This window comes from Natronococcus roseus (assembly GCF_043677095.1).
In the GTDB taxonomy this organism is placed as follows: Archaea; Halobacteriota; Halobacteria; order Halobacteriales; family Natrialbaceae; genus Natronococcus; species Natronococcus roseus.
In genome coordinates, this window is the sequence record NZ_JBHLJR010000001.1 from 327,475 (window position 1) to 774,435 (window position 446,961).

Annotated in this window: 427 protein-coding genes, 3 tRNA genes and 6 pseudogenes (2 of these 436 cut by a window edge); 226 read left to right on the forward strand and 210 right to left on the reverse strand. The window is 66.1% G+C overall.

Annotation, left to right across the window (positions count from 1 at the left end):
• The 4 genes from ACFEMD_RS01810 to ACFEMD_RS01825 form a co-directional block, all read left to right on the forward strand.
• Positions 1-465 carry the 3' portion of a rhomboid family intramembrane serine protease gene (locus ACFEMD_RS01810; RefSeq protein ID WP_394739164.1) on the forward strand. Its footprint begins 195 nt before the window's first position, so only the last 465 of its 660 coding nucleotides appear in the window; its start codon lies off the left edge, out of view; it ends in the stop codon at positions 463-465.
• Positions 466-592: 127 nt separating this feature from the next.
• Positions 593-664 (forward strand) — tRNA-Ala (locus ACFEMD_RS01815).
• A 553-nt stretch (positions 665-1,217) separates the two neighbouring features.
• Complete coding sequence (locus ACFEMD_RS01820; protein WP_394739165.1) at positions 1,218-1,682, forward strand: 2Fe-2S iron-sulfur cluster-binding protein; 465 nt, start codon at positions 1,218-1,220, stop codon at positions 1,680-1,682.
• A gap of 50 nt (positions 1,683-1,732) precedes the next feature.
• On the forward strand, positions 1,733-2,371 hold the full coding sequence (locus ACFEMD_RS01825) for a hypothetical protein (protein WP_394739166.1): 639 nt from the start codon (positions 1,733-1,735) through the stop codon (positions 2,369-2,371).
• 126 nt (positions 2,372-2,497) lie between these two features.
• Here the strand turns inward: ACFEMD_RS01825 and ACFEMD_RS01830 are convergent, their stop codons facing one another.
• The 3 genes from ACFEMD_RS01830 to ACFEMD_RS01840 all read right to left on the reverse strand — a co-directional run bounded on the left by ACFEMD_RS01830 (position 2,498) and on the right by ACFEMD_RS01840 (position 6,210).
• On the reverse strand, positions 2,498-2,728 hold the full coding sequence (locus ACFEMD_RS01830; protein ID WP_394739167.1) for a hypothetical protein: 231 nt from the start codon (positions 2,726-2,728) through the stop codon (positions 2,498-2,500).
• A gap of 260 nt (positions 2,729-2,988) precedes the next feature.
• A complete protein-coding gene (locus ACFEMD_RS01835; protein WP_394739168.1) occupies positions 2,989-5,379 on the reverse strand; it encodes an MEDS domain-containing protein in 2,391 nt (796 codons plus the stop codon).
• Between the two features lie 423 nt (positions 5,380-5,802).
• Complete coding sequence (locus ACFEMD_RS01840) at positions 5,803-6,210, reverse strand: CBS domain-containing protein (protein ID WP_394739169.1); 408 nt, start codon at positions 6,208-6,210, stop codon at positions 5,803-5,805.
• Positions 6,211-6,316: 106 nt separating this feature from the next.
• Between ACFEMD_RS01840 and ACFEMD_RS01845 the strand changes: the two genes are divergently transcribed.
• The 6 genes from ACFEMD_RS01845 (at position 6,317) to ACFEMD_RS01870 (ending at position 14,491) form a co-directional block, all read left to right on the forward strand.
• On the forward strand, positions 6,317-8,482 hold the full coding sequence (locus tag ACFEMD_RS01845) for a PD-(D/E)XK nuclease family protein (protein ID WP_394739170.1): 2,166 nt from the start codon (positions 6,317-6,319) through the stop codon (positions 8,480-8,482).
• The gene (locus ACFEMD_RS01850) at positions 8,475-9,485 is read left to right on the forward strand and encodes a PD-(D/E)XK nuclease family protein (RefSeq protein WP_394739171.1); all 1,011 of its coding nucleotides are present in this window, start codon (positions 8,475-8,477) and stop codon (positions 9,483-9,485) included. Before ACFEMD_RS01845 ends, ACFEMD_RS01850 begins: the two co-directional genes overlap by 8 nt.
• On the forward strand, positions 9,478-13,086 hold the full coding sequence (locus tag ACFEMD_RS01855) for a UvrD-helicase domain-containing protein (protein WP_394739172.1): 3,609 nt from the start codon (positions 9,478-9,480) through the stop codon (positions 13,084-13,086). Before ACFEMD_RS01850 ends, ACFEMD_RS01855 begins: the two co-directional genes overlap by 8 nt.
• 55 nt (positions 13,087-13,141) lie before the next feature.
• Positions 13,142-13,654 carry an 8-oxo-dGTP diphosphatase gene (locus tag ACFEMD_RS01860; protein ID WP_394739173.1) on the forward strand — a complete coding sequence of 171 codons (513 nt, stop codon included), beginning with the start codon at positions 13,142-13,144 and terminating at the stop codon, positions 13,652-13,654.
• Between the two features lie 80 nt (positions 13,655-13,734).
• Entirely contained in the window at positions 13,735-13,962 is a 228-nt protein-coding gene (locus ACFEMD_RS01865; protein ID WP_394739174.1) for a hypothetical protein, read from the forward strand.
• Positions 13,963-14,065: 103 nt separating this feature from the next.
• The gene (locus tag ACFEMD_RS01870) at positions 14,066-14,491 is read left to right on the forward strand and encodes a hypothetical protein (RefSeq protein WP_394739175.1); all 426 of its coding nucleotides are present in this window, start codon (positions 14,066-14,068) and stop codon (positions 14,489-14,491) included.
• Positions 14,492-15,065: 574 nt separating this feature from the next.
• On the opposite strand, the gene ACFEMD_RS01875 is transcribed toward ACFEMD_RS01870, so the two are convergent.
• Positions 15,066-16,037 (reverse strand): quinone oxidoreductase family protein, encoded by a 972-nt coding sequence (locus tag ACFEMD_RS01875; RefSeq protein ID WP_394739176.1) that lies wholly within the window; start codon positions 16,035-16,037, stop codon positions 15,066-15,068.
• Positions 16,038-16,119: 82 nt separating this feature from the next.
• Positions 16,120-17,631, reverse strand: coding sequence for an alpha-amylase family glycosyl hydrolase (locus tag ACFEMD_RS01880; RefSeq protein ID WP_394739177.1), 1,512 nt, complete (start codon positions 17,629-17,631; stop codon positions 16,120-16,122).
• A 183-nt stretch (positions 17,632-17,814) separates the two neighbouring features.
• On the opposite strand from ACFEMD_RS01880, the gene proS reads away from it, so the two are divergent.
• Together proS and gltB are read left to right on the forward strand one after the other, a co-directional pair.
• Complete coding sequence (gene proS / locus ACFEMD_RS01885) at positions 17,815-19,296, forward strand: proline--tRNA ligase (RefSeq protein WP_394739178.1); 1,482 nt, start codon at positions 17,815-17,817, stop codon at positions 19,294-19,296.
• Positions 19,297-19,623: 327 nt separating this feature from the next.
• A complete protein-coding gene (gene gltB / locus ACFEMD_RS01890; RefSeq protein WP_394739179.1) occupies positions 19,624-24,171 on the forward strand; it encodes a glutamate synthase large subunit in 4,548 nt (1,515 codons plus the stop codon).
• 39 nt (positions 24,172-24,210) lie between these two features.
• Here gltB and ACFEMD_RS01895 read toward each other — a convergent pair whose 3' ends face one another.
• Entirely contained in the window at positions 24,211-24,657 is a 447-nt protein-coding gene (locus ACFEMD_RS01895) for a hypothetical protein (RefSeq protein WP_394739180.1), read from the reverse strand.
• Between the two features lie 131 nt (positions 24,658-24,788).
• On the opposite strand from ACFEMD_RS01895, the gene ACFEMD_RS01900 reads away from it, so the two are divergent.
• Positions 24,789-25,763, forward strand: a complete 975-nt coding sequence (locus ACFEMD_RS01900) for a mechanosensitive ion channel family protein (protein ID WP_394739181.1) — start codon at positions 24,789-24,791, stop codon at positions 25,761-25,763.
• Positions 25,764-25,776: 13 nt separating this feature from the next.
• Here the strand turns inward: ACFEMD_RS01900 and ACFEMD_RS01905 are convergent, their stop codons facing one another.
• Positions 25,777-26,370, reverse strand: coding sequence for a peroxidase-related enzyme (locus tag ACFEMD_RS01905; protein WP_394739183.1), 594 nt, complete (start codon positions 26,368-26,370; stop codon positions 25,777-25,779).
• Between the two features lie 124 nt (positions 26,371-26,494).
• On the opposite strand from ACFEMD_RS01905, the gene ACFEMD_RS01910 reads away from it, so the two are divergent.
• Together ACFEMD_RS01910 and ACFEMD_RS01915 are read left to right on the forward strand one after the other, a co-directional pair.
• On the forward strand, positions 26,495-27,532 hold the full coding sequence (locus tag ACFEMD_RS01910; RefSeq protein WP_394739184.1) for an ATP-binding cassette domain-containing protein: 1,038 nt from the start codon (positions 26,495-26,497) through the stop codon (positions 27,530-27,532).
• Positions 27,529-28,299: an ABC transporter permease gene (locus ACFEMD_RS01915; RefSeq protein WP_394739186.1), complete on the forward strand. Its 771-nt coding sequence runs from the start codon at positions 27,529-27,531 to the stop codon at positions 28,297-28,299. Before ACFEMD_RS01910 ends, ACFEMD_RS01915 begins: the two co-directional genes overlap by 4 nt.
• A 5-nt stretch (positions 28,300-28,304) precedes the next feature.
• Here the strand turns inward: ACFEMD_RS01915 and ACFEMD_RS01920 are convergent, their stop codons facing one another.
• A complete protein-coding gene (locus tag ACFEMD_RS01920; protein WP_394739187.1) occupies positions 28,305-28,730 on the reverse strand; it encodes a GIY-YIG nuclease family protein in 426 nt (141 codons plus the stop codon).
• Positions 28,731-28,855: 125 nt separating this feature from the next.
• On the opposite strand from ACFEMD_RS01920, the gene ACFEMD_RS01925 reads away from it, so the two are divergent.
• Positions 28,856-29,845 carry an NAD-dependent epimerase/dehydratase family protein gene (locus ACFEMD_RS01925; protein ID WP_394739188.1) on the forward strand — a complete coding sequence of 330 codons (990 nt, stop codon included), beginning with the start codon at positions 28,856-28,858 and terminating at the stop codon, positions 29,843-29,845.
• A gap of 82 nt (positions 29,846-29,927) precedes the next feature.
• Entirely contained in the window at positions 29,928-30,989 is a 1,062-nt protein-coding gene (locus ACFEMD_RS01930) for an NAD(P)-dependent glycerol-1-phosphate dehydrogenase (RefSeq protein WP_394739189.1), read from the forward strand.
• Here the strand turns inward: ACFEMD_RS01930 and ACFEMD_RS01935 are convergent.
• The 4 genes from ACFEMD_RS01935 to ACFEMD_RS01950 form a co-directional block, all read right to left on the reverse strand.
• On the reverse strand, positions 30,986-32,020 hold the full coding sequence (locus ACFEMD_RS01935; RefSeq protein WP_394739190.1) for a lysylphosphatidylglycerol synthase transmembrane domain-containing protein: 1,035 nt from the start codon (positions 32,018-32,020) through the stop codon (positions 30,986-30,988). The two genes, ACFEMD_RS01930 and ACFEMD_RS01935, sit on opposite strands and share 4 nt — an antisense overlap.
• Positions 32,021-32,109: 89 nt before the next feature.
• The gene (locus ACFEMD_RS01940) at positions 32,110-32,949 is read right to left on the reverse strand and encodes an ABC transporter permease subunit (protein WP_394739192.1); all 840 of its coding nucleotides are present in this window, start codon (positions 32,947-32,949) and stop codon (positions 32,110-32,112) included.
• Positions 32,946-33,917 (reverse strand): ABC transporter ATP-binding protein, encoded by a 972-nt coding sequence (locus ACFEMD_RS01945; protein WP_394739193.1) that lies wholly within the window; start codon positions 33,915-33,917, stop codon positions 32,946-32,948. The genes ACFEMD_RS01940 and ACFEMD_RS01945 overlap by 4 nt, the downstream gene beginning before the upstream one ends.
• Before the next feature lie 72 nt (positions 33,918-33,989).
• Positions 33,990-35,873, reverse strand: coding sequence for a S9 family peptidase (locus ACFEMD_RS01950; RefSeq protein WP_394739194.1), 1,884 nt, complete (start codon positions 35,871-35,873; stop codon positions 33,990-33,992).
• A gap of 181 nt (positions 35,874-36,054) precedes the next feature.
• Between ACFEMD_RS01950 and ACFEMD_RS01955 the strand changes: the two genes are divergently transcribed.
• From ACFEMD_RS01955 to ACFEMD_RS01965, 3 genes are all read left to right on the forward strand, one after another.
• Positions 36,055-36,639, forward strand: coding sequence for a hypothetical protein (locus tag ACFEMD_RS01955; protein ID WP_394739195.1), 585 nt, complete (start codon positions 36,055-36,057; stop codon positions 36,637-36,639).
• A 156-nt stretch (positions 36,640-36,795) separates the two neighbouring features.
• Positions 36,796-37,521, forward strand: a complete 726-nt coding sequence (gene yqeC, locus ACFEMD_RS01960) for a selenium cofactor biosynthesis protein YqeC (RefSeq protein WP_394739196.1) — start codon at positions 36,796-36,798, stop codon at positions 37,519-37,521.
• A gap of 150 nt (positions 37,522-37,671) precedes the next feature.
• Positions 37,672-39,411 (forward strand): aldehyde ferredoxin oxidoreductase family protein, encoded by a 1,740-nt coding sequence (locus tag ACFEMD_RS01965; RefSeq protein WP_394739197.1) that lies wholly within the window; start codon positions 37,672-37,674, stop codon positions 39,409-39,411.
• Between the two features lie 59 nt (positions 39,412-39,470).
• On the opposite strand, the gene ACFEMD_RS01970 is transcribed toward ACFEMD_RS01965, so the two are convergent.
• Genes ACFEMD_RS01970 through ACFEMD_RS01985 form a run of 4 tightly spaced genes read right to left on the reverse strand, consistent with a single transcriptional unit; the run spans position 39,471 to position 44,854 of the window.
• Positions 39,471-40,106: a TorD/DmsD family molecular chaperone gene (locus ACFEMD_RS01970; RefSeq protein WP_394739198.1), complete on the reverse strand. Its 636-nt coding sequence runs from the start codon at positions 40,104-40,106 to the stop codon at positions 39,471-39,473.
• A gap of 49 nt (positions 40,107-40,155) precedes the next feature.
• On the reverse strand, positions 40,156-41,262 hold the full coding sequence (locus ACFEMD_RS01975) for a dehydrogenase (RefSeq protein WP_394739199.1): 1,107 nt from the start codon (positions 41,260-41,262) through the stop codon (positions 40,156-40,158).
• A 6-nt stretch (positions 41,263-41,268) separates the two neighbouring features.
• A complete protein-coding gene (locus ACFEMD_RS01980; RefSeq protein WP_394739200.1) occupies positions 41,269-41,871 on the reverse strand; it encodes a 4Fe-4S dicluster domain-containing protein in 603 nt (200 codons plus the stop codon).
• A 10-nt stretch (positions 41,872-41,881) separates the two neighbouring features.
• Entirely contained in the window at positions 41,882-44,854 is a 2,973-nt protein-coding gene (locus tag ACFEMD_RS01985; protein WP_394739201.1) for a molybdopterin-dependent oxidoreductase, read from the reverse strand.
• A gap of 312 nt (positions 44,855-45,166) precedes the next feature.
• Between ACFEMD_RS01985 and ACFEMD_RS01990 the strand changes: the two genes are divergently transcribed.
• The gene (locus ACFEMD_RS01990; RefSeq protein WP_394739202.1) at positions 45,167-45,907 is read left to right on the forward strand and encodes a DUF7124 domain-containing protein; all 741 of its coding nucleotides are present in this window, start codon (positions 45,167-45,169) and stop codon (positions 45,905-45,907) included.
• A 137-nt stretch (positions 45,908-46,044) separates the two neighbouring features.
• On the opposite strand, the gene ACFEMD_RS01995 is transcribed toward ACFEMD_RS01990, so the two are convergent.
• From ACFEMD_RS01995 to ACFEMD_RS02010, 4 genes are all read right to left on the reverse strand, one after another.
• Complete coding sequence (locus ACFEMD_RS01995; RefSeq protein ID WP_394739203.1) at positions 46,045-48,177, reverse strand: hydrogenase iron-sulfur subunit; 2,133 nt, start codon at positions 48,175-48,177, stop codon at positions 46,045-46,047.
• A 160-nt stretch (positions 48,178-48,337) separates the two neighbouring features.
• Complete coding sequence (locus ACFEMD_RS02000; protein ID WP_005552824.1) at positions 48,338-48,736, reverse strand: hypothetical protein; 399 nt, start codon at positions 48,734-48,736, stop codon at positions 48,338-48,340.
• A gap of 100 nt (positions 48,737-48,836) precedes the next feature.
• Positions 48,837-49,988 (reverse strand): tryptophan synthase subunit beta, encoded by a 1,152-nt coding sequence (trpB, locus tag ACFEMD_RS02005; RefSeq protein WP_394739204.1) that lies wholly within the window; start codon positions 49,986-49,988, stop codon positions 48,837-48,839.
• 48 nt (positions 49,989-50,036) lie between these two features.
• Entirely contained in the window at positions 50,037-51,464 is a 1,428-nt protein-coding gene (locus ACFEMD_RS02010; protein ID WP_394739205.1) for an MATE family efflux transporter, read from the reverse strand.
• Positions 51,465-51,718: 254 nt separating this feature from the next.
• On the opposite strand from ACFEMD_RS02010, the gene ACFEMD_RS02015 reads away from it, so the two are divergent.
• The gene (locus tag ACFEMD_RS02015) at positions 51,719-53,137 is read left to right on the forward strand and encodes a hypothetical protein (RefSeq protein ID WP_394739206.1); all 1,419 of its coding nucleotides are present in this window, start codon (positions 51,719-51,721) and stop codon (positions 53,135-53,137) included.
• 1 nt (position 53,138) lies between these two features.
• Here ACFEMD_RS02015 and ACFEMD_RS02020 read toward each other — a convergent pair whose 3' ends face one another.
• From ACFEMD_RS02020 to ACFEMD_RS02080, 13 genes are all read right to left on the reverse strand, one after another.
• Complete coding sequence (locus ACFEMD_RS02020) at positions 53,139-54,122, reverse strand: YeiH family protein (RefSeq protein ID WP_394739207.1); 984 nt, start codon at positions 54,120-54,122, stop codon at positions 53,139-53,141.
• A 298-nt stretch (positions 54,123-54,420) separates the two neighbouring features.
• A complete protein-coding gene (locus ACFEMD_RS02025; protein WP_394739209.1) occupies positions 54,421-55,254 on the reverse strand; it encodes a phosphate ABC transporter ATP-binding protein in 834 nt (277 codons plus the stop codon).
• On the reverse strand, positions 55,251-56,111 hold the full coding sequence (locus ACFEMD_RS02030) for a PstA family ABC transporter permease (protein ID WP_394739210.1): 861 nt from the start codon (positions 56,109-56,111) through the stop codon (positions 55,251-55,253). The genes ACFEMD_RS02025 and ACFEMD_RS02030 overlap by 4 nt, the downstream gene beginning before the upstream one ends.
• Entirely contained in the window at positions 56,111-57,043 is a 933-nt protein-coding gene (pstC, locus tag ACFEMD_RS02035; protein ID WP_278304993.1) for a phosphate ABC transporter permease subunit PstC, read from the reverse strand. Before pstC ends, ACFEMD_RS02030 begins: the two co-directional genes overlap by 1 nt.
• Positions 57,044-58,030 (reverse strand): PstS family phosphate ABC transporter substrate-binding protein, encoded by a 987-nt coding sequence (locus ACFEMD_RS02040; RefSeq protein ID WP_394739211.1) that lies wholly within the window; start codon positions 58,028-58,030, stop codon positions 57,044-57,046. It abuts the gene before it with no gap.
• Positions 58,031-58,378: 348 nt separating this feature from the next.
• Positions 58,379-59,368: a YeiH family protein gene (locus tag ACFEMD_RS02045; protein ID WP_394739212.1), complete on the reverse strand. Its 990-nt coding sequence runs from the start codon at positions 59,366-59,368 to the stop codon at positions 58,379-58,381.
• A gap of 4 nt (positions 59,369-59,372) precedes the next feature.
• The gene (locus ACFEMD_RS02050; RefSeq protein WP_394739213.1) at positions 59,373-59,513 is read right to left on the reverse strand and encodes a hypothetical protein; all 141 of its coding nucleotides are present in this window, start codon (positions 59,511-59,513) and stop codon (positions 59,373-59,375) included.
• A gap of 224 nt (positions 59,514-59,737) precedes the next feature.
• On the reverse strand, positions 59,738-60,814 hold the full coding sequence (locus ACFEMD_RS02055; protein ID WP_394739214.1) for a glucosidase family protein: 1,077 nt from the start codon (positions 60,812-60,814) through the stop codon (positions 59,738-59,740).
• A 34-nt stretch (positions 60,815-60,848) separates the two neighbouring features.
• Positions 60,849-61,562, reverse strand: a complete 714-nt coding sequence (locus ACFEMD_RS02060) for a hypothetical protein (RefSeq protein WP_394739215.1) — start codon at positions 61,560-61,562, stop codon at positions 60,849-60,851.
• An 81-nt stretch (positions 61,563-61,643) separates the two neighbouring features.
• Positions 61,644-64,106 (reverse strand): dihydropteroate synthase, encoded by a 2,463-nt coding sequence (gene folP / locus ACFEMD_RS02065; protein ID WP_394739216.1) that lies wholly within the window; start codon positions 64,104-64,106, stop codon positions 61,644-61,646.
• A gap of 66 nt (positions 64,107-64,172) precedes the next feature.
• Positions 64,173-65,051: a hypothetical protein gene (locus ACFEMD_RS02070; RefSeq protein ID WP_394739217.1), complete on the reverse strand. Its 879-nt coding sequence runs from the start codon at positions 65,049-65,051 to the stop codon at positions 64,173-64,175.
• Between the two features lie 225 nt (positions 65,052-65,276).
• Positions 65,277-66,164: a hypothetical protein gene (locus tag ACFEMD_RS02075; RefSeq protein WP_394739218.1), complete on the reverse strand. Its 888-nt coding sequence runs from the start codon at positions 66,162-66,164 to the stop codon at positions 65,277-65,279.
• A gap of 55 nt (positions 66,165-66,219) precedes the next feature.
• Positions 66,220-66,996, reverse strand: a complete 777-nt coding sequence (locus ACFEMD_RS02080; RefSeq protein WP_394739219.1) for an ABC transporter ATP-binding protein — start codon at positions 66,994-66,996, stop codon at positions 66,220-66,222.
• 207 nt (positions 66,997-67,203) lie between these two features.
• Between ACFEMD_RS02080 and ACFEMD_RS02085 the strand changes: the two genes are divergently transcribed.
• A complete protein-coding gene (locus tag ACFEMD_RS02085) occupies positions 67,204-68,859 on the forward strand; it encodes a hypothetical protein (RefSeq protein WP_394739220.1) in 1,656 nt (551 codons plus the stop codon).
• A gap of 644 nt (positions 68,860-69,503) precedes the next feature.
• On the opposite strand, the gene carB is transcribed toward ACFEMD_RS02085, so the two are convergent.
• The 9 genes from carB to ACFEMD_RS02130 form a co-directional block, all read right to left on the reverse strand.
• Positions 69,504-72,734: a carbamoyl-phosphate synthase large subunit gene (gene carB / locus ACFEMD_RS02090; protein ID WP_394739221.1), complete on the reverse strand. Its 3,231-nt coding sequence runs from the start codon at positions 72,732-72,734 to the stop codon at positions 69,504-69,506.
• Positions 72,735-72,858: 124 nt separating this feature from the next.
• On the reverse strand, positions 72,859-73,422 hold the full coding sequence (locus tag ACFEMD_RS02095; RefSeq protein ID WP_394739222.1) for a GrpB family protein: 564 nt from the start codon (positions 73,420-73,422) through the stop codon (positions 72,859-72,861).
• A 468-nt stretch (positions 73,423-73,890) separates the two neighbouring features.
• Complete coding sequence (locus ACFEMD_RS02100) at positions 73,891-74,427, reverse strand: DUF5815 family protein (protein WP_394739223.1); 537 nt, start codon at positions 74,425-74,427, stop codon at positions 73,891-73,893.
• Positions 74,428-74,556: 129 nt separating this feature from the next.
• On the reverse strand, positions 74,557-75,429 hold the full coding sequence (locus ACFEMD_RS02105) for an ABC transporter permease (protein WP_394739224.1): 873 nt from the start codon (positions 75,427-75,429) through the stop codon (positions 74,557-74,559).
• On the reverse strand, positions 75,426-76,343 hold the full coding sequence (locus ACFEMD_RS02110) for an ABC transporter ATP-binding protein (RefSeq protein WP_394739225.1): 918 nt from the start codon (positions 76,341-76,343) through the stop codon (positions 75,426-75,428). The genes ACFEMD_RS02105 and ACFEMD_RS02110 overlap by 4 nt, the downstream gene beginning before the upstream one ends.
• 173 nt (positions 76,344-76,516) lie before the next feature.
• Positions 76,517-77,428 (reverse strand): ArsR/SmtB family transcription factor, encoded by a 912-nt coding sequence (locus ACFEMD_RS02115; RefSeq protein ID WP_394739226.1) that lies wholly within the window; start codon positions 77,426-77,428, stop codon positions 76,517-76,519.
• Between the two features lie 108 nt (positions 77,429-77,536).
• A complete protein-coding gene (locus tag ACFEMD_RS02120; protein WP_394739228.1) occupies positions 77,537-77,947 on the reverse strand; it encodes a DUF7124 domain-containing protein in 411 nt (136 codons plus the stop codon).
• Positions 77,948-78,008: 61 nt separating this feature from the next.
• A complete protein-coding gene (locus ACFEMD_RS02125; protein ID WP_394739229.1) occupies positions 78,009-78,230 on the reverse strand; it encodes a hypothetical protein in 222 nt (73 codons plus the stop codon).
• A 134-nt stretch (positions 78,231-78,364) separates the two neighbouring features.
• The gene (locus ACFEMD_RS02130) at positions 78,365-79,603 is read right to left on the reverse strand and encodes an NAD(P)/FAD-dependent oxidoreductase (protein WP_394739230.1); all 1,239 of its coding nucleotides are present in this window, start codon (positions 79,601-79,603) and stop codon (positions 78,365-78,367) included.
• Positions 79,604-79,847: 244 nt separating this feature from the next.
• Between ACFEMD_RS02130 and ACFEMD_RS02135 the strand changes: the two genes are divergently transcribed.
• From ACFEMD_RS02135 to ACFEMD_RS02155, 5 genes are all read left to right on the forward strand, one after another.
• Positions 79,848-80,441, forward strand: coding sequence for a DUF6149 family protein (locus ACFEMD_RS02135; RefSeq protein WP_394739231.1), 594 nt, complete (start codon positions 79,848-79,850; stop codon positions 80,439-80,441).
• Positions 80,442-80,644: 203 nt separating this feature from the next.
• On the forward strand, positions 80,645-80,950 hold the full coding sequence (locus ACFEMD_RS02140) for a HalOD1 output domain-containing protein (RefSeq protein ID WP_394739232.1): 306 nt from the start codon (positions 80,645-80,647) through the stop codon (positions 80,948-80,950).
• Between the two features lie 76 nt (positions 80,951-81,026).
• Entirely contained in the window at positions 81,027-82,295 is a 1,269-nt protein-coding gene (locus ACFEMD_RS02145; protein ID WP_394739233.1) for an MFS transporter, read from the forward strand.
• Between the two features lie 66 nt (positions 82,296-82,361).
• Positions 82,362-83,246 carry a homoserine kinase gene (locus ACFEMD_RS02150; RefSeq protein ID WP_394739234.1) on the forward strand — a complete coding sequence of 295 codons (885 nt, stop codon included), beginning with the start codon at positions 82,362-82,364 and terminating at the stop codon, positions 83,244-83,246.
• A gap of 10 nt (positions 83,247-83,256) precedes the next feature.
• On the forward strand, positions 83,257-83,607 hold the full coding sequence (locus ACFEMD_RS02155; RefSeq protein WP_394739235.1) for a hypothetical protein: 351 nt from the start codon (positions 83,257-83,259) through the stop codon (positions 83,605-83,607).
• 28 nt (positions 83,608-83,635) lie between these two features.
• Here ACFEMD_RS02155 and ACFEMD_RS02160 read toward each other — a convergent pair whose 3' ends face one another.
• The 3 genes from ACFEMD_RS02160 to ACFEMD_RS02170 all read right to left on the reverse strand — a co-directional run bounded on the left by ACFEMD_RS02160 (position 83,636) and on the right by ACFEMD_RS02170 (position 86,249).
• Positions 83,636-84,403, reverse strand: a complete 768-nt coding sequence (locus ACFEMD_RS02160; RefSeq protein WP_394739237.1) for a hypothetical protein — start codon at positions 84,401-84,403, stop codon at positions 83,636-83,638.
• Between the two features lie 97 nt (positions 84,404-84,500).
• Positions 84,501-85,409 (reverse strand): pyridoxal 5'-phosphate synthase lyase subunit PdxS, encoded by a 909-nt coding sequence (pdxS, locus tag ACFEMD_RS02165; RefSeq protein WP_394739238.1) that lies wholly within the window; start codon positions 85,407-85,409, stop codon positions 84,501-84,503.
• A gap of 78 nt (positions 85,410-85,487) precedes the next feature.
• Positions 85,488-86,249, reverse strand: coding sequence for an acetoacetate decarboxylase family protein (locus tag ACFEMD_RS02170; RefSeq protein ID WP_394739240.1), 762 nt, complete (start codon positions 86,247-86,249; stop codon positions 85,488-85,490).
• 91 nt (positions 86,250-86,340) lie between these two features.
• On the opposite strand from ACFEMD_RS02170, the gene ACFEMD_RS02175 reads away from it, so the two are divergent.
• The 5 genes from ACFEMD_RS02175 (at position 86,341) to ACFEMD_RS02195 (ending at position 90,982) form a co-directional block, all read left to right on the forward strand.
• Entirely contained in the window at positions 86,341-87,042 is a 702-nt protein-coding gene (locus tag ACFEMD_RS02175) for a DUF1405 domain-containing protein (RefSeq protein WP_394739241.1), read from the forward strand.
• 247 nt (positions 87,043-87,289) lie between these two features.
• Complete coding sequence (locus ACFEMD_RS02180; protein ID WP_394739242.1) at positions 87,290-88,222, forward strand: ABC transporter ATP-binding protein; 933 nt, start codon at positions 87,290-87,292, stop codon at positions 88,220-88,222.
• Positions 88,222-89,004 (forward strand): ABC transporter permease subunit, encoded by a 783-nt coding sequence (locus tag ACFEMD_RS02185; protein ID WP_394739243.1) that lies wholly within the window; start codon positions 88,222-88,224, stop codon positions 89,002-89,004. The genes ACFEMD_RS02180 and ACFEMD_RS02185 overlap by 1 nt, the downstream gene beginning before the upstream one ends.
• 123 nt (positions 89,005-89,127) lie before the next feature.
• Positions 89,128-89,910, forward strand: coding sequence for an ABC transporter permease (locus tag ACFEMD_RS02190; RefSeq protein WP_394739244.1), 783 nt, complete (start codon positions 89,128-89,130; stop codon positions 89,908-89,910).
• 85 nt (positions 89,911-89,995) lie between these two features.
• Positions 89,996-90,982, forward strand: coding sequence for a hypothetical protein (locus ACFEMD_RS02195; protein ID WP_394739245.1), 987 nt, complete (start codon positions 89,996-89,998; stop codon positions 90,980-90,982).
• Positions 90,983-91,500: 518 nt separating this feature from the next.
• Here ACFEMD_RS02195 and ACFEMD_RS02200 read toward each other — a convergent pair.
• Positions 91,501-94,218 (reverse strand): valine--tRNA ligase, encoded by a 2,718-nt coding sequence (locus ACFEMD_RS02200; RefSeq protein ID WP_394739246.1) that lies wholly within the window; start codon positions 94,216-94,218, stop codon positions 91,501-91,503.
• 241 nt (positions 94,219-94,459) lie between these two features.
• On the reverse strand, positions 94,460-95,098 hold the full coding sequence (locus tag ACFEMD_RS02205) for a hypothetical protein (protein ID WP_394739247.1): 639 nt from the start codon (positions 95,096-95,098) through the stop codon (positions 94,460-94,462).
• 203 nt (positions 95,099-95,301) lie between these two features.
• Here ACFEMD_RS02205 and ACFEMD_RS02210 point away from each other — a divergent pair, with 203 nt between their 5' ends.
• The 3 genes and pseudogenes from ACFEMD_RS02210 (at position 95,302) to ACFEMD_RS02220 (ending at position 100,312) form a co-directional block, all read left to right on the forward strand.
• Positions 95,302-97,917 (forward strand): efflux RND transporter permease subunit, encoded by a 2,616-nt coding sequence (locus ACFEMD_RS02210; protein ID WP_394739248.1) that lies wholly within the window; start codon positions 95,302-95,304, stop codon positions 97,915-97,917.
• A 231-nt stretch (positions 97,918-98,148) separates the two neighbouring features.
• Positions 98,149-98,831, forward strand: a pseudogene (locus ACFEMD_RS02215) (vitamin K epoxide reductase family protein).
• A gap of 116 nt (positions 98,832-98,947) precedes the next feature.
• Entirely contained in the window at positions 98,948-100,312 is a 1,365-nt protein-coding gene (locus tag ACFEMD_RS02220; RefSeq protein ID WP_394739249.1) for an acyl-CoA synthetase, read from the forward strand.
• Between the two features lie 93 nt (positions 100,313-100,405).
• On the opposite strand, the gene ACFEMD_RS02225 is transcribed toward ACFEMD_RS02220, so the two are convergent.
• From ACFEMD_RS02225 to ACFEMD_RS02245, 5 genes are all read right to left on the reverse strand, one after another.
• A complete protein-coding gene (locus tag ACFEMD_RS02225) occupies positions 100,406-101,308 on the reverse strand; it encodes an HFX_2341 family transcriptional regulator (RefSeq protein WP_394739250.1) in 903 nt (300 codons plus the stop codon).
• Positions 101,309-101,361: 53 nt separating this feature from the next.
• Entirely contained in the window at positions 101,362-102,993 is a 1,632-nt protein-coding gene (locus ACFEMD_RS02230; protein ID WP_394739251.1) for a bacterio-opsin activator domain-containing protein, read from the reverse strand.
• Positions 102,994-103,086: 93 nt separating this feature from the next.
• Entirely contained in the window at positions 103,087-103,689 is a 603-nt protein-coding gene (locus ACFEMD_RS02235) for a hypothetical protein (protein ID WP_394739252.1), read from the reverse strand.
• A 142-nt stretch (positions 103,690-103,831) separates the two neighbouring features.
• Entirely contained in the window at positions 103,832-105,301 is a 1,470-nt protein-coding gene (locus ACFEMD_RS02240; protein ID WP_394739253.1) for a sodium:solute symporter family protein, read from the reverse strand.
• Complete coding sequence (locus ACFEMD_RS02245) at positions 105,298-105,567, reverse strand: DUF3311 domain-containing protein (RefSeq protein WP_394739255.1); 270 nt, start codon at positions 105,565-105,567, stop codon at positions 105,298-105,300. Before ACFEMD_RS02245 ends, ACFEMD_RS02240 begins: the two co-directional genes overlap by 4 nt.
• 172 nt (positions 105,568-105,739) lie before the next feature.
• Here ACFEMD_RS02245 and ACFEMD_RS02250 point away from each other — a divergent pair, with 172 nt between their 5' ends.
• From ACFEMD_RS02250 to ACFEMD_RS02260, 3 genes are all read left to right on the forward strand, one after another.
• Complete coding sequence (locus tag ACFEMD_RS02250) at positions 105,740-106,531, forward strand: ArsR/SmtB family transcription factor (protein WP_394739256.1); 792 nt, start codon at positions 105,740-105,742, stop codon at positions 106,529-106,531.
• Positions 106,532-106,659: 128 nt separating this feature from the next.
• On the forward strand, positions 106,660-108,021 hold the full coding sequence (dnaG, locus tag ACFEMD_RS02255; protein ID WP_394739257.1) for a DNA primase DnaG: 1,362 nt from the start codon (positions 106,660-106,662) through the stop codon (positions 108,019-108,021).
• An 87-nt stretch (positions 108,022-108,108) separates the two neighbouring features.
• Positions 108,109-108,267 (forward strand): hypothetical protein, encoded by a 159-nt coding sequence (locus ACFEMD_RS02260; RefSeq protein ID WP_394739259.1) that lies wholly within the window; start codon positions 108,109-108,111, stop codon positions 108,265-108,267.
• Here ACFEMD_RS02260 and ACFEMD_RS02265 read toward each other — a convergent pair.
• Positions 108,264-109,589 (reverse strand): DUF92 domain-containing protein, encoded by a 1,326-nt coding sequence (locus ACFEMD_RS02265; RefSeq protein WP_394739260.1) that lies wholly within the window; start codon positions 109,587-109,589, stop codon positions 108,264-108,266. The two genes, ACFEMD_RS02260 and ACFEMD_RS02265, sit on opposite strands and share 4 nt — an antisense overlap.
• A gap of 148 nt (positions 109,590-109,737) precedes the next feature.
• Here ACFEMD_RS02265 and ACFEMD_RS02270 point away from each other — a divergent pair, with 148 nt between their 5' ends.
• Positions 109,738-110,343: an undecaprenyl diphosphate synthase family protein gene (locus ACFEMD_RS02270; RefSeq protein ID WP_278293596.1), complete on the forward strand. Its 606-nt coding sequence runs from the start codon at positions 109,738-109,740 to the stop codon at positions 110,341-110,343.
• A 22-nt stretch (positions 110,344-110,365) separates the two neighbouring features.
• On the opposite strand, the gene ACFEMD_RS02275 is transcribed toward ACFEMD_RS02270, so the two are convergent.
• The 4 genes from ACFEMD_RS02275 to uppS all read right to left on the reverse strand — a co-directional run bounded on the left by ACFEMD_RS02275 (position 110,366) and on the right by uppS (position 113,137).
• A complete protein-coding gene (locus tag ACFEMD_RS02275) occupies positions 110,366-111,190 on the reverse strand; it encodes an ABC transporter permease (protein WP_005556326.1) in 825 nt (274 codons plus the stop codon).
• The gene (locus ACFEMD_RS02280) at positions 111,187-111,858 is read right to left on the reverse strand and encodes an ABC transporter ATP-binding protein (protein ID WP_394739261.1); all 672 of its coding nucleotides are present in this window, start codon (positions 111,856-111,858) and stop codon (positions 111,187-111,189) included. The genes ACFEMD_RS02275 and ACFEMD_RS02280 overlap by 4 nt, the downstream gene beginning before the upstream one ends.
• Before the next feature lie 72 nt (positions 111,859-111,930).
• Entirely contained in the window at positions 111,931-112,155 is a 225-nt protein-coding gene (locus ACFEMD_RS02285) for a hypothetical protein (RefSeq protein WP_394739262.1), read from the reverse strand.
• A gap of 49 nt (positions 112,156-112,204) precedes the next feature.
• On the reverse strand, positions 112,205-113,137 hold the full coding sequence (uppS, locus tag ACFEMD_RS02290; protein WP_394739264.1) for a polyprenyl diphosphate synthase: 933 nt from the start codon (positions 113,135-113,137) through the stop codon (positions 112,205-112,207).
• Between the two features lie 120 nt (positions 113,138-113,257).
• On the opposite strand from uppS, the gene ACFEMD_RS02295 reads away from it, so the two are divergent.
• From ACFEMD_RS02295 to ACFEMD_RS02325, 7 genes are all read left to right on the forward strand, one after another.
• A complete protein-coding gene (locus ACFEMD_RS02295; RefSeq protein ID WP_394739265.1) occupies positions 113,258-113,662 on the forward strand; it encodes a DUF5778 family protein in 405 nt (134 codons plus the stop codon).
• Positions 113,663-113,778: 116 nt separating this feature from the next.
• Complete coding sequence (locus tag ACFEMD_RS02300) at positions 113,779-115,263, forward strand: aldehyde dehydrogenase family protein (protein WP_394739266.1); 1,485 nt, start codon at positions 113,779-113,781, stop codon at positions 115,261-115,263.
• A 129-nt stretch (positions 115,264-115,392) separates the two neighbouring features.
• Positions 115,393-116,049, forward strand: a complete 657-nt coding sequence (locus ACFEMD_RS02305; RefSeq protein WP_394739764.1) for a precorrin-2 dehydrogenase/sirohydrochlorin ferrochelatase family protein — start codon at positions 115,393-115,395, stop codon at positions 116,047-116,049.
• Complete coding sequence (hemA, locus tag ACFEMD_RS02310) at positions 116,046-117,359, forward strand: glutamyl-tRNA reductase (protein WP_394739267.1); 1,314 nt, start codon at positions 116,046-116,048, stop codon at positions 117,357-117,359. The genes ACFEMD_RS02305 and hemA overlap by 4 nt, the downstream gene beginning before the upstream one ends.
• A gap of 51 nt (positions 117,360-117,410) precedes the next feature.
• Positions 117,411-117,692 carry a 4a-hydroxytetrahydrobiopterin dehydratase gene (locus ACFEMD_RS02315; protein WP_394739268.1) on the forward strand — a complete coding sequence of 94 codons (282 nt, stop codon included), beginning with the start codon at positions 117,411-117,413 and terminating at the stop codon, positions 117,690-117,692.
• Positions 117,692-118,081, forward strand: coding sequence for an LWR-salt protein (lwrS, locus tag ACFEMD_RS02320; protein WP_394739269.1), 390 nt, complete (start codon positions 117,692-117,694; stop codon positions 118,079-118,081). Before ACFEMD_RS02315 ends, lwrS begins: the two co-directional genes overlap by 1 nt.
• A gap of 56 nt (positions 118,082-118,137) precedes the next feature.
• On the forward strand, positions 118,138-118,809 hold the full coding sequence (locus ACFEMD_RS02325; protein ID WP_005556344.1) for an HAD family hydrolase: 672 nt from the start codon (positions 118,138-118,140) through the stop codon (positions 118,807-118,809).
• Here the strand turns inward: ACFEMD_RS02325 and ACFEMD_RS02330 are convergent.
• Positions 118,769-119,416: a helix-turn-helix domain-containing protein gene (locus tag ACFEMD_RS02330; protein ID WP_394739270.1), complete on the reverse strand. Its 648-nt coding sequence runs from the start codon at positions 119,414-119,416 to the stop codon at positions 118,769-118,771. The genes ACFEMD_RS02325 and ACFEMD_RS02330 overlap by 41 nt on opposite strands.
• Positions 119,417-119,479: 63 nt before the next feature.
• Complete coding sequence (locus tag ACFEMD_RS02335; protein WP_394739271.1) at positions 119,480-121,384, reverse strand: molybdopterin biosynthesis protein; 1,905 nt, start codon at positions 121,382-121,384, stop codon at positions 119,480-119,482.
• A gap of 85 nt (positions 121,385-121,469) precedes the next feature.
• Between ACFEMD_RS02335 and ACFEMD_RS02340 the strand changes: the two genes are divergently transcribed.
• From ACFEMD_RS02340 to ACFEMD_RS02350, 3 genes are read left to right on the forward strand one after another with little or no spacing between them, the layout of a single operon-like run.
• The gene (locus ACFEMD_RS02340) at positions 121,470-122,612 is read left to right on the forward strand and encodes a serine hydrolase domain-containing protein (protein ID WP_394739272.1); all 1,143 of its coding nucleotides are present in this window, start codon (positions 121,470-121,472) and stop codon (positions 122,610-122,612) included.
• Positions 122,613-122,646: 34 nt separating this feature from the next.
• Positions 122,647-122,868 carry a hypothetical protein gene (locus tag ACFEMD_RS02345; RefSeq protein ID WP_394739273.1) on the forward strand — a complete coding sequence of 74 codons (222 nt, stop codon included), beginning with the start codon at positions 122,647-122,649 and terminating at the stop codon, positions 122,866-122,868.
• 55 nt (positions 122,869-122,923) lie between these two features.
• Positions 122,924-123,352, forward strand: coding sequence for an SHOCT domain-containing protein (locus tag ACFEMD_RS02350; protein ID WP_394739274.1), 429 nt, complete (start codon positions 122,924-122,926; stop codon positions 123,350-123,352).
• Between the two features lie 81 nt (positions 123,353-123,433).
• Here the strand turns inward: ACFEMD_RS02350 and ACFEMD_RS02355 are convergent, their stop codons facing one another.
• Positions 123,434-123,562, reverse strand: a complete 129-nt coding sequence (locus ACFEMD_RS02355) for a dodecin domain-containing protein (protein ID WP_394739275.1) — start codon at positions 123,560-123,562, stop codon at positions 123,434-123,436.
• Positions 123,563-124,063: 501 nt separating this feature from the next.
• Positions 124,064-125,332, reverse strand: coding sequence for a molybdopterin molybdotransferase MoeA (locus tag ACFEMD_RS02360; protein ID WP_394739276.1), 1,269 nt, complete (start codon positions 125,330-125,332; stop codon positions 124,064-124,066).
• Positions 125,333-125,451: 119 nt separating this feature from the next.
• On the opposite strand from ACFEMD_RS02360, the gene ACFEMD_RS02365 reads away from it, so the two are divergent.
• The 5 genes from ACFEMD_RS02365 to ACFEMD_RS02385 all read left to right on the forward strand — a co-directional run bounded on the left by ACFEMD_RS02365 (position 125,452) and on the right by ACFEMD_RS02385 (position 129,384).
• Positions 125,452-125,820, forward strand: coding sequence for an Hsp20/alpha crystallin family protein (locus ACFEMD_RS02365; protein ID WP_394739277.1), 369 nt, complete (start codon positions 125,452-125,454; stop codon positions 125,818-125,820).
• 66 nt (positions 125,821-125,886) lie between these two features.
• Entirely contained in the window at positions 125,887-127,494 is a 1,608-nt protein-coding gene (locus tag ACFEMD_RS02370) for an ABC1 kinase family protein (RefSeq protein ID WP_394739278.1), read from the forward strand.
• A 57-nt stretch (positions 127,495-127,551) separates the two neighbouring features.
• Positions 127,552-128,619 (forward strand): hypothetical protein, encoded by a 1,068-nt coding sequence (locus ACFEMD_RS02375; protein WP_394739279.1) that lies wholly within the window; start codon positions 127,552-127,554, stop codon positions 128,617-128,619.
• 135 nt (positions 128,620-128,754) lie between these two features.
• Positions 128,755-129,174, forward strand: coding sequence for a DUF2178 domain-containing protein (locus tag ACFEMD_RS02380; RefSeq protein ID WP_394739280.1), 420 nt, complete (start codon positions 128,755-128,757; stop codon positions 129,172-129,174).
• A gap of 6 nt (positions 129,175-129,180) precedes the next feature.
• On the forward strand, positions 129,181-129,384 hold the full coding sequence (locus ACFEMD_RS02385) for a helix-turn-helix transcriptional regulator (RefSeq protein WP_394739281.1): 204 nt from the start codon (positions 129,181-129,183) through the stop codon (positions 129,382-129,384).
• A 471-nt stretch (positions 129,385-129,855) separates the two neighbouring features.
• Here ACFEMD_RS02385 and ACFEMD_RS02390 read toward each other — a convergent pair whose 3' ends face one another.
• Positions 129,856-131,721: a multicopper oxidase family protein gene (locus ACFEMD_RS02390; RefSeq protein ID WP_394739282.1), complete on the reverse strand. Its 1,866-nt coding sequence runs from the start codon at positions 131,719-131,721 to the stop codon at positions 129,856-129,858.
• Positions 131,722-132,103: 382 nt separating this feature from the next.
• Here ACFEMD_RS02390 and ACFEMD_RS02395 point away from each other — a divergent pair, with 382 nt between their 5' ends.
• Positions 132,104-133,207, forward strand: coding sequence for an aminotransferase class I/II-fold pyridoxal phosphate-dependent enzyme (locus ACFEMD_RS02395; protein WP_394739284.1), 1,104 nt, complete (start codon positions 132,104-132,106; stop codon positions 133,205-133,207).
• A gap of 28 nt (positions 133,208-133,235) precedes the next feature.
• On the opposite strand, the gene ACFEMD_RS02400 is transcribed toward ACFEMD_RS02395, so the two are convergent.
• Positions 133,236-133,781, reverse strand: coding sequence for a hypothetical protein (locus ACFEMD_RS02400; protein ID WP_394739285.1), 546 nt, complete (start codon positions 133,779-133,781; stop codon positions 133,236-133,238).
• A gap of 152 nt (positions 133,782-133,933) precedes the next feature.
• Here ACFEMD_RS02400 and ACFEMD_RS02405 point away from each other — a divergent pair, with 152 nt between their 5' ends.
• The 3 genes and pseudogenes from ACFEMD_RS02405 to ACFEMD_RS22035 all read left to right on the forward strand — a co-directional run.
• Entirely contained in the window at positions 133,934-134,308 is a 375-nt protein-coding gene (locus tag ACFEMD_RS02405) for a translation initiation factor IF-5A (protein WP_278301700.1), read from the forward strand.
• The gene (gene speB / locus ACFEMD_RS02410; RefSeq protein ID WP_394739286.1) at positions 134,308-135,159 is read left to right on the forward strand and encodes an agmatinase; all 852 of its coding nucleotides are present in this window, start codon (positions 134,308-134,310) and stop codon (positions 135,157-135,159) included. The genes ACFEMD_RS02405 and speB overlap by 1 nt, the downstream gene beginning before the upstream one ends.
• A 326-nt stretch (positions 135,160-135,485) precedes the next feature.
• Positions 135,486-135,554, forward strand: a pseudogene (locus ACFEMD_RS22035) (hypothetical protein); the annotation flags it as partial.
• A gap of 142 nt (positions 135,555-135,696) precedes the next feature.
• Here ACFEMD_RS22035 and ACFEMD_RS02415 read toward each other — a convergent pair.
• Complete coding sequence (locus ACFEMD_RS02415) at positions 135,697-136,602, reverse strand: acetamidase/formamidase family protein (protein ID WP_394739287.1); 906 nt, start codon at positions 136,600-136,602, stop codon at positions 135,697-135,699.
• A gap of 102 nt (positions 136,603-136,704) precedes the next feature.
• On the opposite strand from ACFEMD_RS02415, the gene ACFEMD_RS02420 reads away from it, so the two are divergent.
• From ACFEMD_RS02420 to ACFEMD_RS02445, 6 genes are all read left to right on the forward strand, one after another.
• Entirely contained in the window at positions 136,705-136,899 is a 195-nt protein-coding gene (locus tag ACFEMD_RS02420) for a cold-shock protein (RefSeq protein ID WP_005556387.1), read from the forward strand.
• A 94-nt stretch (positions 136,900-136,993) separates the two neighbouring features.
• Complete coding sequence (locus tag ACFEMD_RS02425; RefSeq protein ID WP_394739289.1) at positions 136,994-137,656, forward strand: class I SAM-dependent methyltransferase; 663 nt, start codon at positions 136,994-136,996, stop codon at positions 137,654-137,656.
• A gap of 268 nt (positions 137,657-137,924) precedes the next feature.
• A complete protein-coding gene (locus ACFEMD_RS02430; protein WP_394739291.1) occupies positions 137,925-140,402 on the forward strand; it encodes a cbb3-type cytochrome c oxidase subunit I in 2,478 nt (825 codons plus the stop codon).
• A gap of 89 nt (positions 140,403-140,491) precedes the next feature.
• A complete protein-coding gene (locus ACFEMD_RS02435) occupies positions 140,492-141,259 on the forward strand; it encodes a Nif3-like dinuclear metal center hexameric protein (protein ID WP_394739292.1) in 768 nt (255 codons plus the stop codon).
• Positions 141,260-141,558: 299 nt separating this feature from the next.
• Positions 141,559-142,422 carry a hypothetical protein gene (locus ACFEMD_RS02440; protein WP_394739293.1) on the forward strand — a complete coding sequence of 288 codons (864 nt, stop codon included), beginning with the start codon at positions 141,559-141,561 and terminating at the stop codon, positions 142,420-142,422.
• Between the two features lie 133 nt (positions 142,423-142,555).
• Positions 142,556-143,599 carry a deoxyhypusine synthase gene (locus ACFEMD_RS02445; protein ID WP_394739294.1) on the forward strand — a complete coding sequence of 348 codons (1,044 nt, stop codon included), beginning with the start codon at positions 142,556-142,558 and terminating at the stop codon, positions 143,597-143,599.
• A gap of 36 nt (positions 143,600-143,635) precedes the next feature.
• Here the strand turns inward: ACFEMD_RS02445 and ACFEMD_RS02450 are convergent, their stop codons facing one another.
• Entirely contained in the window at positions 143,636-144,022 is a 387-nt protein-coding gene (locus ACFEMD_RS02450) for a pyridoxamine 5'-phosphate oxidase family protein (RefSeq protein WP_394739295.1), read from the reverse strand.
• Positions 144,023-144,075: 53 nt separating this feature from the next.
• Positions 144,076-144,741 (reverse strand): glycosyltransferase family 2 protein, encoded by a 666-nt coding sequence (locus ACFEMD_RS02455; RefSeq protein ID WP_394739296.1) that lies wholly within the window; start codon positions 144,739-144,741, stop codon positions 144,076-144,078.
• A gap of 215 nt (positions 144,742-144,956) precedes the next feature.
• On the opposite strand from ACFEMD_RS02455, the gene ACFEMD_RS02460 reads away from it, so the two are divergent.
• The gene (locus tag ACFEMD_RS02460) at positions 144,957-145,181 is read left to right on the forward strand and encodes a hypothetical protein (RefSeq protein ID WP_394739297.1); all 225 of its coding nucleotides are present in this window, start codon (positions 144,957-144,959) and stop codon (positions 145,179-145,181) included.
• Positions 145,182-145,461: 280 nt separating this feature from the next.
• Here ACFEMD_RS02460 and ACFEMD_RS02465 read toward each other — a convergent pair whose 3' ends face one another.
• Positions 145,462-145,728: a hypothetical protein gene (locus ACFEMD_RS02465; RefSeq protein WP_394739298.1), complete on the reverse strand. Its 267-nt coding sequence runs from the start codon at positions 145,726-145,728 to the stop codon at positions 145,462-145,464.
• Positions 145,729-145,794: 66 nt separating this feature from the next.
• On the reverse strand, positions 145,795-148,035 hold the full coding sequence (locus ACFEMD_RS02470) for a heavy metal translocating P-type ATPase (RefSeq protein ID WP_394739766.1): 2,241 nt from the start codon (positions 148,033-148,035) through the stop codon (positions 145,795-145,797).
• A gap of 401 nt (positions 148,036-148,436) precedes the next feature.
• Here ACFEMD_RS02470 and ACFEMD_RS02475 point away from each other — a divergent pair, with 401 nt between their 5' ends.
• Positions 148,437-148,745 carry a hypothetical protein gene (locus ACFEMD_RS02475; protein ID WP_394739299.1) on the forward strand — a complete coding sequence of 103 codons (309 nt, stop codon included), beginning with the start codon at positions 148,437-148,439 and terminating at the stop codon, positions 148,743-148,745.
• On the forward strand, positions 148,742-149,296 hold the full coding sequence (locus ACFEMD_RS02480) for a winged helix-turn-helix domain-containing protein (RefSeq protein WP_394739300.1): 555 nt from the start codon (positions 148,742-148,744) through the stop codon (positions 149,294-149,296). The genes ACFEMD_RS02475 and ACFEMD_RS02480 overlap by 4 nt, the downstream gene beginning before the upstream one ends.
• Positions 149,297-149,420: 124 nt before the next feature.
• Here the strand turns inward: ACFEMD_RS02480 and ACFEMD_RS02485 are convergent, their stop codons facing one another.
• Positions 149,421-150,074 (reverse strand): DUF305 domain-containing protein, encoded by a 654-nt coding sequence (locus ACFEMD_RS02485; protein WP_394739301.1) that lies wholly within the window; start codon positions 150,072-150,074, stop codon positions 149,421-149,423.
• A 404-nt stretch (positions 150,075-150,478) separates the two neighbouring features.
• Here ACFEMD_RS02485 and ACFEMD_RS02490 point away from each other — a divergent pair, with 404 nt between their 5' ends.
• Positions 150,479-152,779, forward strand: coding sequence for a heavy metal translocating P-type ATPase (locus ACFEMD_RS02490; protein WP_394739302.1), 2,301 nt, complete (start codon positions 150,479-150,481; stop codon positions 152,777-152,779).
• Between the two features lie 403 nt (positions 152,780-153,182).
• On the opposite strand, the gene ACFEMD_RS02495 is transcribed toward ACFEMD_RS02490, so the two are convergent.
• The gene (locus ACFEMD_RS02495; protein WP_394739303.1) at positions 153,183-153,539 is read right to left on the reverse strand and encodes an SHOCT domain-containing protein; all 357 of its coding nucleotides are present in this window, start codon (positions 153,537-153,539) and stop codon (positions 153,183-153,185) included.
• Between the two features lie 850 nt (positions 153,540-154,389).
• Here ACFEMD_RS02495 and ACFEMD_RS02500 point away from each other — a divergent pair.
• Positions 154,390-155,199, forward strand: a complete 810-nt coding sequence (locus ACFEMD_RS02500; RefSeq protein WP_394739304.1) for a M14 family metallopeptidase — start codon at positions 154,390-154,392, stop codon at positions 155,197-155,199.
• A complete protein-coding gene (locus ACFEMD_RS02505) occupies positions 155,196-155,507 on the forward strand; it encodes a hypothetical protein (RefSeq protein ID WP_394739305.1) in 312 nt (103 codons plus the stop codon). Before ACFEMD_RS02500 ends, ACFEMD_RS02505 begins: the two co-directional genes overlap by 4 nt.
• Positions 155,508-155,573: 66 nt before the next feature.
• Here ACFEMD_RS02505 and ACFEMD_RS02510 read toward each other — a convergent pair whose 3' ends face one another.
• Both ACFEMD_RS02510 and ACFEMD_RS02515 read right to left on the reverse strand, forming a co-directional pair.
• Positions 155,574-156,497: a CBS domain-containing protein gene (locus ACFEMD_RS02510; RefSeq protein ID WP_394739306.1), complete on the reverse strand. Its 924-nt coding sequence runs from the start codon at positions 156,495-156,497 to the stop codon at positions 155,574-155,576.
• A gap of 201 nt (positions 156,498-156,698) precedes the next feature.
• A complete protein-coding gene (locus ACFEMD_RS02515; RefSeq protein WP_394739307.1) occupies positions 156,699-157,292 on the reverse strand; it encodes a universal stress protein in 594 nt (197 codons plus the stop codon).
• Between the two features lie 108 nt (positions 157,293-157,400).
• Between ACFEMD_RS02515 and ACFEMD_RS02520 the strand changes: the two genes are divergently transcribed.
• A complete protein-coding gene (locus ACFEMD_RS02520) occupies positions 157,401-158,507 on the forward strand; it encodes an asparaginase (RefSeq protein WP_394739308.1) in 1,107 nt (368 codons plus the stop codon).
• A gap of 75 nt (positions 158,508-158,582) precedes the next feature.
• Here ACFEMD_RS02520 and ACFEMD_RS02525 read toward each other — a convergent pair whose 3' ends face one another.
• The 4 genes from ACFEMD_RS02525 to ACFEMD_RS02540 all read right to left on the reverse strand — a co-directional run bounded on the left by ACFEMD_RS02525 (position 158,583) and on the right by ACFEMD_RS02540 (position 160,965).
• On the reverse strand, positions 158,583-158,831 hold the full coding sequence (locus ACFEMD_RS02525) for a hypothetical protein (RefSeq protein WP_394739309.1): 249 nt from the start codon (positions 158,829-158,831) through the stop codon (positions 158,583-158,585).
• Between the two features lie 170 nt (positions 158,832-159,001).
• Positions 159,002-159,652, reverse strand: coding sequence for a helix-turn-helix domain-containing protein (locus ACFEMD_RS02530; protein WP_394739310.1), 651 nt, complete (start codon positions 159,650-159,652; stop codon positions 159,002-159,004).
• 106 nt (positions 159,653-159,758) lie between these two features.
• Positions 159,759-160,769: a phosphatase PAP2 family protein gene (locus tag ACFEMD_RS02535; protein ID WP_394739311.1), complete on the reverse strand. Its 1,011-nt coding sequence runs from the start codon at positions 160,767-160,769 to the stop codon at positions 159,759-159,761.
• Positions 160,770-160,830: 61 nt separating this feature from the next.
• Positions 160,831-160,965 carry a transporter gene (locus tag ACFEMD_RS02540; RefSeq protein ID WP_394739313.1) on the reverse strand — a complete coding sequence of 45 codons (135 nt, stop codon included), beginning with the start codon at positions 160,963-160,965 and terminating at the stop codon, positions 160,831-160,833.
• Positions 160,966-161,149: 184 nt separating this feature from the next.
• On the opposite strand from ACFEMD_RS02540, the gene ACFEMD_RS02545 reads away from it, so the two are divergent.
• The 5 genes from ACFEMD_RS02545 (at position 161,150) to ACFEMD_RS02565 (ending at position 165,274) form a co-directional block, all read left to right on the forward strand.
• The gene (locus ACFEMD_RS02545; RefSeq protein ID WP_394739315.1) at positions 161,150-163,009 is read left to right on the forward strand and encodes an aldehyde ferredoxin oxidoreductase family protein; all 1,860 of its coding nucleotides are present in this window, start codon (positions 161,150-161,152) and stop codon (positions 163,007-163,009) included.
• The gene (locus ACFEMD_RS02550; protein WP_394739316.1) at positions 163,009-163,290 is read left to right on the forward strand and encodes a ubiquitin-like small modifier protein 1; all 282 of its coding nucleotides are present in this window, start codon (positions 163,009-163,011) and stop codon (positions 163,288-163,290) included. The genes ACFEMD_RS02545 and ACFEMD_RS02550 overlap by 1 nt, the downstream gene beginning before the upstream one ends.
• An 83-nt stretch (positions 163,291-163,373) precedes the next feature.
• Positions 163,374-164,600, forward strand: a complete 1,227-nt coding sequence (locus ACFEMD_RS02555; RefSeq protein ID WP_394739317.1) for an iron-containing alcohol dehydrogenase — start codon at positions 163,374-163,376, stop codon at positions 164,598-164,600.
• A gap of 174 nt (positions 164,601-164,774) precedes the next feature.
• Positions 164,775-164,921, forward strand: coding sequence for a C2H2-type zinc finger protein (locus ACFEMD_RS02560; protein ID WP_278293140.1), 147 nt, complete (start codon positions 164,775-164,777; stop codon positions 164,919-164,921).
• Positions 164,922-165,007: 86 nt separating this feature from the next.
• Positions 165,008-165,274, forward strand: a complete 267-nt coding sequence (locus ACFEMD_RS02565) for a hypothetical protein (RefSeq protein ID WP_394739318.1) — start codon at positions 165,008-165,010, stop codon at positions 165,272-165,274.
• 72 nt (positions 165,275-165,346) lie between these two features.
• Here ACFEMD_RS02565 and ACFEMD_RS02570 read toward each other — a convergent pair whose 3' ends face one another.
• From ACFEMD_RS02570 to ACFEMD_RS02580, 3 genes are read right to left on the reverse strand one after another with little or no spacing between them, the layout of a single operon-like run.
• A complete protein-coding gene (locus tag ACFEMD_RS02570) occupies positions 165,347-165,523 on the reverse strand; it encodes an SHOCT domain-containing protein (RefSeq protein WP_394739319.1) in 177 nt (58 codons plus the stop codon).
• 57 nt (positions 165,524-165,580) lie between these two features.
• Positions 165,581-165,730: a hypothetical protein gene (locus ACFEMD_RS02575; protein ID WP_394739320.1), complete on the reverse strand. Its 150-nt coding sequence runs from the start codon at positions 165,728-165,730 to the stop codon at positions 165,581-165,583.
• Positions 165,731-165,761: 31 nt separating this feature from the next.
• Positions 165,762-167,417: a hydroxysqualene dehydroxylase gene (locus ACFEMD_RS02580; protein ID WP_394739321.1), complete on the reverse strand. Its 1,656-nt coding sequence runs from the start codon at positions 167,415-167,417 to the stop codon at positions 165,762-165,764.
• Between the two features lie 126 nt (positions 167,418-167,543).
• Here ACFEMD_RS02580 and ACFEMD_RS02585 point away from each other — a divergent pair, with 126 nt between their 5' ends.
• Entirely contained in the window at positions 167,544-168,635 is a 1,092-nt protein-coding gene (locus tag ACFEMD_RS02585; protein WP_394739323.1) for a glycerol dehydrogenase, read from the forward strand.
• A gap of 27 nt (positions 168,636-168,662) precedes the next feature.
• Here the strand turns inward: ACFEMD_RS02585 and ACFEMD_RS02590 are convergent, their stop codons facing one another.
• Entirely contained in the window at positions 168,663-169,340 is a 678-nt protein-coding gene (locus ACFEMD_RS02590) for a nucleoside/nucleotide kinase family protein (protein ID WP_394739324.1), read from the reverse strand.
• Between the two features lie 113 nt (positions 169,341-169,453).
• Between ACFEMD_RS02590 and ACFEMD_RS02595 the strand changes: the two genes are divergently transcribed.
• From ACFEMD_RS02595 to ACFEMD_RS02620, 6 genes are all read left to right on the forward strand, one after another.
• The gene (locus ACFEMD_RS02595; RefSeq protein ID WP_394739325.1) at positions 169,454-170,386 is read left to right on the forward strand and encodes a hypothetical protein; all 933 of its coding nucleotides are present in this window, start codon (positions 169,454-169,456) and stop codon (positions 170,384-170,386) included.
• On the forward strand, positions 170,379-171,236 hold the full coding sequence (locus ACFEMD_RS02600) for a hypothetical protein (RefSeq protein ID WP_394739326.1): 858 nt from the start codon (positions 170,379-170,381) through the stop codon (positions 171,234-171,236). The genes ACFEMD_RS02595 and ACFEMD_RS02600 overlap by 8 nt, the downstream gene beginning before the upstream one ends.
• A gap of 69 nt (positions 171,237-171,305) precedes the next feature.
• Positions 171,306-172,475 (forward strand): glycosyltransferase family 2 protein, encoded by a 1,170-nt coding sequence (locus ACFEMD_RS02605; protein ID WP_394739327.1) that lies wholly within the window; start codon positions 171,306-171,308, stop codon positions 172,473-172,475.
• 131 nt (positions 172,476-172,606) lie between these two features.
• Positions 172,607-173,209, forward strand: coding sequence for a hypoxanthine/guanine phosphoribosyltransferase (gene hpt / locus ACFEMD_RS02610; RefSeq protein ID WP_394739328.1), 603 nt, complete (start codon positions 172,607-172,609; stop codon positions 173,207-173,209).
• Positions 173,210-173,286: 77 nt separating this feature from the next.
• A complete protein-coding gene (locus ACFEMD_RS02615) occupies positions 173,287-174,684 on the forward strand; it encodes a uracil-xanthine permease family protein (protein WP_394739329.1) in 1,398 nt (465 codons plus the stop codon).
• Positions 174,685-174,786: 102 nt separating this feature from the next.
• Positions 174,787-175,491: a DUF2270 domain-containing protein gene (locus ACFEMD_RS02620; RefSeq protein ID WP_394739330.1), complete on the forward strand. Its 705-nt coding sequence runs from the start codon at positions 174,787-174,789 to the stop codon at positions 175,489-175,491.
• Positions 175,492-175,532: 41 nt separating this feature from the next.
• Here the strand turns inward: ACFEMD_RS02620 and ACFEMD_RS02625 are convergent, their stop codons facing one another.
• Positions 175,533-176,327, reverse strand: coding sequence for a helix-turn-helix transcriptional regulator (locus ACFEMD_RS02625; protein ID WP_394739331.1), 795 nt, complete (start codon positions 176,325-176,327; stop codon positions 175,533-175,535).
• A gap of 204 nt (positions 176,328-176,531) precedes the next feature.
• On the opposite strand from ACFEMD_RS02625, the gene ACFEMD_RS02630 reads away from it, so the two are divergent.
• From ACFEMD_RS02630 to ACFEMD_RS02650, 5 genes are all read left to right on the forward strand, one after another.
• Entirely contained in the window at positions 176,532-177,533 is a 1,002-nt protein-coding gene (locus tag ACFEMD_RS02630) for a DMT family transporter (protein WP_394739332.1), read from the forward strand.
• Positions 177,534-177,645: 112 nt separating this feature from the next.
• Complete coding sequence (locus ACFEMD_RS02635) at positions 177,646-178,719, forward strand: Vms1/Ankzf1 family peptidyl-tRNA hydrolase (protein WP_394739333.1); 1,074 nt, start codon at positions 177,646-177,648, stop codon at positions 178,717-178,719.
• 111 nt (positions 178,720-178,830) lie between these two features.
• Positions 178,831-179,487, forward strand: coding sequence for a hypothetical protein (locus ACFEMD_RS02640; protein ID WP_394739334.1), 657 nt, complete (start codon positions 178,831-178,833; stop codon positions 179,485-179,487).
• A 113-nt stretch (positions 179,488-179,600) separates the two neighbouring features.
• Entirely contained in the window at positions 179,601-180,095 is a 495-nt protein-coding gene (locus ACFEMD_RS02645) for a hypothetical protein (RefSeq protein WP_394739335.1), read from the forward strand.
• 169 nt (positions 180,096-180,264) lie between these two features.
• Positions 180,265-181,059, forward strand: coding sequence for an alpha/beta fold hydrolase (locus ACFEMD_RS02650; RefSeq protein ID WP_394739336.1), 795 nt, complete (start codon positions 180,265-180,267; stop codon positions 181,057-181,059).
• Positions 181,060-181,063: 4 nt separating this feature from the next.
• Here ACFEMD_RS02650 and ACFEMD_RS02655 read toward each other — a convergent pair whose 3' ends face one another.
• Positions 181,064-181,699, reverse strand: coding sequence for a metallophosphoesterase family protein (locus ACFEMD_RS02655; RefSeq protein WP_394739337.1), 636 nt, complete (start codon positions 181,697-181,699; stop codon positions 181,064-181,066).
• Positions 181,700-181,793: 94 nt separating this feature from the next.
• Between ACFEMD_RS02655 and ACFEMD_RS02660 the strand changes: the two genes are divergently transcribed.
• The 3 genes from ACFEMD_RS02660 (at position 181,794) to ACFEMD_RS02670 (ending at position 183,548) form a co-directional block, all read left to right on the forward strand.
• Positions 181,794-181,967, forward strand: a complete 174-nt coding sequence (locus ACFEMD_RS02660; protein WP_394739338.1) for a hypothetical protein — start codon at positions 181,794-181,796, stop codon at positions 181,965-181,967.
• A gap of 3 nt (positions 181,968-181,970) precedes the next feature.
• A complete protein-coding gene (locus ACFEMD_RS02665) occupies positions 181,971-182,936 on the forward strand; it encodes a TIGR03885 family FMN-dependent LLM class oxidoreductase (protein WP_394739339.1) in 966 nt (321 codons plus the stop codon).
• Between the two features lie 93 nt (positions 182,937-183,029).
• On the forward strand, positions 183,030-183,548 hold the full coding sequence (locus ACFEMD_RS02670; protein ID WP_394739340.1) for a gamma carbonic anhydrase family protein: 519 nt from the start codon (positions 183,030-183,032) through the stop codon (positions 183,546-183,548).
• Positions 183,549-183,566: 18 nt separating this feature from the next.
• Here the strand turns inward: ACFEMD_RS02670 and ACFEMD_RS02675 are convergent, their stop codons facing one another.
• The 3 genes from ACFEMD_RS02675 to ACFEMD_RS02685 all read right to left on the reverse strand — a co-directional run bounded on the left by ACFEMD_RS02675 (position 183,567) and on the right by ACFEMD_RS02685 (position 186,283).
• Positions 183,567-184,742 carry a CaiB/BaiF CoA transferase family protein gene (locus ACFEMD_RS02675; RefSeq protein WP_394739341.1) on the reverse strand — a complete coding sequence of 392 codons (1,176 nt, stop codon included), beginning with the start codon at positions 184,740-184,742 and terminating at the stop codon, positions 183,567-183,569.
• A gap of 105 nt (positions 184,743-184,847) precedes the next feature.
• Positions 184,848-185,051, reverse strand: a complete 204-nt coding sequence (locus tag ACFEMD_RS02680; protein WP_394739342.1) for a hypothetical protein — start codon at positions 185,049-185,051, stop codon at positions 184,848-184,850.
• A 5-nt stretch (positions 185,052-185,056) separates the two neighbouring features.
• Entirely contained in the window at positions 185,057-186,283 is a 1,227-nt protein-coding gene (locus ACFEMD_RS02685) for a thiolase family protein (protein ID WP_394739344.1), read from the reverse strand.
• Positions 186,284-186,448: 165 nt separating this feature from the next.
• Between ACFEMD_RS02685 and ACFEMD_RS02690 the strand changes: the two genes are divergently transcribed.
• A complete protein-coding gene (locus tag ACFEMD_RS02690) occupies positions 186,449-187,060 on the forward strand; it encodes a VOC family protein (RefSeq protein ID WP_394739345.1) in 612 nt (203 codons plus the stop codon).
• A 10-nt stretch (positions 187,061-187,070) separates the two neighbouring features.
• On the opposite strand, the gene ACFEMD_RS02695 is transcribed toward ACFEMD_RS02690, so the two are convergent.
• Positions 187,071-187,715 carry a DUF6517 family protein gene (locus tag ACFEMD_RS02695; RefSeq protein ID WP_394739346.1) on the reverse strand — a complete coding sequence of 215 codons (645 nt, stop codon included), beginning with the start codon at positions 187,713-187,715 and terminating at the stop codon, positions 187,071-187,073.
• A 203-nt stretch (positions 187,716-187,918) separates the two neighbouring features.
• On the opposite strand from ACFEMD_RS02695, the gene ACFEMD_RS02700 reads away from it, so the two are divergent.
• Complete coding sequence (locus tag ACFEMD_RS02700) at positions 187,919-188,452, forward strand: FKBP-type peptidyl-prolyl cis-trans isomerase (protein WP_394739347.1); 534 nt, start codon at positions 187,919-187,921, stop codon at positions 188,450-188,452.
• Here ACFEMD_RS02700 and ACFEMD_RS02705 read toward each other — a convergent pair whose 3' ends face one another.
• Together ACFEMD_RS02705 and ACFEMD_RS02710 are read right to left on the reverse strand one after the other, a co-directional pair.
• On the reverse strand, positions 188,453-189,931 hold the full coding sequence (locus ACFEMD_RS02705) for a sulfite oxidase (protein WP_394739348.1): 1,479 nt from the start codon (positions 189,929-189,931) through the stop codon (positions 188,453-188,455).
• 1 nt (position 189,932) lies between these two features.
• Positions 189,933-190,415, reverse strand: coding sequence for a cupredoxin domain-containing protein (locus tag ACFEMD_RS02710; protein ID WP_394739350.1), 483 nt, complete (start codon positions 190,413-190,415; stop codon positions 189,933-189,935).
• A gap of 371 nt (positions 190,416-190,786) precedes the next feature.
• On the opposite strand from ACFEMD_RS02710, the gene ACFEMD_RS02715 reads away from it, so the two are divergent.
• Positions 190,787-192,100 (forward strand): aspartate aminotransferase family protein, encoded by a 1,314-nt coding sequence (locus tag ACFEMD_RS02715; protein ID WP_394739351.1) that lies wholly within the window; start codon positions 190,787-190,789, stop codon positions 192,098-192,100.
• Positions 192,101-192,193: 93 nt separating this feature from the next.
• Here ACFEMD_RS02715 and ACFEMD_RS02720 read toward each other — a convergent pair whose 3' ends face one another.
• Together ACFEMD_RS02720 and ACFEMD_RS02725 are read right to left on the reverse strand one after the other, a co-directional pair.
• On the reverse strand, positions 192,194-193,783 hold the full coding sequence (locus ACFEMD_RS02720; protein ID WP_394739352.1) for a spermidine synthase: 1,590 nt from the start codon (positions 193,781-193,783) through the stop codon (positions 192,194-192,196).
• Positions 193,784-193,845: 62 nt separating this feature from the next.
• Complete coding sequence (locus ACFEMD_RS02725; RefSeq protein ID WP_394739353.1) at positions 193,846-194,325, reverse strand: hypothetical protein; 480 nt, start codon at positions 194,323-194,325, stop codon at positions 193,846-193,848.
• A 98-nt stretch (positions 194,326-194,423) separates the two neighbouring features.
• On the opposite strand from ACFEMD_RS02725, the gene ACFEMD_RS02730 reads away from it, so the two are divergent.
• Positions 194,424-195,041 (forward strand): TMEM175 family protein, encoded by a 618-nt coding sequence (locus tag ACFEMD_RS02730; protein WP_394739354.1) that lies wholly within the window; start codon positions 194,424-194,426, stop codon positions 195,039-195,041.
• A gap of 18 nt (positions 195,042-195,059) precedes the next feature.
• Here ACFEMD_RS02730 and ACFEMD_RS02735 read toward each other — a convergent pair whose 3' ends face one another.
• A complete protein-coding gene (locus tag ACFEMD_RS02735; RefSeq protein ID WP_005556527.1) occupies positions 195,060-195,284 on the reverse strand; it encodes a hypothetical protein in 225 nt (74 codons plus the stop codon).
• Positions 195,285-195,370: 86 nt separating this feature from the next.
• Here ACFEMD_RS02735 and ACFEMD_RS02740 point away from each other — a divergent pair, with 86 nt between their 5' ends.
• Positions 195,371-195,775: an SRPBCC family protein gene (locus tag ACFEMD_RS02740; RefSeq protein ID WP_394739356.1), complete on the forward strand. Its 405-nt coding sequence runs from the start codon at positions 195,371-195,373 to the stop codon at positions 195,773-195,775.
• Between the two features lie 58 nt (positions 195,776-195,833).
• Here ACFEMD_RS02740 and ACFEMD_RS02745 read toward each other — a convergent pair whose 3' ends face one another.
• Positions 195,834-197,078, reverse strand: a complete 1,245-nt coding sequence (locus ACFEMD_RS02745) for a CobW family GTP-binding protein (RefSeq protein ID WP_394739357.1) — start codon at positions 197,076-197,078, stop codon at positions 195,834-195,836.
• Here ACFEMD_RS02745 and ACFEMD_RS02750 point away from each other — a divergent pair.
• The gene (locus ACFEMD_RS02750) at positions 197,059-197,505 is read left to right on the forward strand and encodes a PIN domain-containing protein (protein WP_394739358.1); all 447 of its coding nucleotides are present in this window, start codon (positions 197,059-197,061) and stop codon (positions 197,503-197,505) included. The genes ACFEMD_RS02745 and ACFEMD_RS02750 overlap by 20 nt on opposite strands.
• Before the next feature lie 152 nt (positions 197,506-197,657).
• Here the strand turns inward: ACFEMD_RS02750 and phnE are convergent, their stop codons facing one another.
• From phnE to glpK, 7 genes and pseudogenes are all read right to left on the reverse strand, one after another.
• On the reverse strand, positions 197,658-198,485 hold the full coding sequence (gene phnE / locus ACFEMD_RS02755; RefSeq protein WP_394739359.1) for a phosphonate ABC transporter, permease protein PhnE: 828 nt from the start codon (positions 198,483-198,485) through the stop codon (positions 197,658-197,660).
• On the reverse strand, positions 198,478-199,206 hold the full coding sequence (locus ACFEMD_RS02760; protein WP_394739360.1) for a phosphonate ABC transporter ATP-binding protein: 729 nt from the start codon (positions 199,204-199,206) through the stop codon (positions 198,478-198,480). Before ACFEMD_RS02760 ends, phnE begins: the two co-directional genes overlap by 8 nt.
• A 59-nt stretch (positions 199,207-199,265) precedes the next feature.
• Complete coding sequence (locus ACFEMD_RS02765) at positions 199,266-200,291, reverse strand: PhnD/SsuA/transferrin family substrate-binding protein (RefSeq protein ID WP_394739361.1); 1,026 nt, start codon at positions 200,289-200,291, stop codon at positions 199,266-199,268.
• 86 nt (positions 200,292-200,377) lie between these two features.
• Positions 200,378-200,941, reverse strand: a pseudogene (locus ACFEMD_RS02770) (metal-dependent transcriptional regulator).
• A 501-nt stretch (positions 200,942-201,442) separates the two neighbouring features.
• Positions 201,443-202,126, reverse strand: coding sequence for a phosphoglycolate phosphatase (locus ACFEMD_RS02775; protein ID WP_394739362.1), 684 nt, complete (start codon positions 202,124-202,126; stop codon positions 201,443-201,445).
• Positions 202,127-202,239: 113 nt separating this feature from the next.
• Positions 202,240-203,358: a hypothetical protein gene (locus ACFEMD_RS02780; protein WP_394739363.1), complete on the reverse strand. Its 1,119-nt coding sequence runs from the start codon at positions 203,356-203,358 to the stop codon at positions 202,240-202,242.
• Positions 203,359-203,360: 2 nt separating this feature from the next.
• Positions 203,361-204,899, reverse strand: coding sequence for a glycerol kinase GlpK (gene glpK / locus ACFEMD_RS02785; protein WP_394739364.1), 1,539 nt, complete (start codon positions 204,897-204,899; stop codon positions 203,361-203,363).
• Between the two features lie 309 nt (positions 204,900-205,208).
• Between glpK and glpA the strand changes: the two genes are divergently transcribed.
• The 4 genes from glpA (at position 205,209) to ACFEMD_RS02805 (ending at position 210,804) form a co-directional block, all read left to right on the forward strand.
• On the forward strand, positions 205,209-206,921 hold the full coding sequence (gene glpA, locus ACFEMD_RS02790; RefSeq protein ID WP_394739365.1) for an anaerobic glycerol-3-phosphate dehydrogenase subunit GlpA: 1,713 nt from the start codon (positions 205,209-205,211) through the stop codon (positions 206,919-206,921).
• A 1-nt stretch (position 206,922) separates the two neighbouring features.
• Complete coding sequence (gene glpB, locus ACFEMD_RS02795; protein ID WP_394739366.1) at positions 206,923-208,209, forward strand: glycerol-3-phosphate dehydrogenase subunit GlpB; 1,287 nt, start codon at positions 206,923-206,925, stop codon at positions 208,207-208,209.
• Between the two features lie 82 nt (positions 208,210-208,291).
• Positions 208,292-209,644, forward strand: a complete 1,353-nt coding sequence (locus tag ACFEMD_RS02800; RefSeq protein ID WP_394739367.1) for an anaerobic glycerol-3-phosphate dehydrogenase subunit C — start codon at positions 208,292-208,294, stop codon at positions 209,642-209,644.
• Positions 209,644-210,804 (forward strand): Cdc6/Cdc18 family protein, encoded by a 1,161-nt coding sequence (locus tag ACFEMD_RS02805; protein ID WP_394739368.1) that lies wholly within the window; start codon positions 209,644-209,646, stop codon positions 210,802-210,804. The genes ACFEMD_RS02800 and ACFEMD_RS02805 overlap by 1 nt, the downstream gene beginning before the upstream one ends.
• Before the next feature lie 110 nt (positions 210,805-210,914).
• On the opposite strand, the gene ACFEMD_RS02810 is transcribed toward ACFEMD_RS02805, so the two are convergent.
• Entirely contained in the window at positions 210,915-213,905 is a 2,991-nt protein-coding gene (locus tag ACFEMD_RS02810) for an oligosaccharyl transferase, archaeosortase A system-associated (RefSeq protein ID WP_394739369.1), read from the reverse strand.
• A gap of 145 nt (positions 213,906-214,050) precedes the next feature.
• Between ACFEMD_RS02810 and aglG the strand changes: the two genes are divergently transcribed.
• Complete coding sequence (gene aglG / locus ACFEMD_RS02815) at positions 214,051-215,010, forward strand: glucosyl-dolichyl phosphate glucuronosyltransferase (RefSeq protein ID WP_394739370.1); 960 nt, start codon at positions 214,051-214,053, stop codon at positions 215,008-215,010.
• A gap of 485 nt (positions 215,011-215,495) precedes the next feature.
• Here the strand turns inward: aglG and ACFEMD_RS02820 are convergent, their stop codons facing one another.
• Together ACFEMD_RS02820 and ACFEMD_RS02825 are read right to left on the reverse strand one after the other, a co-directional pair.
• Positions 215,496-215,702 carry a cold-shock protein gene (locus tag ACFEMD_RS02820; protein WP_114587455.1) on the reverse strand — a complete coding sequence of 69 codons (207 nt, stop codon included), beginning with the start codon at positions 215,700-215,702 and terminating at the stop codon, positions 215,496-215,498.
• Positions 215,703-216,062: 360 nt separating this feature from the next.
• On the reverse strand, positions 216,063-216,365 hold the full coding sequence (locus ACFEMD_RS02825) for a hypothetical protein (protein ID WP_394739371.1): 303 nt from the start codon (positions 216,363-216,365) through the stop codon (positions 216,063-216,065).
• 125 nt (positions 216,366-216,490) lie between these two features.
• Between ACFEMD_RS02825 and ACFEMD_RS02830 the strand changes: the two genes are divergently transcribed.
• From ACFEMD_RS02830 to ACFEMD_RS02850, 5 genes are all read left to right on the forward strand, one after another.
• Complete coding sequence (locus tag ACFEMD_RS02830; RefSeq protein ID WP_005556806.1) at positions 216,491-216,718, forward strand: LSM domain-containing protein; 228 nt, start codon at positions 216,491-216,493, stop codon at positions 216,716-216,718.
• Entirely contained in the window at positions 216,715-216,891 is a 177-nt protein-coding gene (locus tag ACFEMD_RS02835; protein ID WP_005556804.1) for a 50S ribosomal protein L37e, read from the forward strand. Before ACFEMD_RS02830 ends, ACFEMD_RS02835 begins: the two co-directional genes overlap by 4 nt.
• A gap of 719 nt (positions 216,892-217,610) precedes the next feature.
• Positions 217,611-218,309 carry a DUF4013 domain-containing protein gene (locus ACFEMD_RS02840; protein ID WP_394739372.1) on the forward strand — a complete coding sequence of 233 codons (699 nt, stop codon included), beginning with the start codon at positions 217,611-217,613 and terminating at the stop codon, positions 218,307-218,309.
• A 70-nt stretch (positions 218,310-218,379) separates the two neighbouring features.
• The gene (locus tag ACFEMD_RS02845) at positions 218,380-219,573 is read left to right on the forward strand and encodes a threonine synthase (protein WP_394739373.1); all 1,194 of its coding nucleotides are present in this window, start codon (positions 218,380-218,382) and stop codon (positions 219,571-219,573) included.
• 874 nt (positions 219,574-220,447) lie between these two features.
• A complete protein-coding gene (locus ACFEMD_RS02850; protein WP_394739374.1) occupies positions 220,448-221,083 on the forward strand; it encodes an IS6 family transposase in 636 nt (211 codons plus the stop codon).
• A gap of 346 nt (positions 221,084-221,429) precedes the next feature.
• Here ACFEMD_RS02850 and ACFEMD_RS02855 read toward each other — a convergent pair whose 3' ends face one another.
• Positions 221,430-224,117 carry a PAS domain S-box protein gene (locus ACFEMD_RS02855; RefSeq protein ID WP_394739375.1) on the reverse strand — a complete coding sequence of 896 codons (2,688 nt, stop codon included), beginning with the start codon at positions 224,115-224,117 and terminating at the stop codon, positions 221,430-221,432.
• A gap of 155 nt (positions 224,118-224,272) precedes the next feature.
• Here ACFEMD_RS02855 and ACFEMD_RS02860 point away from each other — a divergent pair, with 155 nt between their 5' ends.
• On the forward strand, positions 224,273-224,971 hold the full coding sequence (locus ACFEMD_RS02860) for a phosphoglycerol geranylgeranyltransferase (RefSeq protein ID WP_394739376.1): 699 nt from the start codon (positions 224,273-224,275) through the stop codon (positions 224,969-224,971).
• A 15-nt stretch (positions 224,972-224,986) separates the two neighbouring features.
• On the opposite strand, the gene ACFEMD_RS02865 is transcribed toward ACFEMD_RS02860, so the two are convergent.
• Together ACFEMD_RS02865 and ACFEMD_RS02870 are read right to left on the reverse strand one after the other, a co-directional pair.
• The gene (locus ACFEMD_RS02865; protein WP_394739377.1) at positions 224,987-225,679 is read right to left on the reverse strand and encodes a DUF4336 domain-containing protein; all 693 of its coding nucleotides are present in this window, start codon (positions 225,677-225,679) and stop codon (positions 224,987-224,989) included.
• A 102-nt stretch (positions 225,680-225,781) separates the two neighbouring features.
• A complete protein-coding gene (locus ACFEMD_RS02870; protein WP_394739378.1) occupies positions 225,782-226,849 on the reverse strand; it encodes an mRNA surveillance protein pelota in 1,068 nt (355 codons plus the stop codon).
• A gap of 330 nt (positions 226,850-227,179) precedes the next feature.
• On the opposite strand from ACFEMD_RS02870, the gene ACFEMD_RS02875 reads away from it, so the two are divergent.
• The 3 genes from ACFEMD_RS02875 (at position 227,180) to ACFEMD_RS02885 (ending at position 229,883) form a co-directional block, all read left to right on the forward strand.
• Entirely contained in the window at positions 227,180-227,503 is a 324-nt protein-coding gene (locus ACFEMD_RS02875; RefSeq protein WP_394739379.1) for a hypothetical protein, read from the forward strand.
• Between the two features lie 96 nt (positions 227,504-227,599).
• A complete protein-coding gene (locus ACFEMD_RS02880) occupies positions 227,600-229,378 on the forward strand; it encodes a nitrite/sulfite reductase (protein WP_394739380.1) in 1,779 nt (592 codons plus the stop codon).
• Between the two features lie 220 nt (positions 229,379-229,598).
• Positions 229,599-229,883 (forward strand): DUF6360 family protein, encoded by a 285-nt coding sequence (locus ACFEMD_RS02885; protein WP_394739381.1) that lies wholly within the window; start codon positions 229,599-229,601, stop codon positions 229,881-229,883.
• Here ACFEMD_RS02885 and ACFEMD_RS02890 read toward each other — a convergent pair whose 3' ends face one another.
• The gene (locus tag ACFEMD_RS02890; RefSeq protein ID WP_394739382.1) at positions 229,884-230,144 is read right to left on the reverse strand and encodes a hypothetical protein; all 261 of its coding nucleotides are present in this window, start codon (positions 230,142-230,144) and stop codon (positions 229,884-229,886) included.
• A 117-nt stretch (positions 230,145-230,261) separates the two neighbouring features.
• Here ACFEMD_RS02890 and ACFEMD_RS02895 point away from each other — a divergent pair, with 117 nt between their 5' ends.
• From ACFEMD_RS02895 to ACFEMD_RS02905, 3 genes are read left to right on the forward strand one after another with little or no spacing between them, the layout of a single operon-like run.
• A complete protein-coding gene (locus ACFEMD_RS02895; RefSeq protein ID WP_394739383.1) occupies positions 230,262-230,792 on the forward strand; it encodes a hypothetical protein in 531 nt (176 codons plus the stop codon).
• Between the two features lie 48 nt (positions 230,793-230,840).
• A complete protein-coding gene (locus ACFEMD_RS02900; protein ID WP_394739384.1) occupies positions 230,841-232,589 on the forward strand; it encodes an asparagine synthase-related protein in 1,749 nt (582 codons plus the stop codon).
• Positions 232,590-232,640: 51 nt separating this feature from the next.
• On the forward strand, positions 232,641-233,726 hold the full coding sequence (locus ACFEMD_RS02905) for a thiamine ABC transporter substrate-binding protein (RefSeq protein WP_394739385.1): 1,086 nt from the start codon (positions 232,641-232,643) through the stop codon (positions 233,724-233,726).
• A 75-nt stretch (positions 233,727-233,801) separates the two neighbouring features.
• Here the strand turns inward: ACFEMD_RS02905 and ACFEMD_RS02910 are convergent, their stop codons facing one another.
• On the reverse strand, positions 233,802-234,116 hold the full coding sequence (locus tag ACFEMD_RS02910) for an MTH1187 family thiamine-binding protein (RefSeq protein WP_394739386.1): 315 nt from the start codon (positions 234,114-234,116) through the stop codon (positions 233,802-233,804).
• A gap of 111 nt (positions 234,117-234,227) precedes the next feature.
• Here ACFEMD_RS02910 and ACFEMD_RS02915 point away from each other — a divergent pair, with 111 nt between their 5' ends.
• From ACFEMD_RS02915 to katG, 3 genes are all read left to right on the forward strand, one after another.
• Positions 234,228-236,120 carry an ABC transporter permease gene (locus ACFEMD_RS02915; RefSeq protein WP_394739387.1) on the forward strand — a complete coding sequence of 631 codons (1,893 nt, stop codon included), beginning with the start codon at positions 234,228-234,230 and terminating at the stop codon, positions 236,118-236,120.
• Positions 236,110-237,273, forward strand: a complete 1,164-nt coding sequence (locus ACFEMD_RS02920) for an ABC transporter ATP-binding protein (RefSeq protein ID WP_394739388.1) — start codon at positions 236,110-236,112, stop codon at positions 237,271-237,273. Before ACFEMD_RS02915 ends, ACFEMD_RS02920 begins: the two co-directional genes overlap by 11 nt.
• A gap of 140 nt (positions 237,274-237,413) precedes the next feature.
• On the forward strand, positions 237,414-239,579 hold the full coding sequence (katG, locus tag ACFEMD_RS02925) for a catalase/peroxidase HPI (RefSeq protein ID WP_394739389.1): 2,166 nt from the start codon (positions 237,414-237,416) through the stop codon (positions 239,577-239,579).
• Between the two features lie 27 nt (positions 239,580-239,606).
• On the opposite strand, the gene rqcH is transcribed toward katG, so the two are convergent.
• Positions 239,607-241,760, reverse strand: a complete 2,154-nt coding sequence (gene rqcH, locus ACFEMD_RS02930) for a ribosome rescue protein RqcH (RefSeq protein ID WP_394739390.1) — start codon at positions 241,758-241,760, stop codon at positions 239,607-239,609.
• A gap of 204 nt (positions 241,761-241,964) precedes the next feature.
• Here rqcH and ACFEMD_RS02935 point away from each other — a divergent pair, with 204 nt between their 5' ends.
• Positions 241,965-242,609: a hypothetical protein gene (locus ACFEMD_RS02935; protein ID WP_394739391.1), complete on the forward strand. Its 645-nt coding sequence runs from the start codon at positions 241,965-241,967 to the stop codon at positions 242,607-242,609.
• A 352-nt stretch (positions 242,610-242,961) separates the two neighbouring features.
• Here ACFEMD_RS02935 and ACFEMD_RS02940 read toward each other — a convergent pair whose 3' ends face one another.
• From ACFEMD_RS02940 to ACFEMD_RS02955, 4 genes are all read right to left on the reverse strand, one after another.
• Positions 242,962-243,687, reverse strand: a complete 726-nt coding sequence (locus tag ACFEMD_RS02940) for a ferredoxin--NADP reductase (protein ID WP_394739392.1) — start codon at positions 243,685-243,687, stop codon at positions 242,962-242,964.
• A 102-nt stretch (positions 243,688-243,789) separates the two neighbouring features.
• Positions 243,790-244,602 (reverse strand): thioredoxin domain-containing protein, encoded by an 813-nt coding sequence (locus ACFEMD_RS02945; RefSeq protein ID WP_394739393.1) that lies wholly within the window; start codon positions 244,600-244,602, stop codon positions 243,790-243,792.
• 241 nt (positions 244,603-244,843) lie between these two features.
• Positions 244,844-245,866 (reverse strand): amidohydrolase family protein, encoded by a 1,023-nt coding sequence (locus ACFEMD_RS02950; RefSeq protein WP_394739394.1) that lies wholly within the window; start codon positions 245,864-245,866, stop codon positions 244,844-244,846.
• Positions 245,867-245,918: 52 nt separating this feature from the next.
• Positions 245,919-247,151, reverse strand: a complete 1,233-nt coding sequence (locus ACFEMD_RS02955) for an HD domain-containing protein (protein WP_394739395.1) — start codon at positions 247,149-247,151, stop codon at positions 245,919-245,921.
• Between the two features lie 119 nt (positions 247,152-247,270).
• Between ACFEMD_RS02955 and ACFEMD_RS02960 the strand changes: the two genes are divergently transcribed.
• Complete coding sequence (locus tag ACFEMD_RS02960; protein ID WP_394739396.1) at positions 247,271-247,522, forward strand: hypothetical protein; 252 nt, start codon at positions 247,271-247,273, stop codon at positions 247,520-247,522.
• A 46-nt stretch (positions 247,523-247,568) separates the two neighbouring features.
• Here ACFEMD_RS02960 and ACFEMD_RS02965 read toward each other — a convergent pair whose 3' ends face one another.
• Positions 247,569-248,534: a C-terminal binding protein gene (locus ACFEMD_RS02965; RefSeq protein ID WP_394739398.1), complete on the reverse strand. Its 966-nt coding sequence runs from the start codon at positions 248,532-248,534 to the stop codon at positions 247,569-247,571.
• Between the two features lie 156 nt (positions 248,535-248,690).
• On the opposite strand from ACFEMD_RS02965, the gene ACFEMD_RS02970 reads away from it, so the two are divergent.
• Positions 248,691-249,041, forward strand: coding sequence for a hypothetical protein (locus ACFEMD_RS02970; RefSeq protein WP_394739399.1), 351 nt, complete (start codon positions 248,691-248,693; stop codon positions 249,039-249,041).
• A 111-nt stretch (positions 249,042-249,152) separates the two neighbouring features.
• Here the strand turns inward: ACFEMD_RS02970 and ACFEMD_RS02975 are convergent, their stop codons facing one another.
• Complete coding sequence (locus tag ACFEMD_RS02975) at positions 249,153-250,277, reverse strand: Gfo/Idh/MocA family protein (RefSeq protein WP_394739400.1); 1,125 nt, start codon at positions 250,275-250,277, stop codon at positions 249,153-249,155.
• Between the two features lie 133 nt (positions 250,278-250,410).
• Between ACFEMD_RS02975 and ACFEMD_RS02980 the strand changes: the two genes are divergently transcribed.
• Positions 250,411-251,556, forward strand: a complete 1,146-nt coding sequence (locus tag ACFEMD_RS02980; RefSeq protein WP_394739401.1) for a zinc-dependent alcohol dehydrogenase — start codon at positions 250,411-250,413, stop codon at positions 251,554-251,556.
• A gap of 28 nt (positions 251,557-251,584) precedes the next feature.
• On the opposite strand, the gene ACFEMD_RS02985 is transcribed toward ACFEMD_RS02980, so the two are convergent.
• From ACFEMD_RS02985 to ACFEMD_RS02995, 3 genes are all read right to left on the reverse strand, one after another.
• The gene (locus ACFEMD_RS02985; RefSeq protein ID WP_394739402.1) at positions 251,585-252,106 is read right to left on the reverse strand and encodes a hypothetical protein; all 522 of its coding nucleotides are present in this window, start codon (positions 252,104-252,106) and stop codon (positions 251,585-251,587) included.
• Between the two features lie 76 nt (positions 252,107-252,182).
• A complete protein-coding gene (ilvA, locus tag ACFEMD_RS02990) occupies positions 252,183-253,415 on the reverse strand; it encodes a threonine ammonia-lyase (protein WP_394739403.1) in 1,233 nt (410 codons plus the stop codon).
• Complete coding sequence (locus tag ACFEMD_RS02995; protein ID WP_394739404.1) at positions 253,412-254,734, reverse strand: amidohydrolase; 1,323 nt, start codon at positions 254,732-254,734, stop codon at positions 253,412-253,414. The genes ilvA and ACFEMD_RS02995 overlap by 4 nt, the downstream gene beginning before the upstream one ends.
• A 99-nt stretch (positions 254,735-254,833) precedes the next feature.
• On the opposite strand from ACFEMD_RS02995, the gene ACFEMD_RS03000 reads away from it, so the two are divergent.
• From ACFEMD_RS03000 to ACFEMD_RS03015, 4 genes are all read left to right on the forward strand, one after another.
• Positions 254,834-255,802 (forward strand): NAD(P)-dependent oxidoreductase, encoded by a 969-nt coding sequence (locus ACFEMD_RS03000; RefSeq protein WP_394739405.1) that lies wholly within the window; start codon positions 254,834-254,836, stop codon positions 255,800-255,802.
• Between the two features lie 4 nt (positions 255,803-255,806).
• Positions 255,807-259,016, forward strand: coding sequence for an FAD-binding and (Fe-S)-binding domain-containing protein (locus ACFEMD_RS03005; protein ID WP_394739406.1), 3,210 nt, complete (start codon positions 255,807-255,809; stop codon positions 259,014-259,016).
• Positions 259,017-259,151: 135 nt separating this feature from the next.
• Positions 259,152-259,547 carry a VOC family protein gene (locus tag ACFEMD_RS03010; protein ID WP_394739407.1) on the forward strand — a complete coding sequence of 132 codons (396 nt, stop codon included), beginning with the start codon at positions 259,152-259,154 and terminating at the stop codon, positions 259,545-259,547.
• Positions 259,548-259,651: 104 nt separating this feature from the next.
• Positions 259,652-260,254 (forward strand): hypothetical protein, encoded by a 603-nt coding sequence (locus tag ACFEMD_RS03015; protein ID WP_394739408.1) that lies wholly within the window; start codon positions 259,652-259,654, stop codon positions 260,252-260,254.
• Here ACFEMD_RS03015 and gdhB read toward each other — a convergent pair whose 3' ends face one another.
• Both gdhB and ACFEMD_RS03025 read right to left on the reverse strand, forming a co-directional pair.
• Complete coding sequence (gene gdhB / locus ACFEMD_RS03020; protein WP_394739409.1) at positions 260,255-261,544, reverse strand: glutamate dehydrogenase GdhB; 1,290 nt, start codon at positions 261,542-261,544, stop codon at positions 260,255-260,257.
• Between the two features lie 5 nt (positions 261,545-261,549).
• Positions 261,550-262,728, reverse strand: coding sequence for a M24 family metallopeptidase (locus ACFEMD_RS03025; RefSeq protein WP_394739410.1), 1,179 nt, complete (start codon positions 262,726-262,728; stop codon positions 261,550-261,552).
• 136 nt (positions 262,729-262,864) lie between these two features.
• On the opposite strand from ACFEMD_RS03025, the gene ACFEMD_RS03030 reads away from it, so the two are divergent.
• Both ACFEMD_RS03030 and ACFEMD_RS03035 read left to right on the forward strand, forming a co-directional pair.
• Entirely contained in the window at positions 262,865-263,215 is a 351-nt protein-coding gene (locus ACFEMD_RS03030; RefSeq protein WP_394739411.1) for a 4a-hydroxytetrahydrobiopterin dehydratase, read from the forward strand.
• 194 nt (positions 263,216-263,409) lie between these two features.
• Complete coding sequence (locus tag ACFEMD_RS03035) at positions 263,410-263,916, forward strand: hypothetical protein (protein ID WP_394739412.1); 507 nt, start codon at positions 263,410-263,412, stop codon at positions 263,914-263,916.
• Positions 263,917-263,961: 45 nt separating this feature from the next.
• Here ACFEMD_RS03035 and ACFEMD_RS03040 read toward each other — a convergent pair whose 3' ends face one another.
• Both ACFEMD_RS03040 and ACFEMD_RS03045 read right to left on the reverse strand, forming a co-directional pair.
• Complete coding sequence (locus ACFEMD_RS03040) at positions 263,962-264,171, reverse strand: hypothetical protein (protein WP_394739413.1); 210 nt, start codon at positions 264,169-264,171, stop codon at positions 263,962-263,964.
• Positions 264,172-264,287: 116 nt separating this feature from the next.
• Complete coding sequence (locus ACFEMD_RS03045; protein ID WP_394739414.1) at positions 264,288-265,712, reverse strand: amidohydrolase family protein; 1,425 nt, start codon at positions 265,710-265,712, stop codon at positions 264,288-264,290.
• Between the two features lie 122 nt (positions 265,713-265,834).
• On the opposite strand from ACFEMD_RS03045, the gene pyrE reads away from it, so the two are divergent.
• Together pyrE and ACFEMD_RS03055 are read left to right on the forward strand one after the other, a co-directional pair.
• The gene (pyrE, locus tag ACFEMD_RS03050; protein ID WP_394739415.1) at positions 265,835-266,362 is read left to right on the forward strand and encodes an orotate phosphoribosyltransferase; all 528 of its coding nucleotides are present in this window, start codon (positions 265,835-265,837) and stop codon (positions 266,360-266,362) included.
• Positions 266,363-266,390: 28 nt separating this feature from the next.
• Positions 266,391-266,894, forward strand: coding sequence for an NUDIX hydrolase (locus tag ACFEMD_RS03055; protein WP_394739416.1), 504 nt, complete (start codon positions 266,391-266,393; stop codon positions 266,892-266,894).
• 30 nt (positions 266,895-266,924) lie between these two features.
• Here ACFEMD_RS03055 and ACFEMD_RS03060 read toward each other — a convergent pair whose 3' ends face one another.
• Genes ACFEMD_RS03060 through tenA form a run of 4 tightly spaced genes read right to left on the reverse strand, consistent with a single transcriptional unit; the run spans position 266,925 to position 269,740 of the window.
• A complete protein-coding gene (locus ACFEMD_RS03060) occupies positions 266,925-267,566 on the reverse strand; it encodes a class II aldolase/adducin family protein (protein ID WP_394739417.1) in 642 nt (213 codons plus the stop codon).
• On the reverse strand, positions 267,563-268,264 hold the full coding sequence (locus ACFEMD_RS03065) for an HAD family hydrolase (protein WP_394739418.1): 702 nt from the start codon (positions 268,262-268,264) through the stop codon (positions 267,563-267,565). The genes ACFEMD_RS03060 and ACFEMD_RS03065 overlap by 4 nt, the downstream gene beginning before the upstream one ends.
• 58 nt (positions 268,265-268,322) lie before the next feature.
• On the reverse strand, positions 268,323-269,093 hold the full coding sequence (locus ACFEMD_RS03070; RefSeq protein WP_394739419.1) for a TenA family protein: 771 nt from the start codon (positions 269,091-269,093) through the stop codon (positions 268,323-268,325).
• Positions 269,081-269,740, reverse strand: coding sequence for a thiaminase II (tenA, locus tag ACFEMD_RS03075; RefSeq protein WP_394739420.1), 660 nt, complete (start codon positions 269,738-269,740; stop codon positions 269,081-269,083). The genes ACFEMD_RS03070 and tenA overlap by 13 nt, the downstream gene beginning before the upstream one ends.
• A 322-nt stretch (positions 269,741-270,062) precedes the next feature.
• On the opposite strand from tenA, the gene thrS reads away from it, so the two are divergent.
• The gene (gene thrS, locus ACFEMD_RS03080; RefSeq protein WP_394739421.1) at positions 270,063-272,012 is read left to right on the forward strand and encodes a threonine--tRNA ligase; all 1,950 of its coding nucleotides are present in this window, start codon (positions 270,063-270,065) and stop codon (positions 272,010-272,012) included.
• Between the two features lie 172 nt (positions 272,013-272,184).
• Positions 272,185-272,895, forward strand: coding sequence for a phosphoribosyltransferase family protein (locus ACFEMD_RS03085; RefSeq protein ID WP_394739422.1), 711 nt, complete (start codon positions 272,185-272,187; stop codon positions 272,893-272,895).
• 21 nt (positions 272,896-272,916) lie between these two features.
• Here ACFEMD_RS03085 and ACFEMD_RS03090 read toward each other — a convergent pair whose 3' ends face one another.
• The 4 genes from ACFEMD_RS03090 to ACFEMD_RS03105 all read right to left on the reverse strand — a co-directional run bounded on the left by ACFEMD_RS03090 (position 272,917) and on the right by ACFEMD_RS03105 (position 275,064).
• Complete coding sequence (locus ACFEMD_RS03090; RefSeq protein ID WP_394739423.1) at positions 272,917-273,345, reverse strand: arsenate-mycothiol transferase ArsC; 429 nt, start codon at positions 273,343-273,345, stop codon at positions 272,917-272,919.
• A 117-nt stretch (positions 273,346-273,462) separates the two neighbouring features.
• Positions 273,463-273,897, reverse strand: a complete 435-nt coding sequence (locus ACFEMD_RS03095) for a universal stress protein (protein ID WP_394739424.1) — start codon at positions 273,895-273,897, stop codon at positions 273,463-273,465.
• A 161-nt stretch (positions 273,898-274,058) separates the two neighbouring features.
• Positions 274,059-274,649: a 50S ribosomal protein L15e gene (locus tag ACFEMD_RS03100; protein ID WP_005556697.1), complete on the reverse strand. Its 591-nt coding sequence runs from the start codon at positions 274,647-274,649 to the stop codon at positions 274,059-274,061.
• Positions 274,650-274,869: 220 nt separating this feature from the next.
• Positions 274,870-275,064 carry a hypothetical protein gene (locus tag ACFEMD_RS03105; protein WP_394739425.1) on the reverse strand — a complete coding sequence of 65 codons (195 nt, stop codon included), beginning with the start codon at positions 275,062-275,064 and terminating at the stop codon, positions 274,870-274,872.
• Positions 275,065-275,686: 622 nt separating this feature from the next.
• On the opposite strand from ACFEMD_RS03105, the gene ACFEMD_RS03110 reads away from it, so the two are divergent.
• Positions 275,687-277,237, forward strand: coding sequence for a S8 family peptidase (locus tag ACFEMD_RS03110; protein ID WP_394739426.1), 1,551 nt, complete (start codon positions 275,687-275,689; stop codon positions 277,235-277,237).
• Between the two features lie 36 nt (positions 277,238-277,273).
• On the opposite strand, the gene ACFEMD_RS03115 is transcribed toward ACFEMD_RS03110, so the two are convergent.
• From ACFEMD_RS03115 to ACFEMD_RS03130, 4 genes are all read right to left on the reverse strand, one after another.
• Positions 277,274-278,014, reverse strand: a complete 741-nt coding sequence (locus tag ACFEMD_RS03115; RefSeq protein WP_394739427.1) for a sugar phosphate isomerase/epimerase family protein — start codon at positions 278,012-278,014, stop codon at positions 277,274-277,276.
• An 82-nt stretch (positions 278,015-278,096) separates the two neighbouring features.
• Positions 278,097-279,245 (reverse strand): galactonate dehydratase, encoded by a 1,149-nt coding sequence (gene dgoD / locus ACFEMD_RS03120; RefSeq protein ID WP_394739428.1) that lies wholly within the window; start codon positions 279,243-279,245, stop codon positions 278,097-278,099.
• A gap of 214 nt (positions 279,246-279,459) precedes the next feature.
• Positions 279,460-279,996, reverse strand: a complete 537-nt coding sequence (locus ACFEMD_RS03125; RefSeq protein ID WP_394739429.1) for a hypothetical protein — start codon at positions 279,994-279,996, stop codon at positions 279,460-279,462.
• Positions 279,997-280,184: 188 nt separating this feature from the next.
• Positions 280,185-281,087 (reverse strand): serine/threonine-protein kinase RIO2, encoded by a 903-nt coding sequence (locus ACFEMD_RS03130; protein ID WP_394739430.1) that lies wholly within the window; start codon positions 281,085-281,087, stop codon positions 280,185-280,187.
• A 199-nt stretch (positions 281,088-281,286) separates the two neighbouring features.
• Between ACFEMD_RS03130 and ACFEMD_RS03135 the strand changes: the two genes are divergently transcribed.
• From ACFEMD_RS03135 to ACFEMD_RS03155, 5 genes are all read left to right on the forward strand, one after another.
• Complete coding sequence (locus tag ACFEMD_RS03135) at positions 281,287-282,426, forward strand: ABC transporter substrate-binding protein (protein ID WP_394739431.1); 1,140 nt, start codon at positions 281,287-281,289, stop codon at positions 282,424-282,426.
• Positions 282,427-282,500: 74 nt separating this feature from the next.
• Complete coding sequence (locus ACFEMD_RS03140; RefSeq protein WP_394739432.1) at positions 282,501-283,337, forward strand: lipoate--protein ligase family protein; 837 nt, start codon at positions 282,501-282,503, stop codon at positions 283,335-283,337.
• 115 nt (positions 283,338-283,452) lie between these two features.
• Positions 283,453-284,325, forward strand: a complete 873-nt coding sequence (locus ACFEMD_RS03145; protein WP_394739433.1) for a deoxyribonuclease IV — start codon at positions 283,453-283,455, stop codon at positions 284,323-284,325.
• 63 nt (positions 284,326-284,388) lie between these two features.
• Positions 284,389-285,192, forward strand: coding sequence for a class I SAM-dependent methyltransferase (locus ACFEMD_RS03150; RefSeq protein ID WP_394739434.1), 804 nt, complete (start codon positions 284,389-284,391; stop codon positions 285,190-285,192).
• Between the two features lie 173 nt (positions 285,193-285,365).
• Positions 285,366-286,028 carry a helix-turn-helix domain-containing protein gene (locus tag ACFEMD_RS03155; RefSeq protein WP_394739436.1) on the forward strand — a complete coding sequence of 221 codons (663 nt, stop codon included), beginning with the start codon at positions 285,366-285,368 and terminating at the stop codon, positions 286,026-286,028.
• Between the two features lie 491 nt (positions 286,029-286,519).
• Here ACFEMD_RS03155 and ACFEMD_RS03160 read toward each other — a convergent pair whose 3' ends face one another.
• The 3 genes from ACFEMD_RS03160 to ACFEMD_RS03170 form a co-directional block, all read right to left on the reverse strand.
• Complete coding sequence (locus ACFEMD_RS03160) at positions 286,520-286,714, reverse strand: hypothetical protein (protein WP_394739437.1); 195 nt, start codon at positions 286,712-286,714, stop codon at positions 286,520-286,522.
• Positions 286,715-286,754: 40 nt separating this feature from the next.
• Positions 286,755-287,405, reverse strand: coding sequence for a DUF7095 family protein (locus ACFEMD_RS03165; protein WP_394739438.1), 651 nt, complete (start codon positions 287,403-287,405; stop codon positions 286,755-286,757).
• An 80-nt stretch (positions 287,406-287,485) separates the two neighbouring features.
• Positions 287,486-287,959 (reverse strand): DUF4442 domain-containing protein, encoded by a 474-nt coding sequence (locus tag ACFEMD_RS03170; protein ID WP_394739439.1) that lies wholly within the window; start codon positions 287,957-287,959, stop codon positions 287,486-287,488.
• A gap of 179 nt (positions 287,960-288,138) precedes the next feature.
• Here ACFEMD_RS03170 and ACFEMD_RS03175 point away from each other — a divergent pair, with 179 nt between their 5' ends.
• Together ACFEMD_RS03175 and ncsA are read left to right on the forward strand one after the other, a co-directional pair.
• A complete protein-coding gene (locus ACFEMD_RS03175; RefSeq protein ID WP_394739440.1) occupies positions 288,139-288,858 on the forward strand; it encodes an alpha/beta hydrolase in 720 nt (239 codons plus the stop codon).
• Positions 288,859-288,902: 44 nt separating this feature from the next.
• Positions 288,903-289,868, forward strand: coding sequence for a tRNA 2-thiolation protein NcsA (ncsA, locus tag ACFEMD_RS03180; protein ID WP_394739441.1), 966 nt, complete (start codon positions 288,903-288,905; stop codon positions 289,866-289,868).
• Between the two features lie 328 nt (positions 289,869-290,196).
• Here the strand turns inward: ncsA and ftsZ are convergent, their stop codons facing one another.
• The 3 genes from ftsZ to ACFEMD_RS03195 form a co-directional block, all read right to left on the reverse strand.
• Positions 290,197-291,369, reverse strand: a complete 1,173-nt coding sequence (gene ftsZ, locus ACFEMD_RS03185; RefSeq protein WP_394739442.1) for a cell division protein FtsZ — start codon at positions 291,367-291,369, stop codon at positions 290,197-290,199.
• A 2-nt stretch (positions 291,370-291,371) separates the two neighbouring features.
• A complete protein-coding gene (locus ACFEMD_RS03190; protein ID WP_005556653.1) occupies positions 291,372-291,551 on the reverse strand; it encodes a ribbon-helix-helix domain-containing protein in 180 nt (59 codons plus the stop codon).
• A gap of 199 nt (positions 291,552-291,750) precedes the next feature.
• Positions 291,751-292,275 (reverse strand): double zinc ribbon domain-containing protein, encoded by a 525-nt coding sequence (locus ACFEMD_RS03195; RefSeq protein ID WP_394739444.1) that lies wholly within the window; start codon positions 292,273-292,275, stop codon positions 291,751-291,753.
• A gap of 115 nt (positions 292,276-292,390) precedes the next feature.
• Here ACFEMD_RS03195 and ACFEMD_RS03200 point away from each other — a divergent pair.
• Positions 292,391-292,464 (forward strand) — tRNA-Tyr (locus ACFEMD_RS03200).
• Positions 292,465-293,355: 891 nt separating this feature from the next.
• Here ACFEMD_RS03200 and ACFEMD_RS03205 read toward each other — a convergent pair.
• Positions 293,356-294,015 (reverse strand): hypothetical protein, encoded by a 660-nt coding sequence (locus tag ACFEMD_RS03205; RefSeq protein ID WP_394739445.1) that lies wholly within the window; start codon positions 294,013-294,015, stop codon positions 293,356-293,358.
• A gap of 394 nt (positions 294,016-294,409) precedes the next feature.
• On the opposite strand from ACFEMD_RS03205, the gene ACFEMD_RS03210 reads away from it, so the two are divergent.
• Both ACFEMD_RS03210 and ACFEMD_RS03215 read left to right on the forward strand, forming a co-directional pair.
• The gene (locus tag ACFEMD_RS03210) at positions 294,410-295,030 is read left to right on the forward strand and encodes a hypothetical protein (RefSeq protein WP_394739446.1); all 621 of its coding nucleotides are present in this window, start codon (positions 294,410-294,412) and stop codon (positions 295,028-295,030) included.
• Positions 295,005-295,430: pseudogene (locus ACFEMD_RS03215) on the forward strand (integrase core domain-containing protein); the annotation flags it as partial. The gene ACFEMD_RS03210 and the pseudogene ACFEMD_RS03215, both read left to right, overlap by 26 nt.
• Here ACFEMD_RS03215 and ACFEMD_RS03220 read toward each other — a convergent pair.
• The 3 genes from ACFEMD_RS03220 to ACFEMD_RS03230 form a co-directional block, all read right to left on the reverse strand.
• The gene (locus ACFEMD_RS03220; RefSeq protein WP_394739447.1) at positions 295,422-295,820 is read right to left on the reverse strand and encodes a hypothetical protein; all 399 of its coding nucleotides are present in this window, start codon (positions 295,818-295,820) and stop codon (positions 295,422-295,424) included. The pseudogene ACFEMD_RS03215 and the gene ACFEMD_RS03220 overlap by 9 nt on opposite strands.
• A gap of 80 nt (positions 295,821-295,900) precedes the next feature.
• Positions 295,901-296,038 (reverse strand): hypothetical protein, encoded by a 138-nt coding sequence (locus ACFEMD_RS03225; protein WP_394739448.1) that lies wholly within the window; start codon positions 296,036-296,038, stop codon positions 295,901-295,903.
• 275 nt (positions 296,039-296,313) lie between these two features.
• Positions 296,314-296,892 carry a hypothetical protein gene (locus ACFEMD_RS03230; protein WP_394739449.1) on the reverse strand — a complete coding sequence of 193 codons (579 nt, stop codon included), beginning with the start codon at positions 296,890-296,892 and terminating at the stop codon, positions 296,314-296,316.
• 543 nt (positions 296,893-297,435) lie between these two features.
• Between ACFEMD_RS03230 and ACFEMD_RS03235 the strand changes: the two genes are divergently transcribed.
• The gene (locus ACFEMD_RS03235) at positions 297,436-298,083 is read left to right on the forward strand and encodes a hypothetical protein (protein WP_394739451.1); all 648 of its coding nucleotides are present in this window, start codon (positions 297,436-297,438) and stop codon (positions 298,081-298,083) included.
• 229 nt (positions 298,084-298,312) lie between these two features.
• The gene (locus ACFEMD_RS03240) at positions 298,313-298,885 is read left to right on the forward strand and encodes a hypothetical protein (protein WP_394739452.1); all 573 of its coding nucleotides are present in this window, start codon (positions 298,313-298,315) and stop codon (positions 298,883-298,885) included.
• Between the two features lie 64 nt (positions 298,886-298,949).
• On the opposite strand, the gene ACFEMD_RS03245 is transcribed toward ACFEMD_RS03240, so the two are convergent.
• Positions 298,950-299,741, reverse strand: coding sequence for a hypothetical protein (locus ACFEMD_RS03245; RefSeq protein WP_394739453.1), 792 nt, complete (start codon positions 299,739-299,741; stop codon positions 298,950-298,952).
• 245 nt (positions 299,742-299,986) lie between these two features.
• Between ACFEMD_RS03245 and ACFEMD_RS03250 the strand changes: the two genes are divergently transcribed.
• Positions 299,987-300,493: a hypothetical protein gene (locus ACFEMD_RS03250; protein WP_394739454.1), complete on the forward strand. Its 507-nt coding sequence runs from the start codon at positions 299,987-299,989 to the stop codon at positions 300,491-300,493.
• Here ACFEMD_RS03250 and ACFEMD_RS03255 read toward each other — a convergent pair.
• Complete coding sequence (locus tag ACFEMD_RS03255; RefSeq protein ID WP_394739455.1) at positions 300,490-301,506, reverse strand: tyrosine-type recombinase/integrase; 1,017 nt, start codon at positions 301,504-301,506, stop codon at positions 300,490-300,492. The two genes, ACFEMD_RS03250 and ACFEMD_RS03255, sit on opposite strands and share 4 nt — an antisense overlap.
• A 305-nt stretch (positions 301,507-301,811) precedes the next feature.
• Positions 301,812-302,812, reverse strand: a protein-coding gene (locus tag ACFEMD_RS03260; protein ID WP_394739456.1) for an IS630 family transposase whose coding sequence is annotated in 2 segments (ribosomal slippage) — positions 301,812-302,320 and positions 302,320-302,812 — 1,002 coding nt in all. Because the reading frame shifts where the segments join, the coding sequence is not laid out codon by codon here.
• A 315-nt stretch (positions 302,813-303,127) separates the two neighbouring features.
• Here ACFEMD_RS03260 and ACFEMD_RS03265 point away from each other — a divergent pair.
• From ACFEMD_RS03265 to ACFEMD_RS03275, 3 genes are all read left to right on the forward strand, one after another.
• Positions 303,128-303,514: a DUF5789 family protein gene (locus tag ACFEMD_RS03265; protein WP_394739457.1), complete on the forward strand. Its 387-nt coding sequence runs from the start codon at positions 303,128-303,130 to the stop codon at positions 303,512-303,514.
• Between the two features lie 66 nt (positions 303,515-303,580).
• Positions 303,581-304,192: a translation initiation factor IF-2 subunit beta gene (locus ACFEMD_RS03270; RefSeq protein ID WP_005556647.1), complete on the forward strand. Its 612-nt coding sequence runs from the start codon at positions 303,581-303,583 to the stop codon at positions 304,190-304,192.
• Positions 304,193-304,320: 128 nt separating this feature from the next.
• On the forward strand, positions 304,321-305,520 hold the full coding sequence (locus ACFEMD_RS03275) for a M24 family metallopeptidase (RefSeq protein WP_394739458.1): 1,200 nt from the start codon (positions 304,321-304,323) through the stop codon (positions 305,518-305,520).
• Between the two features lie 59 nt (positions 305,521-305,579).
• Here the strand turns inward: ACFEMD_RS03275 and ACFEMD_RS03280 are convergent, their stop codons facing one another.
• Complete coding sequence (locus tag ACFEMD_RS03280) at positions 305,580-306,980, reverse strand: RNA-guided endonuclease TnpB family protein (RefSeq protein WP_394739459.1); 1,401 nt, start codon at positions 306,978-306,980, stop codon at positions 305,580-305,582.
• A gap of 199 nt (positions 306,981-307,179) precedes the next feature.
• On the opposite strand from ACFEMD_RS03280, the gene ACFEMD_RS03285 reads away from it, so the two are divergent.
• The 7 genes from ACFEMD_RS03285 to ACFEMD_RS03315 are packed head-to-tail and all read left to right on the forward strand — an operon-like array spanning position 307,180 to position 312,955.
• A complete protein-coding gene (locus ACFEMD_RS03285; RefSeq protein ID WP_394739460.1) occupies positions 307,180-307,818 on the forward strand; it encodes an HAD family hydrolase in 639 nt (212 codons plus the stop codon).
• A gap of 55 nt (positions 307,819-307,873) precedes the next feature.
• On the forward strand, positions 307,874-308,824 hold the full coding sequence (gene cbiB / locus ACFEMD_RS03290) for an adenosylcobinamide-phosphate synthase CbiB (protein WP_394739461.1): 951 nt from the start codon (positions 307,874-307,876) through the stop codon (positions 308,822-308,824).
• A complete protein-coding gene (cobS, locus tag ACFEMD_RS03295; RefSeq protein WP_394739462.1) occupies positions 308,821-309,576 on the forward strand; it encodes an adenosylcobinamide-GDP ribazoletransferase in 756 nt (251 codons plus the stop codon). Before cbiB ends, cobS begins: the two co-directional genes overlap by 4 nt.
• Positions 309,576-310,136: an NTP transferase domain-containing protein gene (locus ACFEMD_RS03300; protein ID WP_394739767.1), complete on the forward strand. Its 561-nt coding sequence runs from the start codon at positions 309,576-309,578 to the stop codon at positions 310,134-310,136. Before cobS ends, ACFEMD_RS03300 begins: the two co-directional genes overlap by 1 nt.
• On the forward strand, positions 310,127-311,170 hold the full coding sequence (gene cobT / locus ACFEMD_RS03305) for a nicotinate mononucleotide-dependent phosphoribosyltransferase CobT (RefSeq protein ID WP_394739463.1): 1,044 nt from the start codon (positions 310,127-310,129) through the stop codon (positions 311,168-311,170). The genes ACFEMD_RS03300 and cobT overlap by 10 nt, the downstream gene beginning before the upstream one ends.
• On the forward strand, positions 311,160-312,188 hold the full coding sequence (gene cobD / locus ACFEMD_RS03310) for a threonine-phosphate decarboxylase CobD (RefSeq protein WP_394739465.1): 1,029 nt from the start codon (positions 311,160-311,162) through the stop codon (positions 312,186-312,188). The genes cobT and cobD overlap by 11 nt, the downstream gene beginning before the upstream one ends.
• On the forward strand, positions 312,176-312,955 hold the full coding sequence (locus ACFEMD_RS03315) for an adenosylcobinamide amidohydrolase (protein WP_394739466.1): 780 nt from the start codon (positions 312,176-312,178) through the stop codon (positions 312,953-312,955). Before cobD ends, ACFEMD_RS03315 begins: the two co-directional genes overlap by 13 nt.
• A gap of 11 nt (positions 312,956-312,966) precedes the next feature.
• On the opposite strand, the gene ACFEMD_RS03320 is transcribed toward ACFEMD_RS03315, so the two are convergent.
• Positions 312,967-314,790 (reverse strand): asparagine synthase-related protein, encoded by a 1,824-nt coding sequence (locus ACFEMD_RS03320; RefSeq protein WP_394739467.1) that lies wholly within the window; start codon positions 314,788-314,790, stop codon positions 312,967-312,969.
• A gap of 174 nt (positions 314,791-314,964) precedes the next feature.
• Positions 314,965-317,064: a cation:proton antiporter domain-containing protein gene (locus ACFEMD_RS03325; protein WP_394739468.1), complete on the reverse strand. Its 2,100-nt coding sequence runs from the start codon at positions 317,062-317,064 to the stop codon at positions 314,965-314,967.
• A 136-nt stretch (positions 317,065-317,200) separates the two neighbouring features.
• Here ACFEMD_RS03325 and ACFEMD_RS03330 point away from each other — a divergent pair, with 136 nt between their 5' ends.
• Together ACFEMD_RS03330 and ACFEMD_RS03335 are read left to right on the forward strand one after the other, a co-directional pair.
• The gene (locus ACFEMD_RS03330) at positions 317,201-317,617 is read left to right on the forward strand and encodes a hypothetical protein (protein WP_394739469.1); all 417 of its coding nucleotides are present in this window, start codon (positions 317,201-317,203) and stop codon (positions 317,615-317,617) included.
• Positions 317,618-317,718: 101 nt separating this feature from the next.
• Positions 317,719-317,928, forward strand: coding sequence for a hypothetical protein (locus tag ACFEMD_RS03335; RefSeq protein WP_394739470.1), 210 nt, complete (start codon positions 317,719-317,721; stop codon positions 317,926-317,928).
• Between the two features lie 23 nt (positions 317,929-317,951).
• Here the strand turns inward: ACFEMD_RS03335 and dhaM are convergent, their stop codons facing one another.
• The 3 genes from dhaM to dhaK are packed head-to-tail and all read right to left on the reverse strand — an operon-like array spanning position 317,952 to position 320,096.
• On the reverse strand, positions 317,952-318,338 hold the full coding sequence (gene dhaM, locus ACFEMD_RS03340; RefSeq protein WP_394739471.1) for a dihydroxyacetone kinase phosphoryl donor subunit DhaM: 387 nt from the start codon (positions 318,336-318,338) through the stop codon (positions 317,952-317,954).
• Positions 318,338-319,084, reverse strand: coding sequence for a dihydroxyacetone kinase subunit DhaL (gene dhaL / locus ACFEMD_RS03345; RefSeq protein WP_394739472.1), 747 nt, complete (start codon positions 319,082-319,084; stop codon positions 318,338-318,340). Before dhaL ends, dhaM begins: the two co-directional genes overlap by 1 nt.
• A 7-nt stretch (positions 319,085-319,091) precedes the next feature.
• Positions 319,092-320,096, reverse strand: a complete 1,005-nt coding sequence (gene dhaK / locus ACFEMD_RS03350) for a dihydroxyacetone kinase subunit DhaK (RefSeq protein WP_394739473.1) — start codon at positions 320,094-320,096, stop codon at positions 319,092-319,094.
• A gap of 199 nt (positions 320,097-320,295) precedes the next feature.
• Between dhaK and ACFEMD_RS03355 the strand changes: the two genes are divergently transcribed.
• Together ACFEMD_RS03355 and ACFEMD_RS03360 are read left to right on the forward strand one after the other, a co-directional pair.
• A complete protein-coding gene (locus ACFEMD_RS03355) occupies positions 320,296-321,303 on the forward strand; it encodes an amidohydrolase family protein (RefSeq protein WP_394739474.1) in 1,008 nt (335 codons plus the stop codon).
• A 66-nt stretch (positions 321,304-321,369) separates the two neighbouring features.
• Positions 321,370-321,630, forward strand: coding sequence for an amphi-Trp domain-containing protein (locus ACFEMD_RS03360; protein WP_394739476.1), 261 nt, complete (start codon positions 321,370-321,372; stop codon positions 321,628-321,630).
• 99 nt (positions 321,631-321,729) lie between these two features.
• On the opposite strand, the gene ACFEMD_RS03365 is transcribed toward ACFEMD_RS03360, so the two are convergent.
• The 3 genes from ACFEMD_RS03365 to ACFEMD_RS03375 all read right to left on the reverse strand — a co-directional run bounded on the left by ACFEMD_RS03365 (position 321,730) and on the right by ACFEMD_RS03375 (position 323,731).
• A complete protein-coding gene (locus ACFEMD_RS03365) occupies positions 321,730-322,236 on the reverse strand; it encodes a twitching motility protein PilT (RefSeq protein WP_394739477.1) in 507 nt (168 codons plus the stop codon).
• On the reverse strand, positions 322,233-322,601 hold the full coding sequence (locus ACFEMD_RS03370; protein WP_394739478.1) for a UPF0175 family protein: 369 nt from the start codon (positions 322,599-322,601) through the stop codon (positions 322,233-322,235). Before ACFEMD_RS03370 ends, ACFEMD_RS03365 begins: the two co-directional genes overlap by 4 nt.
• A 242-nt stretch (positions 322,602-322,843) precedes the next feature.
• Positions 322,844-323,731, reverse strand: a complete 888-nt coding sequence (locus ACFEMD_RS03375) for a sulfurtransferase (protein WP_394739479.1) — start codon at positions 323,729-323,731, stop codon at positions 322,844-322,846.
• Between the two features lie 106 nt (positions 323,732-323,837).
• Here ACFEMD_RS03375 and ACFEMD_RS03380 point away from each other — a divergent pair, with 106 nt between their 5' ends.
• Positions 323,838-324,560, forward strand: a complete 723-nt coding sequence (locus ACFEMD_RS03380; RefSeq protein ID WP_394739480.1) for a fumarylacetoacetate hydrolase family protein — start codon at positions 323,838-323,840, stop codon at positions 324,558-324,560.
• A gap of 38 nt (positions 324,561-324,598) precedes the next feature.
• On the opposite strand, the gene ACFEMD_RS03385 is transcribed toward ACFEMD_RS03380, so the two are convergent.
• Complete coding sequence (locus ACFEMD_RS03385) at positions 324,599-325,258, reverse strand: helix-turn-helix domain-containing protein (RefSeq protein WP_394739481.1); 660 nt, start codon at positions 325,256-325,258, stop codon at positions 324,599-324,601.
• Positions 325,259-325,441: 183 nt separating this feature from the next.
• A complete protein-coding gene (gene folP, locus ACFEMD_RS03390; protein ID WP_394739482.1) occupies positions 325,442-327,862 on the reverse strand; it encodes a dihydropteroate synthase in 2,421 nt (806 codons plus the stop codon).
• Positions 327,863-327,944: 82 nt separating this feature from the next.
• On the opposite strand from folP (ACFEMD_RS03390), the gene ACFEMD_RS03395 reads away from it, so the two are divergent.
• Positions 327,945-329,153, forward strand: coding sequence for an alanyl-tRNA editing protein (locus ACFEMD_RS03395; protein ID WP_394739483.1), 1,209 nt, complete (start codon positions 327,945-327,947; stop codon positions 329,151-329,153).
• Between the two features lie 246 nt (positions 329,154-329,399).
• Here ACFEMD_RS03395 and ACFEMD_RS03400 read toward each other — a convergent pair whose 3' ends face one another.
• The gene (locus ACFEMD_RS03400) at positions 329,400-329,780 is read right to left on the reverse strand and encodes a RidA family protein (protein WP_394739485.1); all 381 of its coding nucleotides are present in this window, start codon (positions 329,778-329,780) and stop codon (positions 329,400-329,402) included.
• A gap of 120 nt (positions 329,781-329,900) precedes the next feature.
• Between ACFEMD_RS03400 and ACFEMD_RS03405 the strand changes: the two genes are divergently transcribed.
• The 4 genes from ACFEMD_RS03405 (at position 329,901) to ACFEMD_RS03420 (ending at position 332,260) form a co-directional block, all read left to right on the forward strand.
• Positions 329,901-330,875: a succinylglutamate desuccinylase/aspartoacylase family protein gene (locus ACFEMD_RS03405; RefSeq protein ID WP_394739486.1), complete on the forward strand. Its 975-nt coding sequence runs from the start codon at positions 329,901-329,903 to the stop codon at positions 330,873-330,875.
• Between the two features lie 87 nt (positions 330,876-330,962).
• Positions 330,963-331,475 (forward strand): hypothetical protein, encoded by a 513-nt coding sequence (locus ACFEMD_RS03410; RefSeq protein ID WP_394739487.1) that lies wholly within the window; start codon positions 330,963-330,965, stop codon positions 331,473-331,475.
• Positions 331,476-331,538: 63 nt separating this feature from the next.
• On the forward strand, positions 331,539-331,823 hold the full coding sequence (locus tag ACFEMD_RS03415; protein WP_083909307.1) for a translation initiation factor eIF-1A: 285 nt from the start codon (positions 331,539-331,541) through the stop codon (positions 331,821-331,823).
• A 137-nt stretch (positions 331,824-331,960) separates the two neighbouring features.
• Positions 331,961-332,260 (forward strand): hypothetical protein, encoded by a 300-nt coding sequence (locus tag ACFEMD_RS03420; RefSeq protein WP_394739488.1) that lies wholly within the window; start codon positions 331,961-331,963, stop codon positions 332,258-332,260.
• Here ACFEMD_RS03420 and ACFEMD_RS03425 read toward each other — a convergent pair whose 3' ends face one another.
• Positions 332,261-332,959 carry an SDR family NAD(P)-dependent oxidoreductase gene (locus ACFEMD_RS03425; protein ID WP_394739489.1) on the reverse strand — a complete coding sequence of 233 codons (699 nt, stop codon included), beginning with the start codon at positions 332,957-332,959 and terminating at the stop codon, positions 332,261-332,263.
• Between the two features lie 109 nt (positions 332,960-333,068).
• On the opposite strand from ACFEMD_RS03425, the gene ACFEMD_RS03430 reads away from it, so the two are divergent.
• The 3 genes from ACFEMD_RS03430 to cruF are packed head-to-tail and all read left to right on the forward strand — an operon-like array spanning position 333,069 to position 336,328.
• Entirely contained in the window at positions 333,069-334,550 is a 1,482-nt protein-coding gene (locus tag ACFEMD_RS03430; protein ID WP_394739490.1) for a phytoene desaturase family protein, read from the forward strand.
• A 37-nt stretch (positions 334,551-334,587) separates the two neighbouring features.
• The gene (locus ACFEMD_RS03435; protein ID WP_394739491.1) at positions 334,588-335,472 is read left to right on the forward strand and encodes a prenyltransferase; all 885 of its coding nucleotides are present in this window, start codon (positions 334,588-334,590) and stop codon (positions 335,470-335,472) included.
• Positions 335,465-336,328, forward strand: a complete 864-nt coding sequence (gene cruF, locus ACFEMD_RS03440) for a bisanhydrobacterioruberin hydratase (RefSeq protein ID WP_394739492.1) — start codon at positions 335,465-335,467, stop codon at positions 336,326-336,328. The genes ACFEMD_RS03435 and cruF overlap by 8 nt, the downstream gene beginning before the upstream one ends.
• Positions 336,329-336,367: 39 nt before the next feature.
• Here the strand turns inward: cruF and ACFEMD_RS03445 are convergent, their stop codons facing one another.
• The 3 genes from ACFEMD_RS03445 to ACFEMD_RS03455 form a co-directional block, all read right to left on the reverse strand.
• On the reverse strand, positions 336,368-336,514 hold the full coding sequence (locus tag ACFEMD_RS03445) for a hypothetical protein (protein WP_394739493.1): 147 nt from the start codon (positions 336,512-336,514) through the stop codon (positions 336,368-336,370).
• 556 nt (positions 336,515-337,070) lie between these two features.
• Positions 337,071-338,021: a phytoene/squalene synthase family protein gene (locus tag ACFEMD_RS03450; protein ID WP_394739494.1), complete on the reverse strand. Its 951-nt coding sequence runs from the start codon at positions 338,019-338,021 to the stop codon at positions 337,071-337,073.
• A 175-nt stretch (positions 338,022-338,196) separates the two neighbouring features.
• Complete coding sequence (locus ACFEMD_RS03455) at positions 338,197-339,438, reverse strand: ornithine cyclodeaminase (protein ID WP_394739495.1); 1,242 nt, start codon at positions 339,436-339,438, stop codon at positions 338,197-338,199.
• A gap of 100 nt (positions 339,439-339,538) precedes the next feature.
• On the opposite strand from ACFEMD_RS03455, the gene ACFEMD_RS03460 reads away from it, so the two are divergent.
• The 4 genes from ACFEMD_RS03460 to ACFEMD_RS03475 all read left to right on the forward strand — a co-directional run bounded on the left by ACFEMD_RS03460 (position 339,539) and on the right by ACFEMD_RS03475 (position 341,331).
• A complete protein-coding gene (locus tag ACFEMD_RS03460; protein ID WP_005556575.1) occupies positions 339,539-339,691 on the forward strand; it encodes a hypothetical protein in 153 nt (50 codons plus the stop codon).
• A gap of 40 nt (positions 339,692-339,731) precedes the next feature.
• On the forward strand, positions 339,732-340,130 hold the full coding sequence (gene msrB, locus ACFEMD_RS03465; RefSeq protein WP_394739496.1) for a peptide-methionine (R)-S-oxide reductase MsrB: 399 nt from the start codon (positions 339,732-339,734) through the stop codon (positions 340,128-340,130).
• 89 nt (positions 340,131-340,219) lie between these two features.
• Entirely contained in the window at positions 340,220-340,426 is a 207-nt protein-coding gene (locus tag ACFEMD_RS03470) for a YwbE family protein (RefSeq protein WP_278293093.1), read from the forward strand.
• Between the two features lie 50 nt (positions 340,427-340,476).
• Positions 340,477-341,331, forward strand: a complete 855-nt coding sequence (locus tag ACFEMD_RS03475) for a YihY/virulence factor BrkB family protein (RefSeq protein WP_394739497.1) — start codon at positions 340,477-340,479, stop codon at positions 341,329-341,331.
• A 7-nt stretch (positions 341,332-341,338) separates the two neighbouring features.
• Here ACFEMD_RS03475 and ACFEMD_RS03480 read toward each other — a convergent pair whose 3' ends face one another.
• A complete protein-coding gene (locus tag ACFEMD_RS03480) occupies positions 341,339-341,881 on the reverse strand; it encodes a hypothetical protein (RefSeq protein ID WP_394739498.1) in 543 nt (180 codons plus the stop codon).
• 29 nt (positions 341,882-341,910) lie between these two features.
• Positions 341,911-342,360, reverse strand: coding sequence for a hypothetical protein (locus ACFEMD_RS03485; protein ID WP_394739499.1), 450 nt, complete (start codon positions 342,358-342,360; stop codon positions 341,911-341,913).
• A gap of 129 nt (positions 342,361-342,489) precedes the next feature.
• Between ACFEMD_RS03485 and ACFEMD_RS03490 the strand changes: the two genes are divergently transcribed.
• Together ACFEMD_RS03490 and ACFEMD_RS03495 are read left to right on the forward strand one after the other, a co-directional pair.
• Positions 342,490-345,345, forward strand: coding sequence for a bacterio-opsin activator domain-containing protein (locus ACFEMD_RS03490; protein ID WP_394739500.1), 2,856 nt, complete (start codon positions 342,490-342,492; stop codon positions 345,343-345,345).
• Between the two features lie 107 nt (positions 345,346-345,452).
• Positions 345,453-345,596, forward strand: a complete 144-nt coding sequence (locus ACFEMD_RS03495) for a rubrerythrin-like domain-containing protein (RefSeq protein WP_394739501.1) — start codon at positions 345,453-345,455, stop codon at positions 345,594-345,596.
• A 12-nt stretch (positions 345,597-345,608) separates the two neighbouring features.
• Here ACFEMD_RS03495 and ACFEMD_RS03500 read toward each other — a convergent pair whose 3' ends face one another.
• Positions 345,609-346,235: a phosphoribosyltransferase gene (locus ACFEMD_RS03500; protein WP_394739502.1), complete on the reverse strand. Its 627-nt coding sequence runs from the start codon at positions 346,233-346,235 to the stop codon at positions 345,609-345,611.
• Positions 346,236-346,349: 114 nt separating this feature from the next.
• Here ACFEMD_RS03500 and ACFEMD_RS03505 point away from each other — a divergent pair, with 114 nt between their 5' ends.
• A complete protein-coding gene (locus ACFEMD_RS03505; RefSeq protein ID WP_394739503.1) occupies positions 346,350-347,126 on the forward strand; it encodes an NAD(P)H-hydrate dehydratase in 777 nt (258 codons plus the stop codon).
• Positions 347,127-347,254: 128 nt separating this feature from the next.
• On the opposite strand, the gene ACFEMD_RS03510 is transcribed toward ACFEMD_RS03505, so the two are convergent.
• Positions 347,255-348,505, reverse strand: a complete 1,251-nt coding sequence (locus tag ACFEMD_RS03510; RefSeq protein ID WP_394739504.1) for an RNA-guided endonuclease InsQ/TnpB family protein — start codon at positions 348,503-348,505, stop codon at positions 347,255-347,257.
• Positions 348,506-348,819: 314 nt separating this feature from the next.
• Between ACFEMD_RS03510 and ACFEMD_RS03515 the strand changes: the two genes are divergently transcribed.
• The 4 genes from ACFEMD_RS03515 to ACFEMD_RS03530 all read left to right on the forward strand — a co-directional run bounded on the left by ACFEMD_RS03515 (position 348,820) and on the right by ACFEMD_RS03530 (position 352,279).
• Positions 348,820-349,476, forward strand: coding sequence for a class I SAM-dependent methyltransferase (locus ACFEMD_RS03515; RefSeq protein ID WP_394739505.1), 657 nt, complete (start codon positions 348,820-348,822; stop codon positions 349,474-349,476).
• Positions 349,477-349,518: 42 nt separating this feature from the next.
• Positions 349,519-350,616 (forward strand): pyridoxal-phosphate-dependent aminotransferase family protein, encoded by a 1,098-nt coding sequence (locus tag ACFEMD_RS03520; protein WP_394739506.1) that lies wholly within the window; start codon positions 349,519-349,521, stop codon positions 350,614-350,616.
• Between the two features lie 92 nt (positions 350,617-350,708).
• Positions 350,709-350,987, forward strand: coding sequence for a hypothetical protein (locus ACFEMD_RS03525; protein ID WP_394739507.1), 279 nt, complete (start codon positions 350,709-350,711; stop codon positions 350,985-350,987).
• Between the two features lie 98 nt (positions 350,988-351,085).
• The gene (locus tag ACFEMD_RS03530) at positions 351,086-352,279 is read left to right on the forward strand and encodes a redox-regulated ATPase YchF (RefSeq protein WP_394739508.1); all 1,194 of its coding nucleotides are present in this window, start codon (positions 351,086-351,088) and stop codon (positions 352,277-352,279) included.
• Here ACFEMD_RS03530 and ACFEMD_RS03535 read toward each other — a convergent pair whose 3' ends face one another.
• Positions 352,280-352,504 carry a hypothetical protein gene (locus tag ACFEMD_RS03535; protein ID WP_394739509.1) on the reverse strand — a complete coding sequence of 75 codons (225 nt, stop codon included), beginning with the start codon at positions 352,502-352,504 and terminating at the stop codon, positions 352,280-352,282. It abuts the gene before it with no gap.
• 84 nt (positions 352,505-352,588) lie between these two features.
• Between ACFEMD_RS03535 and ACFEMD_RS03540 the strand changes: the two genes are divergently transcribed.
• A complete protein-coding gene (locus ACFEMD_RS03540) occupies positions 352,589-353,209 on the forward strand; it encodes a hypothetical protein (RefSeq protein WP_394739510.1) in 621 nt (206 codons plus the stop codon).
• Positions 353,210-353,311: 102 nt separating this feature from the next.
• On the opposite strand, the gene ACFEMD_RS03545 is transcribed toward ACFEMD_RS03540, so the two are convergent.
• The 4 genes from ACFEMD_RS03545 to ACFEMD_RS03560 form a co-directional block, all read right to left on the reverse strand.
• Positions 353,312-355,198 carry a carbon starvation CstA family protein gene (locus tag ACFEMD_RS03545; RefSeq protein WP_394739511.1) on the reverse strand — a complete coding sequence of 629 codons (1,887 nt, stop codon included), beginning with the start codon at positions 355,196-355,198 and terminating at the stop codon, positions 353,312-353,314.
• A 176-nt stretch (positions 355,199-355,374) separates the two neighbouring features.
• Positions 355,375-356,358, reverse strand: coding sequence for an ArsA family ATPase (locus ACFEMD_RS03550; protein ID WP_394739513.1), 984 nt, complete (start codon positions 356,356-356,358; stop codon positions 355,375-355,377).
• Positions 356,358-356,654: a hypothetical protein gene (locus ACFEMD_RS03555; RefSeq protein ID WP_394739514.1), complete on the reverse strand. Its 297-nt coding sequence runs from the start codon at positions 356,652-356,654 to the stop codon at positions 356,358-356,360. The genes ACFEMD_RS03550 and ACFEMD_RS03555 overlap by 1 nt, the downstream gene beginning before the upstream one ends.
• A 1,069-nt stretch (positions 356,655-357,723) precedes the next feature.
• A complete protein-coding gene (locus ACFEMD_RS03560; RefSeq protein WP_394739515.1) occupies positions 357,724-358,326 on the reverse strand; it encodes an aminopeptidase in 603 nt (200 codons plus the stop codon).
• A gap of 128 nt (positions 358,327-358,454) precedes the next feature.
• Here ACFEMD_RS03560 and ACFEMD_RS03565 point away from each other — a divergent pair, with 128 nt between their 5' ends.
• The gene (locus ACFEMD_RS03565) at positions 358,455-358,892 is read left to right on the forward strand and encodes a helix-turn-helix domain-containing protein (protein WP_394739516.1); all 438 of its coding nucleotides are present in this window, start codon (positions 358,455-358,457) and stop codon (positions 358,890-358,892) included.
• An 81-nt stretch (positions 358,893-358,973) separates the two neighbouring features.
• Here the strand turns inward: ACFEMD_RS03565 and ACFEMD_RS03570 are convergent, their stop codons facing one another.
• A complete protein-coding gene (locus ACFEMD_RS03570) occupies positions 358,974-359,279 on the reverse strand; it encodes a hypothetical protein (protein ID WP_394739517.1) in 306 nt (101 codons plus the stop codon).
• A 152-nt stretch (positions 359,280-359,431) separates the two neighbouring features.
• Here ACFEMD_RS03570 and ACFEMD_RS03575 point away from each other — a divergent pair, with 152 nt between their 5' ends.
• Positions 359,432-360,589, forward strand: coding sequence for an MFS transporter (locus ACFEMD_RS03575; protein ID WP_394739518.1), 1,158 nt, complete (start codon positions 359,432-359,434; stop codon positions 360,587-360,589).
• Positions 360,590-360,594: 5 nt separating this feature from the next.
• Here ACFEMD_RS03575 and ACFEMD_RS03580 read toward each other — a convergent pair whose 3' ends face one another.
• Positions 360,595-361,491 (reverse strand): glycosyltransferase, encoded by an 897-nt coding sequence (locus tag ACFEMD_RS03580; protein ID WP_394739519.1) that lies wholly within the window; start codon positions 361,489-361,491, stop codon positions 360,595-360,597.
• 72 nt (positions 361,492-361,563) lie between these two features.
• Here ACFEMD_RS03580 and ACFEMD_RS03585 point away from each other — a divergent pair, with 72 nt between their 5' ends.
• Complete coding sequence (locus ACFEMD_RS03585) at positions 361,564-362,499, forward strand: glycosyltransferase (RefSeq protein ID WP_394739520.1); 936 nt, start codon at positions 361,564-361,566, stop codon at positions 362,497-362,499.
• Here ACFEMD_RS03585 and ACFEMD_RS03590 read toward each other — a convergent pair.
• Together ACFEMD_RS03590 and ACFEMD_RS03595 are read right to left on the reverse strand one after the other, a co-directional pair.
• Positions 362,496-363,212, reverse strand: coding sequence for a hypothetical protein (locus ACFEMD_RS03590; protein WP_394739521.1), 717 nt, complete (start codon positions 363,210-363,212; stop codon positions 362,496-362,498). The genes ACFEMD_RS03585 and ACFEMD_RS03590 overlap by 4 nt on opposite strands.
• A gap of 52 nt (positions 363,213-363,264) precedes the next feature.
• The gene (locus ACFEMD_RS03595; RefSeq protein ID WP_394739522.1) at positions 363,265-364,011 is read right to left on the reverse strand and encodes a hypothetical protein; all 747 of its coding nucleotides are present in this window, start codon (positions 364,009-364,011) and stop codon (positions 363,265-363,267) included.
• Between the two features lie 236 nt (positions 364,012-364,247).
• On the opposite strand from ACFEMD_RS03595, the gene ACFEMD_RS03600 reads away from it, so the two are divergent.
• The 4 genes from ACFEMD_RS03600 (at position 364,248) to aglJ (ending at position 369,550) form a co-directional block, all read left to right on the forward strand.
• Positions 364,248-365,246 (forward strand): ParB N-terminal domain-containing protein, encoded by a 999-nt coding sequence (locus ACFEMD_RS03600; protein WP_394739523.1) that lies wholly within the window; start codon positions 364,248-364,250, stop codon positions 365,244-365,246.
• Positions 365,247-365,358: 112 nt separating this feature from the next.
• Entirely contained in the window at positions 365,359-366,090 is a 732-nt protein-coding gene (gene aglF / locus ACFEMD_RS03605) for a UTP--glucose-1-phosphate uridylyltransferase AglF (RefSeq protein WP_394739524.1), read from the forward strand.
• Between the two features lie 1,001 nt (positions 366,091-367,091).
• Positions 367,092-368,471: a Cdc6/Cdc18 family protein gene (locus ACFEMD_RS03610; RefSeq protein WP_394739525.1), complete on the forward strand. Its 1,380-nt coding sequence runs from the start codon at positions 367,092-367,094 to the stop codon at positions 368,469-368,471.
• Positions 368,472-368,536: 65 nt separating this feature from the next.
• Positions 368,537-369,550 carry an S-layer glycoprotein N-glycosyltransferase AglJ gene (gene aglJ, locus ACFEMD_RS03615; RefSeq protein ID WP_394739526.1) on the forward strand — a complete coding sequence of 338 codons (1,014 nt, stop codon included), beginning with the start codon at positions 368,537-368,539 and terminating at the stop codon, positions 369,548-369,550.
• 12 nt (positions 369,551-369,562) lie between these two features.
• On the opposite strand, the gene ACFEMD_RS03620 is transcribed toward aglJ, so the two are convergent.
• A complete protein-coding gene (locus tag ACFEMD_RS03620) occupies positions 369,563-369,892 on the reverse strand; it encodes a DUF5789 family protein (protein ID WP_394739527.1) in 330 nt (109 codons plus the stop codon).
• 182 nt (positions 369,893-370,074) lie between these two features.
• Here ACFEMD_RS03620 and ACFEMD_RS03625 point away from each other — a divergent pair, with 182 nt between their 5' ends.
• Complete coding sequence (locus ACFEMD_RS03625) at positions 370,075-370,284, forward strand: ribbon-helix-helix domain-containing protein (RefSeq protein WP_005559900.1); 210 nt, start codon at positions 370,075-370,077, stop codon at positions 370,282-370,284.
• Between the two features lie 68 nt (positions 370,285-370,352).
• On the opposite strand, the gene ACFEMD_RS03630 is transcribed toward ACFEMD_RS03625, so the two are convergent.
• Together ACFEMD_RS03630 and ACFEMD_RS03635 are read right to left on the reverse strand one after the other, a co-directional pair.
• Entirely contained in the window at positions 370,353-370,775 is a 423-nt protein-coding gene (locus tag ACFEMD_RS03630; protein ID WP_394739528.1) for an MPN domain-containing protein, read from the reverse strand.
• A 40-nt stretch (positions 370,776-370,815) separates the two neighbouring features.
• Positions 370,816-371,499: a hypothetical protein gene (locus ACFEMD_RS03635; protein ID WP_394739529.1), complete on the reverse strand. Its 684-nt coding sequence runs from the start codon at positions 371,497-371,499 to the stop codon at positions 370,816-370,818.
• A gap of 162 nt (positions 371,500-371,661) precedes the next feature.
• Between ACFEMD_RS03635 and ACFEMD_RS03640 the strand changes: the two genes are divergently transcribed.
• The 3 genes from ACFEMD_RS03640 (at position 371,662) to ACFEMD_RS03650 (ending at position 373,310) form a co-directional block, all read left to right on the forward strand.
• Positions 371,662-372,366 carry a VOC family protein gene (locus ACFEMD_RS03640; RefSeq protein ID WP_394739768.1) on the forward strand — a complete coding sequence of 235 codons (705 nt, stop codon included), beginning with the start codon at positions 371,662-371,664 and terminating at the stop codon, positions 372,364-372,366.
• A gap of 34 nt (positions 372,367-372,400) precedes the next feature.
• On the forward strand, positions 372,401-372,691 hold the full coding sequence (locus tag ACFEMD_RS03645) for a HalOD1 output domain-containing protein (RefSeq protein ID WP_394739530.1): 291 nt from the start codon (positions 372,401-372,403) through the stop codon (positions 372,689-372,691).
• 127 nt (positions 372,692-372,818) lie between these two features.
• Entirely contained in the window at positions 372,819-373,310 is a 492-nt protein-coding gene (locus ACFEMD_RS03650; RefSeq protein WP_394739531.1) for a YciE/YciF ferroxidase family protein, read from the forward strand.
• Positions 373,311-373,410: 100 nt separating this feature from the next.
• On the opposite strand, the gene ACFEMD_RS03655 is transcribed toward ACFEMD_RS03650, so the two are convergent.
• Positions 373,411-373,701 carry a DUF5779 family protein gene (locus ACFEMD_RS03655; RefSeq protein WP_394739532.1) on the reverse strand — a complete coding sequence of 97 codons (291 nt, stop codon included), beginning with the start codon at positions 373,699-373,701 and terminating at the stop codon, positions 373,411-373,413.
• A gap of 45 nt (positions 373,702-373,746) precedes the next feature.
• A complete protein-coding gene (locus tag ACFEMD_RS03660) occupies positions 373,747-374,202 on the reverse strand; it encodes a ferritin-like domain-containing protein (protein WP_394739534.1) in 456 nt (151 codons plus the stop codon).
• Between the two features lie 109 nt (positions 374,203-374,311).
• Between ACFEMD_RS03660 and ACFEMD_RS03665 the strand changes: the two genes are divergently transcribed.
• The 10 genes from ACFEMD_RS03665 to ACFEMD_RS03710 all read left to right on the forward strand — a co-directional run bounded on the left by ACFEMD_RS03665 (position 374,312) and on the right by ACFEMD_RS03710 (position 386,190).
• Positions 374,312-374,905 (forward strand): winged helix-turn-helix transcriptional regulator, encoded by a 594-nt coding sequence (locus tag ACFEMD_RS03665; protein ID WP_394739535.1) that lies wholly within the window; start codon positions 374,312-374,314, stop codon positions 374,903-374,905.
• A 413-nt stretch (positions 374,906-375,318) separates the two neighbouring features.
• Positions 375,319-376,551, forward strand: coding sequence for a LeuA family protein (locus tag ACFEMD_RS03670; RefSeq protein WP_449560116.1), 1,233 nt, complete (start codon positions 375,319-375,321; stop codon positions 376,549-376,551).
• A gap of 332 nt (positions 376,552-376,883) precedes the next feature.
• The gene (gene ilvB, locus ACFEMD_RS03675; protein ID WP_394739536.1) at positions 376,884-378,692 is read left to right on the forward strand and encodes a biosynthetic-type acetolactate synthase large subunit; all 1,809 of its coding nucleotides are present in this window, start codon (positions 376,884-376,886) and stop codon (positions 378,690-378,692) included.
• Positions 378,689-379,357: an acetolactate synthase small subunit gene (gene ilvN / locus ACFEMD_RS03680; RefSeq protein WP_394739537.1), complete on the forward strand. Its 669-nt coding sequence runs from the start codon at positions 378,689-378,691 to the stop codon at positions 379,355-379,357. Before ilvB ends, ilvN begins: the two co-directional genes overlap by 4 nt.
• The gene (gene ilvC / locus ACFEMD_RS03685) at positions 379,350-380,402 is read left to right on the forward strand and encodes a ketol-acid reductoisomerase (RefSeq protein WP_394739538.1); all 1,053 of its coding nucleotides are present in this window, start codon (positions 379,350-379,352) and stop codon (positions 380,400-380,402) included. The genes ilvN and ilvC overlap by 8 nt, the downstream gene beginning before the upstream one ends.
• Before the next feature lies 1 nt (position 380,403).
• Positions 380,404-380,703, forward strand: coding sequence for a hypothetical protein (locus tag ACFEMD_RS03690; RefSeq protein WP_005559884.1), 300 nt, complete (start codon positions 380,404-380,406; stop codon positions 380,701-380,703).
• Entirely contained in the window at positions 380,700-382,127 is a 1,428-nt protein-coding gene (gene leuC / locus ACFEMD_RS03695; RefSeq protein WP_394739539.1) for a 3-isopropylmalate dehydratase large subunit, read from the forward strand. The genes ACFEMD_RS03690 and leuC overlap by 4 nt, the downstream gene beginning before the upstream one ends.
• Entirely contained in the window at positions 382,124-382,765 is a 642-nt protein-coding gene (gene leuD, locus ACFEMD_RS03700; protein WP_394739540.1) for a 3-isopropylmalate dehydratase small subunit, read from the forward strand. Before leuC ends, leuD begins: the two co-directional genes overlap by 4 nt.
• Before the next feature lie 85 nt (positions 382,766-382,850).
• Entirely contained in the window at positions 382,851-385,133 is a 2,283-nt protein-coding gene (locus tag ACFEMD_RS03705; protein ID WP_394739541.1) for a S8 family serine peptidase, read from the forward strand.
• Between the two features lie 76 nt (positions 385,134-385,209).
• A complete protein-coding gene (locus ACFEMD_RS03710; protein ID WP_394739542.1) occupies positions 385,210-386,190 on the forward strand; it encodes an isocitrate/isopropylmalate dehydrogenase family protein in 981 nt (326 codons plus the stop codon).
• 119 nt (positions 386,191-386,309) lie between these two features.
• Here ACFEMD_RS03710 and ACFEMD_RS03715 read toward each other — a convergent pair whose 3' ends face one another.
• On the reverse strand, positions 386,310-388,211 hold the full coding sequence (locus tag ACFEMD_RS03715; RefSeq protein ID WP_394739543.1) for a polysaccharide deacetylase family protein: 1,902 nt from the start codon (positions 388,209-388,211) through the stop codon (positions 386,310-386,312).
• Positions 388,212-388,344: 133 nt separating this feature from the next.
• A complete protein-coding gene (gene dph5, locus ACFEMD_RS03720; protein ID WP_394739544.1) occupies positions 388,345-389,118 on the reverse strand; it encodes a diphthine synthase in 774 nt (257 codons plus the stop codon).
• Between the two features lie 88 nt (positions 389,119-389,206).
• On the opposite strand from dph5, the gene ACFEMD_RS03725 reads away from it, so the two are divergent.
• Positions 389,207-390,187, forward strand: coding sequence for a class I SAM-dependent methyltransferase (locus ACFEMD_RS03725; protein ID WP_394739545.1), 981 nt, complete (start codon positions 389,207-389,209; stop codon positions 390,185-390,187).
• A 90-nt stretch (positions 390,188-390,277) separates the two neighbouring features.
• Positions 390,278-390,351, forward strand: a tRNA-Thr gene (locus tag ACFEMD_RS03730).
• 415 nt (positions 390,352-390,766) lie between these two features.
• Here ACFEMD_RS03730 and ACFEMD_RS03735 read toward each other — a convergent pair.
• Together ACFEMD_RS03735 and ACFEMD_RS03740 are read right to left on the reverse strand one after the other, a co-directional pair.
• Positions 390,767-390,928 carry a hypothetical protein gene (locus ACFEMD_RS03735; RefSeq protein WP_394739546.1) on the reverse strand — a complete coding sequence of 54 codons (162 nt, stop codon included), beginning with the start codon at positions 390,926-390,928 and terminating at the stop codon, positions 390,767-390,769.
• A gap of 471 nt (positions 390,929-391,399) precedes the next feature.
• Positions 391,400-391,600, reverse strand: coding sequence for a hypothetical protein (locus ACFEMD_RS03740; protein WP_394739547.1), 201 nt, complete (start codon positions 391,598-391,600; stop codon positions 391,400-391,402).
• Positions 391,601-391,946: 346 nt separating this feature from the next.
• Here ACFEMD_RS03740 and ACFEMD_RS03745 point away from each other — a divergent pair, with 346 nt between their 5' ends.
• Positions 391,947-392,990, forward strand: a complete 1,044-nt coding sequence (locus ACFEMD_RS03745; protein ID WP_394739548.1) for an AI-2E family transporter — start codon at positions 391,947-391,949, stop codon at positions 392,988-392,990.
• A 75-nt stretch (positions 392,991-393,065) separates the two neighbouring features.
• Here the strand turns inward: ACFEMD_RS03745 and ACFEMD_RS03750 are convergent, their stop codons facing one another.
• The 5 genes from ACFEMD_RS03750 to ACFEMD_RS03770 form a co-directional block, all read right to left on the reverse strand.
• Positions 393,066-393,338 carry a hypothetical protein gene (locus tag ACFEMD_RS03750; protein WP_278291094.1) on the reverse strand — a complete coding sequence of 91 codons (273 nt, stop codon included), beginning with the start codon at positions 393,336-393,338 and terminating at the stop codon, positions 393,066-393,068.
• Positions 393,339-393,456: 118 nt separating this feature from the next.
• Positions 393,457-394,161: an energy-coupling factor transporter transmembrane component T family protein gene (locus ACFEMD_RS03755; RefSeq protein WP_394739549.1), complete on the reverse strand. Its 705-nt coding sequence runs from the start codon at positions 394,159-394,161 to the stop codon at positions 393,457-393,459.
• Positions 394,155-394,883 carry an energy-coupling factor ABC transporter ATP-binding protein gene (locus tag ACFEMD_RS03760; RefSeq protein ID WP_394739550.1) on the reverse strand — a complete coding sequence of 243 codons (729 nt, stop codon included), beginning with the start codon at positions 394,881-394,883 and terminating at the stop codon, positions 394,155-394,157. Before ACFEMD_RS03760 ends, ACFEMD_RS03755 begins: the two co-directional genes overlap by 7 nt.
• A complete protein-coding gene (locus ACFEMD_RS03765; RefSeq protein ID WP_278291097.1) occupies positions 394,883-395,464 on the reverse strand; it encodes a biotin transporter BioY in 582 nt (193 codons plus the stop codon). Before ACFEMD_RS03765 ends, ACFEMD_RS03760 begins: the two co-directional genes overlap by 1 nt.
• 97 nt (positions 395,465-395,561) lie before the next feature.
• Positions 395,562-395,852, reverse strand: coding sequence for a DUF7545 family protein (locus ACFEMD_RS03770; protein WP_005556965.1), 291 nt, complete (start codon positions 395,850-395,852; stop codon positions 395,562-395,564).
• 112 nt (positions 395,853-395,964) lie between these two features.
• On the opposite strand from ACFEMD_RS03770, the pseudogene ACFEMD_RS03775 reads away from it, so the two are divergent.
• Positions 395,965-396,099 (forward strand): annotated as a pseudogene (locus ACFEMD_RS03775) (DUF7557 family protein); the annotation flags it as partial.
• Between the two features lie 113 nt (positions 396,100-396,212).
• Here ACFEMD_RS03775 and ACFEMD_RS03780 read toward each other — a convergent pair.
• The 4 genes from ACFEMD_RS03780 to ACFEMD_RS03795 form a co-directional block, all read right to left on the reverse strand.
• Positions 396,213-396,674 (reverse strand): DUF5799 family protein, encoded by a 462-nt coding sequence (locus ACFEMD_RS03780; protein WP_394739551.1) that lies wholly within the window; start codon positions 396,672-396,674, stop codon positions 396,213-396,215.
• A gap of 71 nt (positions 396,675-396,745) precedes the next feature.
• Positions 396,746-397,246 (reverse strand): gamma carbonic anhydrase family protein, encoded by a 501-nt coding sequence (locus ACFEMD_RS03785; protein WP_394739552.1) that lies wholly within the window; start codon positions 397,244-397,246, stop codon positions 396,746-396,748.
• A gap of 638 nt (positions 397,247-397,884) precedes the next feature.
• Positions 397,885-398,280 (reverse strand): OsmC family protein, encoded by a 396-nt coding sequence (locus ACFEMD_RS03790; protein ID WP_394739553.1) that lies wholly within the window; start codon positions 398,278-398,280, stop codon positions 397,885-397,887.
• A 104-nt stretch (positions 398,281-398,384) separates the two neighbouring features.
• Complete coding sequence (locus ACFEMD_RS03795; RefSeq protein WP_394739554.1) at positions 398,385-399,113, reverse strand: metal-dependent hydrolase; 729 nt, start codon at positions 399,111-399,113, stop codon at positions 398,385-398,387.
• A gap of 152 nt (positions 399,114-399,265) precedes the next feature.
• Between ACFEMD_RS03795 and ACFEMD_RS03800 the strand changes: the two genes are divergently transcribed.
• The 4 genes from ACFEMD_RS03800 (at position 399,266) to ACFEMD_RS03815 (ending at position 402,858) form a co-directional block, all read left to right on the forward strand.
• A complete protein-coding gene (locus tag ACFEMD_RS03800) occupies positions 399,266-399,529 on the forward strand; it encodes a hypothetical protein (RefSeq protein WP_394739555.1) in 264 nt (87 codons plus the stop codon).
• Between the two features lie 102 nt (positions 399,530-399,631).
• The gene (locus tag ACFEMD_RS03805; protein WP_394739556.1) at positions 399,632-401,785 is read left to right on the forward strand and encodes a DHH family phosphoesterase; all 2,154 of its coding nucleotides are present in this window, start codon (positions 399,632-399,634) and stop codon (positions 401,783-401,785) included.
• An 84-nt stretch (positions 401,786-401,869) separates the two neighbouring features.
• On the forward strand, positions 401,870-402,301 hold the full coding sequence (locus ACFEMD_RS03810) for an SHOCT domain-containing protein (RefSeq protein WP_394739557.1): 432 nt from the start codon (positions 401,870-401,872) through the stop codon (positions 402,299-402,301).
• 38 nt (positions 402,302-402,339) lie between these two features.
• Positions 402,340-402,858 (forward strand): DUF411 domain-containing protein, encoded by a 519-nt coding sequence (locus ACFEMD_RS03815; RefSeq protein WP_394739558.1) that lies wholly within the window; start codon positions 402,340-402,342, stop codon positions 402,856-402,858.
• A gap of 4 nt (positions 402,859-402,862) precedes the next feature.
• On the opposite strand, the gene ACFEMD_RS03820 is transcribed toward ACFEMD_RS03815, so the two are convergent.
• Positions 402,863-403,300: an SRPBCC family protein gene (locus tag ACFEMD_RS03820; RefSeq protein WP_394739559.1), complete on the reverse strand. Its 438-nt coding sequence runs from the start codon at positions 403,298-403,300 to the stop codon at positions 402,863-402,865.
• A gap of 102 nt (positions 403,301-403,402) precedes the next feature.
• Between ACFEMD_RS03820 and ACFEMD_RS03825 the strand changes: the two genes are divergently transcribed.
• Positions 403,403-405,106 (forward strand): tRNA uridine(34) 5-carboxymethylaminomethyl modification radical SAM/GNAT enzyme Elp3, encoded by a 1,704-nt coding sequence (locus ACFEMD_RS03825; protein ID WP_394739560.1) that lies wholly within the window; start codon positions 403,403-403,405, stop codon positions 405,104-405,106.
• Between the two features lie 179 nt (positions 405,107-405,285).
• Complete coding sequence (locus ACFEMD_RS03830; protein WP_394739561.1) at positions 405,286-405,789, forward strand: universal stress protein; 504 nt, start codon at positions 405,286-405,288, stop codon at positions 405,787-405,789.
• On the opposite strand, the gene ACFEMD_RS03835 is transcribed toward ACFEMD_RS03830, so the two are convergent.
• From ACFEMD_RS03835 to ACFEMD_RS03845, 3 genes are all read right to left on the reverse strand, one after another.
• Positions 405,786-406,724, reverse strand: a complete 939-nt coding sequence (locus tag ACFEMD_RS03835; protein WP_394739562.1) for a biotin--[acetyl-CoA-carboxylase] ligase — start codon at positions 406,722-406,724, stop codon at positions 405,786-405,788. The two genes, ACFEMD_RS03830 and ACFEMD_RS03835, sit on opposite strands and share 4 nt — an antisense overlap.
• A gap of 406 nt (positions 406,725-407,130) precedes the next feature.
• Complete coding sequence (locus ACFEMD_RS03840; protein ID WP_394739563.1) at positions 407,131-408,111, reverse strand: tyrosine--tRNA ligase; 981 nt, start codon at positions 408,109-408,111, stop codon at positions 407,131-407,133.
• A 65-nt stretch (positions 408,112-408,176) separates the two neighbouring features.
• Positions 408,177-408,455, reverse strand: coding sequence for a HalOD1 output domain-containing protein (locus ACFEMD_RS03845; RefSeq protein WP_394739564.1), 279 nt, complete (start codon positions 408,453-408,455; stop codon positions 408,177-408,179).
• A 150-nt stretch (positions 408,456-408,605) separates the two neighbouring features.
• Between ACFEMD_RS03845 and ACFEMD_RS03850 the strand changes: the two genes are divergently transcribed.
• Positions 408,606-409,265 (forward strand): hypothetical protein, encoded by a 660-nt coding sequence (locus tag ACFEMD_RS03850; RefSeq protein WP_394739565.1) that lies wholly within the window; start codon positions 408,606-408,608, stop codon positions 409,263-409,265.
• On the opposite strand, the gene ACFEMD_RS03855 is transcribed toward ACFEMD_RS03850, so the two are convergent.
• Positions 409,262-410,041 carry a 4-phosphopantoate--beta-alanine ligase gene (locus tag ACFEMD_RS03855; protein ID WP_394739566.1) on the reverse strand — a complete coding sequence of 260 codons (780 nt, stop codon included), beginning with the start codon at positions 410,039-410,041 and terminating at the stop codon, positions 409,262-409,264. The two genes, ACFEMD_RS03850 and ACFEMD_RS03855, sit on opposite strands and share 4 nt — an antisense overlap.
• A gap of 41 nt (positions 410,042-410,082) precedes the next feature.
• The gene (locus ACFEMD_RS03860) at positions 410,083-410,910 is read right to left on the reverse strand and encodes a pantoate kinase (protein ID WP_394739567.1); all 828 of its coding nucleotides are present in this window, start codon (positions 410,908-410,910) and stop codon (positions 410,083-410,085) included.
• A 197-nt stretch (positions 410,911-411,107) separates the two neighbouring features.
• Here ACFEMD_RS03860 and ACFEMD_RS03865 point away from each other — a divergent pair, with 197 nt between their 5' ends.
• From ACFEMD_RS03865 to ACFEMD_RS03880, 4 genes and pseudogenes are all read left to right on the forward strand, one after another.
• Positions 411,108-412,598 (forward strand): WD40/YVTN/BNR-like repeat-containing protein, encoded by a 1,491-nt coding sequence (locus ACFEMD_RS03865; RefSeq protein ID WP_394739568.1) that lies wholly within the window; start codon positions 411,108-411,110, stop codon positions 412,596-412,598.
• Positions 412,599-412,685: 87 nt separating this feature from the next.
• Positions 412,686-414,404, forward strand: coding sequence for a cation:proton antiporter domain-containing protein (locus ACFEMD_RS03870; RefSeq protein ID WP_394739569.1), 1,719 nt, complete (start codon positions 412,686-412,688; stop codon positions 414,402-414,404).
• Positions 414,397-416,058, forward strand: coding sequence for a cation:proton antiporter domain-containing protein (locus ACFEMD_RS03875; protein ID WP_394739570.1), 1,662 nt, complete (start codon positions 414,397-414,399; stop codon positions 416,056-416,058). Before ACFEMD_RS03870 ends, ACFEMD_RS03875 begins: the two co-directional genes overlap by 8 nt.
• A 26-nt stretch (positions 416,059-416,084) precedes the next feature.
• Positions 416,085-416,314, forward strand: a pseudogene (locus tag ACFEMD_RS03880) (IS6 family transposase); the annotation flags it as partial.
• Between the two features lie 255 nt (positions 416,315-416,569).
• Here ACFEMD_RS03880 and ACFEMD_RS03885 read toward each other — a convergent pair.
• Together ACFEMD_RS03885 and ACFEMD_RS03890 are read right to left on the reverse strand one after the other, a co-directional pair.
• On the reverse strand, positions 416,570-418,372 hold the full coding sequence (locus tag ACFEMD_RS03885) for a cation:proton antiporter domain-containing protein (RefSeq protein WP_394739571.1): 1,803 nt from the start codon (positions 418,370-418,372) through the stop codon (positions 416,570-416,572).
• Positions 418,365-420,119 carry a cation:proton antiporter domain-containing protein gene (locus tag ACFEMD_RS03890; RefSeq protein ID WP_394739572.1) on the reverse strand — a complete coding sequence of 585 codons (1,755 nt, stop codon included), beginning with the start codon at positions 420,117-420,119 and terminating at the stop codon, positions 418,365-418,367. Before ACFEMD_RS03890 ends, ACFEMD_RS03885 begins: the two co-directional genes overlap by 8 nt.
• Before the next feature lie 526 nt (positions 420,120-420,645).
• Here ACFEMD_RS03890 and ACFEMD_RS03895 point away from each other — a divergent pair.
• Entirely contained in the window at positions 420,646-422,913 is a 2,268-nt protein-coding gene (locus ACFEMD_RS03895) for an amino acid permease (protein ID WP_394739573.1), read from the forward strand.
• A 464-nt stretch (positions 422,914-423,377) separates the two neighbouring features.
• On the opposite strand, the gene ACFEMD_RS03900 is transcribed toward ACFEMD_RS03895, so the two are convergent.
• Positions 423,378-424,121 carry an Lrp/AsnC family transcriptional regulator gene (locus ACFEMD_RS03900; RefSeq protein ID WP_394739574.1) on the reverse strand — a complete coding sequence of 248 codons (744 nt, stop codon included), beginning with the start codon at positions 424,119-424,121 and terminating at the stop codon, positions 423,378-423,380.
• Positions 424,122-424,337: 216 nt separating this feature from the next.
• Here ACFEMD_RS03900 and ACFEMD_RS03905 point away from each other — a divergent pair, with 216 nt between their 5' ends.
• Positions 424,338-425,978 (forward strand): potassium channel family protein, encoded by a 1,641-nt coding sequence (locus ACFEMD_RS03905; RefSeq protein WP_394739575.1) that lies wholly within the window; start codon positions 424,338-424,340, stop codon positions 425,976-425,978.
• A gap of 29 nt (positions 425,979-426,007) precedes the next feature.
• Here the strand turns inward: ACFEMD_RS03905 and ACFEMD_RS03910 are convergent, their stop codons facing one another.
• A complete protein-coding gene (locus ACFEMD_RS03910; RefSeq protein ID WP_394739576.1) occupies positions 426,008-427,273 on the reverse strand; it encodes a cation:proton antiporter domain-containing protein in 1,266 nt (421 codons plus the stop codon).
• A 90-nt stretch (positions 427,274-427,363) separates the two neighbouring features.
• Between ACFEMD_RS03910 and ACFEMD_RS03915 the strand changes: the two genes are divergently transcribed.
• Positions 427,364-427,927 carry a hypothetical protein gene (locus tag ACFEMD_RS03915; RefSeq protein ID WP_394739577.1) on the forward strand — a complete coding sequence of 188 codons (564 nt, stop codon included), beginning with the start codon at positions 427,364-427,366 and terminating at the stop codon, positions 427,925-427,927.
• A gap of 61 nt (positions 427,928-427,988) precedes the next feature.
• Here ACFEMD_RS03915 and ACFEMD_RS03920 read toward each other — a convergent pair whose 3' ends face one another.
• Positions 427,989-428,582, reverse strand: a complete 594-nt coding sequence (locus ACFEMD_RS03920) for a flavodoxin domain-containing protein (RefSeq protein ID WP_394739770.1) — start codon at positions 428,580-428,582, stop codon at positions 427,989-427,991.
• Between the two features lie 712 nt (positions 428,583-429,294).
• Positions 429,295-430,599 (reverse strand): aspartate--tRNA(Asn) ligase, encoded by a 1,305-nt coding sequence (gene aspS, locus ACFEMD_RS03925; RefSeq protein ID WP_394739578.1) that lies wholly within the window; start codon positions 430,597-430,599, stop codon positions 429,295-429,297.
• Positions 430,600-430,747: 148 nt separating this feature from the next.
• Here aspS and ACFEMD_RS03930 point away from each other — a divergent pair, with 148 nt between their 5' ends.
• Positions 430,748-431,227 (forward strand): cupin domain-containing protein, encoded by a 480-nt coding sequence (locus ACFEMD_RS03930; protein ID WP_394739579.1) that lies wholly within the window; start codon positions 430,748-430,750, stop codon positions 431,225-431,227.
• Positions 431,228-431,240: 13 nt separating this feature from the next.
• On the opposite strand, the gene ACFEMD_RS03935 is transcribed toward ACFEMD_RS03930, so the two are convergent.
• On the reverse strand, positions 431,241-432,590 hold the full coding sequence (locus ACFEMD_RS03935; protein WP_394739580.1) for a cytochrome P450: 1,350 nt from the start codon (positions 432,588-432,590) through the stop codon (positions 431,241-431,243).
• Positions 432,591-432,691: 101 nt separating this feature from the next.
• On the opposite strand from ACFEMD_RS03935, the gene ACFEMD_RS03940 reads away from it, so the two are divergent.
• Positions 432,692-433,483 (forward strand): SIR2 family NAD-dependent protein deacylase, encoded by a 792-nt coding sequence (locus tag ACFEMD_RS03940; RefSeq protein WP_394739581.1) that lies wholly within the window; start codon positions 432,692-432,694, stop codon positions 433,481-433,483.
• 51 nt (positions 433,484-433,534) lie between these two features.
• Here the strand turns inward: ACFEMD_RS03940 and ACFEMD_RS03945 are convergent, their stop codons facing one another.
• Both ACFEMD_RS03945 and ACFEMD_RS03950 read right to left on the reverse strand, forming a co-directional pair.
• Positions 433,535-434,056 carry an Lrp/AsnC family transcriptional regulator gene (locus ACFEMD_RS03945; RefSeq protein WP_394739582.1) on the reverse strand — a complete coding sequence of 174 codons (522 nt, stop codon included), beginning with the start codon at positions 434,054-434,056 and terminating at the stop codon, positions 433,535-433,537.
• A gap of 159 nt (positions 434,057-434,215) precedes the next feature.
• Positions 434,216-436,981: an ATP-dependent helicase gene (locus tag ACFEMD_RS03950; RefSeq protein ID WP_394739583.1), complete on the reverse strand. Its 2,766-nt coding sequence runs from the start codon at positions 436,979-436,981 to the stop codon at positions 434,216-434,218.
• 282 nt (positions 436,982-437,263) lie between these two features.
• On the opposite strand from ACFEMD_RS03950, the gene ACFEMD_RS03955 reads away from it, so the two are divergent.
• Positions 437,264-438,169, forward strand: a complete 906-nt coding sequence (locus tag ACFEMD_RS03955; RefSeq protein ID WP_394739584.1) for a hypothetical protein — start codon at positions 437,264-437,266, stop codon at positions 438,167-438,169.
• A gap of 15 nt (positions 438,170-438,184) precedes the next feature.
• Here ACFEMD_RS03955 and ACFEMD_RS03960 read toward each other — a convergent pair whose 3' ends face one another.
• The gene (locus ACFEMD_RS03960; protein ID WP_394739585.1) at positions 438,185-439,246 is read right to left on the reverse strand and encodes a zinc-dependent alcohol dehydrogenase family protein; all 1,062 of its coding nucleotides are present in this window, start codon (positions 439,244-439,246) and stop codon (positions 438,185-438,187) included.
• Between the two features lie 89 nt (positions 439,247-439,335).
• On the opposite strand from ACFEMD_RS03960, the gene ACFEMD_RS03965 reads away from it, so the two are divergent.
• The 3 genes from ACFEMD_RS03965 (at position 439,336) to ACFEMD_RS03975 (ending at position 445,991) form a co-directional block, all read left to right on the forward strand.
• A complete protein-coding gene (locus ACFEMD_RS03965; RefSeq protein ID WP_394739586.1) occupies positions 439,336-440,070 on the forward strand; it encodes an MBL fold metallo-hydrolase in 735 nt (244 codons plus the stop codon).
• Between the two features lie 162 nt (positions 440,071-440,232).
• Positions 440,233-445,230 carry an MMPL family transporter gene (locus tag ACFEMD_RS03970; protein ID WP_394739588.1) on the forward strand — a complete coding sequence of 1,666 codons (4,998 nt, stop codon included), beginning with the start codon at positions 440,233-440,235 and terminating at the stop codon, positions 445,228-445,230.
• Positions 445,227-445,991 (forward strand): TrmB family transcriptional regulator, encoded by a 765-nt coding sequence (locus ACFEMD_RS03975; RefSeq protein WP_394739589.1) that lies wholly within the window; start codon positions 445,227-445,229, stop codon positions 445,989-445,991. The genes ACFEMD_RS03970 and ACFEMD_RS03975 overlap by 4 nt, the downstream gene beginning before the upstream one ends.
• Before the next feature lie 21 nt (positions 445,992-446,012).
• On the opposite strand, the gene ACFEMD_RS03980 is transcribed toward ACFEMD_RS03975, so the two are convergent.
• A protein-coding gene (locus ACFEMD_RS03980) for a polysaccharide deacetylase family protein (protein ID WP_394739590.1) crosses the window boundary here: on the reverse strand, positions 446,013-446,961 show its 3' portion. It continues 425 nt past the right edge of the window; only the last 949 of its 1,374 coding nucleotides appear in the window; its start codon lies off the right edge, out of view; the stop codon is at positions 446,013-446,015.

Consider the following 446,961-nt stretch of genomic DNA (forward strand, 5'->3'; position numbering starts at 1 on the left):
TACGCCCACAGCGGGCTCGGTCACCTGCTCTCGAACAGCGTCGGGCTCGTGCTGTTCGGGTGGCCGATCGCCCGCGCGACGACGCGGCTGCGCTTTCACACGTTCTTCCTCGTGACGGGCGCGCTCGCCGGAATCACGCAGGTGGTGGCGAGCAGCTTCTTCGCCTCGATCGGCGTCGGCGACCCGACCGCCGTCCTCGGCGCCAGCGGCGCGGTGTTCGCGCTGGCGGGCTACCTGATCGCCGGCAACCGCCTCTCGGATGCGTTCGCGTCGGTCGTCGAGATCCCCCGGTGGGCCGCCGTGGCCGTCTTCGTCGTCCTCGCGGGCGTGATCACGATCGCGACGGGCGCCCCCGGCGTCGCCCTGATCGCCCACTTCACCGGGTTCCTGCTCGGCCTGCTCGCCGGTCGGGCCGGGGTTCTGGACGTGGGCTCGAGGAGGGCTCGAGCCGGCTCGACGGCGTGATCGTCTTGGAGGTGACTCGAGGGTGGGAGTGTGGGAGGCCTGGCTCGAGGCCCGTCGCGTGTCCTCGCGGCCCACGTCGTTTCCGAAACGCAAGCTACAAGTAGAAACCGCGGGTAGAAACGGTCGCGGGCTCGTAGATCAGTGGTAGATCGCTTCCTTCGCAAGGAAGAGGCCCTGGGTTCAAATCCCAGCGAGTCCACTATTTTGCACCGCGAGCAAACTCGCGAGCGGTGCACATAGTTGTCGACGCTGGGATTTGAACTAGACCAGTCGCAGCCCGGGAAGCGAGCGCAGCGAGCGACCCGGAACGCCTGGGCGTAGTTCAATATCCCAGCGAGTCCATTTCCTTCCGCTCACTTCGTTCGCTCCAGTCAATGAACTCGCTGTACCTCGCAAACTGGTTCGAAAGACGCTACGCGTCTTTCGTCATCACGAAAGGCGGTGCTGTGCACCGCCTTTCGAACGACTTCGGGTTTGCTCAGTCCCAGCGAGTCCATTTCTTTCCGCCACTCAGCCGCTCCCTCGGAGACACCCTCGACTCGAGGATTGCCACCCGTCAAAAACTTCGAATCAGCGTCTTCCCGCCAATTACGATGCTCGAGCTGCAATCTTCGGATATAGAACCTTCTCTTGCAGTTAGGACACGTTCTCGTGCAGCTCCCGAGCCGTGCCCTCTTCAAAACGAGGGTTGTTCCCTGCCCGGTAGAATTCGAGGGGGATATTTTGGCGCTCCTGCTGGTGCGTCTCCCTGTATGACCAACTCACCACCCAGCTCCGCGCGAGCGGACGCCTCGTCCTGCCCGGCGAAAACGCGGTTCGACCTCGAGCGCCGACGCATCCTGCTCGCGGCGGGAACTGCAGGGAGTATCGCGGTCAGTGGCTGTCTGGACGACGATTCGGACGACGAATCGGAGGACGCTGCGGCACACGACGTCGTCTTCCTCGAGGACGGAACGGAGACCGAGGTGACGATCGAGGAGACCGAGGAACTGCTGTATCCGGCCCTCGAGGCGGACGTGGACATCCCGTACTCGTGTGAAGTCGGCAGCTGCGGCGAGTGTACCGCGAGGTACGACGGGGACGCTACCGACGTCGTCAGTCACGATGACAACGAGTACCTCGACGAGGACCAGATCGCCGACGGGTGGCTGTTGACCTGTGTCGCGTATCCACGAGACGGTGCCGAACTCGAGGTTACGCATCCGGACGATGCCTAACACCGTGCCCAGTTCTCACCGACAGATGAACCCCGACCGATACTCGAACGATGACAGTTGATCCGTTCAATCGAAGCAAACACCACGCTGCCGTCGTCGGCATCAGTGTCGCGATGGCGGTCCTCCTGTGGGCAGCAGGCTACGCCTTACCGCGGATAATCGCCGCCGTCCCGTGGTTCCTCCTGTTTTTGGTCATGATCATCGGGCCGTTGATGAAGCTCTGGCCGTCGATCAACCAGCAGTTCTCCGGCAACTTCCCGTTGAACTGGCGGTCCGAACTGGGGATCTGGTTCGTGATCTGGTCGCTGGTGCACGTCGTTGCCGTGTTCGATTCCATGGACTGGGCCGTGATCGACTTTGTCGTCGGTATGAGCGCCTGGGCGTTTGCCGCTATCGTCGGGGTGATCATCGCCGTGATTTTGGCACTCACCTCGAACAACGCAGCCTACCAGTTCATGGGGCCGAAAGCCTGGAAGTGGCACCAGAGCCACGGCACGTACGTTATGTTCTGGCTGCTGACGATTCACATCTACGATCAGGTCTTCGCTCCGGACGGAACGCTGCCGGCGGATCCGCTCCATCTCCTGTACACGGCTACCATCGTCGTCGTCGTGGCTCTACACGTCGGCGCCTTCGTCAAGGTCGTCTCCCACTACCGAACGCACGGTGACTATCCCGGGAGTATCTGATATCGCCTTTCGGCGACGGAGCGAGGACGACCATTGGGCGAGTCCGGGACGACACGGCTCGAGAATATACTCACGAACGTGTGGCCTCCATCGGGACCAAAACGAGCGTGTCAGACGGGCCCTCCTTCAGCCAGTTCCTGCAAGCTCATCCGAGCGAATATTCAACACCCGCGTTGGCGGGTAGTACCGCACGCCACACCCGTCGGAGGGCTCGCTCCCCCGGAGCCACCCCGACTCGAGAATCGTCACGCGTTCGAAGGTTCGGACCAGCGTCTCCCCCCGCCGATCGCCCCACTCGAGTTCGAATTCGACCTCGATACCCCCCGATTTATCGGTTCGGTGATCACCGTCGGCCATCGTCGTCCCCCTGCACCGCCGACACGTATCAATCCCAGGGCACGGGCAAAACGGGCGGCGATCGCTCGAGAATGGCGTAGTCTGGTGTGGCCGCTACACGGAAACGACCCGCACTCGAGAGGAACGAGGAGCGGATCCCCGCGCTGGTAGGTGGAGGTTTGCACTACGTGTCTCTGACTGCGGGACCGTGTTGTCCTCTCTTGTGGAAGACGATAAGAGACAGCGGACTATCAAATATTGCCCGAACCTCGGACGCCCCGTTACTTCTCGGGCACGGCGGGTAGGGTAAAGGAGAACGCCGCCCCCTCCCCGGGTTCGGAGTCGACCCAGAGCTCGCCGTCGTGGCGCTCGACGATTCGCTGACAGAGCGCGAGCCCGAGTCCCGATCCGGCGTACTCCCCGCGGCTGTGGAGCCGGTCGAAAATCGCGAAGATCCGAGCCTGATCCGCGGGCGCGATACCGATCCCGTCGTCGGCGACGGTGACGACGCGCTCGGAGCCGCGCTTTCTGGCGCTGACGCGTATCCGCGGGGAGCCCTCGCTGTAGGTGAGCGCGTTCGACAGGAGGTTCTGGAGCACCTGCCGGATCTGACTCCGGTCGGCCATCACGCGGGGGAGCTCTTCGACGATCACCTCGGCGTCGGCTTCCTCGATCTGGAGGCCCAGATCCGCGCGGACGTCCTCGACGACCGCCTCGAGATCGGTCGGCTCGAAGGGATCGCCCTGGCGTTCGACCCGGGAGTACGCCAGCAGGCCGTCGATCATCTCCCGCATTCGGTCGGCGCCGTCGACCGCGAACTCGAGGTACTCCTCGCCGTCCTCGTCGAGGGCGCCCTCGTAGCGCCGTTCGAGCAGCTGGAGGTAGCTGGTGACCATCCGCAGCGGCTCCTGGAGGTCGTGACTGGCCGCGTGGGCGAACTGCTCTAAGTGTTCGTTCGAGGTTTCGAGCTCCTGCGTTCGGTGTTTGCGCTCGAGTTCGTAGTGCACCCACTGGGCCATCAGGTGGTGGAAGGTGCGCTCGGCGTCGCTGAACCCGTGCTCGCGGGCGTCGCCGGCCGCGAAGAAGAACGTTCGGTCGGGACCGTGCTCGAGCTCGATGCGGGTGCCGAGGTAGGTCTCGATCCCCAGTTGCTCGTAGGTCGTTCGCTCGAGCCCCGCGGGATCGGTGATCGCGGTCGTCGACTCCGCGCCGTCGGTGAGCCGGCAGTACGTCTCCGACAGCGGCAGTTCCTGTCCCGACGCGAGCGGATCCGTACCGCCGCTCGTGGCCTCGACCTCGACGGTGTCGGTGGTCGAATCGATCCGCGTCAGCGCCCCGAACTCGAGGTCGAGCCGATCGAGGCCGAGCTCGAACAGCGCATCGAGCTTCTCCTCGAACGTGCGGTTCGGATCGGCCGCAATCTCGTACAGTCGTCGCTGGTGGCGATCCCGGTGCTCGTGCTCGAGTTCGTACTTCACCCACCGGCCCATCATCCGGACGAAGGTTCGTTTCGACTCCGAGAACGACCCGCGCCGATCCGAGCCGACGAAAAAGAAGGTTCGGTCGTCCCCGCCCTCGATCTCGACGTAGGTTCCCAGGTACGCGCGAATTCCGAACTCGGTGTAGACGGCGACGTCGTCGAACCCCTCCGCCTCGGGGTCGGTGACGCTGGTGGCGTCCCCGATATCAGCCGCGGCGGTACAGTACGTTTCCGACAGCGGGAGTTCGACGCTGGGTTCGAGGTACTCGTGATCGTCGCTGACGTACTCGACCTCGAATCGGTCGCGCTCGCAGTCGACCCGCGCCATCGCGCCGAGCTCGAGGTCGAATCGATCGAGACCGAGCTCGAACAGCTCCTGGAGCTTCTCCTCGAAGGAACGGTCGGGAGCGCCGGCGATCTCGTTTTGCCGCCGCAGATGCTCGTGGTGGTCCTGCAGATCGATGCGGGCCTCGGTGCGTTCGCGCAGCGTTCCGAGCTTTCGTTCGACCTCGCGCTCGGGCTCGTCGGAACCGAAGAGTTCCGACGGCGGGGTGTAGTAGACGTTCCGACAGACCGTACGGTCGCAGATCAGGTACGGATGTGTCTCGATGATATCCCGGAGCAACGCCGCGTCGAACTTCTCACGGTTGTACTGACAGAGCGCGGTCCCGTCGGAGTCGGGCAGAACGCGGTTGAGCTTCCGCTCGTACTCGACGATCTCGTCGAGAGCGGAGTCGTCGCCGACCGCCCACGTCATCTCGCCCGTGATCCGGACGCCGGCGTACTCGCGGGCGGCGTCATCGATCGTCTCCTCGAGGAACGCGATCATCCCGTCGGCGTCGAACGCGCCGTTCCGAAGGTACGACTCCGCCGCGGTCCGTACCTCGAGCGCCCCGGAGTCGAGGGCGTCGGCGACGGCGACACGGGCGTCCCGCAGGGCGTCAATGACGTCTTCGGTGTCGTTCTCCTCGACGATGTAGACGCACCGCTCCCCGCGCTCGAGACCGTTCGCGACGAACGGGATCGTCGCCGCGAACTGCTCGGCTCGGCTCTCGTAGAGTAGCGCGAGGTGGCCGTGTGACTCCTGCTCGCCGGCCTCGACGGGGCCGCGAAGCTCCGCGTTCGAGCGTAACCCCTCGAGGCCGGGCACGGTTCCGAGCGCGTCGTTCGGATCGTTCGTGTGCTGAGCCATGGGACGTATTCCGACGACCGGTTCCGATCGACGGTCCGAGACCACGAGTTGCGATCGGTGCCCCGTTCTTTCCGACCGTGGGGCCAGTTATCGGCAGTATACGAACACAATCGGATAAGCCCGGTGATACTCGTTCAGGACCGCCGTGAGCCGCTCGAGGGGCCGCCGTTCGAGGCCGACGGTGAGAGGCCCGACCGGGTCGGTCGTCTCGGTTCGCCGCCCGCTTACGACCGACCCGAACCCGCCGCATCAGGCGGAAAATCCACCGAAAGCAGGATTCAGTTTAGCATCGCTCTCCACGGTTCGTAACGTGAACGCCTCGAGCGGCCGCGCCGTTCGAGATAAGAGAACCATCGGGAGTGGCGGCGCTACCTGGATCCGTCCGCTGTCGGCGCCCTCCGACCGAGAACGAAAGGGGGGCGACTACGCCTCGGGGCTCGGCGACTGCACTCGCGAGAGGTAGGCGGTCAGATCCGTCGTCGTTACGATGCCGATGACGCCCTCCTCGTCGTCGACGACGGGGAGGTGGTGGAAGCCGCGTTCGACCATGAGATCCGCGGCGTCTCGGATCCCCGCCTGGGCGTCGGTCGTGACGACGTCCGTGGTCATGTACCGGGAGACCGAGGTCTCGGCCTTCGGCTGGCTCTCGGCGACGATGCCGACGAAGTCGGTCGTCGTCAGGATCCCCTCGAGTCGGTTCCGTTCGTCGACGACGATGACCGATCCTACGCCGTTGTCACGCATCACCTGGCCCGCGTCCTCGACGAGGGTCTCCGGCGTTACCGTCTGCAGCTCGGTCGACATCACTCGCGCGACGAAAATATCGTCCATACGGGGCGATTGGTACTGTAACTCATAAGGGTTGGCCAACCGGACAACGCGTGTCGATCGGACGGCGCAGATTTAAGTACGGAATCGGACATAGTCGGTACCGTTGATGCCTTCGCCGCCCCGACTCTCCGGTTCCTGCAAGCTGCTCCCCGGTCCCGAGAGTGACCCGCTCGCGGCCGCGGCCGAGCTGTACGCGGAGCTGGCCGCACGCCACGGAGACCGGAACGTCCTCGTCCTCAAGCGCCACCCGGCGGGCCTCGAGCGCCTCGCCGAGACGCTCGGTACCGACGACGCGCCCCGCTCGCCCCGCGTCGAGTCCCTGCCCGAACACGCCTCGAAGACGATCGAGGCGTACGATCCGACCCTCGACCGCCTCGAGTACGAGGAACGGATCGAGCTCATCTCGCTGGTGATCGACGGCGCCAGCCGCGATATTCCCGACTACCTCGAGCGCGCGGCCGACCGCGACGGGTTCGCCCGCGACGTCGGCCAGCTGCTGCTGGGCGCGACCCGCCAGCGGCTGCGGCTCGACGACCTCGAGGACCCCCACGACTGTCTGGCCTTCCTGTACGCGATGAACGACCGGTTCCACGAGGTACTCGAGCAGCGGGGGTACGTCGAGCGGGCCGACGTGGTCCCGCGGGCGGTCTCCCTGCTCGAGGACGACGCCGATGGCGTTCGCGGGCGGGTCACCGACTCCTTCGACGCCGTGCTGGCCGTCGAGCTCGAGGAGTTCCGCCGGCTCGATCGGCGGTATCTCGCCGCCCTCACCGATGACGCCGAGTTGGTATGTCTCGGCCAGCGCCACGCCAGCGTCGAGCGCACCGGGGTCGAGCCCGGGACCGTCGAGTCGATCGCGAGCGAGGCGGATCTCGAGATCGAGTCCTTCGAACCCAGCGACGAGGACGCCTCGCCCCACCGCGCGATCACGCGGTTTCTCGCGACGGGCGAGGCGCCGACGACCGACGGAGCCGGCGAGCCCGCGTCCGAGGCCGAGACCGGACGCGCCGAACGGATCCGCACCCGCACCGCCCGCGAGCAGGTCCGGGCGGTCGCCAGAGAGATCCAGGCCCTTCGGGACCGCCACGAGTGGTCCTACGACGAGTTCGCGGTCGCGGTCCCCCGGGTCGAGCGCGTCCCCGAGACCAGACGCCGGCTCCGCGAGGCCGGGATCCCGACGGCGACGATCGGCACGCCCTCGCTCGCGGAGGATCCCGTCGTCAACGAGCTCTACGCGTTCGTCACGCTCCAGGCCCGCCGGGAGCGCGGCGCGCTCGAGCTCGAGGAGGACGACGACTCGACGACCCGACTCCGCGCCCGCGTTCCGGAGTTCGATCGGTCGCTGCTCGAGGCCTGCACGGACTCGAGCGTCGCGACCTCGCTCGAACGCTGGATCGAGCGCACGGACCTCAAGGGACGGATCGCCCGCGAGGAGTCCTGGGTCGACGCCCGCGAACAGTTCGCGAGCGTCGAGCGCGTGCTCGAGATCGCCGGCTTCGTCGAGGAGACGGATCTGGTCGGCCCCGACTGGCGGGGGCTCCGGCGGATGCTCCGCCGAACGATCCGGTACGACGCGCCCTACGTTCACGCGGTCGAGACCCGTCCGCCGACCGGGGGCGTCGCCGTCTGTGCGGCCGACGACCTGAAGTACGACTCTCGAGAGGCCGTCTTCCTGCTCGATCTGCTCGACGACCACTACCCCGGCGACGGACACCTCACGCGGCTGTTCCCGCGGGCGTGGCTCGAGTCGATGCCGAACTACCCCGCCGTGACGGATCCCGCTCCCGGGACCGTCGCCGACACGTTCGTGCCCGTCGCGGACCCGAGCGAGGTGACCGACCCCTTCGGGACCTACCACGCCCAGCGCTCGCGGCGTCGGCTCGCGCTGGCCACCCGCGCGGCCCGGTCGCGGCTGTACTGCTGTTCGTACGAGCGGGGCTCGGGCGGGCTCCGACGAACCCACGAGGAGTCGCGGTACCTGCAGCTCGTCGCCGACGCACCGGGGCTCTCTCTCGTAGACGCCGACGCCGACACGGCGCGGATCCGCGGCGAAGCGGCCGCGACCGAGGCGCTGCTCGCACAGCCTCGCGGGGAGCTCGAGCGCGTCCTCCGGGAGGCGAGCACCGGGGGGCAGGCCGACCTCGGCGAGACCGAGGAGCTGTTCGAGGAGATCGCCCTGCTGCTCGCCGACAACGATCTCGACCCCGTACTCGCGGACGCGATCCGTTCACAGTTCGAGTTTGCGGCGGGCGAGGTGATTCGTAATGAGTGAGCCGACGCTGACGGCCGACGGCCTCGAGACGTACCTGCACTGTCCCCGACGCTACGAGTTCGCACACGTCCACGGGCTCGAGGGAGAGGACGACGACGCCTCGCACGATCGGGTCGACCTCCTTCGGGGGGCGATCTGTACGGCACTGCGTTCCGGCGCGACCGATCGGGAGCGACTCGAGGAGATTGCCGGGGAACGGCTCTCGGAGCTGTGGGCCAGCCACGACGAGCCGTTCCACTCGCGGACCCAGCGGAACCACGAGCGGGCGGTTCTGGACGCGGTCCTCGAGGCCTACCTCGAGGCGGTCGGCGCCGACCACGCGGCCGGAATCGAGGGGCTCGAGGCGCCAGCGAGCGAACTTGTCGGGCCCGCGCTCCCCCTCGCGAGTACACGCTCGCTGCCGGAGGGAAGCGACCCCGAGCGGGTCCGGATCGACGCGACCGTCGACTACGTCACCCTCACGGAATCGAGCCTCGTCGGGGTCAGCTTCGTCCCGACGCTCGCGCCGCTCGGACTGCTGCGGTATCGCTCGGACTGGGAGGGCGACGTCGCCGCGCTGTTCGCCGACCACTTCGATTCCGGGAGCGAGGTCTTCGAACCGCGGGCGGTCGGCGCCCTGCTCGAGACGAGCGTCGTCGTCGACGGGCTCCGCCGGCTCCGGGAGCGGCTCGGGCTCGAGGCGAAGACCTGCGGGTACGTGCAGGTCCCCCTCGCAGATCGGAACCGAACCGCGGTCAACTGGGTGCAAGATACCGTCGACGCGACCGTCGAGCCGACCGACCTCACCGACGTCTATCTCGACCACCACACCTACGCGATGACTCACGAACACCGCAACGAGACGGTCGACTCGCGGCTCGTCGACGTGGCCAGCGACGTCCTCGCGGGGTCGTTCGATCCGACGCCGCGGTGGGACGAGATCGCATCCGAGTCGTGTCCGGACTGCGGCTACGCCGTCGGCTGCCAGGACCGCCTCGCCGCGGAGGTGCGCTTCGATGGATAGCTCGGGTCCGCCCGACGACCCCGACCCACTCGAGCCCCGCGGCAGCCAGCGGACGGTCATCGAGAGCGACCGGGCCTGCACGTCTGTCGACGCGGGCGCCGGAACGGGGAAGACGACGACGATGCTCATGCGCATCGAGCGGGCGATCGAACGGGGCGACGTCGACCCCGAGGACGTGCTCGTCGTTACCTTCGCCAACGAGGCCGCCGCGAGCATCCGCGAGGCGGTCGCCGACCGGCTCGAGCCCGACGTCGCGGCCGCGATCACCGTCTCGACGTACCACTCGCTGTGTCACCGGCTGGTCCGGGAGTACGCCTACTATCTGGGCTATTCACCCGAGTTCGAGGTGGTGACCGAGCGCAAACGTCGCCGCATCGTCGGCCGGCTCCTCGCCGACCGGGAGTACGCGTTCGCGGCGACCAGCGTCGGCGACGGCTCGCCGGCCGACCTGGCCGACGCGGTCGACCGCTTCGTGGCGACGATGAGCCGGGAGGACGTCACCCCCGACGACCTCCGGGCGCGGCTTCCCGAAACCCGAACCCTCGAGCTCTGCCAGGAGTTCGTCCACTGGCTCGAGCGCCGAGCCGAGACGGAGCTCTCCTTCGACAACGAGGCGCTGCGGTACTTCAACCGGGAGGAACACCTCGAGGCGGCCCGCGAGGGGCTCGTCGAGTACGGGACGCTCATCAGCTACTGCCGGGAGAAGATCGCCGAGGGGCCCGCGGCGTTTCGCGAGGACGACGTCGTCCGGGACATCGACGCCTACCTGCGGATCCTCCAGCGGTGCGTGACCAACGCCTACGAGGCCCTCGACCTCGACGACCCGACGACGAAACAGCTGCCGCGAGCGCTGTTCGGCAACCGGATCGGCGGCACGGGAACCGAACGGATCGAGCAGACCCCGTTCGGCCGGCTGAAACACTACGTCGAGTTCCTCCGCCTGGCCCGTCACTACACCGAGGTGTACGCGGACTACCACGCGACCCTCGAGCGCGAGCGCGCGTTCGACTTCGACGAGCTGGTTCGCACCGCGACCGACCTGCTGACCGACGATGCGGTCGCCGACGAGATCACCGGCCAGTGGGAGCAGGTCTACTGCGACGAGTTCCAGGACACCGACGCGACGCAGTTCGAGCTCATCGCCGAACTCACCGGCGGACCCGATCGACCCGACTTGCTCGCGATCGGGGACAAGGACCAGGCAATCTACGGCTGGCGGGGCACCGACCGCCGGGGGCTCGACCGACTCGCCGAGCGCTACGACGACCACGCGGGGATCGAACTCGAGCTGAACTTCCGGTCGCGCCAGGAGATCCTCGAGTTGACGAACCGCTGTGCGTACGCCGACGGCTCGAAGACGTTGCGCGAGGACGGCCGCGAGCCCGGAACCTACGAGCGCGAAGAGCCCCCGGATCGGGTCGTCAAAGTCGAGAGCGACGAGATCGACGACCCGACGGCCGAGCAGGTCGCGACTACCGTCTCGCGGCTGCTCAACGGCGCCTGCGAGAACGTCCCCGAACGTTCGCTCGGGGATCTCGCCGTGATCGTCCGAACCAACCGCCACGCCCGCCTCGTCGCCGACGAGCTTCGCGACCGACAGATCCCCCACGAGATCTCGGGCTCGCCCCGGGGCGAGATCTCCCCCGGCGTCCGGACGCTGCTGTCGTACCTTCGGGTGCTGGTCGAGCCCGACGCCGACGTCCACCTCCGGCGGGTGTTGCTCTACCGCTACCGACTCCCCGAGACCGACCTCGAGACCCTCCAAAAGCGGTCGGGATCGCTGTACGACGCCGTCTTCGACGTCGACACCGACGACCTCGAGGCGACGACCGAACTCGAGCGGGCCCGCACTCACCTCGAGCGCCTCGCGTCGCTCCGGGACGTCTACCCGCTGTCGGGACTGCTCGCCAGGCTCCGGGAGCTCACCCGTCTCGAGTGGTTCCTCACGAGCGAGGAGCGACGCCAGCTCGAGCGGATCGACCGCTTCGTCGAGCGTTACGACGCCGAGAGCGTGGTCCGCACCCTCTCGACGGAGTTCGTCGACGCGCTCGAGTCGACGCTGCGGGGCGGAAGCGCCGAACGCGACAGGGGAACCAGCTCGGACGATCGCGTCGACGTGATGACGGTCCACCAGGCGAAGGGCCTGGAGTTCGACACCGTTCTCGTCCCCTACCTCTCCGACGAGGAGTGGTGCGTCGAGCACGACTACGCCCGTCGCGCCCGCACCCGGCTGCTCGCGGCGACCCTCGAGGACGACGTCGCCTCGCCGCTGTGTGCCGATATCGCGGCCGAGACGGTCGGCGAGGAGTGGCGGGTGCTCCACGTCGCGCTCACCCGGGCGGCGAACCACCTGTTCGTCTTCGGGAGCGAGTACGACTACAACGGCGACGAGGGCGAGCTGGCGGTCTCCACCGCGGACGCCTGCCTCGATCCCGCCATCGAGTGGTCGGTCGCCGGCGAGCGCATGGAGCTGTGGTCGACCCTATCAGAGAGTTTCGAGTCGGTCCGGGAGACGTATCCCCGTACCGTGGTCGACCGAACCGACGAACTCGCCGTCGCGGCCGACGAGCGCCCGGGGACGATCACCTACTACGCCGGCTACGAGGACCGGTCCGTCGAACCCCTCGAGACCCGGGAGGCGATCGAGACCGTCCACGAGCTCGGCCGGCTGCTGCGGAACGGAACGCTGCTTACGGCGGCCGACGCCTCGAGCGGGGAGCAGTCGATTCGGGCGCCGAGGGAACGACGGGCCGGGGCGCTCTCGGCCGAGACGAGCCGGTTCCCCGTCGAGGCGCTCTCGGCCGACGGCCGGCTTCCGGTCGCGATGCGCCACAGCTACACGGCCATGGAGAGCTACGAGGCCTGCGCTCGGAAACACTACCTCGAGCACGTCGTGCGGGCGATCGACGATCCGCCGGCCGACGAGGACGGAACCGACGAGTCGAGCGTGGCCCCGCGGGTCGTCGGCTCGGTGTTCCACGACGTCGCCGAGGAGGCCTTCCACCGCGGGTACGAGACTCGAGCCGACTGGCGCGAGGCCGCCGTTCGCCAGCTGACCGCCCGGGACCTGCTCGAACACCGCGAGGCTGTGCTGGCCTGCGTCGATCGGTACTTCGAGGCGACCGCACCGCGGGTCGACTCGCCGATCGCCGACTGGGAGACGCTCGCGGCGGAGCTGCCGTTCGCCCTCGCTGACGTCGCCGGGATCGACGGCGACGTCGTCGGCTACGTCGATACGGTTCGGCGACTGCCCGACTCCGCGGGCGGCGGGCTCGCGGTCCTCGACTACAAGGCGACCGCGACCCGGATCGATCCCGGAAAGGCGACTCAGCTCGCACTGTACGCCCGTGCCTGCGCCAGCCGATTCGACGAGCCGATCGCGGCCGTCGGCTACGTCTACGTCGGCGGCGTCGACGGCCCGCGGGTCGACCTGTTCGAGCCCGAGGCGCTGCCGTCCTGGGCGTCGGTCCGCGAGACCCTCGAGGGCGTCGACGACCCGTCCTACCGGGAGACGACGCCCGGGGAGCACTGCCGGCACTGCGCCCACCGGTCGCTGGGCTGTGCGCCCGCGGAGTATGCCGACCCCGCGGACGACGACTGAATCCGATCGACCCGCGATCGAACACGTTTATCCGGCGTCGAGCGAATCCGCCAGCATGATCGAGGCGACGCTGTGTTTCGTCCTTCGGGACGTCGGCGGGACCGAGGAGGTGCTCCTGATCGAGAAGCGACGCGGGCTCGGCGAGGGCTGGTACAACGGTCCGGGCGGCAAACTCGAGGGCGAGGAGACGCCTCGAGAGTGTGCGGTCAGAGAGACCCGCGAGGAGGTCGGCATCGAGATCGATCCCGGCGACCTCGAGAAGGCGGGCGAACTCGACTTCCGCCTCGACGGCGACCGTCACACCCTCTGTCACGTGTTTCGCACCCGCCAGTTTGCAGGCGAGCCACGTCCCTCCGAGGAGGCCCGTCCGGAGTGGTTCGGGGTCGACGACGTCCCCTACGACCGGATGTGGGAGGACGACCGACTCTGGCTACCTGCAGTCCTCGAGGGCGGGACGGTCGTCGGCGAGTTCCGGTTCGTCGGCGGCGAACCGCTCGATGAGGCCGAGTTCGCAGGTTACGACCTCGAGCGGGGCGTCGACTTCGACGTACCTGACCGCTCCCGGTAGGGACCGGTTCGCTCGAGTCCCGGCATTGTATCGCAACGGCAACCCACTTTCGACGCCGACGGGTAGCACGTCCGATCACGATGATTGATGGAACCCGCCGACGGCTGCTCTCGGTTGCGGCTGCCGGAGCGGTCGGCGCGATCGCCGGCTGCGCCGAGGGCGACGAGGAGGAGGGAGAGGGTGACGAGGACCTCGACGACGCACCGCCCGACGAGACCGAACAGGAAGACGACGACCCGATGGACGACGTCGACGAGGAGACCGAGACCGACGAGACCGACGACGATCCGGACGAAGACGGCGAGTAGCGCTCCTGCCGGGGCGAACGCACCAAACGTGCTCGGCGATCTCAACCCTTCTATTGCAACGTCAATACACTTGTCTTACTGGTCAATATCATCTACCGTCGCTATGACTGACACAAGCCGCCGACGGATGCTGGCGATCGCCGCTACCGGCGTAGTTGGTGCGGTAGCGGGATGTGCCGACGATGATGAAGAGAACGGTGACGACGCCGACGACGGCGTCGACGACGAGAACGGCGTCGACGACACCGAAGACGACGAGATGGACGACGACGGGATGGACGATACCGAGGACGACGGTCTCGACGACGAGGACGATCCGGACGGTAACGAGACCGACGACGGGAACGAGACCGACGACGACCTCGGTGACGAGGACGACGATCTCGACGACGACAACGAGACCGACGGCGAGATGGACGACGCCGGCGAGGCCGGTGGCGAAGCCGTCGACGACGAGGACGGCAACGAGACGGTCGAGGAGGACGGCAACGAGACGGCCGACGAAGACGATGGTCTCGGCGACGACTGAGGCGGATCGGTAGAGCGGCCGGCGATCGATAGCCGGCGCTCGTCGGTGCGGATTCTTGCGGTCGGTTACGACTTCGCTCGAGCGTCGCTACGGCGGGGGCCGACCGCAGACGGGAACACACGAGCGTCGACGTTTCAATAGCAACGTGTATCGCTGTTACTGACGAGTCACAAGAATCGACACGACGGTCGATACGGCTCGTCGCCGACTACTCGGCGGTATCGCTATCGGAACAGTCGTCGCGATCGCTGGCTGTGCGGACGACGATAGCGAGAACAGTGCGGACGGCGCGGGCGATGGAGACGGGAACGGCGCCGAGGGAGTCGATTCCGACGAGGACGACGACCTGCGGGCGATGAAGACGACGCTGCGGACGTCGAGGATGTCACCGTCGACGAGGACAGCGACGACGACGTCTCTGCCGACGGAAGCATCGAGGTGCTCGAGGCGGACGTCGAAGTCGACGGCGACGTGAGCGGCGAGACCGTCGAAACCGGGGACGGCGTGGAGGTCGACGGCGAGATCGAAGAGCCGGCGAGTAGGAAGCGGTCGACGGGTCGTATCCGTTCGGCGACTACGGTTTCAGCAGGACCTTCCCGGAACTCTTGCGATCTTCGATGTACTGGTGGGCGTCCGCGGCCTCCTCGAGCGGGAACGACTCGCCGACGATCACCTCGAGATCGCCGCTCGCGAGCCCTTCGGTGAGCTCGGGGACGGCCTGCATGATCCGGCTCGGGTCGTGCATGGCGGCCTGACCGAGGTGGAAGCCCCGGACGCTCTTGTTCTCGAAGAGGAGCCGTCGGTTCTCCGCGCTCGCGGGCTCGCCGCTCGCCACGCCGAAGGTGACCATGCGACCGAAGTGTGCCATCGCGTCGAGGCTGCGCTCGAAGACGTCGCCGCCGACCGACTCGAGGACGAGGTCGACGCCCTCGCCGTCGGTCTCGGCCTCGACGGTCTCGCGGAAGTCGGTCTCGGTGTACTGGATCGGGTGGTCACAACCCAGCTCGGCGGCGAGCTCGAGTTTCTCCTCGCTGCTCGCCGTGCCGAACACCTCCGCGCCGGCGTTCGACGCCAGCTGGACGGCCGCCGTACCGACCCCGCCCGCGGCGGCCTGGATCAGCACCGATTCGCCCTCCTCGAGTTCGCCCCACTCGAACAGACAGGAGTGGGCGGTGAGAAACTGGACGGGGAAGCCGGCGGCTTCCTCGAAGCTCATCCCCTCGGGGATCGGGAACAGCATCTGGGCGTTCGCGGTGGCGTACTCCGCGTACCCGCCCCGATCGAGCATCGCGACGACGCGATCGCCCTCGTCCAGATCGACATCCTCGGCAGTTGCATCAACCGTCCCCGCGGCCTCCATGCCGGGAATGTAGGGTGCCTCTGGGCCACCCGGGTAGACGCCGCGTCGCTGCATGACGTCGGCGAAGTTGATCCCCGCGGCCTCGACCTCGATGCGGACCTCGCCGGCGTCGGGCTCGGGCACGTCCCGGTCGATGACCTCGAGTTCGTCGCTGTCGCCGTACTCCGTTACCTCGATGGCCTTCATAGGTTACCACTCGTAACGAGCGCGTATAAACGTCCGAGAACAGGAAACCGAATGTCGAGCGTTTCTTCGTGACTTCGCGTCCCTAGCAGTCGTCGGCCAGCGGCTCCGGCTCAGCCGGCGGATTCGGCTCGCCCGGCGGGTCGGGATCCGCGGAACCGCTCTTCCTGGGCGCGTACATGACCCACCCTTCGGCGGGGACGGTGAGTTCGACCGCACAGTCCGGATCGGTCGTGACGTTCGCGCCGTCGCCGGCGTGATCGACCAGCGGCTCGGTCCGCCAGTCGGTCTCGACGGTCACCGTGCGATCCTCGTCGGCGGTGTTGATCCCGGCCAGCAGGTTCCCCTCGCGCTCGAAGACGTAGACGTCCTCGTCGACGTGGCGATCGATCACGTCGCCTCGAGCGAGGGTCCGGGAGACCTCGACGAGCGCCCGGAGGTCCTCGTCCTCGAGTTCCGGTCGGTCCTCGGCACCGCCGCGGTAGAGCATCGGCATGCCGGCGTACGCGAGGACGAACGCCTCGGCGAGCTCGACGGCTCGTCCCTCGGGCTCGTTCGGTTCGACCTCGGGACCAACCGTATCGTGGTTCTGGACGAACGTGACGGCGACCTCGGGGTTCTCGTGGACGACGCCACGCGCGGTGGCCTGTGAGAGTTCCTCCATGCTCCCGTCCTCGAAGGCCTCCATGATCGCGTTGTACAGCGGGAAGTCGAAGACGGTCATCCCGGTGTCGGCGAACTCGAGCAGGTGGTCGACGTCGTCGTCCCAGACCTCGCCGACCCGCCAGAGGTCGAGTTCGTCGGCCAGCGGGTTGATGTCCTCCTGGAAGTACCACGGCCAGACGTGGGCCGCGGCGTCGATCCGCAGCCCGTCCGCACCGAGGTCGGCGATCTTCTCGAGGTAGGCCCGGTGGGCTTCCTGTACGTCCGGATGCTCGACGTCCATCGACGGAAGGTCGAGCAGGTCACACTCGTACATCTCCGCCTCCTCGCCCTCGAGTTCGCAGTCCCCGAGCGTCCCGTAGTCGTGGAAGTGCTCGTCGGGGTCGAACTGCGGGTACTCGACCTCGCCGTCGGGGCCGTCCGGGTTGGCCATGTGGTTCAGGACGACGTCGACGATCACGTCGATGTCGTGGTCGTGGGCGGTCTCGATCAGCGAGGCTAACTCGTCCTCGGTGCCGTGGGCGGAGTCGAAGTCCCGAAGATCGACGGGCTGGTAGCCCAGCGGCGGGTGGGGATCCCGTTCGCGGCCGTAGACGGATTCCTCGCCTTCGCCGTCGTAGAATCCCTCCTGATCGCCGTAGGTCAGGTCCTCCCAGCTGAGCTTCGAGACGGCGGGCTGGGGGATCCAGATCGCGCTGACGCCCAGGTCGGCGACCCGCTCGAGGTCGGCCTCGATCTCGGTCCACTCCCGGTGGAAGTACTGGTAGCCGACGCCGTCCTCGGGGGCTGTCGCTCCCTCGGAGCGGGCGGCCGCGGTGGTCGAGCCGATCGTTACGCCGCCGAGTGCGACCGCGCCGAGCGCGGCGCTCGAGCGCAGGACGCTCCGTCGGTCGATACCCGCCGAATCGCTGGTGTGGCTGTGATTCCGTCGCATTCATTCTCTGTTATAATCTATGGTGTAATAATACATAATGATTTTAATCCAGTTTCGGAGGACAGTTATCAACGGTCGAAATACTTCATCGAACGAATACGCTCGGTCGAACGAACCGACGCGATCGGCGGCGGGCGGTCCCAAACGGGGCCCATTTATTGCTCCGGTCACGAAGGTGGCGGTATGAGCGACGAGAGTCAGGAGCTCGGGATCACCGAGACGAAATCGCACAAGCCCGGCGAGTGGTACGCCGAGGTCGTTCAGAAGGCGAACCTCGCCGACTACGCCCCGATGGGCGGCTTCATCGTCACGAAACCCCGCGGATACGCGATCTGGGAGGGGATTCAGGACGCACTCGACAGTCGATTCAAGGCCACCGGCGTCGACAACGTCTACTTCCCGATGTTCATCCCGGAAAGCTTCCTCGAGCGCGAGAAGGACGTCGTCGAGGGCTTCGACCCCGAGGTCGCTTGGGTCACCCAGGGCGGCCACGAGGAACTCGAGGAGCGACTCGCCGTCCGTCCCACGAGCGAGTCGATCATCGCTCCGTTCATGGCCGACTGGACCCGTAGCCACCGCGACCTGCCGCTACGAATCAACCAGTGGTGTTCGGTCGTTCGATGGGAGGCCACCGAGACCAAGCCGTTCTTCCGAACGAAGGAGTTCATGTGGCAGGAGGGCCACACCGCCCACGCCGACGACGAGGGCGCCTGGGAGGAGGTCTGGACCCGTCTCGACCAGTACGAGGAGGTCTACGAGGACGTGCTGGCGATCCCGGTGCTGCGCGGAAAAAAGCCCGAGCACGACAAGTTCCCCGGCGCGGACACGACGACGACCGTCGAGGCGCTGATGCCCGACGGGAAGTCGGTCCAGGGCGCGACGAGTCACAACCTCGGCCAGTCGTTCGCGGAGGCGTTCGACATCACCTTCGCCGACGAGGACGAGGAAGAACAGACCGCCTACACGACCTCCTGGGGGCTGTCCTGGCGCGCGATCGGCGCCCTGATCATGACCCACTCCGACGACCAGGGGCTCGTGCTCCCGCCGACGATCGCACCGACCCAGGTCGCGATCGTCCCGATCTGGCAGGCCGACACCAAGGCGGACGTCCTCGAGTACTCCCAGGAGATCGCCGACGAGCTCGAGGAGGCGGGGATCCGCGTCGAACTCGACGACCGCGACGAGCGCAACCCCGGGTTCAAGTTCAACGAACACGAGCTCAACGGCGTGCCGCTGCGACTCGAGATCGGCCCCAACGAGGCCGACGACGGCGAGGTAACGCTGGTCCACCGTCCCGACAGCGAGAAGGCGGTCGCCGACCGAGAGGGGATCGTCGACACCGTCGAGGACCACCTCGACGAAATCTTCGACAAGCTGTACGAGGCGGCCGAGGAGAACCTCGCGGAGAACGTCCGCGAGGCCCACAGCCCCGAGAACATCCTCGGCACGATCGGCAAACACGGCGGCTACGTGAAGACGCCGTGGTGTGGCGATCAGGCCTGCGAGGAGGCGATCAAGGAGAAGATCGCCGCCGAGATCGTTATGCAACCGCTCGAGGACGAGGGCGGTCAGTCCGCGGGTGAGGTCGTCGAACCCGACGACGACGAGTGCGGCGTCTGCGGGGAGCCCGCCGACGAGGTCGCGTACTTCGCGAAGAGCTACTGAGCCGATCCGTCTGCCCCGGCCGATCGGCCGCTCGGGAACGCCGATCTTCCCTTTCGGCCGGTAGGCATCTCAGCCACCACCTAACTCTTTAACCAAATAGTGCTTACCCTCCGGGAACGATGTACGAGTGTGGTGTTCACTCTGGTGGGTGAACACTACGTGCCTCTGACACCTTTCCATCCGTTCGTCGAGCAGCCAGTCACCGCTATCGCTTCGCATCCTACAATATAGATTATGCAGTTAGAACTCAAATGCCCTTATATGTGTATATAATACACTTAGTGATTATGGGTCAGCCTCTTATGGGAGATCTCCAAAGGAGGGGGTATGTCACAGCCACACACTTCGAACACCGATCGGTCTCCGGGGCTCGCCGATCCGGCGGACGAACGATCGAACTGCGGTGTCGGCGTCGTTATGGATCTCGACGGCGAAGGTGGACACGACGTCGTCGCGGACGGACTCGATCTGTTGGTCAACCTCGAGCACCGCGGCACGACCGGCGCCGAGAAGGACACCGGCGACGGCGCCGGCATCATGCTCCAGCGACCTGACGCCTTCTTCGCCGACGTTCTCGACGCCGATCTCCCCGACACCTACGCCGTCGGCTCGTTCTTCTTCCCGACCGACGAGGCGGCTCGCGAGGAACTCGCCTCGATCGCCGAGGACGCCCTCGCCGATTACGACCTCGAGGTCCTCGAGTGGCGCGACGTCCCCACCGACAACGCCGACCTCGGCGCGACGGCTCTCGACTCCGAACCCGATGTCTGGCAGATGGCCGTCGCGCCCACAGACGACGTTTCCGGCGAGGCGTTCGACCGCCGACTGTACGTTGCCCGGCGGGCACTCGAGAACGCGATCGAAGCCGCCGACGTCGAGAACAAGGAACGGTTCTACGTCTGCTCGCTCGACTCGAAGACGATCGTCTACAAGGGCCTGCTCAAGGGCGAGCAGGTCGCCTCCTACTACGAGGATCTGAGCGACGAGCGCCTCGAGTCGACGTTCGCGATGGTCCACGAGCGCTTCTCGACGAACACGCTCGGCGCCTGGCACCTCGCCCACCCCTACCGCAACATCATCCACAACGGCGAGTTCAACACCATCAGGGGAAACATCAACTGGATGCGCGCCCGGGAGACGGACCTCGAGAGCGAGGTTCTGGAGGATCTCGAGGCCGTCAAGCCGATCATCGACGACCCCGACCAGTCCGACACCGCGAGCGTCGACAACGCGCTCGAACTGCTGATGCAGGACGGTCGCGACCTCGAGCACGCGCTTCGGATGCTCGTCCCCGAGGCCTGGCGCGGCAACGACGCGATGGACCAGGGCCGCAAGGACTGGTACGACTTTCACGCCTCGCTCGTCGAGCCGTGGGACGGTCCCGCGCTGGTCGCCGCCACCGACGGGGAACGCGTCGGTGCGGTCCTCGACCGTAACGGCCTGCGTCCGTGCCGCTACGACGTCACGACGGACAACCGACTGATCATGGCCAGCGAGGCCGGCGCGCTCGAGACCGATCCCTCGGAGATCGCCGAGCGCGGTCGCCTCCAGCCCGGCCAGCTGTTCCTCGCCGATCCCGAGGAGGGTCGCGTCATCCCCGACGACGAGGTCTTCGAGGACCTGACCGACGACCGCTACGGCGAGTGGGTCGAGCAGGAACAGGTCGACCTCGACGACATCGTCGCGACCGGCGACAGCTCGCCTCGCCAGTCGGTCGCCGCGCTTCGGAACCAGCAGGCGGCCTTCGGCTACACGCACGACGAACTCGAGAACATGATCGAGCCGATGACCAAGAAGGGGAAAGACCCCGTCGGCTCGATGGGCGACGACACGCCGCTGTCCGTCCTAACGGAGTTCAACCGGCCCCTCTTTACGTACTTCAAGCAGCTGTTCGCGCAGGTCACCAACCCGCCGCTTGACTACATCCGCGAGGAGCTGGTCACCTCGATGGAGAGCCGGCTGGGCTACCAGCGAAACCTGCTCGCCGAATCGCCCGAACACGCCCGCCAGCTCGTGCTCGACTCGCCGATCCTCACGGACGCCGAACTCGAGTCGATCCGCGAGTGCTCGGCCAACGGTATTACGGCGGCGACGATCGACATCACCTACGAACTCGAGAGCGACGAACCGGGCACGGATCTCGGGGCCGCCGTCGAGCGCGTCCGCGAAGACGCCGTCGACGCGATCGAGGCGGGCCACGACGTCCTGATCCTCTCGGATCGCGGTGTCGACGCCGATCGCGCGGCGATCCCGAGCCTGCTGGCAACCGGCGGGGTCCATCACCACCTCGTCCGCAACGGGCTTCGAAACCACGTCGGCCTCGTCGTCGAGTCCGCCGACCCTCGAACCGTCCACCACTTCGCGACGCTGGTCGGCTACGGCGCGGGCGCGGTCAACCCGTACCTGGCCTACCAGACGATCGCGGACATCACGGCCGGTCCGGACGGCGCCGAGACCGAACTCGCGATCGACGCCTACGTCGACGCCGTCGAGGACGGCCTCCTGAAGGTCATGGCCAAGATGGGGATCTCGACGGTCGAGAGCTACCAGGGCGCCCAGATCTTCGAGGCCGTCGGCCTCGACAGCGACCTGGTCGCCGACTACTTCGAGGGCACCGAGAATCGGACCGAGGGCGTCGGGCTCGCCGAACTCGAGGCCGACGTCCGCGAGCGCCACGAGGCAGCCTTCGGCGGCGAGGAGTCGAAACTCGACCGCCACGGCGAGTTCGAACACCGCTCGAGCGGGATCCACCACCAGTGGAACCCCGACACCGTCGGCGCGCTCCAGCAGTCGGTCCGAGCGAACGACTACGAGCGCTACCAGGAGTTCGCGGCCCAGATCAACGACCAGAACGAGAACCTCCAGACGCTGCGGGGCCTGCTCGAGTTCGACGCCGATCGGAAGTCGATCCCGGTCGAAGAGGTCGAGCCGATCAAGGACATCGTCACGCGGTTCTCGACGGCCGCGATGAGTCTCGGCTCGCTCTCGCCGGAGGCCCACGAGAACAACTCGATCGCGATGAACCGTATCGGCGGCAAGTCGAACTCCGGCGAAGGTGGCGAACCGCCCGAACGGTTCGACACCGAACGGGAGTGTAACGTCAAGCAGGTCGCCTCCGGCCGGTTCGGCGTCACCTCGACGTACCTCTCGAGCGCCGACGAGCTCCAGATCAAGATGGCTCAAGGGAGCAAGCCCGGCGAGGGCGGTCACCTCCCCGGCGAGAAGGTAAACGAGATGATCGCCCACGTCCGCAAGTCCACGCCCGGCGTCGGCCTCATCTCGCCGCCCCCGCTGCACGACATCTACTCGATCGAGGACCTCAAGCAGCTAATCTTCGACCTCAAAGCGGCCAACGAGGACGCCGACATCAACGTCAAGCTCGTCTCGGAAGCGGGGATCGGCACCGTCGCAGCCGGCGTCGCGAAAGCGAACGCCGACGTGGTCCACATCTCGGGCCACTCCGGCGGCACCGGTGCCTCGCCCCGAACGTCGATCAAGAGCGCCGGACTCCCCTGGGAGCTCGGCCTCGCCGAGGCAAACCAGATGCTCCGCCAGACGGGACTGCGCGACCGGATTCGAGTCTCGGCTGACGGCGGGATGAAGACCGGTCGGGACGTCGCCGTCGCCGCCCTGCTGGGTGCCGAGGAGTACGTCTTCGGTACCGCCCCGCTGGTCACCTCCGGCTGCGTGATGGCCCGTCAGTGTCACAAGAACACCTGCCCCGTCGGCGTCGCGACCCAACGCGAGGACCTCCGAAAGCGGTTCCCCGGCGAGCCCGAGCACGTCATCAACTACATGACGTTCATCGCCCAGGAGCTCCGGGAGATCATGGCCGAACTCGGCTTCGAGACCGTCGACGAGATGATCGGCCGCGTCGAGGTCTTAGAGCAGCGCACGGACGTCGACCACCCGAAGGCCCGCAACGTCGACCTCTCGGCCGTGCTGGCCGAGCCCGCGGGCGACGTCCGATACAAGATCCGCGAGCAGGACCACGAACTCGAGGACCAGCTCGATCGCGAACTCATCGACGCCGCGAGCGACGCGATCGAAGACCAGTCGCCAGTCACGCTCGCGGCCGACGTGACCAACGTCGACCGCGCGGTCGGCGCGATGCTCTCGAACCGCATCACCGACCGCTACGGCGAGCCCGGACTGCCGGAGGACACGATCACGGTCGACCTCGAGGGGACCGCCGGTCAGAGCTTCGGCGCGTTCCTCGCGAGCGGCGCCTCGATGCACCTCGAGGGGAGCTCCAACGACTACGTCGGCAAGGGGCTCTCGGGCGGGAAGATCACGGTCCGCACTCCGGAGACGGCGAGCTACGATCCGACCGAGAACGTCGCGATCGGTAACGTCGCCCTCTACGGCGCGACTGACGGCCAGCTGTACGTCAACGGCGTCGCCGGCGAGCGCTTCGCGGTCCGCAACTCCGGGGCGAAGGCCGTCGTCGAGGGCGTCGGCGATCACGGCTGCGAGTACATGACCGGCGGCGTCGTCGCCGTACTCGGCGAGACCGGCAAGAACTTCGCGGCCGGCATGTCCGGCGGCGTCGCCTACGTCTACGACCCTGACGCCGACTTCGCCGACCGCGCCAACACCGGGATGGTCTCGTTACACGACGACCTCGAGGAGCGCGACGTCGAGATGCTGCGCCGGCTCGTCGAGAACCACGTCGCCTACACCGGCTCCGAGCGTGGCCGCGAGCTGCTCTCGAACTGGGAGCGCGCCCTCGAGTCGTTCGTGAAGGTGATGCCCGAGGCCTACCACGAGGCGATCACCGAGCAGGGAAGCGACGACGTCCGCAGCGAACTGCCGGGCACGCCCGAGACGCCCGCCGACGCCGAGTCGACGGAGTTCGCCGCGAGCGACGACTGATCCGCGATCCGTTCCTCGTTTTCCCTCAGTCGTCGGCGTTCATGTGTGACGTCGCGTAGGCGACCAGCGCGCAGTTGAGCGCGACCAGGGCGCCGCCCAGGAGATACGCGGTCGCCCGTCCGCCGTCTCCGACGCCGGCCGCGACGGCTGCGAGCGCGCCGACGCCCGCCACGACGAGCGCGACCGCCAGCAGCCGGTCGAGCCGCGGATCGTACTCGTACGTAGCGATCGCTCGGCTTCCCGCTCCCGTCGTTCCCGGTACCGTTCGGCCTCGGGCTCGTCGTCGGGAACCGAACGCGTGCCGAACGCCGTGAGTCCGCCGGCGCCGGTCCGGGCTTTCGCGACCGTCCCGCCGGTGATCGCGACGAACAGCAGAACGACGGCGGCGATTCCGGAACCGAACGCGGCCGCCGGCACCAGCAGTAACACGGCGAGGATCGCGACCAGCGCCGCGATCCGCTCGGCTCGAGTCGGGACGGGATCCACGGTACGTTCGTCTTTTCTAGTACTCTACAAGAATTTTCCGTCCGCGAGGCAAATTACCCGTCGACCGAGGGTCGGACGAGGCCCGCGCCGCCGGCCGAACGCATTTTCCGCTCGCGGTCGATCGACACTCCATGTACGCGCCCGCGTTCGATCTCGCCGCAACCGCTCTCGGCGTGGTCCCGGAGTCGATCCCCGACTGGCTGGCGGCGATTCTCGTCCTTCTGGCCACCTGGTACGGATCGAGACTGGTCACCGAGGCGAGTCGACCGCGAGTTATCGAACGGATGCAGCGCCGATCCGTCGCTGAGGTACTGTTACGAGCGGTTCGAGCGACGGCGATGCTACTCGCCGTCTTCGTAGTGTTCGGAATCTACGGTGTCGAACTCTCCGACCTCGTGCTGTCGGCGACCATCATCTCGGCGGTCATCGGGGTCACCCTGGCGCCCGTCGCCAGCGACGTCGTCGGCGGCTTTTTCATCCTCACGAACCGCCCCTACGAGGTCGGCGACATGATCGAACTCGCCGACCGGGAGGAGAGCGGCCACGTCATCGACGTCACGCTCCGGTACACGAAGATCCGGACCCTCGAGAACACCTTTCTGGTCGTTCCCAACTCGACGATCCGGGAGCGCGACGTAATCAACCTCTCGGCCGACGACGAACGAACGCGGGTCTCGCTCGAGTTCCTGGTCACCTACGAGGGCGACCTCGAGGAGGCCCGGGAGCTGCTCGCCGACGCCGCCGCGGAAACCGACGGCGTCATCGAGGGCGGACCGGGGATCTCGATGGGCGACACGAAGTACCCCGTACAGCCGCAGGCGTTCATCGAGTCGTTCGCCGACCACGGAATCCGGCTCCAGCTCGACTTCTGGGTCGAACGACCCTACCTGCCGCGGATCATGCGTTCGAACATCTACGAGGCGGTCTGGGACCGGCTCGAGGACGCCGACGTCGAGATCGCTTACCCCCACACCCACCTGGTGTTCGACGAGACCAGCGGCACCGCCCGCGTCGCAGTCGAGCGCGGCCGCGACGACGCTCGGCCCGAGACGGTGCTGCAGGACGGTGAGGGCGGAAGCGACGGTGGGACGAACGTCGCCGACTGACGGTCGATCGCGGTTACCGCCCCAGCGTATGAAACTCCTCGTTCGGTCGCATCCCCGCGAACATCGCCAGCCGATTGCTCAGGTTGTAAAACGCCGTTACGGAGGCGATGTCCCACAGCGCCTCCTCGCTGAAGCCGGCCTCGCGCAGCGCCTCGAGGTCCTCCTCTTCGACTTCGACCGGCGATTCGGTGAGCTTCACCGCGACGTCCAGCATCGTCCGGTGGGTGTCGTTAATGTCCGCGGTTCGGTAGTTCGCGACCAGTTGGTCGGCGAGCAACGGATCGTCGGCGTAGATCCGCACGAGCGCGCCGTGGGCGACGTTGCAGTAGTAGCAGTGATTGACGCCAGAGACGGCGACCACGATCATCTCGATCTCCTCGCGCTCGAGGGCGGTGTCCTCGACTAAGGCGTCGTGGTAGTCGAAGAAGGCCCGGAAGTGCGACGGCTTGTACGACAGCGCCGAGAACACGTTGGGCGTGAAGCCGGCTCGGTCGGTCTCCTCGGCGATCCGCTCTTGGAGGTCCTCGGGGAGGTCCTCGTAGTCGGGGATCGGGAAGCGTTCCATCGCGTCGTCAGCGAGGTCGGGAGCCGCGTCGGAATCGGTCATACACTCCTCTTCGCACGGAACCGGTATAGTTCGGGTGGCGCCCGATCGCGTTCGTTCGGCCGTCGCATCCCTCATCAGTGGTTACTTACCGACTGACCGTTTAGTCAGGGCCGGTACTGAGACTATGGATGCGATACGGACCGACGGACTGACCAAAACGTTCGACGAGGTCACCGCCGTCGACGACCTCTCGTTTGCCGTCGAGGACGGGGAGCTGTTCGGCCTGCTCGGGCCGAACGGCGCCGGCAAGTCGACGCTCATCAACATGCTCGTCACCCTCCTCCGGCCGAGTTCCGGAACCGCGACGGTCGACGGACATGATATCATCGAGGAGACCGACGCCGTCCGCGACAGTATCGGGGTCGTCTTCCAGGAGCCGGCGCTGGACGAGGACCTGACCGGCGAGGAGAACCTGGCGTTTCACGCTCGACTGTACGGCATGCACGAGCCGCGCCGAAGCGAGCGGATCAACGAGGTGCTCGAACTCGTCGGTCTCGGCGGCGAGCGCGACCAGGCGGTCGGCACCTACTCCGGCGGAATGCAACGGCGCCTCGAGATCGGTCGCGGACTGTTACACGAGCCCGCGGTTCTCTTCCTCGACGAGCCGACCGTCGGTCTGGACGCCCAGACCCGCCGGGACTCCTGGGAGTACATCCAGCGCCTGAACCGAGAGGGGGTCTCGATCGTCCTGACTACCCACTACATCGAGGAGGCAGAACAGCTCTGTGACCGTGTTGCAATCGTCGACGACGGCAACGTCTCGGCGATCGACACGCCCGCCGCGCTCAAGGAATCGCTCGGTGGCGACGTCGTCGCCCTCGGGGTCGACGCTCGGCTCGACTCGCTGTGCGGGCGCCTCGAACGCAGTCCGTGGGTCCTCGAGTACGCCACCACTGACGACGGCGTTAACGTCACCGTCGAGCGCGGACGAGCCCGAGTTGCCGACCTCGTGCGGTTGGCCGACGACGTCGACGCCCCGATCACGTCGGTCGACCTCCACCGACCGGACCTCGAGACGGTGTTTCTCGCGCTCACCGGGACGACTCTCGAGGTGGGCGGACGCGACGTCGACGTTCCGGCGCCGTCGCTCGAAGCGTCGGACGGCCGCGCCGAGGACTCGACCCGTCGCTCTCGAGCGGCCGTGACGGAGGACGAACGATGAGCCTGGTCGATCCGCTGGCCGTCTACGCGCTCTGGCTCCGAGACGTCAAGCGGTTCCTCCGGACGCCCTCGCGGATCGCCGGCTCCATTGCGATGCCGTTGCTGTTTCTCGTCTTTCTGGGGTTCGGATTCGACGGCGCGATGATTCCGGGCCTTCCCGAGGGCGTCGACTACCTCCAGTTTCTCGTCCCCGGAATGGTCGGGTTCGCGATGCTGTTCGGCGCCTCCTTCGCCGGCATGGCGATCCTTTCGGATCAGGACGTCGGCTTCCTGAAGGAGATCCTCGTCGCCCCGATCAGTCGCACGTCGATCGTGCTGGGGCGGATCGCTGGCGGCTCGACCACGGCGCTCGTCCAGGCGCTGTTGATCCTGTTGCTGTCGATTCCGCTGGGGTTTCGGATCGCGAGCCCGCTCTCCCTGCCGCTGGCCGTCGTCTTCCTCGTCCTGATCGCGGTCACGTTCGTCGGCTTCGGGATCGCGCTCGCTTCGCAGTTCAGCGACAGCGAGGGGTTTGGCCTCGTCGTCCAGTTCGTCATCTTCCCGCTGTTTTTCCTCTCGGGGGCGATCTACCCCGTCTCGAGCCTGCCGGGACCGGTACAGCTGCTGGCCTACGCTAACCCACTGACCTACGGTGTTGACGGGCTGCGGGCGGCGTTGATCGGTACCTCCGAGTTCCCGATCGCGCTCGATCTCGGAGCTCTGCTCGTCTCGGCGACGATCACGGTCGCCATCGGAACGTACCTCTTCGAACGTGTCGAGGCAGTCTGAGTGTCCTACGACTCGTCGGCGGCGTCCTCGAAGACGCCCCCCGCGTCCGTGGCCGCCTCGAGCAACGTCTCGAGACTCGGGGTCTCGAGCAGGTGTGACCGACAGTCACAGTCCGAGGCGCCGAACTCGGGGACCGTTTCGCCCGGAAGCACACCGGCGAGTTCGCACTCCCTGTCCGCGTCGGGAAATCGTGCGGTCGCGGCGAGGGTCGTCGCCTCGTGACCGAGCAGGTAGTCGACGTGCCAGTGGCGAACGTCGCGTTCCCCTCGAGCCAGTTCACCATGGCGATCGAGGCGAGCGAACCCGCCGGGGCCGAACGCGCTGCCGACGTAGGCGTAGGTTCCGGCCGCGAACTCCCGCTCGCCGAGCGCGCCGACCTCGAGGCTCAGCGGTCGATCGACGCCGATCGCGAGGACGTAAGTGCCGCCCATACCCGATCTCGACTCGCCCCGACCAAAACGTCGCCGACTCGACTCGAGCGCCGCGCCCGGCCACGACGTTTCGCCCGAACCGTCGGCTTCGCTACCGTTTTCCGTTCCAGCGACGACGACCGCACATGGACGACGCACTCGTTATCGGCGGCACGCGCTTCATCGGTCGCCACCTCGTCGAGGAGCTGCTCGAGCACGGCTACGACGTGACGATCCTCAACCGGGGGAGCCACGAGAACCCCTTCGCCGACGACGACCGCGTCCGTCGGATCGAGGGCGACCGAACGAACGACTCGGCGCTTGAGGCGGCCGCCCTCGAGGTCGATCCCGACGCCGTCTTCGACTGCGTCGCCTACTACCCGAAGGACGTCCAGGCGGCAACCCGGATCTTCGACGACTGCGAGGCGTACGTCTTCGTCTCGAGCGGAGCGGCCTACGGCCGCGAGGAGATTCCCAAGCGAGAGGACGAGACCCCGCTCGCGGACTGCAGTCCGGAGCAGGCGGTCGACGACTCCGGCGCGACCTACGGTCCCCGCAAGGCCGAGGGCGATCGGGCGGTGTTCGCCGCGGCGGAGCGCGGGGTCCGGGCCATGGCTGTCAGGCCTTGCATCGTCTACGGCCCCCACGATTACACCGAACGACTGGACTTCTGGATCGACCGCGTCAACCGCTTCGACCGGGTCGTCGTCCCCGGCGACGGGACGAACGTCTGGCACCGCGCGTACGTCGAGGACGTCGCCAGCGCTCTGCGGATCGTCGCCGAACATGGCGACGCCGGCGAGGCCTACAACGTCGGCGACCGACGGCTCGCCACGCTCGAGGAGACCCTCGAACTGATCGCCGACGTACTGGACACCTCGGTCGAGGTCGTCACTGCGGGCCCCCGCGAACTCGAGGCGGGCGCCATCGAGCCCGACGACTACGTCCTCTACCGGGAGTATCCCCACGTCCTCTCGACCGCCAAACTCGCGGCCCTGGGCTGGGAGTCGACGCCGGTCGACGAGGCGATGGCCCGCTCGGTCGCGGACCACCTCGAGAGCGACCGCGACGGGAGCGAACACGAGCCCGACCGCGAGAGCGAGGAGCGCGTGCTGGGCATTCTCGACACCTTCTGACTTCGATCGACCCTCGAGTCCTCGCCGTCGGTCGTGTCGGCGAGCAACAACACGTATATCCCGGTGGTGACTCAGCTACCGTATGTTCGAGAAGTCGACGTGGATTCGCCTTCCGCGGAACGTCATCGTCGGCCACGACGTGCTGTCGGACGTCGTCGACGCCGTGGACGAACTCCACCTGCAGGGACGGCCGCTGTTCGTGACCAGCCCGACGCCGCGTCGGGTCGCGGCGGAACCGATCGTGGCCGACTTCGAGGCCATCGGGGTCGAGCCGGCGGTCGTCACCGTCGAGTCCGCGTCGTTCGACGCCGTCGAGGAAGTGATCGAGACGGCCGAGGCTGAAGAGGTCTCGTACCTCGTCGGCATCGGCGGCGGGAAGGCGATCGACATCGCGAAGATGGCCAGCGAGCACCTCGAGATGGGGTTTCTCTCCGTGCCGACCGCGGCCAGCCACGACGGGATCGTCAGCAACCGCGGCTCGGTGCCCGACGGCGACACCCGCCACAGCGTCGCCGCCGAACCGCCGCTCGCCGTGATCGCCGACACCGGCGTCCTCGCGGAGGCCCCCTGGGAGCTGACGACCGCGGGCTGTGCCGACATCATCTCGAACTACACCGCCGTCATGGACTGGCGCCTCGCCCGCCGGCTTCAGAACGTCGAGTACTCGGAGTACGCCGCCGCGCTCTCGGAGATGACCGCCGAGATCCTCGTCGACAACGCCAACCACGTCCGCCCCGGCCTCGAGGAGTCGGCCTGGATCGTCACCAAGGCGCTGATGTCCTCGGGCGTCGCGATGAGCATCGCCGGTTCCTCGAGACCCGCAAGCGGCGCCGAACACCTCTTCTCCCACCAGCTCGATCGGCTCGCGCCCGGAACGGCACTGCACGGCCACCAGGTCGGGGTCGGCTCGATCGTAACCGCCTACCTTCACGGCGGCGAGCGAGGCATCTGGAAGGACATTCGGGACGCACTCGACAGCATCGACGCGCCGACGACGGCAGCCGAACTCGGCATCGACGACGAGACGGTGATCGAGGCGCTGACGACCTGCCACGAGATCCGCGACCGCTACACGATCCTGGGGAACGGAATGAACGAGCGGGCCGCTCGAGAGGTCGCGACGAAGACGGGCGTTATCGACTAAAGGCCGCGATCGATCGGGAGCGCGGGCTTCGTGCCGAACACCGAGACCAGCACGGCCACGCAGCCGCTGATCGCGAAGTGGGCCCAGTAGGTGGTCAGTCGGTAGAGGATCGCCCCCGCGGTCGCGACGTCGGCCGGAACCCCGGCGGTCGCAACCAGCAGGCTCGCCAGCACGACCTCGATCCCACCGCTACCGCCGGGGAGGGGAACGATCCCGCCGAAGGAGGCCAGCGGCGCACAGACGAGCACCAGCGCCAGCGGAACGTCGACCCCGAGCGCGAGCAGCCCGAAGTACAGGGGTAAGGCGTTGAGCACCCAGCTCGCGACCGCGATTCCGAACGCGGCGACGAGCGTGCGCCGCGAGGCCTGGATCGCCTCGAGCGTTCCGAAGAAGCCGTCGATCCGGTTCGTGAGCCGTCCCTCGATCGACGGCAGCCGGGGGAGGGAGCCGACGGCGGTCTCACAGCGGGCGGCGAGCCCGAACGAGACGCGCCTCGCGACGCCGCGGTTGAAGACGACGAGAACGGCTCCGGCGGTGAGCAGTCCGCCACCGCCGGCGACCGCGAGGCTGCCGATAACGGTGTCGACCGAGCCGTTACCGACGACGGCGAAGATCGCGACGCCGATTCCGGCGAGCACCAGACTGCCGACGAGGTTGAACCCCTCCGCGGCGGCGACGACCGCGAGATTGTCCTCGAACTCCGAGTCGGAGTCCCGTGCGAGCAGGAACGCCATCACGGGCGTTCCGGTCGAGCGACCCCACGGGAGGGCACTCCGGGCGAAGTAGCCCGAGAGGTACGCCGTCGCGAACGTCGTTCCGCTCGCCGCGCCGTCGATCGGCGCCAGCAGCCGTTTGACCAGCGCGCCCCGAAGCGCGAGCATTCCGAGACCCGCGACGAGAGCGGCTGCGAGCGCGGCTGGATGCGCCGCTCGAACGTGTTCGAGCACCTCGTTCCAGCCGACTCCGGAGACGAACAGTCCCACGACGCCGACTGCAACGACGAGTCCGGCGACCGCTCGCCGCCACTGCATGGGCGCTCCTACAGATCGGACGCTAAAAACGTCGGTGGAATCGCAGTCCTGAATGTCTCTCTCGAGTGTGTGTTCGGCGTCTCGAGAGGTCAGCCGAGATCGGCGCGACGGAACCGCCAGATCCCTGCTGCGAGCGGGACGACGACCCAGCCCGCGAGGAGCACGAGCATGAACCAGTCCTGGACGTAGAAGGCGTCGAACCCGTTCGCGGCCTGTCCCCCGCCCATCGCCGCGTCGGGAAAGACAAGTCCGAGCCCGTTGAGGTAAGCGCCGGTCGGACTGAGGCTGAAGATGAACTCGATGTGTTCGTCGGCGTAGCTCAGACCGAGTTCCTCGAGGACGAACTCGGCCATGTAAGCGGGGCCGACCGGGAGGAAGTTCCAGCCGACGTTGAACGCGAAGAAAAAGCCGATAGCGCCGCCCATCGCCCGTGATCGGCTCGCGGTCGCCGCCGAAATCGCGACGGCGATCGAGACGTAGGCGAGCGCGTACAGCAGCGTGAGCCCGACGAAGGCGGCGTAGTCGCCGTACTCGACGGTCATCTCCGGGACGAGCGTCCAGGCGACGACGACGCCGAGCGCGAACGCTCCGAGCAGCGAACCGAGCACGACGCTCGCTCGAGAGAGCAGCTTGCCGAGGACGACGTCGGTCCGCGAGACGGGAAGGCTGAGCTGGTACCGAATGCTGCCCGAGCCGCGCTCGCCGGCGATCGAGAGGTAGGCCGCGACCAGCGCGACCAGCGGAACGAGCAGGACGCCCCCGACCGTCGCGAGGCTGAACATGATCACGTAGAAGTCCGGGTTCGCGGCGTTGCTCTGCCCCCAGTAGAAAAGCAACATGAACAGGACGTAGAGCACGACGGGAACCCAGACCAGCCTGGCGCGTCGAACGGTCAGGAAGTCCCGCCTGGCGACCGAGAGGACGTTCATGCGGTCACCTCTCGTTCGCCCGGTTCGGGCTCGTCTGCGGTCTCGACCGCACCGGAGCTTCCGGTTCCGTCGGTGTAGCGGTTGAACAGCTCCTCGAGGGAGGTGTCGGTTGAGATGATATCAGTCACCGTCGCCCGCCCGTCGAGATGACGAACTACGTCGACTTTCACCGTCGGATCCTCGCAGACGGCAGTCACCGTCTGTCCCTCGACGGCCGATCGGGAGACGCCGGCGACGCTTCCGAGACCGAGGTCGTCGGGGTCGGCCGGCGTCGCAAGCTCGAGTTCGATCGTCGCTCCGCCGGTCGCCTCCTCCCGGAGGGCCTCGATGCTGTCCAGCGCGACGAGACGACCTCCGTTCATGATGCCGACGCGGTCACACACCGCCTCGACCTCCGAGAGGATATGACTCGAGAAGAAGACGGTCGTACCGTCGTCGGCCTCCGCGCGCAACAGCTCGCGCATCTCCTGAATTCCGGTCGGGTCCAGTCCCGAGGAGGGTTCGTCGAGGACGAGCAGGTCCGGATCGCCGATCAGGGCCATTCCGAGGCCGAGACGCTGGCGCATTCCCTTCGAGAAGCCGCCGGCGGGTCGGTCGGCGTCCGCGAGGATGCCGACGCGCTCGAGGGTCGCGTCGACGTCGGTCTCGACTCCTTTCGTGTCAGCGACCCACTCGACGTGCTCGCGGGCTGTCAGCCGCTCGTAGAGGGTCGCCCCCTCCGGAAGCACGCCGATTCGATCGCGGATCGAACCGGGGTCGTCCTGCGCGTCGTAGCCGAGCACCGTCGCAGACCCCGACGTCGGTCGGACGAAATCGAGTAGCATGTTGATCGTCGTCGACTTCCCGGCGCCGTTCGGGCCCAGAAAGCCGAAGATCTCTCCCTCCTCGACGGTCAGGTCGAGGTCGTCGACGGCGAGGACGTCCTCGCCGTAGCGTTTGGTCAGGGCGGTCGTTTCGATAGCGGGCACGATCGAACGTTCGGTCAGTGAACTGTAAATCTTCCTGAAAGACGCGCTCGAACCGAGAGGAGAGAGCCGTCCTCAGACGTGCTCGTCGAGGAACTCCGCGATCGCCGAGTACGCCTCGATGCGGTTCTCGAGCTTCGAGAAGCCGTGGCCCTCGTCCTCGAAGATCAGCTTTCGGACCGGGACGCCCTGCTCTTTTGCCTGCTCGGCGATCTGTTCGGCCTCGCCGACCGGCACGCGGGGATCGTTCTCGCCGTGGAGGACGAACAGCGGCGCCGCGATGTGCTCGATGTTGTTCGTCGGCGAGATCGCCTCGAGGAACTCCCGGTCCTCCTCGAGGCTGCCGTACTCGGCCTCGCGTAGCTCGCGGCGCCAGTCACCGGTGTTCTCGAGGAACGTGACGAAGTTGGCGATGCCGACGATGTCGATCCCGGCGGCCCACAGCTCGGGGTACTCCGTCATCGACGCGAGCACCATGAACCCGCCGTAGGAGCCGCCCTTGGCGACGATCCGATCGGGGTCGACCGCCTCGTGGCCCTGTAGCCACTCGACGCAGGCCCGAATGTCGGCCACGGAGTCCATCCGCTTCTCGACGTCGTCCAGGGCGGCGTAGTCGGCGCCGTAGCCCGCCGACCCGCGGACGTTGGGCTCGAAGTAGGCGTACCCCCGGTCGAGGAAGTACTGCTTGACGCTCGAGAAGGAGGGCCGGCGCTGGCTCTCGGGGCCGCCGTGGATGTCGACGATGACGGGGACGCCCTCGTCGCTCTCGGTTTCGCTCGCCTCGTCCTCGCTGGGGAGCGTGAAAAAGCCGGGCACTTCCAGCCCAGCGTGGGACTCCGACGGAGTCCCACGAGCGGACGGGCTTTGCCCGTCAACGCCGAAACTCTCGACGCGGACCAGTTCGGACTCGTCGAACGTCTCGGGCGGGATCCCGCCCGTCGGCGCCGCGGTCCAGCGCTCGGCCTCGCCGGTCTCGACGTCGACCACGAAGGCGTTCGTGTTGACCGTGTCCCCGGTCGTCGAGATGGCGAAGCGCTCCGCGTCGGGATCGAAACTCACGCCGCCGGCGACCCCGCCCGGCAGATCAGGTTCCGGGAAGGTCTCGAACTCGGTCGGCTCGTCGGCGTCGAACTCGCCGACGGTGAGCTCCGTGTAGCCCTCGACGTTCTTCGAGTAGACGAACCGGCCCGTCTCGTCGTCCAGCGCGATCCCGTCGACGTTCCACTCCCCGTCGTCGACGACCGTTTCGAGCTCGCCGCTTGCGAGGTCGAGGTACGCGAGATAGAGCGTGTCGGCGTCGCCCTCGTCGGTCACGAGGTAGATCCCCTCGCCGTCGGGCGCCCAGCTCGCGCTCTGATAGCGGACGTCGCCCTCGTGGGGCGTGAGGTGCTCGAGTTCCTCGGTCTCGAGGTCGAGCACGTACAGGTCCTGATCGAAGTTGGAGTACGCCTGCGAGACCAGCAGCCGGGAGTCGTCGGGACTCCAGCCCGACAGCGAGAGCCAGCCGTCGCCCTCGTAGACGAGCCGAGCCTCGTCTCCGATCGTGTCCCGATCCTGGACGTAGATGTCGAAGACGGACTCGTCGCGACGGTTGGAGGCGAACGCGAAGCGGTCGCCGCCGTGGCTCCAGCCGCCCCACCGGTGTTTCGCGTCGGGCATCGCGGTCAGGTTCTCGATCTCGCCGGTGTCGGCGTCGAGCCGGTAGAGCTGGGCGCGCTCGTTGCCGCCTTCGTCCATCCCGAAGATCAGCTCGGGCCGCTCGGGCGACCAGGAGGCGAAGGTGACCCGCTCGTCGTAGAACGTGCGCTGCTCGGGCCACTCGCGGGGCCCTTCGAGCGTCCAGACCTGGGCGGTGCCGGTCGTATCCATCAGGAAGGAGAGTCGCTCGCCCTCGGGACCGAAGGAGGCCCCGTAGGCGCTGCGAACGTTGAGGTAGCGTTCGATGTCGTAGCGTCCCATGGGTCGGTGGTACGAACGCGGCCCGGTAGTCGTTTCGGTCCGGAACTCGGCGCTCGGCTCGGGTAGTCGCCGCCTACGTTCGGCGACGCGAGGCCGACCGGTCGGCACCATCGTCACGTGTCGGACGACAGAGGGTTTGCGGTGCTTAACAATACCGATCAGGGTGCGTACGTCGAGTACGATGTCGGGAACGCGCGGGTACGACCGGGAGCCGGACGGGGGATCCGTCGGAGCGGTGTTCGTCACGGCGGTCGCCGTCCTCGTCGTCTTCGGGATGACGATCGCCGGGGTCACCCTCGGGCTCGGGGTCAGCGGCGACGCCTCGAGCGCCGAGACGGACGCGGAGACCGAGGACCTGCCGGGACTGGAGGACGATCCCGCCGAGATGATCGACGCCACCGATTCGGACGACGAGACCGAGGATGAAGGGGGCGACGACGAGACGGCGGACGAGGGAGGCGGTGACGACGACGAGACGGCGGAACTCGACTGGGAGGATCTCGAGGACGACGGGAACGAAACCGACGACGGGACCGGCGGGAACGAGACGGCCGACAACGAAACCGACGGGAACGAATCGGCGACCGACGACGACGATGACGACGATGACCACGAAGCGGATGACGATGACGAGGCAGATGATGGTGACGACGATGAAGACGAGGACGACGAAGCGGACGACGACGATGACGATGATGAGGACGATGACGACGAAGACGACGAAGACGACGAAGACGACGAAGACGACGAAGACGACGACGACTGACGGCAGGGACTCGAGCGGGCGATCCTCGCCAATCGTGTCCTCGCCGATCGCGTGGGCGAGACGACGGACGCGAACCAGCGGGTGCAACTCCCGCCGCCGTCGCGTCGGTCGGACACGCAGCTACAAGTGCGACCGCTCCAATGTTCGGGTATCGATATGGATCTTCCCGAGGCGCTGACCGCCCGCGGCAACGTCACCTGCGTCGTCGGCGCGGGCGGCAAGAAGTCGACGCTGTACGCGCTCGCGGACCGACTCGAGCGCGCGGTCGTCACCGCCACCGTTCGCATCCCGCCGTTCGAGGAACAGGTCGAGGACGTGATCGTCACGGATCGCCCGCTCGAGGCGATCGACTCGGCGGAGGCGTGGCCGATCGGTCTCGTCGCCGGCCGCGAGGGATCGGACCGCTACCTCGGCTACGATCCCGAAACGGTCGACGACTTCGTGGCAGATCTCGGACCGGAGATGTCGGTGGTCGTCAAGGCCGACGGCGCCCGCACCCGCTGGTTCAAGGCGCCCAACGACGACGAGCCCCAGCTTCCGACCGCGACCGACGTCGTCGTCCCGATCGCGAGCGCGAAGATCGTCGGCGAGCGACTTGCCGAGGAGCACGTCCACCGCCCCGAGCGGGTCGCGGCGATCACCGACCTCGATCCCGGCGATCGGATCTCGGCGAGCGACGTCGCGACCGTGGTGACGAGCGACCGGGGCGGCTGCAAGGACGTTCCCGACGGCGCGACGGTGATCCCGCTCGTGAACATGGTCGACACCCCCGAACTCGAGGAGACGGCCCGCGAGATCGCCGACGAGATCCGCGACCGACGGGACGTGCCCCGGGTCGTTCTCGCGCAGTTGCTCGAGGATCGGGTCGTCGATGTCGTCTGATACGGTTTGCTGTAACGATTTACCGGTGGGACCGCAGGACGGATCGCGGTCCCACCGGAAATGACTTACAGCAGACAGTATGAGTCCGACCGACGGCGCTCGCAGCCGAGAGCTTTAACTATCGCTCGGCGGTTACGATTACGGGACTGCATGGAAACGGGGGAGACTCTCGTCCGCGTCGATCTCGCGGCCGAGTCCGTCGCGTCCGAATCGGTACCGGAGTCGTGGCGCCGAAAGTACGTCGGGGGGAAGGGACTCGGCGCCCGCTACCTCTACGAGGAGCTGGAGCCGGGGACGGACCCGCTGGGCGACGACAACGTCCTGTTGTTTCTGACGGGGCCGCTGACCGGTCTCCTGCCCGGCGAGCAACGCTCGGTCGTCGTCACCAAATCGCCGCTAACCGGGGCCTTTCTCGACTCATACGCTGGCGGCTCGATGGCCGGACGGCTCGCGGGCTCGCTGGGCGACCACGTCGGGATCCTCGTCACCGGTCGGGCGGACCGTCCCGTCAGACTCGAGATCGAAGACGGCGAGGTCTCGATCACGTCGGCCGAAGACTGGTGGGGGCTCGACGCCCGCGAGACCGACGAGCGAGCGGGCGAGGCCGCGGTCGCCTGCATCGGCCCCGCGGGCGAGAGCGGGGTCTCCTACGCGACGATCGCCTCCGACGGCGGCGACCACCACGCCGGTCGGGGCGGCGCGGGCGCGGTGATGGGCGCGAAGCGGCTGAAGGCGCTGGTCGCTCGCAACGACCCGCCGGAACTCGGCGCGGACCTCCGCGAGCTCCACCGACGGTACGAGGAGGCGTTCGCGACCGACGACACCGGCCGCTGGCAGGCCGCCAGCGAGACCGTCGAAACGCTCGACTTCGCGAACGAGGTCGGCGTCCTGCCGACCCGCGGCTGGCAGGAGGGCCGGTTCGACGGCGCCGACGGGATCGGGATCGAGGCCGTCCGCGACGCCGCCCACGACCGCGAGCGAGCCGACGAGCCGGTTCCGGGCGGGTTCCAGGTCGAGAGCGACGACGGCGAGAGCGTCCCGCGGGGATCGACCCCGATCTCGCTGGGCGCCGGGTTGGGAATCGACGACTTCGACGCCGTCGCGACGCTGGGATCGGTCTGCGACCGACTGGCGCTCGACGTCATCTCGGGGGGCAACGCCGTCGCCTGGGCGATCCGCGCGAGCGAGACCGGGCTGATCGACCGCGACCTCGAGTTCGGCGACGAGGCGGGCGCCCGCGAGCTGATCGAGGAGATTACCCACCGCTCGAGCCCGCTGGGCGAGACGCTCGCCGACGGCGTCGACGCGGCCGCGGCCGAGTACGGCGGCGACGACCTGATCCCCTCGGTGAAGGGGATGGCGCTGCCGGCCTACGATCCCCGTGGGGCGTCCGCGATGGCGCTGGCGTACGCGACCAGCGACCGGGGCGCCTGTCACCGCCGCGCGCGACCGGTGGAGGTCGAGGCGCTGGGCGGCACCGACTGGAGCGACGTCGACCGCGTGAACAGGGTGATCGCCGAGCAGGACCGCCGCGCCGTGCTCTGGAGCCTGATCGCCGACGACTTCTTCGGCGAGGCCCTCTCGGCGACGCTGGGTGCGGACTGGCTCGCGGCCGTCGATCGCGAGTACAGCCCCGAGGAGCTCCGCCGAGTCGGCGAACGCGTCTGGACGCTGATCCGCCTCTTCAACTGCCGCGAGGGGTTTACCCGCGAGGACGACACCCTTCCCCAGCGGCTCACTGAACCGCTCGAGGGCGGCCCCAACGACGGCGCGGCGATCGACGCGGCCGGCTTCGAGGAGACCCTCGAGCGGTACTACGAGCGCCGGGGGTGGGACGACGGCGTCCCGACCGACCGAACCCTCGAGCGACTCGACCTCGAGGGACTGTAGCGTCGGCTACTACTTCTGTGCGCTGTGGCAGGTGCCGCGTCGATTGGAGAAAAGCCGCGCTACTCGCCGTTCGCGGAGAGCTGCCCGTAGCCCGGCGAGAGGTCGTCGGGTTCGAGGCCGAGCAGGTAGGTGTCGGCCTGGAAAACCCCCTCGAGCAGCCAGCCGACGCCCTCGTAGAAGGGGTTGTCGGTCATCTCCTGGATGTCGCGGGCCAGCTCCCGCAGCCACCAGCCGTGGGCCTGCAGGAAGGCCCGTCGGTACTCGTCGTTGCCTCCACGGGCCAGGATCTCGAGGGCGGCGAGTTCGACGGCGGCGTGGTCGGCTTCCTCGCGGAGTTCCGTCGACGGCCGAATGCCGAGGTCGCGGTAGGAACTCTTGACGGCCGCGAGCGGTTCGCCGAGGTAGTCGTCGGCGTACCAGGACTCGTGAATCTGCATCCGCGGACGCGGTCCGACGAACAGGCGGGTGTGGATCCGATTCAGCTCGGCCGCCTCCGCCTCGGGGTCGTCGACCCTGGCTCGCCACTTGTCGAGCAGCTGGTAGCCCGTGTCGAGCGCCTGGGGCGACGCCTGCCGCGGCAGCTGTTCGGCGCTGAGCCGTTCGACGGCCGTCTCGTCGGGCGGATCCGCGAGAACGCCCGAGAGGAACGCGTACAGATCTGCGAGTTCGCTCGTGGGGTCGCTGGTCCGTGTCATACTGGGTACGAGGGTGTAGATCGGGTTAAAACAGTTGGCTCGAGCCCGCCTACAGCGGCAGGATGAGCGGTTCGAACTCGGCGGCGAGCAGGTAGCTCAGCGCCAGCGCGATCTTGCCGACGACCGCGAGGAGCGCAATGGTAGCGTACGTCGCCGTCGCCGCTGTCGGCGAGAGGGCGTCGCGTCGCTGGCCGACGACCGCGCCGACCGACAGCAGGATCGGGACGACCAGCCCGCCGATCACGGCGAGACCGACGAACGGCACGGCGTAGGTGGTGAGCAGGTTATTGATCCCCGCCTCCGCTGCGGGACTCTGCTCGGGCAACAGGACGATCGTCGCGACGACCATCGCCAGCGTCGCTGCCAGCAGTCCGGCGGTCACAAGCGAGTACTGCCGGATCGCGCGGCCGGGGTTTCGGCCAGCCACCGCCGCCAGCCCGACCGCTCCGGCCAGTCCCACGCCGAGGCCGCTGAAGATCTGGACCGGGAGCAGGAACGTCTTGTCCCACAGCGCGACCCGCTCGGTCATTCCGGAGCCGTAGGCCATCGCCGAGTAGATCAGGACGCCGGCCGCGGCGATCGAGAACACGCCGCCGAGCGCGAGCCGAACCGTCTCCGAGGGACGGGTCGTGTCGGCGAGCGAGTCGACGAGATCGAGCAGCCCGACGCGGTCGGCGACGCCGCGCAGCCCGTCGGTCCTGTCGGTGGTTGCGGCTCTGGCGGCGTCGCGCTCGGTTCCGCCGTCGGCCGCGACGGCGCCGGAGTCGGCTCGATCGGGTGCGTGCGGTCGGCTCCGTCCGAACGCGACCCAGGCGAACATCAGGAACGCTCCCAGCCCGAGTCCGCCGAGCAGGTACGCGCCGATGGTCATCCACGAGTCGAAGTTCGTCATCGTCAGCGGGATCAGCATCGCCCGGAACGGCGTCGCGAGGTGTGACAGCAGGATCGGCGGCCCGATCACCAGTCCGAGCAGTCCGACCAGGTAGCCGTACTTCGCGACCTGGCCGTGCCCGCGGGCGTCTCGCCGCGAGGCCAGGAGGTCGGCGACGTACCCCATCAGGTACGCTCCGCTGGCGATCCCGATCATCGCGATGTAGACGCCGATCTGCCAGTTCCACTGGGAGTACGGCAGGTCGAACGTGACTTCGGTTGCCATCGGCGGTTAGTCCCCCATGATCTCGTCCGCGTCCTCGCCGAAGACGATCTCGGCGGCCTCGTCGTTGAACGGCGTCGAGACGCCGTCCTCGTCGAGCTTCTCGGAGAGCTGCTCGGGCGTGCCAAACAGCAAGGCGTCGGTCGGACACTCCGAGGAGCAGGCGGGCTCGAGCCCCTCCTCCTGGCGCGGCTCGCAGGTCGTACATTTGTCCATCAGGCCGCCGCTTCGGGATCCCATCGGCTCGGCCTCCTCGGCCTCGGGAACCTCGGCGTCCGGGTACTGCGGTGCGCCGAACGGGCAGCCGACGCCGCAGTAGTGACAGCCGATACACATGTCGGCTTTGACGCGGACGCTGCCGCTGTCCCGGATGCGCAACGCGTCGGTCGGACAAACCTCGACGCAGGGTGCCTCGACGCAGTTGTAACACTGCATCGGCTTGTTTGCCTCCTCTTCGGTCCCGTGGCCGAGCGCGACGACCTGGATTCGGTCGCTCTCCGGGGGGAGGTCCCAGGTCCGCTGACAGGCGACCTCGCAGGCCCCGCAGTCGATACATGACTCCCAGTTCGGGATGACTCGTGCCGGTCCGCTGTTAGATTCTTGTGTACTCATTTGATCTCACCTATCGCTTGTTCCGATCCATGCGCTGTTCCTGCCACTTGATCTGTCGATCCGACAGCTCGGGGATCTCGTCGTCGTTGGCGACCCTGATGTTACACAGCGTCGTCTTGGTCTCTTGCATCTGGGTCTCGCGGTCGTAGGCCGGCGCCGTGCCGCAGTTGATCGACTCGCCGATCACCAGCGGCTCCATCCCGTCGGGGACGCTATCCATGACCCGCTCGCCCTCGAGGATACCGCTCCAGTGATAGGGGGCGAACGCGTGGTCGGACGCGACCCGTCCGGTCGGCCTGGCCTGGACGAGCATCTCGGCGTGTGGCGTCGTGACGACGATCCAGTCGCCCTCCTCGACGTCGATCTCGGCCGCGACGTCCGGATGGATCTCGAGGTACATCATCGGGGCCCGCGAGGCGGTCCCTTTCGTACTGCGGGTTACCGCGCCGGCTCCCTTGTGCTCGACCTGTCGACCCGAGGTGAGCACCAGCGGGTCGACGTCGCCGACCTCGACGAGTTCGTCGATGGCGTCGATGTTGTCCTGCTGGACGCCGGCGTTGTCGAGCTCGACGCGCCAGTGGTCCTCGACGCGTTCGTTACACGGGAAGTCCTCGACGAGGTCGGGCCGGGGCGTCACCGCGGGTTCGCGGTGGACCGGGATCTCGTCGGTGAGGTTCCAGGCCTTCATCCGGGCCCGACCGCGGCCCCACGGGGCGTCGGGTTGTGGGTTGTCGAACTCCTCGTAGTCGTCGAGTTCGATGTCGTACCCCTCGTCGTCGAGCTGCTGGGCGACGTCGGCGACCGAGGTGTCCTCGTCGAACGCGCCCTCGACCGGGATCGTCGCCGCGGCGGGGTTCTCGGGGTCGGGCAGCACGGTCGAGAACAGCGGGTACTGCGGGACCCCCTCGATCTCGCCGTCCCACCAGTCGGGCTCGAACGGATCCCGGAGCTGATCCTCGGGGTCGACGTCGGGATCGTCCTCGTCCCACCAGTTCGCCCGGAAGTCCATCCCGCCATCGGAGGGATGCAGTGAGTCGTCGTAGAGGATGGGCGTCCCGGGGTGGTCCTCGTGCCAGCACGGCCACGGCAGCCCGTAGTACTCCCCGTGAAGCTCGTGGTCCTCGTCGACCTCGGCCTGGATGTCCTCGGCGCTGAACACCTCGGAGTTCTGCTGGTGGGCCTTGAGTCGCTCGGGTGTCTGGCCGGTGTACCCGACCGATCGCGTCCCGAGGTTCCACTCCCGGGTGACGTCCTCGACCTCGTCGTAGTCGAAGTGCTCGCCGAAGCCGAGTCGCTCGGCGAAGTCACACATCAGCCCCCAGTCCGTTCGGGAGTCGTGGCGGGGTTCGATCGCCTGCGAACGCCACTGGATCTGTCGGCCGGTGTTGGTGACGCTGCCGGCTTCCTCGACGTTCGTACAGACCGGCAGCATGTAGACGTCGGTGTCGTCGTCGGCGAGCTCGGCGACCTGGTTCGGGAAGACGTCGACGTTGACGATGAAATCGAGCTCGTTGACCGCTCGCTGAACCTTCTTGTACTCGGTGAGCGAGGCGAGCCCGTGCCCCCAGAAGATCGCCGCGCGAAGCGGGTCGGGCTGGTAGATCTCCCACTCGTCGTCGAGGACGCCCTCGTACCAGCGGGCGACGGTGAACCCGTTCTTCTCCATCAGCTCGGTGTCGTGGAACCGGTCGTGGAGGTCGTCGTAGCTGACCTCGCCGGAGGTGCTCTCGGTCTGGGTCCAGACGTTGGCCCAGTGTTCCCAGGCGTCCTCGTCGAGCCCGTAGTAACCCGGTAGCGTGCTCGAGTCGACGCCGAGGTCGGTCGCGCCCTGGACGTTGTCGTGGCCCCGGAAGATCGGGGTGCCGCCGCCCGACTGGGCGGCGTGGCCGAGCGCCAGGTTGAGCATCGCGTAGGCGCGGACGTTCCCCGTCGCGTTGTTGTGCTGGGTGCCGCCCATCGCCCACTCGACGCAGCTGACCTCCGCGTCCGCGAGCTCCTCGGCGAGCTCCATCAGCTCCTCCTCGGAGATGCCACAGATGTCGGCGACGGTCTCGAGGTCGTACTCGGGGAGGACGTCGTCGCGGAACTCCTCCCAGGTGTCGACCATCACGCGGCTCTCGATGAACTCCTCGTCGTGAGCCTCGAGGTTCTCGACGATGTGGTAGATCAGGCCGTAAATAAAGGCGACGTCGGTACCCGAGCGGAACTGGTAGAAGTCGTCGGACGCGGCCGCGGTCTTGGTGTAGCGCGGCTCGGCGACGATGTGTTTGCCGCCCCGCTCCTGGGCCTCCTGGAAGTACTGCCAGGCGACGGGGTGGCTCTCGATCGGGTTGTGCCCGATGATGAGGTTGACGTCGACGTTGCGCATGTCGTTCGAGTTGTTCGTCATGGCGCCGACGCCCCAGACGTTCGCGATCCCCTCGACGGTCGTCGAGTGGCAGATCCGCGCCTGGTGGTCGATGTTGTTCGTCCCGTAGAACGCGGCCAGCTTTCGGATCAGGTAGGCGGCCTCGTTGCTGTGTTTGGCCGATCCGACCCACATCGTGGAGTGGGGACCGGTCTCCTGGCGGATGTCGTCGAGTCGACCCGTGATCTCCTCGAGGATCTCGTCCCACTCCATCTGGTTCCACTCGCCGTCCTCGAGCTTCAACGGCCGCTTCAGGCGCTGTTCGGAGTTGACAGACTGGGTTAACGAGGCTCCTTTCGAGCAGAGTCCCCCGCGGTTGACCGGGCTGTCCTCCCAGGTTTCCTGGCCGACGACCGCGTCCTCCTCGACGGACATCTGTATCCCGCAGCCGACCGAGCAGTGCGTACAGACGGTCTTTACCAGTTCGTCCCCCGCCTCGGGGTCGACGACGTCGTCCTCGTCGGCGGCGGCGCGCTGTTGAAGCAGTGTTCGTCCCCCGACCGCAGCCGCGAGGGTTCCGCCGGCGCCGGCTTTCAGGAACCCTCGCCGATCAAGGTCGAGTGATGACCGAGACATGAATCGTTCGTCAGTGACTCACGTTATTAATCCTTTGGGTCCGAACCGATTCGGCGCTTTTGTTAGACAGATTTCATCAGAACGTTTGGTAGGTGGCCGTCCGTTCAGTCTCTTGACAGCAGCGACGACACCGTGGCATTTAATCCGACTACAGCGCGAAGTACGGACGATGACCACGACGAGGACGGCACCGATCGGCCGGTCGCGACGCGTTCCGACCGCGGTACGCCCCGAACGGCGATCCGTGCGTCCGCGAGTGAGGGCAGCAGCCGCAACCGGAAGGAGCCGGCTCGAGGGGGTCGTCGGTCGCCGATGACCGACAGCATCGACCTCGACGACATGGACGTCGGCGAGGACGAGGACGACGGCGAGACCACCAACCACGGCGACTGGCTCTGGCGGGGCGAGGGCGATCCGGACGAGGAGTCGGACCCCGTCCGGAGCAACGCGTCCGTCGACGGGCCGACTGATGGCGAGTCCGAGAGCGACGGCGGGGACGACACAGAGCCGACCCGGCGCGTCCCCCAGGTACCGGGAGCGACGGAAGGACCGGTCGGCGTACCGGAGGATCGCGGCGGTGGTGGCGCCGGCGGGAGTTCGGACGCGGAGTCGGAGGCCGAATCGGGAACGGACGAATCGACGTCGGCCGATTCTACGCCCCGAACGACCGATCACGGCGAGGCGACGGCGGCCGACGACATGACTCTCGCGTTTACCTACCAGGCGATCAACCGGCTCGAGGATCCACAGTTCGTCGTCGGCGACGCCAGAGGGTGGGCCGACTGGATCGGGATCGTCGGCACGGTGTCGACGCCGGCGATCCGGAAGTTCCAGCGCGACGAGCGGATCGAACTCGACTTCTTCGGCGGCTCCGAGACCGGCCCGGCCGAGCGCCTCGCGGACGTCACGCCCGACTCGATGTTCTACGCCGATCGGACCGTCGTCGTCGGCTGCAGCGACGAGGAGTGGATCGCCGACGACGCCGGCTGGGAGTTCGTCCCCCTCGCGTCGGCCGCCGAGAAGGCCGACTGGACGATCGAACATCCGGAATGAGACGGACTCCTGTAAACCGTTTCTGACGCGACACGAACCGTCCTGTGGCCGTTCCGGAATTTTGGTACAGCAGACCCTACGAAAGTCGAGGCGACGCCCCCTCGAAAACTGGAGCCGCTCGCTTCTCGTGGGGCCGCTTAGACGTCGTGAAGTAGCCGCGCTCGGCACTCCGGACAGTACTGGAAGATGCTCTCCTCGGAGTCGGGGGCGAGGTCGGCGACGACGTCGCCGATACGGTCCTCGATCGCGTCGGCGGTCGCCTCGCTCGTGAACTGCTTTCCGCAGCCGGCACACGACAGCATCGACCCCTCGTACACCCGCTCCCAGGCGGGATCCGGCTCCTCCAGCTTGTTTTCCGGCAGCAGCGACAGGTCGAGCCCGTCCTCGACGCTCATGACGTTCTCGACGCAGACCTCCTCGCAGAGCCCGCAGTTGACGCAGCGCTCGTGGTTGAAGTCGAGGCCGTTCTCGGTGCGCCGGAGCGCGTCGGTCGGACAGTAGCTCGTACAGGTCGGCGTCAGCGTACAGCCCTCCGCGACCTCGACGATCCCGAAGTCCTTCAGCCCGCGGATCACCTCCCGCTCGGGCTCGACGTGCTCGAGGATGGCGCGAACGCTCTCGAGGGTCCAGCCGTGACTGTCGAACGGCGGGTTCTCCCGCTCGGGGTCGTCGATCTCGCCGTCGGCCTCGTGCTCGCCGGCGGGGATCGGCGACGCCTCGAGCTCCGTGACGGCGAACTGAGAGACCTCCTCGACGAACGCCTCGGGTTCGTCGGGGTCGGGCGCGAAGAAGGAGACCCGCTCGCCCAGTCCCAGATCCGCCGTCGCCCGGTTGACCCGCTCGACGAGTTCGGCTTTCGGATCCGGGCCGGAGTGGAGGCAGCTCCCGCCGCAGCCGACGATCGCGACGCCGTCGGCGCCGGCCGCCAGCGCGTGGAGGACGTGGGCCTCGCCGACGGTGTCGGCGCAGTTGACCGAGACGGGCAGGATCGGGGGATACTCGAGATCGGCCCGTCCCGCGGCCGCCAGGCGGCCGTACTCCCGAAGCGCGTTCTGGGCGCGCTCCGAGCAGACGAACGCGATCATCGGCGTCTCGATGCTCGCGCTCGAGCCCCCGAGCAGTCCGCTGACGAACCCGCCGTCGTCGCCCGTCGGGGCCAGCAGCGCCTCGACCTCGCGGGCGAGGCGCTCGTTGTTCGGCTCCTGGAGCCGGGTCGCCCCGGTCGGACAGGCGCTGGTACAGGCGCCGCAGTTCTGGCAGCTGTCGAGGTGGAACTCGACCTCGTCGATCGCGGCCCGCTCGACGGCGTCGTGGGGACAGGCCTCGACGCACTCGTTACAGCCCATCTCGCCGGCCGTCCCGGCGGCACAGACCTCCATCTCGAGATCCAGGAAGTCGATCCCCTCGAACCCGCCGAGCAGACGTTCGACCTCGTTGACCGTCGCCGGGTCGAACTTGGTGTGATAGCCCCGCTGGCCGCCGATCGGTCCCTCCCCGCCGGGGTGGATCACCTGATCGCACTCGATCGTCCGCTCGACGCCCTCCATCTCGATGGCGTCGGTCGGACAGACCGTCACCCACTCGCCGACCGGGGCTTCGGGATCGATGTCGACCGGGTAGCGGGTGACCATCCCGTCGGGTCCCTCGTGGACGCACTTCATACAGGAGACGCAGTCGTCGGTGACGAGCGCCTCGACCGTCAGCTCGAACTCGCCGTACTTGCCGTCGACGTCGACGACGCGACCCCGCTCGACGTCGACGTTCTCGAGGTCGGCGTCAGCGGTCGCCAGCTCCTCGCCGTTCGCGAGCAGCGTCACGTCCGCGGAGTCGGCGATCGCCGCGGCCGCGTCCGGATCGCCGACGACGACGACGTCGTAGTCGGCCCGGTGGATGCTCGATCGAGGCCGCCGCTCGGTCTCCCGGCCGGCGTTCGCCGCGTTGACCAGTCGCGCGGTCTTGGCGGTCGCGGCCTCGCGGTCGTGGACCCACCCCGCCCCCTCCCGCTGGTCGACGAACTCGACGTTGTCCGCCCGAAGCCCCTGTCGCTCGGCCGCAGCCTCGATCTTTTCCTGGGCCTTGGCCTCGGGACAGGTGACGACCATCTCGTCGAGTTCGTACTCCTCGATCACCTGTTCGAACGCCTCGAGCTTGTCCTGGCAGAGCAGCTGCGAGCTCGCGGCGACCTCGACGTCCTCGATCCCCTCTCTGGCCTCCTCGAGATCGATGTCGCAGGTCCCAGCGCAGGAACAGACAAACGCGCCCTCATTCATCGCGAACAGGTAGCAATGGCACGGTTGTAAAGCTGTCGTGACGAAAAGATCCGGAAGCGGCGGCTTCGGACCCACCGGGAACGGTCGGAACCGGGTCCGTGGCCGTGCTCGGGAAGCGAACGGGACGGCGCGACGCTTCGTCCCGGGGACGACGTCGGCCTCAGGTAATCAGTTCCGCGCTATCGGCCGAGATGTCGACGACGACGTCCTGGCGGGTTCGTTCGTTGATCTGGTCGAGGTTTCGGGTCAACACCTCGAGGATGTCCGCCGGCTCGGGGTAGACCAGGACGCTCCCGTCTTCGTCCTCGATCACGAGCTGGGTGTCCCGCAGCGTGATCGTGTCGTCTTCGATCCCTGCGACGTTGATCGGCAGCTCCTCGGAGCCGCCGACGTCGCCGGCTTCGACCTTGGTGATGTAGACCGCGTCGAGCGAGAGGAGGTCCTTGTACTCCCGGACGGCCTCGGCGCAGGCGACCATGTCCGTCGTGATCGCGGTCTTCTGTTCGTTCCCGTGCTCCCCGGTGTAGCAGTGCTTGCACACCCGCAGTTCCATCCGCATACGCGTCGGTTGGCGACGAGTCGGTATGACGATTACGAACTGCGACCCCGCGGGCTCGTCGGTCCCGCGATCCGGGGCTCCATCGTTACAGCAATCCGCCTCAGAGGTCGAACTTCCGCGCTGCGGTCTCTACGTCCTTGTCGCCCCGACCGGAGAGGTTCACCAGGATCGTCTCGTGGGCGCCGTCCTCCGCGAGTTCGATCGCTCGAGCCACCGCGTGGCTCGACTCCAGCGCCGGAATGATCCCCTCGGTCTCGCTGAGTTCCCGGAACGCCGCCAGCGCCGCCTCGTCGGTGACGCCGGTGTACTCACAGCGGCCGACGGCACGGAACATGGCGTGTTCGGGACCGACGCCGGGGTAGTCCAGTCCGGCGGAGACGGAGTGGACCTCGACGTCGTCGTCGATTACCCTGGTACGCATCCCGTGGAGGGTGTCGTCTCTTCCCCTCGCCAGCGGTGCCGCGTGCCGGCCCGAGTCGCTTCCCTCGCCGCCGCCCTCGGCGCCGTAGAACTCGACGGGATCGTCGCGGAAGGCGTGAAAGAGCCCGATCGCGTTCGAGCCGCCGCCGACGCAGGCAACCGCGGCGTCGGGCAGGTCGCCCGTCCGCTCGCGGAACTGCTCGCGGGCCTCCCGGCCGATCACCGACTGGAAGTCACGGACCATCCGCGGGAACGGGTCGGGACCGACGACGCTGCCCACGAGATAGTGGGTGTCGTCGACGTTTTCGGCGAAGTCCTCGAGGGCGGCGTCGACGGCGTCGGCCAACCCGGCATCGCCCCGCGAAACCTCGTTGACTTCGGCCCCCATAAGCCGCATTCGGAAGACGTTCATCTCCTGGCGGGCGACGTCCTTTTCGCCCATGTAAATCTCCGTCTCGAGATCGAGCAGCGCGCCGGCCATCGCCGTCGCGACGCCGTGTTGGCCCGCGCCGGTCTCGGCGATCAGCCGCTCGCGCCCGGCCCGCTTCGCGAGCAGCGCCTGCCCGAGCACGTTGTTGATCTTGTGGGCGCCGCCGTGGAGCAGGTCCTCGCGCTTGAGGTAGATCTCGGCGCCGTAGCGCTCGCTCAGATTACGGGCGTGGTACAGCGCCGTGGGGCGGCCGGCGAACTCCTCGAGGTGGTCCCGGAGGTCGGCCTGGAACGCCTCGGTCCCGGCGACCTCGTCGTAGGCGGTCGCGAGCTGCTCGAGCGGCTCGCGAAGCGGTTCCGGAACGTGTCTCCCCCCGTAGCCCTCGAACTCTCCGTCGGACATGATCGACCGTTTCTCGGAGACGGTAAAGTAAGTTCCGCGGCCCGGCAGTCAGTCGTCCGCGTCCGTGGACCCGTCGCCGAAGCTGCCCCGCTCGCGCATCATCGAGGTGCCCCGTTCGACCCACCGGCGCCGGTAGAAGACGACGCCGAGGTAGACGACCCGAAACGCGAAGTCGAGAATGATGGCGACGTAGGCCGCGAGGACACCGTAGCCGAGTTCGACGCCGACGACGTAGGTGAAGCCGAGCAGGAACACGAACGTCCCGATGACCCGCGAGACGAACGGGACGACCGTCTCGCTGCCGCCCCGAAGCGAGCCGGCGAGCGTGATGTAGGCCGCGATCAACAGCGCGGTGATGGCGTAGGCCTGCGCGAAGCCGACCGCGTACCCGACCGTTGCGGGATCGCGCGTGAACACGAGGACGAACTCCTCGGCGAAGGTAAACAGCAGAGCGCAGAGCCCGCCGACGGTGAGCGTGCTCAGGGCCGTCGCGGCCAGCCCGTTGTAGTAGGCGGTCGCCCCCTCGCCCTGGCCGAGCGACTGGCCGACCATGATGTTCGCCGCGACGCCGTACCCCCGCGCGAGCGGTGAGGCGATCTGCTGGTACATCCGGCGGCCGATGTGGTAGGCGGCGTTGACCTCGGTGCCGAACGCCAGCAGGATCGCGTTGAACGGGAACTCGGCGAACATCTCCGTGACCCCCTCGGCGATCCGGGGCCAGCTGATCAGGATCAGCTGCTTCGTGATGACGAGCTGTCGGGGGACGACGTACTGGATCCCGCTGCGCGGCGTGGCGAGGATCGCGAGGAAGGCGGTCGCGCCGAGCGTGTCGGCGGCCGCGGTCGCGACGGCGATCCCGATGACGCCGAGCTCCGGCAGCGGGCCGAGCCCGAACGCCAGCCCGATCGTCGCGAGAATGTTGAGCGCGTTGACAATGCCGTTGACGTACATCGGCGTCTTCGTGTCGCCGGTGCCCTGGATCGAGCGAGCCGCGATGAAGTTGACGTGGATCGCGGGCGCCGAGATCATGATCACCATCAGGTAGACGCTGCCGTACTCGACGACCGCGTCCATCGCCCCCTCGTCGGTCAGCGCGCCCAGCACCGAGATCGCGTACTCGTTGAGCAACAGCCCGAAGACGATGAACGGGATCCCCCCGAGCAGGCCGAGCAACAGCGCCTGCGAGACCGCTTCGTCCCGATTCGCGGTGGCGTCGGCGCTCGTGTCCTGACTCGAGAGCGCGATCGCGCCGTCGCCGATGCCGATGCCGAACCGCAGCGGAAAGCGGGCGTAGATGTCCGCGAGACCGACCGCCGCGACCGCCGCCGGCGAGAACAGGCCCGCGACGATCATGTCGGTCGTCCGCATCAGCGTCCGCAACACCTGCTCGGCCATCACGGGCCAGGAGAGGCCGAACACGCGCTTCCAGACCCGCCAGAGCCGACGATCGGCGAGCGAGAACAGAACGACGAACACGGTCGCGGTTCTCGCGGTCGCCGATTAAGGGTTGAGTTGGCGGAAACGTGGCCCGGTTGGGGTCCGGTACCACCGCCCGCTCGAGGGGTGTCGTCTCACGCTCGGAGCCCCCGGGACCCGCGGCGGTCGATCCTGCCGGCCACAGTACTATCCGCCGATCCGTGGTATTCCGACCAACCGATGATCGACGACGGTCGACGACCGGTTCCGCCGCAGACGGCAGAACCGGTGCGACGGTTCGAGGTGAGCGATCGATGAGGCTCTCACGGCTGTTCGCCGACGAGGAGTCGACCCCCCACGGGCTGCCGAACTTCGACTCGACGACCGTCTTCGTCCGGGCGGCCGCCAGCTCCCTGCGGGGCGAGCAGTTCCCGCGGCTGGGGATGATCCACCCCAAACTGACGCCGCTCGCAAAGCGGGTCAACGGCCTCTCCAGGGAGACCCGCGCGAAGATCTACACGACAGGCGGGGCCAACGAGGGGATCGACCCCGACGACCTCGGCGAGATCGACGTCGAGCGCTTCCGGGAGTGGGTCGTCGACCAGTACCCCGAACGGGGGTATCCCGCCGTGATAATCGGCTCGAGCAACGGCGCGGCGGTCCACCTCGCGGCCCTGCTGGGAGTGCCATTCTTGCCTCAGACGTTCCTCCTGCCGATCCGGCGCTCGATGGGCGCCGACGAGATCCGCGATGACATCGAGTGGGGCGCCGAACACGCGCCCGACTTCCTCGAGGCCAACCCCGACGTCTCGCTGGCCCAGATGCACGACCCGAACCAGGATCGGCTGATGGTCCGGAAGCTGGCGTACTTCCGGGTCAAGTCCCAGATTCTGGGCGAGGCCTACGAGGAGTTCCTCGACACCGTTCTCGAGCCCGGCGGCACCGTCATCTCGCTGGAGTGTGAGTACGACTGGCCGGTAATCGACGTCGGCGACCGCCACACCTTCCAGCTCGGGGGCTGTGGCGGGCTGGCGCCCGAGGAGTACTACGAGGGCAGCGAGCAGGTCGCCGACTTCCTGCGCCTGCAGGGCGCCGACCGACGCGAGTGGGACGTCCCCGACCCCGACCGACGGGTACCGGAGGCCGAGTGGGGGTTCGATCCCGCCCTGCGCGAGGACCTCGAGCGGATCGCCGACAAGCGAGAGTACCAGCTCCGCCGGCTCGCGTTCGACGATCCGCGGGAGCTGAGTCCGTTCGTCGCCGACCGCTACCGCGAGCGCTACGAGGCCCGCGACCGATCGGTCGACCGCCTGCTCGTCCAGTCGTTCGCGCTGGTCGAGCCTTGGTGGACGCTTCGGACGGGGTCGGTCCCCTACTGGACCGCGTTCAACACCCGTTCGGATGTGGAGTACCTCGAGGAGTACCTCGACGACAGCGATCCCTACGACGAGATCCGCTCGACGCTGTTCTCTCACGGAATGGAGTCGGCGGGGCTGGCCTCCATTGCGGAGTGGAAAGAGGTCCTCTCGCGCGCCCGCGACGAGCACGGGTTCGTCGGCGTCGACGAGACCGAGTTTCCTTACGACGTCGAGAGCCAGGTCCGGTACCACGACGACCTTCCCGAGGAGATCGACGCTCGTCACCCCCACCCGCCGTCGATGGCGCTCGATCGGTTCGAGTCGATCGCCGAGGACGTCGCTCCCGAGTACGGGCTCGAGTGGGAGACGGAGTAACTCAGAAGACGGCGAGCAACACCACGAGCGAGAGCGTGCTGACGAGCACCAGCGACGTCAGTACGACGATGGCGGGCAACAGCCCCGTGCTCCGGAGTTCGGCGAGTCGAATCTCCGTTCCGAGTCCGACGAACGCGAACAGGAACAGCCAGCCGTACCCCTCCTCGATCGCCGCCCGCTGGGACGCCGAGAGCAGCCCCGCGCTCGCGACGACCATGAGCGCGAAGAAGCCGAGGACGAACGTCGGTACCTCCTCGAGGAGCGTCCTCGCCGAGGGCCGCGATCCGCCGCCGGACCGGGCGTAGTAGCTCGCGTACGCCAGCACGACGACGCCGATCAGGGCGTTCCGGGCGAGCTTCGTCATCGTCGCCCACTGGCCGGCGAGCTCCGAGTGAGTGAAGCCGACGGCGACGACCGGCCCCGTCGAGAACATGCTGACGCCGGCCCAGACGCCGAAGACGGTTCCCGAGAGGCCGAGCAGATCGCCGATTATCGGGTAGACGACGATCGTCACGGCATCGAACAGCAGGACCGTCGCCGCGGCGTAGGCGATCTGGTTCTCCCGGGCCCGGATCGCGCCGGCGACCGCGACGACCGCCGAGACCCCGCAGATCCCCGAGCCGGCCGCCAGCAGCGAGCCGAGCCGGCCGGTGATCCCGAACACGTTTCGTGCGAGCAACTCGACGGTGAGGATCGTTCCCGCGGAGACACAGACGACGATCGCGAGGACGAGCGCGCCCGTCTCGAGGACGGTGCCGAGCGTCACCGACGCGCCCATGAGGACGATCCCGGCGGCCAGCCAGAGGCCGTGGGTCGCGATCCCCGCCTCGAGTCGCTTCGGGACGCCGACCGTGTTTGCGACGACGAACCCGACCGCGATAGCGACGAGCAGGGCGTTGAAGCCGACGACTCCCTCGACGCCGCGAGCGAACGCGGCGCCGAGACAGAGCGCGAGCAGCCCGGGAAGAAGTTCTCGTACGCTCATCGTGAGTAGCGCGGTCGGAGGCAGTGATCGCGGCGACGGGTGGGAGCACCGATACCGGCGCCTTTCGGTCGGCGCTCGAGGGAGGCCCGGTCGGATCGGACGATTACGCCGAGCGGGAGCCACTGGCCGGACGACATCTGTCCGGCGCTTCGAAGCGCCGGCGGTAACGTCTGTCGATACCGTCCGCAGCTCGCTCCGGGCCCGCGTCCCGCTCTCGTCTTCCGCCGTCGGGAGGAGGCCCTCGAGCGGGAGACGCGACGACGATCGAAAACGAGCGCAGCGAACCCGGACCGACCGACTAGCGGGTGGTGACCGGCTGCTCGTCGGTCACGTTCTCCTCGTCGGGCTCGTCGTCGTAGTCGATCGCGGTGTGACCCTTCACGAACTCCTGGGTCCGCTCGTGCTGGGGGTCCTCGAAGAACGAGCGCGTGTCGTTGGCCTCGATGAGTTCGCCGAGGTAGAGGAAGATCACGTCGTCGGCCAGCCGCTTGGCCTGGTCCATGCTGTGAGTAACCATGATGATGGTGTACTCCTCCTTTAACTCCTCGAGGGTCTCCTCGACCTGCTCGGCCGAGATCGGGTCCAGCGCGGAGGTGACCTCGTCACAGAGCAACACCTCGGGCTCGACGGCCAGCGAGCGGGCGAGACAGAGCCGCTGGATCTGCCCGGTCGAGAGTTCGGCTCCGGGGTCGTCCAGTCGGTCCTTCACCTCGTCCCAGAGGTTGACCTTCCGCAGGTAGCTCTCGACGAGCTCGTCGAGCTCGTCGCTCGAGTAGTCGCCGTGGATCTTCGCCCCGTAGGCGACGTTGTTGTAGATCGACAGCGGTAGCGCGGTCGGCGTCTGGGGGACGTAGCCCACTCGCCGCCTGATCTCGGGCAGGGGTTCGTCGGTGTCGTAGATCCCCTCGTCGCCCAGATACACCTCGCCGGTGATCTCGGCGTTGGGCTGGATCTCGTGGAGGCGGTTCAGCGCCTTCAGCATCGTCGACTTCCCACAGCCCGAGGGGCCGATAATCGCCGTCAGCTTGTTCTCGGCGAACTCGGTGCTCACGCCGTCGAGCGCGGTCACTTCCCTGTTTCCGGTGTACGTTACCTCGAGGTCGTCGGTTCGGAGTGCGATATCGTCGTTCATGAGTGTCTCCCTCCTGGTGCGAAGCGGGCGAATCTCCCCGCGAGGAGTTTCGATGCGAGTACGAGCGCGAGCACGGCGACGATCAGGACGAACGACGCCGCGTAGGCGTGCGAACGGACTTCGGCGTTGAACGACGCCGCCTGCTCGAAGATGAGGATCGGCAGCGTCGTCGCGGGATCGAACGGGCCGCCGGGCATCTGGGTGCTCCGGCCGGCCGTAAACAGCACCGTGGCGGCGTCGCCGATCCCGCGGGCGAAGCCCATGATGATCCCGGCGATGACGCCCGGTAGGGCCGCGCGAACGGTTATCCGGGCGGTCTCGAACCGCGTCGCGCCGAGACCGTAGGAAGCTTCTTTGACCGTGTCCGGAGCCGCCCGCAGCGCCTCGTCGGCGTAGCGGGTCATGATCGGGTACTGGAAGATCGCGATCGCGACCGTCCCGAAGATCAGGCTCGTCTGGGCGCCGGCGGCGATGATGATCGTCAGCACGAACACCCCGTAGACGATCGGCGGCGTCCCCCAGAGCACGTTCAGGAACATGTTGATCACGTCCGACGTGCGCTCGCTCGAGTAGTCGCTCTGGAGGTAGATTGCCGTCGAAATCGCCAGGATCGAGGCGACCACCGTCGCGGGGACGACGATGAAGATACTGCCCAGGACGGCGTGGAGGAAGCCGCCGCCGCCGTCGAGCATGTACCGCGACCCCGGCGCCGTCACCATGACGGCGGGATCGGTGATGAACACGCGTCCGCCCCGCCAGAGGGTGACGCCAACGACCATCGCCAGCACCGCGAGGATGAGCGCGGCGCTCGCGCGGGCCAGCAGGCCGAACAGGCGCTGCTCAGCGTATCGATCCATCAGTACTGCCACCTCCGTTGCAGGCGGCGGCGAATAAGCATCGCCCCGAAGTTGAAGATCCAGACGACGACGAGCAGCGTCAGCCCGACGAGGATCAGCGCCGACTGGGTCAGCGGGATCGACATCAGTTCGCCGAAGTCGTTGACGATCAGCGTCGGCAGCGTCTCGCCCGCGTCGAAGGGGCCGTCGGGAATCGCTGTCTGCCCGCCGATCAGCATCGCGGGAACGATCGTCGCGCCGAAGACCCGACCGAAGCCGAGCAGGATGGCGGAGAAGATCCCCGGCCCCGCGGCTCGGAGCAGCACCGTTCGAATGGTCTCCCACTTCGTCGCGCCGACGCCCAGCGAGGACTCGCGGAGTTCGTCGGGCAGCGCCTCGAGGGACTCGACGGACAGCGAGATCATGAACGGGGTGACGATGATCGCCATCACCAGACTGACCGTCACGATGCCGAGGCCGATGCTGTGGGCGCCAAGCGCCGGCGCGAGGTAGTCGCCGACGAACGGAACGACGACGATCAGCCCGACGAGCCCGAAGATCACGCTCGGGATCGCCGCGAGCACGTCGATGAACGACGAGACCAGCACCTTGGTCCGGCCCTCGGCGTACTCGGCGATGTAGATCGCCGCGAGGATCGCCAGCGGGGTCCCCATCGCCATCGAGAGGATCGTGACGTAGATCGTCCCGACGATCGCCGGCAGGAAGCCGAACTCGTCGGCCGCGGGATCCCAGTTCGAGGAGGTCATCATCTGGAACAGCGAGTACTCGGAGACGATCGGGATCGACTGCTGGACGAGCGTCAGGACGATCAGCCCGAACAGCGCGACGGCGAAGAAGCCGGCGCCGACGAGCCAGTAGCTGCTCAGCCGCTCGAGCAGCAGCCGTCGGTCGAGTCGGTTCGCCCCCTCCGAGGGGGTTTCAGTCGTTCCCATCTACGAGGCCCCCTCGAGGATCTCGCGTTGTTCTGCGAGCTTTTCCTCGTCGATCGGTGCGTAGCCGTTGTCGCGGACGTACTCCTGACCCTCGGTGAGCACCCACTCGACGAAGTCGGCGGCGTCCTCGTCGAACTCGCCGTTCGCGGCCAGGTACATGTCTCGGGCCGGCGGAGAGGGGTAGCGGTCCTCCTCGACGGCCGTGAGGAACTCGTCGCGGGTGTCGTAGAAGTCCTCCCCATCCGAGAGGGTCCCGCTCTCGTCGCGGTCCAGCGGGACCGGTCGGATGTTCATCTCGAGGTCGCCCGTGTTGAAGTCGTAGACGTAGTTGATGTTGTTCAGCGAGATGCCGTGGGAGTCGTTGTTGATCGCCTGGGCGACCTGCTGGTCGCCGTCGAAGTTGCCGTCGGCCATGTCCTCGAGCTCGTTCTCGGTGTAGCCGCCGAGGAACTCGCCCCACTGCTGGTAGGCGGCCGAGGAGTCCGAGCGCCCGTAGACGTAGATCGGCTCGTCGACGTCGCTCTCGACGAGTTCGCCCCAGTTCGTGATCTCCTTGCTGAAGACCGCCGCGAGTTCGTCCTGGGTGAGTCCGTGTTCACGGATCTCGTCGTACACGGGGTTGTTGACGTTGATCGTCCCGACGACGGTGTCGATGAGCATCGCGGTGGCGACCAGCCCTCGCTCGAGCTCCGCCTCGTCGGGGTCTCGCCCCATCATCGCGATGTCGACCTGCTCGTTCATCACGTCCGAGACGCCGACGCCGGTTCCGCCGCCCGAGACGTCGATGTTGACGTCACGCTCTGACGTGTAGATGTCTGCCCAGACCTGTACCATCGGCAGCGGACCGACGCCCCCGGAGATGCGGATCGTCGACTCCGATCCGGAGTCCGAATCCGAGTCCGACCCTGACAGACACCCCGCAAGCGCGACCGCAGAGCCAGCTCCGAGCGCAGTCAGTGCGGAACGACGCGAGTAACCCCGATCCATACTGCTCCGTCCTAGAAGCCAGACGCTTGTATCCCCTCGTTAGCCTGCAATTCTTTGGTTCTCCACCCAAAACCAGCAAAGCTATCGATCGAACGGGAACTCGTCCCACAGTTTAGCGGGGAGTAGCCGATCCCGCCAGCAGTCGGCGTTTTCGGTCGAACGGGCGGAGAACGATCGGTTCACGACGACGGCCGCCGATCGTTCGAACTCGCTGTCCGTGTTCGTTTCCGGCCGCCAGCGGCTGAAGCCCGCCGCTTCGACGGATACGGACGTCGTGCCGGTCCTCCCGCAAGTATTGCCTCGAGCTTCGACGGTGACTCGCCGGACGAGCACTCGAGCGCCCGCTGACTACGTTCCGAACAGCATCGAGAGGACGACGAGCGAGACCGCGCTGGCGACCAGCAACGCCAGCAGGACGACGAGCGCGGGCGTCAGTCCCGTGCTCCGGAGTTCGGCGAGCTGGATCTCCGTGCCCAGCCCGACGAACGCGAGCACGAACAGCCAGTTGTAGGCGTTCTCGATCGAGGCCTGCTGGGTCGACGAGAAGACGCCGGCGCTCGCCAGCGCCACGAGCGCGAGAAAGCCGAGCACGAACTTCGGAAACTCGTCCCAGAGGGTTCGCAGGGAGGGACGACCCGCGGATCCCGACCGGGCGTAGTAGCTCGCGTAGGCGATGACGACGGCGCCGATCAGGGCGTTGCGCGAGAGCTTCGCCATCGTCGCCCACTGGCCGGCGACCTCCGAGTGAGCGAAGCCGACGGCGACGACCGGCCCCGTCGAGAACATGCTGACGCCGGCCCAGACGCCGAAGACGACGTCGGAGAGCCCGAGCAGATCGCCGACGATCGGGTAGACGACGATCGTGATCGCGTCGAACAGCAACACCGTCGCCGCGGCGTAGGCGATCTGTTCCTCCCGAGCTCGGATCGCGCCGGCGACCGCGACGACCGCGGAGACGCCACAGATTCCCGACCCCGCCGCGAGCAGCGAGCCCAGCTGGTCCGCGAGCCCGAAGACGTTGCGCGCGAGCAGTTCGACGAGGACGATCGTCAGCGTCGTCACGGCGACGACGACCAGCAACACGAGCCCGCCGACCTCGAGGATCGTCTCGAGGGTCAGCGACGCGCCCATGAGGACGATCCCGGCGCCCAGCCAGAGCTTGTGGGTGTTGATTCCCGGCTCGAGCCGGTCGGGAACGCCGACGGCGTTCGCCAGCACGAACCCGAGCGCGATGGCGACGAGCAGGTGGTTGAATCCGAGTGTGAGCTCGACCCCTCGCGCGAGAACGGCGCCGAGAAGGAGTGCTGTCAGCCCCGGAAGAAACCGCGCGGCCGACATCTCGCTACCAGGGGATCTGCAGCTCGAAAATAGCGATCGCCGCCACCGTCGTCGCGCCGACGGCGACGCTCTGCCAGTCGCGCTCGAGATCCGCCCAGCGGGATCGAACGGCCGCAACGCCCCGGTGCAGTCGAGTACTCTCCATTCGTATTGGGTCTTCGAACCCGCGCACTTAACCCTTGTCGATGGCGTCGGAGATAGAAGAGATTTTATCCTCTACCTAAGACGTCACTGTAGTAGGTGGGGGTAGATATTGCGACAGCCTGTGGCACTGGGCATCCTTTTGCTGCTAACTACGTCGATTTTCGAGCAAAACTGCCGCGTTCGCGGATCCGATCTCCGACCGACGCTGTCAAGTGACCCCGCGAGTCAGCGCGACCGGTCGGCGAACTCACGCCACAGCGCCGCGGCGACGGTGAACTCCTCGGCGCTTGCGTACCCCCGCTTGACGTACGGCTCGCCCTCGAGCGTGAGCACCTCGAGGAAGGTCCCGTACGGCGCCATCACGCGCTCGATCCGTTCGACCTCCCGACGAGCGCAGGCTTCGAACCCGTACCGTTCGAGGCCGTTGGCGTACATGAAGCTGTTCCAGGGCCAGACGTGGTAGTGATAGTCGTGGTGGAGCGCGAAGAAGGGGTGGACCTCGCCGACTCCGAACGGCTGCTCGCGCATCCGGAGTCCGTTCGGCGTCTCGAGGTCCGCGAGCGCATCGGCGATCGAGCGCGCTCGATCGGCGTCGACGACGCCGAAGTACAGCGGGACGACGTTCGCGTCGCAGGCGAGGACCGCCGAACCGCGGCGCTCGTCGAAGTAGCGTCCGTTCCACAGCCGATCCAGCCCGTCTCGGATCGCCGACGAGTCTGTCCCGGCGGTCTCGAGCCCGCGGCGCTCGAGGGCCTCGACGGCTGCCAGCCAGATCGCAGTGTTGTACGTCTCCCGCGGGGCCGCGGCCGAGTCCCACCAGGAGCTTCCGGACCCGGTGAGGATCCCGTTCTCGACGAACCGTTCGCGGTGGCGCGCGACGAGGTCGGCGACTGCGTCGGCGTGTTCGCTGAGCCGTCCGACTTCGTCCAGCGCGAGCACGAGCGCGGGAACCGTGTCGACGCCCTCGGCCGGCGTCGCGGCGCTGTAGCCGGGGTGGAAGTCGGTGTAGAAGACGTCCGCCTCCGAGAGCTCCGAGAGCAGCGCCGCCGCGGTGTCGGCGACGACGTCTTCGTGCCCCGCCGCCGCGAGCCCCGGTGTGGCAAAACAGAGATCCCGGGGCCAGACGCCGTGGAAGTGTCCCCCGGACTCGAGGCCCCGCTCGGCCCGCGTCGCGAGGATTCGATCGGCGGCGCGCTCGAGCGATCCCGCTCGCCGGTAGCCGTGGCGACGCTTCTCGGCGTAGTGGGTGAGGCGTCGCCGGAGCTCCCGGGCGTAGTAGCGGAGGGTGATCGTGGTTGACATCGAATCGAAGAAGGAAACGGATCGCGATCGCGTATCAGTTGTTCTCGTCGTCCTCGTCGTCCTCGTCCGGCTCGACCTTCATGTCCGAGGCGTCCTCCTCGGGCGTTTCCTCGGGTTCCGTCGAGTCGGTCTGGGTCGGCTGGGCCTGCTCGGGATCCGGGCCCGTCGCCTCGGCGGTCTCCTCGGCCATCGCGGTCTCGGAGACGTCGACCTCCGTCGTCTCGTCGTCGGTGGTCCGGCGGGGGTCCTCGTCGTCCTTGTCGGCGCTGGGTTTCGATCGTGGCTCATCCTCCTCGGGGTCGTCGGTGAACTCGATCTCGCCGCCATCGTCGTCGTCGGCCTCGCCGAGCTGTGGCTCCTCGTCGACGTCGCCACTGGCGTCGATCTGTGACTCCTGGCCGGCGTCGGGCCGTTCGGCCGCCGCGGCGGCCTCGTCGGACGTTTCCTTGTCCTCGGTCTCGCCGTCGACCTCGTCGAGGTCGGGTTCGAACGTCGTCGGTTCCGACGTCCGACGCTGTCGGAGCCCGATGGCGACCAGCCCGGCGCCGACGGCCGCCTTCGGGAGCGCGCGAAGCTGGCCGCGAGCGACCGATCGCAGTGTCGACAGCAGCATGAGTCCGCCGCTGACGACGGCGAGGCGGCCGTCGCGGGCGCTCTCGCCCGCGATCTCGCGCGCCGCGTCCATCGGGTCGTCCGCCAGTTCCTCGAGCTCCTCGCCCTGTAGATCGTGATCGTATTCGTCTGTCATAGATTGGCCTCGAGCACGCTGCGCTCACGACCAGTACCGCGCCCCGACAGTTGAAGCTTGGACCGGCAGATGCGCCGCCGACTACGGCTCGAAGCGGTCGGGATCGCGTGCCGCGAGTGCCGTTCGAACCGCGGCGACGTTCTCGGGGACGTCGTGGACCCTGACGAGGTCCGCGCCGCGGTCGGCCGCGAGCGCGCTCGCCGCGACGGTCGGCTCGAGGCGCTCGCCGGACTCGCAGCCGATGTGTGCGAACATCGACTTGTGGGAGTGGCCAAAGAGGACCGGACAGCCAAGCGCCCGGAACTCCCCGAGCCGGTCGAGCAGCTCGAAGCTCTCGGGGGCCGACTTGGCGAACCCGATTCCGGGGTCGACGATGACGTCCTCGCGCTCGAGGCCCGCCTTCTCGGCCAGCAGGATCCGTTCGCGGAGCTGGTCGATCACGTCCTCGACGACGTCGTCGTACTCGACCTCTCGGTCGGGGACGACGGGCGCGTCGACGCTGTGCATCACGATCAGGCTCGCGTCGTGGTCGGCGACGACGAAGCGCATCTCGGGATCCTCGAGCCCGGAGACGTCGTTGACGATGTCGGCGCCCGCCTCGAGGGCCGCGTCGGCGACGGCCGCCTTTCGCGTGTCGATCGAGAGCAGGGCGTCGAGGTCGCCGATCGCCTCGAGGACGGGGACGACCCGCTCGATCTCGGTTTCGACCGGAACGGGGTCGGCGCCCGGTCGCGTCGACTCGCCGCCGACGTCGATCACGTCGGCGCCGGCCTCGACCATCGACTCCGCGCGAGCGACGGCGTCCTCGAGCGCGTCGAACTCCCCGCCGTCGTGGAAGCTGTCGGGCGTGACGTTGAGAATACCCATCACGGCGGTCCCGTCCGTCCATGGGGGCGCCGACTCGTCGCCGTCCCGTACCGCTGCTCCGTCCTCGAGCTCGAGCGTCGACTCGAGCTCCCGCCCGACCGCGGCCAGCCCGTCCGATCGCTCCGCGAGCCGGTCGACGAGCCGCGCGAACTGCTCGAGCGTGCCCGAGAGGACGGCGTCGATCCGCTCGTCGTTTCGGTCGAGTCCCGAGAGCGTACACTCCCCGCCGATCCGGAGCAGCTCCTCCCGCAGGGCCGTCGCCTGTCGGTACCGGAGCGAGGTCTTGACGACCCGGTGGACGGCCGACCCCGCCGCGTCGTCGACGTCGCGCTCGGTCGCGTCCGCGCTCGAGAGCGCCTCGCGGGCGTCCGCGAGGTCGCGAACCCGCTTGGGTACCTGCAGCGAGGTCCACCGGGAGCGGGCCTCGGCGACCGCGAACAGCGACCCGGTCACGAGCACGCAGTCGTCGTCGCCGCTCTCGGCGATCGCGGCCTCGAGGGCGTCCCGGACGTCCGGGATCGTTCGAACGTCGGAGACGCCGGTCCGTTCGAACACCGTCGAAAGGGCGTCGGGGTCCTCGGCGCGCTCGAGGCCCGGTTCGGTCGCGACGACGGCGTCGGGGGTCGGCAACGCGTCGGCGATTCCCGTAACGTCCTTGTCGTGCATCACGCCGGCGACGAGGGTGAGGTCGTCGTACTCGTAGGTCGACAGCGTCTCGGCCAGCCCCTCGCAGGCGCCCGGGTTGTGCGCGCCGTCGAGGACGACCAGCGGCTCGGTCTCGAGCACCTCGAACCGACCCGGCCAGTGGGCGTTTCGCAGCCCCCGCCGGAGCTCCTCGTCCGAAACGCTCGCGACCTGTCGGGCCAGCGTCGCCGCGATCCCCGCGTTTTCCGCCTGGTGGCGTCCGAGCAGCGGAACCCGCGCCTCGAGTGGGCTGCCGTCGTCGATCGAGACGGCCGCCTCGGTGTGGTTCACCCGGCCCTCGTAGGCGACGCGGACGTCCGGCTGGCGGTCGTCCTCGCCGTCGAACCCCACGGTGACGACTTCACTGGCGACCTCGCGGACCCCCTCGAGGGCCTCGCCGGAGGCACCGGTAACGAGTGGCGCGTCCGTAGGCGCGACGTGGGCCTTATCGCGGGCGATTTCGGCCTCGGTGTCGCCGAGAATCCCCGTGTGCTCCAGGGTGACGCTCGTCACCGCGCTCGCGACCGGGTCGACGACGCTCGTGGCGTCGTAGCGCCCGCCGATCCCCACCTCGAGGACGGCGACGTCGACGTCGGCGCGGTCGAACTCCCGAATCGCCATCGCGGTCAGCACCTCGAAGAACGTCGGCGACTCCCCGTCGGCGGCCCGCTCGGTGACGTGCTCGCGAATCTCCGCGACGAAGGCGGACACCGACGACTTCGGGATCTTCCGCCCGTCGACACGGATCCGTTCCCGCAGGTCCTCGAGGTGCGGTGAGGTGTAGAGCCCGACCGACAGCCCCGCTTCCCGCAGCGTTCGCTCGACCATCCGCGCCGTGCTCCCCTTCCCGTTCGATCCTGCGATCTGTACGAACTCGACGCCCTCCTGTGGGTCCTCGAGGTGGGTGAGCAGCCGGGCCGTCGACTCCGTCCCCGGTTTCGGACGGAACCGACGGAGCCCGAACAGGAACTCCGCCGCCTCGTGATACTCCATACTGGAATCACTGAGTCCGCGCGCTTAGGGATGTCGGACCCGAGGAGCGGACGACGGGGAGTCCGGTCAGCACGGCCGTTCGTCGGCGATCCGCTCGAGGTTGCGATACCTGTTCGCGAGGTAGACGGCGGCCGTCAGCCACAGCGCCGCGAGAAAGCCAAACGCTGCGGGTGCGGACGGGCGCGGCGATCCGTAGAGGGCGGCGCCAACGTACGCAGCCGCAAACCCGAAAACCGGGAGTCCGACGTACGCCCGCACGTTCGGGAGCCACGCCGACTCGCGCCGGGGTACGGTCGCGTCGACGAACACGCCGAGGGCGGCGGGCACCGAGAGGAGGACGGTGCCGACCAGCAGCAACGCGACCGCGAAGCCCGCACCGCCGTCGGGTTCGACGACTCCCTCCGCGAGCACGACCGCCGGCACCAGCAGGACGTACGCGACGACGGGGAGCCACCACCGCGACTCGAGCGCGTTCCGGCCTTCCTTTTCGGTCGCGTCCCGACTCCGGGACGCTCGAGCGCTCCGCCGTCGCATCCAGCCGACGACGACGGCGGTCGCCGCCGTCACCAGCACGGTGAGTCCCGTACCGATCACAACGGCGATCGGCGTCAGGACGACGGCGAGCACCGTTATCGTCGTCGACGCAGTTCCGATCGTCGACGCCGCGGTGGCGGCGTACAGCAACACCGTCGCGACCGAGGCGGCGAGTCCGGCCCAGATCCCGGCCCGACGGGTCCGACTCGCGCAGTCGCCGTAGCGGTAGCCGACGAGCGCGCCGGCCGCCAACAGGGGAGCCCCCGAGACGGTTCCGCCGGCGACGGTCGTCTCGTCGGGCGGCTGCCAGGAGAGCGCGACCGTGAACGGGACCGTCGCGAGGCCGACGAGAACGGCGAACCGTAAGGGGTCGCCGGTAACCCCCTTACGGCACTCTCGAAGCGCGTCCATACCGTTCCATTTTCCTTACAGCACGAATATATTGTGTTGTTAACTAATTATGGAAGCTGAACGTCCGGGGACGGTGGAAACGAACGAGCGCAGTCGCTCGATCACTCGGAGGACGGAACCGGCGAGTGATCGACTTCCTCGGGCGTCTCCCAGGTGATCTCGAGGAAGGCGAGCAGTTGAACTGTCGACTCCGCCCCCGGTTTCGGACGGAAGCATCGGAGTCGCTCAGTCCGTTGCTCGATGGCGAGTCGACGGCGGCTCGAAGTAGCGGTACCGGTTCGCGAGGTAGTAGAGAACGGTCACCCAGAGCGCGACGAGAAAGGTGACCATGGCGGGTCCTGACGGGCCCGGATACGACCGGACGGCGGCTCCGGCGTAGACGACCCCGTACGCCGCGAGCGGAACACCGACGTAGAGCCACACGTTCGGGAGCCAGGTCGACGCGTCCCGTGGCGCGGTGGCGTCGACGAACAGGGCGAGAAACGCGGGAAGCGAGAGGAGCGTGAGTCCAATCATCGAGAGCACAAAGACCAGCAGCAACGCTCCGTCCGGCTCGAGCGTGAACCCGGCGAATACCGGCGGTGCCAGTACGACGTACACCACGACGGGGAGCCACCACCACGCCTCGAGCCCGCTTCGCTCGACGTCGCTCGATTCGCGGATCCGATACTCCCGACTCGCCCGTTTCGTCGCCCAGCCGGCGACGGTCGCGGCGACTGCCGCCACGAGCACGGTGAGCCCGACGCCGAGCGCGAGGACGAACGGTGTCGCGACGACGGCGAGGGTAGCGATCGTCGTCGAGGAAGTGCCGAGCGTCGCGACCGTGTTCGCGACGGCCAGGACGACCGTCGCGAGCGAGCCGGCGAGACCAGTCCAGATCCCGGCCCGACGGGTGGACGTCTCGGTTTCGCGGCGGCTGTAGACGTATCCGACGACCAGCGCCGCCACCAGCAGGGGCGCCCCGGAGAGGGAGACGCCGGCGATCGTAGAGCCGTCAGCGACGGGTTCCCAGGAAAGCGCGACCGTCAGCGACACCGTTGCGAGACCGGCGAGTACCGCGAACCGCAGCGACTCGTCGGTCGCTCCGTCTCGAAGCGCTCGAAGCCGATCCATGTCCAAAACGTGTATCCATGAAACAGTAAGCGTACTGGTTGGTGTGGCTGGCCCGCTACTCCGAGGGCACGTTCGTCGCCTCCGGCGGGGTCTCCCGGGTGATCTCGAGGAAGGCGTCCTCGAGGCTGCGGGTCTCGCCCGTCTCGGCGCGGGACTTGAGCGTCTCGGGGTCGCCCTGGGCGACGAGTTCGCCCTCGTGGATCACCCCGATCTCGTCGGCCAGTTCGTCGACGACGGGGAGGATGTGCGTCGAGAGGACGATCGTCATCTCCCGGTCGGCGAGGTCGGCGATCGTCTCCCGCATCGTCCGGGCGGCGCGGGGATCGAGCCCGCTGGTGGGCTCGTCGAGGAAGGCGACGACGGGCTCGTGGAGTACCGCCTGGATGACCCCGACCTTCTGGCGCATTCCTTTCGAGTAGCCCTCGATGCGCCTGTCGGCGTCATCGAGCAGGGCGAAACGCTCGAGCAACGATTCGATCCGTTCGGCGGACTCGTCCTCGGGCAGATCCCGGAGCCCGGCGGCGTACTCGAGCTGTTCGCGGCCGGTCAGCTCGTCGTAGATCGGCGGCTCCTCGGGGAGGTAGCCGATGTGGGGCGTGATGGCCTCGCGGTCGGCGATCGAGTGTCCCGCGACCCGGGCGGTCCCCGAGGTCGGCTTCGTCAGCGTCGTCAGCATCCGCATCGTCGTCGTCTTGCCCGCGCCGTTGGGACCGAGAAAGCCGTACACCGTTCCCCGGTCGACGGACATCGTCAGCCCGGCGACGGCCGTCGTCTCCCCGTAGCGTTTCGTCAGCGAGTCGGTCTCGATCGCGGGGCCGTCACTCGGATGCATACCCTCCGTTTCGGTTTGCCGCACGTAAAACCGTACGTTCACGTTCGCCAACCGCTCGAGTCAGCCCCGAGCGAGCGTCGACCTCGAGTTCCCGCTACTGACAGTCTCGAACGCTGATCGGATCCGAACCGTTTACTCGGTGGGGCTCCCGGTATCGGCTATGATCCTGACGACGCGCGGCCTCCCGGTTTCCGGCGGTGATTCCCGGTGAGACGCGCAGCGCTCCTCGTCGCCCGCACGGAGTTCCGGCGGACGGTCCGCGCGGTGACGACCGAGCGGACGAAGCTCCTCCTGCTGATCCTGCTCGGCGCCCTGATGCTCGGCTCGGTGACGGTCGCCGGCGGCTACCTGCTGCCCTCCCTCGGCGAGCACTACGCCGGGGCGCCGGGCTCGGAGCACGTCGCGCTCGCGACCGAAGCCGCCGCGGGCGGCGTCGCGGTCGCCTGGCTGTTCCTGGTCGGGATGAGCGCGATCCGGGCGTTTACCGCCGCGGCGAACCCCGACGAGCCCGCGTTCCTGCTCGTCTCGACGTCGACCCGAAACGCCGCGGTCGGGATCGTCGCAGCCGAGATACTGCTGTTTGCCGTCTGGGTCCTTCCACCGACGATCCTGCTTGCGAGTGCGTTCTCCGTCGGCGCCGGCACGGCCGTTCCCCTCGGAGTCACAGCCGCGACCGCCGCGCTCGCGTTGCTCACCGCGGTTCCGGTCGGATTCGTGGTTGGCATCTGGTTCAGACACCTGGTGACCGTCTACGAGCCGATCGCCCGCTACCGGTGGGTGCTGTTCGTCGGCTTCTGGGCGCTGTACTTCGGGGCGATCGCGACCGGTCGGCTCGACCTGGTCGTGAGCGAACTATTCGTCGCCCTGCAGGACGGGCCGCTGGGCTGGCTCGGCCACGTCCTGCTGGTCGGCGTGCCCAACGTCCCCGCATCGACGACGTCGATCCTCGGAGCGGTCGTCGGCACGGCCCTGCTGGGGTCGGTCGCGCTCGCGATCGGCGTCGCCTCCGCGCGGATCCACTGGTTCGCCGACCCCGCGAGATTCGACGATCGACCGTCGTCGAGCGACTCCTCGAGCCGGCTCGCGAACGCGCTCTCGCGCAGCTTCGAACGTCCGACCCGAACCGTGACGCTCACCGCGATCCGACGAACCCGACGGGCGCCGATCCGACTGGCGTACGTCGGCTACCCCCTCTTCGGCGCGGTCGGGTTCGTTCAGGTGATCCTCGAGACCGGGACGGTCCCCGCCTACGTCGCCGCGATCCTCTCGCTGTACCTCGTCTGGGCCGCCGGGGCTCTCTTCACGCTGAATCCGCTGGGCGACCTCGGATCGGCGCTACCGGCCGTCGTGACCTCGACGCTGTCGGGCCGCCGAGCGGTCGCCGGACTCGTCGTCGCCGGCGTCCTCGTTGCGGCGCCGATCGGCCTGGTCGGCTCGCTCGCGCTCGGCTTCGTCAGTCCCCTCTCGCTCGAGCAGGCGGCTGCGCTCGCCGCGGCGACGGTCGTCGGCACCGTCGCGACGCCCGCGCTGGCGACCGGGATCGGCACGGCGCTGCCCCGATTCGGCAGCGTCAACGTCACGAACAGCCGCGAGGCGGTGATGCCGAGCAAGGCGGCGTTCGTCGCCTACTCGGTCGCGGTCGTCCTGCCGGCGGCCGCCGCGGCCGTACTCTACACCGACGCCGCGGGACCGATCGCCGACTTCCTCACGATGACGTCGGTCTGGGCGCCGACGCCCGAACTCGCCGTAACCGGTACCCAGCTTACCGTCGTCGCCTGGACGGTCCTGGCGATCGGCCTCCTCGCGCCCCCGGTGTCGTTCCTCTACGCCTGTGAGACGTTCGATCTGTACCGGCTCGAGTGATTCCGGACGATTTACTGCTCGGAGGTGTCTGTAAAACCCGCGACAGGTGAACGACGTCTCAGCTCGGTCCGACCATCCCACCTGCGGTGGCGCGCGCTGTCGCCCGGCGGAACGGCAGTGAGGACGGTCGACGACACTGTGCGAGGTCTTCGCGAGTAACACGAGCGAATGGCTTGGCAGAGCTTGCTCTGCCAGTGGATGAGCGAGGGAGCAACGCGACCGAGTGAATCGGCTGGGGAGGGCGTGGCAATCCCCTGTGTTCGTGCCAGCAGAGTCTGCTCCTGTCGATATTACCACGAAAGCCCCTGGCCGGCTCGAGGGCTGCGGCTCGCTGTCGTTCGAAAGGCGCGGAGCGCCTTTCGTGAGTGAGCGAATCTTCGATTCGCGATCTCCGCGAAACCGACGGTTTCGCTTGATGACGAGAGAGCTTTGCTCTCTCGAACCACGCTCCTCGGTCGCATCGCTCCCTGCGGTGCTTGCGTCCCCTCGCACCTCGAGCGGGCCAGCCCCTTTCAGTCCCACCCAGCGGTGGCTAATCAGGGGTGTAGACTCGACGCGGATGTTCCATTCGCCGCTCTACGTAACGACTCGAGCGACTCAGTTCACCCTGTAAAACTACGTACAGAAAACCGTACTCGACTTTGTTACCGTCCCCACTCGGCGGTCCGCTTCGGGCGCTCGGTGATCGGCTGGACGTCGATCGGCTCGTCTTTGGCCTCGAGCGCCTCGAGTGCCGCCTTCGCGCTCGCGGGCGTCGAGAAGTACGTCACTTCCTCCTCGACGGCAATCTCGAGCAGGTCGCGGTCCCGCGAGATGATCAGGTCGACCTCACCCTTCTTGACGGCGTCGACGAGGTCGACGGCCTCGCAGAGGTCGAAGTGGTCGGTGTACCCCTCGACGAGTTCCTCGCCGGCGTCGGTCTCCGGATCGGGGAACTTGTCGTCCGAGAGGTCGACGATCGCCGTTCCCGACTCGGGGATCGGCTTGCCCGTCGCGTCTTGAGCCTTGTCGTAGGCGCGACCGACGGAGTCGGCGCTGCCCATGACCTCGCCCGTCGACTTCATCTCCGGACCGAGACGCGGGTCCGAGCCCGGCAGACGGTCGAACGGCAGGACGACCTCCTTGATCGAGGTCTGCTCGGGGATCTGCTCGTCGATCTCGAGCTCCGCGAGGGACTCGCCGGACATCACTCTGGCCGCGAGCTTGGCGATCGGGACGCCCGTCGCCTTCGAGATGAAGGGGACGGTACGGGAGGAGCGCGGGTTGGCCTCGAGCACGTACACTTCACCATCCCTGACGGCGAGCTGGACGTTCAGCAGCCCGACCGTCTCGAGGGCCTCGGCGATGTCCTCGGTGACCTCGCGAACGCGAGCCAGCGTCTCGTCGTCGAGCGAGCGCGGCGGGATCATACACGCGGAGTCGCCGGAGTGGACCCCGGCGGTCTCGATGTGTTCCATGATGCCGCCGATCAGCACGTTTTCACCGTCTGCGACGGCGTCGACGTCGAGTTCGATCGCGTCGGCGAGGAAGTCGTCGACGAGGATCGGCTTATCCGGCGAAACGCGAACGGCCTCCTCGATGTAGCGCTCGAGCTCCTCGTCGTCGTAGACGACCTCCATCGCGCGGCCGCCGAGCACGTAGGAGGGGCGAACGAGGACGGGGTAGCCGATGTCGTGGGCGAGCTCCATCGCCTCCGGTTTGCTGTGGGCAGCGCCGCCCTCGGGCTGGGCGATACCCAGCTCGTCCATCAGTTCGTTGAACCGGTCGCGGTCCTCCGCGAGGTCCATCGCCTCGACGCTCGTGCCCATAACCTCGCAGTCGAGCCCGCGGCGATCGATCTCGTCCTGGAGCGGGTCGCCGATGTTGACTGAGGTCTGACCGCCGAACTGGACCATCACGCCGTCGGCGTCCGCGGCTTCGGCGACGTCCGCGACCTCCTCCGCAGTTACGGGCTCGAAGAACAGCCCGTCGGAGGTATCGTAGTCCGTCGACACCGTCTCGGGGTTGTTGTTCACGACGTGGGCGTCGATCCCCTGCTCGCGCAGCGCCTGGACGGCGTGGACCGAACAGTAGTCGAACTCGACGCCCTGCCCGATCCGGATCGGGCCACCGCCGACGACGATCACGCTCTCGACGTCACGGTCGACCTCGAGCTCGCCCGCCGCGGCCGCGCCCTCGAGCGGGCCGGAGTCGAACTCCGACTTGCGCGCGGAGTAGTAGTACGGCGTCTGAGCTTCGAACTCGCCGGCGCAGGTGTCGACCTGTTTGTAGGTGCGACCGGGGACCGCCTGCTCGACGGTGTCGACGTCGACGTCGCCGCCCGCCGCCGCGGCGATCGTCGCGTTGGTGTGGCCGGCGATGGCGGCCTCGGCGAAGTCGCCCTCCTGGGCGGCCCGCGTCGACTCGGCGATGCGGGCGAAGCGCTCGGCGTACCACTCGAAGATGCCCGTCAGCTCGACGACCTCGTCGAGGTCGTAGCCCCGCTCGAACGCCTCGAACATCGCGTACGGACGATCCGGTGAAGGCCGCTCGAGGTAGTGTTCCTCGAGCTCTTCGTCCGAGACGTCGACCCAGTCGACGTCGGGTTCGTACTCGCTCGAGCGCAGGGCCTTCAGCAGCGACTCCTCGAAGGTCCGGCCGATGGCCATCGCCTCGCCGGTCGACTTCATCGCCGTCGTCAGCTCGAAGTCGACGTCGTCGAACTTGTCCTTGGGCCACCGCGGTACCTTCGTGACGACGTAGTCGATCGCGGGCTCGAAGGCTGCGGTCGTCTCGCCGGTGATCTCGTTGGTGATCTCGTGGAGGCGCTTGCCGAGCGCGACCTTCGCGGTGACGCGGGCGATCGGGTACCCCGTCGCCTTCGAGGCCAGCGCCGAGGAGCGAGAGACACGCGGGTTCACCTCGACGACCCTGTACTCGCCGCCGGGCGTGCCGTCGTCGCGCCAGGCGAACTGGATGTTACAGCCGCCCTGGATCCCGAGTTCGCGGATGACGTCCAGCGCCGCGGTGCGCATCTCCTGGTGGCCCTCGTCGGGGACGATCTGGGAGGGCGTGACGACCGTCGACTCCCCGGTGTGGATGCCCATCGGGTCGATGTTCTCCATGTTACAGATGATGATACAGGAGTCGTCGGCGTCCCGCATCACCTCGTACTCGTACTCGACCCAGCCCGCGATCGACTCCGTGATGAGCACCTCGCTGTTGCGCGAGAGGCGCAGTCCCTTGCGGACGCGGCGAAGCAGTTCGTCGAACTCGTGGACGACGCCCGATCCCGAGCCGCCCAGCGTGTAGGTGGTGCGGGCGATGACCGGCAGCCCGCCGACCTCGTCGACGGCCGCCTGGACGCGCTCCTCGAGGTCGTCCTCGGTCAGCTCCGAGACCTCCTCGCCCTCGTCGAGTGAGATCGTGGTCGAGGCGGGAACCGGCTGGCCGATCTTCTCCATGCGCTGGCGGAACAGGTCGCGGTCCTCGGTCGCGTAGATCGTATCGAGGGGGGTGCCCATGATCTCGACGTCGTGCTCCTCGAGGACGCCCTCCTCGGCGAGTTCGGCGGTGACGTTCAGCCCGGTCTGTCCGCCGAGGCCCGCGATAACGCCGTCGGGCTGTTCCTTCCGGATGATCTCCGCGATGGCCTCCGTCGTGATGGGCTCGATGTAGACCCGGTCGGCCATCTCCGGATCCGTCATGATCGTCGCGGGGTTGGAGTTGACGAGGACGACTCGAGCGCCCTCCTCCTGGAGCGCTCGGCAGGCCTGCGCGCCAGAATAGTCGAACTCGGCGGCCTGTCCGATCTGGATCGGTCCGCTACCGATCAGCAGGATCGTGCGTCCGTCCCCTGTGGCGGCGTCCCCACCGCTCTGGTGATCCGTACTCATTGGTCCTATCCGTCCGAAGTTCGCACATCGTAATAAGCCCCACGAAACGATACGATTCTCGTAACTCGATTTCGAATTTCGAATATTGCCGGGGAACCGCGCCGCGGCCGGAGCCGTCGGGAGGTCAGTCCCTCGGCGGAACGGAACAGTCGGCGATACCGTCGTCCGCGCGGGCGACTTCGAGCAGTCGCTCGACGAACGCCGACTTCCCCTCGGAGTACGCGACGAGGTCGTCGTGCTCGGCGGCCAACTCCCGTTTCAGCCGCTCGTACTCCTCGCGGCGGTCGGGTCGCGCCGCGAGAACGTCGCGCGTAACCACGCTAACCCTCCAGCCGTCGCTCGAGGCCGCGAAGACGTGGTCGTTGAACCGCTGGCCCTCGTGTTCGCGGAAGACTGGGTGCCACTCTCCGGAGTTCTCGAGGCGGGTCCCGCCGAGTTCGGCGGCGAGCAGTTTCGACACCTCGCTTACGACGTCGTCCGCGACGACGATATCGAGATCGACGATGTCCTTCGCGGCGAGGTTCGGGACGGCCGTCGAGCCGACGTGTTCGATTCGCTCGCAGTCGTCCTCGAGTCCGGCCCTCGAGAGCGCGTCGCGAACGCGCTCGCGCTCGGCGACGAATTGCTCGCGCCACGTCTCGTGATCGGCGGGAACGAGTTTGATTGGATCCCGGTCGGCGTCGACCATTGTTTCGTCAACTCGGAACGTCCACTTAGAACTTCTTCAGGTATGTCTGGAGTAACCAAGGTCACGAGACAGGTCGGTACACCCGTTGACGGTACGACGCGTTCAGGTATGATACTTCCATGTATGATTATTGGAAGTATTTTTTGCCAGCGGTCGCTCTTCGCTGAAGCTCGACGTTCGACAGCCTCCGTTCGATGCCGCGACGAGTTTCCCCCCGGATATCAGAACTCGTCTGCGAACTACGGCACTCTTTCCTCGCTCGAGGATCACGTCCGAGAGCTTCGGTGGGCCCCACCGGATGAGGACGAACGAGACGTCGAATACGCGCTCTTCTCGCGGAGCGGATTTACCGAATCCATCAACGAGGCCGCCGAAGATCGCGAGGACCTTCGCCTCTATACGGTCAACGTCGTGGTGGCTGCGCTCGCGGACTACTATCTCCGTTCGTCACTCGGAGGACACTCCGCGTCAGAGCGCCCGGTCGTGTTCGCTCTCGAACTCCCGCTGGCGGCGGTACTGCTCGACGAACTCGCCCACGTCGAACTCGAGCATCTGTTCTTCGAACTCCGTGATCGCGGCGTCGTCCTCGGCGTGGCTGATCGCGTGTTCCATCAGCTCGACGACGAGTTCGACGACGATCTCGTGTAGCCGTCGGGCGTCGAAGTCGGTGACCCACAGCATCGAGTAACCGACCGCCCCGTCGTCGCTGGCGTCGTGGGTGACGACGGCCTCGGGGAACTCCTCCATGGTGACGCCGAGCAGGTGGGGGGTGCCGAACTCGTCGAACTCGTCGTCGGTCTCGACCAGCTCTTGGAGGACGACCACGAACGACTCGGGGAAGAATCGGGACGGCGGGTGGACGTCCGTGACGACTGCGTGGGTCTCGCCACAGGAACAGGCGTACTCGCGCATGCCGAGGTCGATCTCGTGGGGGTCGAGGGTCTTCCCGCAGGGAAGCTCGAGGTGATCGTCGGGCTCGGAACCTGGGACGCGGGGCTCTGCCATTGCGTGCGGTTGGAGCGTCGACAGTAAAAGGTCGACGACTCCACAGTCGTACGGACTACCGTACGTCATTGACTGCGAAACCGTGAGTCGCCCTGCGGTTGCGCCCGTACATCGGTACGGGGGACCGTATCAGAGGTCCGACGAGTCGAACCGGTAGTAGCCGACGGCGAGGGGGACGACCAGCCACAGCCCGAGGACGACGAGTCCGATCTCGGGACTGGCGTAAAACGGCTCCGCGTTTGTGGCGCTCACCTCGACGCCGGCGCCCGTCCGGGCGGGTTCGGCGCCGACGGTCTCCGCGAGGTCGGGTAACAGCGCGACGATCGCCGAGAAGTACGCCGACGAGGGCGAGAGCTGCGTTACCGTGAACACCCAGTCGGGGATCGTCGCCGGAAACGAGAAGCCCTCGACGACGTACAGCACGCCCATCGGAACGACGTCCCACAGCAGTTCGAAGACGACGAAGAAGCCGAGCGCCAGTGTCGTCGCGCGCGAGGTCGATCCCGTCGTCGCCGAGATGCTGACGACGATGCTCGCGTAGACGGCCGCGAACGAAAGCGTCGCGAGGACGAACACCAACACGGCGACGAGTTCGATCTCGCCGAGCAACGCGGCGCCGAAGCCGAGCCCGACGACCAGCCCGACGCCGAGGCCGAACGCGAGCACGGCGGCCCGTCCGAGGACCTTCCCGGCGAAGACCCGTCCGCGGGTGGTCGGCAGCGAGAGCAGGAGCTTGATGCTCCCGAGTTCGCGCTCGCCCGCGAGGGACTTGTAGCAGACGACGATCGCGGCGATCGGGACGAACAGCCCGACGAGCCCGATCGTGAAGAAGAGTAGCCCGCCGAACGTCGCTCCTGCCGGGGAGCCGAACATCTCGGGCACCTCGACGTAGGCGTACGTCGAGACGAGCGAGAGGACGACGAAGACGGCGACGAGCGCCCACAGCGCCCGCGACTGGACGGCGTCGCGAAAGTCCTTCTTCGCGACGGTGAGCCAGGTCACGCTTCGACCTCCTGTGCGTCGTTCGTGTAGCGGACGAACAGGTCCTCGAGCGAGGACTCGACGACCGAGAAGTCCTGGACTGACGCAATCTGATCGATCGCGTGCAAAGCGGCGAACTTCGAGACGCCGTCGATCGACACCCGAAGCCGACCGTCGTCGATCGACGCACTACCGATGCCGTCGAGATTCCGAACCTGCTCGAGAACGTCCTCGTCGAGGTCGGTAACGTAGACGTACAGCGTCTCGCCAAGCTCCGTCGAGTCCCGGAGGCCGTCGATCGTGTCGACGGCGACCAGCTGCCCGCGGTTGATGATCGCCACGCGATCGCAGACGGCCTCGACCTGTTCCATGACGTGACTCGAGAAGAAGACGGTCGTCCCGCGATCGTTCTCCTCGCGGATGATCTCGCGCATCTCGCGGGCCCCGTTCGGGTCCAGTCCCGTGGAGGGCTCGTCCAGCACGAGCAGGTCGGGGTCGCCGACCAGCGCCATCGCCAGCACCAGCCGCTGGCGCATTCCTTTCGAGTAACCGCCCGCCTTTCGGTCGGCCGCGTCGGCGATGCGCACGCGCTCGAGCAGCGCGTCCGGATCCTCGCTCACCCCTTTCATCTCGATCGCGAACTCGACGTGCTGGCGCCCCGTCAGCCGGTCGTAGACGTGGTAGCCGTCCGGGAGGACGCCGGTTCGACTGCGGACGAGCTGGCCCGCCTCCTGGGCGTCGTGGCCCAGGACGGTCGCGGTCCCAGCCGTCGGACGGATGAAATCCAGTAGGACGTCGATCGTCGTCGACTTGCCCGCACCGTTGGGACCCAGGAAGCCGAAGATCTCCCCCTCCCTGATCGTGAGGTCGAGGCCGTCGACGGCGACGACGTCGCCGAACCGTTTGGTCAACCCCTCGAGTTCAATCGCCGCCATATGCACCTCTCCGGGGAACGGACCGCGAACGTGGGAGGTTCGGGGCGCGTTCCGACTCCGCCACAACAGTGTTCATACCACCCGATTGGCGTCGACCGAGATAAATACTGTAGTTTTGATTACATATTGACAACACAACAACTCAAAATCAGTTGAGCAGGCGGATTCACACGTTAGGGGTCGTCTGCGTCCGACTGCGCGACAGGTGTTACGATCAGGTCGTCGTCGACCTCGACTCGGCGCGTCTCGCCGTCGAGCGTGATCTCGACGGTCGCTGCGAGCGGATCGACGCTCTCGACGTCGGTCCGCACCGTCTTCGAGGCAATGTGCTCGAAAAACTCCCAGAGTGGGCGCTCCAGGACAGTGATCCCGTGTTCCCAGAAGAACCCTGCTGCGGCGGGGTGGAGCACGGCGACCGCCTCGAGCGGGACGTGGGTCGTGAGCCAGCACTCGCGACAGGTGCTCTCGAGCGTGTACAGCGTTCGCCCGTCGTGGCGGTGTGTGTCGACGTCGGTGTCGATCGGGCCGTAACACTCCGGACAGACTCCGTCCCGGATCAGCGTGAACGATCCCCAGATCCGGGCCCCGACGCTGTCGACGATCTCCGACGCCGATCGGTGTCGCGTCTGGCTTTCGGGGAGGAGGTCGGTGAGCACCCTCGCGTCGCAGGACGAACAACGAACGACGAACTGCGATTTGTCGACCGCCGCGACGAGCGAGTCGGTCCCGCAGAAGACGCAGATGCCCCCGACGGTGGTCTCGTCGAAGCTGCGGGTGTTCTCGTACAGCCCGGCGAGGATCGTTCGGACGATCCTGTCGCCGGCGTCCGTGAGCCGGTAGCCCTCGGGTACCTCGGCGACGAACGGTCCGACGAGCCGATCGAGGTGGTAGGAAAACTGCGACGTGCTCGAGACGTCGACGGCGTCGTAGAGTTCCGTAAACGACATCCGAAGCCACCGTTCCTGTCGTTCCCGCTGCGCCTCCGCCAGGGCGAGAAGGATCTCGAGCCGGGTACGGTTCCCGAGCGCGCCGATCGCGTCGACGACGTCCTCGTCGATTCGCGCCTCGTCCTCTCTCGAAGTCATCGATCGGTCTTTTGGGTGGGATTTTCACCGAAGCGAGACCGCCGTCTCGAGCCGGGAGGAAGCCGTCCGTATCGCGTCGGTCGTGGGGTTTTCGCTCCCGCGATCGATTCAGGGCCAGTCGTCGCGAACCGGTTCGGCGTCTTCCTCGTCGTCCTCGACGTCGGTCGCGACGACCCAGTCGGCGGCCTCGGCCGCGTCTTCGACGGGGAGGTACTCCCAGCCGACCTCCTCGGCCAGCTCCTCGTCGGCCTCGTCGTCGGCGATGAAGACGTACCGGTCGGTGTCGAACTGGTCCTTGACGGCTTCGAGGCTCTCCGCCTTGCCGCGGGGGCCCGAGAAGAAGTCCTGTCGGATGCGGTTCTTGCGCGTGTAGTTCGTCACGACGTAGGTCGGTTTCTCCGAGACGACGCCGATGTACTCGCTCCAGCCTCTGGCGTCCTCGAAGACGCTCTCGGGCGATGCGAGCGCTTTCAGCGCCTCGAGCTCGAACGCCAGGGTCATGTCGCTACCGCCGTTCATACGCTATCGAAGCGGCGCACCGGGGAAAACGGCTTCGATACTTCCAACGAGCTCGGAACGACTACGCGGCCTCGACCCGGTAGTAGTCCGTCGCGACAATAATGGTGCCGGGCTCGAGGTCGGTACCAGTAGCGGTCAGCTGACGGCCACCCTCGAGCGCCGCGTAGAACAGCTTGAGGGTTCGGTCGTCGAGCTGGTCGATGTGTCGAACCGTCGCGTCCGGCGCGACGGAGTCGACGCGCCTGAGCGTGAGTGACCGTACCGTACTGGCAGTAGTTGCCATGAGTGTGATTACCAAACCCGTGCTATAACTTAACTGTTGTCACTGTACGAATTGGATCAATCGAGTACGCGGCAGCCGAGAGGACATGTACGTCCGAGACAGCGGCGGTTTGGGCTGGGGGGTGGGGGAGCGGACTACTGCTCCTGTGGCGGCGCGAGATCGTCGAGGTCGACGGTCTCCTCGAGCAGGACCTCCTTCTGGTCGGCGACGTCGCGCTGTTCGCGCATCAGCTGTTTGAGCTTGCTCTGCGGGGCGAGGTCGCCGATGAGCACGCCGCCGACGACTTTGCCGTCCTTGAACGCGATCCGGCGCCACTCGGTGTCGCTGTACTTGCGCTCGGCGTGGTCGTCGCCCAGCGTCGGGTGGCCAAAGGAGAGGAAGGGGAAGTCGAAGTGCGTGATCGAGTACGAGGAGACCCACTCGAACTCCTCGGCCTCGTCGTCGGCGGCCATGTTGACGCCGGCGATCCGACCCTGCTCCTTCGCGGAGCCCCAGGAGCCGTTCTGGGCCTGCTCGCCGAGCAGAACGTCGTAAAACCGGGTGATGTCGCCGGCCGCGTACACGTCCTCGAGGTTCGTCTGCATGTACTGGTCAACGAGGATCCCGTTGTCCATCTCGAGGTCGATGTCGCCGAGGTACTCGGTGTTGAACGTCAGACCGATGGCGACGCCGGCGAAGTCACACTCGTAGCGGTCGCCGTTGGGGTCGACCGCCGCGACCACCTGCCCGTCGTCGTCGGTCTCGAAACGGTCGACGCCGCTGTCGAACACCGGCTCGACGCCGACGTCGCGCATTCCCTCGTGCATGATCTCCGCACCCTCGCCCGAGAGCGCGTAGCGCCACCAGCGATCGCCCCGCATCAGGTACTTGCCTTCGACGCCCTGGGCGCCACAGACGGCGGCGAAGTCGATACCCAGCAGCCCGGCGCCGACGATGACGCCCTTCTCGGCTGCCTCGGCGCTCTCCCGGATCTTGCGGGCGTCCTGGAACGTCCAGAAGTGGTGGATCCCCTCGGCGTCGCTGTCGTCGACGGGAAGCTGTGTCGGGGTGCCGCCGGTCGCGATCAGCAGCTTGTCGTAGCCGATCTCGTCGCCCTCGTGGGTGTGGACGACCTTCTCGTCGGTGTCGACGCCGGTGACGTGGGTGTTCAGCGAGAGCTCGATGTCGCGCTCCTCGTACCAGTCCTCCTCGTGGATCGAGATCGGCGCCTCGGGGAGTTTGCCCTTCGCGTGTTCCTTGATCAGGATCCGGTTGTACAGTGCCTCCCCCTCATCGGTGATGACGGTGATCGAAGACTCCGGGTCCTCTTCCCGAAGCGTCTCGGCAGCCGAGCTGCCCGAGATCCCGTCACCGATGATGACGTACTCGGTCATACCGTGACCGTTCGTAATGCGGGTTAAAGGATATTGCTATCTCGTCTATTTTCTTCGCTCGGCCGGACAGTCACAACAGTTGTCGACGAACGGGCCGTTGGACTCACGGAACGACAACTCTCTCACCCGAACCCGAGGTCGACTTGGTGATCGTACAGAACCGACGCCGACCGGTCGGCGGTCGACCCGAGAGCCTACGTACGTATCCGAACCGCTCTTGAGGGCGGCGTCCGTATCCGCTGCCATGAAAATCAGCCAAAACGTGCGCCACTTCGCCTCCCGGAAGGCCCTCGAGACCCCAGTTATTCGGTCGGTCGCCAACTCCGGACTCGTCCGGATGCACACGAAAATCTTCACGAAGAAGGCCGATCCAGCTTACGCCGAGGAGCGAACGGATCACCTCGACGACTTCTTCGACGCGACGATGGACACCTACCTCCGTGCGCTCCAGGAGGGATACTCGGAGGCCGAAGCCCGCGAGATCACCCACATCCAGGCCAACTTCGACTTCTACAACCACGGCTGGACGGAGATGATGGAGTTTCCAGTCGACGAACTCGGCGACCACTACGATCGGTACCGCGAGTTCTTCGAGCGCTGGGACGTGACGATCGACGACCCGCTCGGCCAGTTCGCGCCCGTCGACGGCGTCGCCGAGGCGCCCTCGACGCCCGAGAAGCTCGAGGAGCCCGAACACCCCTACGCCGAGGGCGGGTTCGCCGACGACGTCTACGTCGAGACCGACGACGGCGAGCTGATCGTCGGCGGGCGGGAGGAACCGGACGAGGTCGACGTCTCGCAGGCGGTCGGCGTCGACGATGAGACGACCGACGAGTAGGAACCATCCCCGCTCGAGCAGGTCGTCGACGCGATTCGATCCCGCGATCGCGCCGGAATCGTCGATTCCGTAAGACGGGCAATTCCCGTGCAGGGGCCGACCCGTCGTTTATTTTGTAGGACAGGTTTACGAAAACTGTCTGACAGGTATTTATTAGCTCTCCTCACATACAGGTTCTCCGTCACGCGCGACGGACGAGAGCTATGACGTCACGAAACTTCACCCCTGGGGACGCGGGTTCCGCACCGACGAACACGGTCGTCTTCCGCCACGACTGGACGACCCAGAAGGACCTCGTCAGAAGGGTCGTCGCGGCGGTAGCTGACCTTACCAACAGCGACGAGACGGAGGTCGAGCGAGTCCACGATCGCCTCGATCCCGGGTCGCTGAACCGCCTGTTCGACCGGCGTCGAACCGACCGCGACCCGGGGAGCGCGCGGCTGATCTTCCCGCTCGAGACCTGTACGATCACGGTGTACGGCTCCGGACTCGTCGTCGTCCAGGCGTAGCGCCGACGGACCGACGCCGCCGAGTCCATTCCAAGCCGCTAAGTACACGGCGCGTCGCCGTTCGAGTACTGACTCGATGGCTCTGAACGCAAACGATCGATCGATCGCCGGCTTCACGATGGCCGGTCACGCGCTGGTTCACTGGTTCGAGACGGCGATTCCGATCTTCCTGGTCGTCTGGCTCGCGGAGTTCGACGTGAGCATCGCCCTGCTCGGGTTGGTCGTTGCGCTCGGCTACGCTCCCTTCGGCATCGGCGCGCTGCCGGGCGGGATCCTGGCCGACCGCTACGGAACCAAACGGCTCATCGTGCTCTGTCTCGCGGGGATGAGCCTCGCCTTCCTTGTGCTCGCGACGAGTTCGTCGATCTACGCGATCGCCGTCGGCCTCCTGCTCTGGGGAATCGCCGCCAGCATCTACCACCCCGCCGGGCTCTCGCTGATCAGCACCGGCGTCGAGGAGCGCGGCACGGTGTTCGCCTGGCACGGGATCGCCGGCAACGCCGGGATCGCGCTCGGTCCGTTCGTCGCCGCGACGCTGCTGATCTTTCTCGACTGGCAGTACGTCGCCGCCATCCTCGCCGCTCCCGGGTTCCTGGCTGTGCTGTACGGCCTGACCGCGGAGTTCGACCCGACCGCCGCCGTCGAGGACAGCGTCGATGCGGGCGCCGACGAGGCGCTGTCGCTATCGGATCTCCTCGACAACTCGAAGGCGCTGTTCGCGAGCGCGTTCGCCATCGTCTTCGTCATCGTCACCTTCGAAGGGCTGTACTACCGCGGGATGCTCACCTACCTCCCCGAGATCCTCCACGGGCTGCCCGCGATGGACGCCCTCGCCCTCCCCGACGGGCTCGAAGGGATCGAACCTGCCGACTACATCTACGTCGGCCTGCTGGTCGTCGGGATGGCTGGCCAGTACGTCGGCGGAAAGCTGACCGACCGGGTGCCGCCCGCTCGCGGGATGGTCGTTCTCTTTGCGATTTTCGCCGTCCTCGCGCTGGCGTTTATCCCCGTCACGACGATGGGACTGTGGGCGATCGTCGCCCTCTGTGGCGTCTTCGGGTTCTTCCTGTTCGCGATCCAGCCGTTCTACCAGAACGCCGTCGCGGTCTACACGCCCGCCGACACTCGCGGGCTTTCCTACGGCTACACCTACCTCGGCGAGTTCGGGCTCGGGGCCGCAAGCATCGCGCTGGGCGGGTTCGTCCTCGACGTCTCGCTGGGCTGGTTCTTCGTGATGATCGCCGCGTTCGCGTTCGCGGGAATGCTGCTCTCGGCCGCGCTGGTCGCGGGACTGGACTGGTTCGCCGACGCGAAGGCGACGCCGGAGACCGCGCCCGACGACTGAGGCTGCGTCGCGTCGATTCTCTCGTCGTTCGCTACCTTTTTGGCCGCTCTCTGGAAAGCACTCGGCATGCTCACCGTGCGGGCTCCGGCGACCAGTGCGAACCTCGGAAGCGGCTTCGACGTCTTCGGGGTCGCCCTCGGAGCGCCCGCCGACATGATCCGGGTCGAGCGCGCCCCGGAAACGTCGATTTCGATCACCGGGGCCGGAAGCGAGTACATTCCGACCGATCCGGAGAAGAACACCGTCGGCGCGGTCGCCGAGGCCCTCGACGCTCCGGCGACGATTCGGATCGACAAGGGGGTTCGTCCCTCCTCGGGACTCGGTTCCTCGGCGGCCAGCGCGGCGGGGGCCGCGGTCGCGCTCAACGCCCTCTACGACCGCGGGCTCTCGAGGGAGGAACTCGTCCCCGTCGCCGCCGAGGGCGAAGCCCTGGTTTCGGGCGAGGCCCACCCCGATAACGTCGCGCCCTCGCTGCTGGGCGGTTTCACGATCGCCACCGACGACGGCGTCACCCAGGTCGACGCGTCGCTCCCGGTCGTCGCCTGCCTCCCCGAGACGAGCGTCTCCACACGCGACGCCCGCGACGTCGTCCCGAAGACGGCCGCCCTCAAGGACGTCGTCGACACCGTCGGCCACGCCGCCACTCTCGCAGTCGGGATGACCCGGGACGACCCCGAACTCGTCGGCAAGGGGCTGAACGACGCCATCGTCACGCCCGAGCGCAGTGCCCTCATCGACGGCTACGACGCGGTTCGCGAGGCCGCCCTCGAGGCGGGCGCGACCGGCGTCACGGTAAGCGGCGCCGGCCCGGGCGTGCTCGCGGTCTGTTACGCCGCCGATCGACGGGCGATCGCCGGCGCGATGATGGACGCCTTCGACGCCGAGGGGATCGAGAGCCGGGCCTACCAGACGACGATCGGCGAGGGGGCGCGGCTCTACCCGGACGGCTGATTCGCGTTCGATGGGCGCGCGAACCGACGCGGCACTGGCTCTCGTCGCGCTCGCCGTGTTCCTCGCGTTCGCAGCTCTCGTCGGCGCGTCGCTCTCCCCGTTCTTTCTGGCAGTCGGCGGTCTCGGAGCGATCCTATTCGAACTGGTCGCGGCCCGCGAGTACGACCTCGTCCGCCGATACTGGGAGCGACGGGACGTTCAGGCTGTCTCGCTCGCCGCCGCGATCGGAATCGCCGCCGTCGGCGCTCGAGTCGCGCCGGAACCGGTACTGTCGCTGTGTTGCGGTGCGCTGGTAACCTACCTCGCGTTTCTGGGACTCGTCCGGATCGGGATCGTTCCGTCGCCGGAGACGTGGTGGTAGCGCCGACTCGAGCGCTCCACCGGCACCTTCAGTCGCGTCGGGCGCTCCGCCAGCGACGGCCGTACACCCGCGGGAACGCCTCGACCTTCGCGTGGCGAACGTCGGTCGGGACGGTCGAAACTCGCGTGGAGACGCTCGCAGGCAGCGGGCCGACGGGCATCGAGGACACCGCCGTCGGATTGTTCGACGACGGTCGCCGTCCCTCGTAGCCGGAGCCGCGCTGGTGGGACTCGTACAGCTCCTCGACCGTCGAATGGGCGTCGATCACCGCCTCCCTGGCCGGTTCGAGCCGTTCCATGACCTCCTGCTGGAACGCCGCGTTTGTGGCCTCCCCCTTCACGTCCTCGGTAAATTCCTCGAGCTCCTCGGCCGCCTCCGAGTCGTCGGTCGAGTCGAACGCGTCGGGGCCGAGGACATCCTCGAGTTCGGCCCGGAGCTCGCCGGACTCCCGTCCGAAGTCGGCGAGATCGACGGCGTTCCAGAGCTCCCGCAGTTCGATCGCGCGTCGGAGGGCGTCGAGATCGAGCGCCAGCGTCGGATCCCGCTCCCGGATCGCCTCGGACAGCCGCTCGAGGTCGAGGACGTCGGGAAGCGCCTCGCCGTCGACCGCGTCGGGCAGTCGCTCGAGGTCGACCGTCTCGAGGACGTCCTCGAACTCCGCGACGACGTCCCACAGCTCGGCCGCCGTCGACGCCAGCGCCTCGTCCGACGCCTCCTCGGCGACGGCCCGAAGCAGCCCCTCGAGGGTGTTCGCGAGGCGATCGAACAGCTGCTCCAGAGATGTCGACTGGCTCATAGGATCGGTACGGCCGGCACCGAGAAAACTGGGCTGCTTACCGATTCGTTCGAACGAAAACCGACAGTATACGAGAACAGTCTCGATCGCTACCCGATCAGACGCCGCGACCCTGCAGCATCTCCTCCTCCTCGAGGTCGGCGTTGGCGTCGCCTTTCATTCCCTTCCCGAGGTTCGAGGCGATCTCGGCGAGGCGCTCGGGCTCGTCCCAGTTGTTGACCGCTTCGACGATCGCTTCGCCCATCTCGGTCGGGTTCTCGGCGCCGAAGATGCCGCTGCCGACGAAGATGCCGTCGCACTCGTGGTGCATCATCAGGGCGGCGTCGGCCGGCGTCGCGATCCCGCCCGCGGCGAAGTTGACGACCGGGAGCCGGCCCATCTCGGCGGTCTCGTGGACCAGCTCGGCGGGTGCCTCGATCTCGCGAGCGTAGGCCTCGCGCTCCTCGTGTTTCATCCCCTCGAGTTCGCGGATAGCGCTTTTGATCGTCCGCTGGTGGTGGACGGCCTGGTTGACGTCGCCGGTGCCGGCCTCGCCCTTCGTTCGGATCATCGCCGCGCCCTCTTCGATCCGGCGAAGGGCCTCGCCGAGGTTGCGGGCGCCACAGACGAACGGCGCCGTGAAGTCGCGCTTGTCGATGTGGTAGGCGTCGTCGGCCGGAGTCAGCACTTCGGACTCGTCGATCATGTCGACGCCGACGGCCTCGAGGATCTGAGCCTCTTTCGTGTGGCCGATCCGGGACTTGCCCATCACCGGGATCGAGACCTCGTCGACGATCTCGGCGACGTCAGCGGGGTCGGCCATCCGCGCGACGCCGCCGCGCTTGCGGATGTCCGCCGGGACGGCCTCGAGGGCCATGACGGCGACCGCGCCCGCGTCTTCGGCGATCCGGGCCTGTTCCTTGTCGACGACGTCCATGATAACGCCGCCCTTCTGCATCTGTGCGAAGCCGCGTTTCACGAGGTCCGTGCCGCGTCGCAGCTCCTCGAGATCGGTGGTTTCGGCCATGTCGCGGCGTTAGGACGCACCGCACTTACGCGTGTCCTTTATCGAGTTATGGTCGAGCGCGGTCCTCGAACCGTCGGTTCACGGAGCGGATACCGGTTCGCCCTGGCCGAGTCGCGCCCGGACTCGAGAACCGTACAGTCGAGCCAGCGGCCGCCGCCGGAGTCCGAGCTCCGACGCCAGCCCCGGAGCGACCTCGAGGCGGGTTCCGATCGGCGGGCCGACCGACACTTCGCCCCGGAGCTGCATCCGCGCCCGGATTAGCTCGCCGTCGCGGCGGGTAAAACTCGAGAGCTCCGTCGCGCGAAGCGAGACGGCGGTCCGAGGACGCGACACTTCGAGTCGGATCGCGTCCCCGCTTTCGTCGGGGTCGTCGACGACGGCCCGGAGCCCTCGCGGCCCGTCCGTGACGGTGATACGGGCGCGTTCCTTCGGGTATCCCCAGAGTTCCTGCCCGAGCGCGACCGACGCGTCGGTCGTCACGGGCAGCCAGTGGACGTATCCGCCGAGTTCGCCGTCGAGCAGTTGCGCGAGCGGGCGGCTCGTCGAGCTCCCGTGGACCGCGGGGACGATCACCGCGAACTCGTCGTAGGGCTCGAGGCCGGGGTCGCGGCCGACCCGGTGGTACTGAATCCCGACGAGCGCGACGCAGCCGACGCCGGGAGCGATCGACAGCGGCGAGAGCCCGTTCGGAAGGGCCCCCTCGAGGGTCGCCCGACGAGCCGGCACGACGACCCCGCCGAGCGTACACGAGAGCTCGAGGGGGAGCGAGACGACGTGTCCGGTCGAGAGCTGCCGTTGCTCTCGGCTGTCCCGGTCCGGAGTTCCGGCGTGCGAGTCCATAGCCGAACCGACGGCGGCGAGCGAATTAGTGCTGTGGCCGGCCCGGGCGCAACCGCTACCGTTTTGCGGGTTCCGTTCGTCGCGCCGAACGATGACCGCGCCGACCGGGCTTCCCGACCGCGATCCGCTGCCGAGCTACCTCGCTCCCGTCCCGAAGACGCTCGAGGACCTCGGGCTACGGTTCGCGTGGCTCATCGTCGCGATCAACCTCGTGGGCACCGCCTTCGGGTTCTGGTACTACTCGGCCCAGTTCGCGGCGACGCCGACGGTGATGTGGCCGTGGGTGCCCGACAGCCCGCTGGCGACGCTGTTTATCGCGCTCGCCATCGCCGCCTGGAAGCTGGGCCACGAACTGCCCTGGCTGACCGCGCTGGCCTTCTTCGGGAACATCGTCCTCGGGCTGTGGACGCCGTACACCCTGCTGGTGTTCTACGAGACCTACGCCGCCCAGACCCATCCGTTGATGTACCAGTTCCTGTTCTGGAGCCACCTCGCGATGGTCGTCCAGGCGTTCGTCCTCCACCGGATTACCGACTTTCCGGTCTGGGGGGTCGCCGTCGCCCTCGTCTGGTACACGTTCAACCTGATCGTCGACTACTTCGTTCCGATCGTCGGCGACCCCCACCACACGTCGATCCCCGTTCCCCGGGACGAACCGATGTTTCTCGAGGCCGACGCCCTGGGACTCATCGCGGCCGGCGAGACGACGTTCGTGCTGCTGGCGCTGTTTCTCGCGCTCGCGACGCGCGTCAAGAAGTGCGAGCTCGCGTCCTCGGAGCGTACGGGAGGCTGACGGTCACTTCTCGAGGTCTCGCGTTTCGAGCCGGTACTCGATGCCGTCGTACTCGAGGATGACCCCATCGTCGACGGTCCCGCTGCGCGACGACGACCCTCGCCGATGACGCCGGCGAGGCCGACACCGTCACCGAGAGAAGAGAGTAACCGCTACCGTGAATGCGATTTTATAGCCGGGGTCGGTGTCGAACGATCTATAGCGGTCACCGCGGCCGACCGCGGGTTCTCGATACGAGTGGTAACGTATGTGTGCCCAGACCGAAACGCTCGACACCGAACCGGACCGCGGCGCGGCGCCGATCAGACTGGACGGCCTCACCAAACGCTACGGCGACGTCACCGCCAACGACGCCGTCAGCTTCGACGTCGGGGCCGGCGAGATTTTCGGCTACCTCGGCCCGAACGGCGCGGGCAAGACCACGACGATCCGGCTGCTGCTCGGGCTCATCAAACCGACCTCGGGTTCCGCGGAAGTGCTGGGTGCAGATATCCGGGATCGACGGGCGCTCACCGACGTGAAAGCTGATATCGGCTACCTTCCCGACTCCCTCGGCTTCGAGGAGCGCCTGACGGGACGCCAGGTGCTCGACTACTTCGCCCGGATGCGCGGCGACGAGCGCCGCGAGGAGTTGCTCGAGCTGTTTCGCCCGCCGCTCGACAAGCGCGTCGAAACCTACTCCCACGGGAACAAACGGATGCTCGGCATCGTCCAGACGTTCATGCACGATCCGGACCTCGTGATTCTGGACGAGCCGACGTCGGGGCTGGACCCGCTCAAACAGGATCGGATGCACCTGTTCCTCGAAGCGGAGCGCGACGCCGGCAAGACGGTCTTCTTCTCCTCGCACGTCCTCAGTGAGGTCCAGCGCGTCTGCGACCGGGTTGGGATTATCCGCGACGGTGCGTTAGTCGCCCTCGAGGGCGTCGACGACCTGCTCGAGCGGGGCGGAAAGGACGTCCGCGTTCAGCTGGCCGCACCGGTCGACGGGGAGCGGTTCGCGACGGCGGAGATGATCGACGTCGAAGCCGTCGACCGAACCGTTCGGTTCACCTACACCGGCGAGCCGGCCGCGCTGCTCGACCATCTCGTTCAGTTCGAGATCGAAGACGTCGATATCGGCGATCCTCAGCTCGACGAGATCTTCAAACACTACTACGGGAACGATGCGGGGGAATAATGACGGCCATCCTGCGTCTCGAGTCCAGAAAGCTCCTGCGCGGCACGCTCGTCCTGACCGGCCTGCTCGTCCTGCTCTCGGCGTTCTTTCTCGTCGTCTTCCCGAGCATCCAGGAGGAGGCGGCGCTGTTCGAGGAAGTGTACCCGGAGTACCTGCTCGAGCTGCTGGGGATCGAGGAGCTCCACACGATCGAAGGGTTTCTCGGCGGCTACATCTTCCCGTTCGTCTGGATCCTCCTCGCTGGAATCTACTTCGCGTACGTCAGCGCGGGCCTGATCTCGAGGGACGTCCGTACGAGACGAATGGATCTCACTCTTTCCAATCCGGTCTCTCGCGAGTCGGTCGTGGTCCAGAAGATCGCCGCCCTGTGGGTTCCCCTGGTCGCGTTGAACGTCGGCATGTTCGCCGCGTTACTCGCCGGCGTGGCGCTTCTCGGCGAGTCGATCGACCCCGTCTCGCTCGTGATGGTCCATGCACTCGGCGTCCCGTACCTGCTCGTCTGTGCCGGGATCGGCATCGTCTTCTCCGTCGTTTTCGACCGCGTCGAAACCGCTCAGGCTGCCGCGCTGGGGCTGGTGTTTGTTTGCTGGTTAGTCGACGGGCTCTCCCACATGAACCCCGATTTCGAGTGGGTCGGCGACCTCACGCCGAGCCGGTACTACGATCCGACGGCGATCCTCGTCCACGAGGAGTACGCACTCGGCGACGCCGGAATCCTCGTTGCGGGGTTTCTCGTCCTGCTTGGCGTCGCGATTCTCGTCTTCACGCGGAGGGATATCTGAGATGCAGTCCGAACGTATCGGCGCCGACGAATACGCCGGACGAGTCGACGTTGACGGCGAGAACGCTCGCCTCGAGCATCGCCGTGATTACGGCCGCGGAGCCGGCCCTTCGGGGGTGGCACCGTGACGGCGATTCTCCGCGTCGAATCCAGAAAACGGGTGCGGGGTTCGGTCATCCTGGTCGCCGTCTTCGCCCTGTTGTCGGCGCTGTACTTCTCGATGTTTCCCGGCATCCAGGCGGAGATGGACGTGATCGAGGAGGCGTTTCCGGCGTACATGTTCGACCTGTTCCAGATCGAAGAGCTCCACACGATCGAGGGGTTCATCGCCGCTGAGATCTACTCGTTCTTCTGGGTCCTGCTCGTCGCCATCTACTTCGCGTACGTCGGTGCAGGCCTGATCTCGAGTGACGTCCGGAGCCGGAAGATGGATCTCACGCTCTCGAATCCGGTCTCTCGCGAGTCGGTCGTGCTCCAGAAGGTCGCCGCCCTGTGGGTTCCGCTGGTCGCGTTGAACGTCGGGGTGCCGATCATCGTTTACGTCGGCGCGCTCGCCATCGGCGAGTCGTTCGACCCCGTCGCGCTCGCGATGGTCCACCTGCTCTCGATCCCCTACCTGCTGGTCTGTGCCGGAATCGGCGTCGTCCTGTCGGTCGTCGTCGATCACCCACGAACCGCCAGAGCGGTGGCCCTGACCCTGGTCGCCGTCCTGTGGCTCGTCGACGGCGTGTCGAGGGTCGATCCGGACTACGAGCGGATCGGCGCCCTCACGCCGAGTCGATACTACGACCAGACGGCGATCCTCGTCCACGAGGAGTACGCACTCGGCGACGCCGGAATCCTCCTCGCAGCGTTTCTCGCGTTGCTTGCCGTCGCCGTTTGCGTCTTCGCTCGCCGGGACATCTGAGGCGGGTCGTCACCTCGAGCGAACAGTCGGCCCGCGAGGGACGAAGGCCCGGGCTATATCGAAATCGACGGTGTGTACCCTTCGTATGACACCTGATCGGCGGGACGTGCTGAAACTCGCGGGTGTGACGGCGACGGCCACCGTCGGAACGGCGAGCACCGTCACGGTCACCGCACAGGAAGAGGACGACGAGCTTCCCGACTACAGTCGGTGGCTCCCGGCCGAAGACGCACTCCTCGAGTTCGCCTTCCTCGACTGGGCCGCCCTCGAGGAGTTCGTGACGGACGAACTCGAGGAAGCCGATCCCGACGAGGAGGTGCCGCCGGAGTACGAGGCCGACCCGATGATCGCGCCCGTCTCGGAGGGGGCGCTCGGAACCTACTTCTACGTCGGACTGGACCTCGCGCAGTACCGCCTCGGCGGGCTTCTCGACGAGGCGGCGTTCGACTCGAGCGTCGAGGGACTGCTCCGAACGCCCGAGGCGTTCGTCGCGCTCGGGGCGATCGACCCCGGAGAGATCGACGCCCGAGTCACCGCCGAACCCGAGGCCGAGTTCATCAGACAGCTCGAGCGAACCGGCGAAACCGGCGCGTACGACGTCTACACTCCGGTCGACGCCGACGACGCCGCGATCGCCGTCGGCGAGGATGCCCTCGCGGTGGCTTCCGAAACCGACGACCCGATCGGGACGCTCGAGGCGTTCGTCGGCGCCGCCGAGGGCGACGGCGCGCGGGCGACCGACGAATCCGAGGCGTTCGAATGGGTCCTCTCGAGCGCCGGCGACGGCGACGCCGTCGTCGGCCAGTCCGGGCCGGAGGCGGGGGACGAGGGAGTCGTCGATTTCGACTACGAGGAACTCGAGGACGCCGAGAGCGTCGTCTCCTCGCTCACCGTCGAGGACGCCGAAACGTCGACCGGCGAGTTCGCGGCGGTGATCGACGACCCCGACGAGGCCGCGCTCGAGGCCCTCCTGGGCGCGTCCGGAGAGGATCGGTCGGTCGACGTCGACGACGATCGGGTGACCGCGACGGCGACGTGGCGGGAAGAGGCCGTGACGGGCACTCGAGAGTAGTGGGGGCGGCGGTGAGGACTGATTTGGGTCGCGGTGGCGCGCGCTGTTGGCGAGGCACGACCACTGGGAGTGCCTCGAAAGCGAACGGGGAACGGAGTGACCCGTGAGCAGACCGTCCGAGCGTTAGCGAGGGCGGTCGACGACGTTGTGCGAGGGATGAGCGAATGAAGTGAGTGAATCGGTTGGGGAGGGTGTGGTGATTCACTGTTGCCAGTTTGAGGAGTCTGCCTAAGAAAGACACCGAGTTACGTGCAGCGAACTTTTTTATCGGGGTCCTCCCTCGTTCGCTGCGCTCACTCGGTCGAACCCCACCAAAAACTTCGATGAAAAAAGGCCGCCGTCGCGGGGTTTCACCCCGCTCCGGCGGTGAATCGCTCGCGGTGCTCGCGAACACCTCCGTAGCACTGGTCGTTCCATTCGCACTCTATACGTAACGCATCGTTCGATCCGCGTTCGTCGTTCCGCGTCGAAAACGGATGCCGACCCAACGGATCGGGACCGAAATCCGAGTCCCGGCGCTACTCGAGGATCACGATCGCCGAGTCGGTCTCGAGCATCTCGCCGTCACCCGAATACGTCCGCTCGAGATCGACCTCGAACAGCTCGTCCTCGAGCTCCTCGTCGGCGACTCGCAACACGCCTTCCTCGTCGTCGATTTCGTACTCGCCGCTCTCGATGCCGGCGTCGATATCGCCGACTTTCGAGCCGTACCTGGGACCGAGCGTCGAGTAGTCGAGGTCGATCGAGGCGACCTCGGTCGTGATCTCCGGAGGCTCCTCGAGCACGTCGAGATCCTGAACGTGCATCACGTTCTGGATGGCGTCCTCGAAGCCCTCGACCGGGCCGTACACCGAGACGGCCTCGAGGTCGGCGTTCAACGAGAGCTGGTTCTGGCTCTTGTAGCGGCGCAGCGCCGAGATGACCTCCATTGCGGTCTCGCCGGCCTCGAGGTCGGCCTCGTACCCCTGCGGGGTCGGCCAGTCCCGGACGTGGATGCTGGTTTCCGCGAGGTCGGCGTCGCTGTCTCGCGGTTCGCTTCGCTCTCCGCTCGACGTATCCGAGGCGCGTTGCGCCTCGCTGTAGCGCGCCTGCCAGATCTCCTCGGTGACGTGGGGCAGGAACGGCGCCCACAGCTCGAGGAACGTGCGATGGGCGGTTCGCAGCGCGTACTGCGTCGAGGGGTTGTCCTCGCGCTCCTTCGCGATCTCGAGGTAGTCGTCGCAGAACGTGTTCCAGAAGAAGGTTCTGAGACGGTCGCGGGCCTTTGCGAACTCGTAGTCCTCGAGGTGGGCCGTGAGCTCCTCGATCGCGTCGTCCAGCTCCGCAAGGAGCCAGCGATCGATCGCCTCGAGTTCGGCCGGCTCCTCGGGAGCTGCGGGTGCCAGGCTGTCGACGAGCTTCGAGGCGTTCCAGAGCTTCCGCAGCAGCTTCTCGCCAGCCGTCAGGTCCTTCTCCTGGTAGGGGAAATCGTCGCCAACGGCGGCGCTAGCGGCCCAGAACCGGACCGCGTCAACGGGGTACTCCGCGAGCACCTCCTCGGGGGCGACGACGTTACCCTTCGATTTGGACATCTTTTCGCGGTTCTCGTCTAAGACGTGGCCGTTGATCAGCGTCGCGTCGAAGGGGACCTCGCCGGTGTGCTCGTAGCACTTGACGATGGTGTGGAACAGCCAAAAGGAGATGATGTCGTGGCCCTGCGGGCGCAGGTCGAACGGGTAGAGCTCCGGGTTGTCCATCGTGAACTCCTGGGCCTCCTCGTCCCAGTCCCAGCCCGCGTTGATCAGCGGCGTCAGCGAGGAGGTCGCCCAGGTGTCGAAGACGTCCTCCTCGGGTTCGAACGTGTCGTTCCCGCACTCGGGACAGGTGTCGATCGGCGGCTCGTCGCTCAGCGGGTCGACGGGCAGGTCCTTCCGACGAGCCATGACCTCGTGGTCGCACTCGCTGCAGTACCAGACCGGGAACGGGATCCCCGAATCGCGCTGGCGGGAGATCAGCCAGTCCCACTCGAGGCCCTCGATCCAGTGTCGGTAGCGCGAGAACATCTTCTCGGGGTACCAGTCCATCTCGCGGCCGGCCTCGAGGTACTCCTCCTTGTGGTCGAGAATCTCGACGTACCACTGCTTGGAGACGCGGTACTCGACGGGCGTCTCGCAGCGTTCGTGGACCTGCACGGCGTGGGAGATCTCCCAGCGATCGCGTAGGGCGCCCTCGTCCTCGAGATCCTCGACGATGGCCTCGCGGGCCTCCTCGGTCGACATGCCCTCGTAGTCGCCGGCCAGGTCGGTCATCGTCGCCGACTCGTCGATCGCCACTCGCAGCGGCAGGTCGTGAGCCTGGTACCACTCGATGTCGTTCTGGTCGCCGAACGTACAGCACATGACGACGCCGCTGCCCTTCTCCATGTCGACGCGGTCGTCGGCGATGATCGGCACCTCGTGGCCGAAGATCGGCACTCGAGCGGTTTCGCCGACGAGGTCCTGGTTCGCCTCGTCGTCGGGGTGGACGAAGACGGAGACGCAGGCCGGGATCAGTTCTGGACGGGTCGTCGAGATGACGAACTCCTCGCGGTCCGTACCGTCGCTAGCAACGCCGAACGCGATGTCGTTGAAGTGCGAGCCGCGCTCGTCGTCCTCCATCTCGACCTGCGAGATCGCGGTCTCGCAGTCGGGACACCAGATCGCGGGCGCTTTCTTCCGATACTCGCGTCCCTTCTCGTAGAGATCGAGGAAGGAGAGCTGCGAGACGCGTCGAACGCGGGGTTCGATCGTCTTGTAGGTGTGACCCCAGTCGATCGAACAGCCCAGTCCCTGCATCTTGTCGGTGAACTCGGCCTCGTACTCCTCGCAGACCTCGCGACAGAGCTTCTGGAACTCGCGGCGTTCGTAGTCCTGGTGGCGGATGTCCAGCTCCGCTTCGGTCAGCCGCTCGGAGGCGATCCCGTTGTCGTCGTAGCCGAACGGAAAGAGGACGTCGCCGTCGTGCATCCGCTGGAACCGGGCCGCGAAGTCCTGGATCGTGTGGCCGTAGAGGTGACCCATGTGCAAACTTCCCGAGACCGTCGGCGGCGGCGTGTCGATCGCGTAGGTGGTGTTTGGATCCTGGCCGGGGTCGCCCTCGTAGGCGTACACCTCCGCGTCGACCCAGCGATTCTGCCAGCGGTTTTCGACGGCCGCGGGGTCGTAGTCGCCCTCGAGGCTCGGCTCCTCTCGCTCGCGGGTTTCGGGATCTGTGCTCATGCTCTCACCGCCCGAGGGGGGCGTCGTCGGTGCGTCGTCGTGGGGAGGATTCGATCGTACATACCGGTCGTTGTCGGTGAATGCTGGTCGGCTACAATACATCCGTCGATACGGGGTTGGCGTGTGGGGCTACGGAGCCCCTACGAAAACGATGTCGCGGAACGCGCCGGCTCCGACAGCGCGGATCATGGTACCACTTCCGTGCGAGCGCTGTTAGGTGTTTCGCGTCGCTCGAGCGGAGTTAGCCGGAAAGCCGAATCACGGCTCGAGACGGCGTCGGTCGGCGGAGCTCGCCCTCGAGGTAGGTCGCCAGTCGCTCGAGGAACTGATCGTCGACGTCTTCCTCGCCGCCGACGGCGAGGGCGATCCGGTCGTGCGCTCCGGGATCGTGTTCACCCTGCATCACGAGCGAGAACAACTCCTGCGGAGTGACGGGGTCGCCGGCGTCGAGGCGTTCGGCGACGCCCTCGAGGGTCGACTCGACGCTGGTCTCGACCTCGAAGGTGACGTCGACGGAGACGTTCGCGCCGCGTCTCGAGGCGGCACAGGCCTCCTCGGAGTGGCGGACGGCCGGCACCAGGACGTCCTCGAAGCCCACTCCCTGCTCGTCGGTGCCGATGTAGGCGAACGCGAGCATGGCCTTGAGTCCGTCCAGCGAGTCGGGGTCGCCCGTTAGCTCCGCGAACACCTGTCGGCGATCCTTCGCGGAGAGCGTGTGGAGGAGTATATCGAAGTCCAGAACGGAGTCGATTACGCGCCGTCGAACGCGTGCCTCTACGTTTCGCCGGGACTGTTCGTGACTCAGCTCGCGTTCGCCCAACAGGAACTCGCGGTCGGCCGGCGTGAGGATTCCGCGGTCGCGGTCGATATCTGTATTCATAATCGGATTTCGATTATACGACATCGGCTACCATCCGAACCGATATTAGCGCTTGGGTTCGAGAGGAGGGCATGCGCGTCAGTGAACCTCGGACTGTCGACGTTTCGGGCTCGTCTTCCCGAGATTCGACCCCCTCCGACCGCCGACGGACCGCTCGAGAACCGCTCCGCAGTGCGTCGATAAACCGCTGGAGACGATAACGAATGGGCGGGTCGCTCGCCGACCGCTACGCCGACGCGATCGTCTCCCACAGCAAACTGATCGTCCTGCTCGTGCTCGTGCTCACTGCCGTCGTCGCCGCCGGCGCCGCGATCGGCGAGAGCGAGGACGGCGAGATCGGCCAGTTCGAGACCGACTCCGAGGAGACCGAGGCCCTCGAGGAGATCGACGAGACCTACGGAACGGACGACCGAGTCGTGGCTCAACTCGTCGTCCGGGACGAAGGCGGCGACGTGCTCACGCACGAGTCGTTGCTCGAGGGACTCTATCTGCAACAGGAGGTCCGCGAGAACGAGTCTCTGAACGAGACGCTCGCCGACGAGGGCTTCGTCGCCCTCGAGAACGTCGTCGCGACGGGGGCGGTGTTCGAGGATCGCGCGGCCGAAGCCGAGGGGCCTCCCGATACCAGCGAGCCCACGCTCGAGGAGCAGATCGAGGCGCTCGAGGACCGCTCGGACGAAGAGGTCGAGGAGCTGCTGGCCGACGTTCTCGACCCTGACGCGGACAACCAGGGCGAGGACCCATACGAGTTCCTGCCGAGCGACTACGAGCCGGGGTCGACGACCGCCGAGTCACGGATCGCCTTCCTCTTCCAGGTCGACGACAGCGGTGAGGACGACGATCCGGAGGCCGCCTACGCGGCCCAGGTCGAGATCGACGGCCTCGTCGAGGACCGCTTCGACGACGCCTTCCTCTTCGGTCAGGGCGTCACCGACGAGGCCTCGAGCAACGCGGTCGGCGACAGCTTCGCGATCATCACCCCCGTCGCGCTCGCGCTCGTGTTGTTCGCGCTCGGGGTCGCCTACCGCGACGTCGTCGACGTGCTGGTCAGCCTGTTCGGGATCGGCGTCGTGATGGCCTGGCTCGCGGGCATCTTGGGCTGGCTCGAGATTCCCACGAGCCAGCTGCTGATCGCCGTCCCCTTCCTGTTGATCGGGCTCAGCATCGACTACTCGTTGCACGTCATCATGCGCTCTCGAGAGGCGAGAGCAGGGGTTCTCGAACGCGACACGCGCGGCCGCGCCGATTCGGTGCCAGCCGATGAGCCGGCCGCCGACGGCGGGAGTGATGGCCGGACGGTCCGAAACGGGATGCGCCTCGGACTGGCGGGGGTCGTCCTCGCGCTTGCGGCCGCGACGTTCTCAACCGGGGTCGGCTTCCTCTCGAACGTCGTCAGCCCCCTGCCCGCGATTCAGGACTTCGCGATCCTCTCGGCTGGCGGGATCCTCGCGACGTTCGTCGCCTTCGCCGTCCTCGTCCCCGCGCTGAAGGTCGAGGTGGACGACCTGCTCGAGGGACGGTTCGGAATCGATCGGCAGAAGGACCCCTTCGGACGGAGCGCAGGTCCGGTTAACCGCGCGCTCTCGGGGGTCGTCTCGCTGGTCCAGCGCGCGCCGCTGGCCGTCGTCGCCGTCGCGCTGTTGCTCGCGATCGGCGGTGCCTACGGCGCGACGGGGATCGACACCGAGTTCAACGAGGCCGACTTCCTGCCCGAGGACGCCCCCGACTGGGCGAAGTCGCTTCCGGGCCCGCTGGCGCCCGACACGTACACGATCAGCGACGACGCCGCCTACCTCGGCGACAACTTCCAGGAGCAAGGGGAGGGGAGTCAGGCCCAGATACTGATACGCGGCGACGTCACCGATCCCGCGACGCTGACCGCGATCGAGAACGGAACCGCGAGCGTCGACGACGGCGGTTCGAGCGGCACGATCGCGACCGGCCCGGGTGGCGAGCTGTCGATCGAAAGTCCGGTTTCGGTCATCCAGGAGGTCGCCGACGAGAACGAGTCCGTCGCCGCGGCCCTCGAGGAGCGCGACACGGACGGCGACGGGCTGCCCGACGAGGACCTCGAGGGGCTGTACGACGAACTGTACGAGGCCGACGAGGACGCGGCCGCTACCGTGTTGTACCGCACCGACAACGGCGAGTACGAGACTGCGCGGATGCTCGTCGACGTCCGCGGCGACGCCTCCGCGCAGGCCGTCGCCGACGACACGCGCGCTCTCGCGAGCGTCGTCGAGGCCGACGCACCCGTCTCGGCGATCGCCACCGGCGGTCCCGTGACGAACGCCGTCGTTCAGGACGCGCTGCTCGAGACGCTCGTCCAGGCCTTTGCCGTCACGCTGGTCGTGATCCTGGTCTTCCTGACGGTGCTGTACTGGGTGCGCCACCGCGCGCTCACGCTGGGAGCGATCACGCTCGCCCCGGTGGTCGCCGCGCTGGCGTGGCTGCTGGGGACGATGGCCCTGCTCGACGTGCCGTTCAACAGCGAGACGGCCGTCATCACGAGCCTCGCGATCGGGCTCGGGGTCGACTACAGCATCCACGTCGCGGAGCGATTTATCGACGAATCGAACCGACGGGAGTCGCTCGCGGACGCTCTCGGCGCGACGATCACCGGAACCGGCGGGGCGCTGCTGGGCAGCGCGCTGACCACGGCGGCCGGTTTCGGCGTGCTCGCGCTCGCGCTGGCGCCGCCGCTCCAGCGATTCGGGCTCGTGACGGGACTGAGCATTATCTTCGCCTTTATCGCCTGTCTCACCGTGTTGCCGTGTCTGCTCGTGGTTCGGGAACGCGTTCTCGAGCGAGTCGCCTGAGACACGGCCGCGGACACCGCTTTCGATAGCTGCTCTCGGTCATCGCCAGCTGCGCCAGCAGTTCGGGAAGTCTTGCTCATAGTTCACAAACTATTCCACCGGCCGAAGTAGGAACAGGACGCAGATAATGCGGGAAATGGTACTATAGTCCAGCCACATCCAGATTCGGATTTCGTAGAATTGGGTATTTTGAGCAATACTTATTACGTTGGGCGACGGTGTTAGTATTGTATATCAACTGAAAATCCTCGGCGACTATCGTTCGACTACGAGTGGGAGTACTCCCCGCAGGTGACGACCCTGTTTGGCGCCTTCACGCTCGTTGCCGTACTCGGGTGGCTGGCGACGGTCATGCTGACGGCGATCCACCTGTTTGCACTCCCAGCAATACCGCCCGACGCACCGGTCCAGGGAAGCATCGAAGTGATCACGAGCCCGTGGGCGTACGTCTTCGGCGTTCCGCTCGCGACGCTCGGCGGGTTCTACAGATAAGCAAGGCGAGTGCCTCGGGGCTTGACCCCGAGGCGGTTCACTACCTGACGACGATCGGACTCGCGCTCTGGTGGTTCGACACCCGCCATCCGCTGGTGATCAAGATCCTGACGCCGATCACCGCGAGCGGGGTGGTCTTCTCGTCGTACTTCGTCTACCTGCAGCTGGGCGTGATCGGCGAGATCTGCCCGTTCTGTATGGTGTCCGCCGGCGCGACCGTCGCCCTGTTCGGCCTCGAGCTGGCGATCCTGCGAACGAGTTCGACGCCCTCGCTCTCGAGTATGACCGGCGATCTCGGAAGCCTGCTCGGACGAACGAACGTTCCGCTGATCGTGGTGACGGTCCTCGTCGGACTCGCCACGCTCGCCGGGCTGTTCGCAGTTCCGCTCCTGCCGCTCCCGGACGCGGTTCCGTTCGTCTAACTCCCCGACCGATTCGTTTGTCGTCGCTTTCGAAGGATGCACTCGATCGAGTCGAGGTCGAACCACCCGCCTGTGCCGTCCGATGAGTTATGATCGTTCACGTGGGTGTTTCGTGCATGGAGACGGCACCGAACCTGGCCGACTACGAGGGGCTCTCGAAGGTTTTCGAGTGGGACAGCATCTACGCCGACGCCGACTGGGACGCGCCCGACAAGATCAACGTCGCCCACGAGGTCTGTGACCGCTACCGGACCGACCGGGGCACCGTCGCGCTGTACTTCGTCGGGGACGACGGCGAGCGCGAGCGGATCACGTTCTGGGAGCTCGCGCAGTGGTCGAACGGGTTCGCGAACGTCCTCGAGACCCTCGGGGTCGAGCGCGGCGACCGCGTCTTCGGCTACACGCCCCGAATCCCCGAGCAGTACGTCGCGATGCTTGGCTCCCTGAAGGCCGGCTGCGTCTACGGCGGGATCGAGCCGCAGCTCGGCCCCGAGGAGGTCGCCTATCGGCTCGCGGACGCCGAAGCGAGCGTCGTCGTCACGACGCCCGAGAACCGCGACACCCTCGGGACGGCCCTCGAGGACGTCCCCTCGGTCGAGCACGTGATCGTCGTCAGCGACGACGGCGTCGGCGTTCGCCGGGGCGACGTGAGCTACTACGAGGCGATGGACCGGGCCGAAAACGAGTACGAGACCGTCCGGACCGAGGGCTCGGACCCCGCTCTGCTGTACTACACCAGCGGTGCCACGGGGTCGGCGAAGGGGATCGTCCACGGCCACCGCTGGATCGTCGGCGTCGCCGCGGCCCAGCTGTACGCCGCCGACCTCCAGCAACACGAGACCGATCTCTACTGGGGGGCCGGCGATCGGGGGTGGCTTACCGCGCCCGTCAACGCGCTGGGTGTCTGGTTCTGGGGCCACAGCATCCTCGCCTACGGCGGCGGGTTCGATCCCGACACCTGGACCGCCCTGCTCGAGGAGTTCCCCGTCACCGTACTCTCGGGGGTTCCCGCCCACTACCGTCGGCTGCGCGAGGAGGCCGACGACCTCGAGCCCGCCGACCTAGATCTCCACCGCGCGATGAGCACCGGCGACCCCCTCGAGGCCGAGCTGATCGAGTGGGGCGAGCAGGCGCTGGGGACGCCGATCGCCGACAGCTACGGCCAGGCCGAGACGGGGAACATGCTGATCAACACCTACCCCTCGATCGAAACCAGACCGGGCAGCATGGGGAAACCGCTGCCCGGCGTCGAGGCCAGCGTGGTCGACCCCGATACCGGCGACGTGCTCGAGGCCGGCGAAACCGGCGAGATCGCCGTCGACGGCGAGTTCCCCTCCTTCTTCCTGGGGTACTGGGAGGATCCCGAGCGCACAGACGAGGCGTTCGTCGGCGACTGGTACCTGACCGGCGACCTCGGACGGGTCGACGAGGACGGCTACTTCTGGTTCGAGGGCCGGGCCGACGACGCCAGCGAACGGTAGCGCGTTTCGGTCGGCTTGCTCCGGTGATTCCGCATTCGAACTCGAGAGACCGATCGACGACCGCAAGAACGGCTGGATGGCGAGACCGCGCCTTCACTCGTCGGCGGTCGAGTTCGAGTGCGCTCGCACCCACAGCTCGCCGATCCTCGAGAGACGCGTCCGGTAGGACTTCCCGTGTTCCTCACGCTCGATGTACCCCTTCCCGCCGGGACCGAGCCGATCGACGTTGTAGATCACCTTCGAGCGGAAGCTGTCGGTGTACTCCTCGTTGAGTTCGCGGGCGAGCGCCTCCGCCAGCTCGGAGACCGAGGCGAACTCGCCGTCCTCGCCGAGCTTGTACAGGATGAGCTCCTCGAACGGCTTGACGTTCGAGAAGGAGGCGACCGGCAGCTCGACGACGTGGTGGCCGTCGATCTCCTTGGCGCCGATCGTCGTCCCGCGCTCGTCGAACTCCGCGAGCAGCGAGCGGGCGCTCTCGAGCCGCCTCTTGATCCGTTCGTCCTCGAGGTCGCCCTCGCGCTCGAGGTCCCGGAGCAGGTCGATCCCCTCGCGCAGCTCCTCGGCGAGCTCGGTCTCCAAGTACTTCTCCGGGGCGGTGTAGTAGGTGTGGATCGACTCGCGATCCTCCTGGCGTTCGACCATCAGCGAGTTGGCCGCGGTCGCGAACGCGAAGCTGACGGTACGGGGCATCGCGGCGACGTTGACCCAGACCTCGTGGCCTCGGTCGAGTTCGGCGCTGATGAGGTTGTACGCCTGCTCGAACGCCTCGTCGTAGTCGTAGACGTCCTCGAGGACGAACCGTTCGGTCTCGGCGCCCAGCAGGTTTCGGAAGTCGGTCTCGAGCTTCCCCGAGAGGTGTCTGGAGTACTCGACGTTTGCCTCGCTGCCGACGGCGCCCTCGAGCAACACGACGCGGTCGACGTCGATCTGATCGCGAACCAGCGGCGCGATCAGCCGGTCGTAGTCGAAGCCGACCGGGACGATGTGCGTTTGCATGGCCGATACTTCGTCGGCGTCGTAATGAAACCAGTGAGAACCGTCGCGATCGATCAGCTCGAGTCGTCCGTCGACGGGCGGGTCGATTCGACGTCGGTTCGCGTCGTGTCGGGTTCGTCGACGACCGCCGCGACGATCTTCTGCTGGGCCGATCGGAGGTGTTCGTGGAAGGTTGCGGGCGTGATACCGAGCGTCTCGGAAATATCCTCGCCGGAGCTGTGTCGGGGCCACTCGAAGAAGCCGGCGTAGTAGGCCGTCTCGAGCACGGTGCGCTGGCGGTCGGTCAGGACGCCGTAGAGGTGGTCCTGAATCTGGGCGATCGACTCGTTCGTGGGCGTGACCTGCCGCCGAGCGACGTTCGTCGCGTCCGGGTACACGTCCTGGATCGCCTCGGTCGCGGCCCGGACGTCCGCGCTCTCGGGCAGATGGATCGTCATGCGGTAGTCGCCGCCGTCGATGGCCGCCGATTCGACGTAGCCGCCGTGGGAGGCGACGACCGAGAACAGCGGCGGCGACGTGATCGTGAGCTCGAAGGTAATCTCGCCGGCCGACTCGTCGAGGATCGCCACGTCGTCCCAGTGGGGAACCCGCTCGACCAGCGCCTCGACCTCCGGGAACGCCTCGACGCTCGTCACGCCGTACTCGAGGAACTGCTCGTCGTCGACCCGGACGACCCGCTCGAACGAGACCTGCCGGTCGGCCATCTTCGGGCCGTCGAACATGTCGACCGCGTTCTTGATCTCGTACTCGAGTTCGATTAGCTCGTCGGCCATCAGGGCGCGCTTGCGCTCGATGGCGGCGATCGCGTGACCGAGGATCTCGCCGAGCTGGCCGATCCCCTCTGCGACCTCCTCGGTGAAGGCGCGTCGGCGCGCGCTCGTCACGCCGAGCACGCCGTAGAGGCCGCCGCCGTGGACGATCGGGATCGCGGCGGCCGATCGGTAGTCGAGCTCGTGGGCGTCCTCGCGCCAGGGCTCGAAATCTGGGTCGGCGAGGACGTCGTTGGACACCTGCAGTTCCTGGGTGCGGATCGCCCGACCGGCCGGACCTCGACCCGCCGGCTCGTTGGGATCGATCGAGAGCGGAATGCGTTCGACGTAGCCCTCGACGCCGGCCTCGATCCGCTGGATCACCTCCCCCGACGCCGAGTCGACGCCGGCCACGAACGCGAACTCGTAGCCCGGCGCGTCGGCCAGCGTCTCGCAGGTCACCCGCTCGAGTTCCGCCCGGCTGGAGTCGGTGACGATCACGTCGTTGATCGCTCGCATGACCTCGTAGACGCCGTTCAGCGCCTCCGTTCGCTCGCGCTGGCGCTCGAAGCGCTGCTCGCGCTCCTTCCGACTGCTCACGTCTCGGAGACAGCCCGTCAGACCCGGACCGGCGGGCTCGAGGTGCACCTCGAACCAGGTTTCGGCGGGCGCGTGGTAGGTGTCGGCCGTGACCGACTCTCCGTCCTCGAGGACCCGTTCGTGTGCGCCGTCGAACAGCGATCGAAGCCGTTCCGGAATCGACGTCCCCGCTCGGTCGGTGTCGAGGAGCTCGCCGACCCGATCGTTGACGAAGACGCACTCGAGGTCGGCGTCGAGTACGTACACGCCGTCCGGGAGTCGGTCGAGAAGCGCCCCCGCGCTCTCGACGTCGCCGCTCTCGAGAAGCGCTGTGACCTCACGGGAGTCCTCGTCCATAGCTACACAGCATCGCTCATCGGTATAAACGTACTACATCATAAATGGGGTTAAACTGATGAATACTAATCCGATCGACCGCCCCTCGTCCCCCTACTCGGATGCTCCGTCGGGATCGATCGAACGGATCAGCGACGCGATCGTCTCGCGGTCGCGCTCGGGGTCGACCTCGAGGGCGCCGAGGCCGTCGGGCGCCTCGAGCGGGAGCGTCCCCCCGGCCATGCCGTAGGCGTCGTCGGTCGGCCAGATGGCGACGTTCGCCTCGGTCGCGAGCGTTTCCCGGTCGGTCTCGAGATCGGACGACAGCGGGTAGCTAGCGTCGAGAACGTACCACCGCCCCTCCGTTCCGTCGGGTCGCTCGAACGAGAGCGTCTCGCGGGTGTCCTCGACGACCAGGCCGTCGTCCTCGACGAGGTCGACGAACTGCGACCTGGCTTTCGGGGCGGCCTTCGAGAGCACCGACGACGGCGAGATGCCGACGGACGACAGCGACGGTGAGAACCGCATATCGACGGTAAACAGCGACCGAACGGGGATGTCGCTCGAGCCGAGTGCCGCGAGGGCCGAGGCCGTGTCGGCGGGCTCGTACACCGTCGTCTCGGCGGTGATCGACGTGAGCAGGACCTTCGACTCTCCGGTACGGGTGCCGGCACGTTGCCACGTTCCGGCGACTGACTCCGGCAGCGCAGACGTCATCGCGGACGAGTACGCGGTCGGTCCCTTTCGGTGTGTTGCTCTCGTGTGCCGTCGAGCCGTCGGACGGAACGCCGTACCCATCTCCCGGTGCGAGGGCAGAACGAGTCGTGGTCGCGCCGGAACCAACGTCCGGCGGGCCGTCTCAGTCCGCTTCGAGCCCGTCGAAGTAGATCGCCCGGCGCTCGTCGGCCGCGGGCGTCGTCAGCAGCGAGACGCCGACGGTGACGACGAGACCGAGCCCCATCCCGACGAGGCCGGCCGTCCAGCCCGCGTATGCGCTCGGGACGACGGCGGTAAAGAGACTCGAGAGGTAGAACGCCTGGCTGGCGAGGATCCCCGCCGTGATCCCGGCCCGGGTCGTCTTTCGCCAGTAGAGGGCCACCATCACGGGGAGGGCGAGCTGGGCGAAGCCGCTGAACGCCGCGTCGCCGAGTTCGAACAGCGTCGCGGGGTTCCAGAGGCTCGCGAGGAAGGAGGCGGTCGCGAAGCCGACGACGCCGACGCGGGCCAGCAGATCCTCGCGGCGCGCCGAGAGGTCCGCGTCGACGAACGGACGGTACAGATCCCGCGTGAAGTACGACGACCCCGACAGCAGCATCGAGTCCGAGGAGGACATCATCGCGGCCATCGCGCCGGCGATGACTAGCGCGGCGAACCAGACGGGCGTGTACTCGGCGAGGATCACGGGGAGGACGTTCTCGCCCTCCGGAATCGCGACGTCGAGCCCGCGGGCCCACGCGCCGAGCATGAACGACGGAACGAACAGCAACACGCAGAGGACGGGCCAGAGCGCGAACGATCGTTTGAGGACCGTCTTCGAGCCCGCGGCGAAAAAGCGCTGGTTCACCTGCGGGAACATCGCGACGCCGAACCCGATCGTGATCGCCGTCGAGAGCATCCACTGCACCGTATAGAAGTCGCTGCCCAGCGCGAGGTGGTGGGCCGCCTCCGCCTCGAGGGCGCTCGAGGCCGCGCCGGGACCGCCGACGACCGCCAGCACCCACACCAGCGCGATCCAGGTGGTGACGAGCATGAACGCCCCCTGGAGCGTGTCGGTCCAGGCGATCCCGCGGAAGCCGGCGACGACGACGTAGAGGATCATGAACGCGGTGATCAGCCCGGCGCCGACGGCGTACGGAACCGCTCCCTCCGTCAGCGCCTGCAACGCGGTGCCGGCGCCGACCTGCTGGAGCATCACGTACGGAAACAGCCAGAGCAGGCTGACGCCCGCGACGAGCCCCCTGAGTCGGCGGGAGGCGAACCGATCGCCGAGCATCTCGCCGAGGGTGACGTACTCGTACTGTCGGCCGAGGAGCCACTGTTTGTAGCCGATCACGTACCAGAGGATCGCGAAGATGATTCCGTCCATCAGCCCCATGACGAGCACCCACTCGGGGCCCTGCTCGTAGGCGACGTTCGGTCCCGCGAAGAACGTAAACGCCGACAGCAGCGTCGCGAAGGTCGTAAACAGCAGCACGATCGTTCCCACCGTGCGGCTCGCGAGGTAGAAGTCCTCGGCGGTCCGATCGGTCAGGCGGTAGGCGACCAGCCCGATCGCGAGCGCCAGCAGGAGGTAGCCGACGATGATCCCGAGCTGGATCGCGACCGTCACCGCCGCTCACCCCCGGCGTCGACCCTCGAGGCCGATCTCGACGGATCGTCGCTCGAGCCGTCGGCCGATTCGATCCCGAGCCCCCAGAATCGGCGGGCGAACAGCCAGAAGACGAGCGAGGCCAGTCCCATCCAGCCGACGTGCCACCAGAGCCAGAGCGGAACCCCCGCGACGAGCGTCGCGTCGCCCCAGAGAAACCACGGGATCGTGAGCGCGCTCAGTCCGATCGCAACGGCGATCCATCCCCACAGCGCCGGGCGTGACATACGTCGCCGTTCGTCTCTACGTGTGTAACTGTTTCTGTTCGATACCGATTATTGAATAACTTTTTCCATCGGTCGATCAGTTCCCGTCACATCCGGCGACTGTCGTAGGGTGAAACCGGTGTTTCAGCGAGGAAAAGGGGTATATGTGTCGGGAATCGAATGGGTACAACACATGGCTCGGCTGTTTCCCTTCCGGTCGGAACCGGAGTCCGAGGAGGGACAGCCCCGAATCGTCGACCTCGAGGGGGAGGACGCCGACGCGGTGTTCGGCGCCCTCTCGTCGACGACCGCCCGCCGGATCTACGCGCGGGTCGACGACGAGCCGAGCACGCCAAGCGACATCGCGGAGGCGATCGACTCGTCGATTCAGAACGTCCGCTACCACCTCGAGAACCTGGAGGAAGCCGGGCTGGTCGAGGTTGTCGACACCTGGTACTCCTCGCGGGGCAACGAGATGAGCGTGTACGCGACGACCGACGGTCCGCTGATCGTCACCAGCGACGAGTCGAAAGCCTCGCAGCTTCGGGCAGCGCTCTCCCGGTTCGTCGGCGGCCTTGCCGGGCTGACGGGTGCGAGTCTGCTCGTCCAGTACGGGGTCACCCGCTGGTTCGGCGGGGGCGCTGAAACGGCCCCGGGAGCGGCCGACGGCGGGGACGCAGCCGACACCGCGGGTGACGAGGACGCCGCGAGCGACGACGCGGAGACCGAGGACGAGGAAGTGGGAGTTGCCAGCGAGGACGCCGACGAGCCGGATCGAACGGACGACGCCGCGACGGACGACCCCGGAGCGAGCGAACCGAACGGTGATGGCGCCGAGGGGATCGACGCGATCCTCGAGGGCGGCGGCGAGACTGCGGAGGCGGTGTTCGCGACCGTCCCGCCGGGACTGCTGTTCTTTCTGGGCGGCCTGGCGGTGTTGCTCGCGGTCACGTGCTACTGGTACTGGAGCCGACCCGCCTACTGACATCGACTGCCGCACCGCTCGGGCGCCTCTAGGTCAACAGCTATTTGCGTCTCACCGCCCTCACTCTAGGTAACTTCCCGGACGCGCGGTCTCGTCTCGGCGTCCCCGGCCCGCGGGGGCAGATCTCCATGGAAGACACCTCGAAATACCACATCCACGCGAACGTGACGGCTGACGGGGTGGTCGAGCGAAGCGACGTCGTCGGTGCGATCTTCGGCCAGACGGAGGGCCTGCTGGGCGACGAACTCGACCTCCGCGACCTCCGTCAGTCACAGAAAGTCGGCCGTATCGACGTCGAAATAACCAGCACCAAGGGTCAGTCACACGGCACGCTCACTATCGCGACCAGCCTCGACAAGGTCGAGACGGCCACGCTCGCGGCCTCGCTCGAGACGATCACCCGCGTCGGGCCCTGCCGGGCCTCCCTCGAGGTGCGCGAGATCGAGGACGTCCGCACGGCCAAACGAAAGGAGGTCGTCGATCGGGCGAAGGAGCTGCTCCGAACCGGGTTCGACGACTCGATGATGACCTCCGAGGAGATCCTCGCGGAGGTCCGCCAGCACGTCCGCGTCGAGGACATCACCGAGTACGAGGGGTTGCCCGCCGGACCGCGAGTTACGGACAGCGACGCGATCATCGTCGTCGAGGGACGCTCGGACGTGCTGACGCTGCTGAAGTACGGCGTCAAGAACGCCATCGCCGTCGAGGGGACGAACGTCCCCGACGCGGTCGCCGAGCTGACCCGCCACCGCACGGTCACGGTCTTCCTCGACGGCGACCGGGGCGGCGACCTGATCTTCGAGGAGCTCTCCCAGGTCGGCGACATCGACTACGTCGCCTTCGCCCCCGCGGGCGAGTCCGTCGAGGAACTCGACCACCACCAGCTGTTCGCCGCGCTGCGGAACAAGGTCCGCTACGACAGCGTCTCCGGACTCAACGAGCCTCGCGAGGCCGTCGCCGCAACGGACGGGAGCGCAACGCCGGCACCGCCGGCGTCGTCGCCCCGAACGATCGACGAGGAGTCCTCGAGCGACCCCCAGACCGGGTCGAACCGACAGGCTGACGCAACCCGGTCGTCCGGCGCGGACTCGAGTGCAGCCGGCGAAACCGAGTCGGCGACGGAGACGGATTCCTCGGGAGCCGACCCAGCGACGGCCGAGTCGTCCGTCGACGAGGGACCGCAGACCGTCTACGGCCACGGGACCGTCGTGATCGCCGGCGACACCGATCAGGTTCGGTTCCTCGACGCCGACGGCGACGTCCTCGAGGAGGCGCCCGCGAGCGACGTCTACGACGCGCTCGAGGCGACCGAGACGGTGCCGACGACGATCGTTCTCGACGAGATTCTCGACCAGCGGCTGCTGGATCTCGCCGCCGACCGCGGCGTCGACAGGATCGTCGCCCGCTCGCTGGGCCAGTTCACCAAGCGGCCGACCGCGGTGCAGGTCCACGCGGTCGACGATATCGCCGACACACCGCCGACAGAGTGAGCCCGTTCTCACAGCGTTTGTGAGCCGGTCGCAGCGCCCTCGTCGTCCGAGGAATTGATAACCGAGCGGAACCGAGCCCGGACGACCATGTCCCCGTCTGCGTTCGCTGCGATCGCCTTGCTCGGCGTCTGGGTGCTGATGATGTTCGCCGTCACCGCCGCCACCGGCGAGGATCAGCTCCGCGCCACGGTGTGGTTCGACGACTCGACTGACGACCGTCGCGAGGGCTCGAAACGGAAAAATTAGCCGAGAATCGCGAACGAGAGCCCGAGCAGCGCACAGACGATCGCGCCCGACAGCGTCGCCAGAAAGTTGACGCCCTGATTGCCCAGCAGCGGCCCCTCGAGGGTCGCCCCGAGGAGGCTGTCGACGGTCATCCCGACGAAGCCGGCCGTGACGATGATCGCCGCGCCCACGACGCCGACCTCGGCGAACAGCGCGTAGGAGATGACCGCGACGATCGCCGCGCCGACGACGCCGGCGACCTCCCCCTGCCAGGTGACGCCGCCGTCGGTGCCGGGCTCGACGGGCTCGAGCGTGGTGATCAGCCGCGGCTGCTCGAAGACGCTGCCGATCTCGCTCGAGAGGGTGTCGCTCATCGCGGTCGCGACCGAGCCGGCGAACGCGAACAGGAACAGCTCGGCGTCGATCGGGAGGAAGGCGGCCTCGCTGGCGGCGTACCCCAGCACGGCGACGAGCCCGACGGCCGCGTTGCCGAGGACGTTGCCGGTGCCGCGGGCGCCGTTGTTGTCCTCGGCGACGCCCAGGTCCTCCTTGCGGTCGTAGCGAAACTTCGTCGAGAGCCCCCCGATGGCGAAGAAGGAGATGAGGACGACGAACCAGCCGTACCCGCCCAGGACGATCGTCAACAGCCCGAGCAGGACGCCGGTGAGCATCCCGGCGATCGACGCCGTCTCGAGGGCGTAGGAGGCGTAGCCGAGTGCGGCGGTGATCGCCAGCGCAATCGCGATCTCGGCCGCGCCGAGGGCCGGATCGAGCTCCGCGAGCAGCCAGAGCAACAGCCCGACAGACAGCATGACGACGGGATCGTCGTAGAGCAACAGGACGTCCCGAAGGAGCGCGGCGAGCAGCGCGCCGCTGGCGGCGAGAAACAGGATCGTCGGCAGGGCCGACGGGATCGAGCCGCCGGTAACGGTGACCGTTGCCGCCTGGCCGACGACGGCCGCGACGGTCGCGATGAGACAGAACCCCGCGGCGTGGGCGACGTCGCTGTCGGTTCGCGTTCGGACGAGGCGCTCGCCGAAGTTTCCGTAACCGATCAGAAACACCGTCCCGACGAATATCGCGCTCGTCATCGAGGACTGAACGGCGAGCAAGCCGAGCGCGACGCCGGCGAGGACGAACGCGATGAGCCCGTAGAGGCGCCCGTCCTCGTAGTCGTCGGGATAGGCGAGCAGGTCGAAGATCGGTCCGTCCGTAACGGCGACCGCTCCGAGCAGGACGACCGCGGCCAGCGCCGCCGCGATCTCGGGGCCGAGAAGCGGTACGGCAAGCGAGAGCGTACACAGCAGCGCGAAGACGCCGGCTCGCCGGACGGGTTCTGTCACGGTAATCGGTCCTTTCTGTGGGGATTACTTGAACCTTCGTGAACCGGCCCGAGCCCGATTTGTGGCGGGTAGCGGGGCTGAAGCGGGCGTCTGACGGAACCGTATCGAACCCGTAACCGGTATGCCACCGGCCCGAAAACGGGAGGGCGTGGGTCTGTACGAGCGCTACCTCTCCGTTCGCATCGGTCGGCACGACGCCGACAGCCCCGACCACGTCGCGCTCGTGATCACCGAACGCGACCTGCTCGAGCGCGGGGCCTACGAGACGCTCTCGGCGTTTTTCGACTGGGCGTTCGAGTACGCCACCCGCGTGACGGTTTACGTCAGCGTCCTCGACGCCGCCGCCATCCCCGCCCTGCGGCGGGAGCTCGAGGCCGTCGACGCCCCTCGAGAGGTCGCCGTTCGCACGCCCGACGATCCCAGCCGGGCCGACGCCCCGATCCAGATCGGGATCGGTCTCGGCGGGAAACACGAGTTCACGAGCGCCGTTCGAACGCTGGCCGAGAGCGTCGACGCCGGCGAGCTCGAGCCCGACGAGATCGACGACGAGCGCGTCGAGGACCACCTCGTCTTCCCGGCCGAGCCCGACCTGGTGATCAAGACGGGTGCCGAACGGCTCTCGGATTTCATGATCTGGCAGTCCGTCTACTCCGAGCTCTACTTCACCGACGTCAACTGGCGGGACTTCCGCAAGCGGGACTTCCTGCGGGCGGTCCGGGAGTACTGTAACCGTTCGAGGCGGTTCGGTCGATAGTTCGGGCGGACTTCCGTCCGTCTCACTCGTCGATCGCGTCGACGACCGCCTCGTCGAGCTGCTTCGCGTCGGTGAACACCCGACGGCTGAGCAGGACGGTGTTGGCGACGACGGTGAGGCCGCCGGCGGCGAACAGCATCAGCATGATGGCGAACTGGTACTGCGCGGCGTAGATCGGGTTCTCGCCGGCGATGATCATCCCCGCCATCAGCCCCGGGATCTTGACGACGCCGAGGCTCTTGATCCCGTCGATCGTCGGGATCAGCGCCGCGTAGACGCTGGTCGAGACGTACTCGGTGACGGCCTCGTCCGGGGAGGCGCCGACGCTCAACAGCGCCTCGATCTCCGCCCGGTTCGAGGCGATCTCTCCGGTGAATCGGTCGAGAGCCAGCGAGTTCGTCTGCATCGCGTTGGCGATGACCATGCTCCCGATGACCAGCAGATCCCGCATCGTCATCTCGATGGCGCCGGCGGCGGCCATCGCCACGATCGTCAGCCCCGCGCCGAACCCGATCGAGGCCAGCGACGTCCCGAACACGCCCGGCAACGCCGTCCCACGCTTGTAGGAGATGTAGGCGGCGACGACGATCATAAAGGCGAGGACGACAGCTGCCCAGGCGAGGTGCGCCGCCAGCAGCAGGCTGATCACTGCGCCGGCGGCCACCACCTGGACCAGCCCGCGGACGGCCATCGCGACGATCTCCCGCTCGAACCCGAGCTGACGGGCGTAGATGATCCCCAGGACGACCGCCGTCAGCGCCGCCGCGATCGCGATCTGGACGAACCCCGTGACGATGACCGGATCGGCCGCGTGCTCGAGGACCCGCTCGAGACCCGGATCGGTCACGCGAGAACCTCCTCGGGACGTCCCTCGGCGATCACCCGCCCGTCCTCGAACTCGGCGACGCGGTCGCCGAGGCGCTCGGCCTGGGCGGTGTCGTGGGTGACGAGCACGCAGGTCAGCCCCTCCGTTCGAATCAGGTCGCCGAGGAGCTCCTCGACTCGCGCTTCGGTCTCCGAATCGAGGTGGGAGGTCGGCTCGTCGAGCAGGAGGACCTCGGGATCCACGTAGAGGGTCCGGGCGACCGCGACGCGCTGTTGCTGGCCGCCGGAGAGGTCCTCGACGTCCCGCTCCGCGGCGTTCGGCAGCTGCACCCGGTCGAGCAGCGCCGCGACGCGCTCCTCGTCGACCGGTTGGCCTCGAATCAGATCGCTCGCGGCGACGTTCTCCCGAACGGTCCCCGGCCGGAGCGCGGACTCCTGCGGAACGAGGCCGACCCGACGCCGCAGCTCCTGGGGATCGATCTCGTGGTAGTCGACGCCGTCGAGGTACACCGTTCCGTCGGTCGGTTCGTCCAGGCGGTTGAGCAGCCGCAAAAATGAGGACTTTCCGGCCCCCGAGGAGCCGACGACCGCGAGGACCGTCGACGCCGCGACGCGAAGCGAGACGTCCTCGACGATCGGTTCACCGTCGACGACCCTCGTGAGCGACTCGGTCTCGAGCTTCGAATCCATCGTACGAGGGTCGCTCCGGGCGGGCAAAAGTCGCTGCGGTCGGTCCAGGCGATCAGCCCGTTCGGGACGGGGCTACGGCTCGAGGTCGGGGTCCGGAAACTCGACGTAGGCGAACAGCGTCACGAGGATTCCGACGGTCAACAGGACGAAGCCGCCGCCGATCGCGAGAAACTCCGCGGGCTGGGTGTGGCCGGCGGCCGTCTGGGGGTGGCGAAGCACGCCGGCGCTCCCGAGGAGCAGGAACGACGCGAGCCCCGCCCCTGTCGCGGCGAGTCCGACCGCGAGCTGGCGGTCCATACCCGACGTTGGGAGCCCGTCCGATTGTAGGTTTCGAGACACGGCGGGGTCAGTCGGCGGCGGGTCCGCTCGAGTCGACTCCCTCGAGTTCGTCCTCGTCGGGCTGTTCGGCGGTCGGCAGCGAGTCGCGGAACCGGTCGACGATCGAGCGGGCCTCCGCGAGTTCGGGATCGCTCATCGCCCCGAGCAGGGCCAGCGCCCGGCGGGCGCGGGTCCGGCGCCAGGACTCCTGGCGGTGTTCGTACGTCCGGATCCCGCGCAGGAAGTCGGGCTTCGAAAACTCGGGCCAGTAGGGGGTACAGAAGAAGACGGCGGCCTCGTTGCCGTTGGCGTGCCAGGGCAGGAAGTTCGAGGTCCGCTCGTCGCCCCCGGTTCGAATGATGAGGTCGACGTCCCGAACCGGCTCGTCGTACAGCCGGCGTTCGATCGCCTCGACGTCGATCTCCTCGGGGTCGACCTCGCCGGCCTCGACGTCGGTCGCGACGCCGCGGGCGGCCTCGAGGAGTTCCGAGCGACCTCCGTAGGCCAGCGCGATGTTGAGCACGAAGCGGTCGTAGTCGGCGGTTCGCTCCTCGGCGTAGTCGACCGCCTCCCGGACCCGCTCGGGCAGTCGGTCGATGGCGCCGAGCGCGCGGATCTTGACGCCGTTGTCGTGGACGCGCTCGGCGTCGGCGAACTCCCGGAGTTTCTCACAGAGCAGATCGTACAACGCCTCGCGCTCCTCGGCCGGGCGATCGAAGTTCTCCGTCGAGAACGCGTAGAGGGTGAGTTCCTCGACGCCGACCTCCTGGCACCACTCGAGGACGCGCTCGGTCGTCTCGGCGCCCGCGCGGTGGCCGTCGGTCGCGTCCGCTCCCTGCCGGCGTGCGTACCGGCGGTTGCCATCCTGAATCACGGCGACGTGGGTCGGCACACCGTCGATCTCCCTCGAGAGGAGCTGCTCGTACGCCGCGTCCACGCGCTCACGGAGCCACCGATTCATCACTCGACGTGACGAGGACCAGAAGTATGTGTCTTGTGTGTTACTCAGCGCTATCGATACGCACTGACACACCGGGAGCAATCGTGACCGCTATCAGGTCGGAGGTTCTCGTCTCGGCCGATGAGCGACACACTCGACGAGGATCTCTACCAGCGAACGAAGGCGTTGCTCGAGCCCGGCGAGGTCGACCTCAACGGCGCGATCGTCCACACCGACTACGACGGCAGCGAGGACGTCCGGATGATGCAGACGACGATCGACGTCGGCGATATCATCGCCGAGCACTCGGGGTACGATCCGAAAGACTGCTACGTCTACTCGGGTAACGACGACCCCGACTTCTCCTCGAACCAGCACCAGGGACTCACGCTCGAGGACGAGGACTTCGTCTGGGAGTGCCAGCAGCTGCTCCGGGAGGGCAGTTTCGACATCGTCATCTACTACGAGGCCAGCGCCGACCACGAGGCGATCCTCGAGGACATTCGGGAGCTGGGCCACGACGCCACCGGCGTCGAGGGCGAGTAGCGGACGGCCGACGTGGGGACGGGCGAGAAGTCGGCCCCGTCGCGGTCGCCGCAACCGACAGCCGGGTTCGCCGTCCGTGACCGTTTTCCTCCTGACGCGCGTAGCGTTGACGCTCGATGTCTCTACTAATCACCGACGACTGGAGCGAGCTGTACGTCGACGGGGAGTGGACGCCGTCCGAAAGCGGCGAGGAGCTGACCGTCGAGGACCCCTCGACGCGGGAGTCGATCGCGTCGGTCCCCGCGGCCGTCGAGGACGACGTCGACGCGGCCTACGAGGCCGCCGCGGCCGCCCAGTCGGCGTGGGGCGACCGCCCGCCCGCCGAGCGCGAGGAGCTGTTGCGGGGCGTCGTCGAGGAGCTCGAGGAGCGCCACGACGAGATCGTCGAGCTGCTCGCGAGCGAGGCCGGCGGCTCGCGGATCATGGGCGAGACGTCGCTCGAGCTGGCGACCGATCAGGCCGCTGAGGCGGCGACGCTGCCCCGCCGAATGAAGGGTCAGCACGCCGCCTCCAACGTCCCCGGGAAGGAAAACGTCGTCGAGCGCGTCCCCGAGGGAGTGGTCACGGTGATCTCGCCGTGGAACTTCCCGCTGAACCTCTCGATGCGGGCGGTCGCGCCGGCGATCGCCGCCGGGAACGCGGTCGTGCTCAAGCCCGCCTCGAACACGCCAATCGCGGGCGGCTTGCTCATCGCGAAGCTGTTCGAGGCAGCGGGCGTTCCCGACGGTGTCCTCAACGTCGTCACCGGAACGGGGTCGGAGATCGGCGATCGGGTCGCCGGCCACCCCGAGAGCGACGTCGTCGCCTTCACCGGGTCGACGCCGATCGGCCGTCGGGTCGCCGCCACCGCCGGCGAGAACCTCGCGGAGGCCGCGATGGAGCTCGGCGGGAACAACGCCCACATCGTCACCGACGACGCCGACCTCGAGGCCGCCGTCGACGCCGGCGTCTTCGGCACGTTCGTCCATCAGGGACAGGTCTGTCTCTCGATCAACCGCCACCTGGTCCACGAGGACGTCTACGACGAGTACGTCGAGCGCCTGACCGAGCGCATCGAGTCGTTGCCGGCCGGCAGCGCCCACGACGACGACACCGTCGTCGGCCCGATCATCGACGAGAGCCAGCGCGAGGAGATGCTCGGCTACGTCGAGGAGACCGTCGAGGCGGGGGCGACCCTCGAGACGGGCGGCGAAACGGTGGAGATCGACGGGGTCGACGACTCGCTGGTCGTCGCACCGACGGTTCTCTCCGGGGTGACGAACGACATGGCCGCCGCGTGCAACGAGCACTTCGGCCCCATCGCGCCCGTGATCCCGTTCTCGGATATCGACGAGGCTGTCGAACTCCACAACGCCGTCGAGTACGGCCTCTCGGGGTCGGTCCACGCGGGCGACGTCGGCGCGGGACGGCGGATCGCCGACCGCCTCGAGACGGGGATGGTCCACGTCAACGATCAGCCGATCAACGACGAGGCCCACGTCCCGTTCGGCGGCACTGGCGCCTCCGGGATCGGCAGTTACAACGCCGAGGCGTTTCTGGAGGAAGTTACCGAGCGAAAGTGGCTCTCCCTGCAACACGACCCCCGGGAGTACCCGTTCTAGAGCCGCCGATTCGCTTATCCGGGACGCGACCCGACGGTCCCGTATGCGTCGGCCGTCGTTCCCGCGGTGACCGCGGCGGACGACGGCCGGATCGCCGTCGATTCGGCGATGCGATCGTTCGATACCACCATGATTCCGCTACTCCACGACTTTACGGGGGCGACGGTGCTCGTCTTCGGCGGCGGCCCGGTCGGTGCGCGAAAAGCCCGGCGGTTCGCCCGCGAGGCCGAGGTGATCGTCGTCAGTCCGGCGTTCGCCGACGAGCGCTTCGGCGACGCCGAGCTGATTCGAGCCGCGCCCGAGCCCGGCGACGTCGGCGACTGGCTCGAGCGCTGTGAGCCCGCGCTGGTCGTTGCCGCAACCGACGACGAGGCGATCAACGAGGCGGCCGCGCGGGCCGCACGGGAGCGCGGCGTGCTCGTCAACCGCGCCGATCGCTCGGGCGGGCGAGATCCCGGTAGCGTCGTCGTTCCAGCGACCGTCCGCGAGGATCCCGTCGTCGTCTCGATCGCGACGGGCGGAACCGCTCCCGCGCTGAGCAAACACCTTCGCCGGGAGCTCGAGTCTGAGCTGGCAGGCGCCGGCGAGATGGCCCGGGTCTGTGCGGCGCTGCGGACGGAGCTCAGATCGCGGGACGTCGATCCGGTCCGTCGGCGCGAACTCGTCGGCGATGTCGTCAAATCACCGGACGTTTGGACAGATTTACGTACCGGAGCCTCCAAGCCATCCCAAGTGATCGAGGACGTGCTGAGTGAGGAACGGGCGACGGAGGGCGATCTGCCGTGAGTGGGGTTATCACGGCCGCACGCGTCACACACGACAGCGGGAGCGTCGACGATCTCGCGGCCGCGAGCCCCGACAGCCAGCGAGCAGCCGTCAAAGCGCTCTGTAGCGTTCCCGAAATCGAGGAGGCGTACGTCCTCTCGACGTGCAACCGGGTCGAGGCCTACGTCGTCTCGAGCGACGCGACGCTCGGTCGGGCCACGCTCGAGGAGTTCTTCGCGACGACCGACGACGACGCGCTGGTCGTCACGGGCCACGACGAGAGCCTGCGCCACCTGCTCCGGGTCGCCACGGGACTCGAGTCCGTCGTGCTCGGCGAGGACCAGATCATCGGCCAGGTCCGGACCGCCTACGAGGACGCCCGCGATGCCGGCGGGATCGGAGCGATGCTCGAGGCCGCCGTCACGAAGTCGATTCACGTCGGCGAGCGCGCCCGAACGGAGACCGCGATCAACGAGGGCGTCGTCTCGCTTGGATCGGCCGCGACCCGGCTCGTCGCCGACGACGTCACCCTCGAGGGGGCGACGGGCCTGATCGTCGGGGCCGGCGAGATGGGCCGGCTGGCGGCCCGGAGCCTCGTCAACGCCGACGTCTCGGAGCTGCTCGTCGCGAACCGTACCGTCGACCGCGCCGCCCACCTCGCGGACGAGCTCGCGGTCGACGCCGACGCCGTCCCGCTCGGGGCGCTCGCCACCGTCGCCGACGACGCCGACGTCGTGATCGCCGCGACGGGCAGCGACGAGCCCGTAGTCGAGCCACACCACCTCGCGGATGAGGGCAACCAGGTCGTCGTCGATCTGGGCCAGCCCCGCGACGTCTCGCCCGCAGTCAGCGGCCTCGAGTCGGTGACGGTGTACGATCTCGACGACCTCGAGTCGATCACCGCCGAGACCCGGGAACAGCGCGCCGACGCCGCGAACGAGGTCGAGGCGATGATCGATCGGGAGTTCGAGCTGCTGTGCGATCAGTACAAGCGAGCCCGCGCCGACGAGGTCATCGCCGCGATGTACGAGTCGGCCGATCGAATCAAGGAACGCGAACTCGAGCGGGCGATCGCCGAACTCGAGAAGGGCAACGCCTCCCAGCGCGAGGTGCTCGAGGCGATGGCCGACTCGATGGTCAACCAGCTGCTGGCCCCGCCGACGAAGAGTCTGCGGGAGGCCGCCGCGGAGGACGACTGGAGCACGATCAACACCGCCCTGCAGCTGTTCGATCCCGAGTTCGGCGGCGAACCGCCGCGGTCGCCCTCGATCGCCGCGATGGCCGAACTCGACTCCGCCGACGTTCAGGTCGGCGTCACCGACGACGACTGACCACGATCCAGACGGCACAACCGTTATTTTCGTCCCTTCCGTTCGTCCGTTATGGCAGACCTGCTTTCGGACGACGAGATCGACGCACAGTTGCCCGGCGGCTGGGAGCGCGAGGACGACGAGATCGTCCGCACCTACGAGTTCGACGACTACCTGGAGGGCGTGAGCTTCGCCGGGGACGTCGGCGAGGTCGCCGAGGAGCAGTTCCACCACCCCGAGATCCGCATCCGCTACGAGGAGGTCGAGGTTCGGCTAACCTCCCACGAGGAGGGCGGAATCACCGACGCCGACATCGAGATGGCGGAGCTCGCCGACGAGGAATACGGCGGCTGATGGACGCCGCCTACGTCTTCCGCGTTCGCCTCCGGCTCGAGCCGGCTACGGGAGGCGTTCGGGTCGACGGCGACGGCGAGACGACGGTGACGGTCTCGCGGGACGCCCCCGAGCCCGGCACTGAAGGGTGGCTGTTCTTCCGGAACACGCTCTGGCGGGGCGAGGTCGGCGACGATGAACACGCCAGGCGCCTGGCCGCCGACTGGCTCGGCGAGCCACTCAACGCGATCGAGGCCGTCTCCTTCCGGGAGTTGCGGACCGACGAGGCCTATCTCGAGGCGCTGAAGGCCGAGATCGCCGACGACCTCGAGGCGTTCAACGCCGACGACGTCTCCGAGGTGCTCTCGAAGTATCTCGGCTCGAGCATCCACGTCGTCGACCGGGCGTAGCGCGGTCCGCTCGAGCGACACACATTTACTCGCGAATCGCGTAGGTAGTCGTCCGAATGGTCTCCGAATACGACTACTGGCTGCTCGATCTCGACGGCACCCTCATCGACGTCGAGTGGTCCTACACCCGGGAGGTGTTCGACCGGGTCGGCGACCGCCTCGGTCGCGAGTTCACCGACCAAGAGGCGGACATCATCTGGAGCGGGCTCACCGGCTCCCGAGACCGCCAGCTCGAGGCGTGGGGGATCGACCCCCACGAGTTCTGGGAGGCGTTCCACGCCGAGGAGGACCCGATGGTGCGGGCCGAACAGACCTACCTCCACGACGACGCCGCCTTCGTCGCCGACCTCGACGTTCCCGTCGGGCTCGTCACCCACTGCCAGGAGTTCCTCTGTGAACCCGTACTGGACAACGTCGGGATCCGCGACTGGTTCGACGCCCGCCTCTGCTGTACCGAGGAGACGGGCTGGAAGCCCGATCCCGAACCCGTCGAGTCCGTCCTGCGGGAGCTCGGCGTCGCACACAACGGCCACCGAGGCGTGCTGGCCGGCGACGGCGCGAACGACGTCGGCGCAGCCTGGAACGCCGGGCTCGACGCCATCCACGTCGAACGCGTCGGCCACGAGCGCCGCGGCCAGTGCGTTCTCGGGGATTACCGCGTCGAGTCGTTCGACGAACTCCCCGGCATCAGGTCTCCGACTCGCCGACCGGCTGGATCTCCTCGTTGACGAGCGTCTCGTAGGCCCGTCGCAGCCGTTCGGACAGCGCCTGGTGGGAGATTCCCAGCTCGTCGGCCAGCTCCTCCATCGAGATCTCCCGCGGGATCTCGAAGTAGCCCCGCTCGAGGGCGGCCTCGAGCGCCTCCTCCTGTTCGCCGGTGAGCCTCGTCGTCGAGGGCGCTCCCGGCGTGACGTCCGTTACGCGCCGGAGGTCGACGCCGATGCCGCGGTCGGCGAGTCGGTCGTGGGCCCGGCAGAGCGCCTCGCGGTCACGATACCGTACGCGAGCCTGCCACCAGCCGTCGGTTCCCCAGCCCTCGAGCAGCGAGCCGCCGTCGGCGAGCAGCCGGTCCCACAGCGTGTCGGCGTCGGGAACGAACGTCACGTCGTACAGCAGCCGATCGCTCGTCTCGACGAGCAGGTCGTAGGTTCCGACCGACGGATCGTCGGCGAGGGCGGCGTCGACCGCCGACCGTTCGGCGTCGGCGATCCAGAGACAGGGCTGTGAGCGCGAGACGACCGCCTCGAGTTCGACTCGTAGTTCTGGAAGTCGATCGAACGTGGCCTCGAGCGTCGTGTCCGCAGCCGGGATCCGAAACTCGGCGATGGTCGACATCGGGCTCCGTACACCGCGGGGGCGTAAAAATCGCTGTTCAGCCGACGCTGACTCTCATCCTCGCTAACGCCCGTTCGCTACGTCGGCGAGGGCGGCCTCGAGTTCCTCGACGCCAGGCTTCTCGAGGCGGTCGGGGTTCGCGAGCACCCGGACCGGCTGGGAGCCAAGCGAGACGAACCCCAGGTCGAGACGGTCGGCGGTCTCCCGGAGCCCGAGCCCGGCGTCGGCCTCGTCGGCGATCACCTTCCGCGCGGGGCTCTCGTGGGCGCGCAGCCCGAGGTCGAACCCGACGATCGAGTCGACGATATCGTGGCGCTCGACGTCCCGTTCCTCGGCGAGTGTCGCGACCGCGGCACCCAGGCTCGAGCGCAGCCCGGAGTCGGTCGTCCGGTTGACGAACCGGTGGTCTTCGTCGACCAGGTCGGCCAGCCCCTCGATCCGGTCGGGATTGCCGGGTTTGACGAGCAGCCCCCACTCTCGGTCCCAGCCGCCGAGCTCGGTGGCGTCGACGTCCCGATCCGTCGGTCCCGCGACGACGGCGACGTCCGGTACACCCTCCCGGAGCCGCCGCAGGCCGGGCCGGGAGCCCACCGAGAGGTACCGCGGGTTGTCGAGCCCGTCGAGCAGCCGGGAGAGGGTCGGATCGTCCTCGCCGACGCCGAGCAGCGTCGGGGGCCTGACGTCGGGCGAGAACAGCGAGACGGTGACCGACTCCCCCGTCTCGAGGTAGTCCGTTCCGGGAGCGACCTCGACGACGCCGTCGGCCTCCGCGAGGCTCGTCGTCGCGCCGCTGCCCTTGTCGACGGGGTAGACCAGCGTCTCGCCGTCGCCGTCACGAACCATGCCAACCGGCATCAGCCGCAGCCGACCCTCGTCGTAGCGCTCCTGTCTGGCCATCCGACCCTCGAGCGTCGCCGTCTCGGTCTCGGGAAGGCCGGCCGCCTCCCGGATCGCGGGCGCGACGAACGTTCTGAAGACCATCATCGCGGAGACGGGGTAGCCCGGTAGCCCGACGTACGCCGAGTCTTCTAATCGACCCACGAGCATCGGCTTCCCGGGTTTGACGCCGACGCCGTGGAGCAGCAGTTCTCCCTGCTCCTCGATGACCCGATAGATGACGTCGACCGCGCTCGCGCTGGTCGAACCCGACGAGAGCACGAGGTCACACTCCGCTGCGGCCTCGCGGAGCACGCGTTCCATCTCGTCTTGCTCGTCGCCCGCGTGGGGGTAGAGCGCCGCCTCGCCGCCCGCGTCCTCGACGCCCGCGGCGATCGTGTAGCTGTTGACGTCGTAGATCTCGCCGCGGTCGCTGTCGACCGCCTCGCCCGGGCGGACGAGTTCGTCGCCCGTCGAGACGATTCCGACCTTCGGCTTCGATCGCACCGGAACGTCGTCGGCCCCCAGCGCCGACAACAATCCGATGTCCCGCGGCGTGATCCGGGTCCCGGGGCCGAGCGCGCGCTCGCCCGCGGCGACGTCGGCGCCCGCGAACATGACGTTGTCGCCCGGGGCGACCGAGGTCCGGATCTGGACGGTCTCTCCTGCGGTGCTCGCGGTTTCACCGCTCGCTTGTTCCGTCGAGCGTTGCTCGACGCGGGTGGTTCGTTCAACGGGCACCATCGCGTCCGCGCCCGTGGGCATCACCGCGCCGGTCGAGATCTCGACGGCCTCGCCCTCGCCGACGGCGACGTCGGGCTCCTCGCCGGCGTGAACCTCGCCCGCGAGCTCGAGCTCGGCGGGGTCGGCCTCGTCGGCCCCGAACGTGTCCCGCGCGCGAAGCGCGTAGCCGTCGAGGCTCGCCCGGTCGAAGCCGGGGACGTCGAGTTCGGCGTCCAGTCGCGCCACGAGCACCCGTCCGCGAGCGTCGGCCAGCGAGACGTGATCGATACCGCCCTCGAGCGAGAGCGAGCGGATCGCCTCGCGGGCCTCCTCCGGGGAGGCGAGATCTCGAAATTCCTTGCGGTCCATACCCGGAGTTATCGGGCCGGGGCTAAAAACGTCGGTCGATCGCCGCGGGGGAACGGTTACAAGTCCGAAGGGAGTTTGACGTCGTATGTCACGGCTCGAGCTCGCCGACGGCGAGCGCGATCGGATCGCGGCGCTTTTCGACCGCCACCTCGAGGTCGGCCTCCACCACGGCGCCCAGCTGGCCGTCTTCGTCGACGGCGACCCCGTCCTCGATCTCGCGGGCGGGACGACCGGTCCCGACGGCGAGCAGACGACGCCGGAGACGCGTCACGTCCTGTTCTCCTGTACGAAACCGTACGCCGCGGCGACGCTGCACGCGCTCGTCGACGACGGCGCGCTCGCCTACGACGACCGGGTCGTCGACCACTGGCCCGAGTTCGCCGCGGACGGAACGGAGAAGGCCGAGATCACCGTCCGACAGGTGCTCAGCCACACGGCCGGGCTCCAGCGGAGCGACCTCGACGACCGCCCCGACCTGTGGCCCGACTGGGAGCGCGTCGTGGAGGGGCTCGAGGACGCCGCCCTCGTCTCGACGCCCGGCGAGGAACCGGCCTACCACGCGCTCACGTTCGGCTGGCTCGTCGGCGAGCTCGTCCGCCGCGTCTCGGGCGCGCGGATCGAGACGGTCGTCGCCGAGCGCGTGTTCGACCCGCTCGGGATGGACGACACGGGGATCGGCCTGCGCGAGCACGAGCCCGACGACGTCGCCACGCTCGCCGCCTTCGACGCCTTCGATCGCTGTCGCGACCCCGAGGAGGGGCTGGGGGACAACGCACGGGTCGCCGCGCCGTTCAACACCGAGGCGATCCACCGGGCCGTGATCCCCGCCGCGAACGGGATCGGCACCGCCCGCGACATGGCCCGCTTCTACGCCTGCCTCGCGAACGGGGGCCAACTCGAGGGGACCAGCATTCTCTCGGCGTCGACGGTCGACGCGATGACCCGGCTCGAGGCCGCGACCGAAAACGACGGCACGCTCTCGAGACCCAGGCGGTACGGGCTCGGCGTCTACAAGGGCGGCACTGCCGCGAGCCCGTTCGGCTCGCTGGCGCCCGAGCGCGCTTTCGGCCACGCGGGCCTGGGCAGCAGCGTCGGCTGGGCCGACCCCGAGACGGGGATTGCGTTCTCCTACGTCACCAACGGCGTCCGGGACGGTTCCTACGAGCACGTGGCCCGGGTGAACGCCCTCGCGGACGCGGTTCGGCTCGCACTCTCCGGGACGACGTAGAACCTGTCTTGTTCCTCGAGATCGAACGGCCGACATGGTACGATTCGGACGCCTGACCGTCGTCGCGGCGCTGGCCTGGACCGCGACGGCGCTGGCTCAGTTCGTCGCCTGGACGGCGACCGAGGAGAACGAACGGATCGAGTGGACCGAACGCCGGAACCTGTTCCTGCTGTGCTCGAGCCTCTCGACGAACGCGCTCGCCGCGACGACGCTCTCTCGGTACGTCGGACGGTGGCGGCGCGGTCGCGACGAGTGACGAACGCCCGCGCATCGACGGAGCTACTTTGTCACTCGCCGCCGAAATCGCGGATATGGCGACCGACCTCCGGGAGTTCGTGGCCGAGGACCTCTGGCTGCTGCTCGGTATCGTCACGTTCGCTCTGATCAGTATCGTCGGCGTGATCGGCCTCGAGGCCGTCGCCGGGCTGATCGCGATCGTCGGCTGGTTCCTGCTGGTGCCGGTGTTCCTGTTCTGGGGCGAGGAGATCGCCGCCCTGCTCTTCGAGGAGCCGACCGCAGAGTCGTTGACGTCGGCCGGCCCGGACCGCGACGCCGTCGAGGAACTCAAACGCCGCTATACCGCCGGCGAGATCGACAACGAAGAGTTCGAACGCCGGCTCGAGCGCCTCGTCGGCGTCGAGGACGCCCTCGAGGAGGTGTTCTCCGATCGGGCGTCGAACGAAGCGTCTCCATCGACACGCTCGAGCGAGTCGACGCTGCGCGAGCCGGAGCAGGAGTAGGACCGATCAGTGCTGGACCGGGAACGCGATTTCGGTCGTCACCTTGTACTCGGTTATCTCGCCGTTCTCGACGTCAGTGGTTCAGCGCTCGGCGTTGATGCCGGAGATGTTGTCGACCGACTGGCTGGCTTCCTGAAACGCCTCGTGGGCGGCGTCCTCCCAGGACTCTTCCGATGTGCCCATCACGCGGATTACTTTGACTGCCGTCATGGCAGTCGTCGTACCAGCAACACCGGTATAATCCTTTGTCGAGGCTGACGTGACGGTCGGTCGGAATGATCGATAGCAGTAGATAGTAGCGCGACTCATTCATCCAATCCAAAATATGAAATAAAGCAGACTATTCGGTTACTATGTCTGTATACGCACCTTTTTTCGTCGGGTTCGCTCGCAGGGCTCGCTCACCGCTCTCTGCTCACGGGCGCGAAGCGCCCGCTGTTTACGGACGCGCAGCGTCCGTTCACACGGTATGCGAGATCGTTGGTCTCGCACTATTCGCATGGTCAGTGGGGCCGCCGGTCCCACTCGACTCCAACAATCTACGCTAAAAAGCCGCTCGCTCCCGTTGGTCGCTCGCGGGTGCCGTGCTTGAGCCGCACCGCAGCGGTATCGCCTTCGCCTGTACTGAATGCGAGTTCACGGCTACCGCTGAATAACGAAACCGTACTACCAACTACTGATAGCGATTCGACGGCGTGAGGGGCCGGACGGTCAGGGGTGTGACTCCCAGTCCTGGACCGCGACCGTCTCACCCTCGGCGATCCCCTCGAGCCCGTCGTCGACGACGACCCAGCCGTCGGCCAGGGCGACGCTCGAGAGCACGCCCGACCCGCTGGCTCGCGTCGGCGTCGCCGCGAACGCGGGGCCGTCCTCGCCCTCGCGCTCCTCGAGCTGGACCCGCGCGAACGTTCGGGTGCCGGGTTCGCTGGGGATCTTGCGCTCGAGGACGGCCGGCGTGGTCGGGTGGGGGTCGGGCGTCGTCCCCTCGAGCCGGCGCAGCGTTGGCCGGAGGAACTGGACGGCGTTGACGATGCAGGCGACGGGGTATCCCGGGAGCGCGAGGACGGGTGTCTCCTCGACGATTCCGAGACAGACGGGGTGGCCGGGTTTGAGTCCGACGCCGTGGACGAGCACCTCGCCGATCTCGTCGATCACTTCGGGTAGCAGGTCCCGCTCGCCCACGGAGGAGCCGCCGGTGGTGACGACGACGTCCTTCGTCAGGTCGCGCTGGATCGCCACCCGCAGCGACTCGGCGTCGTCGGTGACGACGTCCCGATAGGTCGCGTCGGCCCCCCAGCGCTCGACCATTCGCGAGACGGTGAGCCCGTTGGTCTCGATGACCTCGCCGGGCCCGGGGTCGGTCTCGACGAGCTCCTCGCCGGTCGGGATCACGCCGACGGTCGGCCGCTGGGCGACCTCGAGGCGGCCGTAGCCGACCGACCGCAACAGCCCGAGATCGGAGGGGCGCAGCCGGTGGCCGGCCTCGTACAGCCCCTCGCCTTCCGCGACGTCCTCGCCGATCGGGGCGACGTTCTCCCCTTCGGCGACGGCGTCGCCGACCTCGAGCTCGCCGACGTCCGCGAGCTCCTCGACGTGTTCGATCATCACGACGGCGTCGGCGCCGTCGGGCAGCGCGCTGCCGGTGTGGACCCGGACGGCCGTCTCGGGACCGACCGACCCGTCGCGGTCGCCGATCCGCAGCACCTCGGGGGATCGATCGGACGCGCCGAAGGTGTCCCCCGCTCGGACGGCGTAGCCGTCCATCGCCGCCCGTTGGTAGTGCGGGACGTTTCTCGCGGCCGTGATCGGTGCCGCCAGCACCCGCCCGTCGGCTCGCTCGAGCGATACCGTCTCTGTGCCGGTCGGCGGGTCGTCGACGTCGCTCTCGACGGCCGCCTCGGTGAGAATTCGGCGCGCCTCGTCGACGGGCGTTCGCTCCTTGAACCCCGCCTCCTTGCGCTCGCTGTCGGCTCCTTCCATACGCTGACTCGGGTCGGCGGGACCCAAAAGGGTACGGGACGCCGCCTCGGGGTCCCGGCGCTCGCCCGGAATCGACCGCTACCGCGGGGTTTTTCGTACCCGCGTTCGAACCCACGACCATGTCAACGCTGCGCGACGCGTTGCGGGACCTCTCGGACGACGTTTTCTTCGATCTGCTCGAGAGCGACGACGCGTACCTCCTCGTATTGGACGTTCCCGGCGCCACGCCGGAGTCGGTCTCCGTCTCGGTCACCGAGGAGACGATCGCCATCGAGGCGCGCCGCGAGAAGCTCGACGACAGGGAGTACCGGTACCTCGAGGAGAACCGGCCGCTCCTGCTCGACGTCGAGCTGCCGCTCCCCGACGACGCCGCGAGCGAGACGGCGACGGCCGTCGAACGCGGCGTCCTCGAGCTGACCGTTCCGAAGCGCCCGGCGGACGGCGGCGAGACGCCACTGGATTCTGTCGAGCGCGAGAACGCGGGGTGACCGAGGCTGGCAACACTCCGCGCGTACCGCCGGTTCGTCGTCGTCGCCTGGCAGTTCCTGCCGCTTTTGATCGCGTACGCCCGCGATCGCCGCCGGTTCCTGCTGTTCGGCCGACGTCGACGGGTCGACCCGGAGACGCGACGACGCCGCGCACAGACCCTGCTCGAGTCGCTACTGACTCTCGGACCGACGTTCATCAAGCTCGGCCAGCTCCTGTCGACCCGGCCCGACGTCCTGCCCCCGGAGTACATCGAGGAACTGGCCGCCCTGCAAGACGAGGTGCCGCCGGCCGACTGGCCCGAAGCCAAACAGGTTCTCGAGGACGAACTCGGCCCGCTCGAGGAGCGCTTCGCGGAGTTCGACACCGAGGCGATCAGCGGGGCGAGCCTCGGTCAGGTCTACCGCGCGCGGGTCGACGGCGATCCCGTCGCGGTGAAGATCCGTCGTCCGGAGATCGAGTCGCTGGTCGAGGCCGACCTGCGGGTCATCCGCTGGTCGCTGCCGCTTCTGTTGTACTTCGTCGACGAGTCCCGATCGTTCTCGCTCGAGAATCTCGCCGACGAGTTCGCGAAGACGATCCGCGAGGAGATGGACTACGAGCGAGAGGCGGCGATGCTGACCGAGATCCGCTCGAACTTCGCGAGCGACGACCGGATCCGTATTCCCGAGGTCCTCGAGAGCCACTCCGGGTCGCGCGTGCTCACGATGGAGTACGTTCCGGGGACGAAGATCAACGACGTCGAGGCGCTCGATCGGAAGGGGATCGACCGGAGCCAGGTCGCGGAGACCCTCCAGCGGGCGTACCTACAGATGATCATCGACGACGGCGTCTTCCACGCCGACCCCCACCCCGGCAACCTCGCGGTGACCGACGACGGGGCGATCATCTTCTACGACTTCGGGATGTCCGGCCGGGTCGACGAGTTCGTCCAGGGGAAGATCGTCGAGTTCTACGTCGCCGTCGCCAACCAGGATATCGACGCCATCCTGGACGCGCTGATCGAGGTCGGCACCCTGAGTCCCGACGCCGACCGGGCGGTGATGGCCGAGGTGATGGAGCTCGCGATCCAGGACGCCCGCGGACAGGAAATCGAGCAGTATCGCGTCCAGCAGATCGTCGGCCAGATCGAGGACTCGATCTACGAGTTCCCGTTCCGGCTGCCGAAGAACCTCGCGCTCGTTCTGCGGGTTGCGACCGTCGTCGAGGGGGTCTGTGTCACACTCGACGAGAACTTCGACTTCATCGACACCGCGACGGACTACCTGACCGAACAGGGCTACCGCGAAGAGTCCATCCGTCAGTACGCCGAACAGACGGGTCGCCAGCTCCGCGAGTCCGGCGAGTCGCTGACTCGACTCGCGCCCAAAACCGAGCGCACGCTGGACCGACTCGACCGGGACAACCTCTACGTTCGGATCGGCGTCGAGGACTCGGAGGGCGTCTTCGACAAGCTCGCGAAGCGACTCGTCTACGGCATGTTGCTGACGATGTCGCTGTTCTCGATGGGCGTGCTGTACGCGCTGGGGGCGCCGGAGGCGTCGATCGTCGCCGCCGTCCTCTCGGCGGTGCTGTTCGTCCAGCTCTACCGGTCGTTCCGCGAGGGTGGCGGGACGCTGCAGGCGAAGCCGCAGTTCACCCGCCAGAACCTCCGCCAGCGTCGACGCGAGGAGTGAGGCGGACGCGGTCGCCGCCACTACAACCTTCTTTCCGCTGGCCGCCGAGACCTACCTATGAGCTATGATCGGATCGCCGACCTGTCGCTGACGATCGACGACGTCTCGATGGCCCGCCTCGAGCGCGAGACCTCGAGCGGGTTCACCCGCGTCACCACCGAGTTCTCGTTCGAGGGGCCCGGGCCCGAGGGCGAGCCCGTCGAGGGACGAGGCGAGGACGTCACCTACGAGACCGAGGACCACGACGCACTCGCCGAGAGCGGGTTGCCCGATCTCACGGGCGAGTACACGATCGACTCCCTCTCGAGCCGACTCGCCGACCTCGATCTCTTTCCCGCGGGCGCGCCCGATCGCGAGGTGTTCCGGAACTACCGCCAGTGGGGGCTCGAGGCCGCCGCGCTCGACCTCGCGCTCCGCCAGGCCGGGACGGATCTGGCGTCGCGACTCGAGACCGAGTACGAGCCCGTCCGCTTCGTCGCCAGCACGCGACTCGGCGACGACCCTTCCACTGATCGGGTCGAGGCACTGCGCGAGGCGGTTCCGGGTCTCGAGTTGAAGCTCGATCCGACTCCCGAGTGGGACGCCGCGCTGGTCGAGGAGCTGGCGGCGATCGACGCCGTCCGCATCCTCGACCTGAAGGGCCAGTACAGCGGCACCGAGGTCGACGTCGAGGTCAGCCCGGAACTGTACGAACGCCTGATCGAGGGCTTTCCGGACGCCGTGCTCGAGGACCCCGCGCTCGAGGCAGGTACAGAAGAGCTGTTCGAGGACGAGGCCGTTCGCTCGCGAACCTCCTGGGACGCACCGATTCACGGCCTCGAGGACGTCCAAGAGCTGCCCTGGGAGCCCGAGTGGCTCAACATCAAACCCTCCCGCTTTGGCTCGCTCGAGTCGCTGCTCGAGACGATCGACTACTGCCAGGAACGCGGGATGACGCTGTACGGCGGCGGGCAGTTCGAACTCGGCGTCGGGCGGGGACAGCTCCAGGCGCTGGCCTCGGTGTTCTACCCCGACACGCCCAACGACGTCGCGCCGGGCGCGTACAACGATCCCGAGGTGACCGGCGAGTTGCCCGCGAGTCCGCTCGAGCCGCCCGCCGATCTCGAGGGCTTTCGCTGGTCCTGAGGCGACGAGGAAGGGCTCGGTTCGCCTGTTCTCCACCGGATTCCGTCCGGATCTGCTGAAATAGCCGATCTCCGAACAGCCGGTAGTTTTACTACCGTCTGTAAAGTACGCTTTACTGTAAAAGATGCTTTACACATGAACATCACCCGCAACTCGGTCAGTATCGGCAAGCGGGCGTACGAACGGACTGTCTGGATACTGGTGGGTCTCGGCTGTCTCGGCCTCTGGTCGGGAATCTACCTCGATGCGCAACTCGCCGGAACGATCACCTACCTCGTGGCAGCCTGGGCCGCGATGGGGCTCGCGTTCGGCTTACCGCGCGTTACCGAGACTAAATTGTCCGACGAACGCGACGAAGCACATCACAACCGCGCCAGCGGTCTCATGTTTTCGATCGCGGCGATCGCAACGGTCAGCGTCGTTCCGGCGCTCTACGTTCTCGACGCCGGCGGATACTTTACCATCACGTCGACGATGTGGGGCGGGATCTACGTTCTGTCGGCTCTCGCGCTCCTCTACGGGCTCTGCTACGGAATCGTACTCTGGCGCAACTAACGATCTATGGAAAATCAAGTTACGAAGCGTCGGGAAGAACGCGAGTTGAGCCAAGGTGAACTTGCCAAAGCTGTCGGCGTGACCCGGCAGACTATCAACTCGATCGAGCGCGAACGGTACGATCCATCGCTGGAACTGGCCTTCAAGCTGGCGGCGTACTTCGACTGTCGCGTCGACGATCTGTTCGATCCGGACCTCGGCGGCGAGTAACCCGATACGCCCCTCGCGAACGCCGGAGTCGCAGAGAGCGCTCCGGGGCCTCCGGCCTCGGGCCGACACTGGATCGATTCGCTTCGTCCCGATCGTCGGTACGAGCGAGGCTTTCCTCGGAATCCCTCGTTCTGGTGATCGAGGTGATCGAGTCGGGCCCGAGCAGTTCGCACACGAGCACGACGAGGGGATTGTTCTCTCCAGGTCCCGCGAGTGCCGTCTCTTCGGGAGAGGTACCCGCTGCCGGTGGTCTATCGAGAACGGAAGGCACGACTTCGCGTTCGAGTGTGTACTCTTCGGGCGGAACCCGCCTGTAGCCGCCCGATTCGTCGACGAAGACCGTCCAGTCGGACACGCCACCGGTTGCTTCGACCGTCACGTCGACGGTCCGTGGGCTGTCCGCACCGTCCGAACGCCCACCGGTTACAGAGATTCGAGGAGAAAGCTCACGACCTCAGTCGTGGGAGGAAGTCAGCCGCCGTGGCTCTCGTGGGTGTGGTCGTCGCCGTCCTCGGTCGTCGATTCTGTCTCGCCGTCTGCCGACGTGTCGTCGCCGTCCCCCTCCTCACCGGCTGATCGGGGACCGACCTCGAGCGGACGCATCATGTCGTGATCTTCGTGCTCGAGCATGTGGCAGTGCCACATGTACTCTCCCGTCTGATCGGTGAACAGCCCCTCGTACTCCCCGAAGTGGGCGATGATGTGAACGACTTCCGCAGGGTCGACGGTCACGACGTCGTTCCAGCCCAGTTCGTACGGCTCAGGGCTTTCGAGTGCGTCGAGATCGATCGTGTCCTCGTCCGGATCGTAGTCGCCAACCGGCTGTCGCCCGAGCACTTGGAAGTGGACGAGGTGGAGATGGACCGGGTGGGACATGCTGGTGTGGTTCGCCAGACTCCAGATTTCGGTGTCGCCGAGCGTCGGCGTCTCAGTAGTCGGGCCCATCATCGGGATGCCGGATGGTTCGTCCGCCGTGCCAAGCAAATGAAGCGCCCGGTCGTCCTCGTCGGTGTCGTGTGCGAGCGTCAGATACCGCTCGGTATCGACCGACTCGACGGGAAGTTCGGGAACCTGGGTCAGTTCACTCGGGAGGAAGCCGACGTCCGCGTCGTGCTCCTCGGTGTTCGTACTGCTCTCGCCGTCCGTGTCGTTCGATTCGGAATCGGCAACCTCTACGAGCATCACCTCGTGGAGCGGGACGACGTCGTCGCTTTCGTCACCGTCGTCATCGTCACCGCCGTCACCGCGATACATCGCAGGCGCGTCGTTGTGCAACAGCACCGTCTCGCCGGCGTAGTCGGAGAAATCGACGACGACGTCGGCCCGTTGGCTCGAACCGAGCTCGAGCCGGTCCTCGAGTTCGACCGGTTCCGGGAGGAGTCCCCCGTCGTTTCCGATCAGGACGAACGGAGGGCCGTCGGCTCCCGTTTCGTCCGCCGATTCGTCGTACTCTACGAGCTCGAGACGGTAGAACCGACTGTTCGACGCATTGAGAATCCGAAGTCGGTAGGGACGGGGTTCTACCGACAGCCGGGGCCAGGCTTTCCCGTTGACGACCGGCGTATCGCCGTAGAACTCCGGTACGACAGTTGGGTCGGGGTGGGAGTCGTCGCTGCCGCCTTGCTCGTCCGCCACGGCCGCCGGGTAAAACAGCGAGCCGTCCTCTTCGAAGCTCCGATCCTGGATGGCGAGTGGAATCTCGTACTCGCCGTCCGGGAGGTCGAGCCCCCGTTCGTGGTCGTTTCGAAGGAGGTAAAACCCCGCCAAACCGGCGTAGGCGTTGAGACGCGTGATCCCCTTCGCGTGGTCGTGGTACCACATCGTCGATGGGGGCTGCTCGTTGGCGTAGTAGTAATCCTTCTGCTCGAAGGCGGGCCCCGTCTCCTCGAAATCACGGGTAAACCAGGCCTGTGCGTTCCCGTCGCTCTCGGCCTCGACGTTGCCTCCGTGGAGGTGCGTTACGGTGTGGACGCCCGACGTATCGTACGGAACCACGTCGGCGTGCAGGGTCGTATCGACGGGCAGGAGGTGTTCGTCCGGCAGGTCGTTTTTCCACCGAACGTAGATCGGCTCACCCTGTTCGGCCTCGATCGTCGGTCCGGGATACTGGCCGTCGTACCCCCAGACGGTCGTCGGCGGCAGGTCGCTGTGAAGTCGCTGCTCGACCTCTCGCATCTCTACCTCGTAGTAGGGCTGTCCCTCCTTCGTCCCCGACGGCTCGAGAACTTCCGGGCGGGGAACCTCGTCGGCCCACTTCTCGAGTTCGGGTGAGGAGTGGTCGATGATCGTTGCTCCCGTCTCCGCTACGTCCTCCGACGACGGCTCTGGATCGTCCATCGTACACCCCGCAAACGCTGAAACCCCCGCGACACCAGTTGCAAGGATCAGTTTGCGCCGCGATAGCTCCCGTTCGGGACGCCCGGTGGAAAGGGGCATAACATACGGTGGTAAGAAAGCCCCCAATATACAGGGATTGACCGTTCCTACGGCGCTGGAATCGAAGCCGAACACGTTACCGGGCGATAATTCGACGTTCGTCCGAACCGAGGCTTCGACGATCGATCACGTGCCGAGCAACTGTACGGGTGGGAGAGAGACGAATCGGTGCTTCAGCCCCGTCGATCGACACTTGCTTGGGCCTCGTCCCCGCCCGATTCTCGAGGCCGACGGTCCGGCCGAACCACCAACCCGTATTACCCGCTCCCGCCAACCCCCGTACATGCAGATCGACACCTTCGGCCTCGAGCGCTGGTTCGCGGAGTACGAACACGACGCCGAGATCATGCTCGCCGAGAGCGGCGTCCGCAGCCTCTCGACGGATCGCTTCGACACCGATCCCGGCGAACTTGGGTACGTGATCCCGACGAACGGCGATCCCGACCTCCGGGTGCGGATCGCCGATCGCTACGATCGGGAGGCTAGCGAGGTCCTCTGCACGTGCGGCACCCAGGAGGCGAACTTCCTGGCGTTTCTCTCGGTGCTGCAGGAGCCGACGCTCGGCGCCGACGGCGCCTCGTCGTCCGGCTCTGCGTCGCGGAGCCCGCATGCCATCGTCGTCACGCCGACCTACCAGGCGCTGCACGCCGTCCCCGACGCCGTCGGCGAGGTGACTCGAGTCCCCCTCGAGCCGCCGTCCTGGGAACTCGACGTCGACGCCGTCGCCGACGCGATCCGACCCGAAACAAAACTACTCGTTCTGAACAACCCGAACAACCCCACCGGCAGGTACCACCCGCTCGAGACGGTCGAGGCGCTGTACGACCTCGCGGCCGACAACGACGCGTACCTGCTCTGTGATGAAGTCTACAGGCTGCTCGCCGAGGACCCGTTGCCACCCGTCGCGAGCCTCGGCCCGCGTGGCCTCTCGACCGCCAGCCTGTCGAAATCGTACGGGCTCGCCGGCCTGCGCTTCGGCTGGCTGGTCGGGAACGAGGATCTGCTCGAGACGGCCTGGAACTGGAAGGACTACACGACGATTTCCCCCTCGATCTTCGGTCAGCACGTCGCGAAGCAAGCTCTCGAGCAGGAAGACGAGATCCTCGCCGAAAATCGCGACCTCGTCGCCGATCACCGCAATCGAGTGCAGCAGTTTCTCGAGAAACACGACCTCGAATGGTACGACCCCGTCGGCGTCAACGGCTTCGTCACCGTTCCCGAGGGCTTCGAGCACGGCAAGGCGTTCTGTCGGGCGGTCCTCGAGGAGGGCGTCGTTCTCGCGCCGGGGGAGTTCTTCGGTCACCCGGACCGGTTCCGGATCGGGTTCGGGTTGCCGACCGAGAAACTGGAGGCGGGGTTGAGTCGGATCGAACGAGTGCTCGAGTAGCGACGGGTGGTACGTTGATAGCCGCCGACTACGACCGACACGGCTGCCACAGCGCCGCGACGGACTCGCCGTCGCCGTCGGCACGCTCGACGTCTCGCCGGAGGTCGAACGCCCGGTAGCGATCGTCCTCGAGCAGTTCGTCGGCCAGTCCTGCCGGCACCGTCACCCGCCGACACTCGCCCTCGACCAGCAGGCCGTCGGGACCGAACGTGAACTCGACGTCGTAGTACGCGACGCGCTCGTCGCGCTCACAGAGGACGGGATGGGCCGCTTCGAGCACGCTCGCAACGTACTCGAAGACGAGTTTCGTCCCCGGTGCGTCGGTCGTCCCGAGCTCGATCCGAACGTGCGGCGCGTAGACCGGGTCGTCGGCGTCTTCCTCGAGGACCTCGAGCCGACGAACCCTCGGCGCCCGCTCGAGGTGCGACCCCGTTCCCGGTCCCATCGACGCCGCGAGTCGGTCGTCGATCGCCGTCTCGAGCGGAGAGCGACGCCGCGACCGTCCGTATCGGACGAGCAGGACGCTCCCGACGAGCGCGACGACGAGCAGTGACGCCGCGAGCGCGGATCGCATCGGTGGTCAGTTCGACGGCCTCCTCCGAGGCGTTTTCGCTCCGAGCCGGATCGCCTCGGACGAGTCCGGGCGAACGGGGCGTGGTAGCGGGCTCCACCCGCTCGAGCGGCCATTCCAAACGGTTTATGGCCGTCGGTTGATTACCCGGCGATATGGCGAAACAGCAGCAAGAAGTTCGCGACCTCCAGGAAGGAAGCTACGTCGTCATCGACGACGCGGCCTGCAAGATCAACTCGTACTCGACGGCCAAGCCCGGTAAACACGGCAGCGCCAAGGCCCGCATCGAGGCCGAGGGCGTCTTCGACGGGAAGAAGCGCTCGCTGTCCCAGCCCGTCGACGCGAAGATCTGGGTCCCGATCGTCGAGCGAAAGCAGGGTCAGGTCGTCTCCGTCGACGGCTCGGACATGCAGGTGATGGACCTCGAGACCTACGAGACAATGACGATGCGCGTTCCCGACGACCAGGACGTCTCCCCCGACGAGAACATCGAGTTCCTCGAGATGGAAGAACAGCGAAAGATTATATAATGTTCCCCGGGGCGACCGACGAGCGCGAGCGAGCCGACGCGACGGGAAGGCCCGATCGCTCGGACGCGAACTTCGTGGTCGTCGGTGCGCCCCTGGACGCCTCGACGACCTTTCAGCCGGGGACCCGCTTCGGTCCCCGACGCATCCGCCACTTTTCCGAGACCTTTGACGACTACGACCACCGGACGGACCGGTACTTCTCGGAGCTGGGCGTCGTCGACCACGGCGACGTCCGCCCGTGGGACGACGTCGGCGAGTACCTCGAGTGGCTCGAGGGAACGGTCCGGGACGTCGTCTGGGACGACGCCGTTCCGCTCGTGTTGGGCGGCGAACACACCGTCACGCTCGCGGGCGTCCGCGCCGTCGAACCCGAGGCGCTGGTCGTCCTCGACGCCCACCTCGACCTCCGCGAGGAGTACGACGGCAACCCCCTCTCGCACGCCTGCGTCACCCGACGAATTCTCGAGGACGTCGACCGCGTCGAGGAGGCCGTCGTCCTCGGGGCCAGAACCGGCAGCGAGGCGGAGTGGGACCGGGCGAGCGAGGCCGACGTCACCGTAGTCCCGCCCGAGGACGTCGCCGACTGGGAGCCCGATCCGGCGCTGCTCGAGCGAGAGCTGTACTGCAGCGTCGATATCGACGCCGCCGATCCGGGCTACGCGCCGGGGACGGGGACCAAAGAGCCGTTCGGCCTCGAGCCCCGCGAGATGCGCGACGTCGTCCGCACCCTCGCACCCGCGGCGACTGGGTTCGACGTCGTGGAGGTCAACGACCGCGACGACGGACAGGCCGCGGCGCTGGCCGGGAAGCTCGTTCGGGAGTTCGTCTACGCCAGCTCGGCGTCGTCGTAACCGGTCGTGCGGATTCGTTCGGTCGTCGAGCCCACGACTCGATTCCGCCGAGCCATACTGGTGAGGGAGTGCGATTGAGACGTGTGTCACCTATAGTAGCCACTGAAAGTCAGTGCGCACCCGATCGCACGACGGCTGTGCGATCGGTGTGCAAACCGTTTCAGTTGTTACTATAGTATCGAGTATGCCAGAACCGGAAACGAACGATCCGAATCCGGACGTGATTTGGCATCTTCTCTCGGATCCGCGACGTCGAGTACGTATCGACGGCTGCACTCGATCGAGCGACGACGCTCGAAGCGCTCGCTCGCGGGATCGAGACGAGGATCGAAGGCGCTCCGCCAGGGGACGGGAAGCGGACGTCGTCGGAGCGACGCCGAATCGAGATCTCGCTCGCGCACGATCACCTCCCGCGGCTCGTCGACCGCGGCGTGATCGCGTACGATCCGTCGACTCTCGAGATCGTTCTGACGGCCGACTCCGAGACTCGCCGACTGCTCGAGGGGGTTCTCGAATCCGACGCGGCGGTTCGGTGAGCTAGAACGGCGAGTCGAGGTACGCCTTCGGCACCGCGTTGCGCGCGGTTACCAGCGGATCGACGACCTGGCTGATCTCGAGGCCGCCGACCAGACTCGAGAGCATGTAGGCGTCGGTCGCGTCCCAGCCGTGTTCGGCCGCGAGCAGTTCGACTGCATCGCGGTTTGCTAGCTTACAGGCTTCCTGCAGCGTCTCGGCGCTGGCGATCGTCTTCCAGGCGTCGGCCGTCTCGACCAGCGGCCGCTCGAGCCCCGGATCGGGATCCGAGACCACCTCGAGGGTGACGTCGATCTCGGTGGCGATCTCCGCGCCGGTGCCACACATCTCGCCGTCGGCCATCGCCGCCTTGCAGTCGCCCATCGCGAGCATCGCGCCCTCCTGGAACACCGGGAAGTAGGCGACGGAGCCTGCGGTCATGTCGGTCGTATCGAGGTTCCCGCCGTGGTCGTGGGGAACGAGCGTCGTGTACGACTCCGAGTCGGTCGCGACCCCGATCGTTCCGATCACGGGCGCGACGTCGACCTCGAGGTCGCCGAACGCGAGGGTGTCGCCCTCGACCGACAGCAACCGAGTTCTCGGCGACTCGATCCCCTCTTCGCCGTCGAGCAGGCCGAAGCCGCCGATGGTGATCACGCGGCCCTGCTCCTCGGTGAGACGGATTTCCTCGATCTCGACCCGGAGGACGTCGCCGGGCTCGGCTCCCTCGACCGCGATCGGTCCCGTCGCGGCGTTGACCTGCGAAGGGATCGACTCGATGACGTCCGCCTCCGTCCGGATCGTCCCGTCCAGGCTGTCCCTCGTCTCGATCGTCAACTCGGCGCCGGGCTCGACGGTCGTTACCGCCTCGAGGTCGGGGCTGAACTCGTACACTACGCCGTCGTCGTACGTGATTTGTTCACGTTGCATACACTACCTGTTCGAACGGGGAGGTCGTAAAACGGTCCCTCGGGTCGACCGGCGGGGGAACACCCCTCGGATATATATGGTCGGGGGCCGGAGTCAGAGGTGATGCCAACCGGAACGGTCGACTTCTTCAACGACACTGGCGGCTACGGCTTCATCGAGACCGACGAGATCGACGACGACGTCTTCTTCCACATGGAGGACGTCGGCGGCCCCGACCTCGAGGAGGGACAGGAGGTCGAGTTCGAGATCGAACAGGCGGACAAGGGTCCGCGCGCGAAGAACCTCACGCGCCTCTGATCGGATTCGATCGGGAGTTTCGATCCGCGGCGACGAGACGAACGAACAGCGGACGGCGAGCGATGCTGCTTCGGCGGCTCACGGGTTTTCTTCGATGAACTCCGACGACATTCACGACCGATGGGCGGAGCGAACGGGCGCGTACTCGCCGGCGTACTACGCACACTACGGTCCCAACGAGACGAGCGAACTGCTCGAGGCGATCATCGACCGTACCGTCGGTCCCGACGCCACCGTCCTCGAACTGGGCTGTAGCTCGGGGCGCCACCTCGCTCACCTCCACGACCACGGGTACGACGACCTCCACGGCGTCGACATCAACGAGTCGGCGTTCGAGGTGATGGAACGGGTCTACCCCGACCTCGCCGCCGCGGGGACGTTCACCCACGGCTCGCTCGAGGAGTTCGTCCGCGCCCACGAGACCGGACGGTTCGATGTCATCTATTCGGTCCAGACGCTCCAGCACCTTCCGCCCGAGGCGGAGTGGGTGTTCGACGAGCTGGTTCGGCTGACCAACTCGCTGCTCGTCACGGCCGAGACCGACGCCGACGAATCGACGGCCGACGCCGCGTCGTCCACCGCCACCGTCGCCGGTCCCGACTCGAGCGTGACCGACGTCCGCGACGTCGACGGCGTCCCCCTGTACGTCCGCGACTGGTCGCGGATGTTCGCCGACCGCGGCTGGGTCGAACTCGAGGACGAGGCGACCGTCCTCGACTATCATACGTTCAGAGCGTTTCGCCCGCCGACGGAGTAGCCCGCCGGGCGGGAGCGAGGGGTTTGAGCCACCCGTATAAAAGCGGCCTTGCGAGCGCACTGGATAGCTTCATACCCGCGACGGTCGAGAGCGTTCCCTTGCCTATGGTTCTCGTGTCTCGACTCCGGATGGGGGGAGATCGCCGCAGTCCGACCACGACGCCGCGCTCGAGCGGAGGCGGCCGACCGATCGGCTCGAGCCGTCCGAGCGGGCGACGGCGCGGCCGGGGGCGAGGACCGACGAGCGGCCGTTTCGGAGGTGGGCTCGAGTGAGCGACCTTCCGCCACAGACGAGCGTCAGGCGCTGGCTCGTCACGACCAACCACAAGGACGTCGGGATCCTCTATCTGGTAACGGCGCTGTTCTTTCTGGTAGTGGGCGGCGTCCTGGCGCTGCTGTTCCGAGCGCACCTCTGGGAGAGCGGCGGCACGGGGCTGCTCACGGAGAACCAGTTCAACCAGGCGGTCTCGACCCACGGGCTGTTGATGGTGTTCTGGTTCCTCTCGCCGATCGCGTCCGGCTTCGCGAACTACCTCGTCCCGCTACAGATCGGGGCGAAGGACCTCGCCTTTCCGCGCCTGAACGCGCTGAGCTACTGGTTTTACCTGTTCTCGGGGATCCTATTCGGCATCTCGTTCTTCCAGGGAAGTTCCTTCGCGGGCGGCTGGACGATGTACGCGCCGCTGAACGTCCCGATGTACACGCCCGCGCTCGAGGCGACGACCGGCGGTAACGGCGCCGTGCTCGCGCTGATCCTGTTCGTGCTCTCGATCACGCTCGGGTCGGTGAACTTCATCACGACGATCCACCGTTCGCGGGCGGAAGGGCTCGGCCTGTGGAACATGCCGATGTTCACCTGGACGTGGCTGTTGACCGTCTGGATGATGCTCTTTGCGTTCGCGGCGCTGCTGGCCGCGTTGCTGTTACAGGCGTCCGACCGAATCCTGTTAACCCAGTACTTCGCGACCGATCAGGGGTCGGGGCTGCTGTGGGCACACCTGTTCTGGTTCTTCGGGCACCCGGAGGTGTACATCGTCTTCTTCCCCGCGCTGGGAATCATGCTCGAGGTGTTCCAGACCTTTACCGGTCGCAGGCTGGTCGGTCGCAAGTGGGTCATCATCGCGATGGTCCTCGTTGCCGTCCAGTCGTTTCTGGTCTGGATGCACCACATGTTCCTGACGACGATCAACTTAGAGATCAAGACGCTGTTTATGGCGACGACGATCGGGATCTCGCTGCCCTTCGACCTGATCGTCTTCGCACTGATCTACACGATGGTCAAGGGTCGCGTGCGGATGACGACGCCGTTTCTGTTCGCGCTGGGGGCGCTCGTCCTCTTTATCCTGGGCGGCATTACGGGCGTGTTCCTGGGTGCCGTCGTGCTCGACTACGAGTTCCGAGGCACCTACTGGGTCGTCGCGCACTTTCACTACGTGATGGCCTCCGGCGTCACCGCGCTGGTCGGCGGCCTCTACTACTGGTGGCCGAAGCTCACCGGGCGGATGTACTCGGAGACGCTCGGCAAGCTCAACTTCGCGGTCTACTTCGTCGGCTTCAACCTGCTGTACTTCCCGCAGTTTCTCGCCTGGGAGACACCCCGGCGCGTCTTTCACTACGCCGAGGGTGTCCAGTTCTACCACCAGCTCTCGACGGTCGGCGCGTTCGTCTTCGGCGCGTCGTTCCTGATCCTGTTCGCGACGTTCGCCCACAGCCTCGTCGCGGGTCCGCGAGCGCCCGAGAACCCCTGGGAGTTCTCCCGGACAGCCGAGTGGGCGATCCCCTCGCCACCGCCGCTCGAGAACTGGGACGGCCGCCCCAGCTACGCCTCGGGATCGCTCGAGTTCGTCGAGGACTCGGCGGCCCAGGCCGACGGCGGCGTCGCACACGAGAACCGAACCACCTCGGAGGCCACCGGGGGTGGGGAACACGCCGATCACGCCAGCATCTGGCCGCTCGGGGTCGGGTTCGGCACGTTCGTCTTCTTCCTCGGACTGACGGGGATCACGCCGTACACGATCGGCTTCGCGGAGGGAACCGGCATTCCGCCCGAGGCGCTCGTCGGGACGGCAGCCGAGCAGAGCGTCCTGTACCCGATACTGACCGTGCTGGGCGTCGCGATCATGGGATACACGCTGTTCGAGTTCGGTCGCGAGCGGTTCGTCGTCCCCGAGATGGCCATCGCCGAGCGCTGGCCGGTCGAGGGGGTCGGCAACACGAAGTTCGGGGTCTGGGTGTTCCTGGCCTCCGACGTCGTCGTCTTCGGCGCGATCATCGGCGCGTACGTCTTCATGCGCCTCCACGCGGGCTGGGGGGAGTGGACGACCGTTCCGTTCGCCTCCTGGCCCGGCCTGCTGAACACGTACATCCTGCTGACCTCGAGTTTCACCGTCGTGCTCGCGCTCGTGATGGCCGAGCGAAAGAACAAGCGGGGCCTGCTCGCGACGCTGGGTGCGACCCTCGGGCTCGGGCTGGCGTTCATGGGCGTCAAAGGCTACGAGTACAGCGTGAAGTTCGCCGACGGCGAGTACTGGTGGTACGGGCTCGAATACTCGATCTACTACGTGACGACCGGGATGCACGCCCTGCACGTCATCTTCGGGCTGTTGATCGCCGGCTTCATGATCTACCGCGTCTGGTCGATCGACGCCTACCTCGAGGATCACCGGCCGGTGGAGTTCTTTGGGCTCTACTGGCACTTCGTCGACATCGTCTGGGTCATCCTCTTCCCGCTGTTCTACCTGATGTAGCGTGGTTCGGCGCAGCGCCGGAGCGCGCGGTCGTTCGCACGCGTACGGAACCAGGCGGATACAAGACGATCGGGGGAGCACCTCGAAATATGGATCTCTCGACGTTCGCCGACCGACTCGACGAGCGGCTTCGAACCGACGACTACGCCGACATCGACGCCAGCGCGAACGGCCTCCAGGTCGGTCCCGACGAGGGGACCGTCGAGCGCGTCGCGTTCGCCGTCGACGGCGCCGTCGAGACGTTCGAGCGCGCCGCCGAGGCCGACGCGGACGCGCTCGTCGTCCACCACGGGCTCTCCTGGGGCGGGTTCGACCGGGTAACGGGGCGAACCTACGATCGCCTCGAGCCCCTGTTCGAACACGACCTCGCGCTGTACGTCTCCCACCTCCCGCTGGACGGCCACCGGGAACTCGGCAACGCCGCGGGCGTCGCCGACGTCCTCGGACTCGAGGACCGGGAGCCGTTCGGCGAGCTCGGACCCGAACACATCGGCCAGCGCGGCACCCTCCCGAATACCTACGCGCCCGACGGCCTCGCGGAGCGACTCGAGTCGGAACTCGAGACCGACGATCGATCCGTTCGGCTGCTCGAGTTCGGCCCCGACGAGATCGAGGACGTCGCGGTCGTCACCGGCAGCGGGGTCGACTGGCTCGACGAGGTGGTCGAGGCTGGCGCGGACGCGCTCGTCACGGGCGAGGGAAAGCAGCAGGTCTACCACGAGGCCAGGGAGGCGGGGATCCACGTCGTACTCGCGGGCCACTACGCGACCGAGACGTTCGGCGTTCGGGCGCTACAGGAACTCGCCGAGGAGTGGGGGCTCGAGACGACGTTCCTCGAGGCGCCGACCGGGCTGTAGGCTGTCGTTGACGACGGATACGGGTGCGTACACCGCCGACGCGGGACGTAGCGACACCGTACTGTCGCCCGTGGATCGGCGCGAGTCGGCGACGATCGGTTTGACGCGGCTCGAGCGGGCCGTCGCTTGCCTCGACGCCGCTTCGGAGGGAGCGACGGGACGATCATCGCGGCGGCGTCCGACGGACCGCTCGAGCCGCGTTGTTGGCTCCCGTGAACCGCCCTGCAGCCCGTCGATAACAATGGTCGTCGCGCGGGAAGGGACTCTCACTCTCGGGCCCGTTCCCGGGGAACTAACCAATGACACAAGAGCTCCCTTCCAGACGAGAGTGGTTGCGAAGGGTCACCGTTACCGCTGCGGTGATCGGTGGCGCATCGGGCAGTACGGTTGCCGACGACGGCACGGAGAGGGCGACCGACGGGGGCGTCGACCCCGCGTGTGCGGAGTCGGACCCCGCCGACGTTCGGCTCGTCCCCGCCTGTACGGACGACGACGCGGCCGTCTTCTGCGTGACCAACGACGGGGCGCGTCCGGTCTCCCTCGAGTGGCGGCCCGTCGATCCGCCCGAGGAACGCATCGAGTTCGTCGACTGCCAGACCGTACGCGTCGTCGGCGAGTTCGTCGACGTGATCGTCGGCGCGACGTTCCTCGCCGCGGACGGCCAGATCGGCAACCTCTTCGAGCCGTTCGGCGGCGTCGACGGCGTCCGAACGTTCGACGTCCGCGAACTCGAGGGCGTCCCCGACGACGCGATCATCGATGGCGTCGAGGCGTTCCGCGACGACCCCGTGCTTCCGGGGGCGGGAGACCTCGCGGCCACGAACCCTGAGTTCGACGCCTGCCAGGAGGAGTTCTTCGGCGAGGTGCTCGTCGAGAGCGGGTCGGACGACGAGGACGAAGATCCCGAGGACGGGGCGGACGCCGAATCGGTCGAAGACGTTCCGGCGGACGAGCTCGAGACGCTGACGGTAGGTCCCGGGGAGACGACGTGTTTCGCCGTCGAGGCGCCGGACGGTCCCGTCGCCGTACAGCTCCTCCGTGACGGGGAGGTGCTCGCCGAGCGCACCAGCGCCGCCGACGTCGAGTGTCCGCGTTCGATCTCGGCCGACGAGGTGGGATCGGTCGTCGGGTCACCCGACGAGTTCGTCGACGACGGTTCGTAAGCGGTCGCACGTCGCTGACGGTGACGATCCCGGCGAAGTCGGGTCGTCGGAGTCGGTCGGTTTCGGTTCGGCCGGCCGAGTCGGTCCCGCCGAGACCGCGGCGTTGAAAGCGCTGGCCCGCCGACTCGGTAATATGACCGACGAGCACGACAGCGACGAGGACACACATCATGAGCCCGAGCGGGAGACGTTCCAACACGACCCCGTCGGCCACGCCGAGGCCCGCGCGGGGATGACCGTCGGCGAACTGGCCGACGAGTACGGCAACGCGGGCGTCGGCGCGGCGAGCCTCCACGAGGCCGTCGACGTCACCGAGGCGATGTTCGACGACGACGTAACCGTCTTCTTCGGGCTGGCCGGTGCGATGGTGCCGACCGGGATGCGCCGGATCGTCGCCGACCTGATTCGGGACGGCTACGTCGACGCGCTGATCACGACCGGGGCGAACCTCACCCACGACTCGATCGAAGCCATCGGCGGGAAACACCACCACGGCTGCGTGCAGGCCGAGGGCAAAACGGAGCGCGAGCACGACGAAACGCTGCGCGACGAGGGGGTCGATCGGATCTACAACGTCTACCTCCCCCAGGAGTTCTTCGCGACGTTCGAATCGCACCTCCGCGAGGAGGTCTTCCCCGTCCTCGAGGCCGAAGCCGAGGAGTCGGGTCCCGTCTCGATCGAACGTCTGACTCGCGAACTGGGTCGAGCCAACGCCGAGATCAACGAGCGCGAGGACGTCGAGGAGGGGCCGGGAATCGCCGCCGCGGCCTCCGAGAACGACGTCCCGATCTACTGTCCCGCGGTCCAGGACTCCGTTCTCGGGCTGCAGGCGTGGATGTACTCCCAGACGTCGCCGTTCTCGCTCGACGCCCTCGCGGACATGACCGCGCTGACCGACCTCGCGTTCGAGGCCGAGGAGGCCGGCGCCTTCGTCGTCGGCGGCGGGGTGCCGAAGAACTTCACGCTCCAGACGATGCTCGTTGCGCCCGGCGCCTACGACTACGCCGTCCAGCTGACGATGGATCCCAAACAGACGGGCGGGCTCTCGGGGGCGACCCTCGAGGAGGCTCGCTCGTGGGGTAAACTCGAGAAAGACGCCGAGAACGTCTCGGTGTACGCCGACGCGACGATCACGCTGCCGCTGGTGATCGCGGCCGCGCGGGAGCGCCTCGAGTAGCGGGCGCGTCGGCGGCCCGGAGGCGCTCGAGCAGGTTCAGTAGGTTTGGTAGCTCGCCGTGCCGACGTCGATCCGAACGAGTCGATTCTCCTCGTAGGCGTCGCTGGGTGCGCCGTACTTCTCGTTGATCCGGCGTCTGGCTTCGTCGGTCTCGGCCTCGTCCTCGATCACGTTCGCGGTGCCGAGCAGCGTCACCATCCACTGCGTGTCGCCGTCGGCGTCGGCCTGGATCGACAACGCGACCTTCGGATTCTCGCGGACGTTCTCGAGCTTGCGCCCCGTCGTGACGATCTCGACGAGATCGTCCTCGTAGCGAAACCAGACGGGCGCGGCGTGGGGGCGACCGTCGACGCAGGTGGCGAAGTGAGCCATCACCGGTTCGTTCTCGAGCAGTCGTTCGGCTTCGGGTGGAACCGTCGTCACGGCCGAGGATGGGGGCCGAGCCCGCAAAAGCGGCCGCCCCGCGACTGCCGGACTCAGGCCGACGCCCGGAGCCGACCCGCGTCGAGGGAGACGTAATGAAACAGCGTCCCCGTCAGTCCGCTGTCGGCGATCCGCCGGCCGGAGCTCTCGACGAGCACCGAATCGTGGTAACCGGTCGGCAGTTGTCGGCCGAGCGCGCGGCTGAAGGCGGTGTCCTCGTTTGGCACCTCGGGGAAGCCGCCCGTCTCGAAGAAAGCCTCGCGGTGGACGAAGAAGTTGAACCCGGGCAGAATGGGTCGCTCGAGCCGCGGGAAGACGTGGTTGATCGTCCCCTCCATCAGCTTCGCCCGCAGGGGACCGGTCATCCGACAGACCGAGCTGCCGGCCGCCAGGTCCTCGCGTTCGACGAAGCCCAGTAGCTCGGTCAGGTAGTTCGGCCGAACGCGGGTGTCGGCGTCGATAAAGGCCAGCCACTCCCCCTCGGCCGCCTCGCCGCCCAGGTTTCGGCCCGCGGCGATGCTCGAGCCGGTTCCCTCGAGCACCGTCGCACCGTGTGCGCGAGCGATATCGGCGGTGGCGTCGCTCGAGGCGCCGTCGACGACGATCACCTCGTAGACGTAGTCGGTCTCGAGGGCCGCGATGCTCTCGAGACAGTCGGCGAGGTAGTCGGCTTCGTTTCTCGCGGGAACGACGAAACTCACGTCCGGTGGGGCTGCCATCCTTGTTCTCGAGTCCGCTACCCTCGAGTATAACCTGTGGGCGGGCAGGTGCCGACAGCCGCGTCGCCGATCGCGGCGATACTCGGTAGATCATGAACGTTTATTATGGTCCGGCCTGAAGGGTGGCGTACAGATGTCGGTCGTACCCGTACACCCCCTCGCCTGATTCTCCGACGACAGCATCGCCTTTCGACGACGCGACCCTTCGACCGACAATGAGCACGCACCCCCACTACGCCCGACCCGAACCGACTCCCGACCAGCCGACGACCGAGACGCCGTCGACACAGTCGACACAGTCGACGGCCGAGACCTCCTCGCCCGCGACGGCGAGCGACCGCGCCCCGGCGACGTTCTCGAGGACACAAAGCGACCGACTGCAGAACCTCATCGACGAGTGGAACACCGCCTTCGCGGCTGACGGCTCGAGCGCCGAGTGAACACCGCTCGGTAGGATCCAAACCGTCTTCTGGCTCTCGAGCGTAGGCCCGCACGGCCGATGACGACCCACTCGCTCCGAGCCGGACTCGGCACCCGGTCGTGACGAGCCCTATGAGTGCCGAGGCCAGCGATTTACAATAGGTACCACTCTTGGCGACACTCGAGCTCGTGGCGCAACGGTCGAGACGGTCCGTCTAGATGAGGAAACCCGCGAGACGTGGAAACGATGACGCGTGACGATCCCGCGTCGTCACCGGACAGTCCCCGCTCCGACGTTCTTCACTCGTGGGTTCCGTCTTCGTCCCCCATCTCGAGCACGTTCAGGTGCATAATGTGGAGGTGTGTGCCGACGCTGTACAGAAGCAGTCCGAGTCCGACGAACAGCGCGGGCATGACGATCACCTCGTAGGTCGGACGCAAGTCCGGAACCGCGAGCGCCAGAAGCCCAGCCAAGAACGTGAGAACGATAATGCTGAACCCGGCCTGGAGGTATCGGTAGCACGTCTCCGTATCCGGTAGCAGTTCGATCTTGTACTTCGATGTCATCTGTCTGTACTCTCACCCCTACAGTACGTTTAGGTTACGTACTCGTGCGATCCTCTCAGAACCCGTTCAGACGGTAAGATCAGCCCGGCGGAGCAGTTGGGCATTGATCGCGACGATAACCGTACTCGCGGACATGAGAACGGCGCCGACGGCGGGCGACAGCAGGATCCCGATCGGTGCGAGGAGGCCGGCCGCAAGGGGCAGCGCAAACACGTTGTAGCCGGCCGCCCACACGAGGTTCTCCTGCATTTTCCGGTAGCTCTTCCGACTCAACCGGACGAGGTGTGCGACGTCGCGCGGATCGTTCTCCACGAGGACGACGTCGGCGGACTCGACGGCGACGTCGGTTCCCGACCCGATCGCGATACCGACGTCGGAGCGCGTCAGCGCGGGCGCATCGTTTACTCCGTCGCCGACCATCGCGACCAGCCTGTCCCGGTCCTGGAGTTCGATGATTTTCTCGTCCTTGTCCTCCGGAAGAACCTCGGCGAAGTAGGTGTCGATGTCGAGTTCCTCGGAGACGGCACGGGCAACGTCCTCGGAGTCCCCAGTTAGCATCGCAACCTCGACGCCCATCTCGTGAAGCGCCTCGATCGCCTCGTAGCTCTCATCCCGGATCACGTCCGCGAGTGCGACTGCGCCCACCGCGTTCTCGTTTCGGAGCAGATAAACGACGCCCTGACCGCGCTCACCGGCCCTTTCCGCGAACGCCTCGAGCTCGGCATCCGGCTCGACCTCGAGGTGCCGAAGGAGGTTCGGTCCGCCGACGTAGACCGTCTCGCCGTCCCGCCCGCGTCCCCCATCGGCGCCGGGCGTTGCCGCCGCTTCGACTTCGACGGTTGCGCGAACTCCGCGGCCCTCGAGCGCCTCGAATTCTCGAACGCTCGGCACGGAGAGCCCTCGCTCGTCGGCCTCCTCGCGAATCGCCGCCGCGATCATGTGCTCGGAGTCGCCTTCGGCAGCGGCCATCACGGCGAGCAGCTCGTCTTCGTCCCACCCCTTGGCCGTCGCAACCTCGACGACTCCCTGTTCACCCTTCGTGAGGGTGCCCGTCTTGTCGAAGACGATCGTGTCGAGGTTTCGGGCTTCCTCCATGGCGATCCGATCGCGAACGAGCATCCCGTTGCGCGCTGCCATCGTCGTGTTGATAGCGACGACCAGCGGCACGGCGAGCCCCAGTGCGTGCGGACAGGCGATCACTAAGACCGTGACGACCCGCTCGACGACGGTGAATCCGAAGCCGACTGCGATCGTCCATACAACCGCGGTGATCGCTGCCACGGCGATCGCCGCGTAGAACAACCACCCGGCTGCGCGGTCGGCGAGCACCTGGGTTCGGGACCGGCTCTGCTGTGCCTCTTCGACGAGCCGCATGATACCCGAGAGCGTCGTCTCCTCGCCCGTCGCGGTAACGCGGACGCGCAGACTTCCGTCCTGATTGGTCGTCCCGCCGATCACCTCGTCACCGGGTTCCTTCTTGGCCGGGCGAGATTCGCCGGTGATCATCGCTTCGACGACGTTCGATTCGCCCTCTTTGACGACACCGTCAGCAGGAACGTTCGCGCCGGGGCGAACAAGCACGAGATCGTCTGCTGCGAGATCATCGACGTGAACTTCTTCGACTTCGCCATCCTCGGTAATCCGCTCGGCCGTATTCGGCAGTAATTCGGCCAACTCGTCGAGGGCCCCCGAAGCCCGCCGAACGCTTCGCATCTCGATCCAGTGGCCGAGCAGAAAGATGACGATCAGCGTGACGAGTTCCCAAAAGAACGGCTCACCGATGCCGAGGCCGACCGCGGCAACGCTGTAGACGAAGGCGACGGTGATGGCCAGGGAGATCAAGAGCATCATCCCCGGCTCGCGGTTCCGCACCTCGACCGCACCCATTTGTAAGAACGGTATTCCACCGTAGAGAAAGACGACTGTCCCGAGAAGTGGCCCAATAAACTCACTCCCGGGGAACGGTAGAGCGGTGTAGCCGAACCACTCCTGCAGCATCGGGCTGTAGTAGAGAACCGGGAGTGAGAGGACGAGAGAGACGAGGAAACGTCGCTTGAACATCTCCTCGTGGCCGGCGTGATCGACGTGGGATTCGTGTCCGTGGTCGTCGTGCTCGTGATCCTTATGTGTCCGAGAAGCGGGTTCCTCGAGAGTCTCGTCTCGATGGCCCTCGGACCTGGTCTTCTCGGCAGTTAGTCCGCACACCCGACAGCACGGGCACTCACGGTCAGTTGGCTTTTCGGTCCGCGCTCGTTCATCGTGAACGTGGTGTGAACCGGGTGTATCGTCTGAATCGTACTGTGACATGGGGACGGACTCTCGGTGTAGCGGGTTCGCGACCCCGCTGATCTCCTCACCGAGAAGCGCCATGTGGAGCCAGTTAATGGTTCGGTAGTGGATCCCACAGTTACATCTGCTGAACGGGGGCTCTCGTGAATCACGAGACAACGTCGACGCACCGTGGAGAATCACGCCGCTCGAGGCCTCACACTGGAACGGTCGTGACTGCATACGGGAGGAATCCGGCGGTGACGAACGGGTTGACCGATCGCAGGAAGACAGCCAAACGCTACACTCCTGCGCAGTATGGCGTTCCATCGAAGTCTAGCTACGTAGAGGTGAGCGAAGCTTTCCGAGAGGAGGCCAGCAATTCCTCTTCCTCTCAGAACGTGTGCTAAATTTATTGGCCCTGCCTCGATAGGGGGGATATGGACCACGCGTTGTTCTATTTGAGCATTCCTTTCGCCATCATTGCCGGCACTGGAGCCGGATTGCTCGCACTGTTATCGTGGCGGATCTTCCGAGAGTCACCGTTCGGGATGACCATCGGGCTGCTGGTGATCGTGATGTCTGCAGCGACGATCTATCACACGGTTCTACTTACGGTAGGTACGGAATCGACGGGGTTGCGGGCCTTTCGAGCGGCGATCTATACGATTTTGGCGCTCACGATCTGGATCGTAATCCTCCAAAACAACACCATCCAGAGTAGAGTGATCCGGAACGAAGAGCTATGATCGAGATAGATTTTTTCACCGGATACATCCTCCTGATGGGGATCGTCGCCGGTTCCGGGTTACTCTACCTACTGTATGCGGAGCAGTATGCCATCGAATACGATCCTTTCTTCATCGTCACTATGAGCGGTCTTTTCCTGTTCATAATCGGTGGCCCGCTATCCGAGGTCATGTACCCGAACCTCGTCCACTGGATCCACGGGCTTGCCGCGTGTCTCGTCCTGTTTGGACTCTACAGCCCCGTCCAGAACGACCTTCGGAGGGAGCAGTGGACGGAACTTCTCTTAGCGGAACCCTCTCAAATTCGAGCCAGTACGGAGTGGATGGTCCCGATGGACGATGCAATTCTCAGTTTGTTTCACTCTTCGGAGTTAGTCCTCACCCCTGCAATTATCGCGTACAACATCGATTACAGCCGAGAAGAGGTAAATCGACGCCTCCGAAAGCTCGAAGAGGCCGATCTGGTCGAGAAGGTCGACCGAGGCAAATACCGGATGACGCCCAACGGTGAAGCGTATCTCTCCGGGGAGTTCAATCCGACCCTCCCGTGACCTGCCCCCTACTCCGTTCGTCAACAACCCGGCCTCGAGGGTCGGGACAGCCGCCTTGACCTCGTGTAAAAATACCGGTCCGAAGTCGGTAGCCGCTCGAAGAGACGAGATGTAACCGACCGCTTTAGCAGTTCCACCGGTCTTTCCAGCACTCCATCATCTCGATCTCCTCTTGCTGAACGTCGATGATTTCGTCCGCGAGATCGGCGACGCGCTCGGACGCTCCCTCCTCGAGGACGTGTTCGGACATCATGATCGCGCCGTCGTGGTGAACGATCATATGTTCTGCGAACAGGCAGTCGAACTCCCGTCCCTCGGATTCGCGGAGCTCCTGGAAGTCCTCCTCGGTCAGCATGCCGTCCATCTCCTCGTGATCCATCTCGTGCTCTTCGGGATCGTCGACTCCGGCTTCGCTCAGCCACTCGTGTAGCTGTTCGATCTCCGCTTGCTGTACGTCGATGATCTCCGGACCGAGCTCACACAGCTCTCGGCTGTCCGACCGGCCGGGAATGAGCTCGGCCATTTCGATCGCTTGTTCGTGGTGGGGAATCATCCCCTGCATGAACATCACGTCCGCTTCGTTGAACTCCGAGTCTTCGTCGAAGTCGATGTGTTCTCCGTGTCCTTCGTGATGGTCGTGGTCGTCGTCGTGGTGCTCTCCGTGATCCGTTTCATCGTGTTCATCCTCGTCTTCGCTGGCGGTCGCGAAGCCTGTCAGACCGATTGCGCCCGTCGCTCCCGTGGCGTACAGGATACGGCGTCGTGTTACTCGTCGCATTGTAAGCGGGTCCACGGATACGTCCCGCTTCAATGGTGAATATCGTTCCAGTTCCGAAATCGTAAGTAGCTGTTTTCGGCCGGTAGAGGCGCTCGTGAGTAACTAGTGAGGTGGTGGTTTCGAGTTCGAATTACGCCCGAACAACTAGTGAGTTCCGGCGAGGGTCCCCCGCAGACGATCGATCCCACCGCATTCGGATATTCTTGTTCGAGGCGCTTTTGAGGAGGTCCCCTCCTCTCGCGCCCGCCTGCAAGGAACGGTGACGCGAATCAGTACGGTAAGAAGTGAACCGCTCTCGAGCGCTTTCTTTGGAGTCGAAGATCGGCCCCCGTCGAGAGTCGAATACTGTTAACGACAAGTCGCTTAAAAATGGATCTCGTAGTTTAGGATGAGGTGGACAGACCATGCAAACCGACCAATCGAATCTCGAACGTACCGATCTCTCCCTTTCGGGGATGTCGTGTACGACGTGCGCCTCGACCATCGAAGAGAGCCTGCAAGACGTCGAGGGGGTTGCTGACGCGTCCGTAAACTTCGCAACCGAGCGAGCGAACGTCCACCACGATCCGGACGTCGACGTCGACACGCTCGTTGCCGCCGTCGACGCTGCCGGCTACGGAGTCCGCGACGAGCTGCTCGAGGACGAACAGGAGATGGAAGACGAGGCGGAGCTGCGGGACATGCGCCGGAGAGCGATCCGAGCGTGGATCGTCACGTCGCCGATCGTTCTCCTGATGGTCTTCATGTGGACGCCGCTGGAGGTCCTAACTGGCTTCCAGATCGACGTCGCGATGTTCATCTTCGCGACAATCGTTGTCTTCTACTACGGACGGACAACCCACGCATCCGCGTACAGAGGAATTAAAAACGGGACGTTCAACATGGATTCGCTGATTTCGATCGGGACCCTGGTCGCGTGGGCGACCGGCATCATGGTCTTCGTGCTGCCGATGGAGAACTACGCCGGCGTCGGTGCGATGATCATGGCCTCGCACAAGGTGGGGACCTACCTCGAGCACCGAGCGAAGGGCCGAGCGAGCGCAGCGATCGAGGGACTGGTCTCGATGCAGGCTGAAACGGCGGCGGTCGAACGGGATGGCGAAGAGGTGGAAGTCCCCATCGACGAGGTCGAAGTCGGTGATGTGATGATCGTTCGCCCCGGCGAAAAAGTGCCCGTCGACGGAACGGTCATCGACGGACGGAGCAACGTCGACGAGTCGATGGTAACGGGCGAGTCCGATCCCGTCACGAAGGAAGCGGGTGACGAGGTGATCGGAGCGACCGTGAATCAGGCGGGGCTACTCAAGGTTCGTGCGGAGAAGGTCGGCGACGACACCTTCCTCTCGCAGGTCGTCGACCTAGTCGAGGAAGCGCAGGGGACGAAGGTTCCGATTCAGGCGCTTACGGATCGAGTGACCAACTACTTCGTGCCGACCGTCCTGGTCCTCGCCGCACTCTCGTTCGTGCTGTGGGTTCTGTTTCCCGACGGAATGGCGGTCGTCGCAGGTCTCGGCGAGGCGTCTCTCCCCTGGGTCGACCTCGCACTGGACCCCCTGACGTTGGGAATCTTCGCGGCCGTCGCAGTCCTGGTGATCTCCTGTCCGTGTGCGCTCGGACTGGCGACGCCGACGGCCCTCATGGCCGGAACCGGGAAAGCCGCGGAGAACGGTATCCTCTTCCGCGACGGAGAGGCCATCCAGACGATGAAAGACCTCGACGTCGTGGTGCTCGACAAAACGGGAACGATCACGGAGGGGAACCACTCCGTTACGGATGTCGTCACGAAATCTAGCCGGCAGCCACGCAGCGACGGTGGGAGTGCCGTGGCCGATGAGTCGGCAACCGAATTCGACGAGCGAGACGTCGTGAGGCTCGCAGCCTCCGCCGAGCGGGGAAGCGAACACCCCATCGGACAGGCGATCATCGACTACGCTGACGAACGGGATATCGAACTGGCCGAACCGGACGAGTTCGATAGCGTCCCCGGAAAAGGGATTACGGCGACGATCGACGGGCAAACCGTCTCCGTCGGAAATACGACGTTCTTCGAGGAGGTCGGCATCCCGCTCGCCTTCGAGGCGGAGCTGAACGCCCTCGAGGAGGAGGGCAAGACGACCGTGCTCGTCGGGGTCGAGGACGAGGTCGTCGGCGTCGTCAGTACGGCCGATACGATCAAGGAAGAATCCTCCGACGCGATCCGGGAACTCCACGACCGCGGGCTCGAGACGTGGATGATCACCGGCGACAACGAGCGGACGGCCCGCGCGATCGCCGACGAGGTCGACATCGATCCCGACCGCGTCATGGCCGGCGTCCTCCCGGAGGACAAGATCGACAAAGTCCGCGAGCTACAGGACGCAGGGTACGAGGTTGCGATGGTCGGCGACGGCATCAACGACGCCCCGGCGCTGAAGCAGGCGAACGTCGGCGTCGCCATCGGGACCGGGACCGATATCGCGATCCAGTCCAGCGACGTCAGCCTCGTTCGAGGGTCGCTCGATGCACTCGTGAACTCGTTTACCCTCTCGGAACGGATCTTCTCGAAGATCAAGCAGAACCTCTTCTGGGCGTTCGTCTACAATACGGTGGCGATCCCGATCGCCTTCTTCGGGCTTCTCCACCCGGTCATCGCCGTCGTTGCGATGTTCACCTCCAGTCTGTCGGTTATCACGAACTCGGCCCGTCTGCGGAATCTCGAGCTGTAGCCGGCTTCTCTCTCGCTTTGCGGTCTCGTAAGTCGTCGAGCGCGGAGATCGGATCGGATCGTCGGGGCCGTGTTCCTCGGCCATTTGCGTCGCTTCGGCGGCGTACCGTTCCCGAAGCTCTGGCTCATCGACGGTTCCGAGATTGGCGGGGGAGACGTCCTTGGCAGCAGTTACCGTTCCCAGCGCCTGTGGTGTGACTTCCTTCGGGTAGGCTTCGTCTTCTTCGAGGGTGGCATACTGGAGAGCAATGAGGTCTCGATCACTGTAACCGCGATCGACGAGCCACACACGGACCTCGTCTGTCGACGGTAACATGAGCACACAAACGGGAAGCAGAATAATACCAGCTGAGCTCGAGGGCGGGACTCAGCACAGGTACACGCTGATGCTGTACTCGTGAGAGCTACTCCGTGCGCTCGAGGCGTTTCCGACGCTCTTCGAACTCTTCGTCCGAAATTTCACCTCGAGCGTAGGCAATCCGCAACTCCTCGAGCGCCGGATCGGACCGTCGAGCGGCAGGTCGCCGAAGGAGACGGTACAGCAAGTACCCGACTACGAGAACGGTAGCCACCGGAACGATCGCCATGAGAAGCCACATCCACGCCGCCCCGGTTCCGTTCCACGCGCCGCCGTTCCACATGTGACCCCAACCCCACAACCCCATTACCGGCATCGCCAGAATCATCATAACAAGCGGTAGCAACAGGATCACGGCGACGAGTATCAGAGCCGTCCGAACTAGAGAATCGTCGGTTGACATACCCGGAGTTACGCTGGTCGAAGTACTCTATCTAACCCCTGAGTCCCACGCAATGAGAAATGCAGATCGGGAGAACGTTCCACTCTCGAAAGACGATCGTTTGTACGGAGCCGTTTAGTTAGCGGGGTTTGAGAAGCGATCAAGTCCTCGAGCTAGTTTGGAACGATGCTCGCAGACCTGTCCGGCGAGTGCCACGCGCCGGAATTTGATGAAGCGTGGGAGCGTGAGCGGACGGCGAACACCCTGATCGGCGTCGCCGTCCAACTCCGCTCGACCGGTTGTTCGATTCGAGATACAAACTGTTCTGAGCCCTGTGCGACCATAAGACACTGATCTGACGGTAATCCCCCAGTTGACTGACCCTCATCGATCGACTACCCTAGAGGGGCGCCGGTCCGCGATCGCAGGTCGGCCCGGTCGCACCCCCGTTCAGCGAGCGCATCGAGTACCCCGACCCGATGGGTCGAACTGGCGATAAATTCGATCTCCTCGATCGGCGACCCCATTGCAGTCGATGGGACGGATCCCGTATTACGTCTTTGGGGGGTGGCGAGCAGTCCGGTGAGGGACCGAGGTTACCACGCTCGCGAGAAAGAACCGATCGGCACCCATCGCTCGCTCGAGACACTCGTCGCCGTCTCCACCGTTCTGATCGTGGTAGCCTGAACCGACGCGACCGCCGACGAGAGGCGGCTGACGGCCGCGCCGGTACGACACCCGGTAGTATTCGAGTGTGCGCTCCCCCCGTTTGCGCGTCGAGATCACCGAAATACGGGGGTAGCCGTACCCGCCGTTTCGTATCGGCCAGCCGACGCACGATTTATCTTCACACGCTCGAGAAGGAATACACATGAAGCGACGCACGGTGCTCGGCGCCGGGGCCGCGACCGCCGGCCTAGTCGCGGGCGCGAGCGTCCTCCGCTCGAGGGGCGAGTCGCCGGGACCGGGCGAGCCGCCCTCCTCCCACTCGTCAATGGACCTCGAGACGCGCCCGATCATGGAGGGAACCGACCGCGAGACGCCGCTGTTCGAACTCGAGGCCCCGGAGTCGGGTCCGACGGCGATCGTCTTCGGCGGGATCCACGGTGGCGAGACGAACGGCTACCGGGCTGCCGAGGAGGTTATCGGCTGGGGCGTCGAGCAGGGAACAGTAGTCGTGATCCCCTGGGCCGAGATCGTCGCCGTCGAACGAAACACCCGCGACGGCCCGGAGGGGGATCTGAACCGGAAGTTCCCCGCCGGCGAGGAGCCGACGACCGAACTCGCGCGGGCGCTGTGGGCGGAGGTCGAACGCTACGATCCCGACGTCGTGCTCGACCTGCATCGCTCTCGAGGGATCTACAACACTCACGATCGGTGGGTCGGCCAGGCGATCTTTCCGACGGGAGCGGGCGACGCCCCCGCCGACGCCAGGGCGGTGATCGAGCACATGAACGACGAGCACGTCCCGCGGCTCATGCTCCCCCACCGGTTCACGATGGGGAACACACAGACCGGCTCGAACCCGCTGTTGATCCACAAAGTTGGCGGCGACCTCGAGCGACCCGGCTTCCTCGTCGAGCTCACGGATTTCATGCTCGACCCGGCGACCCAGGTGCGCTGGACGACCGAGATTACGGAACGGCTGCTCGAGCGCTACGGCCTCGAGCGGATCGCATGAACGAGTATCGCGAGTTCGCGGTTCAGGTCCTGTTCGGACCGGCGACGGTCGTCGCGTTCTGCCTGCTGTTCGTCCCCGTGACCCTCGGCGTCCTCGACACCCGGCTGATGACGCCGTTCGCGGCGCCGGGATACGCGGTCTTGCTCGCGATGACCGTCGTCGGGAGCTACGTGCTCCCGCAGTACGGCCTCTGGATCTACTGGATCCCCTTCACCGTCGTCTGCTACGGGATCGCGACGGTCGTCGGTGGACTCTACTACGGGATCGGTAGGGTTCGGGACTCGAGGGGATCCGCGTCCGCGCCCTGAACGCCGAAACGAATCGATCGTTTTCGACGTATCGTCGGTTTCGGGGGATCATCGAATCCGTGACCACTAAGCGATCGCTTCGACCTCGACGGTCGCCGTTTCGGGCTCGTCGTCGACCAGCACCGTCGCCTCTCCCTCGAGAACACGCTCGCCGTCCGAATCGAGGACGTCGGTCGTCAGTTCGAACTTCCGATCGCCGATCTCGCCGACGATCTCACAGACCGCCGTAACGCGCTCGCCGAGGTCGACCGGCGCCAGAAACGCCAGATCCTGGGAGACGTAGATGGTGACCCCGGGAAGCCTGGCGAGGGCGGCGCTGATGAGCCCGCTCACGAGCGTCCCGTGAACGATTCGCCGGCCGAACCGCGTCTCGCCCGCGTAGCGCTCGTCGAGGTGAAGCCGGTTGGTGTCGCCCGACGCCGTCGCGAACGACCGCACGTCCGCCTCGGAGACGGTCTTCGAGAACTCCGCCCGGTCGCCCACGCTCAGGCCGTCGGCGGAGACCGTCGAGCACTCGAACATCCAGTCGGCGAGTTCGTACTCGGTCTCCTGTCTGGCGCGGTACTGGGGCCTCGACTCGGGATCGGTGGCGAGCGTCCGACGGTGGAAGACCTGCGGGGCGTACCGGATCACGTCGTCGGTGCTCACCAGGCCGACGAGACGGGCGTCCTCGACGACGACCAGTCGAGCAACTCCGTGATCGTGCATGGTCTCGAGAGCGTCCTCGAGCTCGGCGGCCGGCTCGGTCGTCGCGACCGGCACGGACATGACGTCCGCCAGCAGCTTTTTGCGCGGGGACTCGCTCCAGTCGAGCGCACGGATAAGATCGGTACCAGTTGCGATGCCGACGACCTCGTCGTCTTCGAGGACTACTATCGAATTGATCTCCTCCTCGAGAAGGGTTCCCGCGGTGTCGGCGACAGTCTCGCTCGGCGTCGCCGTGACTACCGGCGTGCTCATGACGTCTGCGACGCGGATCGGATACGACATGGGTCGGCACGTACGCTGCCGTCGATCATAGTATGACAGTCCGATCTTCCCACGTCGCGGACTCGCGGTACGGCCCAGTGTAAACTATTCGCTCCCGGTAAACGGGCTTTTGTTCGTTTTCCGGACGATCGAAACGAAGAACGTACGATACGAGTGGTACGCGGACACGTCTCCGACGGGAGTTTGTCCCCGATTCGACGGCTACGACCGGCTGGATTCCCGAACCGAGATCACGGGTCGATCCACCGATCGCAGGATTTCCTGGGAGACGCTGCCGAACAGCGTCTGCCGGGCGGGAGAGCGATCGCGGCCGCCGACCACGACGAAGTCGGGATCGATGTCCTCGATCGCGGCGAGAACCTGCTCGGTCGGTTCGCCGACGTCGCCGCGGATCTCGTAGTCGATGCCGTCCTCCTCGAGGGCCGCTGTGAACTCCCGAATCAGCTCCTTTCGCTCGAGAACCCCCTCGATCCCCTCCGCGGACGGCGACTCGGTCCCTTCCGTGGCGTCCTTGCTCTCGGACCGCTCAAGTATCCAGTCGGGAACGTCGCCCTCGATCCCCGGTTGGGTCGCCGGTTCCGTCCGCGACCACCGTTGTACCCACTCGCGGGGCTCCTCGTCGTTCGCCGCTTCGGTCTGTGAAACCGCCTGTCGGTACGTCTCCTCGGTGAGGACGTGAACGAGCACGACCGTCGCGTCCACCGGGGCGGCGACGTCGATCACGGCGCTGGCGATCTCGTCGGCGCGTCCCCGATCCTCCTCGCCGACGGTTACCAGGATCGTGTCTACGCTCATGCGGGTTTCTTCGACCTCAAGGGAAATAGTGCTATCACCCGGCTCGAGCCATCTCCTATTTTGCAGCGAGGCACACCCTTATTTTGGCACCTGCTCGCACAGTACACGATGTCCCAGTACGACGCCGACAGACGTTCGTTCATGCAACTGGCGGGAATCGCCGGCGGAGCCACCCTTACGAGCAACGCCACCGCAGCTACCGACGAGATGGAGGGATCGAACGAATCCGACGAACGCGGGGAGTATGACGGCACGGTGGTCCAGGTACTGAGCATGGGCGGCACGATCGCGAGCACGCCGGGCGACGGCGGCGCCTCGCCGTCCGAGAGCGGCGAGGCGCTGATCGAGTCGGTGCCGGAGCTCGAAGAGTACGCCGACGAGATCCTGGTCGACCAGGTCACCCAGCTCGGGAGCTTCAACCTCGAGCAGGAACACGTCGCCGAACTCGGCGAGAAGGCACGGCAGGTCGAGGACGTCGCCGACGGGATCGTCGTCACCCACGGCACCGACACGATGGAGGAGTCGGCCTACCACCTCGATCTGGCCCTCGATCTGGACCTCCCGATCGTCTTCACCGGCGCCCAGCGCCGCCCCGACGAGGTCAGTACCGACGGCCCCGCGAACCTCGTCACGTCGTTTCGCGCCGCGACTCACGACGAGATCCGAAGCGGCGTCTACATCGCGTTCAACGAGGAGCTCCACGCGGCCCGCGACGTGACGAAAGGCCACACCCGAAAGCTCGAGACGTTCGAGTCGCCGGACAAGGGCCCGGTCGCGCAGTTCACCCGTGACGACGTGCGGCTGTACCGGGAGCCGGGGAGCGACACCGAGTCGATCGACGCGCTGCGGGCGGAGAAGACCGTCCCGATCGTCGCCTCCGGTCAGGGGATGAGCGACCGACAGCTTCGGTTCGCGATCGAGGAGGACGCCGACGGGATCGTCCTCGACGGGTTCGGCCTCGGGAACACGAGCGAGACGCTGAGCGACGCCGTTCGCGACGCGATCGAGAGCGGAATTCCCGTCGTCGTGACGTCGCGGTCCCACGCCGGGTCGCTCGCCGCGATCTACGGCAACGGCGGCGGCGAGACGCTTCGGGATCACGGCGCCATCAGCGGCGACGATCTGCCGGCACACAAGGCGCGGATCAAGCTGCTGCTGGCGCTCGAGGCCCGCGACGGTGTGGATAGCGTTCGGGAGTGCTTCGGCTCCTGGTAACGGCCGGATCCGAACGACGCAAGAACGAGCGGACGCGGGTCAGTCGACGTCTCCTCGATCGAACGCGTAGCGGGCTTACTCGAGCGCCTCGAGAAACTCGTCGAGCGTGTCGGTGAGTTCGTCGACCTCCCTCCCGTCCTCCTCGGTGGAGTAGCGAACGATGTAGACGTCGTTCTCGTTGGCGTCGTGCGTCCCGTCGACCTCCTCGACGCCCTTCCAGATCCCCGTTACTTCGACTTCGCCGTGTCGCTCGTGCTCGTAGGTCTCCTCCCGTTCGACCACCTGCTCGCCATCCGATCCCGGCTGCTCGTCGGACTCACCCATTGGCTTGCTTGCGGTCGTCGGTGTCCCCCTCGAGCAGTTCCCCTTCCCTGGCCGCGGTGTCGACTCCGTCGAATCGGATCGACACCTGGCGCTCGTTTCGCATCATAGTACTCCGTTCGAACGGGACGATGGTGAGTCTGACTTTTACTCTCGTAACGCATTTATAAGAGTTAGTCCGAGCGTCGAATCAATGTACTCGCGATTAACCGTCTGGTTCCGCGCTGGAGCCGAGAGGCGAGCGCCTGCCGGGAGATCTCGAGTTCGTCGGCGACCTCCCTCTGGGTAACCTCGCGCGGGGAGTCGTAGAACCCGCGGGCGTATGCCAGCGTCAGCGCTTCCCGCTGGGCTTCGGTGAGGTCGTACTCCTGGCCCGACTCGAGCGGCGAGAGCGCGTGGAGCTGGGTCAGCTCCACCGGGATGTCGTGGCGCTTGCAGTAGGACTGAAACGCCGAGACGTCCCGCTGTTCGGTTCCGCGGACCTCGAAGGTCCATTTCCCCTCCTTGCCGACGGCCGAGACGAGCGCCACGTCGGTCTCGAGGATCGCGGTGAGGACGCTCTCGTATTCGAAGTCCCAGTCGATGCGGACGAACACCGCGCCGTCGACGTCATCGACGATCCGGAGGTCGTCGATCCCCGGGTGGTCGATCCCCTCCAGATCGATCTCCGACGACCCTTCTTCCTGCAGCCAAAAGTACGGGATCAATACGTCGTTCGTCGGAACGACGCGATCCAGCTCGATCCTCGCCGCCGGAAACTTCGAGAACACCTCGGCGAGCGGGAACTCACCCTCCGTCGCGGTAAACGAGGCTTCGATCGCCATAGCGAAACTCGTCGCGAGCGGGGAAAGCTCTACCGCAGACGTCGCGGCTCGTTGCCGGCGACAGACCACCGGAGGGAGTCACTCGAGCGCTCCGACCGGAGCGTAGTCAGTCGCCGGCCTCCCGTTCCGGGGTCGGCTCCTCCCCGACGGCGTCCGGATCGACGGTGCGGCCGCTGAACGGCAACGCTCGCTGTAGTCTCCGGACTGCCCTCGAGTCGTCGAGTTCGGCCGCGACGTACGGTGCAGCGATCGCACCGCCGAAGGCGACCGCAAACCCGACCGTCTCGAGGATCGCGAGCAGGCTCACCGTCAGCGTTCCGGCGATCACGAACCCGCCCTCGACGGCGATCAGCGCGTTGAGCAGCCTGACGACCGCCAACAGCGGGAGCACGAGCAGCCCCAGCAGGAGGAGTGAGGCCCCCAGCGGGTCGGCGTCCCGGTTCTCGAGAGCCGACCACGTCAGGAGCCCGCCCAGCGACGCGCCGATCGCCATCGTCGTGTACTCCTCGGAGCCGAGCGCGAACGCGGCGACCGCGATCGCAAGCGAGAGCGCGAACATCGGCGTGACCGACCGATTCGTGATCCGGAGGGCGACGGCGACGAGTCCGAGTCCCAACAGCGCGCCGAGGATCACGTCGCCGAGGTAGTGGACCCCGAGGACGACCCGCGAGAACGGGATCGCGACGATCAGCGCGGCCGCAACCGCGTAGCGCTGCCAGCGTTTTCCGACGTTCATCACGACGGCCAGCGCGCCGTAGACCGACGCGGCGCCCATCGCGTGGGCGCTGGGCGTGCTCCAGCCCGGGTACGTCTCCGGGGCGAACGCCAGCGGTGGGTCGGCCGCGTACAGCGGTCGCTGCACCTCGAGGATCCCTTTGAGTCCCGCGACGAGCGCGAGGGTCGTCACGGCGATCGCGAGCACCATCGCCCGATCGTGGCGGTCCTCCGCCGCGCCGAACCAGTACAGCAGGGCCGCGACGGCCACGAGGGTCGCGCCGTCGCCGAGGGCGGTTAGGACGCCGAACGCGTCGACCGCGATCGGTGGCAGCGCCTCGTTGACCGCTCTGTTCACCTCCGGGCCGAAGAAGAACGTGGGCAGGTCTCGCCCCTCGCTCATCGTCCGTATCGTTTCGAGGACGACTTACTTGACTCCGGGGCCGGCTCGCCTCGCGAACACGTTAGTTCTCGGTGAACCGTCTGAGTCCGACGCCGGCGAGCGTCAGAAGGGCGCCGAGGACGATTCCGAGTGGCGGCGGTAGCGGGACGACCCTCGCGAGACCTACGAGGATAACGATGGTCGAAAGTCGAGTCACGGGGAACGTATCGCGGCTATCCGGAAAAAGCCACTGCGCGCGTGAGCGAAGGGACATCGTGTGTGTCGAACGAGAGTATCGTTCACGGACCCTCTCGATGCACCGACGACCGTCGATGTCCAATCGACACGCAGGAACACTGCCGATGAATTAAGGGGCTCTCCGCTGTACGGTGTTCATATCAATGTCCGAGACGCTCCCCTCGGTGTACGGCGGCGAGATCCTCCACGTCGACCTCGAGACCGGCGATACCGAGATCGAATCGATCGACCCTCAGGACGCCCGGCGATTCCTCGGCGGGAACGGGTTCGTCGCCAAGCAGGTCGCCGAACACGTTCCCGTCGACGCGGATCCGTTCGATCCGGAGAACGTGCTGGCGCTTGCGGTCGGGCCGATGAACGCAACCCCGTTCCAGTCGACGTCGCGCGGCGTCGTCGGCTTCGTGAGCCCGATGACGAACGGCTTTTTCGATTCGACCTTCGGCGGCACGTTACCGCAGGCGCTGAAGACGACCGGGTTCGACGGCGTCGTGCTCCACGGCGCCGCCGAGGAACACTCGTACGTCGTCGTCGACGAGGACGGCGCCGAGGTGAAATCGGCCGACGGCCTCGAGGGAACCGAGACCTACGAGACGTGCCAGGAGGTTCGCGACCGCGAGGGCGTCGGCTACGACACGCACGTCCTCGCGAACGGGCCGGCGGGCGAGAACCAGGTCCGGTACGCCTGTTTAGTCCACGAATCGGAGATTCGCGAGGGCGTCGCCGGCCGCGGCGGCGCGGGCGCGGTGCTCGGCTCGAAGAACGTGAAGGCCATCGCGGTCCAGGGCGGCGACTTCCAGCCGGAGCCCGCCGGCGACCTCCAGGGGCGGGCGGTCCAGCAGATGGGGCGGCTGATGGAGGAGACCGAGATGCTCCAGGAGTACGGCACTTCGGGGCTGGTTAACCCGATCAACGAGATGGGCAAACTCGGCCACCGGAACATGCAGACCGAGCAGGCCGACGCCGACGACGCCGAGGCGGTAAGCGGCGAGACCCTGTACGAGGAGTACGTCACCGAGGACACCACCTGCGCGAACTGCGCGGTCAAGTGCGGCAAGCACGTCTCGGTCGAATCCGAGGGGATCACCGAGGGGAAGATCCCGGAGTTCGAGTCGCTGTTCGGGACGGCGACACTCCAGGAGGTCTACGACCCAGAGCGCGTCATCAAGGCCAACGACCTCTGTGACCGACTCGGCATGGACACGATCTCGTGGGGCGTCACGGTCGCGTTCGCCCGGGAGTGTTACGAGAAGGGTCTGCTCGACGACGACGACTCGCCCCACCTCGAGTTCGGGGACGCCGACGGACTGGTCGAACTCGCCCGGCGAACGGCCGAGCGCGAGGACTTCGGCGACGACCTCGCCGAGGGCTCGTTCCGGCTGGCCGAGTCCCTCGACGACGAGGCCGACCGCTACCTCTACGGCGCCAAGGGTCTCGAGTTCGCGGCCCACTCCGCGCGCGGCCTGAAGGGGATGAGCATCGGCTACGCGACGGCGACGCGCGGAGGCTCTCACCACGACACCCGACCCACCCTCCAGTACGACGGCAACCACGACGACACGACCGAGGGAACCCCCGAGTTCGCCGCCCGAACCCAGCACTTCACCGCGCTGGGCGATTCGCTGACCCAGTGTCGGTTCGTCAGCGAAGCGGGCTGGGGCGCCCGGGTCAACGAGCGCTACGCGGAGGCGATCGGCCTCGCGACCGGCTGGGAGCTCTCGACGGAGGACGTCGAGAGGATCGGCGAGCGGATCTACAACCTCGAGCGCCTGATCAACGTCGCCCGCGGCGTCGCCGACCGCGGGACGGACACGCTCCCCCACCGGACGATGCACGAGCCGATCCCCGACGGCCCCTCCGAGGGGATGTACTGTCCGCCCGAGGAGCTCGAGGGGATGCTCGACGAGTACTACGAGTTCCGCGGCTGGAACGACAACGGCCACCCGACGACCGACACCGTCGAGCGCCTCGACCTGGCCGACGTCGCCGAGCGCGTCGCCGACTGATGGAGCTCGAGCTCCGGTACTTCGCGATGATTCGCGAGGCCGTCGGCGAGCGGACGACGACTCGTGAGTTCGACTCGGGAACGACCGTTCGGGACGTCCTCGCCGCGCTCGAGAACGACCATCCCGACCTCGAGGGGACGCTGCTCGCCGACGACGGGACGATCGCTCGGAGCGTCACGGTGTTACGAAACGGGATCAACGTGACCCACCTCGGACGCGGCGCGACCGAGCTGGCCGACGGCGACACGCTCTCGATCACGCCGCCCGTGACCGGCGGGTGAACGGCGCCGAGCCTCGGTGAGCGATCGCCGTCGCTATCGATAATGGTGAACCTTCTTGAACACGCTTTGCGTTGGCACAACACATGTCCGAGCTCACGCACGGAACGCGTACCGTGGTCTCGCCGGGAAAGACGCTGTTCGGTACCGACGCCAGCGAGCGGATCGGCGAGTACGCCGATCGATACGGGGAGACGGCGCTCGTGGTCGCCTCCGAGATGATCTACGACATCCACGGCGAGCGAATCGTCGAGAACCTCGAGGCGAGCGGCGTCGAGACGGCGCTGTACACCGGCGTCAGACCCGATCCGACGGTCGAGAACGTAGAGAACGCCTTCGAGGTCTGGGAGGACCGAGACTGCGACGTCATCGTCACGCTCGGGGGCGGCTCCTCGATCGACGTCGGCAAATCGGTCGGCATCCTCGCGGCTAACGACGGCGACCTCCGGGAGTTCGGCGTCGACAAGGCGGGCTACGAGGGCGTTCCGAACCCGGCGCCGCCGATTCTCGCGGTCAACACGACGGCGGGAACCGGCAGCGAGACGACCCGCACGGCCGTGCTGACCGACGAGTCCACCGCCACGAAGTTCATCATCGTCTCCGAGAACATCGTTCCCGACGTCGCCATCGAGGACCCCGAGCTGACCCGGTCGCTCCCGAAGAGCCACACCGCGTTCACCGGAATCGACGCCTTCGCCCACGCCATCGAGGCGTTCACCTCGGTCGAGAGCTACCCCATTACGGACGAGTACGCTCGCAGCGCGATGGAGCGCATCGTCGACTCGCTGCCGGCCGCCTGGGCCAACGGCGACGACATCGAGGCCCGCTCGGAGATGATGATCGGGCAGTTCCACGCCGGCAAGGCCTTCGGCAACTCGTCGGTCGCGCTCATCCACGGGATGGCCCGCCCGCTCGGCGCACAGTTGCACATCCCACACGGGCTGGCGAACGGGCTCATCCTCCCCTACGTCGTCGAGTTCAACCAGCTTGCCGCACCCGGGAAGTACGCCGAGGTCGCCCGGATGCTCGGAGTCGCCGACGAAACCGACGCCGACCGCGTGGCCGCTCGTCGGGCCAGCGACGGCGTCGAGCAGCTCTGTGAGGATATCTCGCTCACCGGCTACCTCGACGAGTTCGGCGAGGTTCCAGACCGCGAGGCCTATCTCGAGGTCGTCCCGAGGATGACCCAGGACGCCTTCGACTCGGGCTCGCCGGACAACAACCCCCGGAAGCCGACCCGGGACGAACTCGAGGCGCTCTTCGAGCGGGTGTACGACGACGCGCTCGCGCCCGACAGCCGGCGCCGGTCCTGAGCAGCTCGGTAACTGCTCGGGGAACTGCCCGTAACGCGGCCTCGACGCACCGACGAGTTGCGGACACTCGATTCGGCGCGGGAACCCACTCCATAATCGAACCAGCGACCGAACACCCATCGTGTGCAACGTTCACAATTATTGTGGCGGATGTTGGGACTGACGTGTATGGTAATGGACCCGCGAGACGACGAGAACGTCGAAGAATCGAGCGCGTTCCCCTGTCCGGTCTGCGAGGAGGCCTTCGACTCCCAGCAGAAACTGGCGGAACACGGCGAGAACGAGCACGAAGATACTGATATCGGTTCGAAACAGCCCTGATCGAACGCTGGCGTACGCACGACGCGAATTCGGCGGGTACAATTAAGTAGTACGACGTTGATAAGTATAGTAACGGAGAGTTGACTGTGTCTCTCACTGATAATCCGCGCCCGCCGCTCCCGTCGTGGATCACGGACGCCTACGAGGTGCTGTCGACCCGGATCGTCGGCTCGAGCACCGGCCACGACGGGGTTCCGGCGATCGATCGCGAGCGGGCGGTGACAGTTCTCACTGGCGTCGAGGAGCTCGCGCTCGAGCGGGTCGACGCCGAGCACGCGATCACGCGACTGCTCGAGCGGGGCTACCTCTACGAGGTCGACGGCGAGCTGCGCGTGACCAGCCGCTCCGACTGACCGTCGATGTCGCGACCCGCGTTCGCCCCCGTCCGCAAGGTGTGGCGCTCCAACAGTACCCAGCGATGCGGCTCAGGACCGTTCGTCCTCGCGTCGGATCCGATCCCGGCGCTTCTCGAACTCCTCGTCGGAGAGCTCGCCGCGAGCGTACGCGACTCGCAACACTTCGAGTGCAGGATCCGAGCGACGGCTCGAGGAGTCGACGCGAACGCTGTACGGCAGGTAGCCGACGCCGAGGATCACCGCCACCGGGAACAGCCACAACAGGACTACGAGCTACCCGATTCCTACCGTTCCGTTCCGAATTCACATGTGATCCCCGCCCCACAGCCCGATCATCGGAACGGCCAGCAGCATCAGCAAAACCGACAGCAAGAACAGGACGGCGAGAACGAGCAGCAGGGTTCGGACGACCGTTTCGTCGGCAGCCGTACGGGGACGTTCGACGGCGATCACCAACGTATCGAACGGGCGCTTTCGCGGCCAGTCAGGCTCGACTGCCCAGCCGGCTCGTCACCCGTCGAATCGACTGGGTCACCGCTCCGGGGTGGGGCAGCCCGAGTCGGTACCGGATCCGATCCTGCCGTTTGAACGGCTCGAGGGCCGCGGGCTCCTCGAGTTCCCAGATCCGCGCCGTCTCGCGAGCGCCGTGGCGCCGACAGATCGCGTTCGCGGCCCGGCGCCCGGCCTCGTTGGCCGACTCCATCGACGCGAGGTCGCTGTTGGTCCGGACGTAGTCGCTCGCCAGCGTCAGGTTCGGAACGCCGACGTCCGCGGGCGGCCGGTTTCGCAACGCACCGACCGTGTTGATCAGCAGCGGCGAGCGGTTCTCGACGCCGCCCTCGACGGCCTCGCCGCGGGTCTCCGACGCACCGCCCGTCTCGACGAGCGCGGGATCGAGGAACCAGTCGACCAGCAGGTCGTCGGTGAGCCGCGTCTCGGGGCCGTCGAGGTGTCGTTTGAGCTGCTCCCAGATCTCCGTGGCGATCTCCTCGCGGGAACACCGTCGCGCGGGCTTGTCGTAGACGATTCCGGGCGTGCCCCAGTCGGAGGCGATCACCGAGAGGACGCCCGCGACCTCCTCGGGGCCGCGCTCCTCGAGGTCGTACCCCGTCCAGAACTGCCGCTGGGAGATCGACGTCAGCGCCCAGGGGGCGTCGGCGTACACCTGGTGGCCGCGGGTCAGCTCGACGTCCTCGCGGAGGTAGAACTGAATCCCGTTCATCCAGGCCGTCTCGAGGCGGTCGATCCGTCGGATCTCGGGGGCGACCCGAGCCAGCTCCGGCGTGACGAACTCCGGGGCGACCTCGACGGGAACCGCGAGGACGTACTCGTCGCTTCGGACCCGATTCCCGTCGGCCAGCTCGAGGCCGGCGACCTGCCCCCCGTCGACCTCGAATCCGCGGACCGGCGTCGACGGGTGGAACTCGACGCCGAGGTCCTCGAGGTACGCGACCCAGGGGTCGATCCAGGCCTCGTTGGTCGGCCCGTTCAGGATCCGTTCGGTCGGTCTGCTCGGATCGAGCTGTCCGAACAGCAGCTGCATGTAGATCGTCCCGATCGTTCGGGCGCTGCCGACCTCCGGCCGGAGCGCGACCAGCGACTGGGTGGCGAAGGCGAGCCGATCCTGGAACTCCTGTGAGCGGTTCTCGGCGTCGATGAACTCCCACCAGGAGACGTCGTCGAGCTCCTCCTCGCGGCGCTTCTCGCAGGCGGTCAGCAGGTACGCCAGCCGCTCGAGCAGGAACCGGACGTCCTCGGACGGCAGGTCCTCGGCGAACGCCGGCCGGAGCGCCTCGAGCCACTCGCGGAGTGACTCGGGACTTCCAGTTTCGGCGATTTGGTCGGGGCGGTGGGTGCTGGCGATCAGCGTCGCCTCGGTCTCGACGAGGTTGTCGGCGACGCTGCCCGCCCCGTCCGGGATCCGCTCCATCGTGTCGACGACGTGGCGGTAAAACGCCGGGAAGAAGCGAAACCCGTGCTCGCCGTGCAGTCCGTCGGGGCCGTCGATCGGCATCGAACGGGCCTTCCCGCCGAACCGGTCGTTGGCCTCGTAGACGGTCACGTCGAACCCACGCTCGGCGAGTTCCTGCGCCGCGGTGAGCCCGCCGATCCCGCCGCCGGCTACGGAAACGTCAGTCATCGAGCCGGCTAGGTCGACGATGCACCTAACGGGTAGGCCTAACAGTAGCACTTCCGAGGGCTCGTCCCGAACGTGTCAGCGCCCGAGGGAACGACTATTTGTCCCTCCGTGGTGCGAGATCCTTGCATGATTCGATCGTTCAAATCACCGGCAGCGTACGTACAGGGCCGCGACGCCCTCGACCAGCTCGGCGACCGCCTCGAGTCCACAGCGGCGTCGGCGCTGGTGCTCGCCGACGCCGACGTCCTCGAGATCGTCGGCGACCGGGCCGAGGCGAGCCTCGAGGACAGCGACGTCGAGCCGATACTCGAGGAGTTCGGCGGGGAGGCCTCGGAGGCAGAGATCGACCGCCTCACCGAGATCGCTCGCGAGGCCGACGCTGACGCGGTCGTCGGCGCCGGCGGGGGGAAGGCCCTCGACACGGCGAAGGCCGTCCGGGAGAACGCGGGCGGGGCGATGGTTTCGGTGCCGACGATCGCCTCGACGGACGCGCCGACGTCGGCGCTTTCGGTCATCTACTCCGACGACGGCGAGTTCGAGCGCTACTGGTTCTACGAGGACCATCCCGATCTGGTGCTCGTCGACACGGCGGTGATCGCGGGCGCCCCCGTTCGTTTCTTCAGATCGGGGATCGCGGACGCGATGGCGACCTGGTTCGAGGCCGACGCCGTTCGCCGGGCCGACGGGGAGAACTTCTTCGACGAGGGGCCGACCCGCGCCGCCCACTCGCTCTCGAGACTCTGTTACGATCTCCTGCGCGAACACGGCCGTTCGGCGGTGCAGGCCATCGAGCGGGGGATCGTCACCGAGAGCGTCGAGGCGGTAACCGAGGCGAACACCCTCCTGAGCGGGCTGGGGTTCGAAAACGGCGGGATCGCGGCCGCCCACTCGGTCCACAACGGGCTCACCCAGCTCGAGGATACCCACCACGCGACCCACGGCGAGAAGGTCAACTTCGGGATCGTCACACAGCTCGTCCTCGAGGGGCGGGACGACGCGTTCGTCGACGACGTCCTCGAGTTCTCGATCGAACTCGGACTCCCCGTCACGCTCGGCGAGCTCGGGGTCGACGATCCCGCCGAGGACGACCTCGAGCGGGTCGCGCGAGCGGCGGTCGCCGAGGAGGAGACGATCCACAACGCCTTCGACGCGAGCGTCGACGAGGTTCGGGACGCGATCGTCGCGGCCGACGAGCTGGGCTCTCGACGGCTCTCGTAGTACGGTCGGCTCTTTCGGTCGTAGCGGCTACCGTCCGTCCCGCAGGATCGCTCGCGCGATAGTCGACGGCCGCGCCGTCGCGTCGACGCGGGTGACGCCGTGTCGCCTCGCGTAGCCGCGATATAGCCGGCTCTTTCGGTCGTAGTAGTCGTCGGCGTGGTCCGACCCGTCGGCTCCTCGGTCCCTGGCGGCCGCGGTCCGGGGACCGACCTCGAGACAGTAACAGTCGCCCGTTCGGATCAGAGCGAGCCCCGCTCGAACGAGCCCGCGGGGGACGCCGCGGTACTCGAGCTGGAGCAGGTCGTCGAAGGCGCACCGATCGAGGACGACGTAGTCGACGTCGCGGTACCGGACGACGAGATACGGGATCACGAGCAGGTAGTTCAGCAGGACGAACCAGAGCTTCAGCGTAAACACCAGGGCGACGACGTAGTCGAACGCGGCTCCGAGCGGCGATCGTAGCGTTCCGGGGACGGTCGTTCCCGGCGGTCGGTCGGTCCCGTCGGCACTCGAGTCGCCGTCGAACGCGTCGACGAGCGTCGCGATTCCGCGGGTCGACTCGTCGGGGAGGAAGCCGAGCAGCGAGTCGCTGGGCCAGTGGAGGACGACGACGCTCTCGCCCCGGCTCCGGACCCGGGTCGCGATCCGCGAGGCGACCGTCGACTTCCCCGCGCCGTCGACGGCCGAGAGTTCGATGAGGCGCACGAACTTCCCGACTAGACGGTCGGAACATGAACGATTCGCTTTCGGTCTCGAAAACGCGTCCGTCACCGACCGAAACAGGTTTCCGACACGGGAGACGACCGCACGAGAGATCGATGCGCCTCGCTCGCCCCCTCGAGACCTCCGCCCTCGCCGCGCGGGACCGGTTGAAACGCGTCGGCCACCGGGCACGGCGAGAGCTGCTCGCCCGACTCGTCCCGCGGGATCGACCGGGGACAGCCGTCGTTCGCGAGGACTGGGACACGCTGTTCGTCCTCGACGCCTGCCGGTACGACACCTTCGCCGAACAGAACCATCTGGAGGGGACCCTCTCGAAGCGGCGGTCCAGGGGCGCGACCTCGAGCGAGTTCCTGCGGGAGAACTTCGCCGGTGGGAGCCACCACGACGTCGTCTACGTCTCGGCGAACCCCTACGTCTCGCGGCTTCCCGAGGGGACCTTCCACGATCTGCTCCCCGTCTACGACGAGTGGGACGAGGAGCTCCAGACCGTCACGCCCGCGGTGATGAACGACGCGGTTCGGCGCGCGCACGATCGGTATCCGAACAAGCGGATCGTCGCCCACTACATGCAGCCCCACTACCCGTTCATCGGCGAGCGCGGCCGCGAGCTCGACCACCGGGGGTACGCCCCCGACGGCGACTACGCCGCGATGGAGTCGTACTCGATCTGGGCGCAGCTCCAGTTCGGGCTCGCTTCCGCCTCCCGGTCGGCCGTGATCGAGGCCTACCGTGAGAACCTGCGCGTCGTCCTTACTGCCCTCGAGGACCTCCTGTCGGAGCTCGAGGGCAAACTCGTGCTCACGGCGGACCACGGCAACATGCTCGGCGAGGACCTCGGCCCCCTTCCGGTCCCCGTCTACGGCCACTACGACGGCCTTCACACGCCCGAACTGGTCGAGGTGTCCTGGTTCGAACCTCCCTGGGATCGACGCCGGGAGATCGAGGCCGAACCGCCCGTCGAACGCCGGGACCGCGTCGGCGACGAGACCGTCGCGGAGCGACTGCGAGCGCTGGGCTACCGTGAGTGACCGCACCCGACGATCGGACGGCACGCTGGATCCCGTCGGTCGGCTCCGCCGAACGATCGCCACCCAACCTGCGCTCCGGCGTGCGAGCAAGGACGCCGTCTCGAGGGCCGCAACTCGCGGAGTGCCCGCGGGAGTTTTCCTCGCCGGTCTCCGGGCGACCCGCACCGCCCGAACGCGCCTCCGGCGTGCCGACGTCTTCGACTACTCGTCCCCGCCGGATCCGTTCGCGATTCGGTGGATCGATCCGACCGCAGTCCGTCGGTTCTCCCCACGGGTCCACCCCCCGTGGTGGAACCGTCGGCGCTCGTTCGGCGACGTCCGCGACGGGGACTGGGACGGGCGACCGTACGCCGAGGCGCCCCGTCCCGACGCCTACCCGAAGCGGGGCGAGCGAGCGCTGCTGTACGCCGACCGCGTCGTCGACTCGCCGCTGTACGTTGCGATCCGACGGCGACTCCGTGGCGGCGTCGACTGGACCGACACCGCGTTCGTTCGTGGCGTCGTCGACCGAATCGAGTCGGGGACGCCGGTCTGGCAGGACTGTCGGACGCGAGCCGACGTACTGGAGCGGTGCTCGCGGCTCGACGATCTGGCGGAGACGATCCGCGAGGAGGGGATCAAGACCCAGTGGGAGCTGATCGCCGAGGGGACCGTCGCTCGAGCCGGGATCCTCCACGCGCTGGGCAACGAGATCGTCGTCGACGTCGCCCGGGACGGCGAACCCCTGTTGGTCAGCGGGAAACACCGGTTTTCGATCGCGCGGGCGCTCGGCCTCGAGGCGGTTCCCGTCGCGGTCTGCGTGAGACACGAGGGGTGGATGCGGACGGTAGCCACCGATAACAACGGCTAAGTGTCCCTCGTCGCAACCACGGCTACCGAGACTCGAACCGTGAACGGACTCGTTACCGTCGTTTTCTGGGTGTGCGTTCTGGTTCTGTTGCACACGTTCGTTCTCTACCCGCTGTCGCTGGTTCTCGCGTCGTTCTGGACCGACGACCGCTCCGCCGACGGGAGCGGGCGGACTCCGTCGGTCGCGCTCGCGATCGCAGCCTACAACGAGCGGGAGGTCATCGAGCGGAAACTCGAGAACAGCCTCGCCCTCGAGTACCCCGACGGGAAGCTGCGGATCGTCGTCGTCGACGACGGCTCGACCGACGGCACCGACGCGGTCGTTCGCTCCTACGCCGATCGAGGCGTCGAACTGCTTCGCGTCGAGGGACGGGTCGGCAAGACCGCCTGCCAGAACGAACTCGTCGAGGCCGTCGACGAGGAGATCGTCGTCTTCTCGGACGCCGACAGCATGTACGACCCCGACGCGATCTCCCGGCTGGTCGAGCGCTTCGAGCCGGGCGTCGGCTGCGTCGTCGGCAACCTCAAACACCGCGAGGACGGCCTGGTCGCCGGGGAACACGTCTACTGGCGGTTCGAGCAGCTTCTCAAGCGTCTCGAGGGACGGGTGTCGACGGTCGTCACCGGAACCGGCGCGATCTACGCGGTTCGGCGGTCGTCGTACGACCCGCTGCCGGCCGACGCGATCAGCGACTTCGCGCTCCCGCTGGCGATCCTGGCCGACGACGAGCGCGTGGCGTACGCCCCCGACGCCGTGGCCCGGGAGCGGATGAGCGGCGACGTCGAGGACGAGCTCCGGCGACGGCTCCGTATCGCGACTCGGATCTGGCGGACCGGACTGCGGCGACGCGAGCTGTTCAACCCGATCCGTCGGCCGCTGGTCGCCTATCAGCTACTCTCCCACCGGGGACTGCTGGCGCTGGCGCCGCTTTCGTTCGCGGGGCTGTTCGTCGCGACTCTCATCTCGGTCGCGACGAACGGCGGACCGTTCGCACACGGGCTGCTGGCGTTCACGGGAGGATTCGGACTGCTCGCGGGCGTCGGGGCCGTCGCGCACACGGCCGATCGCCCCCTCCCGCCGGCGCTCGAGGTTCCGTACTACCTGACCCGTTCGGGCGTCGGGATGCTCCGCGGGCTGGCGAACCTCCGCGACGGCGACGGCTACACCACCTGGGAGACGCTCGATCGCCCGGCGGACGGCTCGAGCGGCGCCCGCTCCGAGTCACGGTCGGACGACTGAGGTGGCCCCTTCGCAACCGCATGCCGGCCGTTCGGACGGCGTGATCGCCGGACCCTCCGTCCGACAGTCGGGACGACCGGACCCCCTCCGGAGAACGAACGGCTTTTACTCGGATTGGCCGAACCCACGCCATGGAGCGCCTGCTCGCCTCGCTCGACGACGCACCGATCATCGACAAGGACGGCTACGAGTACCTCGTGCACCCGATCAGCAACGGCGTCCCCCAGCTCGAGCCCGCGCTGCTGCGGGAGGTCGTCGTCGAGGTCATGCGGACCGCCGACCTCGAGGTCGACAAGATCGTCGCTCCCGAGGCAATGGGGATCCACCTCGCGACCGCCGTCTCCCTCCAGACCGACATTCCGCTCGTGGTGATTCGCAAGCGCCCCTACGGGCTCGAGGGGGAGGTGTCGCTCCACCAGGAGACGGGCTACTCGGAGTCGGAGATGTACATCAACGACGTCGCCGAGGGTGACCGTGTGGTGGTCCTCGACGACATGCTCTCGACGGGCGGCACCTTGGCGGCGATCTGTGAATCCCTCGACGGGATCGGCGCCGAGATCGTCGACGTCGTCGTCGTCATGCGGAAGGTCGGCGACTCCGCGCTCGACGACACCCCCTACGAGGCGACCAGCCTCCTCGACATCACCGTCGAGGACGGCAAGGTGATCGTCCACGACGTGCCGGACTCCGTGGATACCGACGTGATCTCCGGACCTATGCACGATAGTGAGTGAACATCGGCAGTAGCTAGCAATATATAATCGCGATTGCGAAATCTTTTGTGCGGCGGTTCGCAACCTGGCGGCCATAGATGTCGACCGAACGGGACGGGGAGATGGACCTCGAGTACGAACTCGACGACAAGCCGCCGCTGCCGAAGTCGGTGCTGCTGGCGATCCAGCACGTCGCGGTGATGATCGTGCCGGCGACGGCCGTGGCGTACGTCGTGGCCGGGGACGTCGGACTCGGCGCCGGAGACACCGCCTACATCGTCCAGATGGTGTTGCTGTTCTCCGGGCTCGCGACCGTCGTCCAGGCGTACACGATCGGTCCGGTGGGTGCGAAGCTCCCGATCGTCATGGGCGCGAGCTTCACGTTTGTGGGGGCGATCGTCTCGATCGGCTCGCAGTTCGGGATGGCCGCGGTGTTCGGCGCGATCCTCGTTACTGGCGTCGTCGTCGAGGGATTCATCGGCTGGCAGTTCGATCGGATCGAACCCTTCTTTCCGCCGTTGGTAACCGGGCTCGTCGTCGCGATCATCGGGCTCTACCTGATCCCCGTCGGGATGGAGTACGCTGCGGGCGGCGTCGGCGAATCCGACTTCGGCGCGGCCCACAACGTCGGGCTCGCCGCCCTCGTGCTGGGCATCGCTATCGGGCTCAACCTGTTTACGCGCGGCGTGACGCGGCTGCTGAGCGTGCTCGCGGCGATCGTCATCGGCTACGTCACCGCCATCGGGCTCCACTTCGGCACCGGCCTCGAGGTCGTTGACTTCTCCCCGATCGGCGACGCGGCGTTGATCGCCGTCCCCGAGCCGACCCGGTTCGGCTTCGAGTTCGAGCCGATCGCGATCGTCACGTTCGCCTTCCTCTTTCTGGTCTCCGCGATGGAGACCGTCGGCGACATGTCCGGCGTCACCGCAGCGGAGGGCCGCTCGCCCGAAAACCGTGAGCTGCGCGGCGGCCTCTTTACCGACGGTGTCGCGAGCTCCCTGGGATCGATCTTCGCCGCGTTTCCGGTGACCTCGTTCTCTCAGAACGTCGGCATCGTCAGCTTCACCGGCGTGATGAGCCGCCACGTCGTCGCGATCGCGGGCGTCGTCCTCGCCGCGCTCGGGCTGAGCCCGGTCGTCGGTGCAGTCGTGACGACGATTCCCAGCGCGGTCTTCGGCGGCGCGGTCGTTCTCATGGCCGGGATGGTCGCCGCCAGCGGCGTCCGCCTGATCGTCCTCCACACGGAGCTCGATCGGCGGAACATGGTCATCGTGGCCACCTCGCTCGGTCTCGGCCTCGGCATCGCCACGACGCCGGAGGCCATCCAGGGGCTCCCGACGGCCGCACAGACGTTCTTCGGCGAGCCTGTCATCCTGACGGCCCTCTCCGCGCTGGTGCTCAACACGTTCGTCCCCGGTCGGCAGAGTCCGCTGTTCGACGAGCCGTCCGCCGGATCGGACGTCGACAGTCCGACGACCGCGCCGACCGACGACTGAGCGACGACTCGTGGCTCGAGCGTCGACCGCGGCCGTCGCTCGAGATCACTTCCCTCACGAACGTTACTTCGTCCTCGCCGACGAAGGCTCTCGTAGAGTAATATGGGAGAGAATGCCAAACAGGATGCGGGCGACGAGGTCGATCTCGGCGACGAGGTCGCAACGGACGTCTCGGAGATGAGTTCCGTCCTCGGCGACGCCTACCGCGGGGAGCTCGACCGGGAGACGACCTGGCGCGAGCGCCTCGACCAGACGACCACGTGGGCGGTGACGGTGATGGCGGCGATCCTGACGTGGGCGTTCTCGAGTCCGGACAACCCCCACTACGTGATCCTCGTCGGCGTGCTGGCGGTGGGGCTGTTCCTGCTGATCGAGGCCCGCCGGTACCGTGACTACGACGTCTATCGGTCCCGGGTCCGACTGTTCCAGGAGAACCTGCTCGCGGACGCGCTCGACCCCTCCCAGGAGTCCGAACACGAGGACTGGCGGAGCGAACTGAGCGACGACTACCGGGATCCGACGATGAAGATCACGATGCTCGAGGCGGTGGCAAACCGGCTCCGGCGCATCTACCTCGCGCTCGTGACGGTTCTCCTGCTCGCCTGGATCTTCCGGATCACCGCCTACATGGGAGAGACCGGAGTCGTCGAAGCCGCATCGGTCGGCTCGCTGCCCGGGATACTCGTCCTGGCGGTCGTCGTGGCGTTCTACGGGACCATCCTGGCGATCGTGCTCTGGCCCCGCGAACGCAAGGCCAAGGGGGAGTTCGGGAATCGGGAGGTCGGCGACTGGAAGGAGACGAACTAACGGGGTCGACGCGCTCACCGAGAGAACCGGACGGCCACCGCTCAGGGCGACAGCGTCTCGGCTTCGAGGGGGTCCGCTGTCCGCCAGTAGTGGTCGTAGGTGTCCTCGGCCCACGCCCGGACGGCCGGATCGTCGGAGTCGATCGACGCCCGGAGGACGCCGTTCTCGTCGCGAAGGAGCAGGTAGACGACGTCGTCGACGATCATCGCCGCGATCGGAACCCCCTCGTCCCGAACCCTGAGTTCGGCGTGGTCGGACTCGACCAGCGACCGCAATCGATTCCGGAGCGCCGATTCCTCGGCAAGCGCCTCGATTGCGCGTCGGGAGAAGACGCCCCTGAACCGCTGGTCGCCCGCAGCCGTTCGCTCCTGGACGACCGTCAGCGTCTGCTCGTTGAACGCGTGGGAGAACGTTCGGACCTCATCGCCCTCGCGCAGTAGCTCGAGCAGGCGCGACAGCGGCGCGTTCGGCCGCATCTGTGAGGGCCGGGTGATCGTCGCGTCCGCCAGCCGTTGCAGGTCGACGTCCATCGCGTGGGTCGGAAGGTAGTCGATTACCCCCCGGAGCTTCGTCTCGGCCTCGAGAATCTCCCGGAGATCGGTAAACCCCTCGGCGACGAGTCGCCCCGTCGCCGTCGCCACGTAGGCATCGCCGTCGCGTCGAATCCAGGATCGGTCCTCGAAGTCGCCCAGAATGCGTCCGAGCGTCGCCTGCGAGGCGCCCGTCGCCTTGCCCAGTTCGCCTCGAGTCCGCCGTCCGTCGGCGAGCAGTCCGAGGACTTCAACGCGGTTGGCCGACAGCGCGAGAAACTCGATCTCCTCGAGCGTCGATTCCATACGGTCACTGGGTCCTCCGAGCGTAAGTCGGTTTCGTACTGTGAAAGATTTTCATACTGTGAAAATCCCCCGCGGGATCTCTGCCTTTCTCGATATGAAATATTTTACGAACGAGCCTATACGTGCTGCGTTCGTACTCGATATCAGGATGGAAGTTCTCAAACCCACACTATCTACGGTCGATCTCGCGGAGGTGTTCAGTCGGTGATCGACAGGCGAACGATCGTCCTGTTCGCGCTCGCGAGCCTCTTCTTCGGGGGCACGTTCGTCGCCGCGAAGGCCGGCCTCGAGTACTTCCCGCCGCTGCTGTTCGTGGCGCTGCGCTTCGACATCGCGGCCCTCATCATGGTCGCGTACGCAGTCGTCCGGTTCTCGCGGGAGGACCTTACCCCGACGACCGCGGGCGACGTCATCGGGATCCTCGCGACCGGTGGGCTGGTCATCGGGCTGGCGAACTCGCTTTTGTTCGTCGGCCAGCAGTACGCCACCAGCGCCGTCGGTGCGATCGTCTTCAGCCTCAACCCGATCCTGACGCCCGTGTTCGCGGCCGCGCTCCTCTCGAGCGAGCGCCTCTCCGCTCGCGGCGCGGTCGGGATGGGGCTCGGCCTCGTCGGCGTCGCGCTCGTCGTCAGCCCCGATCCCGCGATGCTGGTCGGCGGCGACGCGCTCGGGCGCGCGATCCTGTTCGCCGGGGCGGCCAGCGCCGCCCTCGGCGCCGTGCTCATCCGACGGGTCGACGCGACCCTCTCGAGTTCGGTCCGGATCGCCTGGGGGCTGCCCCTCGCCGCGGCGCTCTCCCACGCGCTGTCGCTCGCCGCCGGCGAGTCGGCGGCGTCGATCACCTGGAGCGCCGGTGCGATCGCCGCGCTCGCGTACGTCAGCGTCTTTGCCGGCGTCCTCGCCTACCTCGCGTACTTCGCGCTGCTCGACGAGACGGGTGCGATCGAGGCCAACCTGGTGTTCTACGTCGTCCCTGTCGTCTCGACGCTGGGCGGGTGGGCGATCCTCGGCGAGCAGATTGCCCCGCTCGCGGTCGTCGGGTTCCTGACGATCTTCGCGGGCTTTGCGGTGCTGGGCAGCGAGTCGGTCGATATCCGCTCGCGGCTGTTCGCTCGGCTCCCGCTCGAGCGGTCGCGGTCGAACGCCGCCGACTCGTCCGATCGGGCGTCGGTGCCGAACGACTCCCGGCTCTCCCGCTCCGACTGAGCCGGCGTGCTTGAGAGCGCTGGCCGGTTTCCTAATCGCTCGCTCCTCGTAGAGGCGGGTAGTTCGGGTTCGAGGCCGCGTCTCGCGTCGTCTCGAACCGATCGTCGAGCCTATGTCACTCTCGAACTACGACCTCCACGAACGACTCGATCGCCTCTCGAACGTCTCCGCCGACCGGGATATCCTGGTCTCGCTCGCGGTTCCGCCCGGCGACTCCATCGGCGAGGCCCGCCAGCCCGTCGAGACCGACTACGCCGAGGCGACCCAGCTCGACGAACGGTCGTCCCCGCAGCCGCTCGTCGACGCCCTCGAGGCGGTCAGGGATCGGCTCGACGAGTACGACGAGATTCCCGACAACGGTCTTCTCGTCTACGCCGGCGAGCCCGACGGCAACCTGTTGACGGCGACGTTCGACGACCCGCCCGTCGAGATCGAGGACTCGATCTACGCACACGCCACCGAGTTCGACCTCTCGCCGCTCGAGTCCGTCACCGAACCCTCGGCGACGTACGGGCTGCTCGTCGTCGAGCGCGGCGGGGCGGCGCTGGGCCGACTCGACGGCGAGGGCGTCGAGGAGATCGACGTCTTCGACAGCGACGTCCCCGACAAGTCGGGCGCCGGCGGCCAGTCGGCCGAGCGCTTCGAGCGCGACCGCGAACGTCGGGAACGCGAGTTCTTCGACGACGTCGCCGAGCGGGCGACCGTCACCTTCCTCGAGGACGACGAGATCGACGGCCTGTTGCTGGGCGGGACGACCGGAACGACCGAACGCTTTCGCGAGGAGGCCGAACTCGACGATCGCCTCGAGGAGCTGATCGCCGGCGAATTCACCGTCGAGTACGCCACGAGGCAGGGTCTCGAGCAGCTCGCCGAGAGGGGCCAGGAGGCGATCGACGAGCGCGACCGCGACGCGGTCGGTGAGGCGCTCGATCACTTTTTCGACGACGTCGGCTCGGGCGAGGTCGCGTACGGCACCGCGGACGTCGACGACGCCCTCGAGTACGAGGCCGTCGACACGCTGTTGCTCTCGACGACTCTCGAGGGGACGACGATCCAGGAGTTAGGCGAGCGCGCCGAGGAGCAAGGCGGCGAGGCGCTGGTCGTGCCCGACGACTTCCCGAACGGCAATCGGTTCGCCGACGCCTTCGACGGGATCGGCGCGATTCTTCGGTTCCCGATCGAATAACCGGCCCGAGAACGCTCGAGGAGGGCTCTCGAGCGACGTGGCCGGCTCTCTCGGGACGACGGAGAAGAGAAATCCTCATAGGAACGGATCGCGATGTGAGGACCAACGTCAATGAGTCCCGTCACTACCGGTGGCACCGCAGCGAGTATCGCCTCGAACATCGTCGCGTTCGACGCCACGTACGGCGTCACGGCCGTCGCGACCGCCATGCTGGCGCTGTTCATGGTCATGATGGTGTTTCTCGCCGTCGCGCCGATCGTCTCCTCGAAGTGGAGCGAACAGCTCGGAACCGACATGGCCGTCGAGACGGCCGACGTCCTCCCGGAGGACGAGACGACCGACGCCTCCTCGGAAGACGAGGCTGCTGCCGCCTCGCCGGAAGCCGAGACAGCCGTTTCCTCGTCCGAAGCGGCCGCTGCGGGCGGTGCAGGTGCCGCCCTCGACGACGCTGACGACGTCGAGGAGGGAACGTTCACGAGCGAGGACCTCGGCAAGCTCGTCGAGCGGGCCGACGGCAAGGTGATCGGCACTGTCGCGTCGGTCGGCGGCGAGCAGGCCCGCGTCGAACCGAGCCCCGACGCGCTCGACCAGATCCTGATCCGCCTCGACCGGATGGAGGTCGGCGAGGCCTTCGTCCTCGAGGCCGAGGACGTCCGGGAGATCAGCAGCACGCGGATCCTCCTCGAGCGGGAGTTCGTTCGCCCGACGGGCGAACCGACGCCGGAGACCGAGACCGAGGCGGACGACGTCTCCGCCGCGACGGAGTAAGTCCCTACTGCTGACGTCCCGGGTCCGACCGCGGAGGCCCACCGCGTTCAGTTTCCTCGAGACCGACTCCTGCAGGCACCACGCTCTTTTCCGGCTGCCGTGAGGTCGGCTCTATGTGCGACACGTTCACTGACGACGACATCGGTGCGCGAGTCGAGACCGCCGATGGCGAGACGGTCGGCGTCGTCGCCGCGGTCGACGGCGCCGTCCTCCGGGTCTGTCCCCCGCCCGCGACTGACGGTCCGGAGGCGGCAGCGCCCGCCATGGCGACCGGCCCCGACGAGACGCGCCCGCTCGAGCCGGCCGCCGTGGCCGAGCGGCGGGGAGATCGGCTCGTTCTCGAGCCCGGTCGCTCGCTCGAGTTCGACGTCGAAAGCCGGGACCGCGCGTCGCCCGGAGACGGGACCGACACGCTCGAGGCGACCGAGCCGACCGACCGCGGCGCCGAAGCGGACCCCGGCACCCTGACGGACCGAGAGCCGGAGGCCGAACTCGATCCGTCGGATCCGGGCCGCAGCCCCGAAGTAGAGGTGTCGGTCGACGAGGGGGATCGAACGAACGGTTCGAACGACGACCGTCGCGACGAGGCCGACACCGAGAATCACTGAGCGCGATCGGACGTCCGGCTCGTTTCCTCGAGTGACAGGATAGACCGATCGCTACCACCAATCGTGTTTGATATCGCACGTTAGAATTTATTTCGATGGTTGACGACGGCGCTCAGTTGTCGTTGCCGGGTCGGGAACTAACCCCGCCGTCGTCGTACGCCGACGGACGATGGTGCTATTCGACCGCAACGACCCCGAGGGCGTCGACGTCGAGGGACCGGCGGACGCACAGGCGATCGTGTTCGTTCACGGCGCGATGTTCACCAAGGAGATGTGGCTTCCCCAGCGGCGGGCGCTGGCCGACGAGTACCGGGTCGTCGCGCTCGATCTCCCCGGACACGGGACGTTCGCCGAGGAGACGTTCCGGATGGAGCCGACGATCGACCGCCTCGAGGAGACGATCGAGACCGCGACCGACGGCAGCGCGGTGCTGGTCGGCCTCTCGCTGGGCGGGTACGTAGCGACCGAGTACGCCTCCCGGCACCCGGAACAGGTCGACGGGCTGGTGTTGACGGGAAGCAGCGCGAACCCGGTCCGCGGGATGCGGCTGGTGACGCGAGCCAACGGCACCCTCGCGCGCCTGCTCACCCGTCCCGATATCGGCAAGCGCGCCGTCGAACGGCTGGCGACGCGGTGGGTTCGCAACCGCGACCTGCCGCCGGATATCGAGGCGGCGATCATCGACGCGGGCTTCTATCCCAAGGAGTTCGGCGACGCGGGGCCGGACGTCCGCGGCGTGGACTTCCGGAAGAAGCTCTCGACGTACCCCGGTCCGACACTGATCGTCAACGGCGAGCATGACAAGGTCATGCGCCGGGGCGAGCGCGAGCACGCGGCCGCCGCTCAGGACGCGCGGATCGAGGTGCTTGCGGGGGTCGGCCACATCTGCAATCTGCACCGACCGGAGACCTACACCGCGCGGCTTCGGAACTTCGTTCGCGAGCGCGTCGCGCCCCGCCAGTAACCGCTCACTCGCTCGAGCCGATCCCGTGGCTCTCGAGCGCCAGCGTCTCCGGGTCGAGTTCGTAGTAGCGCTCCCAGGCCGGTGCGAGGCTCACGACGCGGGTGCCTGCCATCTCGGCCTCGCGGTGACGGTGGTGGTGACCCACGAGACAGAGCTCCGGCGAGAGCGCCTCGAGCAGGTCGTCGACGTGCTCGCAGCCGGGATCGTAGCCGTACGACAGCAGCCCGGTCGGCGCCTCGTGGGTGAGGAAGATGTCGACGTCGGAAAGTGACGCGGCTCGCTCGATGTCCTCGTGAGTGAAGTGTCGTCGTCGCCCGCCCGACAGCTCGGATCGGGGCAGGTCGTACTTCGTCGGCGCGTAGTTGCCCGACAGCCCCGCCACGCGAACGTCCTCGACCGTCGCCGCCGTGCTTGCCAGCAGGTTGGCGTTCCGGGTCCCCGCGGTCTCGCCGTTTCGCAGCGCCTCGATCGTGTCGAACTCCTCGTTGTTGCCGGCCACGAACCACGTCGGCGCCGGCAGCTCGTAGCACTCGAGGTCGCCGACCTGCAGGACAGCGTCCGGCTCGAGTCTGCGGTAGTGTGTGAACAGGGTCTCCCGTCGGTCCGGATCGGAGGCGTGAGCGTCGCCGAGCACGAGCATACCGTCTCGAGGGGACGGATCCGGAAATACTGCCGGCCCGCGGGAAGCACATTCAGGGAGCGGGGTTTAGGCGACGGACGGTGACGGCACCAGTATGAGCGAGACGCCCGAGCGAGGCGACCTCGAGTCGCCCGTCGACCGCATGCGGACCGAGCTTCGAACCAGCCGGCTCGCCGACGGCACCTGGCTCGTCGCGGGTCGTCGCCCTCGAGCGCTCGAGCCGAACCGACGGCTCGAGGGGCGATCCCGGACGGACCCGGAGGTGTGAACCGTGGCCGAGATCGGCTTCCACGCCTCCCACGAGCAGTTCGCGCCGAGCGACCTGCTCGAGTGTGCCGAACTCGCCGACGAGTACGGCTTCGACGAGGTGCTCGCCTCCGATCACTTCCACCCCTGGAGCGAGCGCCAGGGCGAGTCGGGGTTCGTCTGGTCGTGGCTCGGATCGGCGATGGAGCGGACCTCGCTGTCGTTCGGCACCGTCAACGCGCCCGGCTACCGCTACCATCCGGCGATCATCGCCCAGTCGGCGGCGACGCTGCGGGAGATGTACCCCGAGCGGTTCTGGTTCGCCGTCGGCAGCGGCCAGCTGATGAACGAGGGGGTCGCGGGCGTGGAGTGGCCGCTCAAGGACGAGCGCAACGCTCGCCTCGAGGAGTGCGCCGAGATCATGCACCGGCTGTGGGACGGCGAGGAGGTAACCCACCACGGCCGGGTGGACGTCGAGAAGGCCACGCTGTATACCCGACCCGAATCGCCGCCGCCGTTGTTCGGCGCCGCGCTCTCGGCGGAGACCGCCCGCTGGCTCGGCACCCGCGAGTGGGTCGAGGGGCTGATCACGATCGCCACGCCCGATCACGAGGGCCTCGAGGACCGAGTCGAAGCGTTCCGAGAGAACGCCCCGGAGAAACCGATCGCCCTCAAGGTTCAACTCGCCTACGACGAGGACGACGACGCGGCGCTGGAGGGCGCCTACGACCAGTGGCGGACCAACTGCGCGCCCGGCTCGGTCACCCAGAAGCTGCGCACCCCCGAGGAGTTCGACGCGCTGGGCGAGCAGGTCACCCGCGAGCAGGTCGCCGAGAGCGTCCGGGTCTCGGCCGATCTCGAGGACCACCTCGAGTGGCTGCAGCGGGACCTCGAACTCGCGGTCGACAAACTCCTGTTGCACAACGTCACCCGCGAGCAGGAACGGTTCGTCGAGGACTTCGGCGAGGAAGTCCTCCCCGAGCTCGAGTAGCGTCTTCGCGGGTCGCCTCGGACCAGTCGGGACCCGTGACCGTCACGGATCGCCTGACGAACGGTTATACGCCCCGTCGTGGTTCCACCGGGTATGGTCGACAGCCGAACCTACGAGTTCGAGGGCGCCAGCCCGTCGATCGACGACGCGGCCCGCGTGAGCGGGGACGCCGTCCTCGTCGGCGACGTCGAGGTCGCAGCCGAAGCGAGCGTCTGGCCCGGGGTCGTCCTGCGGGGCGACGTTGGTCCCGTCCGGATCGGTCGAGGAACTCACGTCGGCGACAACGCGACGCTGCACGCGGCGACCCTCGAGGACCGCGTGATGGTCGGACACGGCGCCGTCCTCAACGAGGCGACGGTCGAGACCGGTGCGCTGGTCGGGTTCAACGCGACGCTGAACACCGGCGCGACGGTCGGCTCCGGCAGCATCGTCGCCGCGGGGACGGTGGTTCCCGACGAGTACGCGATCCCGCCGGAGTCGTTCGTCCGCGGCGTTCCGGCCGAGGTCACCCCCCTCGAGGAGACCGGGATCGATCCCGAGGCGATCTTCGAGGAGTTCTCCTCGGGGGCGTACACGGATCTGGCCCGCCGTCACGGCGACCTCTTCGAGTAGGGCCGCGTCGCCGTCGTCTCAGCGAACCGCGCCCGACTCGAGCAGCCGGCCGATCGTCGCCTCGTCGTAGCCGGCCTCGGCGAGGTACCGACGGGTGTGTTCGCCCTGCTTAGGGACAGCCTCGCTCGTCTCCGTCGGCGTCTCGCGGTGACGGGCCGGAAACCCGATCCTCGGCGGCGCGTCTCCGGGACGCTCGACGAGCCCGCGGGCCCGGAACTGCGGGTGCTCGTCTACCTCCGCGGGCGCGTAGACCCCGGTGAGGGCGGCGTCGACGTCCGAGAGCGCCGCCTCCCACTCGTCGCGCGTTCGCTCGCGGAAGAGGGCCTCGAGCTCGGCCCGTAGGGCCGCCCGGACGTCGGGATCGTCCGAACCGTGTTCCGCAACGAGGTCCTCTCTGTCGACGGCCTCGCAGAACGTCCGCCAGAACTTCGGCTCGAGGGCCGCCAGGGTCACCCAGTTGCCGTCGGCGGTCTCGTAGCTGTCGTACCACGGCAGCGCGCCGGTCAGCGGCGTCTCGCCCGGTCTGGGATCGGCGGGGTCGCCGGTGAGTGACTGGTAGGCGACCGCCTGGGAGAAGGAGGCGACGACGTCGGCCAGCGCGACGTCCACGTACTCGCCGCTTGCGTTGCCGAGTTCCCGTGCGAGGACGGCCTCGACGATCGCAAAGGCCGCGAACAGGCCGCCGGCCATGTCGCCGATAGGGTAGCCAGGAGTCTGCGGCTTGGTATCGGGCGATTCACGGGTCATGTCGAGTAGCCCCGCGACTGCGACGTAGTTGAGGTCGTGGCCCGCGCGATCGGCCCAGGGACCGTCCTGGCCGTAGCCCGTGAGCGAGCAGTAGATCAGCTCCTCGTTGTGCTCGCGGAGGGTCTCGTAGTTGACCCCCAGCCGGTCGACGGCGCCCGGACGGAAACTCTCGAGGACGACGTCGCTCTCCTCGACGAGCCGGTAGAACGCCGTCCGTCCCTCCTCGCTCTTGAGGTCGATCGCGACGCTTCGCTTCCCTCGGTTCACCATCTCGAAGATCGCGCCGGTGCCGCGGTCGGTAAGCGGCTCCATCGCGCGGGCGTAGTCGCCCGCGTTGGTGTCTTCGACCTTCACCACTTCGGCTCCCGAGTCCGCCAGCAGCTGTGTCGCGTACGGCCCGGGCAACAGCCTCGAGAGATCCAGGATTCGAACGCCGTCGAGTCGCATACCCGAAGGGTCGCGACGAGAATACTTTACAGTGGACATCGCTCGGACGCGGAACGGAACCGGGGACGTCCGCGACTCCGGTTGCGAACCGTTCGCTCGACGGATCTATCGGTCGGCGTCGGACGCTCCCATCGGGCCCCACAGGACGATCAGCGCGCTCACGACGACGGCCGTCCAGAAGCCAAACGCCGCGCCGGAGCCGACACCGTCGCCGAGACCGTAGCTCACTGCTCCGATCAGCGGCGGAAGCACGACCAGCAGGAGTACCGCTTCCCGGACTGCGGTCGATTCGGTGATGGCGTCGACCACCGTCCCTACACCCGCTCGAGGATCGTCGCGATCCCCTGGCCGAAGCCGATACACATCGTCGAGAGCCCGACGTCCCCGCCCGTTCGCTCGAGTTCGTGGACCAGCTTCGTCACCAGGGCGGCGCCCGTCGCCCCCAGCGGGTGGCCGTGGGCGATCGCGCCGCCGTTGACGTTGGTTCGCTCCCAGGGGGCGCCCGTCTCTTCGAGCCAGGCGGCGACGACCGAGGCGAACGCCTCGTTGACCTCGAACAGGTCGACGTCCGAGAGCTCGTAGGCCGACTGCTCGAGGACGCGCTCGGTCGCCGGGATCGGTCCCGTCAACATCGTCACGGGGTCGACGCCGACGACCTCCGTCTGGACGATGCGGGCCATCGGTTCCCAGCCGTGAGCCGCGGCGGCTTCCTCGCTCGTGATCAGCAGTGCCGACGCGCCGTCGACGATCCCCGAGGCGTTACCGGGGTGGTGGACGCCGTTGCCCTCCTCGCGGAACGAAAGCGGGAGTCCGGAAAGCGTCTCGAGGTCGGTTTCGGGACGAGGGTGTTCGTCCGATTCGACGACGACCGTCTCGCGGGTCGCTTCGCTCCCCGCTCGACTGTTCGAGTCGCGCTGCGACTCGCTTTCCTCCCCGTCCAGTTTCGTCTCGACGGGGACGATCTGGTCGTCGTACCGTCCGTCCGCCTGGGCTTCGCCCCAGCGCCGCTGGGAGTCGACGGCGAGTTCGTCGAGCTCCTCCCGCGTAAAGCCGTAGTTCTCGGCGATCCGCTCGGCGCCCTCGCCCTGGTGGGTCAGCTCCTCGAAGTGTTCGAAGTAGGTGTCGGTGACGGCGCTCTCTCCGTCGACGCCGTCGACGCCGTCCGAACCCAGCGGCACGCGGGTCATGTGCTCGACGCCGCCGGCGACCAGCACGTCGTGCTGGCCCGCCATCACGTTCGTCGCGGCGAAGTTGACCGCCTGCTGGCCCGAGCCGCACATCCGATTGAGCTGGACCCCCGGAACGCCGTCGCCCCAACCCGCGACCATCGGCGCGATGCGACCGATGTTGAGTCCCTGTTCGTCGACCGGCGTCACGCAGCCGTAGATCACGTCCTCGATCGTCTCCGGGTCGAACCCGTTGCGTACCTCGAGGGCCTCGAGGGGTGCGGCCGCGAGATCCTGGGGGTGAGTGTCCTCGAACGACCCGTTTCGCTTGCCGAAGGGGGTCCGGACCGCGTCGACGATCACTGCCGTTTGCATAGCGTATACGTGCCCGACCCCGCGCATAGTCGTTCGGGCTCCGGCGTCGGTCCGCCCGCGGTTCGGTCCGAGAGCGTCCTCGAGACCGGTCCGAGATCGCACGTCCGCTTCGTTCACCCCGATCCTGGGGACCGTTTACGTTCCCGGGGCCCCTATCGGTGGATGATGACGGACGATCCCGAGATCACGGCCGACCGACCCGACAGCCCGATTCGCCTCGCCGGCACCGACCACATCACCCTCATCGGCAGCAACGAAGCGGACACGATCGAGTTCTATCGCGACCTGCTGGGGATGCCGCTGGTGCTCAGACAGCCCAACCTCGACGATCCGGATTCGACGCACCTCTTCTTCGATACGGGCGACGGGCGGATCCTCACCTTCTTCGTGAGCGACGATCGCCAGTCGAACGAGCAGCCGCTTCGCCACCAGGTCGGCTCGGTCCACCACATCTCCTTTTCCGTCGAGCCCGAGCGGTTCGTCGAGACCAAGGAGGCCCTCGAGGAGGCGGGACGGGGCTACAACGAGTTCGATCGGGGCATCTTCCACTCGCTGTACACCCGCGACCACAACGGGCTGACGATCGAGCTCGCGACCGACAAGTTCGACGTCCCTGACGACCGCCGCGGCGAGGTGCTGGCGACCGCCCAGCGCCTCCGCGTCGAGGACGGGGCCGACTTCGCCGAGGAGCGCCACCTCGAGGCCGCCCTCGAGGAGCTGGGGATCGACAGCGAAAAGTACGATCTGCCCGACGCCCCGTCGGGTGCCGGGCTCTGAAAGTGCCGAGTCAGTCGGGCAGCTCCTCGATCACGCCGCCCATGAGCGAGCGAACGTGCTCGCCCTCGTCGTCGAGGTAGGTCGGATAGACGCCGAGCGTCGCGACCAGGTCGTCGCCGGCGTCGACGGTCTCGGTGACGAGGACGTCGACGTCGACCGTTCGCCCGTCGAACTCGGCCTCGCCGGTGAACGTCGACAGCGTCGTCGACTGCTCGAGCACGGTCAGCTCCTCGTCGGCGTCGTGGTCGACGCTTCCGAGCCCGTCGTAGGTGTTTACGACCAGGTCGACGAGTTCGCTCGTCGAGCGCCCTCCGATCGGATTGAGCTGTCGGCCGGCGATCCCGACCTGCGGGCTCGAGAGGACGACGAACTCGGCGCCCTGGTGTTCGCCCAGCAACCCCATATCGATGGTCTTCTCGTACTCGGTGAGGGCGTTGATCAACACCAGTTCCTGGGAGACGACCGAGACGCTGACCGTCTCCTCGAGGCGAAGTTCGTCGACGTCGGTCCGTTCGTAGCCCGTCTCCTCGCGGATCTCCGGATCGACCCCGGCTGGCGTGGCCTCGTGTCTGTCCAGCCCGACCGTCCCGAGACAGCCCGCGAGACTCGCGAGTCCGACCGTCCCCGCTCCGGCGATCACCTGTCGGCGTTTCATTCTCTACTATCTTACTGTCTTTAGTACAAGACCTTTCTGGATAGGAGACTGTTCTGGACGAGGTGCGAGTTCTGCTAGCGCCCGCTGCTCAAAGCGATTTGCTCGACCCGCGAGTCGTCTCGATCGGCCGTCGAACTTCCTTGTCCGACCGCTGTTCTCGTTCGACAGTACGTATTTACGGCTTCCACGAGAATACCGCCGCTATGGTTGCAGACGGCCAGATTGCGATCGTCCACTACACCGCTCGGCTCGCGACGGGAGATGCGACCGGGGAGATCGTCGACACGACCGATATCGACGTCGCCCGACGGGAGGGGATCTACCACGACCACCGCGACTACAAGCCGTTCGAGTTCCGTGTCGGGGAAGGCAACGTCGTTCCTGCCCTCGAGGACGCCGTTCGCGATCTCGACGAGCCGGGCGAGTCGACGGTGGTCCGGGCTGAGCCTGCGGAGGGGTTCGGCGAGCGGGATCCGGCGGCCGTCGACGAACTCCCGCGAGAAACTGTCGAAGAGGTTACGGACGCGACGCTCGAGCCGGAGACGCTCGTAACGACCGAGGACGGTCGATCGGGGTGGATCACCGACGTGACCGACGAAACCGTCGTCGTCGACTTCAACCACGAGTTGGCCGGCAAGGGCCTCGAGATCGAGGTCGAACTGCTCGACGTCCACGGTGAACCGGGCGAGGGTCACTCGCGAAACTGGGAGAAGAAATCGGGTCGACGGCAGGAGTAGCTACAGGTCGACGTCGATCTCGACGCGGTGTGGCCAGTAGGCGTTGTTGGCGTGCCCGTCGGCGTTCCACGGGAAGGCGTCCTCTTCGATCGTCTCGAGCTCATCGTCCTGGTGGGCGACCTCTCGCGGCTGGCTGCGGCCCTGCTCGTCCGTCGCTCGCGAGCAGATTACGTACTCGCCCTCTTCTTCGGGGTTCCAGAGGTAACGGAACTGCTGCCAGGATCCTGTGGTGTCGATGCCCTCCATTTCAGGCGTAAACAGCTCTGCGTTCTCCCAGCTTTCGCCGCCGTCAGTCGAGATCTCGACCTGCTCGATCGAATCGTCGCCGGCCCACGCGACGCCGACGATCTCGACTCGTCCGTCCGCAGCTCTCGGTGACACCGTCGAGTCCTCGCCTGGATACCCGATGACGGATTTCGTCACTTGATCGTATGCGTACGCCAGCGGGTGCTCTCCCTCTGCAGCGAGATCCATCTGCTCCCACGTGTCGAACTCCTCGATCTCCTCGTGGTGTTCGGGCGACTGCCCGGCGGTCTCCAGTCGGTAGGAGTTCTGTTGCCAGTTGTAGTACCGTTCCCACTCGTCGCCGTACATCATCATGTCCATGACCTCCAGCTCGGAGAGCCACTTGATGTTGTTACAGCCGTACCAGCCGGGGACGAGAAGTCGGACCGGGTGGCCGTGTTCGATCGTCAGATCGTGGCCGTTCATCTGGTAGGCGAGAATACAGTCCTCCATCACCTTCTGCATCGGGATCGACCGGGCGAACACCTGATCGTCCTCGCTGGGGACGTCGTCACCGGCGGCCATCAGCCACATTCCGTCGCTGGTGTCGGCGCCGTACTCCTCTAGGATCTCGCTGACCGGCGTCCCGGTCCAGATGGCGTTCCCGACCGCGCCGAACTCCCAGGGGTTGCCGCCGACTTCCGGCTCGAAGTACGATCGACCGTTACCCGTACACTGCATCGTGTGGGCGACGGACTCGGTGGAATAGCTGTGTTTGATATCCTCCATCGAGAGCTCGACGGTCTCGTCACCGAGTCTGAGTTCGACCTCGTGGTCGTCCTCGTCGATGTCCGGCGAGAGGTAGCGGTTCCTGATGAAGTGCTCCTCGGCCGGCGTGATGTAGTTGATGTACGTCTCGCGTTCGGCGGCCTCGCCGTTCTCCGGATCCGCGGAGTGGACTGTGAGTCCCGGATAGGCGTCCTCGAGGTACTCCCGGGTCCCGCGCTCGAGCTCCTCATCGTTGCCGTTACCGTTGTTGTCGTCGTCACCGTTACCGTCGTCATCGTCGTCGCCGTTGCCGTCCGCGTCGGCCTCGCCGTCGTCGCTGCTACAGCCCGCGAGGGCGACGCCCGCGGCGACCCCTGCCGTCGCCATGAAGCGCCGTCGCTTCAGGAACCGCTTCGTCTCCGTCGACGTCTTTCGCTCTCGGTTCGATTCCTCGATCGTCTCGTTCGGTGTTTCTTCTACTGACATGTTATTCCTCAACGATCACCGTGCCGATCATGCTGCCGTCGTGTGGCGTACAGACGTACGTGTACTCGCCCGGCGTCTCGAACGTGTGTTCGTACTCTTCTCCCTCGTCGATCAGTTCGGAGTGGTTGTCTCCCTCGTAGGAGGCGAACGGTTCCGCATCGTCAGGGTTCTCGTTCTGATCCGACGCCTCAGGATACGAGGAGACGTTGTGACCCGGTGCATCGAAGTACCAGGTCACCGTCTCCCCGACCGAAACCGTGATTTCCTCGGGATCGAACCGCCAGTCGTCGTCCGGAGCGACGATCACGAGGTTCTCTTCCTCGTCGCCGTTACCGTTCTCGCCGTCGGTTTCCTCGTCAGAGTCGTTCCCACCGTTCTCGTCCCCGTTCGATTCGTTACCATCGTTACCGTTCTCCGCTCCTGCATCGTCCTCGCTACACCCCGCGAGAGCGGCTACCCCACCCGTCGCGGCGGCGTGCACCATAAATCGTCGGCGGCTGTGCATGTGTTTCACGCTACCGTGGTAAAGATCACCTAATAAGGATTGAAGACCAGCATAGCGGAAACATATTCCTGTAGCTAGCCGGTACTGTGCACACAAGTCGGGAAAGGGAACGTAATTTGGTTACAAATATGATGGTGTCTAGATATCATTCGGTAGTATTTGCACCGTTCTATGACGACGTCCCGAGAACGGTCCGAACGGAGGACGACAACTTGCTAATACTTCTGTTCGAGTTCGTCACAAAACGCCGCGGTCGCGCCTCGTCGCGCGACTGTCGCCGACGACGGACCGTCACGGGCGATTCGACGCGACGAATAACGGTAAATACGCTTCCGAAAGACGACTTGGCGATGGAGGATTCAGACGACCCATCGATGGACGAACACGAACTCGTCGACCGCGCACGCGAACTTATCCCCGGCGGCGCACAGACGGGACTGCGGGCGCAAGCGTACGAGACCGGCGACGTCGCCTTCGACTCGGCGTCGGAGGCCACGCTGACGACCGTCTCGGACGAGCGGTACACCGACTACCACCTCGGATTCGGACCGATCGTTCTCGGGCACGCACACGACGACGTCGACGAGGCGGCTCGAGCGGCCATCGATGACGGCGTGCTGTACGGCGCGGGCACGACGCCCCTCGAGATCGAGGTCGCCGAGCGCCTCGTCGATCTCGTTCCGAGCGTCGAGATGGTGAACTTCTGCAACAGCGGCAGCGAGGCGACCTACCACGCGATTCGGCTCGCACGCGCCGCCACCGGGAACGAGAAGGTGCTGAAGTTCGAGGGCTGTTATCACGGCTGGCACGACTACGTCGACGTCAGCGTCTACCCGCCCGCCGACCGCGTCGGCGAGCGCTACCCCGAATCCGACGGGATGCTTTCGGCGGCCGTCGAGAACACGCTGGTCGCGCCGTTCAACGACCCCGACGCGCTCGAGGACGTCTTCCGGGAACACGGCGACGAACTCGCGGCCGTCATCCTCGAGCCGATCCCCCACTCCGTCGGCTGTCTGCTCCCGGAACCGGACTTTCTGGAGCGACTGCGCGAGGTGACCGAGAGCCACGACGTCCCGCTCGTTTTCGACGAGGTCATCAGCGGCTTCCGCCACTCGCCCCGCGGCGTACAGGACGAGTTCGGCGTAATCCCGGACCTCACCTGCGTCGCGAAGGCGCTCGGCAACGGCTACCCCGTGGCGGCCGTCGGCGGCCGGGCGGACCTGCTCGCGCAGGCGGGCGGCGACAACGAGTCCGGCGTCGTCATCAGCGGGACGTACTCGGGCAGCCTGCCGGGGCTCGCCGCCGCCCGCGAGACGATCGATACGATCGTCGACGAGGACGTCCAGGGGTATCTCACGGATCTCGGCGATCGCTACCGCGACGGCCTGACTGATCTGCTCGAGGACCACGCCATCGACGGACGGGTCGTCGGCCACCGGAGCATCTTCAGCGTGCAGTTCGGCGTGGACGGCGAACCGCGAACCTACGAGGACGTCCTCGGGCTCGACGAGGAGCGCTTCCGCGCGTTCGCGGCGGGGATGCGCGAGCGCGGGCAGTTCTTCACTCCGAACCCGTACAAACGGCACCACCTCTCGTTCTCCCACGACGAGAGCCACCTCGAGTCGTACCTCGACGCCGCGGACGCGGTCCTCGCCGAACGCTGAGACGACCGCGTTGTCGGTAGGTCCGAACTCCGCGTGTCAGTGAGACCGTACTCCGCGTCGTTCCCTCGACCTCGACCTCTCGAGACCGCTCGCTTAGCCCGCCTCCGCAGCGACCGTCGGATTCGCCGTCGTCGGCTCCGACTCCTCGGTCTCCTCGATGACGTAGCGCTGGCCCAGCATCGGGTCGAGCAGGCTGTCGACGGGCGCCCGGTCGTCGCGAAGGACGGGAACGTCGTCGGTCTCGGGGTCGGCCATGTAGTGGTCGACCTCGCCGCTCAGGTCGACGCCCAGGTCGCGCTCGTCGTTTCGCGCCTCGAGGTCGTCCTGCGAGAGTTCCTCGTCGTCGTTGGTCGCGACGAGCTGGATGTTCTGGACCGAATCCTCGTCGGAGGTCCGGAAGCTGTACACCTCCGGGAACGCCTCCTCCATCGTCGCGTGCTCCGCGCGGTAGAACTCCGAGGCCGAGCCGCTGGGTGCCGAAACGACGTTCGCCAGCAGGACGCCGTCGTCGCTCAGCCGGTCGGCCGCGAGCTCCATGAACTCCTCGGTCGTCATGTGAAACGGCACCTGGTCCTGTTTGTAGGCGTCGAGCACGATCACGTCGTACTCCTCGTCGTTGCTCTGGAGGAACTGCCGGCCGTCCTCGGCGTAGCTGGTCATCGTCTCGCCGTGCTCGAGGCCGAAGTAGTCCTCGGCGGCCTCGGTCACCTCGGGGTCGATCTCGACGACGTCGACGTCGACGTCGTACCGGGCCTCGAAGTCCTGGGGACCGGTGTACCCGCCCCCGCCGATGAAGAGGACGTCGTCGACGGCCTCGTGGTCGTCGATCATGAGCATCGGCAGGTGGAAGTACCTCGTGTAGGCGAAGACGTGACGATCGGGCTCCTCGAGGTCCATCGCGCTGTGATGGGCGCCGTCCAAGTACATCGTCCGGACGTCGTCGTTATCGTCGACGACCTCGAGGTGCTGGTGGGGCGTCTGGCTCTCGTGGACGACGTCGCCGCGGTGGTCGAAGTCGACGGGGCCGCCGCCCGCGGCGGTAACGAGCAACAGGACGACGACGACGCTCGCGACCGTCGGATTTCGCGGGGGCGACGGCAGCGTAAGCGCGAGGGCGGTCGCGACCAGCGTCAGGCCGAACAGCAGGCCGATCTGGGCGATACTGAGGTACGGGATGAGGACGAACGTCGTCGCGCCGGCGCCGAGGATGCTCCCGATCGTGCCGAGCGCGTAGACGTGGCCGGAGGCCTCCCCGATCCCGCGTTTTCGTGAGAGTTCGGCGGCGTAGGGGCTGATGAACCCGAGCAGGTACGTCGGCGGGCCGAAGAGGATGATGACGGCCGGCAGCGAGGCGTATCTGGGGGGGATCGCCAGCGTCGCCGTGTACGTGAGCAGCAGGTCGTTGGCGTAGATCACCACCGCGACGTACACCGCCGTCGCGAGCATGAGCCAGGACATCTCCCGGGTGGTCGCCGTCGCCGCCCGCTTGCCGCCCTGCCAGTACCCCAGACTCAGCGCGGCGAGCAACACCGTCAGGATCCCGCCGACGGTGTAGATGTGGCTGCCGAACTGCGGCGCGACGATCCGCACCGCGAGGATCTCGAGGCCCATGCTGGTGATCCCCGAGACGAAGACGGCGAGCTCGGGCTTCGTGGGCCGGTAGTCGGGGAGGGCGTTCCGCATTCGTTGTTCCTACAGTGTCGCCGGGTTCGTGAGTACCTGTCGGCTCGAGTCGGGACGTCGAACTACCCGAGGGCGGCGACCTCGTCAGACTCGAGCGACCGGTAGGCTACAGCGTTCGCCTCGAGGACGGATTCGAGCTCATCGAGTCCGCGGTCGATATCGATCCCGACCCGATCGACGTGTGCGTCCGGGGACTCGCTCGGATCGGTCTCGAAGTGCGCCGTTAACTCGAGCCCCTCCGGGTGGTGATACCCCCGGACGTGGACCTGCCACCACTCGTAGCCGCTCGAGTGGTCGGCGACGTACTCCACACGACGGAGGTTACACACCTCGCCGAAGTACGCGAAGGACATGTCCCAGTTCGGCGCGAAGTGGCACTCGCCGAGCAGCCGTTCGACGTCGGACGACGACAGCGAGACGAGCAGCGCCGGCTCGAGCGGTTTCGGTCGCGTGAAAAAGCGCCCTCGCGCCGAGAGGAGCAGTCGTCTGCAGTCGCGGAGGACGGCGTCGGTCAGGTTCGCTCGGGAGTACCGTCGTGACATGACGTGCGTACCACTTTGAGAGTCCTAAAGGGAGGGCCACGTTGCAGTCACCGAGTCCGGGACGATCGGTTATGCTCGTCCACGGTGTCTCCGGGAGTATGCCGACCGTTCGCCTCCTCGAGGGCGAGGACACCGACCGAATCGACGGACTGAGCGACGGGCTGTTCGCGATCGTGCTGACGCTGCTGGTGCTTCAGTTTCAGATCCCCGACGTCCCCGCCGACAGCGCGGCCACGGAGCTTCCCGCGGCGCTCGCCGACCAGGAGACGCTGCTGTTCAGCTACCTGCTGTCGTTCGGGGTCGTCGGACTGTACTGGATCGTCCACCACAACCTCTTCGAGCGGATCGAGCGCCACGACCGCGGGCTGCTGTACGGCAACCTCCTCTTCCTGCTGTTCGTCTCGTTTATCCCGTTTCCGACCGAACTGCTCGGAATCTACGGGACACGGTTCGCGTGGACGCTGTACGCGTGCAACCTCGCGCTCGTCGGCCTCTCGCTAACGGCGCTCTGGTGGTACGCCTACCGCCGCGGGTTCACGACCGACGGAATCACGCCGCGGGTCGGTCGTGCCGTCGCAATCAGGGGGTTGATCGGACCGGCCGTCTTTCTCGCCTCGATCGGCGTCTCGCTCGTCAGCCTCACGGCGGCGTTTCTGACGCCGATCCTTATCGTTCCGCTGCAGGCGCTGTGGGTGCGTCGGTTTCGCGGGTCCTGACGACGGACAGCGGGTCGCTCAGGGCCGCGTCATCACGAGCGTGAGCACGAACAGCCCGGCGGCGACCGCGACGACGGTCGTGAGGCTGACCTCGACCAGCCCGACGACCGCCGCGCCCGCGACGATCATCCAGCCGAACAGCAGCGACAGCACCGCGTTGAGAACCAGCAGCACGCGCGGATCGCCCTTGGAGGACTCGAGCCCCTCGCGGAACCCGTCCCGGTCGGCGTCGGGGTCGGCCATACCGAAGTACGCGAACGTGGCTCACTTAGCCGTTTCCGTCGGCCGTCGAGGCCGACACTTATGCCGGCTCCGACGAACGACAGGGTATGCGGGAAGTCACGGTCTCTCGGCGGGTCGACGCGACGGCGGTCGAACTCTCTTCGCGGTTCGATCCGCCGGCGATCGTCGAAGCCGAGGGGAGTTTCACCGTCGACCACGTTCACGACGAAGGCGACGCGACCATCGTCGTCGCCAGCGGGCCCGGTATGCGGCTTCCGCTCCGGTTCGAGTACCGCGAGGACGCGCTCTACTACACCCAGGAGGGCGAACAGGGCCCGTTCGACCACATGGAGACGTGGCTCGAGTTCGACGAGCGCGAGGACGGCACCGAGATCCGGTTTCGATCGTCGGTCTCGCTTTCGGCCCCGCTGCCGTTTGGCGACCGGATCGCCGCCTGGAAGCGCAAGGGCGAACTCGAGCGAGCGCTCGAGGCGATGGCCGACGCGTTCTAGAACCCGCGAGGCGATGGCTGACGCGTTTTAGAGGGCGCGAGGCGATGGCTGACGTGTTCTACGGTTCACGAACGACGACCGGTTCGTCGTCCTCCTCCGGGAAGGGGTTCTCGAGCGCTTCCGCCCGCTCCCACTCTTCGTCGGTGACCAGACACTCCCGGAGCTGCGAGCGCAGCGGTTCGTCCTCGAGGTCGGTCCCGATGAACACGAGTTCGGTTCGGCGGTCGCCGTGCTCGTCGTGCCACTCGAGGTCGGGACGGTTCGACCGGTAGAGGTCGCGTTGCACCTCCGGGAGCGCGGCGATCCAGGGGCCGTCGCTCGTCGCCCGAACCGACGGACCGGCCTGGGAGAGATCGACCCTCGCGTCGCGGCCGGCGATCCACACGACGCCCTTCGATCGGACGACGTCGTCGGGCAGCTCCCGGAGGAACGCGGCGAAGCGCTCGGGGTGGACTGGACGCCGCTCCCGGAAGGTCAGCGAGTCGACGCCGTAGACCTCGTCGGGGTGGCGGTGGTCGTGGTGGTCCTCGTCGTGATCGTGCCCGCGCTCGCCGGTTTCGGATCTCCCGCTCTTATCCTTCCCCTCGCCCTCGTCGTCCTCGAGCGCGCGCTGCCACCCCGCGCCCTCGCCCAGCTGGCCCGGATCGAACAGGTCGACGCCGAGCAGATCGTCGGGATCGATCGCGCTGAACTCCGTTCTTCGGAGCTCGGCGTCGGGCCGGAGCGCCCGGACCAGCGCTTCGGCCTCCTCGAGCTCGGCGGGTTCGCAGAGATCGGCCTTGTTGAGCAGGACGAGGTTCGCGACCTCGAGCTGTTCGATCAACAGGTCCGAGAGTGGACGGTCGTCCTCGTCGGGGTCGGTGCGCCGCTCGGGGACGTCCTCGCCCGCGAAGGCGTCGAGGAAGAGCCGTGTGTCGAGGACCGTTACGAGCGCGTCGACCTCGTAGCGGGCGGCGACCCGCGAACTCGTCGTAAAGAGCCGTGCGACGGGCTCGGGCTCTGAGATCCCCGAGGACTCGACGATCAGGTGGTCGAACGAGCGCTCGCGAGCCAGACGCACGACCGCCGTCTCGAGGTCGTCCTGGAGCTCACAGCAGATACAGCCGTTCGAGAGCTCGGCGACGCCGCCGGCGTCGAGATCCGATCCCTCGGCGACGAGTTCGGCGTCGACGTTGACCTCGCCCATGTCGTTGACCAGGACCGCGAGCTCGCGGTCGCCGGCGTTGCGAAGCAGGTGGTTGAGCAGCGTCGTCTTGCCGGCGCCGAGGCTGCCCGAGAGGACGGTGACGGGAATCGCTGACATACGGGTCCACTCGTGGCTCGAACTACTGAACTACTGTGGTCCGAGCCGGATCGCCTTCTCGTTTCAGCGTTGCCTGAAAGCCGACGATTGGCCCTCGAGCGAAGTCGATCTCGAAGCGATCGACACGCCGAAAACGTCGGTTGCGACCGCGATCGAAGTCCAGTACGTGATGGAGGACTGTTGGGATCGAAACGAACTCTCGGAGGCTCATCGAACGATCGCTGCCGAGGGAATCAAATTCGTTCCACTCTCCGTCGAGATGATGGATGCTGCCGGTCGGCTACGCCGACAGTACGATTCGCTCAACGTCTTCGATGCGGTTCACCTGGGAACGGAGCGAACGCTCGATGAACCGATCGTTTCGACGGATACGCTCTATCCGAACGCCGTCGAAGTAGACCACGTCGATCCGCGCGACCTCGAGTAGTCCCTTTCCGTTCGGGTTCAGCCGGCTCTGTTGAAATTCTCTGTAAGCGATAGATTTTGACTCGGGTACGGTCAATACAGGTGAAAGGTGGAACACTGTAGGCCAAAATTCATCCAAATCCTGTCAAGACGATATACGGGCCGCAGGAGGCTTTATTTGCTGAGGCTTGTACTCGTGTCGCCAAGGAAAAACGAGCGCAACCGGTAGCTGAGTTCGTCGATAACTAACACTGTCAGAAACACGATTGCAAGCAGCACAACCACCCTATCGTATTGCAGGAAGTCGAGGTATCCCATGATGTAGTAGCCGATGCCGCCCGCGCCAACGATTCCGATTGCGGCGGCATGCCGCACATTATACTCGAACATGAACATTGTTTGACTGATCAGGGAGTTAATTGCCTGGGGGAGGACTACAAAGCGGAGTACCTGAAGCCGAGTTGCGCCTAAGGAAGAGACAGCTTCTATAGGCTCGTTATCGAGCCCTTCAAATGCCTCATACTCAAGCTTTCCTATAAATCCAATCGTATAGAGCGTAATCGCAAACACGCCTGCTGCTGGTCCCGTCCCGATGAGGATGACGAAAATCACTGCCCAGAGGATGCTCGGAAGGACGCGAAGCACCGCCAGAAACCACCGTGCAGGGAGGGTGAGATACCACGGAAAGAGGTTCCGACTCGCCACCAGACTCACTGGCAGGCTCAGAAGAACCCCAACCAGCGTCCCCACGTATGCGATATACAGTGTCTCAAGAAGCCCTCGGAGCCCGACCTCCAGCACGCTCATTTCCGGAGGGATCGCAGCCCCATACAGGAAACTCAGGCCATCAGCGCCGCCCGAGAAGTCGGTCTGATGGAGTTCCAATATCCAGATGCTCCAGACTGCTAGGACGAAGACAAGGATGAAGAGCAGGGGTCTACCGAAGGTTTTGAGGTAAGTTCGCAACGACGCGGCGGAGATCGTCTGATCTACATTACTCATGGCTCTGTCGTGTTACCGGCTCGCGTGTACTTTCGGATTCTATTCGATCTTCGATTCCTCCGCACCCAAACCTGAGTACTGTATCCGAGATGTCGTTCGCCATGTCGAGATTGTGTTCGACGATGACCACGGACATTCCCGTCTCCTGCTGGAGTGTGACGAGACAGTCCACAATTGACTGCGCGGTCTCTCCATCGAGTTCAGAGAGCATCTCGTCGGCCAGCAATACGCGAGGTTCTTGCACGAAGGCACGAGCGATGGCTACGCGTCGCCGTTGCCCACCTGACAGCTCTTTTACCCGGCTCTGTTCGTACCCACCGAGGCCGACCCGTTCGATCGCTTCACGCGCTTCGGTTTTGTCATCTCCCGGGAAGCGTCCGAATAGGCTTCGTATCCTCCCGAGATCTGAGAGCCTGCCGTGAAGGACGTTCGTGAGGACCGTCTCGTGCATCACAAGTCCCAGACTTTGTGGGATGTATCCTAATTCACCAGGCGGTGGGGACTGCGGCAGACTAGTGCTGAGGACGGTGGCTTCACCGTCGAGCGGGTCGAGAATCCCGGCGAGAGTCTTGAGCAGCGTCGTCTTGCCACATCCGCTCCGGCCAACGAGCGCTACTGTAGAGCCTTTTTCGACCGTGAACGAGAGCTCTTCGAGTACAGGTTCCGTGTCGTATCCGACGGCGAGTCCTCGACAGCGGATCGGTGGTGATGATTGAGTCACAGTAAGTTCACGTCAGTACTTTCGTTTTGGGATTTTGGGCCGATACCGATGGCAGCGCTCTACTCGATTAGGTGGTCTTCGATACCGGGCAGGTTCGAGATCAGTTCGCCGTACGGGCCGAGATGCTCCTCCGATGTCGCTTCTTGGAGTTCGTGGACGTCGAAGACGTCTTCGAGGATCTCCTGGCCGTCCGGGTCGTCGTTGAGCGCGAGGAGCGCATCTTCGAGCAGTTCTTTCTCCGCGTCGCTCGCCTCCAAGCTGGCAAGCACTGGATGGGTCGGTACGTTCGTGAATTCCTCGACGATCTCATATTCGTCCAGGTCTAGGCACCAGTCCTCTGGATCGTCGCCGCCACAGTAATCTTTTGACGTGGTGGCGCGCCCGAACGCGATATCTGCTTGCCCCTCGGACAGATTCCGGAGTGCGCCAACATACCCGCCGCCGACCACGGGGTTCCCAAAGTACTCCTCGACGGCCTCACGAATCGCTGTCACATCATCGTCGTCCTCGAATTCTACCAGCCCCTCTTCGGCAAGATACGCAGTTGGAACCAGCATGCCTGCCCCCGTCAAATCTCCCGTGTGGGCGCTATCAACACCTTCGGCATCACGCATCGTTTCGATCCCGGTCTCAGAGCGGGTGTAAGCCGCCGCCACGTAGTACGAATTCCCCTCTTCATCGGTCTCGACGGCGAGCGTTTCGAAACCGTGTTCGTTCCACCCTACCCACGAGGGGCCTCCACTTAGATACGACGCGTGAGCTTGTCCTGTCGCAAGCGCTCCGATGGCTGCGCTGGCGTCAGGGACTGTATCGATGCTGGTCGGGACACCAGTTTCAGACTCGACCCACTCGGCCAAGGGCTCCCAATCACGTTCGATGTCTGCCGGATCATCTTCGGCCTCGATAGCGAAGACAAACTCATCGGAGACAGCAGGGTTGTCGTGGTTGTCACCGTCCCCTTGTCCTTCTGATCCGTCATCATTGCCGAGACAGCCGGCCAGCCCAGCCGTGGTGACGCCAGCAGTCGTCGTGAGCACGGCTCGACGCGAGACACCTTTCGTATCTGAATCGAGATCGGGTTCCATTGAGTAGTATTTGACGCCTCTAAACTAAATCTTTGCCGGTCCACCTTCTAGAGGCAATCTAATAAAGTAAAATCATTAGACATTATCTAAAATTTGATCGACGCGAGTTCTATCGGAGCGACGCACACCGACTGAGCAACATGCTCAGGTAATGAAACTGACTCACCACCCTCGACAAATTCGAGCGTATACAGCCCGAATGGTGCAATCTTCTGGATCACGAGTTCAGTTCCACAGTTCGAGCGTCGAATTAGGGATCGGAGCACCGTGGGGGTCCGTCTCCGGATCGTCGAGTGTCGCAGCTACCCGGGCAGCGAGGTTATCACTGATGTGGTGTTCGAGTCGATCTGCTTCATCGTGGACGTCAGCCCACGAATAATCAAGGTGTTCAGTCAGATATGCTTTAAGTAGCCGATGATGTCGGACAACTTCGAGAGCGACCCGTTCGCCATCTGTATCAATGAGACGCCCTTATACTTCTCCCGGTTGAGCAGCTCCTGATCTTCGAGTCTATCGAACATGTTCGATATGGTGGGTGCTGTCACGTCAAGGTGGTCGGCGATCTCCGAGGTGCTTACCTCGTCGTCAGTTTCTTGCTGACGATGGTAAATCGCCTTGAGGTAATCTTCCATGACGGCGCTGACCATCAGTGTCTGAGTTAGATAGAACTAATCCATAACTATTCGTCGTCAAACTAAGAAGACACCATGGAGATCATCTGCAACTGTTAGAGATTTTGCTGTTAAATCCATATCCTGTATTCAGCACGGCATTTTGAATATCTCGCAGTCTTGGTAGGATGTCCGCGTTCAATAAGCATCTGCATGTAACACTTCGACCGTCTCAGAGCCACGACGCAAACTGGACGACAAAACCGCGGTACGATCTGTTGCCAATCATCTGTCGATCACGGAAACGGGGAATGGCCACACCCTCCCCAGCCGATTCCCCCTGTCAGAGTACGCTCTGACAAGCCTTCGTTCGCGCTGCTCACGAAGACCTCGCGCAGTACTGTCAGCCAGGATCTCGCTGTCGCCCGATTCTGCTGACAGCGCGCGCCACCGCAGCGTGACAGCGTGATTTGGTCCGTTCGAACGGGTCCCGTCCCAGACGAGCCGCTGGATGTCCTGTCGTCGACGCGGGTCCGAGCATTATCGAGTTCCGCGAACGCGCTCGAGCACCCCCAGCGTCCCGTCGGCGTGAGCCTCCTCGAGTACCTCGTCGGCCGCCTCGGTCGCGGCCGCGTCGGCGTTTGCCACCGCGAAGCTCCGGCCGACGGCCTCGAACGTCGAGACGTCGTTAATCGAGTCGCCGACGGCGACGGTCTCGGCGAGGTCGAAGCCGACGCGGTCGGCGATGGTCTCGACGCCGTCGCCCTTGTTCGGATTCGTGTCCTTGACGTGGTAGGCGTAGCCGGTGTCGACGACCTCGAGGCCGTACTCGGCGGCGATCTCTCGCAGCGGCTCGATCGGTTGCTCTAAGTTGATCGCGACCTCGGTCTCGCGCCAGCGGTTGACGGTGTCCTCCTCGCCCCAGCCCAGCTCGTAGCCCGCGCCGCGGTAGCGTTCGGCGACGGCCTGGGCAGCCTCCCGGTCGGCGGTGAAGAAGACGTCGTCGCCGGTGTAGACGACGCCGCCGTTCTCGGCGACGACGAGTTCGGGGACGCCGACGAAGTGACAGAGCGCGACGGGGTAGGGGAAGGCCTTCCCGGTGGCGATCACGACCGGGGCCTCCCAGTCGCGGATCGGGTCGAAGACGCGCGGGTCGATCCCCCACCGGTCGGGGCGGGTCAGGGTACCGTCGATGTCGAGGACGAGCGGCGGGTCGGCGGTCATGACGGGACGTCGGGCCGCGGTCGCCTAAAGCGAACGGATCCGGGCGAACGCGAGCGCGATCGCTCGGGAGCGTCGAACGCGGCGATAAAATCGAAGGAAGGGTTAGCGAGCGATCAGAACCACGGGATCCAGACCGTCGTCGGGAAGACTCCCAGGACGTACAGGAGTGCGACGAGGAAGGTCCCGAAGACGATCGCCGCGGCGGGCGGGTCGACGTGGGTGTCGCCGTGAGCGAAGAACACCCGCTGGAAGAGCTCGCCGAACAGCGCAGCGATTACGCCGATGACAAGCCCGACGATCAAGGCGACCTCGGCACCGGTTCCTGCGAGCAACGCGCCGCTGTCGTAGGCGACCGGTGCACCCTCCGCGATCCCGCCGTCGGCGGGGACGTACACCGCCAGCGCGGCGGTCGCCGCCGGCAGCGTGATGTGGTGGGTCACCGGGATCTTCTCGACGCCGCAGTTGAGGAAGACCAGCGACGCCGCGCTGATCCCGAACCCGAGGAACGCGCTGCCGGTCACGATCCCGACGTAGGCGCCGAGGATCCCGGCCGCGAGCCCGAGCATCGCGACGTGATCCCACTTGTACTGGTGGGGGAGCCACGGCTCTACCTTCAGGCGCTCCTTCTGTGGCGCCGCGGCGGCCGTCGGCTTCCCCTCCGCGCGGTCGGTCGCCTCGCCGCCGTCGGTCGCGGAGTCGCCGATGACGCGCATCTCCTCGCGTTCGAAGGGGCTCATGTCGAGGATGTTCGCCCCGCGGACCTTCCCGATGATGCTGTAGCCCAGAATCAGCCGGTGGGCGAAGGCTGAGAGGACGACCCCCATCGCAATGGGGTCGTAGGGCATGCCGAGTTCGGCCGAGAGCGTAACGAGCCAGTAGCCGAGGATACCGAACGCGCCGCCGACCGCCAACACGTCGGGTTTCGTCCCGAGCGCGTAGGCGATGTTCTTGGCCTCGTGGTAGTCGAAACCGGTGTCCATATACCCTCGCCTGGCGGCGTACGCCGTTGCCGCCACCCCACCGGCGAAGCTAATCGCCGGCGAGAACGGTGGGCCGAACGCGACTTGATCGGTGATCGCGGCCGCCTCGGGGTCGACGAGCGTCGCGGCCTCACCCGCGATCACCATGAAGCCCGTGAAAATGAACGCCGGCAGCGGGCCGAGCGCGGCGCCGAACGCGCCGCCGCCGAACGCGGCAATGATCTCGGCGAGATCGAGAAGCGCGTCAAGCATGCTCAGTCACCGTCCCGGGCCCAGTCCCGCGCTCTATCGAGCGCGTCGCCCCAGCGGTCGTACTTCCGGTTGGCCTCGCCGCGGTCCATCTCAGGGTCGAACTCGCGGTCGATCTGCCAGTTGTCGCGCAGCCCCTCGATGTCCTCCCAGTAGCCGACGGCCAGTCCGGCGGCGTAGGCCGACCCCAGCGCCGTCGTCTCGTCGACCTGCGGGCGGACTATCTTCGAGCCGATGATGTCGGACTGGAGCTGACAGAGGTAGTTGTTCTTGACCGCGCCGCCGTCGACCCGGAGGCTCGTCATCTCGATGCCCGAGTCGGCCTCCATCGCCTCGGCGACGTCGCGGGTCTGGTAGGCGATCGATTCGAGCGTCGCCCGGACGACGTGCTCCTTGCGGGTACCCCGCGTCATCCCGACGATAGTGCCGCGGGCGCGCTGGTCCCAGTGCGGTGCACCGAGGCCCGTGAAGGCGGGGACGACGTAGACGCCGTCGGTCGAGTCGACGCTGCGGGCCAGTTCGGCGGTCTGTGCCGGGTTGTCGATCAGCGTGAGGTCCTCGAGCCACTCGATGGCCGCCCCGGTGACGAAGATCGATCCCTCGAGGGCGTACTGGACCGATTCGCCGGAGCGCTGGAAACCGATCGTCGTCAGCAGTCCGTGGTCGCTCTCGACGGCCTCGTCGCCGGTGTTCATCAGGAAGAACGAGCCCGTTCCGTAGGTGTTCTTGGCCTCGCCGGCGTCGAAACAGGTCTGGCCGAACAGCGCGGCCTGCTGGTCGCCCAACGCCCCGGCGACGGGGATCTCGGCCTCGAGGAACCCCTCGGGGTCGGTCGAGCCGTAGGTCGCGTCGTCGCTCGAGGGTCGAACCTCCGGAAGCATCGCCTCCGGAATGTCGAACTCCTCGAGGAGTTCGTCGTCCCACTCGAGGTCGTGGATGTTGTACAGCATCGTCCGCGAGGCGTTCGTGACCTCGGTAATGTGCTCGCCGGTGAGGTTGTAGATCAGCCAGCTGTCGATCGTTCCGAACAGGACGTCGCCCTCGGCCGCCCGGTCCTGGATGTCCGCGGGACGGGCCCGCTCCATCTTGATCGGGTCGGCGTTCTCGAGCAGCCACTCGGCTTTCGTCGCCGAGAAGTAGGCGTCGGCCTCGAGTCCGGTCTTCTCGCGAACCGTGTCGACGAGGCCGTCTTCCTCGAGCTGCTCGACCCGATCGGTCGTTCGTCGGTCCTGCCAGACGATCGCGTTGTGGACCGGCCGTCCCGATTCGGCGTCCCACAGCAGCGTCGTCTCGCGCTGGTTCGTGACGCCGATAGCGTCGAGCTGGTCGGGGCTGATCCCCGCCTTGCCGAGCGCCGTCGTCATCACGCTCTTCGTGTTCTCCCAGATCTCCATCGGATCGTGTTCGACCCATCCCGGCTCCGGATAGATCTGTTCGTGTTTCTCGTAGGCGTTGGCGACGACCTGCCCGCCGTGGTCGAACACCATAAACCGCGTTCCGGTCGTCCCCTGATCAACCGCGCCGACGTACGTCTGTGCTGTCATTCGTGGTCACCCCGGATCGTCCCGAGCGATGTCTTTACTGACGATCGCATCCTACTGGTAAACATTTCCTACGATCATTATAAACGTTACCGAAATAGTAGGATGACTGTTACTATGGAGGATGCGAGTCGTGTTCGAACCGGTCGAGATGTTTCGGTTTAGGTGCCCGAGCGTCGATCGTCCGGGCAATATTATTCGAAAAGCGAGAGTGTTCCGTTCCGAACTCATCAGCCGGCTAGCCGAACGTTACTGACGGTTCTTTCCCGTCGATAAAATAAAGACGGACGAAAGCGATGTACGGACGAAGGGATGGCACACGACACCGAGGTTCTCGTACTCGGGGGCGGCTCGACCGGCTGTGGCATCGCCAGAGACCTGGCGATGCGCGGCCTCGAGGTCACGCTCGTCGAGCGAGGCAATCTGACCGACGGGACGACGGGCCGGATGCACGGCCTGCTACACAGCGGAGGACGATACGCGGTCTCGGATCAGGCCAGCGCGGTCGAGTGTATCGAAGAGAACGAGATCCTTCGGGAAATCGCCGGCCACTGCGTCGAGCTGACCGGCGGGCTGTTCGTCCAGCGACCCGAGGACCCCGACGACTACTTTCGGGAGAAACTCGAGGGCTGTCGCGACTGCGACATCCCCGCGAGAGTTCTCTCGGGCCGAGAGGCCCGCGAGGTCGAACCATATCTCGCGAAAGACGTCAAGCGGGCCATTCAGGTACCCGATGGAGCGATCGATCCGTTCCGCCTGTGCGTCGCGAACGCGATCGACGCCGAGAACTACGGTGCCCGCGTCGAGACCCACGCCGAAGTGATCGACCTGCTTCGGGACGGCGACGACATCTACGGCGTGACGGTGCGCCACGACTCCGGACCGGGCAAACGAACGCACAAGACGCCCGGGACGACCGAGGACATCACCGCCGACTACGTCGTCAACGCCACCGGCGCCTGGGCCGGCCAGATCGGCGCGATGGCCGACTTAGACGTCGAGGTCCGCCCCTCGAAAGGCGTGATGACGATCATGAACGTCCGACAGGTCGACACGGTCATCAACCGCTGCCGGCCGAAGGGCGACGCCGACATCGTTGTCCCCCACGAAACGACGGCGATTCTGGGCACCACGGACGAGGAGGTCGAAGACCCCGACGACTACCCCGAGGAGAGGTGGGAGGTCGACATGATGATCGACACGCTCTCGGAGCTCGTGCCGATCCTCGAGGAGGCCCGAACCATCCGCTCGTTCTGGGGTGTGCGACCGCTGTACGAACCCCCGGGCCGGGGGACGAAGGACCCCACCGACATCACGCGCGACTTCTTCCTGCTCGATCACGCCGAGCGCGACGGCGTCTCTGGGATGTCCAGCATCGTCGGCGGGAAGTTCACCACCTACCGGGCGATGGCCGAGGAGATCTCGAACCACGTTTGCGACCAGCTCGGCGTTCGCGCCTCGTGTGCAACCGCCGAGGAGGCCCTGCCGGGCAGCGAGAACCTCGCCGTCCTCGAGGAGGGGATGGACGACTTCGGGCTTCGCTCGCCGATCGCCCGCCGGAGCAAGCAACGTCTCGGGAGTCGGTCACAGGAGGTCCTCGAGACCGACGATCCGAACCCCGTCGTCTGCCAGTGCGAGGGCGTCACGCGAGCCGAAGTGCAGGACGCGATCTCGCAGTCCGGCTCGGACCTCAACGCGGTCCGCATCCGGACCCGCGCCTCGATGGGCAACTGCCAGGGCGGCTTCTGCTGTGCGAACATGGCAAACGAGCTCCACCCGGAGTACGACGAGGAGACGACCCGGGAAGCGCTCGACGAACTGTTCCAGGAGCGCTGGAAGGGCGAGCGCCACGCCCTCTGGGGCGAGCAGCTCTCCCAGGCGATGCTCAACTACGCCCTGCACGCGACGACGATGAACCGGGACAACGATCCCGCGAGTCGCACGGACGACGTCGACTACGGCGCGTTCGATTCGGGCGACTCGAGCGCGCGGACCCCGCGGCGGCAGCGATCCGGAGGTGACTGAGATGGCGATCATCGACGACGTCCTCGTGATCGGCGGCGGGATCGCGGGCGCGACCGCGGCGCTCGCAGCGGCCGAGGAGGGCGTCGACGTCCGGCTCGTCACCCACAAGCAGAGCACCCTCAGGAACGCCAGCGGGCTGATCGACGTGCTGGGCTACACCCACGAGGGCGAGGGCCCGATCGTCGACCCGTTCGAGCGACTCGAGGAGCTCCCGAAGGGCCACCCCTACGAGCGAGTCGGCACCGGGGCGGTTCGCGACGCGCTTTCGTTTTTCGACGCGGTCGCCGGCGACGCCTACGCCGGCGGCCACACCGACTCGAACGCGCTGGTGCCGACCCACGGTGGCACCGTCAAACCCACGGCGCGATATCCGGTCTCGACGGCCGACGGACTCGCGAGCGACCCGCGGGACACGCTGCTGGTCGGCTTCGAGACGCTGACCGACTTCGACGCGCCGCTGGCGGCCTCCCACCTCGAGGCCGCGGGCCCGCCGTTTTCGGCTCGCGGCGTCACCCTGCAGTTTCCCGGCATCGCCCGGGACGACGCGAAGCTCACGCGGTACGCCCACCTGCTCGATCACGAGGAGCCCGTATCGACGGGGTCGGGCGACCGCTCCGCCCGCGAGGCGCTCGCCGCGACCGTGAGACCACACCTCGAGGGCGAGTCCCGCGTCGGTTTCCCCGCACTGTTGGGCGACGAACACGCCGCGGAGGTCCGAGCCGAGCTCGCCGAGTCGCTGGGTGCCGACGTCTTCGAGGTCCCGATGGGACCGCCGAGCTTGCCGGGGATGCGCCTTGAGGATCTGCTGTACGAGGCGCTCGAGGACGCCGGCGTTCGCGTAACCTCGGGCGTGCCGGTGGTCGACTACGGGATCGACGAAGCCGGCGCGATCGATCACGTACTCGTCGACCGCCACGGTCAGGAGATCCCCCACGAGGCGAGCCAGTACGTGCTCGCGACTGGCGGGCTCGTCGGCAAGGGCGTCCGCAGCGAGCGCGAGCGCGTGTTCGAGCCGGTCTTCGACTGTTACGTGCCACACGCCGACGACCGCTACGACTGGTTCGTCGACGACGTCTTCGGCGAGCAGCCCTACGCCCGGTTTGGCGTCGTTCCCGACCGGGAGTTACGGCCCCTCGACGCCGATGAGGAACCCGAATTTTCCAATCTCCGGGCGGCTGGAGCGGTGCTCGGCGGGTACGACTACGCGGCCGAGAAATCCGGTGCCGGCGTCTCGCTGGCGACGGGGTACGTCGCTGGCGGGCGAGCCGGCGCGGAGGCGAGCAGATGACTGTAAGGACGGTACCGACGAGAGCGACTGACGCGGACTCGAGCGAACCGAACGAGCGAGCGCGATCTATTCAGGTGATTCGATGAGTGACGCAGAACAGCCGATGGACGATCACGTACCGGGCGAGGAACAGGGGTTCGAGCCGATCGAGGTGTTCCCCGAGGCCGAGGAGATGGACCTCCGGCCGGGCGCCGACAACTGTTACAAGTGCTCGACCTGCGATACGAGCTGTCCCGTCGCCGAGGTCGACGACGAGTTCCCCGGGCCGAAGTTCCAGGGGCCCGAGCAGTGGCGGCTCAAGCGCCAGGAGGACCATGACATCGACGACTCGGTGATGAAGTGTTCGAACTGCATGCGCTGTGACAGCGCCTGTCCCTCCGAGGTGCCCCTCTCCCAGATGCACAACACCGCTCGGGCGGAGTACGTCGAGGAGAACATGAGCAAGCTCTCCCGGGAGTACTGGCGCAACCGGATGCTCTCGAACTACCGGAAGCTGGCGCCGATCGCCGCGACCTTCCCCCGGACCGCCAACTTCGTGATGGGGCTGTCGGTCACGCAATGGATGGGCGAGAAGGTGATGGGAATCACCGGTGAGCGGGAGTTCCCCGAGTTCGCGACCCAGACCTTCAGAGCGTGGTGGACCGAACGCGGCGGCAACGACACCTCGAGGGAGCGAGCGCGGGCGGCGCGAGCGAGACGCGGCGAGGAGCTCGAGAACCCCCACAAACGCATCGCGTACTTCCACGGCTGTTACTCGAACTACAACACGCCGGAGGTCGCGAAGGCGCTCGTCCGCGTCTACGAACACCTCGGCTACGAGGTGATGGTCCCCGAGCAGGCCTGTTCGGGGACACCGATGTTCGCCAACGGGATGCTCGAGGACGCCCGCCGGGCCGCCGAGACCAACGTCCGGGAACTGGCCGACGCGATCGAGGACGGCGCCGACGTTATCGCCTCCTGTAGCTCGTGTTCGATGTCGATCCGACAGGAGTACCCCGAGCTGTTCGACTTCGAGGGCACCGAGGACGTCGCCGCGAACACCTGGGACGCCGTCGAGTATCTCCGGGTCCACGAGGACCTGAAAGGCGAGCTCGAGGGGACCGCGGTCGACGCGGAGTTCGCCTACCACGCGCCCTGTCACGCCCGCAACCAGGGACTGGACGGCCAGACCGTCGAGGTGCTGAGCGCGATCGACGGGATCGACGTCGAGGACGTCGGCGACTCCTGTTCGGGCATCTCCGGCACCTACGGCTGGAAGGAGGAGAACTACGAAACCTCCATGAAGATCGGCGAGGAGATGTTCGAGCACATGGAGGACGCGGAAGCGACGACCGGACTCACGGAGTGTCCGACCTGCTCGATGCAGATGGGCCACGGCACCGGCTACGAGATCACCCACACCCTCGAGGTCCTCGAGGCCGCGCTCGTCGACTGATGAACCTCGAGGAGCGCATCGCCAGACGACGATCCGCGCACCGAACGAGCGGGATCGTCGTCAACCGTAACCACCTCAGTCCGGTCGTCCACCGCGCGGAACCGGTGGGACGAGGCCCCGTCCTCGAGCAGTTGCTCGACGCGCTCGAGCCGGTGTTCGACGACGAGTTACCCGAGTCGGCCGCGCTCGTCGGGCCGGCGGGAGCCGGCACGTCCGCGATCGTGACGGCGCTGTTCGACGCGCTGAACGAACGGTTCGGCGAGCCGACCCGAACGATCGGCACGACGACCCGGGCCGGCAGCTCCGGAACGGTGACGTGGTTCGTCTACGTCGATGCCCGCCGCGTCGGAAGCCCCTTCGCGTTCTACCGGACCGTGCTCTCGATGATCTCCCCGAACTCGGTCCCCGAGAGCGGCGTCGGGACCGACGACCTGCGGGACCGACTCCGTAGCCAACTCTCGCGACCGGACCGGGGAGCCGTCGTTGCCGTCGATCACCACGACGAGCCCGAGACGCTCTCGTACGATCGTGTTCGCGAACTCGTCGAACCGGTAAGCGAGAACGTCGCGACGCTCGCCGTCGGCCAGCACGAACCCGACGGCTGGCGCGGGACGACGGTGACGGCGTCGGCCTACCGTCACCACGAACTCGTCGACGTCCTCACCGATCGAACGTCGACGGGGCTGACGGCGGGCGCGCTCGATCACGAGACCGTCCGCGAGATCGCAGTCTGGGCCGACGGTAACGCCCACGACGCGCTTGCGGCGCTGTTCGGCGCCGCAGTGCTGGCCGGCGAGGACGACGCGGATCGGATCGAGCACTCTCACCTCGAGCGGGCGATGGACGACGTTCCCGACGCCGGCGTCCACGTCGACCGGGCGCTCTCGCTGTCGGAGACGCGCCAGCGGGTGCTGTGTGACCTGATCGCCGTCGACGCGGCCGACCGGTCCATTCGCGAGGTTGCAACCGAAATCGCGGACCGATCGGGGCTGACCGCCGGGACTGTCAAGCGATTCCTGTACGAGCTCGCCGACCGGGGCGTCATCGAACGACTGCCGTTGCCGACGACCGGGAGCGGGCGCCGTCCGAGCACGGTGGTTCCCCGGTTTCCGACGCTCGCGTTCCGAGCGCTGGCCGCGACCGACGGCGAGTCGTCGTGAGCTACTCCGTCGGATAGCGGGGTCGCGACGAGACACCGTCTGACGATCGCGTCGATGGCGAGCACGTAACGAAGGAGCTTCTCACTCGAGCCAACGGAAAAAGGGCGAAGTCAGTCCGCGAGTCCGGCTGCAGTCGGGACGAGCGAGCCGGCGGTATCGTCGTCGGCGTCCTCGTCGTTATCGTCGGCGTCAGCGGTGCCGGCGTCATCGTTCTCGTCCTCGTCAGCGGTGTCGGCGTCCTCACCGTCGTCGGCGGTGTCGACGTCATCGTCCTCGCCAGCGCCCGCATCGTCGGCGCCGTTCTCGGTATCGTCGGTCTCGTCATCCGCTGCAGCATCGTCGGCGTCCTCGAGTTCCGTCTCCTCGAGGTCGACCTCGACGGTCTCGCCGTCGACGACCGCGCTCTCGGGAACCTCGAGGTCGCCCTGCTGGGGCGTCTCGCCCTCGACGGTCACGGTGTAGTCGTCGACGGACTCGACTGCGCTCTCGGTGTAGCCGTCCTCGACGTCGAGCTCGTCGTCGGTCGCGTACGGCACCGTCAGCTCGAACTCGCCGTCCTCGTCGACCTCGGCGTCCTGCTCGTAGGTGAACGTGCCGCGGTCGACGCCGGAGTCGAGCTCGAGGTCGGCGGTCACCGTCGTCCCCTCGTCGGCGTCGGCGGTGCCGACGATCGTCGCACCCTCGACGCGTTCGTAGGTCTTGACGCCGGCACCCTCGCGCTCGTCGACGTACTCGACCTCGACGTCGGGGCTCTGCTCGAACTGCGAGAGCTGGACCTCCGTCTGCTGGTCGAGGGGCTGGTTGATCGCGACCTGGTGCTGGCCGGTCTCGTCGGTGAGCACCTGGTCGGTCTCGGGGTCGATCAGCGCGTAGCTGACGAAGCCGGCCGTGCGCTGGTCGTTCTCGTGGACGAGCCGGTAGTTGTCCATCCCCGCGGCGTCGTCGAAGTAGAGACCCGCGACCATCGTGTCCTCGTAGGGAACCTCGAGGCGCTCGTCGACGTCCTCGCGGTCGATCTCCTCGCCGGGCTCGACGTCGGGCGTGACGTAGTGGTCGTAGTCGGGACCCGACCAGGCGGTCATCGCGCTGAACTTCCCGCCCGCCATCTGATCGTCGATCATCACGTATCGCATCTGCTCGTCGGCGTCGTCGTCGACCGCCGCCTCGAGCTCCTCGAGCGGGCGGACGTCGTCGTCACCGTCAAGCGGGTCCTCGCCGGCCGCGATCGCCTCGAGGATCAGTTCGGCTTCGCGTTCGGATTCGGCGGTCAGGAACGCCGAGGCGGTCTCGGCGTTCTGCTGGAACGGGTTCGAGTGGGGGATCCGCTCGCCCTGGGTCGTGATCAGGTGGCCGTAGTCCCACCAGGACAGCACGCCGTAGGCGCCGTCGGGGTAGTCGAAGTCGCCGCCGTCGGGGTAGTCGTAGCTGCCGTAGTACTCGAGTTCGTCGGCGTTTCCGGCGCCGCCGTAGTTACCCGGCTCGGGCGTGTTCGACTCGAGCCAGTGGGTCGACTCCTCCCAGACCATCGCGTCGGGGTGTGGCCCCGTCGCCTCGCCGCGGTCGATCGCGGTGTCGCCGTCGGCGGCGACGACCGGAAGCAGCGGCGCGAACAACAACAGGACGACCACGAGCAGGATGATGATCTGGTAGGTCTCGACTCCCTCGAGCGACCGCGCGCCGCGCTGGAGGTCGAGGTCGAACAGTCGCAGAATATCGGCGACGAAGACGGCGTTGACCACGGCGACCGCGAGCACGAGGTAGTACGAGAAGCGGATCTGGGTCGCGGACATGCTGATCAGGAACAGCGACCAGACGAGGATCAGGGTGTACTCCGCGCGGTACTCGCGGCCGAACAGCGGTCGGACGACCAGCAGCGCGAGTCCGGCGAGCATCGTGTAGAAGGCGGTGCCGAACTCACCGAAGACGTGGGCCGTGAAGTCGTCGGGGGGCTGGGCCTCCTGGATCGTCAGCGTTCCCGCGTCGGGGTCGAGCGGGATGAGTCGTCCCGTGAGGTTCCCGACGAGCGTGTCGTAGAAGTCCGGCAGGACGAGCCACATAACCGCGAACGCGCCGACGATCAGCGCGGCGATCGCGCCCGGGTAGACGCGGCGATCGATCCCGCGGGCGTTCCACTGACGGGCGAACCAGGCCATGAACAGACAGCCGACGGCGACCAGCGCCGCGGTGCCCGGCTGGAGGTAGCCGAAGCTCGTGACGCTCGTGCCGGGCTCCTCGATCAAGAGGGCGGTCGCGACCGCGGTCACGCCCAGCGAGACGGCGCCGACGAACGCGACGTGGTCGGGGGAGATCCCCCGGACGTAGTCGAGACAGAGCTGGACCGCGAAGAAGACGCCGAAAATCCCGATCAGGACGACGCCGGGGGGCCAGACCCAGATGTACAGCGCGAGCGCGACGCCTGCCAGCGCGGCGTAGATCGTCGGTTGTCGGAGCGCGTCCCAGTTCTTGTCGGCGGCGAGTTCGTAGATCGGCTGCTCGCGCTCGGCGACCCGCAGCGCGGCCATCATCGCGAGGACGGCGATCGCCATGAACAGCACCTCTGCGACGTGGTGTTGGAGCTGGCCCGCCGTAGTGCGAGTGAGGAACTGACCGGGCGCGAGCGCCAGCAACACGACGGCGACGAGCCCGCCGACGGTTCCGCCCAGTCGCCGACCGACGTAGAAGACCGGGATCGCGACCAGCGCCGCCATCGCCGGCACCGCGAGCAGCGAGACGGTGTAGAGCGTGCTCGAGGAGGGATCCCCGAGACCGACGATCATTGCAGCGGTGACGATCAGCTGGTCGAAGAGGGTCCCGAACTGGCCAACGTAGTTCCCCGTCGGGAACCCGGTCCAGACCTCGTACGGCATCGTTCGGGGGTAGTTCTCGGCGGTCCACTGGATCGTCCGCCAGTGATACCAGGAGTCGACGCCCGCGAGCGCGGGGGTGCCGTCATCGGTGACGAAAGCCTCGTACGACTGCGTCCTGACCCAGAACATAAACAGCATCACGGCCCCGACGACCGGGACGTGGTACCACTCCGCCCACGAGCCGAGAACGGACGACTCCGTCCGCTCCCCGGCTCGCTCGGTCTCCGTACTCATTAGGTTTCACGAGAGGGAAGCCACGAATAAGCTTTCTCATACCAACCAGATCATTTTACTTTCATCTACAGTGAATGGTTTTGCTCGGTCGGGACTCGAGACCGACGACAAAGTTTATCCTTCCCTCATCGAAACGGGCCTTCCGATGAAGGTCTCCGCCGTCGTCTGTACGTACGCGATGAAGCGCTACGACGTCTTCTCGGAGTGCGTCGACAGCGTGCTCGCACAGACGTACGACGACCTCGAGGTCGTCGTCGTCGTCGACGGCAACGAGGCCGTCTTCGAGCGCGTCCGCGAGACGTACGGGGACCGCGAGGAGGTCGTCCTCCGCTGTAACGACGAGAACCGGGGGATCTCCTACAGCCGGACGCGAGGGGCCGAGCTCGCGAGCGGCGAGGTCGTCGCCTTTATCGACGACGACGCCGTCGCCGAGCCCGACTGGATCGAAGAGCTGGCCCGCGTCTACGAGGAGACCGATGCGATCGCGGTCGGGGGGCACGCGAAACCCGACTGGGTGGCCGAGAAGCCCGACTTCTTCCCTGCGGAGTTCTACTGGCTCGTCGGCTGCGACGAGCGCGGGATGGGCGAGCATATGGCGGAACTGCGCAATACCTACGGCTCGAACATCTCCTTTCGCCGCGACGTCTTCCTCTCGGTCGGCGGCTACGACGAGAACACCGGTCGGAAGGGCGACCGCCACATCCAGGCCCACGAGGCTCCGGTCTGTATCCGGATGGCCAACAAGTACGGCAAGGGCGTGATCTACAACACCGACGCCGTCGTCCACCACAAGCTGTTCGACTACCGCGGCGACTTCCGGTGGCTCGTCTTCCGCTCGTTCTGGCAGGGGTACTCAAAGCGGATCATGGACCTCCTGTTGCCCGAGGCCGCGGGCGACAAGAACGAGTATCTCCGACGGCTCATGCTCGAGTTCGTTCCGTCCCGAATTCGGGATCTCGTTCGTCGGCCCTCAAGTGCGAGGGTCAAACAGCTGGTCGCGATCTTCGTCTTCACCGCGGCGGTCGGTTTCGGCTACCTGTATGGGCTCGTCCAGTCCGACGACGCGCTCGTTCGCGAGGAGCTCGAGGAGGCGTCGGCCGCCTGAGGGCAGTTCGGAACGGATCGACGTGCCTCAGTATCAGCCGGACTCGACATCCGTTACGTAGAGCGTGCGAATGGAACGACCAGTGCTACGGAGGTGTTCGCGAGCACCGCGAGCGATTCACCGCCGGAGTGGGGTGAAACCCCGCGACGGCGGCCTTTTTTCATCGAAGTTTTTTGGCGGGGTTCGACCGAGTGAGCGCAGCGAACGAGGGAGGACCCCGATAAAAAAGTTCGCTGTACGTAACACGAGTTTCAGACGAGATTCTGAATGAAGAAATCGCGCTACTATCTACTGCTAACGCTGGGATTTCTATCAGCTATCATCGATTTCTGCGATGCCGTGCCGAATACACAGCGCGTACCGGTTACGCAACGCTCTCGAGGTCGGTGTTTTCGGGGTGTACAAATAGCCTCAGCTGAGGCGTATGATCTGCTGAAGAATCGAGAGTATCGGTTGTCGCTGTGAGCGACGGGTGTCTCTCGGTGTTACTGCCGAACGACGTTCGCCGCGCGAGGTCCTTTCGGCGAGGACTCGATGTCGAACTCGACCTCGGTACCTTCCGTCAGGTCCTCTCCGCCGACATCCTCCATGTGGAAGAACACGTCTTCGTCGTCGTCGAGGTCGCCGTCGTCAGTCGAAATGAAACCGTAGCCGCCAGTGTCGTTGAAGAAGTCAACCGTTCCGTTTGCCATTACAACCAAACGTTAGCCCCAGTGACGGATAACGCTTCCGAGCGTCACGGTACCACGGCTCTCGACACACGCGTAGAACGGGTGGTCACGTGTACCGTTCGTTCGGAGTTCCGTCTCGGAGGCGTACGGTCACGAGACACGATCAGCGTCTGTGCGGACCGCACGGCCCTCGTCGCGGATACGTGCGCGACGTGTAGGCGGTGGGCGTTCCCCGGAACGAACCCGTTACCCTGGCTACGGTCCGGCGTATCGGTCCGATCTTACAGATCGCAGTTCCACGGTCCGCGCTGGATACCGAAACTGGGCCACTAGCTACTGGGACGGGTCCCCGGGCGCGTCAGAAGAGCTGCGTCGTACCGATTACGTGACGACGACGTCGGGCTGCTCGTCCTCGGGGAACTCCTCGGCCTCGTCGTCCTCGGTGTACTTCTTCGCCGCGACGCCGAGCGCGACGAGGACGACCAGCGCGATCAGGGCGCCGATCGCCCCCTTTCCGCCGCCCTCCTCGTCGGCTTCCGACTCGTCCTCGAGCTCCTCCTTGCCCTCGAGGTCGGCCGCCTCCTGCTTCTCGCCGAACGGGAGCGCGTCGTCGATCGCTCGCGGCCCGAACTGGTGGTCGCCCTGGAGGTTCAGCTCGATGAGGGTAAACTTCTTCTCTCCCATGTCGGGGGAGTCGGCGAGCGATCACTTAGCCGTTTGGCTTGTTCGAGCGCGTCGACGGCCGTCGACTCGAGGATTGGGGAGTCTCGATCGGTACGATTAAGTGCGCGTCACTGGCGGTGTGTTGTATGAGTGGACGACCGCTTGACGTCCTCGAGGCGTCGCTCGGCGAACGCGTCACCGTACGGCTCAAGAGCGGCGACGAGTACGTCGGCGATCTTACGGGCTACGATCAGCACATGAACCTCGTGCTCGAGGACGTCTCGAGGGCCGGCGACCGAGAAGTGGACGACGAGGCGCCGGTCGAAGACACAACGATTATACGCGGCGATAACGTCGTTTCGATCACTCCATGACTGGCGCAGGAACCCCGAGCCAAGGAAAGAAGAACAAGACGACCCACACGAAGTGCCGTCGCTGCGGAGAGAAGTCCTACCACACGAGGAAGAAAGTCTGCTCGTCGTGCGGCTTCGGCAAGTCCGCCAAGCGCCGCGACTACGAGTGGCAGTCCAAGACGGGCGACAACTGAACTTCTATCTCTTCGGACTCGCGCTTCTCGAGCGACGCGACTCTTCACTCGTAGTCGCTCGAATCCCGTCCTCGATGAGTCGACAGGCGGTGGCTCCCGAGGGGTCCGATAGCCGGTAGCCTCACCGCGGGACTCGAGTCGACCTCCGGCGCTCGAGCCGAGCGTCGACGATCGCTTGATGTGACCTCCTCCTCGCCGTAAACGGAGAGGGAGCGAAGCTCCCTCAAGCAGTCGGGCGCAGCCCGACGACGGCGAGGCTTCCCACGGCACAGCACCGCTGAGTTGGGATATTTGCTGGTTTACGACCTGTCGGCATGACAGGCCGATGGCAGGGCCACACTGCCGTTACTCCTATCCCGGAGGGGACTCGGAGTTATCTTGTGACCGAGACACCACAGCGGTTCGAGAGTGTGTCTCGAACGTTCTGGATCTCGGAGTCCCGATACTGTGCATTTGGATGGGCGGTGCGACCGCCTCGGTGTACGTCATGCTACGACACACTCTCACTTAAATATTCGTAGTACTGCTGAACGTGGTTTGTGTCGGCGTTGTCGGATTCACGCCCGTCCCCAGAACGCGCAGCGTTCTGGTGTGCGAACGAGACGCTTCGCGTCTCGTCAACGCCGTGAACGGCGGGATTCTCTCCTCGAAGAAAGATAGCCCGGGGGCGCGTATAGCTCTCGATCGACCGCGAGCGACTGCAGTCGGTCGAGGACACCATGCTATCGGAATCACTCACCTACCTGAAAGACAGCGACGACGCGCTGAAGACGAGCATCATCGGCGGGCTCTGCCTGCTGTTTGGCTTCCTGCTGATCCCGCTCTTTCTCGTCTGGGGGTACGTCGTCCGCGTGCTGGCTCGGACCAGCCGCGACGACGACGAGGCCCCCGGCTTCGAGGACTGGGGCGACCTGACGATCGACGGCGCGAAGGCCTTTGCGATCCTGCTCGCGTACTCGCTCGTCCCGGTGGTCGCCGGCGCCGTCCTGTTCGGCGGCGTCTGGCTCGCCGCCGGCGGCACACCGGGGACGATCGGCGCGATCGGGTTCCTCCTCGCCGGGACGGTTACGCTCGCGGCGTTCGTCGCGGCCGCGTACGTCTCGCCCGCGGCGATCGCGAATTTCGCGAGCGAGCGACGCCTCGGCGCGGGGTTCGACGTCGACGAACTCCGCTCGGTCCTCGCGACGGGAACGTACGCGACGGGGTGGCTACTGGCGTTCGGGATCGTCGTCGTCGGCTCGTTCGTCTCGGGAGTACTCAACGCCGTCCCGCTCGTCGGAACCGTGCTGGGCGCGATCGTCGCGTTCTACGCGCTCGTCGCGGCCTACTACGTCATCGGCCACACCTGGGGCGACCTCCACCCCGTCTCGATCGAGACGTCCGACGACGGACCCTCGAGCGAACGCCCCGCCCTCTGATCGCGGTACCGAAACCCCGCTCTCGAGTCCGATGAACAGCCATTAGTCTCGCGCCGCGAACACACCTACTATGGAGACGACAGCCGCCTTCGAGGGCCTCGAGTGCGTCGACTGCGAGTTGACGGTCGACGCCGACGCGGAGAGCCACCGGTGTCCGGACTGCGGTGGAATCCTCGATCCGAGCTACGACTACGACGCGGTCGACCTGGATCGGGAGACGCTCGCCGAGCGCCCGTTCGACTCGCTGTGGCGCTACGAGGAACTGCTCCCGTTCCCCCGCGAGGACGCCGTGACGATGGACGAGGGCGCGACGCCGCTGGTCGAGTGTCCCACTTTGGCGGACGAGCTGGGCGTCGGCCGGTTGCTGATCAAAGACGAGGGCCGGAACCCGACGGGGACGTTCAAGGATCGGGGACAGACCGTCGCCGTGACGGCCGCCGACGGACACAGCGCGAGCGAGGTGGCGCTGGCGTCGGCGGGCAACGCCGGCCAGGCGGCCGCAGCGTACGCGGGGCGAGCGGGGATGGAGTCCCACGTCTACGTCCCCTCCCGATCGGGCTTTACGAACAAGGCGATGATCAACGTCCACGGCGGCGACATGAACGTCGTCGGCGGACGGATCGGCGAGGCCGTCGCGGCCTTCGAGGAAGGCCTTGCGGAGCACGACGACTGGTACTCTCTCCAGACGTTCGCCACACCCTACCGCCACGAGGGGAAGAAGACAATGTTCTACGAGATCGCCGAACAGCTCGAGTGGGAGACCCCCGACGTGATCTCGTACCCGACCGGCGGCGGGGTCGGTCTCGTCGGGATGTACAAGGCCGCCCGGGAGCTCGAGACGCTGGGCCTGACCGATAACGTCCCGTCCTTCTACGCCGCGCAGGCGTCGGGCTGTGCCCCGATCGTCGAGGCGTTCGAGGACGGACGGGACGCCCACGAACCGATCGAACACCCCGACACGATCTGCGGCGGCATCGAGATCCCCGACCCCGGCGCGAGCCCGTGGATCCTCGAGGCGATCCGCGAGAGCGACGGGGGCGCCGTCGCGACCGACGACCCGGAGATCCTCGACGCCGCGATCGCGGTCGCAAAGCGAGAAGGGCTCGAGATGGCGCCGACCTGCGCCGCGGCGGTCAGCGGTCTCCTCGAGCTGGCCGATCGGGGCGCCTTCGACGGCGACGAGACGGTCGTCGCGGTCAACACCGGGACCGGGAACAAGGAGGCCGACGTCCTGCGTAGCCACCTGATGAGCAAGGGGATCTGACTGTAGCAGTAGTTGGCAGTACAGTTTCTTTGTTTGGCATGGACCGCGAATCTAAGCCGTCCGATTCGTTACGTAGAGCGTGCGAACCTAACGCAGCCACATATATCATCTAATATAGATGTTGAGAGAGACGTGCTGAATACACAGCGCGAATGTAGTATAGGCTGGGAGCCGATCTGCGAAGGGAAGTGATCGGTGAGTACTGATGAAGGATGTGGCACGATGGGTTGTGATCCATTCACTATCTGTCAGAAAACCGTGTTCCTTTATCAGTTTCCACCTCTCTGGCCTGCCCTATCTCGCCCCTGCGAGCCTCTGTCGCCGGCTCTCTCATCCGCTACACCTCGGCCTTCATCACCTGGAGCTGGCGGGATGTCAGTGATAGTGATCGTGTACCACTGATCGTAGCAGTACTGTCTTGCGCTCGTGTCTACGGTGTAGTAGGTGGTATCGACTGTGGGTTGCGGGTCGTTAACTGGCACAAGATAGGCAGCTTGCTGCGTTTCTGGAACTGTAGCTGTGGCAAAACGATACATGTGAGAGCTTGAAACTGAACCGTCAGCACAGCCACCGTATAGGCCATCGTACCGCCAAATCCTCACTTCGTCACCTTCATTCAGATCGGAAGGATCACCGACTCCTGCGTATCCTGTGATCGTATGTTCATTAGCTGCTGCGGTACCACTGGCACCAATCCCACCAAGCGTTAGTGCTCCAGTTGTCAATGCAGATTTTCTCAGTACATTGCGACGCGAAAACACCTTCTCTTGCTCACCCATGTTTTTCAACTCCTAAGTAATGAATATACAGCGCCAGCAGGGGGTCGTGTTTAGTTAAGGCTGAAGGATGAGGCGAGGTGATTTTCAGCTGGTCTATGGCGAAAATCGCTCGCCTCAGTGGTCGTAGCGACTGGATCGAATTAGACTTTGTGGAGCGAGAGCGGACACCGCGCCAGCTGATGAAGCTCGGTATTCGGCTACATCTTGCGGGATTATCGCTTTCGAATACCGTCCGGGAATTAGATAAGTTCGGTGTCGAACGGTCGCGGAAAGCTGTTCACGACTGGGTACAGAAAGCAGATCTACAGCCGGCCAGTAACGCGAGTCCGGATCACGTTGCGCTCGACGAGACGGTGATCCGAATCAACGGCCAACAGTTCTGGCTGTATGCTGCGGTCGATCCCGACACAAACGGTTTCCTGCACGTACGGCTGTTTACAACGACTACGACGGCATTGACACAGCGGTTCCTGCAAGAACTTCGTGAGAAACACGACGTCGATGACGCCGTGTTTCTCGTCGATCATGCCCATCATCTAGCGACAGCACTCCAGCGAATCGGGCTCCGATTTCGACCCGAACGACACGGAAATCGGAACGCTATCGAACGTGTCTTTCGAGAGGTAAAACAACGTACCTTCTCGTTCAGTAATAGCTTCAGCCACGTCGATCCATCAACCGCCGAAACGTGGTTACAAGCCTTCGCCGTCTGGTGGAATTCGCGTAACTAAACACGATGCAGCAGGGATAAACAGAACGTATGGTGTATCATGCTTCTTTGGAAGTAGTCTCGTGGAATTTGACATACAGTATATATCGCCACTGAAGAGTTGTTCACCGCAGGTATTCTAAACCGAACAATACTTTCATAATGACTCTACCCTCTATATTCAGCAGGCGGTTTTTGACAGCTATCGTCGAGATTGATCGCCTCTTTGTTACCCGCTTGACCTGTACGTAACGCGAGTTTCACACGAGATTCTGAATAAGGAAGTTGTTTCACTGTCTTCCCTATTGACAGCTGAAAATATCGATACTTGTTGTCTAGCCATCGTCCGGTCGGGTGTGCACCGATTTTCAGTGACTACCGTACGCCTCGTCGGCCGCCGGGAGCGTAAAGGAGAACGTCGACCCCTCGCCGGGCTCGGAGTCGGCCCACATCTCGCCGCCGTGGCGCTCGACGATCCGCCGACAGAGCGCGAGTCCGATTCCCGAGCCGGCGTACTCGTCGTGGGTGTGTAACCGGTTGAACACCTCGAAGATACGTTCGATATCGTCGGGAGCGATGCCGATCCCCTCGTCGCGGACCGAGATCCGCCACATCGTCCCCTGCCGGTCGGTCGAGACGGCTATCCGCGGACTGCCGTTCCGCGAGTACGTGAGCGCGTTCGAGAGAACGTTCCGGAAGAGCTGTCGGAGCTGCTTGGGATCGCCCTCGACCCGGGGCAACGGCTCGGCACTGATCTCGGCGTTCGACTCCTCGATCCGACCGCCCAGCTCCGCGAGCACGTCGTCGAACACCGCCTCGAGTTCGACGGGCTCGAGCGGCTCGCCGGCGGTCTCGATCCGGGAGTAGGCGAGCAGCCCGTCGATCATCTCGCGCATCCGGTCGGCGCCGTCGACCGCGAACGCGAGGAACTCCTCGGCGTCGTCCTCGAGTCGGTCGCCGTAGCGCTTGTCGAGCAGGCGCAGGTAGCTCGAGACCATCCGTAGCGGCTCCTGGAGGTCGTGGGAGGCCGCGTAGGCGAAGCGCTCGAGGCGTTCGTTCGAGGTCTCCAGCTTTTCGATCGTCTCCTCGAGCCGGCGCTGGTACTCCCGGCGTTCGGTGACGTCGATCTGGGTGATCACGCCGCGACGAACCTCGTCCCGTTCGTTCCTGACTGGCATCCCGTGTGTCATGACGATCCGCCGCTCGCCGTCGACGGTCTCGATCTCGTGGACGTCGGGGTCCGTGACCTCCTCGCCCTCGAGGACGCGCGTCATCGTCCACTCTTCGGGTTCGATCGGCTCGCCGGTGTCGGCCCACCAGCCGTCGTAGCGGTCGTAGTCGGCGATCGATTCGGCGTCGAAGACGTCGCCGCCCCACAGTTCCCGGGCTGTTTCGTTGGCCTCGATGAGCCGTCCGTCGCCGTCGGCGACGATCACCGCGACGGGCAACACCTCGAACAGCGTCTCGAGCTGGCGCTTGTGGGTCTGGAGCTTCCGCTCGGCGCGCTTTCGCTCGGTGATGTCGGCGACCGCGCCGGGGAACGTACGCGGGGTTCCGTCCTCGTCGCACTCGACGTGACCGCGGGCGACGATCCAGCGGCGGTCGCCGTCGGCGTCGCGAACGCGGTACTCCTCCTCGTACTCGCCGCAACGCTCGAGGGCGTCCTCGATGCTTCGCTCGACGCGGTCGCGGTCGGCCGGGTGGATCGACGAGACGAAGCTCTCGAGGGGGACCCCCTCCCGGGCCTCGTCGGGATCGACGCCGAACGTCTTGGCGAAGGCCGTCCCGGCGATAAACCGGTCTTCCTGGACGCGCCACTCCCAGGTGCCGACGGCGCCGGCTTCCGTGGCGGCCTCGAGCTGTGCTTTCGCGTCCTGCAGGAATCGCTCGCGTTCCTTCTGGTCGGTGACGTCCTGGGCCATCGTCAGCCCGGCGACGACGTTCCCCCCGTCGTCGGTGACGGGTACCACGTGGACGAGCCACGCCCGATCGGCCTGCTCGAGTTCGATCCGCTGTTCCTCGCCCTCGAGGGCGCGCTGGTAGGCCGGACCGACAGTCGCCGCGACCGGCTCGTCCCAGACCTCCCGGAAGTGTTTCCCCTCGAGGTCGGCCGGGTCGGCGTCGAGCCGATCGAAGCCGCGACCCGCTGCCAGCGTGTACTCCCCGTCGAGATCGAAGAGGGCGACGATCCCGTTCGGAAAGTTCTCCGCGAGGGTCCGGTACCGACGCTCCGACACCGTCAGCCGACGTTCGCGTTCGACCTGTTCGGTCACGTCCCGGAAGTACACCGAGATCCCGACCTCGGTCGGGTAAACGTCCATCTGAACCCAGCTATCGAGGGGGTCGACGCGACGCTCGAACGAGAGGGGTTTTTTGGTCGCCATCACGGTCCTGAGTCGCTCCTCGAGGTGGGTGCCGACGAGCGACGGCAGCGCCTCCCAGACGTTCGCCCCGTGCAGGTCCTCGGCCGGCCGGCCGAGCAGCTCCGCGGCCCGGTCGTTGACGTAGGTGACCCGCCAGCCGTCGTCGAGGGCACAGAAGGCGTCGGAGATGCGGTCGAACACCGCGTCGAGCTCGGACGAGAGCTGCTCGACGCTGCGCTCGAGCCGTCGGGTTCGCCCGTCCGGTTCGTCGCTTTCCCTCCCCGCTCGCGGTGGCGCTCTAGGGTACTTGACGATGCAGACGGTACCGTGTTCCTCCTCCTCGGCGAGGCGCTCGAGCCGGACCGTACAGTCGACGGTTCGGCCGTCCGCGGTCTCGATCGCCGCCTCCAGGTCCCGTCTGTGACCCGGATCGTCCTCACTCTCGCCCTCATCCTCGCGCTCGAGGACGTCGTCGTCGAACAGCGCCGAGACGTGTGCGTCCACCAGTTGCTCCCGAGCGTAGCCTGCGATCTCGAGCAGGTCGTCGGTGACCGTAACGATCCGTCCGTCGGCGTCGAGTTGAAGCACGCCGCCGTCGAGGGCGTCGGCAATCGCCCGAAACCGCTGTCGTTCGACGGCCGGGCTGCCGGTCGACCACCGCAGTTCCTCGGTCGATTCCGCCCGATCGCTCATACGGGGACTACTGTCCGCCGGGAAAAATAAACTCGGTGTTTACCCGGTTGCTCGTCGACGGTACGGTACGGGGCAGCGAATCGACTGCTGGTGCCGGATTACCGTCTGGCGGCCGTTTCGTAGCGCTTTTCCCGGTTGTCGGGAAACGGAGCGGTATGACTGCCCCCTGGACCGACTGGAACCATATCCTCAAACTCGACCCCGATAAGGAGCTTCCTGACGGCGTCACCTTCGGCGATCTCTGTGCGACCGGGACCGACGCGATCGAGATCGGGGGGACGATGGGGATGACCGAGGAGAACATGACCGCGGTGATCGAGGCCTGCGCCGAACACGATGTCCCGCTCTACCAGGAGCCCGCCAACCCCAGCGTTGTCGTCCGGAACGACGCGCTCGAGGGCTACTTCATCCCGACGGTGTTCAACGCCGGCTCGCCGTTCTGGATCACTGAGGCCCACAAGGAGTGGGTCCGGATCGACACCGTCGACTGGGAGCGGACGACCACGGAGGCCTACATCGTGATGAATCCCGAGGCCGACGTGGCGACCCTGACGGAGGCCGACTGCGACCTCGGGCCCGACGACGTCGAGGCCTACGCGAAGGTCGCCGAACGGATGTTCGGCCAGGAGATCGTCTACCTCGAGTACTCGGGGATGCTCGGCGACGAGGAGATCGTCCGGGCCGCCAGCGAGGGCGTCGAGGAGTCGACGCTGTTCTACGGCGGCGGGATTCGGGACTACGACTCCGCCTATCGCATGGCACAGTACGCCGACGTCGTCGTCGTCGGCGACCTCGCCCACGACGAGGGGGTCGACGCCCTGCGCGAGACCGTCGAGGCCGCGAACGACGCCTGACTGCGCTCGCTCGAGTCACCGTCGGGCTCGGAGAATCCAGTCGAATCCATCCGCGACGGCCCGTTTTCCGCCCGTCTCGACGATCTCGCCGTGACCCGGGATCAGCCGGTCGAACTCCCAGGCGAGGACGTCCCTGATCGACCGCCGAAACGTTTCCTCGTTGGCGATCGTCAGTCGGAACTCGATCGGTGGCCCGACCCGGCGGTAGACCCGCAACAGCCGAGCAACGAGTCGCGTCGTCAACGGGCTCTCCTCGCCGACGTGAAAGCCGACGTCGCCGAGGATCACGGTCCCGCTCTGCCGGTGGTAGTACGCGACCTCGGTGAGCCAGCGGTGGCCGTCGACCGCGACCTGATCGATATCGGCGCTCCAGCGCGGGTCGGGGGTGTCGCCCAGCAGCCCGTCGAACCGCAGGTCTGGCCGCCGGGCCGCGAGCCCGGGCGCTGCCAGCAGTTCGGCGTCCGGAAACGCCTCCCGGTACTGTTCCATATACAGGTGACCGTGAAGCTTGCTCGCAGGTGCGACGAATCGCACGTCGCCGAGCTTCTCGAGCGCCGCCCGCAGGTCGGGGGTTAGCTCGGCCGGAGACTGGACGAACAGCCCCCCGCTCGAGAGTTCGACGACGGTCATGATCCGACCGAGTTCGACGCCGAAAAACGTCAGCGGTTCCTCGTAGGTCCACAGCCGATCGGCCCGTTCGGTGAGCATTCCGTGGTCCTACGCCGGCGTACGTTATCAACACAGTCGACGGTTCGTCGGGTCGGCCGAGCGGCTCTCGCTCACTCGAGGCGTTGGCCCTCGCCGTCCCGGTCACTCGAGCCGGTAGCGCAATAGCGCCGCGATCCCGCCGAGGTTCGAGAGCTGCTCGCCGGGCGGGAACTCGCTCGAGAACACCGTCACCTCGCCGCCTTTCTGCTCGGCCGTGCGGACGACGTCGTCGACGTCGAGGCTCCACTCGCCGTCGGGGCCTCGCTCCTGGCGGAGTCGGTCGTCGACGATCAGCAGGCGTTCGATCGCGCCGTACTCGGCGGCCTGCTTGACCTCGTCGGGACCGTAGGCGGCCTTCGCGCCCTGGGCGATGCGTTCGGTGAGCTCGTCGATGTATTCGGCCTCGCTCTCGATGCGGGTCTCCTGTTGCACGTCCGCGACGGCGCCCCGTTTGAGCACCTCGTGGACGCCCCGGTCGCCGACGGCCGCCGCGTCGACCATCGTGATCTTCTCGGCGACGTCGGGCGCGTTCTGCTCGATGTACTTGTAGGCGTCCTGCTTCGTGAAGCCGGGCCCCGCGAGGATGACGGCGTCGGCGTCCTGGCGCTCGAGGACCGTCGCCAGCTCCGCGAACAGCTCCGAGCGCTCGCGGGCGAAGTCGCCCTTGCCCGTCGGTCCCGTGATCGCCGCCCGCTCTTCGGTGCCGTACTGGGCGACGGTGTGGACGTGGGCCTGGCCCTCCTCGACGGTGGCGATGGCGACGTCGGGGTTTTCGGTCGCTTCTTCGGCCTCCTCGAGGCGGGCCTCCTGGTCGGGTTTGAACCGCTTCTCGATCGACAGCTCCTCGCGCTCCTCGACGTTCAGCGTGTGGTGGAAGCCGAGCTGGTCCTCCCGCGAGCAGGCGACGATCTCGCCGCCGACCCGCAGTCGGTTGGCGAACTTGTGGAACTCGATGTCGTCGACGGCGATGGCGACCCACATGTGCTCGCGCTCGCCGCCCGTGTCCCGCATCTGGTCGTCGTTGCGCTGGATCCGCCGGGTCGTGTCGCCCGCGACGCGGTCGCCGGGCTCGAGGACGTACTGCAAATGCCAGAGGTCGTCCACGCTCTCGGGAACGACGGTGAGCCGCTCGCGACCCCCGTCGAGTCGCTCCCGGTCTTTGATCTGCATGCCCGTCAGTCCGAGCGGCCCGCTAAAAGGTGCTGTTGTTCGCGGCTCGGGAGTCGAGACGCCGAGGCCCCTCGGGACACGGGGTTCACCCCTCGAGCGACCGGACACGGGTCGGTTCGGGGCCGTCGTGAATCGCGGTCGCACCCCCGGTCGTGACGACCGTTCCGGTCGGTGACAGTCGCCCGTACCGGAAAGAATAGCAGCTACCTCGGACCCGTCCTTCGGCGAAAATCCGGCCCCTGCCCGCAGTTTTCGCTCGAATCCCGCACGTTCACCGGTAAGCATTGCCCGGGCCAACGAACGGAGGACGATCGCCGACGAAGCGATCGTATGACGATCGCAGTGCGAACGCTCGACGACGGGGCGTGGATCAGCGTCAACGACAGCCGACAGGTGAGCGTGAGCGACGTGTGGACCCTCTCGCACGGCGCGTTTTGCGAGTGTGAACCGGCGTACGTCCTCCTGGAGGGGTTTTTCGGCGTCGACGTCGACGGATCGATCGTCGTCGCCGACACCGTCGGGCGGTGTCTCGAATGCGGCATCCAGGACTCGATCGACCGATTACCCGTCGGCCGGATCGTCGACGGCGAGTTCAAGCCGTACGGACCCGAGGCCGTCCAGTCCATCGTCGAGCCGACGTCCCGAACCGAGTGAGGGCGAAGCGGCAATTCTATCCGACACTAACTAGATGCGGGGAGAACTGACGAGAGGCAGGGGTGCTTATAACGGGAGTTCATAGCGGTGGTATCAATGCCGAGTGACGTCGAGCAGTGGAAAGACGAACTCTACGGTACCGACATCCGCGCCGAGATCGAGCGCTTCGCGGAGGAGGGGTGGGAGGCGATCCCCGACGACGAGCACGACGCGTGGTTCGAGCGCTTCAAGTGGTACGGCCTGTACCACCAGCGCGCCGGCCAGGAGTCGTACTTCATGATGCGGATCGGTCCACCGGGCGGCGTCCTCGAGCCCGGCCAGTTCCGGGAGATCGTCGAGATCGCCGACGACTTCTCCCGCGGCCCCGCCGAGAATCCGGTGTTCGGCAACGGCTGGATCGACGTGACGACCCGACAGGCGATCCAGCTCCACTGGATCCGCCTCGAGGACGTCCCCGAGATCTTCGATCGGCTCGAGTCGGTCGGCCTCTCGACGGTCCAGGCCTGCGGGGACTCCTGGCGCAACATCGTCGGCTGCCCGGTCGCCGGCAAGGACAAACACGAGCACGTCGACGCCGACGCGCTCGCGACCGAGCTTCACGACACGTTCAAGCGAAACGAGGCCCACTCGAACCTGCCCCGGAAGTGGAAGGTGTCGGTCACGGGCTGTGACGAGGGCTGCGGCCAGGGCGACATCAACGACCTCGCGTTCGAGCCCGCCGAGAAGGAGATAGACGGCGAGACGGTGACGGGCTACAACGTCCGCGTCGGCGGCGGCCTCTCGCGCAACGAGCCCCGCTTCGCCCGGGATATCGACGTCTTCGCGACGCCCGAGCAGGCCGTCGACGTCGCCGGCGGCATCTCGGCGCTGTTCCGGGACAACGGCGACCGCGAGAACCGCTACAACGCTCGAATCAAGTTCCTCATGGACGAGTGGGGTCCCGAGAAGTTCCGCGAGACGCTCCAGGAGGAGTTCGTCGACTTCGAGCTCCACACGGCGGGCGAGGACCTTCGGGAATCGTACTCCTACAACGCGGGCGAGGCCGACGGCAAACACGATCACGTCGGCGTCCACGAGCAGCCTGACGGCAACTACTACGTCGGGCTCAACGTCCTTGTCGGGCGCATCGGCGTCGACGAGGCGTACGACCTCGCGGACGCGGCCGACGAGTACGGTTCGGGCGAGGTTCGCCTCACCCAGCGCCAGAACATCGTCTTCACGGACGTCCCCGAGGAGAACGTCGACGACCTACGCGCCGAGGACGTCCTCGAACACTACAGCCCCGATCCGCACCCGTTCCAGCGCGGTTCGATCGCCTGTACCGGAACCGAGTTCTGTTCGCTCTCGATCGTCGAGACGAAGAACCGTCAGGTTCGCTACGCCCGCTGGCTCGTCGACAACGTCGAGCTGCCAGACGGCGTCGAGAACTTCCACGTCCACCTCTCGGGCTGTACCGCCTCCTGCGCCCAGCCCCAGATCGCCGACGTCTCCCTGCGCGGGATGAAGACGCGCAAGGACGGCGAACCCGTCGAGGCACTGGACATCGGCCTCGGCGGCGGGCTCGGCGAGGAGCCCCAGTTCGCCTCCTGGATCGCCGAGCGCGTCCCCGCCGACGAGGTGCCGGGTGCGATCGAGAACCTGCTCGAGAACTTCGAGGAAGCGCGCGACAGCGAGGCCCAGAGCTTCCGGGAGTTCGTCGCAGAGCGCGACGACGAGGAGCTCGCCGAGCTGATCGAGCCCGAGGAGACCGACTACGACGATCCGTTCATGCACAACACGAAGCGGACGTGGTACCCCTACGCGGAGGACGACGACCTGAACGAGAGCCCCGCCCCCGCGAAGGCAGACGGAACGCCGATCCCGTCCGACGACTGAGACGGTCTGCTATACCGAGTCGACGGCACAACCGCGAACCGTCTTGGGGTTGTGCCGTCGATGACTTCCGGCAGTCCGTCCGACCGACGTCCACCGCTCGTCGCCGTTCTCTCGTTTTGCCGTCTCGTGACCGTCCCCGCAGCCGCAGTACTCGGTTCGAGGTGACCGCGTTTCGCGTCGCTCCGGGCCGCCTAAGTGTCTCCGTCCGCTCTCGAGAACCATGGCAGACCGCCTGATGAAAGTCAACGCGTACACGACGCTCGACCTCGTCGACGCCGTCGCGAAGGGCCACAAGTTCGAGACGGAATCGCTCGCCGTGGTGAACGCGACGGCCGACAGGGAGGAACCCGACTGCGTCCGGCTACAGCTCGAGCTCGACAACATGACCGAGGAACACCTTCCCGCACACATGGAGGAGGTGCAGCTGACGCCCGACCAGGCCCGAACGATCGCGAGCGACCTCGAGAAGCACGCGGATCGGGTCGAGGAAGCGACCGACGAGTAGTTATCTCAGGTCCTCGAGCGTGTCCTTGGCCTTGTCGACGGCAGTGTCGAACGTGCTCTCGAGCTCCTCGACGGAGCGTTCGACGTGGTAGACCCGCTCGCTCGGGACGCGTCGGACCATGTCGTTGCCGTCGTCGTCGGTGCCGTACGCGAACAGCCAGTGGTCCTGGAAGTAGGCGATGTGGTCGTTGTCGACGGTGACCTCCTCGATCTCGTCGCTCGAGTTCTTGTAGACGATCGTCGCAGTACCCAGTTCAGCCATGCGTCCACTACCGGTCTCGGACGGGAAGCCGCTGGCCCGGCAGCTGCAACGTGACGGAATGAAGGATCATCATAGTTAGGGGCGTGAGGTATCCCCCTCGGAAGCCTTCCTTGCTATATGAGAACCAATCTCGGGAAGCTTGCCGACTTCGGTACCCGCTCGCTCGTCACTCACGCGCTCATGGCGGCCTCGCTCGCCGGCGCGATCACCGCGGGGCTGTTCGTCGGCGGCGAACTGGGACTGGTCTCGTTCGTCGCGTTGCTCAACTTTACCGCGGGGCTGTGGATCGCTCAGTCGATCCACTCGCTGGGCCAAGAGCTGAACGGCGGCGAGTACACCGGGATCATCGACGAACTGACCGAACGCACCGGCACCGGTTCGGACGACGGTCAGGGCCTCGATACCGGCCGACTGGCGCGGTTGGGAACGCTGATCGCGTTCGTGACGGCGGTCTCGCTGCTGACCTCCGCGCAGGTCCTCGCGGGGGCGCTGTTTTCGATCGCGGTCGTCGCCATCGGCAGCATCGCGCTCGTCACCGCTATCACCGGGTTCCTGATCTCGCTGGGAACGGCCTACGACGAGTCGGCCGAGAAGTGGGCGGCGGAGAGCGACAGACACCGCCGCGAGGCAGCCGGCAGCCGGGAGTGAGCGATCCCGGGTCGTCGAACCTAAGTACGTCTCGCCGCAACTCGGCGTATGCAGACGTCGCTGCGCCACGACGGCTGGACCCGAACGGAGGGAATCGCGGTTCGGGGCCGCGCCTTCGAAGGCGACCGAGTCCTCGACGGAGCGTCCCTCGTCGCCCGCTTTGCCGACGCCAGAACTGCCGACGTGAGTCTCGACGCCGTCGCCTCGATCGCCGCCGACCTCGAGGGCTTTTTCGCCGCCGTCGTCGCCGATGCCGACACGACCTATCTCGTCGCCGACGGCGCCCGATCGATCCCGCTGTACTACGGTCCCGACGGGCCGGTCTCCGATCGCGGCCGCGTCGTCCGCGAGGCGCTCGAGGCGCCGACGGATCCGATCGCGGAGAGCGAGTTCCTCCTGACGCGGTACGTCACCGGTCCGGAGACGATCTGGTCGGGAGTGTACGCGACCCAGCCCGGCGAAGTGGTTCGAATAGACGACGGGGGAGTCACTCGACGCACCTACCGCGAGTACTGGCCCTCGGGTCCCGTCGACGAACCGGGGACCAAAGCCCCGCGGGCCCGCCTCGAGTCGGCCCTCGAAACCGCGCTCGACCGCCTCGAGCGCGTCGCGGGCGACCGTCCCGTCGTTGTCCCGCTCTCGGGCGGCTACGACTCTCGGCTGCTCGCGTCGGCGCTCGTCGAGCGCGGCCGGGAGGTGATCAGTTTTACTTTCGGCAGGTCGGGCCACCCCGACGTCGAACTGAGCAGGGAGATCGCGGATCGCCTCGGGATTCGCTGGGAGTTCTGTGACTACGACGAGTCGACGTGGCGAGAGTGGTACCGCGGCCCGGACGGACGGCGGTACGATCGCGAGGCGTTCGGGGGCGACGCGCTCCCCTTCCTCGCGGAGTGGCCCGCCGTCCGCGAGCTGGTCGCCGACGGACGGCTCCCGACCGACGCGCTGTACTGTCCGGGCCACACCGTCGCGACGCCCAGCGAGCGGCTGCCGCGGTTCGTCGACGAGCGCGAACGGAAGACGGACGCGAGCGTCGGCTGCGGACCGGCCGTCGACGCCGATGACGACGCGCTCGACCGGGAGCTGATCGCCCCCTCGCTCGGAGATCTCGCCGACTACGTCCTCGAGCGCCACTACTCGCTGTGGGAGTGGGACGACGAGGCGTTCGAACGAGCCGCGCGCGAGCGGATCCGGTGCGGGCTCTGCGGCGACCGCGACCCGGACGCCGTCGCGGATCCCGAGCGCGCGGCCGCGGCCTACGAGCGCTGGGAGTGGCGCGGTCGGATGGCGACGTTCACCAACGGGGACCTTCGGGTCTACGAGGACGCGGGTCTCGACTGGTGGCTGCCGCTGTGGGACCCCGCCTATGTTCGTGCCTGGGAACGGGTTCCGCTCGAGGCGAGACGGGGCAAGGGACTCCACACCGACCTCGCGCGAGAGCGGTATCGACGCGCGGCCGACGTCCCCGACGAACGGGCGGGGCTGACGGATCGGACGCTCTCGGCCGCTGATCGTCACCTCGCGCTGATTCGGCACTCGCCGGTTCGCCAGTTCACCGAGCGCGGCGGCGACTGGGAGCCGCCGTTTCTCGCGCCGCGGTCGGCCTGGAGCGAGCCCGGGTCCCACCCGCTTTCGTGGTACGGCATCGTCGACGACGCGGTCCTCGAGGCGCTCCCGGCGTTCCGGAACCTCTACGCGCTGCGAACGCTCGCCGCGACGGGGCGACTCGATCTCGAGGACGCGTCGGATCCGATCCTCGACGGGCCGACGCTTCGATTGCCGACGGCGGGCGACGGCTGAGTCGGATCGAAAGCGCGACCCTTACGTACCACCGGTTGTGATCACTCGGTAATGAGACGACGGACGTTTCTCGCGAGCGGGGGGACAGTCGCCGGACTCGGTCTGGCCGGCTGCATCTCACAGGACGGAGACAACGGCGGAACGACCGGGAACGGCGACGACGAGGACGTGCTCCGGGTCGCGGCGAACACCTCGTTCGTCGACGCGCCCAGCGACAGCCCCGGCGAGTGGATCGCTGACGAGTTCGCCGACCGGTACGACGTCGAGTTCGAGTGGCACACGCCCGAACAGGAGCTGAACTACTACATCGAACGCCACAACGAGGACGTCGAGATCGAGCCCGAGCTCTACTTGGGACTAAACCCCCACGAGGTCGTCCGGGCCGACCAGAATACCGACGACGAGCTGTTCGTCGAGACCGACGAGGACGCCCTCGAGCACGTCGCGAACGTCGACGAGGAACACTACTTCGACCCGCACGGACGGGTGATCCCGACCTATCGGAGCTTCTGTGCGATGGTCTACGACGGCCGGAACGTCGATACTCCCGAGACGTTCGACGACCTGCTCGATCCGAAGTACGAGGGCCAGATCGCGGTCTCGAACCCCCAGCGCGGGACGACGGGGCTGCTCTTCTTGCTGTGGACGATCGACCACTTCGGCGAGGACGAGTACCTCGAGTACTGGGAGGAGCTGCTCGACAACGACACCCGCGTCCTCGACTCCTGGAGCGAGGTCTACGCGCAGTTCGAGGAGGGCGAGGTTCCGGTCGTCGCCTCCTACGCGAACGACCGCGTCTACGCCCAGCGCGCCGACAACGATCTCGAGAAACACCAGGTCTCGCTGCTGCACGATCAGGCCTACGCCAACGTTGCCGGCATGGCCCGCTTCGCCGACGGGACGAACGACGAACTCGCCCACGAATTCATGGACTTCATCCTCGATCCCGAAGTCCAGGCGGTGATCGCCGAACGCAACGTGACGGGTCCGGTCAACGACGAAACCGAGCTGCCGGAGGTGTACGAGGAGTACGCCGAAGTGCCCGACGACACGCCGTTCTTCGACTACGACGACCTCGAGGCGAACCTCGACGACTGGCTCGGCGAGTGGGAGCAGGTCGCCGCAGGCGACCACTGAACGAGCCGTGGTCTCGAGCGCTCCGGACGATCCGACCGCGGGCGTCGCGAAGCGGCGAACGGCGCGAGCGACGCCTCAGTCGCCGTCGCTCCGGGCGTCGCGTCCGAGCTCCGACTCGACGGCGTCGACCTTGTCGCTCGCCGTCATCGACTTCTCGCGTCTGTCGTCGACCTGCACCAGCGTCTGGACCTCGCTGCCGTCGACCGCCTGGTGGGCAGCCCCACAGGCCGCGAACAGCTCCTCGACGTCCTCAGCCTCGAGGGTGGTCGCCATCGGTGTCGTCTCGTACTCGACGTCGTACTCCTCGAGAGCGTCGATCGCGGCCGCCACGTTCTCGGTCGCGTCGTCGTCGGTGATCGGCGTTACGCGAAGCAGTGCGAAAACTGTCATCGCCGACCGTTGCCGCGGTCGTCACGTAGTGGTTTCGGTCCCCGGTACCACCGAGTGGTTGAACCGACTCGCGAACCGTAGCCCAACGACGGAACCCGCGGAGGTGGCCGCGTGAACGATCGCTCGGATCCGAAAGCCGATGGCGGAGCGACCACGCCCGTCGACGTTCCCGCTTCTGGTTCCGACTCCGAGAACCCCCGTGCGGAAGACGAGCCGACGGGGCGACGGAACGCGAGGGGAATCCGCAACCGCCTCGAGCGTCGGGCCATCGCGCTGTTCGGCCTCGGAACGATCCTCCTGCTGGTCGTGCTGTTTTACTACCCCGTCGCGACGGTGTTCGTCGAGGCCGTCGTCGTCGAGGGTGCCGTGACGCTCGCGGTCTTCCTCGAGCTCCTTCGGGACCCGTTCTACTTCGGGGACGTCGCCCGCCTGTTCGCCGGCGAGTCACCGCTCGCGGTCGCGAGCGACCTGCTCTCTGCCGATCGCCGGATCGGGATCGTCGGCTTCACCGCGTACCAGGCGTTTCTCTCGACGCTGCTCAGCGTCGCGCTGGGCGTCCCCGCCGCGTACGTCCTCGCGCGCTACGAGTTTCGCGGACGGCAGACGCTGCGCTCGCTGACGGTGCTTCCGTTCGTCCTCCCGTCGATCATGGTCGCCGTGGGCTTCGTCGCGACGTTCGGTCAGAACGGCACGCTCAACCGACTGCTCGGACTCGTCGGGCTCGGCCCGATCGAACTGATGTTCACGCTCGAGGCGATCCTCATCGCCCACGCCTTCTACAACGCCCCGCTGGTGGCGCGGGTGACGACCGCGGCCTGGGAGTCCGTCGACGCGAGCGCGATCGAGACCGCCCGCAGCCTCGGGGCGAGCCCCTTCCGGGCCTTTCGGGACGTCGTCGCGCCGCAGCTGTACCCGGCCGTACTGATGGGTGCCGCACTCACCTTCGTCTTTACCTTCGGCACGTTCCCGATCGTGCTGGCGCTGGGCGGGTTCGAGTTGGCGACCGTCGAGGTGTTCGTCTACCGGCTGATCCAGGACCTGAACTACGCCGAGGCGGCCGCGCTGGCGATCGTCGAACTCGTCATCACGCTCGGGATCCTCTACGGCTACCTGCGCTACGAGGCGAACCACGTCGTCCGCTCGCGCGGCGTGCGTCCGCTCCCGCGTCGCCCGCTCTCGCCGCCGTCGCTGTCGGTCCGCGAGTTGGCCCCGCGGGCCGGGATCGCCGTCTACGCCGCGATCGCGCTGGTCGTCTTCGTCTCGCCGATCGTCAGCATGCTCTACGCGAGCGTCGCGGGCCCGAACGGACTCACGCTGGATCACTACCGGTTCCTGATAGACCGCCAGCAGACCGCCGCGGCGTTCCAGGTCCGGCCCTGGCCCGCGATCCGAAACTCCCTGCTCTTTGCCGCCGGCGCGCTCGCGCTCGCCCTTCCGATGGGCGTCGTCGTCTCGGTGCTGACGACCAGACGCTACCGAGGTCGAAAGCTCGTCGACGCCGTGGCGATGGCCCCGCTCGCCGTCTCGGGGATCATCGTCGGGATCGGCCTCCTGCGAGGGCCCGTCTTCGGCATCGAGCTCGCGGGCTGGCAGATCACGATGGGCGGCGCCGCGGCGATCGTCGCCGCCCACGCGGTCTCGTGTTACCCGTTTGTCGTGCGGACCGTCGCGCCGGGGCTCGAGTCCGTCGACCGCTCGCTCGTCGAGTCCGCCCGCGCGCTGGGGGCCTCCCGGGCGCGAGTGCTGTACGACGTCGAGCTCCCGCTGGTCTGGCCGGGCGTCGTCGCGGGCGCCGCCTTCGTCGTCGCCATCTCGATGGGCGAGTTCTCCTCGACGGTGATCCTCGCGACCGGAACGGATCAGTACACGATGCCGGTCGCGATCGAACGGTTCATCGGGCGTCGGCTCGGACCCGCAACCGCAATGGGCGTCGTCCTGCTGGTCGTCACGAGCATCAGTTTCGTGATCATCGACCGCCTCGGAGGTGAGAGCTTTGGCATCTGAGAAACCGAATCGCTCCCTCGAGCGACTCGAGGACGGGGATCGGGACTCGAGCGCCGAGTCGCCGACCGGGGACCGCCCAATCGCCGTCGAACTCGAGGACGTCACGAAACGCTACGCCGGGACGACGGCCGTCGACGGCGTCTCGCTGTCGGTTCGGGAGGGGGAGTTCTTTACGCTCGTCGGTCCCTCCGGCTGTGGAAAGACGACGACGCTGCGGCTGATCGCCGGCTTCGAGTCGGCAACCGACGGCGCGGTTCGGTTCCACGGCGAGGACGTCACCGGCGTCCCGCCCGAGGCCCGGGACGTCGGCGTCGTCTTTCAGAACTACGCGCTGTTTCCTCACATGAGCGTCGGCGAGAACGTCGCCTACGGACTCAACTTCGCCGACCCGCCCGGCGGCGTCTCGGACGACGAACGGGTCCGGGAGTTACTCGAGCTGGTCGACCTCGAGGGGATGCAGGACAGGGAACCCGATCGACTCTCGGGCGGCCAGCAACAGCGGGTCGCGATCGCCCGCGCGCTGGCGCCCGGCCCCGACGTCCTCCTGCTCGACGAGCCGATGAGCGCGCTCGACGCCCAGCTGCGCGAGCGACTCCGGATTCAGGTGAGGGCGATCCAGAAGGAGCTGGGAATCACGACCGTCTACGTCACCCACGACCAGGAGGAGGCCCTGGCTATCTCGGATCGCGTCGCGGTGATGCGGGCCGGGACGCCGGAGCAGGTGGCGACCCCGCAGGATATCTACCGCCGGCCGGAGACGCGGTTCGTCGCGGAGTTCGTCGGCGACAACAACGTGTTCGACGGAACGGTTCGGTCGCTCGACGGGGACGGGCTCGCATCGATCGACGTCGGTCCGGAGACGTTCACCGTCGCCCCCGGGAAACGCGACGTCGCCGTCGGCCGGGCCCTCGCGCTCTGCGTCAGACCGGAGAACCTGATCGTCGCGGCCGATCCGAGCGACGGCCTCGAGACGGAAAACGCGACGACGGCGACCGTCCGGAGCGCGGAGTTTCTCGGCGAGACGACGCGGGTCCACCTCGAGTGGCACGGGCAGGAGCTACTCGTCCGAACGCGGAATCCGCTGTCCGGCGACGTCCTCGTCGGGTTCGATCCCGAAGACGCACACGTCGTCGCGGTCGATCGAACTGTCTGATCGGCTCGACCGGCCCAGTACAGGGAGTCGACCGGATCGACGGGACGACCCGATTTACCCATCTCCTACTTGCAAAGAAGAGATTCAGCATAGTAGGTGGGTAGATAATCTTAATAGGGTAGTCCCGATCCTGTTACCACATGACGTGGTCCAACCAAAACTGGTGGCCGAATCTATTGCGATTGGATATTCTCGACGATAACACCGTGGACGCCGGTCCGTACGCCGAGGACTTCGACTACGCGGAAGAATTCCAGAAACTCGATTACGAGGCAGTGAAGGCGGACATCGAGGAGGTGATGACGACCTCCCAGGAGTGGTGGCCGGCCGACTACGGCCACTACGGACCACTGTTTATCCGGATGGCGTGGCACAGCGCGGGGACGTATCGCACGCTCGACGGACGCGCTGGTGCGTCCGGCGGTCTCCAGCGGCTCCCGCCGGAGAGCAGCTGGCCGGACAACGCGAACCTCGATAAGGCCCGCCGCCTGCTCCAGCCGGTCAAGCTGAAGTACGGCCGCCGGCTCTCGTGGGCCGACCTGATGGTCCTCGCCGGAAACGTCGCCCTCGAGTCGATGGGCTTCGAAACGTTCGGCTTCGCAGGGGGCCGCGAGGACGCGTACAAGTCCAACGAGGCCGTCGAGTGGGGTCCCGAAATGGAGTGGGAGGAGACCTCGCCCGAGCGCTTCCACGAGGGAGAGGTGGGCGATCTCAAGGATCCGCTGGCGAACACCGTAATGGGGCTCATCTACGTGAACCCCGAAGGGCCGTACGGCGAACCGGACCTCGAAGGCTCCGCGAAGAACATCCGCAACGAGTTCCAGCGGATGGCGATGACCGACGAGGAGACGGTCGCGCTCATCGCCGGCGGCCACACCTTCGGGAAGGTCCACGGCGCTGACAACCCCGACGAGATGGTCGGCCCTGAGCCCGAGGCGGCCCCCATCGACCTGCAGGGCCTCGGCTGGCAACACAAGGAAAGCGAAGACAAGATCGGCGGGCTCGACGTCATCACCAGCGGTATCGAAGGGCCGTGGAACGCGACGCCGATCCAGTGGGACATGGGCTACGTCGACAACCTGCTCGGCCACGAGTGGGAACCCCACAAGGGCCCCGGCGGCGCGTGGCAGTGGCGGGCGAAAGACGAGGACGCGCTCGAGGAAGCGCCGGACGCCCAGGACGAGTCGGAGACCCAGCTGCCGATGATGCTGACGACGGACGTCGCGCTGAAACACGACCCCGACTACCGGGAGGTCTTGGAGCGCTTCCAGGAGAACCCCACCGAGTTCCGGAAGTCCTTCGCGAAGGCGTGGTTCAAGCTCCTCCACCGCGACATGGGTCCGAAAGAGCGGTACGTCGGTCCGGAGGTCCCCGAGGAGACGATGATCTGGCAGGACCCGATCCCGGACGCCGACTACGACCCTATCGGCGAGGAGGAAATCGCCGAACTCGAGACGGAGATCCTCGAGTCAGATCTCTCCGTTCCGCAACTGGTCAAGACCGCGTGGGCGTCGGCGTCGACGTACCGCGACAGCGACAAGCGCGGCGGCGCCAACGGCGCACGGATCCGCCTCGAACCACAGCGCAACTGGGAGGTCAACGAGCCCGACAAGCTGGAGACGGCACTGGACACCTACGAGGAGATCCAGACGGAGTTCAACGACTCGCGCGACGACGTCCACGTCTCGCTCGCCGACCTGATCGTTCTGGGCGGCAACGCAGCCGTCGAACGGGCGGCGGACGAGGCCGGCTACGACGTGGACGTGCCGTTCGAACCGGGCCGCACGGACGCCACACAGGAGCAAACCGACGTCGAATCCTTCGAAGCCCTCGAGCCGAAGGCCGACGGCTTCCGGAACTACCTCGGCGGCGAGTACGACGACCTGTACGACTCGCCCGAGGAACGGCTGGTGGACCACGCGCACCTGCTGACCCTGTCGGTACCCGAGATGACGGTGCTGGTCGGCGGCCTACGCGCGCTGGGTGCGACCTACGGGGACGCTGACCGAGCCACCTTCACCGACGATCCCGGCACCCTGACGAACGAGTTCTTCGTGAACGTGCTCGATATCGGCTACGAGTGGGATCCGGTCTCGGAGGACCGAGAACGCTTCGAGATACGCGACCGCGATACCGACGACGTCGAGTGGGAAGCCACCCGCTTCGACCTCATCTTCGGCTCGAACGCCCGACTTCGCACCCTCGTGGACGCCTACGGCGCCGCTGACGGCGAGGAGGAGTTCGTCCGTGACTTCGTGGACGCATGGAGCAAGGTGATGACGCTCGATCGATTCGACCTCGAGTGACCACGGCCGGCAAGCCGTGAGAGGAGGTCACTCCCCCTTGACTCGGCTCCCACCCGGCGGCATGAAGTGCTGGATGCGGTCCGGGCTGGCGATCTTCCGGACGAACGACTCGTCGGCGAACTCCTCGCGGAACTGCCGGTAGAGCCGCTTCGCCGCGTCGGCCTGGGCGTACCGACCGGGCTCGAGTTCGATCGTCGTCTCGGCCTGGCCCTCGATGGCCGACGGCGGGCCGCCGATGACGCGGGTGTAGGGCTCACACTGGATGCCGACCGCCACGCCGACGGGCGTATCCCGGTAGTAGGTGCGGTCCCCGCGGATCGCGAACCCGCCCTTCTCGAGGTACTCGCCGCTCTCGGGGGTCTTAGTGACCTGATCCGAGTCGACGGCGTAGACGTCGCCCGCGTAGCGGCCGTCCTTCCAGACCGACGAGTAGGTAACGGCGAACTGGGCGGCCTCCTCGATGCTCGAGTCGGGTAGCTCGATGTCCGACGAGGACGCCTCGCTCGGGTCGGTCGCCTTCAGCACCGTGACGGGGCCGCCGTGGGCCTGGGTGTGAAGCACCGTATCGCCCGGCTCGAGGTACTTCTTGACGAGCTCCTCGTTCTGGTCGGCGTTTCGTCCGCCGATCACGAGGTAGCCGTCGCTGGTGTGGAACCAGCGGAACCGGTCGTACCAGGGTTCGTTCTCCCGGATCGGGACCGAGGCCAGCTCGAGCCAGTTCGTCTCCTCCTGCGCTTCGTCCTCGTCGTCGTCGGCCGTCTCGTCGGTTGCCTCCCACTCGTCGCGGCGTCGCTTGGCGTCCTCTAAGTCCTCGCGGGTGTCCTCGATGGCCGCCAGCGCGCCCTCCTTTTTCTCCGCGATGCGTTTGGCCTCGGTGTAGAGCCGATCGGCGTTCTGCTCGACGCCCTGCCGGGCGAGGAGGTCGATCTCCTCGCCGTCGAGCTCGATGGTGACGATCCCCTCCGTTCCGTCGACGCCGACGACCGCCTCGGCGGCCTCGATGCCGCGTTCCTTCCCCTCCTCGAAGCGCTCCTCGATCTCGTCCCAGGGGCGATCCTGCGCGCGGGCCTCCTGGACCGTCGAGAGGATGTCGTCGACGACTCCGTACTCGGCGTACAGCAACTCGGCGTTCTCCCGCTGGGACTGGGCCTGCTGTTCGAACCCCTCGATCGCGCCCTGCTGTTGCTCGATGATCCGCTCGTGTTTGGCGATCTCCTCCTCGAAGTCGGGGCGCTGTTCGGTCGGATCGGGCTCCTCCTCGTCTTCCAGCTCGAGCTCGAAGAAGTAGTCGTCGAGCGCGCCGAGGAAGCTGTCGGCGCGTTCGGCGGCTAGGCCGGCCTCCTCGTGTTCCTCGAGGGGGAACGGCGTGGCGTCGACGACCGGACCGTCGTCGGGCGACTCCGACTCCTCGGTCTCGCCGTCCTCCTCGACCGGCTCCCGGTACAGCCGCGGGTCGAAGTTCGCGTTTCGGACGTCGAGCGCGAGCCGCTCGATGGCCTCGTAGACGCGGCGGTAGTCGTCCTCGGTGGCGTCCTCGATGTCCATCGCCTTCTCGACGCCCGCGCGGGTGCAGACTTCCTCGGCGTACAGCCCGCCCATGTTGAGCTGGGTGGCGAGCGTCCGGACGACGTCGGTGTCGGAATCGTCCATCTCCCGGTCGAAGGCCTCCCGCGAGACCGACAGCGGGTTCGTCCGCGAGTCGGGGAACTCGTAGCGCGAGCCGGGGACGACCGTTCGGGATTTCAGCCGGACGGTCTCGAGGCAGTCGATCACCTCGTACTCGCCGTCGGTGACCGCAACGTTCCCCTGGCCGAACAGTTCGACGATGATGCGGGTGGTGCCGTCGTCGCGGTCGAAGACGAACTCGAGGATGCGGTCGAACTCGAACTGCTCGACGCCGACGAAGTCGGCCCCCGACAGTCGGTTGCGAAGCATCATCGCGAACTGGGGCGGCCGTCCAGGGGCGTCGGGCACCCGTTCGGGGGCGACCGTGTGGGCGCGTTTGATCTCGCCGACCTCGATCAACAACTCGACGCGACCGCGGTCGAAATCCCGCATCTTGAGCCGCAGAAGGTCGTCGCCGTAGAGGTAGGCCTTGTCGACCTTCGCGCCCTCGTAGGTGCCGAACTCCCCGACGAGGGCCGCGAGATCGACGCTCGTAAGCTCCCGCTTTGGATCCATACCTCTATCTGCCCGGCCCGGTCAAAAAGGCGTGTCGCTCCGGCTCGAGCGAGGGTCTCGCGACTGCGCGCTCGCTCCGAGTCAGAAAGGCTCATCGGCGACGAGCCCGTCTCACACGAGCATGAACACGGCTGGCTCGCTCGCGAGCGGAACCGACGGGACGAGTACGGACGAACGCCAAGCGCCCGGCGACGGAGGCGACCGATGAGCGCGCCCCAGGCGCCGGTCTGGGCGGAGGTTTCGAGACTCCCGTCCTTTCTCGAGCGCCTCGAGCAGACGGGCGGGCTCTCGGTTCGCGCGCTGATCGACGAGCTCGAGGTCGAGATTCCGATCGAGGGCGTCGCCTACCACGACCGCGGGATCCGGATTCCGGGGTACGACGCGACGTTCGTCCACGAGCCGAGCGGTTCTCGCGGCCGACCGGCCTTCAGCGTTCAGATCGACACGATCGGCCCGCGAAACGGCTGGGCGATCTTCGACAAGACGCTGTCCTGGGACGTCTACCTCCTCCGAGCTGAGGGAGCTGCCGCGATCGCCTGGCTCAGCGACGAGGAGTACCGAATCGAGGAGGCCGATGAGTTCGACTCAAAACGTGACGCGGTCGCCGCCGGTCGCTTCTCGTTCGGCGTCTTCCTCTACGCCGGCGACGCCTGGGCGGAACAACAGAAACGGATCCGCAGTACGAACGCCCCGGCCTATCTCCTGCGGGAGGACGGCCAGCCGATGATTCCGAGTACGCAATCGGAGTTCTACGAGTTCGTCGACTCGACGGTCACGGAGTTTCGAACCAGCGGCGCGGCCCCGGACTACCTCGGGCTGCTCGAGCTCGAGGCGACGATCGACGGCTAACCCGGCGTTATCCGGTGTATAAACGTTTCACGCGCCGACTGAAGCCGACTCTACGAGCGCGTTCGACCGCGGAAAAGCGCGATCAACGGAGGCGCGTCGCCGCGGTCCGCTCGAACGGGGGGAAGCTCGAGCGGTGGGGGGTGGGGGGAGTGGCGACGACACGCCCCCATGAGAGACAGCGGGTGTGGCGCTGGTTTCTGAGGGGAGTGTGATCGATGCCGACGTTCGTCGGCACCTGATGCTTCAGGCTCCATTGGTATAAAAATTTCGCACCTATTGCGATGTTTTTAACCGCCGAGACCCGTCGTTGTCAGGCGATGTGCACGTGATGAACGGACCTCGTACGAGGGACTCAATCCTCGTCGGCCGCGTCTGCCTCCCATCCCTCGGTGAAGACCCGATCGCCGTCAACGCCGGCGTCCTCGAGCAGGTCCTGGGTCTCGAGGACCATCTCCGGAACGCCACAGACGTAGCAGTCGACGTTCGCGAGGTCCTCGAGGCCCTCGAGTGATTCCTGGAGGTGGCCCTGAACGTGGCCGGTTCGTCCGTTCCAGGCCGCGTCGTCGTCGGCGTCCGAGAGGACGTACTCGACCGAGACGGCGTCGGTCCCCGCCCGAAGCTGATCGAGACTCTCCCGGAAGATTAGGTGCTCCTGGTCGCGCTCGCCGAAGACGAGCGTGGCCGTCCCCTGACCCTCGTTGGCGTACTGTCTGATCATCGGATACAGCGGCGTGATCCCCGTTCCGGTGGCGACGAAGAGGGCGTCGCGCTCGGGATCGCGGAGGTGGAGGTTCCCGTCGACGGGATCGATCTCGATCTCGTCGCCCGGCGTCCGGTCGTGCATGTAGACCGAACCGGTGCCGTCGTCGTAGCGCTTGATCGTCAGCACGAGCTGGTTCGTTCCGGGGGCGTTGATCGCCGTGTAGGGCCGTTCTTGCTCCTCGCCGTCGGCCTCGAAGTGGACCGACGTGTGCTGGCCGGGATCGAACTCGAAGCGGTGATCGTCGGCGACGAGCCGGAACTGCTTGGCGTCCGGCGTCATTCGGTGTACGTCGGCGACCGTAACGGACAGTGTCATACCCAACCTGCGGTCAGAAGCAACTAAACCGTACTGTCGGCACGTGCACCCTGATTCCGATCGAAAAAGTGAATGACCCAATCGACGACCGTTTCCGGTCCGTTACGTCTCCGTCTCGACGGCGGCCTCGATGGCCGCGTACAGCTCGTCGGTCTCCTCTGTGGGCGAGTAGACCGTGTCGTCGACGCTGACCCGGGGAACGTCGTCGACGTCCATCGTCTCGACCTCGTCGATCGTCTCGTCGAGTTCGTCCTGGTACGCGTCGCCGCTGGCGGCGTCGTACACCGTCTCGGGGTCGGCGACGTCAGACTTCTCGGCGACGTGCTCGAGTCGCTTCGGCGTCGCCCATTCTTCCTCGAGGTCGATGTTGATCGCGATGCACTCGACGAACGTCCAGAACTGGCCGGGGTCGTGGTCCCAGACGGCCAGTCCGGCTCGAGCCAGTCGCTCCCCGTCGTCGCCGTGGAGCGCCGCCCCGCCGAGGGAGGCGACGGCGTGGACCTCGAGGTCGACCTCGCCCTTTTTGACGTGTTTCTCGAGCAGCTCGGTGAACTCCTCGAGCATGAACTCGGAGGTCTCGGTCGACTTCCAGGTGCCGAACAGCTTGATCGTCACGGGTGCGTCGCCCGTGCCGGCGATCGGGAACGCGGATTTCGGGTCGTCCGGCGTCGGGACCGGATCGAGCACGCCCTTCGGCTCCTCGATCTCGTCCTTGTCGTCGTCGCCGTTCGGGTCGTCGCCGTTGCCACCGTTGCCGCCGTTTCCACCGTCGGACTCGTTCGACGGATCGCCGTTCTCGTCGTCCTCGTCGTCCTCATCGTCGGAGAGGAAGTCGGTACATCCCGCGAGCCCGGCAATGGCCGCGCCACTGCCGACCTGAAGTACGCGCCGTCTGGTTCGGTTGTCTTGCGTCACGGATCAAACTAATCGGTTACCCGGAATTACTACTATTCAGATAACTCACTGGTTACTAGAAATATAATTCAGCTTCGACGGTTGTGGATTTCGAATACGTGCCTAATATGGCATCTAAGAGGTCGAAATGTAGTGATTAAAACACTCTCTAGTAGTTATATATTATCTGGTAGAGGACGAGAATCGGCGCTCTCGACCGACAGCCGCCCGTTCGGAGGGGCCGTCCGTGCCGAGACCGACGCTACGGCTCGAGGACGACCTCCCGAACGTCGTCGACGCCGGCTCGCCGCACCGTGGCCCGGACTGGGTCCCGGGCTCCAGCGAGATTGTCCGAATCCCCGTCGAGGACGAGCAGCCGTCCGGGCGCTCCCGGCTCGAGGGCGCCACCCTCGAGCCCGGCGAGATCGGCGCCGTTGACCGTTGCCATCCGCAGAATCGTCTCGGCCCGAAGTTCGGAACACTTCGCGAGGAACTCCATCTCCCGGAACATCGACGGCGAGTTGAGCATCACGTTGTCGGTCCCGAGCGCGAGCGTCGTCCGCTCGGCCAGTTCGGCCGCGGGCGGGAAGCCGACGCCGGTGACGAGGTTCGACCGCGGACAGAGCACGACGGGAACCTCGGCGTCGGCGATTCGCTCGAGGTGGTCCGGTTCGGGGTGGACGACGTGGACGAGAAAGTCGGGCTCGAGGGCGAGCGCGCCGTCGAGGTCGCTCGGGTCGCCCTCGCCCGCGTGGATGCCGAACGGTTTGCCCGCCTCGCGGGTCGCGGCGCGTTCGTCCTCGAAGTCGGCGTCGTTGGCCCCGCTGGCCCCGAACCCGTCGCCCGCCTCCATCGCTGCGACCGAGCCGCGGGCGAACGACAGCGCCTCGAGTTCGAGGCCCTCGGCCGCGTCCTCGAGCATCCGGACGCCCTCGACGTCGCCCTCCCTGAAGTCGAGACAGGCGGCGGTCCCGCCGCGTTGCATGTACCGAAGCGATCGCTCCATCGCACCGACGAGCTCCTCGCGGGAGGCCTGCCGCAGGAGCCGATGTTTCAACCCGTCGGGCGGGGCGACCAGCTCCTCGAGCGAGAGCCCGCCGCCGGCTTCCTTGGCGATCGAGTCACCGATATGGGTGTGAGCGTTGATGAACGGCGGGAGGATGATATCCGAGCTGTCAACCGACTCCTCCTCGATGGCTTCGATGCGTCCCTCGCCGTCGATAACGATGCGTCCCTCGACGGGCTCGAGGTCTCTACCGCGGAGGATCGTCCCGGTTCGTTCCATGCTCGCTTCTTCGTGGCCCGTCCCTTCAACCGTTTGCGTTCGCCTCCGAGCGTCACTCGACGAACTCGTCGAGGGTCGTCTCGAGCCCGTCCCGAACCTCGGTAACGAGCGTGCCCTCGATGTCGAGCCCGAGCACCTCGACGGCAGCCCGCCCGACCCGCTCGCGAAGCTCGGTCGGCGAGTAGACGCCGAGTCGCCACTGGGAGTACTGGGCGGCTCGCAGCGCCTCGACCAGCGGCGATTGCTGACCGAGCTGTCGGACGTCGCCGTTGACCAGCACGCGACTCGTCGACTCGGTCATCGACGGGCGTCCCGGCACGTCGAGGATGACGTGTGCCGGATCGACGTCTACCCTGCCGGCGATCTCGCGCTCGAACTCCCGGATCGCCTCGTGGTCGCTCTCGATGATCCCGCCCGGCACGTCGTCGATTTCGGCCCAGACGGCGCGTTTGAACAGGTCCCGGTGATCCAGTCGCCGCGAGAACGCGCTCGTCGCCTCGCAGTTACGCAGCGCAACCGTCAGATCGTAGTCGTCCATCCGCTGGAGCGTTTCGGCGTCGACGCCGGCCTCCGGCGCCTCGAGCAGGCGTTCGGCGGCCCGTCTAAGCATCGCCTTGCTGATCCGGGCGACGCTGTGGCTGTACACCGTCGGGTTCATCAGCGCCCGCGCGACCAGCAGGCTCTCGGCGGTCTGGACGTTCCCCTCGTCGAGGACGAGTTCACCGTCAGTGAAGGTTAACTCCCGAACCAGTCGGCCGTGATCGATCGTCCCGTAGGGGACGCCCGTGTGGTGGGCGTCCCGGACGAGGTAGTCCATTCGATCGACGTCGAGCTCGCCCGAGACGAGCTGGCCGAACCGCCCCTCGCCGGCGACCAGCCCGGCGACCGCCTCGGGCTCGAGGTCGTGCTCCCGAAGGACGTCGCCGACCTGGCCATCGGCGAGCAACTCGCCGACGTCGTCGTGGTAACGCCCCGTCCGACGGTGGGTGAGCGACTCGAGGTTGTGGCTGAACGGACCGTGACCGACGTCGTGGAGCATCGCCGCGGCGTGGACGCGCTCGGCCTGCTTCCCCTCGATACCGAGCCCCTCGAGGGCCTCACAGGCGAGGTGGTAGACCCCGAGGCTGTGCTCGAATCGGGTGTGGTTCGCGGAGGGATACACGAGCGAGACGGTCCCTAGCTGGGCGATCCGACGGAGGCGCTGGACCTCCGGGGTATCGAGCAGCGCTCGAGCCACGCCGTCGACTCGGATGTGGTCGTGGACGCTGTCCTTTATGGTCTTCATTACCGGATTTTTCGGCGCGTTCGTACAAAAGTCGTCGGACCACAATGCCCCGGGTCCGTCGCCCGGCTGAATACGACGACAGCAACACTTTACGCGTAGCCGCCGTTCGATTCGAGTACATGACGGAACTAACGATCCCGCCGGACGCGGACGGAGAGCGTGCACAGGAGCTGGTACAGGAACACGTCGCGGTCGGCGACGTCGTCGAGGTCCAGAGCAAGGAGTGGGCCGACGACAGCCAGAAGTTCGAGCTCGAAGGAACGGTAACGGGCTTCGAGCCCGGCTACCTCGAGCTCGACGATCAGCCCGCCGACGAGGGCAGCGTCCGCTACGACGAGATCCACACCGTCGTTCGGGTCGACTCGGACTAACCGTTCGGACGAGCGATCGCTCCCGAATCCGCTCGACTACCGTCCCTTAGAGAACGTCCTCGTTGGCCGGGTTCTCGGGCCGGTCATCGCTCAACACGCGCAGAACGTCTCGAGTCACGGTTTCTCGAAGCTCGACGATCGACTCCTCGGAGTACCACGCGACGTGAGGCGTACAGACGACATCGTCGCGGCCGACCAGCGGCGAGTCCTCGGGAGGTTCCTCCGGAAGCACGTCCAGTCCCGCAGCGGCGAGCTCGCCGTCCTCGAGGGCCGTCGCCAGCGCCTCGTCGTCGACGACCGCGCCGCGGGCCGTGTTGAGCAGGACGGCGTCGTCGTCCATCGCGGCGAACGCCCCGACGTCGAACAGCCCCCGCGTCTCCTCGGTCAGCGGCGCGTGCACCGAGACGATATCGGAGCGCTCGAGCAGCCCGTCGAACGACACCTTCTCGACGCCGTACTCGGCGAGCTCGTCGGCGGACTGGTGGGGATCGTACGCGACGAACTCGAGGTCGAACCCCGAGAGCCGCTCTGCGATCCCCCGCGGGAGCGTCCCGAACGCCGCGAAGCCGAGGGTCTTGCCCGCTAGCCGGTGGATCGGTGCGCCGACCGTCCAGTCCCACGTTCCCTCGGCGATCTCGCGGTCGTACAGCGAGGTCTTGCGAACGCAGGCGAACAGGAGCGCGATCGTGTGCGTCGGCACCTCGTCCTCGCAGTAGTCGGGGACGTTGACCACGACGACGCCCTCGTCGGCGGCGGCCTCGAGGTCGACCGCGTCCACGCCGATCCCGTACCGTCCCACGGCCGCAATGTCGAGGGCCTCGAGGACCGATCGGTCGATCAGCGCGTACTGGACGAGCAACGCGTCGGCGTCGACCTCCCGGGCCGCCTCGATCACCTCGTCGGCGGTTTCGGCGTCGGCCGAGACGAGTTCGACGTCTCGGTCGGTCAGGACGTCGCGTTCGATCTCGAGGTCGGGAAAGTCGAAGTCCGTGATGAGAATCGTTTCGGTCATCGGTCGGTCGACCCGTTTTCGCGTCTCGCCGATAGGCGTGTCGGCTGTGGTGACTCTCGTATTCGTCTTCCGCCGGTGCGATACCGTCCTCGTTTCTCGTGAGAAGGGCAGGTCGAACTCGTATGAAGTCGGTAGAGCACGTGTCTCTTGTTAAAAATGCCATCGAACCCGTCGGAGTGGGAAATCAAAGCCGACATCATTAGCGTCCAAAAATACTTGTATTCTGACATCCCACTCGGTTACATGTCGATACCATTGGTATCCAAACTCAACAAATACGGAAAAGCAGCCCTGCTGTGTACCGCTCTGGGCCTCGGAGGAATTCTGCTCGGAGTAGCACTGTACCTATCAGTCGGACTGATAGTCCTTGCTTTCCTCATACTCATCCGTGCGATGCACGTGAACGACGAGCCTGACCGGTATCCACAGGACCGGGAAAGCAACCTTTCGGAACGTGAGAGGCGACGACAGAAGGAAATGGAAGCTGAAAAGGGAGGTGTCAACTGAATACCGATTAGATGAGCCGAATGGCGAGGGAAACGGACGCTGCTTTCGGCACGCTAGTTTTCTGGTGTCCGTTCCGTACTGCTCTCTCCGATAGTTGACGGCGAACCGCGATTACTCGAGATCGACCCACTCGCCGCGCTCGTCGCTATCCTCGATCGCCGCGAGGATCCGCTGGGCGGCCAGCCCGTCCTCGAAGCTGGGTTCGAACGTCCCGCCGTCTGCTACCGCGCTGAGCAGCTCGTAGTTCTCGTGGACGAACGTGTGCTCCCAGCCGATGACGTGGCCCGGCGGCCACCAGTGGTCGACGTAGGGGTCGTCTTCGTCCGTGACGAGGATCGTCTCGTAGCCGCGGTTCTCGCCCCGGCGGAGCACCTCGAGCTCGTTCAGGCGCTCGAGGGAGAACCGGAGGCTGCCCTCGCTGCCCTGGATCTCGATCGTGTGGTCGTTCTTGTGACCCGTGGCGTAGCGGGTGGCCTCGAGGGTGCCCATCGCGCCGTTCGCGAACTCGAGTTGGGCCGAGTAGGCGTCGTCGACGGTGACCGGCCGCGTCTCGCTGTCTTCCCCTTCGACGGGACGCTCGTCGACGAACGTCTGCAGGTGACCGCTGAGTCGCTCGATGTCGCCCGCGTGCTCGTCGTCGCCGACCAAAAAGCGCACGAGGTCGACCGTGTGGGCGCCTAGATCGCCGAGCACGCCCGACCCCGCCATCTCCTCGTCGAGGCGCCAGGCCCACGGTGCCTCGGGATCGACCAGCCAGTCCTGGAGGTAGCGTCCGCGGACGTGGCGGATTTCGCCGATCTCGCCGTCGTCGATCAGCCGTTTCGCGTATCGGATCGCGGGGACGAACCGGTAGTTGAACGCACAGCCGTTGGGAACGCCGGCCTCGCGGGCCGCCTCGGCCATCTCTTCGGCCTCCTCGAGTGTCGGGGCCAGGGGCTTCTCGCAGAAGACCGGCGTCCCGGCCTCGAGGGCGGCGATCGACGGCTCGGCGTGGACGTGGTTCGGCCCGAGGTTGTAGAAGACGTCGACGTCGTCGACGACCTCGCGCCAGTCGGTCGCCGTCGCCGCGAACCCGAGCTGCTCCGCGGCCTCCGAGAGCGCCTCCTCGTCGCGGCCGACGAGGACCTTTCGCTCGACGTCCGGGGCGTCCGGGAAGAACATCGGCAGCCGCGCCAGTGCGTTCGCGTGGGCTTTCCCCATAAACCGGTAGCCGAGTACGCCGACTTCGAGGGTCATGCGCGATCGTTCACCACAGATGTAGTTAGAAGTTTCCGTCTCGCGGCGGTTTTCCGGCGATCGGCTCGCTCGCGCGCCCGTTGCGAGGACAAGCCGCGCTTTTACTGAACCGGTCGATGAGGGTTGAGCCGTCATGAAAGCGCTCCGCTGGCACGGCGAACAGGACGTCCGCGTCGACGACGTCCCCAAGCCCGAGATCGAGGAACCGACGGACGCGATCGTCGAGATCACCGCGACGGCGATCTGTGGCTCCGATCTGCACCTCTACAACGACTTCATGCCGGGGATGCAGGAGGGAGACATTTTAGGCCACGAGCCGATGGGCGAAGTCGTCGAGGTCGGCGAGGAGGTCGACAACCTCCGCGAGGGCGACCGCGTCGTCATCCCCTTTACGATCAGCTGTGGTTCCTGCTGGTTCTGCGGGAACGACATGTACTCGCTGTGCGACGAGACCAACCCCAACGCGGAGATGGCCGCGGAGTCGATGGGCCACTCGCCGGCCGGCCTGTTCGGCTTCTCGCACACGCTGGGCGGCTACGACGGCGGGCAGGCCGAGTACCTGCGGGTTCCCCACGCCGACGTCGGCCCGATCAAGATCGACTCGAACCTCTCGGACGAGGAGGTCCTGTTCCTCTCCGACATCTACCCGACGGGGTACATGGCCGCAGAGAACGCCGAGATCGAGGAGAACGACACGGTCGCGGTCTGGGGCTGTGGCCCCGTCGGCCAGTTCGCCATCCAGAGCGCCTGGATGATGGGCGCCGACCAGGTGATCGCCATCGATCGGATTCCGGAACGCCTCGAGATGGCACGGGGCCACGCCGACACCCAGGTCATCGACTACTCCGAGGAGGACGTCTACGACCGGCTGATGGATGCCACCGACGACTACGGGCCGGATCGGTGTATCGACGCCGTCGGCTCGGAGGCCCACTCGACCTGCGTCGACACCGTCCCCGACGAGCCCGATCGTCCCTACGTGATCCAGCAGGCCGCCAAATCCTGTCGCAAGGGCGGCACGCTCTCGATTCCGGGCGTCTACATCGACGGGATGGACGACGCGCCGATGGGCCCGATCATGAACAAGGCGCTGACGATCAACACCGGCCAGACCCACGTCCAGGCCTACCTCGACGAACTGCTCGAGACGATCGAGAACGGCGAGATCGATCCCTCCGAAATCATCACGCACACGGGCGATCTCGATGACGGCCCCGAGATGTACCAGCGGTTCAACGACAAGGAGGACGACTGCGTCAAGGTCGTCCTCGAGCCGTAGCGCAGCGTTTGTTCGATTCGAGCCGATACTACGCGTCGGCCGGGCGATCACTGCCGTTTCTTTCTGGCCCCGGCTCCCCTCGAACCGCCCCTAACCGAGCGAGAGCCGCACCCGCAAAGACGTAACCGGTGATCGGGAGCGCGACCCGCACCGTCAGAGAGGCAACCTCGAGGACGCGCACGAAGACGCCGGGATCGCCGAACGAACGGGCTCCCCACAGCAGCTGTTCTGCCGCTCCGACGAGGACGACGCCCGCAGCACTCCCGATCGCAACCGCGACGACGAATCGACGGTACTCTCGAGTCAGGTCGATCCGCCGACCGAGGGCGTAGCCGACCCCGATCGCGATTCCGGCGAGGAGCAGCTGGTCGAGGATACCGACCGCCGCCCCGTACGCGGCGACGGTCTCCTCGCGGGTGCCAAGCGTCGGCAGTACGTCCGGACCGTCGCCGCGCTGGACGAGGCCGCCGAGAAGTTCCGTCGCCCGAGAGAGGAGGACGAACAGCACGGTTACGAGGGCGGCGACGACGCCCGTCTCGTGAACTTTCATACAGAAGGTCAATATTAGAAACAAATAGTACTGTCGGCCCGCTACGGTCGGCTACGAGTCGGCGACGCGTCCCCGCCTACTCGAGCCCGCTCTTGACGACCGAGACATCCTCGAGTTCCGACAGCGACTCGAGAACGCCCCGCAAGTGCTCCGGCCCGCTGCCCTCGAGTCCGACCGTCACGGGGACCCGGTTCGGATGGTCGTCGGGGCCGCGGCGGGCGCGCTCGAGGACGTCCAGCGCCGCGCCCTCGGCCTCGACGGTCTCGACGAGTTCGCCGACGGTCGTCGGCCAGCCCGCGACGGCCAGCCGGGCCTCGACGTAGCGCTCGAGTTCGAAGAGGCCGGTGCGGGTCAGCTCGGCGTGCTCGGAGAGGTTGACGTTCCCCCCGGAGACGACGACGGCGACGCGGTCGTTCTCGAGGTCGGTTTCCTCGGAGAGGGCTGCGGCCAGCGGGGCCGCGCCCGCGGTCTCGGCGACCGTCTTCGCCCGCTCGGCGAGCAGGGTGACGGCGGTCGCGAGCTCGCGGTCCGTGACGCCGACGACGTCGTCGACGACCTCGCGGGCGTTCGCGAAGGTGGTCTCGAGCATCCGCGTGTCGGCGATCCCCTCCGCGACGGTGTCGACGTCCGCGAGTTCGTGGATGCGGTCGTTCTCGAGGGCGGGTTTGGCGTGGAGCGCCCCCTCGGGCTGGACGCCGATCACCCGAACGTCGGGGTCGGCGGCCTTCACGACGGTGCCGATCCCCGAGATCAGCCCCCCGCCGCCGATGGCGACGAGGACGGTGTCGAGCTCGGGATACTGCTCGAGCAGCTCCAGTCCGACCGTTCCCTGGCCCGCGATGATCGCCTCGTCGTCGAAGGGGTGGACGAACGTCTCGCCCGTCTCCTCGGCCCGCTCGAGGGCGTACTCGTAGGAGCGCTCGTAGATCTCGCCCTCGACGATCACCTCGGCGCCGTAGCCGCGGGTGGCCTCGATCTTCGCCGCGGGAGTGACTTCGGGGACGACGATGGTCGTCTCGATCCCCAGGAGGTCGCCCGCCAGCGCGACGCCCTGGGCGTGGTTGCCCGCGCTCGAGGCGATAACCCCCGCCCCCCGTTCGCGCTCCGAGAGCTGGGCCATCCGGTTGTACGCCCCCCGGATCTTGAACGAGCCCGCCCGCTGGACGTTCTCGAGTTTGAGCCCGACCGATGCCGCGCCGCTCAGTTCGGCGAACGTCCGCGAGGTGTCCAGCGGGGTGCGGTGGACGACGTCGCCGATCCGATCGCGAGCGGCCTCGACGTCTTCGCGGGAGATTCGGCGGTCGCTCACCGCGTCCCCTCCGTCGCCGGTGACGACCGCGATCCCCTTCGAGGCCCTCGATCCTCGAGCGCGCGGATCGTCTCCACGAGGACGGCGGCGCCGTGCTCGAGGCTGCGCTCGTCGACGTCGAAGTGGGGCGTGTGGTGGCTGTCGGGGTGGTCGGTGCCGACGATCAGGTAGGTTGCCAGCCCGCCGTCCTCCTGGACCCGCTCCATCAGGAAGGTCGCGTCCTCGCTCGCGCCGAAGTCGGCCTGCTCGATGACGCGGTCGATCCCCTCGACGTCGCGGGCGACGTCGGCGACCACGGCGGCGAGTTCGGGGTCGCTGTCGGCCCGTGGCGACCTGCTGACGACGTCGACCTCGGCCTCGCAGTCGTGCAGTTTCGCCGCCGAGCGGACGACCCGTTCGAACCGCGATTCGACGTACTCCATCAGCTCGGTCGTCTCGCCGCGGGCCTCCGCTTCCATTCGCGCTTTTTCGGCGATGACGTTGCTCGCGCTGCCGGCCTCGGCGTACCCGACGTTGACGCGGGTCATCCCGTCCGCGTGGCGCGGGATCGCGTAGATGTTCTCGATCGCCGTCCCCATCGCGTGCATGGCGTTCGCCCCCTCTTGGGGCGCCTTGCCCGCGTGGGCCGACTCGCCCTCGATGTGGACGTCGAGGTGACACATCGCCAGCGGTTTCTCGATCCCCGCGATGACCTCACCCGTCGGATGGTCGAGGCCGACGTGAGCCGCGAGCAGGTAGTCCAGATCGTCGGCGAAGCGGCTCTTCGCCATCGGACACCCCCCACCGCTGACCTCCTCGGCGGGCTGGAAGAAGACGACGAGTCTGCCCGAAAAGTCGCTGTCCTTGATCGCCTCCAGCGCCGCGAGCCCCCAGGTCATGTGGACGTCGTGGCCGCAGGCGTGCATCGCCCCGTCGATCTTCGAACGGAACCCCTCGGCGGCCGGGCGGTGTGCGTCGTCGCCCGCCTCCTCGATGAACAGCCCGTCGATGTCGACGCGCAGGCCGATCGCCGGCCCCTCGCCGCGGTCGAGCACCGCGACGGCGCCGGTGTTTCCGTCGGCCATGCACTCGAGGACGTCCTCGTCGGCCCCCCACTCGCGGGCGCGGGCGAGCCAGTCCTCGAGTCGGTCCTCGCCGGGGACGGCCATCCGATCGGCCGGATCGTAGGCGTCGGCGCCGACGGCCAGCTCGTCGACGCCGATGCGCTCGAGCTCCTCGACGAGGCGGTACGTGGTGTAGAACTCCCGCCACGCGGGCTCCGGGTGACAGTGGAAATCCCGGCGAACGGCGGAGAGTCGGTTCCGGATCGGTTCGCTCATGGGAGTCGATGACTCCCCCCACGAACTTAATTGTACACAATTGTCGTTAACGTCGACTACACAAAAAGGATAAGGTAGATGGTGACAACGTGAACTATCATGAGCAAGCCAGATATCGTCGTCCTCCGCGAGGGGACGGAAGGACTCTCGATGGAATCGTACGCCGAAACGCTGCGCGAGCGCCTCCCCGAGGCGACCGTCGAACTCGCCCGGACGCCGAAGGAAGAACGGGAACTCGTTCCGCAGGCCCGCATCGTCACGGGCGTCACGATCGAGGAGGAGCTGCTCGAGGACGCCGATCGACTGGAGCTGTTCGCGTGTACGTTCGCCGGCACCGACCACGTGCCGATGGACGCGCTGGCCGAGCACGGCGTCGTCGTCACGAACGCAGGCGGGATCCACGCGCCCGGTATCGCCGAGCAGTCGATCGCGAACATGCTCGTCTTCGCGCGGAACCTCCACGAGGGGTGGCGGCGCAAGTCGAACGGCGAGTGGCGCCACTTCCAGTCCCACGAGTTCACCGACAGCACCGTCACCGTCGTCGGCCTCGGCTCGATCGGCCAGGAGATCGTCCAGCGACTCGAGGGGTTCGGCGTCGAGACGATCGGCATTCGCTACACGCCCTCGAAGGGCGGCCCGACCGACGAGGTACTGGGCTTCGAGGAGGACGATATTCACGACGCCTTCTCGCGCAGCGAGTACGTCGTGCTCGCCTGCCCGCTGAACGACCTCACGCGCAACCTCGTCGACGAGGACGCGCTGGCGACGCTGTCCCCCGAAGCCGTAATCGTCAACGCGGCCCGCGGAGGCATTATCGACACCGACGCGCTGGTCTCGGCGCTGCAGTTCAACGGGATTCGGGGCGCCGCCCTCGACGTCACCGACCCCGAACCCCTGCCCAACGACCACGAGCTCTGGGACCTTGAGAACTGCCTGATCACTCCCCACACGGGCGGTCACACGCCGAAACACTGGGATCGGCTCGCCGACATCGTCGCGACGAACGTCGACGCGCTCGAGGACGGGCGCGGATTCGAAAACGTCGTGTTCCGCCCGGACTCGAGTTGACCCCATGGCCAGCGACGACACCCGGTCGACGACCGATCACGGCGATCGAACGACGACCGACCACAGCGATCAGACCGCGGCGCCCGAGGACGTGCAGCTAGGGCCGCCCGACGATCCTCGAGCCGAGGATCCCGCCGCCGACTCGCGGGCGGACTACGACTACGTCGGCGGTCGGATCGACCGCCCGAGACTCGTCTCCGACCTCCGGCGGCGGATCGACGGCGAGGTCCGCTTCGACGAGTACAGCCGCCAGCTGTACGCGACCGACGCCAGCGCCTACGAGATGACGCCCATCGGCGTCGTCCTGCCACGATCGACCGCGGACGTCGCGAGCGTCGTCGCCTACTGCGCTGACCGGGAGATCCCGGTGTTGCCGCGGGGCGGGGGAACGAGCCTCGCGGGCCAGGCGGTCAACGAGGCCGTCGTTCTCGATTTCACGACTCACATGGGCGACCTCCTCGAGATCGATCCCGACGAGCGCCGGGCGACCGCGCAGGCGGGGGCCGTCCTCGCCGAACTCAACGACGAGCTCGAGCCCCACGGGCTGAAGTTCGCGCCCGACCCCGCCGCGGGAAACCGCAGCGCGATCGGCGGCGCCGTCGGCAACAACTCGACGGGCGCCCACTCGCTGCAGTACGGCAAGACCGACGCCTACGTCGAGGCCTGCGAGGTCGTCCTCGCGGACGGCTCCGTCGAGCGCTTCGGCGAGGTCACGGTTGGGACGCTGCGCGAGCGGGCCGATCCCGACGGGGATTTGCTCGGACGGATCTACGAGGCCCTCAGACGGGTGATCGACGAGGAGAGCGAGGCGATCGCCGCGGCGTACCCGCAACTGAAACGCAACGTCTCGGGGTACAACCTCGATCGGCTCGTCGCGGAGGCCTACGGCCGTCCCGACGCCTTCGACGAGAACAGCGGCGACTCCGTCGAGATCGACGGCAAACCCGACCCCGACGCGACGGTCAACCTCGCACGGGTCTTCGCGGGCAGCGAGGGGACGCTGGGCGTGCTCACGGAGGTCGAGGTCTCCCTCGAGCCGATCCCCGAGACCACGTCGGTCGCCCTGCTGACCTACGAGGACCTGCTCGAGGCGATGGCCGACGTCGACACCATCGTCCGGAGCCACGATCCGGCGGCGATCGAGGCGATCGACGACGTGCTGATCGACCTCGCCGGGCGGACCGAGGAGTTCGCCGACGTCGTCGCACAGCTTCCCGCGGGCACCGAAACCGCACTGCTCGTGGAGTTCTACGCCGAGGACGACGACCACGGTCGCGAGCAGGTCGCCGACCTGCTGGCCGATCGGCTGTCCGACGAGATCGTCCCGGATCCGACCGCGGACGAGGACGACGCGGACGACGCGGGGAACGCGACCGCCTCCGGCGACCCCGTCCGCGCCTTCGACGCGCTCGAGGCCCACGCGCCCGACGAGCGCGCCGAGCTCTGGAAGCTTCGCAAGAGCGCGGCGCCGATCCTGCTCTCCCGTACGTCGGACGCCAAACACATCTCGTTCATCGAGGACACCGCGGTCCCGACCGAGAACCTCGCCGACTACGTCGCCGACTTCAAGGAGGTGCTCGCCGACCACGACACCTTTGCGAGCTTCTACGCCCACGCGGGGCCGGGCTGTATGCACATGCGCCCGCTGGTCGACACGAAAAGCGAGGCCGGGCTCGAGGAGTTCGAGTCCCTCGCCGACGCGGTGACGGATCTGGTCGTCGAGTACGGCGGCTCCGTTTCTGGCGAGCACGGCGACGGCCACGCCCGAACCCAGTGGAACCGCAAGCTGTACGGCGAAGACGTCTGGGCGCTCTTCCGCAATCTGAAGTCGGCGTTCGATCCCGACTGGCTGCTCAATCCGGGGACGGTCTGTGGCGACCACCGGATGACCGAGCACCTGCGGTTCGACCCCGACTACGAGTTCGAGGCCGGTTTCGAGCCCGCCCTGCGCTGGGAGAACGAAAACGGGTTCCAGGGGATGGCCGAGCTCTGTCACGGCTGCGGGGGCTGTCGCAGCGACCAGGAGACTACCGGCGGCGTGATGTGTCCGACCTACCGCGCGGCCGAGGAGGAAAGTCTCAGTACGCGGGGCCGGGCGAACATGCTCCGCCAGGCGATGAGCGGCGACCTCGAGGCCGAGGCCACCGACACGGAGTTCCTCGCCGAGATCATGGACCTCTGTATCGGCTGCAAGGGCTGTGCCCGGGACTGCCCGAGCGAAGTCGACATGGCCAAGCTCAAAGCCGAGGTCGAACACGCCGCCCACCAGGAACACGGTGCGGGACTTCGCGAGCGCCTGTTCGCGAACGTCGATCGGCTCAACGCCGTCGGCTCCGCGCTGGCGCCCGTCTCGAACTGGGCCGCATCGCTGCCCGGATCGGGAGTCGTCGCGGAGAAGACCCTCGGAATCGCCCGCGAGCGCGACCTCCCCTCGTTCGCCGACCAGTCGCTCGAGGACTGGTTCGACGCTCGAGGATCGCGGGTCGACCCTGTAGAGGCCGACCGCAAGGTGCTGCTCGTCCCCGACGCCTACACCAACTACAACCACCCGCGGGCCGGGAAGGCGACGGTGCAGGTCTTCGAGACCGCGGGCGTCCACGTCCGAATCCCCGAGGACGTGACGGCGACCGGTCGTCCGGCCCACTCGAAGGGCTTTCTCGACGTCTCCCGCGAGCGCGCGCGGACGAACGTCGAGGCGCTCGCCCCGTACGTCGAGGACGGCTGGGAGGTCGTCGTCGTCGAGCCCTCCGACGCCGTCATGCTCCAGTCCGATTATCTGGATCTGCTCGCGGGTCCCGACGTCGAAGCCGTCGCCGAAAGCACCTACGGCGTCATGGAGTATCTCGAGCGGTTCGACCTGGTCGATCGGCTGCCGACCGCAGCGTCTGGTGAGTCCCTGACCTACCACGGCCACTGCCACCAGAAGGCGACGAAGAAGGACGGCCACGCGGCCGGCGTCCTCGAAACGGTCGGCTACGAGGTCGACGCCCTCGATTCGGGCTGCTGTGGGATGGCCGGCTCCTTCGGCTACGAGGCCGAACACTACTCGCTGAGCCGGAAGATCGGCGACGTTCTCCTCGAGCAGATCGCGGGCAGCGACGGCGAGACCGTCGTCGCCCCCGGCGCGTCCTGTCGGAGTCAGATTGCGGGCTACGACGGTCACGAGGAACCGCCCCACCCGATCGAGAAGGTTTCCGAGGCACTCTCGCGGTAATCTCTGAAACCCCTTCGATTTCATCGCCGTTCTCCGGGAGGACCGGTATCCGCGAAGCGCGACCAACGTAGGGAGGACTATCCGTCGCACCCGCGAAGGACCGAGTATGTACCAGTCAGTCGGAGGCGAACGACCGTGAACCTCACCGGGATCGATCACTTCGTGCTCACCGTCTCGGACCTCGAGCGAACCTGCACCTTCTACGAGGCGCTCGGTGCCGAGGTCGTCACCTTCGACGACGGCCGAACGGGCGAGCGCAAGGCGCTGCGCTTCGGTGATCAGAAGATCAACCTCCACCCCGTCGACACCGACGTCGAGCACGTCGCCGCGGCACCGAACCCCGGCGCGGGCGACTTCTGCCTGCTAACCGAGACGCCGATCGAGGACGTCGAACGCCGCCTCCGCGATCGGGACGTCGAAATCGTCGAGGGGCCGGTCGAGCGAACCGGCACCGTCGGTCGCCTCGAGTCGGTGTACGTCCGGGATCCGGACGGAAACCTCGTCGAGATCGGCCGGTACAGGGACGACTGAGCCGACACCAGCGCGGGCCAGTGCCGTCGATGTCGTCGGTGCCGCCGGTTCTTTCGGTGGCCGATACGGAGAAAGTATTTACCAAGCTCCGCCGGACACCCTCTATGAAACGCCGTGTGCTCCTCGGAATGATCGGCGTGGGCGCCGTCTCCTCCGGCGTGCTAGGCGATCCCCACGGACGCGGTGCCGAGGACTCGCTGGCGGAGCGCTTCGATTGCGAGGAGGCGTCGCGGCCGGCGTGTGACCTCGAGAACGTCGAAATCGAACGAGCCGACGACAGCACCGAGACGGCCGACGGTGCCGAGACGGAACCGTACCCCGATCCGCCGATCACCTTCGATGGGGACGGCGTCGTCGCGTTCGTCCGCGACCACGAGCGTGCGTACGCCGGGAACGACGCTCGCTGTTCTCGCGATCGACCCGAACGGGTCGTCGACTACTCGATCGAGTTCGACGACGTCAGACGGTTCGACTGGTACGACGAGATTCACGTCGTCCGCGTGCGGTACGCGGAGACGCCAGGTGGCGTGGACGAGGACGGTGAGCCGTGGGCGACGGCCGACGGCTACGGCGGGGCCGTCTACGCCGTCGACGAGACGGCCGCCGTCAGAACGGGCCTCTCGCTGGGACCGTCGGGCTCCGTCCCGAGCGAGACGGAGACGCCGGATCCCGTCTCGACGGGGACGCTCGTCGACTGCTTCCGATAGTCAGGGCCAGAGTCCGCGCGTCGCCTTCGCCTCCGCGATCCGCGAGAGGGCGACGACGTAGGCGGCGTCACGCCAGGACAGCTCCTTCTCCTCGACCTCCGTCTGGACCTCCTCCCAGGCATCGAGCATCTTCGACTCGAGTTCCTTGTTGACCTCCTCGAGGCTCCACTTGCGGCGGTTGATGTCCTGGAGCCACTCGAAGTAGCTCACCGTCACCCCGCCCGCGTTTGCGAGGATGTCCGGAATCACGTGGACGCCGCGTTCCTCGAGGATCGTGTCGGCGGCGAAGGTCGTCGGCCCGTTCGCGCCCTCGACGACGATGTCGGCCGCGATGTCGTCGGCGTTGTCGGCGGTGATGACGTTCCCGATCGCCGCCGGAATGAGGACGTCGACGTCGAGTTCGAGAATCTCCTCGTTCGAGAGCGTCTCGGGGGCGTCCTGCTCGAGGACGGCCTCGGGCTCCTCTTCGTGAGTCGGGATCGCGCCGATATCGAGCCCGTCGGGGTCGTAGATCGCGCCGTTGACGTCGCTGACGGCGACGACGTCGGCGCCCCACGACTCGAGCAGGCGAGCCGCGTTGGCGCCGACGCTGCCGAATCCCTGGACAGCGACCGAGGTGTTCTCGAGGTCCATGTCGTAGTAGTCGACGGCCTCGCGGGCGGCGATCGCCGTCGAGCGGCCGGGCGCCTCCTCGCGGCCGTAACTTCCCCCGACGACCGGCGGCTTTCCGGTGACGACGCCGGGGATCGTTTCGCCCTGTTGCATCGAGTAGGCGTCCATGAACCAGGCCATCGTCTGGGCGTCGGTACCCATGTCGGGCGCCGGAACGTCCCGCGTCGGGCCGATGACGTACCGCAACTCCTCCGCGAACCGGCGGGTGAGCCGTTCCTTCTCGTCGTTGCTCAGCGACTTGGGGTTGACCGAGATGCCGCCCTTCCCGCCCCCGAAGGGGAGGTCCATCACGGCGCACTTCCAGGTCATCCACATCGAGAGGCCGGTACACTCGTCGGCGTTGACCTCCGGGTGATAGCGCAGCCCGCCCTTGTACGGGCCGCGAACGTCGTCGTGCTGGGCGCGGTACCCCGTGAAGACGTCGACGGAGCCGTCGTCGCGCTCGAGCGGAACCGAGACCTGCTCGACTCGCGTGGGGTGTTTGAGTCGTTCGACGACGCCGTCCTCGACGTCGACGTGGGCCGCGGCGCGCTCTAACTGGCGGCGAGCCGTCACGAGCGCCGAATCGAGGTCGCTTTCTCCTGAATCGTTGTCCTGCTCGGGTGGTGTCGTTGTCATGAGTCTTACGTTGTGAACAGTTTTCGCGGGAACCCTGCAAGGGTTTCGACTCCGTCGTCGGTAACGACGAAGGTCTCGCTGATCTCCATTCCGACTTCGGCGGTCCAGATGCCGGGAATCATGTGGAACGTCATGTTCTCCTCGAGCACCGTCTCGTCGCCGGGCCGGATGCTCGCGGTGTGTTCGCCCCAGTCCGGGGGGTAGCCCAGTCCCATCGAGTAGCCGATGCGATCCTCCTTCTCGATGCCGTACTGGGCGATGGTCTCACGCCAGGCCTCCTCGACGGCCTCGCAGGTGACGCCGGGTTCGGCGACCTCGAGGGCGGCCTCGATCCCTTCGACGACGATGTCGGCGGCCTCCTCGAGTTCGGCGGGCGGATCCCCGACGAACGTCGTCCGGGCCAGCGGGGAGTGATACCGGTGGCGACAGCCCGAGAGTTCGATGATCACGGGGTCGCCGTCCTCGAACTCGCGGTCGGTCCAGGTGAGGTGGGGCGTGTCGGTGTGATCGCCGGAGGGCATCAGCGGGACGATCGCGGGGTAGTCCCCGCCGAACTCGTCCGTACCTCGAATCAGGGCGTCGTAGATCTCGGCGGCGACCTCGTACTCCGGGACCCCCTCGCCGATCGCGTCGATCCCCGCCTGCATCGCGTTCTCGGAGATCTGAGCGGCCTGGCGCATGTACTCGAGTTCCCGATCGGACTTCTTGATGCGGACCCAGCCCACGAGCAGGGTGGTGTCCTCGAACTCGGCCTCGGGGAGATTCTCCTGCAGACGCGTGTAGGACTTCGCGGTGAAGTAGGCGGCGTCCATCTCGAGGCCGATCCGGCCGTCGGCGACCTCGAGTTCCTCGAGGACCCCCGCGAGGTAGTCCATCGGGTGGAGGTCGTGGGGCGAGTGGACGTGGTCGTCGCTGTAGGAGCGGATGCTCTCCTCGGAGAGCCACGTCGTCGCTCGTGCGCCGCCGGCGTCCATCTCGCGGCCGACCCAGACCGGTTCCTCGCGCTCGGCCGTCACGACGACGGCCTGGTGGACGTAAAACGACCAGCCGTCGTACCCCGCGAGATAGTTCATGTTCGCCGGATCGGAGACGACGATCGCGTCGAGGTTCTCCTCGCGGAGCCGTTCCCTGGTCCGCGACAGCCGGCGTTCGTACTCCCGTTCGTCGAAGATCTCCTGGGACATGTGGGCTCTACTGAGGAGGTCGTGCAGCCGAGATAAAAAATTTGTGTATGATGATTACAGTAACTGTGTACGGTTCGAGTCGTCGTCGACGGGTGTGTCGATCAGGTACATGGGGCGGGAGCCCGTACGGTCGCGTATGGCAGAAACCCAACTCGCGGATCGGGAGTGTACCGCCTGCACCGGCGACGAGGACCCCCTGGAGGGCGAGGAACTGATCCCCCTCTTCGAGGACCTCGATCGGGACGTCTGGGAGATCGTCGACGAACACCACCTGAAGGCTACCTACGAGTTCGAGGATTTCCGGGACGCCCTCGAGTTCACGAAGGAGGTCGGCGAACTCGCCGAGGCGGAGTTCCACCACCCCGACATCCACCTCTCGTGGGGCGAGGTCGTGATCGAGCTGTGGACCCACAAGATCGACGGGCTCCGGGAGACGGACTTCGTCATGGCCGCGCGAATGGATCGGTTCTACGAGGGGTACGAGTAGCGCGGTTCGGAACGAGCGCGATTCGGAACGAACGAAGTGAGTGAGAATCGCGGAGCGAGCGGGGAACGAACGTGACCCGCGAGCCCGAAGTGAGTGAGAACCGCGAAACGCGAACGAGGAGGGACCGATCCTATCCTTCTGCTCGAGCCGAGGACGCCCGGAAACGGTTAGGGAGCGCGCGTTGTGGGTCGAGTATGGGCATCGACGACACGCTCTCGGCGCTCCCCGACCCCGGAGGCCACAGCTTTCCGGACTACTCGCTTCCCAAGGGAGACCCGGTCATGCCGATCGCGGTCACCCGCGAGGAGCTACGGACCTTGCTCGAGCTGTACGACACCTTCGCCGCGGTCGACCCGACCGGGCTCGACTCGAATCCGTTTCTGAAGTCGACCACCCGATTCCTCGAGCAGACGTTCGGCACGCCGGTGTACCGCCCCGACGAACAGCTCGTCGACGAGGTCGCGGCGATGCTCAACGACTTCTCGGACGACCTGTCGGGCGAGTCGGTCGGCGTCGTCGACGCGACCCCGAAACACCACAAGACGCTGTACTTCTTCCTGACGACCTGTCGGGCCTACCGCTCGGTGGTGCACATCCAGTTCTCGCCGGACGAGGCGGCGATCGACACCCTCTATGAGATCTACGAGCGCGTCGTCGACCAGGAGATGTACCTCAAGCGACCCCAGACGGTGCTCGAGTAGTACCAGTCATCGTACTGCGGATTGCTGTTCGTAGTCGAGACCGCGTCACAGTTTCCGAGCGATTTCCTCGACAGCAACTACTAGCCGATAAAACAGATACAGAAGATAGACCGAGAGTCCGATGATAACTACGCCGAACAGCCCCAGGAAAATCTGTCCGGTTAGCAACGCATATGCAAGAATCGCAAACAGCACGACAGCAACTCCCGCACCTATTTCGGAAGGGAGTTCTCTCGGTGCGGTTCTGGAAGACATATATCATCAGTTATAGCATAGATATAAATAATTTCCGTCAGGACAGTACAGTTACTTACTACCGAGATAGACAGTCGACCGACACTGAACACGAGTTCCACGGCCAGGATCCGCCGTTACAGCCACCCCTCCTCGACCGCACCGACGAGCTCCGAGTCGGCTTTTCGCCACTCGTCGCCGGCTCGAGCGAACACGTCGGTTGCGCGCTCGTTCGCTTCCTCGAGGATCGCCTCCTCGTCGGCGGTCCGAAGCTCCCCATCCTCGAGGACGACGTCGCCCTCGATCAGCACGGTGTCGACGACGCCCCCGTTCGCCCCGTAGACGAGGTTCGGCACTGCGGTGTGCAGCGGCTCGGTCACCGTCGGCGCCGTCGAGGGGTGCTCGAGATCCAGCAGGACGATATCGGCTCGCTTCCCCTCCTCGAGCGACCCGACCTGCTCGCCGATCCCCAGCGCACGGGCGCCCTCGATCGTCGCGACCCGGAGGGCCTCCCAGGCCGGAAACGCCGTCGGATCGGCTCGCTTCGTTTTCGCGAGCAGCGCCGTCGTCCGTAGCTCCCGGAGGAAGTCGTGGCCACCGGGTCCCGGCGCCTGGTCGGTGCCGACACCCGCGACGCCCCCCGAGTTCCGGTACTCGACTAACGGCGGCGTGATCCCGTCAATCGCGGCGATCGAACTCGGATTCGCGGCCATCCGGACCCCCGAATCGGCCAGGCGGGCTCGTTCCTCGGCGGTTGCGCCGTGGAGGTGGGCTGCGAGGACACGATCGGAAACCAGCCCAAAATCCTCGAGGACGCTCACCGTCGTCTCGCCCGTTCCGTACCGAGCTTCGATCTGGCGCTGCTCGCGCTCGCCCTGAGCGACGTGCATGTGTATCCCCCGACCGTGGCGCTCGGCGCGCTCGCGGATTTCCTCGAGTAGCCCTTGTGGTACCATGTCCAGCGCCTGCGGACCGTACAGCGCCGAGACGCGCTCACGGTCGGCACAGGCGTCAAACAGCGCTTCGTTTCGCTCGAGCCCACTCCACCCCTGTTCCTCGCTGAGGGGATACGGCTCGTCGGGTCCCAGATCGTCGGTCGGGCCGTCGACGGCGTTGATCGTCTCCGCCGCGACGGTGCGGACGCCCATCGGCTCGTGGGCCTCGCTGACGAGCCGTTCGACGTCTCTGGCGTACTCGCCGACGGTCGTTACGCCCGATCGAAGCGCCTCGAGGACGCCCAGACGGGCGCCCGCGACGCGGCCCTCGAAGTCCATCGCCGCCGACAGCGGCCCGAGCGCGCGGTTCATCCACTCGAGCTCGGGGACGTCCTGGGCGCCGCCGCGCAACAGCGTCAGGTCGGTGTGAGCGTGGACGTTCACCAGCCCGGGCATCGCGACGCGGCCGTCGCCGTCGATCGTTCGCTCCGCTTCGTCGTCGAACGAGTCGCTCGAGCCGACGTACGCGAGCCGACCGCCGTCGATTCCGATCGTCGCGTCCTCGAGGATGCCCAGTCGGTCATCGCGCATCGTCAGTGCGAGGACGTTCGTGATCGCGAGGTCCATACCCCGACCGACGACACCCGCTGACAAAACCGTCGGCGAACCGGAACTCGGTGCGGGTGAGTCGAACCGTCGGGCGCTCGGGACCAGACCGCTTATTTCGGTGGAACGCGCCCCTTTTCGCAATGACCAATCAGGAGCTCATCGACGCCCTGCGCGCGGCCGACGCCGTCCGGTTCGGGGAGTTCGAACTCTCCCACGGCGGCACGAGCGAGTACTACGTCGACAAGTACCTCTTCGAGACCGACCCCGACTGTCTCGAGGCGATCGCCGAAGCGTTCGCCGAGCGACTCGAGCCCGACGACAAGCTCGCGGGCGTCGCCCTCGGCGCGGTTCCCCTGGCCGCGGCAACGAGCGTCGCGGCGGGGGCCCCCTACGTCATCGTCCGCAAGCAGCGCAAGGAGTACGGCACGTCCAACCTGGTCGAGGGCCGCCTCGAGGAGGAGGAGGAGGTCGTCGTCCTCGAGGACATCGTCACGACGGGAACGAGCCTAGTCGACGCCGTCGAGGCGCTGCGAGAGGCGGGCGCGACCGTCGAGCGCGCGCTGGTCGTCGTCGATCGACAGGAAGGAGGCCGCGAGAACGTCGAAGAGGCGGGACTCGAGATGGAGGCGCTCGTGACGGCCGAGGAACTACTGGCGGAGCGGGACTGATCTTGTCTCTATTCGAAATCGATCTCGAATGACTGTCGACGTCCCGCCCTCTGTTCCGCGAGAGCAACAGACGATCCGACTCTCACCTGCGAACGTGGACTCGTTTCGGGAGTGGACCGTCGAGGGACCCGGACTGACGGCTGCCGCCCGCGTTACCGACGCCGAGGGCCGAATCGCCCTCGTCCGGAACCGCTGGTCAGACGGCTGGATCGTCCCCGGCGGCGCGGTCGAACCGGGCGAAGCGCTCGCCGACGCCGCGCGACGCGAGGTGTGCGAGGAGACAGGGCTCGAGGCGACCATCGACGACCCGCTGCTCGTCGTCGAGCAGACGTACGTCTCCGAAGCTGCATCTGATACCACCGTTCGACTTTCGGCGCAGTTCGTCGTCTTCGATGCTCAAGCGGACGGGGCGATTCCCGATACCGAGCAGCTGGGCGCCGAACCCGGCGAGATCGAGGCAGCTCGATGGTTCGAAACGCTCCCGGCCGACCTCCACGAGGACGACCTGTTCCGACCGTATCTTCGGGGATAGCGACGGACTGGCGCTGTTCCCGGTTCGCTCTTATTGGCCGTAGGATTCGAACTTCTCGAGCACCGTCTCTAACTGCTCGTCGGAGAGCCGTCGGGGCTCAAGACCAGCCGAACGCGTCTCGAGGTACAATCGAGCCAAACTCTCGACGTGGTGGGTGTTCTCGAGGGCGGTCTCGAGGTCGGGCGCCGTCACCACGAGCCCGTGGTTCTCGATGAACGACGCCGTCGAGCCCGCCTCATCCATCGCTTCGACGATATTCGCGGCCAGCTGATCGGAGCCGTAGGGGGCGTACTCGGCGACGGGAACCTCCTTGCCGACCGCGACGATCATGTAGTGGATCGGCGGCAGCGGCTGGTGAGCGACCGCCAGCGCCGTCGACCACGGCGAGTGGGTGTGGACGATGGCGCCGACGTCCTCGCGGCGGTAGATCGCGCTGTGCATCGGCACCTCGCTGCTGGGCGCCATCTCGCCCTCGCGCTGCTCGCCGTCGACGCCGACGACGGGCGTCTCGGCGACGTCGAAGCTGTCGTAGGGAACGCCGGTCGGCGTGATCGCGAACGCGTCGCCGTCCGTCCCCTCTCGGACGCTCAGGTTCCCCGTCCGCGCGGGGGTCAGTTCGGCCAGCTCGGCGGCGTGTGCGACGACCTGTCGGCGCTCGGACTCGAGGATCACAGTACCAGCTCCGTTAGCTCCCCGAAGGCATCTATCCTGTGGTCGGGTTGCCGCCGTCCCTCGAGCGGGTCGTCGGGATCGGCGTTCCAGAGCACCGTCTCGAGACCCACGGCATTTGCTCCCACGATGTCGGCCCCGACGTTGTCTCCGACCATCACCGCCTCCGAGACGCGCCGATCCAGCCGCGCCAGCGGCAGGGTGAACATGACCGAGCCGGGCTTCTCCCGGCCCGTCTCCTCCGAGGTGACCAGAACGTCGATGTGATCCTCGAGCCCCAGCCGTTCGACTTTCGCGAGCTGAACGCGGGTCGTCAGGTTGGTCGTGATCGCGACATCGATACCGTTCTCCCGCAGGGTATCGAGGGTCTCCTCGACGCCCGGGAAGAGCTCCATCTCCTCGAGGTAGGCCTCCCAGAACGCCTCGCCCAGCGCCAGGGCGTCGCCGGCTCGCGGTTCGCCGGTGTGTTCCTCCACCGCGCGCTTGAAGTAGATGAACCGCTCGTGGGTGGCTGCGGTACCGGAGAGTTCGCGTTTGACCTCCCGGCGACCGGTCTGGTAGAACTCGTCGAACTCCTCGGAATCGAAGTCGTAGCCCAGCTCGCGGGCGGTTTCGCGTGCGGCTTCGAGCGCCGCGTCCCGACACGGCGCGTACGGGTAGAGGGTGTCGTCCAGATCGAAGAGGACGGCGGTAGCTGTCATACGCTACTCGTTACGATCGACCGGGAAACGAGTACCGGTCCGGATGATCTCGAGGGAACTACCTCCGGTCGTCGCCCTCGGCCGACTCGTAACACTCCTCGAAGAAGGCAACCTCGAGGTCGACCGTTCGACGGAACAGCTCCTCGACTCGTCGCTGGCGTCGCGGCGAACACTCGGCCCCGATCGCATCGAGCTGGTCGCGGAGTTCGTCGACGAACGCGACGAACGACCCCACCGCGTGGAGGTCGATCCACTCGGCGTAGTAGAACGGTAGGTCGGCCCCGTCGCTCGGCGGTTCGGTATCGGGGTCGCCGTACTCCGTCGCGACCGCGGTGGCCCACTCCCGGTAGATCCACTCCGCCGGAACGAGGACGGCCAGCGTCTCGGCGTACCCGCCCTCCCGAGCCGCGCGCCCCAGCAGGTCGACCAGCGCGGCCGCGGTCGGCGAACGGTCGGGGTCGCTCCACCGGCCGTCGGGGACGTCCAGCGCGTCGAACGACCGCCGGAAGTAGTCGTTCTCCTCGCCGGTGATCGTCTCGAGGAACTCGATCAATGGCCGCTTCGCCTCGATCTCCGGCGCCTGCCCGACCGCGAAACCGAAGGTCCCCACCAGCGCCTCGAGGAAGGCATAATCCTGCACGAGATAGGTCGCGTAGACGTCCTCGTCGAGCGTCCCCGCGCCCAGCTCCCGCGTGAAGCGGTGCGTGATCGCGTCGGTCCAGGCCGGCTCCGAGCGCTCGCGAAGCCAGTCGGTAAAGCGGGGGTCGGCGGTGGTCTCGGCGTACGCGTCGTAGGACGCCGGCGTGGAATCGGCGGTCACAGCTCCCATCCCTCCCGCGTGTACGCCATCTCCCAGAACCGGTACTCGAGTTTGGCGCTCGTGAGGAACGCCTCGCGCATCGCCTCGTGCTCGCCGGGGTAGCGCTCGCCGCAGCGATCGACGAACTCCCGACACCAGTCGGTCGCCTCGCGGAACTCGTCGCTCGTGTACATCTCGATGAACGGGGTGTAGCGGTGCTCGCCGTCGGCGAGGTCGGCCATGTGCTCGGCGACGTCGAGGTAGCCCTGCATGCAGGGGTACAGCGCCCCGGCGATCTCGGCGATCGATCCCTCATGGGCCGTTCGCACGAGAAAGCTCGTGTAGGCGACGCAGGTCGGGGCCTTCTCGACGTCCTCGAGTTCTTCGACCGAGATTCCGTAGTCGGCGGCGAACTCCCGGTGGAGCTCCATCTCGTGGTCCAGCACCTGGTGGGCGACGCCCAGCAGGTGGGTCATCGTCTCCTCGTCGCGCGCCTTGCCGCCAGCGATCGCGAACAGCCGCGCGTAGTCCAGCAGGTACCGGTAGTCCTGTTTCACCCAGTGTTCGAACGCAGCCTCGTCGAGGGTTCCCTCGGCAAGTTCGACCACGAAGGGGTGGTCGAGCTGTGCCTCCCAAACGTGACCGCCATGCTCGAGGAGGTCGTCGCTAAATGCCATCGGCGAGAGTTGGACTCTCTCGAGGATATAACTAACGAATAAAACCTGTTAATACACGCGACTGTCCGCGGATTCGCCGACGTTGGCGGGTACCGACGCCGATCGCTCGAGGCCCGGTGGGATCCGAGCGCACACCATCACAACGCTTTTATCCCGCTCGAGACAACTCGTATCCACGATGGTAGGTGTCCGCTTTACAGGGGCTCTCGCCCGCTTCTAACCACCACCCACCGTTCGCTGTGTCGGACGCGATCCGCCAGCGAGCGGCGTGCGCGGACGCCCGTCCGAACTTCTCACCGAAGTTCCCCAACCGACTACAGCCATGTCAGAATCAGATTCACAGCAACGGATAGCGGTCGTACTGCCAGACGGATCGGAGCTCGAGGTCGACGCCGGCGCGACGGTCGAGGACTGCGCCTACGAGATCGGGCCCGGGCTCGGAAGCGACACCGCCGCCGGCAAACTCGACGGCGAGCTCGTCGCCAAGGAGGCGCCCGTCTACGACGGCGCCGAACTCGAGATCGTCACCGACGGCTCCGAGGAGTACCTGCGCGTGATGCGCCACTCGGCCTCGCACTGCCTCGCGCAGGCGGTCGAGCGGCTGTACGACGACGAGGAGGTCAAGCTCGCGATCGGTCCGCCGACGGACGAGGGTTTCTACTACGACTTCGACAACCTCGAGATCGACGAGGAGGACCTCGCGGAGCTCGAGCGCGAGATCGAGGCGATCGTCGCCGAGGACTACGAGATCGAGCGCGAGGACGTCTCGATCGAGGAGGCCGAAGAACGGTTAGCCGACGAACCGTACAAGCTCGAGCTGCTCGAGGAGCTCGCCGACGAGGGAGACACCGTGAGCTTCTACAAACAGGGCGAGTGGGAGGACCTCTGTGCCGGCCCGCACGTCGACTCGACGGGCGAGATCGGCGTCGTCAAACTGCTCGAGATCGCGGGCGCCTACTGGCGCGGCGACGAGGAAAACGAGATGCAGACGCGGATCTACGGAACGGCCTTCGCCGAGGAGAGCGACCTCGAGGCGTTCCTCGAGCGCAAGGAGGAAGCCGAAAAACGGGATCACCGCCGGATCGGCTCGGAGATGAACCTGTTCTCGATTCAGGACGTCACCGGCCCCGGACTGCCGCTGTATCACCCCGCCGGGAAGACGGTGCTGAAGGAACTCGAGGACTTCGTCGAGGAGCTCAACCAAGACGCGGGCTACGACTACGTCGAGACGCCCCACGTCTTCAAGACGGATCTCTGGCACCGTTCGGGCCACTACGAGAACTACGCCGACGACATGTTCATCTTCGACGTCGGCGACGACGAGTTCGGGCTGAAGCCGATGAACTGTCCGGGCCACGCCGCCATCTTCCAGGACCAGTCCTGGTCGTACCGCGATCTGCCGATCCGCTACGCCGAGAACGGCAAAGTGTATCGGAAGGAACAGCGCGGCGAGCTCTCCGGCCTCTCGCGGGTCTGGGCGTTTACGATCGACGACGGCCACCTGTTCATCCGTCCCGACCAGATCCGCAGCGAGGTCGAGGAGATCATGGACATGATCACGGAGGTCCTCGAGACGTTCGACCTCGAGTACGAGATGGCGCTGGCAACGAGACCCGAGAAGTCCGTCGGCAGCGACGAGATCTGGGACCGCGCCGAGGACCAGCTCGAGGAGGTCCTCGAGGCCCGCGCCCACGAGTACGAGATCGAGGAGGGCGACGGCGCCTTCTACGGGCCGAAGATCGACTTCGCGTTCGAGGACGCGATCGGGCGCTCCTGGGACGGCCCGACGGTCCAGCTCGACTTCAACATGCCCGAGCGCTTCGACCTCGACTACGTCGGCGAGGACAACGACCACCACCAGCCCGTGATGATCCACCGGGCGCTGTACGGCAGCTACGAGCGCTTCTTCATGATGCTCATCGAGCACTTCGAGGGGCGGTTCCCGCTGTGGCTCGCGCCCGAGCAGGTTCGCGTGCTGCCGATCTCCGACGACAACCTCGGCTACGCCCACCGCGTCGCAAACGAGTTCGAGGAGTTCCGCGTCGAGGTCGATCAGCGCGACAGCACCTTAGAACGGAAGATCCGCGCGGCCCACGACGACCGGGTCCCCTACCAGATCATCGTCGGCGACAACGAGGAGGACGACGGCAACATCTCGGTCCGGGACCGCTTCGAGGACCAGGAGTACGACGTCGAGATCGACGCGTTCAGAGCGCACCTCGAGGCCGAGCGCGCGGAGAAACGGTCCGAACCCGACTTCCTGCAGGGCTGATCGGACGCCCGACGGCACCTCGAGACCGAACCGGTACGCCGTTCCAACGCAGTGGTAACGGATTCGGGCCGAAACCGGCTGGTTCGTTCGCACCCACACACCCACGTTTGTGGTCTTATCACACACTAAAACAGACCGAAATACCCATACTTGCAGCATCGTGCATACTAGTATGAACCGCGCCGAGAAGGCCGCCCTCCAGCTTCGGGCGGTCGACGTTCTGGGAATGTTGAAGGAGACGCGCACCTACGACGAGCTCGCCGCCGAGACGGGTCTTCCCGCGGGCGACCTCAACCGGTACGTCAACGGCCACGTCCTGCCCGGCACCGAGCGCGCCCGCGAGGTCGTCGACGACCTCGGCCGCGAGGCGCTGGCCGACGAGCTGGACGCCCGAATCAGCGTCGACGACGAGGGGTACGTCGACAACACGGCGACGGTGTTCGACCAGCCGTTTCTCGACCTCGCCGCACCGGTCGTCGCCAACGCCTTCGATTTCGACCGTCCGGATGTCGTCCTGACCGCCGCGACCGACGGGATCACGCTCGCGAGCGCGCTGGCGAGCTACTACGGTACCCGCTGTGCCTACGCCAAGAAGACCAAAGAAACCGCAGTCGAGGAGTTCATCGAGGCCCGCGAGCGGCTCCAGTCGGGGATCGAGCTGACCTACTACCTACCGGCCGCGGCGATCGACGAGGGCGAGTCCGTCCTCGTCGTCGACGACCTCATCCGGTCGGGCGAGACCCAGGAGCTCCTGCTCGACATCGTCGAGACTGCCGACGCCGACGTCGCCGGCGTCTTCGCGCTCATCGCGGCCGGCGACGACGGGATCGAGCGCGCCCGCGATCGGACTGACGCACCGATCGGTTCGCTGGTTTCCGTCTAACTACTCGTCGTCCCTCTCTAGCTACTCGTTTCGCTCGGCCTCGAGCTCGTCGAACAGCGCTCGGACGCGACCCCGCACGTCCTCACGGATCTCGTGAACCCGCTCGAGCTCTTTCCCGTGTGGATCCTCGAGGTCCCAGTCCCGGACGTCGGTGTCGGCATCGAGCTCGAGGGTCGAACAGCCCATCGTCGCGACGTAGTCGCAGGCCTCGAGCTCCGCATCGGAGACCTCCCGTGGCGTTCGGTCGGAGAGGTCGAACCCTTCCTCAGCCATCGCCTCGCGGACGACGTCGTGGACCGACTCGGCGGGGTGGGTTCCCCCGGAGACGATCTCGACCTCGTCTGCGAGGCCGCGCTCCTCGCGCTCGCGCTCGGCGTAGGCGGTCGCCATCTGGCTCCGTCCGGCGTTTTGCACGCACACCATTGCGATACGAGTCGGGTCGGTTTCCATACGCCCTCCTGCTCGAGGGGCCACCTAACGGTTCGTATGTTCGGCCCTGTGAGAACAGTAGTCACGGGTTCGGTTACGTACCGAGGACGATGCTAATCGGGTCGCCAGCAGCCGACTTCAGCGAACGATCGTCACCGGGACCGGCGAGCGTCTGGCGATGGTCTCGGCGACGCTTCCCAGGAGGATGCGACTGGCGCCGGTTCGACCGTGGCTGCCGACGACGATCTGATCGAACTCGTTGTCTTCGGCGTAGTCGACGATCGAACGGGAGATCCCGCCGACGATCTTGTCCGTTTCGATGGTCGCGCCGAGCTGACTCGCGTGTTCGGCCGCGTCCTCGAGGATATTCTCGGCTCGCGTCTCGTGATGATCCTGAATCTCGTCGTAGTTCGCCATCGCCCCGCCCTCGATCCCCGTCGCCGCGTAGAAGTCACCCGGATCGAGGACGTGCAGTGCCGTCACCGACGCTTTGGGATGTTCCTCGAGCGCGAACTCGAGGGCCTGTGTCGAGCGGTCCGAGTCGTCGATCGGAACGAGGATTCGTTTCGCCATGGGTCGGTGTACAGTTTCATCCCAAATAAGTACACCCCACGAACGGGTACGCAGTGGGGCGATTCTCGCCCTGCGAGCGGGGATCGTGGGACGATTTCGTCCCGCTCGCGGAGCCGCGGCTGTCGGCGTTCAAAGAATCGAAAATCGGGTTCGAGCCGGCGTTACTTCGCGCGGCCCTGGCCGCCCGTGTTGGACGGGCGGACCTTCTCGGCGCCCTTGCCGCGGTTGTTCAGCCCGCGGTTTGCCTTGCCGGCGTTCGTGAGGCCGCGGAACGCGCGGTTGGTGTGGGCGTCGTCGCAGATCCAGTTGAGATCGTCATCGTTCTGGATCGCGGGGTGTTCGGGATCCACGAGGATCACTTCGAACCACTTCTGCGAGCCGTCCTCGCCGACCCAGTAGCTGTTGAGCACCCGCAGGTTGGGGTACTTCCGGGAAACGCGCTCCTCGCCGATGCGCTGGATGTTTTTGCGCCGGCCGATCCGGTTGACACCCTGGCGCTTGGTTCGGCGACCAGCCTTGTGTCGCTGTTTTCGGGCCGTCCCCTTGCGGACGGAGACGCGAGTGACGATAATGCCCTGCTTGGCCTTGTAGCCGAGTTCGCGGGCCTTGTCGAGTCGGGTCGGACGATCGATTCGCTCGATCGCGCCCTGGTCGCGCCACTCCTGTTTGCGCTGCCACTGCAGTTCACCGAGTTTGCCGTCGTCGGGGTCCTTCCACGCGTCCTTGATGTGAGAGTAGAAGCTCTTTGCCATCGTGATCACTGCGGGCGTTTCCTGGTTCAACCCAGCGGGCCGGCCCCGCGGATCACATCCCGACCTGTGGGCGTCGATACCGAACAGGTGCCCGCCGGCGCCCGCGACCCAGCGAGTCGTCCTGATCTATCGGACTGCCGAGTATAAACGCTTCGAACCGCGACGAGGTCGCCCGCGTCTGCTGTTCCCTACGACCGATGTCTCCCCGCTCTCGAGCCGCTCACGCCGGTTCGAGCAGTTCGTACTCCTGGGAGAGGTCGTCCCAGAGCCGATCGACCGACTGCATCGATTCGAGCGACTCGACCCGGTGTCGTAGCTGCTCGGCCTCGGCCTCCGACGTCATCCCCTCGCTGACCGCCTCGTCGACGACGGTCTCGAGCACGTCCCGTTGATACTCGAGTGGTGTCTCGCTCATGCTATCTGTACCCACACTGGTCACCCTGTTAGTTATGAGATCCACTATCACCGTTGTTCTGTGTGAATAGTTGACTCGGAGCGATCTCCCCACGCGATCGGACTGCCCGTTCGGGAGGGAACAGCGACGGGGATCCTCGACTGGATCGGCCCCTCGAGACCGTCCGGGAGCGTACTGCTGACGCCCGTTCTCTCGATGTTTCTCGTGTGCAACGTTCCGGACCAGGCACCGGCGCTCGAGCCGAACGCTCCCCCCGTCGAACCGAACGAGCGAACCCACCGTTCCGCGAAATAAACGGTTATGAATCAACCATCGGTTGTCCTCGACGGATCCGACGAGTTAGACGACGCCGGCGCTCGAGTAGGTGGGACCGTTTCGATCCCTGAAACTACGTTTCGGTCGGAAAACGTATTGAATTCAGAAAACCGAGCCGGGATCTTTTTGTGACGGTTGTTTACAAGGAACCTGTCGACGGAGTCGGCACGAATCGTACCCGGGAGGTGTCGGAACGTACTCCCTGCTGAGTACCGAGCAGTGGGGATTCGTTACGGCGAATCCGTCGACGCCGTCCGTCTCCTCGCGGGGACCGTATAAGATCGAACCGACGACGACCGATCAAGAGATGACTCGAAATCACGCTATAGATTCGCACGAATCGTCACGAAATCGCGACGCATCGACCCGTCGACGGTTCCTCGCCGGAGCCGGCACCGCCGGGCTCGTCGGCGGGATCGGACTCACCGGCAGTGCGAACGCACTGCTCGGGGACGCGATAGCGGGCCTCACCAGCGTCGGCGACACGCTCGTCGACGACGCGCTCGACCTCGAGAGCGAGGAGAGCCAGGAGACGATCGTCGTCTTCGAGACCAACGAGGACGCCGACCGGTTGCTCGATCTCGACGTCCTCGTCGGCCCGTTCGCCGTCCTCCCGATGGCCTACGCCGAACTCACCGGCCCGCTGATCGAGCGGGTCGCGGGCTGGGAGGAAGTCCGGTACGTCTCCTCGAACTACGAACTCGAGTACCACAACGACGACGCCCGCACTGATACGGGAGCGGACCGAGTGGCAGCGGGCGAGGGGCTCGAGTCCGCCTACACCGGCGAGAGCGCCCACACTGTCGTCGTCGACTCGGGCGTCGACGGCGCCCACCCGGACCTCAAGGCGAACCTGCAGGCCAACTACCAGTACGTCGGCGTCCCCGAGGTCACCGACCCGCTGTGGTGGCAGGACGTCGGCCTCGTCGACAGCGACAACAGCGGCCACGGCACCCACTGTGCGGGCAGCGTCGGCGGCGACGGCTCGAAGAGCGACGGCGAGTACGCCGGGATGGCCCCCGACGCCGACCTGACGGTCTACGCCTGCGGCGCCGGTGGGCTGTTGGTCGTCTACACCGTCGCGGCTTACGACGACCTGCTCCGGCGCCAGCGCGAGGGCGACCACGACGTTCAGGTCGTCTCGAACTCCTACGGTCCCGTCGACGACGACCGACCGTTCGTCCCCGAGGACCCGATGAACGTCGCCACCTGGGAAGCCCACGAGGACGGACTCCTGCCGGTGTTCTCGGCGGGCAACAGCGGTCCCGAGAAGGGGACGCTGAGCCAGTACACGAAAGCGCCCCACGTCCTCGGCGTCGCGGCGACGGATGCCGACCGGACGGTGACGGACTTCTCTTCGCGCGGGCGTCCGCAGGACGGCTCCTGGGACCACGACAACTACGACCGCGAGTCGGCCTACGAGAACCTCACCGCGTTGTACGAGGGAGCCGACGAGGACGAGATCACCGGCCCCCTCGGAATCTATCGCAACGGCGTCGCCGCCAAGGGTGGCGACGTGGTGAGCACGCTCAATCCCGCCGATCCGCTCAACGTCGCCGAGCCGGACGAGGAGCTGTACTACGGACCCATGTCGGGGACGAGCATGTCCTGTCCCGTCACCGCGGGCTGTGCGACGCTGGTCGTCGACGCCTACCGCGAGTCCCACGGCGAGTACCCCGACCCGATGGACGTGCTGACGACGCTCGAGGCGACGGCCGTCGAGGACATCTACGACGACTACACCGCAGAATCGGTCGGCGCCGGCTACGTCGACGCGCTGGCCGCCGTCGAACGGGCCGAAGCGGGCGATCTGGCCGGCTTCGACGAGATCGAAATCGCTCCCGGAAGCGACGGGTAAACGAGCGCCCGCACGGCACCTCGTTCTCCGATCCCGCTACAGTTCGTCCAGAACCGCCGCGCCGTGCTCGAGCGACGCGGCGGGATCGGCGGGATCATCGTGCTCGTAGACGAGCCACTCGGCGCCGGCGTCCGCGGCGGCCTCGACGCAGGCCCGCACGTCGACGTCGCCCTCGCCGAGTTCGGCGAACGTCGGCTCCGCCCCGCTGACGTCCATGTCCTTCAGGTGGACGGTCCGGACCCGGCCCTCGAGTTCCCGGAGGCGCCCGGCCGGGTCGTCGCCGGCGGCGAGCGCCCAGCCGACGTCGAGTTCGATCCCGACGTCACTCGTCTCGAGGAAGCGCTCGAACGCCGACTTCTCGCCGAGCTCTACGTACTCGTGGTCGTGGTTGTGGTAGGACAGCGTCCAGCCATCGGCGGCGAGTTCGTCGGCCAGTGCGTCGAGGCGTTCGGCAGTGTCGTCGACCGCTTCCTCGGATTCGAACTGCTCGGGGTCGAGCCACGGAACGACGACGCCCTCGATCCCGAGCGGCCCGTAGGCCTCGTGGACGGCGTCCCAGTCGCCCTCGAGACGTTCGATCCCGACGTGGGGCGGCGCGACCTCGAGTTCGTACGCCTCGAGAGTTTCGACGATCTCGTCTGGATCGTCGTGTAGCGGCGAGTACTCCCCGGCGAACTGGACGCCGTCGTAGCCCGCGCCGGCGACGCGCTCGAGGACGTCGGTCGTCGAGTCCTCGAGGTCGCGAACGCTGTAGAGGTTGATCGCGGTCTGTGGCATGTGTCGGCCCACACGCTGGCGAAGTAATGAACTACCGATGTAGAAACCGGACGTCGTTACCGGTGGCCAAACTGGCCGTCGACTACCACTCGGCGACGCTGCCGTCGTCGTGGCGCCAGACGGGATTGTGCCAGTCGACGTCGCCGGCCCGCTCGCGGACGACGTCCTCGTCGATCTCGACTCCCAAGCCCGGGCCGTCGGGAAGGGAAACGTAGCCGTCCCGGTACTCGAAGACCGAGGGGTCCTCGAGGTAGTCGAGGACGTCACCACCCTCGTTGTAGTGTATGTCCAGGCTCTGCTCCTGGATGAGTGCGTTCGGCGAACAGGCGTCGACCTGAATGCAGGAGGCGAGTGCGATCGGTCCGAGCGGGCAGTGGGGCGCCACCGAGACGTCGTAGGCTTCGGCCATCGCCGCGATCTTTTTGACCTCCGTGATTCCGCCCGCGTGAGAGAGATCGGGCTGGATCACGTCGACCGCGTTCGACTCGAAGATCTCCTTGAAATCCCACCGGGAGTACATGCGCTCACCGGTCGCGATCGGAATCGTCGTCGCTGCCCGGATGTCGGCGAGCGCGTCGTTGTGTTCGGGGAGAATTGGCTCTTCGATGAACATCGGGTCGTACGGTTCGAGCGCTCGAGCCAGCCGACGGACCATCGGTTTCGAAACGCGCCCGTGGAAGTCGACGCCGATGTCGACCTCGCTGCCGACCGCCTCTCGAACGGCCGCGATGCGGTCGACGGCATCCTCGACGGCTCGCGGATTGTCGATCGGACGGATCTCCGGGGTGGCGTTCATCTTCAGCGCGCTGAACCCCGCCTCGACCTTCTCGCGGGCCGCGCCAGCGACGTTCTGCGGGCGATCCCCGCCGATCCACTGGTAGACGCGCACGCGGTCGCGGGCCTTCCCGCCGAGTAACTCGTATACCGGCGCGTCGAAGCGCTTACCCTTGATATCCCACAGCGCCTGGTCGACGCCGGCGATGGCCGACATGAGGACCGGTCCGCCCCGGTAGAAGCCGCCGCGGTACATCGCCTGCCAGTGGTCCTCGATCGCGCTCGGATCCTCGCCGAGCAGGTAGTTCTCGAGCAGTTCCTTGACCGCCGTCTTGACCGTCTTCGCCCGGCCCTCGACGATCGGTTCCCCCCAGCCGACGGTGCCGTCGCTCGTCGTCACCTTCAAAAACAGCCAGCGGGGCGGGACCTCGAACAGTTCGTAGTCGGTGATTCGCATAGTATCGTGAGTCCGCCGCGACGTTAGCTGCGTCGATGTCCGTTTCCACCACCGTGGCGGAGCCCACGGCCAAGAAACGGATGCTCCTCTCGAGCCAGCCGTCCGGTACGCGACGTTCTCGAGGTCGAACTCGAGCGATAATAAGAGAACGGGACGACAACGAGTGAGCACCGAGACGGGGACCGGGGCGATCGGCGGTCTGTGACGCCGGGGACTACCGATCGGAAACCGGGACCCGGCCGCGGATCGCCTCGGGAGCGATCCCGTTGACGGCCGCGAACACCGCCCCGAGGACCAGTCCGTAGACGAGGTGGCCGACCGCGAACAGGAGCGCTGCGAACAGCTCCGCCGCCATCCCGGGGACCGGAAGGAACGGCAGGGGGAAGGCCCCGATCCCAGCCCGCGTCATCGCGAGCGGGAAGATGAGCCCGCCGGCGACGATACCGAGGACCGTTCCGAAGACGATTCCGGCGATGAGATACTCCCGAAAGCTGCCGACGACGTCCTGGATCGACGGTCTCGTGACGATCGCCGCGAACGTCAGCCCGAACAGTACACTGAGTATCAGGTGGATCGTCCAGCCCGCGCCGACGTCCGCGGCCGGGATCGGCGCGAGGCCGCCGAGCAGTTCGATCTGGTTCCCGCCGAGATGGAGGACCACTCCCATCGCGATACCGCCGGCCAGACCGCCGGTGAAGCCGCCGCCCCAGCGACCGACGCCGTCGATCAATTGAGTGTTATTCTCTACCATGGTGGAAGTAGGAGCTTCTTCCAGAATAACCCTCTCATTGCCCCCGTACCGTGACTATCTCTCGGTCGGAGGGAACCGACGGAAATCGGGACCGGTGGCGGTTTTGTATAACTACATGAAGTTTATACTTCTGCGAGACGGGCGCTGACCGCTCCTCAAGGTCGACCACACTCGGGACGAAAGAACCGCTACTCGCGGACCGACTCGAAGGATCCGTCGGCGATCGAGGCCGCCAGATCGTCGCTCTCGAGGCCGTCGGGAACGTACTGGGGGTACTTCCGACGGAAGTAACCGAGCACGTTCTCGAGGTCGCGCTCTAAGAACTCGTCGGCGTTGGCGTGGTCGGTGGGCACCGCTTGCGGCCAGTCGAACACCTTTACGCCCTCTTCGTTGACGAAGACGTTGTACTCGCTCATGTCGGCGTGAACGTACCCCGCCTCGTACGCGCCCGCGATCTCGGTGACGAGCAGGTCGAACACGCCGAGCACCTGATCGGGCTCGAGTCTCGTCCGGGAGAGCTCGACACCGTCCATCTTCTCCATGACGATGGCGTGGCGGTTCTGATCAATCGGTCGGGGAACGGCGACGTCCGGATAGAGCTCCTCGAGGATGTCGTGTTCGCGCTCGGCCGCCTTGCGCGCGGTGTACATCCAGGAGACGTGATCCTTGTCGGAGGTGTAGTCGCGTTCCTTGTGGACCTCCCGGAAATTCGTGTACCCCTCGCGGTGGTATTTGAGCGCCAGGGGTTTGTAGGAGCGAACCTCGTAGACGTCGCTCTCCTTGCCGACGCCCAGCGGCGAGCCGAACTCGCTTATCGTCTCTCGCTCGACGAGCGCCCGCAGCGCGAGCGCATCGTACCCCTCGAACTGGAGGGTGTACCCCTCGTACTGGATCGTCTTCTTCTCGACGAGCCCGCGTTTGAGACAGCGCTCGAGGCGGTAGTCGACCTCTTCCTCGGTCAGATTGGCGAACTTCGGGATCTTCTCCCGCTGGACCCACTCCGAGAAGCGCATTCCCTGCTCCACGCCCGAGAGGAGATAGAAGTCTTCTTCCTCGAGCTCCGGCAGTAACTCGGCGACGTTCCGCACCATATAGTCGCCGTACCCGCCGTGTACGTAAAAACGTCGTGACGCGTTCCGACGTCACTACCCGCTCTCGTATACGACATAGTGCGATACAAAACCCGTATGGCGGATCTGCATTGCAGAACTCCTCGCCCCGGTTCGACGAGGATCGGACCTCGTTCCGGCCGAGCTATTATCCGTGTGCATCGATGTACCCTTCCCAGCCATGGCTGCATACCCCCGACGGGATGCGGAGTCCATTGATGTTGAATCGGAACGCGTTTCATCGGTTCCATCGAACGAGGGAGTGACCTCGAGACGCCGTTTCCTGACGGCTGCAGTCGCCGGTTCGGCCACCGCACTCGCCGGCTGTGCGGAGCTGGCCGACGGAACCGACTCCCTGCGCGTAAGCGTCTGGAGCGGTCACTACGCCGATCGGTTCGAGGAGTCCGTCGTCCCTCGCTACGAGGACGAACACGACACCGACCTCGAGATTCAGCGTGGCTGGGACGACATCCTCACGGACATCCGGAACGCCCCGGAGGACGAACCGCCGTTCGACGTTACGGTTGCCGAGGGAAACTTCTACTACTACGGCCGGCAAGACGATCTCTTCGAGCCGATCCGCGAAGAGAACGTCCCGAACCTCGACGGCGTGATGGAGTTCTACCGGGAGATGCGCGATACGGAGTACGGAGTGCCGGTCGACGGCTCGCCGTGCGCCGTTCTCCACCGCGAGGACGCCGACGTCGAACCCGAGAGCTGGAGCGAGTTCTCCTCGGCCGCCCGGGACAGCGACGGCGTCGGCGTCGACACCGGGTTCTGGTGGTACCGCCTCTACGCCGCCGCGATCGGGATGGACGACGCCGAGGGCGCCGAGGAGATGCACGACGAGGAATTCCACGACGACGTGCTCGCGGAGGTCGAATCCTGGAACGTCGAGGGATGGGCCAGTTCGGGCGAGGACGTCTGGCAGGACTTCGAGAACGACGTCATCGACGTCGCCCAGTGGTACTACGCCTCGGTCGCGTACGATATCGACGACTACGACGGGATAACCTACACGATGCCCGAGGAGACCACCGGCTGGTTCAACAACTGGTGTGTCGTCGAGGGCACGAATCAACGAGACGAGGCCGAGGAGTTCCTCAACTTCCTGCTCGACGCCGAGGTCCAGTCGGAGTGGTCCGAACACGCGCCGCTGGCGTTCAGCAGCGAGGACATCGAGTACGCCGAGGGTCTCGAGGACGACCTCCCGACGACGACCCAGGAGGCTGAAAGCATCGCCTTTCCCGACTGGGAGTACCTCGCCGAGCACGACGATGACCTCTCGGACGCGGTCACGGATATTCAGACGAGTTCCTAGGACGGCACGCGAGCGGCCGAGCTTCCCCGTCGTCCGTCGCAACCGCTTTCACCCGCGCGGTCGATCCACACGGTATGACGACGCTTGCCGACCGCGACTGGCGGCTCATCGCCGACGAGCCCCGCGAGGGAGCGACACAGATGGCTCTCGAGGAGATCGCCGGACGCACCGCGCTCGAGGACGACCTCCGGACCGTTCGGGTCTACTCCTGGGAGCCGAGCACGCTCTCGCTGGGCTACCGGCAGGAGCCCGACTCCGTCGACTGGGAGTACTGCGAGCGAGCGGGGATCGACGTCACCCGCAGACAGACCGGCGGCGGCGGGATCTACCACGACCGCTACGCCGACATCTCCTACACGATCGTCGCTCCCGCCGAGGAGGTCCCGGGCGATCTGATGGACTGTTATGCGCTGTTCTGCGAGCCGATCCTCGAGGCGTTCGACCGAATGGGAATCGACGCGGACTTCGCAGGTGCCGAACAGGCGTCGATCTACTACCCCTCCTGCTATCTGCGGGATATCAACCCGGCCCACGACGTGGTCGCACCGGCGAGCGCGGGCGCGGACGCGAAGAAACTCAGCGGCAACGCCCAGTACCGCCAGCGAGACGTCGTGATCCAGCACGGCTCGTTGTCCTACGATCTCGAGCCGAACCACCACGTCGACGTCTTCGACAGCGACGTGACTGCGGAGACGTTCGTCAACCGGGTCACGAGCATTCGCGAGCAGACGAGCCTCGACCACGAGACCGCCGTCGAGACCGTCGCCGACTCCCTTCGGGAGTGGTGTGGGGCGACCGACGGCGAGTGGCGCGAGGACGAACTCGAGGCGGCTCGCGACCTCGCCGATCGGAAGTACGGCGCCGACGCCTGGGTTCGGGATCGGGAGGTCCTCGAAGCCAGCGAGCAGTAGGACGGTTCCGTTCCTCGAGACCCGACTCGAGGCGCTTCGCTCGCCGAGTCGCGAGCGCCGAAGCGCGTAGCGTCGGTCCGTTACCCCTATCACGAACCGGTACTGACTGCCTGCCATGAAGGTCGGCGCACACGTTTCGATCTCCGGCTCGCGCGTCTCCTCCGACGACGAAACACCGCCCTACGGCGACATCCGCAACGCGGTCCACCGCCAGGTCGCCTTCGGCGGCAACTGCGGGCAGGTCTTTACCACGTCGCCGCAGGTCTGGGCCCAGCCCGAGATCGGCGACGAGGCCGCCGCGGGCTTTCGCGAGGAGAGCGACGAACTGCTCGAGGGGCCGTGGGTGATCCACTCCTCGTACCTGGTTAACCTCTGTACGCCGAAAGACGACCTCCGCGAGAAGTCCAAAGAGAGCATGCAGGCCGAACTCGACGCCGCCGAGAAGCTAGGCATTCCGTACGTAAACGTCCATCTGGGCGCGCATACGGGAGCGGGCGTCGAGGGCGGCCTCGACAACGCGGCGAGTCTCATCGACGAACTCGACGTTCCCGACGACGTCCAGATCCTCATCGAGTCCGACGCCGGTAGCGGCACCAAGCTGGGCGGCGAGTTCGCCCACCTCGCGGGCATCATCGACCGCACGGACGAGGAGATCGGCATCTGCATCGACACGGCTCACACCCTGGTCGCAGGTAACGATCTGACGACTCCCGAGGCGGTCGACGAGACCGTCTCCCGGTTCGACGACGAGGTCGGCCTCGAGCACCTCGAGTACATCCACCTCAACGACTCGAAACACGACGTCGGCACCCACAAGGACGAACACGCCCTCATCGGCGAGGGGTACATCGGCGAGGACGGCATCCGCGCCATCGTCAACCACCCCGACCTGCGGGAGCTGCCGTTCGCACTCGAGACGCCCACCGAGGACGGGAAAGGGTTCGCCTGGAACATCGAGAAGACGAAGGAACTCCGCGACGACGCGTAAACGCCCGGTTCGACGTCGCTCGGAACCGACCCGTTTTTACTTTCGCTGGCACTACGAGGGGCCGTGCGCGAGTTCTCCGAAGACTACCTCGAGCGGACCCGCGAGGGGATGTGGGACGACTCCCGGCAAGCGCTCGAGCCCCTCGAGCTCGACTCCCGCGAGCGGGTGCTCGACGTCGGCTGCGGCACCGGCGAGCTGAGCCGCGTGCTTGCGGCGGAGTCGGCCGGCGAGGTCGTCGGCTGTGACGCCGACACGGACCTGCTCGAGTTCGCCGGCGAGCACGTCCCGGTGGTCGCCGGCGACGCGCTCCGCCTGCCGTTCCCCGACGACGCCTTCGACCTCGTCGTCTGTCAGGCGCTGTTGATCAACCTGCCCGATCCCGAGGCGGCGATCCGGGAGTTCGCCCGCGTCTCGAGCGATCTCGTCGCGGCCGTCGAACCCGATAACGGCGCCGTCGCGGTCGATTCGAGCGTCGCGAGCGAGGAGCGACTCGAGGATCGGGCTCGACGGGCCTACCTCGAGGGGGTCGGAACGGACGTCACCCTGGGAGCCGACGCCCGCGAGGCGTTTTCCGAGGCGGGGCTCGAACTGCTCGAAACCCGCCGGTACGACCACGAGCGGACGATCGAGCCCCCCTACGGCGAGGCGGCGTTGACGATCGCCCAGCGGAAGGCGACGGGCGCGGGACTGGCCGACGACCGGAAGACGATGCTCGAGGGGGCGATGGACGACGGGGAGTACGACGCCCTCCGCAGCGAGTGGCGCGAGATGGGCCGGGACGTGATCGAGCAGATGGAGGAGCGAAACTACCGGCGGCGCGAGGAGATCCCGTTTTTCGTGACGGTTGGGCGAGCGAACGGACCGTAGTAGTCGACGGGTATCCGAGGAACTGGCCGACCGTTACGTAAACGGACTAACCTGGGGTCAGACCCGGATCGAACAGAGATACTTTCGGTGGAAGCTTGAGAGGATGACTCCACTCCCTTCTCCGCAGTAGACCCCGGGCACGCGTTTATCTGTTCAGAAGGGAAACTCTCAGTATGAGCATCGTGGCGGAGTTTTCCGTAAAATCCGATGACTTTGCGCTGTCTCGTTCCCTCACAGAAGCACCACAGATGGTCGTCGAAATCGAGCAGGTCGTAGCGACGTTAGAAGACAAGGTGATGCCGTACTTCTGGGTGAGCGGCGGCGATCACGGAGAATTCGAAGAAGCGTTCCAAAACGACGAGTCGGTAACGGATATCGTCCGCGTCGATCAAGCGGACGATGCCATCTTGTACCGTGCCGAATGGACGGAAAACGTCGAAACAATCGTTTACGCGTATCTCGAGCTCGGGGCGACGATCTTGCAAGCGGTTGGAAGAGATAAAAACTGGGAGCTACGAATGCGGTTCGACGACCGGGCGAGTCTCTCAAAGTTCGAAGAATATTGCGAGGTGCACGGAATTGCGTTCGAACTCAACCGACTCCAAGAGCAAGAACAGCCGATGGCGAGCGCTCAGTACGATCTCACGACGAAACAACGCGAAACCTTGGTAACTGCGCTCAACGAAGGCTACTATGAGGTTCCACAGGCGATCTCGATGAGCGAACTAGCAGACGAAATGGGCGTCTCCCAGCAGGCCCTCTCGAAGCGATTTCATGCCGCGCACAGAAACCTCATCACGAGTACGTTAACGTTCACTCATCCGGACGACCAGTAGAGTTTCCTCAGTCATGTAATTTATCGAGAGAGTGGTGGTCAATACAACCACTTCAGCCTTTAGTTAGGCGGATTTTTGAACTCATATGTCTACCCACCCAAAAGCGGAGGAGAACAACACTGAGTCCGCCGATGAGCGGACAAAAGTAGCCGCAAGATGTTGCGAGTGCGATAACGTCTACTCCGCGTGGGTATTTTCCGATAACACGGTTCAACCCATCGGACTGCCGGGGGGCTGTGCGTGTGGTGCCTCCGACTTCGAGGTCATTTCCGAATAGAATCCACCAATACAGGGAGGTGGACGATTCGATGGAACCCCCGCGTTCGGGAGATCGTCCTTGAGGGCATCGAGCGGATCAGTTCCTTCGGCACTGGGCTCAACACGCGCCACCGCGAGTCGGGCGACCACTTGTGACAAGGAACGGCGCTCGAAATCGCGCTGACGACTGGTTCACAGCGCCAGTTGCGACCGCTTTGGTTCCCGGACTCTCGTCAGCCTGACTCCTCTCTACGACCGAGTATCGAGACGTAGATCCCGATCAGTCCAACGCAGACGACGACGATGCCCGTCCAGAGATCGAGGACGTTCAACAAGGCGAGCACCGACCCCGTCAGCACGAGCGCGACGTTCGCAAACACCGCGAGACGGGCAGTGTCGAGCCCGGAGGCAAGCGACGACGTGTTCATACATGAGTATCCGACGGCGTCGGCAAAACGCTTCGGACCCTCAGACGACGTCGCCCCGCACCGTCACGCCCTCCTGTTGCTCGCGCCAGGCGTGGACCTCCCGGGCGGCCTCGCCGGCTTCTTCCTCCTCCATGCCGAGCATCTCGAGGGCGGCCGACAGCGTCGGCAGTGCGAGGTCGCTCTCCCGGAGTTTGCGAAACGCCTCCTCGCTTCTCGTGCCGTCGACCCAGAGACAGACTCCGCGGGGGTCGAGCAGCTGGGTGTAGTCCTCCCGAAGTTTCGCGCCGCGGAGTCGCTGGGTGACGTTATCCTCGAAGCCGGCGTTACAGACCTCGAGGTGGATCGGTTCGTCGTCGCCGAGCAGCTGGGCGGCCAGACACTTCTCGGGGGCGGCGTGGCCGTTCGCGTTCGCGCGCAGGTACTCGGGGTGCTCGGCGGCCCAGTCGGCCCGAACCGACTGTCCGACTCCCTCGACGTCGTACTCCTCGCCGACGTCCGCCGTCGCGCTGTCGTCGCGCATCAACACGTCCTTCGTGAGGTAGACGTCGAGCCGTTCGACGGGATCGAGCCCGAGCGCGATGTCACCGAACGCCCAGATCTCTCGGACCGGGACGGGCGTGCGCTCGCGTTCGACGGTTTCGACCAGCGCCTCGAGTCGATCGACCGCCTCCTCGCGGGGGAACTCGCTCATTGCGTCGACGTCGGGTCCGAAGTCGCAAAACGGTTTCTCAGTCCCGGTTCGGATCGGCGGTCGCCGGACCCGTCCCCGAGTCAGGCCTCCTTCTCCCGATCGGTCGTCACGTACACCGTATTACGAACCGTGGCGTGGACCGTCCCCTCGCTGTCGACGAGGTCGACGGTGTAGTGTCGGTCGACCGACTCCGTCCCCTCGGTCGCCAGCTCGGCCTCGATCGCCGCGATCTCCTCGTCGGTGATCGTACACCTGGCGTACAGCGTTTCCCGTCCGGGCTTCTTGAACCGGATCTCGGCCTCCTTGTCCCAGACGACGTACTCGTCGCCGAGATTCTTGAGGAGCATCATCATGTAAAACGGGTCGACCGCGGCGTACATGCTGCCGCCGAAGGTCGTCCCGACGTAGTTCCTCGTGCGCCAGGAGAGCGGCAGTTTCACGCGGACCTCCTGCCAGTCGGGGGCGATGTACGTGACTCGGCCGCCCGTCCGACGGTAGGCCGGAAACAGGTTGAATCCGAGGCGATAGAGCCGCGAGCGAAGCGCGTCGAGCATACGACGACTCGAGGGCGGCCGGTGAAAATCGTTAGCAAACGCTCCCTCCCTGCCCACGAGTTGTCGCCGAGCCGGACGGCCGTCGCTTCTCGAGACGCCCGATCGCCGTCCCGACGGGCGGAGTCGGCAGGTCGTGTCAAGAGCGCAGATTTTTATCGGTGTCCGACGAACGGAGCCGTATGCGACACCGTGTCTTCAACGAGGACGGCGAGGAGGAGCTCGTCTTCGTCATGGGCTGGGGGAACCGCTGGACCCACGAGAACGTCAGCTGGCTCATCGGCAAGCTGACCGAGGCCGGCTACCGGGTCCACGCCTTCGAGCTCCCGACGAACATCGACGACTTCAAAGCCGACTGGCTCGAGCCGATCGCCGAGTACGTCCTCGACTTAGAGGAGTACCAGCTGCTGGGCCACAGCGCCGGCGCGCTCATCGGCCAGGCGTTAGACGGCGCGGACAACCACGTCTACCTGAGCCCGTTCTGGGGGTACGGCGAGCGCTACTCCGAGCCGCTGCTCGAGGGAGCTTCCAGGGTTCCGTCGACGTTCCCCTGTCTTCCGGCGGGCGAGATGGACCGGGACGCCCTCGGACAGGAGGCGACCGACCACCAGCTCGCGACGATCCCGCGGTGGGTCTCGCCCGCGTTCGTCCGCGAGACGCGCCACGCCCAGGAGGATCTGCTGACGATTGATCACGACGCCGTCGTCTTCTGCTCGCTCACCGATCCCGTCATCAGCCTCCGTCCGATCGGTCACCGGGTGCCCGCCGAGCACGTCGTCCTGTACAACGGCGGCCACGAGCTGTTCTCCTCGCCGGGTCGCGAGCGCTACGTCGAACTCCTGCTCGAGGCGCTCGAGGAGGGCGCCGACGCGGTCGAGGCCCGCGAGACGGTTCCCGCCTGAGCGAGGCGAAACGGACATACGCGCCCGTCGGTAACCTCACCTCGATGGATTGTAACCGGTGTGAGGGGGAGGCGATCATGCACGCCGCCTACTCGGGGGCACACCTCTGCGAACACCACTTCAGGGAGTCGGTCGAGAAGCGGGTGCGCCGACGGGTGCGCCGGGACGACCTCGTTCCACACGACGTGACACCCGACGATCCGCTGACGTGGGTCGTCGGCCTCTCGGGCGGGAAGGACAGCGTCGTGCTCACGCGGATCCTCCACGACACGTTCGCCGAGGATCCACGCATCGAACTCGTCGGGCTGACGATCCACGAGGGGATCGAGGGCTACCGCGACAAGAGCCTCGAGGCCTGCGTCGACCTCGCCGAGGAGCTCGACATCCGCCACGAGGTCGTCAGCTACGAGGAGGAGTTCGGGATCCGCATGGACGATGTCGTCGAGGACGACCCCGAGAACATGGCCGCCTGTGCCTACTGCGGGGTCTTCCGGCGGGATCTGCTCTCGACGTACGCCGAGGAACTCGGGGCTGACCTGCTGTTGACGGGCCACAATCTCGACGACGAGGCCCAGACCGCGCTGATGAACTTCCTCGAGGGCGACGTCGCCCAGATGGCCAAACACTTCGACGCGAGCCTGGGCCCGCTCTCGGAACGCGGCGAGCAGGAGGAGTTCGTCCCGCGGGCGAAACCGCTTCGGGACGTTCCAGAAAAGGAGGTCGCGCTGTACGCCCACGTCGAGGACCTCCCCGCTCACATTACGGAGTGTCCCCACGCCAGCGAGGCCTACCGCGGCGAGATCCAGCAGCTGCTGTACGACTTGGAGGAAAACCACCCCGGAACCCGCCACTCGATCCTCTCGGGGTACGAGGAGCTGGCCGGCATCGTCGCGGACGACCGGGAGGGTGACGACGAAGACGGCCCGGACCTCCGGGAGTGTGTCGAGTGCGGCTCGACCACGACGCGGGAGGTCTGTCGGAAGTGCGGGCTGCTCGAGTCGCTGGCCTGATCGGGCCGTAAGACGGCGTATCGATCGCGAAGCCGATTCCAGCCCGTCGAACGCTTTCTCGAGTTTCGATCCGCCGGTTCCGACGTCGTTGTCACTCGAGACGAGTTGTGCTCCGAGAATCGATACCCGACGACCGGCTGGTGTGGTGTGTCAGTTGCCGGCGCGGGGTCGCGTCGTGTCAATCGTCGCGGCGGCCGATCGATGGTGTGTCAGACGGCCGCCGCGTGGTGTGTCGATCGCAAACGCGACCGAACCGCGGTGTGTCGATGTCGGTCCGGTCGCGTGTCGTCAGCGGGATCCGTCGGTGGTGTGTCAGCGGTGTGTCGGACTACCGGATGACGTCGACGCCGTTCTGGCGCTCGAGTTCGTTCCGGCCGCCGTCGCTTTTCGCACCGTGTTTGACGTTGTTGCTCGCGTCGAAGTCGCCGTCGCCGGCGCCTTCGATGCTGGCGCGGGATCTGTCGGCCTGTTTCTGGGTCGACGGACCGAGCACCTGGGCGCTCTGGACGCCGGTCATGATCGCCATGACCCGCACCTTGCCCTTGTAGTTCTCCTGGATCCGGGCGCCCCAGATGACGTTCGCCGAGGCCTCGAGGCGCTCGGTGATGTTGTCGGCGATCCCCTCGGCCTCTTTCAGCGTGAGGTCGGGGCCACCAGTGATGTGGACGAGTCCGCCGCTCGCGCCGCGGTAGTCGACGTCCAAAAGCGGGTGGTTCATCGCGTCCTTGACGACCTCGTCGGTCTTGTTCTTGTCCTGGGTCTCGCCGACGAGCATCACCGCGACGCCGCCCTGGTTCATGATCGTGGACATGTCGGCGTAGTCCAGATTGATCAGCGACGGCTGGGTGATCGTCTCCGAGATCCCCTTGACGGTCTCGGCGATGATCTGGTCCATCACCGAGAACGCCTTGCCGATCGGGAGGTTCGGGACGTAGTCGAGCAGTCGGTTGTTGTCGAGCACGATGATCGAGTCGGCCTCGTTGCGCAGCTTCTCGAGACCTTCCTCGGCTTTCACCGTGCGGGCGCGCTCGACGTTGAACGGCGTCGAGACCATGCCGACGACGATCGCACCCTGCTCCTTGGCGATCTTCGAGACGACGGGGGCAGCACCGGTACCGGTGCCACCACCCATGCCCGCCGTGACGAACACGAGGTCGGCGTCGCCGAGCACTTCCTTGATCGTGCCCTGGGCCATCTCGGTCGCGCGTTCGCCCATCGACGGATCGCCGCCGGCACCGAGTCCGTTGGTGAGGGACTTGCCCACCAGGATCTTGGTGTCGGCCTCGATCATCTTCAGGTGCTGTTTGTCCGTGTTGATCGCGACGGTTTCGGCGCCGTCGACGCCGATGTTGTACAGTCGGTTGATGGTGTTGTTACCGGCGCCGCCACAGCCGACGATGACGATTCGGGGCTCCCCGAACTCGTCGCCGTCCATGTCGGGTTCCATCTCCCGGGCCTCCTCCTCGGCGTTGTCGAGTGCGTCTTGAACGATATCCTGCATCGTTACACCTTGGCCCAGTTGCGTTTGCCGGTCTGTTCGGTCCGACCGTCGGACTGTTCGTTGACCATCTCACGGACGGCCGAGCGGATCGCCTCGCTCCGATTCGGGAACTCGCCCGAGTCGACTAACTGTTCGACCTCCTCGATCTGCTGTTTCGGGATTCGCAGTGTCACACGCTCCATTGTTGTATTCCCCGTTGGGGGTAAGACGGTGTGCGCCCCTGTCAGACGCACGGTGTCTTACACCAGATCCGCCCGACATCGGGCAGTTTCCGGCGTTCGCCGGCCGGTGTAAGACAACCGTCTTACGCGACTAAATGCGAGACTGTCGAAGATATTAAAACTTTCGTCCGACACGAGGTTCTGTGTATTACACGAGTCCTTATGTGGAGTCGAGAACGTCGGCGGCCGGTGTCCGGCGGCCACAGCCCGGACAGAACGCCCAGTCCGAGCGAAGTTCGTCCCCGCAGTCACAGAACAGCCGTCGGGCGGTTTTCTCGCCGCAGTTGGGACAGTAGACGTGGTCGGGATCGACGGTCTCGCCACACTGTGCGCAGTTGGGCTCGGAGCTACGGTCGCTGTCGGAATCAGTGTCCGACACCGCCGACACGCGGGCGTCGGTGGCGCTACGCGCTCCGTCCTCGAGCGAGATCGTCACGTTGATGTCCTGTCCACGCTCCGCCGGGCCCTGGGCCCGGAGCTCGGCGAGTCGCTCCGTGAGGAGATCGTCGACGCGCTCGCGGACGAGATCGTCGATGGCCGTCTCGCCCGTTCGGTCGGGCGAGTCCGACGACGACTCCTCGAGGTACGCTCGCAGGGCCTCGCGCATGACCTCGCTCTTGGAGGCCTCGAGTTCCTCGAGGCGAGCGACGAGGTCGTCGTCCGCGCGGAACGTGATCTTGCTCATCCTCTCTCGAGCGATCCTTGTTATCCCACCTATATCAATTATCTGGTCAGCGAGAACCGAACCCACCTCGAATGATAACCCTTATGTCTCCCTCGGGAACTACGTTGAGATGCGCCCGCCCTTAGCTCAGACTGGTAGAGCAGTCGACTGTAGATCGACTTGCCCCCCGTTCAAATCGGGGAGGGCGGACTTCCTAACCTTGCTATCCAGATTGACCGGATAGCGCCGGGATTCACCCGTCATTCGGTCCGAAACCTCCCTCGGGGCAGACTTGGTCATCAAGTTCCCATCCATGCCTTCTGGTGATTCACTATGGCCAAAGATGAGGGCGCGCTTAGATCTTAGCGTACGAAATTGGACTCACTGGGACTCGTTCCTCGAATATCTCTCTCGACTCATCCCTATAGGATCAGGATCAATTTCTTGCTCGTCTTCGCCATCCTCAGACGATTCCGAATCATGCGAGCGGAAGACATCCTCTCAATATTGAATCGGATTCTCGCTGCGCTTAGTGGATGTCATACAAATTACTCGAGCATCCCTATGGGATCTGGATCGGTTCCTTAGGGGATGGTGTCAGTTGTACGATCGATCGTACAACTGAGTCGATTTCAGGCGCGCGCGAGACCTCGACCCCGGATGCGGGAGGTAGTTTCTCTGGGAGCGAACCGAACCAAATCGAGTCGTGTAGAACCATCGGTCTGTCTTCACCCGTGTATCACAGAACCCGAGACGAATAGCGAGAAAATCGATAATCCGCCGGCGTCTCAAACTCGGGGCGATCAATGGCTCGAGAGTGTCAAATGCTATGGAGGCATACGAGCAAGGTGATTCATCCTACGCCAACGAAATCGGATCTCTGCTGCGCTAAGGAGCTTAGAGAGCAAAGCGTCGTTCTGCACTGATTGACCTGTATCACTAAATCCGAGTGATTCCCGAGCTATTCTCGAGTGATCAAATTCCTGTCGTCCTATTGCTATCTCTTTCATTCTAAGGCGGCTCATCGCTTCATAGAGAAGAGTGAAGGGCGTGAGCAGAGGGATTGGCCTCTCCGTTTACGAAATTCCCTCAGAGAAGCGATTAGAAGCTATCTGAATCTCCCTCGACAAACTCGCGCCATTGACTCAGTGCATCCGCTTCCTGACTCTCTGGATCTTCGAGGATACCGAGCGTCTCGAGATCGTCGATGATCGAGTGGTCATACTTCCTGATCTCGTCGAGAAGCGCAGCCTCCCGATCCTGACTCCCATCCCCAGCCACTTCGATAAGACCGGACTCGTTCTCGACATAATTGCTGGCCCTGCCGACGATATGAAGCTTCACTGCGACTCGATGAGCGAGCTTCCGGTCGAGATCATCAATTTTGCCAGATCCAGCCTGAAGCCGATTCAGAATCGCTTCGGAGACGTTATCGACGAATGCCCGATCAGCCCTCTCGAGCGATTCGTAGTAGTGATCCGGATCTGCATTGAGGGCATGAGTCTGAGCATTCTGATTATGCTCCGGGGCTCCCGTCGAACAGCCTCCATGATACATGCAACGACCTTCTCCGAGATGATCTGTCCCTGATCCAGCCTTCGACCTGCAGTATCCTCCGAAAAGAGAATTCCCATCCTCATCGGTAATAGCCGATCCATCCTCCTTTAGCCGCTTCTTGCTATTGCAGTATTCCCCCGGATCGACTCGAGGGACATCATCCATCCTCTCACCGATCAAATCCTCTTCCTGCTCGAGCGTCATGCTATGTCCTCCGTGGTAAGAGCTTGATCCCCGAAACGAGAACTGTAGCAGTCCGTCGAAGGTTGAGAGAGGATACTCGGACTAATTTGGGGGCTGATTTGCGGACTGGTTTGGGGACTACTCTGGGTAATAGGATTCGTTCTGGTACTCCTATTGATATCCTTTGAGATCATATCATCTCTACTACTATTCTTTTTGGTATTCATCCTCCTATAGATCCTCTTGATATTCACATACTCTAACTCCATCTCATTGACTTATTCGATAGACTTGGAGAAAAGGACTCTGCGAGCTACGATGACGCCTTCCTCATACGAGCTTCATGACTTTGAGGGCAGAGTTGAACAGGAATATGAAGTAGATTTATCACCAGCAAATCTTATCTTGATTGGTAATGGGTGCAGCAAACTCTATCTTGGCTGGCATGAGTGCGATTGCAAATCAATCTATAGGAGTAGCATTGACTCTAATATTCGCATACTTAGGATGGCGCGCTTCTGCAATACCCGGCGAAACCGATCGGATTAGAAATGTACGAGAGAGGTTTGGAGAGACCGGTAATATCACTTCCTTCTACGCTTTCCGCCTTTTGAGAGTGCAAGTAATCGAACGAGAAGGGTTCTTGATGAAAGCTGCAAAATACATACCTCCTTTTCCCTATCAGGGTAGAGCAAGCGTATATCTGAGGTTCGACTCGTATGAAGACGCTGGCTTCCCAAGGATTGCATCGGTGGATCAAATCACAGACCATCCCGATTACAATGGAGAATACCACATAGCCCGAATGACAAAAAATGACTACGGAAAACCCTCTGTTGATATAACTCTCGCAATCGAAACGGGTGAACCAAAACGGATACACGGGTCCATCCGACATTTGTCAGCTGTTCTTCAAGATATCGGTGAGCAAAGCTCTCCACCAGATGATTACTATAATCCTGATTATTCTTGGAGTGTGGGTGAGGACAAAACCACTGAGGTAGAGGAAAGTGTTCAGTACCGCTGTCAGGATTAACGGCGACCGATCTTGGATATACGCTGCAATAGACCTCGACACAAAACTCATCCTCGATGTCGCGCTCTTTGGACGGCGAGGCACCGATCCAGCTGCTGCGTTTCTGCATGGACTCGCCGAGAAACACGATCTCTCTGACGCTGAGTTTCTCGTCGATGGTGCTGGCTATCTGACTGCCCTCCATCGATTAGGATTGAGCGGCCACCTCGACTATGTCGATCGAAACCACATCGAAAAGTGGTTTCACACCCTCAAAATGCGGGTCGACCGCTTCCATAACTCGTGGGTGGGCAGTCGGGCGAGCGTCAGAGGGTGGCTTGAGCAGTTCGTACACTACTACAACACACAGCGACCGCACCAATCACTCAACGGACAGACGCCAGTGGAGGTGCTAAACTAGACGGTGACCTCGGACGGGCCAGCCATCATCGTGAGCATTTCTGGCTTTTTGAACTATCGGATCATCTCGCTGAGCAGGGTTCTCAGACCGGAGGACAGGGCATAGGTCGGTCGCTACTGGAAACTTCTCAACCTCGATTCCATCCTCCTTACCCCACCTCTCGAACTGCTCATAGTTATCCCGAAAATTCGTGAATATAGAGACGGGAACAGTCCCGAAGATCTTCGAGATGCTACGGGATTTCCCGATACCGGGAAGAACATCGAATAGTGCCGTCTCTTCATCAAGGATAGATTCCATGATCCCATGCCTCAAGACTTCTCTCGGAGGAATTCTCCCGGAAGGTCTATCATTCAGTATCTCGAATTGACTCATGTCGAGGGCCTCCATCCTTCGGCTTCATCCTCAGTCGCTCGGGGGTTTCGAGTTAGGGCCTCGCCCCCGTTCGCTATCATTTGCATTGTTCCTACCTACTTGTCAGGGTCTAGCTCTTCAGCGGCCTTCTGGACGAATTCATCCCAGGTCAGGCCAAGTTTCGCCTTCACCACTCGAGCTTCTTCATGAGTTTCGTCCGTTGCGTAGATCTGTGGTTTTGCTGTTTCAGCCATGTCAAAATTTTATATATCCATGACCATAATGTTTCTGAGACGGAAAATCCGGCATATAGATTTCTCAAAACGATGACTGTCGGACTTTCCCTTTGAGGCTCTCAGATTGATTCTGGGTGGCGTTTGTCTCGAGCCGATGATTTCTTTACCTATAAGGGGAAAAGCGATCTCAAAACCTTCTCAGTCGTTGATGAGAATAGCTCGAGGCAAACCGGGTTGATTCAGGACAAAAAAGAGAGTTACTTTTGCGAGGTTAATATGTAGGGCTCGTTACCCTACTCGTCGGAGTCCTCCTCCTCGACCTTCCCGATCACGACGGAGTATCCCTCCTTTGTGAAGCGGTACTTGCTTGGGTCGGCATAAGGGTGGAGTACAGTTCGACCGACGACTGCGTTCACCTTATTTTTGACCTCGTTGAAGTCATACGGATTGCTGACTTCGTCGAGGAGGTTTCGAGTGATTCCCTCGCGGTCACAGACCTGGGATACCAGCGTATGAAGAGCGCTGGCGTCGCCCCATGGAGCTGCACTCCGCGTATCGCGTGCGGAATCATATTCGACATCCAGAATGACAGGATTTGTTCCTCCTTGGAACTCCTTGACGAGATAACCGTCTTCGGTGAGGTCGTTCAGGAGTCGGGTGTACTTCAGTGAAGTGAGGACCCGGTCCTCGTCGTCGATGACTTCTTCGACGCCCTTCGTCTTCTCCACATCCTCGCGGAGATCGGGACGGTTGAAGGTCTGCGGTCCGTGAACATAGGCGATTGCCAGTGCTACTCGCTGTCGCGCCGAGGTGAGATCGTCCCACGGCGTACGTTCGAACTCGTCTGCGGGGGTTTCCGAAATGGAACTCATTGTTGAGACTCTGCGCCTGTATGGAGGGTAAGGTATAAGACTAGGGCAGCCGAAAATACGACTACGCCCCGACACCTGCCCAACATGAGGGCCCCATGCCCTTCGACGCTAGAGTGATAGGGTGGCTGACGGGCGAACTGACTCGTCCCCCACTCCAGCCTGGCAGCATCGGTGGGGAACTGGGTCCTTCTCTCGTTGATTTACTTTGTAGTAGGCTGGGGATTCCAGCGTTTAGTCACGACAATGTGCTGATCCGACTTAAGTATTGTCCTCCCAGTAGTCCGGAGATGGATATCAAATGGGTTCTCCAAGTATACCTTTGCACTTCCGAAATAGAATTCGATCGTCTAAAAGATTCAGAACCGTGAATCAAAACACCAATATATGGCGTTAAATCGGCTTCAGGGCGCATCCCAGCCTCTTATTGCTTCACTTATTCGATGACAGAAGGGCTTGAGGGAGATCAATTCTGGACCTCTCCACAGATAGACGTCAGCTCTGCAAAGGACTTATACCCGTACAGTTTGAGAATGTGAGCAAGATATGGAGACTACCGTCAAATTAGAATATGGGCCGATGGAAGTAGAGATTCACGCCTTTGACGATGAAGACTACCAAAAAGAGGTCCTCGACCTCATACAATTCATCGAAGATAATCAGGAGTCGTTGGAAGAGTTGGAGGAAGGTGATGAGAATGCAGAACTTGGCCACTCCAAAATTGAGGGTACGTCTTTGGAGGAGTTTGCTGAGAGTAATGACGAAAATGACGAGGAAGTAAAACAGGAATCTGGTCCCCTCAGCGAAATCACTTCCAAGCTAGGAGTACCTGAATCTGAATTAAAGAGATGTTTCTATGTAGATCCAGATCAAGAGGAGCCTCCGGTGATTTATCTTGATGAAGTGGGAAATATCGGAGAACAGAAAACAGATCGACAGCGGGTTGCTTCACTTGCGCTTTTGTATATCTCGCACGAATGCTATGACCTTGAGCGCGTGAAATCAACAGCTCTGAAAGAGGCTCTTGAGCTTTCAGACATTTCATCTAGTGGAATGGGGAATATGTATCAGGGGGAGGGAGATCGCTACTTCGATCGTAGAGGACGAGGTCCATCTGCAACTGTTGGACTAACCCCACCAGGAAGGAGGCAAGCAAGAAAGGTCCTAAAGAGACTTATCCAAGACGAAGAATAAGATCACCGAATAGACCGAGTTCTATAGGAGCTAATTCTCGCTGATCTGAGCCGCATTGATCGCTTTTCGATCATTCCCGTTGCTCCGTGGGCGAATATTCATCTCCGCTGCGCTCAGTTCGCCTGAAAGCAAATCAGGGAGTCTGCTTCCTCGAGCCTCGGATATCAGCCTCGTAGGTTCACGTCGCAGTGACGGATTAAGCGTATATCTACAGAATGACAGGACGCCGATGACGAAGAACAAGACCGATTCGCCCGGTGGGGCGGACGAGGATACGGCTGAAGAACTGATCAAGCAACCATACCCGGAGCTAATGAACGTCGCTCGAAGTGCTCGAGAGAATCATGAAGCCGATATCAGTACCGACGCACCGAAGAAGCCGGAATTAGTTGAGCAGATGACTGAAGCGGGCATTCGTCTCGATGAGGGGGCCTGGATGATCGAAACCGAGGATGGGGCCGAGGAGATTGATCGTCTCGAGTCGAACCCTTCCCCGGACCGAGATGGTCCGAGCGAGCCCCAGCCAGAAGTCGTTCTCTATGCTCAGACTCGAGCAGGGGCGACTGAAGATCGGATCGAGGAGATCGAGGATGCCCTTGGGGAGATCGGATACGAACTTCGGGAGAATGATCGAAGTGATAGTCTGAGTATCATCGTCCCGCCGGAATTGGACGAGGACCAGATCGATCCTGAAGAGGTCACGCGCGATGAGGTCTATGGGATGGCTAAGGATCTGGATATCGACGGCCGATCGGATATGAGCAAGGAGGAACTTGTCGAAGCAGTCGAATCGGCTCGCTAAACCCCTCCCTTTCCTTTCGAGCCATCCAATTTTTCGAGTCGATGGTGGAATATAGCGACGATACTCAGATCCGTAGCTCTCTAATGAACTCTTCCGATTCTTCGATCAATCTCCGAACTGCGGCTTCGTTCGGCTCTTCGGGATGAGCGCAGGTCTCTCGAATACTGGCCGGAGCTTTCAGATCGTGCCAAGTGGTCTTATCAATCTCATCTGCTTCATATAGCGTCTGTGACAGCCGACTGATCCCGTGATTCGTATTGAACTCAGTCACCTCATTCGAATTCTCGCACATAGTTAGTAGATGGCGTTCGAGGGCGACTGCGGCGACTACGCCACTTGCTCTAATGAAGCCATTATCAAGTAGTTCGCGGGACCTCTGGATTTCATCTCTACCAATACGCTTGGAGAGTCGTCGTCTTACGCTTAGTTTCTCCGCCTCGACTCTTGCGGGAACAGCGTTTAGGATATTTCTCTGGACATCAAACCTATCTATGAAGTATCGAAAGGCGGCCTCGATCCCATCGTCTGGGTCACGTAATAAATTGATTGTTCGATTGATCAAGTCCTGTTGTGATGTGAAATCGCTATACCGACTCGAGAGATACTCAGTGATCAGTGGAATCGACTTGTTATACCACTGCTCATACTCTCGGCGAAGCTCTCTCTGAAGAGATTTTGTTGAGTCGTCTAAAGTACTCCATTCATACTCCGTACCGCCTCCTGCCCTTGGACTACTGGACCGTATTACATGCCTTTCAACGTTAGAAAAATACTCTTCAGCAAGCGCTTCTATTTCCTCTGCTTCAGATTCTAGTTCTTCGATATAACGGCTGATCGATTCGATATCGTCGCTCATTTCCTGCAAATGTAGTTTCAATTAGCAAAAAATGACCGATCTTCTCTGAGAGCTAGTCTTCGCAATTCTAAGCTGCGTTCGTCTCGAGTCGATATTTCCCATTGCCTCACAGACAGGAATCACTCGGAACCGCCTTCTCGCTCCTCTAATCGAATTCTGGCGATGAAGAAAGAGCAGTATTCGAGAACCAGAGAAAGGGATCGAGAATCCCTAATTTGATTGAAGCAGGGTAGCAAAAGAGAACTATGGTTTCTGAGAACCCTGCAGTAATAGGATTGCTAGGAGTAGTTCTCGGAGCACTAATCAACGAAGGAGGAGCTATTGTGAGAACATGGCGGCAAGGGAAACAAGCTAATATCCGAACCAAAGCCGAATTTTATCTTGACCGTAAGGTCGATGCTTTGTCCAATCTATATTCACAACTTGAATCAACTCATAGAGTTTTAAACGACAACATGGGCTTAGGTCCCGATAATGAAGAAAAATATTGGGAGGAAGTTCAACCGAAGGTGGCCGGCTTTCGGAATACGATAAGGCAAGATGGAATATATCTCTCCGAGGAGCAGGATGAGCTTCTACACGAAGCACTAGGGCAGTTTAGGCAGGCGAGTATCCATATTCAAGCCCAAGTAGAAGGGAGAGATCGTGATCCTAGTAATTTCAATGTGAGAGAATTCGAGGATGCATACGAGGAGGCGCGTTCGGCACTAAAAGAGGAATTGAATAGACCGATCCAGGAATTAGAGGATTAGATCCCGTTTATGTAGTCCCGTCTCTGTTCGACCTTCACCTCCTCACCCCGTTTGTCGTAATGCTTATCCAGAACGTCCTGTCCTACGCCCATTCGATCGGAGACGACCTTCTCAGGGACATTTTCGGTCAGGAAGTGGGTGATTGAGCCTCTCCGGATCGAATGAGGACTAACGCTCGAGGGGCATTTGCTTCGATATCCGTATCTGGTAGCCTCGCAGTCGTCTACGCTCCGATCGTGAGGGCAGTCCTTCCCGTAATAGCAGGGACGAGTGACCGAATAGACTCGTTCTCTCATAGTGGAGATCGTGAGCCGTCCTTCCTCCGAGGTAAAGAGAAGCTCCCGGCCATGGTCATCGAGAACGTCCGGCCGATTATGTTCGAGCCAGTCATCCAGAACCTCACAGACATGCCGACTGAGAGCGATCATCCGCTCCCCCTCCGATTTGTTCTTGAGTGCAGTTTCCGTATCCGGTCGATGAGTCAATTCGAGGCGCTCTTCCTCAGGATCATAGTCCTCGATATCCAGTGAATAGACCGCTCCGATTCGAAGTCCAGTATGCCAGAGGAGTTCGAGCAGAGTATGGGAGCGAGAGGCATACTCGAATCGCCGGAGATATTCAAGAACCTCCTCGGCCTGTCCCGTCCGAAGAGTCTCCTCTCGGCGCTCTTCTTCCTTTGATGGTGTCGGAAGCAGAATCTTCTCATGGAGTCCCTCTTCGACAGCGTCGATGGACTCGCACCACTTGATGAAGACCCGGAGCGATTTCAATTGCGTTCGGAGACTGACCTTGTTTAGATCTCCGTCTTCTTTCCGCCAGAGACGGAATTTATGGAGAGTCCGGCCTGAGAGGTCATTCAGATTATCGATGCCATTCTCTTCTGTCCAGCGGATGAAGTGCCGGAGTCGATAGTCATCTGCCTGTACCGTTCGTTCCGCGACTTGGCCATGCCGATCAGCCAAGAACATATCCTTGGCTTCTGTCGGCGTAAGGGGTTCGAGATTCTTCGTCATGGGGTTGCTCGAACCACCTGAGGGCAGAGGGATAGGGAGATTTTTCTCCGACTTGCCCCCCGTTCAAATCGGGGAGGGCGGATGAACGAAGTGAATCCGACCGAGCCGATTTTGGCTCGGAAGTCACAGCCCGCGCAGCGAAGCGAGCATCCCGGACTGTCTCGGCGAGTTCAAATCGGGGAGAGCGAATTCCTAACCACGCTATCCAGATTGACTGAATAGAGCCGGAATTTTCATCATTCACCCGGAATCCCCTCGAGGCAGACTTGCCATTGAGACCACATTCGTCCCTTCTATAGTAGGGGTTAGAAATAGTTGCTCACTTTTGGCGTAGAGAGTTGATCGAGAGCTGTATCAATCGCTGTCGTCAGCTCGTCAAGCGAATCAAAGAAGCGGTTGCTAAGAGACGCTTGAAGCTGTCTCCAGCATTCCTCGACAGGATTCAAATCCGGCGAATATGACGGTAACGTCACGAAGGCGAGGTCGTCACGGTCCGCAAGGTCCGTGACGGCCGACGCCTGAAAATACGGCGCCCCATCGAGGACGATAATCAAGTCTTCCTCAAATTCTTTGCATAATGCTAAAATGAAATGTTTTGCGTGCTCGGCCGTGACGTACTCGGTGAATCGAGAGAAAAAGCGATCACCGTCTTCGGTGATCGCGCCGAGCAAACACGTCCAATCGCGTTGCCCGGAGAGTTCGACGGAGGGTCGCGTGCCGCACGGGAACCACGCGGCACGCGGCTCAACTTGGACGGATTTCTTGGTTTGGTCGATGCAGACTATTGTGGCGTCCATCTCCGCTCGCTTTTTTTGATCTCGTTGCGGAACGCTTCTTGATCGTCTTCGTCAGCTTCGGCGGCTGTACGGCGCGGTTTTTGATAGCTGAGTCCAGCTTCTTTCAACAACCGCCGACAACTCGGATAAGAGTACTCGACGCCGTAGGTTTCTTCGAGAAACTCTTGGACGAGCGCCGGCGTCCACGCCGGCGCGTCGATCCCGGCTTCCTCGGGCGGTTGGTGAACGGTTTGTTCAAATTCTTCTTGCTGTGATTCTGAGAGCTTTCGTTTTCTTCCAGATCGATGAGCATCAGAGACGGCTTGCTCAAGTGGTTCGTCCGTATCAAGTCGCATCAGCCAGCTATAGATCGTTCTTCGCCCGGTATCGTGCCACTCGGCAAGTTCGGTCTGCGTTACGCCGTTCTTGTACGCAATCGCAGCTAACAACCGTTGTGTCGGCTTGTTTCCCTCAACATTGTCGAGGGCGTCTTGAAGTTCTTCGACGGAGATCTCGTCGAGATGGTCCATTACATACGGCAACATCCTCCGAGTAGAAAGTTCTAACGACTACTATAGTGATTCGCTATGGTGAAAGAGGAGAATGCGCTTAGAACGTAGTCTACGAGATCGTCCTTACAAGGATTCGTTCATCGAAGGTGCGACGGCCCGATTACCGACCCGAATGGTTTGTGGAAAACCATTATATATCGAGACGTCGAACTGTGGTCGGGGTAGGTGGTGGTGACGGTTTCCCGGCGGAGTGGAAACCGAGGCGGAGTCGAGCTGGACGGCCCCGCCCTCGCCGGCCGGCCGTTTTTGTCCGGGCTCGTCGTACGACCGCGCATGAGCGACGACGGACCGAGTCGCGACCGCGCGCAGGACCGGGCCGAACAACGCAAGTCCGAACGGGCCGACGAGGCCGAGTCGATCCTCGAGGCGGTCGAGCGCGACCTTGGCTCGCTCGAGTACCCCGTCTCGAGCGAGGAGCTCGCGACCGAGTACGGCAGCGAGCCGATCGACATGCCAAACGAGACGGAGTCGCTCGGCAGCGTCTTCGATCGACTGGCCGGCGAGCAGTACGACTCGCCTGAGGAGGTCCGCGAGGCCGTCTACGGCGAACTCACCGGCGAGGCCGGCGACGCCAGCGAGGCCAACCCCGAACGGGACCTCGAGGGGCTCGACGAGGAGGGGCAGGGATCGGTCAGCGAGAGCGGCGGCGACGCCCTCTGAGCGCCGAATTCGGACGCCGGCTCCGAGAGCAGAACGGATTTACGTCAGCGACGTTTGGACTCGAGTATGGATTACGAATCGAGTCTCGACCGAGCGATGGACGAGGTTCCGGACATCGGCGGCGACGAGAGCCGACTGGAGATTCCGGACCCCCACGCCCAGAAGGACGGTGCGTTTACGCGGTTTACGAACCTCGGCGACATCGCCGACGTCCTCTCGCGCGAGGACGAACACCTTCACCGGTTCGTCCAGCGCGAACTGGGAACCAGCGGCAAGTTCGAAAGCGGCCGCGGCCGGTACAACGGGACCTTCTCCGAGCAGGACTTCAGCGCGGCTGTCGACGCCTACGTCGACGAGTACGTGCTCTGTTCGGAGTGTGGCCTGCCCGACACCCGCCTCGTCCGGGAGAACCGCACCCCGATGCTTCGCTGTGACGCCTGCGGGGCGTTCCGTCCCGTGACCAAGCGCTCGACGAGCAGTCAGCAGCAACAGCAGGCCGACGCCGTCGAGGAGGGCCAGACTTACACCGTCGAGATCACCGGCACGGGCCGGAAGGGCGACGGCGTCGCGGAGAAGGGTAACTACACGATCTTCGTCCCCGGCGCCGAGGAGGGCGACGTCGTCGACATCTACATCAAGAACATCTCCGGCAACCTGGCGTTCGCTCGAATCGACTGAGGGTCCGCTGTACCCCTGCCCCGGTACACCTGGACGGCGGATCAGGGGTGTGCCGGCTCCGACACACGGGAGTCCGTCCGACCGGTTTCGGCTGAACGTTTTTGTCGTCGCTCCCACCTTGCTGTAGTATGCACGTTCCTCCGGCGGAGTTCGAGCGACGGCTGTCCGACGTCCGATCGCGGCTCGAGGGGATCGAGGCCGACGCGGGCGTCTGGTTCGGTGCGACGAGCATCGAGTATCTGACCGGGTTCGACCACATCCAGACCGAGCGCCCGGTCGCGCTCGCGGTGACCGACGAACGGAGCGCGATCAGCGTCCCGCGACTCGAGGTCGAACGCGTCGAAGAGAACCCGCGGATCGATCGGGTGGCTCACTATCGGGACTACCCCGGCGGCCACCCGATCGAGACCGTCGTCGGGATGCTCGAGGAGCTCGGAGTCGACCGGGTCGCCGCCGACGCCGACGGCGCGCCGGGGACGATGGGGTATCAGGGGCCCGCGCTGAGCGAGTTTCTCGAGGTCGACACTCAGAGCTGGGTCGCTCGCCTGCGCTGGGAGAAATCGGACGCGGAGATCGACCTCATCCGGGAGTCCGCGAAGTGGGCGAACCTCGGCCACCGCTACCTCGCCGACTACACCGAGCCCGGCGCCCACCCCGCGACGGTGAGCCAGCGCGCCTCCACCGACGCCTCGCGGGCGATGCTCGATACGCTGGGCGACCGCTACGTCCCCCGAACCCGCGGCTCCGGCCCCGTCGGTGCGGGCTACATCACGGGCGAGCAGAGCCGGCTCCCTCACGGCCACACGGCGAACCGACGATTGGAGAAGGGGGACGTCCTCGTGACCGGTGCGACGGCCAACGTCGATGGCTACCACTCGGAACTCGAGCGGACGATGTTCGTCGGCGAGCCCGGCGACGAGCAGGTCCACTACTTCGAGCTCATGAAGGAGGCCCAGGAGATCGCGATCGACGCGCTCGGGCCCGGCGTCCCGATCACCGACGTCGACCGCGCCGTCGAGGCGTACTTCGAGGAGCAGGGCGTCGCCGACCTCGCCCAGCACCACGTGGGCCACAACATCGGCCTCGCGGGCCACGAACCACCGTATATCGACGAGGGATGGGACGACCACTGCGAACGCGAGCACACGAGCTACGACGACGAGGATACGGTGATGCGACCGGGCCACGTCTGGACGATCGAACCCGGGCTCTACACCGACACGTACGGCTACCGCCACTCGGATACGATCGCGGTCACCGAGGAGGGAATCGAGTGGCTCACCTACTATCCACGGGATCTCGAGTCGAATATCGTCGGGCTCGATTGACGTCCTCCACACGACTTCAGTCGTGGGATTCCTCCGTGAGCAATCCGGCCAGACAGTGATTACCCCGGCTGTGAACTTGCGGGTTCGCCGACGCTGGTTTGGTCGATCGGGCTCGACTGTTTCCCAAATACGGCGGGTGTCCAGTCGTGTCCATTCCACTCCCAGTACGCCCCATCGGTGGGTGCGTCCCTGTCGCGTCCAGCAGACAGGGCGGCGGGCCGCGCCATCGGCCCAACCTCGTTTTGCAGCAAATTCCACGCCCCTGCAACGTCACTATGCGCGTCCAACTCGCACTCGTGACACTGGAACCAATCACCCTCACGCGATATGTCCTCGCTCCCGCACTCGGGACACTCACTGCTCGAACCCGATTCGCTTACTTGCTCGACGGTGATGCCAACATCGCCGAGCGTGAGTTCGACCCTGTCAACGAGTTGTCGGTGCGACCAGAACGCGTGGGTCTTTTCGTTCACGGTCGCAGACCAGTGTGTGTCCAATACGTCGGTCAGGTCGCCGACGTACACAGTGTCCACGTTGCGTTCTAAGAGCCAGTCTGCCGCGTGTTTCATCGCCGCATCCCGACTGTGGTTCCGTTTCTCTCCACGTTCGTCGTACACGCGTTGAATCCGTTTGCTTGTGTACTGGTTCTCGGGGAGTTGTGATTGCAACTCGGCAATCAACGTGGACAGGGCTTGGAAGCGCTCGAACTCGGGGCGAGCGTGGTACACGGCGGTTTCGCCAGCGGTAGTGACGATGGCGAGCGTGTTGTTCGCGCCCACATCGATCGCAGCTGCCTGCGTCGTGTTCTCGGTGTCGAGTGTACAAGTGAAGGCATCCAGCCGCTGTTCTTGCAAACGGTCTGGCCGTATACGAACCGGATGATTGACACGAAGCGTGTCAGCCGCTTCATCGTAGACGAGCTCTAACCGTGAATCATCACCCTCCCACTGCGGGTTACCGTGGACTTCGAGCGTGACGCGCTCTTGGTACTCGAAGTCGTATCTCTCTTCGAGGGCGTCACCGACGCCGAATTCGAGGGTACTTTTGTCTGCGTTCCAGTCGAACGTGTAGAGGTCGTTGCGGACGAGTCCGTGGAGGTCGTATCCCTCGTTACGGGTACCCCAGTAGCCGGGTGGAGATGGTTTCTCCGTGACTGTGGGGTCTTCATCGTCGTGGTATTTGTCGAGGAGGTCGAAGTGACTCCGCCATGTTTCACTGTTCTTCCGAGCGACTTGCTGGCAGGCTGCCTTGCCAAGTACTGGTGCGTACTTGTCGTATAGGTCGGTGTATTCTGCGTCCCAGACGTCGCCGTTCTCGGCGACGTATTCTTCTTGGCGTCGGTAGTTGATTTGATTCCACAAAGGGGCGTGGGCAGCCAACCACTCGAACAAGCACTGCCTGTACCGCTCGCTGACTGGAGCGGCAGCGTACTCGTTCGTGCGTCGTGGTCGGTCGCTCACGCGGAATATGTCGTCAGAATGTCTTGTAAACGTTGGGATTGCGGGCGAGCGTGGGAATTGAGGGCTGATCCAGCAGTGACGGATTCATCCCACAACTAAAGTCGTGGGCTTTCTCCTGTTGCTCTGTAACGACGGCTCCCGAGAGCGACGCCGCTCGCCGACCGCGAGAGTAAAGTCAGCTTGTGCTAGTTACGCGAACGTGGCAGTCTCGTTCGACCTCTTCGGCACGCTCGTCGACGTCGATCAGCCCGCGACGCCAGCGGAGGCCGTCGCCGACCAACTCGAGTCCCGCGGCGTCGACGTTCCCGAGGACTGGGCCGACGCCTACGCGAGCCCGCACGTCGATCCCCCCGAGCACGCGGAGGTACCGCTTCCGGCCCACGTCAGCCGCGCGCTCGCGAGCCGCGGGGTCGAGTTCGAGAACAACGTCGTCAGACGCGCGGTCGTCGCGGCGTTCGATCCCGTAGTCGAGACTCGAGCGGGAGCGCTCGAGGCCGTCGCGGCCGCCCGCGACCGCGGTCCCGTGGCGATCTGCTCGAACTGCAGCGTGCCCGAACTCGTCGCCCGGACGCTCATCCGTGCCGACCTCGATCGGGACGGGTTCGACGCCATCGTTACGAGCGTCGCCTGCGGCTGGCGCAAACCCGCTCCCGAAATCTTCGAACTGACGGCCGACGAGCTCGGCGTCGTGCCGTCGGAACTGATCCACGTCGGCGACGACCCCGGAACCGACGGCGGGATCGAGGCCGTCGGCGGCGCCGCGATCCTGCTCGAGGACGTCCCCCTCACCGACGTTCCCGAAACGCTGGCGCGCCTCGAGGAGGGTGCGGAGCCGTGACCGCGAGCACGAAGGCGAAGACGACCGCGAACGACGCACGACCAACCCAACCCGTATGACGGTGACGACGGCCGCGCTGGTCGGGTTCGCCCTCGGGCTGGACCGCGTAGTCGGGGAGCCGCCGAACGCGGCCCACCCCGTTGCGTGGCTCGGCCGTCTCGTCGACGCGCTCGATCGCCCCTGGAGCGACGACGACCGCGTCCAGCGGCTGCTGGGCGTGCCGATCGCGCTCGTCGTCCCGCTGGTTCCCGCCGTCGCCGCGGGCGGGTTCGTCCTCGCCGCGGCGGCCGTCCACCCTGTCGCGGGCGCGGCCGTCGCCAGCCTCGTCCTCTATCTCTCGACCAGCCTGCGGATGCTGCTCGAGCTCACGAGCGAGGTCGTCGCGGCGACCGCGGACGACCTCGAGACGGCCCGCGACCGGATTCGCGGGCTCGTCGGCCGCGACACCGACGAGCTCTCGCCCGCGGAGCTCCGCAGCGCGGCCGTCGAGAGCGCGGCCGAGAACCTCGCGGACGGGCTGGTCGCGACGCTGTTGCCCTTCGCCGTTCTCGCCCCGTTCTCGCTGCCCGCCGCGGCGGCCGCGGCCGCCTGGGTCAAGGGCGTCAACACGCTGGACTCGATGCTCGGCTACCCCTCGAAACCCCTCGGGACGGCGAGCGCACGCCTGGACGATCTCGTGATGTGGCTCCCCGCCAGGCTGAGCGCCGTCGCGATCGCCGTCGCCGCGGCCGATCCCGGGGCGCTCGGTCGCGCCCGGGAGTGGGCTAGAGCGCCCCCGTCGCCGAACTCGGGGTGGCCGATGGCGACGCTGGCCTGCGCGCTCCCGGTTCGGCTCCGCAAGCCCGGCGGCTACGACCTGAACACCGACGACACCCTTCCGACGCTCGAGGACGGCGAGCGAGCGACGGGACTCGTCTTTCGCGCGGCGCTGGTCGCGGCCGTCCTTGCGGTCGCGCTCGGGGCCGCGCTCGAGGCGCTCGCACGGACCGCGGGGGTGGTCGCGTGAGGACGTGGATCGCCGCCTGTCGGGGCGCGCTCGCCTTCCTCACGCGACTCCCCGTCGGCCACCGCGAGGGCGACTGGGACGCGTTCCGCTCGCGGCCGGCGACGCTCCCGTTCGTCGGGCTCGTCGCGGGCTCGCTGGCCGCGATCCCGCTGGTCGCCGTCGACGTCCTCGAGGCGCCGACGGTCGCACTGGGGTACCTGCTCGCGGTCTACGCCGTCGTGGGGATCCACAACCTCGACGGCGTCGCGGACCTGGGTGACGCGCTGGTCGTCCACGGCGACCGCGAGCGCCGCCGGGAGGTGCTGAAGGACACGACCACCGGGGTGGGTGCGCTCCTGGCTGTCTCGCTCACGGTTGGAGGACTCGCGCTCGGCGCCCTCGGTGTCGCCGAGCTCCCGCCAGCGACGGCCGTCGGCGTCGCCATCGCCGCCGAAATCGGCGCCAGGCTCGGGCTGGCTGCGATGGCCTGCTTCGGAACCGCGAGCCACGAGGGGATGGGCAGCCAGCTGATCGAGGCGACGACCCCCGGACAATTCGCCGCGCCCGCCGGTATCGTTCTCGGAGCCGCAGTGCTCCTCTGGCCCCACCCCGCGGCGGTCGCCGTCTCGGGAGCCCTCGTCGGGGTGGCGCTCCCCTGGCTCTGGGCGCAGCGTAACCTCGGCGGCGTCAGCGGCGACGTCTTCGGCGCGGCAACCGAGATCGGTCGCGTCGTCGGACTGCACGCGGGGGTGATCGCGTGGACGCTCTCCTGATGTGTGGCGGGAAGGGGACCCGCCTCGAGAGCCCCCAAGAAAAACCGCTGCATCCGATCGCCGGGACGCCGATGGTCGACCGCGTGCTAGCGGGCATCGAGGCGAGCCGGATCGAGACGGCCTTCGCGGTCGTCTCGCCGAACGCCCCCGAGACGGCCGAGCATCTCGATCGAACCGACGCCGTCCGGACGATCGAAACCGAGGGTGAGGGGTACGTGACCGACCTGCTCTCGGCCCTCGAGGACCCCGCAGTCGAGCCGCCCGTGCTGTCGGTCGCGGCCGACCTCCCGCTGCTCGAGGCTTCGGTCGTCGACCGCGTCCTCGGGGTCCACGGGGAAAGCGCGGCCTCGCGGACCGTCTGCGTCCCCGCGGCGCTGAAGCGTCGCCTGGGAGTCGGTCTCGATACCCGACTCGAGGACGTCCCCCACCTCGCGCCGACCGGGGTCAACGTCGTCGGCACGACGGAGGAATCCATGACACAGGTGAGCTACGACCCGCGACTGGCGGTGAACGTGAACCGACTCGAAGACGCCCGCATCGCGGAGGACCGATGCGAGTAGTTCTGGCCGCCGGCGCGACCGAGACGGCGTTGATCGACGGCATCAGCGCCGCGGGCGCCGCGCCGGAGCTGATGGCCCACACGCCTGCGGCCGACGCCGAGATCCTCGCTCACGGCGAGCCGATCGAAGCGCCCGTCGTGCCGGTGAGTCCGACGGGCTGTCCGACGCCCGCGGCGGTGACCCGTGCGGTCCGGGAGGTCGTCGGCTTCGACCTGACGGTCGTCGACGCGGGTCTCGCGGAGCCGACCGCCGCGCCGACGGTCGATCTCGAGGCCGAGCCCGGAGCCGACGTCCGCGAACCCGTCGCCGTCCACGAGGCAGAGCGGCTCTTCGAGCGCGCGTGGGAGTACGGCCGCGAGCTTTCGGACGAGGAGCTCCTGCTCGGCGAGACGATCCCGGGCGGGACGACGACCGCCCTCGGCGCGCTGACCGCCCTCGGCGAGCCCGACGAGGTGTCCTCGTCGCTGCCCGAGAATCCCCTCGAGCGAAAGCGCCGCGTCGTCGAGCGCGGCCTCGAGGAGAGCGGGCTCGAGCCGGGCGACTGCGAGGACGACCCCTTGCGAGCGATCCGGGCCGTCGGCGACCCCGTTCAGGCTGTCGTCGCCGGGATCGCCGCGGGCGCGCTCGAGGACGGGACTCGAGTGATCCTCGCCGGCGGGACTCAGATGGTCGCGGTCGCGGCCCTCCTCCGGCACGCGGGAGTCGATTCGCCGCTCGAGGTCGCGACGACCTCCTTCGTCGCCGACGAGCAGGGCGAGGCGCTCCCCGAAACGTGCGCTTGCCTCGACTGCGAGCTGACCGTCACCGACCCCGGATTCGACGGGCGCGACCACGTCGCGATGGCCCGCTACTGTGCGGGCGAGGCCAAGGAAGGCGTCGCGATGGGCGGCGCGCTCTCGCTGGTTCCCGACGGCGAGATGGGGGCGGTCAGGGACCGCTTCGAGGACGTCTGCCGGCGACTCGGGATCGACGACGAGCGCGACGGAGCGATCGACGAACGGGCCGAGCGCCCGGAGGGAACGCATGGATCCTGACGCGATCCGTACCGCCGAGCGGGTGCCCCACGGCGGCGAGCCCGACCGCGAGATCCTGGACTTCTCGGCGAACACGAACCCCGAAACGCCCGACGGGACGGAAAAGGTTTACCGGGAGGCCCTCGAGGCGAGTCGCCGCTACCCCGACGACACCTATCCGGACTACCGGGCGGCCGCAGCGGAGTTCGTCGGCTGCGATTCCGAGCGCGTGATCCCGACCCCCGGCGGGCTAGCTGCGATCCGGCTGACGATGGAGTGCGTCCTCGAGCCCGGCGACAGCGCCGTAGTCCCCTACCCCAGTTTCGGGGAGTACGCCCGCGAGGTCCGACTGCAGGGCACGACGCCCGCCTTCGTCCGGGTCGACGACGTACTCGAGATCGGTACCGACGCGCTCGCGGACTGCGCGCTCGCGGTCGTCTGCACGCCGAACAACCCCACGGGCGAGGCGGCCGATCCCGACGCGCTTGCGGCGTTCGCCGCCCGCTGTGGCGAGGCCGGGACGACCCTGCTCGTCGACGAGGCGTTCCTCGGGTTTACCGACGTCCCCTCGGCCGCAGGGCTCGACCGCGAGGACGTCGTCGTCGCGCACTCGCTCACGAAACTGTTCGGCCTTCCGGGGCTGCGGGCGGGCTTTGCGGTCGCGAGCGGCGAGCTACGAGCGGACCTCGAGACGGCCCGGCGAACCTGGTCGCTGGGGACGCCCGCGGCGCGGGTCGGGAGCTACTGTTTGCGCCAGGAGGAGTTCGTCCGCGAGACTCGCACCCGAGTCGCCCGCGAGCGCGAGCGGATGCAGGAAGCGCTGTCGACCCGCTTCGAGGTCGCCCCCTCGGATGCACCCTACCTCCTGTGTGACGTCGGCGATCGGCGCGTATCGGCGGTCCTCGAGCGCGCTCGCGAGAACGGGGTCGCGATCCGGGACGCGACGACGTTCCGGGGACTGGACTCCCACGTCCGGGTGGCGGTCAAGGATCGCGAGGCGAACGACCGACTGCTCGAGGCGCTGGGGTGTCCGCCGTGAACGACGGGCCCCACCTCGAGAGCCGCAGACGGGACGGCGTCTTACGGCTCGCGCGTTCGAGTGCGGAATGGCTCTCGACGGGGTGGAACGGCGGGCGTCAGCGAGCCGACTGCGCCTATAACGTCTCGGTCCCCGAAGGATGGGGGCGAACCGATCTCGGGGCCTACGCCGACGAGCGCCTCGAGCGGGCCGGCTTCGAGGATCCCGGTCCCGTGCTGTTTACGGGCGTCGACGTCGCCGACGCCCGGGGCGCACACTGCGGCCCGGTGACGGCGTACGCGACCGCGGGGATCTCGAACCCCGCGGCGCTGCCGATGGAGCCGTCGGGCGGCTCGCTCGGAACCTCGAGCGACGACGGCTCGGACTCCGGATCGCCCGCCGGAACCGTCAACGTCGTCGCGTACGCCGACCGCCGGCTCGCCGACGGCGCGCTGGCGAACCTCCTCGCGGTCGCCGCGGAGGCGAAGGCGGCGACGTTGCTGGCCGAGACGGGGTTTCCCGGGACGACGACCGACGCGGTCGTCGTCGGTCACGACCCCGCCGGCGAGCCCGCGGCGTTCTCAGGGAGCGCGACGACCGTCGGCGCGGCGACTCGAGCCTGCGTTCGCGACGCCGTTCGCGCGTCCCTGCGGGCCCACTACGGTCCCGGCAGCGACGTCGAGCGTCCCGACTCGCTCGAGGACGCGGCCTACGGCGTCTCGACCGACGTTCGGGCGCGGGTGCTCGATCCCGGGCTCGGGGCGGCCGACCGCGAGCGAGAGCGGTAGTCGACGCGTTCTCAGTGCCGCCCCTGTATCACGGGCCGCCCTCGAGTTGGCCGTCGTGCGGGTGACTCGATCGGATCGAGCGCGGCGACGAGGGTCGCCAGCTGGTAGCGCTGGTGCGGGCGGTGGCCGCTCCCGTCCCACGCGATCCGCTGGACCTCTTCGGCCGAGAAACGGCGACCGACCCCGTCAGCGTCCGCGACGGCCTCGGCGAGCAGCTGTCGGGAGTGGATCCCGGCCTCGCCCTGGCTCCGAACCACGGAGAGGACGCGCTCTTTCAGCCGGGGCCGAGCGCCGAGCCAGCCGTAGGCGAACTTCTTGGCCCTGTACTCGGCGGAGGTGATCGGAACGCCGAAGTCGACGTACTCGATCTCGGCGAGCTCCCGCGAGAGCAGGGAGAGAAACTCCCGGTACAGCTCCGTCCCCGCCTTCTGCTCGGGCGGACAGGCCATCGCCTCGGCGAAGAGTTCCGGTGCGTAGAACGGCGTCGTCGTCCAGAGGTGGTGTCGGGTCCGATCCTCGCCGTGGTTGAGCATGTTGATCCCGCGCTCGCGGATCAGGAAGTGAGCGTGGGCGCCCTCGAGGTTCACCTCGGGGTAAGCGGCGATCCGGTCGCCGACGGAGTCGACGAGTCGACCCGGCTCGAGGTCGATCAGCTCCTCGATCTCGTCGGGCGCGAACTGTCGGTTCGTCCGGACGAGCGTCTCGACGAGGTCGGTCCTCGAGTCGACCGCCGTCGGCGGGGTCAGATCGGGGAAGATCTTGTCGCCGCCGTCGCCGGTCACCAGGGTCGCTCCCGGACGATCGGCGGCGAGCTGCTCGGCGAAATCGAGCCCGAGGGCCATCCCGACGGTGTTCATCCCCTGAGTCATCTCGAGGAGCGACTCCCGGTGGTGCTCGGTTCGATCGACGAAGTACGACGACCACGGCACTCCCAGGGAGTGGGCGACCTCGCGGGCGACGTTCGCCTCGTCAGCGTTGGAGCCGTCCTCTCGCACCGACGTCGCGGCGAGCAGCGTCCCCTCGCCGACGTCGCTCACCACCGCATCGTAGCCGGCGATCGCCGCGCGCGAGTCGAGCCCGCCGCTCAGCGAGAGGATCGACGTCTCGGTCGCCCCGGCGCGTCGGCGACACGCCTCGACGAACCGATCCTTCAGCGCACGGGCGTTCTCGGTGACGCTGCGCCCGCCGTTCTCGTACCGGTCGAACCGGAACTCGTGGAGCGACGTGAGATCGCCGCTCCCGACCTCGAGCAGCGAGCCCGGCGGGAGCTGGCGGATCCCGTCGAACGGCGTCCGGGTGCCCAGCGGATAACCGAACAGCAGCATCTGTCCGAGGCCGAGTCGATCGACGCCGACGTCTCCCCCGTCGAGAGCGGCCGCGAGCCGACGGATGGCCTTGAGCTCGCGGGTGAGGATCGTCGTCTCCCCGACCGTGGCTCGATAGGTCGGGAGCCGCCCGAAAACGTCGTTTACGACCCAGGTGGTCCCGCTCGAGCGATCGACGACGGTGACGAGAAACTCCCCGTCCCGCGTCGCCAGCCACTCCGACAGGCGGTCGGTCCGCCCCTCGGCGATCAACGCCGCCACGTTCTCGAGGGTGGCCTCGGTGTCGCGGCGGTCGTAGAGTCGCCCCTCCAGAAGGATCGTCCGATCCTCGGTTTCGACGACTTCGGTCGGATACGCCTCGTACCCGGTGTGTGCGATCCGTTCTTCGGTGCTTCGGACTACCGTTTCGCGATCGTAGCGATCGGTAAAGCAAACGGAGTCGAGTGCGCGGTCGACGCTCCCCTGATCGACGGTCCCCCCGCAACACCTGACGATAGTCGTTCCAGGCATCCGTTGGTAATGCACACCACCCCGTGATCAAATCAGCGGTTTGTCACTTGCGCCGAGCGCTAGATTTTATCCAGGAAGGCATTATTTCCCGTCGGTTAACTCACTCACCGTGATACGTCTCCGGCTGCTAGCACGTGCGAACGGGAGGAAAGTGCGCGGAGCCGTCCGGCAGTGCTACTCGAGCCGGAAGAACCGCCGATCGTCCTCGTCCTCCTCGGTTGCGGGATACATGATCACGAAGTTACCATCCGTGAGCCGGGAGATGCGCTTGGGTAGCGTTTGTAACTCGGGGTGCCAGCCGGGGTCGTCCCGGCGGGAGCTCACGCAGACGACGAGGTCCTCGGCCCGCACGTCCTCACGCAGTCGCGAGCGGAGCACCGTCCAGTCGGCCACCGATTCGATCGCCCCGGAACTGTCCGGCTCGACGGCGGCGACCAGCTCCTCGAGCCGTTCGGGATCGTCCTCGAGCGCGAGGACGCGGATCGGCGCTCCGGTTCGCTCGGCGACGAGTTTCGCCGTGTGGACCGCCTCCGGGAAGCCGTCGTTGCGGTCGATTCCCGGCGGGAGGACCAGGACGATTCGACGGGTCGTGTTCAGCGGTTCGTGAACCCGTCCGACGAGCGTCAGCTGGGTGGTTCGACGCAGCACCTGATCGATCGTGTGGCCGAACACCCGCTGTTCCCGCGAGCGGGCGCCGTCCCAGCCGATGACCAGCGACGTGATTCGGTTCTCGAGCGCCGAGCGGACGATTCCCGAGGCCACGTTGTGATCGATCCGTGCTCGGCCCTCGAGGGACACCTCCGCACCCGCCGCGTACTCCTCGAGGGTCTCGAGCCGGTCCTCGGCTGCGTCGACCCGGGATCGGGTTCGCGCGATCGACTCCGGGCGAACGACCGAGACCGCGCGCACCGGTTCCCCGACGCGCGCGTCGCGGATCGCGAAAGCGAGATCCAGCAGGGATTCGGCGTGTCGCGACGCGGCTGAAACCGGAACGAGGATTCGCTGTGGCGTCTCGTCGGGGTCGTAGGGTCGCTGCTCGCGGTTCCGGGCGAGGACGCCACCGGAGCGTTCGACGACGGCGGGGCTGACGAGGGCGACGACGAGAATCATCAGCACGACCGCGTTGATCATCTCGAGTCCGAACCCGGGGACGCCGGCGTCGAAGCCGATCTGGACGATCGCGAGCGCGGCCGCGGCCTGGCCGACCGAGAGCCCGAACATGCTCGCGACCTCGTCGCCGTCGTAGCCGTAGAGCCGTCCGGTCGCCCACGCCGCGGCGTACTTCGTCGTAAAGACCATGACGATCAGCGAGCCGGCGATGACCAGCGTGTCGGCGCCCGCGAGAAGGACGCGGGCGTCGACGAGCATCCCGACCGACAGCAGGAAGAAGGGAATAAACAGGGCGTTGCCGACGAACTCGATACGGTTCATTAACGGACCCGTCTCCGGAACCAGGCGGTTGAGCGCGAGCCCGGCGAGGAAGGCGCCGACGATGTGTTCGACGCCGACGAGTTCGGCCAGAAACGCACAGAGAAAGAGGACGGCCATCACGAACAGGAACTCGAAATAACTCTCCTCGGCGTGGCCGCGAAAGAACCACCGCCCGAGCCGGGGGACGAGCAACCAGACCCCGACGAAGAAGGCGGTCAGCCCGACGCCGAGCTGGAGCCAGAACGCGGCGTCGAGCGCCCCGTCGGTTGAGGCAACCACGACCGCGAGCACGAGCAGGGCGAGGGTGTCGGTCAGGATCGTTCCGCCGATCGTCGCGGTTACCGCTTCGTTGGACGCGATTCCGAGACGGTTGACCACGGGATACGCGAGCAGCGTGTGCGAGGCGAAGATGGCGGCGAACAGCGACGCCGCCGCGAGGGTCAGATCGAGAAGGTAGACGCCCACGACCGTTCCGACGGCCTGCGGAATGAGAAAGGACAGCAGCCCGAAGACGATGCTGCGGTCCTTGTACTCGACAAACTGGTTGAGATTGATCTCGAGGCCCGCGACGAACATCAGATAGACGAGCCCGACCTCGCCGAGCAGCTGGATCGTCGCGTCGCGCTCGAGCAGGTGCGCGCCGTTGGGTCCGACCGCCGCACCGACCAGGATGATCCCGACGATCCCGGGTAGTCGGTACCGCTTGAGCACCAGCGGCGCGACCAGAAAGATCACCATCGCGAGTCCGAAGATGAGAATCGGATCGTCGAACGGGATCGAGAGCGGCGACTCTCCGGCGACGGCGACGACACTCGACGCGCCTGCGTCCCACTGCCCCTCCATCGTCCGGACCGTTATCCGCCCGATACATCAAGGGCTAGCTATTCTATTGCCGGGTCGGTCCGAGCAGATCGATCGACGGCACCGATGCGAGAGCGACCCGCCGCCGTTAACACCGCTGAACCCGTACCGGGAGTCGATGACAGCCGATGCGGATCCGTCGGCGATTCGCTCGATCGCCGTCTCGAGAGACGACGCCGTCGACGCCTTCGTCTACGGACGCGAGAATCCCGGAGCGGCGGTCCTCCGCGTGACGCCGCCGTTCCACGGTCGGATGCGGGCCCGGATTCACGTCTACCGCGCCGACGACACCCGCGTGACCGGCGCCGTCCACGTCCAGCCCGAGACGCTCCTCGAGACCGAAGCGGTGGCGAACTATCCGACCCTCGAGGACGAACGCGAGGACGCGCCGTCGGGCGAAACCGAGGAGGTCCGAAAGCGCCACGCCGAGTCGGTCGACGCGTGGCGGGAGCGAGCGCAGGAGGCGATCGTCGAGACGGTCGCACTCGAGACCGCCGACGGCTCGACGACCGTTTCGGTCAAACCCCTCGAGTAGCCCGCCGAGTCGATCGAACTCGACGCCCGATCCGCCGTCCCGTACTTTCACTTTCACTCCGGACGGCTCGGATTGACGTGCCGTCCGCCCGATCGATAGGTATGTCCCAGACCGTACTGCGGATCGACGCCCGGAGCCAGCGAACCGAGCCGACCGACGCCGCCGCGACGGTCGAGGCACCCAGACGCCGAGTCGACGTCTCCTCACTGCACCTCGACGAGATCCAGACCTACGTCGACGCGAACCTCGAGACCGACCGGGTCTCCCTCGAGCGCCGCGGCACCCGGACGTTCCTCCTGGTCGAGCGCTGACGCTGGTCGGCGGCCACCGGTGACTACAGCTTCGAGACGCCCGCCGCTTCTTCCGCAGCCTCGCGGACCGCCTCGACGGTCGCGTTCGGCGCGGTCGCCGCGACGGCCGCGTTGAGCGCTCCCTCGAGGACCGGTGCGTCAGCGACGACCGCCTGGTCGACGGCGGCCTCCTCGAGGGCGAGTTCGGCGTTCATCACGGCGCTGCCGAGGTCGACGAGAACGACGACGCCCTCGTCGTTCCCGTCAGCCGCCTCGACCGCCTCCCGGATCGGCCCCGGGGTCGTTCCGATTCGGCCGTCCTCGGTTCCGCCGACGGCCTCGATCCGGGCGTCACCGCCCATCTCCCGGGCGATCTCCCGGATCCCCTCTGCAGCCCGTCGGCTGTGCGAGACGACGACGATCCCGACCATCAGGGGTCTCCGTCCCCGTCTCCGTCTCCGTCCCCGTTCCCGTCGGCGGCGGCTTCCTCGAGTTCCTCGGGGGCGACGTCGGCTTCGGCGTCGATCTCGACGTCGCCGTCCAGGTACTCCTCGGCGACCGCAAACAGCTCCTCGAGCAGATACAGGGTGCTGGTCGCGCCGGGGTCCTGGTGGCCGACGGATCGCCAGCCGAGGTACGACGCTCGTCCCTTCTTGGCGCGTATCGGCGTTGTAAACGCCACGCCGCGCTCGGCCGCGTCGACGGCCTTCCCCAGCGCCTCGAGGGGGTCGTGATCGTCGACCTCGATCGCCTTCTTGTAGGTGTGGACCGCCGGCGTGATCGCGTCGACCATCGTCTTGTCCCCGATGGAAGCCTTCCCCCGTTCCTCGACCGTCTCGAGGTACCGTTCGGCGAACGCGACCGTCGACTCGGCGGTAACTCCCTCCTCGAGTTCCCCGCTCGCTTTCATCAGCGAGCCGCCGTACAGCGGGCCGGCGGCGCCGCCGACCTCCGAGACGAGCGCGACTCCGACGGTCTTGACGAGTGTGGCGGGGTCGTCGTCGGCATCCTCGAGTCGCTCCAGGGCGGCCTGGAACCCGCGGTTCATGTTCGCGCCGTGGTCGGCGTCGCCGATCGCGGAGTCGAGGTCGGTCAGGTGCGTCTTCTCTTCGGCGATCCGGTCCGCGGCCGCCACGGCCGCCTCGCGGATCGCTTCGGACTGGGTGTCCCGGTCCATCCCGCTCTCACTCCTCCGTCACGGTCAACCCCGGCGTCTCGGCCGGGTGGGCGAGCAGCTCCTTCAGCTCGTCGTCGAGTTCGAACACCGTGATCGAACACCCCATCATGTCCAGCGAAGTCATGTAGTCGCCGACGCGAGCGTTCCAGATCTCGAGCCCGCGATCCTCGAGCAGTTCCTGAAGCCGGCGGTTGACGACGTACAGCTCCATCAGCGGCGTTCCGCCCATCCCGTTGACGATCGTTGCGACCTCGGCGCCCGACTCGAGGTCGAGATCCTCGAGGACGGCCTCTGTGAGGTGGTCGGTGATCTCGTCGGCCGACATGATCTCGGTGCGTTCGGTCCCCGGCTCGCCGTGGATGCCGATTCCGAGTTCGATCTCGTCCTCGCCGAGGTCGAACGTCGGCTCGCCCTTCTCGGGCGTGACACAGGAGGTCAGCGCCGTCCCCATCGTTCCGACGCGGTCGGTTACTTTCTCGGCGACGCGTTCGATCTCCGTCAGGTCGGCGCCCCGGTGGGCCATCGCGCCGGCGACCTTGTGGACGAAGATCGTCCCGGCGACTCCGCGACGGCCCGAGGTGTACAACGAGTCCTCGACGGCGACGTCGTCGTCGACCACGACGTACTCGACGTCCGTATCGGCCTCCATCTCGGCCATCTCGATCGCCGTCTCGAAGTTCATCACGTCGCCCTCGTAGTTCTTGACGACGCAGAACACCCCCTCGCCGCCGTCGCAGGCCTGGATCATCTCGCTCAGCTGGTCCGCCGTCGGCGAGGTGAACACCTCACCCGCGGCCGCGCCGTCGAGCATCCCGTCGCCGATGTACCCGGCGTGGGTTGGTTCGTGACCGCTGCCGCCACCCGAGACGATCCCGACCTTTCCCTCGAGCGGGGCGTCGGCGCGGACGACGACCTCGGTTCCCTCGAGCCGCCGCAGTTCGGGGTGCGCCGCGACCATCCCCTCGAGCATCTCGTCGACGACCGCGTCCGGTTCGTTGATGAGTTTCTTCATACTCTCTACGGATATCGTGGACACATAGCATGATAACGCTTGCTCGCAACCACGTCGTTCGAGAAGCGATCGGCCTGGAGGGGGCGGTGAGAATCCCGTTCATCGGCGAAGCATCATCGACGAGGTAGCGGCTGCGGAACCGGTCGGAACGCCGACCGGTCCCCCTCGGGATTTTCACGGCGTCGGTGGGAGGGCGCGTATGGACGAACCCGGGGCCGGAGCGGACGACGGATCGAGAGCCGACGATCGACGGACGACGCGACGCCGAACGCTCGAGGGCGCCGCGGGGATCGCCGCGGCCGGAGTGATCGGCGGCGCTGGTTCCGTCGGCGCGGACCAGGGGCAAATACAGCAGGACGGCGACCTCGAGGACGAGTCACTCGTCGACGCCCACTGTCACCTGATTCCTGAGGAGGTCCTGGGTCGAGAACCGCTCTTCGCCGACGACCTCGTGGCGTGGATGGACGACAACGGTATCGACCGCGCGGTCGTGCTGGCGCTCGACTCCCCCGAGAGCTACCCCGTGCTCGCCTCGAGCCCGTGGATCCTCGAGCAGGTCGAACCCTACCCGGAGCGCCTGCTCCCGTTCTGTACGATCGATCCCCGAACGCTCGTCTACGGCGAGGACGCCGCCGAGGAGCTGCTCGAGCGCTACGTCGAGCGCGGTGCCCGCGGGTTCGGCGAGCTGAAAGCCGGCGTGCCGATCGACGACGCCCGACTCGAGCGGATCTACGAGCTGTGTGCCGACTACGAGCTGCCGATCCTGTTTCACACCGACGAGAAGGCCCTGATGGACGAGGTCGGGCTGCCGGGGCTCGAGGACGTGGTCGCGTCCTTTCCGGAGGTCGACTTCCTCGCGCACGCCCACGGCTGGTGGGCCCACGTCGCGGCCGACGTCGAGGAGGCAGACCTCGGGGAGTACCCTGACGGCGAGATCGACGAGCCCGGGCGGGTCCCGGAGCTACTCGAGAGATACGACAACCTCTACGGCGACCTCTCGGGGATATCGGGGTGGAACGCGCTCACCCGCGACCCCGCGTTCGGACAGGCGTTCCTCGAGACGCACTCGGAGCAATTGATCTTCGGTACCGACTACATCTACCCCGGCCAGGAGGTCCCGCAGCTCGAACTGTTCGAGCGCTTCGACCTCGGGCGCTCGGCGCGGGAAGCGATTCAGTATCGGAACCTCGAGGACGTGCTCCGCTAGGGTCACAATACTGGGCCTGCCACTTCGTCGCCAACGTATATCAGTTCGGACGGTGGGTACACGTACATGGCAGAGAAGACGGACCACGAGGAGGACGTTTCGCGCGACGAAGCAGCCGACCTGCTGCAGGACCTCGCTCGGGAGATCCGCGGACAGGGAGCGGGCCCGATCGACGTGCACGTCGGCAACAAGACGCTGGCGCTGACCCCATCCTCGACGCTCGAGTACGGAATCGAGGTCGAGGAACGCTCGCCGATGCTCGGGGGCGAACGCGAGGAGATCACCGTCACGCTCGAGTGGGAGGTCGACGACGAGCCCACCGAGTGAGTCGGGAGTAGCCGACTCGTCGTGCTCGGTGCTCGAGCGAGGAGTGCTCAAGTCGCCGGTAGCTGTTTCGCAGTTTTCATCGCTCCGCTCGAGGATCGGTCATCGATACTCCGAGATCGACCGATACGGAACGTAGTAGTCGATGTCATCGATCCACGTCGACAGCCACTCGTCAGCAGTCACTTCATCGATCTTTCCGGCATCGATTGCAGCCAACAGAACGCCAACCGATCCGACGACAGTCAGACCCTGATCTTTCGCAAACGACCGGGCATCTCCGTCATCAGTCAGTAGCCGCCCGTCGTGTGCGTCCGCGAGTGCAAACGCCTGCGCTTCACCGGGATCGAGATAGTCAGCGACAACGGCCTCTCTGTTTGCGACTGTATTCGAAATCGTCGCGACTGGAATCTCGTTGTCGAGTGTATCGAGTGCTGACTGAAGGTACGGATGATCATCAGCGCCATTTTCGAGTTCCTCGCGAACGACTGGAACCGCACAGATTCCGGAGAGACCTGCAACTACCCACAGCTGGTCGATGTACGCAAAGTTCGAGAGAACAGTCGTGTTCAGGACGCTCGGGCTCGTTGGAATATCGTCACCCGTCATTTCGTCCGTGACGCTTCGTCGCTCGAGTCCTCATCATCGAATTCGAGTTCGCTCGCTGCCTCTCTCTCGTAGACTGCGTCGTCTTCGTCGACGAGTCCGAGACGGAGCTCAACGCCGTGCTCACGAAGGATATCACGCATCGTCCAGCGGTCGACAGCAGCAAGTCTCGCAGCATCACCGAGCGTGATTCGCTCGCGTTCGTAGAGGGCGACCGCAGCCGCAATGCGCTCGTTTTCGTGGTCCTCGAAGTATTCACGCACGAACTCTCGCAACGCATCGCTCTTGCCAGTAAATACACCAGCCTCGACAGCACCCTCGATGAGGAGGTCGAGGTCGTCCGGATACGACCCGGTGATTCGTGCCATTGTTCTGTTCCAAACTACGCCTTCATACTATTTATGAAACGCGCCGGAAATCCGTATATCGAGAGGCCTGGTTCCAACTTCTCTCTTGCTCGGCTTTGGGAGAACTCCCTCACTTCGTCTTCGCGCGGTTTCACCGCGCGAACGGTCTGCGAGACCGGAGGTATCGCCCTCTCCGGTCGTTCTCCCCCTTCTCGCGGGTCGCTGTCGCTCCCCGCTCGCTCTTCGGGAGAATTTCGCTCCGCTCAGTTCTCCCCTTTCTCTATCGGCGCCCGAATCAAATTCCCCCACTCCGTCCAGGAGCCGTCGTAGTTGTGGACGTCCCCGTAGCCGAGCAGCTCGTGCAGGGCGAACCACGCGATGGCGGAGCGCTCGCCGACCCGACAGTAGGTGACGACCGTCTCGTCGCCGTCGATCCCCTGATCGGCGTACAGCTCCTCGAGCTCGTCGAGCCCCTTGAACCGGCCGTCGTCGCGCAGGTTCGTCTTCACCGGGACGTTCGAGGCGCCGGGGATGTGGCCGCCGCGCTGGGCGGTCTCGCGGAGTCCCTCGGGGGCGATGATCTCGCCGGTGAACTCCTCGGGCGAGCGAACGTCGACCATCGGGATGCCCGCCTCGCGGGCCTTGTCGACGTCGTCCTGGTAGGCGCGGATGCTCTCGAAGGGTCCCTTCGCGGTGTACTCGACGGCGTCGAACTCTGGTTCCTCGTCGGTCAGCGGGTAGTCCTCGTTGACCCAGTAGTCCTTCCCGCCGTCTAAGACGCGGGCGTCCTCGTGGCCGTAGTACTTGAACTCCCAGTAGGCAAACAGCGCGAACCAGTTGGGAATCCAGCCGTTCCCGTAGAAGACGACCGTCGACTCCTCGCTGATGCCGCGGTCGCCGACGATTCGCTCGAAGTCCTCCTTCTTGAGGATGTCCCGCTGGTCCCGATCGGAGAGATCCTCGTCCCACTGCATCCCGATCGCGCCCGGAACGTGACCCTCGTCGTACCGCGATGGGAAGTCCCCTTCATCGGGCGATTCGGGGCTGTTCACTTCCACGAGACGGTAGTCGGGATCGTCGGCCTGGAACTCCTCGAGGTGGTCTTCGACCCAATCCGCCGAAACTAACACGTCGGTGTCGTACTCGCTCATGCGAGGCGTTCTCCGACGAGCAGCGAGAAAAGGGTAACACGGTCCGAGCCGACACGTCCGAAACCGGATCGGTACACATACGCCGCTGGACTGACGACCACCGCCAATGCGACTCGCGAGAATCGAGACGGCCGACGGACCGGTAACCGGACAGTACGAGGACGGCGTCGTCTACACGGATGGCGACGAGTACGAGGTCGGCGTCGACGGCGACCTCCTCCCGCCCTGCGAGCCATCGGCGATGTACTGCGTCGGGCGCAACTACGCCGAGACGCTCGACCAGATGGAGTACGAGCGTCCCGAGGAGCCCGACTTCTTCATCAAGCCGCCGGCGTCGCTTTTGGCCCACGAAGCGCCCATCGAGTACCCCGAGTTCACCGAGGAGCTGACCTACGCCGGCGAGCTCGCGGCGGTGATCGACGAGCGCTGTCACGACGTTTCCGAGGACGAGGTACCCGACGTCGTCCGGGGCTACACGATCATGAACGACGTCGACGCGCTCGACCAGCAGGGCCGAACGGCGAGAAAGGCGTTCGACGGCTCCGGCCCGCTGGGGCCGTGGCTCGAGACCGACCTCGACCCGCGGGGGATCGACATGCACACCGACATCGGCGACGAGCGCCGCCAGGACGCGAACACGGAGCTCATGCTGTTCGACCCCTACGAGATCGTCGCCTACCTCTCGAAGCGCTTTACGTTCCGTCCCGGCGACGTCGTCGCCTTCGGCAGCCCCGCGAACCCGGGACTGGTCGAACCCGGTGACACCGTCGAGATCACCTACGAGGGGGTCGGCACGCTGCGAAACGAGATCGTCGCCTCGAGCGAGTAGTCGCTCGTCCTCGTTTCACAACCGCGTCGCGGAAACTCTTATTCGATGTCCTCGCCGTCCATCAGCGCGGCGGAGATCAGATTCCGCATCCCGCGTCGGAGCCGTCCGCTCATGGCCGTCGAGGAGAGCCCGATCTCGTCGGCGATATCGCTCAGGGCCATCTCTCGAGGCTCGCTGAAGTAGCCACAGTCGTAGGCCACCGTCAGCGCCTCGACCTGTTCCTCCGTGAGTCCGTAGGCGACGCCGGTCTCGTTGCGGGCTCGGCCGTACACCTCGACGATATCGAAGCTCACGTCGTACTCCTCGGAGTACTCCCAGATCGTGGTCAGCGCTTCCCGATCCGGGAGGTGGAGGGTGACGAACCAGCCTCGGCACTTCGTCTTGGCCGAGGACATGAATCCATTTACCTGCGTGACGACGGGGCTCAGGAGCTTCGTCTCCGCCGAGTGTTCGATGTAGTAGATGTGGGTGTCCTCGCCCTCGTCGACGAGGTGGTAGTCGTCGACGGTCGGATCCGCCTCGAGGAACCCCTCGAGTTCGCCGACGTCGTCGTACTCGAGGAGAAACGGGAAGACGTGCGATCCCGGATCGGTGTTGGCCTGGGTGAGAACCTTGATCTCGAGGTCGTCGGCCCGTCGCAACGTCGGCACTAACGCGAGGTGCTCGTGTTCCGCGTACGCTTTGACTGTGATCGACATCGCTTAGCGACCGGGCCGATCGTGCGGGGGTCGTTCGTGGACGACGCGGCGGCTGCTTGAAGAACCGTCGCTGATGAGTCGAGGGATCATGTCCCACACTGCTCACGGGAGTATTATAAGAGTACTTGTCGTCCGGTCGGATTCAGTCGGTTAAGGGGTTGTTCCGGCCGACATTCCCGGAAGTTACCGACCATCCGTCGCCCGAACGGTCCGAATCGCGGCGTCGTTCTCGGCGACGTCGTGGACCCGGACGACGTCGGCGCCGCGCTCGGCTGCCATCGTCGTGACCGCGACCGTCGGCGGGAGGCGATCCCCGGGCTCGCAGCTCACCCGATCGAACATCGACTTGCGGGAGTGGCCGACCATGACCGGACAGCCGAGCGCCCGAAACTCGTCCAGTCGAGAAAGCAACTCGAAGCACTCCTCGGCGTTCTTTCCGAACCCGAACCCGGGATCGACGACGATTCGATCGCGCTCGAGGCCGGCCCGTTCGGCCAGCAGGACCGTCTCCTGGAGATCGTAGACGACCTCCTCGACGACGTCGTCGTAGGCGACGTCCCGATCAGGATCGACGGGCGTGTCCAGGCTATGCGTGACGACGAGGGTGGCGTCGTGCTCGGCGGCGACGAACCGCATCTCGGGGTCCTCGAGCCCGGAGACGTCGTTGACGATCTCGGCGCCCGCCTCGAGGGCCGCGTCGGCGACGGCGGCCTTTCGCGTGTCGACCGAGACGGGAACCTCGAGGTCGGCGAGCGTCTCGGTCACGGGGACGACGCGGTCGATCTCCTCGGGGACCGGGACGGGGTCGGCGCCCGGCCGCGTCGACTCGCCGCCCACGTCGACGATGTCGGCGCCAGCCTCGGCCATCGCCTTCGCGCGAGCGACGGCGTCCTCAAGCGCGTCGTACTCGCCGCCGTCGTGGAAGCTGTCGGGGGTGATGTTCAGCACGCCCATGACGGCCGTCTCCCGATTCCACGGGAGTCGGCCATCGTCCTCGCGTCCGTCGCCATCGTCCTCGACGATTTCCCGGAGCTGACTCGAGACGTGAGCCAGCCCGAGTTCGTCGTCAGCGAGTTCGTCGATCAGCTCCCGAAACTGGGCGTTCGTCCCCGAGAGCACCGTCGTTACTCGACGAGTGGAGGTTTCGGTCGGCGAGAGCGTACAGCTCCCGCCGATCGCCTCAAACGTTCGGCTGATCCGCTCGGCCTGCGGATCACGGAGGTAGGTTTTGACCGTCCGGCCGACGGCCCGTTCGGCGGTCGTCGCTACGGTCGATTCCTCGAGCCCCATCCCCTCGAGTACCGATCGGGCCTCGGGTTCCGTCTTCGTTCGCTTGGGAACCTGGAGGCGAGACCACCGATCGCGGGCCTCGGCGACCGCGTACAGCGAGCCGGCGACGAGCACGAGGTCGTCCTCGTCGGCCCGCGAGAGCGCGCGCTCGGTCGCCTCGAGGACCGATCCCGAGCGGTCGATCCGACCCGCCCGTCCCTCGAAGACATCGGCGAGAACCGAGAGCGACTCGGCTCGCGGGACGTTCGGCTGACAGAGAAAGACCGAGTCGGAGTCGGGAAGCGCCGCGACCATCCCCTCGTGGTCCTTCTCGGTCATCGCGCCGAAGACCAGGTGGAGCTCGTCGTACGCGTAGCGCTCGAGGAGATCCGCGAGCGTCTCACAGGCACCCGGGTTGTGCGCGCCGTCCAGCACCGCGATCGGCGACCTCGAGACGACCTCGAAGCGACCGGGCCAGTGAGCCTTGCGCAGCCCGCGTGCGATCGTGTCGGGGTCGACCGACGCGATCTGGTCGGCCAGCACCGCGGCGACGCCGGCGTTGGTCGCCTGATGAGTGCCGGGAAGCGGGAGGTTCGTCTCGACCGACCACTCCGGCGCCGTTATCGAAATCGCGCTCTCGACGGGCGAGTCGAGCCCGTGTTCGGTCGCGACCACGTCCGCAGCGTCGCCGCCGACCGAGATCGCGTCCGTCTCCGTCCGAATCGCCTCGAGGGCCGCCCCGTCGGCGCCGGTGACGAGCGGGGCGTCGGCAGGGGCGACCTGGGCCTTGTCGCGGGCGATCTCCTCGATCGTCTCGCCGAGGAGATCGGTGTGCTCCAGGCTGACGCTGGTGACTGCGCTCGCGATCGGATCGACCGCGCTCGTCGCGTCGTAGCGCCCGCCGATCCCGACCTCGAGGACGGCGACGTCGACTGACTCGGCCGCGAAGTGCGAGAGCGCAAGCGCCGTGAGTACCTCGAAGTACGTCGGCGCGTCTCCCTCCTCCCGGAGCCGCTCGACCGCATCCTCGATCTCTGCGACGAACGAGCAGACGCGCTCCTTCGGGATCTTCCGGCCGTCGACGAGGATCCGCTCGCGTACGTCGTCGAGGTCCGGCGAGGTGTAGAGCCCGACGTCGAGCCCGTCCTCGCGGAGTACTCGCTCGAGCATCCGCGCCGTGCTTCCCTTCCCGTTCGATCCCGCGATCTGGACGCAGCCGATCTCCTCGTGCGGTCGACCGAGCGCTGAGAGCAGCGTCGCGGTCGTCTCCGTTCCGAGCTTCGGTCGCCGCCGTTGCAGCGACTCGAGGGAGTCGACCGCCTCGTGGTACTCCATACCAACCGTGGTGCCGGGCGCCCCTATGAAAGTACTGACACCGCCCCGCACGGTTATGGCGGCGTGCCCCGATACTCCCGGCATGACACCGGACGCAACGGGGAGCCGTGCTGCCGCGGAACCCTACGTAACCGAGTTCGAGACGAGGGTACGGGCCGTCGACGGAACCGACGTCAGACTCGAGGAGACGTACTTCTACCCGGAAGGCGGCGGTCAGCCAGCCGACAGAGGAACGATCGGGAACGCCGAAGTGGTCGATGTCCAGACGCAGGACGGCGCGGTCGTCCACACGCTGGCGTCGGCTCCCGAGTTCGAGGCGGGCGAGACCGTCGTCGGCTCGATCGACGGGGTGTTTCGCACGTACTGCATGCGGGCTCACACCGCCAGTCACCTGCTGTACGGCGCCGGCAGACGGCTGCTCGCGGACCACGGCTACGGCGGGTTCGACATCGGAACCGAGACGTGTCGGATCGATTTCGAGACGAGCGAGCCCGAGGCGATCGACGCCCTCTCGCTCGAACGACTGCTCGCCGAGGCCGTCTGGGATTCCCGGCAGGTCACCTGGCGAGAGATGGACGTCGAGCGAGCCAGGGCGGACGACGAGATCGTCTTCAACCTCACTCCCGAGGCCCAGCGGGCCGACACCGTCCGAATCGTCGAGATCGAGGACTGGGATATCGCGGCCTGCGGCGGCACCCACGTCCGGAACACGATCGAGATCGGTCCGATCGCGGTGCTCGATATCTCGAACCCCGGGGCCGACCTCGTTCGGGTCGAGTACGCGGTCGGCCCGGCCGCGATCCGGGCCGGGACCGACCGCACGCGAGCGACGAAGCGGGCCGCGCGAGCCCTCGAGACCGGCGTTTCGGAGCTGCCCGAGCGAGCGAGCGCCGTCGCCGAGCGCAACGCCGAGCTCGAGGCCGAACTCGACGAGCTTCGGGAACGAGTGCTCGAGAAACGACTCGAGACGCTCGGCGACGAAGCGGTAGCGCGGGACGGCCAGGAGTGGGTCGTCGGCGAACTCGACGTCGACGGCGTCGGCCCGAACGACGCGTCCGAACGGGCTCGGGAGAGCGCCGGGGAGATCGGCGACGTCGTCGTGCTGACGGGCGTCGACGGGAGCGCGTTCGTGGTGGCGGCGACGACGGGCGAGACGGACGCGAGCGGGATCGTCGAGGACGTCACCGCGGAGTTCGGCGGGGGCGGCGGCGGGGGCGAGACGCTCGCCCAGGGCGGCGGGCTCGAGGCCGCGCCAGCCGACGTCGTCGACTACCTCCGGCGAGAGCGCTGAGCGAACCGGCAGCGAGCGTTCCTCGGTCTATACTCACTCGGCCGATCTTCGATACCGCCTCGTCTCGAGCAGCCGGCTGGTCGACGAATCCAACCACATTCCCTCGGGGACCGAACAGGTCCTGTTTCGTGGTGTTTCGTCGCCTCGAGGAGCGGGGACCGCGTCGGAGGGCGTTCCGATCCGCGCGGACTCGCACCTGCGGCTCTCGAGGAGTCGAACGTCGACGAAAAGAACCGCGAGCGGGCGTTACTCGACCGTCGCGATCGCCTCGACCTCGAGGGCCGCCCCCTTCGGGACCTCGCCGACCTCGAGGGCGCTCCGCGCCGGGGGTTCCTCGTCGAAGAACTCGCTGTAGGCCTCGTTGAACTCGTCGAAGTCGTCGATGTCGTTCAGGAAGACCGTCATCTTGAGGACGTCCGCCATGGAGGCGTCCTCGGCCTCGAGGATGGCTTCGACGTTCTCGAGACACCGTCGGGTCTGGTCGCCGACGGACTCGTCGTCCAGGAGCTCCCCGTCGGCGGTCATCGGTAGCTGACCGGCCGTAAACAGGACGTCGCCGTTGGTCGTCGCCTGGCTGTACGCGCCGACCGCCTCCGGTGCGTCGTCGGTGTGGATCGTTCGTTTCACGCCCCGACATACTGGTCGGGGTGCCTTAAAATTCGGCGCCGGGTCCGCGAGCGCGGTGGGTCGCGGCGGGAGCGGCCGCCGCGACCAAAGTTACAAGCCGGGCCACTGGCTCCATCCGGTATGGAACACGAGACCGTCTCGCACGCGGTGAGCGAGCGCTCGCTCGCTCGGCTCCCGTCGGGAACGGACGTCTCAGTGACCGTCCACCGCTACGAGGGCGGGCCCGGACCGACGGTGTACCTGCAGGCCGCACAGCACGGGATCGAGCTGAACGGAACCGCGGCGCTGCGCCGGCTCCACGAGCGGCTGCTCGAGGTCGAGCTGGCGGGGACCGTGATCGTCGTTCCGGTGGTCAACAGCCTCGCGTTCGATCACGGCTCCTACGTAACCCCGCAGGCGGTCGACGCGGTCAACCCGAACTTCAACAGGGTGTGGCCCGGAAACGACGACGGCACGCTCCAGGAGCGAACGGTCGCCAGCCTCTGGGAATTGATCGAGGCCGCCGACGTCGTGATCGACCTCCACAGCGGCACCGCGGACATGCTCGAGCACGTCCGATTTCAAAACGGCGAGCACGACTCCCGACGGCTCGCGTCGGTGTTCGGCGCCGACTACCTCATGACCGACCCGAAGCCGGATCGCTCGCTCGAGGAGTACCGCGGAACGCTGCGAACGGCCGCGCGGCTGGCGGGGACGACGGTGATCGTCCCGGAGCTCTCGAACAGTCGGCAGGTCGACCTCGAGGCGGCCCGACGGGGTGCCGACGGTATCGAGAACGTCCTGGGCGAGCTCGGCATGCTCCGGACGGAGCCACTCGACCCTCCCTCGCAGACGGTGCTGTACGACGACGGGGGGCGGGTCGGTGCCGACCGATCGGGACTGTTCGAACCCACACCGGACGTGGCGGTCGGCGACCACGTCGCCGAGGGGGACGGACTCGGGACACTCTACTGTCCCGCCACGTTCGAACGGCGCCAGTCGGTCGTCGCCACCGCTTCCGGCGTGATCTACTCGCTGACCCGCGAGTCGGCGGTCACCGCCGGCGAGAAGCTGGCCGGAATCGCCGAACGATCCGAATCCGGTGCCGGCCGGTGAATCAGTTCTCGCCATCGTACGGTCAACGCCGCTCGAGCGCCGAGCCGAGAGGAAAGGCACTTCCGCGGACGCCCCCTCTCGGGAGGTGTGAGCACCGAGGCTTCCCCCCGCGTCGAGGTCTATCCGGGTCGCGAGGTCGTCGTCGAGTTCGACCCCGAGCTGACCTTCGAGTGCGTCGAGGACTGCACCTGGTGCTGCCAGCACGGCGTCTTGTTGTACGGCGACGACCTCCTCGAGCTCGCGAGGCGGGCGAACCTCGCCGAGACGACGACGGACTTCCGCGGCGAGAAGTTCGTCACCCGCGAGGAGAAAGGTCGCGACGACCACGTCGCCGACGACGGCTGTGCCTGTGCGTTCCTCCGGGAGGACGGCCTCTGTTCGCTGCACCTCGAGGAGGACTGGAAGCCGACCCGGTGTTCGGTGTTTCCGCTCGGCGTCTGGCGGGAGGACGGCGACCTCCACGTCGACATCCGCGAGTCGGCCCACGACCACTGCGAGGGGCTGAACGTCAGCGACCGGGTCGTGATCGACAACCTCGACGCCTTCCTGCCGGAGCTGCTGTGGGACCTCGAGAACCCCGATTCCGAGCGGGAGCTGTGAGATCGGGACCCACGGCACTGCGTCTCGCCAATCATTTAAACGTATGGCCGTCGTAGATAGCCTGTGTCAGAAAACTCCGGGCGACGGAACCTCCGTATGCCCAACGACGATGAAGTATTCGCCGTTGTGACCGAACACCTCGGGGGCAACCACGTCCAGCTCCAGTGTGCCGACGGCGAGGAACGGCTCGGCCGCATTCCGGGACGAATGAAGTACCGAACCTGGATCGAGCAAGACGATATCGTCGTCGCCGAACCCTGGGACTGGCAGGACGAGAAGGCGACCATCGAGTGGCGCTACACCAGCCAGGACGCCGACCAGCTTCGCCGCGAAGGTCACATCGACTGAAATTTTCATCGCGGAGTTCCCTCCCGCCTCCCAGTGGCGTCGCCGCACCCCTCGCCACCGGGGCTCGAGCGGTAGCTCCGCCTTGGCTTGCATGCGCAATACGAACGGTTGTGGGGTTTAATCACAGCAGACCGTGTATGTATATTAGGGACGGGAGCGCGAGGGCGACGTTCGACGAGTACAGCGAGGGCGACGTCGAGTACGTCGGCTCGACGACGGAGGGAACGCCGATGTTTTTCGACACGGCGAGTCGATCCGTCTTCAAGGGCGAGTACGACGACAAGGAGACGGTCGTCGGCCGTCCTGAAACCGAGCGGGAACTCGAGGACCGGGCGTCGATCGGCGAGGCGATCGAGACGCTGGGCGACGAGTTCGGCTGGGAGTCGTTGTCGACGTTCGGCCGGGAACACGCCCGAGACGTAGAGAACGACGAGTAGCTACCGCGTCGCCTGTTTCCACTCCCGAAGACCGAGAACGGACCCGTCGAGATCGTCGGCCGGTGCGTCGGTCGCACCCCAGACGAACATCCCCGCGACGTCGTCGGGATCCCGACCGCTTCCGCCCGAGAGCTGGGTCCCAACCTGCCCCGGGTCGAGACAGCCCACGACGGAGTCCGTGTCGGCCGCGAACCCGCGTGCGACGGCCTCCGCCGTCGCCTTCGAGATCGCGTACGAGCCGTACCCCCGTTTGCCTTTCCGCGCGACCGCCCCAGTGGGTACGAGCACCCGCGCTCCCTCGTTGAGGTGCGGGAGTGCCTCGCGAATCGTCGCGAACACGCCCCGACCGTTGCTCCGCCAGTGGTCGTCGAACGCCGCGTACGACTCCCGATCGGTCGGCGTCGCGCCGGCCTCGCCGTGGTAGACGCCGGCCGCGGCGACGACGACGTCGATCCCGCCGTTCGATCCGGCCCTCGAGGCCGTCTCCACGAGCCGTTCGACGTCGAACTCGTCGCGGACGTCAGTTCGGACGCCCGCCGCCGTCGCTCCGCTCTCCTCGAGGGCGCCGACGGTTTCCTCGACCGCGTCGCCGTCTCGAGCGCCGACGACCACGGTCGCACCCTCGGCTGCAAACGCGTCGGCGACGGCCCGTCCGATCCCGCGCGTGCCACCGGTCACGAGAACTGTCAGTTCGTCCATGGCTGGCGTAGGGAGCGCGGCTACAGGAACCCATCGACGCCGCCCTCGAGTCCGGAAATCCGAACAGGGATGACGTACGTTTATACTCGGGCCGACGTTCAGGGAACGTATGCAATCGCTTGACGGAGAGTCGGTCGTCGTGATCGGCGCCGGGGTCGGCGGGCTCTCGACGGCCTGCTATCTGGCCGATGCGGGCGCCGACGTGCGGGTCATCGAGAAGAACGAACAGCTCGGTGGCCGCGCGAGCCGGCTCGAGCGAGACGGGTTCCGGTTCGACATGGGTCCCTCGTGGTACCTGATGCCCGACGTCTTCGAACGCTTCTTCGATCACTTCGACCGAACGCCGACCGACTACTACGGGCTAACCCATCTCGACCCCCACTACCGGATCTTCTTCAAGGACGGGGACAAGGTTGACGTGACGCCCGACCTCGAGCGCACCAAGCGGATCTTCGACTCCTACGAGGACGGCGCCGGCGATGCCCTCGAGCGCTACCTCGAGAAGTCCCGAGAGAACTACGAGGTTGGGATGGAGCACTTCGTCTACGAGGACCGCTCGAAGCTCCGGGACTACCTGGATCTCGACGTCGCCAGACAGGCTCGGGGGCTCTCGCTTCTGGGGTCGATGCAGGGTCACGTCGAGGACTACTTCGACCACCCCAAACTGCAACAGATCATGCAGTACACGCTGGTCTTCCTCGGTGGATCGCCGAAGAACACGCCCGCGCTGTACAACCTGATGAGCCACGTCGATTTCAACCTCGGCGTCTGGTACCCCGAGGACGGGGTCGGCGGCGTTATCGACGGGATCGCCGAGATGGGCCGAGAGCTGGGCGTCGAGTACGAGACGAATCGCCCCGCGACCGGGATCAAAGGGCGAGAGGGGGCCTTCCTCGTCGAGACCCCGGAGGGACCGCTGCGGCCGGATCTGGTCGTCAGCAACGCCGACTACCACCACACCGACCAGGAGCTGCTCCCGGCCGAGCGCCAGGGGTACGATGCCGACTACTGGGAGTCGCGCACGTACGCCCCCTCCGCGTTCCTGTTGTACCTGGGCGTCGAGGGCGACGTCGACGAGCTGGCCCACCACACCCTCGTCCTTCCGACCGACTGGGAGGAACACTTCGAGCAGATCTTCGAGGACCCAGCCTGGCCGGACGATCCCGCCTACTACTGCTGTGTCCCTTCCGAGACCGACGACGGCGTCGCTCCCGACGGCCACAGCGCCCTGTTCGTGCTCGTCCCGATCGCGCCCGGACTCGAGGACACTCCCGAACAGCGGGAGCAGTACCGGGAGCTGGTCCTCGACGACCTCGCCGACCACACCGGCACCGACCTCCGGGACCGGATCGTCCTCGAGGAACGGTTCTGTATCGAGGACTTCGCGAACCGGTACAACAGCTACAACGGGACGGCGCTGGGTCTCGCCCACACGCTCCGCCAGACCGCCCTCTTCAGGCCGCCCCATCGGGCCAAGCGAGTCGACGGCCTCTACATGGTCGGCGGGGATACGACCCCGGGAATCGGCGTCCCGATGTGTCTCATCAGCGGCGAACTGACCGCCGAGGCGGTCCTCGAGGACCACGGGTGAGCCGGATGCGAGACGTCGCAGGGAGGACGCCGCAGTGATGAACGACGATTCGAACCCCGCCGACGGGACCGGCGCGAACGGGGGCGCCGTCGACGAGCTGTCGTACTTGCTCGTCCTCTCGCGGCCTCGGTTCTGGCTCTACCTGGCCGGGCCCGTGCTGGTCGGGGTCGCCTACGGCGCCTCGTCGGTCGGGGAGCTGCTCGAGCCCGCCGCGATCGCCCTCTTCCTGTACTTCCTGGTGCCGGCGAACGTCTTCCTCTACGGCGTCAACGACATCTTCGACCGCGAGATCGACGCGGCGAACCCGAAGAAGGAGGACCGCGAGGCGCGCTATCGCGGTCAGCGGACGGTCCCGCCAGCGGTCGCGCTGACGGGCGGGCTCGGGCTCGCGCTGTTCCCGCTCGTCCCGCGGGCGGCCTGGCCCTGGATCGTGGGCTTTCTGGTCCTCGGCGCGGCCTACAGCGCCCCGCCGCTGCGGTTCAAGACGACCCCGCTGCTCGATTCGGTCTCGAACGGACTGTACATCATGCCCGGGGCCGCGGCGTACGCCGCCGTCGCGGGCTCGCAGCCGCCGGTTCTCGCCGTCATCGGCGGCTGGCTGTGGGCGATGGGGATGCACACCTTCTCGGCGATCCCCGACATCGAACCCGATCGGGAGACGGGGATTCGGACGACGGCAACGGCCCTCGGCAAGACCCGAACCTATGCCTACTGCGGCGCCTGCTGGCTCGCGAGCGCGGTCGCGTTCGCCGCGCTCGATCCCCGCCTCGGCGCGGCGATGGCCGTCTACCCGCTGCTGGTCGTCGCGATCGCGACCTCGAGCGTGGCCGTCGATCGGGCCTACTGGTGGTTCCCGGCGATCAACACGGTCGTCGGTGCGGCGCTGACGATGGGCGGACTCTGGGTGATTCTGTATGGATGAGCTGACGACGGGACGACCGACCGAGTGGAACCGAGCCGACCTTCAGCGGCGACTCGAGGACGTCATCCGCGAGAACCGGTTTACCATCGCGGTGGTGTTTCCGGCGATCGGCGCGCTCACGCTGGTCGCCAGCGCCGAGGGACTACTGCCGGAGCCGCTGGCGTACAACCCGCTGTTGATCCTCTTCGGAACGGCCGTGATGCGCTCGCCGCTGGTCGTCGGCCTCCTTCCCCGGATCGGCTGGTGGGCCGCAGGCTGTCTCGGCGTTCTGACAATCTACACCTACGCGATCGAGATCGTCGGCGTGCGGACCGACTGGCCCTACGGCGCCTTCGAGTACACGATCCAGCTCGGGCCGATGTTACTCGGCGAGGTGCCCCTAGCGCTGCCGCTGTTTTTCATTCCGCTGGTGCTCAACGCCTACCTGCTGACGCTGCTGGTACTCGGCGGACGGGCCGACAGCGCCCTCGTCCGGATCCCCGCGGCGATCGCCGCCGTCGTCGCGATCGACCTCGTGCTCGACCCCGCGGCCGTCGCGATCGGCTTCTGGGCGTTCGAGTCGGGCGGCTACTACGGCGTCCCCGTCTCGAACTACGTCGGCTGGGTGATCTCGGGCACCGTCGCCGTCGTCCTCGTCGACCTCGCCTTCGACCGGGCGGCGCTGCTCGAGCGCGTTCGCTCCTGCGTGTTCATCCTCGACGACCTGGTCAGCTTCGTCCTGCTGTGGGGCTCGATCAACCTGCTCTACGGCAACTGGATCGCCGCCGGGGTCGCCGGACTGTTCTGTCTGGGGCTGTTCCGGACCGACCGGTACGACCTCGAGATGGTGAAAACGGCGCTCCCGGGCGGGAGCTGATCGGATCGACGCGAGAACGGCGTTCGGTTTCGGACCGGTTCAGACGAAGATGGCGCTGATCGCCGGTCCGAACAGGAGCAGTACGATGATCGCGAGGATCGTCAGGGCGAGCCAGACGGCAAGTCCGGTCGCGGCGAAGCGGGCGTTCTCCTGGTCGAACTCGAGGGGATCGTGTTGCGTGCTCATGACTCATCGTTCGAACCGATAGACAACGAAAACACAGCCCCGATATCGGGGGCGTTTAAGATATCGACAGCTAGTGAGACGGACTCAGTCTTCAGAGGAGGGCATAAACTCGCGCTACGTACAGCAACCTCTTTTACCGGGGGCATCGGCTGGCGTCTGCGACGCCAGCCTCAACCCCCTCTGCTCACGGGCGCGAAGCTCCCGTTCGCACGGCTCGCGGGACCAACGGTCCCGCGCTGGGCAAAACCCGTTGATGTCGTCAGAACACGTTGCGTTCTGACTGCTAATCAGAACCGCAAAGCGGTTCTGATGATGCCAAAAGGCCGCCGTCGCGGGGTTTCACCCCGCTCCGGCGGTGAACCGCTCGCTTCGTCTTCGCGCGGCTGCGCCGCGCGAACGGTCCGCGGAACGTTCCGTTCCGCGCTACTCGCGGATGCTCGGCACTTTCCGCAGTGTTCCATTCGCACTGCAGACGTCTCGCCGGCTGTTCCATTCACAGATGAAGTTATCACCCCGCTGAGTTTCGGGAGTGGCTCAGAACACTGGAACCGGACTGCTATCGCGTCGGGACGCGGTCGCCGTGCTCCGGGCCGCGTCGATCCGGCTCGAGGGCCGGAATCGCGGAAACGCGGGCGAACACCGCCTCCGGATCGCGGTTCCAGTGCCAGTGCCAGCGGGTCTTTGCGAGGCACTTGAGCTTGCGTACCGTCGACAGCGACGGGTCCGCCGAGAGTACGTCGTACTCCCGATCGCGGATCACCGCGTGGTGTTCGGCGTACAGCACCGCCGCGAGCAACACCGGCAGCTGACAGTCCTCGGGCAGGTAGCGAATGCCGGCGACCCCCTCCCGGTAGAGATCCTCGGTTCGGCGCAGCTCCTCGGCCATCGCGTCCCGAAACGACTCGGAGTACTCGAGGGTCTCGACCTGACGCTCCGGGACGTCGTGGGCCCGCAGCGTCTCCCGGGGGAGATAGATCCGATCGCGCTCGAGGACGTCCTCGCGAACGTCCCGCAGGAAGTTCGTCATCTGGAACGCCTCCCCGAGTTTGACCGCGTGGGGCAGGGCGGTCTCGGGCTCGTCGGGCTCCATGATCGCGGTCATCATCACGCCGACGGAGGCCGCCGAGCCCCGCATGTACGTCTCGAGGTCGGCGTAGGTCTCGTACCGGTCGGTCTCGATGTCCGACTCCATCGCGTCGAGGAAGGTTTCGATCTCCTCATCCTCGATCCCGTACCGGTCACAGAGTTCGCGAAACGCCTCGAGGACCGGGTCGTCCGGCTCGGCGCGGCCGAGGGCCTGTGCGCGAAGCGACTCGAGTTCGGCGCGCTGTTCGGCCGCCGGGACATCTGCGGCGTCGTCGACGATCTCGTCGGCGATGCGAAAGAACGCGTACAGGACGTGGGTGGCGTTGCGAACCCGTTCGGGGAGGAACCGCGTCGCGAGATAAAAGGTCTTCCCGGTTCGCTTCTGAATCGCCTTGCCCGCGTCGATGTGTTCCTGTTGCATTTGCGACTCCAGCCGTCCGACGGTCGCCCGTCCGGAGGCGCCGTCGGACGGCGATCAGGAATAACATATACGACAGATCCGTATAAAACTACTACCCCTCACTGAGATGGCTTCTCCGCCGAATCCCGACGAGACGGGGGCCGAAAGCGGACAATGCTGCCGTCTCGAGCGGGGACTACTGCTCGTAGTTCGCCTCGAGGACCTCGTCCGCGAGCATCGGGATGAACGCCCCGATGTCGGTGACCATGCCGATCGCCTGGGCGCTGCCCCGGTCCAGTAGCTGGGTAACGGTTGCGGGGTTGATGTCGACGCAGACGGTCTTCGTGGTCGATGGGAGACAGTTGCCGACGGCCACGGAGTGCAACAGCGTCGAGAGCATGAGCACGAGATCGGCCTCCTGGGCCTGTTCGCGGATCGCGTCCTGGGCCTCGATCGAGTCGGTGATCGTGTCGGGCAGCGGGCCGTCGTCGCGGATCGAGCCCGCGAGCACGTAGGGGACGTCGTTTTCGACGCACTCGTACATCACGCCTTCGTCGATGACCCCTTCCGCGACGGCCTCCTCGATCCCGCCGAGGCGGGCGATCTCGCTGATCGTGTAGATGTGGTGTTTGTGTCCCTTTCGGGGGTGTTCTAAGCTCTCCGTATCGACGCCCAGCGAGGTGCCGTACAGATCCCGCTCGAGGTCGTGGACGGCGAACCCGTTGCCCGCGCTGATCGCGTCGACGTAGCCCGCCCGGACGAGGGCGGCCAGCGCGTTCCGCCCGCCCGAGTGGACGATCGCCGGGCCACAGACCGCGAGGACGGTGCCGCCGGTCTCGTTAACCTCCCGCATCTCGTCGGCGATTTCCTCGATGAGCGAGGCCGAGGGGCGCTCGCTCGAGACCCCGCCCTGCATGAATCCGAACGAGCCGCCACCGCCGTTGCGGGGCCGTTCGGGCGGGTCGACCCGGATTCCGGTTTCGCCGGTGACGACGAGGTCGCCCGCCTCGATCGCGTTCAGCACCTTCGTCCGGACCCGGACGCCGTCCTCGCGGTCGACGACAAGCGCACAGTCCATCTCGACGCCCTCGACGTCGTGCCACTCGCCGTCGATGCGGACGGCCGTCGGGTGGTTGGTCGTCGAGTAGAAGTCGACCGGAACGATCCCGTCTCCCGGCGCGGCCTCGAGGGTCGCGTCCCGCGGATCGGCTACCGTCGCCCCCTGCTGGTTGAGTTCGTGGAGGATCGCCCGCAGCTCCTCCTCAGTGTCGGCCATCACCCGCATCCGGCAGTAGGTTTCGGCGTGTTTGTGCCGGCCGACCTCGAACTCCTCGACCTCGAACTCCCCGCCCATACCCATCACGGCTCCGAAACAGGCCCCCATCGTCCCCGAGTCGATGATGTGTCCCTCGAGCTCTACGGTTCGCGCCACAGTCATCACCGTTCCGTTGGCGACGGGGCACCGTCAATCTGTGCGTCTCGGCTCGCAAACCGGATCGGGATCAAGCTATATGGGTCTCCTGGACGTACGGTACCGTATGGCATCCACACTCGGCAAGTCGCGGTGTCGAAGCTGCGGGTTCGAGGCGCCGGGCGGCGACGACGCCTGGGTCCGACTCGAGGTCCCGAAGCTCGGACGAATGACCCAGTGTCCGACCTGTGGCAGCACCGACGTCATGACCCATCGATAGGGGAGACAGACTCTTGGCCCTCACCGTCTTACGGGGCCACATGAGCAACGAACCCGACGTGCCGACCGACGACCGCGAGTGGCGCGAGGAACTCACCGACGAGCAGTACCGCATCCTCCGCGAGGCCGGCACCGAGGCGCCGTTCAGCGGCGAGTACGTCGACCACAAGGGAGACGGGAGCTACGCCTGCGTGGGCTGTGGCGCCACCCTGTTCGATTCGGAGACGAAGTTCGACTCCGGCTGCGGGTGGCCCAGCTTCTCGGACGTCGACGACGACCGCGTCGAGACCCGCCCCGACAACAGCCACGGGATGCAGCGAACGGAGGTCCTGTGTGCGAACTGCGGAGGCCACCTCGGCCACGTCTTCGACGACGGCCCCGAGCCGACGGGCAAGCGCTACTGTATCAACTCGGCGATCCTCGAGTTCGACGGCGAGTAACCCGTCACCACGGCCGCCTCGGTCCCCGACGGGGACCCGAAGCGAATGCAGGCACTACCCTTTTCGAACGCACGCTCCCACCACTATCCATGTCGAGCGAACGCCCGACCGCCGAGGAGCTGCGACAGGGACTGACCGTCGAGATCGTACAGGAGGATCAGGACGTCCACTCCGAGGACACCGAGCCGCTGATCGGCGAGGTCGGCACCGTCTACGAGGACACCCCCGACGGGCCCCGCGTCGAGCTAAAAAACGGCGTCGTCGGCCACGTCCAGTCGATCGCCCCCGACGAGTAACTCTCGACGCTATTTTACCCCAGGCCGCTCGAGTTCGGGCCGAGTAGTCGATGAGAGGATCACGCTGGCTCGAGGTGGGCCGTCACGTCGCCGCCGTCGCCCGGGAACGACAGATCAGCGTCAAGTCGGCCGGACTGGCCTACCACGCGTTCAACACGCTGGTACCGCTGGTTATTCTCGTGCTCGTCGGGGCGGCGCTCGTCGACGCGCTCGAGCCGATCCTCGAGGGCGTCGCCGAGACGTTCGGGCTCGAGGACGCGCTGGCCGACGCGGATCTCGAGGAAATCGCCGGCGACCGCGGCGACCGAATCCGCGCGGCGCTGCTCGCCCTCGCGATCCTGCTGTGGAGTGCGGCCCGTTCGTTCCAGGCGATAAACAGCGCGTTTACCGGCATCTACGGCTCTCGAGAGCACCAGTCGTACGTGGAGAGCGTGACGACCGTCACGCTCGTGACCGCAGTCAACACCCTGCTCGCGACGGTCACGATCGCTCTGGGGGTCGTGCTCGTCGGCGTCGTCGGGATCAGCCTCCCGATCCAGGCGGGCGGGCTGCTCGCAGCGGTTGCGAGTGCGATCGGGCTCCTCGTCGCCCTTCCGCTCGTGTTCTTCCCGATGTACTACCTGTTCCCCCAGACCGACGTCTCGGTGCGGGAGGTGTTGCCGGGGACGGCGTTCGCCGCCGTCACCTGGGCGGCGCTGGCGGTCGGCTTTCGGATCTACATCGCGACCTCCGAGAGCGTCGTGCTGTTCGGGATCGCCGGCGCCGTCCTGCTGATCCTGACGTGGGTCTACCTCGGCGCGCTCTGTCTGCTGATCGGCGCCGTCGTCAACGCGGTGCTCGCCGGCCGCGTCGAACCCGGCGACGAGTGGCTGCCGCCGGAGGAGCTCGAACTCCCCGATCGCTGACGTCCCGTTAGGTCACCGACAGCGTCCCGCGCTCACATACCGTCCCGACGGCGACCGACCACTCGAGGGCGCCCGAGTCGAGATCGGTGTAGCTCGCGTACGCGTCGGTATGCTCGCCGGGAGCCAGCGACGGCGTCTCGAGTTCGTCCTCGACGCAGCCGACCTCGAGGGCGATCAGCACCGAGCGCGTCTCCTCGCCGCAGTTGGCCACCGTAATCAGGAACTCGGCGCGTCCGTCCGAGGCGGCGACCGACTCCGGGGACGAGACGGACAGCTCGAGCGTGGGCGCGGCGGTATCGGGGTCGTCGACGGCATCGCGGGCCGACTCCTCGTCGGATCCCTCGAGGTCGGCTTTACCGTCGGCCTCGTTACCGGACTCGTCGGTCCAGTCCTCTTCGTCCGACCCTTCGGCGTCCGGTTCGCTATCGTTCGGGTTCGCGTCGGCCCCGTCGCCGACGCCCTCGTCACCAGTGCCGACGGCGGTGATCGCGCCGCCAGCGATCACCGCGAGTCCGCCCACGATCACGCTCCGTCGGCAGGGGTCTGTCATACGAAATACGTCACAGCTACCGTATGTCACTATCTGGTTAATACAAACGATTGAAAGTGATAGAACAATTTACAGGGATTCGTTACCGTACTGATACTCGGTTCCGCCCCGCCGAACCGGATAAAACGTCGTGAAACGAGCGAAACGTCCCGAATCGTCGCCGCGCTATCGGTCGATTCCGCGAACCGAAGCGTGTGTAGTGCTCGCTGCGTCCCGATCGCCTCGAGCGCCTCGAGCAGGTCGGCCGCCGAGGGGGAGGTGTCGTACAGCGTCCCCGTGAGTTCGGGCCGATCCCGTCGATACAGCCGTACACCCGCCCGGTCGTCGGCTCGCGACGGCTCGGGACGGTTCCGACCGGAAACGGGCGGCTCGAGGTTGGTGACGCGCGTTTCCGACCGACCGACGACGAGGTTGCCCGCGCCGAGGCGCTCGACCGCGGTCTCGGCGACGTCGTCGTGGGCGCGAACGCTCTCGATCACTTCCGGAGCTTCCGATCGTCGACGGTAACCGCGACGCGCACGCCCGGTCCTACGAGGATCGGACGGTGAACGGCTGTCGGTTCGTGGGATCGGTACGTTCTCACCGACGGAGGTCGAAGCGACGAACGAATGGCTTCCGTACGGACTCGCGACGATTCTCGACTACTCGTCGTCGAAACCGGCGCCGAGACGCCGCTCACGGATCGCGTCCGCGAACTCGAGTCGGGCAAGGTTCGCTCGGTCCTCGACGTTGGTACCGCACTCGAGACGCTGTCGGCGACCGAGATCGACTGCGTCGTCACCGCACAGCGACTCGACGGCACGACCGGACTCGAACTGCTCGAACGACTCCGCGAGCGCGATCCGGCGTTGCCGGTCGTTCTCGTTCCCGAGGAGGGCGACGAGGGGCTCGCGAGCGATGCGGTCGCCGCGGGAGTGACCGAGTACCTCCCTCACCGCGGGCTGAACGAACTCGAGGCGACGATCGACCGCGCGCTCTCGACGGGAACCGCCGAGCGCCGACGCCGGGAGCGAGCCCGACAGTTCGAGTCGATCTTCGCGGATCCCGACGCGTACTCGTGGACCCTCGACCCCGACGGCCGGATCCGCCGAGCCAACGAGGCCGCACTCGAGGCGCTTGACGCCGGTGCAGACGAGTCCAGAGACCGATCGTTCGCAACGCTGTCGTGGTGGGAATCCGAGGCGGTGATCGGCGAGGCGATCGATCGGGCCGCGGCGGGAACGATCGCCCGGCGGGAGCTCGAGGTGAGCGTCGACGGCGGGCGCGGAACGGAGCCCCGAACCCTCGACGTTACGGTGCGGCCGGTTCGGGACGAAACCGGAGCGGTCGTCTCGCTGTTCGCCCGCGCGGTCGACGTCACCGAACGCGTCCGCCTCGAGACCGAACTCCGCCAGTCCGAGGAGCTCCACCGGGTGACGCTCAACCACATGACCGACACCGTCCTCATCACCGACGACGAGGGCGCGTTCACCTACGTCTGTCCGAACGTCCACTTCATCTTCGGCTACACCGACGACCAGATCCACGAGATGGGAACGATCGACGAGCTTCTGGGACCGGAGCTGTTCGATCGCGAGGCCCTCGCCGCGGAGGGCGTGCTGACCAACATCGAGTGTACGGCAACCGACAGGGCCGGCCGGGAACACAGCCTGCTGGTCAACGTCCGCGAGGTGTCGATCCAGGACGGGACGATGCTGTACAGCTGTCGGGATATCACCACCCGAAAGCGCCGCGAGGAGGCGCTGACGGCGCTACACGGCACCGCTCGCGAGCTGCTGTACGCCGAGACCGAGCCCGAGATCGCCGACCGGATCGTCGCGGACGCGACCGATGTCCTCGACCTCGAGGCCAGCGCGGCGCTGCGGTTCGACACCGACGAGAACGTGTTGCGGCCGGTGGCGGCCTCGTCGGGGATGGATCGGCTGCACGGCCCGCTCCCGACCAGGCGGGCGAACGACGACAGCATCTCCGGGCAGGTCTTCCTCGCCGGCGAGGCACAGTTCTTCGGTGACGTTCGCGAGTCGCCGACGCTGTCGGATCCGACCACGGAGCTCCGGTCGGTGGGGTTCGTCCCGCTCGGCGACCACGGCGTCTTCGTCGTCGGCTCGCCCGAGGTCGACGCCTTCGACGAGGTCTCGCGGGAGCTGACCGAGCTGCTCGCGGCGACCGCGGAGGCCGCCCTCGATCGGGTCGAGCGCGAGCGACGCCTCCGCGACCGCGATCGGGAGCTCAAGCGACGGAACCGACAGCTCACCCGCCTTAACCGGATGAACGAGATCATCCGGGAGATCGACGCCGCGCTGGTCGGCGCCGAGACCCGTGAGGAGATCGAACGCGCGGTCTGCGAGCGGCTGACGGCGGCCGAACGGTTCGCGTTCGCCTGGATCGGGGCCGCAGACGCCGCCGGCGAGCGCCTCGAGTCGAGCGCCCACGACGGCAGCGGTCGGGGACGGGAGTACCTCGACAGCGTCTCCCTCTCGCTGGACGAACCGACCGAGCCAGCGGCGCGGACGGCGACCAGCCGGGAGGTAACGGTCGTCCCGAACGTCGTCGACGAGCTCCACGACGAGCCGTGGCGCCGGGCTGCCCTCTCGCGGGACTACCAGTCGGCCATCGCCGTGCCCCTGGCCTACGACGAGTTCACCTACGGCGTGTTGACGGTCTACGCCGATCGGCCCGACGCGTTCGACGACACCACCCGCTCGGTGCTCGCGGAACTCGGCGAGACGATCGCCGCCGCGATCGCCGCGGTCGAGCGAAAGCGGGCGCTGTTGTCGGACTCGCGGACCCGCCTCGAGTTCGACGTCGCCGACGAGGAGTTCGTCTTCGCGCGGCTGGCTCGTCGGCTGGACTGCGTGCTCTCCTTCGACGGCGGCGTTCGCCAGCACGAGGGGACGGTGGCGGTGTTCGTCACCGTCGACGGCGCTCCCGCGGAGGACGTCGCGGCGGCCGCGCTCGATCTCGTCGCCGTCGAGGACGCCCAGGCCGTCGGCGACGGCGACGGATCGACCGTGTTACTCGAGCTCTCGCGGCCGTTCCTGGCGCTTCGGCTCGCCGATCACGGAATCGTTCTCCACCGGCTCGAGGCGACGCCCGAGACGACCCGGCTGGTCGTCGACGTGCCGAGCAGCGTCGACCCCGCCGCCAGCGCCGACGTCGTCGCGAACGCCTTCACCGACGTCGAGCTTCGCTCGAAGCGGACCGTCGAGCGGACGGCTCCACGGGACCTGCGTGCGGACCTGCTCGATCGGCTGACCGACCGCCAGCTCGAGGTCGTTCAGATGGCCTACTACGGCGGCTACTTCGAATCGCCCCGCGAGCGTTCCGGGGCGGAGATCGCCGAGACGCTCGGTATCTCGTCGGCGGCGTTCTACCGCCACGTCCGTCGAGTGCAGCGAACGCTGTTCGCGGTCCTGCTCGAGGAGATCGGCCTCCCGGCGGCGCCGTCGACTGGAGTTGAATAGTGAACCCTGTTCGGACCGAGGGGCTAGCTATCTGACGGACACGCTCAACCTAATATCCCTTTTATTGTTAGTATACGAGCTCGATCGAACCGCTCGTTACACCGATCATGAAGGACGTCAAACTCGACCCGAGCGAGGAATCGACATACGAGTGTTTCGACTGCGGGACCGTCGTCGTCAGCGCGACGGCACCCGGGAGCTGCCCCAGCTGCGGCGCGGATATGCGAAATCGGGGGACACCTCTCGAGTGAGCGACGGGACCGCTACCGGTCCTCGAGGTAACCGACCGCCTCCTCGTCGGTGACCTGGCCGAAATCCCGGTAAAACTGGCCGACGGCCCGGAAGTTCCCCGGAGCGACGAGCGCGATCACCTCGTCGGCTTCCGACTCGAGAGCGGCGATGGTGTCGGGCGCGCCGACCGGAATCGCGAGGACGACCCGTTCGGCGCCGGCCTCCCGGACCTGCCGGAGACAGGCGATGGCGGTCGCCCCGGTCGCGACCCCGTCGTCGACGACGACGACCCGTTTTCCCGCGAGTTCGGGCAGGGGTTCTCCCCCTCGGTAGCGATCGGCTTTCTTCCGGGCGTTCGCCGCTTCTCGCTCGCGGACGTCCTCGAGGTACGACTCCGAGACGCCGAGCCGATCGACGAGGTCGTCGTTCAGCCAGACGCTGCCGTCGCTTGCGACCGCGCCGATCGCGAGCTCGGGGTTCGACGGTGCACCGAGCTTCCGGGCGACGACGACGCCGAGATCGGCCCCGAGGGCGTCCGCGACGGGTCGCGCAACCGGGAGCGCGCCGCGGGGGATGCCGAGGACGACGTCGGCCTCGATCCCACGATCCTCGAGTTCGGCCGCGAGTCGGTCGCCGGCGTCGGATCGATTCGCGAACATAGACGTCCTACGACGCCGACGTACTATGGCTTGTCGTCACATACCCTGACTGGTACGTCGGAGACCGGGAGACGCCTGCCGAACGGCTACCCCGCTGCCGACAAAGAGGATCGTATGGGACGACTTCAGCGGACGCTCTCGAACGTTACCGAGGAATCGGGAACGGACAACGGCCGCGTCGGTATCGTCGCCGGCGGTGTCGACTATCCGAACCAGCCAGCGATCGTCGGCCGGGCCGCGCTCCGAACCGGCTCCGATCACGTTCGGGCGGTGGTCACCGAGGAGATCTACGAGATCGTCGCGGGCCACGATCCGAACCTGCTCGCGAGCAAGTACGAGGGTGAACGGTTCGACGCCGTCGCCGTCGAGCGCGTCGTCGAGGTCAGCGAGTGGGCCGACGCGATGGTGATCGGCCCCGGCTTCGCCGACGCCGAACCCGACGCGATCCGCGAGGCGATCGACCGGATCGACGTCCCGGTCGTCGTCGACGCGATCGCGATCGAACCCGCCCTCGATGCCGACCTCTCGAACGCGATACTGACGCCCAACGAGTCGGAGGAGGACGCGATCGCCGAGGCCTACGAGTCCCTCGAGGCGTTCACCAGGGAAACCGACGCCGTCCTCACGTTCACCGGAAACACCGACGAGATCGTCGCCCACGGCGAGCGAATGACAAACGAGACCGGAACGTCGGCGCTGACCGTCGCCGGAACGGGCGACACGTTAGCGGGGATCACCGCCTCGCTGCTGGGCCAGGGCTCCGACCGCGAGGAGGCCGCCGAGCTCGGCGCGTGGATCCTCGGGAAAAGCGGCGAACTCGCGACCGCCGAAAAAGGTCCGGGGGTCCTCGCAACCGACGTCATCGAGAAGATTCCGGATACGATCCGCTGATCGGCGCCGTCCCGGAACTGTGACATCCTCCTCGCCGTAAACGGAGAGGGAGCGAAGCTCCCTCAAGCAGTCGGGCGCAGCCCGACGACGGCGAGGCTTCCCGTACCGCAGGTGGGATATTTGCCGGTCTACGATACGACCTGTTCTCTCGTACGGAACATCCCGCTTTCGCGGTCGAACAGGTGTACCGATGGCTGTGCCACACAGCCGTTACTCCTATCCTCACCGTGAGGACTCGGAGTTATCTTCTGACGCATATTCTCCGCTCCGTTGCAATCTGCGTTCCCGACCAGCTCACACGACGAACAAACGTATAAGCCACGATGCTTCCGGTTCGACTTCGTGTCGTCACCACACGCCGAACACGTCTTCGACGTATCCCACTCGTTCTCCTTCAGTACCTCGACACCACGTATCTCGCCTTTGTACGCGAGGTACTGGTAGATACAGTCGAACGCCCACGTGTGCAACTTCTTGTTACCGGTCTTGCCCCAGTCTGATTCTCGTACGTCTTCGGGCCAACTCACCGCGAGCGTCCCAATACCTCGTTTGACACACTCTGTGATGATGGCGTCCGTGAGAACGTGGTAAAAGTGTGTCTCACGGTCTGCAAGTTTCCGACGCGCCCACATCGCCTTCTCCGAGGGGCCGTTCTCACCTTCCGTGTCGTACTCGGCTCGCGTGAAGTAGTGTTTATCTTCTTTGAGCGAGTTGCCGGGGTAGAGAACGTATTCGTTTGGGAATGCGACAGTGGCGATGTTCTTAATGCCAAGGTCGATCCCTGCCACTTCGTCGTCTGTCGAGTCGTTGGTTTCGAGTTCGACCTTGCAGACGAAGTGTAGTTCCCACTCGTCGCCGTTCCAGACGGCGCGAACGTTTTGCACCTTGTTGACTTCCGAGAGGTCAACGTCGGGGCGGGTCTGGTACTCACAGAGCAGGAAGTCAGAACGGTGTTCCTTCAGGTTCTTCCCCTTTGAGAGTCGGACGCGGTTGTTTTCGGGGTCGTGTTTGAACCCATCTGTTTTGAACGTGACTGTACTCTTTGGCCGGGTGTCGCCGTATTTGCGGTAGCCGGGCGGATTCGCCTCGTCGAACTTGTGTCGCAAGTCGAACCACGACTGGAAAGCGTCAGAAAGTTCTTCGATGACTTTCTGACTAGATTGTGCATTCAAATCTTTCCAGCACGGTTGGTTCTTCATATACGCTTTGAGCGTTCCTTCGACCGGGATTTCCCCGGTCGCGTCCCATACGCGGTCGGCTGTCCAGCGTGCGACGTTCCAGATTTTCGAGGCGGAGTCTCCGAGCGAGTCGAGGCCCTCGCAGACCTGTCGCTGGTTCTGGATGGAACCAACGTAGGTGCGTGTGACCTCAATCGCCATACATAGCCTATGTAGACAAACCGACTTAATAGTGTAGATTCACGTTGAATATCCAGTTTGGCATCGAGCGGTGGATTTCATAGTCGAGTGACGCGATTCACGCCCGTCCCCAGAACGCTGCGCGTTCTGGTGTGCGAACGAGACGCTTCGCGTCTCGTCAACGCCGTAAACGGCGGGATTCTCTCACTGTTTAAAGATAGCGACAACTGAAACGGTTTGCACACCGATCGCACGACTGCTGTGCGATCGGGTGCGCACTGAGTTTCAGTGGCTACTATAGGCTTTTGTCCTCCCGCCCTCGAGTCGGGGACGTCATGTTCGATCCGCAGGAATCCGCGGAGATCGCCCACCCGTTCGTCGCGGCCGTCTACGACACCGTCGTCCCCGATCGGTTGCTGTTCAGGACCCACCGGGAGTATCTAACCGCCGACCTCTCGGGTCGCGTCCTCGATATCGGGGCGGGAACCGGGGCGAACTTCCCGTACGTCGCCGACGGGAGCCGCGAGATCGACTACGAGGCGATCGAGCCCGATCCCCACATGCGCCGACAGGCCGCGGAGAAGGCCCGCGAGGTCGGCTGCGAGGTCGCGCTGCGGGACGCCCGCGCCGAGTCGTTACCGTACGCCGACGACAGCGTCGACGTCGTCCTCTCGAGTCTCGTCTTCTGTACGATCGCCGACCCCGACCGCGCCCTCGAGGAGGTCGGTCGCGTGCTCAAACCCGGCGGCGAACTGCGCTTTCTCGAGCACGTCCGGGCGGACGGCTGGCGGGCGACGGGCCAGGAGCTGTTGAACCCGCTCTGGAGCCGCGCCGCGGGCGGCTGTCAGCTCACCCGGGACACCGTCGAGCGGTTCGTCTGTCACGATGCCTTCGCCGTCGAGGACCTCGAGCGCGTCGGGGTCGGGATCTTTCCCGCGACGCCGATCGTCCGCGGGCGGCTTCGGCGGCGTCGCGACGGACTCCGCAGCTGAGGGCGGGCCAGCTTTATTGGGACGGGACTCCCCGATCAAGCTATGTCCGACGACAGGCTGCGGATGACGCCGGGACCCACCGAGGTTCCCGAGCCCGTCCGACGGGCGATGGGGGAGCCGACGCCGAACCCTGACCTCGAGCCCGAGTTCTTCGAGTTCTACCGATCGCTGACCGACAAGCTCGAGACCGTCTACCGGGCGGGCGACGAAACGGGGGGCGACGACCGGGACGTCGTCGTCCTCGGGGGCGAGGGGATCCTCGGCCTCGAGGCGGCGGTCGCCTCGCTGGTCGGCCCCGGCGATCGGGTGCTCTGTCTCTCGAACGGGCTCTACGGCGACGGCTTCACCGACTTCGTCGAGAACTACGGCGGCGAGGCGGTCGTCAGCGAGGTCCCGTGGCGCGAGACCCTCGACGGCAACGTCGTCGCGGACGTCCTCGACGGGGCCGACGACTTCGACGTCGCGACGATGGTCCACTGCGAGACGCCGACCGGATCGCTGAACGACCTGGAGGGGATCCTCGACACCCTCGCGGACCGCGACGTGCTCTCGATCGTCGACGCGGTCTCCTCGGTAGGCGGGACGCCGGTACCGACCGGGAAGATCGACGTCTGCATCGGCGCGAGCCAGAAGTGTCTCAGCGCGCCCCCGGGGCTGACAACCTGCGCCGTCAGCGACCGGGCCTGGCGGCGCATGGAGTCGGTCAACAACCCCTCGCTGTACGCCGACCTCGGGCCCTGGCGAACGGCCGCAGACGAGGAGTGGTTCCCCTACACGCACCTCTCCTCGAACCTGTACGGTCTCGACGCCGCCGTCGACCTGCTGCTTGAGGAGGGGCTCGAGGACGTCTTCGCGCGCCACGAGGAGGCCGCGGCGACGTGTCGATCCCGCGCGGCCGACCTCGGCCTCGAGCCGTACCCGACCGGCGAGGCCGACTGCTCGCCGACCGTCACCGCCCTCGCGGTCGAGGGCCGGGCGACGGCGCTCCAGCGGGCGGTGCTCGAGGACCACGACATCCTACTGGCGACGGGGCTGGGCGACCTCGAGGACGACGTTCTCCGGATCGGTCACATGGGCCACAACGCGCGGGTCGACCGCGTCGAGCGGACGATGGACGCGCTCGCGGACGCTCTCGGCTGACGGATCTACGAGCGACGAATCGGCGGGTGTCTTCCCCGAACCCGGAGCCTGCAGGTGGAACCGTTTCCCCGGAACCGCCGCTATACCTACGCATGGACGAACCCGACGAGGAACCCACGGAGAAACCGACCAACGACAGGGAGGAAGCCGAACGGGAGGGGAAGTGGATGGCTCGCAACTGGATCGGCATCGCCGTCGTCTCGATCCTCGCCTTACTTCTGCTGGCCGTCGGGATGATGCAGGCGACCGGTCTCGTGGACGTCTTCGCGCCCGTCGCGGACTCCGAGACCGGCCAGTGGGCCGCCTTCGGCGTGCTCGCGCTCGCCGTGCTCGCGATTGCCGGGTGGAGCTGGCGCGCGATCGTGAGCTAGACGCCGCTTTTCTCCCGACCGCCGATCTGATATGACGTTCCATAACACGCTGGCACCGGACAGAAACCCGTTTAGGCGTCGCCGCACCAGTCCACGCAATGAGTTATCGGATCGGACTCGTCGGCAAACCCTCAGTCGGCAAGTCCTCCTTCTTCAACGCTGCGACGATGAACGACGTGCCCGAAGGGGCCTACCCGTTCACGACCATCGACCCGAGCGTTGGCGAGGCGTACGTCCGCGTCGAGTGTGCCGCCCCGGAGTTCGACGAGGAGTGTACGCCGTCGGTCGGCTACTGCGACGACGGCACCCGCTTCGTCCCGACGAAGCTCGTCGACGTCGCCGGGCTGATCCCCGGCGCCCACGAGGGCAACGGACTGGGCAACCAGTTTCTGACCGATCTCAACGAGACCGACGTCCTCGTCCACGTCGTCGACTTCTCCGGCGAGACCGACCTCGAGGGCGAACCTACCGAGGGCCACGACCCTCGCGACGATATCGACTTCCTCGAGGAAGAACTCGACCAGTGGTATCTGGGAATCCTCGAGAAGGGGATCGAGCGGTACGAGTCCGGATACACGACGGAGGACGACGCCATCGAGGAGGAACTCGCCGAGCAGATGAGTGCGTTCAAGACCAACGAGGACGAGATCAAACGGCTGATCCGTCGCGTCGGGATCGGCTTCGAGCCCGGCGAGTGGGACGCCGACGACAGGCTCGAGCTCGCCCGCGAGATCCGCACGGAGACCAAGCCGATGCTGATCGCGGCGAACAAGATGGACACGCCGGAAGCGCAGGAAAACTACGCGGAGATCACGAGCGATCCCGACTACGACCACCTGACGATCGTCCCCTGTAGCGCCCACGCCGAGAAAGCGCTCAAGTCCGCGGACAAGGCCGGCGTCGTCGACTACCGACCCGGCGACGACGACTTCGAGATTACGGGCGACGTCTCGAGCGAGCAGGAACGGGGCCTTGAGGAGATCCGCGACTTTCTCGAGCGCTACGGCGCTACGGGCGTCCAGGCCGCCCTCGAGACGGCACTGTTCGACGTCCTCGGCGTCGTTCCCGTCTTCCCGGGCGGCGCCAACGGCCTCGGCAACGAGCGCGGCGAGGTGCTGCCGGACTGTTACCTGATCCCGCCCGAGTCGACCGCCGAGGAGTTCGCCTACAGCCTGCACTCCGATATCGGCGACGGCTTCCTCCACGCCATCGACTGTCGGTCGAACCGCCAGCTCGGCAAGGACTACGCGGTCGAATCGAGGGATGTCCTCGAGGTCATCACGACGAACTGATCAGCGACCCCAGGCGAGCCGATCGCCGAGCGCGCCGATCCGTTCTGTGACCCCCGAGAGCCAGGCGCCCGGCGAGAGACGCCTGAGCTCGTCCTCGTCGACCTCGATGCGGGCCTCGCCGTACGGATCGCGCTCGGCACGCTCCTCCTCGTCCCGGTCGGCGTTGGTCGCCTCGAGCGCGCTCGAGATCCCGCAGCGACCGCAGGATTCGCGGTCTTTGGCCATACCCGAGACACGCTCTCGAGCGACTAAAGCGTGCCCGCCCGCCGATGCCGACGCGTTTTTGGCCTCGCCGTGGTATCTCCAACCATGGATACCGACGGGCCGCCGGAGTTCGACCTCGAGGAGCCGTCGGGCGAGCGCCCTGCGGACGTACCTGACTGGGACGACGAGTACGTCGACCGGGTGAGCGACCGCCTGCTGCACAACTACGACCTCGAGAAGGAGTACCGGGTCGAGGGCGAGCGTTTCACGCTGTACGGCCGGATGGAGCTGCGGAGCCAGAAACACTTCCTCCACCCCTCGATCTCGATCGGCGAGCACGGCTCGACCGAGCACCTGTTCGTGAGACGGGGCGACGCGGTCGACGACCGGGCGCTCGATCGGTTCGTCGAGCTGGGCGAGCGCCTGGCCGACGAGTGGATCGACACCGACGAGGAACACTTCTCGACCGATTTCACGTTCGTCGCTATCGTGCCGTCGATCCCCGATCCGGTCCGGGAGCGCGTCGCCGGCTTCGACGGTCGTACCCTCCTGAAGTTCGGCTACAACGGCCACTACGAGATCAACCTCGTCGTCGTCGCGCCCGACGACGAGGAGCTGGTCGCAAGCGAGAACGCCGACGTCGCGACCGCCTTCCGCCTCTGGGAGCCGATCGAGTACGAGGAGCCGAGCGTTCTGGATCTGCTCTCGAGGCGCCTCCAGCTGTAGTCGTCGCCGGTACCTCCGGGTTTCGGCGCGATCGAACGACCGAACTACCGAGCAGTGCCACCGCTGATCGATCGCGAAATAGGAAAACTGCGGCCTGCGAGATCAGTCGTCGTCGGCACCGACGTCGGCCGCGACGCCATCGTCTGCCTCCTCGAGTGCCCGCAGGTTGTCGTAGCCGATCTTGAACAGCGATATTGCGAGCCAGATGAGGACGGCGATGATGACCAGCTGTGCGACCGCCGACGCCTGTCCGAGCAGTTCGGTCTCCGCCTCGGCGGTGATGCCGAGCAGTCGGCCGGCGAGGATCTGGTAGAGGCCGACCCAGAGGAGGCCGATCGTCGTGATGAACCCCATTAGCGCCATCGGACCGCCGGTCGAGATCAGCTGCTTGGACCGGTCCCAGTTCGCGAGCCAGACGGTGCCGGTGAGCAGCGCCAGCGACGCCAGCAGCTGGTTCGCGCCGCCGAACAGCGTCCAGAGGTCCTCCCACCGACCGCTGCCGAGCAGGAAGAACGCGACGACCGCGATGATCGACGTGTTGACGTAGCGGTTCGCCGCGTACTCCTCGACCTGGGTCTCCGGCGTGCCGACGATCTCCTCGACCATGTACCGTCCTAGTCGGACGGCCGTGTCCATGCTCGTCAGCAGGAAGCTCGCGAGCACGAGCGCCATGAACGGTGCGGCGTACTGGAAGGGAATCCCCAGGGTGGTGAGGATCGCCCCGCCGCCGGTCGCGAAGTTCGGCAACGCGAGTCCGATCCCGCCGTCGGCGGCGGGGATCGCCATGACCGCCACGGCACAGAGCGCGACCGCAGCCAGCAGTCCCTCCGCCAGCATCCCGCCGTAGCCGATCAGCTTGGCGTCGCTTTCCTTGTTCAGCTGCTTCGAGGTCGTCCCCGAGGAAACCAGCGAGTGGAAGCCGCTGATGGTTCCACACGCGATGGTGAGAAAGAGCAGCGGGAACAGCGGCATCAGCGGAATGAGCCCCTCGGCCGCGAGGGGACCGCCCTCGCCGAAGAAGCCGTACCAGGCGCCGATCGCGATGTCGAGGTCCAGTTGCGCGCCCGTCTCGGGGTGGACCGCGTCGGTCCCCATTCCCGTTATCAGAGTGCCGACGATGACCGCCAGCAGTCCCCCGCCGACCCCGGTGTACAGCAGGAACGACGAGAGGTAGTCGCGGGGCTGGAGCAACATCCACACCGGTAGGACGCTCGCAGCACCACCGTATACGAGCATTACCAGCACCCAGGCGCCGATGTTAGTGCTCTCGAGCAGCGCCGGGATGATCGCCGGTGCCGAATCGAGCAACACGATCGTTCCGTCGGGGTAAGCGCCGGCCTCGGCGGGCGGCACGAGTGCGAGCGGGTACTGGATGCCGACCCAGACCGACGCGAAGACGCCCCCGACGAAGACGACGGTTCCGACCGAGAACGGCAGCCCGAGCTGGTAGAGCCAGACCCCGAACAGCAACGCGAGCGTGATGTAGATGATGCTCGCGGTCGCGGCCTGGGGATAGGCGTCCAGCACGACCCCGATGACGAGCGCGAACACCGCCACCACGAGGATCGTCAGCAGGAACGCGAACCACAGCAGCATGTTCTTCCCGCGCTCGCCGACGTACTGACCGATGATGTAGCCGATCGACTTCCCCTCGTGTCGCAGGCTGCTCGACAGCGAGACGAAGTCGTGGACCGCCCCCATCAGCGGGTTCCCGATCGCGACCCACAGCACGGCCGGAAGCCAGCCCCAGATCAGCGCGGCCGTGATCGGTCCGACCACGGGCGCGCCGCCCGCGATACTCGAGTAGTGATGCCCCAACAGCACCGGCTTCTTCGCCGGTACGTACTCCTGTCCGTCTCGATACTTGTGTGCTGGCGTCTCCCGACTGTCGTCGAGCCCCACGAACTGCGACAGGTACCGCCCGTACACGATGTACGAGACGGTAAACGTCGTCAGCACCAGTGCCACGATCCAAATTACACCTACCATGGTATCCTTTCTCGGACGGGTGGTTGCGCGGAGGCACTATAAATATAATTCATTGAGTTCAGATCACGCACGCCGGCAGCAAATTGCGACACATTTGTGAAGGATTTATTCGAAAGAAGGTGAGAAATCCGACAGGTGGGCGACGAAAGGAGGTCGCCGGCCCCCGCCAGCACTCCTCACTCGGTTCGCGCGCGCTCGCCCGCACTCGCGTCGACGTCGATCTCGAGGCCGGCCGCGACGTCCTCGAGCAAGCTTCCCCGCACCTCCTCGATACGGGTCTCGATGGTGGCCACCACGGGGGCGTCGAACTCGCGTTCGATGCGCTCGAGGCGGTCGCGCTCGGTCGCCACCCGCTGGCGGAGGTAGCGTGCGCCCCGCCCCTCCTCGTCGGGGTCAGGTTCGGGCGTCAGCCGGTTGACCACGAGTCCGCGAATCGGCAGCTCCGCCTCGTCGAGGGTCTCGAGCGAGCGCTCGGTCTCCCGGATCGAGAGTTCGTCGGGGTTCATCACCAGGTAGAACCCGGCGTTCTCGCGAAGCGTCTCGCCCGCGAACTCGAAGCGCTCCTTGCGCTCTCGCAGCCGGGCGAGGATCGGATCGCCGTCCATCACCCGTCGGGGCTCCTGGTTGCCGATCGCGGCCTTCTCGTAGAGATCGATGCTGCGCTCGCGTTTGTGCATCAGCCGTTCGATCCAGCGCTCGAGCAGCTCCGGCAGGGCGAGCAGTCGCAGCGTCGATCCCGTCGGCGAGGTGTCGAAGACGACCCGATCGTACGGCTCGGCCGACCGCATCACGTCGACGAACCGATCGAACAGCGCGGCCTCGTAGGCTCCCGGCGTCTGGTGGGCCATCTCGAGTTGGACGTCCACCTCGTTGACCATCGCCGCCGACAGCTGCGAGTTTAGCTGCCGTTTCAACCCCTGGAGGTGGTCCTGAACCTCCCGCTCGGGATCGATCTCGAGCGCCGAGAGCCCGTCGTACCCCTCCACAGACCGCGGCTCGTCCCCGAACTCCTGGTCGAAGACGTCGGCCGTGCTGTGGGCCGGATCCGTCGAGACGACCAGCGTCTCGAGTCCGGCGTCGACGCATTCGAGGGCGTACGCGCTCGAGACGGTCGTCTTGCCGACCCCGCCCTTCCCGCCGAAGAAGACGAACTCCGTCATCAGAAGTGGTACTGGTGGCCCTTGCGCTCGATCACCGAGCCCCGATCCCAGAGCCGTCGCTCCCAGGCCTCGTACTCGTCCTCGAGGTAAGGCAGCAGTTCGGCCGTGTAGTACGATACCGGGCTCGGGATGCCGAAGGCGTCGGGGAAACACGCCAGCATGAACGCGTCCTCCTGGTCCTCGGCTTCGGCCTCGACCTTCTCGTAGGCCGGGTGGGTGATCATCCCGTGGAAGAGTCCCCGGAGCCACTCCTCGAGGGTTTCTCGGAACCGCGCGATCCGATCGGCGAGCGTCATTGTCGATGATCCTCGGGGCTCGAGGCTAAAAGGTGTCGTGCTCCCGCCGTCCTCGAGCCGACGCACAAACAGGATCGACCGGACGCTTTCCGGTACGACTTTCGGGAGTACGGCTGAACGGCTCTGTTGAAACCCTATTGGTTCAATACTTTTCCGGCTGAAACAACCGTTAGATGGGTGTGCGAATGGAGCACTGCGGAAAATGCCGAGCATCCGCGAGTAGCGCGGAACGGAACGTTCCGCGGACCGTTCGCGCGGCGCAGCCGCGCGAAGACGAAGCGAGCGGTTCACCGCCGGAGCGGGGTGAAACCCCGCGACGGCGGCCTTTTGGCATCATCAGAACCGCTTTGCGGTTCTGATTAGCAGTCAGAACGCAACGTGTTCTGACGACATCAACGGGTTTTGCCGGGGGTTGAGGCTGGCGTCGCAGACGCCAGCCGATGCCCCGGTAAAAGAGGTTGCTATGCGTAACGTGAGTTTCAGACGAAATTCTGGATAACCAAACGACGTTGCTACCTTTGAACAGCGAGAGAATCCCGGCGTTTACGCCGTCATCAGAAATCTCCGATTTCTGATTGCCCGTCGGACGTAGTCTGACGACCGGGCGTGAATCGCGTCACTCGGCCCCACAATCCACGTACAGCAGCAATACGGATATTCAAGTGATAGCATACCGAAGCATGACGCACACCGAGGCGGTCACACCGCTACTCAAATGCACAATATCGGGGCTCCGAGGCCCAGAACGTTCGAGACACCCTCTCGAACCGCTGTGGTGTCTCGGTCAGCAAGATACCTCCGAGTCCCCTGCCGGGATAGGAGTAACGGCGGTGTGGCCCCGTCCTCAGAAATCAAAGATTTCTGATGGGCTGCACGAGAACTCCGTTCTCGTGAACGCCATCGGCCTGTCATGCCGACGGGTCGTAAACCAGTAAATATCCCAGCCCAGCGGTACGGTGCCGTGGGAAGCCTCGCCGTGAACGGCGAGGAGGTGGTCACCTACTGGGAGCGGATTTGGACGGGTTGTACGGAGAGACGATGGGGTTCGCCAGCCATTGTGGCCCCCTACTCACGTGATTTCGCCTACGGCGTCCGATAGATCGTCCTCGTCGTGCCAGTTGAGAACACGGTCTTCAGCCGCCTCTTCGAGAGCAGCTAAGTGGGATGCAGCCATTCCGTTGTCGTACTTCTCACGCATTCGCTCCTCGCTCTCGTAGCTCCGTTTGAGCAACCAGAGACTGTCCCTGACGTGCATCTGGTGGTGGTACAGGTAGCCCAGTTCCCACACGTGTCCGCCATCGAAGTCCTCGAGAACCCCGACGATATGGGACGCCATCGCCGAGAGAATATCGAAGGCCGGTGCCCATAACTCGATCTCGTCGCTAGTGAAGCCGAAATCCTCGAGACGGAACGCCGAGGCCGCTCTGCGAGCGTCCAACTGCCGACAGACCTGCAACCGTCGCTTTCCGGACCCCTCCTCGCCACCGCGTCCGACGATCAAATACCTTCGCTCGGCTCGTTTGATTGCATCAAACTGGTCACTCCCATGCAACTCGGTTTTTAACTGTGCGTGCTGGTGAGGAGTGAGCTGGAGCCGTTCCTGATCCACGATCTCGTTTGGGTCGATACCGCTGATGTACTCCGACTCGTCAGCGTCCGAATCACCCGTCATATCGGCTGATAGACGGTTTTCGGAACCAGTATACGTATAGGTTATGGAACCGGTCTGGGAAACAGTTGAGGTAATGGTTGAGTCTATCGACCGAGTGTTTATGTCCGAGGGACACGTTACTGTTCCATATGCGCCCGGACGCGACGCAGCCCGGTGGTGCAAGTGGGCCGGAGCGAGAGACTGGCGAATTCAACACGTGGCTAGCCCTGCAGAAAGCCACCGACGAGCAGCGTGCGAATCTGCTCGCCGATATCGTCGGTCATCCCGAGGAAGCTCCGAGTGTAAAGGAACTCGACTACATGAACCCACCTCTGGAGGAAGACGCGATCCGCCGTCATCTCCGTATTCTACTGGCTGCCGGCGTGCTCGAGGAGTTGGTCGTCGAACCCGGCGAACGCGTCCGCGGCTACCCGTACAAGTTTTATACGCTCACCGACGGTGCCCGTGACCTGTTCGACCGAAACGACCTGTTTCCGAGGGAGGCGTGGCAGCGACAGTACGATCGCGTACGGAAAACGACCGAGATTCAAGAGATCGAGGCGATGCCGCGTCCGGGCGACGACTGATCGTTCGTTTCACCGACAGCGAACCCCGGGCGAACGGCCGTTTTACGGGAATCCAAATACAAAGCGTACCAATGAACACCGTTATCTGCCGTCGCGAACCCGCTCGCTCGTTCTGACCCGGATCTCGAGCGTGTTCGTTCCCCTGATCCAGTCGACGTACCCCTGCAGGCGGTCGGCCGACCGCAGGGCCTCGATCGTATCGTACGCCTCGCGGAGCTCCTCGTTCGTAAACAGGGCGTGAATCTGTTTGTGGCAGGGTCGACAGAGCATCACCGTCGGGCTCGTGGCCCGTTCCTCGGGGCGGAGGTGGTGTTCCTGAACGACCTGGGGATCGTCGATCCGCTCGTCGGGAACGACTCGTCGACAGAGCGCACACGTCGTCGGCATCGGCCTAGATAGGGGTTCGTCGAGCAAAACGCCTCGGGTCGTTTTCGTCGTGTCCGCTCGAGCGCTTTCGGTGGCTCTCTCGAGTCTCTCGCCTCGAGCCGATCCCGCACTGACTTCGGAACGCTTGAGACGACCCGTTAGAAACACCGACCGTGACTCGCGCCAGACTGTTCGCCTCGCTCTGCGGACTCGTCTTCCTGGTGAATCTCGCCAGGATCGTCTTCGCGCCGCTTTTGGACGTCTTCATCGCCGAGTTCGGGATCGGCGAGGCGACCGCCGGCCTCATCGTGACCCTCGCCTGGGTCGGCAGCGCCTCGCCCCGGTTGCCGACCGGGTGGATCCTCACGAAGGTCCCCCGCCACTACGTCGTCCTCGTGTCGGGGCTCGTCCTCGCGGGCTCCTCGGCGCTCGCCGCGACCGCGACGACGGTCGAACATCTCATGGTCGGCGCCTTCCTCATGGGGATCGCCTCCGGGATCTACTTCGTCTCGGCGAACCCGCTGTTGAGCGAGCTCTACCCGACGCGTATCGGTCGGATCATCGGCATCCACGGCGCCGCCAGCCAGGTCGCCGCGGTGATCGCCGCCCCGTTCGTCGCGCTCACGCTGTTGGTCGACTGGCGCCTCTCGCTGTGGGCGATCGCGGTCGGCGCGGCGGCGATCACGGTCTACACGTGGGTCGCGGCGAGAAACGCCGAGTTGCCGACCGCGGGGGACGCCGACCGTGACTTCGTCGCCGGCGCGCTCTCGGAGTGGAAGCTGATCGTGACCGCGCTGGCGATCGTCGGCGCGGCCTCGTTCGTCTGGCAGGGGCTGTTCAACTTCTACGAGCTGTACATGCAGTCGAAGGGGCTCTCGGACTGGGCGGCGGGGATGATGCTCACGATCATCTTCGCCGCCGGCGTCCCCGCTTTCTTCTTCGGGGGCGACCTGGCCGACAGGTTCCCCCACGTCCCGTACCTGCTCGGAATCGTCGGCGCGTTCGCGACGAGCCTCCTCGTGTTGACGCAGGTGGAGGGGCTGATCGGACTGATCGTCATCTCGACGGTGGTCGGCTTCATCATTCATGCCCTCTTTCCCGCGATCGACACCTACCTCCTCGATACGCTGCCGGACTCGACGCGGGGCAGCGCCTACGCCGTGTTTAGCTCCACCTGGATGCTGATGCAGGCGCTCGGCTCGTCGGCCGTCGGCTCGCTCGTCGAAAGCGGGTACGCCTACGACACCGTGTTCGCGAGCGGCGCGGTCGTGTTGGGTGCGTCGGTCGTCGTTCTCGTCCTCGTCAAACGAACGGGTCGGCTGCCGGGATAGATACGCTACTCCGCGAGCGAAGGGATCGATCCGGTCGGCTTCCGACCTCGCTTCCCGGCGAGGTACTCGCGGTAGTACCCGATCCCGCGAACGCCCGTCAGCGCGGTCTCGAGCGCGCCGAAGGCCAGCCGCTCTCGCCGCTCGAGGCCGGGATCGGGCTGTTTGACGCCGGAAGGACGGGGCGGGATTCCGGGCGTCCCGTACCGATCCGGGTGGTAGCGCTGGAGCTGGCAGAGCCCCCGCCCGACGCGGAGATCCTTCCGGACAAGCGCGCCGAGCGAGTCCCGGACGGGGTGGTGCATGGTGACGTCGGCAGCGAAGTGCAGATCGTACCCCGCCCGGGCGACCCGGTTGCCGAACTCCTTGTCGCCCCCGGAGGTCAGTCGGTGATCGAAGAGGCCGACGTCGGCGAAGACCTCGCGACGGACGAACAGACAGCACGTCGGCGCGAAGCGCTGGTGCTCGAGGTAGTGGCCGACCGGAAAGCCGGAGTGGTGGTCGTAGCGGGCGGCGAGCGAGGGGTCGTCGGGAACCTCGAGTTCGACGTTACAACCCATGTAGTCGGCGTCCGCGGCCCGGAAGGCGTCGAGGGCGTCCTCGAGCCATCCCTCGGGAACGGTCATATCGGCGTCGACGAACGCGAGAACGTCGCCGTCGCTGTGTCGAACGCCCGCGTTTCGGGCCGCGTAGGAGGACTGGATCTTGTCTTCGAGCAGGACGGTGCCCTCGAGACGATCCGCGACGTAGCGCTCGGCGCGTTCGTACGTGTCGTCGGTCGAGCCGTTGTCGACGACGACGTGCTCCCAGTCGATCTTAGTCGAGAGTTCCGCGAGCGAGTCGACCGTCTCGCGGAGCCCCGAAAAGTCGTTGTAGACGGGCGTGATGATCGAGACGGTCGTCATCGGGTTCGTTTAGCGGTACGGCCTCTCGAGCAAAAGGACTTTGATTTCGGCGGCGAGAGGAGGGGCAACGGAATGCCCGCGGTCAGCATCGTGATCCCGACGTACAACCGCGCGTCGGTCGTCGGTCGGGCGATCGACAGCGCGCTCGCACAGACGCACGGCGACCTCGAGGTGATCGTCGTCGACGACGGCTCGACCGACGGGACTGACGCGGTCCTCGGCTCGTACGACGACGACCGGCTGATCGTCCTCGAGACCGGGATGAACGGCGGGGCGAACGCGGCCCGAAACCGCGGGATCGAGCGGGCGACCGGCGAGTTCGTCTCCTTTCTCGACTCCGACGACGAGCTGGCGCCAACCCACGTCGAGCGTGTCCTCGAGACGTTTCAGGAGGGTCCAGAGCAGGTTCGCAGCGTTTACACCTCCTACCGGAAGCGCCGGGACGGCGCGGTCTACGACGTCATCCGGGCACAGGAACGGGTCACCCTCGAGGACCTCGGGCGGGGCAACCCAGTTGGAAGCTTCTCGGCGACGACGTTTCGCGCGTCGGCGTTCGACGACGTCGGCTCCCTCGACGAGGAGCTGCCCGCCGTCCAGGACTACGAGTTCTACCTGCGCCTGCTGGCGGCCGACGAGGGCGCCGAGATCAGGGGCGTCCCCGAGGTACTCCTGGACCGCCACACCGACGGCGAGCGGATCGGAACGGATCCCGAACGGAAGCTCGAGGGGTACAGACGAGTCCTCAAGCGACACGGCGAACACGTCGGCCGACGACGGCGCGCCGAGTTCGCGGCGAACGTCGCGATTATCTACGCCGAGAGCGGACAACGGGAGCGGGCGGCAGCCTATCTCAGGCACGCGCTGGCGATCGATCCCGGATCCGTCCGGTACGCCGTCTACTACTGGGCCGCGAGCGTCAGCTGCGGTGCGTTGCTGGCCGTCCTCGAAATGAAGAGCCGGCTCGCGGTGTTCGCGAACCGACTCGAGAGCTATCGCTCCGATAGTTAACCAGGGCGTTGCTCGCCCGGAAAGAGCAGTTTCCGGTGGCGAACCGTGATCAGTACGGGTACCGACTCGAGGTCGAGCAGCTTCGCGATCGCGAGCCGGTGGCGACCGTTCTCGTGCCACCGGAGCTCGCCGTTCCGGCCGAGGTAGACGATGATCTCGTTCAGCGGGTGACCGCCGAGTTCGCGCTGAGTCGCGTACCCCTCCGTCGCGATCGTCTCGTAGAGGTCGTCGATCCGCTCGAGCTTGTGCAGTAGTTTCCGCTCGCTCCAGTCGGAGTCCGGCGAGCGACGGTGACGGTCGACGAACTCGGTCTCCGTCCAGGGGACGCCCTCGAGGAAGTGTCGTTCGAGCAGCCGGTACTCCGAGAGGTCGGTGAACGGAACCGTCGGTCGATCCCACTCGCCTCCGCGGACGGCACCGATCCCGTCCCGGCCCTGGGACGGGACGTTCGGGCGCTCGAAGTGGGAGTCGGCCGTCGTGTCCGGTACCAGCTTACCGACGACGTACTCGATCTCGGCGGGGTCGACCCACGTGAGCTGCAACGGGTCGGCGTCGATGCAACGGTTCCGGAACTGGAGCTCGCGGCTCCGGACCGCACCGTACGCCGAGGAGCCCTCGAGACGCCACCGGAGGTGGGCGGCCGTCTCGTCGGCGATCGCGAGAGCGCCGTCCCGCCGCCAGATCTCTTTCACCCGCTCGAGGAGATGGGACACGTCCGGAGAGTTCCGGGCAGCGGTAGTTAACCGTGCTGGCTCGTCGCGTCGGCTACCGCTGCGGTACCGGGACGTCGTCGTCGGGGTCGTCCGTCCGCGACGGCTCGTGCTCCGCGCCCGTCGTCGGTTCGGCCCTCGATCGCCGCCAGCGCTCGGGGACGACGTCTCGAAGGTCGGGATGCTCGAGATGGGACTCGGCACGCTCGCTCAGCTCCCCGCGGCTCGAGGCCGCGCGGATCTCGTCCCTGACCGCCTGCCAGTCGGCGTGTCTGACCCGCACGGTCACCGGGATCGCCTCGAGATCGAGCAGCTTCGCGATCGCGAGTCGGTGGAAGCCGGCACCTTTCTTGACCAACTCGCCGTCCCGGTAGACGTTGACGCCGATCTCCTGGACGACCGGATGGACCGCGTCGGTGTTCTCCCCGCGGGGGTCGGCGTCGTCGTCGGCCAGCAGCTCCCGCTGGGAGCGGTACCCCTCCTCGGCGACCGTCTCGTAGAGCGCGTCGATCCGTTCGAAGTACGCCTCGAGCTCCGCCTCCGTCGTACACCGCCAGTACGGATCCCCTCGCTCGAGTCGGTCGCGGTACTGGGCGTAGAGTTCGGTCTCCGCCCAGTCGGCGCCCTCGAGGAACCGGGCCCTGAGCGACCGGTAGACGGTCGTCTCCTCGAACCGTCCCTCAGGCTCGTCCCAGTCGCCGTCGAGAACGCGTCCGAGTCGCCACGGGTCGTCGCTCCCGTGGTAGTACTCGATCGTATCGGGATCGATCCTGATCGATCGGGCCGGGTTCGCGTCACTCATGCTGGACAGCAGCCGGCTGCGGACGTCGAACGCGAACTCGAGTGCCCACACTGGGAGCCACTGAACGAGTTCCTGCCGCCAGACGGCTGTCGTCCAGACGAACCGTACGGAACGCCAAAGCAGGGAGAGAACGCCGTCCTCGCGGAGTATTCGACCCGATCTGTGTACGAGACTCACTCTACCGATTCCCTCACGTATTAGTAAGTGAGTCGCCCAGTTAAATCACTGGATCTAACGTGAACGCCGTCCTCGCCGAAATTTTTCTGAGCGGATCGATCACGCACGACACGTACGTCCGAACGGGAGTCGCCGGGGACCCCGGCGGTTCCGACGCCGAATACCAGATGCTCTTTCTCGCAGCACTGACCGCGCCGTGGCGGAAGTTGCTGGTTTTCTACCAGCTCGGCGGCGTTCCCGGGGCGCTCGGCCGGACCCTCGAGTACCTGTACGAGAACGCGTTCGGCTACTGGTGGGCGATCCGTCACCGGAGCGCAGCAGGCGAGCCGACGGCGTCGGATCTCCCGGCAACCGTCGAGATCGGTCCCGCCGATCTCCGCTATCAGTCGCGGTTCGGAAAGGCACACTTCCCGACGAAGGACGGCGATACGGACCGGTCACCGGTACACGACGAACCGATCGTCGGGGTCGTCAGTGGCCGCTGGGACCGGTTTCGGACCGAGTGGACCGAGACGCGGATCCACCGCTCGCTCGAGGCGCGGTTCCTCGATGGCGAGTACTGGGAGCAAACGGCCAGGTACCGGTACGCCGCCTGCAAGATCGAGAACGGACTCGAGGACTGGCGGTCGTCGACGCCCGAGGAACTCGAGCGGCGGTGTGACGACCTCGACGCCCTCTACGAGTCGATGGCCGAGGAGGGGTACGTCCCCCAGGACGAACTCCTCGAGCGCGAAGACGACGGGATGGAGACCGGAAGCGCCGCGATAAAGCCGATTTTGGGAACCAATTACCCCCACGAGATGCGGGTCGGGATCGGCCGGAGCGGCGAGGTAATTCGGTTCAGCGCCGGCAAACATCGGCTGTCGATCGCGAAGCTGCTCGGCCTCGAGACGGTGCCCGTCATTATCGTCGTTCGCCACGAACGCTGGGCGACGATCCGCGAGCGCTTCGCGGCGGCGGACTCCCTCGAGGCGCTTCCGGGGGAGTATCGCGAGTTTGCGGACCACCCCGATCTCCGCGCGGTCACGGGTGATATCCGCCCTCGAGTAGCGGAATAACACACGGATCGGACGCGACTCGAGTGTCTACGGGTTCCCTGCTGGCGACCCTCTTTCCGCGCCGCGTTACACGTACACAAACTATTTGGTAGCTCACGGTGACTGTTCGGACATGCAAGCAGTCGTACTGGCCGCCGGTGAGGGGACTCGCCTCCGGCCGCTCACCGAGGACAAACCCAAGGCGCTCGTCGAGATCGACGGGAAGCCGCTCGTCGAGGACGTCTTCGACAACTTGCTCGGGATCGGCGTCACCGAGCTCGTCGTCGTCGTCGGCTACCAGAAGGAGCAGCTCATCGAGCGCTACGGTGACGCCTACGAGGGCGTGCCGATCACCTACGCCCATCAGCGCGAACAGCTGGGGCTGGCCCACGCGATCCTGCAGGCCGAGCCCCACGTCGACGACGACTTCGTGCTCATGCTCGGCGACAACGTCTTCCGGGGGAACCTCGGGGACGTGATCAAGCGCCAGCACGAGGAGCGCGCGGACGCGGCCTTCCTCGTCGAGGAGGTTCCCTACGAGGAGGCCTCCCGGTACGGGGTGCTCGACACCAACGAGTACGGCGAGATCGTCGAGGTCGTCGAGAAGCCCGAGGAGCCGCCGTCGAACCTCGTGATGACCGGTTTCTACACGTTTACACCCGCGATCTTCCACGCCTGTCACCTCGTCCAGCCCTCCGACCGCGGCGAGTACGAACTGCCCGACGCGATCGATCTCCTCATTCAGTCTGGGCGGACGATCGACGCGATCCGGATGGACGGCTGGCGGATCGACGTCGGCTACTCCGAGGATCGGGAGGAAGCCGAACAACGCGTACGGGAAGCCGAGGCACCGATTCCGAAGTAGCCGTCGACCGGTTCTCGAGCGGTTCATCGGCTGGTTCGTACTCGAACGGTTCGCCGGCCGATTCGTTCCCGGTAGGTCGCCGGCTGGTTCGTTTTCGAACGGGTCCTCGAGGGAGCGACGACTATCGCTCGCAGACCGGACGGATCAGCGGGGTTCGGACGGCGGTCGGAACGCGATCGGGGTCGGTTCGGGACGGACACCCCCACACCGGATTTCAGATGAAATCGGTCGGAGGTGGGGTGGGGGTGGGGTGGCGACGGATCCGGCTCGAGCGAACTCGAGGAGCGCTAAGGAGAGCAGAGAGTGGTATACACGACCTACGCATATCTACAGGAGTCTCGTCTGAAACGCTCTCTGAATTCTATTATATATTTTACTCTAGTGGTAATCTAGTAGTAGTAGTGTAGTGGGACAATCCCGAACCAACCGTTCTGTGTCGAGTTTCCGAAATTGAACGACGACCCTTCTCCGTTGTTTATATCCTACCCATCTGCGTCCGGAAACGGACTCGGATCGAGCGACTCGAGGCGTCGATGTCATCGGTGTCACAGGGTGTTCGCGTCTCGAGGTCGTTCTTCCACCCGACACCGAATTTCAGTTGATATCACCGCCTTACAGGCTGTATCGTCCGCGAACGGAAATCCAGAATCGCTCGAAGCGAGCACAGGTCGCGGTCGTCTCCCGGAGATTCACCTCACGCCGAACCGTCGACCGACCGTCACGACCCCTCCCCCACCACCCCCTTCCTCGCGGCATTTCATCTGAAATCCGGTGTGGGTGGGGGTGGTCGTCCGGGATCCGCCCCGGCTTCGCAGCATTTCATCTGAAATCCGGTGTGGGTGGGGGAGCAATGACTCTCTCCTTCCCGGCGATTCATCTGAAATCCGGTGTGTGACTCGCGACCAGTGTGCGGGCGGCTTCGATTCCGACGCGAACTCGGCGCGAGCGACCCCTGCTCTCGGAGGGAAAGAGCTAAGGAAAAATCATCTGAAAGACGGTGTATGCCTTTACACGCGGAGGGGACGGGGACGCTCGGCGAGTACGCCGCCGAGCACGGCGCGGTCGCCCACTCTCGCTCCAAGTCTCGCGACGATCCGCTCTCGGTCCTGGACGAGGAAGATCGGATCTTCGCGAACGAGGATCTGCTCCGGATCGACCACGTCCCCGACCAGAACAAGATCGTCGGTCGGAACAACCAGATCGAGACCGTCGCCCGACGGCTCAAGCCGACGATCACCGGCGGAACGGGCAAGGGGACACTCCTGCTCGGGAAGTCGGGCTCCGGAAAGACGCTGGTCACCCGCTACGTCAGCCGCGAGGTCGTCGGCCGCGGCCTCGAGAACGACGTCCGGATCGGCCGTGCGGTCATCGACTGCGCCCAGCGTCGCTCGGAGGTCCAGACGGTCATCCACCTCGCAAAGAGTCTGAACGAACCCGAGAAGACCGGGATCACGATCCCCCACTCCGGGATCGCCACGGGGGCGTACTACGATCGGCTCTGGTCGGTCATCGACGAGCTGTACGACGCGATCATCGTCGTTCTGGACGAGATCGATCGGCTCGCGCCGCCCGACGACGTCGAGAACGTTCCCCCCGAGGAGGCCGACGACAGCAAGCTGCTCATGCAGCTCTCGCGGGCGGGCGAGGAGAACGACGTCGACGCCAGCATCACGGTCATCGGCATCAGCAACGACCTGAAGTACGGCGACCGACTCGACACCCGCGTCGAGAGTTCGTTCTCGCCCGACGAGATCGTCTTCCCGGCCTACGACGCGAACCAGCTCGGGGACATCCTCGAGCGCCGGCGCGACGCCTACCGCGAGAACGTGTTGACCGACGACGTCATTCCGCTGTGCTCGGCGTTTTCCGCCCAGGAACACGGCGACGCGCGCCGGGCGATCGATCTCTTCCGGCTCGCGGGGGAGGTCGCCAGGGACAACGATGCCGCCCAGGTCACGGAGAGCCACGTCCGGGTCGCAAACGACGACGCCGAAGTAACCCGGATCCAGGATCTCATCAGGGGGTGTCCCACGCAGGCGAAGATCGCGATCGCGGCGCTTGCGACCATGGACGAGTTCTCCGAGCGCTCGGCGTTCAAGGCCACCGAGATGTACCGCGTCTACCGCGCGTTCGCCGAGGCGATCGACGCCAACGTCCTCGGCAAGAAACGCATCACCGACCAGCTCCGAGAGTACGAGACGCTGAAGATCATCAACATGACCAGAACCAGCGACGGCTACCGCGAGGGCACCTACCTCCAGCTCTCCCTGCTCGACGACTCGAGTCTCCTGCTCCAGACGATCGGCCTCGACGAGCGGTGTGCGAACATCCCGATCGACGGGCGGATGCGCCAGCACCTCGTCTCCATAGTGGGATCGTAGCCCAGACTATTTTGTACCACTGATGACCAATATATTTTTCATCTACGGCACGAAATTCACGAGCAATGGAGCATGACGGGGTCCGCGCGTCGACGCTCGAGCGGGAGGCGTTCCTGTCGATGAGCGAGCGGACGCGCGATATTTCGACTGACGAGGTCTGCATCCTCATCCCGACGCTGAACGAGGCGGCGACGATCGGCGGGGTGATCGACGGCTTCCGCGAACAGGGGTACTCGAACGTTGTCGTCGTCGACGGCAACTCCGACGACAATACCCGGGAGATCGCGCGCGAGCGAGGCGCCCAAGTGTTCACCCAGGCCGGCGACGGAAAGGGCCAGGCCGTCAGGGAGACCCTGGAGTACGTCACCGTCCCGTACGTGTTGATGGTCGACGGCGACGGCACCTACGATCCGGCCGACGCCAAACGGATGCTCGAGCCGCTCTCGCGGGGGTACGAACACGTCATCGGGAACCGGTTTGCGGACATGGACGACGACGCGATGAAGGCGCTGAACGGGTTCGGAAACAGACTAATCAACCGCTCGTTTCGGCTGATTCACGGCGCCGAGTACGAGGATATCCTCTCGGGATACCGGGCGTTTACGACCGATTCGTTCGAACGCCTCGCGCTCGACTCGGACGGGTTCACGATCGAGACCGAACTCGCCGTCGAGTGCGTCAAACACGGGATCGACACGACGGTCGTTCCGGTCAGTTACAGCGCTCGGCCGGAGGCCTCGGAGACGAACCTCCACCCGCTCAGAGACGGCGGGACGATCGTGCTGGCGCTGTACTCGCTGGCGAAGACGAACAACCCGCTGTTTTACTTCGGGAGCCTCGGCGCGGCGAGCATTGCCTCCGGCGGCGTCGTGGCGATGTACGTCCTCTGGCAGTGGATCCAGTATCAACAGGGCCACGAGATTCTGGCGGTTGTCTCGGCGGCCGCGATCCTGCTCGGCGTGCAGTTGCTCATGTTCGGCGTGCTTTCGGACATGCTCGTGACGCTGCACCGCGAACAGCGCCGCCGACTCGAACAGATTACGCGGGCCGAACGCGAGCGGGACCGAGACGACGAGTAGCGAACCGGACGGCTAGAACGGCAGCATCGATCGAAACTGCTGGACGACGCCGTTGGAGTTCTGTCGGCGGTGTTCCTCGAACGGTTCGTGGAGCGCGTTCAGCAACTGCTGGCGCGAGTCGAACCGTTCCTTGTCGGTCTCCGCGAGCATCTCGCCGAGCGGAACGTCGTTCCCGTGAACGTCGTACGAGATACGCTCGTGGCCGAGTTCGGCGTCGACGTCGTCTTTCGTCGCCGGAAACGAGAGCTCCGAGCGCCTGAGACGCGCGTCGACGGCGGCGATTCCGAAGTCGACGCTCTCCGGCTCGTCGTCGTCGTCGTTCGATGGTGGCCTGACTCCCATACGTCGCCCATAGAACGCCACATATCAAAACCGCTGCGGAGACGGTCGACGATCCGGCAGCTTCCCAGCGTCGAGTGCGGTTCGCCCCACAGCCCGCGCCATCGAGCCGTCGCCGGCCCGTCTCCGGGAAACGAGCCATCGAGCGGCGACACGTCTTTGGGGGCCGCGCCGGAGTATCTCGTATGGTCGAGTACACCACGGTTTCGATCCCGAAGGATCTGGCAGATCGCGTCGACGAAACGATCGAGGGGACGAGTTTCCAGAGCACCAGCGACCTGGTCCGGTTCCTGCTCCGAAGCATCGTCATCCAGCACCAGCGACAGGGCGAGCTGACCGAGGCCGAGTTCGAGGAGATCACCGAACAGCTCCGCGGACTGGGCTACCTCGAGTAGTACGGCGGTTCGTCGGAACGGGATCGGCCCGCCGAGGCCCAGTCCCGGCGACTGGATCGACCCGAGACTCAGTCCCGGAGTTTTCGCTCGGGTGCTCGCGCGTCGAGGATCTCGAGGGGCTGGCGCTCGCCGAACCGATCGAAGGCGCCAAACGACGCCTCGTCGATCTCCCAGGGCGGGACGGCGACGAAGACCACCTGGGCGAGGTCGTCGCGTTTGGTCACCTCGAGCTCCCGCACGGGATGGGAGACGAACTGGCCCTGGGCCTGTCGGGCCGGCGTCGAGAGATCGACGCCGAACACCGCGTTGACCGCGTTCCCGGGGTCGGGCAGGAAGAAGTCCGTAAAGACCGGCGTCTCGGGCGGGAGCCCCTCCGCTCCCTCGAGCTCCCCGGCCGGGGTCACCGAGACCCCGGTCCGGACCCGGTCCGGATCGGCGTCCTCGGCCAGCTCGAGCAACACCTCGACCAGGGCGCGAGTGACGTAGACCACGTCCTACCCGTACGGGCCCGCGACAGTTAGCTGTATCCCATCAAAACGGCAACAACTTTCGTCCGGTCTTGGCGTACAGCAGCGGGGCTCGCGTCCGCGACTGAGAGAGGGCGGTCTCGAGGGCCGTCGTCGCGTCGGTCAGCACGCCGGGGCCGTGGCCGACGAGCACCCGGTCGGGGGCGAGGTCGCCGAGAGCGTCCCGCGGCGGGATCGCCCGCCGCATTGGGTGGACCCCGAGACGTTCCCCTCTGGTGACGAAGTAGTCGACGGTACCGACCGACTCCGGGACGACGAGTGTTCGCCGATCGGGATCGTAGAGGGCGACCTCCTGCCAGAACCGGCTGTCGACCACCGTTCGCGTCTTGAACCCCGTATCGGCGAGCTCGTCGCCGAAGCGAACCACGGGCGCCTCGAGTTCCTCGGAGACGCCCTCGAAGAACGCCGGGAGGTACACCGGGACGTCGTGGCGGTTCGCGACGTCGGCGGCGTCGCGTTTGTGTCGATCCAGCGTGACGACGACGCCGCGGACCTCGCCGAACTCCGCGAGAAGTGCGTCGACCCCCTCGGCGTCGACGGGGTCGATCACCCACACCTCGCCCTCGTGCTCGAGGGCGTGGCTGGCCCGCTGCATCTCCTCGTCTGGGTGGGCGATCCAGCCGACGCCGCCGTCGAACCGATCGATCTCCGCGAGCTCGGTCGAGCGCTCGTCGACGCGAAATGGCATGCCCGAGGATACGATCGCTCGTCCCATAAACCTGGACGAAGCCGCCGATTCCGCCGGTTCGTTCCCGATCTCTCCCCGCCGAGTCGCTCGTCGCACCGCCTCCGATGACGCCGAACTCGCCGCGGCGACGCTTCTATGCTCCCGCCCCGAGTACAGGGGACCATGCTCACCGGCCTCTCCCGGCTCGCGCTCGAGGTCAAGTATCTCGAGCCGGCGCGGCGGTTCTACGCGGAGACGCTGTCCCTGCCCGTCCGCGAGGACGGCGAGAACGAGGTCGTCCTGGCCGCGGGCGAGACCGACCTCGTCCTCCGGCGACCCGAGGCGGTTCCGCGGGGCGGACTCCACACCCACTACGCCCTCTCGGTCCCCGGCGGAGAGTACGACGAGTGGTGGGACCGCCTGAGCGCCGAGTACGACCTCGAGGAGGCTCAGTTCGGCTCCTCGCGGTCGCTGTACCTGTACGACCCCGACGGGAACTGCGTCGAACTCGGCCAGCGTGACGTCGCGGGGCCGGGGATCGACGGCCTGTTCGAGGTCGTCCTCGAGGTCGAATCGATCGAACGGGCCCGCGAGTTCTACGAGGCGCTGGGCTTTCGAACGGTCGACGTCGGTTCCGACCGCAAGCGGGTGCGGCTGAACGGCCCGATGGCTCTCGAGCTGTGGGAACCGCACCTCGGGATCGCCGACGGTCGCGGCGGCGTTCACGTCGACCTCGGATTCGAGACCGACGATCCGAAAGCGGCGCTCGAGGCGATCGAGGACCGCGTCGATCGGGTCGAGCGCGAGACCGACGACGAGGTCGTGGTCCGCGATCCCGACGGCCACTGGCTCACGTTCCGGACGCCCGGGCCTGCAGCTGAGCGGTGAACTTCCTTCCTCCCTCTCGTCGGAGGAATCGACCATGTCCGACCGATCACGACGCGAGGACGACGGGGTCGTCTACCGGACGTTCGACGTCGACGAGGCCGATCCGAACGTGAGCGTCGCCCGAACCGTCGCCGAACTCGAGAACGTCGAGACCGAGGAACTGACGCCGCTGTACGGCTGCATCGACCACATCCTCGAACACGTCTTCTCGGACCCACCCGTCCCCGCCGCGGAAGCCCAAATCACCTTCTCCTACGAGGGATACCGGATCACCGTCGAGCAGGACGGAAACGCCGTCTTCAGAAAGCAGGGAGGACGGGAGTAGCGTCCCGTCCGTCGCTCGTCCACTCACACGCCCGGAGCAGCCGCCAACGGCCCCGTCGCGACGGAGCCTGCGCTGCGCAGGCACGAGCCTTATTCTCCTCAGCGGAGTCCGTCCCGACGGATCGCCCATGACTATCGAAACGACCGAAGACCTCTTCGTCGAAGGATTGAAACACGCCTACTACACCGAACAGCGCCTCGTCGACGCCCTCGAGGAACTCGAGGAGACGTCTTCGAGCGAGGAGCTCGCGGACGGGTTCGCCGAACACCGCGAGGAGACTCAGACGCACGTCGACCGCATCGAGCAGGTGTTCGAACAGCTCGACGCCGAGGCCGAAGCGGAGGAGGACCCGGTCGTCGAGGGGATGATCGAGGCCCACGAGGAGTTCATGAGCAAGGATCCGAGCGACGAGGCAATCGACCGGTTCAACATCGCCGCCGGACAGAAGAGCGAACACTACGAGATCGCTAGCTACGGCAACCTCGTTCCGATGGCCGACCAGCTCGGGATGGACGACGCCGCCGACACGCTCGAGGAGACGCTGCGCGAGGAACAGGACGAGCTCGACACCCTCTCGGAGTACGGCGAGCAGTTCGACTACGACGAGCTCGAGGCCTAACACCTTCGAGCGCCGTCAGCGGACCCGATGCCGCAAACCCACTGTTTTTGTGCGACTCGAGCCCGATCGGGAACCCGGATCTCGGCCCGATCCGGAGCCGCTACAGCCGATCCGTGTTGACGTCGATCCCCGGCGGCGTGACGACCAGAAAGCCGCGAAAGTGGATGAGGTTTCCGCCCGACTCCTTGACGTCGCGGGCGAAGCCGGAGGCGAGTTCGTTGACCTCGCCGTCGACGCAGAGGACGAGGACGTTCCCCGTCGAGACCGCCTCGAGCCACTCCGAGGACGGCGTCGTTCCGTCGAGGACGCCGAGGACGATTTCGCCGTCGAGATCGAACTCCTCGTCGATGTGTTCCTCGACGGTCCGGAGGTCGAGATCGAAATCGCTCATATCGATCCCCTCGAAGCGCGGCGAGAAAAACGTTCGCTTCGCGTCTCAGTCCTGGGGAAACTCCTTTCTGAACCCGCGGAACTCGGTGCGGTGAGCCTCCTCGTCGGCGAGGATCGTCACCGCGACGTCCTCGGTGATCGGGTCGTTCGCGTCCTCGGCGGCCTCGAGCAACGACCGGTACGTCTCTAAAGCGTCCTCCTCGGCCTCGAGGACGCCGTCGATCACCGACTCGACGTCGGTGGTGTCCTCGGGCGGCTGCAGACTCGACTGACTGGCCTCGAACGACTCCGAGCCGGGCGGGGACCGATCGAGCTGCTTCAGTCGGTTGCCGAGCAGCCGCGCGTGCTCGAGCTCCTCGTCGACGTCGGCCTCGAGGCTCGATTTGACCTCCTCGGCGTGGACTCCATCAAGCACGATGGCGTTTGTCAGGTAGTTCATCACGGTCTCGAGTTCGTCGATGTAGGCCTCCGTCAGGAGGTCCGTAACGTCGTCTTCGGACATTGCTCGCGGCCCTACGACGACCCGGGATTTAGTTCTCACACGTGCTCGCGATTTGTCGTCGATCCGCGCTCGCGGTACACTCTTGGCGCGCGCCCGCCAACCACCGCTCATGCGCGAGCTCGACGAGACGGACCTCGAGATCCTCGAGTTGCTGGCGACCGACGCCCGGCGGCCGTACAAGGAGATCGCCGACCGGGTCGACCTGACGCCGCCGGCGGTCTCGGATCGGATCTCCCGGCTCGAGAGCCAGGGGATCATCCGGGGGTTTACGATCGATGTCGACCGCGAGCGCCTTCACGGCGAGGTCTCGGTGCTGGTCGACCTCGAGCCCGCTCCCGAGGCGGTCGACGACGTCTACGCGGCCGCGGGCGAGCTCGAGGGCGTCGAGCGCGTCCTCGAGGGAGTCGACGGCCGCGTCGTCGTCCACGCGACGATCGCCGGGGGCGACGTCCGCTCGTGGCTCGCTCGCGAGGTCGACCTCGCCTCGCTGTCGGGCTACGACGTCACGCTGCTCAACCGGTCGGCTCGCGTCGCCGCGCTCTCGGCGACCGGGTTCGCCCTCGAGTGTGTCGTCTGCGGGAAACGGGTCACCGGCGACGGCGTGACGGCGACCGTCGACGGCGAGATCAAGACGTTCTGCTGTTCCTCCTGCGAGGATCGATATCTGAGCCGGTACGAGTCTCACAGGGACGCCCTCGAGTGAGCGGCGTCGAAACCAGTCGAGCTGTAACACGTGCGGATCTCCGGCGGGAACCGATCCGTTCGTCCCGTAACCCGGTTCCTCTCTCGACCGCTGTTTCGAAATATACTGATCAGTGGACGATAACACAGAACTCCCTCGCGAAATCGAGTCTTACTGACCGACCGTCCACCGGGAACCGCGCGCCAGCCGGACCGAGTTATTTTCGAGTATATTCGGATGGATTGTAGGTGCTCGAGCGACCGATCTCGGAGTCGACTCGCGGAGCGAGCAGTATGATAATAGGATATCTGTTGAATAATAGGTTGTTGATGTCTTGCGGTTTTCCTCCGACGGGGGAGTTCTGCGAGGGCTGACACGTCGTCCCATCCCGCAGGCAGCGTCAGGTTTATATACGACGTCGATCCTCGGATCGGATACAATGTCTTCACAAGGCAACCCGACCTCTGACACCAGTCAGGGGGGTCGAGTTCTTCCAGGGCACGTTAGATTCCACTGACGAAATCGAGTCAGCACGTGTCTTCGATACGACGCTGCGGGACGGCGAACAGTCGCCCGGGACGTCGTTTTCCTACGACGACAAACGCGAGATCGCCGCGGTTCTGGACGAGATGGGTACCCACGTTATCGAGGCCGGATTCCCCGTCAACTCCGAGGCCGAGTTCGAGGCGGTCCGGGACATCGCGTCCTCGACGTCGACGACCACCTGCGGGCTGGCCCGCGTCGTCGACGACGACATCGAGGCCGCACTGGATTCCGGCGTCGAGATGGTGCACACGTTCGTCAGCACCAGCGACGTCCAGATCGAGGACTCGATGCACGCCACCCGCGAGGACGTAGTACAGCGCGCCGTCGAGTCGGTCGAGCGGATCACCGAAGCGGGGGCGACCTGCATGTTCTCGCCGATGGACGCGACTCGAACCGACGAGGCGTTCCTGATCGACGTGATCGAGGCCGTCTCGGAGGCGGGAACGGACTGGATCAACATCCCGGACACCTGCGGGGTCGCCACGCCCAACCGGTTCCGAGTGATGATCGAGAAGGTCTGTGCCCACACGGACGCGCGGGTCGATGTCCACACCCACGACGACTTCGGGCTGGCGACCGCCAACGCCCTGTCGGGGATCGAGGCCGGCGCCGACCAGGCGCAGGTGTCTGTCAACTCGATCGGCGAACGGGCCGGTAACGCCGCCTACGAGGAGTTCGTGATGGCTGTCGAGTCGGTCTACCAGTGCGACACGGGAATCGACACGACCCGCATCATGGAACTCTCCGAGATCGTCGAGGAGAAGAGCTCGATCGAGACGCCGGGGAACAAACCCGTCGTCGGCGACAACGCCTTCTCCCACGAGAGCGGGATCCACGCCGCGGGCGTCATCGAGAACTCGGACACCTTCGAACCCGGCGTCATGACCCCCGAAATGGTCGGCGCGACGCGCCGACTGGTCATGGGGAAACACACCGGGACCCACTCGGTCCGCGAACGCCTCGAGGAGCGCGGGTACGTGCCCACCGACGACGAGGTGCGGACGGTAACGCGCCGTGTTAAGGACTACGGCGCCGAGAAGCGCCGCATCACGGTCGAGGACTTAGAGCGGTTCGCCGAGGAGGCTGGCGTCGAGCGCCAGCGAGAGGAGGTGCAGATCTGAGGGATGGGTCCCTCGTTTGCCACCGGCCGGGAGCCCCGGCTATCGCGCCGTCGTTCCCGCCAGCGTTGCCCGGGACGAAACTATTATACTGGTTGCCCCGCCTACCAGTGGAGTAATGACGGATCGCGCTCGACCATCGGTTCGCACTCGCGACACCGACGGCAGCGCGCTCGCTCGCATTCGTATTGTAGGGGCCCACTAGCCCCTCACCAACTCCTTCCTCGACCCCGGCCCGTATCCGTCGCACCGACCGCCGAGCGACCCGCAATCCACCAGATGACACCAGCAACCAGAACGCATCGTCCGAATCCGGCAGGAGGGTATCGATACCGATGAGCGAACGCGCAGCACCAGTTACCGCGACCGAGGAACAGCGAGACGACCAGGAGACGCCGTCGGAGGAGCCGTCCGAAGCTGACGATACCGAGTCGGCAACCGATGCCGAACCGACACCGGTTACGACGGGCGCGGAATCCGTCGTCCGCGCGCTCGAGAACGCAGGTGTCGAGCACGCCTTCGGCGTGCAGGGCGGCGCGATCATGCCCGTCTACGACGCGCTGTACGACTCCGAGATCCACCACGTGACGATGGCCCACGAGCAGGGAGCCTCTCACGCGGCCGACGCCTACGGCATCGTCTCCGGGGAACCGGGGATCTGCCTGGCGACCTCGGGGCCGGGAGCGACGAATCTCGTCACCGGGCTGGCCGACGCCGACATGGACTCGGATCCGGTCGTCGCGCTGACCGGCCAGGTGCCGACGGAGTTCGTCGGCAACGACGCCTTCCAGGAGACCGACACCACCGGCGTCACGATGCCGGTGACGAAGACCAACACGTTCTCCAGCGAACCCGACCGGGTCGGCACGGACGTCAGCGAGGCGTTCGCGCTCGCGAGCGAGGGTCGACCGGGACCGACGCTGGTCGACCTGCCCAAGGACGTCACGAACGCCGAAACGGACCGCGAACCCGACGAACCGCGGACGCCCGACACCTACGAGGTCCAGGAGCGAGCGGACCCCGAGATCGTCGCGGCCGCGGCCGAACGCGTCGAGAACGCCAGCCGCCCGATCATGCTGCTCGGCGGCGGCGTGATCAAGGGTGACGCCACCGAGGTCTGTCGCGAGTTCGCGATCGAACACGAGATCCCGGTCGTCACGACGATGCCCGGAACCGGCGCCTTCCCCGAGGACCACGAGCTCGCACTCGAGGGTGCGGGGATGCACGGTACCGGCTACGCCAACATGGCGATCACCCACTGTGATACGATGGTCGCCGTCGGCACCCGGTTCGACGACCGCCTGACGGGTGGTATCGAGACGTTCGCGCCCGACGCCGAGATCATCCACGTCGACATCGATCCCGCGGAGATCTCGAAGAACATCCACGCGGACTACCCGCTGATCGGCGACGCCGGCACCGTTCTCGAACAGCTGACCGAGGCCGTCGACGAGTCGCCGCAGGCGACGAAGTGGCGCGCGCAGTGCCAGCAGTGGAAGTCCGACTACTCGATGGCCTACGACACGCCCGAAGACGAACCGGTCAAACCGCAGTTCGTCGTCGAGGCCTTAGACGAGGCCACGAGCGACCGGGCGGTCGTTACGACCGGCGTCGGCCAACACCAGATGTGGGCTTGGCAGTACTGGACCTACACCGAGCCCCGAACCTGGGTCTCGAGTCACGGGCTGGGCGCGATGGGCTACGGCCTCCCGGCGGCGATCGGCGCTCGCTTCGCGGCCGACGACGATCAGGAGGTCGTCTGCGTCGACGGCGACGGCTCGTTCCTGATGACGCTGCAGGGACTGTCGGTCGCCGTCCGCGAGAACCTGGACATCACGGTCGCCGTGCTCAACAACGAGTACATCGGGATGGTCCGCCAGTGGCAGGACGCCTTCTTCGACGGGCGCCACTCCGCCTCGGACTACGGCTGGATGCCCGAGTTCGACACGCTCGCCGAGGCCTTCGGCGCGGAAGGGTTCCGAATCGACGACTACGACGAGGTCGCGGATACGATCGACGCCGCGCTCGCCTACGACGGTCCCTCCGTGATCGACGTCCACATCGATCCGCAGGCGAACGTCTACCCGATGGTTCCAAGCGGCGGCGACAACGGTCAGTTCGCGCTGACGGAGGATCAGCTATGACACGAGAGCAGGGCCTCGACGGACCCGCTCCCGGGGAGCGGCCGTCTCCTGCGGGTCGGCGCAACAAACAGGGGATCCGCATCGACCCCGAGGTCGAGGCGAAACACGAACCTCGGCGGACCGTCATCTCGGCGCTCGTCAAACACGAACCCGGCGTGCTCGCCGAAGCCTCGGGACTGTTCTCGAGGCGGCAGTTCAACATCGAGAGCCTCACCGTGGGCCCGACCGACGACGACGAGCGCGCGCGGATCACGCTCGTCGTCGAGGAGCCCGATCCGGGGATCGACCAGATCAAAAAGCAGCTCCGGAAGCTGATCCCGGTGATCGCCGTGCGCGAACTCGAGCCCGACGCGATGCGCCGCGAGCTCGCCCTGGTGAAGGTCAACGCCGAACGACCCGACCAGGTCGCCGCCGTCGCGGATATGTACGACGCCAAGACCGTCGACTCGAGCCCCGAAACGGCGACCTTCGAAATCACGGGCGCCCGACAGAAGATCGAGGCCGCGATCGAGACGTTCTCCCAGTTCGGCATCCGCGAGATCTCCCGAACCGGGACGACGGCGCTCGCGCGGGGTACCGACGACACCGCGGCGCCCGCTCCGGCAGAATCGACCGCCAACGAGGCGAACAACACCCCCTACACCCAACCAGCAGACGATGACTGACGACGAATTCACCACCGAGATCTACTACGAATCGGACGCAGACGAATCGCAGCTCGACGACGTAACCGTCGCCGTCCTCGGCTACGGCAGCCAGGGCCACGCCCACGCGCTGAACCTCCACGACAGCGGGGTCGACGTGGTCGTCGGCCTCCGCGAGGACTCCTCCTCGCGCTCGGCCGTCGAAGCCGACGGACTCGAGGTCGTGACGCCCGTCGAGGCGGCCGCGCGAGCGGACATCGTCTCGATGCTGGTCCCCGACACGGTCCAGCCCCACGTCTACGAGCAGATCGAGGACGAGCTCGAGGCCGGCGACACGCTCCAGTTCGCTCACGGCTTCAACATCCACTACAACCAGATCCAGCCCGCCGAGGACGTCGACGTGACGATGATCGCGCCGAAGTCCCCGGGCCACCTCGTGCGGCGCAACTACGAGAACGGCGAGGGGACGCCGGGGCTGCTCGCGGTCTACCAGGACGCCACCGGCGACGCGAAAGAGCGCGCGCTCGCGTACTCGAAGGCGATCGGTTGTGCCCGCGCCGGCGTCGTCGAGACGTCGTTCCGCGAGGAGACCGAGACCGACCTCTTCGGCGAACAGGCCGTCCTCTGTGGCGGTATCGCCGAGCTGATCAAGGTCGGCTACGAGACGCTCGTCGACGCGGGCTACAGCAAGGAGATGGCGTACTTCGAGTGTCTCAACGAGATGAAGCTCATCGTCGATCTGATGTACGAGGACGGAATCGGCGCGATGTGGGATTCGGTTTCGGACACCGCCGAGTACGGCGGTCTCACCCGCGGCGAAGCCGTCATCGACGATCAGGTTCGCGCGAACATGGAGGAGGTACTCGAGGAGGTCCAGAACGGCGAGTTCGCGACCGAGTGGGTCACCGAGAACCAGGCCAACCGGCCCGTCTACACCCAGCTCAACCAGGCCGAGAAGGACCACGAGATCGAGGAGGTCGGCGAGCGCCTCCGCGCGCTGTTCGCCTGGCAGGAAGAACAGGAGTCGGAAACGGAAGACGAACGGGAGAAACTGCAAGCGGATTAGAATGAAACGAACGAACGACACCGAATCGGACGACGACTCGATGCGCGCGGTCAGCCACACCAACCCCTACACCGGCGAGACGGCCGGGCGGCTGTTCAGCCGCGGTCCGACGGTCGTGGCCGACGGCGGCCGGCGGAACGGAGCCGACGACGAGAATCCGGCCGCGACGGATCCGTCGGCCGACGACACGATGAAACGAGTCGATCACACGCCGCCGGAGGGCGCCGACGACGCGAACGACGTCTTCGAGCGGGGCAACGAACACGGCCGCGACGACGAGCGGGGAGCAACCGACGTATGAGCGAGGGCACCCTGTACGACAAGGTCTGGGACCGCCACAAGGTGACGACCCTGCCGACCGGACAGGACCAGCTGTTCGTCGGCCTCCACCTCATCCACGAGGTCACCAGCCCCCAGGCCTTCGGCATGCTCCGCGAGCGGGACCTCGAGGTCGCATACCCCGAGCTTACCCACGCGACGGTCGATCATATCATCCCGACGGCGGATCAGTCCCGTCCCTACGACGAGGACGCCGCCGAGGAGATGATGAGCGAGCTCGAGGAGAACGTCCGCGAGGCGGGCATCGAGTTCTCGGACCCCAACAGCGGGGACCAGGGGATCGTCCACGTCGTCGGTCCGGAGCAGGGGCTGACCCAGCCCGGGAAGACGATCGTCTGTGGCGACTCCCACACCTCGACTCACGGCGCCTTCGGCGCGCTCGCCTTCGGCATCGGCACCAGCCAGATCCGGGACGTGCTCGCGACGGGCACCCTGGCCTTCGAGAAGCAGAAGGTGCGAAAGATCGAAGTCGAGGGCGAACTCGGCGACGGCGTCGAGGCGAAGGACGTCATCCTCGAGATCATCCGCCGACTGGGTACCGAGGGCGGCGTCGGCTACGTCTACGAGTACGCCGGCTCCGCGATCGAGGACCTGGGGATGGAGGGTCGGATGTCGATCTGTAACATGTCGATCGAGGGCGGCGCCCGCGCGGGCTACGTCAACCCGGACGAGACCACCTACGAGTGGCTCGAGGAGACGGATTACTTCCAGGAGAACCCGGAGAAATTCGACGAACTCAAGCCGTACTGGGAGTCGATTCGCTCGGACGACGACGCCGAGTACGACGACGTCGTAACGATCGACGCCGACGAGCTCGAGCCCGTCGTCACCTGGGGGACGACCCCGGGTCAGGGGATCGGCATCACCGACTCGATCCCCGAGCCCGAGGAGCTGCCCGCAGACAAGCAGGACACGGCACGACGCGCACAGGAGCACATGCGTGTCGAACCCGGCGAGACGATGGAAGGGTACGACATCGACGTCGCCTTCCTCGGCTCCTGTACCAACGCCCGCCTGCCCGATCTGCGACGGGCGGCCCGGATCGTCGAGGGTCGAGAGGTCCACGACGACGTCCGCGCGCTCGTCGTCCCCGGTAGCCAGCGCGTCCAGAAGACCGCCGAGGAGGAGGAGCTGAAGGAGATCTTCGAGGAAGCCGGCTTCGAGTGGCGCAACGCCGGCTGCTCGATGTGTCTGGGTATGAACGAGGACCAGCTCGAGGGCGACGAGGCCTGCGCCTCCTCCTCGAACCGGAACTTCGTCGGTCGCCAGGGAAGTAAGGACGGCCGTACCGTCCTGATGAACCCGCGGATGGTCGCCGCGGCGGCGATCACCGGAGAGGTTTCCGACGTTCGCGAGCTGCCGGAAGCGGAGGTGACCGCCCAATGAGTGGCGCGGACGAGGTCGAGATCCCCGAGGTCGACTACGTCTCGGGCACCGGCGTTCCGATCCGCGGCAACGACATCGACACCGACCAGATCATCCCGGCGCGCTTTATGAAGGTCGTCACCTTCGACGGACTGGGCGAGTTCGCGTTCTTCGATCTCCGGTTCGACGAGGACGACAACCAGAAGGACCACCCGTTTAACGAGGAGCGGTTCCAGGATTCGTCCGTGATGGTGGTCAACTCGAACTTCGGCTGTGGCTCCTCGCGCGAGCACGCTCCCCAGGCGCTGATGCGCTGGGGGATCGACGCCGTGATCGGCGAGAGCTTCGCCGAGATTTTCGCGGGCAACTGCCTCGCACTCGGCATTCCGACCGTAACGGCCGACAGCGAGACGATCCAGACGCTCCAGGACTGGGTCGACGACCATCCCGACGAGGAACTCGAGATCGACGTCGAGGCCGAGACGGTCTCCTACGGTAGTGAGACGATCGACGTCACCGTCGACGACGCCCAGCGCAAGGCCCTGGTCGACGGGGTCTGGGACACGACGGCGCTGATGAAGTCCAACGCAGGTGCGGTTCGGGACACCGCCCGCGAACTGCCGTACGTCGACTCCGAAGCGATCCCCGAGGCCGAGTAGGCCTCCTTTTCCGTTGGTTCCTCGACCGAGTAGCGGTAGCTAACGGCCGATCATATTTAGTATATTGAATTTCTATATTACACTAATGTCTCCGGGATCGGGAGTCGGTCGTCTCGCGACCCGGCCGAGAGCCGTCCTTCTCGTGCTCGTGCTGGTCGTCGGACTGGTCCCGGGAGCGGCGGTCGGGTCGGTCGGCGTCCCCGCCGGACCGATGGCCGGGGTCGACGACCCGACAGCTGGGGTCGACGACGCAACGGCGGTCGAGGCGCCGATCGACCCCGGACTCGAGGACGCCGAGGGCGAGGTCACCGTCCTCGTCCATCTCGAGTCGCCGCCATCGGTCAGTAGCGAGGAGCCCGCGGATCGACGGACGCGAGCCGAGGCGAGCCACGACCGGTTCGACCGGGAGGTCGCCTCGGACGACGCCGTCTCCGTCGAACGGGAGTTCTGGCTCACCACGGCCGTCCTCGCGACGGTCGACACCGAACGGACGGATCTCGAAACGCTCGCCCAGGCTGATGGGGTCACTGCGATCAGCGCGGACGAGGCGGTTTCCGGCGCGTCCGATCGAGTGGTCGACGACGCCGACGCGGACGTCGACGGAGAGGCGTCCGAGTCGGACGGCCCCTCGACCGGGCTCGAGCAGCTGAACGTTCCCGAGGCGTGGGACACCTACCGGACGGAGGGCGAGGGAACGTCCGTCGCGGTTCTCGATTCGGGCGTCGACGGCGACCACCCTGACCTCGACGTCGCCGAGTGGCGCGACTTCGGCGACGACCCCTCGGACGAGCCGATCGCCTACGACGATCACGGCACCCACGTCTCGGGCGTCGTCGCCGGGGGCAACGAGAGCGGCACGCAGATCGGCGTCGCCCCCGAGGCCGACCTCTACCACGGCGCCGTGATGACCAACTGCGAGGGTGAGGACTGCGTCGGCTACCAGCGCGACATCATCGCGGGCCTCGAGTGGGCCGTCGAGGCGGACGCGGACGTCATCGTGTTGAGCCTGGGGATCGAGGGATACAATCCGGGGCTGCTCGAGGCCGTCGAGAACGCGAACGACGCCGGAACGCCGGTCGTCAGCTCGGCCGGCAACCAGGGTGCGGGAACCTCCACGTCGCCGGGCAACCTCCACGCGACGACCAGCGTCGGCGCGGTGGACGACGGGGGCACCGTCCCCGAGTTCTCGAGCAGCGAGGAGATCGAGACGGCCGAGACGTGGGGTTCGGACGCACCGGAGCACTGGCCCGGCTCGTACGAGGTTCCGACCCTCGTCGCCCCCGGCGTCGACGTCACGAGCACGGCCCCTGGAGGCGGGTACACGACCAAAAGCGGCACCAGCATGGCCGCGCCCGCAGCCGGCGGGGCGGCCGCACTCGTCCAGTCGGCGACGGCGACGACGCTCGACGCGACGGAACTCGAGACCGCGCTGACCGAGACCGCGGTCGGCGGCGACGGCCAGCGCGACGGCCACGGGATCATCGACGTTCCGGCGGCGATCGAACGAGCCGGCTCGTACTCGACGATCGAGGGGACGGCCACCGATACGGTCACGGACGCCCCCCTCGAGGAGACGACGGTTACGGCTACCGGCGACGGCGACCGCCACGAGACGACGACCGACTCCGAGGGAACGTTCGAGTTCGAGGGCCTCGAGGCCGACCGGGAGTACGAGGTCGTCGCCGACAGCACCGGCTACGACTCGACGTCGGAGACGGCGTCACCGCCGGCCGACGGATCGGCGACCGTCGATCTCTCGCTCGCCGGTAGCGGGACGATCGACGTCGACCTCGCGGACGAGCAGTCCGAAACGCCGGTCGACGACGGAACGGTCGCGGCGACGGGGCCGACCGGTTCGTATCCAGGCGAGCGAACGGACGACGGCAACTACCGGATCGACGCCGTTCCCGGCGACGAGGAGTACGCCCTCGAGGTAGACGCGCCCGGTCGCCTCGCGGAGAAGCGAACGGTCGCCGTCGACGGTTCGGAAACCCGACCGGAGTCGTTCGATATGCGAGGCGATTCGACCCTCGAGATCGTCGTCGAGACCGGTGGCGGAGACCCGATCGAAAACGCGTCGATCGTCGTCGAATCCGAGTCGGGAGAGACGCTCGAGCCGGACGAGCGCACGGCCGCGGACGGGACGCTCGAGGTCACGATTCCCGGGACCGGCGAGGTGTACACGGTGACGGCCTCCGGATCGGATCTCGAGTCGACCACGGTCGAAACGGGGACCGTCGAGGAGGGAACGATCGAGACCGTCGTCGTCGCGCCTACCGAGGGCGATTCGGGCGCACCGGGCCCGATCATTCTCGCCGCGGCCGGCGTGGTCGTCGCGGTCGGCGTCGCACGGCTGGCGCGGTCCTAACCGGATTCCGCCTCGCAGGCGGGCAGTTCTCGTGGTATTCGATACCCTCTTTTTCCCCGGCGCGCGAGAGTCCGACATGACTCACGAGATCGCCGTCGTGCCCGGTGACGGAATCGGGCAGGAGGTCACGCCCGCAGCGGTCGACGTACTGAACGCCCTCGAGATCGACTTCGAGTTTACCGAGGCCGAGGCCGGCGACGCGGTCGCCGAGGAGACCGGCGACCCGCTCCCCCAGGAGACGTACGACCTCGCCGCGTCGACCGACGCGACGCTGTTCGGCGCGGCCGGCGAGACCGCGGCCGACGTCATCCTCCCGCTGCGGGAGGCCGTCGGCTCGTTCGTCAACGTTCGTCCCGCGACCGCGTATCCGGGAGTCGACGCCGTCCGTCCCGAGACCGATCTCGTCTTCCTCCGGGAGAACACCGAGGGCGTCTACGCGGGCCACGAGGACCGACTCACCGACGACGTTGCAACCCTCACCCGCGTGACGACGGAAACGGCCTCCCGACGGCTCGCGGAGTTCGCCTGCGAGTACGTCCAGCAAGGCGACCACGACGGCTTCACGATCGCCCACAAGGCGAACGTGATGCGCGAGACGGACGGGCTCTTCCGCGAGACGGTCGCCGACGTCGCCGACGACGCGGGCGTCGCGACCGACGAGGTGCTGATGGACGCCTTCGCGACGAGGGTCTGTCTCGACCCCGAGCAGTTCGACGTCGTCGTCTGTCCGAACCTCGCGGGCGACGTGCTCTCGGATCTCGCGGCCGGACTGGTCGGCGGGCTCGGCCTGCTCCCCTCCGCGAACGTCGGCCCCGATCGCGCGCTGTTCGAACCCGTCCACGGTACCGCCCCCGACATCGCCGGCGAGGGCGCCGCCAACCCCGCCGCGGCGATCCTCTCGGCGGCGATGCTTCTCGAGTACCTCGAGTACGACGAGGAGGCCGCGGCGGTCCGATCGGCGGTCGAAGCGACGCTGGAAGCGGGGCCGCGGACGGGCGACCTCGGCGGTGACGCGAGCACCGAGGACGTGACGAACGCGATTATCGACCGGCTGTAAAGCGGCTCGTTGTCGGCGGCGGTACCGCTCGAAACGAGGTCGGCGACATCGAGCGGAGAAAAATTCGGCGCCGGCCGAGCGCTTTTCAGTGACGCTACGGGGACGGGCAGTTCCGACGCTCAGGCGTCCTCGGCCTCGAGCGTCCAGTCGCCGTCGGCCTCGATGTCGATCCAGACCGTTCCGCCCGCCGCGTACGACCGCGAGCTGTCGAACGATCCAGTCTGGTCGACGAGCTGTTCGTAGCTCCCGTCGGCCCCGTAGCCGGTGACGACGAACTCGCCGTCGCCGTCGTGGGTCGGCAAGAGCGAGACGTCGTCTGGCGCCCAGAGCGGGCCGACGAACGAGGAGCCGTTGCCGGAGCGCTCGACCGGGAGCTCCTCGAGGTCCTCCCCGTGGATCTCCGGCTGCGAGAGGTCGACGAGCCACTCCCCGTCGCCCGCTATCTCGAGCTGATAGCTGCCGCCGTCGACGGGAAGGATTGATTCGCCGGTCGTCTGTCCGGCGGTCGTCGCGAGCACGTCGCCGTCGAGCTCCACGACGAACTCGTCGTCGCCGTCGTGGGAGAAACTCGCGACGACGACCCCCTCGTCGAACTCGACCGTTTCGGTTGCCGATCCGTCACCGTCGAACTCGTAGGAACGACCCGCCTCGAGGATCGTCCCTTCGGGGCGCTCGTCGTCTACGTCGTCGTCGGTCTCGCGCTCGTAGCTCTCGTCGACGAGGTCGGAGGGCGTGATCACGTCGAGCCCGCGGTGTTCGAGGTGGTTAAGCAGGTGCTCGAAGTCGTCGAGGCTCATCTCGCCGTCCTCGGGATCGTCGGTGTCGACGATCCGTTGCATGCGCAACACGGTGAGCTGGTTGTACTGATCGACGAGGTTGATGTGCCGGCGCACGCCGTCGTGAAGCGAGGGCCCCCAGATGTGCGGAATCATGTGACGCTCCGTCGGCGGCATCGTGCTCGGACAGGAGCCGAACAGGAACGCCGTCTCGTGAACGTCCCTGACGACCTCGTAGGTCTCCTCGCTCATCCGATCGCCGGGGACGAGCAGGTGTCGCGCGCCGTCCTCGAACCCCTGTTCCTCGAGCATGTCCTTCGCGTTCTCGAGGACGGTTCGCTGTCGGTCCTGGGGCGAGTCCGAGAGCGCCGTCGTGGTCGACGGGTTCGAACAGATGTCCCAACCCCGGTCCTGCAGTTCCTGAAGCTGCGTCGCGTCCATCCGACCGCCCTCTCCGATCGCCTCGGGGGGCATCGGAACGGCGGCGCGCCAGCCCCGCTCCTCGAGCATGTCGGCGGCGATGTCGTACTGGGACTCGTAGCCGCCGTGGAACAGGAGGATCGCCTTCCCGTTGTCGACGGACTCGACCTTTCGGAGGTCGTCGACGGCCATCTTGATCGGTCGGCCGTCGTTCGTCGCGAGGATGTTGATCGCGGTGACGTTCGAGAGGTCCGGCTCGTCGCCGGGTTTGTGTTCGTACCCGCAGTCGAGCCGGAACCAGCCCGTGAACTCGCCGGGGACCGTCCGAACGGTCGTAAGCCGGCTCCCCCGGCCGGGCGCGACAAACTCGACGACGATCCGGTTCGCGGACTCCGGTTTGACCGCAAACGAGACGTCGTGCTCGGTGAGGTCGATCCCGTCCGAGAAGTAGACGGTCAGCCCCGCCTCCTCGCCGTCTTCGTCCTCGACGACCGCGGCCTGCGATCCTCGTCGCGCCTCGTCGGACGACATCGAGAGCTCGCCCGACCGCCGACTCGGCTCCTCCTCGAAGTCGGCTAACAGTTCGCCGTCGTCGATCGCGGGCCACAGCGTCTCGCCTCCGCCGTCCCCACCGTCGTCGGAGTCGTCGCCGTTCCCGCCGTTCGAATCGTCGCCGTTCCCCTCGCCGTCGCCGTTCCCGTCGTCGCCGTTTTCGTCTTCGGACAGGAAGTCCGTACAGCCGGCGAGCGTCGCCGACGTTGCACCGACAGCGGCCAGCAGCCGCCGCCTGGACGACCCGAATCCAGTGTTAGTACCGTTATCCATGTGTGATCTGAACTTTCCGCACCTGTATACTTGTTAATAGAGGTACTAAACCTTCTTCCCGAAAGGACTGTATCCGAGACCGATCGGTACGGAGACGCTTATCCGATAGCTAACACCCCGCCTGCTGGCGGTTTCAGACGATTTCCAGAGTGGACCGATCGGCACCAGCCAGCTCGACGAGCGCGTCGGCCTCGAGAAGGTGACAGTCGCCGGGGACGACCAGCAGGTGCAGCGGATCGCCGAACGACCGCTCTGCGAGCTCGGTCATCATCCCGGCTGCGACGAGTGGGTCGGGACTGCCGGCTCGAGCGACGACGACCCCGACGAGATCCGGGTAGACCTCGGCCAGTAGCTCGGCACCAACGTCGGCGGTCATGTACTCGTCGCGCTCGGCCTTAATATCCAGATAAACGACGGTGTGGTGCCCGTCTGCGCGGTTCGCGTCGATCGTCCCGGTCACGCTCGCGGGGAGCCCGTCGGCGCCGTGAGCGTAGGGGAAGGGAAGCGTCGTCGCCTTCCCGAACCGGTAGTTCTGTAGCCCGGTCAGGGAGCTGGCGGCCGTCTGGGCGGTGACGCCGTGAATCACCCGCGTCTCGATTCCGCGCTCGTGGGCCCGCAGCCGGAGGTCGACGTGGGTCGTCGAGATCATCGTATCGCCGGCCGTCAGGAAGGCCACATCCTCGTCCTCGGCCGCGGCGAGCATTTCCTCGGGTTCCTGTTCGACGCCCGCCCGATCGCGAACCTCGATCGAGACGTCGTGGGCCGACTCGAGCTCCTCGACGGTCGTCCCGAGCAGCTTGCTGGTGTAGAACTCGGCGTAGGCCCGATCGGCCTCCCGGAGCGCTCGTCGGCCCTCGACGGTGATCGACCGCTCGTCGTAGAGCCCGAGCCCGATGAAGGTGAGCATGGCCGTCGGTAGCGTGAGCGGCCGTTATAAGCTTTCGACACGGCGATCGAAGCGTCAGCGTTAGGAGCCGGCGGCGGCGAGTGTCGGTATGGAGGTGCCGTGTGTCCGCGTCGAACCCGAGGCGGGCGAAGCGACGCGCTCGAGCCTCGCCGAGGCGGACCTGATCGACGACGACTACGAGATCACCGTCGCGGGCGGCTGGCTGTACGTCCCGGTCACCGACCCCGACGCGGTCTCGAGCGAGTACGAGGTCGTCGAGCGAGCCGTCGACGAGCGTCAGAGCCAGACGACCCCCGCGGAGCTGCTTTCGTTCGAGCCGTCCTACGAACGCCTCGGGGAGGCCGCCCTGCTCGACGAGGACGACCCCGAGCGCGCTCGAGCGATCGCCGACGCGATCCTCGAGTCGGATCTCCCCGTCGACACCGTGCTGAACAAGGCCTCGAAAGTCAAAGGCGAGACGCGAGTTCGGGACTGGGAGCTGCTCGCGGGCGAGGGGACCGAGGTCGTCCACCGCGAGTACGGCTGCGAGTTCGCGCTGGATCTCGCCGAGGTGTACTTCTCGCCACGACTCGCGACGGAGCGCCACCGCGTCGCCGAACAGGCGGGGAGCGGGGAGCGCGCGTTCGACATGTTCGCCGGCGTCGGCCCCTTCGTGATCCCGTTCGCGAAAGGCGGTGCCGACTGTATCGGCGTCGACGTCAACGAGACTGCGATCGACTACCTCCGGGAGAACGCCCGCCGAAACGGCGTCGAGGACCGCGTCACGCCGATCTGCGACGACGTCCACGAGGTCACCCCCGACTACGAGAGCTGGGCCGACAGGATCGTGATGAACCTGCCCCACAGCGCCGACGCCTTCCTCGAGTCGGCAGTGACGGTGGCGGGCGAGGACTGTACGCTGCACTACTACGACATCCAGCACGAGGACGACCCGTTCGGTCCCGGCGAGCGGGCGATCCGCGAAGCGGCCGAGCCCGAATATGAAGTGACCGTCGAGACACGACACACGGTCCGCTCGTACGCGCCACACGAGCTGAACGTCTGTCTCGACGTCCGGCTCGAGCGATAGGTCATCGTACGGAACGCGATACCACGACCGTCGCGATTCGCAACCCTTATGGACGGTATCGGACGTACGAATAGATGCACTCGTCGACGTGCCGGTGTAGCTCAGACTGGCAGAGCGAATCCTTCGTAAGGATTAGGTCGAGGGTTCAAATCCCTCCACCGGCTTACATCCTCTAGTTCAAAACTTCTACTCCTTAGTCTCGAGTCTCTCGAGGATTTGGCTCGAATTGGGCCCAACTTCGAGTTCAAAGCCACACTGTCGGCAATGGAGGGGTCGGCATGGTCTCGGTCATCGACGACCGCGACCGAGGCCTGGACGTCGAAGACGAGAGCTGGCGTCAGTGGCCCCTTGAGTCGGCCGATGCGGTTGGGAGCGAGCGATCTCGCCGCGGGCGGCAGCTTCGACATCACCGACCCGTCGGAGCGGGCGACCCCGGAGACGGTTCCCGAAAACGCGACCTTCGAGCGCACGAGTAAGGGCGAAAGCCGGTCCTCGAAGGAGCTGGTCTCGGGTCTGACGACGATGACGACGAAACATCGGTCACGGTTACCGACGGTGGCCGTACCAAGTTCTCAACGGTTAGTTCTCGTCAGCCGCGTCGGCAGATTCTGACTCCTCGTCCTCTTCGTCGTCAGCACCTGGCCCGAGACCGGCCTCTGGCTCCTCGTCGATCTCTTCTTTGGCCGCATCCATGCCTTCCTCGTCGGAGTTGGAGTTCGACGAATTGGTGTCGTTTCCCACGCTATTGGGTAGGTGCGCTGGGAAACATAACCTCGCTACCTACTGGCTTTGGGGCGCTCGCCCGGACGTTCTCCCAGGAGTGATCATCACTCAACAGCGGAACGGAGATTGCGAGCCCGTGACCGACGGCGACCCCGAGGAGATCTACCGACACGAGGCGAGCACCGATGGGCCGGACGGCGACCTCCGGTCGGCGATAGCGGTTCATCGAAGAGATCGGCGACGTCTGCGCCGCTCTCGAAGCGATCCGAGAAGGGGATCAGCAGCTTGCGATCGGCGACGATCCCGTTGCGGGCCTCCGTGTGGATTCGAAGCCAACCGATGGGACGTCACGTATCAGAGCCCGGAGCGCGTTCGTCGCGCCCAGCAGTGTTAAAACCGCGACTCCAGACCTCGGGTTCGTGGTCCTCCATTGGCTTTTTCCTCCCGCGAACAAGTTTGAGAGCGACGGGTACTTTTTTCCCTGTGACGCTATCGGGCTTCCCTGTAGTACGGTCCGAACCGCTGTTCGTCGTTCGCCGAGAGGTCGATCTCGTTCTCGGCGAGCAGCTCGATCATCCGTTTGGTCTCACAGTCGTACCACGTCGAAAGCACTCGAACGTTCTTCTGCGCGTAGTCGTAGTTCCGTTCGAGGACGCGTCTATCAGTCGGGTCCAGTTGACGAGCTTTCATTCCATCCCACCTCTGTCCCCCAATCATGCATGATTCGTAATAAGCTTGTTGTGCGTTATCACTGATGCCGGACCTTTTGAACTCGACTGCCAGCCGCGCTCGAGGTCGACGTCCGACTCGAGTGATCGATCGTCGGGCCGGCCGAGTTTCCGTCCCGTTCGTCGTCGAAGTCCGCAGTTCACGCCGTAAGACTGTCATCGGTACCCACTGCAACATCGGTTCGAATCGGTGTACGGACACGCCGCCTCGGCTCGTTGGCGACCGCTCCCCCCGCGTCCGCTTCGGAGGGTCATCCCTCGAGAACGAATCGTATACGCTCTTTGCCCAGCGGGAACATTGAGGGTTCATGACCGAGACAAGCGGGGGGCTGACAGAACAGTCCGCCCTCGGAATCGTCGCGCTGGTGACCGGGATCCTCGCGGCGCTGCTCGTCCTCCCGTACCTCCAGTACGTCCTGCTCGCGGTCGTGCTCGCCTACGCGCTCGCGCCGTTTCAGACGATTCTCGAGCGAGTGCTGAGCCCGACCGCGTCGACGCTGGTGTTGATCGCGGGATCGCTGCTCGCGCTCGTACTCCCGGTGCTGTACGTCCTCGTCGTCGCGATCCGACAGGCGTCGGAGCTGGTGGGAACGATCCAGCAGCAGGGGCTGGACACGATGGCGATCCAGGACGAACTCGAGGGGTTCGGCTATCAGCTCGATCCCGAAGCCGCCATCGCGGCCTACGAGGGCAACCAGGGCCAGATCGACGACGGCCTCCACGGGCTCCACGGCGCGGTCACCGGGACCCTCGAGTTTCTCGGCGGCCTGCCGTCGATCGCGTTCGGGCTGACGGTGACGATGTTCGTCCTCTTCGGGCTGCTCCGGGACGGCGATCGGTTGGTCGACTGGCTCCAGACCGTGGTACCGATCAGCGACGACGCCAGAGACGAACTGTTCGCCGAACTCGATCGGCTCATGTGGGCGTCGGTGATCGGCAACGTGATCGTCTCCGCGATCCAGGCCGTGTTGCTCGGGATCGGCCTCTGGCTGCTCGGCGTGCCGGGCGTCGTCCTGCTCACGGTGGCGACGTTCGTGCTCGCCCTGCTCCCGCTCGTGGGTGCGTTCGGGATCTGGGTTCCGGTCTCGATCTACCTCGTCGCCGTCGGGCGACCGCCGGCGGCGCTGGCGCTGGTCGGCTACGGAACGTTCGTCAGCATCTCGGATATGTACCTTCGCCCGGCCATCATCGGAAAGAGTGGGGCTCTCAGCGCCGCGGTGATCGTTCTCGGGATCTTCGGTGGGGTCGCGATGTTCGGCGCCGTCGGGCTGTTCGTCGGTCCCGTCATCCTCGGCGCGGCCAAGATCGCCTTCGACCTCTTCAGTCGGGAGTGGCACGGGTCGGCGGCGTGAGATTATCGCGGCTGCTCGAGACGGGCACGGGCACTCGTTCGGACCGACCTCACCCGAGCCGCGAACTCGGCTGGCTCAGGGTGTTCGTCGTTCCATGTACTCGTCGTGACTGATCTTCTCGAGGGCGTCAGTCGGAAGACAGAGCAGGTCGCTGCGGCGCTTCGGGAGCACGCCGTCCATCACCGCGCCGCTTGCGTAGTCGACGTACCACTCGAGGTCGACCAACGAGACGTCGCTCGTCTCGAGGACCCGACCGACAGCCGCTTCCGCCTGCGGGAGTTCCCGTTCGATCGAATCGGGCAGTTGATCCGGACGTACACAGACCATGTCGCCGGGGCGAAGCGCCATTCACTAGCCGCATCGATCGGCTGGAGGTTAATAATTCCGGCTTGCTCAATACTCCTCGATCTCGGAACGACTCGGCCGAAAGGCCGAAGACGCGGCTTCTCGAGGCCGATTCGATCGATCAGAGAAACGCCGTCAGGAGCAACGCGACTGCGACTCCCAGCGCGGGTACGTCCCGCCGGGAGAACGCGAGCGCCGGAAGCGTGGGGTTCCAGGAGAAACATCGCGCCCGCAGCGCGAGCGAGAGTCGGTCGGCCCGGTCGAACGTCCGCGAGAGCCCGAGGAGGCCGATCGTCGTCGCGCGCTCGCGGGCGCTTCGCTCGGTGCCGAGTCGCGCGGCCGACGCGTCCCGGATCGTCCGCAGGTCCGACTGCACGACGGGCAGGAACCGGAAGACCAGCGCGACGCCGATGCCGAGGAGCTGTCCGGGCTTTCCCGGAACCGTCCGCTGGATCGCCGCCCGGGACTCTCGAACCGGCGTCGTCCGGACGTAGGCGGCGCTGACGAGCAGGACGAGCAACACCCGGTAGCTCGCCAGCGCTGTGGCGAGGCCGGCCTCGAGGTCGATCCACGGCGGGCCGAGGGTCGCGGCGGCGACGAGGGGACCCGCCGCGAGGATCACCAGCGCGAACCGGTAGGCGTACAGCGTCCGCAGTAAGGGTACCCGTGCGAGCGCCAGCACGACCGCGGTAACGACCGAGAGCCCGAGCAGGGCCCGCGGTGCGGTGTGAGCCAGCGCGGTCGCCGCGAATCCGATCTGGACCGCGAGCTTGCTCCGGGGATCCAGATCGTGGACGACCGTCTCGCCGGGCTCGTAGGTCAGCATCGCTCCTCGAGGTCCGCCCGCGTTCGAGGGACGCGAACCGGCAGTCCGTCCAGTCCCTCGAGAGCCCGGTCGGGGGAGTCGTCGACGACGACCCGCCCGTCGGCCATCGCGATCACGCGGTCGGCCAGCCCGAGCACGTCCCGCAGGTCGTGGGTCGCGAGCAGGATCCCGGTGCCGTCGACGGCAAGCGCCTCGAGTCGGCCGAGCACCGAGCGGCGTGCGGGCTCGTCGAGCCCGGTGAACGGTTCGTCGAGCACCAGATGAGTCGGCTCCATCGCGAGCGCGCCCGCGATAGCGACGCGGGACTGTTCGCCGCCCGAAAGTCGGTCGATCCGTTCGTCCTCGCGTCCCCGTAGATTCACCGCCTCGAGGGCCTCGGCGACGCGGCGGTCGATCTCCTCGCGCTCGAGGCCGAGGTTCGCGGGGCCGAAGGCGACGTCGTCGCCGACAGTCGCGGCGACGAACTGGTCGCGGGGGTGCTGGAACACCATTCCGACGCTCGTTCGGGCGCCGATGACGTCGTCCTCGACGGGAGTGCCGTCGACCAGCACCGTTCCCTCGTCGGGGCTCAGCAGGCCGTTGCAGTGACGCAACAGGGTCGTCTTCCCGCTGCCGTTCGCTCCCGCGAGGACGACGAACTCGCCGTCGGGGATCGAGAGGGAGACGTCATCGAGCACCCCTACGTCGTCGAAACCGAACGACACGGAGCGGAACTCGAGCATCAGATCGTGTCGATCCGACCGCTCTCGACGATCGCGACCGCGGCGGCGATCTTCAACACCTCACCCGGAATAAACGGCAGCGCACCGACCGTAATCGCCTCCCAGAGCTCGAGCTCGAGCAGCCAGGCCATGTAGCCCACTCCCATCCCGTAGATGAGGACGGTCGCGGTGACGAGCGCGACGACGACGAGCGGCGTCGAAACCTCGGCGGGATCCCGAAGGTCGGTCCCGCGGTGGACGAGCAGGCCGATCAGACCGGCGGCCAGGGGGTACGACCAGAGGTAGCCGGCCGAATCCCCGACGAGGACGCCGAGCCCACCGGCCATCCCCGCGAACACCGGGAGTCCGATCGCGCCGGCGGCAAGGTACAGCAGTATCGAGACGGTCCCCCAGAGCGGACCGAGCAGTAGCCCGGCGAGAAAGACGAACAACACCTGCAGCGTGATCGGCGCCGGAGAGAACGGGATCGGTATCGCGATCGGTGCCACCGCGCCGAGAAGCGTCGCGAGCAGCGCCGCTCGAGCGAACGCGTGGACGACGTCGCCGTCGACGAGGTCGACGTCTCCCTGTTCGGTTGCCATACGTCACCACCGCCGTAAACCGTGATCAAAACTTCGGTTCACGAACTGGGCCAGCCGTAGCTGCCGGTACAGTTACATCGAAAGGAGGGATCGACAGTCAGTGCTGGTGACCGGTCGCTTCGGCGAAGGTCTGGCCGAACCGCTCCTCGAACTGGTCCATGATGCGTTCCTCCTGGGCCTCGAGCTCCGGATCCGAGCCCTCGCCGTGGTGGACGATGTGGTGGGCCCGGCTGGCGAACGAGAGGAGGGTGATGTCGCCGACGGTCTCGGCGGCGTCCTGGTCGCCCTCGGCGAGGAGATCGATGAGACCGGCGGGGAGCGTTACCTCGTCGGTCTCGTCGTCGTCGGTCGAAATCGTGATCGTGGTTGTGTCGACGTCGTCGGTCATACCCCGACGGAGGGGTGGGCCACCTAAAGACCCTGTGGCTCGGCCGTGCTCGAAGGGTGTGGTGTGATACCCCTCCGCGAGGCTTTTGCTACTCGGCGACGAACGGCCTGGTATGCCCACTATCGAACTCGAGGCGGAGACCGTCGAACGGCTGGACGGACTGCGCATCGAGGACGAGTCCTACGACGAGCTCGTCGTGGAGCTGATCAGCATCTACGAAGCCAGCGAGTACACGCTCTTTCACGCGCGGGCTGATACGGTCCGCTGTGAGGAGCTCCCGGGACAACCGCAGGACGGGGCGCGGTCGCTCCGCAACTAGCGGACGGGAGACCGTGCGAGCGGGGCAGATAGCGGACGATCTCAGTCGCCAGTCGCGGCCTGCCGGACCGACTCCCATCGCCCCTTCGACTCGAGCTGGCTCTGGAGCTGGTCGGCGTACTCCTGGGTGAGCTGTTCTGCCGCCCGCAACTGTTCCTCCCGGTCGTCGCCCCCGTCCCCGCCCAGTCCGAGCGCGCCGAGGATGGAGTCGACGACCCCGCCCGACGAGTTCGAGGCGCCGCCACCGCCGCCTTGGCCGCCCATCGCACCCATCTGTTGCTCGACGTTCTCGAGTTCGGGGATGATCTGGTCGACCTTCTCGGTGTTGGCGACGATCCGGGCTCGGTCGGGATCGTCGGCGTCCTCGATCTCGAACTCCGTCGCGGTCATGATCAGGCTCCACTGCTGGCTCGAGAACCGCGAGTCCTGAACGCGCGCGGAGAACTCCTGATCGACGGTCATCCGTTCCCCGACGATCCGGTCCGTCCACGAGGTGTCGCTCATGGCCGTCGATTGCGCGGGTGTGCGTATCAGCGTTTCCCTCGCCGCAGCGCCGACGGTGGGCGATCCTGGGCTCAATCGAGTCGTTCCGAGCCCTCGGCGTGACGGCTCGAGAGCTCGACGTATCGGTCCGCCGTCTCCTCGAGGCGCGGATCGTCGACCTCGGCTTTCGGTTCGGCGGGCGCGCCGGCGACGAGCGTCTCGGGTTCGACCTCGGTTCCCTCCGTGACGACGCTGCCGGCCGCGACGACCGCACCCTCGCCGATCCGGGCGCCGTCGAGGACGACGGCGTTCATCCCGACCAGCGCGCGCTCGCGGACGGTCGCGTCGTGGACGATCGCGCTGTGGCCCACCGTGGCGTAGGGCTCGAGTTCGGCGTCCTCGTGGAGGACCGCGTTGTCCTGGACGTTCGCGCCCTCGCCGACGACAATCCGGCCGTGATCGCCCCGGAGGGTCGTGTTCGGCCAGACGCTGGCGTCGGCCTCGACGACGACGTTGCCAATCACGACTGCGCTCTCGTCGACGTACGCCGAGTCGGCGACCTGGGGTTCCGTCCCTTCGAACGAGCGAAGCATGGCGGCTACCTCTCGCGAACGGGGCTTGAATCTACCGTCGATCGAAGTGTGTTCGACCGATCCGTCGTATAAATACCAATGTATGTTGGCGGTAGCTCTAATGCGGTATCCCCACTACGAAGAAGTAGGCAGTGGACGGACGTACCAGAATGCATCCGTAGCCCGCTGCCGTGCTCCGAAGGCCCCGTCTTCGAATCAGGAAGTCTACCCCGCTTCCGTTCCCCGAAGACCCCACCTTCGACGTGGAGGGTTCGACCCCGCTTCCGTTCACCCAAGACAGTCACCTTGATCAGGGGGGTCAGACCCCGCTTCCGTTTTGCGGCTTCCTTCCCTTTCCGCTCGACCCGAACGGCGAGATCCATCGCCGATCAGAGCCACCCGTAATTCGCCGATCAGTCGCCCGACCGGCTCGAGACGGTAGTGACCGACGAACCGATTACGACCGGGCCGTCGGTCGAGGGCACGACTGTCACCGTGTCGGGTTCGTGAACAGTGCGGTTGGATCGCTCGTCGATGCAACCGCTCAGCGCCAAGAGTGCAGCGGTGGCTACGATTCGGGCGATGCGTCTGGCTCGAGACTCGAAACGGCCGGACACTAGCAGCGCTCCCGGCAATCACGAAAGAAGTACTGCTCGATTTTAGAAGGCGCTGCCCTCGAAGTCGGTGTCTGCGTGGAGACTGTCCTTCAGCGCGTCGTGGACCTTACAGAGCTCGAAGGCGCGGTCGATTACCTTCTGGCCGGTGTCGTCGTCGACGTCGGCCTCGACGCGGATGTCGAAGTGGACCGACTCGAGCTTGTCGTCGTCGTTGAGCTCGCCCGTCGACTCGATCTCGATCCGACCGAGGTCGCCGGCGTCGCGCTGCTGGCCCCCGACGCGCAGCGCGGGGACGTAACAGGAGGCGTACGCCGCCAGCAGGCTCTCGAGGGTGTCCGGCGCCTCCTCGCCCTCGGCGTCGATCGTCGTCTCGAACTCGCCGATCTCGTTCGTCGCGCTGAACCCCTCCTCGGAGACGGTGGTGACTTGTTTCGACATCGCAGTCGGGACAACCACTGCCGTCGCCGTAAACGTTGTTCTCGGGGGCAACACCGTCCGGTTCGAGTTTCCGCCGAAAAATGGACGTGTCTCGGTCTGCCGGCTCAGCTCTCGAGTTCGAACGGCTCGTCGGCCTCGAGGACGTGGACCTCGGCGTCGCTGCCCGTCCCCGCGACCTCGCTCTCGAACTGCTCGGGATCCTGCTCGATCGGCGGGAACGTATCGTAGTGCTGGGGGAACGCGTGGTCGACGTCGAGCCAGTCGACGGCGACGGCGGCCTGCCAGGGCCCCATCGTGAAGTGGTCGCCCATCGGCACCGCCGCGGCGTCGGGCTCGAGGTAGGGTCCGACGACCTCGCGCATCTCGGTCATCAGCGAGGTGTCGCCCGCGTGGTAGAACGTCGTCGACTCCTCGTCGCTGACCTGGGTCGGCTTCGTATCCGAGATCACGAAGCCGGCGGGCATCCCCGCGTCGACGTCGTACTCGGTCATGATACCGTTGGTGTGGTCGGCCCGGACCATCGTGACGAACGCGTCGTCACACTCGACGGTCCCGCCGAGGTTCATCCCCATCCCGCCGACGGCGTCCTCGAAGCCGAACTCCTCCTCGCAGTAGGAGACGAGTTCGGGGGTCGCGACCAGCGTCGCGTCGCTGAACTCGCCCGCGTCGGCGATGTGGTCGGCGTGGCCGTGCGTGAGCAGGACGTAGTCCGGTTCGTCGACGTCCGACGGCTCGAGGCCCGTCTTCGGGTTGTCGAAGAACGGGTCGATCAGCAGGTCGGTGTCGCCGACGGTGACGTGCCACGTCGAGTGGCCGTGCCAGGTGAGTTCCATAGCAGGCCAACGGTTGGTCGGAGACCGTCTTAAAACTGGCCGCGGGAGCTGCCGTGGGCCGCCTGCGGCCGCAGGCGACGACCGGAACGACGAGCCGGCAACCCGCGGAGCGATGCCGTGGCGTTTTTTGTACGGGGCTCCTACGACGGCGTATGCTCTCACTCTCGCTCGAGGAGTTCATGATCGAACTGAACGAGGGATCGATCAAGAACGTCGGTCCGACGAACAAGTCCGCGACGGTCAAGCTGTTCGGCGTCGAGGAGGCCGGTGCCCGCGAGTTCGGCGACAAGCGGGTCAAACTCGTCTTCGAGGACGAGGACGGCAACGAGGTACAGGTGTCGCTGTTCCCCGAAGACGTCCGCAAGATCGTCAAAGACGTCGAGGCGCTCGAGGACGATTCCCCGGTCTTCGAGTGAACGACGGCCGATTCCGGCGGTCGTTTCGCGCGCGGATCGGTCGGTACTGCCCCGAACGCATTCCGACAACCGTTTTAGGGCGAAACTGCTTGGTTCGTGTAGATGGGTAACTGTATCATCTGCGGCACGTCTGTCGACGGCGAGATCTGCGAGAGTCACGAGGAGGACGCGGTCTTCGAGTTCCGCGGAACCACCCCCTCGCAGCTCACCCCCGGTCGCTACTACCGGGGAACCGTCGACGGCTACGCCGATTTCGGTGTCTTCATCGATGTCGGCGATCACGTCACCGGTCTGTTGCACAGAAGCGAACTGGACAAGCGACTCGAGAGTCTCGACTGGGAGCCCGGCGACGAGGTGTTCGTGCAGGTGCTCGACGTCCGGGACAACGGCAACGTCGATCTGGGCTGGTCGATCCGCCAGCGCGAACGCGAGTTCCGCGGTCACCTGGTCGAGACGGCCGACGACGAGTACCTTCCCGAGGAAGCCGATGACGACGAGGCTGACGAGGCCGACGCCGACGCCGGTCCGAGCGCGAGCGACGCTAATGCCGACGCCGGTCCGAGCGCAAGCGACGCTAACGCCGACGCCGGTCCGAGCGCGAGCGCCGACGACGCCGGACCGAGCGACGACTCGAGTCCATCTACCGGCGGGACCGAGACGGTCGCCGCCGAGAGCGGCTCCGTCGCCGCCGAGACGACGGTTTCGACGGCCGCGACCGACGACGCCGCCGACGCCGAGCCGGAGGCCGAACCGGCGCTGAAGCGAACGACGATCGACGCTATCGAGAACCAGGTCGGCAGCGTCGTCCGCCTCGAGGGCGAGATCACCGGCGTCCGTCAGACCTCCGGCCCGACGGTGTTCGAGCTTCGCGACGAGACCGGCACCGTCGAGTGTGCGGCCTTCGAGGAGGCCGGCGTCCGGGCCTACCCCGACGTCGAGGTCGAGGACGTCGTCGCCCTCGAGGGCGAGATCGAGCGCCACCACGGCGACCTGCAGGTCGAGACCGAGACCCTCGAGATCCTCGAGGACGAGGCCCGCGAGACCGTCGTCGACCGCCTCGAGAGCGCGATCGAGCGCGAGGCCCGACCAGCCGACGTCGCCCCGCTCGCCGACCACGACGCGGTCGCGGCCGTCGAGGACGAGATCGGCGACGCCGCGACGGCGATCCGGCGTGCGATCATGGAGGCCCGCCCCGTCGTCGTTCGCCACGCCGCGACCGCCGACGGCTACGTCGCCGGCGCCGCCATCGAGCGCGCCGCGCTCCCGCTGATCCGCGAGAAACACACCCGCGAGGACGCCGAGTACCACTACTTCGAGCGCCGACCGCTCGAGGGTCGGGTGTACGACATGGACGCCGCGACCGACGACGTCACCTCGATGCTCGAGGCCCGCGACCGCCACGACGAGCAGCTGCCGCTGGTCGTGCTCGTCGGCGCGGGCTCGACCGTCGAGTCCGCCGACGGCTACGAGCTGCTCTCGCTGTACGGCGCCGAGGCACTGGTCATCGACGACAGCCGCGCCGACGAGGAGATCGTCGACGCCGTCTCGGCGGCCGTCGCCCCCTCGCTTTCCGGCGCCGACGTCGCCGACCTGACCTCGACAGCCCTCGCCGCGAACGTCGCCGCCCACGTCAACGACGACGTCCGCGACGACCTCGAGCATCTGCCGGCGGTCAGCTACTGGGAGAACGCCCCCGAGGCGTACCTCGAGCTGGCCACCGAGGCCGGCTACGACGAGACGGACATCTCCGAGCGACGCGAGGCCGTCGCGCTCGAGGCGTTCTACCAGAGCTACAAGGACAAGCGCGAACTCGTCGCGGACCTGCTGTTCGACGGCAACGCCGACCTCGCGGCCCACGTCTCCGAGCAGTTCCGCGACAAGCTCGAGACCGAACTGGGAACCGCCCGCGAGAACCGCTCGGTACAGGAGGTCGACGGGCTGACCGTCACCGTGCTCGACACCGACGCGTTCACCCACCGGTACGACTTCCCGACGACGATCCTGCTGCTCGACGCGCTTCACCGCCGCGAGCGCGAGGATTCGGACGTCACGCTCGGTATCGGCGAGGACGAACTGCACGTCCGAACGACCGAAGCGATCGACGTTCGGGCCCTCGGTAACGCGATCGCCGAACGAGTTCCGAACGGCGGCGTCCACGTCGTCGGCGGGCGGGACGGCCACGTCGAGTTCCTGCCCGGCGAGCGCGACGCCGTCCACGAGGCCGCACTCGAGGCGCTCGGCGAGACGCTCGCGTAATCGCGCCCTTCTCCGTCGTCCACGACCCGATCAGCGGCAGTGCCGGTCAGAAACGCATTTGGCAGTCGCTATCACACGTAGGGTATGGGCGCCGATCCGAGGACGCGGCTCCGCGAGAACGCCACGGAGGTGACGGCGACGCTCGTGACCGGGATCTGGCTCGCCGCGATGTTCACCGGCCAGGGGTGGTGGCTCGCGGCGCTGCTCTTCGGGTATATCGTCGTCGTGCCGATGGTCGCGTTGCTGTTCGGCGACGAGGACGACGTTCGAGAGTGGTGGACCGAAGACGAAATCGACCCCGAGACGCTCGAGGAGGCGGAAGCGGAGGAGCCGTCGGCCCGCGACGCCCTCGAGCGACTCCGCGATCGGTACGCGGCGGGCGAGCTGACCGACGAGCAGTTCGAGCGCAAGCTCGATCGGCTACTCGAGACGGAAACGCTCGAGGACGCCGACCGATGGCGCCGCGAGACGCGGAACGACCGCTCCGAGGACCTCGAGTTCGAGACGCGGGAATGAGCGGACCATATATGAGAGCGCGTTCGCTAGCGGCGCGCATGGGTATCTCACGACGGCGGCTGTGTTCGACGGGTGCGGCGCTCGCGATCGGCGGGCTCGCCGGCTGTTTCGGCGACTCCGAGGCGGACGGTGGGGAGTCGACCGACGGGGGCGGGAGCGACGAGTGGACGTGGTCGGGCTCGCTCCCGATCGAGCGCGTCGTCCAGCACCACGATCCCGACTGTGGCTGCTGCGAGGCGTACGTTGACTACCTCACCGACCACGGGTTCGACGTCGAGGTCGTCGAGACCGACGACCCCGAAGGTGTCAAACGCGAGCTGTCGGTTCCCGAGGACGCCTGGAGCTGCCACACGATCGAGTTCGGCGACTACCTCGTGGAGGGCCACGTCCCCCTCGAGGCCGTCGAGGAGCTGTTCGCGGAGGAACCCGACGTTCTCGGAGTCGCGGCTCCCGGAATGCCCCAACACTCTCCGGGGATGGGACCGCCCGGCGACGAACCGCTGTCGGTCGCCGCCTTCGAGGAATCGGGTGCGGTCTTCGAGTACGTCGAAGTCTGAGCGCTCACGCCGTTCGGGAGTCCTCGTTCGGTTCGGCTTCCTGGACGTCCTCGAGCAGGTTCGTAATTGTCAGCTCGAGCTCCCGACGCACCGTCTTCGCACCCAGCCGATCGAGCACGAACGACCAGATCGAGTCGAACGTGTACCTGGCGGTCGCCGTGACGCGGGCCTCCTTGCCGTCCTCGACGGTGACTCTCGAGTACCGCTCCTCGAACATCCCGCCGTCGACGAAGCGGTACTCGTACCCGTTCTCGAGCGGCGAGAACCGTACCGTCATCTCGGTTCCGTCGATCGCGACCGTCGCTTCGGCCCCGTCGTCGGTCGCCTCGCAGGCTCGAACCTCGTAGACGTCCGCGTACTCGAGGATCGAACGCGGCGTCAGTCGCTCGCGGAGTTGCTCGGCCGGCGGTTCGACGGTGTACGAGAGCTCGATCTCGCGCATTCGGGGTACCGTTGCGGGCGAGCGGTCAAAGCCGTACTGCTCCCGAGCGGAACGGTAGCGAGTCCGACACGCTTATTCACGCTCCGGGACCAACTCCGTGTAGTGAGTACCGAGACGCCCGAACCGACCGAAACCGACGCGTTCGAGAAGGTCTGCGAGACGCTCGTCGAGCGAATCCTCGACGGCGAGATCGACCGCGAGGAGGTCGAGAAGGCCAAGCTCGAGGCGTGTTCGGAACACTCGGCGCCGAAGGTGCCGAAGAACTCCGAGCTGCTGGACTACGCGCCCCAGGAGCGCCGCGAGGAACTCGAGTCGGTGCTTCGGCGCAAGCCCGTCCGGACCGCCTCGGGCGTCTCGCCGGTCGCGATCATGACCTCGCCCGAGCGGTGTCCCCACGGGAAGTGTCTCTACTGTCCCGGCGGCCCCGACTCGGAGTTCTCGAGCTCCCAGAGCTACACGGGCGAGGAGCCCGCGGCGGCGCGGGGCGTCCAGAACGACTACGACCCGTACGGCCAGGTGACCCTGCGCCTCGAGCAGCTCCGGGAGATCGGCCACCCCGTCGACAAGGTCGAACTCATCCTGATGGGCGGGACGATGACCGCCCGCAGCCACGACTACCAGGAGTGGTTCGTCAAGCGCGCCCTCGAGGCGATGAACGACTACGACGTCGACAAGGAGCCCGAGCCCGCCGAGGGGGTCAGCTTCGCGGAGGATCCCGAGGAGTACGAGTTCAAATATCTCGAGGACGTCATCGCCGAGAACGAGACGAACGAGATCAGGAACATCGGGACGACCTTCGAGACCAAGCCCGACTGGTGTGACCCCGAGCAGATCGACCGGATGCTCGATCTCGGCGGGACGAAAGTCGAGGTCGGCGTCCAGACGACCTACGAGCGAATCAATCGGGAAATGCACCGCGGCCACGGCGCCCAGGCGTCGATCGACGCCAACCGCCGGCTCCGCAACGCGGGGTTCAAGGTCGGCTTCCACATGATGCCCGGCCAGCCGGGGATGTCCAAGGAGATGTGTCTCGAGGACTTCCGCCGGCTGTTCGAGCAGGAACAGTGGAAGCCCGACTACCTCAAGATCTACCCGACGCTGATCGTTCGCGGGACCGCGACCTACGACTGGTGGCACGAGGGTGAGTTCGATCCCCTCACGAACGAGGAGGCCGCCGACCTGGTCGCCGAGATCAAGGACATGATTCCCCGCTACACGCGCCTCCAGCGGGTCCAGCGGGACATTCCGGCGGACTACATCGACGCCGGCGTCTGGAAGTCGAACCTCAGACAGCTCGCCCGAAAGCGCATGGACGAACACGGCTGGTCCTGTGACTGTATCCGCTGTCGCGAGGCCGGCATGAACGACGAGACGCCCGAGAACGTCGACCTCGACGTGATGACCTACGAGGCCTGCGGCGGCACGGAGCAGTTCATCTCGTTCGAGGACTTCGAGAAGGACCTCCTCGTCGGCTTCTGTCGTCTTCGGTTTCCCAACGACGGCGGCACCGCGGGCGGCTCCCCCTCGGCCGCGACGGGCGATCGGATCCGACCGGAGCTCGAGAACGCCGCCATCGTCCGCGAACTCCACGTCTACGGCAGCGAGGTCGCCATGGGAGACGAGGGTGAAAGCGACCAGCATCAGCACAAGGGGTACGGCCGCCGGCTGATGGAACGGGCAGAAGAACTCGCGGCCGACGCCGGCTACGACAAGTTGAGCGTCATCTCGGGGATCGGCGCCCGGGAGTACTACCGGAACAAGCTGGGGTACACGCAGGACGGCCCCTACGTCAGCAAGCGGCTGTAGGCCGCTGTGGCCCTTCTTTCGTTCGCTCGAGTCGATAGCACTGGCGCCGTTCTTCGAGCCCACCGTGCCGACGCCGTTCCTCGAGTTGCCTCCTCGTCGCCGTATCAGTATTCGTAGGAGAATCCCTCGATACTACCACAACGTTATTACTCCCGACGTGTTATGCCACGTGGTAACAGATGTACGACTGCATTCTCGTCCCGACCGACGGTTCGCCGGAGGGCGAGCGCGCGCTCGAGTACGCCTTCGAGCTCGCCCGAACTCACGACGCGACGGTGAAGGCGATCTACGTTGCCAACGTCGCCAGCTACGGCGGACTGCCGATGGAGACCGCCTGGGAAGGCATCGGGGAGGCGCTGCGCTCGGAGGGTCAGGGCGCACTCGCGCGGGTCGAGGAGCTCGCACCTCCGGACGTCGAGGTCGAGACGGATATCCTCGAGGGATCGCCGAGCCAGGTGATCGTCCGGGAGGCGACGCCCGAAAGCTGCGATCTGGTAGTCATGGGAACCCACGGTCGCGGCGGGATCGACCGACTGCTGCTGGGCAGCGTCACCGAACGGGTCGTCAGACAGTCGCCCGTCCCGGTGTTGACGGTTAGGCTGGGCGAGGACGAACCGGTTCCGAACTCCGAGCGCCAGGCCGAAACGGCCGAGGGAGAAACGCCGGAACCCTCGGACGTTTAGCGCGGCCGGAGGTGCTCGCAGTCGCCGGCCGAGACCGTCTCCCGGCCGTCGTCGGTCTCGACGACGAGCGCCCCGCTATCGGTGACGTCGACGGCTTCGCCGATCAGTTCGTCGCTCGCTCGCTCGACCCGGACGCGCTGACCGAGCGTCAGCGCCAGCTCGCGCCAGGCCGGGACGACCGCCTCGAGATCGGTCCGGAGGCGGCCGAACTCCTCGAGCAGGCGCTGGACGAACGCGCGTCGGTCGACGTCGCCAGCCTCCGCACGGATCGACGTCGCCTCCCGAGGGAGGTCGTCGGCGTCGATGTTGACGTTGACACCGATTCCGGGGATGATCCACTCGATTCGATCGGTCTCTCCTTCCATCTCCGTGAGGATCCCCGCGAGCTTGCGGTACCCCCCGTCGTTGTCGACGGGAACGACGACGTCGTTGGGCCACTTGATCCGGGCGTCGACGCCGGCCTCTCGAGCCGCCCGCGTCGTCGCGACCGCCGCCGCGAGCGTGTACAGGGACGCGCGAGTCGGGGCGACCTCGGGCCGGAGGACGATGCTCAACCAGACGCCCCCCGACGGGGCGGTCCACTCGCGTTTCAGCCGACCTCGGCTCCCGGTTTGTTCGTCCGCGAGGACGCCGACGTCGCTCGCGCCCTCGGTCGCCAGTTCGCGGGCGCGGTCGTTGGTGCTCCCGATCGCGTCGTGATACTCGATCGAAAAGGGCGCCTCGAGCCCGTACTCGATCGCGGGAGCGTTGTAGGCCGCGACGTCGGTTAACTCGTAGCCCGTCGACCCGCCCTCGATCTCGAAGCCGGCCTCGCGCAGCGCGTCGATCTGCTTCCAGACGGCCGCCCGGGAGATGTCGAGGTCCTCGGCGAGGTCGGGGCCCGACACGGGCCCGTCGCCGATCGCCTCGAGGATCGCTCGTCGCGTCTCGTTCATACCGGGGAAGGAACGGGACCGCACTTGAATCGGCTGGATCGGCTCTCGAACGGTTCGCGGTTCGATCCTCTCTCGCCGTGACCGGTCGTTTGGCCGTCCGATCCGGAGGTTTTTGTCGCTCGCTCTCGGAACGTCGACTGAGTGGGGTGTGCTAGCACGACCCATGAAAATTGGCACACGTTGTACGACTTGCGGGAGGCGACCCGACGAGGGCGAGATCACAACCTGCGAGACGTGCGGGCGCGGAGTTCATGACCTCTGCGAGGAGTACGAGACAACCTTCGAGTGTCAGTACTGCGGCGACGAGCCGTGGATCGACGCGGTCGAGTTCTGAGCCGGGCGGCGACGGCGCGACGGGCGAGCCGCTCGGCGCCCGCGAAACCGGGAACTCCGGCGGTGCCGAGTTTTAGCTCCGCAGCTCGCGGAGCTTCTCGCGGCCCGGCGCGATCAGCTCGTCGAGGTAGGCCGCGAGGGTGCCCTTCGCGTCGGCCGGATGGAGTTCGCCGGACTCGAGGTCCGCGGCCAGACTTTCGTACTCCTCGTAGGTCAGGTCGCCGCCGTACTTCTCGGGGCGTTCGACGACGACCTCGTCGAAGCGCGGGAAGACGTGGTACTCGAACAGCTCGAGGACGGGGTTCTCGAGGTCGCCCTCCGGATCCCGTGTGGGCGGACAGAACGCCGAGTTGACCTTCTCCTCGAGTTCGTCGGTCGAGTCCTCCATCGAGATCGTGACGCCCTCGCTCGAGGACATCTTCCCCTCGCCGCTGGTGAGGTCGGCGACGATCGGGGTGTGGAGGCAGGGCCGGGCCTCGTAGCCGAGGTCCGGAATCTCCTCGCGGTGGAGCATGTGAACCTTGCGCTGATCCAGGCCCCCGACCGCGAGGTCGAGATCGAGGTACTCGATGTCGAGCGCCTGCATCAGCGGGTAGACGAGGTGGCTCACCTTCGCCGTCTCGCCCGACTGGAGTTCGGCCATCGCGCGCTGGGCGCGGTTCATCGTCGTCGAGAGCTCGAGTTCGTGGAGGTCGAGGGTGTACTCCTCGTCGAGCTGGAACTCGGAGCCGTAGACGAACTCGGTGTTCGACTCGTCGAGGCCGTAGGCGGTAAACTGCGCCTGCATCTGCGCTGCGGTCTCGCGGATCTCCTCGAAGCTGCCCTTCCCGTTGAGGTAGGCGTGAACGTCCGCGAGCAGGACGACGACCTCCATGCCGGCGTCCTGGAGGTCGATCAGCTTGTTGGCCGTCAGCAGGTGTCCCAGGTGTAACACGCCGGAGGGCTCGTAGCCGACGTAGACGCGCTTGCCCTCGGGCTCGGTCGCGAGCTCGCGCACCTCCTCGTCGGTAACGACTTCCTCGGCGTTTCGCGTGATCAGCTCGTAGGCGTCCATCTCTACCTCATCGCACCCGGCGAACGGTTTTATAATAACCGACCCGCGACTGCGACGAGCCCGAATCAGCCGCCGGCGTTCGTCACCGTCGTCGTCCCGTCCTGTCGGACCCGGAACTGGTAGCCCTCGTAGGTGAACTCGAGGGCGGCGTCGGCCGTCGCCCGCGGCGGCGAGGAGAAGAGATCCGCGAGCAGTTCGCTGACCGTGTAGTAGATCGGCGACAGATCCGTCACCTCCCGGTCCTCGAGCTCCGCCACGAGTTCGGCGACTTGCGTCGCTGGCGTCTCCCGGTCGGTGTCGAGCGTGCGCCTCGTAATGACATCTCCGTTGTCCGTCGCGTTCATCTGAGTGTGCGTAGTACCGACCGGAGTTTCCCTAACCGTTCTACCGGCGTATGCACGCATCGTTCGCCCGCTTGCGATTCCGTCGAGAGCGGTGACTGCGGCCACTGCCTGCCGAACATTGATATCGATTTCGACGCATTGCTCGATCACATGGGTTATCGAGAGGATGCTATTAATGCCGCTCGGCGAACTATCTACCCGCAGATCCACTACCTTCTACGGGGCACCTTCGGCGGGTACGCCGTCACGCACACGACGTCCGACGAGTACGTGCTGACCGCCCAGTGTTCCGAGGAGGAGATCGAGGCGCTGCTGGACGACCTGGGCTTCTCGCGCAATCCGATCTCCGCGGTGAAGGTCCGGATGGACGGCAACACCGCCGAGGGGTCGTGGGTGTGGCGGCCGTCACCGCTGGCGTCGTACCAGCTCCACGTCATCCTCCACGAACTCGAGAACGCCGAGGGAGTCGACATCTACGCCCACTGGGAGTGTTCCTGGATCCGCCACCCCTACAGACACTACGTCGCCCGCGGCTACGACGCGGAGAAGGGCGTCGAGCTAACTCGACGCTGGTTGATCGACGACGACGGCGAGACTCTTCGAGGAGAGGACTGCGACATCCGCTACGAGGTCGACGGCTCGTTCAGTCGACGGGCAAGCGAGTACTTCTCGCTGTCGTACTACCGCGTCAAGGAGCTCACCGCCTCTATCAAATCCCGAGTGCCGCTCGTCGACGGCGACGACGACCACATAATCGAAACCGAGAACGGTCGCGACGCCGTCTCGCCGCGGATCACCGACCGCTTCTAGAGCTCGCCGTCCCGGATCCGTCGCTCGGCCGTCTCGAGCGCCGCCTCCCGGTCGAACGACTCGACGATCGTCCGGAGTTCGGCCTCCTTCGCTCCCGCCAGATCCCGCGCGTGAGCGGTTACGTTCGGCACCGCGCGAATGATGTTGTCGACGATCGGGACCTCCGCGACCTGGGGCGACCGAGAGAGCGGGTTGAGGTCGATCACGATCTCGGTCTTGCCCATCGCTTCGAGGGCCTCCGCGCGGTCGCCGTCCTCGAGCGGGACGACCACGACGTCGGCCGCGTGGATGCCGTCGGCGTCGACCTTCGCGCGCTGGTGGTCGAGGTTCGGGATCCGGGCGTCGGCCTCGAGTCCCTTCACGTCCTCGGCGCCGTGCTCGCGGAGATGGTCGGCGATCGCCTCGATCCGCTCGGGCGTGCGGTTGAACAGGTTGACCTCGAGGCCGGCGCCGACAGCGTCGGCCAGCTCGACCATCTCGCCGGGCACCAGCGCGGCGACGTTGCCGTTGATCGAGAGCACCGGTCGCTCCGCGAGCAGCAGGTGGGCCGCAGCGGCCCGTTCGGCCTCGTCGGCGCTGGGAATCGTCTCCTCCCCGAGCAGGTAGTCGAAGGCGCTGCCCCGCCCCTCGGCGTGCATCCCCTGCAGGTGGGTGATCCCCTTCTCGACACCATTCTCGATCCGATGGCGGGTAAGCAGGTCCTGGTATCTGGGGTGGTCCTCCGGGATCTCCTCCTCGTGTTCGACGTCGGCGGAGACGGTGTCGTAGTCGGTCATGATCGATCCCTCGAGACCGTCGATGAAAAGCCGACCGATCCCTACTTCAGCACCGCACCCGAGGGGTGGGTCCGGCAGACGGACGGCTCGTACCCGACGTCGGAGAGCCCGGTCCCGAGCGCGAAGACCGTCTCGCCGAGCATCGCCATCGACGCCTGCCCGCCGGATTCGGTCACCTCCTCGATAGTCGACTCGAGCGTCGGGGTCAGCAGTTCGGCCTCGCAGGCGAACCGACGAGAGGCGTCCATGAAACACTCGAGGGTGGGCTCCTCGACGAGCCGCGACAGCGCTGCCTCGCCCGCCCGCGAGAGCTTCGCCGTCTCGCCAGCGAGCACGTCGGCCGTCGAGAGCTCGCCGAACGCGACGTACTCGATCCGTGCCCGCGCGGGAACCGCGTCGAGTTCGTTGACCGCGGGGCCGCCCGGCTCGAGCCGGATCGGGATCCCGCCCTGGGCCTGCGCGACGACGTCGCCCAGGCCCGTTCCGGCCTCGACCTCCGCGGCGTGGGCGATCGCGACCAGCTCGTTTCGCGAGCGCCGCCGCTCGAAGACCTGGTTCGCCGCGAACGCCGTGCCGAGCGCCATCGCCCCCGAGACGCCGAAGCCGGCCCCCAGCGGGAGGTCGGACTCGGCCTCGACTCGGGCCGGCACCTCGAGCGCCTCGAGGACCGTCCGTACCGGGTCGATCTCGATCGGTTCGCCCTCGAGGACGACCGTCGTCTCGGTCGCGGGCTCGACGGTCACCTCGACGCCGTCGGTCAGCGTCAGTCCACCCCCCCGTGAGCCGGCCTTCGTCGGGTCCTCGTCCGGATGGGCGCTGAAGAATCCGGTTACGTGGCCCGGCACGAACGCCGTCGCCTCCTCGCGCATCACCACCCGGTTGTCACTCGCCCGGTATAACGTTACAGGTTCGACGGCGCCGGCTCAGGACACTTCATGGTCCCGGCTTTTCCGTTCGGAGTGTCAAGGAACGCGCAATGAGCGAACAGTCCTCGCCACGGCCCGTCCGTCGGGTGGCCAGCAGTGACAGCGAGCGTCCTCTTTCCGAGGACGGGTGGGGCTGAGCGATGGCGACGAACACGGAACCCAGCGGTTTCGGCGGTTTCTTTCAACAGTACACGAAGACCTGGATGCACGCCGTCGCGACCGCCGGACTTACCGCGTTCGGACTCCTCTCGTTCGTCCACCGCGGGTTCGTCCTCCTGGCGCTTGCCTGCTATATCGTCCCGCCGATCGTCCTCTACATCACGCGACGCGGCGACGACGCAGCCGGGAGCTCGATGTCGCCGACCGACGCGGCGCTCGCGGAGCAGAGCGAGTCGAACGGAAACGAGCGAAACGGAGACGAGCGGATCGAATCCGAGGACCGGTCCGCCCCGGAGTCAGGTGCCGACTCCCTCGGTCCGCCGCCGGCCGAGCCGGACGCTCGAGCCGAGTCCCCAAGCGGGGACGAACGGGAGTCGCTCGAGGAGTCGCCAACGGCTGACCGCGAACCAGAAATCGAAGCCGAAGCGGGATCGGACCCATCGAGCGAGCCGACAGCCGATGCCGAACCGTCGACCGAATCGACGGGTGCAGCCGCGTCGGAATCCGGGCGAGACGAACCGAGCGACGAGGCCGAGCCGGCGACTGAGGACGCCGCGCCGACATCTGAACCGCGTGACGAGAGCGAACCGGAGCCCGAACCCGAGTGGCGGCCCGCGGACGCACCCACCGACGCGACCCTGCTCGACGCCGCGGTCGCGGGCTCGAGCGCCGTCGCCGTCGGCGAGGGCGGCGTTGTCACGATGACGGACGGCGAGGAGTGGTCCATTACCCTCGAGGACGGCCCCGCTGCACAGGGCCAGACCCTTCACGGCGTCGACGCGACTGCGGACGGTGCCGTCGCCTGGGTCGCCGGCGACGGGGGCGCCGTCGGCCGGCTCGAGCTCGACTCGGGTCGCCACACCGACTTCTCGGCGCCCGGCGACCGCACCGACAACCTCGCGGGGATCGCGGTCGCGGGCGCTGCGGGCGACGAGACAGTCCTTCTGATCAACGGCTCGGGCGAGGTACTGGGCGGTCGGTACCGCGACGGCGACTGCAGCTGGGACGAGCCCCTGCAGCCAGGAAGCGGCTCGAGCCTGAGCGACGCGATCCTCGTCGACTCGTCGATCGGCTACTGCTGTGACACGAACGACGGCGTCTTCGCGACCGAGGACGGCGGCGAAAGCTTCGAACCGATCGGGATCGACGACGCCGACGGCACCCCGACCGGGTTGGCCGCGGGGGAAGACGGAACCTGTTTCCTCTGTACCGACGCCGGCGTCGTCCACCGCTACGACGGCTCGCGGTGGACCCCCGAACGGGTCTGCGAGGAGACGCTGTCGGGGATCGCTCGAGTCGGGGATCGCCTCGCCGTCTGTACCGCCGACGGAGCGATCCACGAGCGCGACGGCCCGACGGCCGACTGGGAGCGAGCCGACGCCGACGCGACGGCGGGACTCGAGGCGATCGCACTCGGCGACGAGTTGGGCGTCGCCGTCGGCGGCGAGGGGACGGTGGTCGAGCGGCGATGAGTGCCGTCCGAGGGCGTATCGAGGACGAACGAAGACGACGGTTGCAGCCGGACGATCGACTACGACCGAGTATGAGGTGGATCTAACGTGCCGACCGGAGGAATCGCACTCGCCGCGGACTTCGCGCTGTTGATCGCCGCGGCAACGCTACTGAGCTATATCGCTCGACTGACGGGACAGCCGACGATCGTCGCCTACATCATGACCGGCGTCGTCGTCGGTCCGATCGGGCTCGGGATTGTCGCTGAGGACCAGCTGATCGAGGTGATGGCCGAACTCGGGCTGGGCTTCCTGCTGTTCCTGCTCGGGATCGAGATGCGCTTCGACGACATCAAGGAAATCATGCGCCCCGTCGGGGCGATCGCCGTCGGGCAGGCGATCCTGCAGGCGATCGCCTCGACGAGCGTCGCGCTCCTGCTCGGCTTTACGCTGTTTCAGTCGCTGATGATCGCGCTGGCGACGACGTTCGGCGCGACGCCGATCATCGTCAAGGTGCTCGGCGATAAGGACGACCTGAAGACGCTGTACGGCAAGACCGACATCGGCATCCTGATCTTCCAGGACATCTACCTGGTGATGGCGCTGGCGATCCTGGCCGTCGGCACCGTCGACAACGTTACCGAGGTCGCCTTCAACATCGGCCAGGTGCTGTTCCTGATGGGCGTCATCGGCGTCGTTGCTTACCTCGCGAGCAAGTACTTCCTGCCCGCGCTGTTGCGGGCCAGCGCGGCGAACAAGAGCACGCTCTTTACCGTCGGAATCGCCTGGGCGTTCCTCTTTATCTTCACCGCTGAAATGCTCGACCTCTCCGTCGAGATCGGCGCGTTCCTCGCGGGGCTCGCGCTCGCACAGCTACCCTACAGTACGGAGCTCAAAGAGCGGATGCGGCCCGCGACGAACTTCTTCATCGCGGTCTTCTTCGCGAGCATCGCCCTCCAGATGGAGGTCGACCAGCTGCTCGCCTACTGGCAGGAGGCGCTGATCGCGAGCGTCGCCCTGATCGTCATCAACTTCTTCATCGTCTTCGGGCTGTTCTACAGCCAGAACTTCGACATGGAGACCTCCTTCCTGGGAACGATCTCGATGCTGCAGGTCAGCGAGTTCTCGGTCGTGCTCGGTGCCCTCGCCGTCGAGGAAGGATTCATCGAGGAGGGGCTGCTCGGCTTCTTCAGCCTGATGGCGCTCGTCACGATGCCGATCTCGACGTACTACGTCCGGTACAACCGCGAGATCTACGCGTACGTCAAACCGTACCTCGAGCGCTTCGAGCGGGACGATCCCATTCAGGCCGAGCCGGTCGAGTACGAGAACCACGCCGTCGTCGTCGGCTACAACCGACTCTCGAACGAACTCATGAACGTACTGGACGAACACGTCGAGGAGATCGTCGTCGTCGAGGACCGGGCCGAACACGTCGAGGAGCTCAAGGAGGCCGACCACGGCTTCATCTTCGGCAACGCCAGACACGGCGAGATCCGCCAGGAGGCGAACCTCTCGGGCGCGGAGGTCCTGATCACCGTCGCCGACCGGGTCGACGTCAACGAGCGCCTCGTCGAGGAGTCCCCGGAGACGCTTTCGATCGTGAGAGCCAACACCGAGCTCGAAGCCACGCGGCTCACCGAGGCCGGGGCGGACTACGTGGTCATGGAGCGCGGGCTCGTGGGCGAGGAGCTGGCGGACCTGCTCGGGACGCTCGACGACCGCGAGGCGTTCGAAGACCGCCTCGCGGAGCTCAACGCCCGGGCCCGCAGCGAGCCGAGGCGGACGGACGAACCCGCCAGCACCGGAGGTGGGACCGATGTATGAGATCCTGTTCGCGCTGACACTGATCTTCGGCGTCGCGGCACTGCTGTTGCTCGTCGCCGCCCAGCGGGATCTCCCGGTGCTTCCGTTCTACCTGCTGGCGGGCGTTCTCATCGGATTCGCGATCGACGAGAGCGCGCTGCTCGATCTGGCCCAGTGGGGGATCGCCTTCCTCGTGTTCCTCTTCGGCACCCACGTCGACCTCGAGGCGTTTCGCTCGACCGGGCGAACGAGCGTCGCCATCGGCATCGTGCAGGCGGGCGCCGTCGGCGGTCTGGCCGTCGGCGGCGCGCTCGCGTTCGGCGTCGATCCGCTGAACGCCGTCTACTTCGGCGTCGCGGCGGCGCTGAGTTCGTCCCTGGTTGCGACCAGCTACCTCGATACGGATGAAGGGGTCCGGCCGACCCACGCACAGGTCGCCGAGTCGATCCACTTCACGGAGGACCTGCTCGGCGTTCTGGTCGTGTTGGGTCTGAGCGCGTTCGTCTACGCGGCCGAACCGGCACCCACCCAGCTCGCGGTCGGCGCGGGGCTGTTCGCGCTCGCACTCGGCGTGCGATACCTCGCCTTCCACCGCATCACGAGCAGGCTTCAGGGAGATTCGGAGGTGATGATGCTGTTCGGCATCACGCTCGCAATCGGCTTCATCGCGCTCGCCGAGGCCGCGAACCTCTCGATTATCGTCGGCGCGTTCGCCGCCGGGATCGCCGTCGCCGACGACTACCCCCACTCGCTCGAGCTGGTCGACACGATCGACGACCTCGAGGACTTCTTCACGCCGATCTTCTTCGTCACCGTCGGCGCCCTGCTGGCGATCCCGACCGTCGAGACGGTCGGCTACACGGTCGCCCTCGTTCTCGCGGTACTGGTCCTCAATCCGTTGATCGTCGGCATCCTCCTGCTCCGCGGGGGATTCGACGGGCGCACGGCCGTCCTGACGGGACTGACGCTCGACCAGGTCAGCGTCTTCAGCCTCTTTATCGGGATCGAGGCTCTCATCGCCGAGACGATCGCACGGCCGCTGTTCGACGCGATCGTGCTCTCGGCGGCGATCACGTGGCTCGCGGCGACGTACACGGCCCGCAACGCCGAGGAGATCAACCGCTGGCTCCGCGAGCGCGGAGTCGTCCGGGCCGTCGGCAAGCCGATCGGCGAGAAAACGAACGTCGACGAGGGTCTCGCGGACCACGTCATCGTTACCGACTTCGAACACGGCGGCGAGCACGTCCTCGAGGCCTGCTCGGAGCTCGACCGATCGGTCGTCGTCGTCGAGGACAACCCGACGCGATTCGACGACGTCCGCGAGCTCGTCGACAACTACGTCTACGGCGACGTGTTGAACGACCGAACCTGGGAGGTTGCCCGACTCGAGGAGGCGGCGCTCGTCGTCTCCCTCTCGCCCGAACTCGCCCGCGCCGAGGCGATCGCCGACCTCGAGACCGACACGCCGCGGGTCGTCCGGATCGATTCGGCCGACGACGCCGAGGCGTTCCTCGAACGCGAGGCGACCGGCGTCGTCTATCCCGAAGCGATCACGGCCGAGCGGGTCGGCGACGACCTCGAGGCGCTGCTCACCGACGAAATCTCTCACGAGGAGTTCCTCGGGCGCAGCCGCACGTTCTTCGAGGACCCGCCGTACCCGGATCAGGAATCGTAGCGTACCGTTTGCACATTGGGAGTCGTCTTGACGTCCAGGTGTTCGGACGCCACGGCGCCGGTCCGGCGGCTGCGTTCCTGTATGGACTCCGCGAGAAACACGATCCCTCCGAGCCAGCGTTTCTCGCCGATCAGTTTGGTTATCGGACTGTCCCCGTCGGGTTAGGATCGAACGGTCGAGTGGACTATATCGAACAAACCTCGTCGAAACGTGGTTTCAGACGCTCGAAATCCGACTCGAGCGTTTTCGTCACTCGTAGGTGGGCGCCAAAACGTCGGTACGCTCTGATAGACAAACGACGGAGCACCGTGCAGACGGTGCTCAGCCGAGAGTTGATGCCGACAGAACGGTCGGAGAACCCAGTTTAGGCAGACGATCCACTACACGGTGTTCCACGCCTAATCTGTCTCAGTTGTGTTTGAGCGACTCGTGAGGAGAGAAGACGTACCTGTCGTTGCTTCCACTTGTACGCTGATAGAGCCGATACCAGACGTGCGGGGTGCGGAGAAGGTTACCTGTTGGGCTCTCCGGTGTGCGATGTCGATTCCGCGGTGGAAAAACGAGGTGGTGCACGTTCGGGGTTTAGTTCGCTCATACTCTCTGCCCGTAGTTCGTCGGAGTCGTACTCTCCGTTCAAGAGTGCCCCAAGGCTGTCGGCGAGCTGGTCGGCTGCGAGGAGGTCCGGGACGATGACGTAGGTGGCCCCTCGCTCGATGAGGTCGGCGGCCATCGGCAACTCCCGAGTTCGGACGATGACGTCGACGGTATCGGAAAACGACAGGAAGTGCTCTGTGAGGGGTTTCGAGTCGGCCGTGGAGATAACCAGCCGTGCCGCCTCGAGGTTGGATGCGTCCGCCGTTTCCGGCTCGATCGCGTCGGCGTACACGTAGGCGTCGCACTCGGTCCGAAGATCGGACAGCGCCTGCGGATTGTTCTCGATCACGACGTACGGCTGGTCGACCTCCTCGCAGAACTCGACGAGCCGTCGGCCGTGCCGGCCGTACCCAACGATGACGACGTGGTCGGACAGGTCCTCTGGGACGGAGTTCCAGTCGTCGACATCGTGATGCGGCCGACCGAGCCAGCCGCGACTGGCCATGATCTCGTAGATCTCCTCGTCGTACGTGTGCGTTAGATTCGACAGGATCATCGACACTGCTGCCGCGAGGATGATCGCTTCGAACACCGGCTCGATCAGGAATCCGAGGACGAGCGCCTCGATGGCCACGATAACTCCGAACTCACCAACGTGGTCCAGATTGAGCCCCGTAATCGTCGCCGATCGCCTGTCGTACCCGTTATATACGAGCAGGACGCCGATGACGAGCGGCTTGATAACGACGGTCAGAACAACGAGCCCGAGAGCGATCGTTGCAACGGGTACGAAGGGAGCAAGGGCAGCCGATGGATCGGCCACTACCGCGGTCAGCGGGGGGAGTGTGACCAAGGCACCAACGGTAGCGAAGAAGATCGCGACGAAGAACTCCTGGATCGAGTTCAACCCGTTGAACACCTCCGAGTACTCGACTGGGTTATCTCTAATTGCCAGTCCGGCGGCGAACGCGCCGACGACGATCGAGGTTTCGAGGAACTCCGCCGCAGCGAGGAAGGCGATCAACAGCGCGACGATGCTTATGAGCATCGCCTCGTCGGACCCGCCGGCGAGGCGATCCATGATACCGAACAGGTACCGGTTGATGACGATTGCCGTGCCGAGGAGTATGACGCCGTAGCCGAGCTGTGTCGCGATCGGATCCAGTGCGAAGACACCGGCGCTAACAATGAGTAACAGCACCACTGCCAGAAAGTCGTTGATAGAATCGATCTCGCTCGAGAGATAGTCGTGGACGACGTCGGACTGTGGTTCGGTAAACAGTGCGGTACCAACGATCATCGACGAGAGCGCAGCCGCGATCCCAACGAAAAGCGCCTGTTCGATCGTTACCGGGTCTACGAGTCCCCTGCCCGGAAGGATCCCGGACTCCAGTGCGATGCCGACCGCGAGCGCGAAGGCGACGCCGAGCACGCCGAGGACGAGCGCCTGAACGATCGCGACGACTTCGGTATCCGAGATGACTGTACGGACGTGTTTCGTCTGAATCTGTACACTGAATGTGAAGACGAGGAACGCGATTCCGAGCCGGGCGAGCTCGAGCATCAGTTCCTCGTCGATGAGGCCAAGCTGTCCAACGATCAGCCCCGCCAGGATAAGTGAGGGGATGACTGACAGCTGTAACCCCTTTGCGATCAACAGGAGAGGCCCGGCAACGACGAAGAGGATCGCCATCGCGGTAAGCAGTGTGACGTCAGTCATCGTCACCACCTACTCGATCCGTAATGTCGGGAAACAGCTGCCCGCTTCGTAACAGCTCCATGTCTGTAGCAATCTCTCGGTCGAAGGTTGATCTGTTCTCGAAGTACGACTCGAGGTATTCGACGAACTGTGCGACGCCGAGCTGCGGGGCCAGAACGACGTACTCGGCGCCAGAATCGTACAATTGTTCCGCCTCCTCCTCGGTCGCGGCTTCGACGAACACCGTCGCCTCCTCTGTCGTCTCTCTGAGCAAGGTCTCGTTGATCTCCATCTGATCCGACGACGAGAACACGAAGTCGGCGTACTTCACAGCGGCGTCCTTGCGAATCTTCTCGTACTGGACGTCGCCGAACAGGACATCGTACCCCGCGTCTTCGATCGCTTCGACGTGCTCGACGTTTCGGTCGATGACTATTATCTGGTCGTACTGGTCGTCGAGGATCCGCAACGCCCTGCGTGCAATCTCGTCGTAACCGATGACAACGACGTGGTTTCGATACTCCGTATCAGCTGGCTGGACGGGATCAGCTTGTTCCCATCGCGAGAGATACGGTTCCACTCGTTCGAACAGCTGTCGGTTGTACTGGATGAAGTACACCGACACGCTCATCGTCATCAGCGCGACGAGAGTGATGAAACCAAGCTCCGCCTGGCCGATAAACGGCGGTTCGCTCTCGACCGCAGCGACGGCGACGACGATTCCGAACTCGCTGACCTGGATCATCCCGATGCTGCCGAGGAACGTCGTCTCGAGATCGAACCGCTGCCAGTTGAGAAGCGTGAAAAACACGATGAATTTGACGACCATCAATCCGACCGCGACGACGACCGCTTCCTGCCAGTAAGCGAGGAGATCGCTGGCTTCGAAGTCGAGGGCGACGGAGACGAAAAACACCATCACGAACAGGTCCGTCAACGGGTTGACTCGGCCCTGGAGATCCTTGCTGTAGGGCAGCTGGGCGATCGCCAGTCCGGCGAGGAACGCCCCCATCTCGATGGAGAGGTACGCGTCGATCCCGATCGGTGACAGGATGAGGTTGATCTGGTCGGAGACGAGGACGAACAGAAAGAGCCACGAGATAGCGACGAGAAAGAGCAGCCTCGTATCGTCGGCGATTCGTCTAAAGAGCGACGGGAGTACGTATCTGGATGCAGCGATCGCCGCGACGGTCGTGATCGTGACGAGCACCATCACGATTCCGAGCGTTACCGCGACGTCGGCGAGACGTTCGGGCCGGCCTGCTGCCAGCACCGCGAGAATAATGACGACGACGATGTCCTGGGCGAGGAGTACGCCGACGTCGATCTTGCCGTGCAGCGACGTCGCCTCGCCCTTGTCGTTGAGCATTTTGATCACTACGGCCGTCGAACTGTACACCACCGCCAGCCCGATGATCACCGCCTCCTCGAAGGAAAACGGGAGAAGGACTGCAAAACCGAACCCAGCAGCTCCGACCGCGATCATCTGCGGAATCGAGATCTTGACGATCGGCGCGATGAGATGACGGATATCGCCGATTCGCATCTTGATACCGAGCAAAAACAACAGAAATGCGAGACCGAGTTCGGCCATCGTGTCCGTGATGATGCTCGGCTCCACGAGTCCGAGTCCGACCGGACCGATCACGACGCCGGTGAGAATATATCCGATGATCGTCGGCTGTCCCAATCGAACCGCAAGAACCCCGACGAGTGCAGCAGCGACGAGAATAATAGCCACGTCACTCGCGAGGCCGACGTCGACCATCTCTTATTTCACCACTACCCCTGCTTTCCTTGAAGGACTGAAAAGTCCACGGCATGATCCACCAAGGACAAAGACGGCGACGGTTGGTGTTTACCGTACGGAACGGCACCGGTCGGTCGGCTGGATACGTCACCACTCAGAAGACTCGGATCCTCGTGCGTTTCGGAATCGCTACAGAGGACGCCGATCCGGCGAGTTCGATCCCTTTTACAGTCGCGAAGCTGGCCGCGCTGCTTATCGATAAGATCTCTCACGAGGAATTCGCCGGGCGCAGCCGCACGTTCTTCGGGAACCTTCGAGAACCCGCCGTATCCAGACCGGCGGTCGTCGTTCACCGCTTGCACATTACGAGTCCGAACGTATTTATCCGGAATACCTACTGTCAACCCACTGTGTCATTGTCTGAGTTCGGTCGTTGTTCTCTCGTGCCGTTCACTCATCGGTCCGTGCGGCCGATTCGGGACGCGACGGATCGAAACCGAACGACTGCGGCTCGCCCGACTCCCGTCTCGGATAGGTGGTACTCGTGAGCGACAGCGAAGGCGAACTCGCCCGGAACCTCGGCTTCACCGAGGCGATGACGATGGGCGGCGGGACGATGATCGGCGCCGGCATCTTTATTCTCCCCGGAATCGCCGCGGAGGGCGCCGGTCCGGCAAGTGCGCTCTCGTTTGCGATTGCCGGACTCGCCGCCCTGCTCGCGGCGATCTCGCTGTCCGAGCTGGCGACCGGGATGCCGATCGCCGGCGGCAGCTACCACTACGTCAACCGCGCGCTCGGTAGCCTCTTCGGCAGCATCGTCGGCTGGGGGATGTGGACCGGGCTGATGTTCGCGAGCGCGTTCTACATGATTGGGTTCGGCCAGTATATCGTCGAACCGATCCCGCTTCTCAGCGGGCGAGCACTGGTAGTTCTGTTCGGCCTGCTCGGCCTCGCGTTGCTCGTCGGCGTCAACTACTACGGCACGGAGGAGTCGGGATCGTTCCAGAACATCATGATCGGACTGGAGCTCGTCGTGATCATCGTCTACCTCGTCGTCGGCTTCTTCTACATCGACGCCGCGAACCTCGAGCCGTTCGCGCCGACGGGGCCGAGCGGGATCATCGCGACGACCGGGCTCGTCTTCGTCACGTTCCTCGGCTTCGAGATCATCGCAACCGTTGCCGAGGAGGTCAAGAACCCGGGCAAGAACATCCCGCTGACGATGATCCTCTCGGTCGTCTCGGTGACCCTGCTGTACGTGGTCGTCATGATCGTCAGCACCGGGGTCGTCCCGTTCGACGAACTGGGTGACTCGCTCGTCCCGGTCGGTGACGTCGCCGAGGTGTCGATGGGTGCGGCCGGCGTCGCCGCGATCGTCGCCGCCGCGGCACTGGCGGCGATCTCGAGTTCGAACTCGTCGGTGCTCGCCGCGGCGCGGGTCGTCTTCGCGATGGGGCGGGACAACCTGATGCACGACTGGCTGAACACGACCCACAGCCGGTTCCGAACGCCCCACCGGGCGGTCATCGCGACCGGGCTCCTGACCGGGCTACTGGTCGCCGCCGGCCTGCAGGTCGAGGCGATCATCGAGGTGCTGGCCGAGGTGGCCAGCTTCAGCTTCCTGATCGCGTACTCGCTGGTCCACGGCGCCGTCGTCGTCATCCGGCGCGCGGAGCCGGAGGACTACGAGCCGGACTTCGAGATCCCGAGCGTCCTCTACCCGTGGGTACCGATCGCCGGCATCGCGCTCTCGATGCTGGTCATCACACAGATGAACCTCGCCGTCGTCGGGATCGGGATCGGAATCATCGTCCTCGGGATCGTCTGGTACTTCCTGTACGCTCGACGCCAGGACATCGACCAGAGCCTGGTCGGCGACGCGATCGTCAACGGTTCCGAGGGCATCGACGTCGACGAGGACCAGTACAGGGTCGTCGTCCCGATCGCGAACCCGGAGACCCAGAAGAACCTGCTCCGGCTCGCCGCGGTCAGCGCGCGGACCCACTCCGAGGGCGAAACGCCTGAGATCGTCGCCGTCAACATCACTCGGGTTCCGACCCAGACGGCCCTCGAGCAGGAACTCGAGTTCGAGGAACAACGCGTCGAAACGCAGCGCGAACTGCTCGAAAGCGCCCGCGAGGCGGCCGCCGATCTCGACATCAGTCTGCGGACGCGGGCGATCCTTGGACGGGACATCGGGCAGACGCTGCTGACCGTGCTCGAGGAGGAAGCCGCCGACCAGGTGGTACTCGGCGACCGCGGACACGGCCGGCGGACGAAGGAGTTCATCTTCGGATCGACCATCGACCCGGTGCTGAAAAACGCTCCGTGTGACGTGACGATCGCCAACCTCCGACGCGACGAGATCGGCGACGTCGTCGCGCTCGCCGGCCCCGGTCCGCACGCGCCGGTGGCTGCGCGGCGCGCGGCCGAGTTCGCGACGCTCTCGGGAACGACGCCGACGCTGCTGAACGTCCAGTCGCCCGGCGACGGAGACGAGGACGACAATCCGGTCGATCGCGGCGAGGCCGTGATCGAGGACGTTGCGGAGACGGCCGGCCTCGAGCCGGAGAACTACGAGAGCAAGGTTCTCGTCTCCGAGGACGCGCAGTCGGCGATCGTCGAGGAGGTCGATAGCTACGACACGATCTGCGCGGGCGTCTCGGAGAAGAGCAGCGTCTCGAAGATCCTGTACGGCTCGATCGCCGAAACGGTCCAGGAGCAGACCGACGGCAACGTCGTGATGGTCCGCGGTCCGTACGAGACCCACTGGAAGGTCACCGAGGCGGTCGCCGAACGGCTCTCGGCGTAGTCGGAGCGGTTTCGAACAATCGAACCCTTCGACGCGTCGTGATTCTTCCGCGGTCTCCCGCGAAGCCGGTTGCGAGCGTTCGAAACGCGTACTTCTCGGAGCCGACTGTAACGGGTTCAGAACACGTAGTATGCAACTTCGCTCGATCCGCAGTGAGGACACTCGTCGCTGTCGGCGTCGAGCTTCCGACCGCAGTTTCTGCACTCGTACAGCTCTGTGCCGCGTCTGCCGGTTCGTAGCGCGTCGAGTACCCCCATCCTTGGTAGACGTTACAGGTATACCATTATTAATCCTACTCTCGGTTCCGGAACGGAGTATAACAACGGAGAACGCATGCGTGAACTGCGACACCTCACAGTCGCGGTAGTCCCCGAAACGAGGTCTTCACCGCCCGCAGCTTCGGAACCGAGCAGGCCGACTCGCGAAATCGGCGGTCTCGTTTGGGATCGAGTTCGACGGCCGCGTTAGTTGCCGACCCCCTCGAACGCTCGCAGGGCCGACTCGTCGAAGTCGCTTCGGGAGAGGACCGTCAGGATGTCGCCGGCGCGAACCTCGGTGCTACCCGTCGGCGTCAGGACGTCGTCGGTTCGCTCGATCGAAACCACGAGCGTGTCGTCCTCGAGCAGTCCCTCGTCGTCGGCTCGTTCCAGCGACTTGCCGACGATCGGCGCGTCGTCGTCGACGGTGATCTCGACGACCTCGTTCCCGCCCGCGAGGCTGATGTAGTCCGAGAACTGCTGGTGGGTTTCTTCGGGTCCGAAGGCGTGGTAGGCCTGAAACTGCTCGGTCCGGACGAGCTTTTCGTCGTCGATCTCGAGGCCGAGCTTCGTCAGCTCGCGGGCGACGTCGTTTAGCGCCTCGACGTCCGGGCCGGTAGCGAGGACGTGGAGGTTCTTCTCGCCCGCCACGAACTCGCGAACGTTGACGACGCCGGGGATCGTTCGCGCCTGCTGTGCGAGTCGTGGGCGCTCCTCGATCGGGGCCGTCGCCGTGTACAGCGTCGTGAGCATCTCGTCCGCCGCTTCGAAGTCGACGTTCGCGTGGTAGCCACGGATGACGCCCGCGTTCTCCAGCTGGTCGATCCGATTTCGAATCGTCGCGGGGGAGACGCCCACGTCCTCGGCGATCATCGGGGCGGAGGTGTTCCGTGCGTCCTGCATCAGCGCGTGGATAATGCGTTTGTTGACGTCGTCGAGACGAATGCCCATATCTGGGGTAACCGACGGGACGAGATGGTTCCTCCCTTTCGGTCGCTGCCGCCGTCCGTAATCGCAGCGCGGCGCCTCTACGGGACGGTCCATCGGCCTCTATCTCTCCATCTAATTTCGAATCCGTAACTAAGAGTCTAAAGAACTCCGCAATACGAATTATAGTGACGTTCTTTTACCGAAAGCCTAATGGTTTCCGTCTGATACCAGAGAACGATGAAGGATTGGCGACGCCGGATCGGATACGCGCTTCTGACGGTCGCCGCAATCGTCGTCGTCTACTCGACGACGTACCAATGGGCGATGTTGACCTTCGAGGGACGCGAGATCCCCTTCTACAAGGCCGTGCAGGTTGTCATCGAGTCGCTCACAACCGCCGGGTTCGGCGGCCACGCGCCGTGGGAAAGTGCGGTGTTAAACGTCATGGTGATCGGGATGAACCTCACCGGGGTCTTGCTCGTCTTCCTCGGGCTGCCGCTGTTTGCGATCCCGCTGCTTCGACAGGCCCTCGAGTCGGGACCGCCGACGACCAGCGACCTCACCGATCACGTGATCGTCTGCGGCCACTCGACGCTCGACGACGTGTTGCGGAAGGAACTCGACGAGGTCGGGATTCCCTATCTCTTCGTCAGTCCCGACCCCAAGGTGGTCTCGGCGCTCGACGACCGGGGAATCGACGCCGTCCACGGGGACCCGGAGGAGATCCAGACGCTCCGGGACGCCAACGCCGCAAAAGCGCGCGGTCTCGTCGCGGACGTCGACGACGAGGCGAACCCGACGATCATCCTCTCGGCGCTCCGGATCAACCCCGAAATGCGGATCATCAGCGTCGTCCGGGACTACAAGACGGCGACCTACCACGAGTACTCCGGCGCCGACGAGGTCGTCCTGGCTCGTCAGCACCTCGGCGAGGCGTTCGGCATGCGGGCGACAATTTCCTTCGCCGAGAAGCTTCGGAGCGTGATCGAGGTCGAGAACGACTACGAGATCACCGAGCTGCTGATCGAGGAGGGTAGCGACCTCGCCGGCCGTACGATCAGGGAGGCCGAAATCTTCGACCGGGAGGGGATCACCATCGTCGGCGTCTGGCTCGGCGGCAAGTTCGTGATCTCCCCCGATCCCGACACCGTCCTCGAGGAGAACACCATCCTCCTCGTCGCGGGCGGCCACGGCGGGTTCGAGGACGTCACCGCCCGATCGATCCCGACCCACCACCACCCGTCCCGCGTCGTCGTCTGCGGGTACGGCACCGTCGGCTGGTCGGTAACCGAGACGCTCCGGGACGCGGACATCGACACCACCGTCGTCGACCACGAGGGCCGGGAGGGCGTCGACGTCGTCGGCGACGCGACCGACCCGGACACGTACGAGAACGTCGACGTCGATGGCGCCGAGACCATCGTTCTGGCACTGGACGACGACACGACCACGATCTACGCCACGCTGGTCATCAGGGAGCTCGATCCGGACATCGAGATCATCGCTCGCGCGGACGATCCCGACACCGTCTGGAAGCTGTACAACGCCGGCGCCGACTACGTCCTCTCCCTGCCGACGGTCACCGGCGAGATCCTGGCCTCGCACCTGATCGAGGAGGTCGAGATCGTGACGCCGCAGGTCCAGTTCGAGTTCGTCCGATCCGCGGCGCCGTCGCTCGTCGGGATGAGCCTCAGCGAGGCGGATCTGCGCGCCCGGACGGGCTGTACCGTGATCGGCGTCGAGCGGGACGGCGAGCTGCGGACCGATCTGACCGCCGATTTCGTCGTCCGCGAGGGCGATACGCTCATCGCCGGCGGAAGCGAGGACGCCATCGAGCGGTTCGAAGAGACCGTCACCGCAGCGCAGATCGCACCCTGACGGGGCCGCTCGAGGGCGGACCGTCTCTCTCAATCCCCTGCGAGCCGATTCATCACCGGCGTCGCCAGGATTCCGTGCCCGACCACCGAGACGAGGACGACGAGACCCACGATCGACCACAACAGTTCTGCCTCGCGGAAGGGTGCGGCGTTGAGTCCCCACGAGAGGTAAAAGAACGAGCCGATCCCGCGGATGCCGAAAAACGAGATCACGGCCCGCTTGCGAAGGTCGATTCCGGAGCCGAGAAACCCGACCAGCCCCGCGATCGGACGGACGACCAGCAGAATCGCGAGGACGACGACGACCGCCTCGAGCGTCAGCGGTGCGAGCAGCCCGTTCGCGAGCGCACCACCAAAGAGCACCATGATCGCGACCATCAGCAGGTGTTCGGCCATCTCCGCGACGCCGTGGAGCGCCTCGTGGTACTCGTGGCTGCGCTCGTACTCCCGGATCGTCAGCGCGGCGACGAACACCGCGATGAAGCCGTAGCCGCCGACGAGTTCGACCGCCGCGAACGCGATCAGCGTTCCCGCGACGGCCTCGAGCCCCTGGACCGACCGCGCGAGCGGCGAGTCGCCCGAGAACCGGAAGACGACGACGGCGAGTAGCCAGCCGACGACGATTCCTCCCACGACGCCGACGACGGTCTTGTAGGCGACGTAGACGAGGAGCCACTGCCCGAGCCACCGACTCGGCGCGTAGCCGACGAGCGCGAGGAGGACGGCCAGGTAGGTGAACGGGAACGCGAGGCCGTCGTTGAGCCCCGCTTCGGAGGTCAGTGCGAACCGAACGTCGTCTGCGTCGTCGCCGTCGGTTCCGCTTTCCTCCGAGTTCGTCGGCGACCTCCGGCCGGGCGGTCCGACCTGTACCTCCGAAGCGAGAACCGGATCGGTCGGCGCGATAGCGGCCCCGAGCAAGAGCGCCGTCGGGAGCAACAGTCCGGCGACGCCCCAGCCCAGCAGCGCCGCGCCGGCGATCGACAGCGGCATCGTGATCGCGAGCAGCCGGGCCGTCGACGCCCAGGCCGGCCAGCCGACGCGACGGTCGATCTTCAGCCCCGCCCCCATCAGCGCGACGATCACGCCGAGTTCGGTCAGCCGCTCGGCTTCGTCGGCGTGCTCGATCGGATCCGGATACGGCAGCTCCGGCGCGAGCGTGAACGCGACCGCGCCCAGCGCGAGGTAGAAGATCGGCAAAGAGAGCGCGCGCTCCTCGAGGAGGCGAGTCAGCACGACCAGCGCGAGAATCGCGACGCCCGCGAGCAGCAAGCCGGCGACGAAGCCGTCGAGGACCATCCGTTCGCGGTATCACCATCCGCCACATAAACCGGGGGCTTGCACCCTCTCGGCCAGTTGTTTTGCCTCGCGCTCGAGTAGGGAACCGGGATGATCCGTCCGAGTACGCTCTCCCGACGAACGCTCCTCGCGACCGTCGGGACGGCCGGACCGCTGGCGCTCGCCGGCTGTACCGTCGAACACGACGAGGGGTACGAGGCGGAACCCGATCCCGTCACGGACCACACGCCGATCGGGCATCGGCTTCCGGACCTTCCCCTCCGCGAGTTCACCGACGAGTACGAGGCCGGTATCGAAACCGGGCTCGAGGCCGCCGTTACCAGCCAGGAGAGTTTCGAGACGGCGCTCGAGCGCGACGGGATCGCCGTCGACGGACTCGCCCGCGAGCGCAACTACCTCTACCTCGAGTACGTCGCCGATGCGCCAGAAACGGGCGTCCTTCGGGAGGTCGGGTACATCGCCGGCGCGTACGTCCCCTACGTGCTCGCGAGTACGGATCCGGCCACGCTCGACGCGGCGATCCTCGAGCGCGACGGGATCGATTTCGGTCGGTTTACGGGGTACGTCAACTGGGTCCGCGCGTTCGATGCGGGCGAGGAACCGCTCGAGGCCTACGGCGAGCGCGTGCTCGAGACGTTGAAGACGAAGCGATAGCGCCGCTGCCGGTACTCCCAGACGCCGCTTGCTCGAGGTCGCACTTTTCGTTGCGTTCGCCTCAGTCGAGTGGGTCCTCGCCGTCGGATTCGGGTGGCGTGACCCCGAGGCGTCCCTCGACGAACGACGCGACGTCGGCGGCGAAGGCCTCGACGGCCGCCCAGTCGGTGAACTCGACGTCTCCGGCGTCGTCGGCGTCGGGCAGCTCCGAGATGGTTCGCGAGGCGATCAGTTTCATTAGTTGGCGCTTGAGGAAGCCGTACTCCGAGTAGCGCAACGCGCCGCCGAAGTAGCCGATCCGATCGGGGTGCCAGTCGGTCTCCTCGAGGAACGTCTCGACGTAGCCCGCGGCCTGCTCCGCGCCCCGCTCCTCGGCCGAGGAGAGCGACACCTGGAAGAACGCCGTCGGCATCGCGTTCAGGACGTCGCGGTTGGCTCGCACGAACTCGCGGACCGCCGGTTGCTGTTTCCCGGCGTGGACGGACGCGCCGACGAGGACGGCGTCGAACGCCTCCGTCTCGAGATCGGGCGGGATCGCGCTCGCGTCGACTGTCGTCGCGTCGTGTCCTCGAGCCGTCAGCGCGCCGTCGATCCGGGCGGCGATCTTCGCAGTCTGTCCCTCACCCGTGCCGTAGCAGACGAGAAACGCGAGCATCACGCTTCGCACGACGGCGGTCGTAATAAAGGAACGACAGCGCGCCATGGGAGACGTCTCGTACTCGTCGAAGTGATCGAGAGAGATGAACGACGTATCACGTCGGTCCGCCCACTCTTTCTGCGGAGGCGCGCGCTGTCGACCGCCCGAGCGCGATCGAGGGCGGTTGACGACATTGTGCGAGGGATGAGTGAGCGCAGCGAGCGAATCGGCTGGGGAGGGCGTGGAAATCCCCTGTGTTCGTGTGAGCAGGACCCGCTACTCGTCAGATCACCTCGAAAGCCCCTGCCCCGCTCGAGGGCTGCGGCTCGTTGTGCGCTTCCTTCGCTCCGCTCAGTCCAGTGCTTACGTCGTGGTTCGAGAGAGCTTCGCTCTCCCGAGCGGCGAGGGACCGGTGGTCCCTCGAGCAGTCGGCGTGCTCAAAAATTTCGATTTTTGGCATCACGAAACGGCTTCGACGTTTCGAACGACTTCGCGCCGACGACCTCGCGGACGCTTCGCGTCCGCTCAACGCACCAGCCCCTTTCAGTCCCACCCGGCAGTGGTTGGTTGAAGCTGCAGATACAACGCCGGGCGGTCCACACGCGGGCTCTATCTAACAGCCTATTCGACAGAATTTGGATGGAAATTACCCCCTTCCCGAGGATAGTTCTATAACACACTCAACGAGGGTGAGACGAAACGTCGTCTCACTGGTTTCCAGGTTAGTCGCCTACGGCGAGAGTCGCTGACGGTCTCTCGGGAAGAGAACGGCTTCCCGAATGTTCTCGAGACCCAGGATCGTCATGATCAGACGCTCGCCGCCCAGCCCGAAGCCGGCGTGGGGCGGCATGCCGTACTTGAACATCTTCGTGTAGTAGTCGAACTGCTCGGGGTCGAGGCCCTGCTGTTCGAACCCTTCGATGAGCTGCTCGTAGCGGTGTTCACGCTGGCCGCCCGAGACCAACTCCATGCGCGGGTGCATCAGGTCGAAGCCCGTCGAGAGCTCCTCGTCGTCGTCGTGGTCCTGGATGTAGAACGGCTTGATCTCGCTCGGCCAGTCGGTGATGAAGTAGTGGCCGCCGACGTCGTCGCCGAGGGCCTTCTCGCCCTCGGTCGGCAGGTCGTCGCCCCAGACGAGCTGCTCGTCGAGCTCGCCCGTCGCGTTGATGCGCTCGATGGCCTCCTCGTAGCTGAGTCGTGGGAACTCGCCGTCGGGCACCTCGAAGGACTCGGCGAGGCCGAGCGCCTCGAGCTCCTCGCTGCAGTTCTCGTTGACGGCCTCGTAGGCGGCGGTGACGACGCCCTCGGCGACGTCCATCGCGTCGTGTTCGTCACAGAACGCGCCCTCGAAGTCGATCGAGGTCGCCTCGTTGAGGTGGCGGGGCGTGTTGTGCTCCTCGGCGCGGAAGATCGGGCCGATCTCGAAGACGCGCTCGACGTTCGAGCCCGCGATCAGCTGCTTGAACAGCTGCGGCGACTGGTTCATGAAGGCCTCCTCGCCGAAGTAGGTGATCGGGAAGAGTTCGGTGCCGCCCTCGGTCCCGGTGGCGACGATCTTCGGCGTCGTGATCTCCGTACAGCGAAAGTCGCGGAACGCATCGCGGGCCGCACGCAGGATCTCCGAGCGGATCTCGAAGATCGCCTGCACCTCGTCCTTCCGGAGGTCGAGCGTGCGGTTGTCGAGACGCGTCGAGAGCTCGGCGTCGACCTTTCCGGAGGGATCCAGCGGCAGCTCGGGGTCGGCGGGGCCGATGACCTCGAGCGACTCCGGCGTGACCTCGACGCCGGTCGGCGCGCGCGGTTCCTCCTCGACGGCGCCGGAAACTTTGACGACGCTCTCGCGCGAGACGCCGAGGCCGGTCTCGACGAGATCCTCGTCCATCTCGTCTTTCTCGAACTTGACCTGAATCTTGCCGGTCGTATCTCGGAGAATCAGGAAGGCGATCCCGCCGAGGTCACGGATCTCGTGGACCCAGCCGGCGACCGTCGCGTCGTCGCCGGGCTCGGCGTCGGCAGTGTAGGTTCTGTCCTGCATACCACCCGATTCCGGTCGCCGGAACTTAAGCGCAATCGTTCGAAGTCGGGGTCTCGGCCGCGATCGGAACGGCGTTCCTCCGATGTGCCTATTCGTGTCGCGACCCCGCCCCGAGGACTCTTTGTGGCTTCCATCGTATCGCCACCGCATGACGAACGCGATCAACGAGGCCGACCTCGAGTGGACCGAGTACGACCGGGGATCCTCACGGTTCCGGCGCAAGCAGCTCTCGAGCGCGGTCGACGCGACCGATCTCGGCTGTAGCCTGTACGAGCTGCCGGCCGGCGAACGATCGTGGCCCTACCACTACCACACCGCCAACGAGGAGGCGATCTTCGTCCTCGAGGGCGAAGGGATCCTCCGGTGCGAAGAGGGAGAAAAGCCGCTCGAGGGCGGCGTCTTCGCGGCGCTTCCGGCGAACGAGGACGGCGGCCATCAGGTCGTCAACGACGGCGACGGGGTGCTCCGGTATCTGCTGGTCTCGACGATGGTCGAACCCGACCTCACCGTCTACCCCGAGATGAACAAGTTCGGCGTCTTCGTCGATTCCCCGCCCGGCGGGGAGGGGGAGCGCTCGCTTCACGGCTACTACCGGCTCGACGAAGACGTCGAGTACTGGGAGGACTGAGTCTCGATGCGGGTTACCGTTCGTGGACGGTCATCGGAATCTCGTGTTTCGGACGGGCGGTGATCGTCGCCAGTAGATCGAGTTCCTCCGTTCCGGGAACGAGCTCGAGGTGGTAGTTCTGGTAGATCGTCGCGAGGATCAGCCGGGCCTCGAGCATGGCGAACCGGTCCCCGATACACCGTCTCGGGCCGGCCGCGAACGGGAAGTACGCCAGCTTCGGCAGCTCGGACTCCATCTCGTCGGTCCAGCGCTCGGGGTGGAAAGCGAGGGGGTCGTCGTACCAGCGCGGATCGCGGTGGACGACCCACTGGTGCATCCGAACCGTCGACCCCGGTTGGATCTCGTAGCCGTCGATAATGTCGGGCTTGACGGGCTCACGGACGATTCCCGGCACGGGCGGGTAAAGCCGCATCGACTCTTTGACCACCCGCCCGGTGTACGACAGAACGGAAAGGTCAGCCATCGTCGGCGTTTCGCCGCCGAGTTCGGCCTCGAGCTCCGCGACGAGACGGTCCTCGACGGCCGGGTTCCTCGCGAGGAGGTGGGCGGTAAACGTCAGCGAGAGGGCGGTCGTCTCGTGGCCGGCCAGCAGCAGCGTCACGACCTCGTCGCGGATCTGCTCGTCCGAGAGCGCGGTTCCGCGCTCGTCGGTTACCTCGAGGAGCTTCGAGATGACGCCCCGGTCAGTGGGGTTCGTTCGTCGGTGCTCGATCAGGGGGTAGATGACGGCGTCGAGCTTCTCGCGTGCACGCCGAATACGCCGCCGGGAGGGCGCCGGGACCCCCGGCGGCAGGACGAGGTGCGAGAGGCTCTCGCTGGCGAGCATGAACTCCTCGAGGACGTCGCCGATCGTGTCGACGTGGTCGTCGATGTCGACGCCGAACAGCGCTCGGGCGACGATCCGCAGCGTCAGTTCCATCATATCCTCGTGGAACAGCCGGGTTTGGCCGTCGTGCCAATCCTCGAGTGCGTCCTCGGTGAACGCGGTCATCATTTCGGCGTACTCCTCGATTCGGTCGGGCGCGAACGCGGGCTGGATGAGGTGTCGATTCCGGCGCCAGACGGCCCCTTCACTGTTCAGGATGCCGTTTCCCGTGACCGGTCTAAGGATATGCTGAAACTGCTCGCCCTTGACGTAGTGCTGGTTGTTCCCGACCAGCACCTGTTCGATGTGGTCCGGGTGGTTGAGCTGATAGACCCGGCCCGTGGGTTCCTCCCAGGAGGCGATATCGCCGTACTCGCGGGCGGTGCGGGTCATAAACCCGTACGGGTCGCGAACGAACGCCAGCTGGTTGCCAACCAGCGGGAGACCGTCGGGCCCGGGCGGCTGTCCGTCGGACGAGGGAGATGTATCGGATCGCACGGGTACGAGTTGCGGTTAGGGCTACTCTATTGTATGGGTCGATCCGCTCGAGGAACGCGATTTTCGTCTCGCTTTTGTCGATCCGACCCCAGGTCCTCGGTATGGACGATCTCGAGACGCTCGCCGAGGCGATTCGAACCGCCGACACCGCGGCCGTCCTCACGGGCGCCGGCATCTCGGCACCCTCGGGAATCCCCACGTTCCGGGGCGACGACGGCGTCTGGGAGCATTTCGACGAGGGACAGTTCACCTACGGCCGCTTCCGAAGCGACCCGGAGGGGTTCTGGGCGGACCGCCTCGAGCTCCAGGAGGCGATGTTCGGCGGCGAGTACGAACCCAACGCGGGCCACGAGGCGCTGGCCGCGCTCGAGCGCGACGGCTCCCTCGACGCGGTCTGCACCCAGAACACGGACGGCCTCCACCGGGACGCGGCGGTCGCCGTTCGGGACGGCGAGACCGACGCACCGAACGTCGACAGGGAGGGCTCCGTGCTCGAGCTCCACGGCAACGCCCGCCGGGTTCGATGCACCGACTGCGGCCGACGGCGCGAGGGCGAGCCGATCTTCGCGCGAGCCGCCGACGGCGAACTGCCGCCGACCTGCGACTGCGGCGGCGTCTACAAGCCCGACGTCGTGCTCTTCGGCGAGCAGCTTCCGGGCGCCGTGATCCAGCGCGCACAGTCGCTGGCCCGCGAGAGTGACGTCTTCCTGGCGATCGGTTCCTCGCTGGTCGTCGAGCCCGCGGCCTCGCTCCCCCGGCGGGCGGCCTCGAGCGGCGCGACCGTCGGCGTGATCAACCTCGAGTCGACCCCGTGTGACGCGGCGGCCGACGTGGTTTGCCGCGAGGACGTGACCGAGGTACTCCCGCGGCTACGGGAACTCGTCGAGGCGTAGTTTCGGTCGCCGAGGGCGAGTTCGGCGACGCCGCTCGAGGAATCTCCCTCCTCAGGCATCGTACTCCTCCCCGAGGTCCTCGTAGATCTCCGGATCGGTCCGGAACTTGAGCACGTTGTGGACCGCCGAGTTACGAACGTTGGCGATGACGTCGCCGTACTCGGTGTAACAGTCGTGGATCCACCGGGAGACCTGCTCGCGGTTCCGGAACATCATCACCGTCTTCCACTGGTACTCCCCGTCCGAGAGGAAGAAAAACAGGGTGTGTTTGTCCTCGCGGATGTGTTCCATCGCCTCGCGCCAGCCGTCGGCGAAACCGTCGGTGTTGAACTTGAACTCGAACAGCGCGAAGATGTAGTACTCCTCGTTGGGGATGATCGCCTCCCGGAAGACGCCCTCGTTTCGCATCCGTCGGATCGACTCGCTGACGGTGACGTGGGAGACGTCGATGTCGTAGTCGGCCTCGAGTACGTCGGTCAACTCCCGCGAGGAGAGCTGCGGGTCCTCCGCGAGTTCACAGAGGATCGCGATGTCACGGTCCTTGAACTCCCAGTTCGGGGGGTCGTCGCTCATGGTTCCTACTAACGCGGTTTCCACTGTTTACGTGTTCGGTTCGCGCAACGCCTCGGAGTAGCGAGCGAATCGGAGACTCGAGGCCCGCCTGACCCGTCGTGAGTGACGTGCCCGCTTCCACTGTTAACTGCCGTCGGTAAGGACCCGCCCCGGCGTCTCTCAGTTCTCCGTCGAGAGCCGCCCGAGCGACTCCTCGCCGATCTCCTCGAGGACGCGCTCGTGGAACGCTTGCAGGGCCGCGCTCTCGTCTTCGGCGAGGACGACGTCGCTCGCCGAGAGGGTCGCCAGCCCGAACGCCCGCGGCGTCGGCGAGTCCAGCAGCTGGCGCTCGACCGCCAGCTCGCCGGAGTCGATCGCCGCGACGATCCCCTCGATCTCGGCGACGTTGAGCTTGTCCTCCAGAATTTCGCGGTAGGTCTCCTCGATCACCGCGAACCCCTCGAGATCCTGTGCGAATCCCAGCAGCATCTCGCTCGAGACCTGCTGTTCGCTGGCCGATTTCTCGTAGCCCTTGTACCGTTTGAGGATCATCAGCGCCCGCGTGGCGTTGATTCGGAAGTACCGCTGCAGGAGATCGGTCCCCGAGAGGGCAGCGCGCAGGTCCTCGCGGACGTCATCGGGATCGAGGTCGTCGAGGATCCCCTCGAGATCGATCTTGCGGTTCAGCGGCATCGAGAGGGCGAAGCCGTTGTCGGCGACGGCGACCTTGACGTTGGCCGTCGCCTCCTGTGCGCAGTGGTAGGCGAGCAGCCGGGAGAGCCCGTCGTTGACCCTCCGCCCGTAGTTAGAGTGAACGTAGTAGTGGCGCTCGTACTCGTTGCGATCGCGTTCGACCTCGATCGCGAGTCGCTCGTCCGTGCTGACGCTTTCGACGCCCGCGTACCGCAGCTGGTGGTCGAACAGCCGGGCGATCGCCCGCACGCTGTCGTCGTCGAGCGGGAACCCCCGCAGCCAGCCCCGAACCCGGGAGGGTCCGCCCTCGTCGTAGTGCTCGAGTAGCTGGCGTTGAAACGCCAGGATCTCGCAGCCCAGGTCGTACGACAGCGGCAGTCGCTCGGAGTACCACGACGGAACCGTCGGCCGGGCGCTCGTGTGGTCGACGTACACCTTCGACCCTCGGCGGTAGCGGTACTCGAAGTGGTTCCCGCCGAGGACGAAGACGTCGCCCTTCTCCAAGGTGTCGAGGTAGTTTTCGTCTAGCTGGCCGACCCACTCGTCGCTCGCGCGGGTGTGGACGTCGCAGGTGAACGAATCGGGGATCGTCCCGATGTTGGTCATGTAGATCACCCGCGCGAGCCGGCCGCGCTTGCCGATCAGGGGCTCGCCGACCGGGAACGCCTCGTGGTGGTGTTCCCCGCCGGGCGGGTCGTTCTCGTCGCGCCAGATTTTCGCGTAGACGTTTTTCTCCTCGAGCCCGGCGTACTCGGCGGTGAGGTACCGACAGAGCGACTCCCACTCCTCGTCGGGATAGTTCCGGTAGGGGTACGCACGCCGGAGGATCCTCCTCACTTCGGACTCGGGACGGATCTCGGCGATCGCCATCCCGTAGACCTGCTGGGCGGCGACGTCCTGGGCGTTTCGCGGGATCGACACCGAGTCGACGAACCCGTCCTCGGCCTTCTTCAGCATGACCGCACACTCGAGCAGTTCGTCCCGATCCAGCGCGATCACGCGACCCGTGACGGTCTGGCCGACGCGGTGGCCCGCCCGCCCGACCCGCTGGAGCAGGGCGGCGACCGACTTCGGGGAGCCGACCTGCACCACGAGGTCGACGTGGGGCATGTCGATCCCCAGCTCGAGGCTGGTCGAGCTCGTGACCACCTCGAGCTCGCCGCTCTTCAGCCGACCCTCGACGTCCTGACGAACTTCCTTCGAGAGGCTGCCGTGGTGACAGCCCGAGTTCCCCTCGTCGTAGGCGTCGAAGCGCTCCCGGAGGTTGTGCAGGACACGCTCGGCGCCCGAGCGTGTGTTCGTAAAGACGAGCGTGTTCGTGTGGTTCTGCACGTGCTCGTGGAGCGATTCGTAGAAACGATCCTGGACGACCTCACGGGGGGTGTGGATCAGGTCGTCGGTCGGCGACTCGAGTTCGATGTCGAACTCGCGGGCGAAGCGGGCGTCGACGATCTCGTACTCCCGGGGAGCGCCCCCCGGCTCTTCCTGTCCGACCAGGAACTCCGCGACCTGCGAGAGCGGGTCGATCGTCGCCGAGCAGCCGATTCGCGTGATCTCGCCCGCGGCCATCGCCTCGAGTCGCTCGAGGCTCACCGAGAGATGGGTTCCGCGTTTGCCGCCCGCCAGCGAGTGGATCTCGTCGACGATGACGTACTCCACGGTCCGAAGCTTCTCGCGGAACTTCGGGGAGTTCAGCAAGATTGCGAGCGTCTCCGGCGTCGTGTTCAGGATGTGGGGGGTCTCCTCGAGCATCTTCTGGCGCTCGCTCGAGGGGGTGTCGCCGTGGCGGATGGCGTGGCGGATCTCATCGACCGCTTTCCCCCGCTTCTCCGCGACGGCCTCGATCCCCTCGAGGGGCACCTCGAGGTTGCGGTGAATGTCGTTGGCCAGCGACTTCAGCGGCGATATATAGAGACAGTAAACTGAATTCTCGAGGCCGTCCTCGTGTTCCCGACCCCGACGGTAGAGCTCGTCGATGATTGCGGTAAACGACGCCATCGTTTTCCCCGAACCCGTCGGAGCACAGACGAGCGTGTTCGTCCCCGCGTCGATTTTCGGGAGCGCCCCCTTCTGGGGCGGCGTGAAGAAGCCGTCGTTCTCGGGAACGTACTCGCCGAACGCCTCGAGCCACCACTCCTGGACCGCGGGCTCGAGCAGCTCGAAGACGTCGCGGTCCTCGATCGTGACGGCGTCCGGGTCGAAGGGCAACTCCTCGTCGGCGATCGGCAACTCGAGCCCGTCGATCCCGTCCATCACCCCGACCTGGGAGGCCGCGGTGTAAGAGGGTTTGGCCAGCGGAGTGAAAGTGGTGCGATCGTTCGCGCGATCGGTGACGGAGTCGGACCCTTGCACTCGCAAGTCGTACGTATATTTGCTCGTTCGGTGCGAGAAAGAGACGAACCGCGTCGCGCAACGACGTGGACCGCAATCCCGAGTCGGGAGTTTCGGCCCGCCAGGGAGTCCGTCCGCAACGACATACTGCAGCCGCACTCGAGCGATCGACGGCTCGAGCTCACTTCGCAAGCTTCCGAAATTATGACGCGAATCACTCGACGCGCCCTGCTTTGCGGTCTCTCGCTATCGGCCGGCGTCGGCGCACTGTCGGCGGCGTCGCTGAAGCGATCGCGGTCGACGTCGGACCCAGGCTCGACCGACGGACGGGAGTTCGATCCTCGCATCGACGGCTTTGGCTTCAAGAACTACGCGACGCCACCGATCCCGCCGGAGCCGACCGATTTCGTCTCGAGGCGCGAGCTCCGCGAGGAGGTCACGGGCCGACTCGAGACCCCGCTGGGGACGCGAGCGACAGACACCTTGCAGGCCGGTTCGGGACCGCGTCTCGGGACGGTCGTCGACGAGATCTATACGAACGCCAACCGACTGTTCGGAACGAAGGGGTACTGCTACGGGATGGTCGCGGCCGCGCAGTGGTACTGCGAGGAGCCGACGGCCGTTCCGCTCGAGCGCGACTCAGCGAGCGAGATCGGTCACGTGAACGAACCGCTCGAGGACGATGCGGCCGCGCCGGTTCGGGACGACATCGAGCGCTTCCACCGCCAGCAGTTCCTGGACGCCGAGTCGTGGCTCCGGCGGTGGGCGCTTCTCAGTCCCGACTGGATCGACTACGAAACGCAAGCGCGCGAGCTTCGGGCCGCGATCGACGAGTTCGGATCGGCCGGGATAACGATCTCCGGCGAGGACGTCCTCAACGGTCACTACGTGTTGCTGTACGACTACGACGTGGCCGACGACGACGTCGTCTTCGCCGTCTACGATCCCAACGACCCGGCCGACCGGTACGTCGCGGACGACCCTCCTGCCATCGGGGTCCGGACGGACGATCACGAACCGCTGCTCGGATCGTACGCGGGAACGTACGACCGGTTCCTGTTCACCCCGGCCGACAGGGCGATCAGCGCCCGCGGCAGGGTCGATCGGTAGCGCCTCGAGTCGAACTCAGAGCTCCGTGACGACCTCGACGCCCCGCGTCTCGTACTCGGACATCGCCGCGAGCCGATCCGAGACGTCCTCGAGCCCGACCTCCCTCGTGACGAGCGCGTCGGGCTCGAGCCGGCCCGACGCGATCAACCGAAGCAGTTCGTCGTACCGCGAGGGCGGCATCCCCCGCGAGCCGACGACCGTGACGTCCCAGCGGGTAATCTCGTCGATCGGAAGCGACACCTCGCCGCGCTCGGCGTCGGTGGTGAGCCCGATCTGGACGTGGGTCCCTCGAGTGCGGAGGCAGTCGACGCTGTTCCGGCAGGTCTCGGCGCGACCGAGCGCGTCGACGGAGACGTGGGCGCCCCCGTCCGTCGCGGACTCGATCTCGGCCGGGACGTCGACGCCGTTGCCCGCGGTCACCGTCGCGTCGGCGCCCAGCTCGGTCGCCAGCTCGAGGGGATCCTCGCGGATGTCGACCGCCGCGACGTTGGCTCCGAGCGCGGCCGCGATCTGGACCGCGGCGAGGCCGAGGCCCCCGCAGCCGTGGACGGCGACCCAGTCGCCGGCCTCGAGGTCGGCGCGGTGGGCCAGCGCGTGGAAGGCCGTGACGTAGCGACAGCCCAGCGCGGCCGCCTCGGTCGTCGAGACGCCGTCGGGGAGCGCCACGGCGTTGAAGTCGGCGTGTGGAACGCCGACCTGCTCTGCGAACGCGCCGGGAACCGTCTCCTCGAAGCCCAGCGCGTAGCCGTCCTCGCAGACGTTTCCGTGGCCGTTCCGACACTGCGGACAGGAGCCCTCGCCGAGGTTGAACGGGATCGCGACGCGGTCGCCGGGCTCGAACCGACTCACGCGGTCGCCGACGCGGGCGACCGTCCCCGCTGGCTCGTGGCCCAGTATCTGTCCGATCGGAACCTGATCGTCGGCCCACTCGCCGTGGCCCTGCCAGGCGTGCCAGTCGCTCCGGCAGATTCCGCAGGCCTCGACGTCGACGACGACGCCGTGGGGTTCGGGCTCCGGATCCTCGACCGACTCGATCGACAGGGGCTCGCCGTAGGCCTCGAGTACTGCAGCGCGCATATCAAAGTGTCCGCGGGCGGTCGAGTAATCACTGGCGAATGCGGCGACCGAGAGCCAGCCTTATCGGGTGTGCGGTCCCAGAGTCGGACATGCGCGTCACCTTTCTCGGCACGGGCAGCGCGATGCCCACCGGCGAACGCTTCCAGACGGGGATCCTCGTTCAGGACGAGGGTCGAACGCTGCTGGTCGACTGCGGCTCCGGTATCCTCCACCGGCTCCAGCAGTCCGGTGTCGGCTACGAGGCCATCTCGACGGTCCTGTTGACGCACCACCACCTCGACCACGTCGCCGACCTGCTGCCGCTGATGAAGGCCCGCTGGCTCGCCGGCGAGGAACACCTCGAGGTCGTCGGTCCGCAGGGCACCAAGTCGCTCGTCGACGGCCTGCTCGAGGTCCACGAGTACATGCAGGACAAACTCGATCTGCAGGTGCGGGAGGTCCACCCCGGCGAGTTTTCGGTCGCGGGGTTCGACGTCTCCGCCTACGAGACGCGTCACTCGCTGCCGTGTCTGGCCTACCGGTTCGACGACCGCTTTACGTTCAGCGGCGACAGCGAGGCGTTCGCGGGGCTGGCGAACTTCGCGGAGGGGTCCGCAATTCTGGCCCACGACTGCTCGTTTCCCGACGACGTCGACGTCTCGAACCACCCGACGCCCGAAACGCTCGGGCGCGAACTGGCCGGCCGGGAGATCGGCCGGGTCTACCTGACCCACCTCTATCCCCACACGGAGGGCCGACACGAGGAGATGCTCGAGTCGATCGGCGCCCACTACGACGGCGACGTTCGCTTCGCCGAGGACCTGACGACCGTCTCGATCGAGTAACTCTCGGACGGATTCCGTTCTCTCAGCCCCTCGATTCGGCTAGCAACGGCGATACCGCCCGCGGGTTAGGAGATGCGAACAGGTATATGCGGCGAGTTTGTAGGATCGTAACAACAGAATGTCCCTCCCAATCCGATCCACCCGTACGCCCGAGGTGAGCGGATGAGCCTTCCGTATCGGCTCTCGGAACTGATCACGTCGTACTCCAAGATCGTCATCGTCGCGTTGCTGTTGACTACGGCGCTCGTCGGCGCAGGAATGCCGATGGTCGACGACGACTCCTCGCTCGACCAGTTCGAGGGCGAGTCCGCGGAAGCCGAAGCCCTCGAGGAGATGGACGACAACTTCGCCGCGGAAGGCGATGAGAACACGACCTCGGTCCAGCTGATACACAGAGACGAGGGCGGGAACGTCCTCACGCAGGAATCGCTGATCACCTCGCTCGAGTTCCAACAGGAGATCCGCGATAACGAGTCGATCAACGCGACGCTGGCCGACGACGATCCGATCACCGGCGTCGAGAACATCCTCGCGATGACCGCGATCACGAACGAGGAGATCGACGAACTCGAGGAGCGCGGCGAGGAGCTCGAGGACCGCGAGGCCGAACTCGAGGACCGCAGCGACGTCCTCGAGGAGGGTATCGATGACGTCACCGAGCTCCAGCGCGAGTACGAGGAGGCGTCGGCCGACGGCGACGAGGCCGCGGCCGACGAGATCGACGCCGAGATCGAGGCGGCGATCGACGGGGCGGTCGACGAGGCCGAACTCGACGCCGACCAGGCCGACGAGTACGAGGAGTTCGCCGAGGACGCTCGCGAGGTCGAGACCAACCGCTGGATGCTCGAGCGACAGGCCGAGCTGCCGCCCGAGGAGCTTCCCGAATACCAGGAACTGAACGAGGCCCTCGAGGAGGTCTACACCGGCGCGACGGTGGGCGTACTCGCCGAGGAGTTCGAACAGCTCGAGGAAGACGCCGCCGAACTCGAGGAAGAGCAACAGGAACTTGAGAGCCAGGCCGAAGCGCTCGAACAGCAGGAGGCCGAACTCGAGGCCCAAACTGAGACCCTCCAGTCGGGGCTCGAGGAGGTAATCGAGCTCGAGTACCAGTACGAACTGGCGAGCGCGGCCGGCGACGACGACGAGGCGGCCGCCGCTGAGGCCGAAATCGAGACGGTAACTCAGGAGACGATCGCCGAGGCCGACCTCGACGACGAACAGGCCGCCGAGTACGAGGCCGCCGTCGAGTCGGCCCGCGATGAGATCACCGTCTCCGAGGAGGAGCTCGCCGAACTCGCCGGCGGCGACGCCGCCGAGCTCGAGGCCCAGCAGGCGGAACTCGAGAGCCAGGCCGAAGCGCTCGAACAGCAGGAAGCCGAACTCGAGGCCCAAACTGAGACCCTCCAGTCGGGACTCGAGGAGGTAATCGAGCTCGAGTACCAGTACGAACTGGCGAGCGCGGCCGGCGACGAGGCGGCTGCCACCGACGCCGAGGCCGAGATCGAGGCGACGATCGACGAGACGGTCGCCGAGGCCGACCTCGACGACGAGCAGGCCGCCGAGTACGAGGCAGCCGTCGAGACGGCCCGGGACGAGATCGATGCGGACGACGCCGGTGCGGGAGCCGACGAGCTACAGACGAACGGCGCCGAACTCGAGGCCCAGCAGGCGGAGCTCGAGGAGCGCGGCGACGACCTCGCCGACCGCGAGGCCGAGCTCGAGGAACGAGTTGAGACTCTCGAGGACGGACTTCTCGAGATCGTCGAACTCCGCGCCGAGCTGGCGGCGACCGACGACGAGGCCACGGCCGAGGCGATCGAAGACGAGATCGAGGCGACGATCGACGAGACGATCGCTGACGCCGACCTGAACGGCCAGCAGGCCGCCGAGTTCGAGGCGCTCGCCGAGACCGATCCCGACGAACTCGAATCCGCCGAGGACGACCTCGAGGCGGACGACGGACTCGAAGCGCTCGCCGTCGCAGCCGCGGGCGTCCTCGATGCGGAGTTCAACCAGCTCGAAGACGACGCAGCCGAGCTCGAGGACGATCAGGAGGCCCTCGAGGCCGAGGCCGCCGAGTTCGAGGACGCGGCCGGCGACGACGTCGAGGAACAGCTCGAGCCCGCCGACGCGGGGCTCGAACCCGACGAAGACGAACTCGAGGCGGTCTTCACTGCCGCGACGGCGGGTGTTCTCGAGGAGGAGTTCGCCGCACTCGAGGCCCAGGCCACCGAACTCGAGGAGCAACAGGAGGCCCTCGAGGCCGAGGCCGCCGAGCTCGAGGACGCAGCCGACGCCGACCCCGACGAGTTCGATCCCGCCGAAGCCGGGATCGGACCGGACGAAGATGAGCTCGAGGCGGTCTTCACCGCCGCGACGGCGGGCGTCCTCGACGACGAGATCGCCGAACTCGAGGCCGAGGCCGCTGAACTCGAGGAAGGCGGTCAGGAACTCGAGGAGGACGGACAGGAGCTCGAACAGCGGGAGTCCGAACTCGACGACCGTGCGACGACGCTCGAGGACGGACTCGACGAGGTCGTCGAGCTCCAGCGCGAGTACGAGGAGGCGTCCGAGGCCGGCGACGACGAAACCGCGGCCGAGATCGAAGCCGAGATCGAGGCGACGATCGAGGAAACGGCGACCGAAGCCGAACTCGACGCCGAGCAGACCGACCAGTACACGGAGCTCGCCGAGCAGGCCCGCGAGATCGAGTCCAACCGCTTCGCGATCGAGGAGATGCCGGACGATCCCGAGGAAAGCCCCGAGTACCAGGAGCTCGAGGAAGCCCTCGAGGGGATCTACGCCGGTGCGACGATGGGCGTCCTCGAGGACGAGTACGAACAGCTCGGCGACGACGCCGAGGCGCTCGAGGACGACTGGGACGAGTTCGAGGAGGACGACGAGACGCCGTCGCTCGACGAGCAGATCGAGGCCCTCGAGGACTTGGACGACGAGGAGTTCGAGGACCTGATCCAGGAGGTCCTCGACGAGGACGACGGCAACGAGGGGGCGGGACTCGGCTTCATGCCCTCGGACTACGAGCCCGGCTCGACCGAGGCCGACGCCCGGATGACGATGGTCGCCCAGGAGACGGCTGGCGCCGACGACATGGAGATGGGCGGCGAGATGGACGCGACCCTCGAGACCCAGCTCGATCTCCGCGACCTCGCGACCCAGCACGAACAGGAGTACGTCGTCTTCGGTGCCGGCATCATCACCGACGAGATCGAGAACTCGATGGGCGACAGCTTAGCGATCGTCGGTCCGCTGGCGCTGCTGTTCGTCGTCGGCGCGCTGGCGGTCGCCTACCGCGACCCCCTCGACATCGTCCTTGGGGTCGTCGGGATCGGCGGCGTGTTGATCTGGACGTTCGGCTTCATGGGCTGGGCGGGGATCGCGTTCAACCAGATGATGATCGCCGTGCCCGTACTGTTGATCGGGCTCTCGATCGACTACGCGATCCACGTCTTCATGCGCCACCGCGAACAGCGCGAGGCCGAAGGGAAGACGAGCACCGTCCGCGGTTCGATGGCGATCGCGCTGGCCGGCGTCGGCGTCGCCCTCGTCTGGGTGACGGCGACGACGGCGATCGGCTTCCTCGCGAATCTCGTGAGTCCGATCGCCCCGATCCAGGAGTTCGGTATCGTTAGCGCGTTCGGGATCCTCGCCGCCTTGATCATTTTCGGCGCGTTGATTCCCGCGCTGAAAGTCGAGATCGACTCGCTGCTCGAATCCCGGGGCTGGGACCGTCGCAAGCGCGCGTTCGGGACCCGCGAGGGCGGGTTCACGAGCGCGCTGACGCTCGGCTCGAGCGCGGCCCGGAAGATCCCAGTGATCGTCCTGATCGCGGCCCTTCTGCTCACGGCGGGCGGCGTCTACGGCGCGACCCAGGTCGACACCAGCTTCGAGGAGGAAGACTTCCTCGCGGAGAGCCCGCCCGGCTGGACCGAACACCTGCCGGGGTCGATGGCCCCCGGTGAGTACCAGGCCGCCGACGACCTCGAGTACATCAACGACAACTTCCAGCGCGAGGACACGGAGGCACAGATACTGGTCGAGGGTGGGATAACCGACGATGGGGCCTTACAGCAGCTCAACGAGACCCAGGACGAGGCGTCCCAGAGCGACGTCGTCTACACGCTACCGAACGGCGAGGCCGACGTCGAAGGACCGCTATCCGTGATGGACGACACCGCAGCCGAGAACGAGTCGTTCAACGAGTCGTTCCAGGATGCGGATACGACCGGCGACGGCACTCCCGACCAGGACGTCGAGGCGCTGTACGACGAGCTATTCGAGGTCAACGAGGACGAAGCGAGCACCGTCATCCATCGGACCGACGGCGGCGAGTACGAGTCGGTTCGGCTGATCGTCGCGACCGACGGCGGTGCCAACGTCGGCGACGTTACCACCGAGCTACGTTCGATCGCCGGCGATCTCGACGCCGCCGGCGCGGGCGACGAGCGCAACCTCGACGCGAGCGATGGCGAACTCAACGCCTTCGCCACCGGCGATCCGATCGTCAACTACATCGTCGAACAGGACCTGCTCGAGACGGTCCTGCAGAGCCTCATGATCACGCTCGTGGCCGTCTTCGCGTTCCTGACGGTCGCGTACAAGCTCACCGGCAACAGCGCGAGTCTCGGGGCGGTGACCCTGCTCCCGGTCGCGTTCGCGGTCAGCTGGATCCTGGGAACGATGTACCTGTTGGGGATGCCGTTCAACGTGCTGACGGGGATGATCACCAGCCTCACGATCGGGCTCGGGGTGGCCTACAGCATCCACGTCAGCGCCCGGTACACGCTCGAGTTGGAGCGCCAGGGCAACGTCTGGTCGGCGATGCACACGACCGTGACGGGAACCGGGGGCGCGTTGCTGGGCAGCGCGGCGACGACCGTCGGCGGCTTCGGCACCCTCGCCTTCGCGATCCTCCCGGCGCTTCGGCAGTTCGGGATCATCACCGGGATGACGATCATCTACTCGTTCCTCGCGAGCGTGATCGTCCTGCCGACGCTGCTCGTGCTGTGGACGCGGTACTTCGGCCCGGACGTCTCGTTCGACCGCTCGAGGGTGGGAGCCGCGACGCCGGCCGCGAGCGACGGCGGAACCGAAATGGAAACGGACACGGTCTCGGAGCACGCAGGGGAGGACGAACCGTGACCGACGACGAGAGCGAGGCCATCGACGCGTTCGAGCGACTCGGCCTCACGAGCTACGAGGCCAAGGTCTTCATCGCGCTTCACCGGCTGGGGTCGGGAACCGCCCGCGATGTCGCGAGCGTCACCGACGTCCCCCGATCGCAGGTGTACAGCGTCGCCGAGAGCCTCGAGGATCGGGGGCTGCTCGAGGTCCAGCAGTCGAGCCCGATCCGGTACCGACCGGTCAGTATCGACGAGGCGGAGGAGACGCTTCAAAACCGTTTCGAGCGGGAACGGGAGCGAGCCTTCGAGTTCGTCGACTCGGTCAAGCAGGAGTCGACGACCGAGGAAACCCAGGAGGACATCTGGACGGTACGGAGCCGCGACCGAGTCGATGACCGCGTCGTCGACCTCCTCTCGCAGGCTGACGAGGAGATCGTCTTCGGGACCCGCCTGACGGAACTCGTTACGCCCGAGATCGAACGGACCCTCGAGGATCGCGCGGCCGACGCCGTCTCGATCACCGTCATCAGCAGAAACGGGACCGTCCGGGACCGCCTGGGTGCGATCGACGGCGTTGTGACGGCCATTCCGCCGGCACACCGCGACGACGATCAGCGTTCGGGCCGGATCGTGATCGCCGACGAGGACAGTATCCTGTTGAGCGTCGTCGACGACGACGGGAGCGAAACGGCGATCTGGAGCGCGGGTTCGCTGTTCGCCTCCGTCCTCATTCAGCTCATCGAGGCGAGCACGGCGACGCCCGAATCGGAAACGACGTAACCGTAACCGACCGGACTCGAGTTAGTGTCCTTCGCGGCGCATCCGCCAGAGATCGTCGAAATCGACGACCTCGATACCGTCCTCGCTATCGATGTGCTCCAGGAGTTCCTCGTAGTCGGCTTCGTCCATCGTGTTCTCCAGATCGAAGGCGTGGAAGTTCAGGATCGTACACTGGCGGTGTTCGGCGGCGAGATCGACACACCGCGTCGCGATCTCGAGGTCGTGGCCGATCGTTCGCGGGAGCACCAGCGGATCGAAGCCGTAGACGCCGGTGAGGTTGACGTCACCGGCCTGGTTGAACCCGCCGGCGTAGTAGTAGTCCGACGCGACGTCGAGGACCGTCCGATCGAAGCTGTTGTGCGGGTACGTGATGTAGTGGCCGCCTTGAAGCTCGTTGTCGACGGCCCACTGTTTGTCGCCCTCGAGGGACTCCCTGAGCTGGTCTTCCTCGAGGTCCTCGAGGAAGACGTGGCTCCCGTGGGCGATGATCTGGTCGCCGGTCTCCTGGCGCTCCTGTAGCTGCTCGAGAGTCATGACGTCGTCCCGGGACCCCTGGGTCCACTGCCGAACCGCCGACTGGACCGCGTTGACGCCGTACTCGTCGTGGAGCGGACTCGCGGCGTCGTAGAAGTCGGGCGTCCCGTCGTCCCAGCAGAGCACGACGTACCCGGTCTCGGGCCTGTCGTGAACCCGGAGGTCGTCGACCCACACCTCGGCCTCGTCGGTGTTGTAGACGAGCAGCTGGATCCGTTCGACGGCGTCGCGCTCGAGCGGCGCCGATCCCTCCTCGAAGACGCCCGGGCTCGTCCGGAACCAGCCGACGTCGTCGGCGCCGTAGGAAACCGAGCGGAGCTGGTGGTGAGTCGATCCGCCGGCGGCGTCCACGAGCCGGATATCGACCGCGACGTTTCCGGGAGTGGTCGTTCGAACGGCGAGCGAGAGATCGCGATCGGTGAGGTCCGTCGATTCG

Excerpts from the sequence above, each read along its gene's own strand:
- ACFEMD_RS02475 (WP_394739299.1), top strand. The coding sequence starts at position 148,437 with ATGGACCACGCGTTGTTCTATTTGAGCATTCCTTTCGCCATCATTGCC.
- ACFEMD_RS03005 (WP_394739406.1), top strand. The coding sequence starts at position 255,807 with ATGGCCAGCGACGACACCCGGTCGACGACCGATCACGGCGATCGAACG.
- ACFEMD_RS03585 (WP_394739520.1), top strand. The coding sequence starts at position 361,564 with ATGCCCGCGGTCAGCATCGTGATCCCGACGTACAACCGCGCGTCGGTC.
- ACFEMD_RS02830 (WP_005556806.1), top strand. The coding sequence starts at position 216,491 with ATGAGTGGACGACCGCTTGACGTCCTCGAGGCGTCGCTCGGCGAACGC.
- ACFEMD_RS03115 (WP_394739427.1), bottom strand. The coding sequence starts at position 278,014 with ATGCCACAGACCGCGATCAACCTCTACAGCGTTCGCGACCTCGAGGAC.
- ACFEMD_RS02115 (WP_394739226.1), bottom strand. The coding sequence starts at position 77,428 with ATGACTTCGAGAGAGGACGAGGCGCGAATCGACGAGGACGTCGTCGAC.
- ACFEMD_RS03790 (WP_394739553.1), bottom strand. The coding sequence starts at position 398,280 with ATGTCGAAACAAGTCACCACCGTCTCCGAGGAGGGGTTCAGCGCGACG.
- ACFEMD_RS03900 (WP_394739574.1), bottom strand. The coding sequence starts at position 424,121 with ATGGGCATTCGTCTCGACGACGTCAACAAACGCATTATCCACGCGCTG.
- ACFEMD_RS01925 (WP_394739188.1), top strand. The coding sequence starts at position 28,856 with ATGGACGACGCACTCGTTATCGGCGGCACGCGCTTCATCGGTCGCCAC.
- ACFEMD_RS03910 (WP_394739576.1), bottom strand. The coding sequence starts at position 427,273 with ATGGTCCTCGACGGCTTCGTCGCCGGCTTGCTGCTCGCGGGCGTCGCG.
- speB (WP_394739286.1), top strand. The coding sequence starts at position 134,308 with ATGTTCCCCGGGGCGACCGACGAGCGCGAGCGAGCCGACGCGACGGGA.
- ACFEMD_RS01965 (WP_394739197.1), top strand. The coding sequence starts at position 37,672 with ATGGAAACGGGGGAGACTCTCGTCCGCGTCGATCTCGCGGCCGAGTCC.
- phnE (WP_394739359.1), bottom strand. The coding sequence starts at position 198,485 with ATGAGTAATGTAGATCAGACGATCTCCGCCGCGTCGTTGCGAACTTAC.
- ACFEMD_RS02985 (WP_394739402.1), bottom strand. The coding sequence starts at position 252,106 with ATGAAAGTTCACGAGACGGGCGTCGTCGCCGCCCTCGTAACCGTGCTG.
- ACFEMD_RS03070 (WP_394739419.1), bottom strand. The coding sequence starts at position 269,093 with ATGGGAGCTGTGACCGCCGATTCCACGCCGGCGTCCTACGACGCGTAC.
- ACFEMD_RS01830 (WP_394739167.1), bottom strand. The coding sequence starts at position 2,728 with ATGGCCGACGGTGATCACCGAACCGATAAATCGGGGGGTATCGAGGTC.
- ACFEMD_RS02825 (WP_394739371.1), bottom strand. The coding sequence starts at position 216,365 with ATGGGAGAGAAGAAGTTTACCCTCATCGAGCTGAACCTCCAGGGCGAC.
- ACFEMD_RS03085 (WP_394739422.1), top strand. The coding sequence starts at position 272,185 with ATGAACCGCGCCGAGAAGGCCGCCCTCCAGCTTCGGGCGGTCGACGTT.
- ACFEMD_RS02125 (WP_394739229.1), bottom strand. The coding sequence starts at position 78,230 with ATGGCAACTACTGCCAGTACGGTACGGTCACTCACGCTCAGGCGCGTC.
- ACFEMD_RS03855 (WP_394739566.1), bottom strand. The coding sequence starts at position 410,041 with ATGACCGACTACGACACCGTCTCCGCCGACGTCGAACACGAGGAGGAG.
- ACFEMD_RS02485 (WP_394739301.1), bottom strand. The coding sequence starts at position 150,074 with ATGCGACGAGTAACACGACGCCGTATCCTGTACGCCACGGGAGCGACG.
- ACFEMD_RS02765 (WP_394739361.1), bottom strand. The coding sequence starts at position 200,291 with ATGGAACCCGATCTCGATTCAGATACGAAAGGTGTCTCGCGTCGAGCC.
- ACFEMD_RS03495 (WP_394739501.1), top strand. The coding sequence starts at position 345,453 with ATGAAGGACGTCAAACTCGACCCGAGCGAGGAATCGACATACGAGTGT.
- ACFEMD_RS03430 (WP_394739490.1), top strand. The coding sequence starts at position 333,069 with ATGCAATCGCTTGACGGAGAGTCGGTCGTCGTGATCGGCGCCGGGGTC.
- ACFEMD_RS03690 (WP_005559884.1), top strand. The coding sequence starts at position 380,404 with ATGAAACGAACGAACGACACCGAATCGGACGACGACTCGATGCGCGCG.
- ACFEMD_RS03375 (WP_394739479.1), bottom strand. The coding sequence starts at position 323,731 with ATGAGCGAGTACGACACCGACGTGTTAGTTTCGGCGGATTGGGTCGAA.
- ACFEMD_RS02980 (WP_394739401.1), top strand. The coding sequence starts at position 250,411 with ATGAAAGCGCTCCGCTGGCACGGCGAACAGGACGTCCGCGTCGACGAC.
- ACFEMD_RS03250 (WP_394739454.1), top strand. The coding sequence starts at position 299,987 with ATGGTTTCTGAGAACCCTGCAGTAATAGGATTGCTAGGAGTAGTTCTC.
- ACFEMD_RS02515 (WP_394739307.1), bottom strand. The coding sequence starts at position 157,292 with ATGAGCGTAGACACGATCCTGGTAACCGTCGGCGAGGAGGATCGGGGA.
- ACFEMD_RS02220 (WP_394739249.1), top strand. The coding sequence starts at position 98,948 with ATGGAGACGGCACCGAACCTGGCCGACTACGAGGGGCTCTCGAAGGTT.
- ACFEMD_RS01970 (WP_394739198.1), bottom strand. The coding sequence starts at position 40,106 with ATGACACGGACCAGCGACCCCACGAGCGAACTCGCAGATCTGTACGCG.
- dhaM (WP_394739471.1), bottom strand. The coding sequence starts at position 318,338 with ATGGTCGGGATCGTCGTCGTCTCGCACAGCCGACGGGCTGCAGAGGGG.
- gdhB (WP_394739409.1), bottom strand. The coding sequence starts at position 261,544 with ATGACAACGACACCACCCGAGCAGGACAACGATTCAGGAGAAAGCGAC.
- ACFEMD_RS02710 (WP_394739350.1), bottom strand. The coding sequence starts at position 190,415 with ATGGTGCACGCCGCCGCGACGGGTGGGGTAGCCGCTCTCGCGGGGTGT.
- ACFEMD_RS02375 (WP_394739279.1), top strand. The coding sequence starts at position 127,552 with ATGAGCTATGATCGGATCGCCGACCTGTCGCTGACGATCGACGACGTC.
- cobD (WP_394739465.1), top strand. The coding sequence starts at position 311,160 with ATGGATCCTGACGCGATCCGTACCGCCGAGCGGGTGCCCCACGGCGGC.
- glpK (WP_394739364.1), bottom strand. The coding sequence starts at position 204,899 with ATGACAGCACAGACGTACGTCGGCGCGGTTGATCAGGGGACGACCGGA.
- ACFEMD_RS03550 (WP_394739513.1), bottom strand. The coding sequence starts at position 356,358 with ATGACGGAGTTCGTCTTCTTCGGCGGGAAGGGCGGGGTCGGCAAGACG.
- ACFEMD_RS02070 (WP_394739217.1), bottom strand. The coding sequence starts at position 65,051 with ATGGACGCGCTTCGAGAGTGCCGTAAGGGGGTTACCGGCGACCCCTTA.
- ACFEMD_RS03420 (WP_394739488.1), top strand. The coding sequence starts at position 331,961 with ATGTATATTAGGGACGGGAGCGCGAGGGCGACGTTCGACGAGTACAGC.
- ACFEMD_RS03195 (WP_394739444.1), bottom strand. The coding sequence starts at position 292,275 with ATGAGCAAGATCACGTTCCGCGCGGACGACGACCTCGTCGCTCGCCTC.
- ACFEMD_RS02660 (WP_394739338.1), top strand. The coding sequence starts at position 181,794 with ATGAGCGAGACGCCCGAGCGAGGCGACCTCGAGTCGCCCGTCGACCGC.
- ACFEMD_RS02595 (WP_394739325.1), top strand. The coding sequence starts at position 169,454 with ATGCGCCTCGCTCGCCCCCTCGAGACCTCCGCCCTCGCCGCGCGGGAC.
- ACFEMD_RS03355 (WP_394739474.1), top strand. The coding sequence starts at position 320,296 with ATGGACGAACCCGGGGCCGGAGCGGACGACGGATCGAGAGCCGACGAT.
- ACFEMD_RS02865 (WP_394739377.1), bottom strand. The coding sequence starts at position 225,679 with ATGCTCACCGAACGGGCCGATCGGCTGTGGACCTACGAGGAACCGCTG.
- ACFEMD_RS03145 (WP_394739433.1), top strand. The coding sequence starts at position 283,453 with ATGAAGGTCGGCGCACACGTTTCGATCTCCGGCTCGCGCGTCTCCTCC.
- ACFEMD_RS02880 (WP_394739380.1), top strand. The coding sequence starts at position 227,600 with ATGCCGAGTGACGTCGAGCAGTGGAAAGACGAACTCTACGGTACCGAC.
- ACFEMD_RS02305 (WP_394739764.1), top strand. The coding sequence starts at position 115,393 with ATGATTCCGCTACTCCACGACTTTACGGGGGCGACGGTGCTCGTCTTC.
- leuC (WP_394739539.1), top strand. The coding sequence starts at position 380,700 with ATGAGCGAGGGCACCCTGTACGACAAGGTCTGGGACCGCCACAAGGTG.
- ACFEMD_RS03875 (WP_394739570.1), top strand. The coding sequence starts at position 414,397 with ATGTATGAGATCCTGTTCGCGCTGACACTGATCTTCGGCGTCGCGGCA.
- ACFEMD_RS01865 (WP_394739174.1), top strand. The coding sequence starts at position 13,735 with ATGATTGATGGAACCCGCCGACGGCTGCTCTCGGTTGCGGCTGCCGGA.
- ACFEMD_RS02175 (WP_394739241.1), top strand. The coding sequence starts at position 86,341 with ATGACCGCGCCGACCGGGCTTCCCGACCGCGATCCGCTGCCGAGCTAC.
- cruF (WP_394739492.1), top strand. The coding sequence starts at position 335,465 with ATGGATGAGCTGACGACGGGACGACCGACCGAGTGGAACCGAGCCGAC.
- dph5 (WP_394739544.1), bottom strand. The coding sequence starts at position 389,118 with ATGCTCACCTTCATCGGGCTCGGGCTCTACGACGAGCGGTCGATCACC.
- uppS (WP_394739264.1), bottom strand. The coding sequence starts at position 113,137 with ATGAATCGGTGGCTCCGTGAGCGCGTGGACGCGGCGTACGAGCAGCTC.
- ACFEMD_RS03515 (WP_394739505.1), top strand. The coding sequence starts at position 348,820 with ATGTTCGATCCGCAGGAATCCGCGGAGATCGCCCACCCGTTCGTCGCG.
- ACFEMD_RS03725 (WP_394739545.1), top strand. The coding sequence starts at position 389,207 with ATGGAGGTGCCGTGTGTCCGCGTCGAACCCGAGGCGGGCGAAGCGACG.
- ACFEMD_RS03635 (WP_394739529.1), bottom strand. The coding sequence starts at position 371,499 with ATGCCATTTCGCGTCGACGAGCGCTCGACCGAGCTCGCGGAGATCGAT.
- ACFEMD_RS02860 (WP_394739376.1), top strand. The coding sequence starts at position 224,273 with ATGACTGCCCCCTGGACCGACTGGAACCATATCCTCAAACTCGACCCC.
- ACFEMD_RS03555 (WP_394739514.1), bottom strand. The coding sequence starts at position 356,654 with ATGACGCTCGCCGATCGGATCGCGCGGTTCCGAGAAACCCTCGAGGAG.
- ACFEMD_RS02465 (WP_394739298.1), bottom strand. The coding sequence starts at position 145,728 with ATGACATCGAAGTACAAGATCGAACTGCTACCGGATACGGAGACGTGC.
- ACFEMD_RS01870 (WP_394739175.1), top strand. The coding sequence starts at position 14,066 with ATGACTGACACAAGCCGCCGACGGATGCTGGCGATCGCCGCTACCGGC.
- ACFEMD_RS02335 (WP_394739271.1), bottom strand. The coding sequence starts at position 121,384 with ATGGACCGCAAGGAATTTCGAGATCTCGCCTCCCCGGAGGAGGCCCGC.
- ACFEMD_RS03190 (WP_005556653.1), bottom strand. The coding sequence starts at position 291,551 with ATGGAGCGTGTGACACTGCGAATCCCGAAACAGCAGATCGAGGAGGTC.
- ACFEMD_RS02670 (WP_394739340.1), top strand. The coding sequence starts at position 183,030 with ATGGTCGACAGCCGAACCTACGAGTTCGAGGGCGCCAGCCCGTCGATC.
- ACFEMD_RS03140 (WP_394739432.1), top strand. The coding sequence starts at position 282,501 with ATGACGACGCTTGCCGACCGCGACTGGCGGCTCATCGCCGACGAGCCC.
- ACFEMD_RS01910 (WP_394739184.1), top strand. The coding sequence starts at position 26,495 with ATGGATGCGATACGGACCGACGGACTGACCAAAACGTTCGACGAGGTC.
- ACFEMD_RS03165 (WP_394739438.1), bottom strand. The coding sequence starts at position 287,405 with ATGAGCGAGTTCCCCCGCGAGGAGGCGGTCGATCGACTCGAGGCGCTG.
- ACFEMD_RS02490 (WP_394739302.1), top strand. The coding sequence starts at position 150,479 with ATGCAAACCGACCAATCGAATCTCGAACGTACCGATCTCTCCCTTTCG.
- ilvC (WP_394739538.1), top strand. The coding sequence starts at position 379,350 with ATGACTGACGACGAATTCACCACCGAGATCTACTACGAATCGGACGCA.
- trpB (WP_394739204.1), bottom strand. The coding sequence starts at position 49,988 with ATGTCCGACGGAGAGTTCGAGGGCTACGGGGGGAGACACGTTCCGGAA.
- ACFEMD_RS03065 (WP_394739418.1), bottom strand. The coding sequence starts at position 268,264 with ATGACAGCTACCGCCGTCCTCTTCGATCTGGACGACACCCTCTACCCG.
- ACFEMD_RS01975 (WP_394739199.1), bottom strand. The coding sequence starts at position 41,262 with ATGGCAACCGAAGTCACGTTCGACCTGCCGTACTCCCAGTGGAACTGG.
- ACFEMD_RS02695 (WP_394739346.1), bottom strand. The coding sequence starts at position 187,715 with ATGAAACGCCGACAGGTGATCGCCGGAGCGGGGACGGTCGGACTCGCG.
- tenA (WP_394739420.1), bottom strand. The coding sequence starts at position 269,740 with ATGGCATTTAGCGACGACCTCCTCGAGCATGGCGGTCACGTTTGGGAG.
- ACFEMD_RS03915 (WP_394739577.1), top strand. The coding sequence starts at position 427,364 with ATGATCCGTCCGAGTACGCTCTCCCGACGAACGCTCCTCGCGACCGTC.
- ACFEMD_RS03000 (WP_394739405.1), top strand. The coding sequence starts at position 254,834 with ATGAGCAAGCCAGATATCGTCGTCCTCCGCGAGGGGACGGAAGGACTC.
- ACFEMD_RS03800 (WP_394739555.1), top strand. The coding sequence starts at position 399,266 with ATGCTCTCACTCTCGCTCGAGGAGTTCATGATCGAACTGAACGAGGGA.
- ACFEMD_RS02340 (WP_394739272.1), top strand. The coding sequence starts at position 121,470 with ATGTCACGGCTCGAGCTCGCCGACGGCGAGCGCGATCGGATCGCGGCG.
- ACFEMD_RS02415 (WP_394739287.1), bottom strand. The coding sequence starts at position 136,602 with ATGCAACGTGAACAAATCACGTACGACGACGGCGTAGTGTACGAGTTC.
- ACFEMD_RS03135 (WP_394739431.1), top strand. The coding sequence starts at position 281,287 with ATGGCTGCATACCCCCGACGGGATGCGGAGTCCATTGATGTTGAATCG.
- ACFEMD_RS03525 (WP_394739507.1), top strand. The coding sequence starts at position 350,709 with ATGGACGAACCCGACGAGGAACCCACGGAGAAACCGACCAACGACAGG.
- ACFEMD_RS02620 (WP_394739330.1), top strand. The coding sequence starts at position 174,787 with ATGGGAGAGAATGCCAAACAGGATGCGGGCGACGAGGTCGATCTCGGC.
- ACFEMD_RS02470 (WP_394739766.1), bottom strand. The coding sequence starts at position 148,035 with ATGTCACAGTACGATTCAGACGATACACCCGGTTCACACCACGTTCAC.
- ACFEMD_RS02135 (WP_394739231.1), top strand. The coding sequence starts at position 79,848 with ATGAAAATCAGCCAAAACGTGCGCCACTTCGCCTCCCGGAAGGCCCTC.
- ACFEMD_RS02500 (WP_394739304.1), top strand. The coding sequence starts at position 154,390 with ATGAAGCGACGCACGGTGCTCGGCGCCGGGGCCGCGACCGCCGGCCTA.
- ACFEMD_RS03270 (WP_005556647.1), top strand. The coding sequence starts at position 303,581 with ATGGATTACGAATCGAGTCTCGACCGAGCGATGGACGAGGTTCCGGAC.
- ACFEMD_RS02970 (WP_394739399.1), top strand. The coding sequence starts at position 248,691 with ATGCCATCGAACCCGTCGGAGTGGGAAATCAAAGCCGACATCATTAGC.
- ACFEMD_RS02735 (WP_005556527.1), bottom strand. The coding sequence starts at position 195,284 with ATGGCCGACCCCGACGCCGACCGGGACGGGTTCCGCGAGGGGCTCGAG.
- ACFEMD_RS02460 (WP_394739297.1), top strand. The coding sequence starts at position 144,957 with ATGAGCACGCACCCCCACTACGCCCGACCCGAACCGACTCCCGACCAG.
- carB (WP_394739221.1), bottom strand. The coding sequence starts at position 72,734 with ATGAGTACGGATCACCAGAGCGGTGGGGACGCCGCCACAGGGGACGGA.
- ACFEMD_RS03830 (WP_394739561.1), top strand. The coding sequence starts at position 405,286 with ATGTACGACTGCATTCTCGTCCCGACCGACGGTTCGCCGGAGGGCGAG.
- ACFEMD_RS02405 (WP_278301700.1), top strand. The coding sequence starts at position 133,934 with ATGGCGAAACAGCAGCAAGAAGTTCGCGACCTCCAGGAAGGAAGCTAC.
- ACFEMD_RS03015 (WP_394739408.1), top strand. The coding sequence starts at position 259,652 with ATGAAACGCCGTGTGCTCCTCGGAATGATCGGCGTGGGCGCCGTCTCC.
- cbiB (WP_394739461.1), top strand. The coding sequence starts at position 307,874 with ATGACGGTGACGACGGCCGCGCTGGTCGGGTTCGCCCTCGGGCTGGAC.
- ACFEMD_RS03255 (WP_394739455.1), bottom strand. The coding sequence starts at position 301,506 with ATGACGAAGAATCTCGAACCCCTTACGCCGACAGAAGCCAAGGATATG.
- ACFEMD_RS02745 (WP_394739357.1), bottom strand. The coding sequence starts at position 197,078 with ATGTCAGCGATTCCCGTCACCGTCCTCTCGGGCAGCCTCGGCGCCGGC.
- pstC (WP_278304993.1), bottom strand. The coding sequence starts at position 57,043 with ATGGGAACGACTGAAACCCCCTCGGAGGGGGCGAACCGACTCGACCGA.
- ACFEMD_RS02635 (WP_394739333.1), top strand. The coding sequence starts at position 177,646 with ATGTCACTCTCGAACTACGACCTCCACGAACGACTCGATCGCCTCTCG.
- ACFEMD_RS03835 (WP_394739562.1), bottom strand. The coding sequence starts at position 406,724 with ATGAACGAGACGCGACGAGCGATCCTCGAGGCGATCGGCGACGGGCCC.
- ACFEMD_RS03965 (WP_394739586.1), top strand. The coding sequence starts at position 439,336 with ATGCGCGTCACCTTTCTCGGCACGGGCAGCGCGATGCCCACCGGCGAA.
- ACFEMD_RS01875 (WP_394739176.1), bottom strand. The coding sequence starts at position 16,037 with ATGAAGGCCATCGAGGTAACGGAGTACGGCGACAGCGACGAACTCGAG.
- ACFEMD_RS03715 (WP_394739543.1), bottom strand. The coding sequence starts at position 388,211 with ATGGATAACGGTACTAACACTGGATTCGGGTCGTCCAGGCGGCGGCTG.
- ACFEMD_RS02285 (WP_394739262.1), bottom strand. The coding sequence starts at position 112,155 with ATGGACCGCCAGCTCGCGGTCGGACTCGCCGCGACAGGGGCGGGGCTC.
- ACFEMD_RS02780 (WP_394739363.1), bottom strand. The coding sequence starts at position 203,358 with ATGCTTGACGCGCTTCTCGATCTCGCCGAGATCATTGCCGCGTTCGGC.
- aspS (WP_394739578.1), bottom strand. The coding sequence starts at position 430,599 with ATGCAGGACAGAACCTACACTGCCGACGCCGAGCCCGGCGACGACGCG.
- ACFEMD_RS01980 (WP_394739200.1), bottom strand. The coding sequence starts at position 41,871 with ATGAGTACACAAGAATCTAACAGCGGACCGGCACGAGTCATCCCGAAC.
- ACFEMD_RS03125 (WP_394739429.1), bottom strand. The coding sequence starts at position 279,996 with ATGGTAGAGAATAACACTCAATTGATCGACGGCGTCGGTCGCTGGGGC.
- ACFEMD_RS03045 (WP_394739414.1), bottom strand. The coding sequence starts at position 265,712 with ATGGACCTCGCGATCACGAACGTCCTCGCACTGACGATGCGCGATGAC.
- ACFEMD_RS02225 (WP_394739250.1), bottom strand. The coding sequence starts at position 101,308 with ATGCAAACGCACATCGTCCCGGTCGGCTTCGACTACGACCGGCTGATC.
- ACFEMD_RS02425 (WP_394739289.1), top strand. The coding sequence starts at position 136,994 with ATGAACTCCGACGACATTCACGACCGATGGGCGGAGCGAACGGGCGCG.
- ACFEMD_RS02045 (WP_394739212.1), bottom strand. The coding sequence starts at position 59,368 with ATGTCGGCCGCGCGGTTTCTTCCGGGGCTGACAGCACTCCTTCTCGGC.
- ACFEMD_RS03040 (WP_394739413.1), bottom strand. The coding sequence starts at position 264,171 with ATGTCTTCCAGAACCGCACCGAGAGAACTCCCTTCCGAAATAGGTGCG.
- ACFEMD_RS02935 (WP_394739391.1), top strand. The coding sequence starts at position 241,965 with ATGAGCGCGCCCCAGGCGCCGGTCTGGGCGGAGGTTTCGAGACTCCCG.
- aglG (WP_394739370.1), top strand. The coding sequence starts at position 214,051 with ATGAAGGTCTCCGCCGTCGTCTGTACGTACGCGATGAAGCGCTACGAC.
- ACFEMD_RS03885 (WP_394739571.1), bottom strand. The coding sequence starts at position 418,372 with ATGACTGACGTCACACTGCTTACCGCGATGGCGATCCTCTTCGTCGTT.
- ACFEMD_RS01840 (WP_394739169.1), bottom strand. The coding sequence starts at position 6,210 with ATGGACGATATTTTCGTCGCGCGAGTGATGTCGACCGAGCTGCAGACG.
- ACFEMD_RS02950 (WP_394739394.1), bottom strand. The coding sequence starts at position 245,866 with ATGGAACGAACCGGGACGATCCTCCGCGGTAGAGACCTCGAGCCCGTC.
- ACFEMD_RS03205 (WP_394739445.1), bottom strand. The coding sequence starts at position 294,015 with ATGACGCTCGAGCAGGAAGAGGATTTGATCGGTGAGAGGATGGATGAT.
- ACFEMD_RS03580 (WP_394739519.1), bottom strand. The coding sequence starts at position 361,491 with ATGACGACCGTCTCGATCATCACGCCCGTCTACAACGACTTTTCGGGG.
- ACFEMD_RS01820 (WP_394739165.1), top strand. The coding sequence starts at position 1,218 with ATGACCAACTCACCACCCAGCTCCGCGCGAGCGGACGCCTCGTCCTGC.
- ACFEMD_RS02960 (WP_394739396.1), top strand. The coding sequence starts at position 247,271 with ATGACGGAACTAACGATCCCGCCGGACGCGGACGGAGAGCGTGCACAG.
- ACFEMD_RS03560 (WP_394739515.1), bottom strand. The coding sequence starts at position 358,326 with ATGACGGGTGATTCGGACGCTGACGAGTCGGAGTACATCAGCGGTATC.
- ACFEMD_RS01920 (WP_394739187.1), bottom strand. The coding sequence starts at position 28,730 with ATGGGCGGCACTTACGTCCTCGCGATCGGCGTCGATCGACCGCTGAGC.
- ACFEMD_RS02870 (WP_394739378.1), bottom strand. The coding sequence starts at position 226,849 with ATGCAGATCAAAGACCGGGAGCGACTCGACGGGGGTCGCGAGCGGCTC.
- ACFEMD_RS02820 (WP_114587455.1), bottom strand. The coding sequence starts at position 215,702 with ATGGCAAACGGAACGGTTGACTTCTTCAACGACACTGGCGGCTACGGT.
- ACFEMD_RS01905 (WP_394739183.1), bottom strand. The coding sequence starts at position 26,370 with ATGACCGATTCCGACGCGGCTCCCGACCTCGCTGACGACGCGATGGAA.
- msrB (WP_394739496.1), top strand. The coding sequence starts at position 339,732 with ATGAGCAACGAACCCGACGTGCCGACCGACGACCGCGAGTGGCGCGAG.
- ACFEMD_RS01940 (WP_394739192.1), bottom strand. The coding sequence starts at position 32,949 with ATGAACGTCCTCTCGGTCGCCAGGCGGGACTTCCTGACCGTTCGACGC.
- ACFEMD_RS03380 (WP_394739480.1), top strand. The coding sequence starts at position 323,838 with ATGCGACTCGCGAGAATCGAGACGGCCGACGGACCGGTAACCGGACAG.
- cobT (WP_394739463.1), top strand. The coding sequence starts at position 310,127 with ATGCGAGTAGTTCTGGCCGCCGGCGCGACCGAGACGGCGTTGATCGAC.
- ACFEMD_RS02855 (WP_394739375.1), bottom strand. The coding sequence starts at position 224,117 with ATGAGCGATCGGGCGGAATCGACCGAGGAACTGCGGTGGTCGACCGGC.
- ACFEMD_RS03955 (WP_394739584.1), top strand. The coding sequence starts at position 437,264 with ATGACGCGAATCACTCGACGCGCCCTGCTTTGCGGTCTCTCGCTATCG.
- ACFEMD_RS03905 (WP_394739575.1), top strand. The coding sequence starts at position 424,338 with ATGAAGGATTGGCGACGCCGGATCGGATACGCGCTTCTGACGGTCGCC.
- ACFEMD_RS02130 (WP_394739230.1), bottom strand. The coding sequence starts at position 79,603 with ATGACCGAGTACGTCATCATCGGTGACGGGATCTCGGGCAGCTCGGCT.
- katG (WP_394739389.1), top strand. The coding sequence starts at position 237,414 with ATGACGTGGTCCAACCAAAACTGGTGGCCGAATCTATTGCGATTGGAT.
- ACFEMD_RS03175 (WP_394739440.1), top strand. The coding sequence starts at position 288,139 with ATGCGACACCGTGTCTTCAACGAGGACGGCGAGGAGGAGCTCGTCTTC.
- ACFEMD_RS02555 (WP_394739317.1), top strand. The coding sequence starts at position 163,374 with ATGTCCGAGCTCACGCACGGAACGCGTACCGTGGTCTCGCCGGGAAAG.
- ACFEMD_RS03645 (WP_394739530.1), top strand. The coding sequence starts at position 372,401 with ATGTCCGACCGATCACGACGCGAGGACGACGGGGTCGTCTACCGGACG.
- ACFEMD_RS02835 (WP_005556804.1), top strand. The coding sequence starts at position 216,715 with ATGACTGGCGCAGGAACCCCGAGCCAAGGAAAGAAGAACAAGACGACC.
- ACFEMD_RS03805 (WP_394739556.1), top strand. The coding sequence starts at position 399,632 with ATGGGTAACTGTATCATCTGCGGCACGTCTGTCGACGGCGAGATCTGC.
- ACFEMD_RS02195 (WP_394739245.1), top strand. The coding sequence starts at position 89,996 with ATGACACCTGATCGGCGGGACGTGCTGAAACTCGCGGGTGTGACGGCG.
- ACFEMD_RS02885 (WP_394739381.1), top strand. The coding sequence starts at position 229,599 with ATGGCAGACCGCCTGATGAAAGTCAACGCGTACACGACGCTCGACCTC.
- pdxS (WP_394739238.1), bottom strand. The coding sequence starts at position 85,409 with ATGGCCGAAACCACCGATCTCGAGGAGCTGCGACGCGGCACGGACCTC.
- ACFEMD_RS03860 (WP_394739567.1), bottom strand. The coding sequence starts at position 410,910 with ATGCGCGAGGAGGCGACGGCGTTCGTGCCGGGCCACGTAACCGGATTC.
- ACFEMD_RS03865 (WP_394739568.1), top strand. The coding sequence starts at position 411,108 with ATGGCGACGAACACGGAACCCAGCGGTTTCGGCGGTTTCTTTCAACAG.
- ACFEMD_RS02580 (WP_394739321.1), bottom strand. The coding sequence starts at position 167,417 with ATGACTGACGTTTCCGTAGCCGGCGGCGGGATCGGCGGGCTCACCGCG.
- ACFEMD_RS03155 (WP_394739436.1), top strand. The coding sequence starts at position 285,366 with ATGAGCATCGTGGCGGAGTTTTCCGTAAAATCCGATGACTTTGCGCTG.
- thrS (WP_394739421.1), top strand. The coding sequence starts at position 270,063 with ATGTCAGAATCAGATTCACAGCAACGGATAGCGGTCGTACTGCCAGAC.
- ACFEMD_RS02965 (WP_394739398.1), bottom strand. The coding sequence starts at position 248,534 with ATGACCGAAACGATTCTCATCACGGACTTCGACTTTCCCGACCTCGAG.
- ACFEMD_RS02120 (WP_394739228.1), bottom strand. The coding sequence starts at position 77,947 with ATGAACGGCGGTAGCGACATGACCCTGGCGTTCGAGCTCGAGGCGCTG.
- ACFEMD_RS02015 (WP_394739206.1), top strand. The coding sequence starts at position 51,719 with ATGAGGCTCTCACGGCTGTTCGCCGACGAGGAGTCGACCCCCCACGGG.
- rqcH (WP_394739390.1), bottom strand. The coding sequence starts at position 241,760 with ATGGATCCAAAGCGGGAGCTTACGAGCGTCGATCTCGCGGCCCTCGTC.
- ACFEMD_RS02185 (WP_394739243.1), top strand. The coding sequence starts at position 88,222 with ATGACGGCCATCCTGCGTCTCGAGTCCAGAAAGCTCCTGCGCGGCACG.
- aglF (WP_394739524.1), top strand. The coding sequence starts at position 365,359 with ATGCAAGCAGTCGTACTGGCCGCCGGTGAGGGGACTCGCCTCCGGCCG.
- ACFEMD_RS03650 (WP_394739531.1), top strand. The coding sequence starts at position 372,819 with ATGACTATCGAAACGACCGAAGACCTCTTCGTCGAAGGATTGAAACAC.
- ACFEMD_RS02155 (WP_394739235.1), top strand. The coding sequence starts at position 83,257 with ATGGGCGCGCGAACCGACGCGGCACTGGCTCTCGTCGCGCTCGCCGTG.
- ACFEMD_RS03210 (WP_394739446.1), top strand. The coding sequence starts at position 294,410 with ATGGGTGCAGCAAACTCTATCTTGGCTGGCATGAGTGCGATTGCAAAT.
- proS (WP_394739178.1), top strand. The coding sequence starts at position 17,815 with ATGAGCGACGAGAGTCAGGAGCTCGGGATCACCGAGACGAAATCGCAC.
- ACFEMD_RS02640 (WP_394739334.1), top strand. The coding sequence starts at position 178,831 with ATGAGTCCCGTCACTACCGGTGGCACCGCAGCGAGTATCGCCTCGAAC.
- ACFEMD_RS03090 (WP_394739423.1), bottom strand. The coding sequence starts at position 273,345 with ATGGAAACCGACCCGACTCGTATCGCAATGGTGTGCGTGCAAAACGCC.
- ACFEMD_RS02805 (WP_394739368.1), top strand. The coding sequence starts at position 209,644 with ATGAACCTCGAGGAGCGCATCGCCAGACGACGATCCGCGCACCGAACG.
- ACFEMD_RS02435 (WP_394739292.1), top strand. The coding sequence starts at position 140,492 with ATGGATCTCTCGACGTTCGCCGACCGACTCGACGAGCGGCTTCGAACC.
- ACFEMD_RS02365 (WP_394739277.1), top strand. The coding sequence starts at position 125,452 with ATGTCAACGCTGCGCGACGCGTTGCGGGACCTCTCGGACGACGTTTTC.
- ACFEMD_RS03220 (WP_394739447.1), bottom strand. The coding sequence starts at position 295,820 with ATGGAGGCCCTCGACATGAGTCAATTCGAGATACTGAATGATAGACCT.
- ACFEMD_RS01955 (WP_394739195.1), top strand. The coding sequence starts at position 36,055 with ATGTCGGGAACGCGCGGGTACGACCGGGAGCCGGACGGGGGATCCGTC.
- ACFEMD_RS01930 (WP_394739189.1), top strand. The coding sequence starts at position 29,928 with ATGTTCGAGAAGTCGACGTGGATTCGCCTTCCGCGGAACGTCATCGTC.
- ACFEMD_RS02025 (WP_394739209.1), bottom strand. The coding sequence starts at position 55,254 with ATGAACGACGATATCGCACTCCGAACCGACGACCTCGAGGTAACGTAC.
- ACFEMD_RS02525 (WP_394739309.1), bottom strand. The coding sequence starts at position 158,831 with ATGGGTGAGTCCGACGAGCAGCCGGGATCGGATGGCGAGCAGGTGGTC.
- ACFEMD_RS02020 (WP_394739207.1), bottom strand. The coding sequence starts at position 54,122 with ATGAGCGTACGAGAACTTCTTCCCGGGCTGCTCGCGCTCTGTCTCGGC.
- ACFEMD_RS02280 (WP_394739261.1), bottom strand. The coding sequence starts at position 111,858 with ATGGATTCGAAGCTCGAGACCGAGTCGCTCACGAGGGTCGTCGACGGT.
- ACFEMD_RS02995 (WP_394739404.1), bottom strand. The coding sequence starts at position 254,734 with ATGAGCGAACCGATCCGGAACCGACTCTCCGCCGTTCGCCGGGATTTC.
- ACFEMD_RS02480 (WP_394739300.1), top strand. The coding sequence starts at position 148,742 with ATGATCGAGATAGATTTTTTCACCGGATACATCCTCCTGATGGGGATC.
- ACFEMD_RS03275 (WP_394739458.1), top strand. The coding sequence starts at position 304,321 with ATGCACGTTCCTCCGGCGGAGTTCGAGCGACGGCTGTCCGACGTCCGA.
- ACFEMD_RS03130 (WP_394739430.1), bottom strand. The coding sequence starts at position 281,087 with ATGGTGCGGAACGTCGCCGAGTTACTGCCGGAGCTCGAGGAAGAAGAC.
- leuD (WP_394739540.1), top strand. The coding sequence starts at position 382,124 with ATGAGTGGCGCGGACGAGGTCGAGATCCCCGAGGTCGACTACGTCTCG.
- ACFEMD_RS02900 (WP_394739384.1), top strand. The coding sequence starts at position 230,841 with ATGCAGACGTCGCTGCGCCACGACGGCTGGACCCGAACGGAGGGAATC.
- ftsZ (WP_394739442.1), bottom strand. The coding sequence starts at position 291,369 with ATGCAGGATATCGTTCAAGACGCACTCGACAACGCCGAGGAGGAGGCC.
- ACFEMD_RS03395 (WP_394739483.1), top strand. The coding sequence starts at position 327,945 with ATGACACCGGACGCAACGGGGAGCCGTGCTGCCGCGGAACCCTACGTA.
- ACFEMD_RS02645 (WP_394739335.1), top strand. The coding sequence starts at position 179,601 with ATGTGCGACACGTTCACTGACGACGACATCGGTGCGCGAGTCGAGACC.
- ACFEMD_RS03660 (WP_394739534.1), bottom strand. The coding sequence starts at position 374,202 with ATGTCCGAAGACGACGTTACGGACCTCCTGACGGAGGCCTACATCGAC.
- ACFEMD_RS02520 (WP_394739308.1), top strand. The coding sequence starts at position 157,401 with ATGTCCCAGTACGACGCCGACAGACGTTCGTTCATGCAACTGGCGGGA.
- ACFEMD_RS03705 (WP_394739541.1), top strand. The coding sequence starts at position 382,851 with ATGTCTCCGGGATCGGGAGTCGGTCGTCTCGCGACCCGGCCGAGAGCC.
- pyrE (WP_394739415.1), top strand. The coding sequence starts at position 265,835 with ATGACCAATCAGGAGCTCATCGACGCCCTGCGCGCGGCCGACGCCGTC.
- folP (WP_394739482.1), bottom strand. The coding sequence starts at position 327,862 with ATGGAGTACCACGAGGCGGTCGACTCCCTCGAGTCGCTGCAACGGCGG.
- ACFEMD_RS03530 (WP_394739508.1), top strand. The coding sequence starts at position 351,086 with ATGAGTTATCGGATCGGACTCGTCGGCAAACCCTCAGTCGGCAAGTCC.
- ACFEMD_RS01860 (WP_394739173.1), top strand. The coding sequence starts at position 13,142 with ATGATCGAGGCGACGCTGTGTTTCGTCCTTCGGGACGTCGGCGGGACC.
- ACFEMD_RS03665 (WP_394739535.1), top strand. The coding sequence starts at position 374,312 with ATGCGCGAGCTCGACGAGACGGACCTCGAGATCCTCGAGTTGCTGGCG.
- ACFEMD_RS02545 (WP_394739315.1), top strand. The coding sequence starts at position 161,150 with ATGTCCGAGACGCTCCCCTCGGTGTACGGCGGCGAGATCCTCCACGTC.
- ACFEMD_RS03435 (WP_394739491.1), top strand. The coding sequence starts at position 334,588 with ATGAACGACGATTCGAACCCCGCCGACGGGACCGGCGCGAACGGGGGC.
- ACFEMD_RS02180 (WP_394739242.1), top strand. The coding sequence starts at position 87,290 with ATGTGTGCCCAGACCGAAACGCTCGACACCGAACCGGACCGCGGCGCG.
- glpB (WP_394739366.1), top strand. The coding sequence starts at position 206,923 with ATGGCGATCATCGACGACGTCCTCGTGATCGGCGGCGGGATCGCGGGC.
- folP (WP_394739216.1), bottom strand. The coding sequence starts at position 64,106 with ATGGAGTATCACGAGGCGGCGGAGTTCCTGTTCGGGCTCCGTCGGTTC.
- ACFEMD_RS02325 (WP_005556344.1), top strand. The coding sequence starts at position 118,138 with ATGGTCTCCGAATACGACTACTGGCTGCTCGATCTCGACGGCACCCTC.
- ACFEMD_RS03095 (WP_394739424.1), bottom strand. The coding sequence starts at position 273,897 with ATGGCGAAACGAATCCTCGTTCCGATCGACGACTCGGACCGCTCGACA.
- ACFEMD_RS02625 (WP_394739331.1), bottom strand. The coding sequence starts at position 176,327 with ATGGAATCGACGCTCGAGGAGATCGAGTTTCTCGCGCTGTCGGCCAAC.
- ACFEMD_RS01915 (WP_394739186.1), top strand. The coding sequence starts at position 27,529 with ATGAGCCTGGTCGATCCGCTGGCCGTCTACGCGCTCTGGCTCCGAGAC.
- ACFEMD_RS03940 (WP_394739581.1), top strand. The coding sequence starts at position 432,692 with ATGGACGATCTCGAGACGCTCGCCGAGGCGATTCGAACCGCCGACACC.
- ACFEMD_RS02395 (WP_394739284.1), top strand. The coding sequence starts at position 132,104 with ATGCAGATCGACACCTTCGGCCTCGAGCGCTGGTTCGCGGAGTACGAA.
- ACFEMD_RS03265 (WP_394739457.1), top strand. The coding sequence starts at position 303,128 with ATGAGCGACGACGGACCGAGTCGCGACCGCGCGCAGGACCGGGCCGAA.
- ACFEMD_RS02740 (WP_394739356.1), top strand. The coding sequence starts at position 195,371 with ATGCGGGAAGTCACGGTCTCTCGGCGGGTCGACGCGACGGCGGTCGAA.
- ACFEMD_RS03335 (WP_394739470.1), top strand. The coding sequence starts at position 317,719 with ATGTCCCAGACCGTACTGCGGATCGACGCCCGGAGCCAGCGAACCGAG.
- ACFEMD_RS02530 (WP_394739310.1), bottom strand. The coding sequence starts at position 159,652 with ATGGCGATCGAAGCCTCGTTTACCGCGACGGAGGGTGAGTTCCCGCTC.
- ACFEMD_RS01990 (WP_394739202.1), top strand. The coding sequence starts at position 45,167 with ATGACCGACAGCATCGACCTCGACGACATGGACGTCGGCGAGGACGAG.
- ACFEMD_RS02315 (WP_394739268.1), top strand. The coding sequence starts at position 117,411 with ATGGCAGACCTGCTTTCGGACGACGAGATCGACGCACAGTTGCCCGGC.
- ACFEMD_RS02800 (WP_394739367.1), top strand. The coding sequence starts at position 208,292 with ATGAGTGACGCAGAACAGCCGATGGACGATCACGTACCGGGCGAGGAA.
- ACFEMD_RS02535 (WP_394739311.1), bottom strand. The coding sequence starts at position 160,769 with ATGAGCGAGGGGCGAGACCTGCCCACGTTCTTCTTCGGCCCGGAGGTG.
- ACFEMD_RS02300 (WP_394739266.1), top strand. The coding sequence starts at position 113,779 with ATGTCTCTACTAATCACCGACGACTGGAGCGAGCTGTACGTCGACGGG.
- ACFEMD_RS03710 (WP_394739542.1), top strand. The coding sequence starts at position 385,210 with ATGACTCACGAGATCGCCGTCGTGCCCGGTGACGGAATCGGGCAGGAG.
- ACFEMD_RS02080 (WP_394739219.1), bottom strand. The coding sequence starts at position 66,996 with ATGCATCCGAGTGACGGCCCCGCGATCGAGACCGACTCGCTGACGAAA.
- ACFEMD_RS02230 (WP_394739251.1), bottom strand. The coding sequence starts at position 102,993 with ATGGACGAGGACTCCCGTGAGGTCACAGCGCTTCTCGAGAGCGGCGAC.
- glpA (WP_394739365.1), top strand. The coding sequence starts at position 205,209 with ATGGCACACGACACCGAGGTTCTCGTACTCGGGGGCGGCTCGACCGGC.
- ACFEMD_RS02075 (WP_394739218.1), bottom strand. The coding sequence starts at position 66,164 with ATGGATCGGCTTCGAGCGCTTCGAGACGGAGCGACCGACGAGTCGCTG.
- ACFEMD_RS03365 (WP_394739477.1), bottom strand. The coding sequence starts at position 322,236 with ATGACGGGTGACGATATTCCAACGAGCCCGAGCGTCCTGAACACGACT.
- ACFEMD_RS02050 (WP_394739213.1), bottom strand. The coding sequence starts at position 59,513 with ATGGAGAGTACTCGACTGCACCGGGGCGTTGCGGCCGTTCGATCCCGC.
- ACFEMD_RS03625 (WP_005559900.1), top strand. The coding sequence starts at position 370,075 with ATGGTCGAGTACACCACGGTTTCGATCCCGAAGGATCTGGCAGATCGC.
- ACFEMD_RS03815 (WP_394739558.1), top strand. The coding sequence starts at position 402,340 with ATGGGTATCTCACGACGGCGGCTGTGTTCGACGGGTGCGGCGCTCGCG.
- ACFEMD_RS02585 (WP_394739323.1), top strand. The coding sequence starts at position 167,544 with ATGATTCGATCGTTCAAATCACCGGCAGCGTACGTACAGGGCCGCGAC.
- ACFEMD_RS03795 (WP_394739554.1), bottom strand. The coding sequence starts at position 399,113 with ATGGAACTCACCTGGCACGGCCACTCGACGTGGCACGTCACCGTCGGC.
- ACFEMD_RS01825 (WP_394739166.1), top strand. The coding sequence starts at position 1,733 with ATGACAGTTGATCCGTTCAATCGAAGCAAACACCACGCTGCCGTCGTC.
- ACFEMD_RS03595 (WP_394739522.1), bottom strand. The coding sequence starts at position 364,011 with ATGAGTGACGCGAACCCGGCCCGATCGATCAGGATCGATCCCGATACG.
- ACFEMD_RS02615 (WP_394739329.1), top strand. The coding sequence starts at position 173,287 with ATGTCGACCGAACGGGACGGGGAGATGGACCTCGAGTACGAACTCGAC.
- ACFEMD_RS03245 (WP_394739453.1), bottom strand. The coding sequence starts at position 299,741 with ATGAGCGACGATATCGAATCGATCAGCCGTTATATCGAAGAACTAGAA.
- ncsA (WP_394739441.1), top strand. The coding sequence starts at position 288,903 with ATGGATTGTAACCGGTGTGAGGGGGAGGCGATCATGCACGCCGCCTAC.
- ACFEMD_RS01835 (WP_394739168.1), bottom strand. The coding sequence starts at position 5,379 with ATGGCTCAGCACACGAACGATCCGAACGACGCGCTCGGAACCGTGCCC.
- ACFEMD_RS03100 (WP_005556697.1), bottom strand. The coding sequence starts at position 274,649 with ATGGCAAAGAGCTTCTACTCTCACATCAAGGACGCGTGGAAGGACCCC.
- ACFEMD_RS02730 (WP_394739354.1), top strand. The coding sequence starts at position 194,424 with ATGCCGACCGTTCGCCTCCTCGAGGGCGAGGACACCGACCGAATCGAC.
- ACFEMD_RS02650 (WP_394739336.1), top strand. The coding sequence starts at position 180,265 with ATGGTGCTATTCGACCGCAACGACCCCGAGGGCGTCGACGTCGAGGGA.
- ACFEMD_RS02000 (WP_005552824.1), bottom strand. The coding sequence starts at position 48,736 with ATGCGGATGGAACTGCGGGTGTGCAAGCACTGCTACACCGGGGAGCAC.
- ACFEMD_RS02445 (WP_394739294.1), top strand. The coding sequence starts at position 142,556 with ATGACCGACGAGCACGACAGCGACGAGGACACACATCATGAGCCCGAG.
- ACFEMD_RS02685 (WP_394739344.1), bottom strand. The coding sequence starts at position 186,283 with ATGCAAACGGCAGTGATCGTCGACGCGGTCCGGACCCCCTTCGGCAAG.
- ACFEMD_RS03385 (WP_394739481.1), bottom strand. The coding sequence starts at position 325,258 with ATGTCGATCACAGTCAAAGCGTACGCGGAACACGAGCACCTCGCGTTA.
- ACFEMD_RS02235 (WP_394739252.1), bottom strand. The coding sequence starts at position 103,689 with ATGACGTCTGCGCTGCCGGAGTCAGTCGCCGGAACGTGGCAACGTGCC.
- ACFEMD_RS02345 (WP_394739273.1), top strand. The coding sequence starts at position 122,647 with ATGGTACGATTCGGACGCCTGACCGTCGTCGCGGCGCTGGCCTGGACC.
- ACFEMD_RS03545 (WP_394739511.1), bottom strand. The coding sequence starts at position 355,198 with ATGGTAGGTGTAATTTGGATCGTGGCACTGGTGCTGACGACGTTTACC.
- ACFEMD_RS02940 (WP_394739392.1), bottom strand. The coding sequence starts at position 243,687 with ATGACACTGTCCGTTACGGTCGCCGACGTACACCGAATGACGCCGGAC.
- ACFEMD_RS03750 (WP_278291094.1), bottom strand. The coding sequence starts at position 393,338 with ATGGCGCTTCGCCCCGGCGACATGGTCTGTGTACGTCCGGATCAACTG.
- ACFEMD_RS02260 (WP_394739259.1), top strand. The coding sequence starts at position 108,109 with ATGTCCCCGTCTGCGTTCGCTGCGATCGCCTTGCTCGGCGTCTGGGTG.
- ACFEMD_RS03780 (WP_394739551.1), bottom strand. The coding sequence starts at position 396,674 with ATGAGCGACACCTCGTGGACGGACCGGATCGTCGGGGAACGGATGACC.
- ACFEMD_RS01950 (WP_394739194.1), bottom strand. The coding sequence starts at position 35,873 with ATGGGACGCTACGACATCGAACGCTACCTCAACGTTCGCAGCGCCTAC.
- ACFEMD_RS03235 (WP_394739451.1), top strand. The coding sequence starts at position 297,436 with ATGGAGACTACCGTCAAATTAGAATATGGGCCGATGGAAGTAGAGATT.
- ACFEMD_RS02420 (WP_005556387.1), top strand. The coding sequence starts at position 136,705 with ATGCCAACCGGAACGGTCGACTTCTTCAACGACACTGGCGGCTACGGC.
- ACFEMD_RS02560 (WP_278293140.1), top strand. The coding sequence starts at position 164,775 with ATGGACCCGCGAGACGACGAGAACGTCGAAGAATCGAGCGCGTTCCCC.
- ACFEMD_RS03850 (WP_394739565.1), top strand. The coding sequence starts at position 408,606 with ATGGGTTATCGAGAGGATGCTATTAATGCCGCTCGGCGAACTATCTAC.
- ACFEMD_RS02385 (WP_394739281.1), top strand. The coding sequence starts at position 129,181 with ATGGAAAATCAAGTTACGAAGCGTCGGGAAGAACGCGAGTTGAGCCAA.
- ACFEMD_RS03110 (WP_394739426.1), top strand. The coding sequence starts at position 275,687 with ATGACTCGAAATCACGCTATAGATTCGCACGAATCGTCACGAAATCGC.
- ACFEMD_RS02400 (WP_394739285.1), bottom strand. The coding sequence starts at position 133,781 with ATGCGATCCGCGCTCGCGGCGTCACTGCTCGTCGTCGCGCTCGTCGGG.
- ACFEMD_RS03225 (WP_394739448.1), bottom strand. The coding sequence starts at position 296,038 with ATGGCTGAAACAGCAAAACCACAGATCTACGCAACGGACGAAACTCAT.
- ACFEMD_RS03480 (WP_394739498.1), bottom strand. The coding sequence starts at position 341,881 with ATGACAGACCCCTGCCGACGGAGCGTGATCGTGGGCGGACTCGCGGTG.
- ACFEMD_RS02715 (WP_394739351.1), top strand. The coding sequence starts at position 190,787 with ATGGAGGATTCAGACGACCCATCGATGGACGAACACGAACTCGTCGAC.
- ACFEMD_RS01845 (WP_394739170.1), top strand. The coding sequence starts at position 6,317 with ATGCCTTCGCCGCCCCGACTCTCCGGTTCCTGCAAGCTGCTCCCCGGT.
- ACFEMD_RS03445 (WP_394739493.1), bottom strand. The coding sequence starts at position 336,514 with ATGAGCACGCAACACGATCCCCTCGAGTTCGACCAGGAGAACGCCCGC.
- ACFEMD_RS03640 (WP_394739768.1), top strand. The coding sequence starts at position 371,662 with ATGCTCACCGGCCTCTCCCGGCTCGCGCTCGAGGTCAAGTATCTCGAG.
- ACFEMD_RS02840 (WP_394739372.1), top strand. The coding sequence starts at position 217,611 with ATGCTATCGGAATCACTCACCTACCTGAAAGACAGCGACGACGCGCTG.
- ACFEMD_RS02205 (WP_394739247.1), bottom strand. The coding sequence starts at position 95,098 with ATGAATACAGATATCGACCGCGACCGCGGAATCCTCACGCCGGCCGAC.
- ACFEMD_RS02890 (WP_394739382.1), bottom strand. The coding sequence starts at position 230,144 with ATGGCTGAACTGGGTACTGCGACGATCGTCTACAAGAACTCGAGCGAC.
- ACFEMD_RS03105 (WP_394739425.1), bottom strand. The coding sequence starts at position 275,064 with ATGAGCGAGACACCACTCGAGTATCAACGGGACGTGCTCGAGACCGTC.
- ACFEMD_RS03425 (WP_394739489.1), bottom strand. The coding sequence starts at position 332,959 with ATGGACGAACTGACAGTTCTCGTGACCGGTGGCACGCGCGGGATCGGA.
- ACFEMD_RS02095 (WP_394739222.1), bottom strand. The coding sequence starts at position 73,422 with ATGGTCGACGCCGACCGGGATCCAATCAAACTCGTTCCCGCCGATCAC.
- ACFEMD_RS03770 (WP_005556965.1), bottom strand. The coding sequence starts at position 395,852 with ATGACCGACGACGTCGACACAACCACGATCACGATTTCGACCGACGAC.
- ACFEMD_RS03330 (WP_394739469.1), top strand. The coding sequence starts at position 317,201 with ATGACAGCCGATGCGGATCCGTCGGCGATTCGCTCGATCGCCGTCTCG.
- ACFEMD_RS03370 (WP_394739478.1), bottom strand. The coding sequence starts at position 322,601 with ATGGCACGAATCACCGGGTCGTATCCGGACGACCTCGACCTCCTCATC.
- ACFEMD_RS03950 (WP_394739583.1), bottom strand. The coding sequence starts at position 436,981 with ATGGACGGGATCGACGGGCTCGAGTTGCCGATCGCCGACGAGGAGTTG.
- ACFEMD_RS02360 (WP_394739276.1), bottom strand. The coding sequence starts at position 125,332 with ATGGAAGGAGCCGACAGCGAGCGCAAGGAGGCGGGGTTCAAGGAGCGA.
- ACFEMD_RS03655 (WP_394739532.1), bottom strand. The coding sequence starts at position 373,701 with ATGAGCGATTTCGATCTCGACCTCCGGACCGTCGAGGAACACATCGAC.
- ACFEMD_RS03890 (WP_394739572.1), bottom strand. The coding sequence starts at position 420,119 with ATGGTCGACGTCGGCCTCGCGAGTGACGTGGCTATTATTCTCGTCGCT.
- ACFEMD_RS03450 (WP_394739494.1), bottom strand. The coding sequence starts at position 338,021 with ATGCAACAGGAACACATCGACGCGGGCAAGGCGATTCAGAAGCGAACC.
- ACFEMD_RS03620 (WP_394739527.1), bottom strand. The coding sequence starts at position 369,892 with ATGGGAGTCAGGCCACCATCGAACGACGACGACGACGAGCCGGAGAGC.
- ACFEMD_RS02330 (WP_394739270.1), bottom strand. The coding sequence starts at position 119,416 with ATGTCGACCATCGCCGAGTTTCGGATCCCGGCTGCGGACACGACGCTC.
- ACFEMD_RS02505 (WP_394739305.1), top strand. The coding sequence starts at position 155,196 with ATGAACGAGTATCGCGAGTTCGCGGTTCAGGTCCTGTTCGGACCGGCG.
- ACFEMD_RS02510 (WP_394739306.1), bottom strand. The coding sequence starts at position 156,497 with ATGTCGTATCCGATCCGCGTCGCAGACGTCATGAGCACGCCGGTAGTC.
- hpt (WP_394739328.1), top strand. The coding sequence starts at position 172,607 with ATGGAGCGCCTGCTCGCCTCGCTCGACGACGCACCGATCATCGACAAG.
- ACFEMD_RS01995 (WP_394739203.1), bottom strand. The coding sequence starts at position 48,177 with ATGAATGAGGGCGCGTTTGTCTGTTCCTGCGCTGGGACCTGCGACATC.
- ACFEMD_RS02655 (WP_394739337.1), bottom strand. The coding sequence starts at position 181,699 with ATGCTCGTGCTCGGCGACGCTCACGCCTCCGATCCGGACCGACGGGAG.
- ACFEMD_RS03230 (WP_394739449.1), bottom strand. The coding sequence starts at position 296,892 with ATGAGTTCCATTTCGGAAACCCCCGCAGACGAGTTCGAACGTACGCCG.
- ACFEMD_RS03930 (WP_394739579.1), top strand. The coding sequence starts at position 430,748 with ATGACGAACGCGATCAACGAGGCCGACCTCGAGTGGACCGAGTACGAC.
- ACFEMD_RS03470 (WP_278293093.1), top strand. The coding sequence starts at position 340,220 with ATGTCGAGCGAACGCCCGACCGCCGAGGAGCTGCGACAGGGACTGACC.
- ACFEMD_RS03360 (WP_394739476.1), top strand. The coding sequence starts at position 321,370 with ATGGCAGAGAAGACGGACCACGAGGAGGACGTTTCGCGCGACGAAGCA.
- ACFEMD_RS03025 (WP_394739410.1), bottom strand. The coding sequence starts at position 262,728 with ATGTCCCAGGAGATCTTCGACGAACGGGAGTACGAACGCCGGCTGTCG.
- ACFEMD_RS03785 (WP_394739552.1), bottom strand. The coding sequence starts at position 397,246 with ATGCTTCGCTCGTTCGAAGGGACGGAACCCCAGGTCGCCGACTCGGCG.
- ACFEMD_RS02350 (WP_394739274.1), top strand. The coding sequence starts at position 122,924 with ATGGCGACCGACCTCCGGGAGTTCGTGGCCGAGGACCTCTGGCTGCTG.
- ACFEMD_RS02170 (WP_394739240.1), bottom strand. The coding sequence starts at position 86,249 with ATGGACTCGCACGCCGGAACTCCGGACCGGGACAGCCGAGAGCAACGG.
- ACFEMD_RS03325 (WP_394739468.1), bottom strand. The coding sequence starts at position 317,064 with ATGGAGGGGCAGTGGGACGCAGGCGCGTCGAGTGTCGTCGCCGTCGCC.
- ACFEMD_RS03160 (WP_394739437.1), bottom strand. The coding sequence starts at position 286,714 with ATGAACACGTCGTCGCTTGCCTCCGGGCTCGACACTGCCCGTCTCGCG.
- ACFEMD_RS03945 (WP_394739582.1), bottom strand. The coding sequence starts at position 434,056 with ATGAGCGACGACCCCCCGAACTGGGAGTTCAAGGACCGTGACATCGCG.
- ACFEMD_RS03565 (WP_394739516.1), top strand. The coding sequence starts at position 358,455 with ATGCGCCCGGACGCGACGCAGCCCGGTGGTGCAAGTGGGCCGGAGCGA.
- ACFEMD_RS02140 (WP_394739232.1), top strand. The coding sequence starts at position 80,645 with ATGACGTCACGAAACTTCACCCCTGGGGACGCGGGTTCCGCACCGACG.
- ACFEMD_RS03510 (WP_394739504.1), bottom strand. The coding sequence starts at position 348,505 with ATGGCGATTGAGGTCACACGCACCTACGTTGGTTCCATCCAGAACCAG.
- ACFEMD_RS02040 (WP_394739211.1), bottom strand. The coding sequence starts at position 58,030 with ATGGATCGGGGTTACTCGCGTCGTTCCGCACTGACTGCGCTCGGAGCT.
- ACFEMD_RS03055 (WP_394739416.1), top strand. The coding sequence starts at position 266,391 with ATGACTGTCGACGTCCCGCCCTCTGTTCCGCGAGAGCAACAGACGATC.
- ACFEMD_RS01855 (WP_394739172.1), top strand. The coding sequence starts at position 9,478 with ATGGATAGCTCGGGTCCGCCCGACGACCCCGACCCACTCGAGCCCCGC.
- ACFEMD_RS02495 (WP_394739303.1), bottom strand. The coding sequence starts at position 153,539 with ATGTCAACCGACGATTCTCTAGTTCGGACGGCTCTGATACTCGTCGCC.
- ACFEMD_RS02110 (WP_394739225.1), bottom strand. The coding sequence starts at position 76,343 with ATGGCGGCGATTGAACTCGAGGGGTTGACCAAACGGTTCGGCGACGTC.
- dnaG (WP_394739257.1), top strand. The coding sequence starts at position 106,660 with ATGGAAGACACCTCGAAATACCACATCCACGCGAACGTGACGGCTGAC.
- ACFEMD_RS03755 (WP_394739549.1), bottom strand. The coding sequence starts at position 394,161 with ATGCTGACCTACGAGCCCGGCGAGACGGTCGTCCACGATCTGGATCCC.
- ACFEMD_RS02975 (WP_394739400.1), bottom strand. The coding sequence starts at position 250,277 with ATGACCCTCGAAGTCGGCGTACTCGGCTACCGGTTTATGGGGAAAGCC.
- ACFEMD_RS02055 (WP_394739214.1), bottom strand. The coding sequence starts at position 60,814 with ATGTCAACCACGATCACCCTCCGCTACTACGCCCGGGAGCTCCGGCGA.
- ACFEMD_RS02245 (WP_394739255.1), bottom strand. The coding sequence starts at position 105,567 with ATGTCACGCCCGGCGCTGTGGGGATGGATCGCCGTTGCGATCGGACTG.
- ACFEMD_RS02775 (WP_394739362.1), bottom strand. The coding sequence starts at position 202,126 with ATGACCGCCGACCCGCCGCTCGTCCTCGACATCGACGGTACCCTGACC.
- ACFEMD_RS03460 (WP_005556575.1), top strand. The coding sequence starts at position 339,539 with ATGGCATCCACACTCGGCAAGTCGCGGTGTCGAAGCTGCGGGTTCGAG.
- ACFEMD_RS02200 (WP_394739246.1), bottom strand. The coding sequence starts at position 94,218 with ATGAGCACAGATCCCGAAACCCGCGAGCGAGAGGAGCCGAGCCTCGAG.
- ACFEMD_RS02295 (WP_394739265.1), top strand. The coding sequence starts at position 113,258 with ATGAGCGACACACTCGACGAGGATCTCTACCAGCGAACGAAGGCGTTG.
- ACFEMD_RS03570 (WP_394739517.1), bottom strand. The coding sequence starts at position 359,279 with ATGCCGACGACGTGTGCGCTCTGTCGACGAGTCGTTCCCGACGAGCGG.
- ACFEMD_RS03405 (WP_394739486.1), top strand. The coding sequence starts at position 329,901 with ATGGAACACGAGACCGTCTCGCACGCGGTGAGCGAGCGCTCGCTCGCT.
- ACFEMD_RS02895 (WP_394739383.1), top strand. The coding sequence starts at position 230,262 with ATGAGAACCAATCTCGGGAAGCTTGCCGACTTCGGTACCCGCTCGCTC.
- ACFEMD_RS03810 (WP_394739557.1), top strand. The coding sequence starts at position 401,870 with ATGGGCGCCGATCCGAGGACGCGGCTCCGCGAGAACGCCACGGAGGTG.
- ilvN (WP_394739537.1), top strand. The coding sequence starts at position 378,689 with ATGACACGAGAGCAGGGCCTCGACGGACCCGCTCCCGGGGAGCGGCCG.
- ACFEMD_RS03960 (WP_394739585.1), bottom strand. The coding sequence starts at position 439,246 with ATGCGCGCTGCAGTACTCGAGGCCTACGGCGAGCCCCTGTCGATCGAG.
- ACFEMD_RS02810 (WP_394739369.1), bottom strand. The coding sequence starts at position 213,905 with ATGAGTACGGAGACCGAGCGAGCCGGGGAGCGGACGGAGTCGTCCGTT.
- ACFEMD_RS02355 (WP_394739275.1), bottom strand. The coding sequence starts at position 123,562 with ATGACGGCAGTCAAAGTAATCCGCGTGATGGGCACATCGGAAGAGTCC.
- ACFEMD_RS02845 (WP_394739373.1), top strand. The coding sequence starts at position 218,380 with ATGGAGACGACAGCCGCCTTCGAGGGCCTCGAGTGCGTCGACTGCGAG.
- ACFEMD_RS03455 (WP_394739495.1), bottom strand. The coding sequence starts at position 339,438 with ATGACTGTGGCGCGAACCGTAGAGCTCGAGGGACACATCATCGACTCG.
- ACFEMD_RS02160 (WP_394739237.1), bottom strand. The coding sequence starts at position 84,403 with ATGAGCCAGTCGACATCTCTGGAGCAGCTGTTCGATCGCCTCGCGAAC.
- ilvB (WP_394739536.1), top strand. The coding sequence starts at position 376,884 with ATGAGCGAACGCGCAGCACCAGTTACCGCGACCGAGGAACAGCGAGAC.
- ACFEMD_RS02725 (WP_394739353.1), bottom strand. The coding sequence starts at position 194,325 with ATGTCACGACGGTACTCCCGAGCGAACCTGACCGACGCCGTCCTCCGC.
- ACFEMD_RS02100 (WP_394739223.1), bottom strand. The coding sequence starts at position 74,427 with ATGGCAGAGCCCCGCGTCCCAGGTTCCGAGCCCGACGATCACCTCGAG.
- ACFEMD_RS02700 (WP_394739347.1), top strand. The coding sequence starts at position 187,919 with ATGGTTGCAGACGGCCAGATTGCGATCGTCCACTACACCGCTCGGCTC.
- ACFEMD_RS03740 (WP_394739547.1), bottom strand. The coding sequence starts at position 391,600 with ATGAAAGCTCGTCAACTGGACCCGACTGATAGACGCGTCCTCGAACGG.
- yqeC (WP_394739196.1), top strand. The coding sequence starts at position 36,796 with ATGGATCTTCCCGAGGCGCTGACCGCCCGCGGCAACGTCACCTGCGTC.
- ACFEMD_RS02060 (WP_394739215.1), bottom strand. The coding sequence starts at position 61,562 with ATGACAGACGAATACGATCACGATCTACAGGGCGAGGAGCTCGAGGAA.
- ACFEMD_RS03765 (WP_278291097.1), bottom strand. The coding sequence starts at position 395,464 with ATGGCAACCGAACAGGGAGACGTCGACCTCGTCGACGGCGACGTCGTC.
- ACFEMD_RS03505 (WP_394739503.1), top strand. The coding sequence starts at position 346,350 with ATGGGACGACTTCAGCGGACGCTCTCGAACGTTACCGAGGAATCGGGA.
- ACFEMD_RS02905 (WP_394739385.1), top strand. The coding sequence starts at position 232,641 with ATGAGACGACGGACGTTTCTCGCGAGCGGGGGGACAGTCGCCGGACTC.
- ACFEMD_RS02455 (WP_394739296.1), bottom strand. The coding sequence starts at position 144,741 with ATGGCAGCCCCACCGGACGTGAGTTTCGTCGTTCCCGCGAGAAACGAA.
- gltB (WP_394739179.1), top strand. The coding sequence starts at position 19,624 with ATGTCACAGCCACACACTTCGAACACCGATCGGTCTCCGGGGCTCGCC.
- ACFEMD_RS02690 (WP_394739345.1), top strand. The coding sequence starts at position 186,449 with ATGACGGACGATCCCGAGATCACGGCCGACCGACCCGACAGCCCGATT.
- ACFEMD_RS03845 (WP_394739564.1), bottom strand. The coding sequence starts at position 408,455 with ATGAACGCGACGGACAACGGAGATGTCATTACGAGGCGCACGCTCGAC.
- dhaK (WP_394739473.1), bottom strand. The coding sequence starts at position 320,096 with ATGAAGAAACTCATCAACGAACCGGACGCGGTCGTCGACGAGATGCTC.
- lwrS (WP_394739269.1), top strand. The coding sequence starts at position 117,692 with ATGGACGCCGCCTACGTCTTCCGCGTTCGCCTCCGGCTCGAGCCGGCT.
- ACFEMD_RS03610 (WP_394739525.1), top strand. The coding sequence starts at position 367,092 with ATGCCTTTACACGCGGAGGGGACGGGGACGCTCGGCGAGTACGCCGCC.
- ACFEMD_RS02875 (WP_394739379.1), top strand. The coding sequence starts at position 227,180 with ATGACGATCGCAGTGCGAACGCTCGACGACGGGGCGTGGATCAGCGTC.
- ACFEMD_RS02550 (WP_394739316.1), top strand. The coding sequence starts at position 163,009 with ATGGAGCTCGAGCTCCGGTACTTCGCGATGATTCGCGAGGCCGTCGGC.
- ACFEMD_RS03970 (WP_394739588.1), top strand. The coding sequence starts at position 440,233 with ATGAGCCTTCCGTATCGGCTCTCGGAACTGATCACGTCGTACTCCAAG.
- ACFEMD_RS01935 (WP_394739190.1), bottom strand. The coding sequence starts at position 32,020 with ATGCAGTGGCGGCGAGCGGTCGCCGGACTCGTCGTTGCAGTCGGCGTC.
- ACFEMD_RS03475 (WP_394739497.1), top strand. The coding sequence starts at position 340,477 with ATGAGAGGATCACGCTGGCTCGAGGTGGGCCGTCACGTCGCCGCCGTC.
- ACFEMD_RS03030 (WP_394739411.1), top strand. The coding sequence starts at position 262,865 with ATGGCAGAAACCCAACTCGCGGATCGGGAGTGTACCGCCTGCACCGGC.
- ACFEMD_RS02675 (WP_394739341.1), bottom strand. The coding sequence starts at position 184,742 with ATGCGACTCGACGGCGTTCGAATCCTGGATCTCTCGAGGCTGTTGCCC.
- ACFEMD_RS03540 (WP_394739510.1), top strand. The coding sequence starts at position 352,589 with ATGGATACCGACGGGCCGCCGGAGTTCGACCTCGAGGAGCCGTCGGGC.
- ACFEMD_RS02705 (WP_394739348.1), bottom strand. The coding sequence starts at position 189,931 with ATGTCAGTAGAAGAAACACCGAACGAGACGATCGAGGAATCGAACCGA.
- ACFEMD_RS01880 (WP_394739177.1), bottom strand. The coding sequence starts at position 17,631 with ATGCGACGGAATCACAGCCACACCAGCGATTCGGCGGGTATCGACCGA.
- ACFEMD_RS02720 (WP_394739352.1), bottom strand. The coding sequence starts at position 193,783 with ATGCGGAACGCCCTCCCCGACTACCGGCCCACGAAGCCCGAGCTCGCC.
- ACFEMD_RS01985 (WP_394739201.1), bottom strand. The coding sequence starts at position 44,854 with ATGTCTCGGTCATCACTCGACCTTGATCGGCGAGGGTTCCTGAAAGCC.
- ACFEMD_RS03840 (WP_394739563.1), bottom strand. The coding sequence starts at position 408,111 with ATGGACGCCTACGAGCTGATCACGCGAAACGCCGAGGAAGTCGTTACC.
- ACFEMD_RS03820 (WP_394739559.1), bottom strand. The coding sequence starts at position 403,300 with ATGCGCGAGATCGAGCTCTCGTACACCGTCGAACCGCCGGCCGAGCAA.
- ACFEMD_RS02145 (WP_394739233.1), top strand. The coding sequence starts at position 81,027 with ATGGCTCTGAACGCAAACGATCGATCGATCGCCGGCTTCACGATGGCC.
- ACFEMD_RS03035 (WP_394739412.1), top strand. The coding sequence starts at position 263,410 with ATGGGCATCGACGACACGCTCTCGGCGCTCCCCGACCCCGGAGGCCAC.
- ACFEMD_RS03520 (WP_394739506.1), top strand. The coding sequence starts at position 349,519 with ATGTCCGACGACAGGCTGCGGATGACGCCGGGACCCACCGAGGTTCCC.
- ACFEMD_RS02150 (WP_394739234.1), top strand. The coding sequence starts at position 82,362 with ATGCTCACCGTGCGGGCTCCGGCGACCAGTGCGAACCTCGGAAGCGGC.
- ACFEMD_RS02955 (WP_394739395.1), bottom strand. The coding sequence starts at position 247,151 with ATGAAGACCATAAAGGACAGCGTCCACGACCACATCCGAGTCGACGGC.
- ACFEMD_RS02030 (WP_394739210.1), bottom strand. The coding sequence starts at position 56,111 with ATGGATCGATACGCTGAGCAGCGCCTGTTCGGCCTGCTGGCCCGCGCG.
- dhaL (WP_394739472.1), bottom strand. The coding sequence starts at position 319,084 with ATGGACCGGGACACCCAGTCCGAAGCGATCCGCGAGGCGGCCGTGGCG.
- ACFEMD_RS02380 (WP_394739280.1), top strand. The coding sequence starts at position 128,755 with ATGAACATCACCCGCAACTCGGTCAGTATCGGCAAGCGGGCGTACGAA.
- ACFEMD_RS03745 (WP_394739548.1), top strand. The coding sequence starts at position 391,947 with ATGACCGAGACAAGCGGGGGGCTGACAGAACAGTCCGCCCTCGGAATC.
- ACFEMD_RS03240 (WP_394739452.1), top strand. The coding sequence starts at position 298,313 with ATGACGAAGAACAAGACCGATTCGCCCGGTGGGGCGGACGAGGATACG.
- ACFEMD_RS03760 (WP_394739550.1), bottom strand. The coding sequence starts at position 394,883 with ATGCTCGAGTTCCGCTCCGTGTCGTTCGGTTTCGACGACGTAGGGGTG.
- ACFEMD_RS02440 (WP_394739293.1), top strand. The coding sequence starts at position 141,559 with ATGACACAAGAGCTCCCTTCCAGACGAGAGTGGTTGCGAAGGGTCACC.
- ACFEMD_RS03535 (WP_394739509.1), bottom strand. The coding sequence starts at position 352,504 with ATGGCCAAAGACCGCGAATCCTGCGGTCGCTGCGGGATCTCGAGCGCG.
- dgoD (WP_394739428.1), bottom strand. The coding sequence starts at position 279,245 with ATGCGAATCACCGACTACGAACTGTTCGAGGTCCCGCCCCGCTGGCTG.
- ACFEMD_RS02250 (WP_394739256.1), top strand. The coding sequence starts at position 105,740 with ATGGCTCGGCTGTTTCCCTTCCGGTCGGAACCGGAGTCCGAGGAGGGA.
- ACFEMD_RS03300 (WP_394739767.1), top strand. The coding sequence starts at position 309,576 with ATGTGTGGCGGGAAGGGGACCCGCCTCGAGAGCCCCCAAGAAAAACCG.
- ACFEMD_RS02850 (WP_394739374.1), top strand. The coding sequence starts at position 220,448 with ATGGCGAAAATCGCTCGCCTCAGTGGTCGTAGCGACTGGATCGAATTA.
- ACFEMD_RS01900 (WP_394739181.1), top strand. The coding sequence starts at position 24,789 with ATGTACGCGCCCGCGTTCGATCTCGCCGCAACCGCTCTCGGCGTGGTC.
- ACFEMD_RS03500 (WP_394739502.1), bottom strand. The coding sequence starts at position 346,235 with ATGTTCGCGAATCGATCCGACGCCGGCGACCGACTCGCGGCCGAACTC.
- ACFEMD_RS02910 (WP_394739386.1), bottom strand. The coding sequence starts at position 234,116 with ATGACAGTTTTCGCACTGCTTCGCGTAACGCCGATCACCGACGACGAC.
- ACFEMD_RS01850 (WP_394739171.1), top strand. The coding sequence starts at position 8,475 with ATGAGTGAGCCGACGCTGACGGCCGACGGCCTCGAGACGTACCTGCAC.
- ACFEMD_RS03170 (WP_394739439.1), bottom strand. The coding sequence starts at position 287,959 with ATGCTCGACGCGCTTCGCTCGCGGCTCTATCGCCTCGGATTCAACCTG.
- aglJ (WP_394739526.1), top strand. The coding sequence starts at position 368,537 with ATGGAGCATGACGGGGTCCGCGCGTCGACGCTCGAGCGGGAGGCGTTC.
- ACFEMD_RS03920 (WP_394739770.1), bottom strand. The coding sequence starts at position 428,582 with ATGCTCGCGTTTCTCGTCTGCTACGGCACGGGTGAGGGACAGACTGCG.
- ACFEMD_RS03490 (WP_394739500.1), top strand. The coding sequence starts at position 342,490 with ATGGCTTCCGTACGGACTCGCGACGATTCTCGACTACTCGTCGTCGAA.
- ACFEMD_RS02390 (WP_394739282.1), bottom strand. The coding sequence starts at position 131,721 with ATGGACGATCCAGAGCCGTCGTCGGAGGACGTAGCGGAGACGGGAGCA.
- ACFEMD_RS02210 (WP_394739248.1), top strand. The coding sequence starts at position 95,302 with ATGGGCGGGTCGCTCGCCGACCGCTACGCCGACGCGATCGTCTCCCAC.
- ACFEMD_RS03320 (WP_394739467.1), bottom strand. The coding sequence starts at position 314,790 with ATGCCTGGAACGACTATCGTCAGGTGTTGCGGGGGGACCGTCGATCAG.